General features: G+C 65.9%; 414 protein-coding genes, 3 tRNA genes, 3 pseudogenes and 1 riboswitch (2 of these 421 cut by a window edge). Of the genes and pseudogenes, 204 read left to right on the plus strand and 216 right to left on the minus strand.

Features of this window, described 5'->3' with window-relative positions; genetic code table 11:
• Window positions 1-786, plus strand: the 3' portion of a protein-coding gene (locus tag ASC94_RS20755; protein WP_056399900.1) for a pirin family protein. Its footprint begins 69 nt before the window's first position; the window shows 786 of its 855 coding nt (coding positions 70-855); its start codon lies beyond the left edge, outside the window; it ends in the stop codon at window positions 784-786.
• A gap of 17 nt (window positions 787-803) precedes the next feature.
• On the plus strand, window positions 804-1,235 hold the full coding sequence (locus tag ASC94_RS20760; protein ID WP_056399903.1) for a DoxX family protein: 432 nt from the start codon (window positions 804-806) through the stop codon (window positions 1,233-1,235).
• A 78-nt stretch (window positions 1,236-1,313) separates the two neighbouring features.
• On the opposite strand, the gene wrbA is transcribed toward ASC94_RS20760, so the two are convergent.
• Window positions 1,314-1,913 (minus strand): NAD(P)H:quinone oxidoreductase, encoded by a 600-nt coding sequence (wrbA, locus tag ASC94_RS20765; protein WP_056399906.1) that lies wholly within the window; start codon window positions 1,911-1,913, stop codon window positions 1,314-1,316.
• Window positions 1,914-2,126: 213 nt separating this feature from the next.
• Between wrbA and ASC94_RS20770 the strand changes: the two genes are divergently transcribed.
• Window positions 2,127-2,732 (plus strand): NADPH-dependent F420 reductase, encoded by a 606-nt coding sequence (locus ASC94_RS20770; RefSeq protein ID WP_056399909.1) that lies wholly within the window; start codon window positions 2,127-2,129, stop codon window positions 2,730-2,732.
• Between the two features lie 3 nt (window positions 2,733-2,735).
• Here ASC94_RS20770 and ASC94_RS20775 read toward each other — a convergent pair whose 3' ends face one another.
• The 3 genes from ASC94_RS20775 to ASC94_RS20785 all read right to left on the minus strand — a co-directional run bounded on the left by ASC94_RS20775 (window position 2,736) and on the right by ASC94_RS20785 (window position 4,742).
• The gene (locus tag ASC94_RS20775) at window positions 2,736-3,311 is read right to left on the minus strand and encodes a TMEM175 family protein (protein ID WP_056399911.1); all 576 of its coding nucleotides are present in this window, start codon (window positions 3,309-3,311) and stop codon (window positions 2,736-2,738) included.
• Between the two features lie 113 nt (window positions 3,312-3,424).
• Complete coding sequence (locus ASC94_RS20780; RefSeq protein WP_157201539.1) at window positions 3,425-4,159, minus strand: MOSC domain-containing protein; 735 nt, start codon at window positions 4,157-4,159, stop codon at window positions 3,425-3,427.
• Between the two features lie 4 nt (window positions 4,160-4,163).
• On the minus strand, window positions 4,164-4,742 hold the full coding sequence (locus ASC94_RS20785; RefSeq protein ID WP_056399913.1) for an NnrU family protein: 579 nt from the start codon (window positions 4,740-4,742) through the stop codon (window positions 4,164-4,166).
• Window positions 4,743-4,865: 123 nt separating this feature from the next.
• Here ASC94_RS20785 and ASC94_RS20790 point away from each other — a divergent pair, with 123 nt between their 5' ends.
• Window positions 4,866-6,290, plus strand: coding sequence for a GMC family oxidoreductase N-terminal domain-containing protein (locus ASC94_RS20790; RefSeq protein ID WP_082616716.1), 1,425 nt, complete (start codon window positions 4,866-4,868; stop codon window positions 6,288-6,290).
• Here the strand turns inward: ASC94_RS20790 and ASC94_RS20795 are convergent.
• From ASC94_RS20795 to ASC94_RS20805, 3 genes are read right to left on the minus strand one after another with little or no spacing between them, the layout of a single operon-like run.
• Window positions 6,265-6,477, minus strand: coding sequence for a SlyX family protein (locus tag ASC94_RS20795; RefSeq protein ID WP_082616717.1), 213 nt, complete (start codon window positions 6,475-6,477; stop codon window positions 6,265-6,267). The two genes, ASC94_RS20790 and ASC94_RS20795, sit on opposite strands and share 26 nt — an antisense overlap.
• Entirely contained in the window at window positions 6,474-7,094 is a 621-nt protein-coding gene (locus tag ASC94_RS20800; protein ID WP_056399916.1) for a transglutaminase family protein, read from the minus strand. Before ASC94_RS20800 ends, ASC94_RS20795 begins: the two co-directional genes overlap by 4 nt.
• On the minus strand, window positions 7,084-9,165 hold the full coding sequence (locus tag ASC94_RS20805) for a UvrD-helicase domain-containing protein (protein WP_056399919.1): 2,082 nt from the start codon (window positions 9,163-9,165) through the stop codon (window positions 7,084-7,086). Before ASC94_RS20805 ends, ASC94_RS20800 begins: the two co-directional genes overlap by 11 nt.
• A gap of 113 nt (window positions 9,166-9,278) precedes the next feature.
• Between ASC94_RS20805 and ASC94_RS20810 the strand changes: the two genes are divergently transcribed.
• Entirely contained in the window at window positions 9,279-9,761 is a 483-nt protein-coding gene (locus ASC94_RS20810) for an SRPBCC family protein (protein ID WP_056399930.1), read from the plus strand.
• A 79-nt stretch (window positions 9,762-9,840) separates the two neighbouring features.
• On the opposite strand, the gene ASC94_RS20815 is transcribed toward ASC94_RS20810, so the two are convergent.
• Both ASC94_RS20815 and ASC94_RS20820 read right to left on the minus strand, forming a co-directional pair.
• A complete protein-coding gene (locus tag ASC94_RS20815; protein WP_056399932.1) occupies window positions 9,841-10,974 on the minus strand; it encodes an HD-GYP domain-containing protein in 1,134 nt (377 codons plus the stop codon).
• A 76-nt stretch (window positions 10,975-11,050) separates the two neighbouring features.
• Complete coding sequence (locus ASC94_RS20820) at window positions 11,051-12,493, minus strand: dihydrolipoyl dehydrogenase (RefSeq protein ID WP_056399935.1); 1,443 nt, start codon at window positions 12,491-12,493, stop codon at window positions 11,051-11,053.
• A 118-nt stretch (window positions 12,494-12,611) separates the two neighbouring features.
• On the opposite strand from ASC94_RS20820, the gene ASC94_RS20825 reads away from it, so the two are divergent.
• Complete coding sequence (locus ASC94_RS20825) at window positions 12,612-13,511, plus strand: ArgP/LysG family DNA-binding transcriptional regulator (protein WP_056399936.1); 900 nt, start codon at window positions 12,612-12,614, stop codon at window positions 13,509-13,511.
• Window positions 13,512-13,752: 241 nt separating this feature from the next.
• Here ASC94_RS20825 and ASC94_RS20830 read toward each other — a convergent pair whose 3' ends face one another.
• Entirely contained in the window at window positions 13,753-15,774 is a 2,022-nt protein-coding gene (locus ASC94_RS20830) for a primosomal protein N' (RefSeq protein WP_056399945.1), read from the minus strand.
• Window positions 15,775-16,558: 784 nt separating this feature from the next.
• Window positions 16,559-17,635 carry a uroporphyrinogen decarboxylase gene (hemE, locus tag ASC94_RS20835; RefSeq protein WP_056399949.1) on the minus strand — a complete coding sequence of 359 codons (1,077 nt, stop codon included), beginning with the start codon at window positions 17,633-17,635 and terminating at the stop codon, window positions 16,559-16,561.
• A gap of 114 nt (window positions 17,636-17,749) precedes the next feature.
• Between hemE and ASC94_RS20840 the strand changes: the two genes are divergently transcribed.
• The 6 genes from ASC94_RS20840 to ASC94_RS20865 all read left to right on the plus strand — a co-directional run bounded on the left by ASC94_RS20840 (window position 17,750) and on the right by ASC94_RS20865 (window position 27,500).
• Window positions 17,750-19,735, plus strand: a complete 1,986-nt coding sequence (locus ASC94_RS20840) for a S9 family peptidase (RefSeq protein WP_056399952.1) — start codon at window positions 17,750-17,752, stop codon at window positions 19,733-19,735.
• Between the two features lie 7 nt (window positions 19,736-19,742).
• Complete coding sequence (locus tag ASC94_RS20845; RefSeq protein WP_056399955.1) at window positions 19,743-23,906, plus strand: DEAD/DEAH box helicase; 4,164 nt, start codon at window positions 19,743-19,745, stop codon at window positions 23,904-23,906.
• An 88-nt stretch (window positions 23,907-23,994) separates the two neighbouring features.
• Window positions 23,995-24,357: a hypothetical protein gene (locus ASC94_RS20850; RefSeq protein WP_056399958.1), complete on the plus strand. Its 363-nt coding sequence runs from the start codon at window positions 23,995-23,997 to the stop codon at window positions 24,355-24,357.
• Window positions 24,358-24,426: 69 nt separating this feature from the next.
• Window positions 24,427-24,912 carry a hypothetical protein gene (locus ASC94_RS20855; RefSeq protein WP_056399961.1) on the plus strand — a complete coding sequence of 162 codons (486 nt, stop codon included), beginning with the start codon at window positions 24,427-24,429 and terminating at the stop codon, window positions 24,910-24,912.
• 199 nt (window positions 24,913-25,111) lie between these two features.
• Window positions 25,112-27,010, plus strand: a complete 1,899-nt coding sequence (locus tag ASC94_RS20860; RefSeq protein WP_056399962.1) for a DUF885 domain-containing protein — start codon at window positions 25,112-25,114, stop codon at window positions 27,008-27,010.
• A gap of 109 nt (window positions 27,011-27,119) precedes the next feature.
• Window positions 27,120-27,500, plus strand: a complete 381-nt coding sequence (locus tag ASC94_RS20865; protein WP_056399964.1) for a hypothetical protein — start codon at window positions 27,120-27,122, stop codon at window positions 27,498-27,500.
• Here ASC94_RS20865 and tatC read toward each other — a convergent pair.
• From tatC to ASC94_RS21025, 32 genes are all read right to left on the minus strand, one after another.
• Entirely contained in the window at window positions 27,497-28,252 is a 756-nt protein-coding gene (gene tatC / locus ASC94_RS20870) for a twin-arginine translocase subunit TatC (RefSeq protein WP_056399966.1), read from the minus strand. The genes ASC94_RS20865 and tatC overlap by 4 nt on opposite strands.
• A complete protein-coding gene (gene tatB, locus ASC94_RS20875) occupies window positions 28,252-28,743 on the minus strand; it encodes a Sec-independent protein translocase protein TatB (RefSeq protein ID WP_056399968.1) in 492 nt (163 codons plus the stop codon). The genes tatC and tatB overlap by 1 nt, the downstream gene beginning before the upstream one ends.
• An 18-nt stretch (window positions 28,744-28,761) precedes the next feature.
• Entirely contained in the window at window positions 28,762-28,998 is a 237-nt protein-coding gene (gene tatA / locus ASC94_RS20880) for a Sec-independent protein translocase subunit TatA (RefSeq protein ID WP_056401430.1), read from the minus strand.
• Window positions 28,999-29,134: 136 nt separating this feature from the next.
• Window positions 29,135-29,506: a histidine triad nucleotide-binding protein gene (locus ASC94_RS20885; protein WP_056399972.1), complete on the minus strand. Its 372-nt coding sequence runs from the start codon at window positions 29,504-29,506 to the stop codon at window positions 29,135-29,137.
• A 25-nt stretch (window positions 29,507-29,531) separates the two neighbouring features.
• Window positions 29,532-29,870 carry a phosphoribosyl-ATP diphosphatase gene (locus ASC94_RS20890; protein WP_056399974.1) on the minus strand — a complete coding sequence of 113 codons (339 nt, stop codon included), beginning with the start codon at window positions 29,868-29,870 and terminating at the stop codon, window positions 29,532-29,534.
• Window positions 29,867-30,304: a phosphoribosyl-AMP cyclohydrolase gene (gene hisI / locus ASC94_RS20895; RefSeq protein WP_056401434.1), complete on the minus strand. Its 438-nt coding sequence runs from the start codon at window positions 30,302-30,304 to the stop codon at window positions 29,867-29,869. Before hisI ends, ASC94_RS20890 begins: the two co-directional genes overlap by 4 nt.
• A 26-nt stretch (window positions 30,305-30,330) precedes the next feature.
• Entirely contained in the window at window positions 30,331-31,092 is a 762-nt protein-coding gene (hisF, locus tag ASC94_RS20900) for an imidazole glycerol phosphate synthase subunit HisF (protein WP_056399976.1), read from the minus strand.
• A gap of 7 nt (window positions 31,093-31,099) precedes the next feature.
• Window positions 31,100-31,879 carry a 1-(5-phosphoribosyl)-5-[(5-phosphoribosylamino)methylideneamino]imidazole-4-carboxamide isomerase gene (gene hisA, locus ASC94_RS20905; RefSeq protein ID WP_056399979.1) on the minus strand — a complete coding sequence of 260 codons (780 nt, stop codon included), beginning with the start codon at window positions 31,877-31,879 and terminating at the stop codon, window positions 31,100-31,102.
• Between the two features lie 52 nt (window positions 31,880-31,931).
• Window positions 31,932-32,570 carry an imidazole glycerol phosphate synthase subunit HisH gene (gene hisH / locus ASC94_RS20910; RefSeq protein ID WP_082616718.1) on the minus strand — a complete coding sequence of 213 codons (639 nt, stop codon included), beginning with the start codon at window positions 32,568-32,570 and terminating at the stop codon, window positions 31,932-31,934.
• Between the two features lie 58 nt (window positions 32,571-32,628).
• Entirely contained in the window at window positions 32,629-33,219 is a 591-nt protein-coding gene (gene hisB, locus ASC94_RS20915) for an imidazoleglycerol-phosphate dehydratase HisB (RefSeq protein WP_056399982.1), read from the minus strand.
• Window positions 33,220-33,238: 19 nt separating this feature from the next.
• Complete coding sequence (gene hisC / locus ASC94_RS20920) at window positions 33,239-34,330, minus strand: histidinol-phosphate transaminase (protein WP_056399986.1); 1,092 nt, start codon at window positions 34,328-34,330, stop codon at window positions 33,239-33,241.
• 18 nt (window positions 34,331-34,348) lie between these two features.
• Window positions 34,349-35,347 (minus strand): site-specific DNA-methyltransferase, encoded by a 999-nt coding sequence (locus tag ASC94_RS20925; RefSeq protein WP_082616719.1) that lies wholly within the window; start codon window positions 35,345-35,347, stop codon window positions 34,349-34,351.
• Between the two features lie 7 nt (window positions 35,348-35,354).
• Window positions 35,355-36,677, minus strand: coding sequence for a histidinol dehydrogenase (gene hisD, locus ASC94_RS20930; protein ID WP_056399989.1), 1,323 nt, complete (start codon window positions 36,675-36,677; stop codon window positions 35,355-35,357).
• Complete coding sequence (hisG, locus tag ASC94_RS20935) at window positions 36,674-37,351, minus strand: ATP phosphoribosyltransferase (RefSeq protein WP_056399993.1); 678 nt, start codon at window positions 37,349-37,351, stop codon at window positions 36,674-36,676. The genes hisD and hisG overlap by 4 nt, the downstream gene beginning before the upstream one ends.
• 10 nt (window positions 37,352-37,361) lie before the next feature.
• Entirely contained in the window at window positions 37,362-38,612 is a 1,251-nt protein-coding gene (gene murA, locus ASC94_RS20940; protein WP_056399997.1) for a UDP-N-acetylglucosamine 1-carboxyvinyltransferase, read from the minus strand.
• 11 nt (window positions 38,613-38,623) lie between these two features.
• Window positions 38,624-38,860 (minus strand): BolA family protein, encoded by a 237-nt coding sequence (locus ASC94_RS20945; protein ID WP_056400003.1) that lies wholly within the window; start codon window positions 38,858-38,860, stop codon window positions 38,624-38,626.
• 14 nt (window positions 38,861-38,874) lie between these two features.
• Entirely contained in the window at window positions 38,875-39,636 is a 762-nt protein-coding gene (locus ASC94_RS20950) for an ABC transporter permease (RefSeq protein WP_056400004.1), read from the minus strand.
• Window positions 39,633-40,544, minus strand: a complete 912-nt coding sequence (locus ASC94_RS20955; RefSeq protein ID WP_056400007.1) for an ABC transporter ATP-binding protein — start codon at window positions 40,542-40,544, stop codon at window positions 39,633-39,635. The genes ASC94_RS20950 and ASC94_RS20955 overlap by 4 nt, the downstream gene beginning before the upstream one ends.
• 162 nt (window positions 40,545-40,706) lie before the next feature.
• Window positions 40,707-41,048 carry a lipid asymmetry maintenance protein MlaB gene (locus ASC94_RS20960; protein WP_056400009.1) on the minus strand — a complete coding sequence of 114 codons (342 nt, stop codon included), beginning with the start codon at window positions 41,046-41,048 and terminating at the stop codon, window positions 40,707-40,709.
• A gap of 14 nt (window positions 41,049-41,062) precedes the next feature.
• Entirely contained in the window at window positions 41,063-41,722 is a 660-nt protein-coding gene (locus ASC94_RS20965) for a phospholipid-binding protein MlaC (RefSeq protein ID WP_056400011.1), read from the minus strand.
• A 32-nt stretch (window positions 41,723-41,754) separates the two neighbouring features.
• A complete protein-coding gene (locus ASC94_RS20970) occupies window positions 41,755-42,573 on the minus strand; it encodes a VacJ family lipoprotein (protein ID WP_200955803.1) in 819 nt (272 codons plus the stop codon).
• Window positions 42,574-42,584: 11 nt separating this feature from the next.
• The gene (mlaD, locus tag ASC94_RS20975) at window positions 42,585-43,055 is read right to left on the minus strand and encodes an outer membrane lipid asymmetry maintenance protein MlaD (RefSeq protein ID WP_056400019.1); all 471 of its coding nucleotides are present in this window, start codon (window positions 43,053-43,055) and stop codon (window positions 42,585-42,587) included.
• Window positions 43,056-43,099: 44 nt separating this feature from the next.
• Window positions 43,100-43,882: a lipid asymmetry maintenance ABC transporter permease subunit MlaE gene (gene mlaE / locus ASC94_RS20980; protein WP_056400025.1), complete on the minus strand. Its 783-nt coding sequence runs from the start codon at window positions 43,880-43,882 to the stop codon at window positions 43,100-43,102.
• Entirely contained in the window at window positions 43,879-44,682 is an 804-nt protein-coding gene (locus tag ASC94_RS20985) for an ABC transporter ATP-binding protein (protein ID WP_082616777.1), read from the minus strand. The genes mlaE and ASC94_RS20985 overlap by 4 nt, the downstream gene beginning before the upstream one ends.
• 221 nt (window positions 44,683-44,903) lie before the next feature.
• Window positions 44,904-45,380 carry a hypothetical protein gene (locus tag ASC94_RS20990; RefSeq protein WP_056400032.1) on the minus strand — a complete coding sequence of 159 codons (477 nt, stop codon included), beginning with the start codon at window positions 45,378-45,380 and terminating at the stop codon, window positions 44,904-44,906.
• 128 nt (window positions 45,381-45,508) lie between these two features.
• Entirely contained in the window at window positions 45,509-46,972 is a 1,464-nt protein-coding gene (locus ASC94_RS20995; RefSeq protein ID WP_056400034.1) for a glutamate synthase subunit beta, read from the minus strand.
• A gap of 24 nt (window positions 46,973-46,996) precedes the next feature.
• Window positions 46,997-51,718 (minus strand): glutamate synthase-related protein, encoded by a 4,722-nt coding sequence (locus ASC94_RS21000; RefSeq protein WP_056400042.1) that lies wholly within the window; start codon window positions 51,716-51,718, stop codon window positions 46,997-46,999.
• 132 nt (window positions 51,719-51,850) lie between these two features.
• Window positions 51,851-52,561, minus strand: coding sequence for a transposase (locus ASC94_RS21005; RefSeq protein WP_056400046.1), 711 nt, complete (start codon window positions 52,559-52,561; stop codon window positions 51,851-51,853).
• Between the two features lie 104 nt (window positions 52,562-52,665).
• Window positions 52,666-54,252: a methyl-accepting chemotaxis protein gene (locus ASC94_RS21010; RefSeq protein WP_056400055.1), complete on the minus strand. Its 1,587-nt coding sequence runs from the start codon at window positions 54,250-54,252 to the stop codon at window positions 52,666-52,668.
• Window positions 54,253-54,382: 130 nt separating this feature from the next.
• Window positions 54,383-55,063 (minus strand): response regulator transcription factor, encoded by a 681-nt coding sequence (locus ASC94_RS21015; protein WP_056400058.1) that lies wholly within the window; start codon window positions 55,061-55,063, stop codon window positions 54,383-54,385.
• Window positions 55,064-55,153: 90 nt separating this feature from the next.
• Complete coding sequence (locus ASC94_RS21020) at window positions 55,154-56,206, minus strand: PAS domain-containing sensor histidine kinase (protein WP_056400061.1); 1,053 nt, start codon at window positions 56,204-56,206, stop codon at window positions 55,154-55,156.
• Between the two features lie 2 nt (window positions 56,207-56,208).
• Window positions 56,209-59,334, minus strand: coding sequence for a DEAD/DEAH box helicase (locus tag ASC94_RS21025; protein WP_056400074.1), 3,126 nt, complete (start codon window positions 59,332-59,334; stop codon window positions 56,209-56,211).
• A gap of 178 nt (window positions 59,335-59,512) precedes the next feature.
• Here ASC94_RS21025 and ASC94_RS21030 point away from each other — a divergent pair, with 178 nt between their 5' ends.
• The 3 genes from ASC94_RS21030 (at window position 59,513) to ASC94_RS21040 (ending at window position 62,823) form a co-directional block, all read left to right on the plus strand.
• Window positions 59,513-61,861 (plus strand): Tex family protein, encoded by a 2,349-nt coding sequence (locus ASC94_RS21030; protein WP_056400076.1) that lies wholly within the window; start codon window positions 59,513-59,515, stop codon window positions 61,859-61,861.
• 70 nt (window positions 61,862-61,931) lie between these two features.
• Entirely contained in the window at window positions 61,932-62,243 is a 312-nt protein-coding gene (grxD, locus tag ASC94_RS21035; RefSeq protein ID WP_056400079.1) for a Grx4 family monothiol glutaredoxin, read from the plus strand.
• Window positions 62,236-62,823 carry a UbiX family flavin prenyltransferase gene (locus tag ASC94_RS21040; protein ID WP_056400084.1) on the plus strand — a complete coding sequence of 196 codons (588 nt, stop codon included), beginning with the start codon at window positions 62,236-62,238 and terminating at the stop codon, window positions 62,821-62,823. Before grxD ends, ASC94_RS21040 begins: the two co-directional genes overlap by 8 nt.
• A 24-nt stretch (window positions 62,824-62,847) precedes the next feature.
• On the opposite strand, the gene ASC94_RS33270 is transcribed toward ASC94_RS21040, so the two are convergent.
• Both ASC94_RS33270 and ASC94_RS21045 read right to left on the minus strand, forming a co-directional pair.
• On the minus strand, window positions 62,848-63,015 hold the full coding sequence (locus ASC94_RS33270) for a hypothetical protein (RefSeq protein ID WP_165917882.1): 168 nt from the start codon (window positions 63,013-63,015) through the stop codon (window positions 62,848-62,850).
• Window positions 63,016-63,204: 189 nt separating this feature from the next.
• Window positions 63,205-63,612: a hypothetical protein gene (locus tag ASC94_RS21045; RefSeq protein WP_056400088.1), complete on the minus strand. Its 408-nt coding sequence runs from the start codon at window positions 63,610-63,612 to the stop codon at window positions 63,205-63,207.
• Between the two features lie 413 nt (window positions 63,613-64,025).
• On the opposite strand from ASC94_RS21045, the gene ASC94_RS21050 reads away from it, so the two are divergent.
• The 7 genes from ASC94_RS21050 to ASC94_RS21080 all read left to right on the plus strand — a co-directional run bounded on the left by ASC94_RS21050 (window position 64,026) and on the right by ASC94_RS21080 (window position 71,437).
• On the plus strand, window positions 64,026-64,430 hold the full coding sequence (locus tag ASC94_RS21050) for a MerR family DNA-binding transcriptional regulator (RefSeq protein ID WP_056400093.1): 405 nt from the start codon (window positions 64,026-64,028) through the stop codon (window positions 64,428-64,430).
• Between the two features lie 69 nt (window positions 64,431-64,499).
• The gene (locus tag ASC94_RS21055) at window positions 64,500-65,684 is read left to right on the plus strand and encodes an isovaleryl-CoA dehydrogenase (protein ID WP_056400096.1); all 1,185 of its coding nucleotides are present in this window, start codon (window positions 64,500-64,502) and stop codon (window positions 65,682-65,684) included.
• Window positions 65,685-65,729: 45 nt separating this feature from the next.
• Window positions 65,730-67,562 (plus strand): bifunctional isocitrate dehydrogenase kinase/phosphatase, encoded by a 1,833-nt coding sequence (aceK, locus tag ASC94_RS21060; RefSeq protein WP_056401439.1) that lies wholly within the window; start codon window positions 65,730-65,732, stop codon window positions 67,560-67,562.
• The gene (locus tag ASC94_RS21065; protein ID WP_056400100.1) at window positions 67,555-68,754 is read left to right on the plus strand and encodes an acetyl-CoA C-acyltransferase; all 1,200 of its coding nucleotides are present in this window, start codon (window positions 67,555-67,557) and stop codon (window positions 68,752-68,754) included. The genes aceK and ASC94_RS21065 overlap by 8 nt, the downstream gene beginning before the upstream one ends.
• Window positions 68,755-68,756: 2 nt before the next feature.
• Window positions 68,757-69,437, plus strand: coding sequence for an SDR family oxidoreductase (locus ASC94_RS21070; protein ID WP_056400102.1), 681 nt, complete (start codon window positions 68,757-68,759; stop codon window positions 69,435-69,437).
• Between the two features lie 126 nt (window positions 69,438-69,563).
• The gene (locus ASC94_RS21075; protein ID WP_056400105.1) at window positions 69,564-70,703 is read left to right on the plus strand and encodes an acyl-CoA dehydrogenase family protein; all 1,140 of its coding nucleotides are present in this window, start codon (window positions 69,564-69,566) and stop codon (window positions 70,701-70,703) included.
• Window positions 70,703-71,437, plus strand: a complete 735-nt coding sequence (locus ASC94_RS21080) for a response regulator (protein ID WP_056400108.1) — start codon at window positions 70,703-70,705, stop codon at window positions 71,435-71,437. Before ASC94_RS21075 ends, ASC94_RS21080 begins: the two co-directional genes overlap by 1 nt.
• Window positions 71,438-71,477: 40 nt before the next feature.
• Here ASC94_RS21080 and ASC94_RS21085 read toward each other — a convergent pair whose 3' ends face one another.
• The 3 genes from ASC94_RS21085 to ASC94_RS21095 are packed head-to-tail and all read right to left on the minus strand — an operon-like array spanning window position 71,478 to window position 74,347.
• Entirely contained in the window at window positions 71,478-72,197 is a 720-nt protein-coding gene (locus ASC94_RS21085) for a hypothetical protein (RefSeq protein WP_229417359.1), read from the minus strand.
• A gap of 2 nt (window positions 72,198-72,199) precedes the next feature.
• A complete protein-coding gene (locus tag ASC94_RS21090) occupies window positions 72,200-73,078 on the minus strand; it encodes a MipA/OmpV family protein (protein ID WP_056401441.1) in 879 nt (292 codons plus the stop codon).
• Window positions 73,079-73,117: 39 nt separating this feature from the next.
• A complete protein-coding gene (locus ASC94_RS21095) occupies window positions 73,118-74,347 on the minus strand; it encodes a hypothetical protein (RefSeq protein ID WP_056400115.1) in 1,230 nt (409 codons plus the stop codon).
• Window positions 74,348-74,479: 132 nt separating this feature from the next.
• Here ASC94_RS21095 and ASC94_RS21100 point away from each other — a divergent pair, with 132 nt between their 5' ends.
• Complete coding sequence (locus ASC94_RS21100) at window positions 74,480-75,802, plus strand: ATP-binding protein (RefSeq protein ID WP_056400118.1); 1,323 nt, start codon at window positions 74,480-74,482, stop codon at window positions 75,800-75,802.
• Here the strand turns inward: ASC94_RS21100 and ASC94_RS21105 are convergent.
• From ASC94_RS21105 to ASC94_RS21120, 4 genes are all read right to left on the minus strand, one after another.
• Window positions 75,783-76,700 (minus strand): YihY/virulence factor BrkB family protein, encoded by a 918-nt coding sequence (locus ASC94_RS21105; RefSeq protein ID WP_056400121.1) that lies wholly within the window; start codon window positions 76,698-76,700, stop codon window positions 75,783-75,785. The genes ASC94_RS21100 and ASC94_RS21105 overlap by 20 nt on opposite strands.
• 182 nt (window positions 76,701-76,882) lie before the next feature.
• A complete protein-coding gene (locus ASC94_RS21110) occupies window positions 76,883-77,845 on the minus strand; it encodes an LD-carboxypeptidase (protein ID WP_229417360.1) in 963 nt (320 codons plus the stop codon).
• Between the two features lie 151 nt (window positions 77,846-77,996).
• Complete coding sequence (locus ASC94_RS21115; protein WP_229417361.1) at window positions 77,997-80,699, minus strand: TonB-dependent receptor; 2,703 nt, start codon at window positions 80,697-80,699, stop codon at window positions 77,997-77,999.
• Window positions 80,700-80,916: 217 nt separating this feature from the next.
• Window positions 80,917-82,773 carry an ABC transporter substrate-binding protein gene (locus tag ASC94_RS21120; protein ID WP_082616723.1) on the minus strand — a complete coding sequence of 619 codons (1,857 nt, stop codon included), beginning with the start codon at window positions 82,771-82,773 and terminating at the stop codon, window positions 80,917-80,919.
• 193 nt (window positions 82,774-82,966) lie between these two features.
• Here ASC94_RS21120 and ASC94_RS21125 point away from each other — a divergent pair, with 193 nt between their 5' ends.
• From ASC94_RS21125 to ASC94_RS21135, 3 genes are all read left to right on the plus strand, one after another.
• Complete coding sequence (locus ASC94_RS21125) at window positions 82,967-84,211, plus strand: nucleoside recognition domain-containing protein (protein WP_056400129.1); 1,245 nt, start codon at window positions 82,967-82,969, stop codon at window positions 84,209-84,211.
• A 2-nt stretch (window positions 84,212-84,213) separates the two neighbouring features.
• On the plus strand, window positions 84,214-85,914 hold the full coding sequence (locus ASC94_RS21130; RefSeq protein WP_056400133.1) for a D-alanyl-D-alanine carboxypeptidase/D-alanyl-D-alanine-endopeptidase: 1,701 nt from the start codon (window positions 84,214-84,216) through the stop codon (window positions 85,912-85,914).
• A gap of 269 nt (window positions 85,915-86,183) precedes the next feature.
• Entirely contained in the window at window positions 86,184-86,417 is a 234-nt protein-coding gene (locus ASC94_RS21135) for a type II toxin-antitoxin system MqsA family antitoxin (protein WP_157201540.1), read from the plus strand.
• On the opposite strand, the gene ASC94_RS21140 is transcribed toward ASC94_RS21135, so the two are convergent.
• From ASC94_RS21140 to ASC94_RS21175, 8 genes are all read right to left on the minus strand, one after another.
• Window positions 86,401-87,009 carry a M15 family metallopeptidase gene (locus ASC94_RS21140; protein ID WP_056400140.1) on the minus strand — a complete coding sequence of 203 codons (609 nt, stop codon included), beginning with the start codon at window positions 87,007-87,009 and terminating at the stop codon, window positions 86,401-86,403. The genes ASC94_RS21135 and ASC94_RS21140 overlap by 17 nt on opposite strands.
• A 2-nt stretch (window positions 87,010-87,011) precedes the next feature.
• Window positions 87,012-87,914: a LysR family transcriptional regulator gene (locus ASC94_RS21145; protein ID WP_056400144.1), complete on the minus strand. Its 903-nt coding sequence runs from the start codon at window positions 87,912-87,914 to the stop codon at window positions 87,012-87,014.
• Between the two features lie 99 nt (window positions 87,915-88,013).
• On the minus strand, window positions 88,014-88,913 hold the full coding sequence (locus ASC94_RS21150; protein WP_056400147.1) for an N-acetylmuramoyl-L-alanine amidase: 900 nt from the start codon (window positions 88,911-88,913) through the stop codon (window positions 88,014-88,016).
• Between the two features lie 27 nt (window positions 88,914-88,940).
• Window positions 88,941-89,858: an N-acetylglucosamine kinase gene (locus tag ASC94_RS21155; RefSeq protein ID WP_056400148.1), complete on the minus strand. Its 918-nt coding sequence runs from the start codon at window positions 89,856-89,858 to the stop codon at window positions 88,941-88,943.
• Between the two features lie 92 nt (window positions 89,859-89,950).
• Window positions 89,951-91,645, minus strand: coding sequence for a glycoside hydrolase family 10 protein (locus tag ASC94_RS21160; RefSeq protein WP_056400150.1), 1,695 nt, complete (start codon window positions 91,643-91,645; stop codon window positions 89,951-89,953).
• A gap of 44 nt (window positions 91,646-91,689) precedes the next feature.
• Window positions 91,690-92,955 (minus strand): MFS transporter, encoded by a 1,266-nt coding sequence (locus tag ASC94_RS21165; RefSeq protein WP_056400152.1) that lies wholly within the window; start codon window positions 92,953-92,955, stop codon window positions 91,690-91,692.
• Window positions 92,956-92,975: 20 nt separating this feature from the next.
• Window positions 92,976-93,857, minus strand: coding sequence for an N-acetylmuramic acid 6-phosphate etherase (locus tag ASC94_RS21170; RefSeq protein ID WP_056400160.1), 882 nt, complete (start codon window positions 93,855-93,857; stop codon window positions 92,976-92,978).
• Between the two features lie 145 nt (window positions 93,858-94,002).
• Complete coding sequence (locus tag ASC94_RS21175) at window positions 94,003-94,746, minus strand: GntR family transcriptional regulator (protein WP_056400163.1); 744 nt, start codon at window positions 94,744-94,746, stop codon at window positions 94,003-94,005.
• A 181-nt stretch (window positions 94,747-94,927) separates the two neighbouring features.
• Here ASC94_RS21175 and ASC94_RS21180 point away from each other — a divergent pair, with 181 nt between their 5' ends.
• From ASC94_RS21180 to ASC94_RS21235, 12 genes are all read left to right on the plus strand, one after another.
• Window positions 94,928-96,292, plus strand: coding sequence for a serine hydrolase (locus ASC94_RS21180; protein WP_082616725.1), 1,365 nt, complete (start codon window positions 94,928-94,930; stop codon window positions 96,290-96,292).
• Between the two features lie 111 nt (window positions 96,293-96,403).
• Window positions 96,404-97,672, plus strand: a complete 1,269-nt coding sequence (locus ASC94_RS21185) for a D-amino acid dehydrogenase (RefSeq protein WP_056400167.1) — start codon at window positions 96,404-96,406, stop codon at window positions 97,670-97,672.
• A 50-nt stretch (window positions 97,673-97,722) separates the two neighbouring features.
• Window positions 97,723-98,151 carry a YchJ family protein gene (locus ASC94_RS21190; protein WP_056400171.1) on the plus strand — a complete coding sequence of 143 codons (429 nt, stop codon included), beginning with the start codon at window positions 97,723-97,725 and terminating at the stop codon, window positions 98,149-98,151.
• Between the two features lie 45 nt (window positions 98,152-98,196).
• A complete protein-coding gene (locus tag ASC94_RS21195; protein WP_056400173.1) occupies window positions 98,197-99,819 on the plus strand; it encodes a carboxyl transferase domain-containing protein in 1,623 nt (540 codons plus the stop codon).
• Window positions 99,820-99,829: 10 nt separating this feature from the next.
• Complete coding sequence (locus ASC94_RS21200) at window positions 99,830-100,615, plus strand: enoyl-CoA hydratase/isomerase family protein (RefSeq protein WP_056400176.1); 786 nt, start codon at window positions 99,830-99,832, stop codon at window positions 100,613-100,615.
• 23 nt (window positions 100,616-100,638) lie between these two features.
• On the plus strand, window positions 100,639-101,982 hold the full coding sequence (gene bioA / locus ASC94_RS21205; RefSeq protein ID WP_056400178.1) for an adenosylmethionine--8-amino-7-oxononanoate transaminase: 1,344 nt from the start codon (window positions 100,639-100,641) through the stop codon (window positions 101,980-101,982).
• On the plus strand, window positions 101,982-103,178 hold the full coding sequence (gene bioF / locus ASC94_RS21210) for an 8-amino-7-oxononanoate synthase (RefSeq protein ID WP_056401451.1): 1,197 nt from the start codon (window positions 101,982-101,984) through the stop codon (window positions 103,176-103,178). The genes bioA and bioF overlap by 1 nt, the downstream gene beginning before the upstream one ends.
• An 82-nt stretch (window positions 103,179-103,260) precedes the next feature.
• Window positions 103,261-104,034 (plus strand): dethiobiotin synthase, encoded by a 774-nt coding sequence (gene bioD, locus ASC94_RS21215; protein WP_056401455.1) that lies wholly within the window; start codon window positions 103,261-103,263, stop codon window positions 104,032-104,034.
• A 13-nt stretch (window positions 104,035-104,047) separates the two neighbouring features.
• Window positions 104,048-105,091: a biotin synthase BioB gene (gene bioB, locus ASC94_RS21220; RefSeq protein ID WP_082616727.1), complete on the plus strand. Its 1,044-nt coding sequence runs from the start codon at window positions 104,048-104,050 to the stop codon at window positions 105,089-105,091.
• 151 nt (window positions 105,092-105,242) lie between these two features.
• Entirely contained in the window at window positions 105,243-107,309 is a 2,067-nt protein-coding gene (locus ASC94_RS21225; RefSeq protein ID WP_056400181.1) for an acetyl/propionyl/methylcrotonyl-CoA carboxylase subunit alpha, read from the plus strand.
• A 13-nt stretch (window positions 107,310-107,322) separates the two neighbouring features.
• Window positions 107,323-108,255, plus strand: a complete 933-nt coding sequence (locus ASC94_RS21230; protein ID WP_056400183.1) for a glyoxylate/hydroxypyruvate reductase A — start codon at window positions 107,323-107,325, stop codon at window positions 108,253-108,255.
• Between the two features lie 15 nt (window positions 108,256-108,270).
• Complete coding sequence (locus ASC94_RS21235) at window positions 108,271-109,182, plus strand: hydroxymethylglutaryl-CoA lyase (RefSeq protein WP_056400184.1); 912 nt, start codon at window positions 108,271-108,273, stop codon at window positions 109,180-109,182.
• Window positions 109,183-109,234: 52 nt separating this feature from the next.
• Here the strand turns inward: ASC94_RS21235 and ASC94_RS21240 are convergent.
• Window positions 109,235-109,311 (minus strand) — tRNA-Pro (locus ASC94_RS21240).
• A gap of 120 nt (window positions 109,312-109,431) precedes the next feature.
• On the opposite strand from ASC94_RS21240, the gene ASC94_RS21245 reads away from it, so the two are divergent.
• Window positions 109,432-110,082 carry a hypothetical protein gene (locus ASC94_RS21245; protein WP_056400187.1) on the plus strand — a complete coding sequence of 217 codons (651 nt, stop codon included), beginning with the start codon at window positions 109,432-109,434 and terminating at the stop codon, window positions 110,080-110,082.
• Window positions 110,083-110,166: 84 nt separating this feature from the next.
• Here the strand turns inward: ASC94_RS21245 and rsmI are convergent, their stop codons facing one another.
• Window positions 110,167-111,078, minus strand: coding sequence for a 16S rRNA (cytidine(1402)-2'-O)-methyltransferase (gene rsmI, locus ASC94_RS21250; protein ID WP_056400190.1), 912 nt, complete (start codon window positions 111,076-111,078; stop codon window positions 110,167-110,169).
• A 111-nt stretch (window positions 111,079-111,189) separates the two neighbouring features.
• On the opposite strand from rsmI, the gene ASC94_RS21255 reads away from it, so the two are divergent.
• The 5 genes from ASC94_RS21255 (at window position 111,190) to ASC94_RS21275 (ending at window position 114,541) form a co-directional block, all read left to right on the plus strand.
• Window positions 111,190-112,386, plus strand: a complete 1,197-nt coding sequence (locus ASC94_RS21255) for a penicillin-binding protein activator (RefSeq protein WP_229417362.1) — start codon at window positions 111,190-111,192, stop codon at window positions 112,384-112,386.
• Window positions 112,387-112,395: 9 nt separating this feature from the next.
• Window positions 112,396-112,746, plus strand: a complete 351-nt coding sequence (locus tag ASC94_RS21260; protein WP_056400193.1) for a YraN family protein — start codon at window positions 112,396-112,398, stop codon at window positions 112,744-112,746.
• 70 nt (window positions 112,747-112,816) lie between these two features.
• Window positions 112,817-113,413 (plus strand): phosphoheptose isomerase, encoded by a 597-nt coding sequence (locus ASC94_RS21265; protein ID WP_056400196.1) that lies wholly within the window; start codon window positions 112,817-112,819, stop codon window positions 113,411-113,413.
• The gene (locus tag ASC94_RS21270) at window positions 113,406-114,029 is read left to right on the plus strand and encodes a BON domain-containing protein (RefSeq protein ID WP_056400208.1); all 624 of its coding nucleotides are present in this window, start codon (window positions 113,406-113,408) and stop codon (window positions 114,027-114,029) included. The genes ASC94_RS21265 and ASC94_RS21270 overlap by 8 nt, the downstream gene beginning before the upstream one ends.
• 2 nt (window positions 114,030-114,031) lie before the next feature.
• Entirely contained in the window at window positions 114,032-114,541 is a 510-nt protein-coding gene (locus ASC94_RS21275) for a peroxiredoxin (protein WP_056400211.1), read from the plus strand.
• Window positions 114,542-114,629: 88 nt separating this feature from the next.
• Here the strand turns inward: ASC94_RS21275 and ASC94_RS21280 are convergent, their stop codons facing one another.
• The 3 genes and pseudogenes from ASC94_RS21280 to ASC94_RS21285 all read right to left on the minus strand — a co-directional run bounded on the left by ASC94_RS21280 (window position 114,630) and on the right by ASC94_RS21285 (window position 116,383).
• Window positions 114,630-115,496 (minus strand): DUF3034 family protein, encoded by an 867-nt coding sequence (locus ASC94_RS21280; RefSeq protein WP_056401463.1) that lies wholly within the window; start codon window positions 115,494-115,496, stop codon window positions 114,630-114,632.
• Window positions 115,494-115,943: pseudogene (locus ASC94_RS33275) on the minus strand (group 1 truncated hemoglobin); the annotation flags it as partial. The pseudogene ASC94_RS33275 and the gene ASC94_RS21280, both read right to left, overlap by 3 nt.
• Window positions 115,944-115,960: 17 nt before the next feature.
• The gene (locus tag ASC94_RS21285; RefSeq protein ID WP_056400214.1) at window positions 115,961-116,383 is read right to left on the minus strand and encodes a PaaI family thioesterase; all 423 of its coding nucleotides are present in this window, start codon (window positions 116,381-116,383) and stop codon (window positions 115,961-115,963) included.
• 131 nt (window positions 116,384-116,514) lie between these two features.
• Here ASC94_RS21285 and ASC94_RS21290 point away from each other — a divergent pair, with 131 nt between their 5' ends.
• The 3 genes from ASC94_RS21290 (at window position 116,515) to ASC94_RS32020 (ending at window position 118,155) form a co-directional block, all read left to right on the plus strand.
• Window positions 116,515-117,570, plus strand: coding sequence for a 2-dehydropantoate 2-reductase (locus ASC94_RS21290; RefSeq protein WP_056400217.1), 1,056 nt, complete (start codon window positions 116,515-116,517; stop codon window positions 117,568-117,570).
• A gap of 110 nt (window positions 117,571-117,680) precedes the next feature.
• Window positions 117,681-117,872, plus strand: a complete 192-nt coding sequence (locus tag ASC94_RS32725; protein ID WP_157201541.1) for a hypothetical protein — start codon at window positions 117,681-117,683, stop codon at window positions 117,870-117,872.
• Window positions 117,865-118,155 (plus strand): type II toxin-antitoxin system RelE/ParE family toxin, encoded by a 291-nt coding sequence (locus ASC94_RS32020; RefSeq protein WP_307718849.1) that lies wholly within the window; start codon window positions 117,865-117,867, stop codon window positions 118,153-118,155. The genes ASC94_RS32725 and ASC94_RS32020 overlap by 8 nt, the downstream gene beginning before the upstream one ends.
• Here ASC94_RS32020 and lipA read toward each other — a convergent pair.
• The 7 genes from lipA to ASC94_RS21325 all read right to left on the minus strand — a co-directional run bounded on the left by lipA (window position 118,152) and on the right by ASC94_RS21325 (window position 123,543).
• Entirely contained in the window at window positions 118,152-119,156 is a 1,005-nt protein-coding gene (gene lipA / locus ASC94_RS21295; RefSeq protein WP_056400220.1) for a lipoyl synthase, read from the minus strand. The genes ASC94_RS32020 and lipA overlap by 4 nt on opposite strands.
• A gap of 4 nt (window positions 119,157-119,160) precedes the next feature.
• Window positions 119,161-119,844 (minus strand): lipoyl(octanoyl) transferase LipB, encoded by a 684-nt coding sequence (lipB, locus tag ASC94_RS21300; RefSeq protein ID WP_056400226.1) that lies wholly within the window; start codon window positions 119,842-119,844, stop codon window positions 119,161-119,163.
• A gap of 42 nt (window positions 119,845-119,886) precedes the next feature.
• The gene (gene yfcF, locus ASC94_RS21305; protein WP_056400234.1) at window positions 119,887-120,510 is read right to left on the minus strand and encodes a glutathione transferase; all 624 of its coding nucleotides are present in this window, start codon (window positions 120,508-120,510) and stop codon (window positions 119,887-119,889) included.
• A gap of 139 nt (window positions 120,511-120,649) precedes the next feature.
• Window positions 120,650-120,928, minus strand: a complete 279-nt coding sequence (locus ASC94_RS21310; RefSeq protein WP_056400236.1) for a DUF493 family protein — start codon at window positions 120,926-120,928, stop codon at window positions 120,650-120,652.
• Between the two features lie 71 nt (window positions 120,929-120,999).
• On the minus strand, window positions 121,000-121,812 hold the full coding sequence (locus tag ASC94_RS21315) for a hypothetical protein (RefSeq protein WP_056400238.1): 813 nt from the start codon (window positions 121,810-121,812) through the stop codon (window positions 121,000-121,002).
• A gap of 53 nt (window positions 121,813-121,865) precedes the next feature.
• The gene (locus ASC94_RS21320) at window positions 121,866-122,648 is read right to left on the minus strand and encodes a DUF2491 family protein (protein ID WP_056400241.1); all 783 of its coding nucleotides are present in this window, start codon (window positions 122,646-122,648) and stop codon (window positions 121,866-121,868) included.
• Between the two features lies 1 nt (window position 122,649).
• Window positions 122,650-123,543: a hypothetical protein gene (locus tag ASC94_RS21325; protein ID WP_157201542.1), complete on the minus strand. Its 894-nt coding sequence runs from the start codon at window positions 123,541-123,543 to the stop codon at window positions 122,650-122,652.
• Window positions 123,544-123,625: 82 nt separating this feature from the next.
• Between ASC94_RS21325 and ASC94_RS21330 the strand changes: the two genes are divergently transcribed.
• On the plus strand, window positions 123,626-124,111 hold the full coding sequence (locus ASC94_RS21330) for a phage regulatory CII family protein (protein WP_056400245.1): 486 nt from the start codon (window positions 123,626-123,628) through the stop codon (window positions 124,109-124,111).
• A gap of 202 nt (window positions 124,112-124,313) precedes the next feature.
• Here ASC94_RS21330 and ASC94_RS21335 read toward each other — a convergent pair whose 3' ends face one another.
• Entirely contained in the window at window positions 124,314-126,320 is a 2,007-nt protein-coding gene (locus tag ASC94_RS21335) for a DUF6600 domain-containing protein (RefSeq protein ID WP_056400250.1), read from the minus strand.
• Window positions 126,321-126,435: 115 nt separating this feature from the next.
• Window positions 126,436-127,080, minus strand: coding sequence for a LysE family transporter (locus ASC94_RS21340; RefSeq protein ID WP_056400253.1), 645 nt, complete (start codon window positions 127,078-127,080; stop codon window positions 126,436-126,438).
• A 185-nt stretch (window positions 127,081-127,265) separates the two neighbouring features.
• Here ASC94_RS21340 and ASC94_RS21345 point away from each other — a divergent pair, with 185 nt between their 5' ends.
• Both ASC94_RS21345 and yiaA read left to right on the plus strand, forming a co-directional pair.
• Window positions 127,266-128,213, plus strand: coding sequence for a DUF808 domain-containing protein (locus tag ASC94_RS21345; RefSeq protein WP_056400262.1), 948 nt, complete (start codon window positions 127,266-127,268; stop codon window positions 128,211-128,213).
• A gap of 60 nt (window positions 128,214-128,273) precedes the next feature.
• On the plus strand, window positions 128,274-128,699 hold the full coding sequence (gene yiaA / locus ASC94_RS21350) for an inner membrane protein YiaA (protein ID WP_056400266.1): 426 nt from the start codon (window positions 128,274-128,276) through the stop codon (window positions 128,697-128,699).
• A 13-nt stretch (window positions 128,700-128,712) separates the two neighbouring features.
• Here the strand turns inward: yiaA and ASC94_RS21355 are convergent, their stop codons facing one another.
• Window positions 128,713-129,066 (minus strand): TfoX/Sxy family protein, encoded by a 354-nt coding sequence (locus ASC94_RS21355; protein WP_056400269.1) that lies wholly within the window; start codon window positions 129,064-129,066, stop codon window positions 128,713-128,715.
• Between the two features lie 90 nt (window positions 129,067-129,156).
• Between ASC94_RS21355 and ASC94_RS21360 the strand changes: the two genes are divergently transcribed.
• The 13 genes from ASC94_RS21360 to ASC94_RS21420 all read left to right on the plus strand — a co-directional run bounded on the left by ASC94_RS21360 (window position 129,157) and on the right by ASC94_RS21420 (window position 143,978).
• Complete coding sequence (locus ASC94_RS21360) at window positions 129,157-131,283, plus strand: EAL domain-containing protein (RefSeq protein ID WP_056400273.1); 2,127 nt, start codon at window positions 129,157-129,159, stop codon at window positions 131,281-131,283.
• Window positions 131,284-131,385: 102 nt separating this feature from the next.
• Window positions 131,386-131,814, plus strand: coding sequence for a MarR family winged helix-turn-helix transcriptional regulator (locus ASC94_RS21365; RefSeq protein ID WP_056400276.1), 429 nt, complete (start codon window positions 131,386-131,388; stop codon window positions 131,812-131,814).
• 123 nt (window positions 131,815-131,937) lie between these two features.
• Window positions 131,938-133,617 (plus strand): PAS domain-containing methyl-accepting chemotaxis protein, encoded by a 1,680-nt coding sequence (locus ASC94_RS21370; protein ID WP_056400279.1) that lies wholly within the window; start codon window positions 131,938-131,940, stop codon window positions 133,615-133,617.
• A gap of 14 nt (window positions 133,618-133,631) precedes the next feature.
• Window positions 133,632-135,107: an oxygen-independent coproporphyrinogen III oxidase gene (gene hemN / locus ASC94_RS21375; RefSeq protein WP_056401465.1), complete on the plus strand. Its 1,476-nt coding sequence runs from the start codon at window positions 133,632-133,634 to the stop codon at window positions 135,105-135,107.
• A 7-nt stretch (window positions 135,108-135,114) separates the two neighbouring features.
• Window positions 135,115-135,957: a sulfite exporter TauE/SafE family protein gene (locus tag ASC94_RS21380; RefSeq protein ID WP_056400283.1), complete on the plus strand. Its 843-nt coding sequence runs from the start codon at window positions 135,115-135,117 to the stop codon at window positions 135,955-135,957.
• The gene (locus ASC94_RS21385) at window positions 135,954-138,620 is read left to right on the plus strand and encodes a heavy metal translocating P-type ATPase (RefSeq protein WP_082616730.1); all 2,667 of its coding nucleotides are present in this window, start codon (window positions 135,954-135,956) and stop codon (window positions 138,618-138,620) included. Before ASC94_RS21380 ends, ASC94_RS21385 begins: the two co-directional genes overlap by 4 nt.
• A 3-nt stretch (window positions 138,621-138,623) precedes the next feature.
• A complete protein-coding gene (gene ccoS / locus ASC94_RS21390; RefSeq protein ID WP_056400286.1) occupies window positions 138,624-138,776 on the plus strand; it encodes a cbb3-type cytochrome oxidase assembly protein CcoS in 153 nt (50 codons plus the stop codon).
• 102 nt (window positions 138,777-138,878) lie between these two features.
• Window positions 138,879-140,300 (plus strand): cytochrome-c oxidase, cbb3-type subunit I, encoded by a 1,422-nt coding sequence (gene ccoN / locus ASC94_RS21395; protein ID WP_056401473.1) that lies wholly within the window; start codon window positions 138,879-138,881, stop codon window positions 140,298-140,300.
• A gap of 29 nt (window positions 140,301-140,329) precedes the next feature.
• Window positions 140,330-140,944, plus strand: a complete 615-nt coding sequence (ccoO, locus tag ASC94_RS21400) for a cytochrome-c oxidase, cbb3-type subunit II (protein WP_056400289.1) — start codon at window positions 140,330-140,332, stop codon at window positions 140,942-140,944.
• Between the two features lies 1 nt (window position 140,945).
• The gene (locus ASC94_RS21405) at window positions 140,946-141,104 is read left to right on the plus strand and encodes a CcoQ/FixQ family Cbb3-type cytochrome c oxidase assembly chaperone (RefSeq protein WP_056400291.1); all 159 of its coding nucleotides are present in this window, start codon (window positions 140,946-140,948) and stop codon (window positions 141,102-141,104) included.
• Window positions 141,097-142,077, plus strand: coding sequence for a cytochrome-c oxidase, cbb3-type subunit III (ccoP, locus tag ASC94_RS21410; RefSeq protein WP_056400292.1), 981 nt, complete (start codon window positions 141,097-141,099; stop codon window positions 142,075-142,077). Before ASC94_RS21405 ends, ccoP begins: the two co-directional genes overlap by 8 nt.
• Complete coding sequence (ccoG, locus tag ASC94_RS21415; RefSeq protein ID WP_373888132.1) at window positions 142,052-143,434, plus strand: cytochrome c oxidase accessory protein CcoG; 1,383 nt, start codon at window positions 142,052-142,054, stop codon at window positions 143,432-143,434. Before ccoP ends, ccoG begins: the two co-directional genes overlap by 26 nt.
• A gap of 16 nt (window positions 143,435-143,450) precedes the next feature.
• Window positions 143,451-143,978 carry a FixH family protein gene (locus ASC94_RS21420; RefSeq protein WP_056401477.1) on the plus strand — a complete coding sequence of 176 codons (528 nt, stop codon included), beginning with the start codon at window positions 143,451-143,453 and terminating at the stop codon, window positions 143,976-143,978.
• A 78-nt stretch (window positions 143,979-144,056) separates the two neighbouring features.
• Here the strand turns inward: ASC94_RS21420 and fnr are convergent, their stop codons facing one another.
• The 3 genes from fnr to ASC94_RS21435 are packed head-to-tail and all read right to left on the minus strand — an operon-like array spanning window position 144,057 to window position 145,588.
• Entirely contained in the window at window positions 144,057-144,815 is a 759-nt protein-coding gene (gene fnr / locus ASC94_RS21425; RefSeq protein ID WP_056400297.1) for a fumarate/nitrate reduction transcriptional regulator Fnr, read from the minus strand.
• A 46-nt stretch (window positions 144,816-144,861) separates the two neighbouring features.
• Window positions 144,862-145,380, minus strand: coding sequence for an RNA polymerase sigma factor (locus tag ASC94_RS21430; protein WP_056400299.1), 519 nt, complete (start codon window positions 145,378-145,380; stop codon window positions 144,862-144,864).
• Complete coding sequence (locus ASC94_RS21435; protein WP_056400303.1) at window positions 145,367-145,588, minus strand: DUF2892 domain-containing protein; 222 nt, start codon at window positions 145,586-145,588, stop codon at window positions 145,367-145,369. The genes ASC94_RS21430 and ASC94_RS21435 overlap by 14 nt, the downstream gene beginning before the upstream one ends.
• 111 nt (window positions 145,589-145,699) lie before the next feature.
• On the opposite strand from ASC94_RS21435, the gene ASC94_RS21440 reads away from it, so the two are divergent.
• Together ASC94_RS21440 and ASC94_RS21445 are read left to right on the plus strand one after the other, a co-directional pair.
• Window positions 145,700-146,155, plus strand: a complete 456-nt coding sequence (locus ASC94_RS21440) for a MarR family winged helix-turn-helix transcriptional regulator (protein ID WP_056400306.1) — start codon at window positions 145,700-145,702, stop codon at window positions 146,153-146,155.
• A gap of 112 nt (window positions 146,156-146,267) precedes the next feature.
• Window positions 146,268-149,774, plus strand: coding sequence for a response regulator (locus ASC94_RS21445; protein ID WP_056400312.1), 3,507 nt, complete (start codon window positions 146,268-146,270; stop codon window positions 149,772-149,774).
• On the opposite strand, the gene ASC94_RS21450 is transcribed toward ASC94_RS21445, so the two are convergent.
• On the minus strand, window positions 149,771-150,715 hold the full coding sequence (locus ASC94_RS21450) for a GlxA family transcriptional regulator (RefSeq protein WP_056400317.1): 945 nt from the start codon (window positions 150,713-150,715) through the stop codon (window positions 149,771-149,773). The two genes, ASC94_RS21445 and ASC94_RS21450, sit on opposite strands and share 4 nt — an antisense overlap.
• Before the next feature lie 92 nt (window positions 150,716-150,807).
• Between ASC94_RS21450 and ASC94_RS21455 the strand changes: the two genes are divergently transcribed.
• A complete protein-coding gene (locus tag ASC94_RS21455) occupies window positions 150,808-151,605 on the plus strand; it encodes an SDR family oxidoreductase (RefSeq protein WP_056400320.1) in 798 nt (265 codons plus the stop codon).
• A gap of 8 nt (window positions 151,606-151,613) precedes the next feature.
• Here the strand turns inward: ASC94_RS21455 and ASC94_RS21460 are convergent, their stop codons facing one another.
• Window positions 151,614-152,408, minus strand: a complete 795-nt coding sequence (locus tag ASC94_RS21460; protein ID WP_056400322.1) for a LytTR family DNA-binding domain-containing protein — start codon at window positions 152,406-152,408, stop codon at window positions 151,614-151,616.
• On the minus strand, window positions 152,405-153,511 hold the full coding sequence (locus ASC94_RS21465; protein WP_056400325.1) for a sensor histidine kinase: 1,107 nt from the start codon (window positions 153,509-153,511) through the stop codon (window positions 152,405-152,407). The genes ASC94_RS21460 and ASC94_RS21465 overlap by 4 nt, the downstream gene beginning before the upstream one ends.
• Before the next feature lie 149 nt (window positions 153,512-153,660).
• Between ASC94_RS21465 and ASC94_RS21470 the strand changes: the two genes are divergently transcribed.
• Entirely contained in the window at window positions 153,661-155,805 is a 2,145-nt protein-coding gene (locus ASC94_RS21470) for a TonB-dependent siderophore receptor (protein WP_229417363.1), read from the plus strand.
• 53 nt (window positions 155,806-155,858) lie between these two features.
• Complete coding sequence (locus ASC94_RS21475) at window positions 155,859-156,797, plus strand: LysR substrate-binding domain-containing protein (RefSeq protein WP_056400330.1); 939 nt, start codon at window positions 155,859-155,861, stop codon at window positions 156,795-156,797.
• Here the strand turns inward: ASC94_RS21475 and ASC94_RS21480 are convergent.
• The 8 genes and pseudogenes from ASC94_RS21480 to ASC94_RS21515 all read right to left on the minus strand — a co-directional run bounded on the left by ASC94_RS21480 (window position 156,794) and on the right by ASC94_RS21515 (window position 165,389).
• Entirely contained in the window at window positions 156,794-157,438 is a 645-nt protein-coding gene (locus ASC94_RS21480) for a hypothetical protein (protein ID WP_056400335.1), read from the minus strand. The two genes, ASC94_RS21475 and ASC94_RS21480, sit on opposite strands and share 4 nt — an antisense overlap.
• 10 nt (window positions 157,439-157,448) lie before the next feature.
• Complete coding sequence (locus ASC94_RS21485; protein ID WP_082616731.1) at window positions 157,449-159,599, minus strand: DUF2235 domain-containing protein; 2,151 nt, start codon at window positions 159,597-159,599, stop codon at window positions 157,449-157,451.
• Window positions 159,596-160,351 (minus strand): DUF3304 domain-containing protein, encoded by a 756-nt coding sequence (locus tag ASC94_RS21495; protein ID WP_082616732.1) that lies wholly within the window; start codon window positions 160,349-160,351, stop codon window positions 159,596-159,598. Before ASC94_RS21495 ends, ASC94_RS21485 begins: the two co-directional genes overlap by 4 nt.
• Window positions 160,352-160,472: 121 nt before the next feature.
• Window positions 160,473-161,228 (minus strand): DUF3304 domain-containing protein, encoded by a 756-nt coding sequence (locus ASC94_RS21500; protein ID WP_056400347.1) that lies wholly within the window; start codon window positions 161,226-161,228, stop codon window positions 160,473-160,475.
• Complete coding sequence (locus ASC94_RS21505) at window positions 161,225-162,040, minus strand: DUF4123 domain-containing protein (protein ID WP_056400349.1); 816 nt, start codon at window positions 162,038-162,040, stop codon at window positions 161,225-161,227. The genes ASC94_RS21500 and ASC94_RS21505 overlap by 4 nt, the downstream gene beginning before the upstream one ends.
• Before the next feature lie 2 nt (window positions 162,041-162,042).
• On the minus strand, window positions 162,043-163,545 hold a 1,503-nt coding region (locus ASC94_RS33830), incomplete at its 5' end, for a type VI secretion system Vgr family protein (protein ID WP_229417364.1).
• 1 nt (window position 163,546) lies between these two features.
• Window positions 163,547-164,983 (minus strand): annotated as a pseudogene (locus ASC94_RS33835) (type VI secretion system Vgr family protein); the annotation flags it as partial.
• 76 nt (window positions 164,984-165,059) lie between these two features.
• On the minus strand, window positions 165,060-165,389 hold the full coding sequence (locus ASC94_RS21515; protein ID WP_162251445.1) for a DUF2917 domain-containing protein: 330 nt from the start codon (window positions 165,387-165,389) through the stop codon (window positions 165,060-165,062).
• A 171-nt stretch (window positions 165,390-165,560) separates the two neighbouring features.
• Between ASC94_RS21515 and ASC94_RS21520 the strand changes: the two genes are divergently transcribed.
• Both ASC94_RS21520 and ASC94_RS34065 read left to right on the plus strand, forming a co-directional pair.
• A complete protein-coding gene (locus ASC94_RS21520) occupies window positions 165,561-166,760 on the plus strand; it encodes an MFS transporter (protein ID WP_056400355.1) in 1,200 nt (399 codons plus the stop codon).
• Between the two features lie 7 nt (window positions 166,761-166,767).
• Window positions 166,768-166,890, plus strand: coding sequence for a hypothetical protein (locus tag ASC94_RS34065; RefSeq protein ID WP_267875126.1), 123 nt, complete (start codon window positions 166,768-166,770; stop codon window positions 166,888-166,890).
• 4 nt (window positions 166,891-166,894) lie between these two features.
• Here the strand turns inward: ASC94_RS34065 and ASC94_RS21525 are convergent, their stop codons facing one another.
• Window positions 166,895-167,386: an arsinothricin resistance N-acetyltransferase ArsN1 family B gene (locus tag ASC94_RS21525; RefSeq protein ID WP_056400359.1), complete on the minus strand. Its 492-nt coding sequence runs from the start codon at window positions 167,384-167,386 to the stop codon at window positions 166,895-166,897.
• Between the two features lie 145 nt (window positions 167,387-167,531).
• Between ASC94_RS21525 and ASC94_RS21530 the strand changes: the two genes are divergently transcribed.
• Window positions 167,532-168,080: a PEP-CTERM sorting domain-containing protein gene (locus ASC94_RS21530; RefSeq protein ID WP_056400362.1), complete on the plus strand. Its 549-nt coding sequence runs from the start codon at window positions 167,532-167,534 to the stop codon at window positions 168,078-168,080.
• Here the strand turns inward: ASC94_RS21530 and arsH are convergent, their stop codons facing one another.
• From arsH to ASC94_RS21550, 4 genes are read right to left on the minus strand one after another with little or no spacing between them, the layout of a single operon-like run.
• A complete protein-coding gene (arsH, locus tag ASC94_RS21535; RefSeq protein ID WP_056400365.1) occupies window positions 168,081-168,794 on the minus strand; it encodes an arsenical resistance protein ArsH in 714 nt (237 codons plus the stop codon).
• Window positions 168,795-168,803: 9 nt separating this feature from the next.
• Window positions 168,804-169,460: an aquaporin gene (locus ASC94_RS21540; protein WP_056400368.1), complete on the minus strand. Its 657-nt coding sequence runs from the start codon at window positions 169,458-169,460 to the stop codon at window positions 168,804-168,806.
• Window positions 169,457-169,936 carry an arsenate reductase ArsC gene (locus ASC94_RS21545; RefSeq protein WP_056400371.1) on the minus strand — a complete coding sequence of 160 codons (480 nt, stop codon included), beginning with the start codon at window positions 169,934-169,936 and terminating at the stop codon, window positions 169,457-169,459. Before ASC94_RS21545 ends, ASC94_RS21540 begins: the two co-directional genes overlap by 4 nt.
• Window positions 169,937-170,287, minus strand: a complete 351-nt coding sequence (locus tag ASC94_RS21550; protein ID WP_056400374.1) for a helix-turn-helix transcriptional regulator — start codon at window positions 170,285-170,287, stop codon at window positions 169,937-169,939.
• A gap of 75 nt (window positions 170,288-170,362) precedes the next feature.
• Here ASC94_RS21550 and ASC94_RS21555 point away from each other — a divergent pair, with 75 nt between their 5' ends.
• From ASC94_RS21555 to ASC94_RS21565, 3 genes are all read left to right on the plus strand, one after another.
• Window positions 170,363-171,118, plus strand: a complete 756-nt coding sequence (locus ASC94_RS21555) for an ABC transporter substrate-binding protein (protein ID WP_229417365.1) — start codon at window positions 170,363-170,365, stop codon at window positions 171,116-171,118.
• A 9-nt stretch (window positions 171,119-171,127) separates the two neighbouring features.
• A complete protein-coding gene (locus tag ASC94_RS21560; protein ID WP_056400378.1) occupies window positions 171,128-172,090 on the plus strand; it encodes a 2-hydroxyacid dehydrogenase in 963 nt (320 codons plus the stop codon).
• A gap of 181 nt (window positions 172,091-172,271) precedes the next feature.
• Window positions 172,272-174,722 (plus strand): ABC transporter permease, encoded by a 2,451-nt coding sequence (locus ASC94_RS21565; protein WP_056401481.1) that lies wholly within the window; start codon window positions 172,272-172,274, stop codon window positions 174,720-174,722.
• 20 nt (window positions 174,723-174,742) lie between these two features.
• Here ASC94_RS21565 and ASC94_RS21570 read toward each other — a convergent pair whose 3' ends face one another.
• On the minus strand, window positions 174,743-175,153 hold the full coding sequence (locus ASC94_RS21570; RefSeq protein WP_056400381.1) for a VOC family protein: 411 nt from the start codon (window positions 175,151-175,153) through the stop codon (window positions 174,743-174,745).
• A gap of 176 nt (window positions 175,154-175,329) precedes the next feature.
• On the opposite strand from ASC94_RS21570, the gene ASC94_RS21575 reads away from it, so the two are divergent.
• Both ASC94_RS21575 and ASC94_RS21580 read left to right on the plus strand, forming a co-directional pair.
• The gene (locus ASC94_RS21575; RefSeq protein ID WP_056400383.1) at window positions 175,330-176,745 is read left to right on the plus strand and encodes a glycoside hydrolase family 28 protein; all 1,416 of its coding nucleotides are present in this window, start codon (window positions 175,330-175,332) and stop codon (window positions 176,743-176,745) included.
• A gap of 296 nt (window positions 176,746-177,041) precedes the next feature.
• A complete protein-coding gene (locus tag ASC94_RS21580; protein WP_056400386.1) occupies window positions 177,042-177,506 on the plus strand; it encodes an Ohr family peroxiredoxin in 465 nt (154 codons plus the stop codon).
• A 25-nt stretch (window positions 177,507-177,531) separates the two neighbouring features.
• On the opposite strand, the gene ASC94_RS21585 is transcribed toward ASC94_RS21580, so the two are convergent.
• Window positions 177,532-177,798, minus strand: a complete 267-nt coding sequence (locus ASC94_RS21585; protein ID WP_229417366.1) for a hypothetical protein — start codon at window positions 177,796-177,798, stop codon at window positions 177,532-177,534.
• Between the two features lie 19 nt (window positions 177,799-177,817).
• Window positions 177,818-178,174 (minus strand): iron chaperone, encoded by a 357-nt coding sequence (locus ASC94_RS21590; RefSeq protein WP_056400392.1) that lies wholly within the window; start codon window positions 178,172-178,174, stop codon window positions 177,818-177,820.
• A 122-nt stretch (window positions 178,175-178,296) separates the two neighbouring features.
• Between ASC94_RS21590 and ASC94_RS21595 the strand changes: the two genes are divergently transcribed.
• The gene (locus ASC94_RS21595) at window positions 178,297-179,103 is read left to right on the plus strand and encodes a beta/gamma crystallin-related protein (RefSeq protein WP_056401484.1); all 807 of its coding nucleotides are present in this window, start codon (window positions 178,297-178,299) and stop codon (window positions 179,101-179,103) included.
• A 9-nt stretch (window positions 179,104-179,112) separates the two neighbouring features.
• On the opposite strand, the gene ASC94_RS21600 is transcribed toward ASC94_RS21595, so the two are convergent.
• On the minus strand, window positions 179,113-180,333 hold the full coding sequence (locus ASC94_RS21600; protein ID WP_082616734.1) for an MFS transporter: 1,221 nt from the start codon (window positions 180,331-180,333) through the stop codon (window positions 179,113-179,115).
• 26 nt (window positions 180,334-180,359) lie between these two features.
• Window positions 180,360-180,788, minus strand: a complete 429-nt coding sequence (locus tag ASC94_RS21605) for a cyclophilin-like fold protein (RefSeq protein WP_229417367.1) — start codon at window positions 180,786-180,788, stop codon at window positions 180,360-180,362.
• A 98-nt stretch (window positions 180,789-180,886) separates the two neighbouring features.
• Between ASC94_RS21605 and ASC94_RS21610 the strand changes: the two genes are divergently transcribed.
• Window positions 180,887-181,786 (plus strand): LysR family transcriptional regulator, encoded by a 900-nt coding sequence (locus ASC94_RS21610; RefSeq protein ID WP_056400400.1) that lies wholly within the window; start codon window positions 180,887-180,889, stop codon window positions 181,784-181,786.
• Here ASC94_RS21610 and ASC94_RS21615 read toward each other — a convergent pair.
• Both ASC94_RS21615 and ASC94_RS21620 read right to left on the minus strand, forming a co-directional pair.
• Window positions 181,763-182,992 carry an MFS transporter gene (locus tag ASC94_RS21615; RefSeq protein WP_056400403.1) on the minus strand — a complete coding sequence of 410 codons (1,230 nt, stop codon included), beginning with the start codon at window positions 182,990-182,992 and terminating at the stop codon, window positions 181,763-181,765. The genes ASC94_RS21610 and ASC94_RS21615 overlap by 24 nt on opposite strands.
• A 132-nt stretch (window positions 182,993-183,124) precedes the next feature.
• On the minus strand, window positions 183,125-183,751 hold the full coding sequence (locus ASC94_RS21620) for a TetR family transcriptional regulator (protein WP_056400407.1): 627 nt from the start codon (window positions 183,749-183,751) through the stop codon (window positions 183,125-183,127).
• 91 nt (window positions 183,752-183,842) lie between these two features.
• Here ASC94_RS21620 and ASC94_RS21625 point away from each other — a divergent pair, with 91 nt between their 5' ends.
• The 3 genes from ASC94_RS21625 to ASC94_RS33840 all read left to right on the plus strand — a co-directional run bounded on the left by ASC94_RS21625 (window position 183,843) and on the right by ASC94_RS33840 (window position 186,421).
• Window positions 183,843-184,508, plus strand: coding sequence for an O-methyltransferase (locus ASC94_RS21625; protein ID WP_056400408.1), 666 nt, complete (start codon window positions 183,843-183,845; stop codon window positions 184,506-184,508).
• Between the two features lie 118 nt (window positions 184,509-184,626).
• Window positions 184,627-185,541 carry a LysR family transcriptional regulator gene (locus ASC94_RS21630; protein ID WP_056400411.1) on the plus strand — a complete coding sequence of 305 codons (915 nt, stop codon included), beginning with the start codon at window positions 184,627-184,629 and terminating at the stop codon, window positions 185,539-185,541.
• Between the two features lie 193 nt (window positions 185,542-185,734).
• Window positions 185,735-186,421, plus strand: coding sequence for a choice-of-anchor E domain-containing protein (locus ASC94_RS33840; protein WP_056400412.1), 687 nt, complete (start codon window positions 185,735-185,737; stop codon window positions 186,419-186,421).
• Window positions 186,422-186,516: 95 nt separating this feature from the next.
• On the opposite strand, the gene ASC94_RS21640 is transcribed toward ASC94_RS33840, so the two are convergent.
• Window positions 186,517-187,323: an alpha/beta fold hydrolase gene (locus ASC94_RS21640; protein WP_056400414.1), complete on the minus strand. Its 807-nt coding sequence runs from the start codon at window positions 187,321-187,323 to the stop codon at window positions 186,517-186,519.
• A gap of 411 nt (window positions 187,324-187,734) precedes the next feature.
• Here ASC94_RS21640 and ASC94_RS21645 point away from each other — a divergent pair, with 411 nt between their 5' ends.
• Complete coding sequence (locus ASC94_RS21645; protein ID WP_056400422.1) at window positions 187,735-189,270, plus strand: FAD-dependent monooxygenase; 1,536 nt, start codon at window positions 187,735-187,737, stop codon at window positions 189,268-189,270.
• 44 nt (window positions 189,271-189,314) lie between these two features.
• On the opposite strand, the gene ASC94_RS21650 is transcribed toward ASC94_RS21645, so the two are convergent.
• The 4 genes from ASC94_RS21650 to ASC94_RS21665 form a co-directional block, all read right to left on the minus strand.
• Window positions 189,315-190,067, minus strand: a complete 753-nt coding sequence (locus ASC94_RS21650; protein ID WP_056400425.1) for a hypothetical protein — start codon at window positions 190,065-190,067, stop codon at window positions 189,315-189,317.
• Window positions 190,057-191,274, minus strand: a complete 1,218-nt coding sequence (locus tag ASC94_RS21655) for a hypothetical protein (protein ID WP_229417368.1) — start codon at window positions 191,272-191,274, stop codon at window positions 190,057-190,059. The genes ASC94_RS21650 and ASC94_RS21655 overlap by 11 nt, the downstream gene beginning before the upstream one ends.
• 113 nt (window positions 191,275-191,387) lie before the next feature.
• The gene (locus ASC94_RS21660) at window positions 191,388-192,014 is read right to left on the minus strand and encodes a response regulator transcription factor (RefSeq protein ID WP_056400431.1); all 627 of its coding nucleotides are present in this window, start codon (window positions 192,012-192,014) and stop codon (window positions 191,388-191,390) included.
• A gap of 46 nt (window positions 192,015-192,060) precedes the next feature.
• On the minus strand, window positions 192,061-195,030 hold the full coding sequence (locus tag ASC94_RS21665; RefSeq protein WP_082616736.1) for a sensor histidine kinase: 2,970 nt from the start codon (window positions 195,028-195,030) through the stop codon (window positions 192,061-192,063).
• Between the two features lie 197 nt (window positions 195,031-195,227).
• On the opposite strand from ASC94_RS21665, the gene ASC94_RS21670 reads away from it, so the two are divergent.
• Window positions 195,228-196,019, plus strand: a complete 792-nt coding sequence (locus ASC94_RS21670) for an SDR family NAD(P)-dependent oxidoreductase (protein WP_056400438.1) — start codon at window positions 195,228-195,230, stop codon at window positions 196,017-196,019.
• Here the strand turns inward: ASC94_RS21670 and ASC94_RS21675 are convergent.
• Together ASC94_RS21675 and glmS are read right to left on the minus strand one after the other, a co-directional pair.
• Window positions 195,981-196,970 (minus strand): PHB depolymerase family esterase, encoded by a 990-nt coding sequence (locus ASC94_RS21675; RefSeq protein ID WP_056400441.1) that lies wholly within the window; start codon window positions 196,968-196,970, stop codon window positions 195,981-195,983. The genes ASC94_RS21670 and ASC94_RS21675 overlap by 39 nt on opposite strands.
• 3 nt (window positions 196,971-196,973) lie before the next feature.
• Window positions 196,974-198,803 (minus strand): glutamine--fructose-6-phosphate transaminase (isomerizing), encoded by a 1,830-nt coding sequence (gene glmS / locus ASC94_RS21680; RefSeq protein WP_056400444.1) that lies wholly within the window; start codon window positions 198,801-198,803, stop codon window positions 196,974-196,976.
• Window positions 198,804-198,949: 146 nt separating this feature from the next.
• Between glmS and ASC94_RS21685 the strand changes: the two genes are divergently transcribed.
• Window positions 198,950-199,417 carry an Lrp/AsnC family transcriptional regulator gene (locus tag ASC94_RS21685; protein ID WP_056400450.1) on the plus strand — a complete coding sequence of 156 codons (468 nt, stop codon included), beginning with the start codon at window positions 198,950-198,952 and terminating at the stop codon, window positions 199,415-199,417.
• A 471-nt stretch (window positions 199,418-199,888) separates the two neighbouring features.
• On the opposite strand, the gene glmU is transcribed toward ASC94_RS21685, so the two are convergent.
• Window positions 199,889-201,265 carry a bifunctional UDP-N-acetylglucosamine diphosphorylase/glucosamine-1-phosphate N-acetyltransferase GlmU gene (glmU, locus tag ASC94_RS21690; RefSeq protein WP_056400453.1) on the minus strand — a complete coding sequence of 459 codons (1,377 nt, stop codon included), beginning with the start codon at window positions 201,263-201,265 and terminating at the stop codon, window positions 199,889-199,891.
• A gap of 24 nt (window positions 201,266-201,289) precedes the next feature.
• Here glmU and ASC94_RS21695 point away from each other — a divergent pair, with 24 nt between their 5' ends.
• The 5 genes from ASC94_RS21695 (at window position 201,290) to ASC94_RS21715 (ending at window position 204,369) form a co-directional block, all read left to right on the plus strand.
• Window positions 201,290-202,189, plus strand: a complete 900-nt coding sequence (locus tag ASC94_RS21695; RefSeq protein WP_229417369.1) for a DUF6279 family lipoprotein — start codon at window positions 201,290-201,292, stop codon at window positions 202,187-202,189.
• 29 nt (window positions 202,190-202,218) lie between these two features.
• Window positions 202,219-202,857: a 16S rRNA (guanine(966)-N(2))-methyltransferase RsmD gene (rsmD, locus tag ASC94_RS21700; RefSeq protein WP_056400456.1), complete on the plus strand. Its 639-nt coding sequence runs from the start codon at window positions 202,219-202,221 to the stop codon at window positions 202,855-202,857.
• Window positions 202,858-202,948: 91 nt separating this feature from the next.
• The gene (coaD, locus tag ASC94_RS21705; protein WP_028833720.1) at window positions 202,949-203,452 is read left to right on the plus strand and encodes a pantetheine-phosphate adenylyltransferase; all 504 of its coding nucleotides are present in this window, start codon (window positions 202,949-202,951) and stop codon (window positions 203,450-203,452) included.
• A 9-nt stretch (window positions 203,453-203,461) separates the two neighbouring features.
• Window positions 203,462-203,725, plus strand: a complete 264-nt coding sequence (locus tag ASC94_RS21710) for a YfhL family 4Fe-4S dicluster ferredoxin (RefSeq protein WP_056400459.1) — start codon at window positions 203,462-203,464, stop codon at window positions 203,723-203,725.
• 41 nt (window positions 203,726-203,766) lie between these two features.
• On the plus strand, window positions 203,767-204,369 hold the full coding sequence (locus tag ASC94_RS21715) for a chalcone isomerase family protein (protein WP_229417370.1): 603 nt from the start codon (window positions 203,767-203,769) through the stop codon (window positions 204,367-204,369).
• Window positions 204,370-204,436: 67 nt separating this feature from the next.
• On the opposite strand, the gene ASC94_RS21720 is transcribed toward ASC94_RS21715, so the two are convergent.
• Entirely contained in the window at window positions 204,437-204,679 is a 243-nt protein-coding gene (locus tag ASC94_RS21720; RefSeq protein WP_229417371.1) for a hypothetical protein, read from the minus strand.
• A gap of 177 nt (window positions 204,680-204,856) precedes the next feature.
• On the opposite strand from ASC94_RS21720, the gene ASC94_RS21725 reads away from it, so the two are divergent.
• A complete protein-coding gene (locus tag ASC94_RS21725) occupies window positions 204,857-205,825 on the plus strand; it encodes a LysR family transcriptional regulator (RefSeq protein ID WP_056400465.1) in 969 nt (322 codons plus the stop codon).
• Between the two features lie 136 nt (window positions 205,826-205,961).
• On the opposite strand, the gene ASC94_RS21730 is transcribed toward ASC94_RS21725, so the two are convergent.
• Entirely contained in the window at window positions 205,962-207,518 is a 1,557-nt protein-coding gene (locus tag ASC94_RS21730; protein ID WP_056400468.1) for a methyl-accepting chemotaxis protein, read from the minus strand.
• 37 nt (window positions 207,519-207,555) lie between these two features.
• Window positions 207,556-208,011, minus strand: coding sequence for an Lrp/AsnC ligand binding domain-containing protein (locus ASC94_RS21735; protein ID WP_028833852.1), 456 nt, complete (start codon window positions 208,009-208,011; stop codon window positions 207,556-207,558).
• A gap of 217 nt (window positions 208,012-208,228) precedes the next feature.
• Here ASC94_RS21735 and putA point away from each other — a divergent pair, with 217 nt between their 5' ends.
• Together putA and ASC94_RS21750 are read left to right on the plus strand one after the other, a co-directional pair.
• Complete coding sequence (gene putA / locus ASC94_RS21740; protein ID WP_056400471.1) at window positions 208,229-211,861, plus strand: trifunctional transcriptional regulator/proline dehydrogenase/L-glutamate gamma-semialdehyde dehydrogenase; 3,633 nt, start codon at window positions 208,229-208,231, stop codon at window positions 211,859-211,861.
• A gap of 156 nt (window positions 211,862-212,017) precedes the next feature.
• Window positions 212,018-212,758 carry a transposase gene (locus tag ASC94_RS21750; RefSeq protein ID WP_157201543.1) on the plus strand — a complete coding sequence of 247 codons (741 nt, stop codon included), beginning with the start codon at window positions 212,018-212,020 and terminating at the stop codon, window positions 212,756-212,758.
• Window positions 212,759-212,841: 83 nt separating this feature from the next.
• On the opposite strand, the gene ASC94_RS21755 is transcribed toward ASC94_RS21750, so the two are convergent.
• Entirely contained in the window at window positions 212,842-213,552 is a 711-nt protein-coding gene (locus ASC94_RS21755) for a 5'-methylthioadenosine/adenosylhomocysteine nucleosidase (protein WP_056400479.1), read from the minus strand.
• A gap of 1,077 nt (window positions 213,553-214,629) precedes the next feature.
• On the opposite strand from ASC94_RS21755, the gene ASC94_RS21760 reads away from it, so the two are divergent.
• From ASC94_RS21760 to ASC94_RS21795, 8 genes are all read left to right on the plus strand, one after another.
• Window positions 214,630-215,667, plus strand: a complete 1,038-nt coding sequence (locus tag ASC94_RS21760) for a nitronate monooxygenase family protein (protein ID WP_157201544.1) — start codon at window positions 214,630-214,632, stop codon at window positions 215,665-215,667.
• A gap of 40 nt (window positions 215,668-215,707) precedes the next feature.
• A complete protein-coding gene (locus ASC94_RS21765; RefSeq protein ID WP_056400483.1) occupies window positions 215,708-217,348 on the plus strand; it encodes a GMC family oxidoreductase in 1,641 nt (546 codons plus the stop codon).
• 151 nt (window positions 217,349-217,499) lie between these two features.
• The gene (locus ASC94_RS21770) at window positions 217,500-218,270 is read left to right on the plus strand and encodes an ABC transporter ATP-binding protein (RefSeq protein WP_056400486.1); all 771 of its coding nucleotides are present in this window, start codon (window positions 217,500-217,502) and stop codon (window positions 218,268-218,270) included.
• Window positions 218,270-218,977, plus strand: coding sequence for an ABC transporter ATP-binding protein (locus ASC94_RS21775; RefSeq protein WP_056400489.1), 708 nt, complete (start codon window positions 218,270-218,272; stop codon window positions 218,975-218,977). Before ASC94_RS21770 ends, ASC94_RS21775 begins: the two co-directional genes overlap by 1 nt.
• Before the next feature lie 44 nt (window positions 218,978-219,021).
• Window positions 219,022-220,230 carry an ABC transporter substrate-binding protein gene (locus ASC94_RS21780; protein ID WP_056400490.1) on the plus strand — a complete coding sequence of 403 codons (1,209 nt, stop codon included), beginning with the start codon at window positions 219,022-219,024 and terminating at the stop codon, window positions 220,228-220,230.
• Between the two features lie 89 nt (window positions 220,231-220,319).
• The gene (locus ASC94_RS21785) at window positions 220,320-221,204 is read left to right on the plus strand and encodes a branched-chain amino acid ABC transporter permease (RefSeq protein ID WP_056400494.1); all 885 of its coding nucleotides are present in this window, start codon (window positions 220,320-220,322) and stop codon (window positions 221,202-221,204) included.
• Between the two features lie 12 nt (window positions 221,205-221,216).
• Entirely contained in the window at window positions 221,217-222,188 is a 972-nt protein-coding gene (locus tag ASC94_RS21790) for a branched-chain amino acid ABC transporter permease (protein ID WP_056400500.1), read from the plus strand.
• Between the two features lie 63 nt (window positions 222,189-222,251).
• Window positions 222,252-224,345 (plus strand): 3-hydroxybutyrate oligomer hydrolase family protein, encoded by a 2,094-nt coding sequence (locus tag ASC94_RS21795; RefSeq protein ID WP_056400503.1) that lies wholly within the window; start codon window positions 222,252-222,254, stop codon window positions 224,343-224,345.
• Window positions 224,346-224,413: 68 nt separating this feature from the next.
• On the opposite strand, the gene ASC94_RS21800 is transcribed toward ASC94_RS21795, so the two are convergent.
• Entirely contained in the window at window positions 224,414-225,580 is a 1,167-nt protein-coding gene (locus ASC94_RS21800; protein WP_056400506.1) for an iron-containing alcohol dehydrogenase, read from the minus strand.
• Window positions 225,581-225,790: 210 nt separating this feature from the next.
• Here ASC94_RS21800 and ASC94_RS21805 point away from each other — a divergent pair, with 210 nt between their 5' ends.
• The 15 genes from ASC94_RS21805 (at window position 225,791) to ASC94_RS21875 (ending at window position 239,463) form a co-directional block, all read left to right on the plus strand.
• On the plus strand, window positions 225,791-226,552 hold the full coding sequence (locus ASC94_RS21805) for a TSUP family transporter (RefSeq protein ID WP_056400507.1): 762 nt from the start codon (window positions 225,791-225,793) through the stop codon (window positions 226,550-226,552).
• Window positions 226,553-226,731: 179 nt separating this feature from the next.
• On the plus strand, window positions 226,732-228,663 hold the full coding sequence (mnmG, locus tag ASC94_RS21810) for a tRNA uridine-5-carboxymethylaminomethyl(34) synthesis enzyme MnmG (RefSeq protein ID WP_056400510.1): 1,932 nt from the start codon (window positions 226,732-226,734) through the stop codon (window positions 228,661-228,663).
• The gene (gene rsmG, locus ASC94_RS21815) at window positions 228,660-229,304 is read left to right on the plus strand and encodes a 16S rRNA (guanine(527)-N(7))-methyltransferase RsmG (RefSeq protein WP_056400514.1); all 645 of its coding nucleotides are present in this window, start codon (window positions 228,660-228,662) and stop codon (window positions 229,302-229,304) included. Before mnmG ends, rsmG begins: the two co-directional genes overlap by 4 nt.
• Before the next feature lie 96 nt (window positions 229,305-229,400).
• Entirely contained in the window at window positions 229,401-230,171 is a 771-nt protein-coding gene (locus ASC94_RS21820; RefSeq protein WP_025595436.1) for a ParA family protein, read from the plus strand.
• An 11-nt stretch (window positions 230,172-230,182) separates the two neighbouring features.
• Entirely contained in the window at window positions 230,183-231,070 is an 888-nt protein-coding gene (locus tag ASC94_RS21825; RefSeq protein WP_056400521.1) for a ParB/RepB/Spo0J family partition protein, read from the plus strand.
• 286 nt (window positions 231,071-231,356) lie between these two features.
• Complete coding sequence (locus ASC94_RS21830; protein WP_056401491.1) at window positions 231,357-231,725, plus strand: ATP synthase subunit I; 369 nt, start codon at window positions 231,357-231,359, stop codon at window positions 231,723-231,725.
• Between the two features lie 22 nt (window positions 231,726-231,747).
• Window positions 231,748-232,545, plus strand: a complete 798-nt coding sequence (atpB, locus tag ASC94_RS21835; protein ID WP_056400524.1) for a F0F1 ATP synthase subunit A — start codon at window positions 231,748-231,750, stop codon at window positions 232,543-232,545.
• 61 nt (window positions 232,546-232,606) lie between these two features.
• The gene (atpE, locus tag ASC94_RS21840; protein ID WP_025595441.1) at window positions 232,607-232,882 is read left to right on the plus strand and encodes a F0F1 ATP synthase subunit C; all 276 of its coding nucleotides are present in this window, start codon (window positions 232,607-232,609) and stop codon (window positions 232,880-232,882) included.
• Window positions 232,883-232,920: 38 nt separating this feature from the next.
• Window positions 232,921-233,391, plus strand: coding sequence for a F0F1 ATP synthase subunit B (locus ASC94_RS21845; RefSeq protein WP_056400527.1), 471 nt, complete (start codon window positions 232,921-232,923; stop codon window positions 233,389-233,391).
• Between the two features lie 2 nt (window positions 233,392-233,393).
• The gene (locus ASC94_RS21850) at window positions 233,394-233,927 is read left to right on the plus strand and encodes a F0F1 ATP synthase subunit delta (RefSeq protein ID WP_056400529.1); all 534 of its coding nucleotides are present in this window, start codon (window positions 233,394-233,396) and stop codon (window positions 233,925-233,927) included.
• Between the two features lie 71 nt (window positions 233,928-233,998).
• Window positions 233,999-235,540 (plus strand): F0F1 ATP synthase subunit alpha, encoded by a 1,542-nt coding sequence (gene atpA / locus ASC94_RS21855; protein ID WP_025595446.1) that lies wholly within the window; start codon window positions 233,999-234,001, stop codon window positions 235,538-235,540.
• A 61-nt stretch (window positions 235,541-235,601) separates the two neighbouring features.
• Entirely contained in the window at window positions 235,602-236,477 is an 876-nt protein-coding gene (atpG, locus tag ASC94_RS21860; protein WP_025595447.1) for a F0F1 ATP synthase subunit gamma, read from the plus strand.
• 30 nt (window positions 236,478-236,507) lie between these two features.
• Complete coding sequence (atpD, locus tag ASC94_RS21865) at window positions 236,508-237,908, plus strand: F0F1 ATP synthase subunit beta (RefSeq protein ID WP_025595448.1); 1,401 nt, start codon at window positions 236,508-236,510, stop codon at window positions 237,906-237,908.
• Window positions 237,909-237,968: 60 nt separating this feature from the next.
• Entirely contained in the window at window positions 237,969-238,391 is a 423-nt protein-coding gene (locus ASC94_RS21870; RefSeq protein WP_056400534.1) for a F0F1 ATP synthase subunit epsilon, read from the plus strand.
• A gap of 103 nt (window positions 238,392-238,494) precedes the next feature.
• The gene (locus ASC94_RS21875; protein WP_056400537.1) at window positions 238,495-239,463 is read left to right on the plus strand and encodes a hypothetical protein; all 969 of its coding nucleotides are present in this window, start codon (window positions 238,495-238,497) and stop codon (window positions 239,461-239,463) included.
• A gap of 23 nt (window positions 239,464-239,486) precedes the next feature.
• Here the strand turns inward: ASC94_RS21875 and ASC94_RS21880 are convergent, their stop codons facing one another.
• The 8 genes from ASC94_RS21880 to ASC94_RS21910 all read right to left on the minus strand — a co-directional run bounded on the left by ASC94_RS21880 (window position 239,487) and on the right by ASC94_RS21910 (window position 245,406).
• Complete coding sequence (locus ASC94_RS21880; RefSeq protein WP_056400539.1) at window positions 239,487-240,038, minus strand: hypothetical protein; 552 nt, start codon at window positions 240,036-240,038, stop codon at window positions 239,487-239,489.
• Window positions 240,039-240,081: 43 nt separating this feature from the next.
• Window positions 240,082-240,447, minus strand: coding sequence for a VOC family protein (locus ASC94_RS21885; protein ID WP_056400541.1), 366 nt, complete (start codon window positions 240,445-240,447; stop codon window positions 240,082-240,084).
• A 166-nt stretch (window positions 240,448-240,613) separates the two neighbouring features.
• Window positions 240,614-241,663 carry a ribosome small subunit-dependent GTPase A gene (rsgA, locus tag ASC94_RS21890; RefSeq protein ID WP_056400544.1) on the minus strand — a complete coding sequence of 350 codons (1,050 nt, stop codon included), beginning with the start codon at window positions 241,661-241,663 and terminating at the stop codon, window positions 240,614-240,616.
• Window positions 241,664-241,917: 254 nt separating this feature from the next.
• A complete protein-coding gene (gene speD / locus ASC94_RS21895; protein WP_229417372.1) occupies window positions 241,918-242,295 on the minus strand; it encodes an adenosylmethionine decarboxylase in 378 nt (125 codons plus the stop codon).
• Complete coding sequence (locus ASC94_RS33285; protein WP_200955804.1) at window positions 242,292-242,468, minus strand: hypothetical protein; 177 nt, start codon at window positions 242,466-242,468, stop codon at window positions 242,292-242,294. Before ASC94_RS33285 ends, speD begins: the two co-directional genes overlap by 4 nt.
• A complete protein-coding gene (locus ASC94_RS21900) occupies window positions 242,465-243,931 on the minus strand; it encodes a DUF4178 domain-containing protein (protein WP_056400547.1) in 1,467 nt (488 codons plus the stop codon). The genes ASC94_RS33285 and ASC94_RS21900 overlap by 4 nt, the downstream gene beginning before the upstream one ends.
• 10 nt (window positions 243,932-243,941) lie before the next feature.
• Window positions 243,942-244,994, minus strand: coding sequence for an SPFH domain-containing protein (locus ASC94_RS21905; protein ID WP_056400550.1), 1,053 nt, complete (start codon window positions 244,992-244,994; stop codon window positions 243,942-243,944).
• 25 nt (window positions 244,995-245,019) lie between these two features.
• Window positions 245,020-245,406: a DUF350 domain-containing protein gene (locus ASC94_RS21910; protein ID WP_082616739.1), complete on the minus strand. Its 387-nt coding sequence runs from the start codon at window positions 245,404-245,406 to the stop codon at window positions 245,020-245,022.
• 61 nt (window positions 245,407-245,467) lie between these two features.
• On the opposite strand from ASC94_RS21910, the gene ASC94_RS21915 reads away from it, so the two are divergent.
• The 15 genes from ASC94_RS21915 to gabD all read left to right on the plus strand — a co-directional run bounded on the left by ASC94_RS21915 (window position 245,468) and on the right by gabD (window position 265,663).
• Complete coding sequence (locus ASC94_RS21915) at window positions 245,468-246,979, plus strand: polyamine aminopropyltransferase (protein WP_056400553.1); 1,512 nt, start codon at window positions 245,468-245,470, stop codon at window positions 246,977-246,979.
• The gene (locus ASC94_RS21920; RefSeq protein WP_056400555.1) at window positions 246,979-248,625 is read left to right on the plus strand and encodes an NAD(P)/FAD-dependent oxidoreductase; all 1,647 of its coding nucleotides are present in this window, start codon (window positions 246,979-246,981) and stop codon (window positions 248,623-248,625) included. Before ASC94_RS21915 ends, ASC94_RS21920 begins: the two co-directional genes overlap by 1 nt.
• Before the next feature lie 123 nt (window positions 248,626-248,748).
• A complete protein-coding gene (locus ASC94_RS21925) occupies window positions 248,749-251,196 on the plus strand; it encodes a beta-galactosidase (protein WP_056400558.1) in 2,448 nt (815 codons plus the stop codon).
• A gap of 29 nt (window positions 251,197-251,225) precedes the next feature.
• On the plus strand, window positions 251,226-253,808 hold the full coding sequence (locus ASC94_RS21930) for a TonB-dependent receptor (protein WP_056400561.1): 2,583 nt from the start codon (window positions 251,226-251,228) through the stop codon (window positions 253,806-253,808).
• Between the two features lie 192 nt (window positions 253,809-254,000).
• Window positions 254,001-255,149 carry a galactonate dehydratase gene (dgoD, locus tag ASC94_RS21935; protein ID WP_056400565.1) on the plus strand — a complete coding sequence of 383 codons (1,149 nt, stop codon included), beginning with the start codon at window positions 254,001-254,003 and terminating at the stop codon, window positions 255,147-255,149.
• Window positions 255,143-256,123 carry a 2-dehydro-3-deoxygalactonokinase gene (locus tag ASC94_RS21940; RefSeq protein ID WP_056400568.1) on the plus strand — a complete coding sequence of 327 codons (981 nt, stop codon included), beginning with the start codon at window positions 255,143-255,145 and terminating at the stop codon, window positions 256,121-256,123. The genes dgoD and ASC94_RS21940 overlap by 7 nt, the downstream gene beginning before the upstream one ends.
• A complete protein-coding gene (locus ASC94_RS21945; protein ID WP_056400570.1) occupies window positions 256,120-256,752 on the plus strand; it encodes a 2-dehydro-3-deoxy-6-phosphogalactonate aldolase in 633 nt (210 codons plus the stop codon). Before ASC94_RS21940 ends, ASC94_RS21945 begins: the two co-directional genes overlap by 4 nt.
• Complete coding sequence (locus ASC94_RS21950; RefSeq protein ID WP_082616740.1) at window positions 256,740-257,678, plus strand: SMP-30/gluconolactonase/LRE family protein; 939 nt, start codon at window positions 256,740-256,742, stop codon at window positions 257,676-257,678. Before ASC94_RS21945 ends, ASC94_RS21950 begins: the two co-directional genes overlap by 13 nt.
• Before the next feature lie 23 nt (window positions 257,679-257,701).
• Window positions 257,702-258,691, plus strand: a complete 990-nt coding sequence (locus tag ASC94_RS21955) for an arabinose ABC transporter substrate-binding protein (RefSeq protein ID WP_056400577.1) — start codon at window positions 257,702-257,704, stop codon at window positions 258,689-258,691.
• 1 nt (window position 258,692) lies between these two features.
• Window positions 258,693-260,228 (plus strand): L-arabinose ABC transporter ATP-binding protein AraG, encoded by a 1,536-nt coding sequence (araG, locus tag ASC94_RS21960; protein WP_056400583.1) that lies wholly within the window; start codon window positions 258,693-258,695, stop codon window positions 260,226-260,228.
• Complete coding sequence (gene araH, locus ASC94_RS21965; protein ID WP_056400586.1) at window positions 260,225-261,265, plus strand: L-arabinose ABC transporter permease AraH; 1,041 nt, start codon at window positions 260,225-260,227, stop codon at window positions 261,263-261,265. Before araG ends, araH begins: the two co-directional genes overlap by 4 nt.
• 232 nt (window positions 261,266-261,497) lie before the next feature.
• Entirely contained in the window at window positions 261,498-262,271 is a 774-nt protein-coding gene (locus tag ASC94_RS21970) for an SDR family oxidoreductase (protein ID WP_056400589.1), read from the plus strand.
• Between the two features lie 25 nt (window positions 262,272-262,296).
• Window positions 262,297-263,250, plus strand: a complete 954-nt coding sequence (locus ASC94_RS21975; RefSeq protein WP_056400592.1) for a LysR substrate-binding domain-containing protein — start codon at window positions 262,297-262,299, stop codon at window positions 263,248-263,250.
• A gap of 46 nt (window positions 263,251-263,296) precedes the next feature.
• Entirely contained in the window at window positions 263,297-264,130 is an 834-nt protein-coding gene (locus tag ASC94_RS21980; protein WP_056400595.1) for a PPK2 family polyphosphate kinase, read from the plus strand.
• A gap of 81 nt (window positions 264,131-264,211) precedes the next feature.
• Complete coding sequence (gene gabD / locus ASC94_RS21985) at window positions 264,212-265,663, plus strand: NADP-dependent succinate-semialdehyde dehydrogenase (protein ID WP_056400597.1); 1,452 nt, start codon at window positions 264,212-264,214, stop codon at window positions 265,661-265,663.
• Here gabD and ASC94_RS21990 read toward each other — a convergent pair.
• Window positions 265,660-266,136: a hypothetical protein gene (locus tag ASC94_RS21990; RefSeq protein WP_056400603.1), complete on the minus strand. Its 477-nt coding sequence runs from the start codon at window positions 266,134-266,136 to the stop codon at window positions 265,660-265,662. The genes gabD and ASC94_RS21990 overlap by 4 nt on opposite strands.
• Window positions 266,137-266,145: 9 nt before the next feature.
• Window positions 266,146-267,408, minus strand: coding sequence for a PHA-depolymerase-like protein (locus tag ASC94_RS21995; RefSeq protein ID WP_229417373.1), 1,263 nt, complete (start codon window positions 267,406-267,408; stop codon window positions 266,146-266,148).
• A 134-nt stretch (window positions 267,409-267,542) separates the two neighbouring features.
• On the opposite strand from ASC94_RS21995, the gene ASC94_RS22000 reads away from it, so the two are divergent.
• Complete coding sequence (locus tag ASC94_RS22000; protein WP_056400606.1) at window positions 267,543-268,148, plus strand: glutathione peroxidase; 606 nt, start codon at window positions 267,543-267,545, stop codon at window positions 268,146-268,148.
• Between the two features lie 12 nt (window positions 268,149-268,160).
• The gene (locus ASC94_RS22005; protein ID WP_056400609.1) at window positions 268,161-269,360 is read left to right on the plus strand and encodes a triacylglycerol lipase; all 1,200 of its coding nucleotides are present in this window, start codon (window positions 268,161-268,163) and stop codon (window positions 269,358-269,360) included.
• Window positions 269,361-269,384: 24 nt separating this feature from the next.
• Here ASC94_RS22005 and ASC94_RS22010 read toward each other — a convergent pair whose 3' ends face one another.
• Window positions 269,385-269,792: a rhodanese-like domain-containing protein gene (locus ASC94_RS22010; protein WP_056400612.1), complete on the minus strand. Its 408-nt coding sequence runs from the start codon at window positions 269,790-269,792 to the stop codon at window positions 269,385-269,387.
• A 95-nt stretch (window positions 269,793-269,887) separates the two neighbouring features.
• Between ASC94_RS22010 and ftrA the strand changes: the two genes are divergently transcribed.
• Complete coding sequence (gene ftrA / locus ASC94_RS22015) at window positions 269,888-270,844, plus strand: transcriptional regulator FtrA (protein WP_056400617.1); 957 nt, start codon at window positions 269,888-269,890, stop codon at window positions 270,842-270,844.
• Window positions 270,845-270,951: 107 nt separating this feature from the next.
• Window positions 270,952-271,311 (plus strand): DUF1428 domain-containing protein, encoded by a 360-nt coding sequence (locus ASC94_RS22020; protein ID WP_056400619.1) that lies wholly within the window; start codon window positions 270,952-270,954, stop codon window positions 271,309-271,311.
• Here ASC94_RS22020 and ASC94_RS22025 read toward each other — a convergent pair.
• From ASC94_RS22025 to ASC94_RS22040, 4 genes are all read right to left on the minus strand, one after another.
• Entirely contained in the window at window positions 271,308-271,922 is a 615-nt protein-coding gene (locus ASC94_RS22025) for a DUF6058 family natural product biosynthesis protein (RefSeq protein ID WP_056400621.1), read from the minus strand. The two genes, ASC94_RS22020 and ASC94_RS22025, sit on opposite strands and share 4 nt — an antisense overlap.
• Window positions 271,923-272,016: 94 nt before the next feature.
• On the minus strand, window positions 272,017-273,858 hold the full coding sequence (pabB, locus tag ASC94_RS22030; RefSeq protein ID WP_056400623.1) for an aminodeoxychorismate synthase component I: 1,842 nt from the start codon (window positions 273,856-273,858) through the stop codon (window positions 272,017-272,019).
• Between the two features lie 9 nt (window positions 273,859-273,867).
• A complete protein-coding gene (gene slmA / locus ASC94_RS22035) occupies window positions 273,868-274,443 on the minus strand; it encodes a nucleoid occlusion factor SlmA (protein ID WP_056400625.1) in 576 nt (191 codons plus the stop codon).
• 20 nt (window positions 274,444-274,463) lie between these two features.
• Window positions 274,464-275,195, minus strand: coding sequence for an HAD-IA family hydrolase (locus ASC94_RS22040; RefSeq protein ID WP_229417374.1), 732 nt, complete (start codon window positions 275,193-275,195; stop codon window positions 274,464-274,466).
• A gap of 47 nt (window positions 275,196-275,242) precedes the next feature.
• Between ASC94_RS22040 and ASC94_RS22045 the strand changes: the two genes are divergently transcribed.
• Entirely contained in the window at window positions 275,243-276,142 is a 900-nt protein-coding gene (locus tag ASC94_RS22045; protein ID WP_082616742.1) for a TraB/GumN family protein, read from the plus strand.
• A 48-nt stretch (window positions 276,143-276,190) separates the two neighbouring features.
• On the opposite strand, the gene ASC94_RS22050 is transcribed toward ASC94_RS22045, so the two are convergent.
• Together ASC94_RS22050 and argB are read right to left on the minus strand one after the other, a co-directional pair.
• Window positions 276,191-276,265, minus strand: a tRNA-Thr gene (locus ASC94_RS22050).
• A 43-nt stretch (window positions 276,266-276,308) separates the two neighbouring features.
• Window positions 276,309-277,235, minus strand: coding sequence for an acetylglutamate kinase (argB, locus tag ASC94_RS22055; protein ID WP_056400633.1), 927 nt, complete (start codon window positions 277,233-277,235; stop codon window positions 276,309-276,311).
• Between the two features lie 112 nt (window positions 277,236-277,347).
• Here argB and ASC94_RS22060 point away from each other — a divergent pair, with 112 nt between their 5' ends.
• From ASC94_RS22060 to ASC94_RS32025, 3 genes are read left to right on the plus strand one after another with little or no spacing between them, the layout of a single operon-like run.
• On the plus strand, window positions 277,348-277,929 hold the full coding sequence (locus ASC94_RS22060; protein WP_082616743.1) for a sigma-70 family RNA polymerase sigma factor: 582 nt from the start codon (window positions 277,348-277,350) through the stop codon (window positions 277,927-277,929).
• 4 nt (window positions 277,930-277,933) lie between these two features.
• Entirely contained in the window at window positions 277,934-278,125 is a 192-nt protein-coding gene (locus ASC94_RS22065; protein WP_056400636.1) for a zf-HC2 domain-containing protein, read from the plus strand.
• A complete protein-coding gene (locus tag ASC94_RS32025; protein ID WP_082616744.1) occupies window positions 278,122-278,328 on the plus strand; it encodes a cysteine-rich CWC family protein in 207 nt (68 codons plus the stop codon). Before ASC94_RS22065 ends, ASC94_RS32025 begins: the two co-directional genes overlap by 4 nt.
• 33 nt (window positions 278,329-278,361) lie before the next feature.
• Here ASC94_RS32025 and ASC94_RS22070 read toward each other — a convergent pair whose 3' ends face one another.
• Both ASC94_RS22070 and ASC94_RS22075 read right to left on the minus strand, forming a co-directional pair.
• Window positions 278,362-279,762 (minus strand): PHB depolymerase family esterase, encoded by a 1,401-nt coding sequence (locus ASC94_RS22070; protein ID WP_056400639.1) that lies wholly within the window; start codon window positions 279,760-279,762, stop codon window positions 278,362-278,364.
• A gap of 27 nt (window positions 279,763-279,789) precedes the next feature.
• Entirely contained in the window at window positions 279,790-280,203 is a 414-nt protein-coding gene (locus ASC94_RS22075) for a hypothetical protein (protein ID WP_056400642.1), read from the minus strand.
• 131 nt (window positions 280,204-280,334) lie between these two features.
• Between ASC94_RS22075 and ASC94_RS22080 the strand changes: the two genes are divergently transcribed.
• From ASC94_RS22080 to ASC94_RS22095, 5 genes are all read left to right on the plus strand, one after another.
• Window positions 280,335-280,706, plus strand: coding sequence for a VOC family protein (locus ASC94_RS22080; RefSeq protein ID WP_056400644.1), 372 nt, complete (start codon window positions 280,335-280,337; stop codon window positions 280,704-280,706).
• Between the two features lie 30 nt (window positions 280,707-280,736).
• A complete protein-coding gene (locus ASC94_RS32030; protein WP_082616745.1) occupies window positions 280,737-280,952 on the plus strand; it encodes a DUF1289 domain-containing protein in 216 nt (71 codons plus the stop codon).
• Between the two features lie 8 nt (window positions 280,953-280,960).
• Entirely contained in the window at window positions 280,961-281,884 is a 924-nt protein-coding gene (locus tag ASC94_RS22085) for an MBL fold metallo-hydrolase (protein WP_056400646.1), read from the plus strand.
• Window positions 281,885-281,959: 75 nt separating this feature from the next.
• A complete protein-coding gene (locus ASC94_RS22090; protein ID WP_056400650.1) occupies window positions 281,960-282,913 on the plus strand; it encodes a nitronate monooxygenase family protein in 954 nt (317 codons plus the stop codon).
• A 154-nt stretch (window positions 282,914-283,067) separates the two neighbouring features.
• Entirely contained in the window at window positions 283,068-283,535 is a 468-nt protein-coding gene (locus tag ASC94_RS22095) for a helix-turn-helix domain-containing protein (protein WP_056400653.1), read from the plus strand.
• Between the two features lie 33 nt (window positions 283,536-283,568).
• On the opposite strand, the gene ASC94_RS22100 is transcribed toward ASC94_RS22095, so the two are convergent.
• The 10 genes from ASC94_RS22100 to ASC94_RS22145 all read right to left on the minus strand — a co-directional run bounded on the left by ASC94_RS22100 (window position 283,569) and on the right by ASC94_RS22145 (window position 293,504).
• On the minus strand, window positions 283,569-284,171 hold the full coding sequence (locus tag ASC94_RS22100) for a hypothetical protein (RefSeq protein ID WP_056400656.1): 603 nt from the start codon (window positions 284,169-284,171) through the stop codon (window positions 283,569-283,571).
• A gap of 33 nt (window positions 284,172-284,204) precedes the next feature.
• Window positions 284,205-284,783: a hypoxanthine-guanine phosphoribosyltransferase gene (locus ASC94_RS22105; protein WP_056400659.1), complete on the minus strand. Its 579-nt coding sequence runs from the start codon at window positions 284,781-284,783 to the stop codon at window positions 284,205-284,207.
• 92 nt (window positions 284,784-284,875) lie between these two features.
• On the minus strand, window positions 284,876-286,141 hold the full coding sequence (locus tag ASC94_RS22110; RefSeq protein ID WP_056400662.1) for a phenylacetate--CoA ligase family protein: 1,266 nt from the start codon (window positions 286,139-286,141) through the stop codon (window positions 284,876-284,878).
• Window positions 286,141-286,491, minus strand: a complete 351-nt coding sequence (locus ASC94_RS22115) for an MmcQ/YjbR family DNA-binding protein (protein WP_056400665.1) — start codon at window positions 286,489-286,491, stop codon at window positions 286,141-286,143. The genes ASC94_RS22110 and ASC94_RS22115 overlap by 1 nt, the downstream gene beginning before the upstream one ends.
• A gap of 7 nt (window positions 286,492-286,498) precedes the next feature.
• Window positions 286,499-287,326 (minus strand): ABC transporter ATP-binding protein, encoded by an 828-nt coding sequence (locus ASC94_RS22120; protein ID WP_056400667.1) that lies wholly within the window; start codon window positions 287,324-287,326, stop codon window positions 286,499-286,501.
• Between the two features lie 85 nt (window positions 287,327-287,411).
• Entirely contained in the window at window positions 287,412-288,716 is a 1,305-nt protein-coding gene (locus ASC94_RS22125) for an ABC transporter substrate-binding protein (RefSeq protein WP_056400672.1), read from the minus strand.
• A gap of 30 nt (window positions 288,717-288,746) precedes the next feature.
• Window positions 288,747-289,805 carry a branched-chain amino acid ABC transporter permease gene (locus ASC94_RS22130; RefSeq protein ID WP_056400674.1) on the minus strand — a complete coding sequence of 353 codons (1,059 nt, stop codon included), beginning with the start codon at window positions 289,803-289,805 and terminating at the stop codon, window positions 288,747-288,749.
• Window positions 289,806-289,817: 12 nt separating this feature from the next.
• Window positions 289,818-290,714 (minus strand): branched-chain amino acid ABC transporter permease, encoded by an 897-nt coding sequence (locus tag ASC94_RS22135; RefSeq protein WP_200955808.1) that lies wholly within the window; start codon window positions 290,712-290,714, stop codon window positions 289,818-289,820.
• A gap of 16 nt (window positions 290,715-290,730) precedes the next feature.
• On the minus strand, window positions 290,731-291,543 hold the full coding sequence (locus ASC94_RS22140) for an ABC transporter ATP-binding protein (RefSeq protein ID WP_056400680.1): 813 nt from the start codon (window positions 291,541-291,543) through the stop codon (window positions 290,731-290,733).
• A 14-nt stretch (window positions 291,544-291,557) separates the two neighbouring features.
• Window positions 291,558-293,504 carry an AMP-binding protein gene (locus ASC94_RS22145; protein WP_200955805.1) on the minus strand — a complete coding sequence of 649 codons (1,947 nt, stop codon included), beginning with the start codon at window positions 293,502-293,504 and terminating at the stop codon, window positions 291,558-291,560.
• A 144-nt stretch (window positions 293,505-293,648) separates the two neighbouring features.
• On the opposite strand from ASC94_RS22145, the gene ASC94_RS22150 reads away from it, so the two are divergent.
• A complete protein-coding gene (locus ASC94_RS22150; protein ID WP_056400683.1) occupies window positions 293,649-294,344 on the plus strand; it encodes a Crp/Fnr family transcriptional regulator in 696 nt (231 codons plus the stop codon).
• Here ASC94_RS22150 and ASC94_RS22155 read toward each other — a convergent pair.
• On the minus strand, window positions 294,341-294,622 hold the full coding sequence (locus ASC94_RS22155; protein ID WP_056400686.1) for a hypothetical protein: 282 nt from the start codon (window positions 294,620-294,622) through the stop codon (window positions 294,341-294,343). The two genes, ASC94_RS22150 and ASC94_RS22155, sit on opposite strands and share 4 nt — an antisense overlap.
• A 175-nt stretch (window positions 294,623-294,797) precedes the next feature.
• Between ASC94_RS22155 and ASC94_RS22160 the strand changes: the two genes are divergently transcribed.
• From ASC94_RS22160 to ASC94_RS22190, 7 genes are all read left to right on the plus strand, one after another.
• Window positions 294,798-295,085 (plus strand): hypothetical protein, encoded by a 288-nt coding sequence (locus ASC94_RS22160; protein WP_056400689.1) that lies wholly within the window; start codon window positions 294,798-294,800, stop codon window positions 295,083-295,085.
• Between the two features lie 61 nt (window positions 295,086-295,146).
• Complete coding sequence (locus ASC94_RS22165; protein WP_056400697.1) at window positions 295,147-296,973, plus strand: aminopeptidase P family protein; 1,827 nt, start codon at window positions 295,147-295,149, stop codon at window positions 296,971-296,973.
• Window positions 296,970-297,236, plus strand: a complete 267-nt coding sequence (locus ASC94_RS22170; RefSeq protein WP_056400700.1) for a hypothetical protein — start codon at window positions 296,970-296,972, stop codon at window positions 297,234-297,236. Before ASC94_RS22165 ends, ASC94_RS22170 begins: the two co-directional genes overlap by 4 nt.
• A 13-nt stretch (window positions 297,237-297,249) precedes the next feature.
• Window positions 297,250-298,002 carry an MgtC/SapB family protein gene (locus tag ASC94_RS22175; protein WP_056400704.1) on the plus strand — a complete coding sequence of 251 codons (753 nt, stop codon included), beginning with the start codon at window positions 297,250-297,252 and terminating at the stop codon, window positions 298,000-298,002.
• 9 nt (window positions 298,003-298,011) lie between these two features.
• Window positions 298,012-298,599 (plus strand): DUF924 family protein, encoded by a 588-nt coding sequence (locus ASC94_RS22180; RefSeq protein WP_056400707.1) that lies wholly within the window; start codon window positions 298,012-298,014, stop codon window positions 298,597-298,599.
• Entirely contained in the window at window positions 298,599-299,426 is an 828-nt protein-coding gene (locus ASC94_RS22185; protein WP_056400709.1) for a Rossmann-like and DUF2520 domain-containing protein, read from the plus strand. Before ASC94_RS22180 ends, ASC94_RS22185 begins: the two co-directional genes overlap by 1 nt.
• 127 nt (window positions 299,427-299,553) lie before the next feature.
• Window positions 299,554-299,916 carry a hypothetical protein gene (locus ASC94_RS22190; protein ID WP_056400712.1) on the plus strand — a complete coding sequence of 121 codons (363 nt, stop codon included), beginning with the start codon at window positions 299,554-299,556 and terminating at the stop codon, window positions 299,914-299,916.
• 43 nt (window positions 299,917-299,959) lie between these two features.
• Here the strand turns inward: ASC94_RS22190 and ASC94_RS22195 are convergent, their stop codons facing one another.
• Window positions 299,960-300,538 carry a molybdopterin-dependent oxidoreductase gene (locus tag ASC94_RS22195; RefSeq protein ID WP_056400715.1) on the minus strand — a complete coding sequence of 193 codons (579 nt, stop codon included), beginning with the start codon at window positions 300,536-300,538 and terminating at the stop codon, window positions 299,960-299,962.
• Window positions 300,539-300,556: 18 nt separating this feature from the next.
• Between ASC94_RS22195 and ASC94_RS22200 the strand changes: the two genes are divergently transcribed.
• Both ASC94_RS22200 and ASC94_RS22205 read left to right on the plus strand, forming a co-directional pair.
• On the plus strand, window positions 300,557-301,159 hold the full coding sequence (locus tag ASC94_RS22200; protein ID WP_056400718.1) for an alpha-ketoglutarate-dependent dioxygenase AlkB: 603 nt from the start codon (window positions 300,557-300,559) through the stop codon (window positions 301,157-301,159).
• Window positions 301,160-301,362: 203 nt separating this feature from the next.
• On the plus strand, window positions 301,363-301,956 hold the full coding sequence (locus tag ASC94_RS22205; RefSeq protein WP_056400721.1) for an outer membrane beta-barrel protein: 594 nt from the start codon (window positions 301,363-301,365) through the stop codon (window positions 301,954-301,956).
• 151 nt (window positions 301,957-302,107) lie between these two features.
• Here ASC94_RS22205 and ASC94_RS22210 read toward each other — a convergent pair whose 3' ends face one another.
• The 6 genes from ASC94_RS22210 to ASC94_RS22235 form a co-directional block, all read right to left on the minus strand.
• Window positions 302,108-302,602: a DUF6265 family protein gene (locus ASC94_RS22210; protein ID WP_056400724.1), complete on the minus strand. Its 495-nt coding sequence runs from the start codon at window positions 302,600-302,602 to the stop codon at window positions 302,108-302,110.
• Between the two features lie 62 nt (window positions 302,603-302,664).
• Window positions 302,665-304,332, minus strand: coding sequence for an energy-dependent translational throttle protein EttA (gene ettA, locus ASC94_RS22215; protein ID WP_056400727.1), 1,668 nt, complete (start codon window positions 304,330-304,332; stop codon window positions 302,665-302,667).
• A 77-nt stretch (window positions 304,333-304,409) separates the two neighbouring features.
• Window positions 304,410-305,249, minus strand: a complete 840-nt coding sequence (locus ASC94_RS22220) for a DUF4198 domain-containing protein (RefSeq protein WP_056400730.1) — start codon at window positions 305,247-305,249, stop codon at window positions 304,410-304,412.
• The gene (locus tag ASC94_RS22225; RefSeq protein ID WP_162251446.1) at window positions 305,246-306,436 is read right to left on the minus strand and encodes a DUF4331 family protein; all 1,191 of its coding nucleotides are present in this window, start codon (window positions 306,434-306,436) and stop codon (window positions 305,246-305,248) included. The genes ASC94_RS22220 and ASC94_RS22225 overlap by 4 nt, the downstream gene beginning before the upstream one ends.
• A gap of 68 nt (window positions 306,437-306,504) precedes the next feature.
• Window positions 306,505-307,455 (minus strand): DUF885 family protein, encoded by a 951-nt coding sequence (locus ASC94_RS22230; RefSeq protein ID WP_056400737.1) that lies wholly within the window; start codon window positions 307,453-307,455, stop codon window positions 306,505-306,507.
• A complete protein-coding gene (locus tag ASC94_RS22235) occupies window positions 307,452-308,453 on the minus strand; it encodes an alpha/beta fold hydrolase (protein WP_056400740.1) in 1,002 nt (333 codons plus the stop codon). Before ASC94_RS22235 ends, ASC94_RS22230 begins: the two co-directional genes overlap by 4 nt.
• 131 nt (window positions 308,454-308,584) lie before the next feature.
• Here ASC94_RS22235 and ASC94_RS22240 point away from each other — a divergent pair, with 131 nt between their 5' ends.
• Window positions 308,585-309,397, plus strand: coding sequence for a helix-turn-helix domain-containing protein (locus ASC94_RS22240; RefSeq protein WP_056401509.1), 813 nt, complete (start codon window positions 308,585-308,587; stop codon window positions 309,395-309,397).
• Window positions 309,398-309,420: 23 nt separating this feature from the next.
• Here ASC94_RS22240 and ASC94_RS22245 read toward each other — a convergent pair whose 3' ends face one another.
• Window positions 309,421-309,723, minus strand: coding sequence for a DUF5710 domain-containing protein (locus tag ASC94_RS22245; RefSeq protein ID WP_157201546.1), 303 nt, complete (start codon window positions 309,721-309,723; stop codon window positions 309,421-309,423).
• A gap of 76 nt (window positions 309,724-309,799) precedes the next feature.
• On the minus strand, window positions 309,800-310,702 hold the full coding sequence (rarD, locus tag ASC94_RS22250) for an EamA family transporter RarD (RefSeq protein ID WP_056400747.1): 903 nt from the start codon (window positions 310,700-310,702) through the stop codon (window positions 309,800-309,802).
• A gap of 174 nt (window positions 310,703-310,876) precedes the next feature.
• On the opposite strand from rarD, the gene ASC94_RS22255 reads away from it, so the two are divergent.
• A complete protein-coding gene (locus tag ASC94_RS22255; protein WP_056400750.1) occupies window positions 310,877-312,754 on the plus strand; it encodes a potassium transporter Kup in 1,878 nt (625 codons plus the stop codon).
• Window positions 312,755-312,882: 128 nt separating this feature from the next.
• On the plus strand, window positions 312,883-313,689 hold the full coding sequence (locus ASC94_RS32035; RefSeq protein ID WP_162251447.1) for an FKBP-type peptidyl-prolyl cis-trans isomerase: 807 nt from the start codon (window positions 312,883-312,885) through the stop codon (window positions 313,687-313,689).
• A 58-nt stretch (window positions 313,690-313,747) separates the two neighbouring features.
• Here ASC94_RS32035 and ASC94_RS22265 read toward each other — a convergent pair whose 3' ends face one another.
• The 5 genes from ASC94_RS22265 to ASC94_RS22285 form a co-directional block, all read right to left on the minus strand.
• Window positions 313,748-314,977: a DUF4382 domain-containing protein gene (locus ASC94_RS22265; RefSeq protein ID WP_056400752.1), complete on the minus strand. Its 1,230-nt coding sequence runs from the start codon at window positions 314,975-314,977 to the stop codon at window positions 313,748-313,750.
• A gap of 159 nt (window positions 314,978-315,136) precedes the next feature.
• Window positions 315,137-317,536 (minus strand): ABC transporter permease, encoded by a 2,400-nt coding sequence (locus tag ASC94_RS22270; RefSeq protein ID WP_056400754.1) that lies wholly within the window; start codon window positions 317,534-317,536, stop codon window positions 315,137-315,139.
• 9 nt (window positions 317,537-317,545) lie between these two features.
• The gene (locus ASC94_RS22275) at window positions 317,546-319,975 is read right to left on the minus strand and encodes an ABC transporter permease (protein ID WP_056400759.1); all 2,430 of its coding nucleotides are present in this window, start codon (window positions 319,973-319,975) and stop codon (window positions 317,546-317,548) included.
• Window positions 319,972-320,652: an ABC transporter ATP-binding protein gene (locus tag ASC94_RS22280; RefSeq protein WP_056400761.1), complete on the minus strand. Its 681-nt coding sequence runs from the start codon at window positions 320,650-320,652 to the stop codon at window positions 319,972-319,974. Before ASC94_RS22280 ends, ASC94_RS22275 begins: the two co-directional genes overlap by 4 nt.
• A gap of 27 nt (window positions 320,653-320,679) precedes the next feature.
• Window positions 320,680-321,963 carry an efflux RND transporter periplasmic adaptor subunit gene (locus ASC94_RS22285; protein WP_229417375.1) on the minus strand — a complete coding sequence of 428 codons (1,284 nt, stop codon included), beginning with the start codon at window positions 321,961-321,963 and terminating at the stop codon, window positions 320,680-320,682.
• Between the two features lie 216 nt (window positions 321,964-322,179).
• On the opposite strand from ASC94_RS22285, the gene ASC94_RS22290 reads away from it, so the two are divergent.
• Complete coding sequence (locus ASC94_RS22290; RefSeq protein WP_056401518.1) at window positions 322,180-323,652, plus strand: sigma-54 dependent transcriptional regulator; 1,473 nt, start codon at window positions 322,180-322,182, stop codon at window positions 323,650-323,652.
• Window positions 323,642-325,036: a PAS domain-containing sensor histidine kinase gene (locus ASC94_RS22295; RefSeq protein WP_229417376.1), complete on the plus strand. Its 1,395-nt coding sequence runs from the start codon at window positions 323,642-323,644 to the stop codon at window positions 325,034-325,036. Before ASC94_RS22290 ends, ASC94_RS22295 begins: the two co-directional genes overlap by 11 nt.
• A 7-nt stretch (window positions 325,037-325,043) precedes the next feature.
• Here the strand turns inward: ASC94_RS22295 and ASC94_RS22300 are convergent, their stop codons facing one another.
• From ASC94_RS22300 to ASC94_RS22315, 4 genes are all read right to left on the minus strand, one after another.
• Entirely contained in the window at window positions 325,044-325,496 is a 453-nt protein-coding gene (locus ASC94_RS22300; protein WP_056400764.1) for a GNAT family N-acetyltransferase, read from the minus strand.
• 41 nt (window positions 325,497-325,537) lie between these two features.
• Entirely contained in the window at window positions 325,538-325,837 is a 300-nt protein-coding gene (locus ASC94_RS22305; protein WP_056400767.1) for a DUF4148 domain-containing protein, read from the minus strand.
• 107 nt (window positions 325,838-325,944) lie between these two features.
• A complete protein-coding gene (locus tag ASC94_RS22310) occupies window positions 325,945-326,370 on the minus strand; it encodes an organic hydroperoxide resistance protein (protein WP_056400770.1) in 426 nt (141 codons plus the stop codon).
• A gap of 207 nt (window positions 326,371-326,577) precedes the next feature.
• On the minus strand, window positions 326,578-327,216 hold the full coding sequence (locus ASC94_RS22315; RefSeq protein WP_056400772.1) for a glutathione S-transferase family protein: 639 nt from the start codon (window positions 327,214-327,216) through the stop codon (window positions 326,578-326,580).
• Between the two features lie 105 nt (window positions 327,217-327,321).
• Here ASC94_RS22315 and ASC94_RS22320 point away from each other — a divergent pair, with 105 nt between their 5' ends.
• Window positions 327,322-328,143 carry a helix-turn-helix domain-containing protein gene (locus ASC94_RS22320; RefSeq protein WP_056400776.1) on the plus strand — a complete coding sequence of 274 codons (822 nt, stop codon included), beginning with the start codon at window positions 327,322-327,324 and terminating at the stop codon, window positions 328,141-328,143.
• A 2-nt stretch (window positions 328,144-328,145) separates the two neighbouring features.
• Here ASC94_RS22320 and ASC94_RS22325 read toward each other — a convergent pair whose 3' ends face one another.
• Both ASC94_RS22325 and ASC94_RS22330 read right to left on the minus strand, forming a co-directional pair.
• Window positions 328,146-328,562: a DCC1-like thiol-disulfide oxidoreductase family protein gene (locus tag ASC94_RS22325; RefSeq protein WP_056400779.1), complete on the minus strand. Its 417-nt coding sequence runs from the start codon at window positions 328,560-328,562 to the stop codon at window positions 328,146-328,148.
• Window positions 328,534-330,138, minus strand: a complete 1,605-nt coding sequence (locus ASC94_RS22330) for a hypothetical protein (protein ID WP_157201547.1) — start codon at window positions 330,136-330,138, stop codon at window positions 328,534-328,536. Before ASC94_RS22330 ends, ASC94_RS22325 begins: the two co-directional genes overlap by 29 nt.
• A 98-nt stretch (window positions 330,139-330,236) precedes the next feature.
• Window positions 330,237-330,455: riboswitch (cobalamin riboswitch) on the plus strand.
• Between the two features lie 67 nt (window positions 330,456-330,522).
• Here ASC94_RS22330 and ASC94_RS22335 point away from each other — a divergent pair.
• From ASC94_RS22335 to ASC94_RS22355, 5 genes are read left to right on the plus strand one after another with little or no spacing between them, the layout of a single operon-like run.
• Window positions 330,523-335,001 (plus strand): cobaltochelatase subunit CobN, encoded by a 4,479-nt coding sequence (locus ASC94_RS22335; RefSeq protein ID WP_056400785.1) that lies wholly within the window; start codon window positions 330,523-330,525, stop codon window positions 334,999-335,001.
• On the plus strand, window positions 334,998-335,465 hold the full coding sequence (locus tag ASC94_RS22340) for a MotA/TolQ/ExbB proton channel family protein (protein ID WP_056400788.1): 468 nt from the start codon (window positions 334,998-335,000) through the stop codon (window positions 335,463-335,465). Before ASC94_RS22335 ends, ASC94_RS22340 begins: the two co-directional genes overlap by 4 nt.
• A complete protein-coding gene (locus tag ASC94_RS22345; protein ID WP_056400790.1) occupies window positions 335,462-335,782 on the plus strand; it encodes a DUF2149 domain-containing protein in 321 nt (106 codons plus the stop codon). The genes ASC94_RS22340 and ASC94_RS22345 overlap by 4 nt, the downstream gene beginning before the upstream one ends.
• Before the next feature lie 8 nt (window positions 335,783-335,790).
• The gene (locus ASC94_RS22350) at window positions 335,791-337,887 is read left to right on the plus strand and encodes a TonB-dependent siderophore receptor (protein ID WP_056400793.1); all 2,097 of its coding nucleotides are present in this window, start codon (window positions 335,791-335,793) and stop codon (window positions 337,885-337,887) included.
• Window positions 337,888-337,903: 16 nt separating this feature from the next.
• Window positions 337,904-339,391: a PepSY domain-containing protein gene (locus ASC94_RS22355; protein WP_056400796.1), complete on the plus strand. Its 1,488-nt coding sequence runs from the start codon at window positions 337,904-337,906 to the stop codon at window positions 339,389-339,391.
• 73 nt (window positions 339,392-339,464) lie between these two features.
• Here ASC94_RS22355 and ASC94_RS22360 read toward each other — a convergent pair whose 3' ends face one another.
• From ASC94_RS22360 to ASC94_RS22395, 8 genes are all read right to left on the minus strand, one after another.
• Window positions 339,465-340,037, minus strand: coding sequence for a YceI family protein (locus tag ASC94_RS22360; protein ID WP_056400799.1), 573 nt, complete (start codon window positions 340,035-340,037; stop codon window positions 339,465-339,467).
• Window positions 340,038-340,068: 31 nt separating this feature from the next.
• Window positions 340,069-341,112 carry a histone deacetylase family protein gene (locus tag ASC94_RS22365; RefSeq protein ID WP_056400802.1) on the minus strand — a complete coding sequence of 348 codons (1,044 nt, stop codon included), beginning with the start codon at window positions 341,110-341,112 and terminating at the stop codon, window positions 340,069-340,071.
• 15 nt (window positions 341,113-341,127) lie between these two features.
• A complete protein-coding gene (gshA, locus tag ASC94_RS22370; protein ID WP_056400805.1) occupies window positions 341,128-342,720 on the minus strand; it encodes a glutamate--cysteine ligase in 1,593 nt (530 codons plus the stop codon).
• Window positions 342,721-342,867: 147 nt separating this feature from the next.
• Window positions 342,868-343,698, minus strand: a complete 831-nt coding sequence (prmC, locus tag ASC94_RS22375; RefSeq protein WP_056400807.1) for a peptide chain release factor N(5)-glutamine methyltransferase — start codon at window positions 343,696-343,698, stop codon at window positions 342,868-342,870.
• Entirely contained in the window at window positions 343,695-344,168 is a 474-nt protein-coding gene (locus ASC94_RS22380) for a disulfide bond formation protein B (RefSeq protein WP_056400810.1), read from the minus strand. Before ASC94_RS22380 ends, prmC begins: the two co-directional genes overlap by 4 nt.
• A gap of 93 nt (window positions 344,169-344,261) precedes the next feature.
• Window positions 344,262-345,338, minus strand: a complete 1,077-nt coding sequence (prfA, locus tag ASC94_RS22385) for a peptide chain release factor 1 (protein WP_056400813.1) — start codon at window positions 345,336-345,338, stop codon at window positions 344,262-344,264.
• Between the two features lie 80 nt (window positions 345,339-345,418).
• Complete coding sequence (hemA, locus tag ASC94_RS22390; RefSeq protein WP_056400816.1) at window positions 345,419-346,693, minus strand: glutamyl-tRNA reductase; 1,275 nt, start codon at window positions 346,691-346,693, stop codon at window positions 345,419-345,421.
• A 121-nt stretch (window positions 346,694-346,814) separates the two neighbouring features.
• Window positions 346,815-347,504 carry a response regulator transcription factor gene (locus ASC94_RS22395; RefSeq protein ID WP_056400819.1) on the minus strand — a complete coding sequence of 230 codons (690 nt, stop codon included), beginning with the start codon at window positions 347,502-347,504 and terminating at the stop codon, window positions 346,815-346,817.
• Between the two features lie 215 nt (window positions 347,505-347,719).
• Here ASC94_RS22395 and ASC94_RS22400 point away from each other — a divergent pair, with 215 nt between their 5' ends.
• Window positions 347,720-348,235 (plus strand): hypothetical protein, encoded by a 516-nt coding sequence (locus tag ASC94_RS22400; protein WP_056400824.1) that lies wholly within the window; start codon window positions 347,720-347,722, stop codon window positions 348,233-348,235.
• A gap of 11 nt (window positions 348,236-348,246) precedes the next feature.
• Here the strand turns inward: ASC94_RS22400 and minE are convergent, their stop codons facing one another.
• The 4 genes from minE to metE all read right to left on the minus strand — a co-directional run bounded on the left by minE (window position 348,247) and on the right by metE (window position 352,690).
• On the minus strand, window positions 348,247-348,498 hold the full coding sequence (minE, locus tag ASC94_RS22405) for a cell division topological specificity factor MinE (protein ID WP_056400827.1): 252 nt from the start codon (window positions 348,496-348,498) through the stop codon (window positions 348,247-348,249).
• 1 nt (window position 348,499) lies between these two features.
• Window positions 348,500-349,315 (minus strand): septum site-determining protein MinD, encoded by an 816-nt coding sequence (minD, locus tag ASC94_RS22410; protein ID WP_056400829.1) that lies wholly within the window; start codon window positions 349,313-349,315, stop codon window positions 348,500-348,502.
• Window positions 349,316-349,333: 18 nt separating this feature from the next.
• Entirely contained in the window at window positions 349,334-350,119 is a 786-nt protein-coding gene (minC, locus tag ASC94_RS22415) for a septum site-determining protein MinC (protein ID WP_056400832.1), read from the minus strand.
• A gap of 192 nt (window positions 350,120-350,311) precedes the next feature.
• Window positions 350,312-352,690: a 5-methyltetrahydropteroyltriglutamate--homocysteine S-methyltransferase gene (metE, locus tag ASC94_RS22420; RefSeq protein ID WP_373888133.1), complete on the minus strand. Its 2,379-nt coding sequence runs from the start codon at window positions 352,688-352,690 to the stop codon at window positions 350,312-350,314.
• 114 nt (window positions 352,691-352,804) lie between these two features.
• Here metE and ASC94_RS22425 point away from each other — a divergent pair, with 114 nt between their 5' ends.
• The 8 genes from ASC94_RS22425 to ASC94_RS22460 all read left to right on the plus strand — a co-directional run bounded on the left by ASC94_RS22425 (window position 352,805) and on the right by ASC94_RS22460 (window position 359,456).
• Window positions 352,805-353,713, plus strand: coding sequence for a LysR family transcriptional regulator (locus ASC94_RS22425; protein ID WP_056400837.1), 909 nt, complete (start codon window positions 352,805-352,807; stop codon window positions 353,711-353,713).
• 86 nt (window positions 353,714-353,799) lie between these two features.
• Window positions 353,800-354,033, plus strand: a complete 234-nt coding sequence (locus tag ASC94_RS22430) for a hypothetical protein (RefSeq protein ID WP_056400840.1) — start codon at window positions 353,800-353,802, stop codon at window positions 354,031-354,033.
• 55 nt (window positions 354,034-354,088) lie between these two features.
• On the plus strand, window positions 354,089-355,267 hold the full coding sequence (locus tag ASC94_RS22435; protein WP_056400843.1) for an acetyl-CoA C-acetyltransferase: 1,179 nt from the start codon (window positions 354,089-354,091) through the stop codon (window positions 355,265-355,267).
• 72 nt (window positions 355,268-355,339) lie between these two features.
• Window positions 355,340-356,080 (plus strand): acetoacetyl-CoA reductase, encoded by a 741-nt coding sequence (phbB, locus tag ASC94_RS22440; RefSeq protein ID WP_056400845.1) that lies wholly within the window; start codon window positions 355,340-355,342, stop codon window positions 356,078-356,080.
• A gap of 91 nt (window positions 356,081-356,171) precedes the next feature.
• Entirely contained in the window at window positions 356,172-357,500 is a 1,329-nt protein-coding gene (locus ASC94_RS22445; RefSeq protein WP_056400847.1) for an amino acid deaminase, read from the plus strand.
• Between the two features lie 10 nt (window positions 357,501-357,510).
• Window positions 357,511-358,467 carry a prolyl aminopeptidase gene (pip, locus tag ASC94_RS22450; protein ID WP_056400850.1) on the plus strand — a complete coding sequence of 319 codons (957 nt, stop codon included), beginning with the start codon at window positions 357,511-357,513 and terminating at the stop codon, window positions 358,465-358,467.
• Window positions 358,468-358,541: 74 nt separating this feature from the next.
• The gene (locus ASC94_RS22455; RefSeq protein WP_056400853.1) at window positions 358,542-358,988 is read left to right on the plus strand and encodes a DUF2721 domain-containing protein; all 447 of its coding nucleotides are present in this window, start codon (window positions 358,542-358,544) and stop codon (window positions 358,986-358,988) included.
• 15 nt (window positions 358,989-359,003) lie between these two features.
• The gene (locus ASC94_RS22460) at window positions 359,004-359,456 is read left to right on the plus strand and encodes a hypothetical protein (RefSeq protein ID WP_056400856.1); all 453 of its coding nucleotides are present in this window, start codon (window positions 359,004-359,006) and stop codon (window positions 359,454-359,456) included.
• A gap of 25 nt (window positions 359,457-359,481) precedes the next feature.
• Here ASC94_RS22460 and ASC94_RS22465 read toward each other — a convergent pair whose 3' ends face one another.
• Window positions 359,482-360,075 (minus strand): SRPBCC family protein, encoded by a 594-nt coding sequence (locus ASC94_RS22465; protein ID WP_056400859.1) that lies wholly within the window; start codon window positions 360,073-360,075, stop codon window positions 359,482-359,484.
• A 154-nt stretch (window positions 360,076-360,229) separates the two neighbouring features.
• Here ASC94_RS22465 and ASC94_RS22470 point away from each other — a divergent pair, with 154 nt between their 5' ends.
• Entirely contained in the window at window positions 360,230-362,275 is a 2,046-nt protein-coding gene (locus ASC94_RS22470; protein ID WP_056400863.1) for an NADPH-dependent 2,4-dienoyl-CoA reductase, read from the plus strand.
• A gap of 151 nt (window positions 362,276-362,426) precedes the next feature.
• On the opposite strand, the gene ybaL is transcribed toward ASC94_RS22470, so the two are convergent.
• The 3 genes from ybaL to ASC94_RS22485 all read right to left on the minus strand — a co-directional run bounded on the left by ybaL (window position 362,427) and on the right by ASC94_RS22485 (window position 367,192).
• Window positions 362,427-364,163 carry a YbaL family putative K(+) efflux transporter gene (gene ybaL, locus ASC94_RS22475; RefSeq protein WP_056400866.1) on the minus strand — a complete coding sequence of 579 codons (1,737 nt, stop codon included), beginning with the start codon at window positions 364,161-364,163 and terminating at the stop codon, window positions 362,427-362,429.
• 327 nt (window positions 364,164-364,490) lie between these two features.
• The gene (locus tag ASC94_RS22480; RefSeq protein WP_056400869.1) at window positions 364,491-365,612 is read right to left on the minus strand and encodes a beta-ketoacyl-ACP synthase III; all 1,122 of its coding nucleotides are present in this window, start codon (window positions 365,610-365,612) and stop codon (window positions 364,491-364,493) included.
• A 134-nt stretch (window positions 365,613-365,746) separates the two neighbouring features.
• Window positions 365,747-367,192, minus strand: coding sequence for a S41 family peptidase (locus ASC94_RS22485; protein ID WP_056400872.1), 1,446 nt, complete (start codon window positions 367,190-367,192; stop codon window positions 365,747-365,749).
• A 321-nt stretch (window positions 367,193-367,513) separates the two neighbouring features.
• On the opposite strand from ASC94_RS22485, the gene ASC94_RS22490 reads away from it, so the two are divergent.
• The 4 genes from ASC94_RS22490 (at window position 367,514) to ASC94_RS22505 (ending at window position 374,729) form a co-directional block, all read left to right on the plus strand.
• Window positions 367,514-368,065 carry a hypothetical protein gene (locus ASC94_RS22490; RefSeq protein ID WP_229417377.1) on the plus strand — a complete coding sequence of 184 codons (552 nt, stop codon included), beginning with the start codon at window positions 367,514-367,516 and terminating at the stop codon, window positions 368,063-368,065.
• A gap of 160 nt (window positions 368,066-368,225) precedes the next feature.
• Entirely contained in the window at window positions 368,226-370,466 is a 2,241-nt protein-coding gene (locus ASC94_RS22495) for a TonB-dependent siderophore receptor (RefSeq protein WP_056400875.1), read from the plus strand.
• A 25-nt stretch (window positions 370,467-370,491) separates the two neighbouring features.
• A complete protein-coding gene (locus ASC94_RS22500) occupies window positions 370,492-372,540 on the plus strand; it encodes a M13 family metallopeptidase (protein ID WP_056401526.1) in 2,049 nt (682 codons plus the stop codon).
• Window positions 372,541-372,674: 134 nt separating this feature from the next.
• The gene (locus ASC94_RS22505; protein ID WP_056400878.1) at window positions 372,675-374,729 is read left to right on the plus strand and encodes a M13 family metallopeptidase; all 2,055 of its coding nucleotides are present in this window, start codon (window positions 372,675-372,677) and stop codon (window positions 374,727-374,729) included.
• A 122-nt stretch (window positions 374,730-374,851) separates the two neighbouring features.
• Here ASC94_RS22505 and ASC94_RS22510 read toward each other — a convergent pair whose 3' ends face one another.
• Window positions 374,852-375,421 (minus strand): cytochrome c5 family protein, encoded by a 570-nt coding sequence (locus ASC94_RS22510; protein WP_056400881.1) that lies wholly within the window; start codon window positions 375,419-375,421, stop codon window positions 374,852-374,854.
• 208 nt (window positions 375,422-375,629) lie between these two features.
• Between ASC94_RS22510 and ASC94_RS22515 the strand changes: the two genes are divergently transcribed.
• A tRNA-Arg gene (locus ASC94_RS22515) sits at window positions 375,630-375,705 on the plus strand.
• A gap of 114 nt (window positions 375,706-375,819) precedes the next feature.
• Here the strand turns inward: ASC94_RS22515 and ASC94_RS33845 are convergent.
• The 3 genes and pseudogenes from ASC94_RS33845 to ASC94_RS22525 form a co-directional block, all read right to left on the minus strand.
• Window positions 375,820-375,999, minus strand: a pseudogene (locus tag ASC94_RS33845) (hypothetical protein); the annotation flags it as partial.
• A gap of 79 nt (window positions 376,000-376,078) precedes the next feature.
• Window positions 376,079-376,501, minus strand: a complete 423-nt coding sequence (locus ASC94_RS22520) for a hypothetical protein (RefSeq protein WP_056400883.1) — start codon at window positions 376,499-376,501, stop codon at window positions 376,079-376,081.
• 326 nt (window positions 376,502-376,827) lie between these two features.
• Window positions 376,828-377,928: a type II asparaginase gene (locus tag ASC94_RS22525; protein WP_056400885.1), complete on the minus strand. Its 1,101-nt coding sequence runs from the start codon at window positions 377,926-377,928 to the stop codon at window positions 376,828-376,830.
• 640 nt (window positions 377,929-378,568) lie between these two features.
• Here ASC94_RS22525 and ASC94_RS33290 point away from each other — a divergent pair.
• Window positions 378,569-379,666, plus strand: a complete 1,098-nt coding sequence (locus tag ASC94_RS33290) for an HAF repeat-containing PEP-CTERM protein (RefSeq protein ID WP_082616748.1) — start codon at window positions 378,569-378,571, stop codon at window positions 379,664-379,666.
• On the opposite strand, the gene ASC94_RS22535 is transcribed toward ASC94_RS33290, so the two are convergent.
• The gene (locus ASC94_RS22535) at window positions 379,663-380,343 is read right to left on the minus strand and encodes a hypothetical protein (RefSeq protein WP_157201548.1); all 681 of its coding nucleotides are present in this window, start codon (window positions 380,341-380,343) and stop codon (window positions 379,663-379,665) included. The genes ASC94_RS33290 and ASC94_RS22535 overlap by 4 nt on opposite strands.
• A 244-nt stretch (window positions 380,344-380,587) precedes the next feature.
• Between ASC94_RS22535 and ASC94_RS22540 the strand changes: the two genes are divergently transcribed.
• On the plus strand, window positions 380,588-381,817 hold the full coding sequence (locus ASC94_RS22540) for a sugar MFS transporter (RefSeq protein ID WP_082616749.1): 1,230 nt from the start codon (window positions 380,588-380,590) through the stop codon (window positions 381,815-381,817).
• Window positions 381,818-381,879: 62 nt separating this feature from the next.
• On the plus strand, window positions 381,880-382,938 hold the full coding sequence (locus tag ASC94_RS22545) for a hypothetical protein (protein ID WP_056400895.1): 1,059 nt from the start codon (window positions 381,880-381,882) through the stop codon (window positions 382,936-382,938).
• Window positions 382,939-382,948: 10 nt separating this feature from the next.
• Here the strand turns inward: ASC94_RS22545 and ASC94_RS22550 are convergent, their stop codons facing one another.
• From ASC94_RS22550 to ASC94_RS22570, 5 genes are read right to left on the minus strand one after another with little or no spacing between them, the layout of a single operon-like run.
• Entirely contained in the window at window positions 382,949-384,244 is a 1,296-nt protein-coding gene (locus ASC94_RS22550; protein ID WP_056400900.1) for a DUF2264 domain-containing protein, read from the minus strand.
• Window positions 384,245-384,252: 8 nt separating this feature from the next.
• Complete coding sequence (locus ASC94_RS22555; RefSeq protein ID WP_056400904.1) at window positions 384,253-386,628, minus strand: beta-galactosidase; 2,376 nt, start codon at window positions 386,626-386,628, stop codon at window positions 384,253-384,255.
• A 3-nt stretch (window positions 386,629-386,631) separates the two neighbouring features.
• The gene (locus tag ASC94_RS22560) at window positions 386,632-387,807 is read right to left on the minus strand and encodes a glycoside hydrolase family 88 protein (protein WP_082616750.1); all 1,176 of its coding nucleotides are present in this window, start codon (window positions 387,805-387,807) and stop codon (window positions 386,632-386,634) included.
• Window positions 387,808-387,833: 26 nt separating this feature from the next.
• The gene (locus ASC94_RS22565; RefSeq protein ID WP_082616751.1) at window positions 387,834-389,180 is read right to left on the minus strand and encodes a BNR repeat-containing protein; all 1,347 of its coding nucleotides are present in this window, start codon (window positions 389,178-389,180) and stop codon (window positions 387,834-387,836) included.
• A 12-nt stretch (window positions 389,181-389,192) separates the two neighbouring features.
• Window positions 389,193-392,051, minus strand: coding sequence for a TonB-dependent receptor (locus tag ASC94_RS22570; protein WP_056400905.1), 2,859 nt, complete (start codon window positions 392,049-392,051; stop codon window positions 389,193-389,195).
• 227 nt (window positions 392,052-392,278) lie between these two features.
• Between ASC94_RS22570 and ASC94_RS22575 the strand changes: the two genes are divergently transcribed.
• A complete protein-coding gene (locus ASC94_RS22575) occupies window positions 392,279-393,307 on the plus strand; it encodes a LacI family DNA-binding transcriptional regulator (RefSeq protein ID WP_056400908.1) in 1,029 nt (342 codons plus the stop codon).
• Complete coding sequence (locus ASC94_RS22580; RefSeq protein WP_056400914.1) at window positions 393,307-394,665, plus strand: MFS transporter; 1,359 nt, start codon at window positions 393,307-393,309, stop codon at window positions 394,663-394,665. Before ASC94_RS22575 ends, ASC94_RS22580 begins: the two co-directional genes overlap by 1 nt.
• A gap of 71 nt (window positions 394,666-394,736) precedes the next feature.
• Here the strand turns inward: ASC94_RS22580 and guaD are convergent, their stop codons facing one another.
• Together guaD and ASC94_RS22590 are read right to left on the minus strand one after the other, a co-directional pair.
• Window positions 394,737-396,155 carry a guanine deaminase gene (gene guaD, locus ASC94_RS22585; RefSeq protein WP_056400917.1) on the minus strand — a complete coding sequence of 473 codons (1,419 nt, stop codon included), beginning with the start codon at window positions 396,153-396,155 and terminating at the stop codon, window positions 394,737-394,739.
• Window positions 396,156-396,438: 283 nt separating this feature from the next.
• On the minus strand, window positions 396,439-397,062 hold the full coding sequence (locus tag ASC94_RS22590) for a TetR/AcrR family transcriptional regulator (protein ID WP_056400920.1): 624 nt from the start codon (window positions 397,060-397,062) through the stop codon (window positions 396,439-396,441).
• A gap of 82 nt (window positions 397,063-397,144) precedes the next feature.
• Here ASC94_RS22590 and ASC94_RS22595 point away from each other — a divergent pair, with 82 nt between their 5' ends.
• The 4 genes from ASC94_RS22595 to ASC94_RS22610 are packed head-to-tail and all read left to right on the plus strand — an operon-like array spanning window position 397,145 to window position 403,612.
• Complete coding sequence (locus tag ASC94_RS22595; RefSeq protein WP_056400923.1) at window positions 397,145-398,281, plus strand: acyl-CoA dehydrogenase family protein; 1,137 nt, start codon at window positions 397,145-397,147, stop codon at window positions 398,279-398,281.
• 27 nt (window positions 398,282-398,308) lie between these two features.
• Window positions 398,309-399,514 (plus strand): acetyl-CoA C-acetyltransferase, encoded by a 1,206-nt coding sequence (locus ASC94_RS22600; RefSeq protein WP_056400926.1) that lies wholly within the window; start codon window positions 398,309-398,311, stop codon window positions 399,512-399,514.
• A gap of 10 nt (window positions 399,515-399,524) precedes the next feature.
• On the plus strand, window positions 399,525-401,672 hold the full coding sequence (locus ASC94_RS22605) for a 3-hydroxyacyl-CoA dehydrogenase NAD-binding domain-containing protein (RefSeq protein WP_056400929.1): 2,148 nt from the start codon (window positions 399,525-399,527) through the stop codon (window positions 401,670-401,672).
• A 56-nt stretch (window positions 401,673-401,728) separates the two neighbouring features.
• On the plus strand, window positions 401,729-403,612 hold the full coding sequence (locus tag ASC94_RS22610; protein WP_056400932.1) for a hypothetical protein: 1,884 nt from the start codon (window positions 401,729-401,731) through the stop codon (window positions 403,610-403,612).
• On the opposite strand, the gene ASC94_RS22615 is transcribed toward ASC94_RS22610, so the two are convergent.
• Genes ASC94_RS22615 through galE form a run of 3 tightly spaced genes read right to left on the minus strand, consistent with a single transcriptional unit; the run spans window position 403,560 to window position 406,028 of the window.
• The gene (locus ASC94_RS22615; protein WP_082616753.1) at window positions 403,560-404,606 is read right to left on the minus strand and encodes a glycosyltransferase family 2 protein; all 1,047 of its coding nucleotides are present in this window, start codon (window positions 404,604-404,606) and stop codon (window positions 403,560-403,562) included. The two genes, ASC94_RS22610 and ASC94_RS22615, sit on opposite strands and share 53 nt — an antisense overlap.
• Window positions 404,607-404,619: 13 nt before the next feature.
• Window positions 404,620-405,030, minus strand: coding sequence for a GtrA family protein (locus ASC94_RS22620; protein WP_056400935.1), 411 nt, complete (start codon window positions 405,028-405,030; stop codon window positions 404,620-404,622).
• Window positions 405,027-406,028, minus strand: coding sequence for a UDP-glucose 4-epimerase GalE (galE, locus tag ASC94_RS22625; RefSeq protein WP_056400938.1), 1,002 nt, complete (start codon window positions 406,026-406,028; stop codon window positions 405,027-405,029). The genes ASC94_RS22620 and galE overlap by 4 nt, the downstream gene beginning before the upstream one ends.
• A gap of 174 nt (window positions 406,029-406,202) precedes the next feature.
• Between galE and ASC94_RS22630 the strand changes: the two genes are divergently transcribed.
• Window positions 406,203-407,354, plus strand: coding sequence for an acyltransferase (locus ASC94_RS22630; protein WP_162251448.1), 1,152 nt, complete (start codon window positions 406,203-406,205; stop codon window positions 407,352-407,354).
• On the opposite strand, the gene ASC94_RS22635 is transcribed toward ASC94_RS22630, so the two are convergent.
• From ASC94_RS22635 to ASC94_RS22660, 6 genes are all read right to left on the minus strand, one after another.
• Window positions 407,322-408,269: a methyltransferase domain-containing protein gene (locus ASC94_RS22635; protein WP_082616755.1), complete on the minus strand. Its 948-nt coding sequence runs from the start codon at window positions 408,267-408,269 to the stop codon at window positions 407,322-407,324. The two genes, ASC94_RS22630 and ASC94_RS22635, sit on opposite strands and share 33 nt — an antisense overlap.
• A gap of 68 nt (window positions 408,270-408,337) precedes the next feature.
• Entirely contained in the window at window positions 408,338-409,420 is a 1,083-nt protein-coding gene (locus tag ASC94_RS22640) for a glycosyltransferase (protein ID WP_056400947.1), read from the minus strand.
• A 7-nt stretch (window positions 409,421-409,427) separates the two neighbouring features.
• The gene (locus ASC94_RS22645; RefSeq protein WP_056400950.1) at window positions 409,428-410,399 is read right to left on the minus strand and encodes a glycosyltransferase; all 972 of its coding nucleotides are present in this window, start codon (window positions 410,397-410,399) and stop codon (window positions 409,428-409,430) included.
• Window positions 410,396-411,526, minus strand: a complete 1,131-nt coding sequence (locus tag ASC94_RS22650; protein ID WP_056400953.1) for a DegT/DnrJ/EryC1/StrS aminotransferase family protein — start codon at window positions 411,524-411,526, stop codon at window positions 410,396-410,398. Before ASC94_RS22650 ends, ASC94_RS22645 begins: the two co-directional genes overlap by 4 nt.
• A gap of 33 nt (window positions 411,527-411,559) precedes the next feature.
• The gene (locus ASC94_RS22655) at window positions 411,560-412,528 is read right to left on the minus strand and encodes a WxcM-like domain-containing protein (RefSeq protein ID WP_056400956.1); all 969 of its coding nucleotides are present in this window, start codon (window positions 412,526-412,528) and stop codon (window positions 411,560-411,562) included.
• A gap of 50 nt (window positions 412,529-412,578) precedes the next feature.
• On the minus strand, window positions 412,579-414,045 hold the full coding sequence (locus ASC94_RS22660; protein ID WP_056400967.1) for a lipopolysaccharide biosynthesis protein: 1,467 nt from the start codon (window positions 414,043-414,045) through the stop codon (window positions 412,579-412,581).
• A 197-nt stretch (window positions 414,046-414,242) separates the two neighbouring features.
• Here ASC94_RS22660 and ASC94_RS22665 point away from each other — a divergent pair, with 197 nt between their 5' ends.
• From ASC94_RS22665 to ASC94_RS22695, 7 genes are all read left to right on the plus strand, one after another.
• A complete protein-coding gene (locus tag ASC94_RS22665) occupies window positions 414,243-415,679 on the plus strand; it encodes a UbiA family prenyltransferase (protein ID WP_056400970.1) in 1,437 nt (478 codons plus the stop codon).
• Between the two features lie 293 nt (window positions 415,680-415,972).
• The gene (locus tag ASC94_RS22670) at window positions 415,973-417,262 is read left to right on the plus strand and encodes a nucleotide sugar dehydrogenase (protein ID WP_056400972.1); all 1,290 of its coding nucleotides are present in this window, start codon (window positions 415,973-415,975) and stop codon (window positions 417,260-417,262) included.
• Window positions 417,262-418,308: an SDR family oxidoreductase gene (locus ASC94_RS22675; RefSeq protein WP_056400975.1), complete on the plus strand. Its 1,047-nt coding sequence runs from the start codon at window positions 417,262-417,264 to the stop codon at window positions 418,306-418,308. Before ASC94_RS22670 ends, ASC94_RS22675 begins: the two co-directional genes overlap by 1 nt.
• 86 nt (window positions 418,309-418,394) lie before the next feature.
• Window positions 418,395-419,798, plus strand: coding sequence for a TIGR03013 family XrtA/PEP-CTERM system glycosyltransferase (locus tag ASC94_RS22680; RefSeq protein WP_056400986.1), 1,404 nt, complete (start codon window positions 418,395-418,397; stop codon window positions 419,796-419,798).
• Between the two features lie 13 nt (window positions 419,799-419,811).
• Window positions 419,812-421,905: an XrtA/PEP-CTERM system histidine kinase PrsK gene (prsK, locus tag ASC94_RS22685; protein ID WP_056400989.1), complete on the plus strand. Its 2,094-nt coding sequence runs from the start codon at window positions 419,812-419,814 to the stop codon at window positions 421,903-421,905.
• 13 nt (window positions 421,906-421,918) lie between these two features.
• Complete coding sequence (gene prsR, locus ASC94_RS22690) at window positions 421,919-423,274, plus strand: PEP-CTERM-box response regulator transcription factor (RefSeq protein WP_056400992.1); 1,356 nt, start codon at window positions 421,919-421,921, stop codon at window positions 423,272-423,274.
• An 8-nt stretch (window positions 423,275-423,282) separates the two neighbouring features.
• Window positions 423,283-424,590, plus strand: a complete 1,308-nt coding sequence (locus ASC94_RS22695) for a VanZ family protein (protein ID WP_056400994.1) — start codon at window positions 423,283-423,285, stop codon at window positions 424,588-424,590.
• Here ASC94_RS22695 and ASC94_RS22700 read toward each other — a convergent pair.
• The 9 genes from ASC94_RS22700 to ASC94_RS22740 form a co-directional block, all read right to left on the minus strand.
• Window positions 424,587-425,387, minus strand: coding sequence for a type IV pilus biogenesis/stability protein PilW (locus tag ASC94_RS22700; protein WP_056400999.1), 801 nt, complete (start codon window positions 425,385-425,387; stop codon window positions 424,587-424,589). The two genes, ASC94_RS22695 and ASC94_RS22700, sit on opposite strands and share 4 nt — an antisense overlap.
• Window positions 425,388-425,398: 11 nt before the next feature.
• The gene (locus ASC94_RS22705; RefSeq protein ID WP_229417378.1) at window positions 425,399-426,661 is read right to left on the minus strand and encodes a glycosyltransferase; all 1,263 of its coding nucleotides are present in this window, start codon (window positions 426,659-426,661) and stop codon (window positions 425,399-425,401) included.
• Window positions 426,655-427,599 (minus strand): hydrolase 1, exosortase A system-associated, encoded by a 945-nt coding sequence (locus tag ASC94_RS22710; RefSeq protein ID WP_056401002.1) that lies wholly within the window; start codon window positions 427,597-427,599, stop codon window positions 426,655-426,657. Before ASC94_RS22710 ends, ASC94_RS22705 begins: the two co-directional genes overlap by 7 nt.
• Window positions 427,589-428,491, minus strand: a complete 903-nt coding sequence (locus ASC94_RS22715; protein ID WP_082616757.1) for a hydrolase 2, exosortase A system-associated — start codon at window positions 428,489-428,491, stop codon at window positions 427,589-427,591. Before ASC94_RS22715 ends, ASC94_RS22710 begins: the two co-directional genes overlap by 11 nt.
• A gap of 8 nt (window positions 428,492-428,499) precedes the next feature.
• Entirely contained in the window at window positions 428,500-428,748 is a 249-nt protein-coding gene (locus ASC94_RS22720) for an acyl carrier protein (RefSeq protein WP_056401005.1), read from the minus strand.
• Window positions 428,749-428,751: 3 nt separating this feature from the next.
• Entirely contained in the window at window positions 428,752-429,861 is a 1,110-nt protein-coding gene (locus ASC94_RS22725; RefSeq protein WP_082616758.1) for a GNAT family N-acetyltransferase, read from the minus strand.
• Window positions 429,858-431,138, minus strand: a complete 1,281-nt coding sequence (locus ASC94_RS22730) for an aminotransferase class I/II-fold pyridoxal phosphate-dependent enzyme (protein ID WP_082616759.1) — start codon at window positions 431,136-431,138, stop codon at window positions 429,858-429,860. Before ASC94_RS22730 ends, ASC94_RS22725 begins: the two co-directional genes overlap by 4 nt.
• Window positions 431,139-431,207: 69 nt before the next feature.
• Window positions 431,208-432,194, minus strand: a complete 987-nt coding sequence (locus ASC94_RS22735) for a polysaccharide deacetylase family protein (protein WP_056401008.1) — start codon at window positions 432,192-432,194, stop codon at window positions 431,208-431,210.
• Window position 432,195: 1 nt separating this feature from the next.
• A complete protein-coding gene (locus tag ASC94_RS22740; protein WP_056401011.1) occupies window positions 432,196-433,491 on the minus strand; it encodes a putative O-glycosylation ligase, exosortase A system-associated in 1,296 nt (431 codons plus the stop codon).
• A gap of 239 nt (window positions 433,492-433,730) precedes the next feature.
• Here ASC94_RS22740 and ASC94_RS22745 point away from each other — a divergent pair, with 239 nt between their 5' ends.
• The 7 genes from ASC94_RS22745 (at window position 433,731) to ASC94_RS22770 (ending at window position 443,347) form a co-directional block, all read left to right on the plus strand.
• A complete protein-coding gene (locus tag ASC94_RS22745) occupies window positions 433,731-435,317 on the plus strand; it encodes an acyl-CoA ligase (AMP-forming), exosortase A system-associated (protein WP_056401014.1) in 1,587 nt (528 codons plus the stop codon).
• Window positions 435,314-436,588, plus strand: coding sequence for a pyridoxal-dependent decarboxylase, exosortase A system-associated (locus ASC94_RS22750; protein ID WP_056401017.1), 1,275 nt, complete (start codon window positions 435,314-435,316; stop codon window positions 436,586-436,588). Before ASC94_RS22745 ends, ASC94_RS22750 begins: the two co-directional genes overlap by 4 nt.
• Window positions 436,585-438,429, plus strand: a complete 1,845-nt coding sequence (locus tag ASC94_RS22755) for an asparagine synthetase B (RefSeq protein WP_056401023.1) — start codon at window positions 436,585-436,587, stop codon at window positions 438,427-438,429. Before ASC94_RS22750 ends, ASC94_RS22755 begins: the two co-directional genes overlap by 4 nt.
• A 74-nt stretch (window positions 438,430-438,503) precedes the next feature.
• The gene (locus ASC94_RS34070) at window positions 438,504-438,626 is read left to right on the plus strand and encodes a hypothetical protein (RefSeq protein WP_267875132.1); all 123 of its coding nucleotides are present in this window, start codon (window positions 438,504-438,506) and stop codon (window positions 438,624-438,626) included.
• Window positions 438,627-438,710: 84 nt separating this feature from the next.
• Window positions 438,711-441,488 (plus strand): XrtA/PEP-CTERM system TPR-repeat protein PrsT, encoded by a 2,778-nt coding sequence (gene prsT, locus ASC94_RS22760; RefSeq protein ID WP_056401026.1) that lies wholly within the window; start codon window positions 438,711-438,713, stop codon window positions 441,486-441,488.
• Window positions 441,489-441,664: 176 nt separating this feature from the next.
• On the plus strand, window positions 441,665-442,477 hold the full coding sequence (locus tag ASC94_RS22765; protein WP_056401029.1) for a PEP-CTERM/exosortase system-associated acyltransferase: 813 nt from the start codon (window positions 441,665-441,667) through the stop codon (window positions 442,475-442,477).
• A gap of 21 nt (window positions 442,478-442,498) precedes the next feature.
• Window positions 442,499-443,347, plus strand: a complete 849-nt coding sequence (locus ASC94_RS22770) for a PEP-CTERM/exosortase system-associated acyltransferase (RefSeq protein WP_056401032.1) — start codon at window positions 442,499-442,501, stop codon at window positions 443,345-443,347.
• Between the two features lie 34 nt (window positions 443,348-443,381).
• On the opposite strand, the gene ASC94_RS22775 is transcribed toward ASC94_RS22770, so the two are convergent.
• The gene (locus ASC94_RS22775; protein ID WP_056401035.1) at window positions 443,382-444,215 is read right to left on the minus strand and encodes a ThiF family adenylyltransferase; all 834 of its coding nucleotides are present in this window, start codon (window positions 444,213-444,215) and stop codon (window positions 443,382-443,384) included.
• A 435-nt stretch (window positions 444,216-444,650) separates the two neighbouring features.
• Between ASC94_RS22775 and ASC94_RS33850 the strand changes: the two genes are divergently transcribed.
• On the plus strand, window positions 444,651-445,547 hold the full coding sequence (locus ASC94_RS33850) for a PEP-CTERM sorting domain-containing protein (protein WP_056401038.1): 897 nt from the start codon (window positions 444,651-444,653) through the stop codon (window positions 445,545-445,547).
• Window positions 445,548-445,625: 78 nt separating this feature from the next.
• Here the strand turns inward: ASC94_RS33850 and ASC94_RS22785 are convergent, their stop codons facing one another.
• The 5 genes in view from ASC94_RS22785 to ASC94_RS22805 are tightly spaced (at most 43 nt apart) and all read right to left on the minus strand, a layout consistent with a single transcriptional unit that may run on beyond the window.
• Entirely contained in the window at window positions 445,626-446,621 is a 996-nt protein-coding gene (locus tag ASC94_RS22785; protein WP_056401041.1) for a transglycosylase SLT domain-containing protein, read from the minus strand.
• Window positions 446,622-446,664: 43 nt separating this feature from the next.
• Window positions 446,665-447,822 (minus strand): nucleotidyltransferase family protein, encoded by a 1,158-nt coding sequence (locus ASC94_RS22790; RefSeq protein ID WP_082616761.1) that lies wholly within the window; start codon window positions 447,820-447,822, stop codon window positions 446,665-446,667.
• Entirely contained in the window at window positions 447,819-448,739 is a 921-nt protein-coding gene (locus ASC94_RS22795; protein WP_056401042.1) for an HprK-related kinase A, read from the minus strand. The genes ASC94_RS22790 and ASC94_RS22795 overlap by 4 nt, the downstream gene beginning before the upstream one ends.
• Window positions 448,733-448,993, minus strand: a complete 261-nt coding sequence (locus ASC94_RS22800) for an HPr-rel-A system PqqD family peptide chaperone (RefSeq protein WP_056401045.1) — start codon at window positions 448,991-448,993, stop codon at window positions 448,733-448,735. Before ASC94_RS22800 ends, ASC94_RS22795 begins: the two co-directional genes overlap by 7 nt.
• A 33-nt stretch (window positions 448,994-449,026) precedes the next feature.
• Window positions 449,027-449,309: the end of a hypothetical protein gene (locus ASC94_RS22805; RefSeq protein ID WP_157201550.1), read on the minus strand. The gene runs 344 nt beyond the window's last position; 283 of the gene's 627 nt are visible here — the last part of the coding sequence; its start codon lies beyond the right edge, outside the window; its stop codon occupies window positions 449,027-449,029.

Consider the following 449,309-nt stretch of genomic DNA (forward strand, 5'->3'; position numbering starts at 1 on the left):
GGCCGCGGCCATCGCGGCATCACCCGCCTCGTCAGCCCCGGCGATCTGGGCGCGCTGATCAAACCCTTCGTCTTCCTGGACCTGTTCCGCATGGGCGCCAGCCACGGCAGCAAGGGCATGGGCATGCACCCGCACTCGGGCATCGCCACCGTGACCGTGGTAATGGAGGGCGCCATCGAATACCGCGAGACCACCGGCCAGCACGGCGTGCTGAGCGCAGGCGGCGTGGAATTCATGAATGCGGGCGGCGGCGTGTGGCACGGCGGCAGCCCGCACGGCGACGCCGGCGTGGCGGGCTTCCAGCTGTGGCTGGCCCTGCCTGCTGAAGACGAGAACGGCCCCGCGCACAGCCAGTACCTGGCCCCCGAGCAGGTGCAGTCCAGCGGTCCGGCGCGCGTGATCCTCGGCAGTTACCAGGGCGTGGCCAGCCTGATACAACCGCGCGCACCGATCACCTATCTGCACGTGAAACTGCGCGACGGCGAACAGTGGACCTACCAGCCGCCAGCCGGGCACGACGTGGCCTGGACCGCAGTGGGCAAAGGCGTGCTGGCGACCGGTGCGGCGCTGCTGGAAAGCGAAGTGGCGGTGTTTGACGAAGGCGGCGGCGCGCTGCAGTTCACGGCACGCGGCGACACCGAATTCGTGCTCGGCTCGGCCGCCAAGCATCCCTACCCGCTGGTGACCGGCATGTATTCGGTGCACACCAGCGCAACGGCCCTGCTGCAGGGCGAGAACGAAATCAGCCGTATCGGCAACCAGTTGCACACCGCAGGTTTAATTTAACTTTGAAAGGAACCGCCATGAACACCAACAACACCGTCAACACTTCCGCCGTACCCGTCATCGGCCGCATCCTGATGGCCGCTATCTTCATCCTCAGCGGCTTCGGCAAGCTGATGGCCCCGGCCGCCACGATAGGCTACATCCAGGCCATGGGCCTGCCGCTGGCCAGCGCCGGGCTGGTGGCCGCCATCGTGGTGGAACTGGGCGGCGGCCTGCTGCTGGCCCTGGGCTACCGGACCCGTATCGTGGCCCTGGTGCTGGCCGCCTTCTCGGTGGTGACCGGCCTGGTCTTCCACAGCGCGGTGGGCGACCAGAACCAGATGATCCACCTGATGAAAAACCTGGCCATGGCGGGCGGCCTGCTGCAAGTGGTGGCCTTCGGCGCCGGTGCCTACAGCCTGGACGCCAAAGCAGGCAAAGGCACCGCGGCCGCCCGCGCCGCAGCCTGAAGCCGTCGGGCGGGTATGGCCGGTAGGGCCGGTAGGGCGAGTTAGCGCCGCAGGCGCGTAACCCGCCGCTCCGTCAGCTCAACCAAACAGCTTATTCGCCGTCTTCGCAATCAACCCACCCTGAAAGCGCGCGCCGTCCAGCTCCAGCTGGCTCGGCTGCCGCTGTCCCTGGCCGCCGGCAATCGTGGTCGCGCCATACGGGCTGCCGCCCACGATCTCATCCAGCGTCATCTGCGCCTGGTAGCTATAGGGCAGCCCGACGATCGTCATCCCGAAGTGCATCAGATTGGTAATGATGGAAAACAGCGTCACTTCCTGCCCGCCGTGCTGCGTGGCGCTGGACGTAAACGCACCGCCCACCTTGCCGTTCAGCGCGCCGCTGGCCCACAGGCCGCCGGCCTGGTCCAGGAAGGCCGCCATCTGCGACGGCATGCGGCCGAAGCGGGTGGGCGCACCGATGATGATGGCGTCATAATTGGCCAGCTCGGCCACCGTGGCCACCGGGGCGCTTTGCTGCAGCTTGAAATGCCCCTTCTCGGCCACCTCCTGCGGTACCGTTTCCGGCACCCGCTTGATGTCCACCGTTGCCCCCTCCTTGCGCGCGCCGTCCGCCATTGCTTCGGCCATCGACTCGATATGACCGTACGACGAGTAATACAGAACAAGTACCTTCGACATAACTTTCTCCATGTGGATGACTAATCGGGCACGCACCAGCGAGCGTGCGTTCTTAGCATAAAGCTATTTGCGCAAGCGCGTGCGCAACTCGGGGATTATCACGAAATTGGGAATAGTGAAGCACCTGGCCAGGCATTTATCACCACGATCGCAGTCAATATACTGGTTCCATCTGCTGAGCACAGCAGCAACCACACAGACAAGGACCGCATCATGACTACGCAAACCGTTGGAATTATTGGCGCCGGCGCAATCGGCAAGGCAATGGCAAAACAGCTGGCGGCTGCCGGCATCGACGTCATCCTGAGCAACAGCCGCGGCCCGGCCTCGCTGGCCGGCACGGTGGCCGAGCTGGGCAAGCAGGTGCGCGCCGGCACCGTGCAGCAGGCGGCCGACGCCGACATCGTCTTCTTCAGCGTGAACTGGAACCGCAGCGAAGCCCTGCTGCGCAGCCTGAACCTGCAAGGCCGTATCCTGATCGACGCCACCAACCCCGTCATCCTGCCCGGCTTTGAACTGGCCGAACTGGGCGGCCGCAATTCCTCGCAAGTGCTGCGCGACTGGGCCACGGGCGCGCGCGTGGTGAAAGCGTTCAACACGCTGCTGGCTGACGTGCTGGCCAGCCCCCCCGAAACCAATGGCGGCCGCCGTGTGGTGTTCGTCTCCGGCGACGATGCCGGCGCCAAGGCCGAAGTGCTGCAGCTGATCGAGCGACTGAAGTTCGCCAGCATCGACCTGGGCAGCCTGGAAGTGGGCGGCTACCTGCAGCAGTTCCCGGGCGGACCGCTGCCGGCCGTGAACCTGGTCAAGCTCGGCTAGTCCTTAACTGGCGAGCGCGGTTTCAATGCGGCGGTCGGGGATGAACCACAACACCGCGACCGCCACATACAGGCCCACGCTCAGCCAGGGATGCAACGCCGCCGCCGCAATGCCGAGCACATACAGCACAATCGACAGCCACAGCTTGCGCTCCTTGCCCACCGCCTGCGCCAGCGCGGAATTGGCGCCGTGCAGCCTGATCAGCACGTTTTCCAGCAGCATGTAGGCCAGCGCGCTCATGGTGAGCACCACGCCGTAGATGGCAGCGGGAATGGCGCTGAAATGGTTCTCGCCCATCCAGCCGGTCACGAAGGGGATCAGCGACAGCCAGAACAGCAGATGCAGATTGGCCCACAGCACACTGCCATTGACCTTGCTGACGGCGTGCATCATGTGGTGGTGGTTGTTCCAGTAGATGCCCACGTAGACAAAGCTCAGCACATAGCTCAGCATCACCGGCGCCAGCGGTAGCAGCGTGTCCCACGTTGCGCCGTGCGGCACCTTCAGTTCCAGCACCATGATGGTGATGATGATGGCGATAACGCCATCGCTAAATGCCTCCAGCCTGCCTTTACCCATTTACTCTCCTGTGTGATTCGATGTTTGCTGAATTCGCCGGCCGGTTCAGGTAGCCATCGCATATTAGCAAACAAATCATGCATGTCCCAGCCGGCCATTGGAGAGAAGCAGTCCTACGGCTCAAACAGTTCCTGGCCCAGCCAGCGCGGGGTGGCGGAGCGGTCTTGCAGGGAGACGGCTTTGCCGGCCAGCCCGGCGGCGCGGGCCAGCGCGGGAAGGGCGCGGCAATAGCTGCTTTGCACGCCGACCAGGCGCGCCAGCTGGCGGTATTCGATCACCATGCCGTCGGGCACGGCGGCGAGCACGGCGGCTGCGCGCACGCGCCAGTCGTCGGACCAGGGCGGCACGCGCGCGGGGAGTACGGCGACGAGGTCGCCGGGCTTGATGGTGCCGCCGCGCAGGACGCGGGCCAGCATACCGCGCCGCCTGCCGATGCGGCGCGCGAGCCCAGGCGCATGGCGGTCCAGCTGGCCGCAGGCTTCGCACTGGAAGGTGAGCCACAGCAGCGCCTCATCCCCCACCTGCAGCACAGTGCCTGAACGCAGTGCGGCGGTATCGAAGTCGAGCAGGATGTTTTCACGCAGGGCGCCCGGGGCGAGGCCATGGCTGGCGTAGGCCGGCGCGCCGGCCAGCAGCAGCTGGCGCGGCGAGAGCGGGTCTGCGTGGACGTCGCCGGACAGGCCTTCGCCGCGCAGCGCCAACACCTGGCTGGTCTGCTGCAGCTGCCGGTCTTCGCCGCGCTGGGCCAGCGCCAGCACCCGGCCGAGGGCCGTGAAGGTGTCCTGCCCGCTGTCGGCCAGGGCGGAAGCAGGTGCCGGTGCCGCAGCCTTGGTCGCCGCTTGCGCCATCGGCCTAGCCGAACGGGCGCACGCCGATCAGCATGCCGTGCAGCCAGAAGGCAAACACAACCCAGGCGGCCAGGCCCGCCACCACCGTGATGGCGGTGCCGGACGCGGTGCCGGGCGGGTAGACGGTGCCGGCGGCGCGGTCGCGGCGGCGGCTGGAGACGAAGCAGACCACGGCCCAGGCCAGGAAGGCGCCGAACAGCAGCACGTCCGCCAGGGTGCCGTTGGCCAGCAGGTGTGCCAGCGCCCAGCTCTTCACGCCCAGCAGCATGGGATGGTGCAGCCTGGCCTTGATGGCGTTGCGCGGCACGTAGGCGGCGGCCAGGAACACGAAGGCGAACAAGGTCAGCAGCGCGGCCAGGTGACGCATGCCTGCGGGCGGCGTCCACAGCACCACGGGCGCCTGCCGCGCCTGGCCGTAGCCCCACACCAGCAGCGCGAAGCCGGCCAGCGCCAGCAGGGAGTAGATGCCCTTCCAGCCGTTCTCGCCCAGCCGCGCGCGCATGGCCGCGCGCCATGGATCGGCCACGATGCGCACCGAATGGACACCAAGGAAAATCAGCAGGCCCAGCACCAGGATAGTCATCGCATCGCTCCAGATTGAGATGCCTTGACGATAGAGCAAAATGGCCAGAGCGGCAACCGGCGTGCGACGAAACCGCCTGAACGCGGCGTAAAACCGGCACGGGCCGCGTGCTACCATCGCCGCATGGCCAATTCTTCCCCAATTCGGTACGACGCCATCGTGGTCGGCAGCGGCCCCGGCGGCGCCAGCGTGGCGCGCGCGATGGCCTTGCGCGGCATGCGCGTGGCGGTGCTGGAACAGGGCAGCGCGGCGCCGCTCGCGGGCACGCTGGGCCAGATGGCCGCCATCGCCGCCGTTCCCGGCAAGGGGGCCTTCGTCCACCGCGACGCGTCGCTGCTGGTGCGCGGGCTGGTGGCGGGCGGCAGCTCGGCCATCAATTTCGCCACGGCCGCGCCGCCGCCCGCCGCCATGTTCGCCGCGCACGGCATCGACCTGGCGCCGCAGCTGGCGGCCTTGCGCGCGGAACTGCCGATGGCGCCGCTGCCCGACCAGCTGGTGGGCCCCATGGCTGCACGCATCATGCAGGCGGCGCGCTCGCTGGGCCTGGACTGGCACAAGCTCGACAAGATGATACGGCCGCAGATCTGCCGCAGCGGCTGCTGGCGTTGCGTCTACGGCTGTCCCTACGGCGCCAAGTGGACGGCGCGCGATTTCCTCGACGAGGCCTGCGCCCATGGCGCCGTGCTGGCCGCCGGTACGCGCGTGACGCGCGTGCTGCTGCACGACGGGCGCGCGGCCGGCGTGGAAGCGGTGGTGGACGGCGACCTGCGCACCGTGCTGGCCGATACGGTGGTGCTGGCGGGCGGCGGCATCGGCAGTCCGCGCCTGCTGCACAGCTCCGGCCTGGCGCCGCGCAGCGCGGCGTTCTTCAGCGACCCGGTGGTGGCCGTGATGGGCAGCGTGGACGACCTGCACGCGCCGGACGCGGGCGCCGAAGTGCCGATGGCGGCCGGCATGCATCTGCACCAGGACGGCATTGCGCTGGCCGACCTGACACTACCCAAGCCCATGTACCAGGCGTTTGCCATGCAGGTGGGCCGCTTCGGCCGCGTGGCCGCGCACGCGCGCACGCTGAGCATCATGGTGAAGATACGCGACGAGATCGGCGGCAGCGTGGGTCCGCATTGGGTGGACAAGCGCTTGCAGCCGGCCGACCGCAAGAAGCTGAAACAGGGCGAGGAACTGGCGCGCAGCATCCTGGCGGCAGCGGGCGCGAAGCATGTGTTCCGCAGCTGGCATTTCGCCGCGCATCCGGGCGGCAGCGTGCGCATCGGCGAGGGCGTGGACAGCGATCTGCGGACGGCCACGCCCGGCTTGTACGTGTGCGACGCGTCGGTGATACCGGGGCCGTGGGGCTTGCCGCCCACGCTCACGCTGCTGTGCCTGGGCCAGCGCCTGGGCGAGCATATTGCGGGCGGCGCGGCGGCGGCGGCAAACCAGCGCCAGCCAGGCATGCGGATGCTGATTGCCGCGTCCGGGCCGGCGGACGATGCAAGCAGTAGCGTCGCCGTCGCCGGCAGCGTCAGTAGTGCGGGGGACGCTCGTTGACGGGGCCCTGCCCGCCTTGCGGGTTGTCGCGCACGTGCTGCGCCAGCGCGTGCAGCATCTGCTCCAGCTTGTCGATCTGCTTCTGCTGCTCGTAGATGCGCTGGTTCAGCGATTCCACCATGTCTTCCTGGTGGGCGATCTTGATTTCGATGTCTACGAAACGGTTGTCGGTGTCTTCTGTGCTCACTGCGTGCTCCCTGCCGTAAAGCCGTATTGTACCGGCGGCAGCAGCGCCACATCCGGCAAGTCCGCCGCCACCTGCGCCACCGTGGCGTGGCGCTGCAAGGCATCCACCACCACCGGCAGCGGTTCGGCCCAGATTTCCGGCAGGTCGCGCTCGTCCGGCGCCAGCACCGGGAAGGCCAGCTGCTCGCGCGGCGGCGTGAACTGCGCGTCCACCCCGGGCTTGTTGCCGCGCGCGTCGATGCGATACCAGCCGTGGCCGTCGAGATAGACCGCGTTCAGCCCGTGCAGGCAGAACGGCGGGCCCTCCGTGCCCACCGCCAGGCGCTGGTAGCACAGGCCGGCCGGAATGCCGTTGGCGCGCAGCAGCGCGGCCAGCAGATGGCTCTTGGCGTAGCAGTAGCCGGTGCCGTGGCGCAGCACGTCGGACGCGCGGCAGGTGACCGGGTCCATGCGATAGTCCCAGCTGTGCTTGATCTGGTCGCGCACAAACTCGAAGCAGCGGCGCGCGACCTCGGCCTGCGTGGCGCAGCCTGCGGCCAGCTCGGCCGCCTTGCCGGCCACGTCCGGATGGCCGCCGTCGATCCAGTCGCTGAAGGCGAGATAGCGCTCAGCTGCCATTGGGATTGGGCACCGCCTTCGGCGTGGCCAGCAGTTCTTTCATGCGCGCCAGGCGTTCGCGCGGGCTGATGATTTCGGATTCCTTCGGCACGGCGTCGCCCACGTCCAGCTGCATCTCCTTGATGAAGCGCGACTGGTCGCAATGCACCTGCTCGCCGGCGCGCTTGCGCTTCTTGCACCAGGTGATCTGCAGGGTGCGCTTGGCGCGCGTGATGCCGACGTACATCAGGCGCCGTTCTTCCTCGATGCGCTGCGCCAGCGTTTCCACCGGCGCGTCCGGGTCGCCCTTGTGCGGCAGGATGCCTTCCTCGCAGCCGACCAGGAACACGTGCGGATATTCCAGCCCCTTGGACGCGTGCAGGGTGGACATGCGGATCGCGTCCGGCTCTTCGTCCTTGCCCTCCAGCATGGTCATCAGGGCCACCATCTGGGTCAGCTCCAGCACGTTCTTTTCCTCGCCGCTGCGGTCCTTGCCGCCGCGTCCGCGGTCCTTCAGCCAGTTGACGAATTCCATCACGTTCTGGAACTTGCTCTGCGCGGCGCGCTCTTCAAAACTGTCGTACAGGTAGGACTCGTAATGAATGGCTTCCATCATGTCGTCCAGCACCTGGGCCGCGTTGTCGCCGGAACCGGCCGCGCCGGGCCGGCTGGCGCGCGCTTCCAGGTTGTTGATGAAGTTGCAGAACTCGCGCAGCGGCAGCAGCTGGCGGTCCGGCAGCTTGGCTTCGATGCCGCCCTTGAACACGGCTTCGAACAGCGAGCACTGCCACTGGCCCGAAAAGGCGCCCAGCACTTCCAGCGTCGACTGGCCGATGCCCCGGCGCGGCGTGGTAACGGCGCGGATGAAGGCCGGGTCGTCGTCCTGGTTGGCCAGCAGGCGCAGGTAGGCGATGATGTCCTTGATCTCGGCCTTGTCAAAGAAACTCTGGCCGCCGGAAATGGTGTACGGAATACGCTGGTTGCGCAGCGCCTGCTCGATGATGCGGGCCTGGTGGTTGCCCCGGTACAGGATGGCGTAATCGGTCCACTGGTTCTTGCGCTCGAAGTGGTCGGCCGAGATCATGATGGCCACCTGCTCGGCCTCCTGCTCGTCGTTCGGCATCGAGTGCACCTTGATCGGTTCGCCCAGGCCGTGCTCGGACCACAGCGACTTCTCGAACAGCTTGGGGTTGTTGCCGATCACCGCGTTGGCCGCCTGCAGGATGCGCGTGGTGGAGCGGTAATTCTGCTCCAGCTTGATCAGCTTCAGGTCCGGGAAGTCCACCTTCAGGTTGGCCAGGTTTTCCACCGTGGCGCCGCGCCATGCGTAGATGGCCTGGTCGTCGTCGCCCACGGCGGTAAACATCGGCTTTTTGCCGATGCCGGTGACCATCAGCTTGACCAGTTCGTACTGGCAGGTGTTGGTGTCCTGGTATTCGTCCACCAGCAGGTAGCGCAGGCGGCGCTGCCATTTGTCGCGCACCGCGCCGTTGTCGCGGAACAGTTCCACCGGCAGGCGGATCAGGTCGTCGAAATCGACCGCCTGGTAGGCCGCCAGCGTGGACACATAGCTGGCGTAGATGCGGGCCGACTGGGCTTCGTCCTCGTCCTTGGCGTTGCGCAGCGCCTCGGCCGGCTCCACCAGGCCGTTTTTCCACAGCGAAATATCATTCTGGATGCCGCGGATGATCTGCTTGTCGGTGGTGATGGCCAGGTCTTGCACCAGCGAATAGCAGTCGTCGCTGTCCATGATGGAAAAGCGGTCCTTCAAGCCCAGGTGGTTCGCTTCCTGGCGCAGGATTTTCACGCCCAGCGAGTGGAAGGTGGATACTGTGAGCAGCTTGGCCTGGCGCGGCTGCTTGAGCAGCTTGCCGACCCGCTCCTGCATCTCCAGCGCGGCCTTGTTGGTGAAGGTCAGCGCGGCAATGGTGCGCGGATCGTAGCCCCGGTCCTCGATCAGATGGGTGATTTTCTGCGTGATGACGCGGGTTTTTCCCGAGCCCGCGCCGGCCAGCACCAGGCAGGGGCCGTCCAGGTAGAGCACGGCTTCGCTTTGCGGAGCATTGAGACCGAACTGTGGTGCGTTAGACATGATTTCCAGGCGGGAGGGGCGAAACAAGCCGGTTATTGTAGCAGCGCAAGCATTGATAAATCAGGCTCGGGCAGAATATAGTGTTATTGGATCTCACCACATTAGGCAGCATCATGAAATTTGAACACCTCATCGAAATCAACGATCCGCTGAACCCGCTGATCGACGAACTCAGCCACGAACAGCTGTGGCGCGGCCTGGTACTGCGCGCCGAATCGCCCAAGCTGTTCGTGCCACACCTGGATGAGTGCCAGATCGCCGACCGCCAGGAAAACAGCTTCAGCCGCAAGCTGCGCTACGGCGAGCTGGTGATTGCGGACAAGGTGCTGCTCGATCCCATGCGCCGGGTGCGCTACGAAGTTGCTCCGCAGCAGGATATCAGCGCCTCCAGCCTGACCATGACCATCGAGACCCCGCAGCCGGGCACCCTGTGGGTACGCTTCGAGTACGACGACGGCCACGACGCGGCCACCGACCAGGCCAACGCCATGTATGACGAGTTCCGCAAATCAGCCTACCAGGAATCGGACATCGACACCATCCGCGTGCTGCGCGACCTGGCCGAGCAGGGACGGCTCGATTCGCTGCTGAATTAAGGGCGCCGGGGCGCCGCCGCCGCCGCAGCCGCCGCTATACCAGCCGCTACTCAGCCGCTACTGAGCCGCTACCGGGCCGCTACTGGGCCGCCGCGCGGCCCCACACCTGTTCCATGAAGAAACGCCAGCCGGTCCGCTCCAGGTCCTCCAGCGCCAGCACTTCGCGGATGGCCGTGGATTCGCTGCGCGTGTCGCGCTGCACCGGCTGCGGCAGCGGCGCACCGGTGGGGCCCAGCAGCGAGGCCACCCACGGCGTGGTGGCATTCAAGCCCTTGCGCGCCACTACGCCCGCTTCGCCGTTCGCCAGCCGCACGCAGGTGCCGACCGGGTAAATGCCCAGTTCCCTTATCAGCACCGCCGGCAGCAGGCCGTCCAGCGTATGGCGCGCCTCCAGCAACAACTCGCGCAGGGCCGCGTTGGGCGTCATGCCCGGGCGGTAGCGGCGCCGCGCCAAGCGGGCACAATAGCGGTCCGCCAGCGCAACCAGCTTGGCCGATTCCGGTACATAGGCGCCCGTTTTGCCACCGGGATAACCGCTACCGTCCTCATTCTCGTGGTGCGCCAGCACGCACGCGAGCCAGCCCGCGTGCTCGATGCCGGCCTGGCGCAGCAGCAGCACGCCCGTCTGCGGATGGGACCGCAGCATGCGGCGGTCCGCCTCGCCCAGCGGGCCGGCGAACATCTGCAGCCTGTCGTGCTCGCCCAGCATGCCGACGTTCATGGTCAGCGCGGCCAGCGTCAGGGTGCGGATGTCCTCCTCCGGCTTCTTCATCGCCTGCGCCACCAGCTGCGCCACCACGGCCGTGTCCACACTATGGCGCACCGAGTAGGGCACGCCGGAACGGCTGTGCAGTATGCTGGCCACCGCGACGTCCGCACTCAGGCGCACGGCGGAATCGACCAGGGAGGCAATGTCCTCCAGCATGCGCTGGGCATTTCCGAAGGGCACGCCGGCGGCAATCTGCTGCAACACGTGCTGCAGCTCCAGCTGCGCCCCGTTGAGCAGGCGCAGCACCGACTGCGGCGCGCGCGACTGCGGCAGCGCCTGGCTCCAGTCCTCGACCACGCCGCGCTCGGCCAGGCTGTCGAGCTCCTTGCGGTTGGCGACCAGCTGCCCTTGGCGCGCCAGCAGGCCGCCGCCGTCCCCGTACACATCCCAGGGCAGCAGCTGGCCGACTTGCAGTTCGCCAGGGCTGATCTTACGAATCTTCACTTCTGGTCTCCGCCTGCTATGGACTACATGGCGCGCATTCTACATTGTTGCCCTACATCAAGTGCAATACGTAAGATCACGTGCCCGGTGTGCAATCCGGGCAGGGCGCCGGCGGCGGCGGCTCCTTCGCCAGCTGCTGGGCCAGGTCACGCAGGGCGGTGCGCACGCCCTCCTCCACCACCGGATGGTAAAAAGGCATATCCAGCATGGCGTCCACGGTCAGCTTCGCCTGGCAGGCCCAGGCCAGCAGGTGGCCGATGTGCTCGGCGCGCGGGCCTATCATCTCGGCACCGAGGAAGCGGCCGGTCCCGAACTCGCCGTAGACCCGCAGCATGCCATGGTTCTGCAGCATCACGCGGCTGCGGCCCTGGTTGCTGAACGACACCATGCCGACCGCGAAGCGGCCGCTATGGCTGGCGCACAAGGAATGGTAATCGTGGCCCAGGGTGGCGATCTGCGGCTCGCAGAAGGCCACCGCCAGCGGCGTGCGGCGCAGGCCGGGCTGCACGGCGGGGAAGCGGGCGGCGTTGGCGCCGGCGATCTTGCCCTGGTCGGCCGCCTCGCCCAGCAGCGGCAATTCGTCGTCCGCGTCGCCGGCAATGAAGATGGCGCTGCTGCCGCACTGCATGGTGAGGCGGTTGTACAAGGGAATGCCGCGCCGGTCCAGGGCGATCTGCGCCAGCTCCAGGTTCAGCGCATGCACATTGGGCTTGCGGCCGATGGCCGAGAGCACGTACTGGTAGCGCTCCTGGCGCTGCTGGCCGGCGGCATCGCGGCTGGTGAGCACCAGCTCCTCGCCGTCGCGCTCAAGCCCCGCCACCTGGGTCTGGAAACGGATATCCAGCTCGGCTCCCAGCACCTTGGCGGCCTCGGCCAGTACCAGCGGGTCGCCCAGCTGCGCCACGCTGCCGCCGCGGGCGTAGATGGCCACGCGCACGCCCAGCCGGTGCAGCGCCTGGCCCAGCTCCAGGCCAATCACGCCGGTGCCCACCACGGCCACGGACTGGGGCAGATCGGTCCAGTCGAACACGGCGTCGCTGGTGATGACGCGCTCGCCGGCCCGCTGCCACTCCAGCGGCACCATGGGGCTGGAGCCGGTGGCGATCACGATGCGCTCGGCCTGTACCAGGGTGTGCTCATCCACCTGCAGTTCGCGCGGGCCGGTGAAGCGGGCATGGCCGCGCAGCTTGTCTTCCTCGGGAATGTGCTCCATGCCCTCCAGCACGAAGCCGACAAAGCGGTCGCGCTCGCTGCGCACGCGCGCCATGACGGCCTGGCCGTCGATGCGGATCTGGCCCGGATGCACGCCGAAGGCCGGCGCGGCGGCCAGCGCGTGGGCGGCCTCGGCAGCGGCAATCAGCAGCTTGCTGGGCATGCAGCCGACCCGGGCGCAGGTGGTGCCGTAGGGACCGCTCTCGATCAGCAGTGCCCGCTTGCCGCCGGCGCGCGCGGCGCGGTAGGCCGTCAGCCCGGCGCTGCCGGCGCCTATGATGGCCACATCGGTTCGTAACGTCTTCATGCACACTCCTTGCGATTTTTTTTTGTTCAGAAATACTACTCTGTTGCGAAATATTAAGCATGAATCCCGGAAACGCATTAGTATTGCTTATCGATTTGTATATTTATAAGCGTTCCTTATGGCAAACCTGGACTACAAGGCGCTGGCGGTGCTGGACGCCGTCGCCAGCCACGGCAGCTTTGAAAAGGCTGCCGGCGCGCTCGGCATCAGCCAGTCGGCCGTCTCCCAGCGCATCAAGGCGCTGGAAGACAGCAGCGGCCGATTGCTGATCGTGCGCGGCGTGCCCTGCGTGCCCACGGGGCTGGGCCAGCGCCTGATTTCGCACCACCGCAACGTGCGGCTGATGGAAGCATCGCTGGACATCGACCTGGGCAACCGGGTCAGCATGCCGGAAATTTCCATTGCGGTGGACGCCGCCAGCCTCGCCACGTGGTTCCCGCTCGCCCTGCCGCCCCTGCTGGCGCCGCCGCGCTGCCAGCTGGACGTGCAGCAGGCCGGGCGCGAGCAGGCGCTGCACATGGTGCAGGAAGGCAGCGTATTCGGCGCCGTGGCCGCGCGCACGGAAGAGGGCGGCGCGGCGCCGCTGAACGGCCCGGCCACGACGCCGCTGGGCACGATGCGCTACCTGTGCGTGGCCACGCCGGCGTTCGCGGGCCGCTGGTTCGGCGACGGCTTCTCGGCCGAGGCGGTGCAACTGGCGCCGGCGGTGGTGAGCGAGCGGGCGGCCATGGCGCGCTTCCTGGCCGGCGCGCTGGGCGAGCAAGGCAGCTTCCCGCACCATACGCTGCCGGTCTCGCCGGCGCAATACGAGTGCATCTACGGCGGCCTCGCCTACGGCCTGCTGCCGCAGCTGCACGTGGCCGGCGCCATCGACAGCGAGCGCTTGGTCGACCTCGCCCCCGGCCAGGTGCTCGACGTCGCGCTCGACTGGCACGCCTGGAACCTCGACACGCCGTTCACGCGCGCCCTGTCCGAGCAAATCATCACCAGCGCCCGCCGCTACCTCCTACAACCCTAGTCCTCCCCCTACAGGCGGCCTGAGCCGCATCGCCCCCACTTCGGGGTCAGACCCCGAAGTGGGCCAAAATGCGGCTCAGGCTGCTTTGTGCCCCTTCATGCCCAGCATCTCCGGGCAAACCATTCACCCCCATCGCGACTGACGCCTACAACTTTAAACCTTTCCCTACAAGCGGCCTGAGCCGCATTTCCCCTACTTCGGGGTCAGACCCCGAAGTAGGGGAAATGCGGCTCAGGCCGTGTTAAATGTCGAGGGGGTCGACTTCGAGCGACCATTTGACGCGGGTTTTCAGGCTGCGCAGGGTGTCCATCCATTCTTTCAGGAACACTTGCAGATTGGGCCGCGAGGGGGACTCGACCAGCAGCTGGGCGCGGTCCACGTTGTGGATGCGCGTCATGGTCATGGGAATGGGGTCGTTGATCGTGATGCCCGGGTGCAGCACGCAGTCGCGCGCGATTTCCAGGAATTCAATGGCCGTGGCCAGCTCGGGCGCTTCGGCGCGCAGCAGGGCCTGGAACAGATAGGGCGGGAGCCCGGCCTGCTTGCGCTCGTCCAGCAGCGCCGACGCGAAATGGTCGTAGTCGTGATTGACCACAGCCGAGTACAGCGGGTGCTGCGTGTAGCGGGTCTGGATCAGCACTTCGGCCGCGCTGCCGCCTTCGGTCTGCGCGGCCCGCCCGGCCCGGCCCGCCACCTGCATCAGCTGCGCGAACAGGCGCTCGCTGGCGCGGTAGTCCTGCGAGAACAGCGCCGTGTCCGGGTTCATGATGCCGACCAGCGTCAGTTTCTTGAAGTCGTGCCCCTTGGCCACCATTTGCGTGCCGATCAGGATGTCCACCTCGCCCCGGTGCACGGTGTCGAACGCTTCCTGCGCGCTGCCCTTCTTGCGCGTGCTGTCGGCGTCGATGCGCAGGATGCGCGCTTCCGGGAACAGCGCCTGCAGGCCTTCCTCCACGCGCTGGGTGCCGCGCCCCACCGGCTGCAGGTCGACGTTGCCGCAGGTCGGGCAGTGGTGTGGGATGCGCATTTCCAGACTGCAATGGTGGCAGCGCAGCCGGTGCTCGGGCTTGTGCAGCACCATGAAGGACGTGCAGCGCGTGCAGTCGCTGATCCAGCCGCACGATTCGCAGCAGATCACGGGCGCATAGCCGCGCCGGTTCAGGAACAGCAGCGACTGCTCGCCGCGCTCCATGCGCAGCTTCAGGGCCGCCACCAGGGCGCCGGTGAGGCCGTCGCGCGGCTTGTCGCGCTCCATGTCGACCAGCTTGACCGCCGGCAGCACGGCGGCCTTCACGGCCCGCTCGCGCAGTTCCAGCAGCTTGTAGCGCCCGCCCTGCGCGTGGTGCCAGCTTTCCAGCGAGGGCGTGGCCGAGCCGAGCACGATGGGAATCTTCAGCTGCCAGGCGCGCCATACGGCCAGGTCGCGCGCGGAGTAGCGCAGGCCTTCCTGCTGCTTGTAGGACGGGTCGTGCTCTTCGTCGATGACGATCAGCTTCAGCTGCGGCAGGGACGACAATATGGCCAGCCGCGTGCCCAGCACAATGCGGGCCTGGCCCTGGTGCGCAGCCAGCCAGTGCAGCATGCGCTCGCCTTCGGACAGGCTGCTGTGCAGCGTGGCCAGCATCACGCCGGGGAAGCGCGCGCGGATATTGCCTTCCAGCTGGGGCGTGAGGTTGATCTCGGGCACCATGATGAGGATCTGCCCTTGCGGCTCGCGCGCCAGCACCTGGGCGCAGGCTTGCAGGTAGACCTCGGTCTTGCCGCTGCCGGTGACGCCGTACAGCAGCGCCGGCTGGTAGCCCTGCGCGCTGCCGATGTAGTCGGCCGCCGTTTGCTGCTCGGGGTTGAGCTGGGGCATGTTCAGCGGCGTATGGTCGTGGCTGTCTTCCAGCTTGGCCAGCTTCTTGATGGCGCGGTCCAGCGCGACCGTGGTGAGCACGCGCAGGTTTTTCGGCAGGCCCGGCAGGGCCACTTCGCCCAGCGGGCGCTGGTAATAGTCGGCCGCAAAGCCGGCCAGCGCCAGCCATTGCGCGGACAGCGGCGCCAACTGGTGGCGCACGGCCAGCGCGTCCTTGAGCTTTTCCGCCGGCACGTCGCTGTGCTCGGCCAGGCCGACGATCAGGCCCATCACCTCGCGCCGCGCGAACGGCACCAGCGCCAGCTGGCCAATCCGGGGGCGATCGCCCTCCTCGCCGCTCCAGCGGTAGTCGAAGACAGCGTTCAACGGGGTGTCGAGCGCGATTTTCAGTATGCACTGCGCCATCTGGTCCTAACTTGGTCAACAGCAGCCCGGATCTGCTCGCATTTTCGGGCTGCGGAATCTGTCCACTTGTTTGTGGATAACTTTGTGAACAACGGATACTTAATTTCAGGAAACCGATAACTGCTGTGGGAAATTCACGTAACCGGCAAAAAAATCGTTCTTTTTTATTCCTTAAAATCAATGACTTGCAGATACCCTGCCCGAGAGCCGCAAAACCATACCACTTTTCCGCTCGCTGTGCATAAGTGAAGTATTTAGGGCCAACTTTTTTGCTGAAATCAAGTACTTTTTGCGGGCCAGGTCAGGCGCCAGGAGCTTGTGCGGTACAGCATGCAAGCCGCCCTGGCAGCCCGGCGCATTCTACACATTCTGACAAGCCTGACTTTGTGGAAACGCAATGCATTTGTCATAAGAAAATCCAGACAAAATATCGTGCGGCGCAACATTTTCGGCTCCGAAATCTTAGCAAGTTGACTAAGTCCCGGTTTACTAAGTACTTTTCGTTTTTATCCACAGTTTTTGTGGATAACTTTGTGGAGAATGCGCCAACAAGACCACTTTTGCCTTGGGATAAAGTTTACTTTGCCTTGCCACCCTCCAGGGGAACTCTAAAATTAAGTCTTTTTAATCAGGCACTTGGCGCGCGGTCGCCGCCGACCAAAAACAGGCTGCCTGTTATTTCCGCAGCAAAAAAAATTGTGCATAAGTCGCACAGCTTTAGCGCGTGCAGGCATGAAAAAAGGGCGCGCTCCGCAGGAAACGCGCCCTTTGTCGTGCAACTACATCAGGCGCTGCGCAGCGTGCGGCTATGCGCATGAACAGCATCAACCATGGCCGCCACCGACTCCGGCGGCGTGAACTGCGAGATGCCGTGACCCAGGTTGAACACGTGGCCGGTATCGTGCTTGCCGTATGCGTTGAGCACCTTCACCACTTCGGCGCGGATCTGTTCCGGGCTGGCGAACAGGATGGCCGGGTCCAGGTTGCCCTGCAACGCTACCTTGTCGCCCACCAGGGCGCGGATCTTGCTCAGGTTGGCAGTCCAGTCCAGGCCGATCGCATCGGCGCCGATGGCGGCGATTTCCTCGGCCCAGTGGCCGCCGCCCTTGGTGAACACGATGGCGGGGATTTTCACGCCGTCCTTTTCACGTTTCAGCAGCGAGACGACTTTCTGCATGTATTGCAGCGAGAATTCCTGGAAGGCGCCGTCGGCCAGCGCGCCGCCCCAGGAGTCGAACACCATCACGGCTTGCGCGCCGGCGTCGATCTGGGCGTTCAGGTAGTCGGCCACGGACTGCGCGTTGATGCTCAGGATGCGGTGCATCAGGTCGGGACGGCCGTACAGCATCTTCTTAATGGTGTGGAACTCGCGCGAGCCCTGGCCCTCCACCATGTAGCAGGCCAGCGTCCACGGGCTGCCGGAGAAGCCGATCAGGGGCACACGGCCGTTCAGTTCGGTGCGGATCTGGGTGACGGCCTTGAACACATAGTCCAGCGTACCGGCTTCCGGGGCGCGCAGGGCCAGCACGTCTGCTTCGGTTTTCAAGGGGCGCTCGAATTTGGGGCCTTCGTTTTCCACGAAATGCAGGCCCAGGCCCATGGCGTCCGGCACGGTCAGGATATCGGAGAACAGGATGGCCGCGTCCAGCGGGTAGCGCTCGATAGGCTGCAGCGTGACCTCGGTGGCCAGGTCGGGATTGGTGGCCAGGCCCATGAAGGAACCGCCCTTGGCGCGCGTGGCGCGGTATTCCGGCAGATAACGGCCGGCCTGGCGCATCAGCCACACGGGGGTGTACTCGGTCGGCTGGCGCAGCAGCGCGCGCAGGAAGGTGTCGTTCTTCAGTGGGGCAAATTGTGGCATGGAATGCAATCAAAAAGCGAAGGAAAGGGGCTATTATCGCATCCCGCGCCGGCTTTTTTACGCATCGCCGTACGGCTGTCTGTATCATTCGGAAGATATTCACGGAGCAAAGCTATGTCCACCACGCCGCAGTCCCCTGCCAGCCTGGCGCCGTTCGGCGCATGGGCCTCCCCGATCAGTGCCGCCCTGGTGGCGGCGGGCGCCACGCCGCTGTCCGCGCTGGCCCTGGGCGCGGACGGCGATATCTACTGGCTGGCGGGCCGCGCCAGCGAGGCCGGCCGCCAGACATTGCAGCGCCGCCGCGGCGCGCGCACGGACGAGATCACCCCGCTGCCGCTGAACGTGCGCACCCGCGTACACGAATACGGCGGCGGCGCCTACGCGGTGCAAGGCGATACCGTCTATTTTTCGCACTTCGCCGACAACCGGCTGTATAGCCGCAGCGGCGGCGCCGAAGCGGCGCCATTCACCGCGCCTGGCCGCCAGCGCTACGCCGATTTCGTGGTGGACGCGGGACGCCAGCGCCTGATCGCGGTGCGCGAACTGCACCCGGAGGATCCGCAGTCGCCGGGTGTGCCGGGTGTGCCGCACCGCCAGCCCGAGAATGCGCTGTGCGCCGTCGGCCTGCCGGGCAGCGCGGCGCCGGGCGCCGAGACCGTGCTGGCCTCGGGCCATGACTTCTATTCCTCGCCGCGCCTGTCGCCGGACGGCCGCATGCTGGCCTGGCTGACCTGGGACCATCCGCGCATGCCGTGGCAAGGCACCGAGCTGTGGCTGGCCGCCGTGCGTGATGACGGCACCCTGGGCACGCCGCTGTGCGTGGCCGGCGGTACGGACGAATCGGTGTGCCAGCCCGAGTGGGCGCCGGACGGCCGCCTGTATTTCGTGTCCGACCGCACGGGCTGGTGGAATATCTACCGCCACGGCGACGGCCCGCCCGAAGCCATTTATGTGCTCGACGCCGAATTCGCCTCCCCCCACTGGACCTTCGGCAATGCGATGTACGGCTTCACCAGTGCCGAGGAAATCGTCTGCACCTACATCGACAAGGGCGTCAGCCGCCTGGTACGGTTCGACATCGAAACGGGCATGCCGGTTCCCATCGCCACGCCATACGAAGAAATCCGCGAGCTGCGCGTGGCGCCCGGCTTCCTGGCACTGCTGGGCGGCAGCCCCACCATCCCGCTGGAGCTGGCGCGCATCGACCTGGCCAGCGGCGAGCTGGAGGTGCTGGCCCATTCCATCGCCGGCACGCCGGACCTGGGCTATCTGTCCGTCCCGCAGAGCATCAGCTACCCCAGTGCCGGCGGCCGCACGGCGCACGCTTTCTTCTACCGGCCCGCTAACAAGGACGTGCAGGCGCCGGCGGGCAGCAAGCCGCCGGTGATCGTCATCAGCCACGGCGGTCCCACCAGCATGACCGTCAACACGCTCAAGCTGGCCACGCAGTTCTGGACCAGCCGAGGCTTCGGCGTGCTGGACGTGAACTACGGCGGCAGCACCGGTTTCGGCCGCGCCTACCGCGACGCGCTCAAGGGCCAATGGGGCGTGGTCGACGTGGAGGACTGCATCGCCGGCGCGCAATACCTGGTCCGGCACGGCATGGCGGACGGCGAGCGCCTGATCATCCGCGGCGGCAGCGCCGGCGGCCTGACGACCTTGTGCGCCCTCACCTTCCATGACGTGTTCAAGCTGGGCGCCAGCTACTACGGCGTGTCCGACCTGAAGGGCCTGGACCAGGACTCGCACAAGTTCGAATCGCACTACAACGAGTACCTGATCGCCCCGGCGCCGCTGGCCGAGGCGCTGTACCAGGCGCGCTCGCCCATCAACCACACCGACCGCCTGGCGCGTCCCATGATCTTCTTCCAGGGCATGGACGACAAGGTGGTGCCGCCGCAGCAATCGGAAGCCATGGTGGCGGCGCTGAAGCAGCGCGGCGTGCCGGTGGCCTATGTGCCCCTGGAAGGCGAAGGGCACGGCTTCCGCAAGGCCGAGAACATCATCCGCACGCTGGAGGCGGAGCTGTACTTCTACCAGCGCATGTTCGGCCTGCCGACGGCGGCGGCGCAAGCCGCGGTCGAGATCCACAACCTGTAAAAGCACGATGACGGACCAGCAACTGCTCGCGGAATTCGACGCCCTCAGCCTCGACGAGAAAATGATACTGGCGCTGCTCGCGCTGATCGGCGACGCCACCGGCCGCACGGCCATCCTGGACTTGATGAACAAGGCCGGCGTGCGCGACGCGCGCGGCTTCATGTTCAATGTGGACACCCTGGACGAGCCGCTGCGCAAGCTGGAACGCCTGGCCTTTGTCACCGTGGTCACGGCGCGCGGCTACCTGTGCAACGCCAAGCTGCGCTGGCCGGCCATCCGCGCCGCCATCGGCGCCCACATGCTGGGCGACTTGTGCGGCGCCTACGAAACGCTGAATCCCATGCGCCAGGGCTGGAACGGCGCGCTGGAAGCGCGCAGCTACCGCCAGGCCGTGGCGCGCCTGCGCATGGCGCTGCTGCGCGGCCAGGCGCCGCAGCAGGTGCTGCCGCTGCTGCAGGCCTGCATGGTGTGCTACGAGGCGGCGCAGTTGCATCCGGTGGTGGACATCTTCACCAAGCCGCTGGAAGCGGGCATGCTGATCCTGGTGCACCCGCTGCTGGTGGACGACGTGTTCACGCTGCTGCTGCAGCACTGCCAGCGCGATCCCTCGCTGGCGCCCACCGTGCGCGGCCTCACCGCGCGCCACGTGCAGCGCCGCCTGGCCAAGAACGAATACATCACCGAGGCCTTCCACATGGCGCTGGCGGAGGATGCCATCCTGTGCGGCGACATGAAGCAGGCCGTGGTCTACCTGGAGGGCCTGGACGGCGCGCTGCCGCAGTTCCTGCTCAGCGTGGTGCTGCTGCTGCGCGGGGACCTGGACAAGTCGTTGCAAGGCTTCGAGGCCGCGCTGAAAGCGCTGCGGCGCGAATCGGGCAAGCGCAAACTGCTGTTCCAGGGCATGGGCGGCCACCTGTACGTGCTGGCCCTGCTGCGCAGCGCCGATCCGAAAATGCAGAAGGCAGCCGAGAGCTACCTGGAGCTGGCCATCCATGCGCAGGCCAATCCGGACAGCGCGGTGTACACGCAACTGAGCATGCTGCGCCAGATCCGCGCCGGCACCATGCAGACCGACGTGGTGCTCTCACGCAGCTGGGAGCCGGCGATGCAGCCGCAGATGTTCCAGGCCTTGCTGTGGTTCTGGCTGGCGCTGCCGCAGCTGGAGGGCAAGCGCGAACAGCTGCACGCGCTGGCGCAGCAGGCCGAGACGCTGGGCTACAAATTCATCGCCGCGCAGGTGGCCAGCCTGCTGGGCCACCACGGTGACGCCGACATGGCCACGCACGCGGCCGCGCTGCGCGAACGCGGCGGCTTTGTGGACATGAGCAACTGGTTCGAGCGCCAGGAAGCCTGGCAGCGCCAGCTCTCCGCGCTGATCAACCTGCAGCAGGGCGCCACCGAAACGGCCAGCGGCGAGGCGCGCCTGGTGTGGATGATCACCTTCGATCCGCGCCACGGCATCACCGAGATCGAACCGCGCGAGCAGAAGCGCGACGCGAAGGGCGCCTGGGGCAAGGGCCGTCCGCTGGCCTTGAAGCGCTTGCGCGAGGACGCGGCGCAGATGGAGTTTTTGACGCCGCAGGACATCCGCATCAGCAGCACCATCTCTCCTTCGCGCCAGGCCTATTCGTCCGGCCTGCGCTACGACATCGACCACGAGCAGGCCGCGCTCGCGCTGGTGGGCCATCCGCATGCCTATTGGCTGGACGCGCCGGACACGCGCGTGGAACTGCTGGCCGGCACGCCTGAACTGCTGATACGCAAACAGCGCGGCGACCTGCGCCTGACCCTGCAGCCGGCGCTGACCGACATCAACGCCAGCGTGACCGTGGTGCGCGAAACGCCGACGCGCCTGCGCGTGGTGAGCATCGAAGACGAGCACCGGCGCATTGCCGCCATTGTCGGCGACGGCCTGGACGTGCCGGCCAGCGCGGAGGAGCAGGTGCTGCAGGCCATCGGCGCGGTATCGTCGCTGGTGACGGTGCAGTCGGACATCGGCGGCAGCACCGGCAACGCCGAACAGGTGGAAGCGGACGCGCGCCTGCACGTGCACCTGCTGCCCTACCAGCACGGCCTGAAGATGCAGATCATGGTGCGCCCACTGGCGGGCGGCGCCTATTACACGCCGGGCAGCGGTGCCGAGAGCATGAGCGCGGAAGTGGACGGCAAGCCGGTGCAGACGCGCCGCAGCCTGAGCGGCGAACGCGACGCCGAACGGCGCCTGGTCGGCAAGTGCCTGGTGCTGGAACAGGCGGAGCAGGACCACGGCGAATGGCTGCTGGGCCAGCCGGCGCTGTGTTTGCAGCTCTTGTCCGAGCTGCAGGAGCTGCCGCCGGAGTTCGTGGTGGTGGCCTGGCCCGAGGGCGAAAAATTCCGCGTCACCCAGCGCATCGGCGGCAAGCAGTTCCGCCTGAATATCAAGACCGAGAAGGACTGGTTCGCCGCCAGCGGCCAGCTGCAGGTGGACGAGAACCAGGTGATGGACCTGCGCGCGCTGCTGGAGCTGATGCAGGCGAACAAGAGCCGCTTCGTGGAACTGGGCGACAACCAGTACCTGGCGCTGAGCGAGGAGCTGCACCGCCGCCTGCACGAACTGCAGGCCTATGGCGACATCGGCGCGGATGGCATCCACATCCACCCGCTGGCCGCGTTCGCGCTGGAGGACCTGGCGGCGGAGGCGGGCGAAGTTGATGCCGATCCGGCCTGGCGCGACCATTTGAAACGCATGGAGGCCAACACCGCCTTCACGCCGCAGGTGCCGAGTACCCTGCAGGCGGAACTGCGCGACTACCAGCGCGATGGCTACGACTGGCTGGCGCGCCTGGCGCATTGGGGCGTGGGCGCCTGCCTGGCGGACGACATGGGCCTGGGGAAAACGCTGCAGGCGCTGGCGCTGATCCTGTCGCGCGCGCCCCAGGGCCCGGCGCTGGTGGTGGCGCCGACCTCGGTGTGCCTGAACTGGGTGAGCGAGGCGGCGCGCTTCGCGCCCACCCTGAACGTGAAAGTGTTCGGCAGCGGCGACCGGACGGAGATGGTGAACGGCGCGGGCGCCTTCGACCTGGTGGTGTGCAGCTACGGCCTGCTGCAGCAGGAGGCAGAACGCTTCGCCGAGAAGCAGTGGCATACCATCGTGCTGGACGAGGCGCAGGCCATCAAGAACGGCGCCACCAAGCGCTCGCAGGCCGTGATGGCGCTGAAGGGCGACTTCCGCATGGTGGCCACCGGCACGCCGCTGGAGAACCACCTGGGCGAGCTGTGGAACCTGTTCCGCTTCATCAATCCTGGCCTGCTGGGCAGCATCGAGCAATTCAGCCTGCGCTTCGCGGGGCCGATCGAGAAGCAGCAGGACCACCGCGCCGAGGTGGGCGCGCGCAACCGCCTGCGGCGCCTGATCGGGCCCTTCATCCTGCGCCGGACCAAGACCCAGGTGTTGACGGAGCTGCCGCCGCGCACCGAGATCGTGCTGGAGGTGGACCTGTCGCCGGAAGAGACGGCGCTGTACGAATCGCTGCGGCGCGAGGCGCTGGAAAACCTGGCCACGGTGCAAGGCCCGGCCGAGAAGAAATCGATCCAGATCCTGGCCGAGATCATGAAGCTGCGCCGCGCCTGCTGCAATCCCAACCTGGTGGCGCCGGGCCTGAAGCTCCCGAGCAGCAAGCTGGCGGCATTCGCGCACCTGCTGGCGGGCCTGCTGGAGAACCGCCACAAGGTGCTGGTGTTCAGCCAGTTCGTGGACCACCTGACCCTGATCCGCGCGCACCTGGACCGCGAGGGCGTGGCCTACCAGTATCTGGACGGCAGCACGCCGATGGCGGCGCGCAAGCAGCGCGTGGACGCCTTCCAGGCCGGCGAGGGCGATGTGTTCCTGATCAGCCTGAAAGCGGGCGGCATGGGCATCAACCTGACGGCGGCCGACTACGTGATCCACATGGACCCGTGGTGGAATCCGGCCGTGGAAGACCAGGCGTCGGACCGCGCGCACCGCATGGGCCAGCTGCGCCCGGTCACCATCTACCGGCTGGTGGCGCGGCACACCATCGAGGAAGGCATTGTCGACCTGCACCAGCACAAGCGCGACCTGGCGGACAGCCTGCTGGACGGCAGCGATATGGCCGCCCGCATGTCCGCCGGCGAGATGCTGGCCATGCTGCAGGAAGGTCTGCGGCCCTGAACCGGCGCGCGGGGCTTCCTGGCGGCAAGCTGGCGCGGCGCCGTGCGCGCCGGCGCTATGATGGCTCACCGTCTAGAAGGAGGGCATCATGGCCGAAACTTTGTTACGCGTATTCGACAGTTTTGACATCGCCCAGCGTGCGCGCAGCGCGCTGATTGCCGCCGGCATGCCGGAATCGGCGGTGGAGATGCGTCCGCAGGAGGACGACGGCGGCCCGCCGCAGGGCAATTTCGTGGTGGACCTGGAAGAGCAGCCGACGCCCGCGGTGGGCGACCCGAACCGCCAGTCCGCCCAGTCCGAGCTGCGCACGCCGGTGCAGCGCGCGTCCTGCCTGCTGGTAGTGCAGGCGGCCGACGCCGAACAGCATGCACTGGCGTCGCGCGTGCTGGACCAGGTCTACAGCATCGACCATCCGGACCGGCTGGACAGCCGCCAGGGACCGGAGGCGTGAGGGCACGCAAATAGCTGCAATCCGCGCTGATCCGTGCAATCATTCCACTTTCCCTATCGGAACGATTTCATGGAAGAAGACAACGCATCCCGCCCTGCAGGCCACGGCACCTTGCTGTGCGTGAAGTCCTGGACGGCTTACCTGAACACCATTCTGCTGGCGCTGCTGCTGTTCGGCTTTGCGCTGCCGTTCGCGTTCCGCTACAGCGAGCTTGCGGCGGGCGGCGTGATGCTGTTCGCGGTGCTGGTGGTGGGCTATCGCATCCTGGTGCTGCGCAGCGTGCAGCTGTACTACGACGACGTGGGCGTCTGGCTGTATTCGGGCATCCTGCCCTGGTCCAAGGGCGTGCAGGGCGTGAAATGGCGCGACATGGACGAGGCCACCTATGTGCAGTCCTTCTTCAGCTGGCTGTTCCGCTCCTATTCGATCCGCATCGGCCACCGCTACACCAAAGGCAGCGAGATCCTGCTGACGCGCATGGCGAACGGCAAGGACGCAGTCTCCAGGCTGAACGCCCGCCACCAGGAACTGATCCGCAGTAACGCGATCAACTGATGCCTTGCGGCGCCCGGCCGGGCGCGGCGGCGGCTTGCCGGGGGTTGCCGGGGGTTGCCGGTGCCGCCGCGGCAGCCGCATGTAGCCGCATGTAACAGGCTGCGCAAGCGGCCTGAATAGTGATACTCTCCCACGCTGCATCTGTGCGCCGGGCCTGTCAGGCCGGGCGCCCCGCATTACTCTGAGGGCTGAAATTCACATGATCAAAACCAAAATCGCGCTGGCCGCAGTACTGGCCTGCTTCGCGCTGGCGCCGGCCGGCGCCGCCAAGGCGCCGCAGAAAAACAAGTCCGGCAAGACCGTCAAGTCTTCCAAGTCCACCTCCAGCGGCAAAGGCGGCAAGGGTGCCAAGGCCGCCACCGGCGCAGCAGCGGCAGCGGGCGCCGCCGCTGCCACGCCGATGATCAAGCAGGTGCCGTCCGAGCGCAGCCAGGACCGGCGCATGGACGCGCTGTCCACCCAGTTCCTGGGCGCGCTGTGGAAGATGGATCCGGAAACCGCCATCTCGGTGGGCAAGTACGACACCGCCGCCAGCATGACCATCCCGGATGCCACCACGCGCGCGGCGCAGCTGGCCTTCATCGACGACTGGCTGGGCCGTTTCGCCAAGACCGACGCGCGCCAGCTCTCGGCCAAGCAGCGCACCGACCTGGCGCTGCTGGTGAACAAGCTCAATTCGGACCGCTGGTATCTGACCACCTTCCGCGAATTCGAATGGAATCCGGCGCTGTACAACATCGCCAGCCCGATCGACTTCATCCTCAACACCGAATACGCGGCCAAGCCGCAGCGCCTGCGCACGCTGCTCAAGCGCATCGCCGGCGTGCCGGCCTATTACGATGCCGCGCGCGCCAACATCAGCAACCCCACCCGCGAGCACACGCAGCTCGCCATCGCGCAGGCGCCCGGCGTGCTCGCGCTGCTGGGAGACCTGGACAAGGAAGCGCAGGCGTCCATCCTGTCGCCGATGGAGAAGCAGCTGTTCGCGCAGCGCGTGAGCCAGGCCAAGGCGGCGGTGGACGGCTACGCGGCCTGGCTGGGTGAACTGGACAAGACCATGGCGCAAGCCGGCGGCGGCCGCTCCTTCCGCATCGGCAAGGAGCTGTACGAAGCCAAGTTCGCCTTCGACATCCAGGCCGGCAGCAACGGCGAGCAGACCTACCGCAAGGCCCTGGCGGCGCGCGAGCAGCTGCTGGCGAATATGGACCGCCTGGCGGACGAACTGTGGCCGAAATACATGGACAGCACCCCCAAGCCGGCCGACCGCACCGAGAAGATCGGCATGGTGATCGCCACGCTGTCGGCCAACCACGTGAAGCGCGAAGACTTCTTCCCCGAGATCCGGCGCCAGATTCCCGTGCTGCAGGACTGGGTGATCCAGAAAAACCTGCTGACCCTGGACCCGAACAAGCCCCTGCAGGTGCGCGAAACGCCGGCCTACCAGCGCGGCGTGGCCGGCGCCAGCATCGAGGCGCCTGGGCCGTACCGCCCGCAGGACCGCACCTATTACAACGTGACGCCGCTGGACGGCGTGTCCGACGAGCAGGCCGAGAGCAGCCTGCGCGAGTACAACCACTGGATCCTGCAGATCCTCAACATCCACGAGGCGATTCCGGGCCACTACGCGCAGCTGGTGTACGCCAACAAGTCGCCGTCGATCGTGAAATCGATCTTCGGCAACGGCGCCATGGTGGAAGGCTGGGCGGTGTACGGCGAGCGCATGATGCTGGAGTCCGGCTACGGCGACAACGCGCCCGAGATGTGGCTGATGTACTCCAAGTGGAACCTGCGCAGCGTGACCAACACCATCCTCGACTACAGCGTGCACGTGCTGGGCATGCAGCAGGCCGAGGCGATGGACTTGCTGACCCGCCAGGCCTTCCAGACCCAGCGCGAGGCGGCCGAGAAATGGCGCCGGGCGCAGCTGTCGTCGGTGCAGCTGGCCAGCTATTTCAGCGGCTACAGCGAGATCATGGAACTGCGCGAGGAGCGCAAGCAGGCGCTGGGCAACAAGTTTGTGCTGAAGGAGTTCAACGAGCAATTCCTCAGCTACGGCAGCGCGCCGGTGCGCGTGATCCGCGAGCTCATGACCCAGTAAGCACTGCAGCAGCGTCGTTGCGCGGCCTCAAGGGGCCGCGCGCGCAACCGGGTACGATGGGAACAGGGGGCTTTGCTCCTGGTCTGCTAATATGAACTCGGGAGCGATCATGACCATGCCTATCCGGATTGACACCCTGAAATATGCGCAGCTGCTGAAGGAAAGCGGCTTGCCCGCAGAGCAGGCTGAGCTGCAAGCGGAGGCGCTGGGCACCGTGCTCAACGAATGCCAGGTCGCCGTCGAGTCCGATCTGGTGATCCAGCGCAGCGAACTGCTGGCGAGGATGGATCTGCTCAAGCAGGAAATGTTCGGCCAGCTGGATCTGCTCAAGCAGGAAATGCTGGCCAGGATGGACTTGCTGAAGCAGGAAATTCATACCCGGTTCGGCGCGCTGGAGCGCCGGGTAGCCGGACTTGAAACCAGGTTCTACCTTTTCTTCGGCATCCAGTTTGCAGTGGACGCCGTCATCCTGTTCAAGTTGTTTTCCTAGACCGGCTCTTTCGGCGCTTGCGTGGCCTTGACGAACACCGGCGCGACCAGCAAGCCCATCTCATACAGCAGCCACATCGGAATCGCCAGCGAGAACTGGCTGACCACGTCCGGCGGCGTGACGATGGCGGCAATCACGAAGGCGCCCACGATCACGTACGGTCGTATTTCCTTCAGCTTGGCCACCGACACAATTCCCATCCGCACCAGCACCACCACCACCACCGGCACCTCAAAGGTGGCGCCGAACGCCAAGCACATGGACATGACGAAATCGAGGTAGTTTTCAATGTCCGGCGTCACCGCGATCGACGAGGGCGAGAAGTCCGAAATGAAGTGGAACACGCGGCCGAACACGAAGAAGTAGCAGAACGCCACGCCCGCCGCGAACAGCAGCGAGGACGAGATCACCAGCGGTGCGATCAGGCGCTTTTCGTGCGCGTACAGGCCGGGCGCGATGAAGGCCCACAGCTGGTACAGCACCCACGGCAGGGCCACGATGAAGGCTATCAGCAGCGTCACCTTCATCGGCACCAGGAAGGGCGAAATGACGCCGGTGGCGATCATCTTCGAGCCGGTGGGCAGCGATGCCAGCATGGGCGCGGCGATGATGTCGTAGATGGCCGCGGGGCCGGGCCAGAACATCAGCGCGGCGCAGACGATGGCGATGCCGATCGAAGCTTTGACCAGGCGGTCGCGCAGCTCGATCAGGTGGGAGATGAATGTCTCCTCGACCGGGGTTTCTTCACTCATTAGTAAAACGATGCAGGTGGTTTGCTGCGGGGGCGGAAGCGCGCGACCCGCGCGGCGCCCGACGTGACATGCATGCGCGTGCCGTGCTGCTGCTTGTACCAGGCCGGCAGCGCCGAGGTGCGCACCAGGCGCTTGCGGCGGAATTCCCTGGCCTTGCGGGCCAGGTGCTCGGCGCTGGGCGGCACCTGCGAATAGTCGTGCTCCGGACTGTCCTGCCAGGCGTTCTGCACTTCGGCCACGCTGTCGGAAATGGACTGCTCCACGCCCTGCTTGATCGATTGCGCGGTTTCCTGCACTTCCTTCTGCAGGTTGCGCAACTCCTCCAGCTCGATTTCGCGGCTGACTTCGGACTTCACGTCGTGCAGATAACGCTGGGCGCGGCCGTACAGCGTCCCGGCCATGCGCGCCACCTTGGGCAGCTTCTCAGGACCGATGACGATCAGCGCGACCACGCCGATGATGGCTAGTTTGGAAAGACCGAGATCGATCATAAAGCGCTTAGCGGGACATTACAGCTTGTTCTTCTCTTTGGCTTCCACGTCGATGGTGGATTTGTCGGCGACCTGCTGGGTGGGTGCGCCCGGCGCGGCCGGCTTGTTCTCTTCTTCGCCGCCCTTCACGCCGTCCTTGAAGCCCTTGACGGCCTTGCCCACGTCCGAGCCGATATTGCCCAGTTTTTTGGTGCCGAAGACCAGCATGATAATTACCAGTACCACCAGCCAGTGCCAGATGCTCATCGAACCCATCATATTCCCCTTGCGGAACGCAACGCGCCCCAAAAAATTGCGGTTAGTGCGGACAGTATACGCGAAGCGCGCCTGTCATGTGCTTGTCATGAAGTAGTAGCAAGATTTATTGCTACCGAACTAGTTCACCGGGGGATCAGCGTTCGTGGCGCCACGGGTGCGGGCCGCCGATGACGTGCAGGTGCAGGTGGTAGATTTCCTGGCCGCCGTCCGGACCGCTGTTGATTACGGTCTTGTAGCCGCGCTGCGGCGCGCCGTCCTCGTCGTAGGCCACGGCCACGCCGTGTTCCTCGGCCAGGCGCGGCGCCAAGGCCAGCATCTTGCCCAGCAGCGGCGCATGGCCGGCGCTGCAGTCCGACAGGGTGCCGATGTGGGTCTTGGGGATCACCAGCAGGTGCACCGGCGCATGGGGATGGATATCCTTGAAGGCAAGCAAGTCCTCGTCTTCATAGACGATGGTCGATGGAATCTTCTTCTCGGCAATCTTGCAAAACAGGCAGTTTTCCACAACAACTCCAGTCAGTTATTCCGTTTTACTCTTTACGGGATGCTTTTTCCTCGATGCCGGACACGCCTTCGCGGCGCGCCAGCTCGTCCAGCACCTGCTGCGGCGTCAGCCCGAACTGGGCCAGCATCACCATCGAATGGAACCACAAGTCGGCGCATTCGTACAGCACTTTGGCGGCATCGCCGCCATGGCGCGCATCTTTCGAGGCCATCACGAACTCGGTGGCCTCCTCGCCGACCTTTTTCAGGATGGCGTCGTCGCCCTTGGCGAACAGCTTGGCCACGTAGGACGTGGCCGGGTCGCCGCCGTTGGCCGGCTTGCGCGACTCGATGGTGGCCGCTACGCGGTCCAGGATGGTGCTCATTTGCTCTTCGCTTCCGTGTAAATCGTGTCCGGGTCTTTCAGCACCGGCTCCTTGGCCTGCCAGTCGCCTTCTTTGGCGTCGCCGTCGAACTTGTTGAAAAAGCAGGAGTGGCGGCCGGTGTGGCAGGCGATGCCGCCGGCTTGCTCGATCTTGAGCAGCACCACGTCCTCGTCGCAGTCCAGGCGGATTTCCAGCACCTTCTGCACATGGCCCGATTCCTCGCCCTTGTGCCACAGCTTCTTGCGCGAGCGGCTCCAATACACCGCCTCGCCCAGCTCCACCGTTTTATACAGGGCGTCGCGGTTCATCCAGGCGAACATCAGCACGTCGTTGCTGCCCGCCTCCTGCGCGATCACCGGCACCAGGCCGTGTTCGTCCCACTTGATCTTGTTGAGCCATTTGGCTTTCGCCACGCTGGGCGTCTGGGTTGGCATCATGATGTGTTTCCTTCGTCAGCTTTTCAAGTCAGGCGCATCGGGATGCCCTGCTGCGCCATGAAGCGTTTGGCTTCCTGCACGGTGTGCTGGCCATAGTGGAAAATGCTGGCCGCCAGCACCGCATCGGCGCGGCCCAGCTTGACGCCGTCCGCCAGGTCCTGCAGGCCGCCCACGCCGCCCGAGGCGATCACCGGGATGCCCACCGCGTCCGACACGGCGCGGGTCAGGCCCAGGTCGAAGCCGGACTTGGTGCCGTCGCGGTCCATGCTGGTGAGCAGCAGTTCGCCCGCGCCCAGCGATTCCATTTTCCGCGCCCACTCGACCGCGTCCAGGCCGGTGGCCTTGCGGCCGCCGTGCGTAAACACTTCCCAGCGGCCCGGCTGCACTTGCTTGGCGTCGATCGCCACCACGATGCACTGCGAGCCGTGCTTTTGCGATGCGTCGAACACCAGTTGCGGGTTGGTCACGGCCGAGGTGTTCATGCTGACCTTGTCGGCGCCGGCGTTGAGCAGGCGGCGCACATCGGCCACCTCGCGCACGCCGCCGCCCACGGTCAGCGGAATGAAGACCTGGGACGCCACCGCTTCGATGATGTCGAGGATCAGGCCGCGGTTGTCCGAGGAGGCGGTGATGTCGAGGAAGGTCAGTTCGTCGGCGCCCTGCTCGTCGTAGCGGCGCGCGATTTCCACCGGGTCGCCGGCATCGCGCAGCTCGGTGAAGTTGACGCCTTTGACGACGCGGCCGTCGGTCACGTCCAGGCAGGGAATGATACGTTTCGCGAGCATGGTGGGATCAGTCTTCCAGACTGCCTTCCGTCAGTTCGTCGGCGCGCAGCTGCGCCTCGTTCAGGTCGAGCGTGCCCTCGTAGATCGAGCGCCCGCAGATCACGCCTTCGATGCCTTCGTCCTGCACCGCGCACAGCGCTTCCACGTCGGAAATGTTGTGCAGGCCGCCGGAGGCGATCACGGGAATCTTCACCGCCTGCGCCAGTTTCACGGTCGCTTCGATGTTCACGCCGCCCATCATGCCGTCGCGGCCGATGTCGGTGTAGATGATGGACTCCACGCCGTAGGCTTCGAATTTCTGGGCCAGGTCGATCACCTCGTGGCCGGACATCTTGCTCCAGCCGTCGGTGGCGACCTTGCCGTCCTTGGCGTCCAGGCCGACGATGATGTGGCCGGGGAAGGCGCCGCATGCGTCATGCAGGAAGCCCGGGCTTTTCACGGCGGCGGTGCCGATGATGACGTAGGTGATGCCGGCGTCCAGGTAGCGTTCGATGGTGTCGAGGTCGCGGATGCCGCCACCCAGCTGCACCGGGATCTCGTCGATGTCGTTTTCCTCGGCGAATTCCTGCACCACTTTCAGGATGGCCTTGATGGCGCCTTCGTTTTTCGGCTTGCCGGCGAAGGCGCCGTTCAGGTCCACCAGGTGCAGTCGGCGCGCGCCCTGCTTCAGCCAGTGCAGGGCCATGTCGGCCGGGTCTTCGGAGAATACGGTAGCAAGTTCCATATCGCCCTGTTTCAGGCGTACGCAGTGACCGTCTTTGAGGTCGATGGCAGGAATGAGCAGCATAGTGTGTGTGAGTTGATTAGTTTAGGGTTGCCGAAGGGGACTATCAAGTTTCTTACGGTTGCCAATGCACGAAATTCTTATACAGCTGCAAGCCCACGGCGGCGCTCTTCTCCGGGTGGAACTGGGTGGCGAACACATTGTCGCGCGCCACGGCGCAGCAGAACGGCGTGCCGTACACGGTTTCGCCCACGCTGTGCGCAGCCTCGCCCGGCCGCACGTAATAGCTGTGCACAAAGTAAAAATAGCTGTTGTCCGGAATGCCGGCCCACATCGGATGAGCGGCACGCTGGCGCACCTGGTTCCAGCCCATCTGCGGCACCTTGAAGCGCGAGCCGTCTTCCTGCAGCTGGCCGTCCAGCTGGAAACGCACCACCTTGCCCGGCAACAAGCCCAGGCCCAGCGCGCCGCCCTCTTCCGACGAATCGAACAGCATCTGCTCGCCGATGCACACGCCCATCAGCGGCTTGCTTTCGGCTGCGCGCAGCAGCGCGTCCTGCACGCCGGATTCGCGCAGGCTGCGCATGCAGTCCGGCATGGCGCCCTGGCCGGGCAGCACGATGCGGTCGGCATGCTCGATGTCGGCCACTTGCCCGGAGATGACGATGTCGGCTTCCGGCGCCACCGCGCGCAGGGCTTGCGCCACCGAACGCAGGTTACCCATGCCGTAATCCACAACAACAATTTTCTTCATAATGCCATTCAAGCAGAGGCAGCGCGGCCCACGCAAGGGCTATCCGCGCTGCGATTGATTACAAGCTACCTTTGGTCGACGGGATGGTGCCGGCGGCGCGTTCGTCCAGGGTGGTGGCCATGCGCAGCGCGCGGCCGAACGCCTTGAACACGGTTTCGCACTGGTGGTGCGCATTGGTGCCGCGCAGGTTGTCGATATGCAAAGTCACCAGGGCATGGTTGACGAAGCCGCGGAAAAATTCCAGGGTCAGGTCAACGTCGAAGCCGCCTATCATGGCGCGGGTGAACGGTATGTGGTACTCGATGCCTGGGCGGCCGGAAAAATCGATCACCACGCGCGACAGGGCCTCGTCCAGCGGCACATAGGAATGGCCGTAGCGCACGATGCCCTTCTTGTCGCCGATCGCCTTGGCGAACGCCATGCCCAGCGTGATGCCCACGTCTTCCACCGTATGGTGGTTGTCGATGTGGATGTCGCCGGTGGCTTCGACTTCCAGGTCGAACAGGCCGTGGCGGGCGATCTGGTCCAGCATGTGGTCCAGGAAGGGCACGCCCGTGTTCAGCTTCTGCACGCCGGTGCCGTCCAGGTTGATGGCGACACGGATCTGGGTCTCGTTGGTGTTGCGGGTGATTTCTGCGGTGCGGTTCATGGAAAGCTCTACGTTGGTCTTAAGCTGCCTGCGATGCTTTGAATGCTTCGAGGAAAGCGGCGTTCTCTTCCGGAGTGCTGACCGTGATACGCAGACAATTGGCCAGTACACTGTGCATTTTACCTACATTTTTGACTAACACCTTACGGGACAGCAGATAGGCGTTAGCCGCGTCGGCGTCGGGCACCCGGACGAGGATGAAGTTGGCGGCGGAGGGGAACACTTGCACGCCGGGTACGGCGGCCAGGGCCTCGGCCATCAGCGCGCGTTGTTCGCGCAGAAGGGCGGCTTGCTTGTTGAGCACGTCGAGGTTGTCGAGTGCGAATTCGGCGGCGACTTGCGTCAGCACATTCACATTATACGGCGGACGGACCTTGTCGAACTGCTCCAGCAGTTTCGGCGCGGCCGACATGTAGCCGAGGCGGATGCCGGCCAGGCCCAGTTTGGACACGGTGCGCATCACCACCAGGTTGTCGAACTCCGGCAGGCGGCCCATGAAGCTTTGCTGGGCGAAGGGCTCGTAAGCCTCGTCCACCACGGCAATGCCGGTGTCGCCCAGCGCCTGGATGATGGCGACGATGTCTTCCGCATCGAACAGGTTGCCGGTGGGGTTGTTCGGATACGCCAGGTAGACCAGGGCCGGCTTGTGCTGGGCGATGGCCGCCAGCATGGCGGGCAGGTCCAGGGTCAGGTCGTCCTTCAGCGGCACGCCGACAAAGTCCATGCCGGCGAACTGCGCCGAGCGGGCGTACATGACGAAGGCGGGCACCGGCGCCAGCACCACGGCGCGGCGGTCCTGGCGGGCACAGGCCATGTCGAGGATGGAGATCAGTTCATCGGAGCCATTGCCCAGCAGGACGTCGTAGCCGGCGGGCACGCCGAGCTGCTTGCAGATGCGTTCTTTCACGCTGGCGTAGGAGGCCACCGGGTAGCGGTTCAGCGCCACGGCGGCCAGGCGGCTGCCCAGCTCGGCGGCCAGATGGTCAGGCAGCGGGTAAGGATTTTCCATCGCGTCCAGTTTGATGAAACCGCTTGCATCTGCCACGTGGTAGCCGGGAACGGCCAGTACGTCGGAACGGATGGTGTTGCGGATGAGACTGTCGATGGACATCTTGCTGCACTCCTTAAGTTAAATGGTAACTTCTTCGGGGGGCGCCTTTTTCACGGCGCGTGATCGTTTCGGCGCCGCCGGCTTGGGGGCGGCGGCTTTCTTGGTTGCGGTTGTCTTTGCCGCAGTCTTCTTTGCTGCGGTTTTCTTTTTCGGCGCGGCGCTTTTGGCCTTGGGCGCCACTGCGGCTTTGGCCTTCGGCTTGGCCTTGGCCTTCGGCTCGGCCGGCGCATCCGGCGCGGCGGCAACGGCCAGCGCTTCGAGCGTTTCCAGCGCGGCCAGGCGCTCGTTGATGATGGCGCAGTATTCCGGGTTCAGCTCGAAGCCGACGAACTGGCGCCCGCAGCGGCGCGCGGCCAGCGCGGTGGTGCCGCTGCCCATGAACAGGTCCAGCACCACGCCGCCCGGCGGGCACGAGGCCTTCACCATGCGCTCGATGATCTCAAGCGGCTTCTGGGTGGGGTGGTTGGCGCGCTCCGGATGCTCGCGGTGCAGGCGCGACACGCTCCACACGTCCTTCGGGTTGTAGCCCACTTCCAGCCACTTGGCGCCGATGAAGATGGAGCGCGAGCGCGCCTTCTTGGTTTCGGCGTCGTAGGGAATGCGCACGGCGTCCAGGTCGAAGTAGTAATCCTTGCGGCCGACGAAGAAACCCACCGTGTCGTGCACCGACGAGTAGCTGCGCACGCTGCCGCCCATGGACGGCACGCGGCGGTCCCAGATGATTTCGTTCATCATCGTCATGCGCTGCTTGAGCATGACGAAGATTTCCGGCGAAAAGCGCCAGGTCAGGAAGATGTACAGGCTGCCGTTCGGTTTCAACTTGGGCAGCGCCGCGTCGATCCACTGCTCGGTCCAGCGCAGGTACTCCTCCACCGTCTGCTGGTCCGATGCGTTGCCGTAGTCCTTGCCCAGGTTGTAGGGCGGATCGGTCAGGATCAGGTCGACGGCGCCGTCCGGGATGCGCGCCAGTCCGGACAGCGCATCCTCGCAGAAGACCTGGTTCAGCCAGTCGCTCATAGCGTCCTTATTCCGCCTTGATGCGCAGCTCGGCGCTGCGGGCGTGCGCCTGCAGGCCCTCGCCGTAGGCCAGTTCCGCCGCCACCTTGCCCAGGGTCTGCGCACCGGCTTCGGACACGAAGATGATGGACGAGCGCTTCTGGAAGTCGTACACGCCCAGCGGCGAGGAGAAGCGCGCGGTGCGCGACGTCGGCAGCACGTGGTTCGGGCCGCAGCAATAGTCGCCCAGCGATTCGGACGAATAACGGCCCAGGAACATGGCGCCCGCGTGGCGGATCTTGTCGGCCCACTGCTGCGGTTCCAGCGCGGAGATCTCCAGGTGCTCGGCGGCGATGCTGTTGGCGATGGCGCAGGCCTCGTCCATGTCGCGCACCTTCACCAGCGCGCCGCGGTCGTTCAGCGAAGTGCGGATCACTTCCTGGCGCGGCATCGTCGGCAGCAGCTTGCTGATGCTGGCTTCCACCCGCGCGATGTAGTCCGCGTCCGGGCACAGCAGGATCGCTTGCGCCAGCTCGTCGTGCTCGGCCTGCGAGAACAGGTCCATGGCCACCCAGTCCGGGTCGGTGCTGCCGTCGCACACGATCAGGATCTCGGACGGGCCGGCGATCATGTCGATGCCGACGGTGCCGAACACGCGGCGCTTGGCGGCGGCCACGTAGGCGTTGCCGGGGCCGACAATCTTGTCGACGGCGGCGATGGTCTCGGTGCCGTAGGCCAGCGCGCCGACTGCCTGCGCGCCGCCGATGGTGATGACCCGCGTGACGCCGGCCAGCGCGGCGGCGGCCAGCACCATCTGGTTCTTCACGCCGTCCGGGATCGGCACCACCATGATGATTTCCGCCACGCCCGCCACCTGGGCGGGAATCGCGTTCATCAGCACCGACGAAGGATAGGCGGCCTTGCCGCCCGGGACGTAGATGCCGACGCGGTCCAGCGGCGTGATGCGCTGGCCCAGCACCGTGCCGTCAGCCTCGGTGTAGCTGAAGCCTTGCAGCTCCTGCTTCTGGCGCTCGTGGAACACGCGGATGCGGTCGGCCGCCACTTGCAGGGCGGCGCGCTGGGCGGCGGGCAACGCGTCCAGCGCTGCCTGCAGTTCGGCTTGCGGCAGGTCCAGCGTGTCCACCGAGGCGGCGCCGCCGTTGGGCAGGCGGTCGAAGCGGTTGGTGTATTCCAGCACGGCGGCATTGCCGCGCGTTTTCACGTCGGCCAGGATTTTCGCCACCGCCGTTTCAATGGCGTCGTCGGTGGACGCCTCGAAGGCCAGCAGCGCGTTCAGCGTGGGCTGGAAGTCTGCCGCCGAGGAATCGAGCTTGCGGATGCTGATCGTCATTGCTTCACCTTTTTCGAGGCGCGCTCAAACGCTTCGATGATCGGCTGCAGGCGCTGGCGCTTGAGCTTGAGCGCCGCCTGGTTGACCACCAGGCGCGAGGAGATGTCCATGATCTCTTCCACTTCCACCAGGTTGTTGGCGCGCAGCGTGCTGCCGGTCGACACCAGGTCGACGATGGCGTCCGACAGCCCCACCAGCGGCGCCAGCTCCATCGAGCCGTACAGCTTGATCAGGTCCACGTGCACGCCCTTGGACGCGAAGTGCTCGCGCGCGGTGGTGGTGAACTTGGTGGCTACGCGCAGGCGCGCGCCCTGGCGCACCGCCGCCTCGTAGTCGAAGCCGGATTTCACAGCGACCGACATGCGGCACTGCGCGATGTTCAAGTCCACCGGCTGGTACAGGCCTTCGCCGCCGTGCTCGATCAGCACGTCCTTGCCGGCCACGCCGAAGTCCGCCGCGCCGTGCTGCACGTAGGTCGGCACGTCGGTGGCGCGCACAATCAGGACGCGCACATTGGGGTCGTTGGTGGCCAGGATCAGCTTGCGCGAGGTTTCCGGATTCTCGGTGACGGTAATGCCGGCTGCTTCCAGCAGCGGCAAGGTGTCTTCGAAAATACGGCCCTTCGACAGCGCAAGGATCAGCTGGGAATTGGCGTCGCTGTTAAATCCGCTCATGATGTTCTCTTTACTTGATTCGGCTGATGTTGGCGCCGATCGCCTGCAGCTTCACTTCCATGCGGTCGTAGCCGCGGTCGAGGTGGTAGATGCGGTCGATCAGCGTTTCGCCCTTGGCGGCCAGGCCTGCGATTACCAGCGAAGCCGAAGCGCGCAGGTCGGTCGCCATCACGGGCGCGCCCACCAGCTGGTCCACGCCTTTGATAAAGGCCGTGTTGCCGTCGGTTTCAATTGCTGCGCCCAGGCGGTTCATCTCCTGGACGTGCATGAAGCGGTTCTCGAAAATGGTTTCGGTCACGCGGCTGGCGCCATTGGCGATGGTGTTCACCGCCATGAACTGGGCCTGCATATCGGTCGGGAAGCCAGGGTATTCGGTGGTACGGAAAGTCACCGGGTTCGGACGCGCATCCATTTGCGCGCGGATGGTGTCTTTGCCGATGGTCATTTGCAGGCCGATCTCGCGCAGCTTGTCGAGCGCGGCGTCCATGATGTCGGTGCGGGTGTTGCGCAAGGTGATGTCGCCGCCGGTGGCCGCCACGGCGCACAGGAAGGTGGCCGCTTCGATGCGGTCCGAGATCACCGCGTGCGAGGCGCCATGCAGTTCCGGCACGCCCTGGATCACCAGGCGGTCGGTGCCGATGCCCTGGATCTGCGCGCCCATGGCCACCAGCAGGTTGGCCAGGTCGGTCACTTCCGGCTCGCGCGCGGCGTTTTCCAGGATGGTCTCGCCTTCGGCCAGGGTGGCCGCCATCAGCAGGTTTTCGGTACCGGTCACCGTGATCATGTCGGTGACGATGCGGGCGCCCTTGAGTTTTTTGCACTTGGCGTAGATGTAGCCGGCGTCGATGGTGATCTCGGCGCCCAAGGCCTGCAAGCCCTTGATGTGCTGGTCCACCGGGCGCGAGCCGATGGCGCAGCCGCCCGGCAGCGATACCTTCGCTTCGCCGAAGCGCGCCAGCAGCGGGCCCAGTACCAGGATGGAGGCGCGCATGGTTTTCACCAGCTCGTAGGGCGCTTCCAGCTTGTCGATGGCGCCGCCGTTGAGCGTCACGCGCTCGCCGTCCTGCGTCACTTTCAGGCCGGTCTGGCCCAGCAGCTTGAGCATGGTGGCCACGTCGTGCAGGTGCGGGACATTGTCCAGCACCACGTCGCCCGCCGTCAGCAGGCCGGCGCACAGGATGGGCAGCGCCGCGTTCTTGGCGCCGGAGATGGTGACGTCGCCGACCAGGCGCTTGCCGCCCGTGATGAGGAGTTTGTCCATGGTGTTTGTCCTTAGCCTTTGTATTCTTCCGGGGTCAGCGTCTTCATCGACAGCGCGTGGATTTCCTCGCGCATGCGGTCGCCCAGCGCGGCGTACACCAGCTGGTGGCGCTGGATCGGGCGCTTGCCGGCAAACGCCGGCGAGACGATGACAGCCTGGAAGTGCTGGCCGTCGCCCTCCACTTCGAGGTGGGTGCATTCAAGGCCGGCCTTGATGTAGCCGTGGATCGCTTCTGGAGTGGTGGTCATGGTTGTTTTCCTTCTTAGTGGCGCAGGCGGTAGCCGCTGCTCAGTAAACGAATAGCCAGCATCGACAGCACGGCCAGGAAGGCGCCGACGATGCCGAGGCTGATGAATGGGTTGACGTCGCTCTGGCCGAAGAAGCCGTGGCGGAAGCCGTCTATCATGTAAAAGAACGGGTTCAGGTGCGACACGGTGAGCCAGAACGGCGGCAGCGAATGGATGGAATAGAACACGCCGGACAGGAAGGTCAGCGGCATGATCAGGAAGTTCTGGAACGCGGCCAGCTGGTCGAATTTCTCGGCCCAGATGCCGGCGATCAGGCCCATGGTGCCCAGGATGGCGGCGCCCAGCAGGGCAAACACCAGTATCCAGACGGGCGCCACGAAGCTCATGTTGGCGAACCAGGCGGTGACGATGAACACGCCCGCGCCCACCACCAGGCCGCGCACCATGGCCGCGATCACGTAGGCCGAGTAGATCTCCCAGTGCGACAAGGGCGTGAGCAGCACGAACACCAGGTTGCCGGTGATCTTGGACTGGATCAGCGAGGACGAGGAATTGGCAAAGGCGTTCTGCAATACGCTCATCATCACCAGGCCGGGAATCAGGAAGGCGGTGTAGCTCACGCCCGGATACACCTGCACGCGGCCTTCCAGCACGTGGCCGAAAATCAGCAGGTACAGCATGGCGGTGAGGATGGGCGCGGCCACGGTTTGCGTGGCGACCTTGTAGAAGCGCAGCGTCTCTTTGTAGACCAGAGTGCGGAAGCCGGTGGAAATCATACTGCCCCCTTGTCCATGATTTGCAGGAAGATGTCTTCCAGGTCGGCCTGCTGCAGCTGCATCTCGTCGATGACGGCGCCGCTCTCGCGCACGCGCGCCAGGATCTGCTCCACCTCCGTGTATTCGTTGATGCGCAGGCTGTACTTGCCCAGCGCCGCCTCCTCCGGATGCGTGACCAGGTGGCGCAAGTCCTCCGGCAGCGCGCCCTGCTTCAGGTGCAGGATCAGCGAGGAGCCGGAAATGCGGCGGATCAGCTGGGACATGGTGTCCAGCGCCACCACCTGGCCCAGTTTGAGCATGGCCACGCGCTTGCACATGGCTTGCGCTTCCTCCAGGTAGTGGGTGGTGAGCACCACCGTGTGGCCTTCGCGGTTCAGGCGCGAAATGAACTTCCACAGGGTCTGGCGCAGTTCCACGTCCACCCCGGCGGTCGGCTCGTCGAGCACGATCACGGGCGGCTTGTGCACCAGCGCCTGCGCCACCAGCACGCGGCGCTTCATGCCGCCGGACAGCGCGCGCATGTTGACGTCGGCCTTGTTGGTCAGGTCGAGGTTTTCCATCACCTCGTCGATCCACTTGTCGTTGTTGTGCAGGCCGAAATAGCCGGACTGCAGGCGCAAGGTTTCGCGCACCGTGAAAAACGGGTCGAACACGAGTTCCTGCGGCACCACGCCGAGCTTGCGGCGCGCCTCGCGGAAATCGCCCGTGACGTCGTGGCCGTGGATGCTGACCTTGCCCGCATCGGGCCGGATCAGGCCCGCGATGATGGAGATGAGTGTGGTTTTTCCGGCACCATTCGGTCCGAGCAGGCCGAAGAATTCACCCTCCTCGATGGTGAGGGAAACGCCGCCCAGTGCCTGGAGCGACTTGTAGCGCTTCTCGACATTGCTGATTTGGATTGCTGTCATGCTTGGCTTTAAGTTGGCTACGGCACTGTGACCGTCGCGGGAAGGGCACGGGGCCCGGAGGTGCGATATGCCGTGGCACTCAGGCAACGGCAACGGTCAATTATATTGGATATTTGGTTCGGCTACGCCGGACCGGAAACTGCTGCGGGGGTGGGGCGGGGGTCAATGATGGTGGTGATGCTGCGGCACGGCGGCCGCTGGGGAGCTTGCTTCGCCGCATTCGGCCAGGGATGGCGAAACCAGCGAGCACACGCCGTACAGCTTGGTGAGGCTTTTCAGATTGGCGGGCAGGTTCTTCAGTTCGAGCCGCAGGCCCGCCTGCTGCGCGGCGCGCTGCCAGGCCAGCATCACCGACACGGCGGCCGAATCCACCGCCTGCACGTTGCGCAGGTCGAACACGGATTGGCCGGAGGCGATCGCCGCCACGCCCTGCTCCAGCGCCGCAGTGGCGTTGGATACGGTCAGGGACGTGAGGGATAGCATATTGTCGGTGGATGCGGACATGGTTTTTCAGTCAATTATTTGGCGGAAGCAGCCTTGATCGGCTTGCTGGCCAGCTTCTTGTTCTTTTCGGACAAGGTCTTGATCAGGCCGTCGATGCCGCCCTTGCTGATTTCAGAGGCGAAGGTGCCCTTGTAGGTCTCGACCAGCCACGCGCCCAGCACGTTGATGTCGTAGATCTTCCAGCCGGCCGGGGTCTTGGCCACGCGGTAGTTCAGCGGGATCGGTTCGCCGCGCGCCACGTTCACCTGCGAGCGCACTTCCACTTCGCTGTCCGACGGATCGGCGCGCAGCGGCTTGAACTCGATGGTTTCGTTTTTCACCTGGGACAGCGCGCCCGAATAGGTGAAGATCAGCAGCGAGCGGAACTCGGTGGACAGCTGCTTTTGCTGTTCCGGGCTGGCTTCACGCCAGTAGCGGCCGGCGGCCAGCGAGGTCATGCGCTGGAAGTCGACGTAGGGCAGGATCTTGGTTTCCACCAGGTCCATGATGCGCTTCTGGTTGCCGCCCTGGATTTCCTTGTCGGCCTTGGCGGTGTCCAGCACGTCCTGGCTGATGCGCTTGACCAGCACGTCCGGGGCTTCGTTGCCGGCCGGCGCAGGCGCCGCCACGGCGGCGTACGATACGGAAGCGAAAGCGACCGTCGCGATAGCAAAAAGTTGTTTAATCAATTTCATCTCTGTTTAACCTTATTTTAGTTGCTTCAGGGTCACAGGCTGGCGTTCTTTTCCGCAGCCGGTGCCGCCATTATAGCCTCGCCCGCCGCAGGTGCCGCCTCGTTGCCGCTGTCGGCATCGGAGACGGCCGGCTTGGCGTCCTTTTTGTCCGCATCCTTGTCCTTGCCGCCGCGCGGGCCCGACTCGCCGTCGTAGACCTTGCTCTGGCGTGCTTGCAGGAAACTGTCGCGCACGAACTCGTAGCGGTCCAGCGCAGCTTCTTCCATCAGGCTGGTGGCATCCAGCAGTCCGGCGCGCTTGTCGATCACGCGGGTAACGCTGCCGATGTTGCGTACGTTGACAGGATCTTTGTAACCCCACGGGTCGGCCTTGATGTCCAGCGGCAGGGCCACGGTGTCGCGCACGGTGGACGGGCCCAGCAGCGGCAGCATCAGGTAGGGGCCCGATTCCACGCCCCAGTAGCCGAGGGTCTGGCCGAAGTCCTCGTTATGCTTCTTCAAGCCGGCCTCGGAAGCGATGTCCAGCACGCCCAGCAGGCCGAAGGTGGAGTTCAGCGCCACGCGCATCACGTCCGACATGCCCTGCTCGCCCTTGCCCTGCAGGAAGCCGTTGGCGGCACTCCACACGTCCGACAAATTGCCGAAGAAGTTGTTCACGCCGGTCTGCACGAAAGTCGGCAGCACATTCTTGTAGGCGGTGGCGGCAGGCTTGAGAGCCGCCTGGTCGACCGCGTCGTTGAACTTGAACATGCTGCGGTTGAAACCCTCGTAGGGGTCGCGCGGGTTGGGGCCGGCGCAGCCGGTCAGTACGGCCGCGGCCGCTACAGTCAAGGCCAGGTGACGGAATTTCATTGGTGCACGCATTAGTTGCTATCCTTTCCTTCAGCTGCTTTGCTGTAGATAAATTGGTTGATCAGGTCTTCCAGCACGGCAGCGGACTGGGTGCGCGCGATCTTGTCGCCCGCCACCAGGTTGTTGGTGTCGCCGCCGGCTTCGATGCCGATGTATTGCTCGCCCAGCAAGCCAGCCGTGAGGATTTTAGCCGAGCTGTCCTTGGGGAATGCGTAGCTGGTTTCCATATTCAGGGTCACCAGCGCCTTATAAGACTTGTCGTCGAAGCGGATCTTGGCCACGCGGCCCACCACCACGCCGGACGCCTTGACGGCGGCCTGCTCGCGCAGGCTGCCAATGTTATCGAACTTGGCGGTTACTTCGTATGTCGGGGCAAACGACAGCGAACTGGCGTTGCCGGCCTTCAGCGCCAGGAAGGCCAACGCGGCCACGCCCAGCACGACAAACAAACCTACCCACAGATCCAGAGATTTACGTTGCATGACACTATCCTAACTTGTTTTTATTACTGAGGCGCACGATGCCGTTATTTGCTAAACATCAAGGCCGTCAACATGAAGTCCAGCCACCAGATCATCAGGGACGAGATCACCACGGTGCGGGTGGTGGCGCCGGCCACGTCCTCGGGCGTGGGCCGGGCTTCGTAGCCCTGGTACAGCGAGATGAAGGTGATGGCCACGCCGAACACGACGCTCTTCACGAAGCCATTGAACACGTCCTTCCAGATATCGACGCCGCCCTGCATCTGCGACCAGAACGCGCCCTCGTCCACGCCGATCAGCTGCACGCCGACCAGGTAGCCGCCAAAGATGCCGACCGCGCTGAAAATCGAGGCCAGCACCGGCACGGCAATCACGCCGGCCCAGAAGCGCGGCGCCAGCACGCGCTGCACCGGGTTGACCGCCATCATTTCCATGGCGGAGAGCTGCTCGCCCGCCTTCATCAGGCCGATTTCCGCCGTGAGCGAGGTGCCGGCACGGCCGGCAAACAGCAGCGCGGTGATCACCGGCCCCAGTTCGCGCGTCAGGCCCAGGGCCACCAGCAGGCCGAGCGACTGCTCGGCGCCGTATTTGTTCAGGGTGTAATAGCCCTGCAGCCCCAGCACCATGCCGACGAACAGGCCGGACAGCGTGATGATGAGCATGGAATAGTTGCCGATGAAGTGCAGCTGCTCGACGATCAGGCGCGGGCGGCGCAGCAGGCCGGGCGACACGCCCAGCATGTAGAAGAAGGTGCGGGTGCTGTAGCCCACGCCTTCGACGTGTTCGCGCACCCAGATGCCGAGGCGCTCCAGCAGGCCGCCCATCATGCGCGCTCCTTCAGGCCGAGGTCGGCCGCCAGTGACTTGCCCGGGTAATGGAAGGGCACGGGGCCGTCGGCCTCGGCGTGCACGAACTGCTTCACGTAGGGGTCGGTCGACACCATCATCTCGTCCGGCGTGCCGTGCGCGACGATTTTGCCCTGCGACAGGAAATAGACGTAGTCGGCGATGTGGAACGATTCCTTCACGTCGTGCGAGACCAGGATGGTGGTCGAGCCGAGCGCGTCGTTCAGGTTGCGGATCAGGTTGGCGGTCACGCCCATCGATATCGGGTCCAGGCCGGCGAACGGCTCATCGTACATAATCAGTTGCGGGTCCAGCGCGATCGAGCGCGCCAAGGCCACCCGGCGCGCCATGCCGCCGGAAATCTCGCCCGGCTTGAGCTTGGCGGCATTGCGCAGGCCCACCGCGTGCAGCTTCATCAGCACCAGGTCGCGGATCAGCTCTTCGGCCAGGTCGGTGTGCTCGCGCAGCGGGAAAGCCACGTTCTCAAACACGCTCAAGTCGGTAAACAGCGCGCCGTGCTGGAACAGCATGCCCATTTTGCGGCGCAGCAGATACAGGTCATTGGTCTTCAATTTGTGAACGATCTGGCCATCCACCGACACGTGCCCCCTGGAAGGGCGGATCTGGCCGCCAATCAGGCGCAGCACCGTGGTCTTGCCGCTGCCAGAGCCACCCATGACCGCCACCACCTTCCCGCGCGGGAAGTCCATCTGGAGGCCCGACAGAATGGCCCTTTTTCCATAGGAGAAGTGTAAATCTCGGATTTCGACTAGATTCGGCACGACCACGCTCACTTTTTTGAATCCCGTATTGTAGTGCAGAAACGCCAACCTCTGCTGAGAGCCCCTTCGGGAGAGGGAGGCAAGAGGTAAATAATACAACATTAATAACTATAAAGTCAGTAATTACATCCGGAAACATTTGTTAATTGCTGCATTGCAGCAACAGCAAACAAAGAAAAAGGCCCCGCAGGGCCTGGACGGCGCGCCGCTCCCGGGCGGCGCTAGACGCGCTTGCCCCAGACCAGGCCGGACGCTTTGTCGGATTTCATGCGGGCCTCATGGCTGGCCACCGCGGCAGCCGTTGCCGCAGCCTCCTCGGCGCGGCGGCGCTCCAATTCGGCGGCGATGTCCACCTTGTGCTGCTCGCTGGCGGGCAACTGCTTATGAAAGACCAGGTCGTAGACGCAGCGCCGGGCCAGCGCCAGGTCGGCGGCCCCCGGCGTTTCGTACTTGCCCCGGTTCGACTTCAGGTAGACGTATTCGCCGCCCTTCAGGCAGAAATACAGATGGGTGGGCGTGCCCTTCGCATTTTTCCAGGTCAGATGCGGCCAGGAGCGCACCACGACGGAGTGGGTGTCCTCGGACACCGTGACATGCGCCTGGCGGTAGCCGACGGGGGCCGGGTTCAGCTGCCACATGACGTAGCCGCTCTTTTCGATCGAGTCGTACTTTTGCGTCAGGCCGCTGATGGTCGCCACAAGGTCACCCCTCTCCGTGATGTAAGTCGTCCAATATCGCAAACGATTGCCGCATTGTCAATAAAAAAACCGGAGCCGTCGAGGATCGCCCGTCGTGCTCCGGTGGGAGTGAAACAACTACTTGGGAATCAGCGCGGCAGGACGGACGAACCCATCAGGAATTCATCGACTGCGCGGGCACACTGGCGGCCTTCGCGGATGGCCCAGACCACGAGGGACTGGCCACGGCGCATGTCGCCTGCGGCAAATACTTTGGACACCGACGTCTTGTAGCTTTGCTCGCCCTCGGTGGCGGCCTTGGCGTTGCCGCGGCCATCCTTCTCGACGCTGAACGCGTCCAGGATGTTTTGCACCGGCGACACGAAGCCCATGGCCAGGAACACCAGGTCGGCCTTCATCTCGAATTCGGAATTCGGCACTTCCTGCATCTTGCCGTCCTTCCATTCCACGCGGCAGGCGACCAGCTTCTCGACCTTGCCGCCCTTGCCTTCCAGGCGCTTGGTGGCCACGGCCCAGTCGCGCTCGCAGCCTTCCTCGTGCGAGGAGGAGGTGCGCAGCTTGGTCGGCCAGTAAGGCCAGACCAGGGGCTTGTTTTCCTGCTCGGGCGGCATGGGCATCAGTTCGAACTGGGCCACGGAGGCGGCGCCCTGGCGGTTGGAGGTGCCGACGCAGTCGGAACCGGTGTCGCCGCCGCCGATCACCACCACGTGCTTGCCGGTGGCCTTGATCTGGTCCTTGACCTTGTCGCCGGCGTTGACCTTGTTCTGCTGCGGCAGGAAGTCCATGGCAAAGTGCACGCCCTTCAGTTCGCGGCCGGGCACCGGCAGGTCGCGCGGCTGTTCCGCGCCGCCGGCCAGGATGACGGCGTCGAATTCCTTTTCCAGGTCTTCCGGGAAGATGGTTTCCTTGGCCCAGTTGTTGACGTTGGCCGGGAAGTCCTTGCCGATCAGCACGCTGGTGCGGAAGGTCACGCCTTCGGCCTGCATCTGCTCCACGCGGCGGTCGATGTGCGACTTTTCCATCTTGAAATCGGGAATGCCGTAGCGCAGCAGGCCGCCGATGCGGTCGCTCTTCTCGAACACCGTCACGTCGTGGCCCACGCGGGCCAGCTGCTGGGCCGCTGCCAGGCCGGCAGGGCCGGAACCGACCACGGCCACCTTCTTGCCGGTCTTGCTGGCGGCCGGCTGGGGAACCACCCAGCCGTGCGCCCAGCCTTCGTCGATGATCTTGTGCTCGATCGACTTGATGCCGACCGGATCATCACTGATGCCCAGGGTGCAGGCGGTTTCGCACGGCGCCGGGCAGATGCGGCCGGTGAACTCGGGGAAGTTGTTGGTCGAGTGCAGCACGTCCAGCGCGTCGCGGTAGTTGCCGCGATAAACCAGGTCGTTCCAGTCCGGGATGATGTTGTTGACCGGGCAGCCGTTGTTGCAGAACGGGATGCCGCAATCCATGCAACGCGCGCCTTGCACCTTGGCCTGCTCGTTGCTCAGGTGCAGGACGAATTCCTTGTAGTTCTTGAGGCGCGACTCGGGAGCCAGATAGCTCTCTTCCTGACGCTTGAATTCCATGAAGCCGGTGATTTTACCCACGATGATTCCTTATTCTTGTCCAGTTCAGGCGGCGATGGCCTGGGTTTCCATTTCCAGCGCGGCGTTGTCCGCCATCTCGATCAGGGCGCGCTTGTACTCGTTCGGGAACACTTTCACGAACTTGGCGCGGCCTTCGGCCCAGTTGTCAAGCAACAGGCGGGCACGGGTGCTGCCGGTGTGCTTGAAGTGGCGCTCGATCAGGCGCTTCAGGATGACCTCGTCGGCCTCCGGCTCGCCGTCGCGGTGCTGCGCATGCCAGGTGTTCTTGTCCAGCTTCTGCTCGGCGGCAGGCAGCACGGCTTCCAGGCTGACCATGGCAGGGTTGCACTTCTGCGCGAAATCGCCGTCCGGGTCGTACACGTAGGCGATGCCGCCCGACATGCCCGCCGCGAAGTTGCGGCCGGTGGCGCCCAGCACGACCACGGTACCGCCGGTCATGTATTCGCAGCCGTGGTCGCCCACGCCTTCGACGATCGCCGTGGCGCCCGAGTTGCGCACCGCGAAGCGTTCGCCGGCCACGCCGTTGAAGAAGGCTTCGCCGGCAATCGCGCCGTACAGCACGGTGTTGCCGATGATGATGTTGTTCACGGCCCAGCCGCGGAACTCGGTGTTCGGACGCACGATGATGCGGCCGCCCGACAAGCCCTTGCCGACGTAGTCGTTGCCCTCGCCCACCAGGTCCAGCGTGATGCCGTGCGCCAGGAAGGCGGCGGCGGACTGGCCGGCCGTGCCTTGCAGCTGGATGTGGATGGTGTCGTCCGGCAGGCCGGCGTGGCCGTAGCGCTTGGCCACTTCGCCCGACAGCATGGTGCCCACGGTGCGGTTCAGGTTCTTCACCGGCGAGATGAAGGACACGCGTTCGCCCTTCTCCAGCGCGGCCTTGGCTTGCGCGATCAGCTTGTGGTCCAGCGCCTTGTCCAGGCCGTGATCCTGGTCTTCCACGTGGCGGATGGCTTGCTCGCCCTGCACCTGCGGCTGGAAGAAGATGTTGCTGAAGTCCAGGCCCTGGGCTTTCCAGTGGGTGATGGCCTTGGACTTGTCCAGCAGGTCCACGCGGCCGATCAGCTCGTCGTAGGTGCGGATGCCCAGCTGGGCCATCAGCTGGCGCGCTTCTTCGGCCACGAAGAAGAAGTAGTTCACCACGTATTCCGGCTTGCCCTGGAACTTGGCGCGCAGCACGGGGTCCTGGGTGGCCACGCCCACCGGGCAGGTGTTCAGGTGGCATTTGCGCATCATGATGCAGCCTTCCACCACCAGCGGCGCGGTGGCGAAGCCGATCTCGTCGGCGCCCAGCATGGCGGCAATCACCACGTCGCGGCCGGTCCGCATCTGGCCGTCGGCCTGGACGCGGATGCGGCTGCGCAGGCCGTTCAGCACCAGCGTCTGCTGGGTTTCCGCCAGGCCCAGTTCCCACGGGGTGCCGGCATGCTTGACCGAGGACAGCGGCGAGGCGCCGGTGCCGCCGTCATGGCCGGCCACCACCACGTGGTCGGCCTTGGCCTTGGTGACGCCGGCAGCCACGGTGCCGATACCCACTTCGGACACCAGCTTGACCGAGATCGAGGCGCGCGGGTTGACGTTCTTCAGGTCGTGGATCAGCTGTGCCAGATCTTCGATCGAATAGATGTCGTGGTGCGGCGGCGGCGAAATCAGGCCCACGCCCGGCACCGAGAAGCGCAGCTGGGCGATGTATTCGGACACCTTGTGGCCCGGCAGCTGGCCGCCTTCGCCCGGCTTGGCGCCCTGCGCCATCTTGATCTGGATCTGGTCGGCCGAGTTCAGGTACTCGGCGGTGACGCCGAAGCGGCCCGACGCCACCTGCTTGATGCGCGAACGCATGGAGTCGCCCGCCTGCAGCGGAATGTCGACCACCACTTGCTCTTTGCCCACCACGGAGGCCATGGTGTCGCCCTGCTTGATCGGGATGCCCTTCAGCTCCATGCTGTAGCGGGCCGGATCTTCGCCGCCTTCGCCGGTGTTGGACTTGCCGCCGATGCGGTTCATGGCCACGGCCAGGGTGGCGTGCGCCTCGGTCGAGATCGAGCCGAGCGACATGGCGCCGGTGGCGAAGCGCTTGACGATGTCCTTGGCCGGCTCGACTTCGTCCAGCGGGATGGCCTTGGCCGGGTCGAGCTTGAACTCGAACAGGCCGCGCAGGGTCAGGTGGCGCTTGCTCTGGTCGTTGATGATCTGCGCGTACTCTTTATAGGTCGAGTAGTTGTTGGCGCGGGTCGAGTGCTGCAGCTTGGCGATCGCGTCCGGGGTCCACAGGTGGTCTTCGCCGCGCACGCGGAAGGCGTATTCGCCGCCCGCGTCCAGCGCCGATTTCAGCAGCGGGTCGTTGCCGAAGGCCAGGTTGTGCAGGCGCAGCGCTTCTTCCGCCACTTCGAACACGCCGATGCCTTCCACGTTGGAGGCGGTGCCCTTGAAGTACTTGTCCACCAGCGACTTGTTCAGGCCGATGGCTTCGAAGATCTGCGCGCCGCAGTAGGACATATAGGTCGAGATGCCCATCTTGGACATGACCTTCATCAGGCCCTTGCCGACGGCCTTGGTGTAGTTGTAGATGGCTTGCTCGCCGGAGAGCTCGCCCGACATTTCGTGGGCCAGCTCCATCAGCGTTTCCATCGCCAGGTAGGGGTGCACGGCTTCCGCGCCGTAGCCCGCCAGCAGGGCGAAGTGGTGGGTTTCGCGGGCCGAGCCGGTTTCCACCACCAGGCCGGTCGAGGCGCGCAGGCCTTTCGACACCAGGTGCTGGTGGATGGTGGAGGTGGCCAGCAGCGCCGGGATCGCCACGCGGTCCGGACCAATGGAACGGTCGGACACGATCAGGATGTTGTGGCCGGATTTCACCGCGTCCACGGCTTCCGCGCACAGCGAAGCCAGGCAGGCTTCCACGCCTTCCTTGCCCCAGGCCAGCGGGTAGCAGATGTTCAGCTCGTACGACTTGAACTTGCCGCCGGTGTGCAGCGAGATGCCGCGCAGGCGCGCCATGTCGTCGAAACCGAGCACCGGCTGCGACACTTCCAGGCGCATCGGCGGGTTGACGTTGTTGGTGTCCAGCAGGTTCGGTTTCGGCCCGATGAAGGACACCAGCGACATCACCATGGCTTCGCGGATCGGGTCGATCGGCGGGTTGGTCACTTGGGCGAACAGCTGCTTGAAGTAGTTGTACAGCGGCTTCAGCTTGTTGGACATGACGGCCAGCGGCGAGTCGTTGCCCATGGAGCCGGTGGCTTCTTCGCCGGCGGCGGCCATCGGCGCCATCAGGAAGCGCAGGTCTTCCTGGGTGTAGCCGAAGGCTTGCTGGCGGTCCAGCACGGACGCGACGGCTTTTTCGCCCGGCGCGGCGCTGTACTTGATGCGGTTGTGCGCCTGCTGGCTTTCGGACAGCTTGATCTCGTTGAGCTTGATGCGCACCGCGTTGATCCAGGCCTTGTAGGGCTTGGCGTTGGCGTAGGTGTCCTTCAGCTCCTTGTCGTCGATGATGCGGCCCGCTTCCAGGTCGATCAGGAACATCTTGCCCGGCTGCAGACGCCATTTCTGGATGATCTTCGATTCCGGAATCGGCAGCACGCCCGATTCGGAGGCCATCACCACCAGGTCGTCGTCGGTGATGATGTAGCGCGCAGGACGCAGGCCGTTCCGGTCCAGCGTGCCGCCGATGTAGCGGCCGTCGGTGAAGGCCATGGCGGCAGGGCCGTCCCATGGTTCCATCATGGCGGCGTGGTATTCGTAGAAGGCCTTGCGGTTGTCGTCCATCAGGGTGTGGTTTTCCCACGCCTCGGGGATCATCATCATCATGGCCTGCGCCAGCGGGTAGCCGGCCATCAGCAGCAGTTCCAGCGCGTTGTCGAAGCAGGCGGTGTCCGACTGGCCTTCATAGATCAGCGGGAACAGCTTTTGCAGGTCCTCGCCCAGCACGGCCGACTTCATCACGCCTTCGCGTGCGCGCATCCAGTTGAAGTTGCCCTTCACCGTGTTGATCTCGCCGTTGTGGGCGATCAGGCGGTAAGGGTGGGCCAGCGGCCACTCGGGGAAGGTATTGGTCGAGAAACGCTGGTGCACCAGCGCCAGCGCCGAGATGCAGCGCGGGTCTTGCAGGTCTTTATAGTAGACGCCAACCTGGTCGGCCAGCAGCAGGCCCTTGTACACCACGGTACGGGCCGACATGGACGGCACGAAGAATTCCTTGCCGTGCAGCAGTTTCAGCGCCTGGATGGCGTGGCCGGACGATTTGCGGATCACATACAGTTTGCGCTCCAGCGCGTCGGTGACCATGATGTCCGGGCCGCGGCCGATGAAGATCTGGCGGATGATCGGTTCTTTGGCGCGCACGGTGGGCGACATCGGCATGTCGTAGTCCACCGGCACATTGCGCCAGCCCAGCACGACCTGGCCCTCGATGCGCACGGCGCGCTCGATTTCCTGTTCGCAGGCGATGCGGGACGCGTTTTCCTTCGGCAGGAACACCATGCCCACGCCGTATTCGCCTGGCGGCGGCAGTTCCACACCCTGCTTGGCCATTTCGTCGCGGTAGTACTGGTCCGGGATCTGGATCAGGATGCCGGCGCCGTCGCCCATCAGCGCGTCCGCGCCGACTGCGCCCCGGTGGTCCAGGTTCTTCAGGATCAGCAGACCCTGCTCCACGATGGAATGGCTCTTGTTGCCCTTGATGTGGGCGACGAAACCGACGCCGCAGGCGTCATGTTCATTAGCTGGGTCGTACAAGCCTTGCGCAATCATGCGTTTCTCCACTGCTGATAACTATCGAAAAGTCAGAGTAGTGCAATGCACAAAAAAACTCAACAAGAATAATTAGGGTCGGAGTCGAATTAATTTTTTTCCTGTCGCTTTAAAAATTAATTAGGGACATAGTCAATCGGCGATCGCGGCAAGTGCCGGCTTCTTGAATGGACGGCCGCGCTTGGCCGGCAGCACCTGCCGTTTCACCCGGTTTTGCAGCTCGGTCTTGAAGCGTTCCGAGCCCAGCGGCCAGCCCTTGAGCACGGCCTGCTCCACGATGGCGATCTGCTCGGCCGGCAAGTCGCTGCCGGCCAGCTCCTGGTAGGCCGCTTCGCGCTGGAACGGCGTATTGCCCAGCGCCCAGTACAGCGCGTGGTCGGTGACCACCGGATCGGAGCGCAGGCCGGCGTGGTGCGCGTAGCTGGACCAGGCATACTGCGCCGGCTGGCCGGCCAGGCCGGTGCGCACCGGCAGGAACTCGATATAGCGGCTATTGCTCATCAGATATGACTCGGCATCGATCACCGAGGTTTTGTAGCGGCCCTGCCACAAGGTGCCGGCGCGGCCGTACTTCTGGTTGAAATAGGGCACGTAGTAGCGCCCTATCCACTGCATCATCAGGCCCAGGCCCTCCTCGTCGCTGGGCGTGACGAGAAAATGCAGTTCGCCGGGCGTGAGCGCATAGGCGTGCACGGCCACTTTCCAGTTCCTGGCGGCGCTGCGCAGCCAGCCGAGGAAGGCTGTGTAGTCGTCGGCATCGTGGAAGATGCCCTGGCCGTTCAGGCCGCGCTGGACCACGTGGTGGGGCTGGAAGGGAACAATCAGGCGGGGAAGACGGGCCATGGCAAGGAAGGGAAAGTGGCTGAAAGCGCCATGCTACCGTATCCAGAGCACTCTGTCCCCAATTATTTCCCGCGCCCCGGAAATCGGCTCGACTGCGTCCCCAATTAAGGCAAGGCCGCCAGCGTCCGCTGCCGGGACGGCTGGCCCGCCAGCTGGAACACGCTCACCGCATGGGCCAGCGCCTGGCTCTGCTCCTGCAGGGCGGCGGCCGCCGCTGCCGCCTCTTCCACCAGCGCCGCATTCTGCTGGGTGACCTGGTCCATCTGGGAGATGGCGCGGTTGATCTGCTCGATGCCGCTGGTCTGCTCCACGCTGGCGGTGGTGATCTCGCCGATGATGTCGCTCACGCGGCGCACATTGACCACGATTTCCTCCATGGTGCTGCCGGCCTGATCCACCAGCCTGGCGCCGGTGGACACTTTCTCCACCGAATCGCCGATCAGCACCTTGATCTCGCGCGCGGCCGCCGCGCTGCGCTGGGCCAGGTTGCGCACCTCACTGGCCACCACGGCGAAGCCGCGCCCCTGCTCGCCCGCGCGGGCCGCTTCCACCGCCGCGTTCAGGGCCAGGATATTGGTCTGGAAGGCAATGCCATCGATCACGCCGATGATGTCGACAATCTTGTGCGCAGAGGCATTGATCATGCCCATGGTGTCGACCACCTGGCTGACCACGGCGCCGCCGCGCTGCGCCACGTCCGACGCCGACAGCGCCAGCGTGTGGGCCTGGCGCGAATTGTCGCCGTTCTGCTTGACGGTGGCGGTCAGTTCTTCCATCGAGGAGGCGGTCTGCTGCAGCGAGCTGGCTTGCTGCTCGGTGCGCGAAGACAGGTTCAGGTTGCCGCTGGCGATTTCCCCCGAGGCGGTGGCGATGGTTTCGGTGCCGCCGCGCACCTGGCTGACGATGCGCACCAGGCTGGCGTTCATGTCCTTCAGCGCGTGCAGCAGCTGGCCCGTCTCGTCGCGGCTGTCGACCCGGATCTGGCTGCTCAAGTCCCCTGCCGCCACGGTCTGCGCCACGCGCACCGCCTGCGCCAGCGGCTGCGTGATGGAGCGCGTCAGCAGGTAGGCGAACCAGCTGCCCAGCAGCAGCACGCCGCAGGCCATGGCCAGCAGGAACTGGCGGCCGTCGCGGAACTGCTGCTGCACCTGGCCCGCCAGCACCCGGCCCACGCCGGCCTCGTGCTCGCCGATCTGCTCAACGGCGCGCTGATAGCCCGCGAATTGCGTTTCCAGCTTGCTGTCCACCATTTGCCGGGCGCCGTCGGCGTCGCCGCCCTTCTTCAGCGCGAACACCGCGTCGCGGGTGGCCGCATATTCCTTGCGCACCGCGCCCACGGCTTGCAGCAGGCGCTTTTCCTCGCTGCTGGCCAGCAGCGGTTCCAGCTGCTTCTGGATGGCGTTGACGCGCTCGCGCGTGGCAGCGGCCTTGTCTGCCTCGGCCCGCGACTCCACTTGCTCGGGATTGCGCGCGAAGGCCATCACGCGCACGCCGCTGATACTGATCAAGCCGTGCCACTCGGCGGTGAGGCGCTCCTTGAGCATGGCGCTGCCCACCATTTCCTCGCTCAGCTGCCCCACTGCCTGCAGACGCCAGACGCCGGCCGCCGCCATCATCAGCATCATCAGCATGACAACGCCAAACCCGCCGCCCAGCCGTACGCCGATACCCAGATCTCGCAATTTCACCATAGCAATCTCCCGCAATGACGCGCCGCAACCGCACCTGGACCACAGGCGGCGCCTGGAAGTCCATGGTAAGTCAGACCGTATCGCTGGAAACTATTGAAATGTCACGCCGCGCGCAGCGGCGCCATCTATTTCAGGAGAGGTTGAAGCTGGCGGACAGGCTGTAGCCTTCGCCATAGGCGCTGCGCAGGGGCAGGTCCTCGCCCAGGCCGCTGCGCGCCTTCTTGCGCAGGCGGTACACCAGCATGTCGACGCGGCGTCCGGCGTCCGGGTCGTCGCCGCCGATGCCGGCCACGATGACCTGGCGCGGCACGGGACGGGTGTTAATTGTCAGCAGATGCAGGAAGTTGCACTCTTTTTCGGTCAGGGTGATGGCCTGGCCCGACAGTTCCAGCAGGCGGGCGCTCACTTTCAGGGTCCACTTGTTGGGCAGCGGCACCGGCTCCTGCGGGCCCACGCGGCGGTCCAGCGCCTCGATGTGGGCAGCCAGTTCCGGAAACTTGATGGGTTTGGTCAGGTAGTGGTCGGCGCCCAGGCGCAGGCCCAGGATGCGGTTGTCGAACGCCACGCGGCCGGTCAGCACCAGCAGGCCGATGTGCGGATACAGCTGGCGCATGCGCGGAATGACGTTAAAGCCATCCTCGTCGGGCAGGCCCAGGTCGAGCACCACCACGCCAACGTTGCCTTGGCTGAGGGCCGACCACATTTCGCCGGCGTTGTTGGTGATGTGGACTTCGTGTTCAAGCTCAGTCAGGAACTCTGCCATTTCCTCGGCATAGTCCAGATTGTCTTCCACGATCAGTATTTGCGTCATTGATGCGCCAATCTCAAATTAGTTGCAAGCCGAAGCTTGCGTGCGAGAATTATCACGGTTGCAATCGCGCGGCGCAAGGTATTTCCCGGCTCAGGCCGGTACAGGCAGCCAAATCCGAAATTTCTTGCCGCTTTCAGCAAAATTCTCCACCGTCAGCGTGCCGCCGTGCACTTCCACCACCGCGCGCGCCATGTACAAGCCCAGGCCGGAACCCGGGATGCCGCCGGCCGCGCGGCCGCGAAAGCCCCTGTCGAACAGCTTACCCACTTCATCGGCAGGTATGCCAGCCCCCGGGTCCGATACCGACAACTCGATGCCGCCTTCTGTTGCTTTTTTGCCGACAAGCGTTATCTCGTCGCTATCATCTGTGTACTTAATGGCATTGTCCAGCAAAATGTCCAGGACGAGCCGCAGGCCGGCGGGATCGCAGCGCACCCACTGCGGCAGGCCCTCGGCCACCACGCGCACGGCGGCGCGCCGCGGCCGGGCCTGCTCGGCGGCATTGTCCAGCAGCGCCAGCGGCGACACTTCGTTGGGCTGGCGCCGTCGGCCGATGCTGGCCATGCGCTCGGGCGAGAGGTATTCGTCCAGCATGGCCAGCAGGCGGTCGACCGCGTTCTGGATCTTGGTGTAGCGCTTGCGGGTGGCTTCGTCGTGGTGGGCGCCGGTCATTTCCAGGCGCTGGATGGCGCCGTCGATGGTGGACAGCGGGGTGCGGAACTCGTGCGACAGCATGGAGGCGAACTTCTTCTGCTGCCGCTCCCACTCCTGGCGCTCGCTCACGTCGCGCACCGAGCCGGACAGCGCCACAGCGGTGCCGATCTCGTTCAGCACCAGGGTCGATTCGATTTCCACCGGGATCATGTGGCCGTCGGCATGCGGCACTTCCAGTTCGCGCCGCACCCGCAAGCGGCTGCGTTCGCCGGCCGCAAAGCGCTCCAGGCGCTGCGCCAGGCCGGCCACCAGCTGGTCGGACAGCGCCTGGGCCCGCTCCAGCGTGTAGCCGTAGCGGCGCCCTGCAGCCGGGCTCAGGTAGCGGATGCGGCCGCCGCCGCCCTCCAGCAAGTCGAGCAGGAAATGCACTTCGCTGCTGTTGTCGAGGATCTGCTTGTAGAGCGCATGGTTGAGGTCCGGGTCGTCCATGGCTAGTCCGCCAGCGGGGCAAAGATCTGCTGCAGGTCTTCCTGCGTCAGCGCCATCTTCTGCGATTCGCCCTCAGCCAGGATGGACTGCGCCAGGTCGGATTTTTTCTGCTGCAGGACCTGGATTTTTTCCTCCAGCGTGCCCTTGGCGATCAGCTTGTAGACGAACACCGGCTTGTCCTGCCCGATGCGCCAGGCGCGGTCGGTGGCCTGGTTCTCGGCCGCCGGGTTCCACCACGGGTCGTAGTGGATGACGGTGTCGGCCGCCGTCAGGTTCAGGCCGACGCCGCCCGCTTTCAGGCTGATCAGGAAAATCGGCACCGCGCCCTGCTGGAAGGCCGCCACTTGGGCGCTGCGGTCCTTGGTTTCGCCGGTCAGCAGCGCATAGGGGATGTCGCGCAGCTCCAGCTCTTCCTCGATCAGCTCGAGCATCGAGGTGAACTGCGAAAACACCAGGATCTTGCGGTCTTCTTCCAGCAAATCCTCCACCATCTGCATCAAATCGGTCAGCTTGGCCGAGCCGGCGGTCTGCTTCTTGGACGGCAGCGACTTCACCAGGCGCGGGTCGCAGCACACCTGGCGCAGCTTGAGCAGCGCTTCCAGGATCACGATCTGGCTGCGCGCCACGCCCTTGCGGTCGATTTCCTCGCGCACTTTCTGGTCCATGGCCAGGCGCACGGTTTCGTACAGGTCGCGCTGGGCGCCGGTCAGCTCCACCTTGCGCACCATTTCCGTCTTGGCCGGCAATTCCTTGGCCACGTTGTCCTTGGTCCGGCGCAGCAGGAAGGGCTTGATGCGGCGGTTCAGCAGGGCGCGGCGCTGCGGGTCGTCCTGGCGCTCGATCGGGTGGCGGAACTGGGCATTGAACGATTTTTCGTCGCCCAGCAGGCCCGGCAGCAGGAAGTGGAACTGCGACCACAGCTCGCCCAGGTGGTTTTCCAGCGGCGTGCCGGACAGGCACAGGCGGTGCCGGGCTTTCAGCAGGCCGGCGCTCTGGGCCGCCTTGGAGCGGGTGTTCTTGATGTAGTGCGATTCGTCCAGGATGACCATGTGGAATTCCTGCTCGCGCAGCTTTTCCTCGTCGCGCGGCAGCAGCGCGTAGGTGGTCAGCACCAGGTCGGATTCCTGGATCTGCTCGAACTGCTGCATGCGGTCCTTGCCTTGCAGCAGCAGCACGCGCAGGTCGGGCGCGAAATGCGCGGCCTCGTCCTGCCAGTTGCCCATCAGGCTGGTCGGCGCGATCACCAGCACCGGGTGCGTGAGGCGCCCGGCTTCCTTTTCCACCAGGATGTGGGCCAGGGTCTGCACCGTCTTGCCCAGGCCCATGTCGTCGGCCAGGATGCCGGCCAGGCCGTACTCGCGCAGGAACTGCATCCAGGCCAGGCCGTCGGCCTGGTAGTCGCGCAGGGTGGCGCGCAGGCCGGCCGGGGTGGCCACGCGCTTGACGGAGTTGAACTGGTTGAGCTTGCGGCCCATGTCGCGCAATTCCTCGCCCCCGGCCCACTCGAAATCGACGGTGCGGGCCAGCTCGTCCAGGCGGGCCGCGTCCAGCGTGGGCAGGTGCACGGCGTGCTTGATCTTGTCGTTGTAATACAGCTCGCCCAGCGTGGCCAGGATGGGCTTGACCCGGTTCCACGGCAGCGCCACGCGGGTGCCGTCGCCCAGGGTGGCCAGCATCTGGTCTTCCTCGGCGTGCGCGGCCAGCGCTTTCGGGCTGAAGTCCAGCGGCGCGTTGCGTATCATCTGCACCAGCACCGGCAGCAGCGGGATGCGCTCGCCTTCCACCGTGATCCCCAGCTCCAGGTCGAACCAGGCGTGGCCCCCGTCGGCCTCGTCGGGCTCGACTTCGGCGTACCAGCCGTCCACGGCCGTCACGTCATAGCGGTACTTGGCGGATTTTTCCACCTGCCAGCCGTGGGCGAGCAGCTCGTCCACGCCGTCGGCGGCAAAGCGCAGCCAGTCGGCCTGGCCGGCCAGCAGCAGGCCGCCGCGCACGCTCGACAGCGGCAGCGCGCCGGGCTTGCGGAAGCCGAGCGCAGCCAGGGTGGCCAGGGCGTCCGCCTCGGCCTGCTCGTCGCGCTGTATCACTTCAGTGACCTCGCCGCGCTGGCGCACCACGCGCTGCGACGGGTCGAAGGACACGCGCTCGCCGTCGTAATCGTAGGACAGCACGGCGAAGTCGTGCCAGCGCTGGGTGCTGCCGTCGGACAGCATGGCCGCGTCCAGCACCAGGATGGGGCGCGGCTTGACGTCCTGGCGGATGCGCTGCGGCAGCGGCTGCGGCAGCGGCATCAGCTGTTGCAGGCCGTGCGCCAGCAGCAGCTGCGACACGCGCAGCTTGTCGTTGCTGGTAAGCAGCGGGGCTTGCGCCACCAGGGCCTGCAGCTCGGCCAGCGGGATCTCGGCGCCGCCCTGGTTCAGGAACAGCTCGCCGCACGAGAGGTTGTCGATATACCACGGCGGCTCAGTGGGCAGCATGTAGTCGAGCTGGTCGGCGCCGTGGTGGCGCGCACCCTCGGGCGGCTCCACCGCCCAGCCCAGGCGCAAGCCCTTGCCTTCCTCGCGCCAAGCCAGGTTGGCCTGGCGCAGGGGGCCGAATTTCATCGGATACACCAGGCCGTTGCCCACGTCGGCCCAGGAATTGGCCCACAGCAGCTTATCCTGCTCGGCCAGCATCTTCAGCAGGGCCGCGCCGATCTTGCCGCGCGGCTCGGTGGCGGTGCCGGTCTGCGAGTTCGGGCCGCTGCGCATGGCCACAAAGAAACGGATCAAGTCTTCGTCGCCGGGCGCCAGGAAGGTGGGCGGGGCCGACAGCAGCGAAAACACTTCGCTCACCGGGGTGGCGGCGGCCACGTCGCCGTTGGGCCGCAGGCGCGCCTTGTACAGGCACAGCGCCACGTGGCGCCCGCCGCTGGTGGGCGCCAGCACATAGATCAGCTTGTATTGCGGCTGGGCCGCCTTGGGATCGGGCTCGGCCACCAGCAGCTTGGCTTTCGGGTGCGCAGCAGCGTCCACCCGCTGCAGCCACGTCGCGACGGCGTAGGGCAGTTGGGGGGCGGGGGCCGTCGCCGGGGCGGATGCCGGGGCCGGCGCAGTCGTTTCGCGGGTTTCGTCGCGGGTCAAATCCATAGTGCGCATTTGTTACTGATCGATGACGGTTTGAAGACGGTTCAAAAACTGCAACATGCAATATTATCCGGTTTAGCGTAACTCTTGTTTGTGTTTCTTCCAACATAGGGCGAAGCAAGTTGGCGCATCGCTGCGGTTTGAGTATGATTCCGCCCTGGTCACCACAGGAAATCCGCTCATGCTGCCTACCATCGAACAACGCCTTGCCATCGAACTGGCCGCCAAACCGGCCCAGGTGGCCGCCGCCGTCGCCCTGCTGGATGAAGGCGCCACCGTGCCCTTCATCGCGCGCTACCGCAAGGAAGCCACCGGCGGCCTGGACGATATCCAGCTGCGCCTGCTGGAAGAGCGCCTGCGCTATCTGCGCGAGCTGGAAGACCGCCGCGCCGCCATCGTGGCCTCGATCACCGAGCAGAACAAGATGACGCCGGCGCTGCTGGACGCGGTCCTGCACGCCGAGGACAAGACCCGCCTGGAAGACTTGTATCTTCCCTACAAGCAAAGGCGCCGCACCAAGGCCCAGATTGCCATTGAAGCGGGCCTGATGCCGCTGGCCGACGCCCTGCTGGCGAACCCGGAACTGACTCCTGAAACGGAAGCGACCGCCTATCTGCGCGAGGCGTTTACCACCCCCGACGGCAACAATCCGGGCGTGGCCGACACCAAGGCCGCGCTGGACGGCGCGCGCCAGATCCTGATGGAGCGCTTCGCCGAGGACGCCACCCTGCTGCAGTCGCTGCGCGAATACGTGACGGAGCACGGTATAGTTGAGTCCAAAGTGGTGGAAGGCAAGCAGGAGGAAGGCGAAAAGTTTGCCGATTATTTCGATTATTCGGAAACCATCGCCACCGTGCCCTCGCACCGCGCCCTGGCGCTGCTGCGCGGCCGCCGCGAAGGCATCCTGGACGTGACGCTGCGCCTGGACACCGAAGCCGAAAAACCGAAATGGGACGCGCCGCACAACCCGTGCGAAAGCCGCATCGCGGCCCGCTTCGGCATCAAGAGCGCCGGCCGCCCGGCAGACAAATGGCTGGCCGACACGGCGCGCTGGACCTGGCGCGTGAAAAGCTTCATGCACCTGGAAAGCGAACTGATGGGCGCGCTGCGCGAGCGCTCGGAGACGGACGCCATCAATGTCTTCGCTACCAACCTGAAAGCCCTGCTGCTGGCGGCCCCGGCCGGCCAGCGCGCCACCATGGGCCTGGACCCGGGCCTGCGCACCGGCGTGAAGGTGGCGGTGGTGGACGCCACCGGCAAGGTGGTGGAACACGCCACCATCTACCCGCACCAGCCGCGCAACGACTGGGACGGCGCCCTGCACACCCTGGGCAAGCTGGCCGCCAAGCACAATGTGTCCCTGATTTCCATCGGCAACGGCACCGCCTCGCGTGAAACCGACAAGCTGGCGCAGGACTTGATCAAGCGCCATCCGGAGCAGAAGCTGACCAAGATCGTGGTCTCGGAGGCGGGCGCTTCGGTGTACTCGGCCTCCGAATTCGCGTCGCGCGAACTGCCGGACCTGGACGTATCGATCCGCGGCGCCGTCTCGATCGCGCGCCGCCTGCAGGACCCGCTGGCCGAGCTGGTGAAAATCGACCCGAAATCGATCGGCGTGGGCCAGTACCAGCACGACGTGAGCCAGTCCCAGCTGGCACGCACCCTGGACGCGGTGGTGGAGGATTGCGTGAACGCGGTGGGGGTGGACGTCAACACTGCCTCGGCGCCGCTGCTGGCGCGCGTGTCCGGCCTGTCGGCCAGCGTGGCGCAAAGCATCGTCACCTACCGCGACAGCAAGGGCGCGTTCACCTCGCGCGCCGCGCTCAAGCAGGTGCCGCGCCTGGGCGACAAGACCTTCGAGCAGGCGGCCGGCTTCCTGCGCGTGATGGGCGGCGAGAACCCGCTGGACGCCTCGGCGGTGCACCCGGAATCCTACCCGCTGGTGGAGAAGATCCTGGGCGACATCAAGAAGGACATCAAGGGCGTGATCGGCGATAGCGGACTGATCAAGACGCTGAACCCGGCCAAGTACGCCGACGACAAGTTCGGCGTGCCGACCGTGACCGACATCCTGAAGGAGCTGGAAAAGCCCGGCCGCGACCCGCGTCCGGAGTTCACTACCGCCACCTTCAAGGAAGGCGTGGAAGAGATCTCGGACCTGCGCCCGGACATGATCCTAGAAGGCGTGGTGACCAATGTGGCCGCCTTCGGCGCCTTTGTCGACATCGGCGTGCACCAGGACGGCCTGGTGCACATCTCGGCGCTGTCGAACACGTTCGTGAAAGACCCGCACACGGTGGTCAAGGCCGGCCAGGTGGTGAAGGTCAAGGTGCTGGAAGTCGATCCCAAGCGCAAGCGCATCGCGCTGACCATGCGCCTGAGCGACAGCGCGCCGGCCGCCGGCAGCAAGCCCGAGCAGCGCGCCGACCGTAACGACCGCCGCGCCATGGGCCAGCAACAAAAGACCCAGACCCGCGAACCGGCCATGGGCGGCTCGATGGCGGCGGCCTTCGCCAAGCTGCGCGGCTAAGCCTGCCGTACCCCCGCCGGCGTTTTCTTATAAAATGTCGGCATCTATTCCATTTTCCCCCGAGGCAGCAATGAGCGACGTACAAACCTGGATCAAAGAAACCGTGACCAAAACCCCCGTGGTCCTGTTCATGAAGGGCACCGCGCAGTTCCCGCAGTGCGGCTTTTCCGGCCGCGCCATCCAGATCCTGAAAGCGTGCGGCGTGGAAAACATCGCCACCGTGAACGTTCTGGACGACCCTGAAGTCCGCCAGGGCATCAAGGAATACTCGAACTGGCCAACCATTCCCCAGCTCTACATCAAGGGCGAGTTCATCGGCGGTTCGGACATCATGAACGAGATGTTTGAGTCGGGCGAACTGAAGGCACTGCTGGATGCCTGACCGCCGGCAGCGGCTGGTCATCGCCATTACCGGCGCCACCGGCGCGGTGTATGGGGTGCGGCTGCTGCAGGTACTGAAGGAGCTGGCCGTGGAGACCCACCTGGTGGTCTCGGACGCGGCCGTGCTGACCCTGCACCAGGAAACCGGCTTGCAGCGCAAGGAAGTGGAAGCGCTGGCGGACGTGGTGCACAAGCAGAACAATATCGGCGCGGCCATCGCCAGCGGGTCGTTCCAGTCGGACGGGATGGTGATTGCGCCCTGCTCGATGAAGACGCTGGCGTCCGTGGCGCATGGCCTGTCGGACAATCTGGTTGCACGCGCGGCGGACGTGGTGCTCAAGGAGCGCCGCCGCCTGGTGCTGATGGTGCGCGAAACGCCGTTCAACCTGGCGCACTTGCGCAATATGACAGCCGTCACGGAAATGGGCGGCATTATCTTCCCGCCCCTGCCGAGCTTTTACCACCAGCCGCAAACCATCGCCGAGATGGTGGACCACACGGTGGCGCGGGTGATCGACCTGTTCGGCATTGCGCACCAGCTGGCGCCGCGCTGGGACGGCCTGAACCCGCCGCGCAGCTAAGCGCTCACCATCCCTGCCGTGACGCTAGGTTTTCTCGAAGCTGCTGCTGGCACGCTTCAATTCCCTCGCTTCCTCCAGCATGCGGCGCTGGGCGATGCGCTTGCGCATCAGTTCAGCGTGGCGGGCTGCCGTCATGGGCGGGGCGGTCATCAGGTCTTTCAGCTGCGCTACATTGCTGTAGTTGTTTCTCATCAAGCGGCTCAATCCGGACTCCTGAAATAGCGCGTGCATTGCGCATCCCTATTGTGCACCAAATCCGTTTCGGAACTGTGACAATTTGCTATTGGAGCCGAACATTCGGCGGATTCCCGCCGCGCCGCGCAACTGTGGCACGCCCGTTCTTATATTAGTCAATGTGTCAAGAACGACCGTGCAATTTTGTTACTTTTGGTAGTTCACACGGACCAGCATGCGAATAAATTCGCGCGCGATCTGGCGGTGATGCTCGTCCAGGCGCTGCAAATCGGCGATCAGTTTCACGTCGGCCGACTCGAAACGGGACAGGCCATTGCTGCTCTCGCCGGCCGGCGCGGCCGCTTCCGGGCCGCCGAAGCGCAGCCAGTCGGCCGGTACACCCAGCCATTGGGCAATCATGCGCAGCTTTTCCTGGGTGGGAATGGCTTCCCCCACCAGCCACTTGCGCGCTGCGTGCACCGTTATGGGGCGTCCGTCGAAGCGAATGTTAAATTCGCGCGCCAAGCGGGTCGGGCTGTCGGGAGAGTAGTGGGCGTTTTTCAGAGCCTGCTGCAAGCGCTGGCTAAAGCTTTCGCGTTCGTTAGAAGAATTCATAGTTGCACTATTTCATATCATGCAATGAAAGTCAGTCTCTCGCAGTGTCGGACGAACTGTGACAATCGAGAATGGAATATTTAACATTTTTCCCTCATTGCTGCGTGCTGGCGCCCGCATAACGTCCAAATTTTATTTCTGATATGCCATGATACGGCAAATTGAATTTAGAGGGCAATTTTTTAGACTGAACGTTCGTTCAGGACAGATGCGGTCCCGTTGTCGAGCTCGATGCTGCATTTATGCCAACACATATGATGCCGCCCGCCGCACAACGCCGTCGCACGATACACCATTCGTGGTCAGCAATTGCCACCAACTGTCCGTCCTGTCATGGGCTACAATATATTTAACGTTACGTAAACGGAAGCTGAACGGAAGCCGACGCCCCCCTTGCTGCCCATCTGATCAACATGCCTACCTATACCATCACCGAACTGGCCCGCGAATTCGACATCACGGCGCGCGCCATCCGCTTCTATGAAGACCAGGGCCTGCTGAGCCCCTCGCGCGAAGGCGCGGGCGGACGCAACCGGGTTTACACGCCGCGCGACCGCACCCGCCTCAAGCTCACGCTGCGCGGCAAACGCCTTGGCCTGTCGCTGTCCGAAATCAAGAGCCTGGTGGACATGTACGAGTCGCCCAAGGACACCAGCGCGCAGATGCACCGCTTCCTGGGCGTGCTGCAGCAGCACCGCGACATGCTGGAGCAGCAGCGCGAGGACATCGACATGACCCTGGCCGAAATCACCGCCCACGAGGAAGACTGCAAGCGCATGCTGGCGGCGATTGCCGAGCCGCAATCCACCGGGACTTGACGTTTACGTTAACGTCACATCGCGGTATGATGAGGGCTACCACACCCCAACCAGAAGAATGAGGACGACATGCTCCATCTCCCAGGCCTGACCTTTGACCACGGCGAAGACATCGCCGCCCTGCGCTCCGCCGTGCAGGAATTCGCCGCTGCCGAAATCGCGCCGCGCGCCGCCGAGATCGACCGCAGCGACCAGTTCCCCATGGACCTGTGGCGCAAGATGGGCGACCTGGGCCTGCTGGGCATCACCGTGAGCGAGGAATACGGCGGCGCCAACATGGGCTACCTGGCCCACATCGTGGCAATGGAGGAGATCTCGCGCGCCTCGGCTTCCGTGGGCCTGTCCTACGGCGCGCATTCCAATCTGTGCGTCAACCAGATCAAGCGCAACGGCACCGAAGAGCAAAAACGGCAATACCTGCCCAAGCTGATCTCGGGCGAGCACGTGGGCGCGCTGGCGATGTCCGAGCCGAACGCCGGTTCCGACGTGGTGAGCATGAAACTGCGCGCCGACTGGAAGGGCGACCGCTGGGTGCTGAACGGCACCAAGATGTGGATCACCAACGGCCCCGACGCGGACGTGCTGGTGGTGTACGCCAAGAACGACCTGGAAGCGGGCCCGCGCGGCATGACCGCCTTCCTGATTGAAAAAGGCTTCAAGGGCTTCTCCGTGGCGCAAAAGCTGGACAAGCTGGGCATGCGCGGCTCGCACACCGGCGAGCTGGTGTTCGAGGACTGCGAAGTGCCGGCCGAGAACGTGCTGGGCGGCCTGGGCAAAGGCGTGAACGTGCTGATGTCCGGCCTGGACTTCGAGCGCACCGTGCTGTCCGGCGGCCCGCTGGGCATCATGCAGGCCTGCATGGACGCGGTGGTGCCCTATATCCACGACCGCAAGCAGTTCGGCCAGCCGATCGGCGAGTTCCAGCTGATGCAGGGCAAGCTGGCCGATATGTACTCCACCATGATGGCGTGCAAGGCCTACGTGTACGCCGTGGGCCAGGCCTGCGACCGCGCCACCAGCCCGGAAGCGGTGCGCCAGCTGCGCAAGGACGCCGCCGGCGCCATCCTGTACAGCGCCGAAAAGGCCACCTGGATGGCCGGCGAGGCGATCCAGACCCTGGGCGGCAACGGCTATATCAACGAGTATCCGGTGGGCCGTTTGTGGCGCGACGCCAAGCTGTATGAGATCGGCGCCGGCACCAGCGAGATCCGCCGCATGCTGATCGGCCGCGAACTGTTCGCTGAAACCAAGTAACGCAGTTAATGCCCACCTGAGCGCGATGAGGCCGGCCCGTCCATGATGAACCAGGCTGCATTCCCGAAACTGCTGTCTTCCCAGATAGCGTTCGACATCGCGCTCACCATCCGCGACGGCTTCGACAAGCATTACCGCCTGTTCCGCCAGTCCAGCCAGCAAGCCCGCGAGTATTTCGAGCGCGGCCAGTGGAAAGTGGCGCAGCAGGCCGCGCGCGAGCGCATCGGCTTCTACGACAAGCGCGTGCAGGAATGCGTGCACATGCTGGAGGACGAGTACGCGCCGGAGGACTTGAGCGACGAGGTGTGGCGCGAGTGCAAGCTGCACTTCATCGGCCTGCTGTCCGGCCACAAGCAGCCGGAGCTGGCCGAAACCTTTTTCAATTCGGTGTGCTGCAACATCCTGCACCGCAGCTATTTCCACAACGAGTTCATCTTCGTGCGGCCGGTGGTGTCCACCGAGTACATCGAGACGGAAGAGCCGGCGCCCACCTACCGCATGTACTACCCGGGCACCGACGGCCTGCGCTTCACGCTCAAGCGCATCGTCACCAATTTCCAGCTCAACGCCAGGTTCGCCAACCTGGACCGCGACGTGGAGCAGGTGGAAGCGCGCCTGCGCCAGCTGTTCGGCGGCGAGGCGCTGGAACCCAACCACCAGATCCAGGTGCTGTCCAGCCTGTTCTTCCGCAACAAGGGCGCCTACATCGTCGGCAAGGGCGTCAACGGCGCGCGCGAATACCCGTTCGTGGTGCCCATCCTGCACAACCGCCACGGCCAGCTGGTGCTGGACACCGTGCTGTTCGAGCAGGAGCAGATCATCATCCTGTTCTCGTTTACGCGCGCCTACTTCCAGGTGGACATGGAGGTGCCCTCGGCCTATGTGCAGTTCCTGCGCACCCTGCTGCCGCGCAAGCCGCGCAGCGAGATCTACACCATCCTCGGCCTGCAGAAGCAGGGCAAGACGCTGTTCTACCGCGACTACCTGCAGCACCTGAAGCATTCGTCGGACCAGTTCGACATCGCGCCCGGCATCCGCGGCCTGGTCATGCTGGTGTTCGCGCTGCCGTCCTTCCCCTACGTGTTCAAGGTGATCAAGGACTTCTTCCCGGCGCCCAAGGACACCACGCGCGCGCTGGTGAAGGAAAAATACCTGCTGGTGAAGCACCACGACCGCGTGGGCCGCATGGCCGACACGCTGGAGTATTCCAACGTGGCCTTCCCGCGCCACCGCATGAAGGAAGAGCTGATCGACGAGATCCGCCTGCACGCGCCCTCGCTGCTGGAGGAAGACGGCGAGAACATCGTCATCAAGCACCTGTACATCGAGCGCCGCATGGTGCCGCTGAATATCTGGCTGAGCAACGCCGAGCAGCAGGGCGACGAGGCGCGCATCGAGCACGGCGTGGTGGAATACGGCAACGCCATCAAGGAACTGGTGGCGGCCAACATCTTCCCCGGCGACATGCTGTACAAGAACTTCGGCGTCACCCGTCACAAGCGCGTGGTGTTCTACGATTACGACGAAATCGAATACATCACCGACTGCAATTTCCGCGACATCCCCGAGGCGCGCACCGAGGAGGAAGAGATGGCGGCCGAGCCCTGGTATCACGTCGGCAAGCACGACGTGTTCCCCGAGCAGTTTGGCCGCTTCCTGCTGGGCAACGCAAAGATCCGCAAATACTTCCTGCAGCACCACGCCGACCTGTTCACGCGCGAATTCTGGCAGCGGCGCAAGGAGCGCATCGAAGCCGGCATCGTGGAAGACGTGTTCCCGTATCCGCAGCACATCCGCTTTTCGTATCAGGGCACACCTGCCATCACCCCTGCGGCGCACGTCGCGCCGACTCTTTTGGAGACCAGTGAAAATGAATGATCCTATCGTTATCGTGGGCGCAGCCCGCACCCCCATGGGCGCCTTCCAGGGCGACTTCTCCGGCAAGGCCGCGCACGACCTGGGCGCGGTGGCGATCCAGGCTGCCGTCGAGCGTTCCGGCGTGGCGCCTGCCGCCGTGGAACACGTCTACTTCGGCAACTGCCTGATGGCGGGCCAGGGCCAGGCCCCGGCGCGCCAGGCGCTGCTGAAAGCCGGCCTGCCCACTTCCACCGGCGCGGTGACCTTGTCGAAGATGTGCGGCTCGGCCATGCAGGCGGCCATCTACGCCTACGACGCACTGGCGGCCGGCAGCGCCGACGTGATCGTGGCCGGCGGCATGGAATCCATGACCAACGCGCCCTACCTCATTCCCAAGGCGCGCGGCGGCTACCGCATCGGCCACGGCATGATGTTCGACCACATGATGTACGACGGCCTGGAAGACGCCTACTCGCGCAACGAGAAGACCGGCGAAGGCCGTTCCATGGGCACCTTCGCAGAAGAGTGCTCGGCCAAGTACCAGTTCAGCCGCGAAGACCAGGACGCGTTCGCGATCGAGTCCGTCAAGCGCGCGCAGGCCGCCACCAATGAGGGCTGGTTCAAGTGGGAGATGGCGCCCGTGACCGTGAGCAGCCGCGCAGGCGATACCGTGATCGACAAGGATGAGGGCCCGCTGAAGGCCAGGATCGACAAGATCCCGACCCTGCGCACCGCGTTCAAGAAGGACGGCACCATCACGGCCGCCTCGTCCTCGTCCATCAACGACGGCGCCGCCGCGCTGGTGATGATGCGCGAATCGACCGCCAGGGCGCAGGGCCTGACCCCGATCGCCAAGGTGCTGGGCCACGCCACCAACGCGCTGGCGCCGGACCAGTTCACGGTGGCGCCGATCGGCGCCATCGAGAAGCTGTTCAAGAAGACCGGCTGGAGCGCCCGCGACGTGGACCTGTTCGAGATCAACGAAGCCTTCGCGGCCGTGCCGATGGCCGCCATGCGCGACCTGGACATCCCGCACAGCAAGGTGAACGTGCACGGCGGCGCCTGCGCGCTGGGCCACCCGATCGGCGCTTCCGGCGCGCGCATCATGGTCACGCTGATCGGCGCGCTCAAGCGCACCGGCGGCAAGCGCGGCGTGGCGGCGCTGTGCATCGGCGGCGGCGAAGCCACCGCCATGGCCATCGAACTGGTGTAAGCATGCCGGCCGCACTCATCATCGGCGCCTCGCGCGGCATCGGACACGAGCTGGCGCGCCAGTATTTGCACGAGGGCTGGCGCGTGATCGCCACCGCGCGCAAGCCGGACGACGTGGCCGAGCTGGCCGACATGGGTGCGGAAGCGCACGCGCTGGACGTGACGGACGTGGAAGCGGTGGCCGGCCTGGGCTGGAAGCTGGACGGCGAACAGCTGGACGTGGCCATCCTGAACGCGGGCGTGTACGGCCCCCGCCACGACGGCTTCCCCGTGCAGGCGGACTTCGACCAGGTGATGCACACCAATGTGCTGGCCGCGATGCGGCTGCTGCCCGTCCTGGCGCCGCTGGTGTGCGCGCACGGCAAGCGCGCTGGCGGCAAGCTGGCCGTTCTGTCCTCGCGCATGGGTTCGCTCAGCGAGCGCGGCCACGCGGGCGGCTCGCTGTACCGCGCCAGCAAGGCCGCGCTCAATTCGGTGCTGATCGACACCGCGCTGACCTTCGGCACCAAGGGCGTTACCTGCGTGGCGCTGCACCCGGGCTGGGTGCGCACCGAGATGGGCGGCGGCGGCGCCGACCTGACGGTGGAGGAAAGCGCGGCCGGCATCCGGCATACGCTGGACACCGCGCCCGGCTCCACGCAGGCGGTGTTCCGCAATTACGATGGCACCCCCATCGGCTGGTAGCACACACGGCGGGTGACGGCGTTCCGCCTGACCCGCCCTACGATCCACAGAACGTCAATGTAGGGCGGGTTAGCGCGCAGCGCGTAACCCGCCATCCACGAAAGCACGAAAGCACGAAAGCACAGAATGATACTGAGCGAAGAACACCAGATGATACGAGACGCCCTGCGCAGCTTTTCGCAGGAACGCCTGGCGCCCAATGCGGCGCGCTGGGACAAGGAACACCACTTCCCCAAGGAAGAGCTGAAAGAGCTGGCCGCGCTGGGCGCGTTCGGCGTGGCGGTGCCGGAGGAGCTGGGCGGCGCCGGCATGGATTACGTGTCGCTGGCCCTGGTGCTGGAGGAAATCGCGGCCGGCGACGGCGGCACGTCCACCGTCATTTCGGTGAACAACTGCCCGGTGTGCAGCATCGCCATGATGTATGCCAACGAACAGCAGAAGCAGCAGTGGCTGCGCCCGCTGGCGCAGGGCGAGATGCTGGGCGCATTCTGCCTCACCGAGCCGCACACCGGCTCGGACGCGGCCGCGCTGCGCACCACCGCCACACGGGTTAAAGACGAACAAGGCGACGGCTACGTGATCAACGGCGTCAAGCAGTTCATCACCAGCGGCAAATACGCCGACGTGGCCATCGTCATGGCCGTCACCGACAAGGCGGCCGGCAAGAAGGGCATCAGCGCGTTCTGGGTGCCGACCAGTGCGCCGGGCTACATCGTGGCGGGCCTGGAACAGAAGATGGGCCAGCATTCGTCGGACACGGCGCAGATCCTGTTCGAGAACTGCCGCATCCCGGCCGCCAACCTGATCGGCGAGGAAGGCATGGGCTACAAGATCGCACTGTCCGGCCTGGAGGGCGGCCGCATCGGCATCGCGTCGCAGTCGGTGGGCATGGCGCGCGCGGCCTACGAGGCGGCGCTGAAGTACGCGCGCGAGCGCGAGACCTTCGGCAAGACCATCTTCGAGCACCAGTCGGTGCAGTTCAAGCTGGCCGAGATGGCCACGCAGATCGAAGCGGCGCGCCAGCTGATCCTGCACGCGGCCTCGCTCAAGGACGCCGGCCAGCCCTGCCTGAAGGAAGCAGCCATGGCCAAGCTGTTCGCTTCCGAAATGGCGGAGCGCGTGTGTTCGGACGCGATCCAGGTGCACGGCGGCTACGGCTATGTGTCCGACTTCCCGGTCGAGCGCATCTACCGCGATGTGCGCGTGTGCCAGATCTACGAAGGCACCAGCGACATCCAGAAGCTGCTGATCGCGCGCGCGCTGTAATGGCGACCCGGCTCATGCTGGTGGAGGACGACGCCAGGCTGTCTTCCCTGATCGCGGAATACCTGGCCGCTTACGAGTTCGAGGTGGCGGTGGTGGCGCGCGGCGACGAGGCGCTGGCGCGCTTCCACGCCTTCGGGCCCGACGTGGTGGTGCTGGACCTGATGTTGCCCGGCATGGACGGCGCCGACGTGTGCCGCCAGCTGCGCGCGCTGGGCGGCACGCCCATCCTGGTGCTGACCGCGCGCGAGGACGATTACGACCAGGTGGCGCTGCTGGAGCACGGCGCCGACGATTTCATCAACAAGCCGGTGCAGCCGCGCGTCCTGCTGGCGCGCCTGCGCGCGCTGCTGCGGCGCGCCGGGCCGACGGCCGCGGGCGCCGTTGCCGGTGCCGCCGCCGGTGTCCCCGGTGCTGCAGCTGCGGCGCCGGGCACGCTGCAGTTCGGCGCGCTGTGCATCGCCACCAGCGACCGCCAGGTGCGCTGGCGCGGCACGCCCGTGGTGCTCAGCGGCAGCGAGTACAAGCTGCTGCTGGTGCTGGCCGAAGCGGCCGGCACGGTGCTGTCGCGCGATGCGCTGCTGAAGAAGCTGCGCGGCCTGGAATTCGACGGCATGGACCGCAGCGTGGACAACAGCATCTCCAAGTTGCGCCGCCGCTTCGACGACCACGATGCGGAACGGATCAAGACGGTGCGCGGCGAAGGCTACCTGTTCTCGCCGTCCGCCTGGCAGTAACGCGGCAGTAACGCACCAGTAGCGCGGCAGCCGGCCCGGCCTAGTCGTACAGCGGCGCGATCGCCAGCGGCATGTTCTGGCTGATGACCTGGCCCTGCGCCGGGGTGGCGTCGAAGCGGTAGTTGACGATGCTGAAGACCGGGCCCGGGCCGTCGCCAAACGCCGGGCCTTCGGCCGGCGGCAGCGGCGCGCTGTCCTGGCCGCCGTGCCGCAGCCGCAGCACGGCCTCGCCCTTGCGCGCGAAGGCAAACCTCACCCCCACGCAGCGCCCGCCGCGAAACGCCGCATCGGTGGCGCGCTGGTAAGCCTGCGCCTGCTCGCAGGCGGCGCGCAGGTCGGCCGCTTCGTACACGCCGTCGGCGCGCGCCACGATGGACACGCGCGGGTGGAACGCATAGCCGCCCAGCTTGCGGTTGAGCACCAGCACGGCGTTGTCGTCGTAGGCCGCCTTCAGCAGCGGGAACACGACGCGGCCGGCCGGGTCCAGCGGCAGGTTCAGTTGCACATTCCTGGCGTTCAGGGTCAGGCGCAGGCCGTCCAGCGTGGCGCCGGGGTCGCGCGGACTGATCTGATAGTGGTTCTGCAGGAAATGCTTGGGCTTGCCGTACTTCTCGAACACCACCATGGCGCGGTAGGCGTCGCGGTAGCTGAGCCATTCGCCGTCCTGGGCCTGCGCCAGCGCGCAGGGCGCGGCAAGCCAGGCCGCCAGCAAGGGCAGCAAGGACCGCAGCAGCATCGGGGCGGCGCGCCGGGTAAGCATGGTCAGAAGCGGTAAGCCAGCGCCGACCACGCGGTCACGCTGGTGGGCCGTTCGACCAGCGGGCTGGCCTTGGCGTCGCCGGCCAGGCGCGCCGCGTGGGCGCCGCTGGTCAGCATCCAGGACGGCGCCAGGGCCCAGTTCCAGCGCACGCCCGCGTGCACGTCCTTGACGCCGCCGCCCGGTGCGTAAGGGCGGCGCACGAAGTTCGCGCCCACCAGCTCCTGCGCCGGCGTGACGCCGAACAGGGCGCGGTTGTAATGGGCGTCTGCCAGGGTGATGCCGGCGGTGAAGGACAACGTATGGTGGGGCGCCACGGCGGCCGCCACGCGCTGCAGGTCCACGGTGGCGCGCAGGCCATCGCGCTCCCGGCCGGCGCCGTACAGCACGCTATTGGCCAGGCGCCACTGCGGATTCAGATACCAGGTGAGGAAGGCGCCGCCTTCCAGGCGGCGCGGCACGTCGGGCATGCCGGTCATGCGCGTCATGGCGGGCCAGCCGCCCATGAGCAGCGGCGGCAGGGCGGTGTTGCTGCCGGTGCCGCTCAGGCCGGCGCCGGTCAGTGCGCGCCCGCGCTCGCTGCGCCCCGGATGCAGCGACAGCAGCGGACCGTATTCGAGGCCCTCGCTGCCGGACCAGTGCATGCCGGCGCTGGCGCCCGAGATGAACACGCCGTTGCTCCACTCGGCCTGCAGCACGGGCATGAGCAGCAGGTGGCGGCCGCTGCCGCCCTCGTAGCGGTTGGCGCTCTGCAGGCCAAGGCCCAGGTACATGTCGCGGCTGCCGTCCGGCATCGGATTGGCGACCGGCGTCTGCGCGGCCGCGCCGCCGGCAGCGGCCAGCAGCGCGGTCAGGGTGAAGGAACGGGCAAGTGTCGTGGGCATGCGCATGGGGTGGTAGCTCAGTGGGCGATGCCCGCCATTTTATATGGTCGGCGCGGGCAGGCGCTTGCTGATGAATACCACCGGCTCGTCGCTGCGGTCCGCGGTCACCATGGCACCGCGCGCGGTGAAGGAGGCGATGCAGGCCGATTTCGGTCCCGGCGGCGTGTCCGTGCTGGTGACGTACAGCTTGCCGTCCACGCGCGCCACCTCGTCCAGCTTGGTGCCGTCGCAGCCGCTGGCCACGCCGTAGAAGGCGAACAGCACCATGGATTTGCTGAAGTCCACCGCCGGCAGGGGCGCGCCGGGATTGCTGTAGCTGCTCCACAGCTGGGCCCAGGCCGCGGCGTCCTTGACCACCACGTTGGCCGCAGGCCGGTCCACCGGAATCGAGCTCAGGCTGGTCGCGATGCGGCTGAAGGCCAGCTGCTGCGGTGCGACGCGGCTGAACACCACCGGCGCGTCGTAGCGGTCCAGCACCACCATCACGCCGGGGCTGGTGTACTGGGCGATGCATTGCTGCGCCGGGTCCACGCGGTCCTGCTCATATTGCACCGCCAGCTTGCTGTCCGCCACGCCGACACGGGCCACGCTGACGGAGCGGCAATCGCTCTTCTCCCTGCCGGTCGTGATGCCGACCACCATCTTCTTGCTGAAATCGATCTTCGGCGGCAGGTGGATGCTGCTCAGGATGCGGTGCCAGTCGTTCCACACCGCCTCGAAGGCGGCCGTGTCGGTCAGCACCACAGTGCGCGCATCGTCGATGCCGGTGTAGGGGCTTTGCACCAGCACTTCCATGGCAAGCGAGGCGCCGTCGGCCGGCAGCACGTTGACGATCTCGACCTTGTGGCCGGCGCCCAGGCCGAGGTCGGGCTGCTCCAGGTTGTTCAGCATGGTGTCGAACTGGGCGAGGTTGCTCTGGTCGGTGCAGCTGCTGCGCAGCCCGGAGAGCATGGCGCCCGAGATGCACAGCTGCTGCGCGGGCAGGGCGCCGTGCAGGGTGCGGGCATAGGAGGCGTCCGCGCAATTTCCGGCGCGGTCCCACAGCACCTGCTTCTGGTCGATGATGAACAGCCGGTTGCGCAGCTGGGCACAGGTGCTGGCCCGCGCCATCTGGATGAAGTCGGCTTTCACCACCAGGGCCGGCGGCGACGGCTCGCCGACCGCGATGGACGCGGTCTGGCCGCCGTGGGCGGCGTCGCCGCCGCCGCTGCCGCAGGCGGTCAGCAGGGCGGCCAGGGGCAGAACAATTGCGCTTAACACTTTATTCATGATGGCTCCTTGGTAAGTAATGATGCCATCTTAAGCAAGGACGTGGCCGGCTTCCCCCTCCGAATGTCAGTCAATTGTCATCAATTTGTAAGCACCCGGGCGCCGCCACGGTATTGCTTATAAACTAACGCCATGAACCGTCTGTTTTTCCGCTTTTTCGTGCTGGTCATGCTGGCCATCACGGCGGCCACCTTTGCCATCTACTTCGCGATCAGCCGCCTGTACGGCGATCCGCTGGAAGACATCGCCCGGCGCCAGGCGGCGGCCGAGGTGTTCCTGCTGGAGCACTATATCGACCGCGCCCCGGCCGACGAGTGGCTGGTGCGGCTGAACAAGGTGCGCGAGGTATCCAGCGTGCGCTACGAGCTGCTGCCGCTGGCGCAGGCCAGCGCCGCGCTGTCGTCGGCCGACGCCGCCCTGCTGCAGCGCGGCGGCATGGTGTTCCGGGTGGCGGACAAGGCCTTCCTGCGCCGCGTGGACCTGAGCGGCCAGCGCTATATCGGCAGCGAAGGCGAGGTACTGCGCGCCGAGGGCTTGCCGATCAATATCGCGCAAGCCCTGCAGCAGGAGGCGCTGCGCTACGCCATCGTGGCGCTGGCCCTGCTGATCCCGATCGCGCTGTGGTCGCGCGCGCACTGGCGCGGCATGCAGACGCTGGCGCGCGTGGCCGACGAGTTCGGCGCCGGCCGGCTATCGGCGCGGGCGCGCATGGCACCGGGCGCCAGCATCTACCCGCTGGCCGAACGCATGGACCACATGGCCGACCGCATCGAGCGCCTGATGGAAGCCCAGCGCACGCTGCTGCATTCGGTATCGCATGAAATCCGCACGCCGATCGCGCGCCTGGAATTCGGCCTGGAACTGCTGCGCACGGCGGCCGCCACGGAGGCCGGGCCGGCGCTGGAAACGCGCATCGTCGCGATGGAACAGGACGTGCGGGAATTGAACGCCCTGATGACGGAGCTGCTCGGCATGGCCAGGCTGGACAGCGGCCAAGCCATGCAGCGCCAGCCCTTCGAACTGGCGCCGGCGCTGCGCGCCTGCGTGGCGGCGCAGCCGGCCGGGCAGCACACCGAGGTGCGCATCGCCGACGGCCTGGGCCTGGTGGACGGCGACTGCCGCCTGCTGATGCGGGCCGTGGCCAATTTGCTGGGCAACGCGGCCAAATACGGGGCGGGGCGGGTGCTGCTGAACGCGGCGCGCGGCAGCGACGGCCAGCTCGTGATTGCCGTGGAGGACGACGGCCCCGGCATTCCGGCGGCAGAGCGTGCGCGCGTGTTCGCGCCCTTCTACCGCCTGGACAGCAGCCGCGACCGGGCCAGCGGCGGCTTCGGCCTGGGTCTCGCCATTGCGCACAAGGCGGTGGCGCTGCACGGCGGCAGCCTGGCGGTAGAGGATGGCGAACCAGGTGTCGGACTGGGCGGCGCGCGCTTCGTCATTCGCCTGCCGGGCTGACGGTACGCAGCGGCGGCGCAGCCTGGCCCTGCTCGTGGCGCCCCACGCGCTCGAACTCCGAGATCACCTGGGCGCCGAACAGCAGCAGGGAGGCCGCGATCTCCAGGCTGAACATGACCACGATGGCGGTGGTCAGCGAGCCGTACACGATGTTGACCTGCGAGAGCGTGCTGAAGTACCACACCAGCACGTGGCGCGCCAGTTCCCACAGCACCGTGGCGGTGACGCCGCCGATCAGCGCGTGCGCATACGACAGCCGGCCCACCGGCATGACCAGGTAGATGGAACTGAGCATCAGCACTTCGCCCAGCACGCCCAGCATATAGAGCAGCACGCCGGACACGCCGTGCAGCGACCAGGAATAGCCGAGAAACTGCAGTTCCTCCTCGCCGATCACCTGCAGCCCGCCAGCCACCAGGGTGACCAGCAAAATGCCGATGCCCAGCGACAGGATGTAGCAGTAGGGCAGGATGGCGGACACCAGGAAGTGGCGGCGCCGTATCGCCACCCGGTGCATGAAGATCACGCACATGGCGTTTTCCAGCACCGTGAAGGCCAGCGAGCTGAAGAACAGCATGGTGAGCGCCAGCAGCCAGCCGATGACGCTGCGCTGGTTGAGGAACTGGCCCACCTCGGCCACGAGGGCGCGCGACTGCCCGGGCACCAGCCATTCGAGGTAGTGGCCTATGGTGTCGAGCAGTTCGGCCGGGTCCAGCCAGTGCGACAGCACCACCACCACCAGCATCAGCAGCGGCACGATGGACAGCAGTGAATAGTAGGCGACGGCGCCCGCCAGCAGCAGCCCCTGGTTGGCCCGGAAGCCGCGCACGCATTGCAGCGCGAAGTCCAGGGGATGGCTGGCCACCCAGGCGGCGGCCTTGCTTGTGAGCATACGCATGGACTCATTCTACGCAGGCGCCCGGATGGCTGGCGCGCAACAGCCGGGGTGCGCGGCCGGGACGCAGGGCGGCGGGCGCGGCGGGTTACGCGCTGCGCGCTAACCCGCCCTACGGGGTGTGGCCGGGACGCGATGGGGCGGGCGTAGGGCGGGTTAGGCGCGCAGCGCCGTAACCCGCCGTGCTAGCTGACCGCCGGCTCCAGCAAGGTCAAGGTCTGCCGCTCCGCGTCCAGCGTGGCCCGCACCCCCATGGGGATGGTGAACTGGTGCCGGATGTGCCCGAACGAGTAGCCGGCCACGGCGGTCTGCTCCAGCGGCAGCAAATGCTGGTCCACGGTTTCGTTCAGGGTGAGCGAGATGTCGTCGTCCTGGTTCTCGCAGTTCTCAAAAATGCCCAGCATTACGCCGGCCGTGTTCTTCAAGCCCTGGCTCAGCTGCAGCTGCATCAGCATGCGGTCAACGCGGTAGGGCGCTTCGTTCACTTCTTCCAGGAACAGGATGCTGCCCTTGATGTCGGCGGCATACGGCGTGCCTTCCAGCGCGCTGACCAGGCACAGGTTGCCACCGGTGAGGTGGCCTGTGCACTGGCCCCCGTGCACGGTACGCACGGTGTACTGCGGCTCGGCCACCGCCTTGTGGGCGTTGTCCTGCGACATGGAAATGGTATAGCGTTCCTGCGGCGCCATCAGCACATTTTGCAGCTGCGTCACCGCATACTCGGAAAAGGTGGACGACGCCACCGGCCCGTGGAAGGTGACCAGCCCGGCGTGCTTGTTGATGGCCAGGTGCAGGGCGGTGATGTCGGAATAGCCGATCAGCACCTTGGGATTGGCGCGGATCAGCGCATAGTCGATGTGGGGCAGCAGCGAGATGCAGCCGGAGCCGCCGCGGATGGCCCAGATGGCGTTCACCTGCGGGTCGGCGAACATGCCGTGCAAGTCCTCCAGGCGCTGCGCCACGGTGCCGCCGTAATTGCCGTGCACCGCGTTGATGTGCTCGCCCAGCTTGACCCGCAGGCCGAGCGATTCGATGTTGCGCACCGCTTTGTCGATGGCCTTGGGACTGGTGTGGCCACCGGGCGCGATGATGCCGACCAGGTCGCCGGGCTCCAGGCGCGGCGGCTTGGTCAGTTGCGGCTTGCTCATGGCTTGGTTTCCTTGCGATGGGGCGCGCCTGGGACGGCCGGCCGCCGCAGCGGGGAGCGCTGCGGCGGCCAGGGCAGCGCCGGTGGCCGAAGCCACCAGGCCGCCGAAGCGGCGCCGGCTGAGGGGAGAGGTCGTCGGCACCGCTATCCGCTTACATGAACTTGTACTTGAGGTTGACGGACAGCGAACGGCCGCGCGCATCGGCCACGCGCGGATCCCAGCCTGCACCCACCACTTCATCCACGTTGTGCGCGGTGAACGGCGGGGTCTTGTCGAACAGGTTCAGGATGCCCACCGTGATGGTGGCGTTCTTGTAGCCGGTGTAGGTGCCCGTCAGGTCATACTTCTCGTAGTGCTTCACGCGCGGCACGAAGCCGGCCGGCGGCGTGCCCTTGCCGCCGTTGGGCACCTGGTCGTTGTAGCCGGTGGAGAAGTTCTGCGTAAACAGCGCGCTCCAGTCGCCCTTCGCCACGCTGATGCTGGCGTTGTGCTTCCAGCGCAGGTAGATGTCGCGGCTGTTGAAGATGCCCACGTTTTCCTTGTACGGCTGGCCTTCGAATTCGGCGAACTTGAAGCTCTTCATGTAGGTGCCGTCCAGCTTGGCCACCCACTTGTAGCCTTCCACTTTGCCGTCCGCCTGCAGGCCCAGGTCGGCGCCGCGGGTTTTCAGGCCGGCCGCGTTGATCCAGCCCGCTTCCACGTGGTCGATGACGCCGGTGGCGGGATTGCGCACGATGTACTCGGGCAGGAACTGCCAGTTGGCCAGCACCACTTGCGGGGTGCGGTTCAGGATACGGTCCTGGATGTTGATGGCCCAGAAGTCCAACGAGGCCGAGAAGCCGCGCACCGGCTCCACCACGATGCCCAGCGTGCCCTGCTTGGAGGTTTCAGGCTTCAGGCTGGGATTGCCGCCGGTGTTGTAAGCCAGGCGCGGAATGGCGCAGAACAGCGGGTTGCCCGGATTCTTGGCGCAGCCTTCCTGGTCGATGATGCCGTTCGGCAGTTCCTGCGACAGGCGGCCCGCGTACAGCTGGGTGAAGCTCGGCGCCAGGAAGCCCTTGTTGGCCGAACCGCGCAGCACCAGGTTGCTGGTCGGCTGGTAGCGGAACGACACTTTCGGGTTGGTGGTGGCGCCGATCACGCTGTAATCGTCGCGGCGCACGGCCAGCTGCACTTCCAGGTCTTTCAGCACCGGCACCAGCAGTTCGGCGTAGACCGCGCGCACGTCGCGCGAGGCGCCGCTCAGGGACGCGTTACCCGGCGACAGCAGGATCTTGGTGGCGTCCACGTCTTGCGCGAAGCCATAGGTTTCCTTGCGCAGGTCGAAGCCCGCCGCCATCGACACGGCGCCGGCCGGCAGCTGCATCACTTCGCCGGAGACCGAGCCGTCCAGCTGGGTCATGGTGGTCTTGCCGTGCTGGAAGGCGCCGATGTACTTGGTCGACTCGATCAGCTGCATCGCTTCGGCGGTCTGGCTCTGGCCCGGCGCCAGCCAGGGATTGATCTTGCCGCTGCCCAGGGCCGCGTAGATCTTGTCGGTGTAGCCGTAGCCGTCCACCAGGGCGGTCTTGGTGGTGCTTTCCGCGCGCGACAGGCCCAGCTTGTAGTCCCACTTGCCCATCAGCAGGCCTTCGGCGGCCAGCAGCAGGCGGTAGTTCTCGGTCACGTTGTTCTGCGTGCGGTCGCCCCACGGCGTGCTGCGCCACTTGTAGATGATGGGCTTGGTCTTGTCGTAGCTCGGGATGTACTGCGACAGGTCCTGGTAGTAGGGGCCGTTGACCGGGTAGGCGGCGCCGTTGGCCAGGCTGGTGGAAATCTGCACCGGCGTGAAGGAGGCGGTCGCCTCGGTGCGCGAGCCGAGCAGCTCGAAGAACACCTTGTGGTTGTCGTTGATCTTCAGGGTGCCGCGCGAGACGGCGTTGGTGCGCTCGACCGGGAAGCTGATCACATAATCGGCGCCGTAGTCGTAGGCGCAGGAATACTTGGAACGGGTGACGGCGGTGACGTCCTTCCACAGGTCGCTCTGGTACTGCGACATGCCGGGGATGGTGTCGCACTTGCCTTGCAGGCTCAGCAGGCCGGCCTGCAGGTAGGTGGTGCTGTCGCCCGGCATTTTGAAACCGGTGCCCAGCGCGGTGCCGGCGCCGGTGAGAATGTTGGCGAACGGGGTGCCGGTGGTGTCCGGCGACAGGCCGCGCGCAGGCTGGAAGCCGTTGGCGAAGTCGCGCTGCCTGGAGCTGAGCTTGTCGTTGTTGTCGTGCGTGACGGAGGCCATGATGTTCCAGCCGTCGCTTTGCAGGTCGCCCAGGCCGCCCAGCGCGGACACGCGGCGGTTCATGCCGCCGCCGTGTTCGGTGCCGTTCAGCGTGGTGGACAGTTCCAGGCCTTTATAGTCGGTCTTCAGGATGAAGTTGACCACGCCGCCGATGGCGTCGGTGCCGTAGATGGCGGAAGCGCCGTCCTTCAGGATTTCCACGCGGGCGATGGCGCCCAGCGGGATGGAGTTCAGGTCCACCGCCTTGCCGGAGGCGCCGTGGTTGCCCACGCGGCGGCCGTTCAGCAGCACCAGCGTGGCGTTCGGGCCCAGGCCGCGCAGGGAGGCGAAGGAGGCGCCGCCGGACACGCGGTCGGCGTCGGCGCCGAACACGTTATTACCTGAGGTCATATTGTCGGCGCCGGTGCCGCTGGCGGAAATGGTGCGCAGCAGCTGCTCGGTGTCGGTGATGCCGGCCTTTTCGATCGCGTCGAAGGTGACCACCTGCACCGGCAGCGCGCCTTCCTTGGCCACGCGCTTGATGCTGGAGCCGGTGATTTCCACCCGCTGGATTTGCTGCGGGGCAGCCTGCTGAGCCATTACGGGACTTACTACACCTATCAGCGCAATCATCTGCGCGAGCTTTTTAACCTTCACCGTACTCTCCCTTGATTTGAACGAACTCTTGACTGCCCGGCGCCGGGCACGGCGTCTTGCGCACCGCATGAAAATTCAGAGTAGCGCTTTGCACTCCGCGCTATCCAATGAAAATAGCTCACTTGGCCATAACTTTTAGGAATGATAATAAGAAATTCAATCAGGGCGCCATTTTAGTGAGCTGATTCCGCTCCGCAACGTCCAAATCAAGATAACGCCAGTTTGTGAACTCCACGGGGTGGCGGATGTAGTTTTTTAGCCACGGTTGCCGGATATCGGCGGAAATCGGGTGGGTCAGCAGCACCCACGGGTTGTAGGCGTGGATCAGCTGGTTCATTTCCCGGTACAGCACGCGGCGCTCCGGCGTATCGCCCAGCTGGCGGGCCTGCTCGTAGCGGCGGTTGTATTCCGGCAGGTTGAAGCGCGCGTAATTGGCGCGGCCACTGTTGGGGCCGTACAACAATTGCAAGTAGTTGTCACCGTCCGGGAAGTCGGCAATCCAGTTGGTCTCGAACATCATCACCTTGCCCAGGCGCGAAGCCTTGATGATCTCGGTCTTCTTGTCGCTCTTGAACTGCACCTGCAGGCCGATGGCGTTCAGGCCCTTGCGCCACAGCTCGTCGCGCAGGCGGCCCACCATGGACGGCTCGGAATGCATGGTCAGCAGCAGCGGCTGGCCGTTGGGCAGGGTGCGGTAGCCGTTCTTGCCGACGCGGTAGCCGTAGCGGTCCAGCAGGGCCTTCGCCAGCGCCGGGTTGTAGCTGACCGGGCTGCGGTAGGCCGGGTCGTAGCCCAGCACATTGGGCGGCAGCGGCGACTGCGCGGGCAGGGCCAGGCCTTTTTTCAGCAGGGCCACGTCCTCCGGGCTGTTGTAGCTGAGCGCGATGGCGCGCCGCAGCGCCACCTTGTCCTTGCTGTAGCCGCCGATGAGCGGGTCTTCCATGTTCATCCACATGTAGTAGGTCTGCAGCACGGGGAAGGGCGACAGTTGCATGCCTTTTTTCGCCAGCTCGGGCTTGAGCTCGGGCGCGGCGGTGTCGGCGCGCAGCACCATGTCCTTCATGGACTCCGGCACCTGTTCGATGTAGTCGAACTCGCCGTTCAGGAAGCCCAGCATGCGCGACTGGTATTCCTCCATGATCTTCACCTCGATGCGGTCCACCAGCGGCAGGCGCTTGCCTTCCAGCGCGGCGGCGGCGGCGCGGTATTCGGGCGCGGCGCCGGCGCCATGAAATACGGTGGGGCGGAAATCCGGGTTGGCTTGCAGGGTGATCTTGTCGCTGCGTTTCCACTCGCCCACCATGAAGGGGCCGGTGCCGACCGGGTGGTTGCCCATCTGGCTGCCGTAGGCTTCGGCTACTTCGCGCGCGACCACGCCGGTGGCGGGCATGGCCAGGTAGTAGAGGAAGTTGGGGTCCGGAGCACTGAGGCGGATGCGCAGCGTGTATTTGTCCAGCGCCTGCAGGCCGGGGATGGCGGTGGCGTGGCTGAATTTGGTCTTGAGCGCCGCGTCGCCGGCGAGCTTGCCTTCCAGCAGGAACAGCCAGGGGGATTTCAGTGCGGGGTCGTACAGGCGCTTGAGGCTGTAGACGTAGTCTTCGGCGGTGACTTCGCGCTGCTTGCCCTTGAAGGCGGGATCGGGCGTGAAATGGATGCCGGGAGTGAGCTGGAAAGTGTAGGTCAGGCCGGCCTGGTCCACTTGCGGCATGGCGCGCAGGGTGTTGGGCTGCAGCGTGACCGGGCGCGCCAGGTAGTCGTAGCGCAGCAGCGGGTCGTACAGGTTTTCCAGCAGGGCCAGGGTGGCGATGTCGGAAGCGACGGCCGGGTCCAGGCCAGTTTCGCCTGTGGAGAGGAAAGCGTGCAGGACTTTCGGGGCGGCGGCCGGCGCGATGACCGGTGCGTCGGCGGCGGCGGCGTGCCCTGCGGCCAGCGCCAGCGACAGCGCAGCGGCGCCCAGCGCGCGCTGCCACGGCCTTGCCAGGTTAGCGCCCAAGTTAGCGGCCAGGTTAGCTGCCATGTTCTTCTTTCCTCGCTCTATCAAAACCGCCACAGGATACGGCATCGGGCCGCTGCCTGACCATGAAATCCGGCCCGCTGCGTATAACTTTTTTGCATGTGCGGCCAGCATTCTTTCATCGCGGCATAATGCCGTGGCTCTATACTTTGCCTGCAAAATCGCTCTGTCACCCTCGTTATCGGAAATATCGTCCATGTCGCTCAATTACATCTGGTCTGGCTTCTTCCTGGTCGGCTTCGCGGCTGCCTTCGCGCAGTGGCTGTTCCTGGGCGATAACGAAATTTTCAAAAAGGTTATCGACGGCACCTTCGACTCCGCCAGGATGGGCGTAATGGACATTGCGCTGCCGCTGGCCGGCGTGATGACCTTGTGGCTGGGCATTATGAACATCGGCGAAAAAGCCGGCGTGGTGGGCTGGCTGGCCAAAGTGATCGCGCCCTTCTTCTCGCGCATCTTCCCCGAGGTGCCGAAAGACCACCCGGCCAACGGCCACATGGTGATGAATTTTTCCGCCAACCTGCTGGGCCTGGACAACGCGGCCACGCCCTTCGGCCTGAAGGCGATGGAAAGCCTGCAGACGCTCAATCCGAGCAAGGACGAGCCCACCAACGCGCAGATCATGTTCCTGGTACTGCACACCTCGGGCCTGACCCTGATTCCGCTGGCCATCATGGCGCAGCGCTCCATCCTCGGTGCGGCCGATCCGGCCGACATCTTCATTCCCTGCATGATTGCGACCTATGTGGCCACGGTGGCGGGCATCATTGCGGTGTCCATCCGCCAGCGCATCAACCTGTTCGACAGCGTGGTGCTGTCCTGGCTGGGCGGCATGACCTCGGCCATCGTGGCGCTGATCTGGTACTTCACGCAATACCTGACCAAGGCCGAGATCGCCACCGTATCCAAGGTGGTGAGCAACGCCGTGCTGATCGGGGTGATCACGATCTTCATCGTCGGCGCGCTGCGCAAGAAGGTGAACGTGTACGAAGCCTTCATCGAAGGCGCCAAGGGCGGCATCCAGACGTCGCTCACCGTGATCCCCTACCTGGTGGGCATGCTGGTGGCCATCAGCGTGATCCGCAACGCGGGCGTGTTCGGCTTTGTCATGAACGGCTTCAACTGGCTCTTCAGCGGCATCGGCATCAACACCGACTTCGTGCCCGCGCTGCCCACCGCGCTGATGAAGCCGCTTAGCGGCAGCGGCTCGAAAGCCATGATGATCGACGCCATGAACACCTACGGGGTGGACTCCTTCGTCGGCCGCCTGGCCTGCGTGTTCCAGGGCTCGGCCGACACCACCTTCTACATCGTGGCGCTGTACTTCGGCTCGGTCGGCATCCGCAAGACGCGTTATGCTATCTCCTGCGGCCTGATCGCCGACCTGGCCGGCGTGCTCACCGCCATCGGCGTGTCTTACGTGTTCTTCCATCAAGGATAATTATGTTCCGTCGCCTGATCCTGGTTTCCCTGCTGGCCGCGGCCGGCGCCGTGCACGCCCAATTGCCGGAGCCGATGGCGCGCGCGCTGCAGGCGGCCGGCATTCCCGAGGACGCGGTGGGCGCCGTGGTGCTGCGCGGCGGCGTGCCGCTGGTGTCGCACAACCCGGACCGCCCCATGCAGCCGGCCTCGACCATGAAGCTGGTGACCACCCTGGTGGGGCTGGACCAGCTGGGGCCGGTGTTCAAGGCGCGCACTGAGCTGCGCAGCGGCGCCGAGGTGGTGAACGGCGTGCTGCAAGGCGACCTCTACCTGCGCGGCGGCGCCGATCCGGACTTCAACGAAGACGTGCTGGTGCACATGCTGGAAAAGCTGCGCACGCAAGGCATCCGTAAGATAGAAGGCGACCTGGTGCTGGACCGCCAGCTGTTCCAGCCCGCCCGCACCGACCTGGGTCTGGCGCCGTTCGACGAGTCGCCCGAGGCCTACTACAACATCATCCCGGACGCGCTGCTGCTGAACATGAACCTGCTGCGCGTGAACCTGGCTTCGACTGGCAACAAGCTCAAGCTGGACATGCTGCCGCAGCTGGAGCGCGTGACCATCGAATCCGACATGCGCCTGGTCGACGCCGACTGCGCCAAGTGGGACGACGGCTGGAAGCTGCCGGATTACACCCGCAAGGGCAGCAAGATCATCGTGCGCCTGCACGGTACCTTCCCGAAGAATTGTAGCAAGACCACCGTGATCAACGTGCTGGAGCGCAACGACTACACCGAACGCCTGTTCCGCAGCACTTGGGCGCGCTTGGGCGGCATCTTCACCGGCACCGCGCGCGAAGCAGCGCCAGCAGCGCTTTCCGCTGCGGCATCGGCCGCCGCAACGGGCCTGGGCGCCGCCGGCCACGCCGCCGCGCCAGCCGCCCCAGCCGGCACGCGCCTGCTGGCCGAGCACGTCTCCCGCCCACTGGCCGAGGTGCTGCGCGACATCAACAAGCCGTCCGACAACGGGCTGGCCCGCACCTTGTTCCTGACGCTGGGTTCACTGGAGCCTGATCCCGTGCTGGGCAGCCGCCCCATCCCTGCACTGCCGCTGGCCGCCTCGCCGGCCGCCAGCCCTGCCGTGCTGCCCGGCGACTCGCTGAGCAGCGACACCGCAGCGCCCGCCGCCACGCAAGCAGCTCTGGCCACTGCTGCGGCTGCGGAGGCAGCCACGCCATCCCGCAGCGCCATGATCCCGGGCGGCGGCGAAGCCATTGTCCCCGCCGCGACCAACCTGACCGCCGCCCGCGCCGAGCAAGTCATCCGTGCCTGGATGCAGCGCCACGCCATCGACGACACCGGCCTGGTGCTGGAAAACGGCTCCGGCCTGTCGCGCCTGGAACGCGTGCGCCCGGCGCAAATGGCCGGCCTGCTGCAAGCGGCGCAAAAAAGCCTGTGGATGCCCGAGTTCCTGACCAGCCTGCCCATCGCGGCAGTGGACGGCACCATGAAGCGCCGCCTGAAAGACAGCCCCGCCGCCGCCCGCGCGCGCGTGAAGACCGGCACGCTGAAAAACGTGGTCGCCATCGCCGGCTACGTGCCGGACGCGAACGGCGAACTGTGCATCGTCGTGGCCATGATCAACCACGAACTGACCGGCAACGGCAACGGCCGCAAGGCCATAGACGCCCTGATCGACTGGGTGGCGCAGAGCGGACGATAGGCCCGGCCTGGCGGCAACTATCCCTGCATTATGCGGGTTCCAACTGGCGGCTCGGCTTACTCCGCCTCGCGGCACCCAGCCGTCGGGCGCCGTGACGATATCAGCCGGCTGATAGCCGCGCAATGTGTCGTCGATAGCAGAACGGAATGGCGTTTCGGGGTCCGCCACAAGCCAACTCAGCTTGTTTCAGCCACGTTTTGGCAAAGCCGCGCTTGCCACCGGCTAGCGACTGGGCTACCTTCAGGCTAATCCTACACTTCAAGGAGCCCATGATGAAATGCCCGGTTTGCGGCGGCCCTGGACTGGTACGCGATACGAGAAACCTGCAGTACAACTACCACGGGCACACCGCCACCATTCCCGATGTGACGGGTGAGTTCTGCAATGCTTGCGGGGAAGTGACACTGGACGCGGCGGAAGCCAAGCGCTACAGCGAAGCGGTGGACGCGTTCGTGGCCCACGTGGACGCCGCCGAGGACGCGCGCACTACAGCACGCGCGTAAAACTGGCGCGCACCTGCACGCGGTCGCCGCAGTCGAAGTGCCACCATTCGCTATTGATGCCGGTGAAGCCGGCCTGGAACATGGCGCCGCGCAGCAGCTCGCGGTTGGCGATCTGCCCGGCAGTTATCGCGCCTTTGGCCAGCATGGCCTGCTCCAGCGCCGGATGGGACAGCTCGGTCAGGTCGTCGAAGCCGGTGCCCATGTCCAGCTCGCGGCCCTGCTCGTCCAGGATGGTGATGTCCACCGCCATGCCGAAGGAATGGATGGAGCCGCGCACCGGGTCGGCTAGGTAGCCGAGCAGTTCGGTGCCTTGCAGCGCGGCCCACAGTTCCTCCTGCACGCGCTGCGGACGCAGCGCGTCCAGCACCAGCAGCTTGCAGCCGGGACGGCGCTCGGCCAGCCAGGCCACGGCTTGTTCCAGCGCGGCGGCCGCGTCGCGGTGCAGCCAGGCGCAGTCGTGTGGGGAGTACAGGTCGCGGCCGACGAAGTTGTCCGGCGTGGCGTAGCGCAAGTCGATGGCGATGCCGGCGATGCTGCTCAGATGCCGGTAGTCCGGACTGGACGGCACATCTTCGTTGCGGATGGATTTCATGCTCAGGCTTTCTTTTCCAGGCAGGCACGCGCGGCACTGGCGATGCAGCCGGCCAGCTGGCGCGCGCCGTGCGACAGCGGCGCATGGCCTGCCGTAAGCAGATACAGTTGCACCGGGATGGCCGGCGCCCACGGGCGGCGCTGCACCAGCGCGCCGGACGCGGACGCGGCCGTGAAGGGGTCGACCACGGCCATGCCGCCGCCCGCTTCCACCAGCGAGCGGGCGATCTGGTAGGTCTGCACCACCGTGTGGAACACGGGGTGCAGCCCTTGCGCTTCGCAGGCCGCCACCACCATCTCGCCCAGCGGGTCGTTGTCGGCGTGGCCGATCAGTTCGCCCGTCAGGCCGGGCGCAGCCAGGGGCGTGGCGCAGTCGGTCGCGCTCCAGGTGCCGGCGGGGGCGATCACGGTCATGACCCCTTGCGCCAGCGGCTCGGCGACAATGCCGGGGTGGCGCGGGTCCTGCAGCGACAGGGCCAGGTCGGCTTCGCCCAGGCGCAGGGTGTTGACGATTTCACTGGTGTGGTGGGTGGCCAGCTCGCAGCGCGTGCCGGGGAATTCCTTGCGCCAGGCGCTCATGGCCAGCGGCAGCACGCTGATGGCCACGGTGGGCGTGGACACCAGGCGGATGGTTTCCAGCGCGCGGCCCTTGAGGCTGGCCGCCAGGCGGCGGATGCCCTGCAGGTCGCGGTTCAGCTTTTCCGTTTCGGCGAACAGGCGGTGCGCCTCGGGCTTGGGGTAGAGCTTGCCGCGCACGCGCTCGAACAGCGGCATGCCCAGCTGCAGCTCGCAATGCTGCAGCACCTTGGTGACGGCGGGCTGCGAAATGTGCAGCACCTGGGCCGCGCCGCTGATGGTGCCGACCTGCATAATGGCGTGGAACACTTCTATATGGCGCAGCCGCATTACTCTATCCTCGATCCGGCGCCGCAGGGCCTTCCCTGCGGAATCCGTGCAGGATAGGGGAAAGCAGGGTGCGGCGCAATGCCATGGGCTTGGTGGAACTCAGTGGGCCTCGGTGGGCTGTGCCGGCTCGGCGGGCTGGACCGGCGGCACCGGCGCTGCCGCCGGGGCCGCAGGAACGGCGGCCGGCAGCGGCGCCGCAGGGCGGATCACCTCGTTCTTCGGCGTCGGCGCCAGCACTTGCAGGATGGCGGCCGATTCGGCGTCCGGATTGCCGTCGAAACGCGCCGGGCGGTATTTCGACTGGAAGGCGAACATCACGTTGCGGGTGGCTTCGTCCAGCACGCCGCTTTGCGGCACGGCGTAGCCATGCTGGGCCAGCCGTTTCTGGAACCAGGCCACGTCCGGCAGCTGGGTCTCGAATATTGCCCGCTGGGCCGCCACCTGGCCGGCGTCCGGCCAGGTGATCAGCCCCGCAGCAGCAAGCTGGTGCCACGGGAACAGCGGACCCGGGTCCTGCTTGCGCTGCGGCGCGATGTCGCTGTGGCCGAGGATGTTCTGTGGCGGAATGTTGTGGCGGGCGACAATCTGTTTCAGCAGCGGGATCAGCTGGTCCATCTGCGCCTGCGGGAAGGGATACCAGACACGGCCTTCCGGCGTCTGCTTGAAGCCCGGATTGACAATCTCGATGCCGATCGACATGGGATTGAGGTTGCTATACGTTTTCCAGCTGCTCACGCCGGCATGGTTGGACATGCGCGACTCGTCCACCAGGGTATAGAACTTGGGCTCGGCCTCGTCGGTCAGCAGATAGTGACTGCTCACTTCCTGCTCGGTGAGGATCTTGATCGAGCGCGGCAGGTCGGACACCGTGTAGTGGATCACGATGAACTTGACGCGGCTGCTCTGGCTGCGCGCGGCCAGGCTGTTGTCCAGGCGCGGCGGCGGCGTGGCGCAACCCGCCAGCAGGGCGACCAGGAAGGTGAGCAGGATTTTATTCAAAACGGGTCTCCGGGCGGTTGCGTGAGGTTAATGTTTGGGCTGGGCCGCCATGCGGGCGGCGGCGAAATGGGGCTGGGCGGTCTTGCGGCGCAGCGGCACCTCCGGCGGCAGGGTGGCGCGCATGGTTTCCGCAATCAGCGGGTGCAGCTCGGCGGCGCGTCCCGCCAGCACCACCGGGCGCACGCCGAAGCGCGACACCAGGGCCGTGGCCAGCCGCGCCAGTTCGCGTCCGGCTTGCTGCAGGATCAGGCGGGCGGCCTGGTCGTGCTCGGCGCTGGCGGCGACTGCCAGCGCCAGCTTGCCCACTTCGCCACGCTCGCGGCCGTAGATGAACTGGCGCGAGAAGGACCAGTCGCTGCCGCCGACGTGCTCGAACACGCAGCGCGCCATGGCGGAATCTTCCCAGGCGCCCGGTTCCTCATCCTCGCGGCGCCAGATGCGGCGCAGCGCTTCGCGCGCGATCCAGAAGCCGCCGCCGCCATCGTCCAGGGTCACGCCCCGGCCGCCGGCGCGGTGGAACACGCCGCTGTCGTCGATGAAAGCGGCGATGGAGCCGGTGCCGGCGTACACCAGGTAGCCTTCGCCCGGCTGGAAACTGTCCAGGTAGGCGATTTCGATGTCGTTGGACACGATGACGGTGTCCGGGTGCATGCCCAGCAGCTCGGCCAGCCATTCGACCAGCAGTTCGCTGTCGCCGCCGAAGCCGGTCAGCCCCGCGCACACGCGCTGCGGGCGGCCACTCGCCAGCACGTCCTCCGCCAGGGCGGAAAACGTGGCGCGCACCGCGCTGCGGCCTGCCGCGTTGCCCATCTGTAAAGCCGACAGGCCCGCCACGCTGCCTTCGGCAACGATGGTGCCGGCCGCGTCGGCCAGCGCCCAGCGCGTTTGCGTGCCGCCCGCGTCGATGCCCAGGCCCAGCGTGGTGTCCGTGTCAGATTTACCCATAGTGCCAGAGTGTAAAGTGAAATGCGGCCGGGATTTAATGAAACCTTGGCCGCACACCATGCCCTAAGGTTATAGCCAGCCTGCGGCCATGCTTACAACTGCGGCGATACCCGCGCGCTTTCGTTGCCCAGGCGGTCCACCGCGCTCACCACCACGGCGCGGGCCGCCACGCCCGCCTCGTCCGCCAGGGTGACTTCGCCGCGCGTGGCGGGGGCCACCGTGAAACGCCACTCCTCGCCGTAGCGCGCCCAGATGGCGAACTGGGTGGCGCTCTTGCCCGCGCTCAGTTTCAGGTCCAGCCCGGCCGTGCCGCGCCGCGCCCCCACCGTCGGCGCGCCCGGCGTGTCCGATCCCAGCCATGGCGACGGCGGGATCAGCGCGGCGCTCTGGTAGCTGACCGACTTGAGCTGGTCGCTGATGCCTTTGCGGTTCTGCATCAGCGCGGCAATGCTGAAATGCACATGGCCGATGCTGTTGACGCCCCGTCCGGCGCGGCTGCGCGTGACGCCGATCTGCTTGACGATTTCCTCCGGCTCGAACGATTTCACGCTGCCGTCGATGCGGCTGGTGTACAGGCCCGGCCACACGTGGCGGCCGCGCGTGTTTTCGCGCAGCCAGTAGTCGAGCAGCACGTCGAACGCTTGCGGCGGCGGCGAAATGGCCCAGTACAGCTGCGGCGCCAGGTAGTCCAGCCAGCCGTTTTTCAGCCACAGTTCGGCGTCCGCGTACAGCTTGTCGTACTGGCTGAAGCCGAGGATGCCGGGCGGGCGGCGGTCCGGGCGGCCGATGCCGAAGGGACTGATGCCGAAGCGCACCCACGCTTTTTCGCGGTGGATGCCGGTGTACATGGCTTCGATCAGCTGGTTGACATTTTGGCGGCGCCAGGAGGCGCGGTCGAGCTGGCCCCCGCCGGCCAGATAGCGTTGCCAGGCGGGCTGGTCGGGAAAGTCCAGCTCGGGACGCGGCGCCCCGCTGGCTGGGGCGTTGCCGGCTTCCAGCGCGGCCGCTTCGCCCGCCACGCCCGGCGCTTCGATCGGGTAGGGATAGAAATAGTCGTCGATGTGCACGCCGTCGATGTCGTAGCGCTTCACCACGTCCAGGATCACGTCCAGCGTGTGCCGGGACGCTTCCGCTTCGCCCGGGTCCATCCACTGGTAGCGGCCATAGGTTTTCACCGTCTGCGGCTTGGTCATGGAAATATGGTCGCGCGAGTTGGGGGACTTGGCGGTGGCGTGGCGCGCGCGGTAGGGGTTGAACCAGGCGTGCAGTTCCAGGCCGCGCGCATGGGCCTGGTCGATCCAGAACTTGAGCGGGTCGTACATGGGCGAGGGCGCCTTGCCCTGCTGGCCGGTCAGGTACTCGGTCCACGGTTCCAGCTCGGAGGGATAGATCGCGTCCGCGCTCGGGCGTACCTGCAGCACGATGGCGTTCAAATTGAGCGCCTTGGCGCGGTCCAGGATGGCGATGGCTTCGGACTGCTGCCTGGCCACCGGCAGGCCGGCGCGGCTGGGCCAGTCGATATTGGCCACGGTGGACACCCAGGCGGCGCGGAACTCGCGCGGCGCCGGCGGCGGCACGGGACCGGTCAGGCTGGACGGCGGCGCCGTCCCCGCGCCGGGTTCGGTGGCGGGCCCGGCGCCGGGCGCGGACGGCATCACCGGGCCGCTGCCCGCCGCGGGCGTGACCGGCGTGCTGGAGCAGGCGCCCAGGAAGGCCGCCACTGCGGCGGCGGCGGCGGCACTGGCGGCAGCGGCCAGGGTGTGCCGCTTGTTCGGGTCAAAAGCCAAATCCGTATCCTCGATTCAATTGATGCGGCCGTATTGTACCTGCCTCATTCCCGGCCGAAGGCCGGATCCACCTTCACCAGTGCGGTCATGATGAAGCCCGGTATGGTGGCCAGGCAGACCCACATGAAGAAGTGCTGGTAGCCCAGCATCTGCTGTATCCAGCCGCTGGCCATTTGCGGCAGCATCATGCCCAGCGCCATGAAGCCGGTGCAGATGGCGTAATGCGCGGTCTTGTGCGGGCCGTCCGCCACCATGATCATGTACAGCATGTAGGAGGTGAAACCGAAACCGTAGCCGAACTGCTCGGCCGCCATCAGCGCGGAAATCAGGTAGATGTTCTCGGGCAAGGCGCTGGACAGGTAGACAAACACCAGGTCGGGCACGTGCACCGCGAACGCCATCGGCCACAGGCAGCGCTTGAGGCCGAAGCGCGAGATCACCACGCCGCCCGCCAGGCCGCCCAGGGTGAGCGCGATAATGCCGATGGTGCCGTACACCAGCCCCACTTCCTGGTTGCTCAGGCCCAGGCCGCCCTTGGCGATCGGATCCAGCAGGAAGGGCACGGCCAGCTTCAGCAGCTGCGCTTCGCCCAGGCGGAACAGCAGCAGGAAGCCCAGCGTGACGGCGATGCCCTTCTTGCGGAAGAAGGAGGCGAAGGTGGCGAAGAATTCGCGGAACAGGTCGCCACCGGCGGGCGCGCGCACGTCGGCGGCGGGCCTGGGCAGCAGGAAGAAATGGTAGGCGAACAGCACGCCGAACAGGCCGGCCAGGATGAACAGCACGATGGACCAGGCCACGTGCGGGTCGCCCAGCTGGTCGGTCAGCTGGCCGGCCAGGTAAAGCAGGCCGCCCTGGCCGGCGATCATGGCCAGCCGGTAGAAGGTGGAGCGCACCCCGACAAAGGCGGCCTGCTGCTGCTGGCGCAAGCCCAGCATGTAGAAGCCGTCGGCGGCAATATCGTGGGTGGCGGAACTGAAGGCCATCAGCCACAGCACGGCCAGGCTGGCGCGGAAGAAGTCCGGCAGATGCATGGTGAGCGCCACCCCGGCCAGCGCGGCGCCGATCACCAGCTGCAGCGCCACGATCCACATGCGCTTGGTGCCCAGCAACTCCACCACGGGCGACCACAGCGGCTTGATCACCCACGGCAGGTACAGCCAGCCGGTGTAGAGCGCGATATCGGTATTGGAAATGCCGGTGTTCTTGTACATCGCCACCGACAGCGTCATCACTACGACATACGGAATGCCCTGGCCGAAATACAAACTGGGGATCCACCACCAGGGGCTACGTTGAAGCGCGTCTTTCATTCCGTCCTTGCTGTCTCGGGTTATTTCTGCAGCGCCGCCCTCACACTGCCTTGGGCCTGTTCCAGCGCGGCGCGCGCCTGCTCCACGCTCTGCCGGTTGAGCAGCGCGACGACAGCGACCTTGACGTGGAAGTTGCACTGCTCCAGCGTGGCGCGGGCGGCGGCTTCATCCACGCCGGTGGCGTGCATGGTCAGGCGCACGGAGCGCTGCACCAGCTTGGCGTTGGTGGGCTTCAAGTCTACCATCAGGTTGCCATACACCTTGTGCAAACGCACCATGAGCGCGCTGGAAATGGTATTGAGCGCGATCTTCTGCGAAGTGCCCGCCTTCAGGCGGGTACTGCCGGAGATGACTTCTTCCCCGGTGTCCAGCGTGATGCCGATTTCGGCTTCCAGCGCCACCGGCGCGCCGGTATTGTTGGCCAGGCCGACTGTCAGCGCGCCGGCTTCGCGCGCCGCGTGCAGCGCGCCCAGCACGTAGGGCGTGCCGCCCGAGGCCGCCAGCAGGAAGACCACGTCGTTGGGGCCGGGCGCCAACGCCAGCAGGTCGGCCGCGCCTTGTGCGCGGTCGTCCTCGGCGCCTTCCACCGCCTGGAACATGGCGCCGTTGCCGCCGGCCAGCAGGGCCAGCGCGCGTTCGTTGGGCCAGGAAAAGGTGGGGTTGAGTTCCACGCTGTCGAGCACGCCGAGCCGGCCCGAGGTGCCGGCGCCGGCGTAGATCAGGCGTCCGCCGGCCTGCATGCGCGGCACGGAGGCCGCCACGGCGGCGGCGATGGTCGGCGCGGCCGCCTGCACGGCGCGCACGGCGTTGAACTGGTCGTCGATGAAGGCGGACACCAGCTCGGTGTCCGGGTATTGGTCCAGCTGCGCGTGCTGCCGGCTAGGTGTTTCGGTTTTTAACATCGTCATCTGTCGGTAGTGATACGATGAGACCAGTGTAATACCAAACTGCACCCAAGCTGCAGGCCCCGTCCATGAAAGCTCGATGCGCGGGCATGCCTAAAAGTTATGCTGCGCCATGCTGCGCGATGCTGCGGGATGCTGCAGGTTACGCAGGCGCCCGGCGCATTTCGGCCACGAAGTCGTAGTGGTCGCTGCGGCAATACGAGTGGGTCAGCTCCACCGCTTCGCCCGATTCCAGGTAGGCGATGCGGGTAATGAACAGCACGGCCTGGCCTTCCGGCACGTCCAGCTGGCGCGCCAGTTCGCCCGAGGCGTTCATGGCGCGGATGTGCTGCAGCGCGCGCGACGGCGCCTTGCCGGACGCGTCCAGGAATTCATACAGGGAATCGCCGATCGCCTCCGGGCGCGGCACCACGCTTTGCGGCAGCACGCTGACCTCGTAGGCCATCACCACGTCGTCCGCCAGCCGCAGGCGCTCCAGGCGCGCCACTTTGCTGTTGGGTGAAAGGGCCAGGCTCATCTGCTCGTCCGCGCTGGCGCTGACGATGGCGCGCTTGAGCCAGCGCGAACCGGGCTTGTAGCCGCGCTGCTGCAGCTGCTCGGAAAAACTGGTGAGGTTGGACAGGGGCTGTTCGATGCGCGGGGCAATGTAGTTGCCGGAACCGCGGCGGCGCACCACGAGCCCCTGCTCCACCAGCTGGTCGATGGCTTTGCGGGCGGTAACGCGCGAGACGTTCAACAATTCGGACAACGTGCGCTCGGACGGCAGCGCCTGGTCGACCTGGTAGCGCCCATTGCGCACATCGTCGCTCAACTTGCGTGCAATCTGCATATACAGCGGCGAATTGTCTTTTGCATCGGCTTGAAATTCAACGCTGGTCTGGCTCATACGGTATCTCCTAAGGCGTCTAGTGTAATAGCGATGGCCAATTTGCGCTCATTTTTGGTTGCATGAAAATATACTGGCATCGCATAGCGTCAAGTTATGTGCGGATGAAACGATTTCATTAGGCGCCGCCACGCCCGGCCCGTATGCTCATTCCGACAACAACTCGACAAGGAAACAGGCGATGAAACCGGGTATGCGCGTACTGCTGGGATGGGCCTTGGTGGGCGGCGGACTGATGCATGCCGTGGCCGGCGATGCGGCGGCGCCTTCAGCAGCATCGGCGGCGGCCACGGCGCAGCTGGACCGCGAACTGGCCGCCGTCGTCAACGACCCGCAGCATCCGCTGTCCGGGCTGTCCGTGCTGGCCATCCGCGACGGCAAGGTGGCATATCAGCAACAGTTCGGCCTGCGCCGCATCGACACCGCCGGCACCGGCAGCACCGCCCCGGTGACGCCCGCCACCATGTTCCGCATCGCGTCCATCTCCAAGATGATGACCACCTTCGGCCTGATGAAACTGGTGGAGGAAGGCAAGCTGGCGCTGGACGCGGATGCCGGCAGCTATCTGGGCTTCCCGCTGCGCAACCCGCACTTTCCCGGGCAGGCCATCACCCTGCGCCACCTGCTCACCCACACCTCGTCGCTGCGCGACGACGCCGGCTATTCCTGGGGCGCGGACACGGCGCTGCGCGACGTGCTGCTGCCCGGCGGCGGCAAATACGGCAGCGGCGCCATGTGGGCGCAGGGCAGCAGCGCCGCGCCCGGCGCCTACTTCACCTACTGCAACCTGAACTGGGGCGTGATCGGCACCATCATGGAGCGCGCGAGCGGCGAACGGTTCGACCGCCTGATGAAGCGCCTGCTGCTGGCGCCGATGGGCTTGCGGGGCGGCTACAACACCGCCGAGTTCTCGCCCGCCGAAGTGGCGGACACGGCCACCTTGTACCGCAAGCGCACCACCGACACGGAAGTGTGGAACCCGGCCGGCCCCTGGATCGCGCAGGTGGACAACTTTGGCGTGGCCGCGCCCGCCGCGCCGGCCGGCATCGGCGGCTACGCCGTTGGCAGCAACGCGACGCTGTTCAGTCCCACCGGCGGCCTGCGCATCTCGGCGCCGGACATGGGCAAGATCATGCTGATGCTGATCAACCAGGGCCGGCACGAAGGCAGGCAAATCCTGAAGCCGGACACGATCAGGTTGATGTTCAGCGAACAATGGACCAACAATGGGAAGAACGGCGACACCTTGCGCGGCCTGTACCACAGCTGGGGCCTGGGCGCGCAGCGCTTCCCGGACGTGCCCGGCAGCGGCAACCGCCTGGTGCAGGGCGGCGGCTTCAGCGCAGTAGGCCACCTGGGCGAAGCCTACGGCCTGGTGTCCACCTTTGCGGTGGACCTGGAACGGCGCAACGGCCTGGTATCGCTGATCGGCGGCTTCGGCACCGACCCGGAAAGCTATCCGGGCCGGTACTCCGCGCTGGTGCGTTCCGAGGAGCTGATCCTGACGGCGCTGTACCGGCGCGCCGTGCTGGGCAGGACCGACTGAGGCGCCGGTGTTGGACATCACCCAAGGTTATGGCTTGCGCATGACGATTCATTGGAAAGAAGCAGGGCCTGCCGCCACACTCTGAAACATCTTCATTAAACGGTTCTCCAGATGCAGCACGGTACACAGCAGGACGCACAGCAGGTAGTGGTCATCGGCGGCGGCGTGGTGGGTCTGGCATCGGCCTGGTGGCTGCTGGAGGCCGGCTACCGCGTGACGCTGCTGGAACGTGCGCCCACCGTGGGCAGCGCGTCGAGCTACCGCAACGGCGGCCAGCTGAGCTACCGCTATGTGGCGCCGCTGGCGGACGCCGGCGTGCCGCTGAAGGCGCTGCAATGGATGTTTCAGGAGGATGGCCCGCTGCGCTTCCGTCCCGAAGCCGACCTGCGCCAGTGGCGCTGGCTGGCCAGCTTCCTGGCCAACTGCAACGCCGCCAGCAACCACCGCACCACCGCCAAGCTGCTGGAATTGGGCGAGCTGAGCCGCAACGCCATGGCGCAGCTGGAACTGGTGCTGCCGCTGTCGGAATTCGCGTGGCGCGACGCCGGCAAGCTGGTGGTGTACCGCTCCCGAAAAGTGTTCGACGCCGCCGTGGCGCGGCCGGACGCAGAAGGCAACCGCCAGGTGCTGACGGCGGCCGACACGGCGCGCATGGAACCGGCGCTGGCCGAACTGAGTCCGCAGCTGGCGGGCGGCATCTACAACAAGGGCGAAGCGGTGGCGGACTGCCATGTGTTCTGCCTGGCGCTGGAACAACGGCTGCGCGCGCATCCGCGCTTCCAGGGCGTGCTCCACGCCGAGGCGCGCGGCATCTTCGCCGAACACGGCCGCATCACCGCCATCGACACCAGCGAGGGATGGATCTCGGCGGACCAGTTCGTGCTGGCTGCCGGCATCCAGAGCCGCGACCTGGCCGCCAGCGCCGGCATCTATCTGCCGCTCTACCCGCTGAAAGGCTACAGCCTGACCGCGCCCATCCGCGCCCAGGACTGCGCGCCGGAAATCAGCGTTACCGACTTCGAACGCAAGGTGCTGTACGCGCGCATCGGCGACAGCCTGCGCATCGCGGCCATGGTGGACATGGTGGGCGAGGACACCAGCCTGGACGGCGGCCGGGTGGCGGGCCTGAAGCGCCTGGCACGCGCCGCCATGCCGACGGCAGCCGACTACAGCCGCGCCGAAGCCTGGGCCGGCCTGCGCCCCGCCACGCCCAACAGCTCGCCCATCATCGGCGCCACGCGCTACCCGAACCTGTGGCTGAACGTCGGCCACGGCCCGCTCGGCTTCACTTTTGCCTGCGGCACCGCCGCCCTGCTGGCCGACCTGATGCGCGGCAAATCCACCCCCTTCGCCCTCGACGGCCTGACCCTCGCCGCCTGACATCGGCCCCAAGACGTACCGCCGCAGCCGTTATGGCGGATAATTGCGGGATGTCCAAGTCCAAATCTCCAGCGGGCTGCCCATGCGGCGGGCCGTCCTTCGCCACTTGCTGCGGCCCTTATATAGAGGGCGCGGCGCTGCCGCCCTCGGCCGAGGCGCTGATGCGCTCGCGCTACAGTGCCTACAGCCTGGGCATCGAGCCTTACCTGCAAGCCACCTGGCATCCCAGCACCCGCCCGCAAGAACCCATCATCAGCAGCGATGAAAAATTGCAATGGCTGGGACTTGAGGTAAAATCTGCTTTACGTTTACGTCAACGTAAAGCAGACCGGGCGGACAACGAGGATTTTGTTGAATTCGTGGCACGCTTTCGCGTCAACGGACGCGGCCAGCGCCTGCACGAAGTCAGCCGCTTTCTGCGCGAGCCTTCCCCGGAAGGGCTGCGCTGGTTTTACGTAGACGGTACTTTCCCCGAATAGACAGCCCGCGCCGGAGACAGCGCGACCAGAACAAGAGGAACCCGAATGCCGCACATCGAAAGCAAACTCAATCCGCGCAGCGAGGACTTCAAGTCCAACGCGTCCGCCATGCAAGCCCTGGTCGATGACCTGCGCGACAAGGTGGCCAGGATTGCCCAGGGCGGCGGCGAGGCGGCCAGCGCCAAGCACGTTGCGCGCGGCAAGCTGCTGCCGCGCGACCGCGTGCAGATGCTGCTCGATCCCGGCACGCCCTTCCTCGAATTCTCGCAAATGGCCGCCTACGGCATGTACCAGGACGCCAAGGGCGTGGACGCGGCGCCGGCCGCCGGCATCATCACCGGCATCGGCCGCGTGGCGGGCCAGGAGTGCGTCATCGTCTGCAACGACGCCACTGTCAAGGGCGGCACCTACTACCCCATCACGGTGAAGAAGCACCTGCGCGCGCAGGAAATCGCCGACCAGAACAACCTGCCATGCATCTACCTGGTGGACTCGGGCGGCGCCAACCTGCCCAACCAGGACGACGTGTTCCCGGACCGCGACCATTTCGGCCGCATCTTCTACAACCAGGCCAATATGTCGGCCAAGGGCATCCCGCAGATCGCGGTGGTGATGGGTTCCTGCACCGCCGGCGGCGCCTACGTGCCGGCCATGAGCGACGAGTCCATCATCGTCAAGGAGCAGGGCACCATCTTCCTGGGCGGCCCGCCGCTGGTGAAGGCTGCCACTGGCGAGGTGGTGACGGCGGAAGACCTGGGCGGCGGCGACGTGCACACGCGCCTGTCCGGCGTGGCCGACCACCTGGCGCAGAACGACCTGCACGCGCTGTCGCTGGCGCGCACCATCGTCTCCAACCTGAACCGCACCAAGCCGCAGCAGATGGCCTTGCGCGCGTCCGTCGAGCCGAAATATCCGACCCAGGAACTGTACGGCGTGATACCGGTCGATACCCGCAAGCCGTTCGATATCCGCGAAGTGATCGCGCGCATCGTGGACGGCAGCGAGTTCGACGAATTCAAGGCGCGCTACGGCGCCACGCTGGTGTGCGGCTTCGCCCACATCTACGGCATGAAGGTGGGCATTATCGCCAACAACGGCATCCTGTTCTCCGAGTCGGCGCTGAAGGGCGCGCACTTCATCGAGCTGTGCGCCCAGCGCAAGATCCCGCTGGTGTTCCTGCAGAATATCACCGGCTTCATGGTGGGCCGCAAGTATGAAAACGAAGGCATCGCGCGCAACGGCGCTAAGATGGTGACTGCCGTGGCCACCGCCGCCGTGCCGAAGTTCACCGTCATCATCGGCGGCAGCTTCGGCGCCGGCAACTACGGCATGTGCGGCCGCGCCTATTCGCCGCGCTTCATGTGGATGTGGCCGAACGCGCGCATCTCGGTGATGGGCGGCGACCAGGCCGCGTCGGTGCTGGCCACCGTGAAACGCGACGGCATCGAGTCGAAAGGCGGCCAGTGGAGCGCCGAGGAGGAAGCGGCTTTCAAGCAGCCGATCAAGGACCAGTACGAGCACCAGGGCCACCCTTACTACGCCACCGCGCGCCTGTGGGACGACGGCGTGATCGATCCGGCAGACACCCGCATGGTGCTGGGCCTGGGCCTGTCGGCCGCGCTCAATGCCGAAATCCCGGACACGAAGTTCGGCGTATTCCGCATGTAAGGGGAGATATATGGCTTACGAAACCCTGGAAGTGACAATCGCGGGTACACTGGCGACCGTTACGCTGAACCGGCCGGACGTGCGCAATGCGTTCAACGAGAAGACTATCAACGAACTGGCGCTGGCGTTCGATGCGCTGGGCCGCAACGAGCTGGTACGCGCGATCGTGCTAGCGGCCAATGGCGCAGCTTTCTGCGCCGGCGGCGATTTGAACTGGATGAAGGCCATGGCGGGCTATACGCACGCCGAGAACAACGCAGACGCCATGCAGCTGGCGCAAATGCTGCGCACCATCTACCTATGCCCGAAGCCCGTGGTAGCGAAGGTGCACGGCGACTGCTACGCGGGCGGCATGGGCCTGGTGGCCGCGTGCGACGTGGTGGTGGCGGCCGACGTGGCCAACTTCTGCCTGAGCGAAGTGAAGCTGGGACTGATCCCGGCCACCATTTCACCTTATGTCATCAAAGCCATGGGCGAGCAGGCTGCGCGCCGCTACTTCCTGACCGCGGAGCGCTTTGGCGCCGCGGAAGCCTACCGCATCGGCTTCGCCCACGAGGTGGTGCCGGCGGACGGTCTCGACGCGAAAGTCGCGGAGATCGTCAAGGCGCTGCTGGGCAACAGCCCGAACGCAGTGAAGGAAGCCAAGGCGCTGGTGCGCGACGTGGCCGGCCAGCCGGTCACCGATGCGCTGCTGGCCGACACGGCACTGCGCATCGCGCACATCCGCGCGTCGGAAGAGGGCCGCGAAGGCGTCGGCTCCTTCCTGGAGAAGCGCAAGCCGGCATGGCTTGGTTAGCTGAAAAATCGAATGGAGTATGTTTGGAACCGAATTTACAAAGTGATTGGGTAGCACGCAGCCTGCGCAGTGTATGGCACCCGTGCACCCAGATGCAGCACCATGCGCCGGGGGACCATCATGTACCGCTGATCCCGGTCAAGCATGGCCGCGGCGCATGGCTGTACGACCATGAAGGCCGCCGCTACCTGGACGCCATCAGCTCCTGGTGGGTGAACCTGTTCGGCCACGCCAACCCGCGCATCAACGCCGCGCTGAAGGAGCAGCTGGACTCGCTGGAGCACGCCATGCTGGCCGGCTTCACGCACGAGCCGGTGATCGAGCTATCCGAGCGGCTTGCCGCGCTGACGGGCCACCAGCTGGGCCACGCGTTCTACGCATCGGACGGCGCCTCCGCCGTCGAAATCGCATTGAAGATGAGCTTCCACGCCTGGCGCAACCTGGGCCAGTCGCAGAAGCAGGAATTCGTCTGCCTCAAGGGCAGCTACCACGGCGAGACCATCGGCGCGCTGGCCGTGACCGACGTGGCGCTGTTCAAGGACGCCTACGGCCCGCTGCTGCGCGCCACGCAGACGGTGATGTCGCCGGACGCGCGCCAGGCGGCGGAAGGCGAAACCGCGCAGGACGTGGCACGCCGCGCCGCTGCCGACGTCGAGCGCCTGTTCAGGGAACGCGGCGACAAGATCGCCGCCATCATCATCGAGCCGCTGGTGCAGTGCGCCACCGGCATGGCGATGCACGACCCGCTCTACCTGCAGCTGGTGCGCGCCCTGTGCGACCAGCACTCCGTGCACCTGATCCTGGACGAAATCGCCGTCGGCTGCGGCCGCACCGGCACTTTCTTCGCCTGCGAGCAGGCCGGCATCTGGCCGGACTTCCTGTGCCTGTCGAAAGGCATCAGCGGCGGCTACCTGCCGCTGTCTCTGGTGCTCTCGCGCGACGAAATCTACCAAGCCTTCTACAGCGCCGACGTCACGCGCGGCTTCCTGCACTCGCACTCCTACACCGGCAACCCGCTGGCCTGCCGCGCCGCGCTGGCCACGCTGGACATTTTCGAGCAGGACAACGTGCTGGAAGCGAACAAGCTGCGCGCCGCGCGCCTGAGCAAGGCGCTGGAGCCGCTGGCGAACCACGAACGCATCAGGAATGCGCGCAACCGGGGCATGATCTGGGCCTTCGACGCCATCGACGCCGGCCCCACTTTTTCGCGCCGCTACTTCGCCGAAGCCACGCGCCAGGAGCTGCTGCTGCGCCCTATCGGTCCGACCATCTACCTGATGCCGCCCTATATCCTTGACGACGAGGAAATCGACGGCCTGGCCGCCCGCACCCTGTCGGTGTTCGAAGCAACGATAGCGGGTGCATGATGGAACTGTTGACCAAACTCCAATCCCAGCTGGACACGCTGGAAGAACGCAGCCTGATACGCAAGCGCCGCACGGTCGATTCCCCGACCGGCCCGCGCCTGACGGTGGACGGCCGCGAAGTGCTGTGCTTCAGCAGCAACGACTACCTGAGCCTGGCCAGCCATCCGCGCGTGATGGCGGCGCTGCAGGAAGGCGTGGCGCTGTACGGCGCCGGCAGCGGCGCCTCGCACCTGATCAGCGGCCATAGCCGCGCCCACGCGCAGCTGGAAGAACGCCTGGCCGAATTCGTCGGCCCCTACATCGAATCGCCGCGCGCGTTGTACTTCTGCACCGGCTACATGGCCAACCTGGCCGTGCTCACCGGCCTGGCCGCGCACGACAAGGACACCGAGTTCTTCTCCGAGTCCCTGAACCACGCCTCGCTGATCGACGGCGCGCGCCTGTCGCGCACCAGCATCAAGGTGTACGGCCACGCGGACGTGGCGGCGCTGGCCGGCCTGCTGGCCGCCAGCACCGCCGCCAACAAGATCGTGGTCACCGACTCCGTGTTCAGCATGGACGGCGACCTGGCGCCGCTGCCGCAACTGCTGGCACTGTGCGAACAGCACGGCGCCTGGCTGGTGGTGGACGATGCGCACGGCTTCGGTACGCTGGGCGAGAACGGACGCGGCGCGCTGGAGCACTTCCAGCTGCGCTCGCCCTACCTGGTCTACATGGGCACCCTGGGCAAGGCTGCCGGCGTGGGCGGCGCTTTCGTGGCCGCGCATGAAGTGGTGATCGAAACGCTGATCCAGAAAGCCCGCCCTTACATCTTCACCACCGCCGCGCCGCCGGCGCTGGCGCACGCGCTGCTGACCAGCATCGACATTATCGCCGGCGACGAGGGCCGCGCGCGCCGCGCCAACGTGCAAAGCCTGGTGAAACAGCTGCGCGCCGGCCTGCAACTGGAGCGCTGGCAGCACATGCCGTCCGACACGGCGGTGCAGCCCATCATCATCGGCGAGAACCCGGAAACCATGCGCGCCGCGGCAGCGCTGTATGCGCAGGGCCTGTGGGTGGGCGGCATCCGCCCGCCGACAGTCCCGCAGGGCACCTCGCGCCTGCGCGTGACGCTGGCCGCCGGCCACACCGCCGCCGAAGTGGACCAATTGATCGCCGCACTGAATGCACTCGAAAGGACCAGCCATGCGCCTTGAGAATTCGACCATCGCGCCCACGGCCGACGCGCCCGACATCGTGGTGGTGCCGCCGGACACGGATATCGCCATCGGCGTTGCGATGCCCGCGACGCCCGCGGCGGCGCCGGAGAGCAGCGCGGCACCGGCGCCGGCCATTGCAGGCCTGCCGCCACGCTTCGCCTGCTTCGTCACCGGCACCGACACCGAAATCGGCAAGACCCTCGTTTCCTCGGCGCTGCTGCACGCGCTGGTGAAGCAGGGCGTGCGCGCCTGCGGCATGAAGCCGGTGGCGGCCGGCGCCGAGATGCGGGACGGCGAACTGCATAACGAGGATGCCGACCAGCTGGTCGCCGCCGGCAACGTGACCATGCTGCAGTCGCTGACCACGCCCTACATGCTCAAGGAACCGGCCGCGCCGCACATCGCCGCCGCCATGGAAGGCGTGACCATCGACCTGGTGCCCATCCTGGCTGCCTATCTCGAAATCGCCGCCGCCACCGACGCGGTGGTGGTGGAAGGCGTGGGCGGCTTCCGCGTGCCCTTGAACGACAGCTTCGATACCGCCGACCTGGCGCAGCAGCTGGACCTGCCGGTGATCCTGGTAGTGGGCCTGCGGCTGGGCTGCATCAGCCATGCGCTGCTGACGGTGGAAGCCATCATCGCGCGCGGCCTGACGCTGGTGGGCTGGGTGGCCAACGAGCTGCAAACCGAGATGGATTTCGCCGACGAGAACGTGGCCGCACTGGAGCAGCGCATCCCCGCGCCTCTGCTGGGCCGCGTGCCGCGCCTGGACCAGCCGACTGCCGCCGCGGCAGCCGCGCACCTGGATTTTACGGGCCTGCCGAACTGGCCTGCCCGCCGCAACAATATCTGAACGTGAAGGAAACATGATGTCCCTGCAAGAACCAAAGACCGTAGAACTGCACCGCCCAACGCCAGCCATCAAGCTGCCGGAGGCGGCCACCTGGCCGCTGGACGACGTGATGGCGCTGTTCGAGCTGCCGTTCAATGAGCTGATGTTCCGCGCCCAGGAAACCCACCGCGCCAACTTCCCGGACGGCGACGTGGAACTGGCCACGCTGCTGTCGATCAAGACCGGCGGCTGCGAAGAAGACTGCGGCTACTGCCCGCAGGCCGCGCGCTACGATACCGGTGTGGAAGCCAAGAAGATCCTCGGCATCGACACCGTGCTGGAAGCGGCGCGCCAGGCCAAGGAAAACGGCGCCACCCGTTTCTGCATGGGCGCTGCGTGGCGCAGCCCGAAGGACCGCGACATGGACAAGGTCGAGGAAATGGTGCGCGAAGTGAAAGCGCTGGGCCTGGAAACCTGCGCCACGCTGGGCATGCTGGAAGAGCAGCAGGCCGAGCGCCTGAAGGCCGCCGGCCTGGACTACTACAACCACAACCTGGACACCGCGCCCGAATTCTATAACAACGTGATCTCCACCCGCGAGTACCAGGACCGCCTGGACACCCTGGGCCACGTGCGCAACGCCGGCCTGAAGGTCTGCTGCGGCGGCATCGTCGGCATGGGCGAAACGCGCCTGCAGCGCGCCGGCCTGATCGCGCAGCTGGCCAACCTGAACCCGTACCCTGAATCGGTGCCGGTGAACCACCTGGTGCAGGTGGAAGGCACGCCGCTGCACGGCATGGACCCGCTGGACCCGTTCGAATTCGTGCGCACCATCGCCGTGGCCCGCATCACCATGCCGAAGGCGCGCGTGCGCCTGTCGGCAGGCCGCCGCCAGATGGGCGAAGCGGTGCAAGCGATGTGCTTCCTGGCCGGCGCCAACTCCATCTTCTACGGCGACAAGCTGCTCACCACCGACAATCCGGAAGCGAACGACGACCGCGCGCTGCTGGCCAAGCTGGGCCTCACGACCCGCGCCAACACGCTCGAATCGGTGCAGAAGGAGAGCTGCGCCTGCTAAGCCGGCATGGCGGGTTACGCACTGCGTGCTAACCCGCCCTACATCATCAGCGGATCGCGAACTCCGTAGGGCGGGTTAGGCGGCACGCCGTAACCCGCCAGGCGCCGCCAAAAAAAATCTTCAAGCCACGAGCTGAATAGAGAGAGACCACATGTTCAAGAAAATCCTGATTGCCAACCGTGGTGAAATTGCCTGCCGCGTCGCCGCTACCGCGCGCCGCCTGGGCATCAAGACTGTCGCTGTCTACTCGGAAGCGGACGCCAACGCCAAGCACGTCGCCGTGTGCGACGAAGCGGTGCTGATCGGCCCTGCCGCCGCCAAGGAAAGCTATCTGCGCGGCGACAAGATCATCGCCGTGGCGAAAGCCACCGGCGCGCAAGCCATCCACCCCGGCTACGGCTTCCTGTCCGAGAACGCCGAGTTCGCGGACGCCTGCGCCGAAGCGGGCCTGGTGTTCATTGGCCCGCCGGCTTCGGCGATGCGCGCCATGGGCTCCAAGTCCGCCGCCAAGTCGCTGATGGAAAAGGCCGCCGTGCCGCTGGTGCCCGGTTACCACGGCGACAATCAGGATGCCGATTTCCTGAACCGGGAGGCCGACCGCATCGGCTACCCCGTGCTGCTGAAAGCCTCCGCCGGCGGCGGCGGCAAAGGCATGCGCGTGGTGGAAAATTCGGCAGCATTCAAGGACGCGCTGGCCTCCTGCAAGCGCGAAGCGATCAGCTCCTTCGGCGACGACAAGGTGCTGGCCGAAAAATATCTGCAGCGCCCGCGCCACATCGAAATCCAGGTGTTTGCGGACACGCTGGGCAACTGCATCTACCTGTTCGAGCGCGATTGCTCGGTACAGCGCCGCCACCAGAAAGTGCTGGAAGAGGCGCCGGCGCCGAACATGACGGACGAACGCCGCGCCGCCATGGGCGACGCTGCGGTGGCGGCCGCCAAGGCCGTCGGCTACGTGGGAGCCGGCACGGTGGAATTCATCGCCAACCAGGACGGTTCGTTCTACTTCATGGAGATGAACACCCGCCTGCAGGTCGAGCACCCGGTCACCGAAATGATCACAGGCACCGACCTGGTGGAATGGCAGCTGCGCGTGGCCGCCGGCGAGCCGCTGCCGAAAAAGCAGGACGAGCTGCGCATCCATGGCCATGCCATCGAGGCACGCATCTACGCCGAAAACCCTGAAAAGGGCTTCCTGCCTTCGATCGGCACCCTGCGCCACCTGGAGACGCCGCAAGCGGTGAACTTTGAACTGGGCGGCACATTGGCTAACGGCCTTGGCCATCCAGCCGCCGTGCGCATCGATTCCGGCGTGCGCGAGGGCGACGCCATCTCGCCGTTCTACGACCCGATGATCGCCAAGCTGATTGTCTGGGGCGCGGACCGCAAGCAGGCGCTGGCCCGCATGTCGCAGGCGCTGGCGCAATACCAGATCGTCGGCCTGGCGGCCAACATCGCCTTCCTGAAACGCCTGGTGGAAGGCGAAGCGTTTGCCACGGCCGACCTGGACACCGGCCTGATCGAACGCAACCACGACGCGCTGTTCCCGGCCGCGCAGCCCGCAGCCGAAGGCGCGCTGGCGCTGGCGGCGGTGGCACTGATCGAGGCGGAGAAGGACGCGTCGGCAGCGCAGTCCGGCACCAACGCCGCCGACCCGTGGGGCCAGGCGCTGGGCTGGCGCATGAACACGGCCTACACGCGCAGCCTGTCCTTCACGGACGACTACACGGCGGCGCAGCCGGCCAAGGCCTACAACGTGCAGATCACCTACCGCGACGCGGACTGGCTGTTCAACCGGCCCGCCAGCGCCGATACGCATCCCGAGCGTCTCAGCCTCATGTCGCAGCAGGGCACGGACTTCAGCATCAAGCTGGGCGACACCGCCTGGCATGGCAGCGTGCGGCGCGACGGCGATGTCTTCCACGTCTTCACCGGCGGCGCGCACTACGCGCTGGCCTACAACGATCCAATGGCGCATGCCGGCGAAACCGAAGCCGAAGGCGGCCGCCTGACCGCGCCCATGCCGGGCAAGGTGGTGGCGGTGCTGGCCGAGAAGGGCAAGGACGTGAAGAAGGGCGACGCGCTGGTCATCATGGAAGCGATGAAGATGGAGCACACCATCTCCGCGCCGCACGACGGCGTGGTGGAAGAAGTGCTGTACGCGGTGGGCGACCAGGTTGCCGACGGCGCACCGCTGCTGGCATTCAGGGCCGCCTGAGAAGGAGACCGGCATGCGAATTTTGCTGCACAGGGCGGATGGCCAGACCGAGCCCTGGATCAAGGACTTCGCCCGGCATCTGCCGGAAGCCGAAGTGGTGGTGTGGCGCGCCGACGAAGCACTGCCGCCATGCGACTATGCAGTGACTTGGGCGCCGCCGGAGGCGATGCTGCAGCCGCTGGCCGCGGTGAAGGCGGTGTTCCTGACCGGCGCCGGCGCCGACGGCATCCTGAAGTTCGACGCGCAGCTGCCGCACAGCGTACCCATCGTGCGCCTCGGCGACGCCGGCATGGGCGTGCAGATGGCCGAATACGTAACGCACGCGGTGCTGCGCTACTACCGCCGTTTCGACGAATACGAGGCGCAGGCGCGCGCCGGGCAATGGGCGCCGCTGCCGCAGCACAACCGGGAAGATTTTTCGGTGGGCGTGCTGGGCACGGGCATGCTGGGCATGCGCGTGCTGCAGGCGCTGAAGGAATTCGGTTTCCCGCTGCGCGCGTGGAGCCGCAGCGCGAAAAGCATGGATGGCGTGCAGTGTTTCCACGGCGCGGATGGCCTGGACACCTTCCTGCGCGGCTCGCGCGTGGCCGTGTGCCTGCTGCCGCTCACGCCGGACACCGCCAACATCCTCAACCGCACCAACATGTGCAAGCTGCCGCAAGGCGCCTACCTGATCAACGTGGGGCGCGGCGCGCACGTGGCCGAGCCGGACCTGCTCACGCTGGTGAAGTCCGGCCACATCGCCGCCGCCACGCTGGACGTGTTCCGCAACGAGCCGCTGCCGGTGCAGCACCCGTTCTGGCAAGAGCCGCGCATCACCATCACGCCGCACATTTCGGCGCTGACGCTGCGGCGCGAAAGCGTGCAGCAGATCGCCGGCAAGATCCGCCAGATGGAGCGCGGCGAACCCGTGGCCGACGTCATCGACCGGCAATATGGATACTGACCAAAGGATACCGAAATGAACGCACTGCCCAAGCAAGTCAAAATCGTTGAAGTCGGTCCGCGCGACGGCCTGCAGAACGAGAAGGAAACCATCCCGGCCGAGGTGAAGACCGAACTGGTGAACCGCCTCAGCAGCGCCGGTTTCGCCAACATCGAAGCGGCCTCCTTCGTCTCGCCCAAGTGGGTGCCGCAGATGGCGACCAGCAAGGAGGTCATGGCCGCTATCGCGCGCCGGCCGGGCACCCTCTACTCCGCGCTGACGCCGAACATGCAGGGCTTCGAGGCGGCACTGGCAGCGAAAGCGGACGAGGTGGTGATCTTCGGTTCGGCCTCGGAAGCGTTCTCGCAGAAGAACATCAACTGCTCCATCGCCGAATCGATCGCGCGCTTCGTGGACGTGGCCAAGGCGGCCAAGGGCAGCGGCCTGCGCCTGCGCGGCTCCATCAGCTGCGCGTTCGGCTGCCCCTACCAGGGCGAGGTGCCGCTGGCGGCGGTGGCCGACGTGGTGGGCCGCATGCGCGACCTGGGCTGCGATGAGATCGACATCGCCGACACCATCGGCGTGGCCACGCCGCGCAAGACGCAGGCAGTGATGGAAACGGCCATCGGCGCGTTCCGCCTGGACGGCCTGTCCGGCCACTTCCACGACACCTACGGCCAGGCCCTGGCCAATATCTACGCCAGCCTGGAACTGGGCATCAGCATTTTCCACTCGTCGGTATCGGGACTGGGCGGCTGCCCGTACGCCAAGGGCGCCACCGGCAACGTGGCCACGGAAGACGTGCTGTACATGATGAACGGCCTGGGCATCCACACCGGCATCGACCTGGACATCGTGGTGGACGCCGGCCAGTACATCTCGCAGGTGCTGGGCCGCAAAGGCGCCAGCCGCGCCGGCAACGCCATCGCCGCCAAGCGCGCCGGCTGAGCAGAATAGAAAAAACCCGCTTGACGTTGCCATCAAGCGGGTTTTTAAATTTTGGTCGGAGTACAAGGATTCGAACCTTGGACCCCCTGGTCCCAAACCAGGTGCGCTACCGGGCTGCGCTACACTCCGAAGAAGCAAGATAATACAAGCTGGGTTTTCTTCGGTCAAGGGCAGGGACGAAAAAACTTCAGAAATGCAGGTTTTTCGTCATTGTGGGACACTGCCTGCATATTATTTGGGCAAACCACCATGCGACTGCACGCCTTTTACGCAGCGAAGGGGTACGGGACGCCGGCCACGCGGCCGGGCGGCATGGCCATCGGCGTGGCCGTCTCCATCGTGCTGCATGTGATGCTGCTGTACCAGTCCCGCTTCGGCTGGACGCCGCCGGCGCCTGCGCTGGCGCCGCAGGAAACCATGACGGTCTGGCTGCGGCCGGCGCCGGTGGTACGCCCCATGCCGCCGCCTGCGCCGCAAGCCGTGCAGGCAGAAGCGCCGCCGAAGAGGGAAGTCCGCAAGGAGCGCACTCCGCGCAAGCCAGCGCCTGCATCGCCGCCGGCCGCCGCGCCGGCGCCCGCGGCAGAGGCGCCTGGGATGACGTGGGTGGCGCCGGCGCCGGCCGCGCCTGCGGATCCGTTTGCGGAACCGGGGCAGGCAGCGCCGAAGTTTGATATGGAGGCGGCGCGGCGTGCGGCGCGCACGGTGGCGCATGAGCGCGATCCGGCCAAGGCGGGGACGGCGGTGGGGCAATTTCCAGAGAAGCCGCTGGCCAGCGAAACGCCGCTGGCGCGCAAGATGTCGCGGGCGGCGCGTGCCGATTGCAAGGATGGGATTCCGGGGGGCTTGCTGGCGCCGCTGTTGCTGGCGATGGATAAGAAGGATAGCGGCTGCAAGTGGTAGCGGCGCTGGCGGCGCTGCGGCGGGTTACGCGGCGCGCTGCGCCGCTAACCCGCCCTACGGTTGCCCGGGTGTTCGGGTGTTCGGTTATTCGCTGGCGCCGGATTTCATTTGCAGGGCGCGTTCGTAGAGGGCGTTTTTCTTGCGGCCGGTGATTTGCGCCGTCAGGGCGGCGGCTTGCTTGACGGGCAGCTCGGCCACCAGCAGCGCGAGGATGCGCTCGGCCTCGGCGTCCTGGGCGTCTTCCGCTTCGGCCACGCCTTCCACCAGCACCACGTATTCGCCCTTCTCGCGGTGCGCGTCGGCACCCAGCCAGGCCACGGCGTCGGACAGCGGGCAACGGTGGATTTCTTCGAACAGCTTGGTCAGCTCGCGCGCGAACACCACCTGGCGCGTGGGCTCGAAGGCCGCTGCCAGCGCCGCCGCGCATTCGACGATGCGGTGCGGTGCTTCGTAGAACACCATGGTGGCGGTGACGTTGCGCAGCTGCTGCAGCATGGTGTCGCGCTGTTTGGCCTTGGACGGCAGGAAGCCGATGAAGTGGAACTGGTCGTTCAGCAGGCCGCTGGCGGAGATGGCCGCGACGGCCGCCGAGGCGCCCGGCAGCGGCACCACGCGCAGGCCGGCGGCGCGCACCGCATCCACGATGCGCGCGCCGGGGTCGGACACGGCCGGGGTGCCGGCGTCCGACACCAGGGCGATGCGCTCGCCGGCCTGCAGCCGCGCAACCAGCGCCTCGGCCGCCTCGCGCTCGTTGTGCTGGTGGGCGGCGATGAGCGGCTTGTGCAGGCCGAAGCGGGTCATCAGCTGGGCGGTGTTGCGGGTGTCCTCGCAGGCCACGGCGTCCACCAGGCTCAAAACGTGCAATGCGCGCAGACTTATATCAGTGACATTACCGATCGGGGTCGCCACTACGTACAATGTTGCGATAGGATAGGTCTGGTTGGCTGTCTCGCCCAGGACGGGCAGGGTGGCGATGCTGGTTGCTTGTACTGTCATGGAGGTTGGATGCTGCCTATAAGAGTGAAATTGCTGCTGTTGTGCATGGCAGCCGGTCTGGCCAGCGCTTGCAGCACGCCGTGCGACACGCCGGGCAAATTGTGCGCGCCTGTGACGTCAATTACAAGCCCGGTTCCACCGCCATCGCAACCGGCGCCGCCCGCGCCGGAGCGCCCGCCCGAACCGCAGGCCAAAGTGGAGACGTTTGCCATCGCCACGCCGGGCACGCAGGCGGAATCGCCGGCCGCGCTGCCGCAGCCCGGCGCCCAGCCCGCCGGTGCCGTGGCCGAAGGCAGCTACCGCATCGGCCTGATGCTGCCGCTGCGCTCGGAACCGCTGCGCGTGGCCGCCGAATCGGTGCGCGACGGCTTCATGGCGGCCTGGGAGCGCGACCGCGACGGCATTGCCGTCACCGTGATCGAAACCGGCGACGTGGCGCAGGACGTGCTGGCCGCGTACTCGGGCGCGCTGGAGCAGCAGGACATGATCGTCGGCCCGCTTGCCCGTTCGGCCGTCACCGCCGTGGCGGCAAGCCCGCTGGTGCAGAAGCCCACCATCGCCCTCAACCATCCGGAAGGCCGGGGCGGCGTCACGCTGCCGCCGCAGATGATGGTGATCGGCCTGTCCATCGAGGACGAGGCGCGCCAGGCCGCCGACTGGGCCGCGCGCGAGCAGCCGGGCGCCATCGCCTACATCCTGTCCAATCCGGCGCAATACCAGCGCCGCAGCGCCAGCGCCTTCGCCGCGCAATGGCAGCGCCTGGGCCGCTCGGCCAAGATAGCCGAACTGAATGTGCTGAACGGCTACCTGAGCGACGCCGAACTGGTGCAACTGCGCGCCCGCCTGCAAAGCGAGCCCTCGGCCTTGGTGTACGCGGCGCTGGACGCGGACCAGGCGCGCCAGCTGCGGGTGGCGCTGCAGGCGCCGCCGCTGGGCGAGATCCCCGTCTACGGCATCTCCTCGCTCAATCCCGGCCAGGCCAAGCAGCTGCCCGGCCCGGAACTGGACGGCGTACGCCTGCTGGACCTGCCCTGGCAGATCCAGCGCGACCATCCGGCAGTGATGATCTATCCGCAGCCGGTGGGCAAGGACGCGGACATGGAACGCCTGTACGCGCTGGGCATCGACGCCTTCCGCGTTGCGCATGAAATCGCGCGCAAGGCGCAGCGCAAGCAAAGCGCCGATTTCAGCCTGGACGGCGTGACCGGGCAGCTGAAAGTGCGTTTCGGCGACGGCCCGGCCGCGTTCGAGCGGCGCGCGCTGCCGGCGGTCTACAAGAACGGCGTGCCGCAACCGGTACTGCAGTGAGGGCACGCCATGCCCCTCACCACGCGCCAGATACAGGGCAACACGGGCGAGGATGAAGCGCTGGCGCATTTGCAGCGCCACGGCCTGGTGCTGGTGGAGCGCAACTTCCGCTGCAAGGGCGGGGAAATCGACCTGATCATGCGCGACGGCGCCGGGCTGGTATTCGTCGAAGTGCGGCAACGGGCCGGCAGCGGTTTCGGCGGCGCGGTGGCCAGCGTCACCCCGGCCAAGCAGCGCCGCCTGATCCACGCCGCCCAGGTCTACCTGCTGCGCATCAAACCGCTGCCGCCATGCCGCTTCGACCTGGTGGCGATTGACGCCGGAAAGCTCAGCTGGCTGAAAAACGTGCTGGAAGTGTAAGCATTGAATTGTAAGCATATTTTTCAGTGCTTGTCCGGTCCGGCAAGCGACTGCACTATAATCCCACACCATGAATACTCAACGCATCCTCTCCCATTTCCACGAAAGTGCCGAAATCAAGATCCAGTCCGCGACCGTGCTGGCACAGCCGATCGGGCAGGCTATTGAACTGATGTTTTCGGCTTTATCCAACGGTAACAAGATTTTGGCGTGCGGCAACGGTGGCTCGGCTGCCGACGCGCAGCACTTCGCCGCCGAGCTGGTAGGACGGTTCGAGCGCGAGCGCTTCCCGCTGCCGGCCATTTCGCTGGCTACCGACACGTCCATCCTGACCGCCGTGGCGAACGACTATAGCTACCGCGAGATCTTCTCGAAGCAGGTGCAGGCCTTCGGCCAGGCGGGCGACATCCTGCTGGCCATTTCCACGTCGGGCAACTCGGCCAACGTGATGGCGGCCATCGAAGCGGCGCTGGAACGCGAAATGCGCGTGATCGCGCTGACCGGCAAGGGCGGCGGCGCCATCGGCAAGATGCTGACCGACGCCGACGTGCACATCTGCGTGCCGGCCGACCGCACCGCCCGCATCCAGGAAGTCCACCTGGTGACCATACATGCTTTGTGCGACGGCATCGACGTCGCGCTATTCGGAGGAGATGTGAATGAGTAAAGCCGGCACCGTTGCACGCCGCGTGGTTTTTGGCGCCGTCCTGCTGTCGTCCCTGTCCGCCTGCGTTCCGCTGGTGGTGGGCGGCGCCGTGGGCGGTACGCTGGCCGCATCCGACCGCCGCACCTTCGGCGCGCAAACCGAGGACAAGGCCATTGCGGTCAAGGTCGAGCTCAAGCTGCCCAACCTGGTGGGCGACGCCGGCCACGTGAACGTGGCCAGCTTCAACCGCCGCGTGCTGCTGACCGGCGAAGTACGCGACCAGGCCATGAAGGAAACCCTGGAACGCGAAGTGCGCGGCGTCGAAGGCGTGCTGTCGGTGACCAACGAACTGGAGATCGCCGGCCCGTCCAGCTACACCTCGCGCTCGAACGACGCCCTCATCACTACCAAGGTAAAAGCCAGTTTGGTGGACATGAAGGACATCTCGGCCAACTCCTTCAAGGTGGTGACCGAGCGCGGCAATGTCTACCTGATGGGCCGCGTGACCCAGCGCGAAGGCACCATCGCGGCCGACGTGGCGCGCGGCGTGAGCGGCGTTTACAAGGTGGTCAAGGTTTTCGAGTATATTACTGAAGAAGAATGGAAACAGTACCAGCCTAAACCTGCAGCGAACTGATCATGTCCTCCTCCACCGCCTGGATCAAACCCGCCCTGGCCGCCGCCGTCATTGCCGGCCTGGGCGTGACCGCTTACTTCTCGCTGAACCAGCACAGCAGTGCGCCGGAGGTGACTTTCCTCGGCATCAAGGGCGAGCAGATCACGCCGGCCAGCCTGCGCGGCAAGGTGGTGATGGTGAATTTCTGGGCCACGTCCTGCTCCACCTGCGTGAAGGAAATGCCGCAGATGGTGGATACGTACAACAAGTATAAGGACAAGGGCCTGGAGTTCGTGGCGGTGGCGATGAAGGAAGATCCGCCCAACTACGTGCTGAACTTCGCCGAGACGCGCCAGCTGCCGTTCAAGGTGGCGCTGGACGTGAAAGGCGATGCAGCCAAGGCCTACGGCAACGTGGCCATGACGCCCACCACCTTCGTCATCGACAAGGAAGGCCGCATTATCAAGCGCTATGTGGGCGAGCCGGAATTCCCGGCGCTGCACAAGCTGCTTGAGAAGGCGCTGCAGGGCTGAGTTCCGGCGGGTTACGGCTTCGCCTAACCCGCCCTACGGTGCACGCCTGCGTAGGGCGGGTTGGCGCGTAGCGCGTAACCCGCCAGCCTCAGAATCCCGTCTGCAGCGACAGATACCACCCCTTCTGCTTCTTCTTGTTAAACACGGTAATTTCGCCCAAGTTCGCGTAAGCCGCCGTAACAGACACGTTACGGTTGGGGAACCAGGCCACGAATGCATCCCAGTACGCTTTTTCCGGATCCACGCCCAGGTTGTGCGGCTTATGGCGGTACTCCGCGCCCAGCGCCAGCTTGCGGTTGATCAGATAAGCCACCGACACTTCCGGCATCACCTTGGCATGATCGCCCTGGTCGCCGCCGAAGCCGAGGATGCCCATCTGGTTGGCCTTGGTGGCGCGCAGCGTGCCGTTCACCAGCAGGCTCTGCTCGAACAGCACCTTGGTGGCGGCAACGTAGTAGTCATAGCCGCTATCGTCCTTGGCGCCCAGCTGCGTCACGTTGCTGACGCCCAGCGCGCCCAGGCCGCCCACGCCCTTGTTCTTCTTGTACATGACGCCCACCGCCACCTGCGGCAGCCACGCGTCCTGCGCGTACACCGCGTCGCCCATCAGGCGCACCTTCAGCCCGACAATATCCTGCTTGATGCGCAGGTCGTTGAGCGGTGCCAGGCTGCCCGTGAAATCCTGGCGCGCCAGCGACAGTTCCAGGCGGTCGCCCACGCCGATCGCCACGCCATAGCTGCCCAGCGCATAGTCCTGCGTTTTCACCTGCGTGTAGTGGGCGTTGGCGCCCCAGCTGTCGCGCGAGCCGTAGCCGGTGATCAGCGCCCACGGCGTGAGGCCGCCGCCGCCCGCGCCTTCCAGCTGGCTCACGCCGCCGGTAGCCAGGAATTTGCCCAGGTCCGGCCGGGTGCCCGGCTGCACGCCGGGCGAGGCGGTGACGATGTCGCGCTGCATGGGCGCCAGCTTGGCGATCAGCTTGTTCGATACGCTGCCCGGCACGCCATGCTGCTCCATGGCGATCTGCAGATCCTCGGCCAACGCATTGAATTGCGCGTTGGTGATCTTCAGGTCTATATGGACCGATTGCATGTCGCGCACCGTGCCCACCCCGTCCATGGTCTTGTCGCGGTATTTGCCGGTGTACTTGCACGGGCCGCCGGCGAACTCGCAGAACTGCTCCTGCAGGCGCACGGTCAGCTGCGGCATGTCGAAATCGGTGAAGGATTCCTTGATGCGCGGGTCGCTGGTGATCAGCGCGACGAAGGTTTCGGTGATCTTCCGGATGCCTTCCTTGCCGCCCAATCCCCGGTAGGTGGAGTCTTCCGTGTAGGGCGTCTGCGCGCAGGCAAATGAAGAGGCGAGCAGCAGGCCGAGCGTGGCGGTGCGGGCGGCTTGGATCATGGGCAGTCCTTTACGCCTTATTTCGGATACAGGATCATCTGCGTGCAGCGGAACAGGGCAATGGTCTTGCCGGTGTCCTTGTGCACCACGGTGGCGTCCCAGACCTGGGTGGTGCGGCCGGTGTGCGCCACCTTGGCCGTGACGGCGATGGTGCCTTCGCGCGCCGTGCCCAAGTGGTTGGATTTCAGTTCCAGCGTGGTGAAATTGACCGCGCCCTCCGGCAGGGTGGCGATGCAGCCGTAGCCGCAGGCGGTGTCGGCCAGGGTGACCACGGTGCCCGCGTGCAGGTAGCCGTTGGGCGCCAGGTGGTGGGAGGCCACCGTCAATTCCGCGCTGGCCTCGCCTGCGGCGATGGCGGTGAAATGGATGCCCATATGCCCGGGCAGCTTGCCTTCGCTGCGGGCGTTGAGCTCTTCGATACCGAATTTAGGTGCAGTCATGCGATCTTCCATTCACTTTGTCTTAGACGAATCATAGAGAAACGCCGCCGGATTGTCGCTATTTTTACTGTTGCCGGCGGCGTTTGCATTCATATTGGAACCTGGCCCACAACAGTATTTTATTGCCATTCATGGATATTCCGCTTGCTCCCCCTCCCGGCGCCGCAGCCGGGACCGTGGCCGTGTTCGGCGCCGGCTCAATCGGCGCCTACCTGGGCGGCGCGCTGCTGGGCGCGGGCACCGATGTGACCTTGCTGGGCCGGACGCGCATGCGCCGGCGCATCGCCGAACACGGCTTGCACCTGACCGACCTGCACGGCCGCGCACTGCGCCTGGACGGCGCGCGCGTGCCCTACGCGGAGGACGCCGCGGTGCTGGCGGAAGCCGCACTGATCCTGGTGACGGTAAAAAGCGCCGACACGGCAGCGGCGGCCGAGGCCATCCGCATGCACGCGCGGCCGGACGCGCTGGTGCTCAGCCTGCAGAACGGCGTCGGCAATGCGGACACGCTGCGCCGCATCCTGCCCGGCCGGGCGGTGCTGGCCGGGATGGTGCCGTTCAACGTGGTGCAGATGCCGGACGGCCGCCTGCACCGGGGCACGGCGGGCGAGCTCATGGCGGAAGCGTCACCCGCGCTGCGCCCGTGGCTGGCCGCGTTCGCAGCGGCGCACTTGCCGATTACCGAATGCACGGATTTCGCGTCCATCCAGTGGGGCAAGCTGCTGATCAACCTGAACAATTCCGTGAACGCGCTGTCCGGCGTGCCGCTGGTGCAGCAGCTGCGCCAGCGCGGCTACCGGCGCGCGCTGGCGCTGATGGTGGACGAGGGCCGCGCAGTGCTGGCCAGGGCCGGCATCAGGCCGGCCAAAGTGGTGAGCGTCGGCCCGGCTGCCTTCTCGCTCATCCTGCGGCTGCCGGACGCGCTGTTCACCCGGGTGGCCGCCTCCATGCTGAAGATAGACCCCGAGGCGCGTTCATCGATGTGGGAAGACTTGCAGGCGGGCCGCAAGACGGAAGTGCACTACTTGAACGGCGCCATCACGGCGCTGGCCGCATCGCTGGGCATGGACGCCCCCGTCAACCGGCGCATGACCGAGCTGGTCACTGCAGCGGAGGAAAGCAAGCAGGGAGTGCTTGGCGCGGATGAGATGTTCAGAATATTGTCCTCGGCACTGTGCAGCAAGTAGCTATGCTGCGTCCACTGCGGCCACCGCGCACGCGACGCTTGCGGAAAGTCATTTGCAATCACCAGGAACGGAGCCATACTTAAAAACACCGATCCATCCACGAGAAATCCATGACTGCCGGCAGCAAAAACAATACAGCGCCTGCGCTTCCTACAGATGCCGACGACGGCTATGACGAATGGCTGGCTGCTGAGGTCGAAGAGGCCATCAATGATCCCCGCCCAAGCGTGCCGGGCGACGAGGTGGAACGACATTTTGCAGCCAGGCGTGCTGCACTGACAAAACGTATCAAGGGTGATTAACCTTGCTGCTGCTCTGGAGGCCAATGGCATTGGCCGACCGGGAGCGGATTATGGACTACATCGCCAGAAACAACCCGGCGGCTGCGGTCAAACTGGACGAATTGAATTGATACGACAGAAGGTAGAGCAGTTAATCCTCCGGCCGACCCTCTACAGAGTCGGCCGCAAGCCGGGTACCCGCGAGATGGTCATACATCCGAACTACCTTGTCATTTACCGCACTCACAAGGGCTGCATCGAAATTCTGCGGGTAAAACACGCTGCCAGAAAGATTAGATACTAGTCATTCGCAACGGCTTCCAGTACGTTGTGCGCCTGTTCGTCGGCGTGGTAGGAGGAACGCACCATGGCGCCGACGGCGGCGTGCTTGAAGCCCATCTTGTAGGCTTCTTCTTCGAACATCTTGAACACGTCCGGGTGCACGTAGCGGCGCACCGGCAGGTGGCTGTTGGACGGCGCCAGGTACTGGCCGATGGTCAGCATGTCGATGTCGTGCTCGCGCATGTCGCGCATCACCTGCAGGATTTCCTCGTCGGTCTCGCCCAGGCCCACCATGATGCCGGATTTGGTCTTCACGCCAGGGTACATGGCCTTGAAGTCCTTCAGCAGCTTGAGCGAGTGCATGTAGTCCGAACCCGGACGCGCTTCCTTGTACAGGCGCGGCACGGTTTCCAGGTTGTGGTTCATCACGTCCGGCAGGCCGTTGGCGAAGATGTCCAGCGCCTTTTGCAGGCGGCCGCGGAAATCCGGCACCAGTACTTCAATCTGGGTCTTGGGCGACAGTTCCTTGGTCTTGGTGATGCACTCGACGAAGTGCTGGGCGCCGCCGTCGCGCAGGTCGTCGCGGTCCACCGAGGTGATCACCACATAGCTCAGGCGCAGCTTGGCGATGGTGTTGGCCAGGTTTTGCGGCTCATCCACGTCCAGCGGATCCGGACGGCCGTGGCCGACGTCGCAGAACGGGCAGCGGCGGGTGCACTTGTCGCCCATGATCATGAAGGTGGCCGTGCCCTTGCCGAAGCATTCGCCGATGTTCGGGCAGCTGGCCTCTTCGCACACGGTCACCAGCTTGTTCTCGCGCAGGATCTCCTTGATCTCGTAGAAGCGGGTATTGGCCGACGCGGCCTTGACGCGGATCCAGTCCGGCTTCTTCAGGCGCTCGATCTGCTCGATGGGCGTGATCTTGATCGGAATGCGCGAGGTCTTGCTGGCGCCTTTTTGCTTTTCGCTTGCGTTGTAAGCTGGGGCGGCGGGGGCGGTGCTGGACGGGGTCTCGGTGGTCATAGGCTTAAATTGATACAGTAGTTTCGTCGGCGGGAACAGCTGCCTCAAGCAGCCGCACCAGTTCGTTGGCCAGCGCCAGCTGCACGTCGGCAAGCGGCGCTTCCACTCCCATGGATCGCATATCGATGGTTTCCAGTCCGGAATAGCCGCATGGGTTAATCCAGGTGAATGGAGCAAGGTCCATGCCAACATTTAGCGACACCCCATGGTAGGTGCAGCCGTTGCCGCGCACTTTGAGGCCGAGCGCGGCGATCTTGGCGCCTTTTTTCGGGCCGCTGGCGATGTAGATGCCCGGCGCGCCCTCGATGCGCTCACCGCCGAGATTATACGCCTGCAGCACATTGATGATGGCTTGCTCGATTTTATGGACGAATTGCCGGGCGTACAGCTTGCCGCCCGGCTTGTTGCGGCGCAGGTCCATCATGAGGTAGATCACCACCTGGCCGGGGCCGTGGTAGGTGACTTCGCCGCCGCGGTCGGTCTGCACCACCGGGATGGCGGACGCGCCGGCCAGCAGGTGGCCGCGGTCGGCGCCCAGTCCCAGCGTGAAGACCGGCGGATGCTCGACGATCCACAGCTCGTCGGGGGTGTCGGGCGTGCGCGCGTCCGTGAAGGCGCGCATGGCGGCGAAAATGGGTTCGTACTCGGCCTGGCCGAGCTGGCGGATAATGGCCGGAGCGATAGACATCCCGCCATTATAAGTCAGTGATGAAATACTTTCCCGGGACGCCTATTTTTTAGGCAAATGCGTCAGCCATTCCTGGATGGGCGCGCGCTGCCACTGGCCTTCGGCGTAATCCTTCAGCTGCTGCGGCACCTCATGGCCGCTGCGGATCAGGCGCAGCAGCATGATGGCCAGGTCGGTGTCGGCCACGCACCAGCGGGTGAACAGGTTGGGGCCGTCCACCAGCCTCGTCGCGGCACGGATCAGCTTGTCGGCCGCCGCCAGCGCCTCGGACGACAGCGGCTGCGTGGCAGGTTCATAGAACACCGTGAGGGTGCTGCGTTCCTGGCGGATGGGCATCAGGTCGCTGCGCAGCCAGGCCTGGATCTGGCGCGCCTGGGCGCGGCGCTGCGCGTTACGCGGCAGCACGGCGTGGTATTCGGGGGCGGGAAACACTTCGTCCAGGTATTCGGTGATGGCGCTGGACTCGCTGAGCATGAAGCCGTCATGCACCAGCAGCGGCACGCGCGCCGTCAGCGCCATGTCGCGGAAGGGCGGCTGCAGGTTGGCGCCGGCGTCCAGGTCCACGGTCTTGAGTTCAAACGGCAGCCCTTTTTCCTTCAGGGTGGCGAACACGGACAAGGCGTAGGGGCTGGTGAACTGGCTGTCGGCGTACAGGGTAAGGCTCATGGTGCGCTCCGGCGTTATGAAGTTGGTTCCCCATGGTAAAGCCTGTCCAGGGGCTGCAAAACGATAAATATTGTCTGTTCTTGCGATTTTTTATCACAAGACTCTGCCTTTAGCCGGGCGCAGCAGGCCGAGCCCGGGCTTACATGACGATTTTCACCATCGGGTGGGCCGACAGTTCGGTGTACAGCGCGTCCAGCTGGGGACGGCTGGTGGCGCGCACGGTCACAGTCAGCCCGGTGTAGTTGCCCTTGGCCGAAGGGCGCTCTTCCATTTTTCCCTTGTGGAAGGTCGGGTCGTGCTTGATGACGAGTTCCAGGATGGTGGGAGCGAAGTCGACATGTGTCGGGCCCATTACCTTGATGGGGAAATCGCTCGGGTATTCGATGAGGGACTCGCCCGGTGGGATCGCTGATGCCATGATAATTCCAGAAAATGTATGCCAGCCGATATTGTAACGCGCTCACAATATCGGCGGCATGCACGTCCTGCTTAGGCGTTGCTGCCCAATTGCGGCGCAGCGTGCGGCGCGGCAAGCGAGGCGGCAGGCTTGCCGGACAGGCGCTTCAGGCGGTCCAGCGCGGACTCCCCGCCCGCCGCGCCGGGATTGCTGACGGATTTGCGGATCGCATCCAGCTCCGCTGCCTGGTCGATGGGACGCTGGCCGATGTCGGCCACGATCTTCATGCCGGCCGCTTCATTGCTGACCGCCTGCGCGCGGCGGGTGAGCGCGTTCAGTGCGCTGGAGTTGCCCTGCAGGCCTTTCAGGCCGTTGAGCTGCTCCTGGCGCTCGGCGCGCACCTGCTGCAGGTCGCGCTGGGCGTTGGCCTGCGCCAGTGCTTGCAGCGCCTTCTTGGCGGCGGCGTCGAAGTCGGCCAGCTGGTGCGACAGCGCGTCGACGATCTTCTGCAGCTCGTTCATGTACTCTTCGGCGTCGGCCTGTTCCTGGATTTCCTGCGGCAGGCGGGCCTTGTTAGACTCCAGCTCGTCGCAGAACAGGTTGATGGTGGCTTCCGAGATCCGGCCCGAAGCGAGGCGCTCGCCCAGCGTTTCGGCGGCCTTCTCGTCGTTGGCGATCAGTTCCTGCAGCTTGACCACGTCCGCATGCTCCTTCTCAAAGGAGGATCGGGCGGCGGCCAGCTTTTGCGCGGTGGCGCGCAAGGTGTCGGCCAGGCGGTCGCGGTCGGCCTCGGTCGCCGTTTCAGGGTCGAAATTGGCGATCGCTTCGGAAACGCGGTCGCCCAGGGCGCCAAAGTGTTTGGTGATCAGACGCGCGGTCAAAGCCCAGCCATTCGTGTTGCTCATGTTGTTCTTCCTTTCAGTCTTTAGATGGAACTGCCCTGTGCGTGCCGCCGTCCTTACTGGATGACGACACGTTCCTGCTCAACCGGTATGCCAATGACAAAATCCACATGGATACCGCGTTTTCCTGCATCGCCGTTCACGCTGCGGACAATTTCCGTGGTGATCAGCAAAAATTCCTTGCCCGCGCCGTCCAGCTCGCGCACATAGGGCATCAAGTACATTTCCTGCAGCAGGCCGCCCATGCCGCCGGCGTCGTCGATGCGGGTTTCGGTGCCGTTGAAGGGCGCCACGAAGGGCGCATCCGGATTGCCCGCGTCGCGCAGGTATTCCAGGCCTTCCTCGGCGCCGAAGGCCAGGTCAAGGTCGCGCTCGTCCAGTCCGTGGCCGCCCAGCTGCGCGCGCCACAGGGTGTAGCTGGCGTCGCCCAGGCCGTAGCCGGCTTCGCCGGTGTAGGCTTCCTGGTCCTCGGCGGTTTCCGGGATCACCCGCGCCAGCTGGGTGCAGTACAGGATCTCGGCCACCTGGCCGTGTTCGTTCACATACACTTGCAGGAACTTCTCGTCGTCGGCGTCGTCGCCCTTGTCCAGGTAATAGCGGTACAGCTTGCCGGACAGGTTGAGCTTGATGCGCGACACGGCCAGGATGCGGGTGTCGCTGCCGTTCGGCATGCGGATCAGCGAACCGGCGGCGCTGGCGCGCAGCAACGGCGATTGCTGCAGGTTCACCAAGCTGCCGATGCGCGCGCCCAGCGGCAATTCCTGGTCCGCCGGCGCTTCGGCCATGCCGCGCTTGGTGGCGGCGCCGCGCACATAATCCACTGCATCTTTCCAACCCATCTCAATCTCCCAAAGTGTAGTTGCGGCCGGCTTTCGGCTTCATCAGACGGCCGCGCAGCAGGCGCCAGCCGAGGTATCCCAGGCCCAGCACCATGGCCCAGCCGAACCAGCCCAGGCCGCCGGACTGCTTGCGCGCCGGCTCGGCTTGCGCCGCATCCATGCCGGCCGTGGTACCGGCGGCGGATGTACCCACCTGCGTGCCGGCGGCGGAAGCGCCGGCCGCGGCCGGGTCCACCGGGCCCAGCGAGCCGATGTCGGCCGGCACATTGCTCGGCACCGGGGCCTGGGCCGGGGCGCGGTTGGCGTGGGCCGGGGCGCTCAGGATGGAGCCCAGCACCGCGCCGGCCGCTGCGGCGCCGGCGGTGGCCAGGCGGCCGTTGCGGTCGTAACCCCGGCTGTCGTAACCGCGGTTGTCGTAGCCGCTGCGGTCGTAGCCCCGGTTGTCATAGCCGCGCTGGTCATACTGCGGCGCCTGCTGGCCGTACTGCGGGCCCTGCTGCGGCTGGCGCGGCATCACCGGGTCCAGCGGCGGCAGGGTGCGCTGCTGCGCTTCGCGGGCGGCGCGCCGGCTGTCCATGGTGCGCAGCGCGTTTTCCTCGGCCTGGCGGCGCGTCATGTCCTGCGACATGGCGGACTGGTTGCGCGTGCCGGCCGCGCTGTCCGGGGCCCGGCGCGCCGAGCCGAAGGAGCCGAACGACGTGTTGCCGCCGCGGCTGGCCGCGCTGTCGTTGCTGCTTTTAGAAGGGTTACTTCTTGCAGCGCTGCTCTTTTGCGACGAGAATCCGCTCTTGAACGAACCGGAGCTCTTGGCCGGGCGCGTATCGGCATACGCGCCGTTCATGGCCAGCGTCATCGACAAAACCAGCGCTATCGTAGTGCGGAGAGACTTCTTCATTGCCCCAACCTCAAAGTTGAATGAATAACAGCATAATGTCCGTGCCTGACAAATGCATCGGTAAAAAAGGACCTGCTTCACCATGACCCGCAAATACTCTGATATGAATCAACACGACGCGCTCTATACCGTGGCACGGGCGTATCCCGGCGGAATAGAGGCATTGTCGCAATGCATGGGTATTTCCGTGAACGTATTACGTAACAAATTGTCACCCACGATTGCCTCGCACTATCCCTCGTTCGAGGAGGTGTCGGCCATCATAGAACTGTGCCAGAAAGCGGGGGTGAAGGACGCGCTGCTGCCCCTGCACGCCCTGCTGACCCGGCACGGCATGGCCGCCTTCGTGGTGCCGCTGCCGGAGCAGGTGGCGAAGGATGACCTGTCGCAAACCGTGTGCCGGGTGATGAGCCAGGTGGGCGACGTGGCGGAAGCCGTTTCACAATCTTTACTTGATGGCAAGATTACACCATCCGAGGCCGATCTCATAGAGCGCGAGTTCCACGACGCGCTGTCGGCGCTGGGCGAATGGCGGGCACGCATCCGCAACCTGGCGGGCAGCAAATAACGCAGGCGAAAAAAAGAGCCGACTGGGAGGGCCGGCTCAAAGAACTATTTTTAATTGGGAAAAGAAAAAATAGTCGGGAACTTTTGACTGGCTCCACTTTATGAAAAGCGGAGCCGGCCTGCCATCGGAATGTGACGAACTGCATAATTCGCGGGCTGGACGTGCGAAATTCCGGCCTGAAATGCAGAGTTCCCGCTATGGATCAGCGCTCCTTGCTGCGTTCCTCACGCTGGCGGCGGCCGCCACCTTCTTCGCGCTGCTGCTGCTGCTGCGGCGGCGGCGCCTGCATCTGTGGCCGGGGCGCTGGCTGCGCTTGCGGCGGCGGGGCCTGGTGCTGGGGCGGGGCCTGGTGCTGCGGTTGCGGTTGCGGTTGCGGTTGCGGCTGTGGCTGCGCCTGCGGCGGCGGGGCGCGGAAGGCCGGCGCTTCCCGGGCCTCCCGATGCTCGCGCTGCACCCGTTCGCGCTGCTCCCGTCCGCGCTGCTCGGCGCCTTCATCGCGCTGGCGGAACTGCGCGCCGGGCTGCGGCGCGGCTTGCGCCGGCTGCGCGAAGGGATGCTGGGCCGGCGGCTGCGGCACCGCTTGCTGCGGCTGCGGCTGCGGCTGCGGCTGCGGTTGTGGTTGCGGCTGGATCGCCTGGCGGTTCCAGCGCTGGCCCGCTTCGCGGCGCTCGCGTTCATCGTTCTGGTCCCGTTCGCGCAGCAGGCGGGAACGGCGCTCGTCGTCTCCGTTGCGGCCGTCGGCCTGCGGACGCTGGGTGGCCAGCGGCGCGGCAGGTGCGGCAGCTGCCGGCTGGGCGAACGGCGTGGCAGGCGCTTGCATCGGCACCCGGTTCACACTGTCGCGATTATCCCGGGTCAGACCCTGGCTGATGCTGTTCCTGGGCTGGCGCTCGAAGCCGTCGCCCCGGTCGCGCCGGGTTTCGATGACGCGGCCGGGCGTCACCGCGCCGGGCGACATGCGCGTGAGCGGCAGCGGCGCGGTGGACAGCGGCACGTTGCGTGCGTCGTTCGGCGCCAGCGATAGGCGCGGCGCCTTGCCGACGTTGACGGTGCGGCGGGCGTCGAACTGTTCGCGCGGCAAGACGGTCACGCCCTCGCGGCGCACTTCGCGCTGCGGCTTCCAGCGCACGCTGTTCTGGTGGTTCCAGCCGACGCGGCGCTCATAGTCCGCCGACACCCGGTAGTAGGGCACGAAGCGGTCGCGCGGCGTGAGCGGATACCAGCCGATGCCGGGGCCGTTGTAGCGGTTGGCGAACGCAACGCTCCAGTTGCTGCCGCCCACCCAGCCCACCAGCGCCGGCGCCCACACCGGGCGCGAGCTGAAACGGCCCGGCGCCCAGTACCAGCGCGTGTCCAACATCACCCAGCGGCCGTAGTGCGAAGGAGCGTAGCCCCACGGCGCGTCGTCCACCCAGGTCCAGCCCCACGGGTCCAGCCAGGTCCAGCGGCCGTCGCGGTAGGGCGCCCAGCCCAGCGGCACCGAGCGGGGCGACCACAGCGGGCCGTATTCGTCGCTTTCGCGCCAGCTGCCGTACTGGTCCAGCTCTTCGTAGCCCGTGACGTCGGCCGTGACGTAGCGCAGCGACTGGGAGTTTTCGTCGCGCTTGTCGCGCGCAATCACCCAGTCGTCGAAACGGTCGCGTTGCGCCTGGCCGGTGCTGATCCGGTCGCCCTGCACCACGGCGCGCTTGCCGGCGCGCAGGGTCAGGGCGGTGCCGCCGCCGTCCACGCTGGCCGCGCCCAGCAGCACGGACACCACGCTGGTGTCCGGCTGGCGCTCGCTGTCCACCCGCACCAGGCCCGGTTCCAGCAGGGTGACGCGGGCTTGCGGCGTGCTCAGTTCGAAGTCGTCCAGCATTTCGCCGCTGCGCAGGCGCACGCTGGCGCTGCCGTAGTTCAGGCGCAGGCGCAGGCTGTTGTCGTCCAGCGATTCCACTTCCAGGCTGGAGTCGCCGTCCAGGCGGATGGCAGCCGAGCCGATGCGGAATTCCAGCCGCGAGCCGGGCGCGGCGGTGATGCGGGTGCCGCTGGCCACCGGCCAGTTCAGCAGGCTGCCGCTGGCTTCCTCGCCGTCGGCCTCGACCGTGACCTGGCCCTCGGCGCTGGAAATGCGGCCGACGCGCGCAGGCGGATCGTCGTCGGCCAGCGCCAGCGTGCTGGCGGCGACCAGCGCGGTCAACAGGATCAAATGTGCAAGTTTGCGGCCCATGGCGGCACTCCAGTGTGAGATAGGACTATTTAACGCCGCATTTGCGTTTCAGGCGATGGCGGTTACAAATCTTTTCACATAGTAGAACGCAGCGCTCGGACGCGACCAGGCGCGATCAGGCGTGCGCGCCGCCGCGCTTGACGAAGAACAGGGCCGCGCCCACCGCCATCAGCAGCCCGCCGAACACGCGGTTCTGGCGCTTGACGGCGCGCGCGTCGCGGAAAAAGCGCTGCATGGAAGCGGCCAGGAAGGCGTAGCTGTGCATGACCACCAGGTCGATGGTGCACATGGTGGCGGCCAGGATCAGCAGTTGCGGCAGCAAGGGGTGGTCCTGGGCGATGAACTGCGGCAGCACGGCCACCATGAAAATGATGCCCTTGGGATTGGTGGCATTGGTGAGGAAGCCGGTCAGCACGCGCTTTTGCAGCGAGGGCAGTTCGGCCTTGGCCACGGCCGCGCCGGCCGGCGCCGCCTGCACCCTGGCGCGCCACTGGCTCAAGCCCAGCCAGATCAGGTACAGCGCGCCCACGGTTTTCACCACGTTGAAGGCCAGTTCCGACGCCAGCAGCAGCGAGCCGACGCCGGCGCCGGCAATGGCCAGCACCAGCAGCAGGCCGGCCTGCAGGCCCAGGATGGTGCCGCTGGCCTTGCGCACGCCGTAGGACAGGCCGTGCGACATGGACAGCACCGCGCCGGAACCGGGCGAGACGGCAATGATGGACGCGGCGATAACAAAAGTGATCCAGGTGCTGAAGGCCATGCTGAGTTCCAGGGCGTGTTTTTTGAGCGGCCATTGTAGCGCGGGCGGCACGCGCCTGCGTGAACACTTGCTTGGCGACAGTTGCTTATGATGTAAGATTAGCGCTGCATCCACTTCTTCTCCCCGCACCATGAAAAAACACGCCTCCGCCCCCCTGTCCGCCGCTGTCCGGGGAGGCCGCTGAGATGGCCGGCACCAGTCTGCTGGCCCTGATCGACGACATCACGACCATCCTTGATGACGTGGCCGCCATGAGCAAAGTCGCCGCCAAGAAAACCGCCGGCGTGCTGGGCGACGACCTGGCCCTGAACGCCCAGCAAGTGGCGGGCGTGAATGCCGACCGCGAGCTGCCGGTGGTGTGGGCGGTGGCGCTCGGTTCCATGAAGAACAAGGCCATTCTGGTGCCGGCCGCGCTGGCCATCAGCGCCTTCGCGCCCTGGGCCATCACGCCCTTGCTGATGCTGGGCGGCGCCTACCTGTGCTTCGAGGGCTTCGAGAAGATCGCCCACAAATACCTGCACAGCGAGCATGAGGACGAGCAGCACCATGCCGAGCTGGCGGCCGCCGTGGCCGATCCCTCGGTGGACATGGTGGCGCTGGAAAAGGACAAGATCAAGGGCGCCATCCGCACCGACTTCATCCTGTCGGCCGAGATCATCGTGATCGCGCTGGGCACGGTGGCCGGCGCGCCGTTCTCGCAGCAGGTGGCGGTGCTGGCCGGCATTGCCGTAGCCATGACGGTGGGCGTGTACGGTATCGTGGCGGCCATCGTCAAGATGGACGACGCCGGCCTGTACCTGGCGCAGCGCCCCGGCGCCGGCGCCTTCACCCAGGGACTGGGCCGCTTCCTGCTGGCGGCGGCGCCCAAGCTGATGAAATTCCTGTCGGTGGCCGGCACGCTGGCCATGTTCATGGTGGGCGGCGGCATCCTGACGCACGGCATCCCCGCCGCGCACGACGTGATCCACCACGCGGCCGAGTTCATGGGCTCCCTGCCCGGCGCGGGCGCCGTGCTGCAGGCGGTCACGCCCTCCCTGCTGGACGCCGTGGCCGGGGTGATCGCCGGCGCGCTGGTGCTGGTGGGGGTGACGGCGGCAGGCCGTTTCTTGCGCTTATTCAAACGCTCGCACTGATTATTCTGGTTTGATAGCAATTCGGGCGCCGGCCGGCGCCCGGCCACACTTGGAGAGAGCATGAACAAGATCACGCCGCAACGCCCCACCGCCGCCTTCGTGGGCGCCTCGTGGGCAGCCCTGCTGGTGGGCGCCGTCACCTATCTGGCCGGACTGTGGAACGCCACCATGCAGCTCAACGAGAAGGGCTATTACTTCACGCTGCTGGCCTACGGCCTGTTTGCCGCCGTGTCGCTGCAAAAGTCGGTGCGCGACCGCATGGAAGGGATCGCGGTCACCAATATGTATTTCGCGCTGTGCTGGATGTCGCTGCTGCTGGCCTTGCTGCTGCTGTCGGTGGGCCTGTGGAACGCCACCCTGGCGCCCAGCGAAAAGGGCTTTTATGCCATGTCGTTCGTGCTGAGCCTGTTTGCCGCCGTGGCAGTGCAGAAGAACGTGCGCGACAACACCGGCAACAAGGAAGCGCCGCAGTCCGGCGAGGCCTGAACGCGCCCTGCGGCTAGCCGGCGGCTTGCGCGGCCGGCTTTGCTTTCTTCTTCTTCCGCGCCGGCAGCGGCAGTGCCGCCGCCGTGCGCCGCGCCAGTTCCGTGAGCCATTCACGGTCGTCCCAGCACTCCCCCGGTATCAGAAACCACGGCTTGGCCTGCGGGTAGGGCTGCGCCTCGCGCGGCTCGCCTATCCAGGCGCGGCTGGCCGCCACCGGCTTGACGAAGAGCTGGTCGTCGCACACCAGCGCGAACATCTTGCCGTCGCAATAGATGGCGTACTCGCCGAACATTTTTCGCGCGGCCAGCGCCCCCGCCCCCGCCATCTGGTCCACCAAAAAATCCACCGTGCCCTGTTGCGATGCCATTGCCGCCTCCTTTTTCTTTCGCTATCCTAGCCTACGCCTGAACTTTTTTCCCGCGCGCCGGTCACACCCTGGGAGCGCAAGGAGACGACGATGACAGACATGCAGAAGCGGTTGCAACTGGCGATGTCCGCAGCGCACATGGCGATCTGGGATTCCACTGTTGAAAACGGCAACATCGCCGACGGCACGGTGCACTGGTCGGCCGACGGCGCTGTACTGCTTGGCTTGCCGGAACGCCCCTGCGAGCAGCCATTCCGGACCTTCCTGGAGTACGTCCATCCGGACGACCGCGGCGCATTGTTCGAGCGCATGCAAGGCGCCGTGGCGCGCTGCGCCGACTACGAACTGGAGTACCGGGTGGTTTGGCAGGACGGCAGCGTGCACTGGCTGGCGGCCAAGGCCCATGCCAACTGCAACGAACAGGGCGTGCCGGAGCGCACGCTGGGCATCGTGTGGGACATCACCGCCCGCAAGCAGCAGGAGCTGGAGACCGCCGAGCAGAAGGAGCTGGCCGAGGTGACGCTGGCCTGCATCGCCGACGGCGTGGCCACCACCGATGCGCAGGGCAACACGCGCTACCTGAACCGCGTGGCCGAGCAGCTGACCGGCTGGAGCCAGGAGACGGCGCGCGGCCTGCCGATCGAGCAGACGCTTAAACTGGTCTACGAGCAGCCGGAAAGCCGGCTGCCGCCGGCCATGCGCACCGCGCCGGAGGCCAGCACCGAGCACGTGGCCATGCGCTGCCTGCGCCTGCGCCAGTCCATCGGCGTGAGCGACGGCACCCAGCTGGTCACGCGCGACGGCCGCCACATCGCCATCGAGGATTCGGCCGCGCCGATCTGGTCCGGCGAGGGCGACATGCTGGGCACGGTGGTAGTGTTCCGCGACGTGAGCCATGAACGCAAGCTGGCCCAGCAGCTGACCTGGTACGCCAGCCACGATACGCTTACCGGCCTGATGAACCGGCGCGAGTTCGAGCACCAGATTGCCGCCGCGCTGCACTCGGCCAAGCACGAGGGCCATCAGCACGCGCTGCTGTACATCGACCTGGACCAGTTCAAGGTGGTCAACGACACCTGCGGCCACAGCGCCGGCGACGTGCTGCTGCAGCTGCTGGCCAAGATGCTGCAGACGCAGATGCGCGACAGCGACGTGCTGGCCCGGCTGGGGGGTGACGAGCTGGGCGTGCTGTTGCCGCACTGTCCGCCCGACCAGGCGGCGCTGATCGCCGACCAGCTGCGCCAGTCGATCAAGAGTTTCCGCTTCGTGTGGGACAGCCGCAGCTTCGAGATCGGCGCCAGCATCGGCCTGGTGGAGATCAACCACGACAGCAAGTCCATGACGGAGCTGCTGATGGCGGCCGACCAGGCGTGCTACCTGGCCAAGGAACAGGGCCGCAACCGGGTGCACCAGTACATGGAGTCCGACATGAAGCTGGCGCAGCGGCAGGGCGAGATGCAGTGGGTGTCGCGCCTGAACGAAGCGTTCGAGAACAATTACTTCCGCCTGTACGCGCTACCCATCGTCCACCTCGGCGCCCAGCAGGAGGAGCACGACGAAGTGCTGATACGCATCCAGAACAGCAAGGGCGACCTGATCCTGCCAGGCGCCTTCATCCCGGCCGCCGAACGCTACGACCTGATGGTGGCGATCGACCGCTGGGTGATCCGCTCGGTGTGCGACTATGTGCACCGCGAGCGCGCCGCGCAGCCCGGCAGCCAGGGCGGCGCGGCCGCGATGTACTCGGTGAACCTGTCGGGCACTTCGCTCAACGACGAGGGCCTGCACGACTACATCCTGCAGCAATTCGCCGAATTCGGCATCGATCCCACCCAGATCTGCTTCGAGGTGACGGAAACGGCCGCCATCGCCAACCTGCCCAAGGCACAGACTTTCATGGCGCGCCTGAAGGCGCTGGGCTGCAGGTTCTCGCTGGACGACTTCGGCAGCGGCCTGTCCTCTTTCGCCTATCTGAAGGCGCTGCCGGTGGATTACCTGAAGATAGACGGCATGTTCATCCGCGACATCAAGAGCAACGCCATCAGCTGCGCACTGGTGAAAGCCATCAACGAAGTGGGTCACGTGATGGGCATGCGCACCGTGGCCGAGTATGTGGAGGACGATGAAACCCTGGCCCTGGTGCGCGGCCTGGGCGTGGACTATGCGCAGGGCCACGCGGTCGGTACGCTGCGGCCCATGCGGCGCAGCGGTAATTAGATCGGATGCGATGTATAATGGGCACTCATTTAAGGAGTTCCCATGGACACCCGCGAACCCGCAGCAGCAACAGCAGCAGCAGCAGCCTCCCCAGCGGCCACCATGCCGCTGGCCGACTACCTGTGCTTTGCCATCTACTCGGCCAACCTGGCGTTCGGCAAGGCCTACAAGCCCATCCTCGACGAACTCGGCCTGACGTACACCCAGTACATCACCATCGTGGCCCTGTCCGAGCAGGACGGCCAGACGGTCAGCGGCCTGGGCGACAAGCTGTTCCTGGAATCGAACACGCTTACGCCCATCCTGAAGAAACTGGAGGCGATGGGCTATCTGACGCGCCAGCGCGCGGCCGCCGACGAGCGCCAGGTGATTGTCCGCCTGACCGAGCAGGGCCAGAACCTCCGGCGCCAGGCCGCCGAAGGCAAGAACCTGTTCCAGGCGTGCGGCCTGTCGGCCGAGGAATTCCCCGCCATGCAGAAAAGCGTGGTGACGCTGCGCGACAACCTGCTGAAATCGCTGCCGCCGAAGTAGGCGGCCCGCGCCGCGCAATCCGGGCATTTTTGATCTACATCAATAAATTTGCCCGCCGCTCTCCTTACACTGGCTGCATGTCTTGCGATAGAGCAAGCAAACCAGCCCGCAGGAGAGATCAGGATGCGCACCAACTTACCCGTCACGAACCACGAAGTCGAGATTTCAGATGACCAGGCCATCGTCTCCAAGACTGACCTGAACGGCAATATTGTCTACGTTAATCCGTATTTCGTGCAGGTCAGCGGCTTCAGCGAACAGGAGCTGATCGGCGCGCCGCAGAACATCGTGCGCCATCCGGACATGCCGCCGCAGGCCTTTGCCGACCTGTGGAGCTCGATCCGCAGCGGCACGCCGTGGACCGGGCTGGTGAAAAACCGCTGCAAGAACGGCGACTACTACTGGGTCAAGGCCAACATCACGCCGATCCGCGAGAACGGCCAGACGCTGGGCTATATGTCGGTGCGCACCAAGGCCGCGCCCGGGCAGGTGCGGGCGGCCGAACAGGCTTACCGCCAGATCCGCGAGAACGGCGCGGCGGCCGGCATCGCCATCAAGAACGGCGAGCTGATCCACCCCGGCGTGGGCAACTGGCTGGCGCGCCTGAGCCACTCCTCGCTGGCGGCCCGCATCTGGGCCTCGACCAGCGGCGTAAACACGCTGCTGCTGTTTGTGTGCCTGGCCAGCCTGTTCGGCGACGGTGCCTCCGCGCTGACCCGCTACACCATCTTCGGCGCCACCTTCGTCGGCCTGCTGGTCAACGTGTTCCTGTGGTACACGCTGCGCACCAGCGTGCTGCAGCCGCTGGGCAAGGCGCTGGACGGCGCGCGCGCCATCGCGGCCGGTGACCTGTCGGGCTCCTTCGACACCCACGCCACCGACGAAGTGGGCCAGCTGCTGCGCGCGCTGCAGCAGATGAACAGCAACCTGATCGCCACCATCCGCGATGTGCGCGTGAACGTGGAAACCATGGCGGTGGCCACGCGCCAGATTGCCGCCGGCAACGCGGACCTGTCCGGCCGCACCGAGGCGCAGGCCGCCAGCCTGGAGGAAACCGCGTCCAGCATCGAGGAATTCGCCTCGACCGTGCGGCAGAACGCCGACAACTCGGTGCAGGCCAATGAGCTGGCGCAGGCTGCTTCCAGCGTGGCGGTGGAGGGTGGCGAGATCGTGGCCGACGTCATCGCCACCATGGACGACATCAACACTTCTTCGCGCAAGATCGTGGACATCATCGGCCTGATTGAAGGCATCGCCTTCCAGACCAACATCCTGGCGCTGAACGCGGCGGTGGAAGCGGCCCGCGCCGGCGAACAGGGACGCGGCTTTGCCGTGGTGGCAGGCGAGGTGCGCAACCTGGCGCAGCGCTCGTCGGTGGCGGCCAAGGACATCAAGCACCTGATCGACGTTTCGGTCAGCAAGGTCAGCGCCGGCATGACGCAGGTGCACCGCGCCGGCGCCACCATGGAGCAGGTGGTGGACTCGGTCAAGCAGGTCACGGCCATCATGCAGGAAATCTCGGTGGCGTCGCGCGAGCAGAGCCTGGGCGTGGACCAGGTCAACCAGGCCATCGCCCACATGGACCAGGTGACGCAGCAGAACGCGGCGCTGGTGGAGGAAGCGGCGGCGGCGGCCAAGAGCCTGGCGGTGGAAGCGGGCGGCCTGACCCAGGCGGTCAGCCTGTTCAAGTTCGGCAAGCGTACTCTGCCCCAGCAGGCGGCGCGGGTGAGCCCGCTGCGCGGCGGCAAGGACAGCGGCAAACACGGCAGCAAGCACGGCGGCGCCAAGCGCCTGGCCGCATGAAAGCGGTGACGACCATGAACCATGACGACTCCAGCCCCATCGGCATCCCGGCAGCGGCCGCGCCGCTGCGCTTCGACGCGGCCACCATCGGCCGCCTGAGCACCTCCGGCCCGCGCTACACCTCCTATCCGACAGCCGACCGCTTCAGCGCGGACTTCGGCTACGGCAGCTACCTGGAAGCGGTGGCAGGCCTGAAGATGCGCGGCGGCGGCAGGGGCCCGCTGTCGCTGTACGTGCACGTGCCGTTCTGCGATACGGTCTGCTACTACTGCGGCTGCAACAAGATCGTCACCAAGGACCGCAGCAAGGCCGCCACCTACCTGAGCTACCTGAAGCAGGAGATCGGCATGCAGGGCAAGCTGTTCTCCGGCATGAACCAGCTCAGCCAGTTGCACTTCGGCGGCGGCACGCCCACCTACCTGAGCGACCGCCAGATGGAAGAGCTGATGGCGCACCTGCGCAAGAACTTCGAGTTCGCGCCGGACGAGGAGGGCGAGTACTCGATCGAGATCGATCCGCGCACCGTGTCGCGCGAACGCGTGCACACGCTGCGCGCGCAAGGCTTCAACCGCGTCAGCCTGGGCGTGCAGGACTTCGATCCGGAGGTGCAGAAGGCCGTCAACCGCATCCAGCCGGAAGCGGAAACGCTGGCCGTGATGCAGGCCGCGCGCGACGCCGGCTTCCGCTCCATCAGCATCGACCTGATCTACGGCCTGCCCAAGCAGACCCTGGACACCATGCGCCAGACCATGGCCAAGGTGATCGCCGCCGCGCCGGACCGCATTGCGCTGTACAACTACGCCCATCTGCCGCACCTGTTCAAGCCGCAGCGCCGCATCCTGGATGCGGACCTGCCGCCGGCCGACGTGAAGCTGGACATGCTGGCGCTGTGCATCCGCGAACTGACGTCGGCCGGCTATGTGTACATCGGCATGGACCATTTCGCCAAGCCGGACGACGACCTGGCCGTGGCCCAGCGCCAGGGCCGCCTGCACCGCAACTTCCAGGGCTATTCCACGCATGCGGAAGCGGACCTGGTGGCGGTGGGCGTGTCGGCCATCAGCTCGGTGGGCAATACCTACAGCCAGAACGAGAAGACGCTGGATGCCTATTACGAGAAGCTGGACCAGGGCGTGCTGCCGGTGGCGCGCGGCATCAGGCTCAATACGGACGACCTGCTGCGCCGCATCATCATTCAAAAGCTGATGTGCAGTTTCGAGCTGTCGATCGCCTCCATCGAGATGGCGTATCCGCTGCGCTTCGCGGAGTACTTCGCCGGCGAGCTGGAACAGCTGCGGCCCCTGGAACAGGATGGCCTGGTCACCATGGACGGCGAGTGGCTGTCCGTGACCATGAAGGGCCGCCTGCTGGTGCGTAACATCTGCATGGTGTTCGACCGCTACCTCGGCCTGCCGCGCGCGCAGGAAGCGGACGCGGGGCGCGCGCCCGCAGGCGCAGTGCAGCCGCTGCGCTACTCGAAAACGATCTGAGACTGCCATGGACGGGGTGAATCTGCTGCCGGTGTTCCTGGTCGGCCTGGCCGGCAGCGTACATTGCATCGGCATGTGCGGCGGTATCGTCGGCGCGCTGTCCGCCATGCCGGGCCGCAGCGGCGCAACCCGGCGCGTGGTTCCCATCTTGCCGGCTGCCGCGCCGCTGCCCGCAGCGTGCGCGCCGCAGGCCGCGCTTGCCCCATCGGCGCAGGCCGCCACGCGCATGCTGGCCTACAACGCAGGGCGCATCGGCAGCTACATGCTGGCGGGCGCCATCGCGGGCGGGTTGGCGGGCGGCGCGGCCAGCCTGGCGAGAATCGCTGCCTGGCAAGGCGCCGCCTTCTGGCTGGCCAACCTGATGCTGGTAGCGCTTGGCCTCTACCTGATGAACGCCTGGCGCGGCCTGGCGCGCCTGGAAACGCTGGGCGGCGCGCTGTGGAGGCGCCTGCAGCCGCTGCTGCGTCCCCTGCTGCCGATGGACACGCCGGCCAGGGCACTGGCCCTGGGCAGCCTGTGGGGCTGGGTGCCCTGCGCCATGGTCTACAGCGTGCTGCTGACGGCGGCGCTGAGCGGATCGGCCGCGCGCGGCGCAGCGGTCATGCTGGCCTTCGGCCTGGGCACGCTGCCCATGCTGGCCGCCCTCGGCACGCTGGGCGCGCAACTACGGCAGCTGCTGCAGCGGCGCGCCGTGCGCACCCTGTGCGGCATGCTGGTGCTGGCCTTCGGCGCGCTTGGGCTGCTGCGCGCCAGCGGCGCCGCCGGCCCGCTGCTGCATGCGCTCGGCATGCCCGACGCCACCGCCGCCCACGGCTGGATCGACGCGCTCTGCATCGGAGCCCGGCCATGAGCCACCCGTACATCGCCAGCGCCGGCACCACTGCCGCCACCAACCGCTGCATCGGCGGCATTATCGGTGGCGGCACAGGCACCGGCACGGGCGCCACCTCCAGCGCCAGCGGCACGGCCACTGCGGTAGCCACGCCTGGCGCGCCTTGGACGGCACCGGGCCAGGATGCCGGCCGGGACGCCGGGCAGGTGAACGCACATCCGCAGGACTGCTACCACTGCGGCCTGCCGCTGCCGCGCAGCGCCGGCGAGCGCTGGTCCGCACGCATCGACGGCGTCGAGCACGCCATGTGCTGCCCCGGCTGCGCAGCCGTCGCGCAAGCAATAAGCGACGCCGGCCAGTCCTCCTACTACAGGGAGCGCACCGGCTACGCCGCCACCGCCGCGCAGGCGCAGCTGGTGCCGCCCGAACTGGCCCTGTACGACAATGCCGACCCGCGCTTTTCCGCGCGCGACGGCAGCACGGGCGACGCCGAGGCCACCCTGCTGGTGGAAGGCATCCGCTGCGCCGCCTGCGTGTGGCTGATCGAACGGCGCCTGATGCAGCTGCCCGGCGTGCAGCGCGCCAGCATGAACGTGGCCACCGAGCGCCTGCAGGTACGCTGGAACAAGGACCAGTGCCGCCCCGCCGACATCCTCGGCGCACTGCACGGCATTGGCTACCAGGCCTGGCCCTACGACGCGGCGCGCCACACCAGGCAACTGCAGCAGGCCGGCCGCACCCTGGGCCGCCAGCTGTTCGTGGCCGGCCTGTCGATGATGCAGGTGATGATGTACGTCGCCCCCGCCTACCTGGCCGACGACGGCACCCTGGACGACAGCATGGCCGCGCTGATGCAGTGGGCCAGCCTGCTGCTCACGCTGCCCGCCGTGTGCTATTCCGCCCTGCCCTTCTTCCGCGGCGCCTGGAACAGCTTGCGCGCCCGCGCGCTGGGCATGGACGTGCCGGTAGCGCTGGGCATCACCGCCGCATTCGGCGCCAGCTGCATCGCCACCTGGCGCGGTGCGGGCGATGTCTACTACGACTCCGTCACCATGTTCATCTTCCTGCTGCTGTGCAGCCGCTACCTGGAGCTGGCCGCGCGGCGCAAGGCCAGCGCCGCGCTGGAGCGCATGCAGCATGGCCTGCCGGCCTCCGCCTCGCAGATGCCGGACTGGCCGCTCAAGCGCGATACCAGCACCGTGCCTGCCTCCGCGCTGCGCGCCGGCCATCTCATCCTGGTCAAGCCCGGCGAAACCTTCGCCGCCGACTGCGACATCGTGGAAGGCCAGACCTCGGTCGACCTGTCGCTGCTGACCGGCGAGAGCGCGCCCCAGCACGTGGCGGCCGGCGCGGGCGTGCCGGGCGGCGCCATCAATGCCAGCAACGCGGTGGTGGCGCGCGTGAGCAAGCCAGCCAGCGACAGCACGCTGTCCGGCCTGCTCAAGCTCATCGAAAGCGCCGGCACGGACAAGCCGCAGATCGCGCAATGGGCCGACCGCGCCGCGTCGCGCTTCGTGGCCGGCCTGCTGCTGTTCGCGCTGGCCACGTTCGCGTGGTGGAGCTGGCACGACGCGGCACGCGCCTGGCCGGTGGCGATCGCCGTGCTGGTGGTGTCCTGCCCCTGCGCGCTGTCGCTCGCCATGCCGTCCGCCCTGGCCGCCGTCACCGACCGGCTGCTCGGCCAAGGCGTCCTGATCGTGCGCCCGCACGTGCTGGAAACGCTGCACCGCGCCACCCACGTGGTGTTCGACAAGACCGGCACGCTGACACAGGGCAGGCCGGCGGTGCAGCGCGTCGATGCGCTGGGGCAGACGGCTGCCAGCGCCGCCCTGCAAGTGGCGGCCGCGCTGGAAGCGAACAGCCTGCACCCGATCGGCCGCGCCATCCTGGCGGCGGCGGGCGAGGCGGCAGTGATGGCGCGCTGGAACGCCGCCGGCGTGCGCGAGGTGCCGGGCCAGGGCCTGGAAGGCACCGTACAGGGCACCCTCTATCGCCTGGGCAGCGCCACTTTCGTGGCCGGCATCGCCGGCACGGCCTGCATGGATGAAGTGGGCGGGTGCGGCAGGCTGGCAGGAATGGCAGACCTGGCCGGCGAAGGCACACCGGTGTATCTCGGCTGCGGCGGCGAATGGATCGCGCGCTTCCTGCTGTGCGACGCGCTGCGGCCCGACGCGCAGGCGACTGTGGACTACTTCCGCGCGCAGGGCAAGCAGCTGGTGCTGCTCAGCGGCGACGATGACGCGCTCACGCAGCAGGTGGCGCGCAGCCTGGGCATCGACGCGGCCAGCGGCGAATTCCTGCCGCAGCAAAAATTGGCATTCGTGCAGGATTTGCAGCGCGAGGGCGCGGTGGTGGCGATGGTGGGCGACGGCATCAATGACGCCGCCGTCCTCAGCGCGGCCGATGTGTCTTTTGCCATGGGCAGCGGCGCCGCGCTGGCGCAAGCCCACGCGGACACGGTGCTGATGAATGGCCAGCTGGGCGCCGTGGCCGACACCGCGCGCGCCGCCGCGCACACCATGGCCGTGATCCGCCAGAACCTGGCCTGGGCCACGCTGTACAACATCACCGCCATCCCGGCCGCCGCGCTGGGCTATCTGAATCCCTGGCTGTCCGGCGCCGGCATGGCGCTCAGTTCAGCGGTGGTGGTGATCAACGCGCTGCGCCTGCGCAGAGGATAAAACATGGAAGCCCTATATTTGCTGGTTCCCCTGAGCGTCGTGCTGGTCTTCGGCGCGCTCTGGATCTTCTTCAAAGCCTCCGACAACGGCCAGTTCGACGACCTTGTCGGCCCCGCGCTACGGGTGCTGCAGGATGACGACTCCAGCTCCTCCTAGCTCTTCCTCGTTCGGCCAATTTTGATCCACATCAAAGTTTTTTAGGTCCCACCCACGTAACCTTTGACATACATCATCAAAGCGTTCTTGGGAGAACACAAAGTGGATCAAGCACTCAACTACAACTACAAGATCGTGAAGCAATTCGCGATCGCCACGGTAGTCTGGGGCATCGTCGGTATGCTGGTCGGCGTCATCATCGCCGCCCAGCTGGCCTGGCCCAGCCTCAACCTCGACATCGCGTGGCTCACCTACGGGCGCTTGCGTCCCTTGCACACCAACGCGGTGATCTTCGCGTTCGGCATCTCCGGGCTGTTCGCCACTTCCTACTATGTCGTGCAGCGCACCTGCCAGGTGCGCCTGTTCTCGGACAAGCTGGCCGCGTTCACCTTCTGGGGCTGGCAAGCCGTGATCCTGAGCGCGGTGGTCACGCTGCCGATGGGCCTCACGCGCGGCAAGGAATACGCCGAGCTGGAATGGCCCATCACCATCCTGATCGCGCTGGTGTGGGTGGCCTACGCCGTGGTGTTCTTCGGCACCATCATCAAGCGCAAGGTGGAGCACATCTACGTGGCCAACTGGTTCTTCGGCGGCTACATCCTGGCGGTGACGCTGCTGCACGTGGTGAACGGCATGAGCATGCCTGCAACCTTGACCAAATCCTATTCCATGTACACCGGCGTGCAGGACGCCATGATCCAGTGGTGGTACGGCCACAACGCGGTGGGCTTCATCCTCACCGCCGGCTACCTGGGCATGGTGTACTACTTCATTCCGAAGCAGGCCGAGCGCCCCGTCTACTCCTACCGCCTGTCCATCGTCCACTTCTGGGCGCTGATCTTCACCTATATGTGGGCCGGCCCGCACCACCTGCACTACACCGCGCTGCCCGACTGGACCCAGTCGCTGGGCATGGTGTTCTCGCTGATCCTGCTGGCGCCATCGTGGGGCGGCATGATCAACGGCATGATGACCCTGTCGGGCGCATGGCACAAGCTGCGCACCGACCCCATCCTGAAGTTCATGATCGTCTCGCTGTCGTTCTACGGCATGGCCACCTTCGAGGGCCCGATGATGTCGATCAAGACCGTGAACGCGCTGTCGCACTACACCGACTGGGGCATCGCCCACGTCCACGGCGGCGCGCTGGGCTGGGTGGGCTTCATCACCATGGGTTCGATCTACTACCTGCTGCCGCGCCTGGCCGGCCAGAAGGCCATGTGGAGCACCAAGCTGATCGACCTGCACTTCTGGGTTGCCACCATCGGCATCGTGCTGTACATCGCCGCCATGTGGATTGCCGGCGTGATGCAGGGCCTGATGTGGCGCGCGGTTAACCCCGACGGCACCCTGACCTACACCTTCGTCGAGAGCGTGAAAGCCACCTATCCCTACTACGTGGTGCGCTTCACCGGCGGCCTGCTGTACCTGGGCGGCATGTGCCTGATGGGCTACAACACCTGGATGACGCTGCGCGGCCGCGCCCCCGTCACCGCCCGCATCCCTGAACTCAAGGCCGCATGAGTTCGGAACTATGACTACGGAGCTATGAAATGAAATTTTCGCATGAATGGATCGAGAAGAACCCCTGGCTGCTGATCGTGCTGGTGACACTGGTGGTGTCGGTGGGCGGCGCGGTGGAGATTGTGCCGCTGTTCTTCCAGAAATCGACCACCGAGCCGGTGGCGGGCCTGAAGCCTTACAGCCCGCTGCGCCTGGCCGGCCGCGACGTGTACGTGCGCGAAGGCTGCTACAACTGCCACTCGCAGATGGTGCGCCCGTTCCGCGCCGAGACGGAACGCTACGGCCACTATTCCGTGGCCGGCGAATTCGTCTACGACCGTCCCTTCCAGTGGGGCTCCAAGCGCACCGGTCCCGACCTGGCGCGCGTGGGCGGCCGCTATAGCGACGAATGGCACAAGACCCACCTGGCCAATCCGCGCGACGTGGTGCCGGAATCGAATATGCCGAACTACCCGTGGCTGGCCAGGGCCACGCTGAAACCGGCCGACATCGTGCCGCGCCTGCGCGCACTGCAGCGGCTGGGCGATCCCTACTCGGACGCCGAGATCGCCGCCGCACCGGCCGAGCTGGAAGGCAAGACCGAGGAAGACGCCCTGATCGCCTACCTGCAAGGCCTGGGCACCCAGATCAAGACGAGGAACTGACATGGAAAACCTGTTCGACAACGCCAGCCGCGTGATGACCGTTATCTCCTTCATCACCTTCATTGGCATCGTGGCGTGGGCGTACGCCCGCCGCAACCAGGCCAGCTTCGCGCAAGCCGCGCAACTGCCGTTCGCCGACGAGGAGGCAGATCATGTCTGACTTCACCAGCGGTTTCTGGAATTACTACATCGTCACGCTCACGCTGCTCGGCGTGTTCGGCTGCGCGGTGCTGCTATGGTCGCAGTCCAAGCACAAGGTCAAGGCCCTGAAGGACGTGAACGCCCCGGTGGGCACCACCGGCCATATCTGGGATGAAGACCTGACCGAGCTCAATACGCCCATGCCGCGCTGGTGGATGTGGCTGTTCTACATCACCATCGTATTCGGCCTGGCCTATCTGTTCCTGTACCCCGGCCTGGGCGACTACGCCGGCAAGCTGGGCTGGAAATCCAGCGGCCAGTACGGCGCCGAGCTGAAACAGGCCGAGGCCGAATACGGCCCGCTGTTCAACCAGTACCTGAAGCAGGAGCTGCAGGCGGTGGCGGCCGATCCGAAGGCGCAAGCCATCGGCGAGCGCCTGTTCCTGACCTACTGCGCGCAGTGCCACGGCTCGGATGCGCGCGGCAACAAGGGCTTCCCCAACCTGACCGACAAGGACTGGCTGTACGGCGGCGCGCCGGACATCATCAAGACCACCATCATGAACGGCCGCCACGGCATGATGCCGCCCATGGGCGCCGCCCTGGGCTCGGACAAGGATGTGGAAAACGTGGCGCACTACGTGCTCAGCCTCTCCGGCGGCGCTGCCGATCCGATCAAGGCGGTATTCGGCAAGGGCAAGTTCAACGCCTGCATGGGCTGCCACACCGGCGCAGGCACCGGCAACCAGGCCTTGGGCGCGCCCAACCTGACCGACAAGGTGTGGCTGTACGGCGGCAGCGCCGAGACCATCATGGAAACCATCCGCAAGGGCCGCAACAACACCATGCCGGCGTTCGCGGACTTCCTCGGCGAAGGCAAGGTGCACGTACTGGCCGCCTACGTCTGGGGCCTGTCGAATCAACCGGCTGTCGCCTCCGTGGCGGCGACGGCTCAAGGCAATGAACATGAACGCGCCGGAACAAGTCATTAAGATGTACGCGGCCCGCGAGGAGATTTATCCTCGCGAGACCAAGGGCCGCTACGCCAGCCTGCGCTGGGTGTTCGTCTGGCTCACGCAGCTGGCCTTCTACGGCACCCCGTGGCTGACGTGGAACGGCCGCCAGGCCTTGCTGTTCGACCTGGCGTCGCGCAAGTTCTACATCTTCGGCCTGGTGCTGTGGCCGCAGGACTTCATCTACCTGGCGGCGCTGCTCATCATCTGCGCCTACCTGCTGTTCCTGGCCACCGCCATCGCGGGGCGCGTGTGGTGCGGCTTCGCCTGCCCGCAGACGGTGTACACCGAGATCTTCCTCTGGATAGAGCGCAAGTTCGAGGGCACGCGCAGTGCGCGCATGCGGCTGGCCAAGGAAGGCGCCACCTTCAACAAGGCCTGGCGCAAGGGCGGCAAGCACCTGGCCTGGGGTGCGGTGGCGCTGTGGACCGGCTATACCTTCGTGGGCTACTTCACTCCCATCAAGTCGCTGGCGCACGAAGCGCTGACACTGAGCTTCGGACCGTGGGAGTGGTTCTGGGTGCTGTTCTACGCGCTGGCTACCTACGGCAACGCTGGCTGGCTGCGCGAGCAGGTATGCAAATACATGTGCCCCTATGCCCGCTTCCAGAGCTCGATGTTCGACCGCGACACGCTGATCATCACCTACGACGCCAAGCGCGGCGAGCCGCGCGGCCCGCGTGGCAAAGGCGGCAAGGGCGCCAACGGTTCGTGCATCGACTGCTCGATGTGCGTGCAGGTGTGCCCGGTGGGCATCGACATCCGCAAGGGCCTGCAGTACGAGTGCATCGGCTGCGCCGCCTGCGTGGACGCCTGCAACAGCGTGATGGACAAGATCGGCGAGCCGCGCGGCCTGGTGCTGTACAGCACCGACCACGCGCTGGCGGAACGCTACACGCCCAGGCAGATCCGCCAGCATGCGCTGCGCCCGCGCGTGCTGATCTACAGCGCCATCCTGCTGTTCATCATCTGCGCTGTGGGCACGGCATTGTGGCTGCGCACGCCGCTGAAGATGGACGTGATCCGTGACCGTGGCGCCATGGGCCGCGAGGTGGAAAACGGGATGATAGAGAACGTGTACCGCCTGCAGATCATGAACACGTCAGAACAGGCGCACCGCTACCGCATCAGCGTCTCGGGCCTGTCGACGCTGGAGCTGGTGACGGACAAGGAGGTGGAGCTGGCCGGCACGGAAACGCGCGCGGTGCCGGTGCGCCTGCGTACAGCCCATGGCGACGGCGCCAAAGGGTCGAACAAGATCGCCTTCGAGCTGAAGGCGCTGGACGATCCCGCGCTGCAGGTCAGGGAAAACGCGGTATTCATTGTGCCGCGATGAAGTGAAGGAGAAGATCATGCAAGCAAGCGTACCAAACCAGGCCTTTCCCGCGGCGCAGCCGTGGTGGTCGCAGCGCTGGCCATGGCTGCTGATGCTGGGGCCTTTCGTGGTGCTGGTGGCGGGCCTGTACACGGGATGGCTGGCCTTTTCACAGCCGGACTCGCTGGTGGTGGGCGACTACTACAAGCGCGGCAAGGCCATCAACCAGGACTTGCGGCGCGACCGTGCTGCCAGCGCGCTGGGGCTGTCGGCCGAGCTGCGCTACGACGTGGCGCGCGGCGTGCTCACCGGCGCTCTCGCCCACACCGGCGCTGGCCAGGCGGCACCACGGCGCGTGCTGCTGCACCTGGCGCACGCCACGCAGCCGGAACGCGATATCAAACTGGTGGTGGTGCCGGCCGCCGACGGCCGCTTCGCGGTGGCGCTACCGATGCTGGAGCGCAGCCGCTGGCAAGTGCTGCTGGAGGACGACAAGCGCGAATGGCGCCTGGAAGGCAGCTGGCAGTGGCCGGCGCAGCGCGAAGTAACGGTGCGGGCCGATTGAGCGTTGGCGGGTTACGCCGTTCCGGCTAACCCGCCCTACATGGGACAGGCGCGGTGTCGGCTGGCGTAACCGGCCGGCTCAGCCGCAGCGGTCCATTCCTGCCGTGATGGCCTTGAGCCGCGCGGGATCGAGCAATTCAATCTCGCGGTTACTCACCCTGAGCAGCCCCTCCTTCTTGAACTTCGACAGCAGGCGGCTGATGCTCTCAATGGTCAACCCCAGGTAATTGCCGATCTCCTCGCGCGACATGCGCAGCTGGAACTGCGTGGCCGAATAGCCGCGCGCCTCGTAGCGCGAGGACAGGTTGACGATGAAGGCCGCGAAGCGCTGCGTGGCCTGCATATTCCCCAGCAATAGCATCACGCTCTGCTCCCGCGTGATTTCCTGGCTCATCATCCGGTGAAAGTGGCGCAGCAGGGCCGGCATGTCGGCCAGCAGCTGCTGCAGGCTGGAAAACGGAATCTCGCACACTTCGCTATCCTCCAGCGCCATGGCATTGCAGTGGTGACGGTCGGTGCTGATCGCGTCCATGCCGAGCAGTTCACCCGCCATCTGGAAGCCGGTGACCTGCTCCGCGCCGTCCGCGTTGATCTGGTAGGTCTTGAAGTGCCCCAGCCGGATCGCATACAGGCTGGTAAACGGCGCGCCGATGCGGAACAGCGTACCGCCGCGCGGCACCTTGCGGCGCCGGCCGATGATCTGGTCCAGGCGGTCCATGTCGGCGGCGCCCAGTCCCATCGGCAGGCAAAGCTGGTGCATGCTGCAGGTGGCGCACTTGGCGCGCAGCACCTCCACCGTCACGCCGGGTATGGTCAGGGATGGGAGCTCGATAGTCATGCGTCCAGTGTAAACGATGCGCCCCCCGCGCCAGCCTAATCCGCAGTCAGGCGATCAGGTATTCGCGCGCCATCAGGCGCGCGCGGTGCAGCCGGCTTTTGGCGGCCGCCACGCTCAAGGCCAGTTCGGCCGCGATTTCGGCGATGCTCATTTCAGCGAAATCGCGCAGCAGTATCACCTCGCGGTAATCGGCCGGCAGCGACTCCAGCGCGTTGACCAGGTCGCGCCGCAGGCCGGCCGTGTCCTGCGCGGCCAGCCACTGCTCGGCACGCTCCTCGTCATACGGATCGTAGTTGAGCGCCAGCCGTCCCAGGCGGCGGCATTCGCGCTGCACCACCTTGAACAGCCAGCCCGAGAACGCCGCCAGCACGCGCACCGCTTCCAGGCGGCGCGACAGCACCAGCAGCGCTTCCTGCACCGCGTCGTCCACGTCGCTGATCAGGCAGGAACGCTGGGCATAGCGGCGGATGTCGGGCTGGCACAGGCGCAGCAACTGGGCCAGGGCCGCCGGGTCGCCGCTGTGGGCGGCTTGCAACACCGGTAAATAATGGTCAGACAGTGCCATTCTTTTTCGCTTTGTCGAGACGGCGGCCGACCATGGCGCACATGGGGCAGAAGCCGAACAGGCCGGAAACCGCGATGCCGGCCGCCGACGCCGCCAGCAGCACGCCCGGCGTGCCGCCCACGGCTAGCAGGCCGATAGCCATTGCCAGCAAACCCGCCACCACGCGCACCGCGCGCTCACCGTTTGGTACGTTTTTAACATAGAACATTTCGCTCTCCTGTAGAGTCTATCGCATCATGAGGACGTCCCTCGGCTACCAAGAGGCGGGCAAACCGGATTCGGATTCGCGGTTTCAAAAATATTTTGGTAGGCTACGCTCATGAGCGCTCACAAGAACCAACCCGGGAACCATCCCACGCCCCCCACGCTGGACCAGCACCTGTGCTTCAAGCTGTATTCGACGTCGCTGAAGATGACGCAGCACTACAAGCCCCTGCTGGCCGAACTCAATCTCACCTACCCGCAGTACCTGGTGATGGTGGTGCTGTGGGAGCAGGAAGGCCTGGGCATCAAGGATATCGCCCAGCGCCTGCAGCAGGACTCCGGTTCCATCACACCGCTGGTGAAGCGGCTGGAGGCGGAGGGCTACCTGCTGCGCGGACGCGATCCGCAGGACGAGCGCAACCGCGTGCTGACCCTGACCGCGAAGGGCCGCGACCTGCGCGCCGCCGGCCTGCGCGTGAGCCAGCAGTTCGCGCACGCCTGCGCCATTACCCACCAGGACGTGGAACAGCTGGCCAGTGGACTGGATAAGCTGAATAGCAACCTTTCCTGAATGGCCACGGCAGCCGCCGCCGTGCCCGGGCACTTTGCCGCATTGCCGCGCACGCCTTGCTAAAAAGTCACTTTGATAGGAGAATTCCCCAGCCTCCCCCATCAAGGTAGACATGAAACCTCTCGGCATCAAAGTCAAGGTTGCGCTGGCCACCAGCATCACCTCCGTCGTGATCGTGCTGCTGGTGACGGTATTGCAGATGCAGCGCATGGAAGCGGACTTCACGCGCGTGCTGTTCGCCCAGCAGACCGCCTTGATCAACCGCACCGCCGAGGAGCTGGACGACAAGCTCAATATGCTGCTGGGGATTATCGCCCTGTCAGCCAAGAATCAGCCGCTGGACATCGCCGGCGAGCGCGACGCACTGCGCGCCTACTACGCCGACCGCGCCGTGCTGTCCCTGTTCGACGACGTGCTGGTGCTCGACCCGCAAGGCCGCGTGATCGCCGACTTGCCGGTGGTACCGGGCCGGGTGGGCGTGGACGCCAGCGACCGCGCCTACTTCAAGCGCGTGATGGCCACGCGCCAGCCCTTGATCGCCGAACCGGTGGTCGGCCGCGCCGGCAAGCAGCCCATCGTGCAGATGGCGGCCCCGGTGCTGGACCACAAAGGCGAAGTGCGGGCAGTGCTGATCGGGGTGCTGCGCCTGTACAAGGACAATGTGCTGGGCCACCTGCGCACCGCCAAGGTCGGCCGCACCGGCTACTACTTCGCCGTGACGCGCTCCGAGGTGCCGCTGTACGTGCTGTATCCCGATCTGAACCGCCTGCTCAAGCCGCGCCCGCCGAACGCCAACCCGGCCACCACCCGTGCCCTGTACGAGGGCTTCGAAGGCACCGTCATCAGCACCAACAGCGTGGGCCTGCGCGCGCTCAACAGCTTCAAGACCCTGCGCTCGGTGGACTGGGTGCTGGCCGCCTCGCTCCCGGTGGAGGAAGCCTTCGAGCCGTTCGAGGGCATGCTGTTCCGGCTGGCCGCGTGGAGCTGCCTGGCCTCGCTGGCGGCCGCCGCGCTGATCGGCTGGCTCACCATGCGGCTGATGTCGCCCCTGGCGCAGCTGCGCGGCGCCATTGAACGCATGCGCGGCAACGCCAGCGACTACACGCCGATCGCGGTCAGGACGGAAGATGAAATCGGCGCGCTGGCGACAGCCTTCAACGCCCTGATGCAGGAGCGCCTGGCGGCCGACTCGCGCCTGCAGGACCTGATCGAACTGGCGCCCAACGCCTTCGTGGTGGTGGACGCGGACGGCCGCATCGAAACCTTCAACCGCCAGGCCGAACGTTATTTCGGCTTCGAGCGCCGGGAAGTGCTGGGGCAGCCGGTGGAAACACTGCTGCCCGCGCTGGAGCGCGAGGGGCACGTGCGTCTGCGGGAAGGCTTCTCTGCCACGCGGCTCACGCCCGAGCCGGTGCGCATGGGCGGCGGGCGCCAGCTGTTCGGCCAGCGCAAGGACGGCAGCAGCTTCCCGGTCGAGATTAACCTGAGCGCGATCCAGACCGGCGAGGGCGCCAAGAAGGTGCTGGCCATGATCGCCGATATCACCGAGCGGCATCGCCTGCAGCTGGAACTGGAGGCGCGCGCGGCGGAACTGGAGCAGGCGCGCGACCGCGCCGAGGCGGCCAACCGCGCCAAGAGCGACTTCGTGGCCAATATGAGCCATGAGATCCGCACCCCCATGAACGCCGTGCTGGGCATGGCCTACCTGCTCGGCAATACGCCGCTGACGGCGCAGCAGCGCAAATTCCTCAACATGGTGCAGTCCTCGGGCCGCACCCTGCTGGCCATCCTGAACGACGTGCTGGACTTCTCCAAGATCGAGGCGCGCCGCATGGAACTGGCGCCCACCGATTTCGACCTGGACGAGGTGATGAGCACCCTGGCCACCACCATGACCATGAACGCCGGCGAGAAGGAGCTGGAACTGGCCATCGCGGTGGAACCGGATGTGCCGCGCCTGCTGCACGGCGACGCCCTGCGGCTGCAGCAGATCCTGGTGAACCTGGCCGGCAACGCCGTCAAGTTCACGCAGCAGGGCGAGGTGGTGGTGCGGGTCAGCGTGGAGCAGCCGGCGGCCGCCGGGACGCAGGACAAGCGCGCCATCCTGCGCTTCGACGTCAGCGACACCGGCATCGGCATCAGCGAAGCGCAGCTGGGGCACCTGTTCGGCGCCTTCTCGCAGGGCGACGAGAGCATTACGCGGCGCTTCGGCGGCACCGGACTGGGACTGGCCATCACGCGCCGGCTGATCGAGCTCATGGGCGGCAAGGTATCGGTGCACAGCGTGGAGGGCAAGGGCAGCCGCTTCTGGTTCAGCCTGCCGTTCACGGTGCTGCCGGCGGCGCCGCGGCGCCAGCCCGCGCTGGGCGACCTGCGCCTGCTGGTGGCGGACGACAGCGGCACCACGCGCGACCTGGTGGGCAAGCTGGTACGGGCCTGGGGCTGGAAGGCCGACGAGGCGGCCAGCGGCGCCGAAGCGGTGGCGCGCTTCCGCGCGCAGCGCCAGAACGGCCAGCCGTACGACGTGGTGCTGGCCGACTGGCATATGCCGGGCGTGGACGGCGTGGCCATCGCGCGGGCGGTGCGCGACGCGGCCGGACAGGACGCGCAGCCCATCGTGGTCATGGTGAACGCCTTCGCGCGTGACCAGCTGGAGGAGATTTCCAGCGCACCGGAGGCGGATGTGGTGCTGGTCAAGCCCATCACCAGCTCCAGCCTGTTCGACGCGCTGCACCAGGCCCTGGCGGCCAAGGGCGGCGAAGAAAGCGCCGCGCAGGCCGAAGGCATCGCCGGACGCCTGGCCGGCCGCCACTTCCTGCTGGTCGAGGACAACCTGCTGAACCAGGCGGTGGCGCGCGGTATCCTCGAGCTGGCCGGCGCCACGCTGGACGTGGTGGGCGACGGCCAGCAGGCGGTGGACATCCTGCGCGACCATGCGGACCGCTACGACATCGTCCTGATGGACATGCAGATGCCGGTGATGGACGGCTTCAGCGCCACCGCCATGCTGCGCCGCGAGTTCAAGCTGACCCTGCCCGTGATCGCCATGACCGCCGGCGTGCTGGCCTCGGAACGGGACCGCTGCCTGGAAGCCGGCATCACCGACTTCATTCCCAAGCCGGTGGTGGTGGAGGAAATGATGGCGGTAATACAGCGCCACCTGCCCGGCGCGCGCGCCGGCGCGGCAGGGCCGGCTGCCGCTGCGTTGCCGCCGGCCCTTGCTGCGCCAGCGCCCGTGCCGGAACAGGCCGGGGACAGCGCGGAGCCGCTGTTCAGCATGGACAGCCTGATGCGCGTGATGGGCAAGGACCCGAAAGGACGCGAGGTGATGTTCAAGATGGTGCGCGGCGCGCTGGCCGGCGGCATGCAGCCGATGGACGACGCCGAGGCCGCCCTGCAGGAAGGCCGTCCGGCGGACGCTGCGCGGGTGCTGCACGGCATGCGCGGCGCTATTGGCGTGCTGGGGGCCAAGCGCCTGGTCCGCGTCACGCTGGAAGCCGAAAGCGCCATCGCGCAGCAGCGCGCGGCCGAACTTCCGGCGCGCCTGGCCGAGGTGCGCAGCGTGCTGGACGCCACCCTGCGCGATGCGGCAGACTGGCTGGAGCGGACCGACCGCTAGCCCTGCTGCCCGCGCGCGGCACGCTTGATGGCCTGCGGCGGCTGGCCATAGGCGCGCAGGAAGGCGCGCCGCATGCGTTCCGGGTCGGCGAAGCCGGTCTCGCGCGCCACCACGTCGATGGACAGGTTGCCCGCCTCGATCAGCGCGCGCGCCGCCTCCACCCGCAGCACCTCCACCGCGCGCGCCGGCGACTGCCCTGTCTCGACACGGAAGGTGCGGCTGAACTGCCGCCTGCTCAGGTGCGCCGCGTCGGCCAGTTCGTCCACCGACAGCGGCTTTTGCAGGTTGCTCTTGGCGTAGGTGAGCGCCACCTGGATACGGTCCGATTTCGGCTCCAGCTCCAGCAGCGCCGAGAACTGCGACTGGCCGCCGCTGCGGCGGTGGTACACCACCATCTTGCGCGCCACCGCCTTGGCCAGCTCCACGCCATGGTCGGCCTCCACCATCGCCAGCGACAGGTCGATGCAGGCGGTCATGCCGGCCGAAGTCCAGACGCGGCCGTCATGGATGAAGATGCGGTCTTCCTCCACCTTTACCTTGGGATACATGCGCTGCAGCGCGCGCGCCTGGCCCCAGTGGGTGGTGGCGCGCCGCCCGTCCAGCAGGCCCGCTTCGGCCAGGAAGAAGGCGCCGGTACAGATACCCGCCGTGCGGCGCGACAGCGCGCTGGCCGAACGCAGGAAGTCGACAAAGCCGGGCGTCGAGACGATCAGCTCCATGGAACCGGCCACCATCACCGTGTCGAAGCTGTGGCCGTCGAACGGCTCCGTCATCACCGGCACGCCGGAGGAGCTGGCCACCGCGCCGCCATGCTCGGACAGCAGCACCATCCGGTAACAGCTTTCGCCCTTGAGCTCATTGGCCACTTCGAACACGGTGGTGACCGCCAGATCCAGCACCTGGAAGCGGGGGAAGAGCATCAGCCCTATTTTGCGTGTCATGATGATGTCCCAAAATGAGGTATATATGGCATACGGGACTCAATCTAGGCGCATACACTGCCCTTGTCAACCAACTCTCAAGGACAGCAACCATGAACACCACCGCACATCCCGGCATTGCCCTCATCACCGGCGCCTCCACCGGCATCGGCGCGCGCTACGCGCAGCGCCTGGCCGAGCGCGGCTACGACCTGATCCTGGTCGCCCGCAACCGCGAGCGCCTGCAGGCTGTCGCCACCGGGGTCGCCGCCGCCACCGGCCGCAAGGTGGAGATCCTCGCCGCCGACCTGTCGCAGGAGTCTGGCCTGGCGCTGGTGCAGGAGCGCCTGGCGAACGACGCCGGCATCACCATGCTGGTGAATAACGCCGGCCTGGGCGCCACCGCGCCGCTGGTCGATTCGAAGCAGGCAGACCTGGACCGCATGATCTTCCTGAACGTGCACGCGCTCACTCGCCTCACGCACGCCGTGGCGCCGGCCTTCGCCGCGCGCGGCCGTGGCACCATCATCAACATTTCCTCCATCGTTGCGGTGGCGCCGGAAGTGCTGAACGGCACCTACGGCGGCAGCAAGGCCTATGTGCTGGCGTTCACGCAGTCGCTCCAGCACGAGCTGGGCGCGAAAGGGGTGCGCGTGCAGGCCGTGCTGCCGGGCGCCACCGGCACGGAGTTCTGGGACCATGCCGGCGTGCCGGTGGCCCACCTGCCGGGCGAGATCGTCATGAACGTGAACGACCTGGTGGACGCGGCACTGGCCGGACTGGACCTGGGCGAAGTGGTGACCATCCCGTCGCTGCCGGACCGCGCCGACTGGGACAAGTTCGAAGCCGCCCGCCTGGCCATGGGCCCGAATCTCTCGCGCAGCAAGCCCGCCGCGCGTTATACCGCCTAAGCCGCAGCTTAGCCCCAGGCACCCAGCCTGGCCTTGACGGCGGCCAGGTGGCGGTCGCTGACGGGCACGATGTCCCCGCAGCGCAGCTCCGCCTGGTAACTGCCGTCGCCTTGCGCGTCCAGCCTGGCGATCTGGCCGACGCGCACGATAGCGCTGCGGTGCACGCGCAGGAAGCAGGCCGGGTTCAGGTGCTGCTCCAGGCGGCTCAGCGTCACCCGGTGCAGCACGCGGCGCGAGGCCAGGTGCAGCTCGACATAGTTGCCGGCCGCCTCCATCCACAGCACTTCCTCCAGCTGCACACATTCGATGCGGCCGACAGAACGCACGCTGAGCTGCTGCCAATAGGCTGGCGGCTGCTCTGCGTGCGCCGGCGCCTGCGCGGTATGCTGCGCATAGGCCCGCAAAGCCGCGCCGTAGTTGGCGCGCTGGCGCTGCGCCAGCATGGCCTGAGCGCGCTCCACCGTTTGCGCAAAGCGCTGGTCGTCGAAGGGCTTGAGCAGGTAGTCCAGCGCATGCACCTCGAAGGCCTCCACCGCGTAGACGTTGTAGGCGGTGACGAACACGATCAGCGGCGGCTCCTGCCGCTGCGCCAGTTCGCGCGCCAGCACCAGGCCGGACTCGTTCGGCATCTGGATATCCAGGAACACCACATCGATATCGGCCTGCGCCAGGGCGGCCCGCGCGGCTGCGGCGCCGGCGCATTCAGTCACCACCTGCCACTGCGGATGGTCGGCCAGAGCAAAGCGCAGGTTGATGCGGCCCGGCTCCTCGTCGTCCACAATCAACGCCCGTACCGGCGTCATGCGGCGCGCTCCAGCGGCATGCGCACTTCGGCCACAAAACGGCCAGCGTCGCGCCGCGTGCTCAGCGAGGCAGCACTGCCCGCCGCCATCTGCAAGCGTGCCTGCGTGCTGCGCAAACCCAGCCCCAGTCCCGGATTCGGCGACGCCGCATGGGCCAGCGGATTACTGATGCGTATCAGCAGCTGCTCGCCCTCGCGCGCCAGCTCCAGGCGTATATCGCTGACACCGTCGTGGCAATCCAGATCGTGGCGCAGCGCGTTCTCCACCAGCGGCTGCAGCAGCAGGGGCGGGCAGTCCGCGCCCAGCACGGCGCCATGGCCGCCTTCGATGCTGACGCGAAGGCGCTCGCCATAGCGCAGGCGCTGCAGATCCAGATAGTCGCGCACGAACTGCAGTTCATCGGCCACACTCACCCAGTCGCGCGAACTGGCGGCCAGCGCATAGCGCAGCAAGTCGCTCAGGCGGCTGATGCCGGTCAGCGCCACGCGCTTATCGTCCGAGCGCACCAGCGCACTGATGGCGTTGAGCGCATTGAAGATGAAGTGCGGCTCCAGCTGGCTGCGCAGCGCCAGGAGGCGCTGCTGTTCCAGCTCCAGGCGCAGCGACAGGTTATCGGTCTGCGCCTGCCGCCACGCCTGCTCGCGCGCGCGGCCCTGCTGCCAGGCGCATACCGCCACCACGGCGATGTAGGTGAAGCTGGTCCATGCCAGTTCCATGAACAGGTCAAAGTTGTGCAGGCGCTGCACGGCGGCCCATACGCTCGGCAGCGACAGCTCCGCGCCGCCCCGCACCGCGTACACGGCGCCGACATAGGCCAGCTCCAGCGGCACGAACAGCAGCAGCACCAGTGCGTACACGGCGGCGATGCTGCGCACCCGGCCCAGCAGCGCTGCGTAGCGCGAGAACAGCAGGTACATGCCGCTGCTGAACACCATCAGCAGCAGGTGCGTGCTGCACCAGTTCCAGAGCGGCACGGCGTACGACCGCGTCATGCCTTCGCGCAGGCCGTCGCCATAACTGCCAAGCGCGCCTAGCGCACACAAGGTGGTCCACAGGACGGCGTTGATCGCCAGCACCCGGATGGCGTAGAGACAGGAATTCATAGGCCTGAAGTATACCGGCAGCAGGCAGCGGCATGGCGGTGCGCGGACACAATTCGTCCCGCGCCCGGGCGGCTTCGTCACATGGCGGAGGCGAGCAGGCGGCGGCGTCACTACACTCGCATCCTCGATCAACCACACCCGCGCTGCACATGAACAAGTCCCGCCGCTTCCAATTCTGCGCCCTGGCCGGTGCGCTCCACGCCAGCGCATACGCTGTAGCTGATCCAGCACCAAGCCCGGAAATGGCGCGCGTGGAAGTGGCCGGCCCCGGTGCCGGGAACCTGCGCCGCAACGACACGGCGGGCAAAATCGTCGTGGGGCGGGACGAGCTGCTGCAGTTCGGCGACAACGCCCTGTCCGGCGTGCTGAAACGGCTGCCCGGACTGTCGATGGCGGGCAGCGAAGTGCGCATGCGGGGCCTGGGCGCGGGCTACACGCAAATCCTCATCAACGGCGACCCGGCACCGCCGGGCTTTGCCATCGATACCCTGGCGCCGGAACTGATCGAACGCATCGAGATCATGCGCACCACCTCGGCGGAGTTCAGTGCACAGGCGGTGGCGGGCAGCGTCAACATCGTGCTCAGGAAAGGCGCCAGCCGCGCCCAGCGCGACCTGAAGCTGCAAGCCGAACATGACCAGCGCTGGAATCCCAGCGCCACCATGCAGCTGTCCGGCCGCGACGGAGGCTACGCCTACGCGCTGGCGGGCACCCTCTCGCGCACGGGCTACGACAACGGCGCGCGGATCAGCGAAACGCTGGCCGACGGGAGCGGGCAGGTTGGCACGCGCCGCCTATTCGACGAACGCTACCTCGGCAGCATCGCCAAAGCCAGCCTGGCGCCGCGCCTGAACTGGACGCTGGACAGCGGCGACACCCTGTCCTGGCAAAGCCTGGTCGACGTGGCGCGGATCGACAACCACGGCGGCGCGCGCGAAACCACGTTGCAGGGCAGCGCGACGCGCTCGCCCATCAGCAGCTACCGCTCCCGCATCCATAACGACGCGCTGCGCAGCGACGCCAGCTGGGCCCACCGAACGGGCGGGGACGGCAAACTCACCGTCAAGGCGGGCATCGCCATCAACCAGCGCGACATCGACTATGCCTTCCATGGCGCCGACGCGGCCGGCGTGCCGTGGCTGGTGCGCAAAGTGACCTCCAGCGCCAGCGACAACAGCGCCGCCAGCAGCGGCAAGTACCTTACGCCGCTGTGGCCCGGCCACAGCTTCGGCGCCGGCTGGGACGGCAGCCTGACGCGCCGCCGCGAGACCCGGCTGCAGCGCGACAACACGCCCCAGGGCGCGCCGCTCTACACGCTGGACCAGGACTACACGGCGGACGTGAAGCGCCTTGCCGTGTACGCGCAGGACGAATGGGACGTGACGCCGCGCCTGCAAGCCTACCTGGGCCTGCGCTGGGAAAGCCTGGACACCGCCACCGTGGGCCGCGCCATGGCGCGCGCGCAAAGCGGCTCCAGCGTCTGGAGCCCGGTGCTGCAAATGCTGTGGAAGCTGCCCGGGCGCGAACGCGACCAGCTGCGGCTTGCCCTGTCCCGTACCTACAAGGCGCCGCTGACGCGCAACCTGGTGCCGCGCCGCTACACCATCAACAACGGCAACGGCCCCACCAACCCGGACGTGGAAGGCAACCCTGACCTGCGGCCGGAACTCGCGTGGGCCGTGGATGCCGGCTACGAATCGTACTTCGGGAAGGGCGGGGTGGTGAGCGTGTCCGCGTACGCGCGCCGCATCAGTGGCGTGACGGTACAGCGCCTGTTCCAGGACGGCGCCACCTGGGTCAGCACCTTTGCCAACGGCGGCCGCGCCGAATCGCATGGCCTGGAATTCGACGCGAAGCTGCCGCTGGCCGCGCTATATCCGGGCGCGCCCGCCATCGACCTGCGCGCCAACGCCAGCCGCAACTGGTCCCGCCTGGACAGCGTGCCGGGGCCGCACAACCGGCTGGCCGAGCAGACGCCGCTCACGGCCAACCTCGGCCTGGACTACCGCTTGACGGCGGCATGGACCACGGGCTTCAACTTCAACTACCTGGGCGGCGGCCCGGCCCGCATCACGCCCGCCCTGAGCAGCGACGCCGGCCCGGTGCGCACGCTGGACGTGTACGCGCTGTGGAAAACCGGCAAAGCCAGCCAGCTGCGCCTGTCCGTGGCCAATGCGCTGCGCCAGGACCGCCGCAGCGCGCAGTATTACGCGGACGCCGCCGGCAGTACCGCGCGCAGCACCGTGGCACCGACCGCCGGCGGCGTACGCCTGCAGTACGAGGCGCCGCTGTAGCAACGGCACGCGATCCATGCGCTAGAATCATGTATCGCCTTGCCGGAGCCGCCATGCAGAACCGCCTCGTTTCCCTGCCACCGCTGGACGCGCTGCGCGGCTTTGTCGCCGCAGCGCGGCGCATGAGCATCACTGCGGCGGCGGACGATCTGTGCCTGACGCAGTCCGCGGTCAGCCGCCAGATCCAGACCCTGGAGGAACGCCTCGGCACGCCGCTGTTCACGCGCAGCAACCGCAGCATCGCGCTCACGGCGGCGGGCGAGCAGCTGTTCCAGCTTGCCTCGCCGTGGATGGACCGGCTGTTGGACCTGGCCGAATCGCTGCGTGAAGACACTCACGTCCGGCCGGTGACCGTGTCGGCCAGCATGGGTGTGGCGTCGCTGTGGCTGCTGCCACGGCTGGGCGAGTTCCAGACCGCGTATCCGCACATCGACGTACGCGTGGCGACCAGCAACCGGGTGCTGGACCTGGAACGCGACGGCATCGACCTCGCCATCCGCTACAGCCCCGCCTCGCATGCGACGCAAGGCGGGCTGCCGCTATTCGACGAGGCGGTAGCGCCGGTGGCCAGTCCGGCGGTGGCAGCCAGCGCCTTCAGCCGGCCGGACGCGCTGCTGGAACACGTGCTGCTGGACCTGGACGACAAGGTCGGGCCATGGCTGCACTGGGAATACTGGCTCAGGGAGCAGGGACTGGGGCAGCGCAAGCCCAAAGGGCGGCTGCACTTCAACCATTACGACCAGCTGATCCACGCCGCCGCCGGCGGGCATGGCGTGGCCGTGGGACGGCTGCCGCTGCTGCTGCCCATGCTCAGCGACGGCCGCCTGGTCGCGCGCATGGACAAAAGCCTGCACGTGGACGACTACCGCTACTGGCTGATGGCGGCGCCCGGCCAGCAGCGCGCGGAAGTGGCAGTGTTCCGCGACTGGCTGCTGCAACAGGCAGCGCTTACGTCGCAGGCGCTGGCGCAGGCCGGCTGCGCCAGCGCCTAGCCGGCGGGCGCGCACTCAAAGCGCGCGATGCCGAGCCGCTTGCGGGCAGCCTCCAGTGCCTTGGCGACGCTGTCCGCCGACTTCAAGTCCTCCGGCCGCAACTGCCGGCTGGCGGCATCCGAATAGCAGTAGCCCGCGCCCGGTGCGCCGGACAGGTAGACCAGCGGCACGGCCACCTGGGCCGGCGCCGCGTTCGACTGCACCCGCAAGGCATGCACCACGTCCAGCAGGCCGTCGCCGTTCAGGTCGACATAGCGGGTGTCGGCCGCGCCGGCGCAATCATCGAAATTAGCTTGCGGTGGCAGACTCACTACCGTCAGCTCCTTCAGGTCCGCCGACGCCGTCACCAGGCGGCAATAGGAATTGGTGGTGCCCTTGTAGCGCACCCGGGCCGGCAACAGCAGCAGCGGCGCGTGGCCCCCAGCGGCGCCGGACCAGAAAACCTTCTTCTCCACGGTGGCTGAGGCGATCGGGTCCTCCAGCAAATCCGGCTGCTTTTGCAGCACAGCCGCCAGCCGGCCGCTCGCCTCGCGCACCTCCTGCGGGGTGGCAGCCCTGGGCTGGCTTTGCGCGCACGCGGCGCCCGTAGCGCACGTACCCAGCAACAGGAGCTTTACGACGTGCTGCAGTGGAATCGCCATATTTGTTAGTTCACGCCAATGCCTGCTCGCTTGCTTTCGGCACCGTCGCTTTGGAAATCAAAACGCTGTCACGACCCGCGTAAATTTTCCTGAATCGCAGATAGCCAGCCCGCCCGGAGAGCCCGTAGCTATCCCAACTCGAGTCAAACGGTTCCCGTCCAACTGTCAGCATGCGAGGCGTCTGCTGCGTCTTCGCGTATTCCGCAGCGACGCGGCGCTGATCATCCGTCAAGCCATCTTTCATTGGCTGAAACGGTTGGTAGCCAACGCCTGACCTCCTGCCATACATCCTCGTCATTAAGGCCTGATTGTCGGCTGCAAGCTTTGATTCCCGCTCGTTGTACTCCGCGACGCGCTTGCGAGTCTTCTCCCAGGCGGCAAGCTTCTTCTTCAGCTCCGGCTCATTGTCCGGATTGCCGGGAATGAGCTTGAACCATGCCCTGGAGTCATGCACGTAGTCGTCGAAGAAGCTGAGCGTGGAAGCCGGCAACGGTGGCGCGCTGTCCCACCATGTTGCGATTTCCTCCCATTCGTTCTCATGCTCGTTGTCAAAGCCGGGCGCCTGAGGCTTAGGCTTGAACCCTTTACCCTGCTCTTTACGCCAAGCGTCAAACGCCGCGATCTCTTGTTCAAACTCCAGATTCGCACTGTGCAAATCGTTCTTGTCGAAGTTACTCGCGCGCAGGAAACTGGCGCTCTGCTCGCGCGGTGCTTTGCCAGTCGCGCGGCGGGCTTTATGCCACAAAATATGATGCTTTCCCTGCTCCCGCATGATGGCTGTGAGCGAGCCTTGCTTCACTTTGCAGCTGGCCAGATAGGCGTTCAAGGCTTGAATGGTTTTGGGATCAACCGTAAAACGCGCCTTGGCGACATCGCTTGCGAATTCAAGTTTGAGCGGCACACCGGCCAAGCGCGCTTCGCGGTACATGTACAGCAGTGGAATCCTGGCCAGCATGTCGCCACCCATCGGGTCGGTGCCCCGTCCTTGCTCCTTCGGACAGTAACCGCAGCCGAGATCCGAATGCACGCCGGGGATAACAATCTCATCGCACCCGGCAGGCATGGCATCACCCACCGCGATGGAATCCAGGGGAAAACTACGCCGGATCTCGTGGGCGGCGACCAAATGTACGCAGCGTATGCCTTCCGGAATTCGCAGGCTTTGGTCAGCATCGGCCCAGGCGCCGTGGCCATCAAAAAGCTTGCCGAGAAGGCTGTTGCCCAAGGTATTGCCAGCACCGATGGAGGCGACCGTGTCAAACAGCCCGAGGAAATCGAACGCCACTTCGAAGCCACCCAGCGTCATGGCACCATCCCGTCCGCAGAGCTCAGCATCAAGCTTGCACAAAGCCATAAGCCAGTTCGTAAAAGCTCGCGCCTGGGTGGCGCCTCGGGAGAAGCCAAAAATCGAAATGAAGATCTTTTTCACTGCCGCTGGCGCAATTTTGGCGGGCCTGCCGCTCTTTTTGTCCGGCCAATGCTGCTTGACCGCCAAATGCAAGCGCTTCAGTATTTTTTCGAACTCAAGCCTGGTTTTGCCGTACTTCTCGTCATTAGGCCCTTTGGGTTGGAACACATGGCGTTTAGCCATCAGGCGCCGGTGCTCGCGCTCCAGCGCAATCTGGCCGAGCAGGTACTTGGCTTCATCAGAGGGTATAAGCGGTGCCTTATAAAAGTAGCTGTGCACACTGTTGATCGCTTGGATCAAGCCCCACAGAATGCGTGCTTCCCCCTTGTAGCCAGCAGCCGCGCCACGGGTCTGCTCGGCCCCTTCACCACTGTCATTCACCTGCGTAAATGGAGAGGCAACACCTGGGATATAGATTTTGAAAAAGTGCCCGAGATCATGGCCTGGAATGACCATTTCCTTGTCCAATTTATCAGGCAGTACGCCCGGCACGCCTCTGCCCGGATAGCAGTCGTACAGGCGGGCGACGTTCGAATGATTCTTCCCAGCTTCAGCCTGCACATAATTGTTCTTGGTACCATCGAAGAAGAATCCAAAGAATAAGTTCGTTTTACAACCATCACCCTTAATTGGCAATTCGCGGGGTTCCAACACGTTTCGAATTGTTCCTCGATCACTCTTGCTAAAGAACTCGTTGAAATTCGACGCGCGATCAAAGGAACTGGGAACTATAGGGCACAATTGTATGCTCATGGTCGCTGCTCCTGCATGTTACGGAGGCTCTCTTTGAACCGGGCCAAAGCTGACTGATATTCACGCATCAGGTAGGCGTGATAACGTTTATCTTGCGGCCCCGAAAATCCGACTATTGACTTCGGCTCATACTTTATCGCATGCTGCCAGGCTTCTTCAGCGTGGGTAACCGGCGATTCGCGCAATTCCCGCAAAAGCTCCTCATTAAGCTCCACCGCTCCCTTCTCATGTTCTATGTATTGGTCCCACTTTACTCGGCGATACGCAAGCGAAGGAACGGGCCATCCCTTTACCTTCCCCGGCCACTTTACGTGGTTCGGCTGATAATCGCTCGACACCACGCTCAGCGCGCCGTTCGCTTCACGTAATACCCAGAGCTCACCGGCTTTGCCATCGACGTAGCTAGGCACTTCCACCACCTTGGTCTCAACGATTTCCGGCAGACTGCCGTCCGCCTTCTTTGGCAACCAGTGCCGGCCAATAATGCGTACTTGGATCCCGGGCCGCCACTTCGATGGCAGCTCATAGCAGCACATGGTTCCACCGGAGCTAAAAGGTTCGATCAGTTCACCCCCACCACTATTCTTGCTATTGGCTGGGTCCTCAATGACATAGCTAAAAGTCTGCTCGGTATAATTCACGCCGTGTATGCTCACAGGGACCGTGGGCTTTGCGCAGCCTGCCAGTAGAGGGATCACCGCCAGGCATGTCGCCAGCGCCGAAAAGTAAAGTTTCATCGATATTCCGTTCATAGATCTGCACGCCCCTTTGCTAGGGCCAACAGCGCCGCATCATCGTCGGCAAAACCGTTCGGTGCCCGGCACACCTCCACTGATCGAGGTGGCGTTCGGAACGACAACGCACCGCTTGTGCTCATGGCCGCTGCGCCTTCAGTCGACGCAATTTGTCGGTAGAACGGAGCAATCCCTCTTCGTATCGCCGGATGAGGAATGCATGGTATCGCTTATCATTCGGTCCAGTAAAGCCAACAATGGACTCGGGCCAACGCTCCTGAGCAGAGCGCCATGATTCCTCTGCACCTGTATCCGGCGACGACTTCATTTCCCGCAGGAGGGCTTCGTACATCCGCACACCACCGGCCTCATACTCAATGGAGATATCCCATCGAGAGCGCCTATATTCAAGCGAAGGAACGGGCCAGCCCTTTACTTTGCCCGGCCACTTTGCGTGGTTCGGCTGATAATCGCTCGACACGATGCTCAGCTCGCCGTTCGCTTCACGCAATACCCAGAGCTCTCCTGCTTTGCCATCGACATATTCAGGTACTTCTACGACCTTGGTCTCAACGATCTCTGGCAGACTGCCATCGTCCTTCTTCGGCAACCAGTGGCGGCCGGTAACTCGCACCTGGATGCCGGGCCGCCACTTCGATGGCACCTCATAGCAACACATGGTTCCACCGGAGCTAAAAGGTTCGATCAGTTCACCCCCGCCGATATTCTTGCTATTGGCAGGGTCCTCAATGACATAGCTAAAAGTCTGCCCGGTATAGTTCACGCCGTGGATGCTGACAGGGACCGTGCCCTTACCGCAGCCCGCCAATAGAGGGAACACGGCCAGGCACGTCGCCAGCGCCGGAAAATATGGTCTCATCGACATTTCGTTCATTGATCTGCACGCCACTTTGCCAGTGCCAGCAGCGCCGCTTCATCGTCGCCAAAACCGTCTCGCATAAGGCACTCGCCACACCAATCAAGGTGCTGCTCGCTCTCCAGCACCTCGGCATTTGCCAAAGCCAGCGCCCGCGAAACAATCGCATGAGTTTGGGACGGCGTGCCTGGCATCGGACAACCGCGATATTTGAGCCGCGAAATAGCTTCGTCTGCTGCATTATCGTCGACCATTTTGCCAAACTGACTGTCATCGAGCTTCTGAGGCCGTTCTTTTGCCGGGTTTCCTGACGCCTCAATTTCAAGCGCATGCCAGCTCCCAGCCCGGCCAATATAACGCCAGCACGTGGCGGGACCGGCCAGTTGGCCGCGCTGCTCCAGGCTGAGCGCACCAAAAATCCCCGGCAACCGGCGCGTGTCGGGATACCTGAGATTAAACCTCTGCCCGTCGTTCTCAACGACACACCACGCCGCCAGCCGCGCAAATAGCTGCTCTTGTGTTTCGCTAGTCTCCAGTGCACTCACCATGGGCCAGCCGCTGCAGTCCTTCAGCACCCTGTGCAGCGACTCATTGCCAGACTCGTAGCGCAGAATAAACGGCGAGACATCCTGTGTCTCATGCGTACAGCTCGGTAAAGTCTCGAATAGCAAAGATATAGGCCCGTGACGTAACGCTGCTGCGAAAGCATGCCGGATTCCCGGCACAAATACGCCATCGATCAAGAGGTACAGGTAACTGCCTTCGCTCAGGTCACTTACCCAGCGTTCCAAGTTTTCCAGGCAATCAGCTTCGAAGTTATCTATCAACATGCTTACTCGACTGCTGTGAACGCAGAACCTGCTGCGAGGGATTTTTTTAAACACTCCAGGCAAATGCTGCTTGGGAGCGCCGGCATGGGATAGCTAAGTCGGCCCGGGCCTATGAAGCTCTTTTTCCCCGCATGTATGATGATTTTGCCCGGAGCCTGAACAGTGATGTTGCCGCCATCGATAGTGATGTTCGCGCCGCCTGCAGTGGACAAGGTGATGTGCTTGGCTGCCGCCCAGTCCACATGCGCATCGACACTGGTGAGCTGGACGTCATCGCGTGCTTGTATCTTCATGACATCGAACTGCGCCTGAAAATCCACCGCATCTTTCGCGGCGATCAGCTGCAGGCCGGTGCCCCCTTCGCCCGCCGCCACCGCGCCGCCCAGCACGCCGATGGCCTGGCCGCTGTGCATGCGCAACTGGCCGCCGGTGGTGAACTGCGTGTCGGCGCCGCTCATCACGGCGGCGGTTTCGCCGTTGGCCAGCTGGATGTCCTGTCCCGCAGTCACGCCCAGCCCCGCTTTGGCGGAGAGAGCGATCACGGCGTCCGTGCTGTGGGGAAGCTTGCTGTCGGCCGGGGCGATAGCTTTGTCGGCGGCATCGGCCCTGGCAGCGTCCAGCGCGTCGTTGGCCACCATGCCGGAGACGGCAGTGAGCATGGCGGGCAGCGGCGCGGCTTTGTCGTCCAACGTGCTGGATGCGGCCTTGGCTGGGCCGATGTGGCTGGCCAGCGCCACAGTTTCATGCTGTTTGGCCGCGGTGCTGAAGGTCTCGCCCAGCTTGGCCGCCTGCTTCATCAGGGCGATGCCGGCAGCGTTGTCGCCTACCGGTTCGCGCGCGCCGGCCGCGTGCGACAGGCCGTAGCTGCTCACCAGCAGGCCGGCGCCAGCGCGCACGGCGCCGTAAGCATCGGTGCGCAGTTCGGCGCCTTGGCCGCGCAGGCTGCCGCGATAGTTGTCCGCGTTGTGCAGCAGGTGGCCCAGGGTCAGCTCGGTGGCGGCGTAGGTGCTTTTGAGCTGGACGCGGCCCTGCGCGTCGGTGTCGTCGAACAGCAGCTGGTTGTAGCCGCTGCCGCCGAATTCCTTGCTGCGCACGCCCCATTGCGCGGCGTTGCTGCGGTGGCCGGCCGTCTCGGCCGAGGCGCCGTGCCACAGCGGGCTGTTGCCGCTGGCAAGGTTGCCCTGGCCGGACACGGCATGGTCATGCGCCCGGCCGAAGGGCTGCGCCGCATTGCCTTGATCCGGCTGGCCGCCCGGCGTGCGTGCCACGCCGCCTTCGCCCTGGCCGTTGTACAGCGCGCCGATGATGACGGGGCGGTCGATGTCGTTCTCCAAAAACTGCACCAGCACTTCCTGGCCGATGCGCGGCAGGAACTGGCTGCCCATGCCGCCGCCGGCCGAGCGCTGCGCCACGCGCACCCAGCAGGTGGCGTCGCCGCTGTCCTGCCAGTGGAAGCGGATGCGTACGCGGCCCAGGCGGTCGCAGTGGATTTCGTCCACGCCGTTNCACGCGCACCCAGCAGGTGGCGTCGCCGCTGTCCTGCCAGTGGAAGCGGATGCGTACGCGGCCCAGGCGGTCGCAGTGGATTTCGTCCACGCCGTTCGGACTGTCGCTGCCGTCGGGGCCGACCACGATGGCGCTTTGGGCGCCGCCGGCTGTGGGGCGCGGATGGCTGCGGCCCGCGCTGCCGTTCAGCAGCGGGCGCCACGGCAGCTCGTTGGCGATGGCCTCGAAGCTGTTAGCGTAGCCGCTGCTGCGGGCTTGCGCGATGGTCTGCGCGTAGTCGGCGGCGTCAGCGGGCGGCACGGCTTCCAGCAGCAGTTCGGGGATGGGGCCAAACAGTTCGGCCAACGCCTGCACGGCAGGCAGGGGCAGGTTGTTCACGCCCACGCTGCGCACGCGCAGCACGGTGTACACGGGATCCGCGTCGCCGCTGCGCAGCGGGCCTTGCGTGACGGTGACACAGGTGCCGGCGCGCAGCGTGCGTACCGTGGAGCGGCCGCGCCATGGCTGGCTGCGGGCTTCGCTGGCCTGCATCTGCAGGTCGGCGTAGCGCTGCGCCTGGGCGCCGTTGGCGTAGTGGTACTGGCCGGGCGTGTCGTAGCTTTCCAACGCCAACAGGCCGGCCGTCTTCAGGCGCGACATGGCGCTGGCGCCGACGACGCGCTTGGCCTTGTAGTCGTAGCTGAGCAAGGCGGTGAGCGAGACACAGGCGGCGCGGCTGGCTTGCAGGGACTGGATCGTGTCCTGCTGCTCGCCGACGCGCGCGCCGTGGAAGCGGATGCCGCCGGACGCGGTGCTGCTGTCGTCTTCCGGCACGGCGCAGCGCTGGCTGCTGTCGGCAAACAGCACCATCTGCGCGCCTTCGTCGTCCTGCTCGAAGCGCCAGGCCAGGCCTTCCTCGGCCAGCAGGCGTTCGATGAAGGCCAAGTCGCTTTCGCGATACTGGCAGCAGTAGCTGCGCGGGATGGCGTCGGCCATGAAAGGTGCGGCTTCGTCGCTCCAGCGCCAGCGGGCCAGCGGCTGGTAGGTGCTGAACACCTCGTCCACGATCTCCGGCACGCTCTTGTCCTGCCACACGCGGCTGTTGCGCACCTGGCCCAGGCGCCATACCCAATGGGTGAGCCGCAGCCGGTAGCGGGCGAAGCCGCCGTTGCTGCCCAGCGAGGCCACCTGGGTCACGTCGCCGCTGAAGCGGGTGCGGGTGCCGTCGGCCAGGCTCAGTTCCAGCGTGGCCGAGCGCCCGAGCAGGGATGCGGCTTGCAAATGGGCGTCGGTGGACAGCACGATCACGTCGCGCGGGCCGGTGCCCTGCAGTTCGTCGTCGGCGGCGAACGCTTCGACCAGCAAGCCGGGCCCATCCTCCAGCACAAGGGCGTAGAGACGGCTCTCACTTGAATACTGCGCCAGCGCGGCGGAAATTTGACCCAGAGCTGCTTGCATGTTGCGGACAGAAATTATTAAGTATTTAGCAATTTACTATACTCAACTATTTCCCGCCGCACATTTGAAAACGCGGCTACACGGCGGCCGCCCCGCTGGCCAGCCAGCGCAGCAACCATGCGCGCAGGCCATCGCGGGAGGAACGGGCGCCGGCCGCGCCGCTGCGGTGCACGCTGATGCTGGCTGCGGGGCCGCTCACCTCGAAAGACACGGCTTCGTGCCGTCCCACACTGGACAAGTATTGGCGCTGCGTGGCGGACAGCTCGGCGCTGTCGCCCGCCTTCAGCACACGGTCCACGCTGTTGTGGTGGCTGGTAATCCACAGCACGCCCGCCAGGCAGCGGATACGGACTGGCAAACCGGGCGCCATGGTGGCGCCTTCCCTTGGTTGCAAAGTGATCTGCATGATGCGCTCCTTCTTCCTCAATGCCTGCATTGTTGCCCCGCGCCGGCGCCGCCGCAAACGTTATCCCGGCATGCCATCCATGCGCAGGACGCATGGGCCGCATGCCAATTCGCCGTTGGCGCAGGCCCCACGTCACTGGCTATGCTGGCAACATCGACAAGGAGGCGCGCAATGAAATTTCTGAAGACACCGTTGGCGGCCGTGCTGTGCGGCGGCATCATCATGGGACTGGCGCTGGGCATGCGCCACGTGCAGGGCCTGTTCATGTTGCCCATGACCTCGGCGCGCGGCTGGGGCAGGGAGGAATTCGCGCTGGCCATCGCCTTGCAGAACCTGGTGTGGGGCATCGCCCAGCCTTTCACCGGCATGATTGCCGACCGCTACGGCTCGCGCCGCGTGCTGGCTGGCGCCTGCCTGCTGTACGCGCTCGGCCTGTACCTGATGGCGCACGCGGCCAGCAGCATGCAGCTGCTGCTCACCGGCGGCCTGCTGATCGGCATGGCCCTGTCCGGCACCGCCTTCGGCACGGTGTACGGCGCGTTGAGCCGCATCGTGCCGCCGCAGCGGCGCAGCTGGGCCCTGGGCTTGGCGGGGGCGGTGGGCGGCGTGGGCCAGTTCGCCATGGTGCCTGCCGCGCAGGGGCTGATCGCCGGCGCGGGCTGGATGGCCGCCCTGGTCGCAATTGCCTTCGCCCTGGCGCTGGCGGCGCCGCTGGCCTTCCCCATGGACGATAGCGCCGCCGCGAGCGCACCGCGGCGGCCCGGCCAATCGATGCGGCGCGCCATCGCGGAAGCCTTATCGCACCGGGGCTTCTGGCTGCTCAACCTGGGCTTTTTCGCGTGCGGATTCCAGCTTGCCTTCATCGCCGGCCACTTCCCAGCCTACCTGCTGGACAAGGGCTTTTCCGCCAACACCGGCGTGATGGCGCTGGCCATCGTGGCGCTGGCGAATGTGGCGGGGACTTACTGGTGCGGCAAGCTGGGCAACGTCTACCGGCGCAAGCACCTGCTGGCCTGGCTGTACTGCGCGCGCTCGGCTGCCATGCTGCTGTTTGTCGCCGCGCCCATCAGCACGGTCAGCATCTACCTGTTCTCGTTCACGATGGGGCTGACCTGGCTGGGCACGGTGCCGCTGACCAACGGGCTGGTGTCGCAGGTGTTTGGCGTGCAGTACATTTCCACGCTGTTCGGCCTGGTGTTCGTGGGCCACCAGCTGGGCGGCTTCCTGGGTGTGTGGCTGGGCGGCGCGGTGTTCGACGCCACCCGTTCGTATGACCTGGTGTGGGCCGCTTCGGTCGGCATCGGCCTGGTGGCGGCGCTGCTGCACTGGCCCATCGACGACCGCGCCGTGGCCGGGCTGCAGCCCGCGTGAGGCCGACATGAAGCCGCTGCACAACCTGCTGCTGTGGACCTTGCTGGCGGCCGTCTGCGGCTGGGCCTGGCTGGCGCTGCTGCGGCCCGAAAACGTGCTGTCTTTCGCCAACCTGGCCGCGCTGTGCTGATCGCTTAGGCCAGCTTCAGTTCCCAGTAGCCGACGTCGATCCAGCGGCCGAATTTCATGCCCACTTCGGCGAAGTGCGCCACTTTCTTGAAGCCCATGGCTTCATGCAGCGCCACGCTGGCTTCGTTCGGCTGGGCGATGCCGCCGATGACCATGTGCAGGCCGCGCGCGCGCAACTCGTCCAGCAGCACGCGGTACAGGCGCGAGCCGACACCCTTGCGCGGATGCTCAGGCGACACGTAGACGCTGCTTTCCACGGAAAAGCGGTAGGCGCTGCGCACCCGCCAAGGCGTGGCGTAGGCGTAACCCATGACGATGCCGTCCTGCTCGCACACCAGCCACGGCAGCCTGGCGCTGACCGTCTCGATGCGGCCGGCCATCTCCTCGGCGGAAACCGGCTGCTCTTCAAAGGAAATGGTGGTGGTGGCGATGTAATGGTTGTAGATGGCGGCGATGGCGGCTGCATCGGCGGCGGTGGCGGGACGGATGGCGGTCATAGCTTGGCAGGTGTCGGAAAATTTTACAGTCGCGAAATATTTGATAGTAAATATTACACCGATTTTCCGTAAGTCATTGATATTACGTGCATGGAACAATTATTGCTTAGTAAAAACAATATTCCACACTTTTTTGAGCTCAACAATGAAACTGATGTCCAAACTGGCCTTGGCCCTTGCCTCCCTGTCCGCCTGCGCAGCCGTGCACGCCAGCCCGCTGAGCTACACCTTCACCGGCCCGACGTTCACCTCCGTCAACGGTCCGTACACGACCTCGGACCGCATCACCGGCTATGTGTCCTTCGACTCCAGCCTGCTGAACGCCCAGGGCACCGGCGGCATTTCCACCAGCTCCAGCGGCATCAACCCCGGCATCAAGTGGATGTTCGAAGACGGCTACAACCATTTCGACAACGTGGTGACCACCAATGCGTTCACCATCTCCATGAACTTCACCAACTTCGCTGCCACCGGCTGGTACATCGACGCCACCCACGGCTGGACCGCGAACGACCTGTTCATCAGCGGGACCAACACCTACGTCAGCATCTACCAGGGCCAGGCCGCGTCCAATCCGTCCGGCATCACCGCCGCCAACTTCTCCCGCGTGCCTGAACCGGGCAGCCTGGCGCTGGCCGGCATCGGCCTGTTGGGCCTGCTGGCAGCGCGCCGCCGCAAGGGCGGCCAGGCGTAATCAGATTTTCTGGATCTGGCGGTCGATGGCCTTGACCGCCTTGTCATTGCGCTCGCTGTAGCGGTCGGTCAGATAGTCCGTGCGGCCGCGCAGCAGCAGCGTCATCTTGAACAATTCCTCCATCACGTCCACCACCCGCTCGTAGTAGGCAGAGGGACGCATGCGGCCTTCCTCGTTGAATTCCTTGTAGGCCATCGGCACCGAAGACTGGTTAGGGATGGTGAACATGCGCATCCAGCGTCCCAGCAGGCGCAGCGTATTGACCACGTTGAAGGACTGCGAGCCGCCGCACACCTGCATCACTGCCAGCGTGCGCCCCTGGCTGGGCCGCAACGCACCCTGTTCCAGCGGGATCCAGTCGATCTGGTTCTTCATCACGGCGGTGATGGCGCCGTGGCGTTCCGGACTGCACCACACCTGGCCCTCGGACCACAGGCTCAGCTCGCGCAGCTCGACCACCTTGGGGTGCGTCTCGGGCACGCTGCCCGCCATGGGCAATTCCATCGGATCGAAAATCTTCACCTCGGCGCCGAAGTGCTCCAGGATGCGCGCCGCCTCGTACACCAGGAAGCGGCTGAAGGAGCGCTCGCGCAGGGAGCCGTACAGCATGAGGATGCGCGGCGGATGGTCCAGTTCACCCACCGGCGCCAGCTTGGCGAGGGTGGGCACGTCCAGCAGCTCGGGCTTGATGTTGGGCAGGTTGGGAATGCTCATGGTGGCTCCTTATTTTTCCGCGTACAGCCAGCGGAACAAGATGGTGGCGGCTGCCGCGCCCAGCAGCTGCGCGGCGATGAAGCCGGGCGCGTCCACGGGACGGATGCCGGCGAAGGTGTCGGTCACGCTGCGGGCCAGGGTGACCGCCGGGTTGGCGAACGAGGTGGAGGCGGTGAACCAGTAGGCGGCGGTGATGTAGGCGGCCACCGCGAAGGGTGTCACGCCGGGGCGGCTGCGCGTGCAGCCGATGATCACGCCCAGCAGGCCGAAGGTGGCCACGCATTCGCTCCACCACTGGGCCGCGCCGGTGCGCACGTGGGCGGACGCGCTGAAGGCTTCCAGCCCGAACATGGCGTGCGCGGCGGCCACGCCGGCCAGCGCGCCCACCGTTTGCACCGCAAGGTAAGGCAGCACTTCGCGCGGCGGATGCAGGCCTTGCCAGGCGGCCGACAGCGTGACCACGGGGTTGAAGTGCGCACCGGAGACGGGGCCGAACATCAGAATCAGTGCCACCAGCCCGGCGCCGGTGGCCAGCGCGTTGGCCAGCAGGGCGATGGCGGCATTGCCGCCCGCCAGGCGCTCGGCCATGATGCCGGAACCCACCACCACGGCCAGCAGCAGCGCCGTGCCCAGGCCTTCGGCCACGATGCGCCTGGCCAGCGTCATGGCAGCAGGGTGCCGATCTTGTCCAGCTCCGCCTTCAGGCGGACCGGATCGTTTTTCAGCTGTTCCAGCGGCAGCGCGAAGAAGGCTTCGATGCGCGCGCGCAGCACGCGGTAGGCATGCATGAAGGCGGCGTCGATCTCTTCCTCGGTGCCGGTCACGTGGGCCGGGTCTTCCACGCCCCAGTGGGTGCGCAGCACCGGGCCCAGGTAGGCCGGGCACTCCTCGCCGGCCGCGCTGCCGCACACGGTGATGACGATGTCCGGCGTCACCGGCAGATTGTCCCAGGACTTGCTGTGGTAGCCCCCGGTGGCGATGCCTTCGCGGGCCAGCAGGGCCAACGAGCGCGGATGCACATAGCCGGCCGGCTTGCTGCCGGCGCTGACGGCGCGCCAGCCGGCCGGCGCCAGGTGGTTGAACGTGGCTTCGCCGAGGATGGAGCGGCAGGAGTTGCCGGTGCACAGTACTAAGACGTTCATTTACGCTTCCTTGATGGTGGTGGCCGGTTCACAGCAGGCCGTGGCGCCGGCGGCCGGCACGCAAGGCACGCCGCCGCAGCAGTTTTCGGTGAGGAAGGCCAGCAGGCCGTTCATGGTGTCGAAGCTGGCGCTGTAGATGACGTAGCGGCCATCCTGGCGCGCCGCGATCAGCCCGGCATGTGCCAGCTCCTTCAGGTGGAAAGACAGCGAGGAGGGCGCCATGTCCAGGCGCCCGGCGATCTTGCTGGCCGCCAGGCCGTCGGGTCCGGCCTGCACCAGCAGCCGGAACGCCGCCAGGCGCGATTCCTGCGCCAGCGCCGCCAGCGCCGCCAAGACGTGTTTGGTGTCCATCCCCGCTCCAATTCGATATTTCAACGATTATCGAAATATACTACAGGCAGCACAAAATGTGTGAAACTAGCCGCCATGAAAAGAAGACTTGTACTCGCAGCGGCAGCCAGCCTCGGGCTGGCGCCGCATGCCTACGCTGCGGCCCCGGCCGCCGGGACGGGTGCGGCCGGCCGCATGCGCATCGTTACGGCGCACCTGCCGCCGCTGGTCCTGGAACATGGCGGGCGCCGGCCGGGCGCACTGATGGAGCTGGTGGCCGAACTGTGCAAGCGCATGCGGCTGGCCCCGGAAACGCAATTTGTGCCGTGGCGCCGCGCCACTTTCCTCGCCACCACCATGCCCGCCACCGCCGTGTTTCCCCTGACCCGCCTGCCAGAACGGGAGGCCCAGTACCGCTGGCTGGCGCCGCTGTACGACGAGCACTACGTGTTCCTGGCGCTGCGCAAGGGCAGCTTCGACGTGCACAACCCGCAGGCGATGAAGGCGCGCCGCGTCGCCATGCTGCGGGGCGCGGGCCAGGCGGCCGTGTTGCGCGAGCTGGGCTACAGCAACCTGGTGGAATCGGCCTCCATCGACGAAGTGCACCGCTTCCTGCTGACCGGGATCGCCGACGCCGCATTCGGTGAGCGCAACATCATCCGGACCTCGCTGCGCAGCCGCGGCGAGGAAGCCGATTTCCACCTCAGCGCACCGGTACGCAGTACCACCGCCTGGCTGGCCGGATCGCTCGATTTCAGCCAGGACGAGGCGCAGCAGTTCCAGCAAACCATGGCCGCCATGGCGGCCGACGGCACCAGCCGCCGCATCCTGGCCAGCTACGGCCTGACCTGACTGATCCCCATGAAACCAGACATTCTCGTGTTCGCCGCCAGTCCCTCGGCCTCCGTCATGCAGCAACTCGATGCGCATTTCCAGTGCCACCACGTGTGGTCCATTCCCGCCGCCGGGCAGGACGCCTACGTGGACAGCGTGGCCGGCCGGGTGCGCGCCATCGTCACCACCGGACCGCTGGGCGTGAGCGCGGCGCTGGCCGCGCGGCTGCCCCTGCTGGAAATCGTCAGCCTGAACAGCGTGGGCTACGACAAGGTGGACCTGGACGCGATGCGCGCGCGCGGCATTGCCGTGACCAACACGCCCGGCGTGCTGACCGACGACGTGGCCGACCTGGCGGTGCTGTTGCTGCTGTCCGCCGCGCGCCGCCTGCCCGCCATGGACCGTTATGTGCGCGAAGGCGACTGGAGCGCGCGCAAGCCGCTGGCGCCGTCGCGCAGCGTGCGCGGCAAGGTGGCGGGCATCTTCGGCTACGGCCGCATCGGCCAGGCGATTGCCGGCCGCCTGGCCGCACTGGGCATGGCGATCCGCTATTTCCAGCCGCGCCCGGTACCCGGCGCGGCAGCGCCGCGCGCCGACTCACTGCTGGCGCTGGCGCAGGACAGCGACTACCTGGTGCTGAGCGCTCCCGCCAACGCCGCCACGCGCCACGCGGTGAACGCCGCCGTGCTGGAGGCGCTGGGCCCGGAAGGCACGCTGGTGAACATCGCGCGCGGCGCGCTGGTGGACGAGCAGGCGCTGATCGCCGCGCTGCAGGCGCGCACCCTGGGTGCGGCCGCGCTGGACGTGTTCGACAATGAGCCCGAGGTGCCGCCCGCGCTGCGCGCGCTGGAGAACGTGGTGCTCACGCCCCACATCGGCAGCCTGACGGTGGAAACGCGCCACGCCATGGGCCAGCTGGCGGTGGACAACCTGCTGGCCCACTTTGCCGGCCAGCCGCTGCTCACGCCGCTGCTGGCGCGGTCCCCCTGAGCAGTGTCCGGAAGCGCACACCGCCACCGTCCGCTTCCGGACGCGGGCGCAAGCGCTGCCGACCGCGACAGGGGCGCGACCCTGCGCCAGCCCGCATGCAGCGCGGTGCCGGCCCGTTTGGCACGGATGTTGCAAATTCCTGGCCTGGACCAACAACTTCTCATTCATCATGACACTGCGCATGACACTGCGGGACTTCCGTATCGGCTGGCGCACCTTGCTGCAAGACCCGGCCTATTCTATCGTCGTCATCGCCGGGCTGGGCGTGGGCCTGGCGGCCGCGCTGCTGCTGCTCGGGCTGGTGCACTATTCCTGGCAGTACAACCGCCACATCCCGCAGGTGGAGCAGGTCTACGTGGTCAAGCAGCGCTTCAACGCCGATCCCAAGGCCCCCTGGTTCGACCAGGCGCCCTTGCTGCTGCGCGCCAGCGCCGCCGGCACGCCAGGCGTGGAGGCAGCCACCGGCTACCTGCCCTCGCGTCCGGAAAGCATGGGCCTGACGGTGCGCATCGATGGCCAGCTACGCAAGCTCGACAGCCTGACCGTGCTGCCCGACTTCGCCGCCATGCTGGGCCTGCAGGCAGTACAGGGCGACCTGGCCGCCGCGCTCGACCGGCCGGACGGCTTCGCCATCACCGAGGCCGCCGCGCAGCGCCTGTTCGGCACCGCCAATGCGCTGGGCAGGACCATGCTGGCCGAAGGCAAGCTGCTGCGCGTGGCGGCCGTGCTGCGCACGCCGCCGCCCAGCAGCACGGTTCCCTTTGAAACCCTGTTCGGCATCCGCAACCTGCTGGTGGAGGCGGAAGTGCGCGACGAGTTGTTGACCGGCGCGCGCGGCTGGTGGGGCAAGCTGCTGGTGCGCGTGCGGCCGGGCGCGTCCCTGCCCGCCATCACGGCGGCGCTGCAGCGCGCGGTGGACAGCAATCCCGGCCTGCAGAACCAGCCACCCGAAGTGCGCCAGCGCCTGGGCCGGCGCAAGGTGATGGACGTGGCGCTGGCGCCGCTGAAGGATGCCTATTTCGACCAGGACGTGGCGCAGAACGTCATCGCCGCGCCGGGACCGCGCGCGCATCCGGCCGCCATCGCCGGGCTGGGCGCGGTGGCGCTGCTGATCGTGGTGCTGGCGGCGGTCAACTACGTGAACCTGGCGGCGGTGCGGGTGCTGCGCCGCCAGCGCGAAGTGGCGATGCGCAAGGTGCTGGGCGCAGGCGCGCGCCAGATTGCGCTACAACTGCTGGCCGAGTCCATCCTGGTGGCCATGCTGGCCACCGTCATCGGCCTGCTGCTGGCGTGGCTGGCGCTGCCGCTGTTCTCCGGGCTGGTGAACCGCCAGCTCGACAGCGTGCTGGCGCCGGACAACGTGGCTGCCGCGCTGCTGCTGGGCGCCGTGCTGGGCGTGCTGACCTCGGTCTATCCGGCGTGGCTGGCGCTGCGCGTGCTGCCCAGCCAGGTGCTGGCGGGCCGCGGCGACAGCGAATCGGCCGGCGCCTTGCGCACCCGGCGCGCGCTGACCGTGCTGCAGGTGGCCGCCGCCATGGGCCTGGCCAGCGTGGCCGTGGCAGTCACCTGGCAGACCTCGTACGCCATGCGCGCCTCGCCCGGCTTCGACCCGGCGCCGCTGCTGATTGTGGACCTGCCGGAGCAGGTGCGCCGCAGCGCCACCGCGCAGCGCTTCGTGGCGGCGCTGAAGGCGCAGCCGGGCGTGGCCGGGGTGGCGATTTCGGAAGACGCGGTAGGGCGCAGCAACGTGACCTGGTTCCGCGACCTGAAGCGCCCGGACGGCCGCAGCGCCGCCACGGCGATGAAGTCGGTGAGCGCCAACTTCTTCGCACAGTACCGCATCCAGCCCCTGGCCGGGCGCCTGTTCGATGCGCGCCTGGACCAGGAAGACGACCCGGTGCCGCTGGTGCTGAACGCCATCGCGGCGCGCGAGCTGGGTTTTGCCGAGCCGGCCGACGCCATCGGCCAGACCCTGCTGTTCAAGGGCTTCGACGACAAGGTGATCCACAAGCGCGTGGTCGGCATAGCGCCCGAGCTGCGCTTCCACTCGCTGCGCGCGGCGCCGCGCGCGGTGGCCTACGAATTATGGACCGCCGGCACCACGCTCAGCGTGCGCGCAAGCGGCGGTGCGGGCGCCGCCAGCGTGGAGCCGGCGGTGCGCGCGCTGTGGCCAACATACTTCCCGGACGCTATGCTGCAGACCCGTCCGGCCGCCGACATCCTGGCCGTCAATTATGCGGACGATGAACGCATGGCGCGCCTGCTGGCACTGGCCACCGGCATTGCGCTCGCGATTGCCGCATTCGGCACCTATGTGCTGTCGGCGCATACGGTGCAGCGGCGCGCGCGCGAGATTGTGCTGCGCAAGCTGTACGGCGCGGGCCACCGCGCCATCGGCAAGCTGGTGATCAAGGAAATCGGGGTGCTGACCCTGCTGGCCGCGCTGATCGGCCTGCCGTCGGCGGCGCTGGCGATCCAGCGCTACCTGGCCGGCTACGTGGAACACGCGCCGATCGGCGGCTGGACCCTGCTGCTGGCGCTGGCGGCCACCCTGGCCGTCGCGGCAGCCGCCGTGGCCCGCCACGCATGGCTGGCCATGCGCATGAAGGCGGCGGACGCGCTGCGGACGTAAAGGACGCTGACGAAAAAGGCTTATGGCAGGGGCGGCACGGCGGCCATGTCCATGTACGCCAGTTCCCACAGGTGGCCGTCCAGGTCGGCAAAGCCGTGGCCGTACATGAAGCCCATGTCCTGCGGCTGGCGCGGCACGGTGCCGCCGGCGGCCACCGCCTTGGCCACGATGGCGTCCACCTCTTCGCGGCTCTCGCAGGACAGGCAGTTGATCACCTGGGCCGATTCGTGCGCCGACGAGATGGGGCGGTCGATAAAGGTCTTGAAGAATTCTTCCGTCAGCAGCATGGCGTAGATGTTTTCCGAGATCACCATGCAGGCACCCTGGTCGTTGGTGAACTGCGGATTGAAGGTGTAGCCCAGGGCGGCGAAAAATTCTTTCGAGCGTGGCAGGTCTTTGACGGGCAGGTTGACGAAAATTTGCTTGTTCATGATATCTCCAGGTGAGGGTGAATCGGTGGTTTTCATAGGTACGACGGCTGGCGCCGCCGGAAATCGACAAAGCCTGCAAAATATTTTTTACGGATCAACAAGGTGAGTGTTTTCCCGGCCCCGGTGCCGCGCGCCGGCCAGGCGGTTACCATGAAAAAAACACTCCGGAGGCAGCTTTGACCGACGCTTCGACCCCATACTCCCGCGCCCGCCGCCACGCCCTCCTGGCCGGCCTGGCCCTCGCCACCACCGGCTGCGCGCCGCTGCGCACATCCGGGCCGCTGCCGCAGGAACGCGTACGCGCCACGGCGCCGTTTCCCATGCCGGACATCAGCGTACCGGATTTCTCGGCCAGCAGGCGCTTTCCGATCACCGATTTCGGCGCCGACCAGGGCGACCAGCAAAAGACCAGCGCCGCCATCGCGCAGGCAATCGCGGCGGCGCATGCGGCCGGATCCGGCGTGGTGGTGGTGCCGCAAGGCGTGTGGCCCACCGCCTGCATCCACCTCAAGAGCAATGTGAACCTGCACGTCGCCAAGGGCGCCACGCTGCTGTTCTCGGAACGCCCGCAAGACTATCTGCCCGCCGTGATGACCAGCTGGGAAGGCCTGGGCTGCTACAACTACTCGCCGCTGGTGTATGCCTTCGAGTGCAGCAACGTGGCGATCACGGGCGAGGGGACGCTGAAGGCCAGGCTGGACGTGTGGCGGGCCTGGTATGCGCGCCCCAAGCCGCACATGGACGCGCTGGTGGCGCTGTACCACATGGCCGCCAAGGGCGTGCCGGTGGCGGAACGCCGCATGGCCACCGGCGAAGCCAACTTGCGCCCCCATTTCGTGCAGTTCAACCGCTGCCGCAACGTGCTGGTGGAAGACGTGCGCATCATCGACAGCCCGTTCTGGGTGCTGCACCCCTACCTGTGCCGGGACGTGGTGATACGCCGCGTGCAAGTGCGCGCGCACGGCCACAACAACGACGGCGTGGACCCGGAAATGAGCCAGAACGTCCTGGTGGAGAACTGCGTGTTCGACCAGGGCGACGACGCGATTTCCGTCAAGTCCGGCCGCGACCAGGACGCCTGGCGCATCAACGTCCCATCGCGCAACATCATCATGCGCAACTGCCGCGTGAAGAACGGCCACCAGCTGATGGCGATCGGCAGCGAGCTGTCGGGCGGGGTGGAAAACGTGTTGGTGGAAAACTGCCACTTCGATAATGCCGGCTCCGGCGCGCGCAGCACCATCAACAACATCCTGTTCGTGAAGACCAACGAGCGCCGCGGCGGCTATGTGAAGAACATCCACGTCTCCAACGTGAGCGCGACCAGGATCGCCGGCGGCGTGCTGAGCGTGGAGACGGACGTGCTGTACCAGTGGCGCGACCTGGTGCCGACCTATGAGCGGCGCCTCACGCCCATCGAGGGCCTGCACGTGAGCAATGTGACGGTGGGGGAGGCTGCTTTCGTGTGCCGCATCCAGGGCGAGGCCGGCATGCCGGTGAAGGATGTGTCGCTGCGCGGCGTGGCCGTGGCGAAGGTGCTGGAATCCCCGGTCAAGACCGAGAACGTGCAGGGCTTCATCCACGCCGCGTGAACCTTTCAACTGTGTTTGGTGCCGGTATGTTTCCCGACCGCCGGCGCCGGTAGAGCAGCCATCGAGTGGTGCTTGTAGTGGCCCGTGTTCCAAGCCGGCTTGCATGGTAGCGCCCGATTATGACGGGCGTTTGACCGCATGCTTGCGCTATTTATATCGCAAACGCTTTAATCGGATACGAAAATAGTGCTTGACCTCTGCCATCGGGAAGCCTATGATTCATTCATCGCATCCGATTCAAACGAGTGCGATGCAAATCCACTCACACTTGATCGTCACTTTACAGAGGAAATATCATGAGCAACATCACCAAAGTCCTGACCACCGGCAAAACCCGCACCACCGGCACCATCGGCAACAACGGCGCCATCTTCGCCGGCGCCCACGACGGCAAACTGGACATCCACCTGACCGCGCCGGGCAACCCCGCCATCGCCGAGTACAACTTTGGCGCAGTGGAAGCCCACCCAACCGCCGAGCAGCTGTTCGCCGGCGCCTGGTCGGCCTGCTACAGCGGCGCCGTGGGCATCGTGGCCAAGCAGATGAAAGTGGCCCTGCCCGCCGACACGGCAGTGGAAATCGAAGTGGACCTTGGCATGGGCGGCAGCGACTACTACATCCAGGCCCGCATCACGCTGACCGCGCGCGGCATCGATCCCGAAGTGGCGGACGCTATTGCCCACGGTGCGGACGCGATCTGCCCCTACTCGAAAGCAGTCAAAGGCAATATCGACGTGGTGCTGACCACCGTCACGGCGTAAGGGGAAGGCCCGGCGCGGCCGGGCTTCAGATGCCGCACTGCGGCGGGAAGTCGGCCAGCTTGTAGCCGTCGACTTCGACCAGCCGGTCCATGCGTACGGTTTCGCCGGTGCTCAGGGAAACATAGTCCGCGCCATCCCTGGCGTAGACATCCTTGATGACGGCGCTGCGCTGCTGCAGCGCACCGTCCTCGCCGGTGTAGCTGATGCCGGCTTGCTTGCGCAAGGTGGCCAGGTCCTCCAGCCGGTCGTGGAACTCGCAGCTGACGGGAATGTATTGCGGCAATGTGCTCATGATGGTTCCTGCAGGATGTTTATCTCAGTTCCGCCAGCCTCGCCCGGACCAGGTCAAGCACCAGCTCCCGGTCGATTTTCCAATCGACCGGGAGCTGGAAACAGTTCTTGAACACCACGAGCGGCGCCAGCCGCTCCTTGAAGTCCTGCATGACCCAGATGCTCCACGGTGAATACGTCAGGTGGCGTTTGTAGGCCGCCAGGCCGGCAACATACTGGCCCTTGCGCTGGATGACCGGCAAGTTCCAGGCGATCTTCGCTTCCAGCTCCGGGAATTCCAACAGGATCACCTCCACGATGGCGCGGATGGTCGCCGCTTTCACCGGCTCCAGCGCGGCCAGGTAATCCTCGACTGATGTGAATTTCGGCGTGCCCATGCCTCCTTTTATCACATCGATAGCAATAAATACAACTAAGCGCGCTTCCGCACAGACCAACTCTTTGTTAGCGGGTAGCTTCATGCTATCGGGCGATTGAGCCTGCTGACTTGGAGACCATCATGAACTTCCCACTAAAAACCACGCTCGCGGCCTGCACTTTGCTGCTGGGCGGACAAGCAATGGCTCAAATCACGCTCTACCAGGGCGAAGGCTGGCGCGGGCGCGCCGTCACCATTTCCAACACATCCAGGGATCTGAGCGAGGCGGGCTTCAACGACCGCGCCTCGTCGGTGGTGGTGGAACGTGGCCGCTGGGAAGTTTGTGAAGATGCCGGCTTCCGCGGCGAGTGCCGCATACTCAAGCGCGGCAACTACGAGTCGCTGGCCGGCATGGGCTTGAACAACAGCATTTCCTCGGTGCGCCAGGTACGCGGCAACCGGCGCTTCGACAACGAGGCTCCGGCCCCCGTGCCGCAAGCCAGCTACGAATACCGCCAGCGCCCCAACGAGCGCACCTACGAGGCGCGCGTGACGTCGGTACGCGCCGTGGTGGGTCCGCCGGAACAGCGCTGCTGGGTTGAGCGCCAGCAAGTGCAAAGCCAGGACAACCGTCCCAGCACCGGCGGCATGCTGGCCGGCGCCCTCCTCGGCGGCGTGCTGGGCCACCAGGTGGGCGGCGGTTCCGGACGCGACATTGCCACCGTGGGCGGCGCGCTGGCCGGCGGCGCCATCGGCGCCAACGCGGGCCGGGGCAGCAACAGCAACAACTACGGCCAGGACGTGCGGCGCTGCGAAAACGTGGCCAACGCCACGCCGCAGTACTGGGACGTGACCTACGAGTACCGCGGCGTGGAACACCATACCCAGCTGGCGTCCGCGCCCGGCGAATATATCCCCGTCAACCGCGACGGTGTGCCGCGCATGTGACCGCTGCACTCAGCCCCGGGCCGGGCGGGCGCCGGGCATTGCTGCGGTGAGCATGGCGGCAGCCAGCAGCAGGACGGCGCTCGCCCCGAAAGTGCCCAGGTAGCCGCTGCGGTCGAACAACAGCCCGCCCAGGGTGGAACCGAGCGCGATGGCCAGCTGCACGACCGCCACGAACAGGCCGCCGCCGGCTTCCGCATCCTGGGGGAAGGTCCGGGCCACCCATGCCCACCATCCCACCGGCGCGGCCGTGCCGGCAAAACCCCACAGCCCCAGCAGGACCACCACCGCCGCCGCCGAACCGCCAAATGCCACCAGGGCCAGCGCGATCAAGGCCATCAGCAATGGAATGGCGGTCAGCGTGCGGTGGAAACGCCACCGCAAGGCGCGGCCGATCAGCATGGTGCCGATGATTCCTGCGGCGCCGACGACAAGCAGGATGAGCGACAGCGCGGGCGCTTGCACCCGCGTGACGGTTTCGAGAAACGGCCGCACATAGGTGAACAGTGCGAACTGCCCCATGAAGAACAGGCTGCTGGCAGCCAGGCCCACGGCGGCACCGCCATGCTTGAACAGCTGGAAGATCCGCATTGCCTGGCGTGCCCCGGCGGCCGCGCCGGGCTGTTTCGTGCGCGCCGGCACCGGCATGGCGGGCAGCGCGATCCATTGCCACGCCAGGGTCGCCGCCGCCACCGGCACCAGGGCAATGAAGGCGCCGCGCCAGCCGATGACGACGCCCAGGTAGGCGCCCAGCGGCGCGGCCACCACCGTGGCCAGGGCGTTGCCGCCGTTCAGGATGGCCAGCGCGCGCGGCACCTCGTCCGCCGGCACCAGACGGATGGCCGTGGCTGCCGACATGGACCAGAAGCCGCCGATCACCACGCCGATCAGCGCCCGCCCCAGCATATAGACCGGGTAGTTCGGCGCCAGCGCGACCACTGCACCGGACAGGCCCATGGCCGCCGTCAGCGTAAGCAGCAGGGTCTTGCGGTTGAGGCTGCCGGCCAGCACAGAGATGAACAAGCTCGTGAGCACGGCAAACGCGCCGGAGATGGCAATCCCCTGGCCCGCCATACCTTCGGTAACGCCCAGATCGCCGGCCATGGGGGTGAGCAGGCTGACCGGCATGAATTCGGACGCGACCAACGCGAATGCGCACACCGACATGGCAAAGACAGCGCTCCAGGAAGCTCCCCCGGCGGCGTTTTTTTGGCTGGAAACCTGATCAATCATAAATTGCCTTTTGTTGGATGCGTGAATCAATCCCCGGCGCGCTCGATCCGCAGCTGGTACGGACCGGGCTGCGCCAGGATGGACAGTCCCTGATCGACCTTACCCAGCGGCAGCAGGCTGCGCGCGTAGGGCCTGCCCTGGATAAAGATCGCCAGATTGCCCCAGGGCGCGTAATGGCTCAGCTCACCCGCCACGGGCGCCATGCCGGCCGGCGCGCCATGCGTGTCCAGCTTGCGCGGCAGGGCGGAGACCCGCTCGATGATGTCGTAGTCTTCCATGGTGAGCGTGAGCGGCAGCAGGGCCGCGAAGTCGCGCGCGGTGGCGTTGTCGTACAGCATAGCGGTGGCGCTTTGCCGGCCGGCGGTCAAACGGATCTTCATGGCGGCGTCTTTCGGGTAAGCACCCAGCAGGACGGCGGCAAGCAGCAGGACTGCGGGGACAGGGACGATTCTCATGGCACCATTCTGGGCAATGCGCGCGGAATCGACTAGCTAATGAAAGTTTAACGAGCTTATTAGCTCGGCTAATAAGTTTTTGTGAGAAACTGGCGCACATGGCCAGGCGCAACCTGAATGAACTGCTCTATTTCGTCACCGTGGCGCGTGAAGGCAGCTTCACGCGCGCGGCGGCGCTGCTGGGCGTGACGCAGTCCGCGCTGAGCCAGGCGATCAGCGGACTGGAGACCCGGCTGCGCATCCGGCTGCTCACGCGCACCACGCGCAGCGTTTCCCCCACGGCTGCCGGCGAGCGGCTGCTGAACGCCATCGGCCACCGTTTCGACGAGATCGAAGCCGAGCTGGACGAGCTGACCGAATTGCGCGACAAGCCGGCAGGCACGGTCCGCATCACTTGCGGCGATTTCGTACTGCACAGCATCCTGCTGCCCAGGCTCGCCCCGCTGCTGCGCGCCTACCCCGATATCAGGATGGAGTTCGACGTGAACTACGGGCTGCGCGATATTGTCGCGGACCGCTTCGATGCCGGCGTAAGGCTGGGCAACACTATCGACAAGGACATGATTGCCCTGCCGATCGGTCCGCGCTTGCGACTGGCGGTGGTAGCGTCCCCCGCCTATTTCAGCGCGCATCCCGTCCCCAAGGCGCCGCGCGATCTGATGGCGCACCAATGCATCAACCAGCGCATGCAAAGTTCGGGCGGACTGTACGTCTGGGATTTTGAACGGCGCGGCCGCCAGGTGAACGTGCGCGTGGACGGCCAGCTGATCTTCAACACCACGCAGCCGCAGGTGGACGCAGCGCTGGCGGGGCTGGGCGTCACGCTGCTGCCCGAAGACGAGGTGATGCCGCATATCGCAGCGGGGCGGCTGGTGCGGGTGCTGGAGGACTGGTGTCCGCCGTTCGGCGGCTACCATTTGTATTACCCCAGCCGGCGCCAGCCGTCCCCCGCGTTTTCGCTGGTGCTGGACGCGCTACGGACGACGCGCAACGCCTGAGCGCCGCGCTGTCCAGAGCAGGGCAGCGCCAGCCAGCGCGACCGGCAGGAAGGAGATCCACAGCACGGTGTTCCAGCCGTAGGCGGACAGCAGCCCGCCGGAGGCGAAAGAGCCCACCGCCATGGTGGAGAAGACCAGGAAGTCATTGAGCGACTGCACGCTGGTTTTCTCTTCAGGGCGGTGGCAATCCAGCACCAGCGCCGAAGCGCCCACAAAGCCGAAGTTCCAGCCCACGCCTAGCAGCGTCAAGGTGAGCCAGAAACGCGAGACCTCGATGCCGGTCAGTCCCACCGCTGCGGAGATGGCGGTGAGCATCAGCCCGCAGCCCACCACCCGCCGCGCGCCGAAACGGCCGATCAGGCGGCCGGTAAAAAAGCTGGGCAAATACATTGCGATGACGTGCCACTGGAGACCGAGGTTGGAGTCCTCCTGGCTGTGGCCGCACAGATGCATGGCCAGGGGCGCGGCTGTCATCAGGAAGTTCATCAGCATGTAGGAGACTGCGCCGCAGATGGCGGCGGTGATGAATTCCGGCTGGCGGGCGATCTCCCGCAGCGGCCGTCCGCTGGCGGCGAATTCCCGGCTCGGCAAGGGCAGCCGGACGCCGGCCAGGACCAGCGCCGACAGCACTGCCGCGCCGGCCTGGGCGAGGTAGGTCGCGGCGAACAGGTGCAGCGGCCAAAGATGCATGGTGTGGGTGACCAGCTGGGGGCCGATGACACCGGCGGCGACACCGCCGCCCATCACGAACGACAGTGCGCGCGCACGCATCGGCGGCGCCACGCCATCCGCCGCCGCAAAGCGGAAGGACAGCACCACCGCCGCGTAGGCGCCGCCGAACACCATGGCGGTGCAGAACAGCCAGAACGACGCCTGCATTACCGCCACAGCGGCCAGCAGGCCGACCAGCACGCCGCACGCTGCGCCGCTGAGAAACGCCGCGCGGCGGCCGTGGCGCCGCGCGATGGCGCCGGCCGGCAGGATGCTGGCCGCCATGCCCACCACGAAGGCCAGTATCGGCAGGGTGGCCAGGGTTTTGGCTGGCGCCAGGGCGTGCCCGATGATGGCGCCGGTGGCGTAGACCACCACCGAGTTGGCGCCCGCCAGCGCCTGAGCCAGGGTCAGCCGGGCGATGTTGCGGCGCTGGTCGCGCTGCGATAGCGCCGCTGGCGCCTGGGCGGGTGACGGCGAGGCTGGGTTTGCCAAAAGATGCTCCTGAAGCCGCGTCGGTGCGGTGTGCGAAGTATCCGAGTGTAAACCTGATCGGGGGTCTTCAGGCAGTTTCGGCTCGCCGCTGTTGCGGCTGGCCACCGAGCCGGGTCGAGGCAAGCGTTGCGCTCAGCCCAGGGTGGCCAGATAGGCGCACAGCATATCGGCCAGCGCGTCCGCGTACACGGTGATTTCCCGCCCGGTGCGCGGTTTCTCGGAGAACTGCTTGCCGACCGCGCCCAGGGTGCCCATCACCAGTTCTCCCGCCATGCTGCGCACGGATTGCTCCGCCTTGGGGAGCACCTCCCGCATGAAAGCCTGCACCATGCGGTCGCCGGCCGCGCGGGCCTCGGCTGCTTCCGGCGCGTCGCGGTAGAAGGGTGCCGCGTCGTCGAGTGCCGAGCGGATCCCGGCCTCTTCGCATTCCGAGCGCACGAAGGCCTGCACCAGCAAGCGCAAGCGTTCCATCGGCGGCTTCGCGGCGTCCAGCAGGATGCGGGACAGCATGGCCGACGTCTGCTGCCATTCGTCGCTTTGCAGGCGGAACAGGATGGAAGCCTTGTTTGGAAAGTACTGGTACACCGAGCCCACACTCACGCCGGCGCGCTCGGCCACCCGCGTGGTGGTGAAGCGGTGCGCACCTTCCTTCGCCAAAACCTGAATAGCTGCTTCCAGGATGGCGGAAACGAGCTCGCTGGAGCGCGCCTGTTTGGGCTGCCTGCGCGAGGAAATACGGGGGCTGCGGCGGTCTGTCATGGCGGGCGCTGGGGATGCGAGGGAATGCGAATATGAAATGTGAAGGATTCTTCATATTATTACCGCTCTTACTTCAGAAAGGAATAGCCCCATGACCACCCTCACCAATGCCCCTGTCGCGCCCCTGCTGGAACGCCTGTTTGCCGAGACCGGGAACGCGCAGATCCCGGCGCTGGCGGCATTCGCCGCCCTGTCCCAGGCGGAGCGCGAGCGCATGATGAGCAGCAAGACCGATTACCGCGAACTGTATGCGCAGTTGAAGGACGCGGCAATTCCGGTATCGCCCCAGACCGGCAGGCTGCTGTACATGTTGGCGCGCAGCGCCAGGGCCAGCGTTATCGTCGAATTCGGCACATCATTCGGCATCTCCACGCTGCACCTGGCCGCAGCCTTGCGCGACAACGGCGGCGGCCAGCTGATCACCACGGAATTCGAGCCGTCCAAGGCGCAGCGGGCACGCGAGCACCTCGCTGCCGGCGGCCTGCTCGACCTGGTGGAGATCCGCGAAGGCGACGCGCTGGAAACGCTGCGCACCGGGCTGCCCGGACAGATCGACATGCTGCTGCTGGACGGCGCCAAGGCGCTCTATGCGGACGTGCTGCGCCTGGTGGAGCCGCGCCTCCGCCCCGGCGCCCTCATCATCGCCGACAACGCCGATTACTGCCCGGAATACCTGGCGCTGCTGCGCGCACAGGGCAGCGGCTACCTGTCCCTGCCATTCGACGGCGATGTGGAACTGTCCGTGAAGTGCGGTTAAGCCGCGCCCTGGCCGTTCGCCGGCAGCAGCTGCTGCGGCTGCCGCGTCCAGCTGTTGCCACTATTGACGAAGCCGATCGACATCCCTACGCTGGTGTACTTCATCGGAGGGAACCAACTTGGACAATCGCAGCGGAGAAATGCAGGTTTTCGCAAAAGTGGTGGAAACGGGCAGTTTTTCCGCAGCGGCAGCGTTGTTGAACATGTCGCCGTCGGCCGTGAGCAAGCTGGTATCGAGGACGGAAGGGCGCCTCGGCGTGCAGCTGTTCACGCGCTCCACGCGCAGCATGACGCTGACCGCCGAAGGGCGGGAGTTTTACGCGAGCTGCGCCCGCATCCTGCAGGAAATCGAGGACGCGGAGTTGAGCGTGTCGCAGGGCTTCGGCCAGATTCGCGGCACGCTGCGCGTCAACACGTCGCTACCGTTCGGCCAGCATTACCTGGTACCGCTCTTGGCGGAGTTCCGCGCGCTTTATCCCGACGTCGCCATCGATATCTCGCTGACGGATTCCAAGGTCGAGCTGCAGCGGGACGAGGTCGATGTGGCGATCCGGATGGGGCCGCTCCACGATGCATCCTTCCGGGCGCGCAAGCTGGGCAGCAGCAGGAAGGCGGTGGTGGCGGCGCCGTCCTACCTGGCGCGCAACCCTGCGCCGCAGCTTCCTGCCGACTTGGCTCGGCACGACTGCATCAATTTCGATTTCCGGCGCTCGCTCGACGAATGGCCATTCACGGTCGAGGGCAAGCTGGTGCACCTGGCGGTGGATGGGGCGATGCAGACCAACAACGGGGAAACCATGCGGCAGCTTACGCTGCAGGGCCTGGGCGTGAGCCGCCTGGGCATGTTCCATGTGTTTGACGATATCCAGCGGGGCGACCTGGTTGAGCTGCTGCCGGCGTACAACGCGGGTGACATCGAGGAAGTCACGCTCATCTATTTGAATCAAAAGCATGTCCCGCCGCGCATCCGCGCCTTCATCGATTTCGCGGTCGATCGCCTGGCGCCAGTGCTCGCGATGAAGGGTGGCGCATAGCCTACGCAGATGTCGGCCAACTTTACACTGCCGGAGGTCAGACGACATGCATTTTAGTTAAGCCATTGTTTTTGATGAAATATTTCCTGCTGGCATAGATCGTGCTTTTTGGCAATTCCTGTATTCGTTACGAATCGAAAACGATACAGCGGTAACACGTTCCCAAAAATTTCTATCTGACCAGAGAATTATCTTGAAAAAAATATTTGCAGCACTGGCAATCGCCGCCACCCTGACCCCGTTCACCTGCGCGCAAGCCGCAACCATCAGCTTTTCCGACAGCAAAGCCATGGCCACCACGAACTGGACCGATGTACTGAACTTCGCCAAGTTCGACACCAGCCTGGGCACCCTGACGTCAATCAAATTCGACCTGAGCGGCATGGTCCAGGGTTCCGGCAATGCCGAAAGCCTGGACTCGGCAGCGTCCAGCGTTACCCTGAGCCTGGGCGCACTGCTGGGCCTGACCCGTCCGGACGGCAGCACGCTGGTGGTGACCAAGCCGGTCTTCAGCCAGGGCTTCGACTTCAGCTCCTTCGATGGCGCCATCAACTTCGGCGGCACCTCCGGTGGCAGCACCGGCACCGTCTCGGCGGACGGCTCGAACTTCTTCGTCAGCAGCGATGCCAACGATTTCGCGCTGTTCTCGGCGCTGGGCGGCGGCAGCATCAACCTCGGCCTGAGCGCCATCGGCAATTCGAGCGGCACCGGTTCGGGCAACCTGATCACCCAGTTCAATACCGCAGCATCGGGCAACGCGCTGGTCACCTACACCTATACCCCGGCTTCCGACGTGCCCGAGCCAGCCAGCCTGGCGACCCTGCTCGCCGGCCTCGGCCTGATGGCCGCCGTCCGCCGCCGCACCAAAAAACAGGCCTAACTCTCGCCTGGCAGGACAAAAAGCCGCCGTGCCGATTTCATTCGGCACGGCGGCTTTTTCGTTTCGGCGCCCGGTCAACCCGCGGGCCTATCGTCTCAGTTGGCCTGCGCCGCTGCTTCGATCAGTTTGGCGACTTCTGCCGGGTGGGAGGTCATCACCACGTGGGATGCGCCGGCAATCGCCACGGTTTTACGCGAGTTGGCGCGTTCCGCCATGAAGGCCAGTGCTGCGGCCGGGATGTTCTTGTCCGCAGTGCCGTAGACGAAGTAGGAAGGCACATTTTTCCATGCCGGCGCACCTGCCGCTTCGGTCAACGCTGCCTCGGCGATGGGGCGCTGGGCGACCGCCATCAGGTCGGCCTGGGCCTTCGGCACGTCGGCGGCGAACTGCTTGTGGAACTTGTCTTGCTGGATGTAGAAGTCCTTGCCGCCGTCGGCAAGCGCCACCGGCTCGGCCAGCGCGCTGCCCAGCGTGCCGCCTGGATAACGTCCCGACAGCTCCAGCGCGGTTTCGCCTTGTTCCGGGGCGAACGCGGCCACATACACCAGGCTCTTGACGTTAGGCTGGCCGTTCGCCGCGGCCGAGATGACGGCGCCGCCGTACGAGTGGCCCACCAGCACTACCGGGCCCTTCACGCTGTGCACAATGTCGGCCACCGTGCTCGCATCGCCCTTCACGCTGCGCAGCGGGTTTGCCGCGCCGATCACCTTGTAGCCATCTGCACGCAGCTTGGCGGCGACGCCGTTCCAGCTGGTCGCGTCGGCAAAGGCGCCGTGCACCAGGACCACCGTCGGCTTGGCGCTAGCTGCGGGTGCAGCAGCTGCCGCTGGTGCTGCGATAGCCGGTGCTGCGGCGGTGCCGATGATCGACAGGGCGAGGGCGATGTTTTTGATGGCTTTCATGGTGTATCCTTTCAGTGGTTGTTTAGTGAACTAATATATAGTGTGCTACTTGTTTGCTGCTGCTTCGTTGTTTCCCGATCCATGTGAAGAAGTATACGTAGTGCGCTAATCAATAGCAAGCGATTTCTTTAAAATTTTTGCAGGGCGCGCGCGAAGCGAAATCAGCACCGCATTGCACGATGCTACAATTGCCCAGTCGAAAAAGGTGGGCCGGCGTGGTGAGCCCCGGCCAACTCCAGCCATGGAGTGATAAATTTCGCCCAGCCACGAAGCTGGGAACCACGACGAGAGCGGACGTGCGCCGATTTCTCGTGGAACTTTTTTGACTTGCCTCTGCCTCCCGGCAGGGCCAGCGTTCACGCGGGTCGACGTACGTCCTTATTTAGCCATAAGCAAAAAAAGGACGTTCCCATGCTGCATACTCCCATCCTCGTTGTCGGCGGGTCCCTGGTTGGACTCTCCACCTCGCTGTTCCTCTCGTGGCACGGCGTTGCCCACATCGTTATCGACAAGCACCCTGGCAGTTCGCCACATCCCCGCGCACTGGGATTTACAGAAACCACCTTGGAGCATTACCGCGCGGTCGGCATCGCCGATCAGATTCCGCAAGTGCCGGCGGGCACGCGCTTGCGGCGCGTGACAGTCGAGAGCCTGGTCGGCGACTGGAAAAGCGAGCAGGCCTGGACGCCAGGCGACGTGGCGGAACCGGTGCGTCGCGCCGAACAGTCGCCGTGCACCGGCGCAGCCATCGCCCAGGACCGGCTGGAGCCTATCCTGCGCGCCGCGGCAGCCAAGGGCGGAGCGGATCTGCGCGGCAGTACCGAACTCATCGATTTTCAGCTGGACCAGGACGGCGTGCTGGCGCTGGTGCGCGACCGCGCAAATGGACAGCAGTATGAGATAAGCGCGCGCTACCTGATCGCCGCGGACGGCGCCGGCAGCGCCGTTCGGGAGAAACTCGGGATTCCACGCAGCGGCGTGGGCCATCTTGGCGTCCTGCGCAGCGTGCTGTTTCACTGCCCCGGTGCGGATGCCGTCCTGCAGCGCGGTGCGCAGCAATTCTCCATCGAGCAGCAGGGTTTCCGTGCCTTCCTGACCACGTATGGCGACAGCCGCTGGGTGCTGATGCTGGACGGCGACGCGGAGCGCACCGAAGCCGAATTGCAGTCGGTGATCCGCCGCGCGCTCGGCGCCGACATAGCCTTCGACATCATCACGACGGGACGATGGGAAATGGCGGGCCGCATCGCCGATACCTACAGACACGGGCCCATCTTCCTGGCCGGTGACGCGGCCCACCAGCTGCCGCCCACGCGCGGCGGTTTCGGCGCCAACACCGGCATCGACGACGCCTGGAACCTCGCATGGAAACTGAAGCGCGTGCTGGCTGGCGAAGCGGCCCCCGCCCTGCTCGATACCTACGACGCGGAGCGGCGGCCCATTGGCTGGCTGCGGCACCAGCAGACGTTTTCCCGGCCGGACTACGCAGCGCGGGCCGGCGCAGCCTTCAAACCGGAACCGCTGTTCGGCAATGACGCCCTGGAGTTTGGCCAGCTGGTTCGCTCCGCAGCAGTGGCCGGCGCAGGACCGGAGCTGCCCGCCGCCGCCGCGCCCGGGGAATGGGCGGGCCAACCCGGCACCCGCGCGCCGCACGTGTGGCTGGACAGGGCGGGCCGGCGGATGTCGTCGCTCGATCTGTTCGGCAAGGAGTATGTGCTGCTCTCGGCGAGCGAGGCGTGGCTTGCGGTGGCGGGGGAGCTGGGGCTGCAGCCCGTGGCGGCCGGCGGCGACCTTGCTTTCCCGCCGGCCCAGCCCTTCGGCGCCGTGTTCGGCGTGCCGCCGGCCGGTGCCACCGTGGTGCGGCCGGACGGCATCATAGGCTGGCGCAGCCAGGCCGCGCCTGACGATGGGAGCATCGGCGAACTGGCCGCTACGCTGATGCGGTAGCCGGGCAGGGACGGCCCGCCGCTTGCTCCCGACCGGCGCGAGGGTCACTCGATCACAAAAGCCACCCGGCCTTCGTCCTGGCACAGCTGGGCACTCTGCCCGGCTTGCTCGAAGGCAGAACACAGGCGATTGCCCTGCGGGTCTTCCAACCGTGGATGGATGCGCAACAGGTAAGCCCCGGGACGCCAGCGCCGGGTTGGCGTGAAACGCCATTCCCGCTCGCCGTCCGCGAATGTGGCGGTGCCTGGCAGGCGCCGCCCATCCGGCCCCTGAATGGCGATCTGCCGCGCGGCAGCGCCATCCAGCGCGGCAGGCGCAATGACGCGCAGCGGCTGCCGGCCGCCGCGCCGGACCGCCAGCACCTGCCACTGCCCCGGATCGATGCGCTGGCGCAGCGGCGCCGTTACCAGCCAGCGCTGCGCCAGCGGCCGTCCCAGCTGCGGATCGTCGATGCGCAGCGTGACGGACTGGCCGCTGCGCAAGGCCGGCCCCAGCGCCACATTGGGCCCGACGCCGCTCTTGATACGGCCCGGATGCAGCAACAGGGTGATGGTCCTGCCGCTCCGGTCGGACAGCGGCAGGTCGAGGAAGGCGTCGCGGACGGGCGCACCGGCGCCATCGAACAGCACGACATGCTGCATATCCAGCGGCGCCGCCAGGGGCCGGTCAAGGTGCAATTCGATCCGCAGCAGATTTTCCGCCACCGCCGGCCCGGAAGGCGTCACCCTGGCGCCGGCCAGGCCCGTCCCGGGCGCCACGGCGAAGGCCAGCGCCAGCAGTGCGGCGCTAGCGGGCAAGTTCAGGATAGCCCTCGATGGTGCGCGCATGTTTGTGGAAGTCGCGGAATTTGTCGCCATCCGGATAGCGGTAGTCGGGAAAGTCGTATTCGTTCACAAAGTCGCTCAGGCGCAGGTAGCCGCCCTTGGGAATCGACACCAGCTGCATCTCGCCGCCTGCTTGCGAGCGGCGCAGCGCCAGCAGCAATTGCGGATTCAGGTTATCCAGCCGCATCACCGCCGACATCGGCGCCATGGTGGCCTTGACGCCGAGATACGGCTTGGCCGGCCATTCGATCGGCGCATCCAGGCCCGGCGCGGCGGCGGCGCTGGCCAGATCGGCGGCGCTCAACAGATCGGCCGAACGGCTGGAATTGACCAGCAACGCATATTCCGCATCGCCGCTTTTGAAACTCACCAGGCCGTTCGGCGTGCTGCCCCAGCCCAGTTCTCCCACCGTCTTGGCCGCGATGTGCGCGCCATCCTTCAGCTCCTTGAGCGGGATGGTCACCAGCGGCGTGCAGGTATAGGCCGCGACCAGCGTGGGCTCGCCGCCGATAGTCATGACCGTCATGCTGCGGATGGGCGCGCGGGTTTCGACCTGGTTGTGCACCGGATGGTACATCTCGACCGTGGTGGCACCTGCCTTGCCGCTGAACGGATAGTCGAATATCCGCAAGGTGGAAGCGAAGCTGCGGTTGGACAGCCCCGCCACGTACAGCTTGTTCTGGTAGTAGCGCATGTCCGTCACGGTCAAGGTCTGGGCCGGCAGGTCGCGCCAGAAGGCGACATCGGCCGCCGGCGCATCGGTGATGGCGGCCGACGCCGAAACGCTGGCCAGATCCAGCCGCCGGACTTGCCCCGTGGCGTCAATACTGACGATGGCGGGCTTGCCCTGGCCTTTCGCGCCGCGCACGGTCAGCGCAACATAGGCCAGTTCGCTGTCGGGCTGCACGGCCATGTCCTCGAAGCGCAGCGACGCCGGCGCCACCCGCAGCGCCCTGGCGATTGGCGCCTGCACATCCATCAGGTTGAACGGCTTGCCGGCCGGCCGCACCGGCGCCGGCACCGGCAGCGCGAATATGCGCGCGCCCTTCCAGTCTGCGACAAACAAGGTCCGCGCGTCGCCAAAACTGAGCTTGCTGGCGGACTGCATGGCAGGCGCCGCCGCGTGGGCGGAGCCTGCCGCCAGGAATAGACTCAACAACAAGCTGAAGCGGGAGTTCATCGCGATACCGTCCTTGGTCTTGATGGCAAAAAAGACAGTATGGGACGGGGCCGTGCGCCGGTCACTCCCACAGAAGGGAGTGTATCTCTCACCCTATCGTGTATTGATCGCCCTCAATTTTCCCAATAGCCACGGCGCATGGCGATCATCACCGCATGGGTGCGGTCACGCGCATCGAGCTTTTGCAGGATGGCTTTCATGTGGGCCTTGATGGTGTCCTCTCGCAAGCCCAGCTGGTCGGCCACGCGCTGGTTGGAATTGCCGCCGCTGACCAGGCGCAGCACCTCGACCTCGCGCTTGCTCAAGGCATCGAGCTGGAAGCTGTTGGCCAGGCTGGCCGCGACAGGCGGCGGCAACAGGCGCCGGCCGGCGTGGACGGAAATGATGTAGTCGCTCAATGCGGTGCGGACCATTTTTTTCAGGACGTAGCCGGTGGCGCCGGCCTTCAGCGCGCGCGTCACCTGCACGTCGCCGTCAAACGTCGTCAGGATGATGATGCGGGCATCCGGGTCGATCTGGCGTATCGCGCCGGTCGCCTCGATGCCGTTCAATCCCGGCATCTGCAAATCCATCAAGGTGACATCCGGACGCCAGCGCCGGTACAGTTCGACGGCGCTGTCGCCGTCGTCCGCTTCGGCCACCACGGAGAATGCCGGATTGGCCGACAGCACAGCGATGATGCCGCTGCGCAGCAAGGGATGATCGTCGGCGATCATGATGCTGATCTGGTCATGCTGCATGGCTACGCTCCTGTTGTGTTCGCCCGGGCCTGTACTGGCTATCATACTATCGGCTATAAGCTAGCGTTGCCGGAACATCCAGCTGCCAGGCGGTGCCGCTGCCTTCACCGCTGCGCACAACCAGGCTGGCATTGATCCTGGCAGCGCGCTCGTACATCCCGCACATGCCCCAATGGTTCTCGCGGCCGCCGTCCTTAAACACCGTGGCGGGAATGCCGATGCCGTTGTCGCTCACGATACAGCGCAATTCCCGCCTGCCGAAGTGGAGCTCGACGTCTATCCTGGTCGCCCTTGCATGGGCACAGGCATTGACCATCGCCTCTGTGAGGATGGCCAGCGCCTCCTTGTGGACAGTTGCGTCAAGCGGGCGGGCGGCGCCGGAAACCGCCAGGTGAACGGGTGCCGCATCGCCATGCTGCAGGCGCGTTGCCGTGGCCAGCACCGCATCCTCGAAACTGAGCTTGCCGATATCTTCCCCGCGCAGTTCGCATATCCGTTCGCGCCCCTCGTTGAGCACCTCGTCCGCCTGCTGCAATGCGCTTTCGATCTGCAGCCGCGCCGCAGCTTGCGCCGGCAAATCGCGCATCGCGGCGTGCACGTGCAGCACGAGCCCCTGCACCGATTGCAGCAGGGTATCGTGCAGTTCACGGGCAATGCGTTCACGCTCGTTGACGCGGGCCTGCAGGCGGCCAGCCATCTGCCTGGCCAGCCGGCTGAGACGCCATCGATAAAGCGCATGGATGGCCGAGAGCAGCAGCAGCGCACACAAGGCCTTGAACCACCAGGTTTGCGTCGCAGTCGGCGCAATCGCGAACTCGACCGTGGTGGCGGCATCGGACCACTTGCCGTTGTAGTCCGTCGCGGTCACGCTGAAATGATATGAACCCGGCCCCAGGTTGCTGTAGTGCGCGCTGCGGCGCGCTCCTGCATCCTGCCATTGCGCGTCGACGCCCTCCAGCCGGTATCGGAAACGCAGGCGTTCCGGCATGGCCAGCGCCAGGGCGGTGTAATCGATCTGCAGCGCGGAACTGCCTGGTGCAAAGCGGATGGGCTGCTGCAAAGGCTTGGCGCTGCCAGGAGGTCCCAGCGTCTTGATGGTGACGGGCAGCCTGGGCGCGGGCGGCAAGGACTCGGCAGGGTCCAGGCGGTACAGGCCGGCGGTGCGGGCGACCCACAGGCGCTTGTCGGACGCCAGTACCAGCGACGGCGTGGGCGCGAAGTAGGGCGCGCTGCCTTCGAGTCCGTCCAGCCGGTCCAGCCGCTCATACTGGACCCGATGACTGCGCATCTGCTCGAATCTGGCGATCTCCGCCCCTGGAATGCGGAACAGGCAGGCAAAAGCGTTCAGCCAGAGATCGCCATTCTCCAGTTCGACAATGCCGGAAATGCCGTGGAATGTTTCGCCGTCGGCGCCGCGGAGCTGGTCAAAACGGTTCGCTGCAAACAATGCCAGGCCCCTCTCGCCGCCAGCCCACACGTGCCCCCCATGCAGGTGCAGCGCCATCACTGTTCCAAGCGCCAGCCCTTCGGCCGCACCGTAGCTGCGCCACGCGGCCCCTTGCACATTGGCCACCAGGCCGGGATGATAGCCGAGCCAGAGTCCGGCGGCATCCGACCGGGCCATCACATTGACTTCGCCCTGCGTGCCTGTCTTTGCCCATTGCCCCAGCGGACTGCGGCGGTACAGGCCATTCTGAAACAGCGCCACAAACAGGCTGTCGTCCTTGTCCGCCAGCAGCGCCTGCACCCTTGCGCCGGCTGCGGCGGGAGGCAAGGCCACCGTCCGGCTGTCCGTGCCCTGGAAACGCCGCAATGCCCCGAATGATGCGCCCCATAATGCGCCATCGCTGGTGCGGGTCACGCTGGTCAGCAGGCTGTCCCAGCCACCGCCGGGCACCTTCCAGCGCGGTGTGACTGTTATCTGGCCGGCCGCGTTTGCAACGGCGTAATAGCTGCCTATCCAGACGCCGGCATGGTCATCGGCGAGCATCGCGCCGCCGATGGCTGCTTCAGGAACATCCAGCCTGGCCACGCGCTTGGGACGAAACCGGTCGATCCCGCTGGAGGTGGACGCCCAAACATTTCCTTCGCGGTCTTGAAAAATGGCGTGCACGGCACGCCCGCTCAAACCCTGGGGCGGCGCGGCGCGGGCTATACCGCGCGCCGTGCGGTATTCGAGTCCTTCCAGCAGGCCCACCCAGAGATCTCCGTCTCGGTCGATCAACAGGCTGCCGGGTTCGCCCAGGGCGCCCCACCGACGGTACTCGGTATTGCGCCTGGGGCCCGTCAGCAGGTTGAGCCGGGCATGCGGCGCATCCCAGCTGACGACATTGCCATCGGGGAGCTCAAACAGCACGCCGGTGCCGCTGCCGGCGTCCACCCTGGCAAACCGCGTTTCGCCCGGCTGGAGGGAATATACGCCAGCATCGCCCTGCGCCCACAGGACGCCGCGCCGATCACGCATCAGTGTTTTGAAGACACCCTCTGCCAATTGCCAGGAGCTGGCCGCCTTGTGCCAGCGGCCACCTTCGAGGTAGAACATGCCAACCGTGGTGGCCGCCCACATGCGGCCACTGCCATCTTGCTCCAGCCCCCAGACGGAGCGATTGGGCAGGCCGTCCTGTTCACCATAACTTCGTATCAGTCCCTGCTGCAGGTAGCTCGCGCCGCCGTTGCGATAGCCTATCCACAGCGCGCCGTCCGGCGCCGCATTGACTATGCTGACGTATTTGGCCGGCAAGGCGGCATTGGCCGGTACAAACTGCTCGAACTGCATGCCATCGAACCGATACAGCCCGCCTGCGCCGCCCAGCCACAGCCAGCCGTCGCTGGTCTGCGTTATCGACAAGATCGATTCCGGCGCGCCATCGCGCGCGCTCCAGCTGGTGTGAAGCAGATTGATTGCAGGGGATGACAGCGCCTGGGCCAGGCAGACCGTGGGCAACACGACGCAGCACAGCATAGCGCAGCAGGCGAGCACGGTGCGGCAACCGCCAAGCAATAGGCGTCTCATCATGTCACACGGAAATTAGTTATATTTTTGCAACGTTTAGCTGCGATTGTATCGAATATTTCTACCCGATAGGGTGTTTGGAAACCTGGCTGATTTGGATATCCTGTGATTTCAACCACAGGAAGTGTCCGCAGGCCTGCGGCGAGCAACCGTTCTGCCCTCTGCGCGGCCTCTTCCGCGCTCACCCAAGGAGAATCGACATGGATTTGCAACTCAACGGCAAGCTGGCGCTGGTCAGCGGCAGCACGGCCGGCATCGGCTACGCGATCGCGTCCACGCTGGCGCAGGAAGGCGCCAGCGTTATCGTCAGCGGCCGGACGCAGGCCGGCGTGGACGATGCGGTGCAGCGCATACGCGACGAGACGCGCGGCACGGTTCACGGCTATGCCGGCGACCTCAGCCAGGCGGACGCTGCAAAGGAAGTGGTGCGGCGTTATCCGGGCATCAGCATCCTCGTCAACAACCTCGGCATCTTTGAGCCGAAGGCCTTCGAAGACATCCCCGACGAGGATTGGCTGCGGTTTTTCGACGTCAATGTCCTGAGCGGCGTACGCCTTGCGCGCCTGGTGCTGCCCGAGATGAAGCGGGCGAACTGGGGCAGGATCATCTTCATTTCGAGCGAAAGCGCGGTGCAGATTCCCACCGAAATGATCCACTACGGCATGAGCAAGACAGCGCAACTCGCCGTCTCGCGCGGGTTGGCGGAATCGGTCGCCGGCACGGGTATCACGGTCAACAGTGTTTTGCCAGGGCCGACCAAGTCGCGCGGCGTTGCCGACTTCGTCGACGATATGGCGCGTGCCAGCGACAAGAGCTTCGAGCAGATCGAAGCGGAGTTCTTCGATAATGTGCGCCCGACTTCCTTGATCAAGCGCTTCGGCACGCCGCAGGAAGTCGCATCGCTGGTGGCCTATGTGGCAAGTCCGCTGGCGTCGGCGACCACCGGCGCGGCGCTACGCGTCGACGGCGGCGTCGTGAAGAGCGCTTTCTAGGATCGCTGCGCGCTTGTCCTTGAAGAAAGCCCAGGCTTCTTCGGCCGCCTCGATGTCGCCGTTCTGGGCGCCGGGGAACCAGGAGAACAGGCCGGGATAGCGTTTCAGCGCGCTGGGCTCGGCATGGCCGCCGCCGTCTATCTTCAGCAGGCGTACTTGCAGCGCGGCGGGGTCGGCGCCCCAGGTGTAGCGCATGACACGGGTGGCGGCGCCGGGCCGGCGCTGCGGGATGGCATCGACCACCGGGTCGCCGTGCAGCCCGGCCAGCCCGCGCCAGACGGCGACGGATTCTTCGACGCTGGTCATCGGCGCGGCCAGCGAGGAGAAGACGGGGAACTGGTAGAGGAACTTGCGGCCGGTGTAGGGAATGAAGGGATCGGCGGTGCCGGCCATGAACAGCACCGGCAGCGGCGTGCGGGGCTGGCCGCAGTTGCTGGCGACCGGCATGGCGGCCAGCACAGCCGAGAACGCCGCCAGCCTGGGCGCGATCTCGGTCGCCGCGCGGTAGGCCATCATGCCGCCCTTGGACACGCCCATCAGGTAGACACGCTCCGGGTCGGCACCGTCCTCGGCGATGGCGCGGTCGATCAGGGCGCCGATCAGGCCGCTGTCATCGGTTTTCGGGTTGGCCGTCACGCCGGCGTAGCTGTCGTTCCAGGCGCGTTCGCCACGGCGCTTGCTGCCGTCCGGGGCGATGACCAGCAGCTGCTCGCGCTCGGCGATTTCCAGCCACAGCGACAGCGGCGAGGGCGGGAAGCTCAGGCCAAGCACCTGCGCGGCCGAGGAGCCGGCGCCGTGCAGCAGGATGACCAGCGGCCGCTTGCCGGCAGCGGCGCGCGACGGCACCGCCTTCAGGAAATGGCGGATGCCTTCGGGACGCAGCAGCGTGCCGGCCTCAACACGCGCCCTGGCGGCCGTGCTGGTATCGCTGCCCTTGAAAAAGCCGCGCAAGCCTTACTCGACCGTCACGGATTTCGCCAGGTTGCGCGGCTTGTCGACATCGGTGCCGCGCGCCAGGGCGGAGTGGTAGGCCAGCAATTGCAGCGATACCACGTGCAGGATGGGCGACAGCTGGCCGTAGTGCTCGGGCATGCGGATCACGTGCACGCCGTCGCCGGAGGTGATGCGCGAGTCGACGTCGGCGAAGACGAACAGCTGGCCGCCGCGCGCGCGCACTTCCTGCATGTTCGATTTCAGCTTCTCGATCAGCGTATCGTTCGGGGCGATGGTCACCACCGGCATTTCCTCGGTCACCAGCGCCAGCGGGCCGTGCTTCAGTTCGCCCGCAGGGTAAGCCTCGGCGTGGATGTACGAGATTTCCTTGAGCTTGAGCGCGCCTTCCAGCGCGATCGGGTAGTGCAGGCCGCGGCCCAGGAACAAGGCGTTTTCCTTGCGCGCGAATTCTTCGGCCCAGGCGATGATCTGGGGCTCCAGCGCCAGCACGGAGGTAATCGCCGACGGCAGGTGGCGCATGGCTTTCAGGTGCGCGGCTTCTTCTTCGTCCGTGAGGCGGCCGTTCACTTGCGCCAGGGTCAGCGTCAGCAGGAACAGCGCGGCCAGCTGGGTGGTGAAGGCCTTGGTCGAGGCCACGCCCACTTCCACGCCGGCGCGGGTGATGTAGGCCAGTTTGCATTCGCGCACCATGGCGCTGGTGGCCACGTTGCAGATGGTGAGCGTGTGTTCCATGCCCAGCGAGCGCGCATGCTTGAGCGCGGCCAGGGTGTCGGCGGTTTCGCCGGACTGCGAAATGGTGACCACCAGGGTGCGCGGGTCGGGCACGGAGTCGCGGTAGCGGTATTCGCTGGCGATTTCCACGTTGACCGGCACCTTGGCGATCGATTCGATCCAGTACTTGGCGGTGGAGCCGGCGTAGTAGCTGGTGCCGCAGGCCAGGATCAGCACGCGGTCGATTTCCTTGAACACTTTATAGGCGCCGTCGCCGAACAGCTCCGGCATGATGCCGGTGATGCCTTCCAGCGTGTCGCCGATGACGCGCGGCTGCTCGAAGATCTCTTTCTGCATGTAGTGGCGGTACGGACCCAGCTCGGCGGCACCGGTGTGAGCGTGCACGGTTTTCACTTCGCGCTCGACGGATTTGCCGTTCACGTCCACGATCCACACTTTGCCCAGCTGCAGGTCGACCACGTCACCTTCTTCCAGGTAGATGATCTGGTTGCTGGTGCCTGCCAGCGCCATGGCGTCGGAGGCGACAAAGTTTTCGCCTTCGCCAATGCCAACGATCAGCGGCGAGCCCTGGCGCGCGGCCACCACGCGGTGCGGTTCCTCGCGCGAGAACACTGCGATGGCGTAGGCGCCGTGCAGGCGCTTGACGGCTTGCTGCACGGTGTCGAACAGGTCGCCGTTGTACATGTGCTCGACCAGGTGGGCGATCACTTCGGTGTCGGTCTGGCTCTGGAACACGTAGCCCAGCGCGGTGAGCTCGGCGCGCAGCTCGTCGTGGTTTTCAATGATGCCGTTATGGACCAGCGCGATGCGCGCGTTGTCCGAGCTGGGCGAGAAGTGCGGGTGCGCGTTGTGCGAGGCGGGCGCGCCGTGCGTGGCCCAGCGGGTGTGGGCGATGCCGGTGAAGCCCTTCAGGCCGGTTTCGTCGACCTGCTTTTCCAGGTCGGCCACGCGCGATGTGCTGCGCGAGCGTTGTAGTTGGCCATCCACGTGCAGGGCAACGCCGCAGGAGTCGTAGCCGCGGTATTCCAGGCGCTTCAGGCCTTCAAGCAGGATGGGGGTGATGTTGCGTTGCGCTACCGCGCCGACAATGCCGCACATAAAAACCTCTTTGCTGGATGAATAGTTAATGAATCCATACTAGAGCAGAGGTGTTGAAATAAGCTTTCTAAATTCAATCGTGCATGAAATATTATTCCACCAGTGTATGATGGTGAAATTAAATTACATTATACGTAAGAATTTTTATGAATATTCCAGAACTGGATGAGGTCGACCGCCGCATCCTCAACATACTGCAAGAGGATGCTGCCATGACGAACGCCGAGCTGGCGCTGGCGGTGCATGTATCCCCGCCCACCTGCTTGCGGCGCGTGAAACAGTTGACGGAAAGCGGAGTGATCCAGCGGCAGGTCGCTATCGTATCACCGGAGAGCGTCGGCGCGCGCCTGACTGCCATCGTGGAGATCACGCTGGATGTGCAGGCGGCCGAGCGCATGGTGGAGTTCGAGCAGCACGTGGCGGGCGACGAGGCGGTGATGCAGTGCTACCGCGTGTCGCCGGGGCCGGACTTCGTGCTGGTGATACAGGTGGCGGACATGGCCGCCTACAACGCGCTGGCGCACCGGCTGTTCGCCGCGCATGCCAATGTGCGCAACGTGAAAACCTACTTCTCCACCCTGCGCAGCAAGTTCGAAACGCGCATTGCGGTCTGAGCGGCGCCGGCTTATACACGCTTATACACGCTTTTCCACCCGGTTATACCAGGCTTATCCGGCGCTTTTCCCACGGTTTTTCACAGGCTTATCAACACGGTTGCGCGGCGCCGGCAGCCGTGTTTGCCGCTGGGCAATCCGGGCTGGAGTTATCCCGGCGTTTCAACAGGCTTGCCCACAAGCTTATGCACAGCCCCGCTTGCTTATCCCGAGTTTTTCACCAGTTTTCCCAGCCTTATTCCGTTGCTTACCCACAAAGTTGTCCACATTTTTTGGTAAACCTGTTTGTTTACACAGTAGAAATGTTCGTAAACGGTATCTCCTTGATATGACTGGCTTGTTACGAAGTTATCCCCGCGTTGCCCCAAGCTTGTCAGATCATTTTCCTCAGGCTTGCCCACATCTTTATCCACAGGAAGCGGACATAAAAAAACGGCGCCTCAAGGCGCCGTCGTAGAAAGCAGTGGCAGTTTACTTCTTGATCTTCACCGGCCGCTTCCAGCCGGGAATGGTGAGCTGCTTGGGACGGGAAATGGTCAGCTGCTCGGCCGGCGCGTCCTTGGTCAGGGTGGTGCCGGCGCCGATGGTGGCGCCGCGCCCCACGGTCACCGGGGCCACCAACTGGCTGTCGCTGCCGATGAAGGCGTCGTCCTCGATCACGGTGCGGAATTTGTTGGCGCCGTCGTAATTGCAGGTGATGACACCGGCGCCCACGTTCACGCGCGACCCCACGGTGGAGTCGCCCACGTAGGCCAGGTGGTTAGCCTTGCTGTGCGCGGCGATCTGGCTGTTCTTGATTTCCACAAAATTGCCGATGTGGACATCTTCCGCCAGCTCGGTGCCCGGGCGCAGGCGTGCGTAGGGGCCGATGATGGACTTGGCGCCCACCACGGCGTCTTCAATATGGCAGAAGGGCTTGATCTGCACGCCGCCGGCGATGCGGGCATTCACCAGCACGCTGTGCGCGCCCACGGAGACCCCGTCGGCCAGCTCGACCTTGCCTTCGAACACGCAGCCGACGTCGATGGTGACGTCGCGGCCGCAGATGAGTTCGCCGCGCACGTCGATGCGGGCCGGGTCCATCACCGTCACGCCGCGCTCCAGCAGCGCCTGCGCGATGTTGAGCTGGTGGATGCGTTCCAGCTGGGCCAGCTGTACCTTGGAATTGACGCCCGCTACTTCCCAGACGCCGCCGGGATTGGCCGACACCACCGGCACGCCGTCCGCCACGGCCTGGGCCACGATGTCGGTCAGGTAGTACTCGCCTTGCGCATTATTGTTTTGCAGCGCGGCCAGCCACTTCTTCAGGCGCGCGGTGGGCGCCACGATGATGCCGCTGTTGATTTCCTTGATGGCCCGCTGCTCGGCGCTGGCATCCTTTTCCTCCACGATGCGGACGATCTGCCCCCCCTCGCGCACGATGCGGCCCAGGCCGTAGGGATCGTCCTGCTCCACGGTGAGGATGCCCAGCTTGTCGGTGCCGGCCGCGTCCACCAGGCGCTGCAGGGAGGCCGAGGTGGTGAGCGGCACGTCGCCGTACAGGATCAGGGTAGGGTGGGCTTCATCCAGCACCGGCAGCGCCTGCATGACGGCATGGCCGGTGCCCAGCTGCGGCTCCTGCAGCGCGGCGGAGATGTCGGTACCAGGCACCTGCTTCTCTTTTTCCAGTTGGGCCAGCACGGCTGCGCCGCCATGTCCGTAAATCACGCATAATTTGGCTGGAGACAAGCCGCGTGCCGTATCGATAACGTGCGACAACAGCGGCTTGCCAGCCAGCGGATGCAAAACCTTGGGCAATGCGGACTGCATACGTTTGCCCATGCCGGCGGCGAGAATAACTACGTTCATAGGCCTACTCAAAAAGTTAAGAATATGGAAAAGTTTAACATGCAGGACAGCAGCAACCGGGGCGCACGGTACATTTTCGTCATCGCCCTGCTGGCCCTGCTGGGCGCGTGCAGCTCGCTGCGCCTGGCCTACAACAACGGCGACACCTTGCTGTTCTGGTGGCTCGACGCCTATGTGGACCTGGACTCGGCGCAGAAGCCGCCGGTCAAATCCGACATCGGCGATTTCTTCCGCTGGCACCGCAAAACCCAGCTGCAGGATTACGCCCAGGTGCTGAAACACGCGCAGCAGCAGCTGCAGGCCAATCCCAGCCTGGCCGACCTGCAGGCCGACTACAAGGAAGTGCGCGCCCGCACCCAGGCCATGCTGCTCAAGGCGGCGCCGGACATCGCCGAGCTGGCACTGTCGCTGAAGCCGGAACAGCTGGAGCAGATGGAGAAAAAGTTCGAGAAGAACAATAGCGAGTTCCGCAAGAAGAACATGAAGGGCGGGCGCGACGAGCAGCTCAAGTTCCGCTACAAAAAGTCCATGGAGCAGTTCGAACTGTGGTTCGGCAGCTTCAGCCGCGAGCAGGAAGCCGTCATCCGCAAGGCGTCCGACGCGCGTCCGCTGGACAATGAGCTGTGGCTGGACGAGCGCATGCGCCGCCAGAAGGGCATCCTGGCGCTGGCGCGCCGCATCCAGCAGGAGAAACCGGCGCCGGCAGCAGCCGAGGCCATGATCCGCGAGCTGATCCAGGAGAACTTCGACCGCACGGAAAAACCGTCCGACCGCAAAGCCTTCTTCGACGCCTACACCAACGGCACCCTGGAACTGGTGTTGACGGCAATCCGCATCGCCACGCCGGAACAGAAGGCGCACGCGCACAAGCGCATGCAGGGCTGGATCGAGGACTTGAATGCACTGGCGACGCAGGCCAAGTAGGGGCTGCGCCCGCATGTTATAGTGCCGCCATGCAAAAGAAGCCCGTCAAAAAACCTGCCAAAGTGCCCGTCCACGGGCCTAAACACAGCAACCAGGTCCGCATTATCGGCGGCGCCTGGAAACGCACCCCGCTGCCCGTGCTCGAAGCGCTGGGCCTGCGTCCCACGCCGGACCGCGTGCGCGAAACCGCCTTCAACTGGATCAGCCACCTGCGCGACGGCGAATGGGCCAGCGCCCAGGTGCTGGACTTGTTCGCCGGCAGCGGCGCGCTCGGCTTCGAGGCCGCCAGCCGCGGCGCCGCCAGCGTCATCATGGCCGACACCAACACCGCCGTGGTGCGCCAGCTGGACGCGGTCAAGGCCAAGCTGAACGCCGCTAATGTGCAGCTGCTGCGCAGCGACGCGCTGGCCACCGCCCAATCGCTGGCCGTGCGCGGCCAGAAGTTCGACCTGATCTTCCTCGATCCGCCCTACCAGCAAGACTTTTTGGCACGCGTTTTGCCGCTCTGCAGCAAATTGCTCAAGGAAAATGGCCTGGTGTATGCCGAGTCCGGCCTGCCGCTGACCTTCGAAGAAGGCGAGCCGCCAGAGTGGATGCAGGGCTGGGACGTGGTCCGGGCTGACAAAGCCGGGATGGTGTTCTATCATTTACTACAGTACCGGGGCTAAGCTGAACCGGGCCTAAGGCGGCCCGGACCTGCGGGGGCGCCTGATTTTCAGGCATAATGCGCGTTCTATGGTGCGTCGCAAGGGAGCCGCAATGGTAGTAGCCGTATATCCGGGAACGTTCGATCCGCTCACGCGCGGTCATGAAGATTTGGTGCGCCGCGCGTCCGGCCTGTTCGATACGCTGGTGGTGGGCGTGGCCGACAGCCAGAACAAAAACCCCTTCTTCTCGCTGGAAGAACGCCTGGAAATCGCCAACGAGGTGCTGGGCCACTATCCGAACGTGAAAGTGGAAAGCTTCTCCGGCCTGCTGAAAGACTTCGTGCGCCAGCACGACGCGCGCGTGATCGTGCGCGGCCTGCGCGCCGTGTCCGACTTCGAGTACGAGTTCCAGATGGCGGGCATGAACCGCTACCTGCTGCCGGACGTCGAAACGCTGTTCCTGACCCCGTCCGACCAGTACCAGTTCATTTCGGGCACCATCGTGCGCGAAATCGCCATGCTGGGCGGCGACGTGTCCAAATTTGTATTTCCTTCCGTCGACCGCTGGCTGCAAAAGAAAATCGCAGCGATCAAGGGCGCGCAGGCGGCGGGCTAAGGATTCACCATGGCTTTACTGATTACCGACGAATGCATCAATTGCGACGTGTGCGAGCCCGAGTGCCCGAATGACGCCATCTACATGGGTGCCGAGATCTACGAGATCGACCCGAACAAGTGCACCGAGTGCGTCGGCCACTTCGACGAGCCGCAGTGCGTGGCGATTTGCCCGGTGGAATGTATTCCGCTCAATCCGGCCTGGATTGAGAGCAAGGAGCAGTTGATGGCGAAATACGAACGTTTGACCGCCGCCAAGACTGACGAGAAGTAAAGGAATGGTATATTTGTCTCCATAACCCCTATGGAGACAACATGACTATTGCCCGCCGTTCCATCCTGAAAAGCACTGCCGCAGCTGCCGCCGTTGCGGTACTGGCGCTGGCCAGCCTGCCATCGTTCGCCGCCGAGGTGGCGGGCGTGAAGTTCGACGACACCGCCACCGTCAACGGCACCACGCTCAAGCTGAACGGCGCCGGCCTGCGCACCAAAGTCATCTTCAAGGTCTACGCGCTGGGCCTGTACCTGCCTGAAAAGAAATCCACCGTGGCCGAGATCCTGGCCGCCGAGGGGCCGCGCCGCGTGAAAATCGTGGTGCTGCGGGAATTGACGTCGGAAGAGTTCGGCAAAGCCTTCATGGCCGGCCTGAACGACAACACCGACCAGGCCGAGCGCAACAAGCTGGCGCCGCAAACCAAACAGTTCGGTGAAATGTTCGCCATGTTCCCCGCCCTGAAGAAGGGCGACGTGCTGACGGTGGACTGGATACCGGGCACCGGCTCGCAGGTGGCGCTGAACGGCAAGAACGTGGGCGGCGCCTTGCCGGACCTGGCGTTCTACAACGCCATCCTGCGCATCTGGCTGGGCGACAAGCCGGTGGACAGCTCGCTGAAGCCTCAGCTGCTGGGTGAAAAATAAAGTTGTTGCGACGCGGCAGACGCGTTCAAGCGCTGGCCGCGCGTCTTGCGGGCGGCGGAAACGGGGATCAGGCGCGGGCGGCCATGGCGCGCAGTTCGGCGGCGTGGCTGGGGGCGTCTTCCATCGCATTCAGCATGCGGTTCAGCATCATGGCGTCCTTCATCAGGCGGCGCTGCAGACGTTCTTCCTTGGTCAGCTTGGGTTTCACCACCAGCAGCAGTGCGCGTGCGATACCGCGCAGCAGGGGCTTGAACAGCAGGAGCATGGCCAGCGCCAGCACGGCGCCCAGCAGGATTTGGATCGCGTCCATGATAGAAATTCCGGTAGTTAAGGCTTGTACAGCAGAAATGAAGGTAGACATTGAAGTTCAGGTGCAATTACAATCAAGTGTAACTATAGTGCGCCGCAACATATAAATCCAATTCCGTTTCCCGATAACAACCATACGAAACGTGAATAAGAGTCCCATCCACCGAGCCGAGTATTTATGAGCTTCCTGACGCTGGACTTGAACTTGCTGCGTGTTTTCGACGCGGTGATGACCGAGCAAAACCTCACCCGCGCCGCCGGCCATCTGGCGATGACCCAGCCGGCCGTGTCCAATGCCATCAAGCGCCTGCGCGAAAGCCTGGGCGACGAACTGCTGATCCGCACGGCTTACGGCGTGAAGCCGACGCCGCGTGCCGAAGCGCTGTGGCCGTCCGTGCGCAGCGCGCTGGCCAGCCTGGAGGCGGCGGTCACGCCGGAGACGTTCGACGTCTCCAAGGCGCACGCCACCTTCCGCCTGGCCATGGCCGACGCCACCGCCGCCTTCTGGCTGCCCTCGCTGATGCGTTCGATCGAACGCGAAGCGCCGGGCGTGAACGTGCGCATGGTGCCGCTGACCACGCGCGAGCCGCGCCCCATGCTGCTGCGCGGCGACGTGGACCTGGCGGTGGGCTTCTTCCCCGGGGTGGCGGCGCAGCTGTCGAGCGACACCAGTTCGCCGATCCGGCACGAGCGGCTGTATTCGGGGCATTACGTGTGCGTGATGCGGCGCGACCATCCGCTGGCCAAGAGCGACCTGACGTTGGAGAACTACTGCGCGGCCAATCACCTGCTAGTGAGTTTTTCCGGCCGCGCACATGGCCTGGTGGACGAAGCGCTGGCGCAGATCCAGCGCGAACGGCGCATTCTCTTGACCGTGAACCAGTTCTTCACTGCCGGCCGCGTGGTGGCCAATTCGGACCTGATCACCGTGCTGCCCAAGCACCTGATCGCGTCCACCGGCATGACGGATGCGCTGATCCACAAGGAATTGCCGTTCACCTTGCCGGCGGTGCACCTGGACATGCTATGGCACGAGCGCGACGCGCGCAGCCCGGCGCACAAATGGCTGCGCTCCAACCTGGAAGGCATGAACAGCGTGGCCCAGCGCACCGCACCGGGGACCACGCCGCGCAACGATACTTACTGAGCGGCGGCGATGTTGGCGACGGTGTGGCGGGTTACGCGCTTTGCGCTAACCCGCCCTACGGTCTTGCATGGATATCATGTAGGGCGGGTTAGTGCGGAGCACGTAACCCGCCGATGCGCCGCCGATGCGCCGCCCCTCAGTGCGCAGCCGACCGGTAGCCGATGCGGAAGCCACCCCAGTGCTGGCCATTCACGAAAATCGGCGCCGACAGGTCGTGCATCACCTCGCCCGTATCCCGCTTGTAGGTCTGCAGCAGGAACGGCTTGGTGTTCGAGCCGCAGCGCTTGCCCGTGCGGTCGCTGAAGATGCGCTTGGTGCGGTTGTTGACGATGTCGACGTCGTAATTGCCCGTCAGCGGCTGTGAAAACTTCTTGTTATGCGTGGGGAAGTAGCCGTTGTTGTCCACCGCGCCCGCATACGCCAGGTGCGGCATGCGCGCCAGCAGGCCTTCCTGCAAGTCCGGCAGCACGCGGTCGGTAAAGGCATCGAACTTGGTGGTGTGCTTGGGCGGGTCGGTGTTCGGGATCGGCGTGTAATGGCGGTCGAACAGCGCGGCGTGCGTGATCTTGCCGCTGGCGATGGCCGCTTCAAACAACTTGCCCACATCCCTGGCCGCCGCCTGCGCCGCCGCGCGGATTTCATCGTGCGCGGTTTCGACGTCCGCCATGCCCAGCGCGGCCGTAATGACTTCGGCACGCTCAGCGAGCGCCATGGCCGAGCCGGCGGCGCGCGGCAGTTCGGCATCGGTGGACAGCATGCTGTCGCGGATCTGCGTGATGGCGTCGGCAATCACGCGCGTAGTCTCCACGTGCTCGCGCGACGCCTGCGCGATCTGCCCGATCTCTTTTTCCGACACCCCGGAGGACTGCTCGATGCTGCTCAGCAGCCCGTGCACCGTCTCCACGTTGCCCGCGGCCTCGCTCACCATGCCGGCCAGCGACGCCATGCCCGCCGTGGCCGACACAGCCTGCTCGTTAATCGCGCGCACCATGGCGCTGATCTCGTCGGTCGCTTCCTTGGTGCGCTGCGCCAGCTGGCGCACTTCGCCCGCCACCACGGCAAAGCCGCGCCCCTGTTCACCCGCGCGCGCCGCCTCGATGGCGGCGTTCAGCGCAAGCAAGTTGGTGCGCGCGGAGATTTCGGTGATCGCTTCGGTGAAGCCGTAGATGCGCTTGGCCTTCTCCTGCAGGCTGACCATGGTGGCGGAAGCCTGCTGCGCGTCGCCCCGGGCGCGGCTGATGCGTTCCAGGCCCTGGTCGACCTCGGCGCGGCCGGTCTCGGTTTCGGCGCGGACCCGGGCCGCCACTTGCGCGGCGCGCTCGGCGTTGGCCGCGATCTGCTCGGTGGCGCGCGCGTTGTGGCTGGAGCTGGCCACGATCTCGCTGGCCGTGCGCACGTCGCTTTCAATCTTCTTTTTGACGGAATCGACGAAGTAGGATGTCTCCGCCGCGCCGATCATGATGGCGTCGATTTCCTCGCCCACCGTGTGCGCGAAACGGCGCGTGCCGTCTTCGCCGCTGCCGGCCGCCGCCTGCGCCAGCTGGGCCGTCAGCGCCGCCACCAGGCCCGCCAGCGTGGCTTGCCAAAGCGAACCAGCGCCAGCCTGTTGTGCCACCCATGCTGCGAGAGCGCCTGCCGCCGTGGCGCCGAGTATCCGTAAAATATGTCGCACCTGCTTGTGCTGCACCTTCATCTGACCTCCCCTTTAGCGGCGTAGGCTTGCCTATCAATTATTTGATCGGCAGCTTGCTCGTGTTTTTGACTTCTTCCATCACAGCATAAGTATGGGTTTCGCGCACGCCTTTTTGCAGCAAGGTCTTGCCCAGGAATTCGCGGTAGGCCGCCATGTCCTTGACGCGCGCCTTCACCAGGTAGTCGAAGCCGCCCGCCACCATATGGCATTCGAGCACTTCGGGGATCACCTGGACGCTATGTTTGAACGCATCAAAGACTTCGGGCGTGGTACGATCTAGCACGACCTCGATAAACACCAGCAGCGACACATCCAGCAATTGCGGGTTGAGCTGGGCGGTGTAGCCCATGATGTAGCCGGACTCGTGCAGCTTGCGCACCCGCTCCAGGCAGGCCGCCGGCGACAGGTTGACACGCGCGGCGAGCTCCACATTGCTGATGCGCCCGTCGCTCTGTAGCTCCATCAGTATCTTCTTACTGATCTTGTCCAGCATGAGTTATCCCCCTCAAATTATATTTGGTTAAATTCTCTCATCAAAAACTATGTATGGCTAGTCTTTAGTAATACCAGAATTAATCCAGAAGAATTCCCTCTACAATCGAATCATTAGCAGCGCCAACGCAGAATTGACAATTACGCTCGCCGAGCCTGGTGCCGGACGGGCGTTTTTACTGTGTGGGCGTTGAAATCCTCATTGTAGAAAGCCTTTCATGCAAGCAGCCAACCCGGCTCCGGCCACTCCGTTCTCCACCCTGCAAACCGAAATCCTGCGCGAACCCAGCCCGCAGCGCGCCGCCATCACCGCCGCCTACCGCCGCGACGAAGCCGGCGCCGTACAGTGGCTGCTGGGCCAGGTGCGCGAAAGCGGCACCGCCGAAGCGCAAGCGCTGGCGCACCGCCTGGTGTCGGCGGTGCGCAAGGAGCGCACCCGCGCCTCCGGCGTGGACGCGCTGATGCACGAGTTTTCGCTGTCGTCCGAAGAAGGCGTGGCGCTGATGTGCCTGGCCGAAGCGCTGTTGCGCATCCCCGACAGCGCCACCGCCGACCGCCTGATCGCCGACAAGATCAGCAAGGGCGACTGGCGCAAGCACCTGGGCGAATCGCCTTCCATGTTCGTCAACGCCGCCACCTGGGGCTTGCTGGTAACGGGCAAGCTGGTCGGTTCGAGCAGCGAGCAGGGCCTGGGCTCGGCCATCACGCGTCTGATCGCCAAGGGCGGCGAACCACTGATCCGCAAAGGCGTGGACCTGGCCATGCGCATGCTGGGCAACCAGTTCGTCACCGGCCAGACCATCGATGAAGCCATCAAGAACGGCCAGCCCAACGAAGCACGCGGCTACCGCTATTCCTACGACATGCTGGGCGAGGCGGCCTTGACCGAAGCGGACGCGGCCAACTACTACGCCGCCTACGAAACCGCCATCCACGCCATCGGCCGCGCCTCGGACGGACGCGGCATCAAGGACGGCCCCGGTATCTCGGTGAAACTGTCGGCGCTGCACCCGCGCTACTCGCGCGCCCAGCATGCCCGCGTGATGGAGGAACTGCTGCCGCGCCTGACCCAGCTGGTGCTGCTGGCCAAGCAGTACAACATCGGCCTGAACATCGACGCGGAAGAAGCGGACCGCCTGGAACTGTCGCTGGACCTGATGGAAGCGATGGCCTTCAACCCGGCGCTGGAAGGCTTCGACGGCATCGGCTTCGTGGTGCAGGCCTACCAGAAGCGCTGCCCCTTCGTGATCGACTACCTGATCGACCTGGCCAAGCGCAGCGGCCGCAAGTTCATGGTGCGGCTGGTGAAGGGTGCCTATTGGGACGCCGAGATCAAGCGCGCCCAGGTGGACGGCATGCCCGGCTACCCGGTCTACACGCGCAAGGTGTACACCGACGTGTCCTACCTGGTGTGCGCGCAGAAGCTGCTGGGCGCCACCGACCGCATCTTCGCCCAGTTCGCCACCCACAACGCGCAAAGCCTGGCCACCATCTACACCTGGGCCAAGGAAGCGGGCGTCACCAACTACGAATTCCAGTGCCTGCACGGCATGGGTGAATCGCTGTACGACCAGGTGGTGGGCAAGGACAACCTGGACAAGGCCTGCCGCATCTACGCCCCGGTGGGCTCGCACGAAACGCTGCTGGCCTACCTGGTGCGCCGCCTGCTGGAAAACGGCGCCAACTCGTCCTTCGTGAACCAGATCGTGGACGAAGCGATTCCGGTGGAATCGCTGATCAAGAACCCGATCGAGGCCGCGCGCGAGCAGGGCGGCTTGCCGCATCCGGCCATCCGCCTGCCGCTGGACCTGTTCGGCGCCGAGCGCCGCAACTCGGCCGGCCTGGACCTGTCCAATGAAGACGTGCTGCGCCAAGTGGCCGCCACCCTGGCCGAGCCGCGCAGCTGGAGCGCCGGGCCGCTGCTGGCGGGCGCGCTGACCATAGGCCAGCCCTCGCAAGCCGTGATCAACCCGGCGCAGCGCAGCGACGTGGTGGGCACGGTCACCGAGGCGACCGCAGCCGACGTCGACAGCGCGCTGGCCAGCGCCAGCGCCTATGCCATGGACTGGCAGACCACCGAACCCTCGCTGCGCGCCGCCGCCCTGATGCGCGCGGCCGACCTGTTCGAGCAACACATGCTGGAACTGATGGCGCTGGCCATCCGCGAAGCCGGCAAATCGCTGCCCAACGCCATCGCCGAAATCCGCGAAGCGGTGGACTTCCTGCGCTACTACGCGCAGCAGGTGGGCACGTCCGCCAACACCCTGGCGCTCGGTCCCGTGACGTGCATCAGCCCGTGGAACTTCCCGCTGGCCATCTTCACCGGCCAGGCCGCCGCCGCGCTGGCGGCCGGCAACGTGGTGCTGGCCAAGCCGGCCGAACAGACCCCGCTGATCGCCCACCGCGCGGTGGAACTGATGCACCAGGCCGGCATCCCGCGCGCCGCGCTGCAATTCCTGCCGGGACGCGGCGAAGTGGTGGGCGCCGGCCTGTGCAACGATGCGCGCGTGAAAGGCGTGATCTTCACCGGCTCCACCGAGGTGGCGCAGCTGATCAACCGCACCCTGGCCAAGCGCTCGGTGGCCGAAGGCGCGGACATCCCGCTGATCGCCGAGACGGGCGGCCAGAACGCCATGATCGTCGACTCCTCCGCGCTGCCCGAGCAAGTGGTGCAGGACGCGATCTCGTCCGCCTTCGACAGCGCCGGCCAGCGCTGCTCGGCGCTGCGCGTGCTGTTCCTACAGGAAGACATCGCCGACAAGACCATCAAAATGCTGAAAGGCGCGATGAGCGAGCTGAACGTCGGCAGCCCGGACCGCCTGGTCACCGACATCGGCCCGGTGATCGACAGCGAAGCGCAGCACAACCTGCTGAACCACATTGAAACGATGAAGAAGTCGGCGGTCAACCACTTCTCCCTGAACGTGCCGGTGGCAGCGGCCGGCACCTTCGTGCCGCCCACCGTGCTGGAAATCCGCTCGCTGGACGAGCTGAGCAAGGAAGTGTTCGGCCCCGTCATGCACGTCATCCGCTACAAGCGCGCCGACCTCGGCAAGATTGTCGAGCAGATCAACGCCAGCGGCTACGGCCTGACCCTGGGCGTGCATTCGCGGATCGACGAAACCATCGACTTCATCACCGCCCGGGCGCACGTCGGCAATATCTACATCAACCGCAACATCGTCGGCGCGGTGGTGGGCGTACAGCCCTTCGGCGGCGAAGGCAAATCGGGCACCGGCCCCAAAGCCGGCGGCCCGCTGTACCTGAAGCGGCTGCAACGCGGCGCCGTCACGCCCGCCCAGCACGCCCGCCTGGCCACCCCGGCGCTGGACGCGCTGGAAGTGTGGGCCAAGGGCAAAGGCCGCGAGCGCCTGGTATCCCTGGTCGACCAGTACGCCCACAGCACCGCCCTGGGCAGCACCATCGAACTGCCGGGCCCAACCGGCGAACGCAACACCCTGAGCTTCGCCCCGCGCGGCAACGTGGTCTGCCTGGCCGACACGGCCGACGTACTGCTGAACCAGATCGCGGCGGTGCTGGCAACCGGCAACCAGGCGGTCGTGGTATCGAAATCCCTGCCGGACGACCTGCCGGCAGCGGTGCTGGACCAGGTCAAGCAGGCGGGCACGCTCGCCAGCATCGATTGCAGCTTCCAGGTGGCCCTGGTTGAGTCCGCCCTGGCCCCGGGTGTACGCGAAGCGCTGGCGGCCCGTGACGGGGCTCTGGTGGCCGTTGTCGACACCTCGGCGGACGACGCCCTCCCCCTGTGGCGCCTGGTCGCCGAGCGCGCCCTGTGCGTCAACACCACGGCCGCCGGCGGCAACGCCAGCCTGATGACCCTCGGCGCCTGATTCCCCGCCCCCTCCCGCAAAGCCAGGCACCCCGCCTGGCTTTTTTTTAATCAAAAATGGGGTCAGGGTTAATTAATTCGGCAATATTTCCCCCGAAATGGGGTCAGGGTTAATTAATTTTGCAATTTTTGCCCATGGCTTAAGGCTAACTGAGCAGTGCTTGCGCCGCGTCATGGCAGCCCCACGCTGCCGGCCTATGCTGGCCAGATGGCCCGCCCTCCCCGAATCCAGCTCGACGACGTCCCACTGCACCTGGTGCAGCGCGGGCACAATCGTGCCGCCTGCTTCTTCGATAACGAAGACTTCGAGTTCTATCTCCATTGGCTGGGCGCGGCCTTAGTCGAGCACGAGTGCAGGCTGCACGCCTACGTCCTCATGACCAACCACGTGCATTTGCTGCTGACACCGCCTCGTCACGGCTGTGTTGCAAAGCTGTTCATGTCGATTGGCCGGCGCTACGTCCGTTTCATCAACAAAAAATACGGCCGGAGCGGCACGCTGTGGGACAGCCGCTATCGCTCCTCGCTGGTGCAGGCAGACGACTATCTGATGCACTGCTACCGCTACGTCGAGCTCAATCCGGTGCGCGCGCACATGGTGCAAGCGCCAGGTGAGTACCGGTGGAGCAGCTTTCGCGCTAATGCACTGGGAGAACGCCATCCCCTGATTACGCCGCATCCGCTGTTCACAGGCCTCGGCAAGTACCCGGATGAGCGCCGCGCGGCCTACCGCAGCCTCTTCGGCCACCACCTCAGCGACGATCTCCTGCACACCATACGCAACGCCCTGAACCACAACAAGCCTGTGGGTAATTCCGACTTTCTCCACAAGGTCGAAGAACTGACCAAAATCGCATGCACAGTCAACCCGCCTGGCAGGCCACGCTCCCAAAAATAACTGACCCTGACCCCATTATCGAAGCAAGGGTTGTGGGTAAGTGGGCATTTGTACACAGGCGAAAACTAACCCTGACCCCATTTTCAGTGGGGGACGCAGAAGTTTTTCACGATGCCGTAGGCGTAGCGGGAGGCGACCGTTTGGACGAAGTGCATGAAGTCGATGGCGGCGTCTTCGTTGGCGTTGTCGGAGATCGTGCGGATGACGCCGAAGGGGATGCCAAGCTCGAAACACACTTGGGCGACCGCTGCGCCTTCCATTTCCACGGCCAGCAGTTCGGGTAACGCGTCTTTTATGGCGGCGAGCTGGCTGCGTTTGTTGATGAATTGGTCGCCACTGGCGATCAGGCCACGGTGAATTTGCGGGCTGCCGGGCTCGTTTTGCAGAAAATCGCGCGCGGCAGCGGTTAGCCGGCGCGTCAGTTCGCGGTCGCTGGCGATGTGGGACTGGCCGGTCAGGGGGATTTCGAAGCGCGAAAACAGGGGGCTGGCGTCCATGTCGTGCTGGACCAGGCTGTCTGCCACGACGATATCGCCGACTCTGACGCCTAGATCTCCACTTCCAGCGACGCCGGTGAAGACGATGTGGGTAACGTCGAACTTTTCCACAAGGATGCTCGCAGTCATTGCAGCGGCTACTTTGCCTATACGGGACAGTACGCAGACTACGTCTGTATTCCAAAGCCTGCCAACAGTGTAGTCGCGCATGCCGTGGCTGGCCTTGATGGGGCTTTCCATGGCGTCTATCAGTCCGTGTTGCTCTTCAGCGAGTGCGCTGATGATGCCAAGACGCATTTTTCCTCCGTTTTTCCGCTTCGCGTGTTTTTATAGGTTTACAACAAGAATATATATAAAAAATAGTAGTAGATAGTAAACCGGCGTTTTTTTGTGGATAAGTCTGTTAACAACCTAAAAATCAGGGGTTTACAGCGTTTACAAGCACCTGAACAAGCATTGTATCCAGGCAGGACGACTTCTGGACAAGATTTTCGACGTGCAGAAGTGGGCCGTTTACGCACAACTCATCCTGTGGATATACATGACCTTATCCACATTCCTTGTTTTGCAGGCATTTTGATCTGCAGGTCTATGCCGGCAAATCTGTGGCCTTCTTAGTTTGTTAACTAAAGCTTTTATATAAATTGATAGTAATAGTAAACGTTGCCTAGACTGTGGATAACCACGTTAACTGCTGAAAAATCATGGGGTTGGAGAAAAGATAAGGTGCTGGACAAACGCTGTACCAATGCAGGGGCAAAACTTGGATAAATTTTGGCCGGTGGACAATCTACTTCCTTACGCACATCTCGCCCTGTGGATATCCATAGACTTATCAACAGCCTGGCTGCCAACGTGGGCCTGATCGCTTGACCGGAGGCTAGCGGGCGCGATGATGCGGCGGTTTAGGTGAACAGCTTGGTCGATATGTGCCCGGCGAGGCGTTGGGCAGGGCAGTCCAGCTTGGCCGTCAGGATCGCAAACCGATGATTGCAAGAATTGCCAGAATGATCAGCAGACAGGAAAGCCTGCAGACGCGATGATCAGCTTTGTACGGGATGAGGTGCTTTTTGGCGTTGCCTGGATTCCGACGCCGCCGTTCGTTGCTGAAGTACCGCGGCTCAGGTATTTGGTTTACTTTAAAGCTGTGTATACAAAATAATAGTAGTTGTTAACGTCGTCACATTTCTGTGGATAACCGGGTTAACTGGATTAGAATCAGTCGTTTGCATCTTGTACAACGCGACGCGTAAACGGTGTACGGCGGAAGGACTGTATCTGGACAATTTTTGACGTCCAGCTTGTCCCTTCGCTTACTCACAAACCATGCCTGTGGATATCCATATAGTTATCAACAGGCCCCAGGAGGCTGTCATGGAGTTGCTGTCCCTGTTTCCCCATCCCATCATCCAGGGCCCAACGGCCGGCGGCGGCAATACGCCCGAGCAGGTCGCGGCCGTGTCGAATGCCGGCGCGCTGGGTTCGCTGGCTGCTTCGCTGCTGTCGCCGGATGCCTTGCGCAGCCAGGTGACGGCCATCCGCGCGCTGACGGACCGGCCGTTCTTGCTGAATTTCTTTGTCCAGGGAACGCCGGCCCCCGCCGCTGCGGATGTGCAGCGCGCCAAAGACTTGCTGAAACCTGTGTACGCGGCGCTGGGCTGGGATGAATTGCCTACGCCGGCCAAATGGTGTGAGGATTTCGCCGCGCAGTTTGAAACGCTGCTGGAATTGCGCCCCGCCGTGGCCAGTTTCACCTTCGACATCCTGACGCCGGACCAGGTGGCGCGGCTGCACGCGGCTGGCATTGCCGTAATCGGCACGGTGACCACGATCGCGGAGGCGCTGGCCTGGCAGGCGGCCGGCGCGGATGCCGTGGTGGCGTCCGGCGTGGAGGCGGGCGGCCATCGCGGCACCTTTATCGGCGCGCAGAAGGATGCCACGCTGACCACGTTCGAATTGCTGCCAGCGGTGGTGGCGGCGGTGCGGATACCGGTGATCGCGGCCGGCGGCATCATGGACGGCAAGGACATCAAGCGCGTGCTGGCGACGGGCGCCAAGGCGGTGCAAATGGGCACCGCTTTCCTGGTGACCAACGAATCGGGCATCCACCCGGCGTACAAGCAAGCCTTGCTGACGGCCGGCGAGCGCCCGACCCGGCAGACGCGCGCGTTCTCGGGCCGTTATGCGCGCGGCCTGGAAAACCGGTTCATGCTGACCATGGCGGAGGTGGAGCTGGAGGTGCCGGCTTATCCGGTGCAGAACGCGTTGACCGGCAGCATTCGCGCAGAGGCGGCGCGGCGCGGCGATACCGAGTGGATGTCGCTGTGGTGCGGTAGCAGCGTGGACCGCGCGCGCGGCATGCCGGCGGCGCGGCTGGTGGAAACCCTGGTCAGGGAAATGCAGGCCGACTGAGCAGCCTTTTAGTAGTGAAAAGTAGCGGAAGGAGTGGATTTTGGAATCTGCAGGACAGTTCGACTACATCATCATCGGCGCCGGCACCGCCGGCTGCGTGCTCGCCAACCGCCTCACGCGCGACAAAGACGTGCAAGTGCTGCTGATCGAGGCGGGCGGCAAGGACGATTATCTGTGGATCCATATCCCGGTAGGTTATCTGCACTGCATCAACAATCCGCGCACGGATTGGCTGTACCGCACGGAGGCCGACCCCGGCCTGGGCGGGCGCAGCCTGATTTATCCGCGCGGCAAGGTGCTGGGCGGCAGTTCTTCCATCAACGGCATGATTTACATGCGCGGCCAGGCGGGCGACTATGACCGCTGGGCCGATGCCTGCGGCGACGATAGCTGGCGCTGGGATGCGGTGCTGCCGCTGTTCCGAGCCAGCGAGGACCATCATGGCGGCGCCAGCGATTTTCATGGCGCGGGCGGCGAGTGGCGGGTGGAAAAACAGCGTTTGTCGTGGCAGATCCTGGACGCCTTCCGCGATGCGGCGGAGCAAACCGGCATTCCTAAGGTGGACGATTTTAATCGTGGCGACAACCTGGGCTGCGCCTATTTCGAGGTGAACCAGAAGCGGGGCATCCGCTGGAACACGGCCAAGGCGTTCCTGAAAGCGGCCACCAACCGGCCCAACCTGACCCTGATGACCGGCTGCCACGTGGAAAAGCTGCTGGTGGAGCAGGGCGGCGATGGCGCCGAAGGCCCGGTGTGCAAGGGCGTGCAGTTCACCGGCGGCGGGAAGTTGTGGCAGGCACATGCCAGCCGCGAAACCATCCTGGCCGCGGGCGCGGTGGGCTCGCCGCAGCTGCTGCAGCTGTCGGGCATCGGCCCGGCAGGCATGCTGCACGAGCTGGGCATTGCGCCGGTGGCGGACTTGCCTGGCGTGGGCGGCAACTTGCAGGACCACTTGCAGCTGCGCATGGTGTTCAAGGTGAGCGGCGTGAAGACGCTGAATGTGCTGGCCAGTAACTGGTTCGGCAAGATGCGCATCGGCATGGAGTACGCCATGTTCCAGAGCGGGCCGATGTCGATGGCACCGTCGCAGCTGGGGGCGTTCGCCCGCTCGGACGCCGATCAGGCCACGCCCAATCTGCAATATCACGTGCAGCCGCTGTCGCTGGAGAAGTTCGGCGACCCCCTGCATGGCTTTCCGGCATTTACCGCCAGCGTGTGCAATCTGCGCCCCACCTCGCGCGGCCATGTGCGCGTGGCCAGTGCGGATTCCTATGCGCCGCCCAAGATCACCCCGATGTATCTGAGCACGCCCGAAGACCGCCAGGTGGCGGCGGATGCGTTGAAGCTGACGCGCCGTATCGCCGCCGCGCCCGCGCTGGCGCGCTACCTGCCGCAGGAATTCAAGCCCGGCCCGGCGTTCCAGACCGACGAGGAACTGGCGGCGGCGGCCGGCGCCATCGGCACCACCATCTTCCACCCGGTGGGAACTTGCCGGATGGGACGAAAAAACGACACTTTGGCCGTGGTGGACAGCGAATTGCGGGTTCTCGGTGTAGCCGGACTACGGGTGGCGGATGCGTCCGTGATGCCGTTTATCACGTCCGGCAACACCAATTCGCCGACCATCATGATCGCCGAGAAGGCCGCGCAGATGATACGTTCCACGTGGAAATCGCCCTGAATGTCCCGCCTGGTTTGAGCCATATCAAGTGCCCTGGTTTGTAGCCAAACTTGCTAGCTTGATGGTATTTATACTGTATTGTTCACGTTTTTTTTTGTGTGTATGATCGGTTGAAAATTTGGCAGTTTATAAAGAATAACCAGGAGATACGATGTCAAACTTCATCTTGGAAACAAGAAATTTGACCAAGGAATTCAAGGGTTTTACTGCTGTTAACGACGTGAATTTGAAGGTCCAGCGCGGCCACATCCACGCCCTGATCGGCCCAAACGGGGCCGGCAAAACCACCTGCTTCAACCTGCTGACCAAGTTCCTGGTGCCGACCTCGGGCCAGATCCTGTTTAACGGCAAGGACATCACGGCCGCCAAGCCGGCGCACATCGCGCGCATGGGCGTGATCCGTTCTTTCCAGATTTCCGCCGTGTTTCCCCACCTGACCGTGCTGCAGAACGTGCGCATCGGCCTGCAGCGCCAGCTCGGCACCACTTTCCATTTCTGGCAGAGCGAACGCTCGCTGGACCAGCTGAACGCGCGCGCCATGGCCTTGCTGGCCGAGGTGGACCTGACCGAGTTCGCCGACACCGTCACCGTGGACATGCCTTACGGCCGCAAGCGCGCGCTGGAGATCGCCACCACCCTGGCCATGGAGCCGGAACTGATGCTGCTGGACGAACCGACCCAGGGCATGGGCCATGAGGACGTGCACCGCGTAACCGAGCTGATCAAGAAAGTGTCGGCCGGCCGCACCATTTTGATGGTGGAACACAATATGAACGTGGTATCCGGTATTTGCGACAAGATCTCGGTGCTGCAGCGCGGCGCCATGCTGGCCGAGGGCAGCTATGCCGAGGTGTCGAAGAACCCGCAGGTGATGGAAGCCTACATGGGCACCGAAGCCGCCGAACTGGTGGGGGCGCACTGATGGCGGCCGCACTGGAAATCAGCAATCTGCAGGCGTGGTACGGCGAATCGCACATCCTGCACAACGTGAACGTCACAGTGCAGCCGGGCGAAGTGGTGACTTTGCTGGGCCGTAACGGCGCCGGCCGCACCACCACGCTGCGCGCCATCATGGGCCTGACGGGCGCCCGCAAGGGTTCCATCAAGGTCAATGGCGTGGAAGCCATCGACCTGCCGACCCACAAGGTGGCCCACCTGGGCATAGGCTATTGCCCGGAGGAGCGCGGCATTTTCGCTTCGCTGTCGACCGAGGAAAACCTGCTGCTGCCGCCCCAGCTGGCCACCGGCGAGAAGGGCATGCCGATCGAGGAAATCTACGCCATGTTCCCCAACCTGGAAGAGCGCAAGCACAGCCAGGGCACCCGCCTGTCCGGCGGCGAGCAGCAGATGCTGGCGGTGGCGCGCATCCTGCGCACCGGCGCCCGCCTGCTGCTGCTGGACGAGATTTCGGAAGGGCTGGCGCCGGTCATCGTGCAGGGCCTGGCCCGCATGATCACCACCCTCAAGGCGAAGGGCTACACCATCGTCATGGTGGAACAGAATTTCCGCTTCGCCGCTCCGTTGGCGGACCGGTTTTACGTGATGGAGCATGGTCAGATCGTCGAGACCTTTGCTGCATCGGAGTTGAGCGCAAAGATGCCAGTGTTGACCGAACTGCTCGGCGTCTGATTTTTACCGTACCACTACAAAACCCTTAGGACGGAGACAAAAATATGAAACTCAAAACTATCGCCACCGCAACCGCAGCAGCGTGCGCCCTGGGCCTGGCCTGCGGCGCGCAAGCCCAGGTGTCCGGCGACACCATCAAGATCGGCTTCATCACCGACATGTCCGGCCTGTATTCCGATATCGACGGCCTGGGCGGTGCGGAAGCGATCAAGATGGCGATTGCCGATGCCGGCGTGGTCATCGCCGGCAAGAAAGTTGAATTCATCTCCGCCGACCACCAGAACAAGGCCGACATTGCCGCCTCCAAGGCGCGCGAATGGTTCGACCAGCAGGGCGTGGACCTGCTGATCGGCGGCACCAACTCGGGCGCCAACCTGGCCATGGCCAAGGTGGCGGGCGAGAAGAAAAAGATCTTCGTGTCGATCGGTGCCGGCTCGGCCCGCCTGACCAACGAGGAATGCACGCCGTACACCGTGCACTACGCCTACGACACCGTGGCGCTGGCGCGCGGCACCGGCGGCGCCATCGCCAAGCAGGGCGGCAAGAACTGGTACTTCATGACTGCCGACTATGCCTTCGGCCAGTCGCTGGAAAAAGATACCTCCGACGTGGTGAAGGCGGCCGGCGGCAAGGTGCTGGGCAGCGTGAAGCACCCGCTGTCGGCGTCCGACTTCTCGTCCTTCCTGCTGCAGGCGCAGTCGTCCGGCGCGCAGATCCTGGGCCTGGCCAACGCGGGCGGCGATGCCATCAACTCCATCAAGGCGGCCAACGAGTTCGGCATCACCAAGAAGATGAAGCTGGCCGGCCTGCTGATCTTCATCAACGACGTGCACTCGCTGGGCCTGAACACCACCCAGGGCATGTATTTGACCGACGGCTGGTACTGGGACCTGAACCCGGACACCCGCACCTGGTCCAAGCGCTACTTCGAGAAGATGAAGAAGGAGCCGTCCATGCTGCAGGCGGCCGACTATTCGGCCACCGCGAACTACCTGAAGGCCGTGAAGGCGGTCGGCACGGACGATTCGGACAAGGTGATGGCGCACCTGAAGAAGACCCCGATCAACGACATGTTCGCCAAGAACGGCGTGATCCGCCAGGATGGCCGCATGGTGCACGATATGTACCTGATGGAAGTGAAGAAGCCCGCGGAATCGAAATACCCCTGGGACTACTACAAGGTGGTGGCCACCATCCCCGGCGACCAGGCTTATGTGACCAAGGCCGAAACCAAGTGCGCGCTCTGGAAATAAGCTAGCAGCAGCCGCGCCGTCCCCGCGCTGCGGGGGCGGCTTGTCTTGACCCCGTCACCGGTTCCCGGTGATTTTTTTACTCGCGAGCCATGGCTATAACCGATATCCCCCTGTCCGCGTGGATGAGCCAGCTGTTGCTGGGTCTCGTCAACGGTTCCTTCTATGCCATGCTGTCGCTCGGCCTGGCCGTGATCTTCGGCCTGCTGAACGTCATCAATTTTTCGCACGGCGCCCTGTACATGATGGGCGCCTTCCTGGCCTGGCTGGGCATCAGCCATTTCGGCCTGAACTACTGGGCCATGCTGGCGCTGGCCCCCATCGTGGTCGGCCTGTTCGGCATCATCATAGAAAAGACCATGCTGCGCTGGCTCTACAAGCTGGACCACCTGTACGGCCTGCTGCTCACCTTCGGCATCACGCTGGTGGTGGAGGGCGTGTTCCGCTCCTTCTACGGCGTGTCCGGCCAGCCTTTCGACACCCCGGCGCTGCTGCAGGGCGCGACCGACCTCGGCTTCATGATCCTGCCGAACTACCGCGCCTTCGTGGTGGCCGCGTCGCTGCTGGTCTGCCTGGCCACCTGGTACGTGATTGAAAAGACCAAGCTCGGCTCCTATCTGCGCGCCGGCACCGAGAACCCCAAGCTGGTGGAAGCGTTCGGCATCAACGTGCCGCTCATGGTCACGCTGACCTACGGCTTCGGCGTGGCGCTGGCCGGCTTTGCCGGCGTGCTGGCCGCGCCCATCATCCAGGTGTCGCCGCTGATGGGCTCCAACCTGATTATCGTGGTGTTCGCCGTGGTGGTGATCGGCGGCATGGGTTCCATCATGGGCTCGATCGTGACCGGGCTGGCGCTGGGCGTCATCGAAGGCCTGACCCGCGTGCTGTATCCCGAGGGCTCGTCGGTGGTGGTGTTCGTGGTGATGGTCATCGTGCTGCTGCTGCGCCCCGCCGGCCTGTTCGGCAAAGAGAAATAAGAGGAAGCGTCCATGAATAAAAACATAGGCTATGCCATCGCCTTCGCCATCGCGCTGGCCGCGCCCTTCGTCGGCTATCCGGTGTTCCTGATGAAGCTGCTGTGCTTCTCGCTGTTCGCCTGCGCCTTCAACCTGCTGATCGGTTTCACCGGCCTGCTGTCCTTCGGCCACGCGGCCTTCTTCGGCGGCGCCGGCTACATTGCCGGCTACGCGCTGCGCGACCTGGGCTGGCCGTTCGAGCTGGGCCTGCTGGCCGGCATCCTGGGCGCCGCCCTGATCGGCCTGGTGATGGGCACGCTGGCGATCCGCCGCCAGGGCATTTATTTCTCGATGATCACGCTGGCGCTGGCGCAGATGGTGTACTTCGGCGCGCTGCGCGCACCGTTCACCGGTGGCGAGGACGGCTTGCAAGGCGTGCCGCGCGGAAAACTGCTGGGCCTTGTCGACCTGGCCAACGACACCGTGCTGTACTTCGTGGTGCTGGCCATCTGCGTGGCCGGCTTCGCGCTGATCGTACGCACCGTGCACTCGCCGTTCGGCCAGGTGCTGAAAGCCATCAAGGAAAACGAGCCGCGCGCCGTCTCGCTGGGCTACGACGTGGACAAGTACAAGCTGATGGCCTTCGTGCTGTCGGCCGCGCTGGCCGGCCTGGCCGGCGCCACCAAGACCGTTGTGCTGGGCTTTGAAACGCTGACCGACGTGCACTGGACCATGTCCGGCCTGGTCATCCTGATGACCCTGGTGGGCGGCATGGGCACGCTGGCCGGACCGATGCTGGGTGCGGTCATCATCATCCTGCTGGAAAACAAGCTGGGCGACATCGGCACCTTCCTGGCGCGCAATACCGGGGTGGAGTGGTTCAACACCCTGGGCGAAGCGGTCAGCATGGTGACGGGCCTGATCTTCGTGGCCTGCGTGCTGCTGTTCCGGCGCGGAATAATAGGGGAAATCGTGGCCCGCTTCGATCACAAGAAGCCGGCCTGAGCAAGCAAGAACGCCGGACTCGTCCGGCGTTTTTTTTACTTCCAATCTGAAAGAGGAGACGACATGACCAACCACCATATCCGCACGGCCGGGCTCATCAGACTGACCGCCGTGGCCGCCGCCGTGGCCACGCTGGCCACACTGGCCTCGTGCGGCGACAGCAGCAATGCGCCCGAAGAACTGAACGTGCTGCCGTCCTACCTGGGCACGGTCACCAGCACCACCTACGACGGCAGCACGGACGACCTGCTGACGGCGGGCCTGGGCCGCACCGGCCTGGCCGCCGCCGCCGCGCCCGCCTACGCCGACCCGCTCAAGCCCACCGCCGCCGAACTGCGCCGCAACGCCATCTACGCCAACTACCGCGCCGTGCTGGACATCAGCGCCAACAGCGGCTACGGCACCATGTATGGCCCCAACGTGAGCGCGGCCGGCGTGCCCGGCACGGGCGAGGGCAAGGTGGCGGGTACCGAATACATCGCCTACGCCGACGACGGCACCGGCAAGCAGAACGTGACGCTGATGGTGCAGGTGCCGGCCAGTTTTGATCCGGTCAATCCCTGCATCGTCACCGGCACCTCCAGCGGCTCGCGCGGCATCTACGGCGCCATCGGCAGCGCCGGGGAGTGGGGCCTGAAGAACAACTGCGCCGTGGCCTACGCCGACAAGGGCAGCGGCACCGGCCTCTACACATTCGAGGACGACAGCGTAAACCTGCAGAACGGCCAGCGCGCCGCCCGCGCCTCAGCCGGCAAGAATGCCAACTTCGCGCCCGACATCACGGAAGCCGACCGCGCCGCCTTTGCCGCCGCCAATCCCGGCCGCGTCGCCTTCAAGCACGCGCACTCGCAGCAGAATCCGGAAAAGGACTGGGGCAAGGTCACGCTGCAGGCGGTGGAGTTCGCCTATTACGTGCTGAACGAGCGCTACGGCCAGCTGGCATCGGACGGCAAGAGCCACCTGGTGCGCCTGACGCCGAAAAACAGCGTGGCGATCGCCTCGAGCATCTCGAACGGCGCCGGCGCGGCCTTGCTTGCCGCAGAGCAGGACACCAAGGGCCTTATCAGCGCCGTGGCGGCCACCGAGCCGCAAATCCAGCCCAAGACCGCCACCGGCTACGCCGTGCGCCTTGGCGGGGCTCCTGTGCCTTCCCAGGGCAAGCCGCTGTTCGATTACTCCACCTTTGCGGCCCTGTACCAGCCCTGCCTGGCCGAAGCGGCGCCGGGCGGACGCTGCAGCGCGCTGGCCGCCAAGGGCCTGCTGAACGGCAGCAGCCTGGCGGACCAGCAGAGCGACGCCAAGGCGCGCCTGAAGGCCTATGGCTGGAATGCGGACGCGGAGGTGCTGCAGGCTGCGCACGCCGGCACCAACATCCTGGTGGCGGTGACCTATGCTTATGCCTACGGCAAGTTCAGCGTGCTCGACAAGGTCTGCGGCTTCAGCTTCGCCACGGCGGACGCGGCCGGCGCGCCGCTACCGATGCCGGCAGCGGTGAAGGCGTCCAGCTTCGCCAGCCAGAACGGCATCATCGGCAGCGTCATCTACGAGAACTCGGTGGGCGGCGCCAAGGCCTACAACCTGGGCGTGTCGCCGTCCACCAACGCGGCGGACCAGTCGCTGGACGGCTTCCTGTGCCTGCGTTCGCTGGCCACCGGCGCCGACCCGGTCACCGGCACCGCGCTGAGCGGCAGCCTGGCGGCGCAGAGCGCACGCGTGAAGGCGGGCATCGCCGAAGTGCAGGCCAGCGGCAACCTGAAGGGCAGGCCGGCCATCATCGTGGCCGGCCGCAGCGATGCGCTGATCCCGGTGAACCACGCCTCGCGCGCCTACCTGGGCCTGAACGCCAGCGTGGAGGGGAGTGCCAGCAAGCTGCGCTACATCGAGGTGACCAACGCCAACCACTTCGACTCGTTCAGCAACGCGCTGCCGACCGTGGTCGTACCGCTGCACGTCTACCTGTTCCGCGCGCTCGATGCGGTGTACGCCAATCTGCGCAACCCGGCCGGGGCGCCGCTGCCGCCGTCGCAGCTGGTGCGCACCACCACGCGCGCCAGCAATGCGGTGCCGATCACGGCAGCCAACCTGCCGCCGATTGCCGCATCGGCCGGCGCCAACGCCATTGCCGTGTCCGGCACCACGGTGGACGTGCCGAACTGACCGGCTGAATCCGCAAGGCAAAACGCCGCCCGAGGGCGGCGTTTTTTTGTCCCGGCGGCCGGATCCTGCTACAGCGCCGCCGCGTAGATGGCGCGCGCATCGGCGCGGCTCAGTTCGCGCGGATTGTTCCCCAGCAAGCGGGTCTGCAGCATGGCCTCGTCCGCCAGCCGGTCCAGGTCGCTCTCGGCGATGCCGACTTGTTGCAGGCTGCGCTCTATCCCCGTGATGACCGCGATTTGCTGCATAGCAACAACGAGCGCCTCCGCCCTTGCTTCCACCGTACCCTCCGCGTGCGGCACCACGATGCCCGCCAGTTCCGCGTACAGCGGGGCCGCCTCGGGCGCATTGAAGCGCAGCACATGCGGCAGCACCAGCGAATTGGACAAGCCATGCGGTACGTGGAAAATGCCGCCGATCGGATAAGCCAGCGCGTGCACTGCCGCCACCGGCGCGTTCGAGAAGGCCTGCCCAGCCAGCATCGCCCCCAGCAGCATGGCCTGGCGTGCGGCCAGGTTTTTGCCGTTCTCGCACGCGGCGATCAGATTGCGCGACAGCAGTCCCAGTGCCTGGCGTGCCAGCATGTCGGACAGCGGGTTCTTCTTGTGGCGGCTGGTGTAGGCCTCGATGGCATGCACCATGGCATCGATGCCCGTGGCGGCCGTCACCATGGCGGGCAAGCCGGTGGTCAATTCCGCATCCAGGATGGCCAGGTCCGCATATAGCTGGGGCGCCACCACGCCCATCTTGGTGGTTGCGCCGGTGGTGACGATGGCGATATTGGTCACCTCCGAGCCAGTACCGGGGGTGGTTGGAATCTGCACCAGCGGCAGGCGAGCGCCCTTCACGTTACCGATGCCGTAGATGGCGGCCAACGGCTGGTCGCTGGCCGCCAGCACTGCGATCAGCTTGGCCACATCCATGGAGCTGCCGCCGCCGAGGCCGATGACCACATCCGCATGATGTTCGCGCGCAGCGGCCACGGCCGCCAGCACGATCTGCTCCGGCGGGTCCGCCACCACATCCGAATAGATTTTCACGTGGAACCCGGCGGCGGCCAGGCTGTCGGCGGGCGCCTGCACCAGCCCGGTTTTCAAAAAACCCGGATCGGTCACCAGCAGCGCGCGCTGCGCCGACGGAAAGCGGGCGCGCACGTGCTCCCCCAATTTCCGGGCTGCGCCCAGTTCGGAAACGATGTGGGCAACGGTACTGAAAGCGAAAGCAGGGAAGTCATTCATGGCGAGATCGGCTCAATGCTGGCAAGGAATGTTGGCATTCCAGCTTACACCAAAATTTGCCGAGCTGAGCCGCATTTTCCCCTCCTTCGGGGTCAGACCCCGAAGTGGGCAAAATGCGGCTCAGCTCGTTTGGGCGCCGGCGAGGAGAGGGTTTCTTACGTACAATGACGAGCTTCTAACTGGCCGCGCAGACGGCGTACATGGGGCGTTATGGTGGATTTCCTGGTGTTGGGTGTGGCGGCGTTTGCCGCGGGGCTGGTGGATGCGGTGGTGGGTGGGGGCGGACTGATCCAGATTCCGGTGCTGTTTTCGGTGTTCGGCAATACAGCGCCGGCCACGCTGCTCGGGACCAGCAAGCTGGCCGGCATCTTCGGCACGGCGGCGGCGGCGGTCAACTACGCGCGGCGCGTCAGCATCGCCTGGACCACGGCGGCGCCGGCTGCCATGGCGGCTTTCCTGTTCGCCTTCCTCGGCGCCTACACGGTGACCAGGATACCGCCCGACTTCATGCGCACCCTGCTGCCCATCGTGCTGATTGCAGTGGCGGTGTACACCTTCTGGCGCAAGGACTTCGGCAGCATCCACGCCCCGCTGCACACCGGCACCCGGGAGCGGCTGATGGCTGTGGGCTGCGGCGCACTGATCGGTTTCTACGACGGCTTCTTCGGCCCCGGCACCGGCAGCTTCCTGGTGTTCCTGTTCGTGCGCTTCTTCGGCTTCGACTTCCTGGCGGCCTCGGCGGTGGCCAAGGTGGTGAACGTGGCCTGCAACTTTGCCGCGCTGATGTGGTTCGGCTACTCGGGCCACTTGCTGTGGCAACTGGGCCTGTTGATGGCGGCATGCCAGGTGGCGGGTTCGCTGATCGGCACCAAGCTGGCGATGAAGCACGGTAGCGGTTTCGTGCGCCGCCTGTTCCTGATCGTGGTGACCGTCCTGATCTTCAAAACCGGCTACGACGCGTTTCTGAAGTAATTGTTTCACGTGGAACAGCGGACGAGGGCGCTTCGGCGCCCTCTTTTTTTTGCTCGTAGCGTACATCGGGCAGTGTTCCACGTGGAACAATTCACCTAATTTTTCTGCCTAAAAAAGTCGCAGCTGTAAAAAGACTCTATAATCTGATCTCATTCCTCGCATTCACCCCAATACCAAAAATGTTATTTCCTACCCAATTCGACGTCATCGTTGTCGGCGGCGGTCACGCCGGCACCGAGGCCGCCCTGGCTTCCGCCCGCATGGGCCAGAAGACGCTCTTGCTGACGCACAACATCGAGACGCTGGGCCAGATGTCGTGCAATCCTTCCATCGGCGGCATCGGCAAAGGCCACCTGGTCAAGGAAGTCGATGCGATGGGCGGCGCCATGGCGATCGCCACCGACGAGGCGGGCATCCAGTTCCGCATCCTGAATTCCTCCAAGGGCCCTGCCGTGCGCGCCACCCGCGCCCAGGCCGACCGCATTCTGTACAAGCAGGCCATCCGCTCGCGCCTGGAAAACCAGCCTAACCTGTGGCTGTTCCAGCAGGCCGTGGACGACCTGATGGTGGAGGGCGACCGCGTGGTGGGCGCCGTGACCCAGATCGGCTTGAAGTTCCTGGCCCCTGCCGTGGTGCTGACGGCCGGCACTTTCCTGGACGGGAAGATCCACGTCGGTCTGCAGAATTACTCGGCCGGCCGCGCCGGCGACCCGCCCGCGATCTCGCTGTCGGCCCGCCTGAAAGAGCTGAAATTGCCGCAGGGCCGCCTGAAGACCGGCACGCCGCCGCGCATCGACGGCCGCAGTATCGACCTGTCGGCCATGACCGAACAGCCGGGCGACCTGGACCCGGTGCCGGTGTTTTCCGTCATGGGCAGTGCCGCCATGCACCCGCGCCAGATGCCTTGCTGGGTGACCCATACCAACACCAAAACGCACGACATCATCCGCGCCGGCCTGGACCGTAGCCCGATGTATACCGGCGTTATCGAAGGTGTCGGCCCGCGCTATTGCCCATCCATCGAGGACAAGATTCACCGCTTCTCGTCCAAGGAATCGCACCAGATTTTCCTGGAGCCGGAAGGCCTGACGACCAATGAATTCTATCCAAATGGCATCTCCACCAGCCTGCCGTTTGACGTGCAGATCGAGCTGGTGCGCTCGATGAAAGGCATGGAAAACGCCCACATCCTGCGTCCCGGTTACGCCATCGAATACGACTATTTCGACCCGCGCGGCCTCAAGGCGTCGCTGGAAACCAAGGCCGTGGGCGGCCTGTATTTCGCCGGCCAGATCAACGGCACCACCGGCTATGAAGAGGCCGCCGCGCAGGGCATGCTGGCCGGTATCAACGCCGCGCTGCAGACCCAGGGCAAGGAAGCCTGGACCCCGGCGCGTTCGGAAGCCTACCTGGGCGTGCTGGTGGACGACCTGGTCACGCAGGGCGTGCAGGAGCCGTACCGCATGTTTACCAGCCGCGCCGAGTACCGTCTGAGCCTGCGCGAAGACAACGCGGACATGCGCTTGACCGAGATCGGCCGCAAGCTGGGCGTGGTCGGCGACGCGCAGTGGGAAGCCTTCGACCGCAAGCGCGAAGCCGTGGCCAAGGAGCTGGAACGCCTGCGTTCCACGTGGGTGAACCCGCGCATCCTGGCGGCGGACGAGTCCGAACGCGTGATCGGCCAGGCCATCGAGCGCGAGTATTCGCTGGCCGATCTGCTGCGCCGTCCGGGCGTGGCCTACGACAAGCTGATGACCATGTCGGGCGTGGAAGGCCAGGCGCTGGCAGGCCCCGGCGTGGACGACGCGGCGGTGCAGGAACAGGTGGAAATCCAGCTCAAATATTCGGGCTACATCGACCGCCAGAGCAAGGAAGTGGAGCGCCACGAGCACTACGAAAACCTGAAACTGCCGGAAGCGTTCAACTATCTGGACATCACGGCACTGTCGGTGGAGGTGCGCCAGAAGCTGCATGCGCAGCGCCCGGAAACCCTGGGCCAGGCGTCGCGCATCTCCGGCGTGACCCCGGCGGCGATTTCGCTGCTGCTGGTGCACCTGAAAAAGACCGGTTTCGGCGGGTTTGTGAACTTGAAAGATGAGGCTGTTCAATGAAGTTGTTCGACCGTGCAGCATTGGCCGAAGTGTTGAAAAAGGGCGTGGCGGAACTGGCTGTGGAGCTGTCCGCCGCGCAGCAGGAGCAGCTGCTGGACTACCTGGCGCTGCTGAACAAGTGGAATAGCGTCTACAACCTGACGTCCGTGCGCGATCCGATGCAGATGATGACGCTGCATTTGCTGGACTCGCTGGCCGCCGTGCCGGCATTCGACGGTGCGCAGAACGTGCTGGACGTGGGGGCGGGCGGCGGCCTGCCGGGCGTGGTGCTGGCGATCTCGAAGCCGGACATGAAGCTGTCCATGATCGACACGGTGCACAAGAAAACCGCCTTCCTGACGCAGGTGAAGGCGGAACTGGGCCTGGCCAACGTGACGGTGTACACGAAGAAGGTGCAGGAGCTGGAGGTGAAGCAGCCATTCGACGTGATCACCTCGCGCGCCTTCGCCGACCTGAGCGACTTCGTGAACTGGTCCGGGCACCTGCTGGCCCAAGGCGGACGCTTCATCGCCCTGAAAGGCACGGCGCCGCAGGACGAGCGCGAGCGCCTGCCCGAGCCGTGGAAGGTGGAACGGCTGCAGGCCCTGAAAGTGCCGGGGCTGGAGGCGGAGCGCCACCTGGTATTCATCCAACAGGCATAACGGAATATACGGTATAAATCATTTATACCGTATAAACAGAATAAACAAACTAAACGATTTATACCATATAAACGATATAGCTAATAAGAAGAGTACATGGCCAAAATTTTTTGTGTAGCGAATCAAAAGGGCGGCGTGGGCAAGACCACCACCACGGTCAACCTCTCCGCCGGACTGGCCAAACTGAACCAGCGCGTATTGCTGGTGGACCTGGACCCGCAGGGCAACGCCACCATGGGCGCGGGCATCAACAAGGCCGGCCTGGCAGCGTCGACCTATGAAGTGCTGCTGGGCCAGTCGGACGTGGCCACGGCGCGCCAGCGTTCGGAGGCGGGGCGCTTCGACGTGCTGCCGTCCAACCGCGAGCTGGCGGGCGCCGAAGTGGAGATGGTGGAGCTGGACAACCGCGAGCGCCGCCTGAAGGATGCGCTGGCTGCCGTCGACAAGGAGTACGACTTCATCCTGATCGACTGCCCGCCGGCACTGTCCATGCTGACCTTGAACGGCCTGTGCGCCGCGCACGGCGTGATCATTCCGATGCAGTGCGAGTACTACGCGCTGGAAGGCCTGTCGGACCTGGTGAACACCATCAAGAAGGTGCACGCCAACCTGAACCCGGACCTGAAGATCATCGGCCTGCTGCGCGTCATGTTCGATCCGCGCATGACGCTGTCGCAGCAAGTGTCTGCGCAGCTGGAGCAGCACTTCGGCGACAAGGTCTTCAAGACCATCATTCCGCGCAATGTGCGCCTGGCCGAAGCGCCGTCGTACGGCATGCCGGGCGTGACCTTCGATCCATCCTCCAAGGGCGCGCAGGCTTACATCGCCTTCGGCGCCGAGATGGTCAAGCGTATCAAGAAGATGTAACAGGACAAATTATGGCAACGAAGAAACTCAAAGGCCTGGGTCGCGGCCTGGACGCCCTGCTGGGCGGCGATGGCGATCCATCCAACCCGGCGGCGAACGGCAGCGCGCCGACCGAGCTGGCGGTCGCGCACATGCAAGCGGGCAAATACCAGCCGCGCACGCGCATGGACGAGGGCGGTCTGGCCGAGCTGGCCGCTTCCATCAAGACCCAGGGCATCATGCAGCCCATCCTGGTGCGCCCGATCGCGCCGGCCAAGGGCAGCGCGGTCAAATATGAAATCATCGCCGGCGAGCGCCGCTTCCGCGCGGCGCAGCTGGCCGGCCTGGAAAACGTGCCGGTGCTGGTGCGCGAGGTGGACGACAAGACCGCCGCCGCCATGGCGCTGATCGAGAATATCCAGCGCGAAGACTTGAACCCGCTGGAAGAGGCGCAGGGCATCCAGCGCCTGATCACCGACTTCGACTTCACCCACGAGCAGGCGGCCACCGCCGTCGGCCGCTCGCGCAGCGCAGTGTCCAACCTGCTCAGGCTGATCAACCTCGCCGGCCCGGTGCAGACCATGCTGATGGCCGGCGACATCGACATGGGCCACGCGCGCGCCCTGCTGGCGGTGGATGCGGCCACCCAGATCACGCTGGCAAATGTTGTCGTAGCGAAACGCCTGTCGGTGCGCGAGACGGAAAAGCTGGTGCAGCGCGCCCAGGAAGAGCAGTCCGAGCAGGCGCAGCGCAAGCAGAAGGACAAATCCGGCGACATCCTGCGCCTGGAGGAAGAGCTGGCCGACCTGCTGGCCACGCCGGTGGTGTTCAAGATGGGCAGTAAGGGCCGCGGCCAGATGGTGATCGACTTTGCCGACCTGGATGTGCTGGACGGACTGCTGACCCGTCTGCGCGGCTAAGCCGCCGCCGCGGCCCGTCCTGCATCGTGACGGACCAACTGTAGGGCGGGTTAGCGGGCGCAGCCCGCGTAACCCGCCATGCGGAAAGCCGAGTAACCAGAAGTCATGGCAATGTTGACACAGTGATAGCGCGCACACCGCGCACCATCCTGGTGCATATGCTCAAAAACCGTCTCTTTCTTGCCCAAACAGCCATGTTGCGGCGCACCATGTTTGACCAAACTAAGCAAATCCTAATATAATCCCGTGTCTTTAGGTGTATACGCTTTCTCTGGGAACCCGGCAAGTGAGTGATTTTTTTCAGCGCATTGCCTCTCCGGTGTTTAAAGTTGTTGCCTTGCAGTTCACAATCGCCACGTTTTTCTCCGCCGCCACTGCCTATTTCGGCAGCGTTGAGAGAGGCTGGTCTGCCGCTTTAGGCGGAGCGATCGCAGTCATCGGGAGCCTGGTGTACGCGATGATAGTCGCGGGCGAAACGAACGACGCAAAGAAAGCATTCCGGACGCATTTTCGCGCCGAGATGGTTAAAGTTTTCATAACGGCAGCGCTGTTCATTACTGCGCTGGTACTGTTCTCGTCGGCCGCATGGTTATGGCTGATCATAGGTTTCGCGGTAGCGACCCTGGCTTACTGGTTCGCGCTGCTAGCAGTTTAATTAACAAAATCTGGCAAACATTATGACCACTGAACACGGGGGCCACGCGGCCCCGGCTAACGCCACAGAGTACATTCAGCACCACTTGTCGCACCTGCGCAATGCGGATAACACCATCAACCTGGATACGTTCTGGGTTTCGGCACTTCTGGGCCTGGTGTTCCTGGGCGTCTTCTACATGGCTGCCCGCCGTGCCACCCCTGGCGTGCCAGGCAAGCTGCAGAACTTCGTCGAGTGGATCATGGAATTGGTCAACGACACCGTCAATTCCGCTTTCCACGCCAAGAGCAAGGTAATCGCGCCGCTGGCCATCACCATCTTCGTGTGGGTATGGCTGATGAACGCGATGGACTTCCTGCCGGTTGACCTGCTGCCGAAAGTGCTGGAATTCTTCGGCGTCTACAAGCTGCGCGTGGTGCCGACCGCCGACGTGAACCACACCTTCGGCATGTCGTTCTCGGTGCTGCTGTGCATTATCGCTTTCTCCATCAAGGCCAAGGGCGTTGGTGGCTGGACCAAAGAACTGTTTACCGCGCCGTTCCACGCGCATGGCGCCATGGCCATCGTGCTGGCCCCGGTGAACTTCGTTTTCCAAATGATCGAGCTGGTAGCGAAGCCTATTTCGCTGGCGCTGCGACTGTTCGGCAACATGTATGCCGGCGAACTGATTTTCATTCTGATCGCGTTGTTGCCTTGGTGGGCGCAGTGGCTGTTGGGTGGTCCATGGGCAATCTTCCACATTCTGATTGTAACTCTGCAAGCTTTTGTGTTTATGGCGTTGACGGTTGTGTATCTGGCCCTTGCGGTTGAGAAGCATTAATCAGCAACTTTATATTTGTTTTTTTAGTATCTTTCGTTTTTTTTAAATTTAGGAGAATTTTATGCAAGCTCTGATCGCACAAGTACAAAGCATGACCGTTCTGGCCGTAGCCATCATCGTAGGTCTGGCCGCAATCGGCACCGCACTGGGCTTCGCTATTCTGGGCGGCAAATTCCTGGAAGCTTCGGCTCGCCAGCCTGAACTGATGCCACAACTGCAAACCAAGCTGTTCGTTATCGCTGGTCTGCTGGATGCCATCTCGATGATCGGTGTTGGTGTTGCTCTGCTGTTCACGTTCAACAACCCATTCCTGACCGCTGTTCTGGCTGCTCACTAATCTTCGCTTCATGCGGGGAAACTTTTTAGGAGCAAGGTATGGACATTAATATGTCGCTCATCGGCCAGATGATCACCTTCGGGGTGCTCGTATGGTTCTCGATGAAATTCGTATTCCCAGCGTTGAATTCCACGCTGGACGAGCGTGCCAAGCGTATCGCCGATGGTCTGGCTGCGGCCGACCAGGGCAAGGCTTCGATGGAAATCGCTGAAAAGCGCGCTTCCGAAGCCCTGACCTCCGCCCGCGACGAAGCTGCCCAGCGCGTCGCGGACGCCGAGAAGCGTGCGCAACTGGTGGCTGAAGAAATTAAAGCCAACGCCAAAGCCGAAGCCGACCGCATCATTGCACAAGCCAAAGCTGAAGCCGAACAGCAAGTTACCCAAGCCCGCGAAGCTCTGCGCGCCCAGGTAGCCGACCTGGCGGTCAAAGGTGCCGAGCAGATCTTGAAGCGTGAAGTCACCGCGTCGGCCCACGCCGACCTGCTGGCCCGCCTCGCGACTGAGCTGTAATCATGGCTGAACTCGCAACCGTCGCCCGTCCCTACGCGGAAGCCCTCTTCCGCGTAGCCCAAGCCGGCAACCTCGCGCAGTGGTCCGATCTGGTGTCCGAACTGGCCCAGATCGGCGGCAACGCCGATGTGCTGGACTATGCCCGCAATCCGAAAGTTTCGGAAAGCGATGTCGCTGCCACCATTCAGTCCCTGGTGAAATCGCCGCTGAACGCGGAAGCCAATAACTTCCTCGGCATGCTGGTTGCCAACAATCGTATCGAATTGCTGCCTGAAATCGGCGCCCAGTTCCAGCTGTTGAAAAACGGCGCGGAAGGTGCGGCGGATGCCGAAATCACGAGCGCGTTCGACATGAGCGCCGCCCAGGTTGCCGAGCTGGTTGCCACGCTGGAAAAGAAATTCAGCCGCAAGCTCAACCCGAGCGTGACCGTAGACCCATCGTTGATCGGTGGCGTGCGCGTGGTCGTCGGTGATGAAGTGCTCGACACTTCGGTCCGCGCCAGGCTGCAGCAGATGCGTTCCGCGCTGGTCGCTTAAGACCCGCTGGCCGCTACGGCAGACCAAATATACCCTCGCGCAAGCGGAGAGAACTACATTTAGGAGTTAGTATGCAACTCAACCCATCTGAAATCAGCGAGCTGATCAAGAGCCGGATCCAAGGCATTGATGGCGGCGCTGAAGTGCGCAATCAAGGCACGGTTATTTCCGTAGCCGACGGTATCTGCCGCATCCACGGTCTGTCGGACGTAATGCAAGGCGAGATGCTGGAATTCCCAGGCAACACCTTCGGCCTGGCCATGAACCTGGAGCGCGACTCCGTCGGCGCCGTGATCCTGGGTGCTTACGAGCACATCTCGGAAGGCGACACCGTCAAGTGCACCGGCCGTATCCTGGAAGTGCCGGTCGGTCCTGAACTGCGCGGCCGCGTGGTCAACGCCCTGGGCCAGCCGATCGACGGCAAAGGTCCGGTCGACGCCAAGCTGACCTCGCCAATCGAAAAGATCGCTCCGGGCGTTATCGCCCGCGAATCCGTGTCGCAGCCTATGCAGACCGGCCTGAAGTCGATCGACGCGATGGTGCCAATTGGCCGTGGCCAGCGTGAGCTGATCATTGGCGACCGCCAGACTGGTAAGTCGGCGGTAGCGGTTGATGCGATCATCAACCAAAAAGGCCAGGGCATGACTTGCATCTACGTTGCAATCGGCCAGAAAGCTTCCACCATCAAGAACATCGTGCGTTCCCTGGAACAGCACGGCGCAATGGAGTACACCATTGTTGTGGCTGCAACCGCGTCGGAATCGGCTGCGATGCAGTACATCTCGGCCTACTCCGGCTGCACCATGGGCGAATACTTCCGCGACCGCGGCGAAGACGCCCTGATCGTGTACGATGACCTGTCCAAGCAAGCTGTTGCCTACCGTCAGATCTCCCTGCTGCTGCGCCGCCCACCAGGCCGCGAAGCGTACCCAGGCGACGTGTTCTACCTGCACAGCCGCCTGCTGGAACGCGCAGCACGCGTGAACGCCGACTACGTCGAAGCCTTCACCGGCGGCGCAGTCAAAGGCAAGACCGGTTCGCTGACCGCGCTGCCGATCATTGAAACCCAGGCTGGCGACGTTTCGGCGTTCGTGCCAACCAACGTGATTTCGATTACCGACGGCCAGATCTTCCTGGAAACCTCGCTGTTCAACTCCGGTATCCGTCCTGCAATTAACGCAGGTATCTCGGTATCGCGCGTTGGTGGCGCCGCCCAGACCAAGGTCATCAAAAACCTGTCCGGCGGTATCCGTACCGACTTGGCGCAGTACCGTGAACTGGCTGCGTTCGCGCAGTTCGCATCAGACCTGGACGAATCGACCCGCAAGCAGCTGGACCGCGGCGCGCGCGTGACCGAACTGCTGAAGCAGGCTCAGTACTCGCCACTGTCGATTTCCCTGATGGGCGCATCCCTGTTCGCAGTGAACAAGGGCTTCCTGGACGACGTGGCAGTGAAGAAAGTGCTGCCATTCGAAGCCGGCCTGCACGCCTACCTGAAGACCAAGCAAGCTGCTCTGCTGGCCAAGATCGAAGAAACCAAGCAACTGGACAAAGACGGCGAAGCTGCCCTGTCGGCCGCCATTGCTGATTTCAAAAAATCCGGCGCATTTTAAGCGGCACGGCGGTCCCGGCTCCGGCCTCGGACCGCCTTCAGCGCAGAAGGAGTAAGGACTCATGGCAGTAGGCAAAGAGATACGTGGCAAGATCAAAAGCGTAGAGAATACGAAAAAGATCACCAAGGCGATGGAAATGGTCGCCGCATCGAAAATGCGCAAGGCGCAGGATCGCATGCGCGCCGCCCGTCCCTACAGTGACAAGGTTCGTAACATCGCCGCTAATCTGGCAACCGCCAACCCTGAATACACGCACCCGTTCCTGGCGCAAGCGCAGGGAACCGAAGCGAAAGCAGTGGGTTTCATCATCGTCACGACCGACAAGGGTCTGTGCGGTGGCTTGAACACCAACGTGCTGCGCATGGTGACGGCGAAAACGCGCGAGCTGGAAACGGCCGGCGTCAAGGTTGAAGCGGTAGCCATCGGTAACAAAGGTTTGGGGTTCTTGAATCGGGTTGGCGTTCCTGTCGTTGCGCAAGCGACGCAGATCGGCGACACGCCGCACCTGGACAAATTGATCGGACCTGTGAAGGTCATGCTCGAAAAGTTCACGGAAGGCAAACTCGACGCAGTGTACCTGTGCTATACCAAGTTCATCAACACAATGAAGCAAGAGCCGCAAGTGCAGCAGCTGCTGCCGCTGACGGCGGACAACATCACGGCCGACAAGGGTAGCCACAAGTGGGACTACATCTACGAGCCGGATGCAGCGACCGTGATTGACGAACTGCTGGAGCGCTACATTGAAGCGCTGGTATACCAGGCGGTGGCGGAAAACCTGGCGTCCGAGCAATCGGCCCGCATGGTGGCCATGAAGGCCGCCAGCGACAACGCAGGTAGCGTCATCGGTGAACTGAAGCTGATCTATAACAAGACGCGTCAGGCTGCGATTACCAAAGAACTCTCCGAAATCGTTGCCGGTGCGGCTGCGGTTTAAACGAATTTAACTATATTTGAAGGAACGAACATGGCTGATGGCAAAATCGTTCAGTGTATCGGCGCTGTGGTGGACGTTGAGTTTCCACGCAACGCGATGCCTAAGGTATTTGATGCCTTGAAAATGGAAGGCTCCGAGCTGACCCTGGAAGTACAACAACAGCTGGGCGACGGCGTGGTCCGTACCATTGCTCTGGGTTCGTCCGACGGCCTGCGCCGCGGCATGATGATCCAGAACACCGGCAAACCAATCATGGTTCCAGTTGGCAAAGCCACCCTGGGCCGCATCATGGACGTGCTGGGCAACCCGATCGACGAATGCGGTCCAGTTGCACACGACCAGATCGCTTCGATCCACCGCACGGCGCCTGCGTACGACGAACTGTCGCCATCGCAAGACCTGCTGGAAACCGGCATCAAGGTGATTGACCTGGTGTGCCCGTTCGCCAAAGGCGGTAAAGTCGGTCTGTTCGGCGGTGCAGGTGTGGGCAAGACCGTGAACATGATGGAACTGATCAACAACATCGCCAAAGCGCACTCGGGTCTGTCCGTGTTCGCCGGCGTGGGCGAGCGTACCCGCGAAGGTAACGACTTCTACCACGAGATGGCCGATGCCAAGGTGGTGGACCTGGAAAACCCGGAAAACTCCAAGGTAGCGATGGTCTACGGCCAGATGAACGAACCACCAGGCAACCGTCTGCGCGTTGCGCTGACCGGTCTGACCATGGCGGAAGCGTTCCGTGACGAAGGCAAAGACGTTCTGTTCTTCGTGGACAACATCTACCGCTTCACCCTGGCCGGTACCGAAGTATCCGCACTGCTGGGCCGTATGCCTTCCGCAGTGGGTTACCAGCCTACCCTGGCCGAAGAAATGGGCCGCCTGCAAGAGCGTATTACGTCCACCAAGACCGGTTCGATCACCTCGATCCAGGCCGTGTACGTTCCAGCGGATGACTTGACCGACCCGTCGCCAGCGACCACCTTCGGTCACCTGGATTCCACCGTTGTTCTGTCGCGTGACATCGCCTCGCTGGGTATCTACCCTGCAGTTGATCCACTGGACTCGACCTCGCGCCAGCTGGACCCGCTGGTCGTTGGCCAGGACCACTACGACACCGCCCGTGCCGTACAGGGCACCCTGCAGCGCTACAAGGAACTGCGCGACATTATCGCGATTCTGGGCATGGACGAACTGGCGCCGGAAGACAAGCTGCTGGTGGCACGCGCGCGTAAGATGCAGCGTTTCCTGTCGCAGCCGTTCCACGTTGCTGAAGTGTTCACCGGTTCCCCAGGTAAATACGTTTCGCTGAAAGACACGATCAAGGGCTTCAAGATGATCGCTTCGGGCGAACTGGATCACCTGCCGGAACAGGCGTTCTACATGGTCGGCACGATCGAAGAAGCAATCGAAAAAGCCAAAAAACTCAACTAATCGCTGAGTTTGCTTCGGCCCCGCCGCAAGGCGGGGCCGTCATATCCCGATAGGACACACATGGCAAATACCATACACGTAGACGTGGTTTCCGCGGAAGAGCAGATCTTCTCGGGCGAAGCCGAATTCGTCGCGTTGCCGGGCGAGCAGGGCGAGCTGGGGATCTACCCCAAGCACACCCCGCTGATCACCCGTATTCGTCCAGGCGCGGTACGCATCAAGGTAGCAGGCAAGGCTGAAGAAGAGTTCGTCTTCGTGGCCGGCGGCTTGCTGGAAGTGCAGCCGAACGCCGTTACGGTACTGGCTGACACCGCGATCCGTGGTGCAGACCTGGATGAAGCCAAAGCCTCGGCCGCCAAGAAACTGGCGGAAGAAGCCCTGGCCAACAACACCGGCAGCATTGACTACGCGAAAGCGCAAGCCGAGCTGGCCGCCGCGATCGGCCAGCTGGCCGCCATCGCCAAACTGCGCTCGAAGCAATAAGCTTTACGCAGCAGTATCAGAAAGGCAGCTTAGGCTGCCTTTTTTATTTTCCGATAATTGCTTTTCTGGCAAAATACGCGTTTCCGAACCGAAAAATTTTCTCATGAAACGTCTGCTGATCGCCTGCCTCGGCCTGAGCGCCGCCTTCTCCTGCCACGCTGCCGACGCGCCGGCGGCGCCCAAGCTGGAGGTGCACAGCCTGGCGCGCGAGTTCGTGACGTTCTGGGACGGCACGCAGGGCCTGCCTGAGGCGGAGCGCGTGCAGGCGTTCAAGACGCAGGTGGGAGCGAAGTTTCCTGAGTTCTACGGCGTGGAGCGGTACGCCGGCGCGCGCACGGCCGCCCAGCACGACGACATTATCCGCCGCAACATCGCGGCTTTTGGCGAACAGCGGCAGGCGTATCTCGACAAGGTGGACCAGTTCGGCACCGAACTGCCTGGCCACATCGCCACGTTCACGGCCGCCTTCCCGGACTTTAAGCCGGTAGTGGCCACTTACTTCCTGCATTCGCTAGGCGAGATGGATGGGGGCACACGGGTGCTGAACGGCCGCAATTACCTGATTTTCGGCGCGGATGGCATGGTGCGCTATCACGGCAAGGGCACCGAAGCCCCGTTCTTCCATCACGAGCTGTTCCACACTTACCACTACAAGCAGGCGCCGGATTGCGACGACAGCGTGCTGTGGCAGCGCCTGTGGATTGAGGGGCTGGCCACCTATGTGTCCAAAGTGCTTAACCCGCAGGCGAACGACCAGGAATTGCTGATCGACTTCCCGAAGGGCAGCGCCGCGCGCATCAGGGGGCAAATTTACGCCAACATGGCGCAACTGGAGCGTGTGTTCGACAGCCCCGACGAGGTCCAGCTAGGCAGCCTGTTCTACATGAACGGCGCCAGCGTGGACGGCCTGCCGCCCCGGCGCGGCTACATGCTGGGCTATCTGGTTGCCGAGGAATTGGGCAAGACGCGCAGCCCGGCGCAACTGGCCAATCTCAGCTGCACCGAAGCGCGCCCGCTGATCACCGCCGCGATACACACTCTGAAGCAGCAATCTTCATCTCCTTCATTCTGAATTCGCGCGCAAGCGATGAGGAATCAGCTGCACATGCCGTAGGCTTTACGGTCGTCGAAATAGCGATAGGTGAAGGTGCGGACCGGATAGCGGTCGCGGCCGATCACCATTGGCGGCGGCGTGAAGTCGAAACGTTCCGGCAGCTTGCCCTTGAATTGCATGCGGAAGCGGAATTGGGTGGCGTCCGACGTCGCGGTCGCCACCATTAATACCGGCACTTCCTTGATTACTTCCACCATTTCAGGCCTTGCGCTAGTGCCACGCTGATAAATGCTGGCGATTTCGGCATTCATCAGCGGTGCGCCTTTGGGCTGATATATCTTGAATGCGCGGCTGGTGAATTGCGCTTGGGTATTTCGCGGCAGCATATACACCAGGCCGATTTCCACCCCGCCTTCCGGTAACGCCACAGGCGCCGTGGCGGTCACGAATATCCCTTTCGGCAAGTCAAAGCGCGATTCGTCCACCCAGTTCTTGCAATCAGGCGTTTTAGCCTGGTACAGGTCGACCGGAGTGTAGCTATCGCCGCAAGCGGCAAGGGCGAACAGAAGCGAAAGTGGCGCATAGCGGCGCATATGTATTACCGGTAGTGGTGGAATACCCGCATGGTATCAGAAATCAGCGCTTCTCTTCTATTAAAGCCAGCAAATGGCCGTCCGGATCGCGGAAGAACGCCATCCATAATTCGTGATCCGACATTTTCGTCACCAGGTGCGGCGTGCCGTCGAAGCGAACCGATTTGGCCTTCAACTTATCAGTGACCGCTTCAATGTCTTTGACGGAGAAATAAATACAGGTGCCCTGCCCCGGATAGATTTGCCGGGTAGTGCCTTCGAGCATTAAGCGCACGCCATCGCAATCAAAAAATACCAGCTCGCCAAAACGGTAAAGCTTGTGCAGTCCAAGAACCTCGCCGTAAAACCTTTCCGCTTCGTCGGCATCCGACACTGCCATTGCGATTTGGCCCACTTTGGATAACGCCATGTTTCGCTCCCACGCTGAGTTGATCGTTACAGACTAGGCGTTTTGCCGCCCGCATTCAAGCGTGCAGGGCGTGCCAAGCACGAATCAAGCATGATCAAGCCAGAAGCTGGCATAAAATCGGCGCCGGAAGGGCCGAAACGGCCCTTCCGCGGTTGAATTGCGCGTGCTAGTTGCGCTTGTCGTGGCTGCGCTTGGTGCCAGCCTTGTTCAGCACCTTCCACTTGGCTTTCTCCGCGATCCGGTCCAGCGGAGTTTGCTGGCTGCGCTGCGCATCGCGTACCAGCTTATGGAAATTCAATAGCCGGTCGGAATGAATATTCCCGCGCACCGCACAGCCGGGTTCGGATTCGTGGCGGCAATCGCGGAATTGGCAGTCAGCCGCCAGGAGCGCGATATCGTTGAATACCGACGTCAGCGCTTCTTCGTCGGCATCCGGCCGCCAGGTGCGCAATCCCGGCGTATCGATAATGCAAGCTCCATCGGGACATAAATGCAGGGAGCGCGCCGTCGTGGTATGGCGGCCCCTGCCATCGCCCTTTCTGATGCCGCCGGTTTCCTGATGCGCTGAGGTGAGCGTATTTGTCAGAGTGGATTTACCGGCGCCGGATGAGCCCAGCAGGCATAAAGTCTGGCCGGCACCAAGCCAGGGACTTAATTCTGCAATCGAATTCGGGCTGTGGGCATTAACGCAGAGGACGGGAATATGGGGCGGCAGCCGGCCGCTTATGTCGTCCATCCGTTGCGGCGAATTTCCGGCAATATCAGCCTTGGTTAATACGATAACCGGTGCAATAGCTGAGGTCCGCACAATTGCGATATAACGCTCCAGCCGGCGTAAATTAAAATCGTGGTCCAGGCCCATTACCAGCAGGGCGGTGTCGATATTGCTGGCGATGGATTGCCGATTTCCGTCTGCGGACAGTCGCGCAATATGATTGGTTGGGGATAATTGCTGGCTTATCCACAATTCGTTTATATCATTTGATTCTGTGACGACCCAGTCCCCGACTGCAAGGGCGCCATCGCCTAATAGCCGGGGCAGGGCGCGAGCCTTATATTCGGCGTTGCCGTCGTGCACGGAAAACCAGCTGCGCTGGACTTCCGTTAATCGCATCAGTTGCGCGCCGGCAGGGGCGGGCTCCAATGTGTGCAGTTGGCTAGCGGTGAACTGGTTGAATCCGATGCGGCGTAATACTTCGAAATTAAATTCGATCATGATGAGTGGTGTTCCTGTATCCGGGATTGCCCGCGGCGCGCGCGAGCACAGCCAGCCGCGAAGTGCGGAGGCGCGAAAAGTCAGGGATAGGCCGGCGCGCGGTCAGGCGCGGCCAGACACCAGCTCGATTAAAGCAGGGGGCGTGGACGGGCGGTCAGGCGGCCGGCAGGAGGACAATGTCAAAGGTCTGCATTTTGTGGTCTCCTGTGGATAAGTGATGGAAGCCGCCAGTGTGGCACCGGCTTGTGGAAGAGTCAATTGTTTGCACTGCGGCGGATGGTATTCAACTGGCAACCTTGCGGCGCGAGCGCGTCCTGGATCACCGCCAGCGCGGTTTGCGGCTGGCTGGCGCCGCACATGAAGATGTCCACCGCCGCGAAGCCATCCTCCGGCCAGGTGTGGATGGAAATGTGGGATTCCGCGAGCAGCACCACGCCGGTCACACCCAGGCCTTCGCCGAAACCGTGGAAGTGGCTGTGCAGCACCCGTGCGCCGGCGGCGGCGGCGGCCGAGCGCAGCAGCGCTTCCAGTTCGTCGCAATCGCTCAGCCGGCTGGCGTGGATGCCGGACAGGTCGGCCAGCAGGTGGCTGCCGGCGGGCAGGTGGATGCGTTCGCAAACCGTGCCGCTCACTTGTGGCCTCCGCCGCCCGAGCCGCCGCCGTAGCTGCCGCCGCCGCCGCCGGTATGTGAACTCCAGCCGGAGCCGCCGCCGCTCGATGGGCCCAGGGAACCGAACATGCGGGCCCAGCTGCTGCAGCTGGTCATGGTGAATACCACCAGCGCGTACACCAGATAGCGCTTCAAGTAGGGTCCCCTTTATCGATGGAGTCCAGGAACAGCGCGGGCAGGTAGATGGCCAGCACGCCGAGCAGGTTGAGCATCAGCGAGCCGCCGAAATTGACCAGCAGGGGAATCGCGTTCACCGCCAGCATCACCATGATGAATTTTTTGGCAGCGTTGCCGTAACGGCCTTTTTGCGGCGGCGCCGCGCGCATCAGGTTTTTCACCGGCACGCCAAACCACAGGTGGACCTGGTCGGCCGGGATGCGGGTGGAGCGCGACCAGGTCAGCTCCTCGCCGCTCAGTTCCGCCGCCAGGCGGGTCTGGCCGCGTTCGAATTCGTAGACGCGGGTATGGTCGCCCACCTGCACGCGCCAGTTGAAGGCGCCGGCCGCGTACACCACCGTGGCGCCGTAGTCGTACAGCTTGCCGTACATGACCTTGTCCAGCGACACGGTATCGGCGCTCGTCTTTTCCCACTCCGGCCAGGCCGGCATCACATTGGCGCGCCACCAGCCGTCATCCGTCTCCACCAGCCAGGTGAAGCCGGCCTTGGCGCCGGACAGCAGGTACTCGGTCCAGCGCGCGCCCTCGTCGTCCTCGCGCACCATGAAGCCGATCACGCGGTAGCGCTGCTTGTTGATGGTGGCTTCGGCGCCCAGCGACAGGGTGGTGCCGACTTTTTCCACCTGCTCGCCAGCCGCCAGCACCTGCGCCTTGGGGCTGGCCGCATCGATTTGCGCATGGCAGGAAGGGCACAGCAAGTTGGCGGTCTGGCCGGGCAGGTAGTTGATGGCGCCGCCGCAGGACGGACAAGTCAGCGCCGTCAGCTTGCCGCGATAGCGGCCCGCGCTGCGTTCGATCTGTTCCTCGTCGCGCAGCAGCTGGCATTGCATGGCTTCCAGCGTGACGGACATGCCGGTGTACACCACGGGTTCCGGTCCGTCCGAATAGTCCAGCGTGAGGAAGCTGCTGCCGCGCCGGAAGTCGGCCACCCTGGCTTGCCAGCCGTCGCCCACCTTGAACGGCAGTTCGCCCTGGCCGCCGATGCACTCCGCAGTGCGCACTTCGGACACCATCAGCCGCTCGCCGCCCACGCGCACCATTTCGCCGGCCTTCAGTTCCTCGAAGGCTGGCAGGGGCGGCTGCGTGCCGCGCGCGGAGGTGACGGTGTACAGGCCGGACGAGTCGCCCAGCCAGGACGCGGCGCCGTCGTCGAACAGCAGATACCACTCGTTCCACATGCCGGCCGAATAGCGCAGCTGGATGCGGCCGATCACGGTGAACGCGCGCCCGCCCAGCACACCGGAGGTGCCGATCTGCACCGGCGAGTAGTCCTCCAGCACGGAGGACATCTTGCCCAGGTCCTTGACCGCGTCCTCATCCTTCAGCACGCGCGTATTGCAGTACTCGCACACGGCCATGACCGAGGCGTGCGAGCGGAACTTGACTTCCGCGCCGCAGCTGGGACAGGAGACTATTTGCATGTACGCGGTCTTAGCCTATCAGTTTCTTGAGCAGTTCGGACTTGGCGCTGTCGTAGTCGGCGGCCGAGATCAGGCCTTTGTCCAGCAGGCCTTTCAGCTTTTCCAGGCGCGCTTCGATGCCTTCTTCGGCCGGGGCCGGAGCTGCGGCGGCAGGGACAGGTGCGCCCGGATGCGAGCTGGCCGGTGCCAGCGTGGAGCCGACCGCCTGGCCCATGGCCTGGCCCAGCATCACGCCCGCGCCCAGGCCGGCGCCGATGCCGGCGATGCCGCCCTCGTTCTGCGCCGCCAGCGGAATGGCGCTGGCGGTCTGGAACTTGGTGAAGCCGCTCATCTTGTCGGTGCTCAGGCCGCCCTTCATGCCGGCCGAGATGCGCTCGTCCAGCGCCGCCTGCAGTTCTTCCGGCAGGCTCACGCTGGCCACGTTGAACTCGTCCAGCCCGATGCCGTAGCGCGCGAAGGCGTCGGCCAGGTCGCCGCGCACTTCCTGCGCCATCAGCGCCTGGTTGGCGGCCATGTCCAGGAAGGCCACGTTGGCCGAACCCAGCGAGCTGGCCATGGTGGCCATCAGGATGCCGCGCAGCTGGTCTTCCACGTCGTCGCGCGTGTATTCCTCGCGGGTGCCGCTCAATTCGGTATAGAACTTGCGCGGATCGGCCACGCGATACGAGTACATGCCGAAGGCGCGCACCCGGATCATGTCGAAATCCTTGTCGCGGATGGTGATCGGCTGCTGCGTGCCCCACTTGCGGCCGGTCTGCACGCGGGTGCTGAAGAAGTACACGTCCGACTTGAACGGCGAGTCGAACAGCTTGTCCCAGTTTTTCAGGTTGGTCAGCAGCGGCAGGGTTTGCGTGGTCAGGGTGTGGGTACCGGGGCCGAACACGTCGGCGATCTGGCCCTCGTTGACGAAGACCGCCACCTGCGACTCGCGCACCACCAGCACGCCGCCGTTCTGGATTTCCATGTCCGCCATGGGGAAGCGCCAGGCCAGTACGCCTTCCTTGTCTTCCGTCCATTGCAGAACGTCGATAAACTGCTTCTTGATAAAGCTGCCGAGACCCATGATAGTCGTCCTTAAAAGTGCGGTGTCAGGAAATGCAGGCGGCGTTGATGGCGCCGATGGCCAGAGATACGGCGCCTAGCAGGCCGCCGAACGCGGTGTTGCCCGATTCGATATGGTCCTGCGCCATGCGCAGCGCGCGCGTGGTGCAGAAGTAGGCCAGGATCTGGACCACCATGGCGCCGAAAGACCACAGGAAGAACTGCTGGTAGTCCGCCGTGTGCAGCAGGCTGGAAGCGATCGTCATCGAGAAGCCCAGCAGCGATCCGCTCAGCGACAGTGCCGCCGCGTTGTTCCCCTGCCTGATCAGCAGCACCTCGTTGTACGGCGTGAGGCGGGTGTAGATCATGAAGAACATCGCCAGCAGCAAAGCGGCCAGAAACAGGTGAATCACGTAGTTTAGGATGGGCGGCACGGCGTTCCTCGGTTAAAGTGGCTATCCTGATAATTGTTCATCATAAAACATTCGCACCCACATGACAAAAAAGATTCTGATCCTGTCCGTATTCGTGGTCGCTTCATGCGGATTGGCGTACGAACTGATCGCCGGTGCCCTGTCCAGCTATCTGCTGGGCGATTCCATCCTGCAGTTCTCCACCATCATCGGGTGCTATCTGTTTGCCATGGGCGTGGGCGCCCACCTGTCCAAGTACGTGAAGGACGAGGACGTGCTGGCGCGCTTCGTGGACATTGAACTGGCGGTCGGCCTGATTGGCGGCGTCTCCGCCGCGCTGTTGTTCCTCACCTTCTCCTGGATGACCGCGCCGTTCCGCGGCCTGCTCTACACCACGGTGTTCATGATCGGCTGCATGGTCGGCATGGAAGTGCCGCTGGTAATGCGCGCGCTGAACGAGCGCAATACCGAATTCAGTGAGCTGGTCAGCCGCGTGCTGACCTTCGACTACCTGGGTGCGCTGGCCGTGTCGCTGTTGTTCCCGCTGGTGCTGGCACCGTATCTTGGCCTGGTGCGCACCGGCTTCTTGTTCGGCATGCTCAATGTCGGCGTAGGCCTGTGGACCATTTACGTGTTCCGCGCCGAGTTGGCCAACGTCACCGGCCGCGTGCTGCGCGCGTCGGCGGTGATGTGCGTGCTGCTGTTCGGCTTCGCCTCGGCCGACCGCATGACGCACTGGGGCGAGCACGGCCTGTTCGGCGACGAAATCGTCTACTCCACCACCACGCCCTACCAGCGCCTCGTGATCACGCGCTGGAAGGATGACCTGCGCCTCTACATCAACGGCAACCTGCAGTTCTCCTCGCGCGACGAGTACCGCTACCATGAAGCGCTGGTGCACCCGGTGCTGGAGGCGCTGCCGTGGGCCCGGCGCGTGCTGGTGCTGGGCGGCGGCGACGGCCTGGCCCTGCGCGAGATCCTGCGCTATCCGAACATCGAGCAGGCCACGGTGGTGGACCTGGACCCGGCCATGACCGGCGCTTTCACCACCCGCGACGAGCTGGTGAAGCTGAACGGCGGCTCCTTCCGCGACAAGCGCACGCGCGTCATCAATGCCGACGCGGCGGTGTGGCTGCAGAACTCCACCGAGATGTTCGACGCGGTCATCATCGACTTCCCCGATCCGTCCAGCTTTGCGCTGGGCAAGCTGTATTCGGTGCCGTTCTACGGCCTGGTGAAGAAGCACCTGGCCGCCAACGGCCTGGTGGTGGTGCAATCGACTTCGCCCTTCTTCGCGCCGCACGCTTACTGGACCGTGAACGCCACGCTCAACGAGGTGGGCTTGAAGACGCACCCCTACCACGCCTACGTGCCTTCCTTCGGCGAGTGGGGCTTCATCCTGGCGTCGCCGCAGCTCGACTACCAGCCGCCGACGTCCTACAAGCTGCCGATGCGCTACCTGAACGCTGACACCACGCGCGAAATGTTCATCTTCCCGCCGGACATGAAGCCGCTGAACATGGCGCCCAACCGGCTCAACACGCAGTCGCTCGTGCACGAGTTCGAGCAGGACTGGCGCCAGGTGATACGCTGATGCTGCGCCGTTCCTTCCTGGCCTGGGCCGGCGCCAGCGGGCTGGCTGCCGCCGGCAGCGTGGCGGCCTACCAGCGCTGGCAGGAGATCACGCCCACGCTGCACTTCCCCGGCCGCGACGAAGGCCACCTGATGCGTGACCTGATGCGCGGCCCCGGGCAGGGCGGCCGCGCGCTGCCGCCGCCGTCCGAGGTGCTGGAGACCGATGTCGCCATCCTCGGCTCGGGCATCGGCGGCCTGTCTGCGGCGTGGAAGCTGAACAAGCTGGGGCACAAGGATTTCCTGATGGTGGACGGCCCCCAGCCCTTTGGCAACGCGGCCGGCGGCCGCTTCGGCGACCTGGAATACCCCACCGGCGCCCACTACCTGCCGCTGCCGTCGCCTGAGTCGGTGCATGTGCGCGAAATCCTGGCCGACCTGGGCATCATCCAGCGCGACCCGTATGCCGACAGGCCGTATTACGACGAGCGCTTCCTGCTGCACGCACCGGAGGAACGCCTGCTGTACCGGGGCCAATGGCAGGAAGGCTTCATTCCCACCGAGGGCGTGCCGGCCGAAGAACTGGCTGAACACAAGCGCTTCTTCGCCGAAGTGGAGCGCCTGCGCCAGGCGCGCGGCAGCGATGGACGGCGGATTTTCGTGTTCCCCACCGTGCAGTCCTCGGAGGATGCCGCATGGCGCAAACTGGACGGCATCACGCTCAAGCAGTGGCTTGAGCAGAACGGCTACCGTTCGCCTACCCTGCACTGGTATCTGAACTACTGCTGCCGCGACGACTACGGCGCGCGCTACGACCAGGTGTCGGCGTGGGCCGGCCTGCACTACTACTGCAGCCGCTGGGGCCATGCGGCGAATGCGGAAAACGGCACCTGGCTCACCTGGCCGGGCGGCCTGCAGCCGCTGGCTTCCGGCATGGAGCGCGCGTCCGGCGTGCAGCGTGTGGCCGGCACCGTGGCGTCGGTCAAGCGCACCGGCAGCGGCGCGGGTGCGCGGGTGGAGGCGCTGTGCTTCCGCCTGGAGAACGGCAAGCCGCGCAGCTACCTGGTGAAAGCGCGCAAGGCCATCTGCGCCATGCCGCTGTACGTGGCCGAGCGCGTGGTGGAAGGCATCCGCGGCATGGGCTATGAGCCGCAGCGCGACACGCCCGTCTACGCGCCATGGATGGTGGCCAATTTCCTGCTCAAGCGCTTCCCGGCCGAGCTGCCGCACGCGCCGCTGTCGTGGGATAACGTGGTGTACCAGGAGCCCGGGCTGGGGTTCGTGGTGTCCACGCATCAGGACATCCGCGTCACGCCGCCGGAGAAAACCGTCTTCAGCGCCTACGTGGCGCTGTCGCACCGTACCCCTGTCAGCGCGCGCCGCTGGATGGTGACAGCGTCGCCGGAGGAGCTGCTGGCGCTGGCCAGCGCGGACCTGGAGACAGCCTACGGCGCGCAGTTCGCGTCCTGCGTGGAGCGTGTCGACATCACGCTGCGCGGCCATGCCATGGCGGCGCCGCTGCCCGGCTTCCGCAGCAATCCCGGGCTGAAAGCGCTGCGCGAACTCGACGGCCCCATCCTGTTTGCGCATGCCGATTTGTCCGGCTTCTCCGTGTTCGAGGAGGCCGCGTGGTGGGGCTGCCGCGCGGCGCAACTGGCTATCAAATAGTCATCTATGTGATTATTGTATAGATCTTGCGTGATTATTCATATTTCCGTTCTAGTTGGTGAACTTACACTCACTGGCAATAAGCATAACTAAAAACGATAACTAGACTTCCGGAGAAATGTGATGAATCGAGCATACGCGCTAAGCGTCTTGCTGGCCGCAGGCATGGCCAACGCTGAAACACTGCTGCGCATCGACGCCAGCGCCCCCGCCAAAACCCCGCTCGAAAACAAGCTGCAAATGGGGACGTCCGCGTCCCCGTCCGGCGTCAAGCTGGGCGTCAACAGCCAGTACCTGACACGCGACGGCAAGCCGTGGTTGCCGGTGATGGGCGAGTTCCACTACACCCGCACCCCGCCCGCCGAATGGGACACCGAGCTGCGCAAGATGAAGGCGGCCGGCATCGACATCGTCGCCACCTACGTCATCTGGAATCACCACGAGCCGCGCGACGGCCAGTTCGACTGGAAGGGCCAGCGCGATCTGCGCCGTTTCGTGCAGCTGGCCGGCAAGGCCGGGCTGGAAGTGGTGGTGCGCATGGGCCCATGGGTGCACGCGGAAGTGCGCTACGGCGGCATTCCGGACTGGGTGGTGAACGCCATGCCGACCCGCAGCAACGACCCGCAATACCTGCGCCACGCGGACCGCCTGTACCAGCAGATCGCCGCGCAGATCAAGGGCTTGCTGTGGAAGGACGGCGGCCCGGTGGTGGGCGTGCAGCTGGAAAACGAATACAACCTGGACGGCCCGGGCGAGGGCGCCGCGCACATCAGCGCGCTGAAAGAGCTGGCGCGCAAGGCCGGCGTGGACGTGCCGCTGTATACCGTGACCGGCTGGGACCAGACGGTGTATCCCTCCGGTGAAGTGACGCCGGTGTTCGGCGGCTATCCCGACGAGCCGTGGGCGGTCAGCACCAGGGAGCTGCCGCCGAAAGAGACCTACGCATTCCGCTTCGACAGCCGCGTCAGCGGCGACCTGGGCGCGCAGACCAAGGCCAGGGGCAAGGGCACGGCGGACTCCGACATGGAAACCACGCCCTTCCTCGGCGCCGAGTACGGCGCGGGCCTGCCCTTTATGTACCGGCGCCGCACCGTGGTGTCGCCGGACGACATCGCATCCATGCTGCCGGTGCAGCTGGGCTCGGGCGTGAACCTGATCGGCTACTACATGTTCCACGGCGGCCGCAATCCGATGGACCTGACCTCGCTGGAGGAAAGCTCGCTCAGCGGCGGCTACAACGACACGCCGATGATCAGCTACGACTTCCAGGCCCCGCTGGGCCCGGACGGCCAGCAGCGCCCTGTGCTGGCCAAGCTGCGCCCCTACCACTTGTTCATGCGCGACTTCGGCGACCGCCTGGCGCCGATGACGGTGCGCAAACCGGAGCTGACGCCAACCGGTCCGGAAGACCTGGCCACGCCGCGTTTCGCCTTGCGCAGCAAGGGCGACAGCGCTTTCCTGTTCGTCAGCAACCATGTGCGCCAGTACGCCATGCCGGCGCACAAGCAGCTGCGTTTTTCCGTGCAGCTGCCGGGCGGCACCAAGACCTTCCCGCGCCGGCCGGTGGACGTGGCCGATGGCAGCTACTTCATCTGGCCGGTGAACATGGACCTGGACGGAACGCGTTTGTCCTACGCCACCGCGCAGCCGGTGGCCCGCCTGGACAACGGCAAGGCCGGCATCACCTATGTGTTCGCCGCCAGCGCCGGCGTGCCGGTGGAGCTGGCCTTCGAGGGCGGCGCTGCGGACCGCCTCTCGGCGCCCGGCGCGCGCATCGTGAAAGCGGACGGCGATGCGGTGGTTGAAGGCATCACGCCCGGCACCGGTGCCGCCGTGACCATCCAGCGCGCGCAGAAGCCGCCGGTCACGCTGCTGGTGCTCACGCCGCAGCAGGCGGAGAGTATGACGGTGGAGCAGTTCGCCGGCCAGCGCCGCCTGGTGCTGAGCGCCCAGCAGACCTGGTACGAAGGCGGCGCGCTGCGCTTGCGTTCGGACGGCGACGCGGCTTTCCGTTTTGCGGTTTACCCCGCGCTGCCGAAGGCACCCACGGCAGCGGCGGCATCGGCGCCATCGAAGTCCGGCGCCGCATTGCGCGCCAGTACCGACGGCGTGTTCCAGGCCTTCGAGGCCCGCCTGCCGGAACGCCGCGCGGAAGCGAAGATTACGCCGCTGCGCGAGGCAAAGAATGTAGGCCCGGTGGTGGTGGGCGGACTGGCGCGCGCCGCCATCCAGCCGATACCGGAAGCGTTCCGCAACGCGGCTGCCTGGCGCATCGATCTGCCGCAGGGCGAGAAGAACGCGCTGGTGGAGCTGGACTTCGTCGGCGACATCGGCCGCCTGTTCAACGGCACCCGCATGCTGGACGACTGGTACTACAGCGGCTACGGCTGGCAATACGCGGCGGCGCACGCCGGCACGGGTCCGCTGACCCTGTCCGTGCTGCCGCTGCGCGCCGATGCGCCCATCTATCTTCCCAAGGAAGGCCGCCCGGATTTCGGCGGCAAGCAGCAAGTGGCGGCGCTGCGCGGCGTGAAGGTCACGCCGGTCTACACGCTGGCAGTACAACCATAAAAAAATCATAAACCAAGAGGGAGATCTCCATGCAACAGAAAAAGCTCAGCTGGCTTATCGCCAGTCTGTTCACGATGCCGTTCGCCGTTACCGAAGCTGCGGCGCAAAACCAGCAGGCTGCTGAAGCGGCGCAGCCGGTGCAGCAAGTGACCGTGTCCGGCATCCGCAGCTCGGTGCGCAACGCGCTGGCCGTCAAGGAAGCGTCAAACAGCATGGTCGAAGTCATCGCCTCCGAAGACATCGGCAAGCTGCCCGACACCACCATTGCCGAATCGCTGGCGCGCCTGCCCGGCCTGTCGTCCGGGCTGGACCGCGGCAACGCCAGCCAGATCGTGGCGCGCGGCCTTGGCCCGCGCTTCATCGGCGCCACCCTGAACGGCCGTGAGCTGGCGTCGTCCGAGCCGGCGCGCGCGGTGCGCTTCGAACAGTTCCCGTCCGAGTCGCTGAGCGGCGCCACGGTGTATAAAACGCAATCCGCCGAGCTGGTGGAAGGCGGCGTGGCCACCACCATCGACCTGCAGACCGTGCAGCCGCTGAAATACAACGGCCGCCAGGCCACGCTGCGCGCCGACGCGCTGTACTACCCCATCTCCAAGGACGTTCCCGGCGCGGACAAGACCGCGCCGCGCCTGGGCGGCGTCTACATCGACCAGTTCAACGACCGCACGCTGGGCGTGGCGCTGGCCTTCAGCTACCAGGACCAGCCATCGGTGCAGAAGAACATCAAGCACTGGGGCTTCAACGAAGACCATTCCGGCGACCTGAATGGCGACGGCAAGGCGGACAAGTCGCCGTGGGGCTTCGAGGACGGCATCAAGCGCGGCAACGACAAGCGTTCCAGCGTGCTGGGCAAGGTGGAATTCAAGGCCAGCCCGGACGCCTTCATCACCGCCGACGCCTACTATTCGCAGGCGAAGATCCGCGAGCCGGGCCTGTCGCACTGGAGCGGCGACGTGGGCAACTGGGACGGCTGGCAGAAGGCCAACTACAGCAACGTGGACATCCGCGACGGCTACGTGGTGGGCGCCAGCGTGAAGGACGTGGGCCTGACCACCAACGATACGCTGTGGACGCAGGACATGGACACGCTGGCGCTGGGCCTGAACGGCAAGTTCAACGCCGGCGCCTGGAAACTGGAAGGCGACCTGTCCAGCTCCCGCTCCGGCCGCGACAGCCAGTGGCGCGATCTGCGCCAGGTGAGCAAGGGCGGCGGCACCATCAGCTGGGCCTTCACCGGCAACGAGCGCCAGGATTATTCCTTCGGCCAGGACACCGGCAACCCGGCCGCTTTCGGCCCGGCCAAGCTGTACGTGGACACCGACGGCCATCTGAACGACAAGCTCACCGCGCTGCACCTGAACGCCGCGCGCGACGTGGACGCCGGCCCGCTCAAGCGCATCAAGCTGGGCGCGCGCGCCACCGACCGCGAGAAGAGCTATGGCCAGACCACCTGGGATCTGTCGCCGCTGGGCGGCGCCAGCCTGTCCGACGCCGACTACGAGCGCGTGGTGGTGCCGGGCTTCGCGCCCTACATCGCGCTGAAGGACTTCCTCGGCAGCACCAGCAAGGTGTTCGGCGCCAGCGCCTTCGACCCCGCCGGCCGCACCCGCACGCAGAACGACCTGCTGTCGGGCTGGAAGGTCACCGAGCGCAGCACCTCGCTGTACGGCCAGGGTGAACTGGAAGGCGAGAACTACCGCGGCAACGTGGGCCTGCGCGTGGTGCGCACCCGCCAGACCGGCGAAGGCATGCAGTCGCTGGGCGGCGCCACGCCCACCGCCGTGAGCGAGCGCAGCAGCTACACCGAGGTCCTGCCCAGCCTGAACCTGATCTTCAACCTGGACGAAAAGCAGGAGCGCCAGCTGCGTTTCAGCCTGGCCCGCGCCATGTCGCGCGCGCCGCTCGATGAAATGCGCGGTTCGCGCAACCTGAACGTGGATTCCAACCCCGCCCAGCCGCTCACCGGCAGCGCCGGCAATCCCGGCCTGAAGCCCATGATGGCTAACCAGGCCGACCTGGCCTACCAGTGGTATTTCGACAAGGGCTCGCTGCTGTCCGCCGGCCTGTTCTACAAGAAGATCAGCCGCTACATCGGCATCACCGGCGACACCACCACCATCAACGGCCGTCCGGCGGTCATCACGCGCTCGACCAACGGGGAAGGCGGCAATGTGCGCGGCGTGGAGCTGATTTACCAGCAGTCCTTCGCCAACGGCTTCGGCATCGCCAGCAATTACTCCTACACCAGCAGCGACATCAAGGAGAATTTCCCGGCCGGCCATCCCTTCCCGATCGAAGGCTTGATGCGGCATAACGGCGGCGCCACGCTGTGGTACGAGCGTGGCGGCTACGAGGCGCGCCTGTCGGCCAACTATCACAGCGCCTTCGTGCGCAATCCGACCTGGAACGCCGGCCAGCTGATCGAGAACGAGGATGAAACCTTTGTCTCCATGAACCTGGCCAGGCAGCTGACGCCGCAGCTGCAGCTGCGTTTCGGCATTGAAAACCTGACCAACCAGAAAGTGGTCTACACCAGTGCCAACAATCCTTACCAGCAGGAAGTAACCGAGTTCGGCCGCCGCTACAACCTGGGCCTGACTTACAAGTTCTAAGCCGCTGTTGGCGGGTTAGGCGCTTTGCGCTAACCCGCCCTACGGGTTTTGATGCGTGCCGTAGGGTGGGTTGGGCGGTACGCCGTAAGCCGCCAAGGTATGCCAAATCCACATAGGTTCGCGCAAACTTTACATATTTGCGCGCTAGCTATGCGCGCTAGACTGGTATCAAACCATCACCCTTTGACTGCCATGAAAATCACCAAGCTGACCACTTACCGTATTCCACCGCGCTGGATGCTGCTCAAGATCGAAACCGACGAGGGCATCGTGGGCTGGGGCGAACCCGTCATCGAAGGTAAGGCCCGCACCGTCGAGACGGCTGTGCAGGAATACGCGCAATACCTCATCGGCCAGGACCCGCGCCGCATCAATGACCTGTGGCAAGTAATGTACCGTGGCGGCTTCTACCGCGGCGGCGCCATCCTGATGAGCGCCATGGCCGGCATCGATCAGGCGCTGTGGGACATCAAGGGCAAGGCCCTGGGCGTGCCCGTGTACGAACTGCTGGGCGGCCTGGTGCGCGACCGCATGAAAACCTATAGCTGGGTGGGCGGCGACCGCCCGGCCGACGTGATCGAGGGCATCCGCAAGCTGCGCGAGGCCGGCTTCGATACTTTCAAGATGAATGGCACCGAGGAATTCGGCATTATCGACAGCGCCGCCGCCGTGGACGCGGCAGTGAGCCGCATTGCCGAGATCCGCAGCGCCTTCGGCAACGAAATCGAGTTCGGCATCGACTTCCACGGCCGCGTGGCCGCGCCGATGGCCAAGGTGCTGCTGCGTGCACTGGAGCCTTACCGTCCGCTATTCGTGGAAGAGCCGGTGCTGGCCGAGCAGGCCGAGTACTACCCGCGCCTGGCCGAGTCCACCTCGATCCCGCTGGCGGCCGGCGAGCGCATGTACTCGCGCTTCGAGTTCAAGAACGTGTTCCACGCGGGCGGCCTGTCCATCGTGCAGCCGGACCTGTCGCACGCCGGCGGCATCACCGAGTGCGTGAAGATCGCCGCCATGGCCGAGGCCTACGACATCGCGCTAGCGCCGCACTGCCCGCTGGGTCCGGTCGCGCTGGCGGCCTGCCTGCAGGTGGACTTCGTGTCGCACAACGCGGTGCTGCAGGAACAGAGCATGGGCATCCACTACAACAAGGGTGGCGAAGTGCTGGATTACGTCATCAACAAGGAAGACTTCCACCTTGAAAACGGCTACATCAAGCCGCTACCGAAACCGGGCTTGGGCGTGGATGTGGACGAGGCGCGCGTGATCGAGGCCAGCAAGAACGCGCCCGACTGGGCCAACCCGCTGTGGCGCCATTTCGACGGCAGCGTGGCGGAATGGTAGCGGAAGCGCAAGCGCTGGCGTCGGCGCGGCTGATCGGCATCGACTGGGGCAGCACCGGCTTGCGCGCCTTCCTGATCGGCGCCGACGGGCTGGCGCTGGTGGAACGGGCCACGGCGCAGGGCGCGTCCACCGTGTCCGGCGCGGAGGCTTACGCGGCCGTGCTGGACGAAGCGGCGGGCGACTGGATGCGCGCGCGGCCCGAGCTGCCGGTGCTGGCCTGCGGCATGGTCGGCAGCCAGTACGGCTGGGTGGACGTGCCTTACGCCACCTGCCCGGCCGACGCGCAGGCGCTGGCCGCCGGCATGCGCGGCACGCCGGACGGCAAGGCCTGCATCGTCCCCGGCCTGCTGAAGGACGGCGACGGTCTGCCGCCCGACCTGATGCGCGGTGAGGAAACCCAGATCGTCGGTGCACTGCAGCTGCGCCCCGAGTTGCGCGAGCAGGCTTGCATTGTGCTGCCGGGCACCCACTCGAAGTGGGCCCAGGTGCGCGGCGGCCGCGTGGAACGCTTCGCCACCCACATGACGGGCGAACTGTACGCGGTGCTGCGCCAGCATTCGGTGCTGGGCCGCCTGATGCAGGCGCCGCAGGACGGCGGCGGCTTCGACGAAGCGGCCTTCTGCGAAGGCGTGGAAATGGCGCGCGACGCCGGCCACCTCGGCATGAGCCACCAGATCTTTTCCGCCCGCAGCCTGGGCGTCACCGGCCGCATGCCATCGAGCGCGCTGGCCGACTATCTTTCCGGCCTGCTGATCGGCCACGAACTGCGCGCCGGCCTGGAATGGCGCGCGGATGCAACACTGGACCACGCGCCGCTGGCGCTGGTCGGCAGCCCGGCGCTGTGCGCGCGCTACCAGCTGGCGCTTCAGCGCTACAGCGGCGTACGGGCCCTGGTATTGGACAACACCGCACCCGCGGGACTGCTTTGCCTGGCGCAAGCCGCCGGCCTGGTAGCTAAGGAGAATGCAGCATGAGCTCAACCCCATCCTTGTTCGACAGCGCTTTTGACGCGCTGCCCCTGGTCGCCATCCTGCGCGGCATCCGCCCGCAGGAAGCCGAAGCCATAGGCGCGGTACTGTACGACGCGGGCTTCCGCATGATCGAAGTGCCGCTCAATTCGCCGCAGCCGCTGGAATCGATAGCACTGCTGTCGCGCAGCCTGCCGGCCGACGCGCTGCTGGGCGCCGGCACGGTGCTCAGCGTGCAGGCGGTGCAGGACGTCAAAAACGCCGGCGGCCAGCTGATCGTGATGCCGCATGCGGACACGGAAGTGATCCGCGCCGCCAAGGCAGCCGGCATGTTCTGCGTGCCCGGCGCCGCCACCCCTACCGAGACGTTCGCTGCGCTGCACGCCGGCGCGGACGCGGTCAAGCTGTTCCCGGCCGAGCTGATCACGCCCACGCTGGTGCGCGCCATGCGGGCCGTACTGCCGCCCACGCTGCGGGTGCTGCCGGTTGGCGGCATCACGCCGGAGGGCATGGCGGTCTACCGCGCAGCGGGCGTGGCCGGCTTCGGCCTGGGCGGCGCGCTGTACCAGCCCGGCATGGGCGCCGCCGAAGTGGGCGAACGCGCCAGCGCCTTTGTGCGCGCATGGCGTGGCTGATGGAGGGCCTCGCGCGCCAGGACATGGCTGCCAGCGTGGCGAAGGCCGTAGCGCCTGACGCCCGCGTGGACTGCTTGCGCTGGCACGCGGACCGCTGGTGGTGGACCGATCCGGACGCCGCCGCCATGTACGTCTGGACACCGCATCGCCCCGAGGGCACTCAGGCCGGCGGCGCGCTGCGCAGCCGCCTGCCCGATTCCGTCACCGCCTTCGCTTTCTGCCAGTCCGGCCGGGTGCTGCTGGCGCAGGCCAAGTGGCTGTGCTTCGCCGAGCTGGCCGCGCCGCCGCTGGAAGGCCTGGGCCGGCGTCCGCCGCAGCCCGCCGTGGCGGTGGACCCTGCCGAGCCGCGCACCGCCATCAGCGACGGCAGCACCGACCGCGCGGGCAATTTCGTTTTCGGCACCGCCGCCAGTAGCACCAGGGGCGGCATCGCCATCGGCAGTTTCTACCAATACTCCACGCAGCACGGCCTGCGGCGCCTGGCGCTGCCCACGGTGTCGGCCGCGCATGGCATCTGTTTCAGCCCGGACGGGCGCATCATGTATTTCAGCGACGCCGCCACGCGCCGCATCCAGCAGTGCGACTATGACGCGGGTGCAGCCCGTGTCGCCAACGTGCGCCTGTTCGCCGAGCTGGCAGACTGCCAGCCACGCGGCGCGGTGGTCGACAGCGCCGGCTGCGTGTGGAGTGCACAAGCGAGTGCACAGGCAGGCCACCCCGCCTTCCCCGGCCGCCTGGTGCGCTACGCACCGGACGGCGCCACCCTGAGCAGCGCAGCGCTGCCTTTACCACATCCCAGCCGCCCGGCGTTCGGCGGCCCCGCGCTGGACCAGCTGTTGCTGGGCGCCGCCGGCGGCATGCATTTGATGGATGGCGCGGGCGCGCATGGCCTGCCCGACGCCTTGTTTGACGATAGAAAAATATAACCAACGGACCAAAGGAGACACGCATGAAGATCAAGTCACTCGCAGCAGCCCTGACAGCCACACTGGCCGCCGCCGCTTTCGCGCCGTACCCCGCGCAGGCAGCGGACCCTGTCAAAATCGGTTTCCTGGTCAAGCAGGCGGAGGAACCGTGGTTCCAGGACGAATGGCGGTTCGCCGAACAGGCGGCCAAGGAGAAGGGCTTCGCGCTGGTGAAGATCGGCGTGCCGAACGGCGAGAAAATGATGGCCGCGATCGACAACCTGGCCGCGCAGAAGGCCCAGGGCTTCATCATCTGCGCGCCGGACGTGAAGCTGGGAGCGGCTGTCGAGCGCCAGGCCAAGCGCCAGAACCTGAAGGTGATGTCAGTCGACGACCGCCTGGTGGACGGCGCCGGCAAACCCATCGCCAGCATTCCGCACATGGGCATTTCCGGCTATGAGATCGGCCGCCAGGTGGGCAAGGGCCTGGCCGATGAAATGAAGGCACGCGGCTGGAAGCCGGAAGAAGTGGGCGCGCTGCGCATCGCCTACGACCAGCTGCCGACCGCCAAGGAGCGCACCCAGGGTGCGGTGGACGCGCTCAAGGAATCCGGCTTCCCGGTCGCGAACATCGTCGACGCGCCGCAGTCCCGCACCGACACCGAAAGCGCCTTCAACGCCGCCAATATCGCGCTCACCAAGCAGGCCCGCTTCAAGCGCTGGGTGGCGTTCGGCCTGAACGACGAAGCCGTGCTGGGCGCCGTGCGCGCCGCCGAGGGACGCGGCCTGCGCGCCGATTCCATGATCGGCATCGGCATCGGCGGCAGCAAGACCGCGCTGAACGAATTCGCCAAGCCGGCGGCCACCGGCTTCTACGGCACCGTGCAGATCAGCCCCAAGCGCCACGGCTATGAGACCTCGCTGATGATGCACCAGTGGATCACCGCCAACCAGGCGCCCGCCCCCGTGACGCTGACCAGCGGCACGCTGATGACGCGCAAGAATCAGGCCGAACTGGTGAAAGCCGGAGGCTAAAGTGTCGGCCTACCTGCAATTCGAAGACGTCAGCAAAGTCTTCCCCGGCGTGAAGGCGCTCAACGGCGTGAGCTTCGAGGCGCACGCCGCCACGGTGCACGGCCTGCTGGGCGAGAACGGCGCCGGCAAGTCCACGCTGCTGAAAATCCTCGGCGGACAGTACAAGCCGGACGGCGGCCGCCTGCTGGTAGCCGGCAAGGAGCGCCACTTCACGTCGGCGGCGGACGCCATCGCCGCCGGCGTGGCGGTGATCCACCAGGAGCTGCAGTACGTGCCGGAGCTGACCGTGGCCGAAAACGTGCTGCTGGGACGCCTGCCTACCCGGTTTGGCCTGGTGGACCACAAGGCTGCGCAGCAGCTGGTGACGCGCCGCCTGTCCGAGCTGGGCGTGGACCTGAACCCGGCCGCGCGCCTGGCCGACCTGTCCATTGCGCAGCGCCAGATGGTGGAAATCTGCAAGGCGCTGATGCAGGACGCCCAGGTGATCGCCTTCGACGAGCCGACCAGCAGCCTGTCGCACCGCGAAAGCGAGGTGCTGTTCCGCCTGGTGCGCGAGCTGCGCGAGGCGGGCCGCACCATCATCTATATTTCGCACCGCCTGGAAGAGCTGTACGCGCTGTGCGACACCTGCACCATCTTCCGCGACGGCCGCAAGATCGTCACCCATCCGGTGATGGCGGAAGTGCCGCGCGAGCGCCTGATCGCCGACATGGTGGGCCGCCAGGTGAACGACATCTACGACTACCGCACCCGCCCTGCGCACGGCGAACGCCTGTCGGTGCGCGGCCTGGACGGCGCAGCGCTGGACGGCCCGGCCGACTTCAGTGTGCGCGGCGGCGAAGTGCTGGGCTTCTTCGGCCTGGTGGGCGCAGGACGCAGCGAATTGATGCGCCTCCTGTACGGCGCGGACCGCCGCAGCGCGGGCCAGGTGCTGCTGGACGGGAAAGCCGTTCCGGCCGGCGGCCCGTCGGCGGCAATCGCCGCCGGCATCGTGCTGTGCCCGGAGGACCGCAAGGAGCAGGGCATCCTGGCACGCGCCTCGGTGGCGGAGAACATCAACATCAGCTGCCGCCGCAACAACCTGCTGGGCGGCCTGTTCCTGCGCCACAAGGAGGAAGCGGCGCGCGCCGACGATTTCATCCGCCGCCTGCGCATCAAGACCCCCAGCCGCGAGCAGGAGATCCGCCTGCTCTCGGGCGGCAACCAGCAAAAGGTGATCCTGGCGCGCTGGCTGGCCGAACCCAACCTGAAAGTGCTGATACTGGACGAACCCACGCGCGGCATCGACGTCGGCGCCCGCAACGAAATCTACCGCATCATCCATGAAGTGGCCGAACGCGGCTGCTGCGTCATCGTCATCTCCAGCGACCTGCCCGAAGTGCTGGGCGTGGCCGACCGCGTGCTGGTCATGCGCGAAGGCCGCATCAGCGGCGAACTGTCGCGCGCAGACGCCAGCGAAACCGCCGTGCTGCGCCTGGCGCTGCCGGATGCAGTGGATTCCAAGAACGACAACACCCAATCCCGGAGTTTGCAATGAACAGCCTCAGTTCCCCCCCATCCGCCGCGCCGGACGCGCCTGTAGCTGCGGCCTCCGCAGCCTCCGCAGCTCCCGCCCCCGCCGCCAGCCACCGCAAGCACGCCTGGCTGTCCGACTACAGCATGCCGCTGCTGTACATCGCCTTGTTCACCGTGCTGGCGCTCACGGTGGAGAACTTCTTCTCGGCCGGGAACGTGGTCGGCCTGATGCTCTCGGTGGCGCAGATCGGCATGGTGGCCTGCACCATGATGCTGTGCCTGGCCTCGCGCGACTTCGACCTGTCGGTCGGCTCCACCATTGCCTTCTCCGGCGTGCTGGGCGCCATGCTGCTGGAGCGCACCGGCAGCGTTGCCGTTGCAGTCGGCGGCGGCCTGCTTGCGGGCGCGCTGATCGGCGCCGGCAACGGCGTGCTGATCGCCTACCTGCGCATCAACGCGCTGATCGCCACCCTGGCCACCATGCTGATGGTGCGCGGCCTGGCCTTCATCGCCTCGCAGGGCCAGGCGGTGGGCATCGCCGACGACACCTTCATCAGCTTCGGCGACGCGCGCGTGTTCGGCCTGCCGCTGCCGGTGCTGGTGGTGGCGGCCTGCTTCGTGATTTTCGGCGTGCTGCTGAACCACACGGTCTTCGGCCGCAACACCCTGGCCGTGGGCGGCAATCCGGAAGCTGCGCGCCTGGCGGGCGTGAAGGTGGAGAAGCTGCGCGTGTGGATCTTCCTGCTGCAAGGCCTGGTCACCGCGATGGCGGGGCTGATCCTGGCCTCGCGCATCACCAGCGGGCAGCCCAATGCGGCGCAGGGCTTCGAGCTGGACGTGATCTCGGCCTGCGTGCTGGGCGGCGTGTCCCTGCAGGGTGGCAAGGCGCGCATCATCGGCGTGCTGGTGGGGGTGCTGATCATGGGCACGGTGGAAAACGTGATGAACCTGATGAACGTGGACGCGTTCTACCAGTACCTGGTGCGTGGCCTGATCCTGCTGGCGGCCGTACTGCTGGACCAGCTCAAGACGCGCGGCGCGGGCGGCCACCGCGATTGATCGTGGCGGCTCCGGCGGGTTACGCTGCGCTAACCCGCCCTACGGCCCGCCGGGGCACCGCCACCGACCACCGCCGCCGACCACCGCCGCCAACCACCGCCGCCGGGCATTGCCGCCAGGCGCCGCCGCCGGGCATGGCCGCCAACCACCGCCGCCGGGCATGGCCAAACTGTAGGGCGGGTTAGCGTGCGCAGCGCGCGTAACCCGCCAAGCGCCGCAAGGAAAAAAATATATGCCGAACAGACTTCAAGACAAGGTCGCCATCGTCACCGGTTCCACGCTGGGCATCGGCGCGGAGGTGGCGCGCCTGTTCGCGGAGGAGGGCGCGTACGTGGTGTTCAACAGCCACCGCGACGACGCCGCCGCCGCCGCCATGCGCGCGCAGCTGGACCCGGCGCGCAGCCTGTTCGTGCAGGGCGACGTGTCCGACCCGGCCGCCATGCGCGAGCTGGCGGCGCAAACCATTGCCCGCTTCGGCCGCATCGACATTGTCGTCAACAACGCCGGCATGAATATGTTCGCCGACCCGCTGGAAATGACGGACGAGCAGTGGCAGCGCTGCTTCGCGGTAGACCTGGAAGGGGCCTGGAACGCCACCCGTGCTGCGCTGCCGCACATGCTGGCGCAGGGGGCGGGCAGCGTGGTCAATATCGCGTCGGTGCACGGGCACAAGATCATTCCGGGCTGCTTCCCCTACCCGGTGGCCAAGCACGCGCTGATCGGCCTGACCCGTTCGCTGGGCATCGAATACGCCGCGCGCGGCATCCGCGTGAACTCGGTCTCTCCCGGCCTGGTCATGACTGAAAACGTGCAGGCCTGGCTCGATGCCTGCCCGGATCCGGACGCCGAGCGGGCACGCCAGGCGGCTTTGCTGCCGTGCCGGCGCATCGGGGAGCCGCGCGAAGTGGCATATACGGCACTGTTCCTGGCCAGCGACGAAGCGCGATTTATCAACGCGACGGACATCCTGATTGACGGTGGCAGGTCGCAGATCTATCATGACTGATGACTTTTTGCCGCCATAGGCCTGCATGCCCGATCCACGCTCCGACCGATTTGTCCGTTCACACCTGAAGACGCGCCACCTGGTTCTGCTGGTAGAACTGGGACGGCACGGCTCCATCCTGCACGCCGCGCAAGCCGCCAACCTGACGCAACCCGCTGCTTCGAAGCTGCTGGGCGAGCTGGAACACGCCCTGAACGTGCAGCTGTTCGAGCGTTTGCCGCGCGGCGTGGTGCCCACCTGGTACGGCGAAGTGATGATACGGCGCGCCAGCGCCGCGCTGGCCGAGATGGATGCGGCTCACCAGGAAGTGATGGAGCTGCTGTCCGGCCTGAGCGGCCGCGTGGCGCTGGGCACCGTGCTCACGCCGTCGGCCGGGCTGGTGACGGATGCCGTGAAATTGATCAAGAGCCGCAATGCGCGCCTGCAGGTGGCCATCACGGTCGATACCAGCAAGGTGCTGGCCGAACGGCTGCGCGCCGGCGAGCTGGATCTGGTGATCGGCCGCATCCTCGATTCCGCGCTCACCGCCGAACTGAATTTCGAGCCCCTCACCGACGAGCCGCACAGCGTGATCGCGGGCGCCGGCCATCCGCTGGCCGGCCGCAGCGACTTGCAGCTGGCCGACCTGTCGCGCGAAGGCTGGGTGCTGCCGCCCGCCGGCAGCATCCTGCGCGACCGCCTCACGGCGCTGTTCCTGTCGCAAGGGCTGGAGCCGCCGTCGGAGACGGTGGAGACGCTGGCGCTGCCGGTGGTCACCAACCTCCTGAGCGGCAGCCGCATGGTGGCGGCCCTGCCGGAGGAACTGGTGCGGCCCTACCTGGACGCCGGCCAGCTGGTGGTGCTGCCCTACCACCTGGGCCTGCGCATGGATTTGTACGGCATCGTCACGCGCCGCCAGCACCAGCTCTCGCCGGGCGCCGAAGCCATGCTGGCCACGGTGCGCGAAGTGGCGGCGCTGCGCTACCAGGCGCGGACCTGAACGCCGATCTGCTAGTCTGGCGGCTTCAACATTAAGAGGCCCGGCCATGAAAGCCCAAGCACCCAACGCACGCTCACTGCTGCGCTTTTCCCCCGACGCCAAGCTGCGCGATGCCGATGCGGCACGCCAGCCCCTGAGCGACGCCGCCGGATCGAACGCCAAACAGGACATCAAGGAAGCCACCGCGCGCCTGCTGGGACGCCTGGCCGACCTGCAGCCCATGCTGCAGGCGCAGGGCAAGCACAAGGTGCTGCTGGTGCTGCAGGGCATGGACACCTCCGGCAAGGACGGCGCCGTGCGCAGCCTGTTCAGCACCATCAACCCGGTCGGCCTGCGCGCGGTGTCGTTCAAGGCGCCCAGCGAGATCGAACTGGGCCACGATTTCCTGTGGCGCGTGCACCGCGAGACGCCCGCCAAAGGGGAGCTGGTGGTGTTCAACCGCAGCCATTACGAGGACGTGCTGATCACCCGCGTGCTGGGCATGATCGACGCCAAGGAGTGCCGCCGCCGCTATGCGCACATCCGCGACTTCGAGCGCATGCTGGCCGAGACCGGCACCACCCTGCTCAAGGTTTTCCTGCACATTTCCAAAGACGAGCAGCGCGAACGCCTGCAGGCGCGGCTGGACGATCCGGCCAAGCGCTGGAAGCTGGACCCGGCCGACTTTGAACAGCGCAAGAAGTGGTCCGTCTTCCAGCGCGCCTACCAGGACGCCATGCAGGCCACGGACGCCGACCACGCGCCCTGGTACGTGGTGCCGGCCGATTCCAAGCCGCACCGTAACCTGGCCATCGCCTCGCTGCTGCTGGAGACGCTGGAGCGCCTGAAACTCGACTGGCCCAAGCCCGATCCCGCCCTGCTGGACATGAAATTCAAATAAATCGGCACGCCCTGCAAGCGCGCAGGGTCTGTGGCATAGTAGGCAACGCTAATCTTATGCTCACTATGCACGGAGAACCCTATGCAATTGAAAGATCCCACCCTGCTGCGCCAGCAAGCCTACATCAACGGTGAATGGACCGATGCCGATAGCGGCAAGACCCATGCGGTGTTCAACCCGGCAACCGGTGGGCAGATCGGCACCATACCGGACTGCGGCGCCGCTGAAACGCGCCGCGCCATCGAAGCGGCCAACGCCGCCTGGCCGGCCTGGCGCAAGAAGACTGCCAAGGAGCGCGCCGCCGTGCTGCGCAAATGGTCCGACCTGATCGTGGAAAACGTGGACGACCTGGCGCTGCTGATGACCACCGAGCAGGGCAAGCCGCTGGCCGAGTCCAAGGGCGAGGTGATTTTCGGCGCCTCCTTCATCGAATGGTTCGCGGAAGAGGGCAAGCGCGTCGCGGGCGACACGCTGGCCTCGCCGTGGCCGGACCGCCGCCTGGTGGTGACCAAGGAGCCGATCGGCGTGTGCGCCGCCATCACGCCGTGGAATTTCCCGGCCGCAATGATCACGCGCAAGGCCGGCCCGGCGCTGGCGGCGGGCTGCCCCATGGTGCTCAAGCCGGCCGAAGCGACGCCGTTCTCGGCGCTGGCGCTGGCCGTGCTGGCCGAGCGCGCGGGCGTGCCGGCAGGGGTGTTCAGCGTGGTGACCGGTTCGCCTAAGGAAATCGGCGGCGAAATGACCAGCAACCCCATCGTGCGCAAGCTCACCTTCACCGGTTCCACCGGCGTGGGCCGGCTGCTGATGGAGCAGTGCGCGCCCACCATCAAGAAGCTGTCGCTGGAACTGGGCGGCAACGCGCCCTTCATCGTGTTTGACGACGCCGACCTGGACGCGGCCGTGGAGGGCGCCATCGCCTCCAAGTACCGCAACGCGGGCCAGACCTGCGTGTGCGCCAACCGCATCTACGTGCAGGACGGCGTGTACGACGCCTTTGCCGAGAAGTTCGTGGCGGCGGTGTCGAAACTGAAAGTGGGCGACGGCACCGAGCCGGGCGTCACCCAAGGCCCGCTGATCGACGCCAAGGCCGTGCAGAAGGTGGAGGAGCACGTGGCGGACGCGCTGGCCAAGGGCGGCCGCTTGCTGCTGGGCGGCAAGCGCCACGCGCTGGGCCACAGCTTCTTCGAACCCACCGTGATTGCCGACGTGACGCCGGCCATGCGCGTGTCCGACGAGGAAACCTTCGGCCCGCTGGCGCCGCTGTTCCGCTTCCACACCGACGACGAGGCCGTGGCGCTGGCCAACAGCACCGAGTTCGGCCTGGCCAGCTACTTCTATTCGCGCGACATCGGCCGCATCTGGCGCGTGGCCGAAGGGCTGGAATCGGGCATGGTGGGCGTGAACACCGGCTTGATTTCCAATGAAATCGCCCCCTTCGGCGGCGTCAAGCAATCCGGCCTGGGCCGCGAAGGGTCGGTGTACGGGATGGAAGACTACCTGGTCATCAAGTACATCTGCCTGGGCGGCATTTAAGCGCCCTGGGCGACAGTGGCGGGCACCGTGCCCGCCACCGGCTGCAGCGGCTGCAATGGTTGCGACGGTTGCAACAACTGCAGCAGCTGCCGGCTCTCCGCCTCATAGCGCGCGCTGTCCTGCTGGCGCAGCGTGCGCAGGTAGTCGGCAATCAGTTCGCCGCTTAATTCCGCCGGCGCCGGGTAGCGCCGCTGCAGCTTCAGACGCTGGATGTCCGCGTTCGCCAGGCGCAGCTTGCCGAGCGCGCTTTTCTCGTCCGCCGGCACATCCTTCATGGTTTCCAGCAGCACTTCCGTGATCCAGCCCAGCTGGCTGCCGTAGGAGGCGCGCTTGAACGCTGCTTCCTCCACGCCCCCGTCACCGGCCGATCGCGGGATCGCGCTGAAAAAGCGGTCCAACTCAATGTCCTGCCTGACGCTGCCGCTCCACGGCAGGAAAAACTGTGGCGATACATTCCAGAACAGGGGAAACATGGTGATCTCCTATGGACAACTGCCGACGACGAAATGGCCGGGCGCGGTGCGCCGCAGCGTGGTGCGGATGAACAGGCTGTTCAGGCCCATGCTCTGGCCCGAACCCTGCGCATACGCGAAAAAGTAGCGCTTGTAGGCGCGCCCGGCCAGCACATGGTCCGGATTGGTGGCCGTGAAGCACAGCGCGCCGCCGGGCGGCGGCGGGGTGGGGGCGGTGCCGCTCAGGCGGTCCACCATGGCTTTCACGGCGGCCATCTGGCGCCCGTTCTTGCGGGCGAAGTGGGGGTCGTCGTAGTTGAACCAGTCCCAGCAGGCGTTCGGGTTGGCCAGCGGGAAAATGGGTGCCGCCTGCGGGAACAGCACCAGGATGCGGTTGCTGTCGGCCCAGCGCAGGTAGCCGGTGTCGTGGATGAAGCGGTCGCCGATGCTGCGCGCGTCCTGCTTGCAGCCGTGGAAGGCCACGTGCAGCTTGCAGCCCTGGCCGTTGCTGCCGCCGTCCACGTCGCAGGCCTGCGGAATGTAGAGGAAGCCGCTGGCGGCCATGCCGTGCGCGGTGGGATCGGCCAGGTACTGGGCCTGGTCGAATTCCAGCAGGCGGCCGGCTGGCGCGCTGCCGCTGCGCGGTGCCAGGCCGGGGTAGATCCATTGCAGCAGCTGGCCGGCCGCGTCGATGCCGCAATTGCTGATGTAGGGCGGGCCCAGGGTGGAGCAGGGGTTGCCGGCGCTGTCCGTGGGCATGGCGTGCTCGGCTGCTACGTCCTTGCGGTAGCGGATGTTGCCGCTGTCCATGTAGCGGCGGTAGTAGCTGTACAGGTCGTTCATCACGGCTTGCGGCACCACGGAGTCGGCGGTGCCGGAAAACATCCAGATGCGCTGCGCGGCCAGGTTGGCCACCGGGTCGATGCTGCGCTCCGCCGCATATTGCGCGGTGAGGGCGGCCAGTCCGGCCACGCCGGTGCCGCCGGGCTGCACCCGGCACAGGCCGAGGCCGGTGCAGCTGCACACCGAGGTGGCGGTGTCCACGCTGCCGCGCGAGCAGCTGTACGGGCCGCCGGCGATTACGCCTGCGCCCTTCACGCTGGCTGAATAGGCCACGCCGTACTGCACCGCCATGTAGCCGCCGGACGACAGCCCGGACACGGACACGTCGGCCGCCTTCATGGCGGGCAGGCCCGGCAGCTGGGCCCGCAGGGGCAGCAGCAGCAGCGCGATGCCCACCAGCGTGAGCAGGATGAGCACGTGCAGCAGGCGGCGTGAGCGGGGATGAGGCATGGGGGCTTCTTTGTCTGGACGGGTGAGCGGCCATTTTGCTGGCGGCAGGGCGCACAGGGTTTAATCTGCATCAATAGTGCGGCGCTTATGCGTTTGGCATAGAATGGATTTTTTCATCAGATTGCGCACCCACCATGTCCAAGATCCTCGCCGCCCTGGCTGTCCTGTCCGTTGCTGCTGTTGCTGCTGTTGCTGTCGCACCCGCCCATGCGCAATCGGCGGCCCCGGCCGCCGCGCCAGGCGCCGCGCCGGCAGCCAGTTGCCCCGCCATCCTGAAGCAGTCCTTCAACCGCCTGCAGGACGAGGCGCCGCAGGACCTGTGCCAGTACGCTGGCAAGGTGATCCTGGTGGTGAACACAGCCAGCTATTGCGGCTACACCAAGCAGTACGAGGGGCTGGAAGCACTGTACGGCAAGTACAGCGCCAAGGGCCTGGTGGTGCTGGGCTTCCCGTCCAACGACTTCGGCAAGCAGGAGCCGGGTTCGGCCAAGGAAATCGCCGACCTGTGCTACAACACTTATGGCGTGAAGTTCCCCATGTTCGCCAAGACGGTGGTGTCCGGCAGCGCGGCCAATCCTTTGTACGCCAACCTGATCAAGGCCACCGGCAAGACCCCGGCCTGGAATTTCCATAAATACTTGATCGACCGCAATGGCAAAGTGGTGGAGAGCTTCCCTAGCAAGGTCACGCCGGAAGACAAGCAGCTGGTCGGCGCGGTGGAAAAAGCGCTGGGCGGCTAAGCGGCCGCCGCCATGGCACCCAAGCCCGGCATGCCTTCGTCGCGCCTGGCCGACGCGATCGGCGCGGCGCGCCTGGCAACAGGCGCGGTGGGCGGCGTGGCGGATCTGGCGCAAGCGCTGCACCTGGCCATCCTGGGCCATGTCCCGGCGCCGGTGGGCCGCCCGCTGGCGCTGGCCACCTCGCTGGTCTACCGCAGCGTGCGCGGCGTGGCGGGGCTGGCGGGAGGCGGCGTGGAGCACGCGCTGGCGCGCCTGCAGCCGCTGCTGGGCGAGCGCAGCGGCTGGGCCGGCCGGGATGCCGTGCTGGCCGCGCTGAACGGCGTGCTGGGCGACCAGCTTGCGCGCGATCATAATCCGCTCGCCATTTCCATGCAGTTCCGCCGCCACGGGCAGCCGCTGGCGTGGGCGGCGTCCGGCGCGCAAGCCGCGCCGCCCGGCGGCCGCATCGTGGTGCTGGTGCACGGCCTCTGCATGAACGACCTGCAATGGCAGCGCAACGGCCACGACCACGGTGCCCTGCTGGAACGCGAGCGCGGCTACACGGCGGTCTGCCTGCACTACAATACGGGCCGCCACATCTCCGAAAACGGCGGCGACTTCGCCCGCCAGCTCGAAACGCTGCTGGCGCAATGGCCGGTCCCGGTGCAAGAGCTGGTGATCGTGGGCCACAGCATGGGCGGCCTGGTGGCGCGCAGCGCCTGCCACTACGGCGCGCAAGCCGGGCACGGCTGGCCCGACCGGCTGAGCAAGATGGTATTCCTCGGCTCGCCGCACCACGGCGCCCCGCTGGAGCGCGGCGGCAACTGGGTGCACCTGCTGACCGAACTCACGCCTTACACGGCGCCGTTCACCCGCCTGGCCAAGCTGCGCAGCGCCGGCATCACGGATCTGCGGCACGGCAGCCTCCTGGACGATGACTGGGCCGGCCGAGACCGCTTCTCCCACGGCCATGCGCCACCGGCATTCCTGCCCTTGTCCGACAGTGTTGCTTGTTACGCGGTGGCCGCTACCATCGGCAAGAACCCCGGCCAGTTGAGCGGCCGCCTCGCCGGCGACGGCCTGGTCCCTGTCGACAGCGCACTGGGCCGCCACGCAGACCCCGGGCGCACCCTGGCGATTCCTGCCGCACGGCAGGCAACCGTGTACGGGGTCAATCACATGGAATTGCTCGACTCACCGGAGGTGGCGCGGCACCTGCTCGACTGGCTGTGAGCGGGTCGCGGGCGCCGGCAATGCTCAGGCGGCGGCCAAAGCGGCAGTCGCCAGTTCAAACCCCTCATCCAGCCAGCCGGTGATGCCGCCCGTCATCAGTTTGACGGGAAGCCCGAGCTTGGCCAGGCGGATCGCTGCGCGGGCGGCGCCGTTGCAGTGCGGGCCGGCGCAGTAGACCACGAACAGCGTGCCCGCCGGATAGGCCGCCATTTTCGAACCGATGATCTTGCGGTGCGCCAGGTCCACCGCGCCCGGCACGTGGCCGGCCGCGTACTTTTCCGTCCCGCGCACGTCCAGCAGCACGAAATCCTGCTTGCTGGTGCTGAGCGCGTCATGCACGTCCCAGCAGTCTGTTTCAAAGCTGAACGCGGCTTCGAAGTGGGCCAGCGCGAGCTGGCTGGGGGCGGCGGCGGTTTCGGTGACGAGCGACATGGCGGTTCTCCTGTTTGGTTGCGGTGATGCCATTATCGAAGCGGGCCGCCCGGCGCGGCAGTGGCGCACATGCCAATGTGCGGTAAGATTGCGCCATGAAAAAACACCTTGTCGTCGCGCTGGCCTACGACCGCCTGTGCACCTTCGAGTTCGGCTGCGTGGTTGAATTGTTCGCGCTGGAGCGCCCCGAGCTGGGCGTGGACTGGTACGACTTCAAGGTCTGCGCGGTCGAGCCCGGACCCATCCGCGCGGCCGGCGGCATCACCGTGCAGGCGCCATATGAGCCCGGCTTGCTGGCGCTGGCCGACACCATCGTCATCCCCGGCTGGCGCGACGCCGACGAGCCGCCGCCGCCTGCGCTGCTGGACGCCCTGCGCGCGGCCCGCGCGCGCGGCGCCCGCCTGTGCTCGATCTGTTCCGGCGTGTTCGTGCTGGCCGCCGCCGGCCTGCTGGACGGCCTGCGCGCCACCACGCACTGGCGCTACACCGAGCGGCTGGCGCGCCGCCATCCGCGCGTGGTGGTGCAGCCGGACGACTTGTACGTGGACCAGGGCCAGGTCATCACTTCGGCCGGCTCGGCCGCCGGCATCGACATGCTGCTGCATCTGGTGCGGCGCGATTACGGCGCGCGGGTCGGCAACCTGGTGGCGCAGCGCCTGGTGGTGGCGCCGCACCGGGAAGGCGGCCAGGCCCAGTTCCTGCCGCGGCCGATGGCGCACGACGAGCAAGGCCGCCTGTCGCGCCTGATGGACTGGCTGCGCGCCCATCCCGCCCAGCCGCACAGCGTGAAATCCATGGCCGAACGCGCCGCGATGAGCGCGCGCACCTTGCAGCGCCAGTTCCAGGATGCTACCGGCATGGGCCCGGTGGAATGGCTCACGCGCGAGCGCATCGCCATCGCCAAGGACTTGCTGGAAGCGGCCGACATCCCGCTGGCGCAAGTGGCCGAGCGCGCCGGCTTCGGCTCCGAGGAATCGCTGCGCCACCATTTCCGCCGCCTCGCCGCCACCAGCCCGGGCGCCTACCGCCGCCGCTTCACCGCCACCATGTAGGCCTGTGCGCGCGGATATCATGCGCGCCTTGTACTGCGCGCTGCCTTCGCCTAATCTGGGTAGTTCACCTGGTTCACCTAATTCACCAACAAGCGAAGGAGACAGCCATGCCTTATGTCGATGGATTTGTATTGCCGGTTCCCACGAAGAATCTGGATGCGTACAAGAAGATGTCCAACGCCTGCGGCGCCATCTGGCGCGAGTACGGGGCGCTGGAATACCGCGAGTGCGTGGGCGACGATGTGAAGCCCGGCCAGCACACTTCGTTCCCGCAGGCAGTGAAGCTGGAGGAGGGCGAGACGGTGGTGTTCTCGTGGATTATTTACGAATCGCGCGCCAAGCGCGACGAGATCAACGACAAGGTGATGAAGGACCCGCGCCTGGCCGACTGGATGAAGCCGGAGAGCATGCCCTTCGACGGCAAGCGCATGTTCTGGGGCGGCTTTGAAATGATCATTGATCTCTAGCCATCGCCGACCAGCGCCAACTGCGCGCGCAGTGTGTCGATCAGCGCGTGGCGGGAACTGCGCGCGCGTTCGTGCGGCGCGAAGGGCGAGCTGGCCAGGTCCAGCAGGTCGATGGCCGCCAGCAGGCACTCGCGCCGTGCGCCGTCCAGGTCCGCCACGCCGTGCGGCGCGAGGCTGCGGATGGTGGCGGCGGCCAGTTCCTTGGCCGCGATATCCTCCGGTAGGCCCGAGCGCGTGCACAGGCCGTAGGTGCCGCTCAGGAAGTGGCGCCACTCTTCGCGCAGGTCCGGCTGGTGCGCCGCGCCGCCCAGCGCTTCCAGCCGCGCCAGATAGCGTCCGGCGAACACGCGGAACCCGTCCTCCTCGTGCACCAGCGCGCGCACCGTACCGGCCCATTTGACGCAGCCGTGCGCATAGTAGCGCGCGCTGGCTTGTTCAGCATGCGCGCCGAAATAGGATATGCAGCCGATATCGAGCCGCAGCGTGTAGGAAGGCTGCGGCATCAGCCGCCGCGCCTGCAGGTCCGTCAGCGTGGGGGCGGTCAGGCCGCTGGCAGAGAGCAGCGCTGATTCGTCGAGGTAGGCGTCTTCAAGGTAGCGTATCAGTTCCATGCCGGCTCCGTACAGTGATCGATGGCGCTCACTGTACGGGGCTGGCTGCAGGCTCGCTTCGGCCTGCGGCGAAACGTGGAATGCGCGGAAAATATCAGAGCACTGCGCGTACTGCGCCGCGCAGCGCGTTGCAGATGACGATGTCCTCGGCCTGCTCCAGCATGGCGCGCGTGATCACGCGTTCGGCGGCGTTCCAGGCCGGGTCGTCCAGCATGGCGGCGCGCATCACGCCGGGCAGCAGGCCGCTGGCCAGCGGCGGCGTGTACCAGCGGCCGTCCAGCTTGACGAACACGCTGCTGCGGCCGCCCTCGGCCAGCTCGCCGCGCTCATTGAAGAACAGCGTGTCGAAAGCGCCCTGCGCTTCGGCCGCGCGCCAGGCTGCATCGTAGCGCGCGCGCAGATTGGTTTTATGGCGCAGGAACAGCTCGCCGCTGTCGATGGTCTCTGTGGACAGCAGCACCCGCACCGGCTCCGCCAGCGGCGCCAGCGCGCCTTGCTGCACGGCGAAGGCGCCGGCCTGGTTCAGCGCCAGGCGCAAGCGCGTGGGCGTACCGGGCGCCATCATGTTGCAGGCCATGGCGATGTAGGCGCGCGCCGCGTCCGCGTCGTAGGCGAAGCCGAAGTAGCGCGCGGACGCGCCCAGGCGCCGCAAGTGCCGTTCCAGGTTGCGCACGCCGTGTTCGCGCGTGGCATACATGGTTTCGAACAGCTCGAAGTCGTTGGACAGGCCGGTGAGGAAGCGCGCCTTCAGCTGACATTCGGCGAATTCGTCGTTGGCCTCGCTGTCGTAGACGATGCCGGCGCCCACGCCCATTTCGCCGCGCCGCACGCCGGATGCCGTGCCGTCGGCCGGCGCCTGCAGCGCCAGCGTGCGGATCGGCACCGACATGCAGAAGTCGCCCACGCCGTGGTCCGAAGGCTGGAACCAGCCGATGGCTCCGGTGTACAGGCCGCGCGGCGCCGGCTCCAGTTCGGCGATGATCTCCATGGTGCGCCGCTTGGGCGCGCCGGTGATGGAGCCGCAGGGATAGAGCGCTGCGAAGATGGCGGCCATGTCCACGTCTTCGCGCAGCCTGGCGCGCACGGTGGAGGTCATCTGCAGCACGCTGCTGTAGCGCCGCACCTCGAACAGCGCCGGTACTTCCACCGTGCCGGTCTGCGCGATGCGGCCGATGTCGTTGCGCAGCAGGTCTACGATCATCAGGTTTTCGGCGCGGTTCTTGGGGTCCGCCGCCAGCGCCGCTGCGCGCCGCGCGTTCTCGGCCTCGTCGCCGCCCGCCGCTGCGGGCGCCGTGCCTTTCATGGGCCGCGCGGTCAGCTCGCCGCCGGCATGGCGCACGAACAGTTCCGGCGACAGCGACAGCACCGCCGTGCCGTCGTCCAGCGCCACCAGTGCGCCGTAGGGCACCGGCTGGCGCGCGCGCAGGCGCTCGTACAGGCCGAAGATGGAGCCGAAGGCGTCGAAGCGCAAACGGTAGGTGTAATTCACCTGGTAGGTGTCGCCCGCCGCGATATACTCGCGAATGCGGTGGATGGCGTCGGTGAACCGGGCCTGGTCCACATTGGCGCGCACGTCCGCGATGCCGGCCGGGGTTGCGTCGGCTTCCGAACACGACGCCAGCCAGGCCCCCACCTCGGCCTGCGACAGCAGGTCGCAGCGGTTGAAAATCAGGATCTGTGCCAGCGGCTGCTCCGCCGGCGCGGCCGGCATGCCGGCGATGTGCGCGCCCAGCTCGTAGGTGCACAGGGTGACCGCGTGCTGGCCGTTGCCCAGCGCGGTTTCCATCTGTTCGAGGATGCGGTGCCAGCCGGCCAGGTCATGGCAGCGCAGGGTCGCCGCGTGGCTGGTGTACAGGCGCGAGCGCGCCGTCGCCATGCCGTCCGGGCTGGCATCGTCCAGCAATGCGAAGCACTGCGCACTGGTATTAACGTTCATGTTTCTTGTTCAGTTCAGCAGCAGCGCAATCTGGACTGCGGCGTCCTGCGCGGGGTTCAGCTTGAAGCCGCTCTTGGCGTAGCGGTGCCAGCGGCCCGCCACATAGCTTACCAGCATGGCCGCGCGCGCCGCCACGTCGGCCTCGTGGCCGTGGCCGGTGCTGGCGGCCAGGCGCAAGGCCTGTTTCAGCGCCAGCTCCACGCGGTCGTAGAACTGGTTCATGCGCGCCTGCAGGCGCTCGTCCTCGTTGACCAGCGCGTCGCCGATCAGCACCCGCGTCATGCCGGGATTGCTGCTGGCGAACTGCAGCAGCATGCCGACGATGCCGCGCGCCTGCGCCAGGCCGTGTTCCTCGCGCTCGGCGATCTGGTTGATCAGGCCGAACACGGTGGCCTCGATGAACTCGATCAGCCCCTCGAACATTTGCGCCTTGCTGGCGAAATGGCGGTACAGGGCCGCTTCGGAAAATTCCAGTTTGCGGGCCAGGGCGGCGGTGGTGATCTTTTCGCCTTTGGGCTGCTCCAGCATCTCGGCCAGAGCCTCCAGAATTTGTTGCCTGCGTTGGCCTGGCGGTGTGCTTGCCATGGGATCTCGATCGGAAAAGGTTAGCGCAGCCGGGACAGGCGCGCAGGCAGATGCCTTACGGATTTTACTTTGACATCGACCCAAGCGGGGCGAATTAGTCGCTTTGGCACATGGGCCGCGCCGATCGGATCGGCCACTTTCAGGTATTGCGTCACCCACGCCGTGCGCATGCCCAGGCCGTGCGCGGTGCGCAGGTTGGCCAGCGTGTCCTCCACCAGGATGCAGCGCGCCGGCGTCACGCCCTGCTTGCGCACCAGGTTGCGCAGCATCAGGCGCGAAGGCTTGGGCCGCAGCTGGCGGTGGATGCGCATCGATTCGATGGCAATGTGATGCGAGAAGTGGCGGTGCAGCCCCATGTGGCGCAGCACCATGGCCGAGTAGCGGTGCGGCGCGTTGGTGAGCAGGACCTTGCGGCCGGGCAGGGCGCGCAGCAGCCGCCCCAGGCCTTTTTCGGCCCGTATCATCTGCGCCAGGTTGGGCATGTGGTGCGTCTCGTGCAGGAAGTGCTCGGAGCGCACGCCATGGTGCTTCACCAGGCCCAGCAAGGTGGCGCCGTAGCGTTGCCAGTACAGCTTGCGCGCCGCGTTCACCTCGTCCGCGCCGGCCGGCGTGCCTTCCTTGCCCAGCACGCGCGCGATGTAGGCGTTCATGTTGGCGGTAATGGCCGGGAATATGGCATGCGACGCGTTGTGCAGCGTATTGTCCAGATCAAACAGCCACACAGGTGCCCGGGTGGAAGGTTTATTATTCACAGCTAAGCTCAGTACAAAAGGTATACATGCGACGCCAGATTATAGTGATGTTTTGCAGTCTCTTGCTGCTGCTGCCCGGCGGCGCCGGCGCGCAGAGTCCGGCGCCTCAGGCCCAGGTGCCGAACCGGGGGGCGCTGTTCAAGCTGGAGCAGGGCGGACATACAGCTTACCTGTTTGGCACCATCCACGTCGGCGCCGCCGATTTTTATCCGCTGGAGCCGCGCGTGATGCAGGCCTTGCAGCGCGCCACCGTGCTGGCGCTGGAAGTCGACCCGCTCGGCGACCCCGCCAAGATCGGCAACGCGGTGCGCCAGCACGGCCTGTACCAGCGCGGGCGCGGTCCGGCGTCCGCCGAACTGCCCGCGCCATACCGGCCGCGCCTGGAGCGCCTGCTGCGCCGCTTTTCCATCGCCGACGAATCGGTGGCGGCTATGAAGCCGTGGATGCTGGCCAGCCTGCTCACCGTGAGCGAGTTCGCGGCGCAGGGCTACGACGCCGGCCTGGCGGTGGACGCGTGGCTGTCGCAGCAGGCCCGCGCGCGCAAGCTGCGCGTGGTGGAACTGGAATCGGTGGCGGGCCAGATGGCGCTGTTCGACCGCATGACCATGGCCGAGCAGGCCCTGTTCCTGCAAGAGGGCATCGCCGCGATCGAGGACCAGGAACAGGCCGCGCAGGCGCGCGAGATCGCCAGCGCCTGGCGCAACGCCGACGCGGCCGCGCTCGATGCGCTGGCGCGCAAAGCCGCCAGCGACGATACCTTCTCGGGCCGCTTTGTGCAGAAGGTGCTGCTGGACGGACGCAATCCCGCGCTGGCGGACAATGTGGTGAAACTGATGGCGCGCGAAAAAGACAGCCTGGTGGCGATCGGCATCCTGCATCTGGTGGGCACGGGCAGCGTACCGGAATTGCTGAAGCAGCGCGGTGTTGCGGTGGAGCGGATCTACTAAGGGGGATTTACTGCGGAAGGGTGCTGCGGGACGGTGCTGCGAGAAGAATGGTGCCCTTGACGTGGATTGAACACGTGGCCTCTCCCTTACCAAGGGAGTGCTCTACCACTGAGCTACAAGGGCATACACATCGGCGGTGCAAGTGGCTTTCAGCACCGCCAAAACTTTAGTGAGACCGGATCATAGTGCCAAAAGCCTGTTCCGTCAAGACTTCCAGCAACAAAGAATGCTCGATGCGGCCGTCGATGATGTGCACCGTGTTCACGCCCGATTTGGCAGCGTCCAGTGCTGAGGAAATTTTAGGCAGCATGCCGCCGGAGATGGTGCCGTCGGCGAACATCTCGTCGATCTCGCGTGCCGACAGGTCGGTCACCAGGTTGCCGTTCTTGTCCTGCACGCCGGCGATATTGGTCATCATGATCAGCTTTTCGGCTTTCAGGATTTCCGCGATCTTGCCGGCCACCACGTCGGCGTTGATGTTGTACGCCTGGCCATCCTGGCCGAAGCCGATCGGCGAAATGATGGGAATGAAGGCGTCGTCCTGCAGGGCTTTCACCACGGCCGGGTTGATCGCGTCGATCTCGCCGACGAAGCCGATGTCCAGGAACTGGCCTGGATTTTCGCGGTCCGGCATGGCCATCTTGCGCGCGCGGATCAAGCCGCCGTCCTTGCCGGTCAGGCCCACCGCCTGGCCGCCGTAATGGTTAATCAGCATCACGATATCCTGCTGCACTTCGCCGCCCAGCACCCACTCCACCACTTCCATGGTTTCTTCGTCGGTGATGCGCATGCCCTGCACGAACGTGCCCTGCTTGCCGATTTTCTTGAGCGCATTGTCGATCTGCGGACCGCCGCCGTGCACCACCACCGGATTCATGCCCACCAGCTTCAACAGGATCACATCGCGCGCGAAGCCATGTTTCAGGCGCTCGTCGGTCATCGCGTTGCCGCCGTATTTGATGACGATGGTCTTGCCATGGAAATTGCGGATGTAGGGCAGCGCCTCGGCCAGAATCTGCGCCTTGATTGCGGGGGACACCGCAGTCAGGTCGTCAGAGGGTACGGCCAGGGTCAAATTGGTGAGTTGGGTCATGGCGAATCCGGTAAAAAGGTGAGCGATTTTAAGTCAAAAGCTGGCTTCCAGCACGCATTATAGGGCCTTTTGCTGTTGTAATTTCCGGGACGTTCCGCTAGGCTGGCGCGAAATGAATTCCACGCCGCCATCCACCCAATCGCTCCATAGCCAGCTGGAGGCCATGCGGCCCCAGCTCGTCCGCTTCGCACTGTTGCAATTGCGGAATGAATCGCTGGCTGAAGACGCCGTGCAGGACACGCTGATCGCCGTACTGGAACAGCCGGAGCGCTTCCAGGGCCAGTCTTCCCTGCGCACCTACGTCACCGGCATCCTGAAATACAAGATCATCGACAACCTCCGCGCCGCCACGCGCGAGCGCCAGATCGATACGGCCGAGGACCAGTCCGAGGACGATGCCATCGACGCGCTGTTTGCCGCCGACGGCCACACGGTGGAAATGCCGCGCCAGTGGGGCGATCCGGACCGCACCCTGGAGCAGAAGGATTTTTTCAAGGTGCTGGAAGTGTGCCTGGAGAAGCTGCCGGCCAAGAATGCGCGCGTTTTCATGATGCGCGAGTGGCTGGAGCTGGAAACGGAAGAAATTTGTAAGGAATTGGCGATTACTTCGGCTAATGCCTGGGTGCTGCTGTACCGCGCGCGCTTGCGCCTGCGCGAATGCCTGGACCTGAACTGGTTCGGCGCACGGGGATAACCATATGGACCGACTCAAACCTACTTGCAAGGAAGTGCACCGGCTGGTGTCCGAAGGCATGGACCGCGAACTGTCGCTGGTGGAACGCACGCGCATGCGCCTGCACCTGATGGTGTGCGGCGCCTGCACGCGTTTCAACAACCAGATGGACACCCTGCGCAAGGCCATGCGGATATTCCCCGGAGACGAGCCGTGAGCGTCTGCAAACGCTGCGGCGCGGAATTCAGCTGCGCCATGGTGGACGGCAGCGACGGCAGCCCATGCTGGTGCACCGCCGTCCCCCCCGCGGTGCCCGTCCCCGGTCCCGAAACCGACCTGACCTGCTGGTGCCCCGCCTGCCTGAAAGCACACATCGCCCAGCGCCAGCCCCGAACGGACCCGAACCGTAGGGCGGGTTAGCGCAGCTTAACCCGCCACCGCCGCCGCAACCGCCTACCCTGCCACAGTCCGGAAAAACCGCATCATCTCCCTGCTCGCATCGGGCCCCTTGCCGTCGGTATAACTGCCCGCCGCGCTGCCGCCCGACCACGCGTGTCCCGCCCCGTGCACCACCCAATGTTCCCCCAGCGGCGTACCGTCCGCGTGGCGGTGCGTGGTCACGGTATACCGGTGCCCATTCGGCACGCTGCCCGCATCCGCTTCCGCCCTGGCCTGCGCCGTCCCGTGCGCGCGCAGCTTCTGCTCCATCACCTGCTCGCCGTTGCGCGGGTGGACCGTGCGGTCCTGGTCGCCGTGGAACACGATGATGGGCGGGCTCGCCCCTTCCGCATGCGCGGCCTTCGCCACATTGCCGGAGGCGCCGCGCTTCATCGCGCTCAGCGCCGACGGCAAATCCTGCGCGGACGCATACGGCAAGCCCGAATGCACGCCCACCGCCGCGAACAGATCCGGATACAGCGTGCCCACAATCACCGCCATCGCGCCCCCTGCGGACAGGCCCGCCACGTACACCTGGCGCTCGTCCACCGGATACCCGGCGATCACCTGCTGCGCAATGCCGGCGATGATGGAAGGCTCGCCCTGGCCGCGCTGCTGGTCCAGCGCATTGAACCAGTTCCAGCACTTGTGGTTGTTGGCCTGCGGCGACTGCGCCGGATAGACCACGAAGCACTGCTTTTCCTCGGCCACCGCGTTCATTTGCGTGCCGGCCGCAAAATCGTCCGGGTCCTGCGTGCAGCCGTGCAGCATCACTAGCAGCGGCATGGCCTGGCCCTTGTACGTGCTGGGGATGTACAGCTTGTAGCCGCGCGTGCCCGCATGGTTGGAGTAGCTGCCGCTGATGAACTGCGCGCCTTCCGGCACCGGCACCGTTTTGCCGCCGCCATGCATGCCAGGCAGATCGAAATTCGGCATCTCGAAATTGCCCAGGTCCAGGCCGGACGGCAGTTTGCCGCCATTCACGCCCAATTTACCCAACAGGTCTTCAACGAAGGCTTGCGCGTTCGGTGGCATGTGCAGCATGCCGGACGGCGCGGCGCCAGGCGCTTCGGCGCGCGCCGATCCGCCGTGCGGCGGCGGCTGATCGGCGCTGGGCGCGGCCTGCGGCGCCGCCCGCGTTTCGCCCCAAGGCGCGGCTTGCGGAGCGGCGCGCTGCGCGCCGCCCGGCGGCGGGTTGATGTCGCGCATCGGCGGCGCTTCCTGCGGCATGCCTGGTGGCACGCCCGGCGGCATGCCCGTCGCGGAGCGCGCCTGCTGCTTGCCGCCCAAATTCAGCCCGGCCAGCGCCTGCTGGATCGCTTCGGTGGCCGCTGCCGGCCCCTTGCCCGCGCCTTTGCCGAATAGTTGCTGCGTCGCCGCTCGTAGCTGGCTAAATAGCTGATGATTCAATTTCATGTCCTGCCCCTCAAGCGCCGTTGCACGCTAATGAATGCGCCCTGCCAGCGCGGTTTTCAACACCGCGCTGGCATGCAATGCACCCAGCACGAATATTGATTCTATGGTCGCCAGTGCGAGTTCCACCGACACGTCGTTGGCAATGCTGGCCAGCCCCAGCACGTGGATGCGCAAGCGCTCCCCGGCGGCCTGCAACTGCTCCAGGTCCTGCCGGCTGTAGTGCTGCATACCGAGCACCAGGCTCTTGCGTGCTACGGTCTGCTTTACCACGTCGGCATGCTGCGCCAGCTGATTGCGGATCGCGGTGCGGATCAGATCGGTGCGGTTGGCGTAAAACCCCTCCTGCACCAGCAAATCGATCTGCCCAAGGTCGATCGGCCCCAGGTTGATCGTGATCTTTTCCGAATCGCTTGCTTTCAATCTCAGTTCTTGCGTTGCCATAGTCTCCTGTTCCTTCCAGTTGGCATCTCAGCGCCATCCACATGGATGGTAGTATAGGACTGAAAGCGCTGATTGCAAGCGCGGTTTTGCCGAGTGGAGTATGGTTGAGGGGTGTTCTCATAGGTAAAACCATGGCAAAAATAATTGGACTCGACCACGTGCAAGTGGCCATCCCGGTTGGCGCGGAAGACATCGCGCGTGAATTTTATGGCAACGTCTTGGGCATGCAGGAGCTGGAAAAGCCGGCCAACCTGGCCGTGCGCGGCGGTTGCTGGTTCGCTTCCGGCGGACAGCAAATCCACATCGGCGGCGAAAGCGGCTTCCTGCCGGCCAAAAAAGCCCATCCCGCGCTGCTGGTCGACGACCTGGCCGGCTACTTGGCGGAATTGCGGCAGCGCGGCCTGGATGCCGGCTTCGACGAACCGGTGCCCGGCGCTGTGCGCGCCACCATCTTCGACCCCTTCGGCAACCGGATTGAGCTGGTGGAACGCCTGGCGCGGTAAAATGCGCCATTCTTCCTGTAAAACTGCGCCATGAGCACTGAACATCCCCCCGGCACGCCCGAACTGGCCTCGCCGGTGCCATCCCCTTGCGTCAGCCTGTGCAAAATGAACCGCGACACCGGTTTCTGCGAAGGCTGCATGCGCACCATCGACGAAATCGTCCAGTGGTCGCGTGCCGACGACGATTTCAAGCGCACCGTGTGGGCCGAAATCCGCCGCCGCGAGCAGCTGATCGATTTTGAATAGACGTAACGATGAAAGCATTACCCGTAGTGTTACCGGACAATGTCCACGTTTTCGAGCGCGGCTGGCTCTCGTCCAACAACGTGCTCATGCTGGGCCGCCATGAGGCCACGCTGGTAGACAGCGGCTACCTGATCCACGCGCCGCAAACGCTGGACCTGGTGCGCCATGCCCTCAAGGGCCGCCGCCTGGACCGTATCGTCAACACCCATCTGCACTCGGACCACTGCGGCGGCAACGCCACCCTGCAGGCGCACTACGGCAGCGAAACCCTGGTGCCGGTGTCCGAGCTGGACAATGTGCGCCACTGGGACGAGGACAAGCTCAGCTTCAAGGCCACCGGCCAGCAATGCCAGCGCTTCAGCGCGGACGGCGTGCTCACCCCGGGCGACAAGCTCACCATGGCCGACATGGAATGGCAGGTGATGGGCGCGCCGGGCCACGACGCGCACTCGCTCTTGCTGTACTGCCCGCAGGAGGCCATCCTGATCTCTGCCGACGCGCTGTGGCAGAACGGCTTTGGCGTGATCTTCCCCGAGCTGGACGGCGAGTCCGGCTTCATCGAGGAACGCGCCACCCTGGACCTGATCGCCTCGCTGGACGTGCGCGTGGTGATCCCCGGCCACGGCGCCGTGTTCACCGACGTGGCGGCGGCGCTGAAACGCGCCCGCACCCGCCTGGACTTCCTGTCCGGCAATCCGGTGCGCAATGCCGAGTACGCGGTGAAAGTGCTGCTCAAGTTCCTGCTGCTGGAGCGCCAGCGCATGGCGCTGGCCGACGTGCCGGCCCTGTTCGCGTCGCTGCCCATCATCCAGGCCGCCTCCAGGCGCTACCTGGACAAGACGCCGGAAGAAACGGCCGAGTGGACCATCAAGCAGCTGGTGCGTGCCTGCAGCGCCCGCGTTGAGAGTGGGTACTTACTCAACGACGGTTGAAATTTGCAGCACGATCGTACTTTTTTCGATTTATAATGGTTTGACCGTTTTCAACCATTCCACTCGGAGTTCGACATGGCCCTGCCACCCGTGCTGCAAAACCTGACCCTTCCCGTCATCGCGTCGCCGATGTTCATCGCCAGCGGCCCGAAGCTGGTGGCGGCGCAGTGCAAGGCTGGCATCGTCGGCTCCTTCCCGGCGCTGAACGCGCGTCCGGCCGAGCTGCTGGACACCTGGCTGACCGATCTGCAAGCCGAGCTGGCCGCGTTCCAGGCCGCCCATCCGGACAAGCGCGTCGGCCCCATCGCCGTCAACCAGATCGTGCACCAGTCGAACGACCGCCTGGCGCATGACGTGGAAGTGTGCGTGAAGCACCAGGTGCCCATCATCATCTCCTCGCTGCGCGCGCCGCCCAAGGAAATGATGGATGCCATCCACAGCTACGGCGGCATTGTGCTGCACGACGTGGTGTCCATCCGCCACGCGCAGAAAGCGCTGGAAGCCGGCGTGGACGGCCTGATCCTGGTGGCCAGCGGCGCCGGCGGCCATGCCGGTACCCTGTCGCCGTTCGCGCTGGTGGGCGAAGTGCGCAAGTTCTTCAAGGGCCCGATCGCGCTGTCCGGCGCCATCGCCACCGGCGACGCCATCCTGGCCGCGCTAGCCATGGGCGCGGACTTCGCCTACATCGGCTCGCGCTGGCTGGCCACGCAGGAGTCCAACGTCACCGACGAGTACCGCGACGCCATCGTGGAATCGGCCGCGTCGGACATCGTCTACACCAATCTCTTCACCGGCGTGCACGGCAACTATCTGAAGAAATCCATCGTCAACGCCGGCCTGGACCCGGACGCGCTGCCGGAATCGGACAAGAGCAAGATGAGCTTCGGCTCCGGCAGCGCCAAAGCCTGGCGCGACATCTGGGGCGCCGGCCAGGGCGTGGGCCTGATGGACGACGTGCCCACCGTGGCCGAGATGATGGAACGCCTGAAGGCCGAATACGCGGCCGCCCGCGCGCGCCTCAGCCTGTAAGCCGGCTTCCAGCCCCGCACAACGCCAACCCATGCGGTTGGCGTTGTCGTTTCTGGCCGAAACACCTGTTGTCGGGTTAAAGTCGGGTGGATTTCGTCACCGACAGGGCGGATCACGATGAATACTCAAGGTTCACAAGCACCGGAGCGCATGAATGATACTCAAGCAACTACGTCTTAGCCGCAATTTATCCCAGGAGCAGTTGGCTCAGATGTCCGGCCTGAACGTCCGGACCATCCAGCGGATCGAGAGCGGCCACAAGGCCAGTGTCGAGTCTCTGAAATGCCTGGCTGCGGTGCTCGAAGTGGAGATATCAACGTTGAACCAGGAGAAATTCGTGATCGACAAACATACACATAACTGGGAAAGCCTGCCGTTCTGGCTCAAGTGCTGTTTCACCTTGAACCTGCTCGTGGTGCAGCCTGCCAGGACGCCTGCCCGCAGGATCGAGATCGTTTCCCACATGAGCGGCTTCCTGTTTTGCCTGCTCGGTGTCTGGAGCGAGGCCGCGCTGGCCGGCGGCCTGCTCATGCTGGCCAACGCCTACCTGTTCCGCCTGCTGATATGGCAGGGCGACAAGCTCGGCATCTGGTACGACCAGCCCGAAACCGCTGCGCACTGAGTGCGCGCCTGAGGAAGTGCAGGCAATTCGCAGTCAGGCAACCTGCGCCAGCTTGATCAGCTCTGCCTCGGTGCCTTTGATGAAGATCTTGGGCTGCTCCAGCACCGCGCGCAGGGTGGCGTCGGCGGTGCGCCATAGCCGGCCGAATTCCTCGGCGGTGTGGAAAACCGGGCGGACTTCGCGGCCCAGCTCGCCGGTCAACGCGGCCAGCGCCTGGCGCAGTCCGGCTTGCGGCGCTTGCGGCGCGATCACCAGCAAATCGATGCCGCTGCCGGCGTGCACGGTGCCCGCCACCGCGTCGCCGTGGAGGAAGGCGGCGTCCAGCTGCGGCAGCTGGGCCTGCAGCGCGGCCCGGATCAGGTCGCCCGCACCGAAGGTTTTCACGACAATGCTGTGCAGTTCCTCGAAGATGGTGGCGTCGCGGTCGACCTGGTAGTGCTTCTGGTTGCCGGCGCGCCAGCTGTGCACCAGGCCGGATTCTTCCAGGCTGGCCAGCTCGCGCTGCACGGCGCCGGAACCGCACGCGGCCAGGGCGATGATCTCGTTGGCGTAAAAGGAACGGTGGGGCTGGCCATAGAGCACGGCCAGCACGCGCTGCTGCGTCTTGGTGAATAGTACGTCGGCGAAGATACCCATATTGGGTATCTTAGTTCGCCCGGGCGGGAACGTCTAGGCGTTCAGGTCCTCGGTGTTGATGGCCCACAGCCCCGGCAGGTTGCGCCAGTAGCCGTAGGCGTCCATGCCGTAGCCCACCACGAAGCGGTTCGGGATGGTGATGCCAACGATGTCCGCCGTCACCGGCTTGACCTTGCCGATGGCCTTGTCGCAGAACACGGCCAGAATCACTTCGGATGCGCCCATGTCCAGCAGGCGCTGCTTCACATGCGCCAGGGTCTCGCCTTCGTCCAGGATGTCGTCCAGCACGATCACGGTGCGGCCCACCACGTTGGAGCGCGGAATCACTTTCCACACCACGGCGCCGCCCTTGTCCTCGTCGCCATAGCGGCTCACGTGGATATAGTCGAATTCGAGCGGGAAGGTCAGCTGCGGCAGCAGGTTGCCCGTGAACACCACGGCGCCGCCCATCACGCCCAGCACCAGCGGGAATTCCTGGTTTTCCGGGTGGTCAAAGCGGTCGTTCAGCTCGCCCGCCATGCGGGTAACGGCGGTCTGCACGGCTTGTTGGTCGAAAATTTCTTCTGCGTTTTTCAGCAGGTCGCGGGCGCGGTTGTGGTGAAAGTCTTGCATGATTTCGTCTTATTCTGACAGCTGTAGGAATGGTCTTTATTATCCGCCATATCCCGCGCGCCCGCTCCGGCGTTGGTTTCGCGCTACAGATGTCAGGAATAGTCGCGTACGTCGTCGATCACTTTGCCATCGTTCGGCAAACTGCCCCTAACCGCAAAAGCCACTTCGCCCCGCAGCTTGGTCAGGTCGCGAATAGTTTCTATGATGGAATTAGCCTGTACAGCGCCGGGATTGTCGACTTCGCAATGCAAGGTCATTACGTCGTTGGCCATTTTGCCCGACACCACCAGCCGCGCCTTCAGGATTTCCGGGTGGCGGCGCGCGATCTCGTTCACCTGCGACGGGTGCACGAACATGGCGCGCACCTTGGTGGTTTGGTCGGCGCGGCCCATCCAGCCGCGGATGCGGAGGTTGGTGCGGCCGCAGGGCGAGGGCGGCGCGTCGGTCAGGATGGCCGACAGGTCGCCGGTGGCGAAGCGGATCAGCGGATAGTCGGGATTGAACAGCGTTACCAGCACTTCGCCCACTTCGCCGGGCGGCACCGGCTCGCCGCTGCCGGGGCGGACGATCTCCAGCAGCACGTCCTCGTCCAGCACCATGCCGGGATGGACCGTGCCGCCGCTGCGGGTTTCGTAGGCGATGCTGCCGATGTCGGCCGAGGCGTAGGTTTGCAGCACGTGCGGCACGCCGTTCTCGGCGAACCAGCGCCGCAGCGATTCGGGCAGCGCCTCGGCGCCCATCATGGCCTGCTTCACGCTGCTGATGTCGGCGCCCATTTCGCGCGCCTTTTCGATAATGAGCTTGAGGAAGGACGGCGTGCCGATATAGGTGTCCGGCCTGAGCGATTCCATGGCTTGCACCTGCATCTCGGTCTGGCCGCTGCCGGCCGGGATCACCGCGCAGCCGATGCGGGCAGCGCCGCCTTCCACCATGAAGGCGGCCGGCGTGAAGTGGTAGGCGAAGCAGTTCTGCAGCAGGCCGCCGGCGCGCACGCCGGCCGCGTACATGGGCCGCGAAAAGCGCCACCAGTCGGCGCCGCGTCCTTCGGGGTCGAAGATGGGGCCGGGCGACATGAACACGCGCCCCAGCTGGCCCAGCGGCGTGGCGTTCAGGCCGCCGAAGGGCTTGATCTGCTGCTGCAGCGCCTTCAGTTCGGACTTGCGCGTGACCGGCAGCGCCGCCAGCGCGGCGCGGCTGTTGATGCTGTTGGCGTCCACGCCGGCCAGGATGCGGCTCCAGCCCGGCGCGCTTTGCGCGCGCGCGATCAGGCCGGGCAGGCGTCCCAGCAATTCGCGTTCGCGCTGCTCGGGCGCGCGGGTTTCCAGGCTGTCCAGGGTGTCGCTCAGGGTCTCGTTCATCACGACGCTTCTCCGATTTCGCGCTGCAGTTTCTTGGTCAGTTTGCCAAAGATGATTTCATGGGAGCGTTTCAGCAGCTGGGCCGCTTCGGCGTCGCTCACCGCTTTCAGGTCCGTGATCTTGACCCACTTGGCGCGCGCCAGGTAAGGCGCGGCGATGATGCCGGGGCGGTCGGTCAGCTCCAGGAAGCGGTCGTCGTCCACCTTGAAGCTGATGCCGTCGGCCGCCTCGCTGCCAGTGACCGCGAACATTTTCTGGCCCACCGAGAACACCAGGTTGCTGCCCCATTTGACGTCTTCCGTGGCGCCGGGCAGGGCGCGGCACACTGCTTTCGCCTTCTCGATATTCATGCCCGCCTCAGGCCAGCCAGCGCTTGCGGCGGCGGTAGAATTTCATGTCGCGGAAGCTCTTGCGGCCGGCGCCGGACATGCCGAGGTAGAACTCCTTCACGTCCTCATTGTTGGCCAACTCGCTCGCTTCGCCTTCCATCACCACGCGGCCGTTCTCCAGGATGTAGCCGAAGTCCGCATAGCGCAGGGCCACGTTGGTGTTTTGCTCGGCCAGCAGGAAGGATACGTTCTCCTTGTGGTTCAAGTCCTTCACGATGCCGAAGATTTCGTCGACGATCTGCGGCGCGATGCCCATCGACGGCTCATCGAGCAGTATCATGGAAGGCTTGGCCATCAGTGCACGGCCTATCGCGCACATCTGCTGCTCGCCTCCTGATGTGTAGCCGGCCTGGCTGGCGCGGCGCTCTTTCAGGCGCGGGAAATAGTGGTACACCTTGTCCAGCGATTCCTTCAGTTCGGCGCGGCTCAGGCTGCGCGTGTAGGCGCCGGTCAGCAGGTTTTCCTCGATGGTGAGGTGGCCGAAGCAGTGGCGGCCTTCCATCACTTGCGACAGCCCGCGCTTCACCAGCTCGTTCGGCGTGAGCTGGTCCACCCGTTCGCCCTTGAACTGGACTTCGCCTTTCGTGACGTCGCCCCGTTCACCGCGCAGCAGGGTGGAGACGGTCTTGAGCGTGGTCGACTTGCCCGCCCCGTTGGCGCCCAGCAGCGCCACGATCTTCCCTTGCGGGACTTGCAGCGAAACGCCTTTCAGCACGAGGATCACGTGGTCGTAAATCACCTCGATGTTGTTCACCGAGAGGTAGGGCGGCGGAGCGGTGGCGGTAGCGGTATCCATATCGGCTTCTCATTCAGGTTGTATGGCGGGCAGGGCGGGTAGGGCGGGTTAGCGCGGAGCGCGTAACCCGCCGCAGCAGCGCCGGCTACTTCGCGCAGGCCGGCGTAATGCCTTTCTCGGCCGCGTACTTGGCGGACGATTCCTCCACCAGCTTGCGGGTCAGCGCCTTGTCGCCCACCACCCAGTTCGGCGTGATGGCGATCCACTTCTTGCCGTCCCACTGCTGCACCTTCACCGCGCCCGAGCCTTCGTGGTCGTCGCAGCTGGTCTTCACCGGCGGGAACATGCCCAGTGCGCCCAACGCCTTCTGGCGCGCTTCGTCGATGTTCAGGTTCTCCAGGCCCCAGCGGATCTGGTCGCCCGTCATCACCTTGCCCTTGCCGAATTTCTCCTGCGCGGTGCGGATCGCTTCGCCGTACAGCACGCCGGCTGTCACGCCGCGCATGTGGTACACGGAACCGATGCGGTTCTGGTCGGCCAGGTTGCCCTTGCCGCCTGCGTAGACCTTCTTGCGCAGTTCATCGAGCAGCGGGTAGTTGCCGGGAGTGTTGAAGGTCATCGAGGTATAGCCCTTGGCGGCGTCGCCGGAGGCGATGGTGTCCTCTTCCGAGCCGGCCCACCACACGCCCAGCATCTTCTCGCGCGGGAAGCCGTTGCGCTGCGCGGTCTTGATGGCCACCGAGTTCATCACGCCCCAGCCCCACAGGATCACATGGTCCGGGTTGGCCTGGCGGATCTGCAGCCACTGCGACTGCTGCTCGCTGCCCGGCGGCGCCACAGCGATCTTGATCAGCTCAAAGCCGTGCTGCTTGGCCAGTTCTTCCAGCACCGGCAAGGGTTCCTTGCCGAAGGCCGAGTCGTGGTACAGGTGCACGATCTTCTTGCCCTTCAGCTTGGCCATGCCGCCGTTCTTGTCGCCCAGGTATTTGATCATGGCGGCGGCCTGGTTCCAGTAGCTGGTAATCAGCGGGAACACATAGGGGAAGACCTTGCCGTTGGCGGCGTCCGAGCGGCCGTAGCCCAGGGTGGTCATGGGCACCTTGTCCTTGGCCACGCGGTCCAGGATGCCGTAGGCGATGCCGGTCGACAGCGGTTCCACCAGCGTGGCGCCGCCGTTCTTGGTCTTCATGCGCTCGTAGCATTCGATGCCGCGCGAGGGGTTGTATTCGGTCTCGCACTCTTCCCACGCGATCTTGGTGCCGTTGATGCCGCCGTTGGCGTTCACCAGGTTGAAGTAGTCGATGATGCCGCCGTAGAAGCCCGAGCCGCCCGCAGCGTAAGGGCCGACGCGGTAGGAAGGCAGTGCGATGAACTGTTCGGACTGGGCGTAAGCACCCCCCACGGATGCCAGCAGCGTAGCGCCTATCACCAGGGATTTGATCGATTTCATGGTTGTCTCCTTCGTTGTTGTAGGTTGCGCTCAGTGCGGGAAAGGCCACAGGCGCAATTTCTCTTTACCGATTTGCCACAGACGCGCTAGACCGTGGGGTTCCACGATCAGGAAAAAGATGATGAGGGCGCCAAACACCATCAACTCCAGATTCGATGCCACGCTGGTGGGCAGCCCCAGGCCGTGCGCCAGGATGTTCAGGAACACCGGCAGCAGCACGATGAAAGCCGCACCGAGGAATGAGCCCAGTATCGAGCCCACTCCGCCGATGATGATCATGAACAGGATGCGGAACGACAGGTCCAGGTTGTACGCTTCCGGTTCCACCGTGCCGAGGTAGGCGAAGGCGTACAGCGCGCCGGCCACGCCGCAGTAGAAGGAGCTGACGGCGAAGGCCATCAGCTTGGTGCGCAGCGGGCGGAAGCCGATCACTTCGGCCGCCACGTCCATGTCGCGGATCGCCATCCAGGAGCGGCCGACGTTGGAGCGCACCATGTTCTTGGCCAGCAGCGCCATCACGGAGACCACCAGCAGCACCAGCAGATATTTGCGGGCCGGGGTGTCGAAGGCATAGCCCAGGATTTCCATTTTCTGCGCGGTGATCACGCCGGACGAGCTGTAGTTCGTCAGCCAGCCTATCTTGGTGAGGCACCACACCACGAAGAACTGGGTGGCCAGGGTGGAGGCGGCCAGGTAGAAGCCGCGGATGCGCAGCGAAGGCAGGCCGAAGGCGATGCCCACCATGGCTGCGCACAGCCCGCCCAGCACGAAGGCCAGCAGCACCGGGATGCCGGGAATGCGCAGGATGAAGTTGTAGGAAGCGAAGGCGCCCACCGCCATGAAGGCGGCGGTGCCCAGCGACAGCTGGCCCGCGTAGCCGGTGAGGATGTTGAGCCCCAGCGCGGCCAGCGCGAAGATCAGGAAGGGGATCATGATGGCCGACAGCATATAGGGGGAGGCCAGCAGCGGCAGTGCCAGCACCGCCACCGCTATGGTGGCGATGACGGCGACGCGGTCCTGGCGGATCGGGAAGATCTGGCCGTCGGCGACGTAGCTGGTCTTGAATTGTCCTGCTTCACGGTAGAACATGGTGGCTTCCTCTCAAATCCTGCGGATGATTTTTTCGCCGAACAGGCCTTCGGGCCGCACCAGCAGGAACAGCAGGGCCAGCACGTAAGGGAACCAGCCCTCGATGCCGCCGCCCACCATGGGGCCGATGTAGACTTCCGCCAGCTTTTCGGAGGCGCCGATGATCAGGCCGCCGACGATCGCGCCCGGCACCGAGGTGAAGCCGCCCAGGATCAGCACCGGCAGCGCCTTCAGCGCTATGAAGGTCAGCGCGAACTGCACACCATTGCGCGCGCCCCACAGCAGGCCCGCCACCAGCGCCACCATGCCCGCCACCGCCCACAGGATGCCCCAGATGCGCTGCAGCGGAATGCCCACCGCCAGCGCGGCCTGGTGGTCGTCGGCTACGGCGCGCAGCGCGCGGCCCACCTTGGTCCGCGAGAACACCAGCGACAGGATCAGCACCATCACGCCGCACACCATGGCCGCCGTCACGTCGAACTGCGAAACGATGATGTTGAACTTATCCATCAGGAACTGCAGCGGCACGTCCTCGATGGGCAGCTCCAGGCGGTGCACCTGCGAGCCCCACATCAGCTGCGCCAGGCCCTCGATGAAGAAGGCCAGGCCGATAGTGGCCATGAACAGCGTGATCTCCGGCTGGTTCACCAGCGGCCGCAGCACCACGCGCTCGATGGCCAGGCCGAGGAGGATCATGGCCACCACGGTGGCCGGTATCGCCAGCCACAGCGAAAAGCCGAATTTGTCCATCAGGCCGACGCAGGTCAGGGCGGCGAAGAACACCATGGCGCCCTGCGCGAAATTGAACACGCCGGACGCCTTGTAGATCAGCACGAAGCCGATCGCCACCAGCGCATACATCACGCCGGACAGCAGGCCGCCGATCAGCACTTCAAAGAAAAAACTGATGTTCATGTGGCGCCCCTTAATGCGTGCCGAGATAAGCGTTGATCACGTCCTGGTTGCTGCGCACTTCGTCCGGCGTGCCGTCGCCGATCTTTTTGCCGTAGTCCAGCACCACCACGCGGTCCGAGATATCCATCACCACGCCCATGTCGTGCTCGATCAGCACGATGGTGGTGCCGAACTGGTCGTTCACGTCGAGGATGAAACGGCACATGTCCTGCTTTTCTTCCACGTTCATGCCGGCCATCGGCTCGTCCAGCAGCAGGATTTCCGGCTCGGCCGCCAGCGCCCGGCCCAGCTCTACGCGCTTTTGCAGGCCGTAGGGCAGGCGGCCCACCGGCGTCTTGCGGATGGCCTGGATTTCGAGGAAGTCGATGATCTCCTCGGCCTTCACGCGGTGCGCAATTTCCTCGCGCCGCGCCGGGCCCCAGTACAGGGCCTGCATCAGGAAGTTGGATTTCATCTTGAGGTTACGGCCGGTCATGATGTTGTCCAACACCGTCATGCCCTTGAACAGCGCGATGTTCTGGAAGGTGCGCGCGATGCCGGACTTGGCGGCCGCGTAGCAGTCCATGCCTTTGCGTTGCTGGCCCTTGTGGATGATGGCCCCCTGCTGCGGGCGGTACACGCCGTTGATCACGTTCAGCATCGAGCTTTTGCCGGCGCCGTTGGGGCCGATGATGGCGCGGATCTCGTGCTGGCGCACGTCGAAGGAAATGTCGGTGAGCGCTTTCACGCCGCCGAAGGACAGCGAGATGTTCTTCAGGTCCAGGATCACGGGGCCGATGCGGCGCGTGGCGCGCAGCAGCGCGTCGGGTTCGTTCATTTGCATGGAAGTCTCCTCGATCACGCGGCTTTACCCACGACCGGGTAAGTTTTGCTGTCCTGGATGCGCAGGTCGGCGGCTGCCGTGCCCACGCGGCCGTCCTCGAATTTCACCTGCGTCTCGATGTATTGCGATGGCTTGCCGCTGTACAGCGCGTCGATCAGCACCGCGTATTTCTCGGCCACGAACTTGCGGCGCACCTTGCGGGTGCGGGTCAGTTCGTCGTCGTCCGGGTCCAGCTCCTTGTGCAGCACCAGGAAGCGCGAGATCTGCGTATTGCCCATCAGCGCCTCGGAGGCCAGGTCGGCGTTGACCTTCTCGATGCACTCCCGCACCAGCTCATAGGTCTGCGGCAGGCCGGCCAGGTCGGTGTAGCCCGAGTAGGCGATGCCGCGCCGTTCGGCCCAGTTACCCACCGCCTCGATGTCGATGTTGATGAAGGCGCACACCTGGTCGCGCTCATGCCCGAAAGCCACCGCTTCCTTGATGAAGGGGAAGAACTTCAGCTTGTTCTCGATGTAGTTCGGCGCGAAGATGGTGCCGCACTTCATCTTGCCCACGTCGGCCGCGCGGTCAATGATCTTCAGGTGGCCTTCGCTGTCGAACACGCCCGCGTCGCCGGTGTGGAAGTAGCCTTGCTCGTCCACCGCTTCCGCCGTGGCGTCGGGGCGCTTGTAGTAGCAGTGCATGGTGGAGGCGGACTTGACCAGCACCTCGCCGTTGGCCGCCAGCTTCACTTCCACGCCCGGCGCGGGCAGGCCCACGCTGTCGAACTTGATGTTGCGGTCCGGCTGCAGGCAGATGTAGGCGCAGGTTTCGGTGGAACCGTAGAACTGCTTCAGGTTCACCCCGATCGAGCGGTAAAAGCGGAACAGGTCCGGGCCGATGGCGGCGCCGGCCGTGTAAGCCACGCGCACGCGGGACATGCCCAGCACGTTCTTCAGCGGGCCGTAGACGAAGAAGCGGCCCAGCGCATACTTGATGCGGTCGCCCGCGGGCACCGGCTTGCCATCCAGGATGTCGGCGCCGCTGCGGCGCGCCACGTCCATGAAGTAATGGAACATGCGCTGCTTGATGGCGCCGGCGTCCTCCATCCGTATCATCACCGTGGTCAGCATGTTCTCGAACACGCGCGGCGGGGCGAAGTAGAAGGTGGGGCCGATCTCGCGCATGTCGGTCATCACCGTGTCGCCCGATTCCGGGCAGTTCACGGTAAAGCCGGCCACCATGGCCTGCGCCACCGAGAACAGGCAGTCGCCCACCCAGGCCATGGGCAGGTAGGACAGCACGTTTTCATCGTCGGTGAGCTTTTCAAAGGTCACGCCGCCTTCGCCCGCCTCGATGAACGCCGCGTGGGTCTGGCACACGCCTTTCGGACGGCCGGTGGTGCCGGAGGTGTACAGGATGATGGCGGTGTCGCCGGCTTTGCCGGCCTGCACGGCGGCGTCGAAAAAGCCGGGGTTGGCCTGGTCGTAGGCGCGGCCCAGCTCCTGCAGCTTGGCGAAGGAGATCAGCTCCTTGTGCGTGTAATGGCGCATGCCGCGTTCGTCGTCGTAGGCGATATGCTCGATGTGGGGATACAGTTCGGCCAGCTCGTGCAGCTTGTCGACCTGCTCCTGGTCTTCCACGATGGCGTAGCGGATTTCCGCGTTCTCCAGCACGTAGGCCATGTCGGCGGCGGGGGCGTCCTGGTACAGCGGCACCGGCACGCCGCCCAGGCATTGCGCGGCCAGCATGGACCAGTACAGGCGCGGACGGTTGTCGCCAATGATGGCCAGGTTCATGCCGCGCTGGAAGCCGAGCGACGCCAGGCCGCAGGCCAGGGCGCGTACCTCCTCGTTCACCTGGCCCCAGGTCCAGGTCTGCCAGATGCCCAAATACTTTTCGCGGAACGCCGGCTTGTGCGCTCTCACTTTCCCATGCTGCAGTAGGCGGCGGGGGAATGTCTCCAGATCTGTCTGCACCATTGTCTCCTTCATGGCTCGTGGGAGCGAGGGGTATACTATTGTCTGGTTCAGTACTTTTTTTGTGTGATGATAGTAGCTCGCGTTTTGCCAGCGCGTTGTCTTTTCGGTGACAATTCATTCATATTTTGACGTTGCTATGCAACAATGACAAACAGCCTACCTACCCTCAAGGAAGCACTGCGCTCCGCCATCTGGGCGCAGGCGCTCACGCCCGAGCAAATGGCCCGGGTAGAAGCCGACACTTACGAGACGTTCGTGCCGAAAGGCGGCTTTGTGTGCCGTAAAGGCGAAGAGGTCGACAACTGGGTGGGCATCATTGCCGGCATGGTGAAGATGAACAATTTCTCGCCGTCCGGCAAAAGTGTCACCTTCACCGGCGTGCCGCCCGGCGGCTGGTTCGGCGAAGGCTCCCTGCTGAAGAATGAACCGCGCAAATACGACGCCATGGCGCTGCGCGACAGCCGCATCGCGCGCATGCCGGCCGACACTTTTAACTGGCTGCTGGAAACGAGTCTACCGTTTACGCGCTTTTTGTTGATGCAGCTCAATGAACGGCTGGGCCAGTTCATCGGCATGGTGGAAAATGACCGCCTGCTCGACATCGACACCCGCGTGGCGCGCTGCCTGGCGGGGCTGTTCAATTCGCTGCTGTATCCCGGGATCGAAAAGCTGGTGCAGATTTCGCAGGAAGAAATCGGCCTGCTGTCGGGCGCCTCGCGCCAGCGCGCCAACCAGGCCTTGCAGGTGCTGGAAAAGCAGGGCCTGCTGCGCCTCGACTACGGCGGCATCCGCATCCTCGACCTGGAAGGCCTGCGGCGCTTCGAAACCACAGAAGTCTAGAACCAGCCCCGTCGCAGGCCGAAAGCCGCCAGCAGCAAGACCGTGCCGGCCAGCGACAGCGCCAGGGCAGGCTTGTTCGGCTGATACGGCGCGGGCTGCTGCCCGGCAATCTGCGGCTTAGGCCAGCTCAGGATGTAGGAGCCCGCCATTGCGAAGAATCCGGCGCTGGTCAGCAGTTCCTGGATACTGCCGTTGGCAATGCCGGAATACAGATCGAAGACTGCCCCGATCAATAGCAGGGTGATGCCAGCCAGGAGGAATTTTTTGGATTTGTGCATGCCGCCATATTATCATTTGCGCCATTTTCGACCTCAGAAATCGTTCGTACCCGGGCGGGAAAACGGACGGCATCACGCTGTTCTGGCCGCCGGCAGTGTTAGTGGGATAACACTGCGTTGGGAGCAGTTGGTATAAGCTGTGGGGTATCACTCACCTGTTGCAGGAGGGCATAAAATGGATACCCTGGCACGCCGGATCGGCGAAATGTTGGTACTGCGCGGCGCGGCGGCGGCCGTGGCGCGATGGGGAGTGATGCGGGTCGCCGGCGTTGCCGGCCTGGCTGCGCTGGCCGGCTATTACCTGCTGTCGCACAAGAAGGACCAGGAGCAGCCGCGCCTGCTGCCCGCGCCCGGCGCCGCCGAGCGCGCCGCAGCCTCCGGCTGGCCCGGCGAGGACCGCCGCCGCAGCCCGGACCTGGAGCCCGGGGTCACCTATCCGGGAGAGCGCCGCACGCTGCATTGAGGTCCACATCAAACCTTGCTGCGGGGTATGATAGAGCCAAGTCGACTGCATCACTTTGCTCATGCCACATTCAGATTCTTCCACCATCGCCGGCCGCCTTGCCGCATTGCGGGCGGCCATGCGCCAACAAGGGATCGACGCCTTCATGGTGCCGTCCGCCGACCCGCATCTGTCCGAATATTTGCCGCAGCACTGGCAGGGCCGCGAGTGGCTGTCGGGCTTCACGGGCTCGGTGGGCACCTTCATCATCACCGCCGGCTTCGCCGGCGTATGGACCGATGGCCGCTACTGGACCCAGGCTGAAACCGAACTGGCCGGCAGCACCGTGCAGCTGATGAAAATAGCGTCCGGCGCCAGCGTGCAGTATGTGGACTGGCTGGCCGAACACATGCAGCCTGGCCAGACCGTGGCGGTCGACGGCGCCGTGCTTGGCCTGGCCGTGGCGCGGCTGCTGGAACAGGCGCTATCGGCGAAAAACGTCGCGCTGCGCACGGACCGCGACCTGCTCGACCAGATCTGGCAGGACCGCCCCAGCCTGCCGGCTGCGGAAGTGTATGAATTGCTGCCGCCCTACGCCACCAGGCCCCGCGCCGACAAGCTGGCCGCGCTGCGCGCCGCCATCTCCCAGCTGGGCGCGCGCCGGCATGTGATCTCCACGCTGGACGACATTGCCTGGCTGTTCAACCTGCGCGGCGCGGACGTGAATTACAACCCGGTTTTCCTGGCACACGCCCTCATCGACCCGGTACGCGCCACACTGTTCGTGGCCGACGGCAAGGTGCCGCCCGCGCTGCAGGCCGTGCTGAAGGAGCAGGGCGTCGACCTGGCCCCCTACCGCGGCTTCGGCGCCGCGCTGGCCGCGCTGCCGGCGGACGGCGCCGTGCTGCTGGACCCGCGCCGTGTCACCTACGGCACGCGCCAGGCGCTGCCGGCTGGCGTGAAGGTGGTGGAGTCGGTCAACCCGACCACGCTGGCCAAGTCCAGGAAGGACGAAGCCGAAGCCGCGCACGTGCGCGCCACCATGGAACAGGACGGCGCAGCGCTGTGCGAGTTCTTCTGCTGGCTGGAGCAGGCCCTGGCCGACCCGCAGCGCGCGCCGCTGACCGAAGTGGCCATCAACACCCACATCACGGCCGCCCGCGCGCGCCGGCCGCATTTCGTCAGCCCCAGCTTCGGCACCATCGCCGGTTTCCGGTCCAACGGCGCCATCATGCACTACCGGGCAAGCGAGGCCAGCCACGCCGTGATCGAGGGCGACGGCCTGCTGCTGATCGACTCCGGCGGCCAGTACCTGGGCGGCACCACCGACATCACGCGCGTGGTGCCCGTGGGCACCATCACCGCCGAGCACAAGCGCGATTTCACCCTCGTATTGAAGGGCATGATTGCGCTGTCCGCCACCCGCTTCCCGAAAGGCACCCGGTCGCCCATGCTGGACGCCATCGCCCGCGCGCCGATCTGGGCGGCCGGCATTGATTTCGGCCACGGCACCGGCCACGGCGTGGGCTTCTTCCTGAACGTGCACGAAGGTCCGCAGTCGATCTCGCCGTCCGCCATGCCGGAGCCGCACACGGCCATGGAAGCGGGCATGATCACCTCCATCGAGCCCGGCATCTACCGGCCCGGCCGCTGGGGCATCCGCATCGAGAACCTGGTCCTGAACCAGCCCGTGGAGGGCAGCGCCTCCGGGGGGGAGTTCGGCGAGTTCCTGCGCTTTGAAACCCTGACCCTGTGCCCTATCGACACGCGCTGCCTGGACCTGGCGCTGCTGCGCGAGGACGAGCGCGCCTGGCTCAACGATTATCACGCCACGGTGCGCCAGCGCCTGGCCCCGCACCTGGCCGGCGACGCGCTGGCCTGGCTGCACACCCGCACGGAGGCAGTATGAGTTCGGCCCGTTCCACCCGTGCCAGCAACGCGCTCGACCGTTTGAAAGAGCGCAGCGGCAACAAGCTATACACCATGTCCCGCACCGGCAGCGGCCATTTCTTCCTCACCGCCGGGCCCGGCCAGCCGCCGCTGTGCCCGCCGATGGAACTGGACGAGTTCGTCGCCTTCGTCAACGCGCAGGGGCCGCAGCAAGTGCGCCGCGTGAGCAAGCTGGACGTGGCGTTCGAAAAACAGCTGACTAAAAAAACACCCGAAAAATAACCTGGGGACAGCCATGCCTTCCAACGCGTTAATCGATGCTTACTGGTCCGCCAGCGAACTGGCCACCAATGGCATCGTGCTGCTGAACATCCTTGGCGCCTTATTGCTGGGCCTGCTTGTCGGCTACGAGCGCTCCTACCACGGCCGGGCGGCCGGCATGCGCACTTACGGGCTGGTGTGCATGGCTTCATGCGCGCTGACGGTGATTTCCGGCTACCCGTCCTTCTGGTACGGCGGCCACATGGCGCACGCCGGCAGCATCATCGGCACCGACCCCACGCGCGTGATCCAGGGCATCGTCACCGGCATCGGCTTCCTGGGCGCGGGCGTCATCATGCGCGAAGGCTTCAACATCAGCGGGCTGACCACGGCCGCCTCGATCTGGGCCTCGTCGGCCATCGGCGTGATGATAGGCGTGGGTTTCTACCTGGGCGCCATGGGGCTGGCCTTCCTGTGTTCCATGTCGATGATCTACCTGTCCAAGCTGGAGGCCTGGCTGCCGTCGCGCCACGCGGTGGCGCTCACCATGCGCTTCAAGGCGGGCTATGTGCCGAACGAGGCCGCGCTGCGCGAGATTGCGCTCAAGCGCGGCTACGAGATCGCCGGCGGATCGATGATGATCGCCAGCGACAAGGGCATGCAGGAATGGCGCTTCGTCGCCATCGCGCTGAGCAAGCGCTCGGGCGCGTCGATGTCGGAACTGGCGGCGGAGATGGCGCTGTTCGACGGCCTGGAAGGCTTCCAGGTTTCCCACGCGCGCAATTGAGGATTACTTATGCTTCTCGCTACAGCACAAGACGTACTGGATTTCTGGTTTCTGCCGATCGGCGTGAAGGGCCACAACACGCAGCGCCCCGAATGGTTCCGCAAGGATGCCGCGTTCGACGCGCAGATCCGCGCTCAGTTCGGCGACCTGGTCGGCCAGGCTTTGCACGGCGGCCTGCGGCATTGGGACGACGAGGGCACGCAGGGCACGCTGGCGCGCATCGTGGTGCTGGACCAGTTCACGCGCAATATCTACCGCGACACCCCGCAGGCCTTCGCCGGCGACGCGCTGGCACTGGAGGCGGCGCTGGCGCTGGACAATTCCGGCGCCAACCAGACCTTGCCGCCGGTGCAGCGCGTGTTTGCCTACCTGCCCTTTGAGCATGCGGAAAACCTGTCCATGCAGCTGCGCTCGATGGACTTGTTCGACAAGCTGCGCGCCACGGCCGCCGGCTTCGAGAGCACCTTCGATTACGCCAGGCGGCACCACGACATCATCCGCCGCTTCGGCCGCTTCCCGCACCGTAACGCCATCCTGGGCCGCGCCTCCACGGCGGAGGAGGCCGAGTTCCTCAAGCAGCCGGGATCGGGTTTCTGATGCTGCGGCTGAGTGTCATCGGCGGTGGCCACGTGGGCCGCGCGCTGGGCCGCCTGTTTGCGCGCGCCGCCGCGCCGTTCGCGCTGCAGGACGTGCTGGCGCGTTCGCCCGCATCGGCGCAGCGCGCGGTGCACTTCATCGGCGCCGGCACGGCGGCCGGCGGCTACGGCGCGCTGCGCCCGGCCGATGTCTACATGCTATCGGTGGGCGACGACCAGATCGTTGCCGCCTGCGCCGCGCTGGCGGCGGCGGTGCCGCTGCAGGGCGCCATCGTTTTCCATTGCAGCGGCGCGCTCGCTTCCGACCGCCTGCAGGCCGCGCGCGACGCCGGCGCGCACGTGGCCAGCGTCCACCCCATCCGCAGCTTTGCCGACCCCGAGGCCGTGGCTGCCGCATTCTCCGGCACGTTTTGCGGCATCGAAGGCGACCCGCAGGCGCTGGCCGTACTGGAGCCGGCGCTGCTGGCCATCGGCGCGCGGCCGGTGGCCATCGACGCCGCCGCCAAGACGGTCTACCACGCCGCCGCCGTGTTTGCGAGCAATTACCTCACCACCGTGCTGGACGCCGCCCTTCGCGCCTACCAGGCCGCCGGCATCCCCGAAGCCACCGCGCGCGAACTGGCGCAGCCGCTGGTGACCGAAACCGTGGCCAATGTATTCCGGCTCGGCGCGGCGTCGGCGCTGAGCGGTCCGATCGCGCGCGGCGACATGGCCACGGTGGCGCGCCAGCAGTTGGCAGTCTCGCAATGGGACGCGCCCACGGGCGAGCTTTACCAGGCCCTGGTGGCGCCAACTGTGAACTTGGCGCGCCGAAAGCACAACAAATAGAGAGAGTTGCTCCTCTACACTTCCGATTTCCTTGTAAAACCTCCGCAGAAGCAATAAGCTTAATTACTGGAAAACAAGAGCATGCCGGCCCCATTGGCGCGGCGGCGAAAGTGATAGGGGCAAGACCATGTTATTTCTGAAAAGTACGTCCGTAACCAAGGCGCCTGGCATCTACGAAGTGGATATCGCCGCCAAGCCGCCGGGCAAGACCTACGGTGTCTACCTGGCCACGGACCCGGACAATCCGCCGGCCGACGTGCTGGCGGCGCTGGCTGCAGCGGGTTTCCAGAACACCCACAGTTCCGGCTATACCCACAAGGACCGCGGCAAGGTCCTGGACCTGCATTTCCAGAAAGATGGCACCGACCTGTTCAAAGGCTGGAAGCCTGAGGAAAACGAAGCCAACATGGCGCAGATCACCAAGATCTTCGCCGATGCCGGCATCGCCATCGCGCCGCGCGTCATGTCGCTGGCCGAAGCCTACGCTTAAGCGTTCCCGCAGCGTCAGCGTTTCCGCAATCTCTGCAGGCTGTTCAGGCCTGCACTTCAATGTGGTACAGGGCCCAGGGGCAGGAACCGAAACGTTCCTGCACGGGCCTGCTTGCCATTTCCGCTACCTTGTCCGCGTCGTACACCGCCCACAGCGGGCCCAGGCCGCCCAGCGCCATCGGCGCGCCGTCCATCTGCGTGGCCACGATGTAGCGCTGCGCCCGCGCCTGCGCCACGGTGATGGTGGCCGCGTAGCCGTCCACCGCGCGCAGCACGATCCTGCTGCTGTCGGCCAGCGTGGCGCCGGCCGCCTTCAGCACGTCCAGCAGCAGCGGGCCGCGCAGCGCATGCACCTTGCCGTCGTATTCCAGCGTGGGCTTAATGGTGATGGCCGGCAGCGCGGACAGTTCCGCGTAGTCGAAGGCGTGGGCCTTGTCGAAGCTGAGCTTTTGCTTGTGCATCATCTGGTCGCGCACCGGCTCGAAGGGGCCGCGGTTGGGCTTGGCGACGGCGCCGGTCACGGTCAGCAGGGCAGGGCCGCGCGCCGCGGCGGCATGCGCGGGCGTGAAGGCGGGCAGGGTGGCCGCAGTGGCCAGCGTCCCGAGGAAGAGTCGTTTTTTCATGCAGGTATGATAGCGGTTATGGACCTTTTTTCCGAGCATTCCAGTGTGCTGGACGCCATCCCCATCGAAGACGGCGAGCTGTACTTCATGCCCTGCCTGCCGCTGGCGCAGGACAGCGCCGCCGTGCTGGCGCGGCTGGTGGCGGAAACCGGCTGGCGCGCCGAATCCATCACCTTGTGGGGCAAGCAGATGCTGCAGCCGCGCCTGACGGCGTGGCACGGCGAGGCGCGCTACACCTACTCCGGCATGACACTGGAACCGCAGCCGTTCACGCCGCTGCAGCTGGAAATCAAGCGCGCCGTCGAGCAGGCCAGCGGCCAGCGCTTCAACAGCGTGCTGCTCAACTACTACCGCGACGGGCAGGACAGCATGGGCTTCCACAGCGACGACGAGAAGGAGCTGGGCCGCAACCCCGTGATCGCCTCGGTCAGCTTCGGCGCGCCGCGCACCTTCATCCTCAAGCACAAGCGCCTGCCGAAGACGGTCAAGCTGGCGCTGGGCAACGGCAGCCTGCTGGTGATGGCCGGCGCCTTGCAGCACCACTGGCGGCACGGCATCAACAAGGAAAAGGCAGCCGCCGGTCCGCGTGTCAACCTCACCTTCCGCAATATCCTCGCCTGAACCCTGTCTTAAGGGCTTCTTAAGCTAAGTTCCGCCATCTTGTGGCGATCCTCTGCGTTTCAAGGGTGATTACATCTGCTCACAATTCTTACGGGATTCGGTAACCCGTAGCGGGTTTGTCAATGCTATCGTGCAGACATCGCGCTTCACAATGAACTGCGATCCCAAGCAAGTCCCTTACTTTTTGCTGAAAGATCACTAACATGAAAAAAATTCTGTTCGCACTGATTACCTCCGCTACCGCCCTGGGCGGCATCTCCGCAGCCCAGGCTGCCGAACCAGGCACCGCCTATATCGGTGCCGGCGTCGTAGCCAGCCAGCACAAGTACAACCTGTCCAACGACACCAGCAATGGCGACCGCAAGAGCGACGAGTGGTCCGGCAAGATCTACGGCGGCTACCAGATCGACAAGACCTGGGCGGTGGAAGGCGGCTATACCGATTTCGGCAGCTCCAACTACAAGTATTCCGTCGGCACCAACAATGGCGCCATCGACAGCAAATCGCATTCCTTCTATGTAGCAGGCAAGGGCAGCTACCCGATCAATGACCAGCTGTCCGCGTTCGGCAAGCTGGGCGTGGCCTACAACAAGAACGACGTGCACGGCACCGGCCTGGCCGCGCCGTACGCAGTGGGCGACAGCAACCGCACCAACCTCTACGCGTCGGTAGGCGCCGAGTATGCGATCAACCAGAAAGTGTCGCTGTCGCTCGAATACGAGCACTACGGCAAGAACGATATCGACCAGGGCCGCAAGAAAGGCGCAGTCACCCTGGGCGCGCGCTACAACTTCTAAGCTGAACGCTTAGCGTAGGTGCCGATCGAGGCCGGGCGCGACAGCGGCATCCTTGCGAAGCTTATGTCCTTGTGCCCGCCTCCCCAGCTTTAACCTTGCTTTAAAACTTGCTTCAAAACCGCTTCAAACTGTTTCCTCCAACTCTTCCCCTTTATTTCCCCTCGCAGCCCACGCGCTGCAAGGGGAAATCTTTTCCCCTTGCCTTGCCGTTCATGGTGCCCTCGATGCGCGCCTGCAACTTGTCGCCATCGCGCTTGTAGACGATGCGCTGGGGGAAGTCATGCTGGGGATTCTCGAACACCGCGCTGCTCCCTTCCAGGCTGACCAGCTTGAAGGAGGCCTCCGGCTGGCCGTTCGGCTTGGCCACGTAGGCCAGTTGGCCGTCCACTTCGCGGATCTGCAGGAATTCCCAGGCCGTGGTCTTTCCATTCTTCACCGTGCGGCTCATGCCCAGCAGGGTGCCGCCGGCGGGCGCCATCCATTGTTCGGACGAGCCCGCCTCAGCGCCGGGGGCGGCCCAGCAGCCGGACAGCCAGCCCAGCTGGCCGATGGCGTCTGCGTTGAGCGGCGCGGCGCCGGCGCTGCCGGCGATCAGCGCTGCTGCTGCTGCTGCTGCGGTTCCTGCTGCGGCGAAAGCTGTTTTCATTGTTATCTCCCCGGAATTAAAAAAGGCACGGTGGAAACCGTGCCTTTCGATGCTACACCTGATCAGGTGGTCAGTGGCTTGTAGCGGATGCGTTTCGGCTTGGCGCCTTCTTCACCCAGGCGTTTCTTCTTGTCGGCTTCGTATTCCTGATAGTTACCGTCGAAGAAGGTCACTTGCGAGTTGCCTTCGAAGGCCAGGATGTGGGTGGCGATACGGTCCAGGAACCAGCGATCGTGGGAGATCACCATCACAGAACCGGCGAATTCCAGCAGCGCGTCTTCCAGTGCGCGCAGGGTTTCCACGTCCAGGTCGTTCGACGGTTCATCGAGCAGCAGGACGTTGCCGCCCATCAGCAGGGTTTTCGCCAGGTGCAGGCGGCCGCGCTCACCGCCGGACAGGTTGCCGACGATCTTCTGCTGGTCGCCGCCCTTGAAGTTGAAGCGGCCCAGGTAGGCGCGCGACGGCATTTCGAAGCGGCCCACGCTCAGCATGTCGGCGCCGCCGGTCACGTCCTCGAACACGGTCTTGGAATCGGACAGCGCGTCGCGGTGCTGGTCGACAATGGAGACCTTGGCGGTCTTGCCGATGATGACTTCGCCGCTGTCCGGGGTTTCCTTGCCGGTGATCATCTTGAACAGCGTCGACTTACCGGCGCCGTTGGGGCCGATGATGCCGACGATGGCGCCGGCCGGAATCGTGAAGCTCAGGTTGTCGATCAGCATGCGGTCGCCGAAGGACTTGGACACGTTCTTGAACTCGATCACCTCATTGCCCAGGCGCTCGGCCACAGGGATAAAGATCTCCTGCGTTTCGTTGCGCTTCTGGTATTCGTGCTCGCTCAGCTCGTTGAAGCGGGCCAGGCGGGCCTTGGACTTGGCCTGGCGTGCCTTCGGATTCTGGCGCGACCATTCCAGTTCCTTCTGCAGCGCCTTCTGGCGCGCCGACTCAGTGGCTTCTTCCTGCTTCAGGCGGGCCTGTTTCTGGTCCAGCCAGGAGCTGTAGTTGCCTTTCCATGGAATGCCGCTGCCGCGGTCCAGTTCCAGGATCCATTCGGCCGCGTTGTCCAGGAAGTAGCGGTCGTGGGTGATGCCTACCACGGTGCCCGGGAAGCGCAGCAGGAACTGTTCCAGCCATTCCACCGATTCCGCGTCCAGGTGGTTGGTTGGTTCGTCGAGCAGCAGCATGTCGGGCTTGGACAGCAGCAGCTTGCACAGCGCCACGCGGCGCTTTTCACCGCCGGACAGCACGCCGATCTTGGCGTCCCACGGCGGCAGGCGCAGCGCGTCGGCGGCCATTTCCAGCTGCAGGTTCAGGTTGCCGCCGTCGGAGGACGAGATGATGGCTTCCAGGCGCGCCTGTTCGGCGGCCAGCGCGTCGAAGTCGGCGTCTTCTTCGGCGTAGGCGGCGTACACGGCGTCCAGCTTGGCTTGTGCTTCAAAGGCTTCGCCCAGGCCGGATTCCACTTCCTGGCGCACGGTTTTTTCAGGATCCAGCTGCGGTTCCTGCGGCAGGTAGCCAATGTTCAGACCCGGCATCGGGCGCGCTTCGCCCTGGATGTCGGTGTCGATGCCGGCCATAATTTTCAGCAAGGTCGATTTACCGGAGCCGTTCAGGCCCAGCACGCCGATCTTCGCGCCCGGGAAGAAGGACAGCGAAATATCTTTCAGAATCTGGCGCTTGGGCGGGACGATTTTGCCCACGCGGTTCATGGTATAGACGTAGTTTGCCATTAGGAAATTCTCGATATGTTACGAAGGTCAACAAGGATACGCCAAACGCCTGATTCCAGCTAGCGGCGAGCGGTGTTTCATTGCTTTGTTGTCATCACGTAGTCCGTGCGAACGCCGAAGCTCAGGCTGGAAAACACGGTTTCATAATCGGTGCCGTCGCCGCGCGCCGCCGGTGTGGTCCAGACCACGTTCAGCAGCCAGCGTCCCGGCCCGGGCATCATGAAGTTTGCGCGGCCGTCGGAATCGCTGAGCTGGCGTTCCAGCGCGTGGCTGTCGTGGTCCAGGTCGGTCAGCTTGACGAGGGCGCCGGGCAGGGGCTGGCCATGGAACATCACCGTCACCGGCAGCAAGTCCGGCCGGGGTTGCTGTGACGGGCTGCATCCCAGCACAATTTCAAGCGGCAGGCCCAGCGCGGCGGTGGCCAGTTGCTGGTCACCCCTGCCGGGCGGACCGCTGTCGACCAACGCCTTGGCCACGCGGCTGTAGCGCTCGGCGCCGTCCTCGTTCATCAGGCGGTTGCGGGCGCGGTAAGAGAAGGCGGCCATCAGGCCTTCCTCGCGCAGGTAGCTGTTGAAACGCGCGGCGGGCAGGTGGCTTTGCGCCTGGTCGTCGGTTTCCAGCGCCACCATGTGCGCGCCGCTGCCGCGCGGCTGAAAACTGGCCGCCCCTGCGGCGGGCTGCACGTCCTCGCTGGCGCCGCCGGGCGCGTGGACGGTGAGGCGCTTGACGCGCCGCGCGGGGAGGGCTGACGGCTGCCTTGCTTCGCCGTGGCCGACCAGCAACCGCAGGGCGGTGGTAGTGCCGCTGGCAGGGAAGAAATTGTCTGGCTGGATCCAGAAGTCGTGCGCCGCTGCGGGCGGGGCAAGGGCGCAGGACAGCAGGAGCGGCGCGGTGATTCGGTGAATGATGGCTGTCATGGCTGCGGCGCTGCCATGAAGGGGAATACGGTGTTCGAATGCGCGCTGTCGTCAGCGTGCACGCCGTCGTCGATGCCGGTGTTCGCGCCCGCCGCCAGCAGCGAGCGGTACACGTTCACGGCGTCGTAATCCAGCGCGCGGCCGCCGCAATCGCCGCCATGGGGAGACGCCGGCCGGATGGCAGCCAGTTCCACCGCGAACAGCTGGGTGCAGGTGGTGGAGGCGCTGTTGACCCACAGGCGGTCGTCCGCCAGCAGGGTGGCCAGCGCCGTATAGCGCCCGGTGGGAGCGGCCCGCGTGTCGGCCAGCAGCTGGTTGCCGCACTCGCCGTCGTAGCCGTCGTACAGGGCCAGCGACTGCGCGATGTGGGAAATGAACTCGGCTGCCGTGGCCGGCGTGGCTTCGTTGTATTTCAACTTGAGCGCGTCGCTGATGTCGTCCGCTTCCAGTGGCGCCAGCAGGGCGTTGCCGGTCAGGGGACGGCCGGCGCGGTCGATGCGCCGGCCATGCAGGGAGGTGTCCGCCCAGACGGCGAGTAGCGGTCCACCCTGGTTGACGGCTTCCAGGTCGACGGTGACGACGATGGCCGATGACGTCCAGCCGGCCAGGAAGTTCTGCGCGGGGCCGCCGGCCGTGTGGCGCCAGCGCTGCAGCAGCTCCCCGGCTTGCACCGCGCTGAATTGCGGGCAGCCTGCCGCGTCGCGCGGCGTGCCATTGCGCAGCAGCGCCGCCGCGTAGTTGAATGCGTCGCGCGATCCCTTCACGTTGTTGAAGAAGGGATCGTCGCGCGGGCCGGCGAACACTTGCAGATGGTCGTTATCCGCGCCGTTGGCCAGCCGGCAGCTGGCCTGCTGCGCGGGGCCGAAGCGGCAGACGATGCTGGTACCCGTCGTGCTGCCAGCCACCATGGCGCCGAAGCGCCGCGCGCTGTCGATATGGAAGGCGTATTCGGCATCCCTGGAGAAGCTGTGGCCGACGATGGTCATGGCCAGGTTGAGCTGGCGGCCGTTGGCGGCGGTCCAGGCGTACAGGTCGCCGATGTCCAGGCGGGGATCGGCAATCACCTGGGGTGAGTCGAGGTGGTCGGAAGCATGTGCGGCGCACAGGCCGCCTGCCGCGAGGGCGGCTATGAGGGCCAGGGTGATCGACAGGGCCGGGCGCAAGATGGGGGGGCAAAGCGTTTTCATGGGTGTCCTTGATCTGTGTGACCGTTCAGCAGGGCTTCGTGGAATGCGGCGAGATTGAATGCGGCGCCTTAGGCTTTTTCCGAGCGTGCCCGCAGCTGCCTGATACGGAGGTAGGCCAGGCCTTCGGCCCCCGGCTTCCCGGGCATGGCGGCGCATTGCGCGGCAATGGCGCCGGCCTGCGCCTGCTGCATGCCTGTCGTTGCGGCCAGGTAGGCGGCGGCGCGGCGTTGCGTCCAGCTGGCGCCCTGCATGCCGGTGTCGGCGGCCATGCGCGCCGCCGCCGCCAGTTCCATGCGACGCCATGCATGCCGGGCCGCCGGCTCCGCGTACAGTCCCATCTCCTCGCCCAGCGAGGCGGCGTACAGGCTCCAGCCCGCGCCCCACGGCATGCCCGCCGCGCGGCGGTCTTCGGTTTGGAAGTGGCGGCCCGGCCTGCCTGTACGCAGCAACGTGGCGGGGATGGCGGCGGCATCGGCGCCGGCCGGGCTGGCAACTGCCACCCAGTAGATTGCTGGACGGCCGCCATCGGCGGTGGGCGGTGTCACGTAATCGGCTTGCGCGGCCCGGCCGGCGGACGGCACTTGCGGCGCAATGTCGATAAATCCGTCAGGCTGCCGCTGGAACAGGGCGGGCATCGCAGCGGCGATGTGGTCGTTGGCGGCGCGGTAGGCGGCCAGGATACGGTCTTCGGACAGGCGGGAAGCAGCTGTGGTCCCGCCAGGCGGGGCCGGAGGGGCTAAGGACGGACCCTGGTGGTCCATGTGGGCTGCCTCCGAAGCCAGCAGGCGCTGTATTCGGCGCACTTCGCGCAAGGCCTCATGGTGAATTGCCAGCGCCGGCGCAGGCCTGCCTTGCGCCGCTTGCGAGACTGAGGGCCACAAGGCCGCACCAAGTCCGGCCAGCGGCCATGCCAGCGCCGCCAGCAGCAGGGCGCGCAGCAGTGCGGAAACCGGCGCCGGGACCAGCGTCCGGGGCGCCGCGCGCGGCACCAGCGCTGGATTCGCCTCGGCGGGCCTCATGCCCGGCTCCCCGGCGTGCGCACCGAACCGGAAGCGTGGGCCCACAGCGCCCGGGCCTCGGCGACGATGACGCCGGGCCGCTCCTCGGGCCAGAACAGCTTGCTGCCGGCCAGCTTGCGCACGCCGCGCGACTTGCCCAGCGTGCGCTCCAGGTACTGCGCGCCTGCGTTGGAAAAGATCGTGTCTGCGCTGCCCCACAGGATGCGGGCCGGCGCGGCGGACGCCTTCAGGCCGGCCTCCACCCCCGCCAGCACATTACGCTCAAGACTGATGGCGTAGGCATGTACCAGCTGCTTGCGCGCCGGCGTGGCGACCAGAGGCCGCAAATAGCAATCGATGGCTTCGTCGCTCGGCTGGTGCGGGTCCTGGTAGCATTGACCGCCCAGGCCTTCGGCTGAACGGGCCAGCGCCTTGTCGGCCACCCAGGCAGCCAGCCACTGGTCGGCAAACGTGCCGGCATGCGCCATCGCTATCACCGGCTCCATCGCCTTGGGCGGGCACTCGATCTCGCTGTCGCAATTGGTGAGCAGCACCGAGCGCACGCGCTCTGGATGGCGCGTCATCAGCAACTGCGCGATGGCGCCGCCGCTGTCGTTCGCCACCAGGTCGACCTTGCCGGCGCCCAGCTGGTCCAGCAAGGCCACCAGCATTGCCACTTGCGCATCCGGCCCCACGTCCTGGCCTGGCGCCACCTCGGTGTAGCCGAGCCCGAGAAAGTCCGGGGCGATGCAGCGGCGCACGGCGGACAGCGGCCCGATCACGCCGCGCCACTGGAAGCTGTTGAGGGGGAAGCCATGCAGGAACAGCGCTGCCTCGCCGCTGCCGCGCTCCATGTAAGCGATGTTGCCGAAGCGCGTGGCGGCGAACTTGCGGCTGGCGTGGAATTCGGCCGCGCTCATGCCGGCGGGGCCGGGATTTGCCACGCGCGCCGCGCGCGCCGGGCTTGCCGCCAGTGCAGCCAGGCCGATGGACATTCCGATGAAATCTCTGCGCAACATGGTCAGCTCCTTGATGGGTTGGTGCTGCCATGGTGGCGATTGCCGCGCTTTCCATCAATTACCGGCGGTGTCATGCCGCCATGACCTGGGAGGTCATGGAAGCGCGCCGCCCGCTTCATTACAATGGCGCCATGAATACCAAAACATCCTCCGTGGCCGGCGCCGTGCCGGTGGGTGCCATGCTGCGCGAATGGCGCATCGTGCGCCGTCTGAGCCAGCTCGACCTGGCGCTGCAGGCCGACATTTCGTCGCGCCACCTGAGTTATGTGGAAACCGGCAAGGCGCAGCCCAGCCGCGAAATGATCGCGCGGCTATGCGAATCGCTGGAAGTGCCGCTGCGGCACCGCAACGAGCTGCTGATGGCGGGCGGTTTTGCGCCCAGGTACGCGGAGACGGGACTGGGTGCGCCCAGGCTGGCGCAGATGCGCTACGCCGTGGAAGCCATGCTGGCGCAACAGGAGCCTTACCCTGCCTTCCTGCTGAACAGGCACTGGGACATCGTGATGGCCAACCAGGCCGCGCAAAGGCTCAACCGCTTCATGCTGGGCGGGCGCGACAGCCGCCACGCCAACATGCTGCGCATGATCTTCGATCCGGACGACCTGCGGCCCGCCTTCGCCAACTGGGAGGAGCTGGCCGGCAACCTGCTGCGGCACTTGCATAACGAGGTGGCGGCCTCGCCCACGGACGGCAAGGCCAAGGCCCTGCTCGACGAAATGCTGGCCTATCCGGGCGTGCCGCTGCACTGGCGGCACCGGGAGCTGGAGAGCGCGCCGGCGCCGGTGCTCACCACCACGTTTGCGCGCCACGGCGTGCGGCTTGGCTTTTTCTCCACCATCACCACCTTCGGCACACCGCGCGACGTCACGCTGGATGAACTGCACGTGGAATCGTGCTTCCCGCTGGACGAGGAAACGGCGGCGTTCTGCCGCCAGTTGCGATAGTTGCGATAGTTGCGATAGGTGCGCTAGTTGCCGGCGCCGGTCCAGCGGCTGAAGGGCGCTGCGTCCACGCCGGCCGGGATATACCATTTGCGGCGCTTGGGATCCCAGCGCGCGCCCAGTTGCTTGGCCTCGTCCTTTTCCGCGAACGGCACGTTCAGCACCGTCACCGCCCGTGCGGACTGGCCGGATGGACTGGATTGGCCGGCGCGCGGCGCCGGCGCGTCGGCGGCAGGCAGCATGACGGCGGGCGCGCTGGCCTCCACCATGGAGCCGTCGGCGCGGACCTCCATCCATTGCACGCTGCCGTCCGCGAGGACGGTGCTCATTTTGTACGGCGGATCAAACGGCGGTGTGATGCTCATGTTCTGGCTGTGCTCCTGTGCGTGAACGGCTGGACGCACATTATAGAGTGCGCGCCGCGGCGCCGGCAGCGCTTGCGCGGCGCGCGGCCCACAGTCCCTCGGCCATGTATAGGCCCAGCGCGCTCCAGATCACGATGAAGCCGGCCAGCCGCTCGGGCGAGAACGCCTCGTGGAAAAACCACACCCCCAGCAGCATCTGCATGGTGGGCGACAGGTATTGCAGCATGCCCAGCACCCCCATGGGAATGCGGCGCGCGCCGGCCGCGAACAGCAGCAGCGGAATGGCGGTGATCGGCCCGGCCGCCGCCAGCAGCCAGCGCGTGCTGTCGTGCGGCGAATTAAGGAAGGTGTTCTGGCCGTGCAGGGACAACCACGCCACATAGCCCAGCGCCAGGGGGAACAGGATGATGGTTTCGAACGACAGCCCCTCCAGCGCCGCCAGCGCGGCGGTCTTGCGCAGCAGGCCGTAGCCGCCGAAGGTGATGCCCAGTATCAGCGCAATGTAGGGCGGCCGGCCAGCCTGCCAGGTCAGCCAGGCCACGCCGCAGGCCGCGATGCCGATGGCGATCCACTGCCCGCGCCGCATCTTTTCCTTCAACACCAGCATGCCCAGCAGCACATTGACCAGCGGATTGATGAAATAGCCCAGGCTGCCCTCGATCACGTGGCCATTGTTGACGGCCCAGATATAGACAAACCAGTTCGCGGTCAGCAATATCGCACTTGCAACAAAACTGGCCACCACGCGCGGCTTGCGCAGCACGTCCGGCAGCCAGCGCCACTGGCCGCGCACGGTCAGCACCAGTGCCAGGAAAAGCAGCGACCACAGCATGCGGTGGGCCAGGATTTCGACCGGCGGCACCTCGCCGATGGCGTGGAAATACAGCGGGAACAGGCCCCAGCAGAAGAATGCCAGAACGGCGTACAGGATGCCTGTATTCATGAAATTGGACGTGGGCAACGGCGGGTCTGCCATTATCAGGGAAAACGCCGGTTTTCGCTGGCGGCGGTAGAATGGGTTGCTCGAACAGCGGAGTCCGGCCATGCCAGAATGCACTTGCAAATTGACCATAGTTGGCCTATTGTGCAACGCACCAGAACAAACTCAGGTGCAATCTTGACGTCGGAACATAAGAAAAGCAGCCTCGTCGCATTGACGCTAGCTGCGGTCGGCATCGTCTACGGCGATATCGGCACCAGTCCCCTGTACACCCTCAAAACCATCTTCGACCCGGAACACGGGCTCGCGCTGAACACCCCCAACCTGCTTGGCATCATCTCCCTAATCTTCTGGGGGCTGACCATGATCGTCTCGCTCAAATACGTCAGCCTGGTGCTGCGCGCGGACAACCGCGGCGAGGGCGGCATCATGGCGCTGATGGCGCTGGCCCTCAATTCGGTCAGCAAGCGCTCCGGCTGGCACGGTCCGCTGCTGCTGCTGGGCGTGTTCGGCGCCACCATGTTCTACGGCGACAGCGTGGTCACCCCCGCCATTTCCGTGCTGGGCGCCATCGAAGGCCTGGAAGTGGCCGCGCCCGCGCTGGCGCAGTACGTGGTGCCGCTGACCATCATCGTGCTGGTGTCGCTGTACGCGGTGCAGCGCCACGGCACCGCCGGCATCGGCCGCTTCTTCGGCCCCATCATGGTGGTCTGGTTCGTGGCGCTGGCCGTGATGGGCGTGATGAATATCGCCGAGGCGCCGCAGATCCTGGCCGCGCTCAATCCCCTGCACGCCTTCCGCTTCATGCTGGAGAATAAATATAGCGGCTTCGTGGCGCTGGGCGCGGTGGTGCTGGCCTTCACCGGTGCCGAGGCGCTGTACGCCGACATGGGCCACTTCGGCAAGAAGCCGATCCGCATGGCCTGGTTCCTGGTGGCCATGCCGGCGCTGGCGCTGAACTACCTGGGGCAGGGCGCGCTGCTGATCGCCCGTCCCGAAGCGATTTCCAATCCCTTCTTCCAGCAGCTGGGCAGCTGGAGCGTGTACCCGCTGGTGGTGCTGTCGACCATGGCGGCGGTGATCGCCTCGCAGGCCACCATTTCCGGCACCTTCTCCATGACCAAGCAAGCCATCGCCCTGGGCCTGCTGCCGCGCATGCGCGTGATGCACACCTCGGAGAGCGAAATCGGCCAGATCTACATCCCGGCCGTGAACTGGCTGCAGCTGGTGGTGGTGCTGATTGCCGTGGTGGGCTTCGGCTCGTCCGACAAGCTGGCCGGCGCCTACGGCATCGCCGTCACCGCCACCATGCTGTGCACCACCATCCTGACCTTCTTCGTGATCCGCTACCGCTGGCACTTGCCGCTGGTGCTGTGCTTCGCCGCCACCGGCTTCTTCATCGCCATCGACATCATGCTGTTCTCGGCGTCCACGCTCAAGCTGCTGCACGGCGGCTTCTTCCCGCTGCTGCTGGGCGGCGTGCTGCTGACGGTGATGCTGACCTGGCGCGAAGGCCGCGACCTGGTGTTCAAGAACCTGGAAAAGCACGCCATCCCGCTGGAAGCCTTCCTGTCCTCGTTGTTCCTGGCCCCGCCGACGCGCGTGTTCGGCACCGCCATCTTCCTGCGCGGCGAGAGCGACGGCGTGCCGCACGCGCTGCTGCACAACCTGTCGCACAACAAGGTACTGCACGAGCGCGTGGTGTTCATCACCGTGCACATCGTGGAAGAGCCATGGGTGACGCCGGAGGAACAGGTCAAGATCGTCGACCTCGGCCACCAGTGCTACCAGGTCAACGTGCAATACGGCTTCAAGGACGAACCGGACATTCCCAATGTGCTCACCCTGTGCGGCAAGCACGGGCTGGAGTTCGATATGATGGAGACTTCCTTCTTCATCGCGCGCCAGACTGTCATCTCCACCCCGGGCGCGGGCATGGCGTCCTGGCGCGAGAGCCTGTTCGTCACCATGTCGCGCAATGCGCGCGCGGCGGCGGATTATTACCAGATTCCGCCCAACCGGGTAATTGAACTGGGCACGCAGGTGGAAATTTGAGACAGGGAATTTGTAACTGAATGTTCCGCCTGAAAGGGCGCCTTGGCAGTCTGCTACACTTCTGCTCCGACGGCGCCCGGATGGCGGTGCCCGCGCCAGTTACATCTTCAACAAATACAAAGGTAATCATGAAATCGATGTTCCAATTGATCGCGTCGCTCGCCTGCGTGGCGGCGCTGACCGCATGCGGCTCGCCGGCCAGCACCAACAAGGCCGAAGAGCTGCCGCCGCAGCCGGCGTACGCGAAAACCGAACTGGCGGCCGGCAGCGGCGACCCGGTAGTGGCCAACGACCTGGTGCAAGTAACCTATTCGACCTTCCTGTACGACTCGACCAAGCCCAATTCGCGCGGCGCCCAGGTGGACGGCTCGCCGTCGGCCATTTACGCCATCGGCACCGGCCGCTGGCTGCCGGGCGCGGACCAGGGCGTGATCGGCATGCGCAAGGGCGGCACCGTGCAGCTGGTGCTGCCGACCAACCTGGCCTATGGCGTCTATACCTTCGCCAACCCGGCGTACGCGCCGGCCAAGGTGGCGGCCAATACGCCGGTGGTCATGGAAATCACGGTGCTCGGCATCAGCAAGCCGTCGCCGTCGGCCCAGGTCACCATCATCGACAAGGTGATCGGCACCGGCGCCGAAGTGACCGCCACCAAGACCCTGACCGTGCACTACACCGGCTGGATCTATGACAAGACTGCGGCCGACCAGCACGGCGCCAAGTTCGACAGCTCGGTCGACAAGGGCACGCCGTTCGACTTCACCTTGAACAGCAGCGTGATCGAAGGCTGGAAGCGCGGCGTGGTCGGCATGAAGGTGGGCGGCAAGCGCACCCTGATCATCCCGCCGGAACTGGGCTACGGCTTCACCGCCCAGACCAATATTCCTGCCGGTTCCACGCTGATCTTCGACATCGAACTGCTGAGCATGAAGTAAGTCCGGCGGATCAAGGAAAAAGGGCGGCCTGTTTGGCCGCCCTTTTTTTTTTTATATTTTACGGCACCAGTGTGAAGTTTACGCCGCTCTGGTTGGCTGCGGTAATGTCCACCGACGGCACGCTCTTGCGGGTGTAGCCGGTGGCCGTGGCGTCCACCTGGTATTTGCCCACGCCCGGGAGCACCGTGGCTGCGCTGGTGAACACCAGCGGCAGCGTGGGGCTATAGACGGCGTATTGTGGCGCGGCCAGCGGCAGGTTGGCCAGCGTGTACGCGCCCGTGGCCAGGTCGGCGCCCTGGTACTTGATGGTGACCGCCGGGCCGGCGGCAAAGGTTTGCTTGGCCGCCACGTAGGCCGCTTCCGTGGCGCTGGCCGGCGCCAGGGTAACGGTGCCGGCGATGCTGCCGGTGAGCGAGGCCGGCAGCGTAATGGGCGCGCTGGCCGGGCTCACGGCCACCATGGCGCTAGTGCTGGTCACAGGCACCGCCCCCACCACGGCGGCGGCGCGGCTGTCCGCCGTCACCACCACGTCGTAGTTGCCGAGCGGGAGGCGCGTGAGCGCGAACTCGCCGGTGGTGGCGTTCGGCACGGTGCTGCTGATCACGGCGCCATTCTGCTGCGCGCTCACCATCACGCGGCTGCCGAGCAGGCTGGTGGCGACGTAGCCGCTGATGCCGTTCAGCGCGGTGGGAATCACCTTGACCACCGGTTTCAGCGCGTATTTGCCGTTGCCGCGGGTGACCACGGACTTGCAGGCGTCGAAGTCCAGCACCAGGTCCACGCGCTGGCCGGCGGCCACGTCGAACTCATTGGTCAGCTTGATGCCGCTTTGTACCGCGCTGGGGGTCTCCAGCGATACCTCGGCGGTGCCGCCGGACGGCACCACCGAGTTGGCCAGGCCGTTGCCGGTGTTCGGGTCCAGCACCAGGCGCAGCTGCGTGTAGTGACCTGCCGCCAGCGAGGTCTGGCCCAGGGCGTCCAGCGTGCCGTTGGTCAGGTTCAGCAGGTTGATCTTGCGGGCGGGGGACAGGGTGATGTCGCTCCAGCCGCTGTCGGTGTCGGTCGCCGCGCTGCTCTGGTGCACGCGCACCTTGCTGACGGTGACGTTGACGGCGTCGAAGCCGCAGGCCGGGGCATCGGTCAGAGACACGCCCAGCGTGCCCAGGGTCACCGGCGGCGGGGTGCTGCTGCCTCCGCCGCCGCCGCCGCAGGCGGCCAGGGAAAGGCTGAGCGCGCTGGCGGCAGCCAGGGCGCCGGAGCGGGTGAGGGAACGGGCGGATGTCTTCATGATTGGCCTCTCTTGGGATGGCGTTCTTCGGCGTAGGTAGCGATGAGTTCGCTACTCAGCCATTATCCGCCCCCCGGAGAGGCCACTACGTGCGTTGGCGCACATAGTGACTTGCAAGAAACAACTTTTACATTGCCCTCCGCGCCGGTGGGCGCGAGCCTATCCGCGCAAGGCCAAAGCAGGCGAGATGCGCAGCGCCGCCGCGGTGTGGCGCGCGGTGGCCAGCAGCGCCACCAGCGCGGCCAGCGCCAGCGCCGCCAGCAGCGGCCAGGCGCCCATCGGCGCGTGCTCCACGTAGCCTGCCAGGTAGCGCCGTATGGCCAGCGCCGCCAGCGGCAGGCCCAAAACCGCGCCGGCTGCGATCAGCGCCGCGAATTCGCGCCCCACCAGGCGCGCGATGGCGGCGCGCCCCGCGCCGTGCAGCTTGCGCAGCACAATCTCCTTGCGGCTGCGCTGCACGCTATAGGCCGACAGCACGTAGATGCCGCATGCCGCCAGTACCACCGCGATCATGCTGGACCAGGCCAGCATGCGCGCCAGCCGCACGTCGTCCGCGTAGGCCAGGCCGAACAGGCTGCTGGCGGTCTGCAGTTCCAGCACGCTGTCCGGGAAGTACTGCTTGAACAGCGGCGCGATGCTGGCGTGCGCGCTGGCCGCATCCTCGCTGGTGCGCACCGTCAGCACCTGGGCTTCCGCCACGCGGTACACCAGCGGCTGGGCCGCCTGCTTCAGGCTCTGGTAGCGCACTTCCGGCGCAATGCCGATGATCTGCACCGAGCGTTCGCCGTTGGTGATGAACTGGCCTACTGCCGCTTCCGGCGTGGCAAAACCCAGCGCCAGTGCGGCCGCCGCATTGATCACGCGGGCCTGCGAGGCTGGCTGGTCGCGTCCCGGCTCGAACAGGCGGCCGTGCAGCGGCTTCAGGCCGTACACCTGGAAGAACTCCGGGCTGACCGTGCGGAATTCCAGGCTGATGATCTCCCCGGTGCGGGCCGGCATGGTGGAAATCATCTTCATGCCATCGCGGCCCGCCGCTTCCGACATGGCGGCAACGCCGCGCACACCGGGCAAGCGCGCCAGTGCCTGCATGAAGCCGTCGGCGGCCGGCTTGCCGGTTTCCTGAGGCAGGTCCAGCACCAGCATGCCGCTGGGGTTGAAGCCCCGGTCGGCCTTGGCGGCGTAGTCGGCCTGCCAGGCGATGGCCAGGGTGGCGCCGCTGAGCGCCATGGCGGTGGCGAACTGCAGCACCGTCAGCACGCGGCGCAGCCACAGGCCACCAGCCGTTTCATGGTCGCCGCGTCCGGCCAGCGCCGCCGCCGGGCGCACCCGCGTGGCCAGTACGGCCGGGTAGAGGCCCGCGCACAAGCCGGTCAGCAGGCCGCCCAGCAGGGCCAGCGCGCAGCTGGCGGGGGAGAACAGGCCGTCCAGCTGGCGCGCCACCAAGCCGCTGAACATGGGCAGGCAGAGCCAGGCCAGTCCCAGCCCGAGCAGCGTGGCCAGCAGCGCCACCACCGAGGACTCGGCAAGGAATTGCGCCACCAGCCGCGCGTGGCTGGCGCCAAGCAGCTTGCGCATGCCGATCTCGCGCTGGCGGCGCAAGGTGCGCACCGTGGCCAGGTTGACGTAATTGCTGGCCGCCAGCGCCAGGATCAGCAGCGCAATCCCCGCCAGTGCGAACACGCTGCCGCGCTGGCCGTAGTTTTCGCTGCTGCGGCCGGAGGCCAGGTCCGGGTCGAAGTACACGTCCGGCATCGCCACCAGGGCTACGTCGGTCACGTTGCGGCCGTTCAGCTTCTTGCCCACCGGGCCGTTACGCCAGCGCGCGTCGAGCGGGTTGGCGTTCACGGCGTCCTGCAGCAGCGCCGCCAGCTGCGTCGGGTCTGCGCCGGGCTTGAGCTTCAGATAGATGCCGCCGCGCCGCTGGAAATTGCTGCGGTGGTCGCCGCGCTCCGGCTCTGCCCATGCCGCGCTGGCGCTGCCCAGCAGCGCTTCGTAGCGCAGGGTGGCGTTGGCGGGGGGATCGGGCAGCACCGCCAGCACTTGCAGCGTTTCCTTCTGCACGCGCAAATAGCGGTTCAGCGCGGAGGCGCCGCCGAAGATCTTGCGCGCGGTGCTGGCCGTCACCGCAATGCCTTCCGGCCTTGTCAGCGCGGCCTGCAGGTCGCCTTCCAGCGCGCGCAGGCCGAAGATGGCGCCGAATGCGGGGTCCGCGACCAGCAGTTCCGGCGCATGCCGCTCGGCGCCATTCCACAGCGGCAGCTCCAGCCGCTTGGCGATGGTGGAGGCCTCCACCATGCCGCTGGCGTCGGCGGCAGCCTGGATAGGCAGGCCGGCGTACTCGCCCCAGTCCGGACGCGGGAACACGTTGATGCGCTGCTTCACCGACACCACGCGCTGCGCGTCAGGCACGTGGCTGTTGTAGCTCAGGCAGTAATGCACGAAGCCGAGCAGCAGGAAACAGGCGGCGAAGCCGATGGCAAGGCCGAGAATGGCCACGGCGGAATAGGCGCGTTCCTGCAGCAGCAGGCGCCAGCCGATACGAAAGTCTTGTGCTTCCATAAATTCTCCTTAACTGCGCAGGGCCAGCGCCGGCGCAATGCGCAGCGCGGCCAGGGTGTGGCGGAACGTGGCGGCCAGCGAGACGGCCAGCACGGCGGCCAGCGCCGCGAGCAGCGTCCAGGCGCCGATGGGCGCCTGCTCGGCGAAACCGGACAGGTAGCGCTGGATCGCCAGCGCCGCCAGGGGCAGGCCCGCCAGCGCGGCGCCGCCCGCCATCCAGGCGAACTCCCTGCCCAGCAGCCGGGCCACGGCGCTGCGCCGCGCGCCGTACAGCTTGCGCAGCACGATCTCGCGCGCCCGCCGCTGCACGTTGTAGGCCGCCAGCACATAGATACCGAAGGCCGACAGCAGCAGCGCCATGGCGCTGCCCGCCGCCAGCATGGCCGCCAGTCGGGCGTCGTCCTGGTAGTTGTCGGCGAAGTAGCTGACGGCGCGGTGCATGTCGGGAATCGCGTTCGGGAAGTACTGCCGCCACAGCGCGTCGGCGGCGCGTTCCAGGTCGGCCATGCTGCCGCTGTGGCGCACCGTCAGCACCGACACGGCGCGGTGGTTGCGGTATATCACCGGCGCTGGCGTTTCACGCAGCGACTGGTAGCGCAGATCCGGCACCACGCCGATCACCACCGGCCGCACCTCGCCCTTGCGCCCATCCAGCGCCACGCTCTGGCCCACGGCGTCCTGCGGCGAGCCGAAGCCCAGCGCCCTGGCCGCCGCCACGTTGAGCACCACCGCATCGTCGTTCTGCTCCTGCTCGCGCTGCGGGTCGAAGCTGCGGCCCGCCAGCGGTTTCACGCCGTACACCTGGAAGAAGGTGGGCGAGACCGCGCGCTCCTGCAAGGTGACGGACTTGCCGGCGGCGGTGCGCACCGGATTGGTCACGCCCAGGTAGGAGCGCCCCGCAGGCGACGGCGAGTAAGCCACGCCTTCCACGCCAGGAACCCTGAGCAAGGCTTCGCTCAGTTGCCGCGCGGCCTGCCCTTCCCCCATTTGCACCGGCAGCTCCAGCACCAGCAAGGGGCGCGGATCGAAGCCCGGACTGGCGTTGCTGGCGAAGCGCGTCTGCCACGCCACCGCCAGGGTGATGGCCACCAGCGCCATGGCGCAGGACATCTGGAACACGGTGACGCCGCGCCGCAGCCAGGTGGTGCCGTGGGTCTCCTGCCCGCCGCGCGCAGCCAGCGCCTGGGTTGGCCGCACGCGCAGCGCCAGCCATGCCGGATGCAGGCCGGCCAGCACGCCGGTAAGCAGGCCCACGGCGAGCGCCGCCAGCACGGCGCCCGGTCCCCAGACGGCGCCCAGGGGCCGGTTCAGCAGCTGCGCGCAGGCCGGCAGCAGCAGCCAGGCCAGCAGCAGGCCGGCCGCCGCCGCCAGCATGGTGGCCAGCAGCGATTCGGCCAGCAGCATGGCGGCCACCCTGGCGTGGCTTGCGCCCAGCACTTTGCGCATGGCGATTTCGGCGCGCCTGCGCATCACCCGCACGGTGGCCAAATTCACGTAGTTGATGGCGGCCAGCAGGAGAATCAGTGCACCCACGGCGGCCACGCCCAGCACCAGCCTGACGTCGCCGTGCCCGCTGCCGTTGCCGGTCAGGTCGGGGTCGAAATACCAGTCGCGCAGGGAGCTCAGGCCGATGTCGGACAGCTTACGGCCCTGCAGGCGCTGCAGCAGGTCCGGCGGCAGGGTGGCGGCCAGCGGCGAGCGGTCGGACGCATCCTGCATCACGCGCTGCAGCGCCTGCGGTGTGGCGCCGGGCGCCAGCCGCACGTAGAGGCGGGAGATGATGCCGCCCCAGTTGGACGCCAGGTGTTTGTCCAGGCGCCTGCGCATCTTCTCCGGCCACATCTGGCTGCCGGTTCCCATCAGCGCCGCGTAGGGCAGGGTGGTGGCGGCCGGCGGATCGGGCAGGATGGCGGCCACCTTGTATTGCATGTTTTCCAGCGTCAGCGTCTTGCCCAGCACCCCGCGCGCGGCGCCCAGCAGCTGGCGCGCCTTGCTTTCGGTGAGCGCGACCGCGTCGGGCTGCTGCAGCGCCGCCGCCAAGTCACCCTCCAGCGCGCGCAGGCCAAGCACCTTCGGCATGGCGGGGCTCACCAGCACGAAATCCAGCGTGCCCAGCGCGCCTTCCTGGCGCAGCGTGGCGGTGCCGGGAAGGGCCACGGCTGCCGCCTGCACCAGCGGGCTCTCTTCGGCAACCGCCAGCAGGTTGATCGGCGTGTTGTCGAACCAGCCGGGCGGCTCCAACAGGTTGATGCGGTTCTTGGCCACGTAGACCCGGTCCGCCTGCGGCACGTGGCTGTCGTAGCTGAAGCTGAAGTGCACATAGGCCATCAGCAGGAAGCAGGCCGCGAAGCCCAGCGCCAGGCCGAGGATGGTGACGGCCGAGTAGCCGCGCTCCTGCAGCAGCAGACGCCAGCCGATACGGAAATCGGACCCGTTCATGCTGCGCGCAGCGCGTCCACCATGATGCGGCCGTCCAGCAGATTCAGCGTGCGCGAAGCCTGCGCCGCGTGCGACGGCGAGTGCGTCACCATCACCACGGTGGTGCCTTCGGCGTTGATGGTGCGCAGCAGGCGCATCACCTCGTCGCCGTGGGCGGTGTCCAGGTTGCCGGTCGGTTCATCGGCCAGCAGCAGGGCCGGCCCGGACACCAGCGCGCGCGCGATGGCCACGCGCTGCTGCTGGCCGCCGGACAGCTGGGATGGGCGGTGGCCAGCGCGGTGCAGCACGCCCAGCTTGTTCAGCATGGCCGTCACCCTGGCCTTGCGCTCGCTCTTGGCCATGCCGGTGTATTCCAGCGCCAGTTCCACGTTCTCGAACACGCTCAGTTCCTCGATCAGGTTGAAGCTCTGGAAGATGAAGCCGATGCGGCCGCGCCGCAGTTCGTTCAGCTTCGCCTCGCTCCAGCCGGCCACGTTCTGGCCGTCGAACCAGTACTCGCCGCTGCTGGGCACATCGAGCAGGCCCAGAAGGCTGAGCAGGGTGGACTTGCCGCAGCCCGAAGGCCCGGTGATGGCAACGTATTCGCCGGCATCGATCTGCAGGTCGATGCGGTCCAGGGCGGTGGTCTGGATTTCGCCCGCCAGGTGGGTTTTGCTGACGCCTGAAAGCTTGAGCATGGGGGTTCCTTTTCGTTGGTGGTGAGCTTACTTGGAAATCTGCAGCCTGGGTGAATCGCCGAACGCCGTGTAGCCGGACACGATGACGCGCTCGCCGACGGCCAGGCCGGACAGCACTTCGAGCTGGGCGTTGTTGCGGCGGCCGCTGCGGATGGCGCGCCGCTCGGCCACGCTGCCGTCCTGGGTAACGACGAACACCCAAGTGCCGCCGCTGTCGTTGAGGAAGGCGCCGTTCGGCAGCAGCAGCGCGGGCGCGGGTTCGCCCAGCGTGATGGTGGCGTCCACGCTCTGGCCCGGGCTGAGCGCCTCCGGCTGCGCGGCGCTGAAGGTCAGCTCCACGGTGAAACGGCCGTCCTTGATCTGCGGGTAAATGGTGGACACGTCCACCGCGTAGCTGCGGCCGTCCATTTGCACGCTGCCGTGGCGGCCCACCGCCACGCGCTTCAGGTAGTACTCGTCCACCTCGGCGGACAGCTTGAAACGCGCCGGATCGTCGATGCGGCCCACGTGCTTGCCGGTGGCGATGGACTCGCCCACCTGCAGGCGGAAATCGGTCAGGCGGCCGGCGCTCGGCGCGCGCACCGCCAGCGCCTCCACCGTGGCGCTGACCAGTTTCAGGCCGGACTGCAAGCCGTCCAGCGCCTTGTCCAGCTGCGCCAGCGCGGTGCCGCGCACGCGGCGGTCGGTGTCGTCGCTGGCCTGCGCCTGCGCCAGCACGCGCCACTGCTGCGCCAGGCGGTCGGCCGACTCTTCCAATGCCACGGCGGACAGGAAGCCCTGCGCCGCCAGCTTCTCGTCGCGCGCGTGGCGTTTCTGCGCCTGCTCCATTGCGAAATTGAGATCGTCCAGGCGGCGCTGGTGCTCGCTGCGGCTGGCCTCCTGCGCCACGCGCAGGTTGGACAAGTTGGAAATCTGCTGCGCGTGTTCGGCCTGGCGTGCCAGCAGTTCCAGGTTGCGCTGCGGGTTGGAGATGCGGAACAGCAGCTGGCCCTGTTTCACCAGGTCGCCGTCGCGCGCATAGACCTCCTCGATGCGGCCCGACTCGACCGAATCGAGCATCACCGACTGCAGCGGCTGCGCGGTGGCGCGCACCACGATATCGTCGCGGAACACGCCGCGTTCCACGGCGGCGACGCGCAGCCCGTCCGCCGGCACCTGCAGCCCGCGCGGCATCCAGTACCACAGCGCGAGGGCAAAGGCTGCAAGCGCCAGCGCGCCTGCGGCTGCCAGCGCTATGGCCTTGCCGCGACGCCGGGGCACTACCGTGTCCATGGCGGCGCCGGTGATCAGTTTGGGCTGGGGTGTGGTCATGATGGTTGCGTGCAGTGTGCGATAGAGTGAGCGGCAGGCATGGTATTGCAAGCCCTGTGCCAGGGCTCCGGCAAGGCGGTTTTGCGCGCTTTCCCGGCGTTGCGGCGCGGTGCTTGTCCGCATGCGGACAGGGGCCGGTGTCCGGATCCGGACAGTGCGAAAAAACCGGGGAAACCCATGCTCCGCAAGGCGATCCGTGCTGCTAGAATGCGCCACATGGCCCCCAGCACCGCACACATCCTGATCCTCGACGACGACACCGACGTGGCCTGCGCCGCGCAGATGCTGCTGCGGCGCCGCTACGGCACCATCGCGACATTGAACGACCCCGCGCAGCTGCCCGCCTATCTGGCGCGCAGCACGCCCGACGTGGTCCTGCTTGACTTCAACTTCACTCCCGGCCGCATCGACGGCGCGGAAGGCCTGGCCCTGCTGGACGTGCTGCGCGGTGAACGCTGCGCGGTCATTGCGCTGACGGCGTATGCGGACGTGCCGCTGGCAGTGGAGGCGCTCAAGCGCGGCGCGTGCGACTTCATCACCAAGCCATGGGACAACGCGCGCCTGGTGGCGGCGGTCGATGCTGCGCTGGCGCGCCGTGCCGCCGAGGTGCCGGCCCGGCCCGCAGCAGCAGTAGCCGCGTCGTCCGGCAGTGGCGGCGCCACGGCCGCGCTGATGGGCGATTCGCCCGCCATGCGCAGCGTGAAGGCAATGATCGCCAGCGTCGGCCCAACCGGCGCCAACGTGATGGTGCTGGGCGAAAACGGCGTGGGCAAGGAACTGGTGGCGCGCGCCATCCACCTGGCTTCGCAGCGCGCCGCCGGCACCTTTCTCGCGGTGGACATGGGCGCGCTGCCCGAGTCCACCTTCGAGAGCGAATTGTTCGGCCACCGCAAAGGCTCCTTCACCGATGCCAAGGCCGACCGCGCAGGGCGCTTCCAGGCCGCGCGCGGCGGCTCGCTGTTCCTCGACGAAATCGGCAACATGCCGCTGGCGGCGCAGGCCAAGCTGCTCACGGTGCTGGAGCGCCGCGAGGTGACGCCTATCGGCGCCGATAAGCCGGAGCCCATCGACGTGCGCATCATCAGCGCCACCAACCTGGATGAAGTGCGCCTGTTCGACCCGAATGAATTCCGCCCCGACCTGCTGTTCCGGCTCAACACCATCGTCATCCGCGTGCCGCCGCTGCGTGAACGGCGCGAGGACATTCCCGGCCTGCTGCGCCACTACCTGGACGCTTATGAACGCCAGTACCAGCGCCCTGCGCGTGCCGTAGCGGGCGGCGCGCTGGCCTGGCTGGAGGCGCACCCCTGGCCCGGCAACGTGCGCGCGCTGCGCCACGCCTGCGAACGCGCCGTGATCCTCGGCAGTGGCAGCGAGTATGAGGCCGACGACTTCGGCCTGACCCTGCCGGCGGGCGCCCATCCGCCCGTCGCCGCTGGCGTATCCGCCATCCCCGGCGCGGCATATTCCGGCGTCGGCTCCGCCTCTGGCCGTACCGGCGCGTCCGCCAACGCGGGTGCGGCCCTTGCCGCCGACGCGGCAGGCGACGACCTCACCCTGAACACACTGGAACGCGACGCCATCGCCACAGCCCTGGCCGCTGCCAACGGCAACATCAGCCGCACCGCGCGCATGCTGGGCGTCAGCCGCGCAGCGCTGTACCGCAAGCTGGGCAAGCATGGCATCTGAGCTGCCCGGCATCGAGGCTGACACGGATGCGCACACGGGCGCGGACGTGGACGTGGGCGTGAGCGTGAGCGTGGGCACGGGTACGGGTACAGGCACAGGCACTGGCACGGGCACGGGCGCGAACGCAGCCACCACAGCCTGCCATGCCGCCGCCTACGCCTGCATGGCCGCACTCACCGCCCTGGGCTACGCCGCCGCGCACTACGCCGGCTCGCCCCGGCTGCAAGTGCTGTGCGCGATTGGCGCCATCCTTCCCGCCTGGCTGCTGCATCGCCGCCTCTCCCGCGCCGCAGGCAGCAAGGCCGGCGGCACGGCGTACGCCGCGCACGCCGCCTTCGCATCAGGCCAGCCGTTGGGCCTGACCCCGGACCGGCGCGCGCTGCTGAATGCCGCGCAAGCCCTTGAAGCGCGCCTGGAACACGCGCCCATCGCGCTGTTTTCAATCGAGCACCTGGCCGGCCCGGGGGCGCTCACGCCGCTCAACGCCAGCGCGCGCCGCCTGCTGGCGCCCGGCCGCGCCAGCGATCCGGCGCAGCTAGCGCAGCTGCTGGCGGCGCAGGCGGTTGAGCGCCGCGACCTGGTGAGCTTCGAAACGGAACGCGGCACCGAGCGCGCGCTGGCTTCCGTCACCGCGCTCACGGTGCAGGGCGCGGGCCAGCGCCTGGCCGCGCTGATGCCGGTCGAGAGCGAGCTGGAAGCCGAAGCGATGAATGCATGGCGCCAGCTGGTCCAGGTGCTTACCCACGAGATCATGAATTCGCTCACGCCGGTGGCCTCGCTGTCGCGCACCGCCTGCGACCTGCTGGAGGAAGCCCGGGCCGATCTGGCGCCCGACGTCAGCAGCGACCTGGGCACCGCGCTGGACGCCATCGCGCGCCGCGCCGCCAGCCTGGTGGAATTCGTGGCCAGCTACCGCAGCCTGTCCAGCGTGCCGCAGGCGCAGCCCGAGCGTGTGCACGTGGGCGAGCTGTTTGCCCGCCTGTCCATGTTGATGGCCCCGCAGTGGCTGGCGCGCGGCGGCCGCGCCGAGTTCTCGGTGGAGCCGGCCTCGCTGGACGTGATGGTGGACCCCGGCCAGCTGGAGCAGGCCCTGATCAATTTGCTCAAGAACGCCGCCGAAGCCACGGCGTCCGTGGCGCAGCCGCAGCTGCAGGTGAGTGCGCGCCTGAGCCGGGGAGGGCGGCTGCGGATAGAAGTGGCCGACAACGGTCCCGGCGTGCCGCGCGAGTTGGTCGGGCAAGTGTTCACGCCATTTTTCTCCACCAAGAAGCAGGGCCGAGGCATCGGCCTGGCGATGGTGCGCCACCTGGTGCACGCCAACGGCGGCATGGTGCGCTACGCGAAGCCGGTGGGTGCCGGCGCGCGCTTCATCATCACGTTCTAGACAGTGTTTAACGCAGCATGTCGATGTGCATGATGCCGTCTTCGTCGTACGGGTCGCTCACGCGCGCGAAGCCGAAGCTGCCGTAGAATTTTTCCAGGTAGAGCTGGGCGCCGATGCGGCAGCGGTGGCCGGGGTGTAGCGCTTCGGCGCGGCGCAGGCCTTGCTCCAGCAATTGGCGGCCGATGCCGCTGCCGCGCGCGGATGCTGCCGTCAATACGCGGCCAAGGGACATTTCAGGGAATTTCACACCCGGCGCGATGCAGCGCAGATAGGCTGCGAGCTGGCGTTTGCCGCCGGCGGTGTGCCAGGCCATCAGGTGATGTGCCGCCTGGTCGTAGCCGTCCAGGTCTGAATACAGGCATTTCTGTTCCAGCACGAAGACCTCTTGCCGCTGGCGCAGCACTTCATACAGGTCTTCGCGTGGAATATCTTCAAACTCAAGCCACTGCCACTCAATCATGGTTGCCTCGCATGGAAACGAAGCAACCATTGTAAGGGGCTTTATTCATAGCGTGGCAGAGTGCCGGCTTTCACTGCCTGGGCCAGTTCGGCGCGCACTTCCTGGCGGGTTTTGCCGGCTGCCGGCGCGGTCACGCTGGCGGGGTAGGCTTCACCGTTGAGGATCTGGCCGGCGCGCAGGGCGGCGATGGTTTCCGCTTTCACTTCGGCGCGGGTGCGGGTCGACACGCTGCTGGCGATATTGCCTTGGTAGCCTTCGCCGCTGTTGACGGGTTCGGCGGCGTAGGCGCTGGAGGTCAGGGCGATGACGGCGGCGGCGACGGACAGGATGGATGCTTTCATGGTATTTCTCCTAATGAGTTAAGTTGTGTGCTATTGTTTAGTGTGCTACGTTTTATTCCAGCTTTTCACGCTGCCGCCACCGCCTTTGCGGTAGCGGCGAACCGGTCTTAGACGATGGTCAGGGTCACGTCGATGTTGCCGCGGGTGGCGTTCGAGTAAGGGCACACGATGTGCGCTGCGGCGACCAGCTTTTCAGCGGTTTCGCGGTCCAGGCCTGGCAGCGAGATCTTCAGTTCCACTTCGATGCCGAAGCCGGTTTCGATCGCGCCGATACCCACGGTGCCTTCCACCGACACGTCCGCCGGTACGGCGATCTTGTCGCGGCCGCCCACGAATTTCATGGCGCCCAGGAAGCAAGCCGAGTAACCGGCGGCGAACAGCTGTTCAGGATTGGTGCCGACCGCACCGGCACCGCCCAGTTCTTTCGGGGTGGTCAGTTTCACGTCCAGCACGCCGTCCGAGGAAACAGCGCGGCCTTCGCGGCCACCGGTTGCTTTAGCGTTTGCGCGGTACAGAACTTGTTTGATCGACATGATGATTTCCTTTGCTGTGGGTTAAGTTAGGTTGCTATCTATTAAATCGTGTCCTACTTTTTGCACCGTCTCGCTGTGTTTGCAGCGCCGATGTAGTTACTTTATATCGTGTGCTATGGAATAGCAAGCGATTTCTTTGCGATTGCTTAAAATATTTTTGCGCCGCACGTCAGGTCGCGGCGCAACCGAGGAGGCTTGGCGGTGCGGTCAGGCGCCGGACTGCGCTGCTGCATCGGCCAGCCACTCGGCATCCTGGGCGTTGGCGGCCACCACGGCTGGACGGTGGGCGATGCGCTCCGCGTACGCTGCGATCAGCGATGACTCGGGCAGCAGCTTGAAGGCGTTCATCCAGCCCACCGAGGTGCCCCACAGCACATCGGCCGCGCTAAACTGCTCGCCCAGCAGATACGGCCCCTTGGCAAGCTGGCTGGTGAACAGCGTGAAGATGCTGTCGAAATCGCCGTACGGACACGCCATCTTGTCCACCGCCGGACGCTCCATCCAGCGGTCGATCACGGCCGGCTCGAAGCAGCTGCCGTACAGGGCCATCCAGCGCAGATAGGGGCCGCGCAAGGGATCGCCGAGCGCCGGCGCCAGCCCGGCTGCAGGAAACAGGTCGGCCAGGTAAATGTAGATCGCCACCTGCTCGGTGACCACCGCGCCGTCATGCGTGATGGCGGGGACCTTGCCCATCGGATTGGTGGCCAGGTAGGCGGGGGCGCGGTTTTCGCCCTGCTTCATATTCATGCGGTGCAGTTCAAACGGGGCGTTCAGTTCGCCCAGCAGCGCAAGTACGCCAGTGGAACGTGATTGCGGGCAGTGGTGCAGCGTGAGTTGGCTTGCCATGAGAGTCTCCTGTGGGGGTGGGTAATGTGTAAGCAAGAAGGTAACTTTTGCTATCATCGCTGTCTTGTAAAAACGCGAACACGGCGCTCGCCCGCCGCCCAACTCATGACCCACCTTCTCAAGGCAGCTGACCGGTCGCGGGGCGTCGTCAATCCGGCCGCCGCAAAAAAAGCATTCAGGCTGGAGCGCTATCTGCCCGAGCCGGACCTGGCGTCCGTGATGGAATACTTCTGGCTGCTCGAGTGGAGCTTGCCGGACGGCGCCAGCCACGTGCAGCGCACCTTGCCGTCACCCTGCATCCACCTGGTGTTCGACCAGGGCCGGACGGCGGTGTTCGGCGTGATGACAGGCTCGTTCGAGTACACGCAGCGCGGCAGGGGGCGGGTGCTGGGCGTGCGCTTCCGGCCCGGCGCGTTCCGGGGTTTTCTCGGCAAGCCGGTACAGACGATCACCGACCAGAGCTTGCCGCTGTCGGCGCTGTTCGATTGCGACGACGCGCAGGCGGAGCGCGCCGTGCTGGAAGCGCCGGACGATGCCGCCACGGTGGCCGCCGCCGCCGGCCTGATACGCAGCGCCTTGCCGCCGCCCGATCCGCAAGTCGCCCGCATCGAAGGCATCCTGGACATCATCAGCGGCTCGCCGGGGCTGACGCGGGTGGAGGAGCTGGCGGAACGCGCCCAGCTGAGCGTGCGCCGCCTGCAGATACTGTTCAAGGAATACGTGGGCGTCAATCCGAAATGGGTGATCCGCCGCAACCGTCTGTTGGACGCGGCCGACCAGCTGGCGGGCGGTGTCGAAGTCAACTTGTCCGAGCTGGCGCTGGCACTGGGCTATTACGACCAGGCCCACTTCACGTCGGACTTTGAAAAACTGGTGGGCAAGCCGCCGGGCGACTACCGCCGCTCCTGCCTGGCGCAGGAAACTTAGCCTCAGCTGCCGGCACCGCCGATCCGACTGCGCCGCATCAGCCTGAGCGTCAGGTTGCGTCCGCAGCGCAGAACCGGATACAGCAGGCGCGAAAGGGTGCGCGAGCGGAACAGCGCGCCGTTGATGCGGTTGAACAGGCCGGAAGGCGTACTCAACAGTGCAAGCAGGTTCACGCAATCGGCGCCGAAATAGATGGTGGCGCCGTACAGCGTCACCATGCCCTGGTTCAAATCGTAGCCCTCGCTGCGCAGCCGGGCCGCGAGGGCGGGCTTGCCGCGCGCATCCACCAGGTGCACCGTGCCGGCCGACTCGCGCAGGGTGAGCACGCGCACATAGCTGGAGCAGAACGGGCATTCGCCGTCGTAGACGATCACCAGGCCGTCCGGGTACTCAGCCCGCAAGATCGATTCGGTATTCATTGCGGTGGACCTTTCGTTTCAGCGTCCCGGTGTCCGGGGCCAGGCATACGGATTCGATCACCAGGCGGTAGGCGCGCACGCGCCGCATGTCCACGCTGGCGAATGCCTGTTCCACCGACGGCGCGCTCCAGAAATGGTGCGGGTAGAGACGGTTGGACCAGTGTCCTTCCGGCCCCGCCCGGCCTAGCACCTGCCGATGATACGCCCTGATGAAGGCGGCGACGCCGGCGCCGTCCCACACGGCTTCAATGGCGGGCGCCGTGCTGGTGAAGTCGCAGCGGTAGGATTGCCGCAGGATGGCGGACGAGAAGGTGCCGCCATTGGTGGCGGTTGGCAGGTATTCTCCCGGCGGCAGCCCGAAGCTCATATGGGCGATGGGATAGGAGTAGAAGCCGAAGGCGGTGGACGGCATGCGCGCGCTGGTGCCGTCCGCCAGTTCGACCTCGAAATGCGCCTCGTTGACCGCCAGGCTGTCATACCAGCCCAGCTTCGCCGTGTTGGCGAACAGCGGGGCGAGCGCAATGGCCAGCGCGCCCGCCGCGCCGGTTTTCCAGTTGAAGGCGCTGCGTGGCAGTTGCGACACCGCCGCGATGATGGCCAGGTTCACCATGAACCAGGTCCAGAAATTGGCGCCGACCAGCACGAAGATCCCGAGGTGCATCAGGTCGAACAGGGCGAACAGCACCAGCAGCACGCGGCGGCTGGTGAACACCAGCAGCGCCGCCAGCTGGATCAGGAACACGCCCACCGCAAACGGCCTGCCCACGAACGCCAGCAGCGCGCTCACTGCGCCGGTGAGCGCGCGCCAGTCACCCCACAGGAGCTGCTTGTTATGCAGTGCGATATGGTAGATGTTGCGGTTCTCGTTGTTGAGCGCCCAGTCCAGCAGCCCGCCGTCCAGGCCGCCCTTGGCCAGCGAGGAGTGAAAATAATTCGCCGCCTGCATGGCCACGGCGATCAACAGGATGGTCCAGTACGGGGTATCGCCGGCAAGGCCTGTCCGGCCCGGCCAGCAGCGCTTTGCCAGCTCCAGCGTGGCCAGTGAGAGCGCCAGGTACACCGGCAGCTGGATCAGGGGATACACGTCCAGCATGGTATGGAAGGGAAACCCTGTGATGTAGCCCGCCGCGTGCTTGATCCAGTAGACGTAGAAGCCGCAGTACAGCAGCCAGGCGGGCCGGCGCATGGCCAGCAGCGCGGCCAGGCCGGCGCTCAGCCACGCCAGGTTCAGGATGAACTGGCTCCAGCCCTTGAAATCGTGGGCGGCGGCGGGAATCGCAGGGTAGAGCAGCACGCTGTACAAGCCGCAGGCGATGCCGAGGCCGCGCATGAGCGTGCGCAGTGCGAGGGGCACGCCATCATAGGTGACGCGCGACGCTGCGGTGCAGGCGGCAATCGCGGCCAGCAGTGCGGGCAGGATGCTAGAGGGATACCAGCGCAGCAAGTTCTCGGCCAGCCACCAGGCCTGGAATACGGTCAGGGAGGCCAGGGCAACGCCGGCCGCGGTGATGGCGTCGCCGGCCGGCACAAGGCGCATCGCGGGCGGCGCTGCCGCGCCAGGCGTAGACGGTTCCATGAGGCTTCCTTTGTCCGGGATGTAAAACACTAACCGCCGTCCGCGCCGCCCGTCCACCGCAACGAACAGGTTTCATGACCATGCTCAATACGGTAGAATCGCGGCATTACGTGAATGGTGCCCTCCCGCTTGTCGGCCGGAGGGTGAAACGGGAAGCCGGTGACGCGCGCGATTTTCATCTCGCGCCAGTCCGGCGCAGCCCCCGCTGCTGTATGCCTGACGACTTCGATCGAACGCCACTGTGCACTGCACGGGAAGGCAGGGTTGAGGAAGGATGAAGGCCAGCCAGAAGACCGGCCAGTCACGAAGATTGCGCAAAGCCCGGGGTGTGGTTTTGCCTGTTTTCCTGCGCGCCTGGCGCGCAGCTACTGGTTAAAGTTCAAATTGAGCACTTCCATACTGCTGCGGCTGGCCGCAGTGCTGCTGTGCGTTTGCGCTTGTGCGCATGCGTCGGCAGCCACCCTGTTCGCCATCGTCACCGAGCGTGCGGCGCCTGCCGCCATCGAGGCCGCACACCACCACCTGGCCAGCCACCCGCAGGACCGCATCATGCTGCGCACCCCCGCGCAATGGATGGCCGCCAGCGACCGCGAAGCCGCCCTGTGGATCAGGCAGGCCGACACCGTGCTGGCCGTCTCGCTGTTCGGCGATCCTGCGCGCCGCCTGAAGGAAGTGCTGCCGCGCCACGCCAGGGCGCAGACGCCGGTGCTGGCCTTCAACGGCGAAGCCAGCCTCAGTCTGATGAGCCGCGACCCGCGCGCCAGCCTGCATAACTTTTCGCCGGACACGCTGCGCGAGCTGTCTTCCGAAACGCCATCCCCGGCAGCCCTGAAGGCAGCGCAGGCCGATCCGGCCGCCAGCCGCTGGCTGGCCGCGCGCCGCGTGTGGCAGGCGGGCGGCACGGACAACACGGCGGCGCTGTTCGCGCACCTGCTCAATCCTGCCGTGGCGCTGGCCGGCCCGCAGCCCGAGCCCACGCTGCGCCTGCGTGCGGGCGGGCGTGAGCTGGTGGATGCGGCGGCGTGGGGCAAGGCGGCGCAACTGGGACTGCAAGCGCAGCCCACCGTGGTGGTGCTGGACCTGTCGAACATGGACAGCGCGGTGCCCGCCGCCGTCTGCCGGCGCATCGAGCAGCGCGGCCAGCCCTGCGTGCAGGTGCTCACGCGCTGGGGCGGAGCCTCGCGCGAAGCGCTGGAGCGCCTGCCGGAACTGGTCGCGCCCGCGCAGCCGGCGGCGCTGGTGGTACTGCAGGACTTCGTGGTGGGCGCGGCCGAGGGCCGCGAAGCCGTGACGGAAGCGTTCAAGCGCCTGAATGTGCCGGTGTTCAAGGCCATCCGCCTGTCGGACCGTACCGCCGTGCAGTGGCGCCTGTCGCCGGACGGCCTGCCGGCGGATTCGGTGCAGTACCGCGTGGCGCTGCCCGAACTGCAGGGCATAGGCCAGCCCATCGTGGTGGCCGCGCTGGGCCAGGCGCAGAAGGACACGCAGACCGGCATCGAGAACCGCCCGCCGGTGGTGCTGGCCGAAGAGGCCGACCGCCTGTCCGCGCGCGTGGGCCGCTGGCTGGCACTGCGCGGCAAAGCCAACCGCGACAAGCGCGTGGCGCTGATCTACTACAACCATCCGCCCGGCCGGCAGAACATCGGCGCCGACAACCTGGACGTGCCGGCCTCGCTGTTCGACATGCTGCAGGCGATGAAGGGCGCCGGCTACACGGTTGGCACGCTGCCCGAGTCGCCGCAGGCGCTGCTGGACATGATCATGGCGCACGGCGTGAACCTGCCGGAGGACCGCGCCGCGCTGCGTGAGCTGAGCGGCACCGTGAACAGCGTCAGCGCGGCCGACTATGCGCGCTGGTTCGGCACGCTGCCGCCGCGCGTGCAGGGCGAGATGACCAGCGGTCTGCTGGGCCGCCTGCACGCCGACATGCTGGAGGCCGAGGCCAGCGGCGAGGGCGCGCTGGGACGCAAGCAGGCCGAGGTCATCATCAAGGAATTGCAGCACCTGGTGGAAGGCGCCGACCATCCGCAACGCGAAGCGGCGATCCGCGACCTGGCTGCGCTGGCGGACGGCTACCACGCCTGCCTGGACCCGGCGGCCATCGGCGCGCGGGCCGTGAAAGGTAAAGGCGGCTGCGCCGCGCTGGCGCCGCTCAGCAAGCGCCTGTCCGGCTATGGCATCGAAGGCTTGAAAGGCTGGGGCCCGGCGCCAGGCAGGATCATGGTGGACAGCGGCAAGCTGCTGGTGCCCGGCCTGGTGTTCGGCAATGTCTTCATTGGCCCGCAGCCGCCGCGCGGCTGGGAAGTGGACGAAGAGCTGCTGCACGCGAATACCAGCATCACGCCGCCGCACCAGTACCTGGGCTACTACCACTGGCTGCGCGACCGTTTCAAGGCGGATGCGCTGGTGCACGTTGGCCGGCACTCCACTTACGAGTTCTTGCCCGGCAAGGCGGTCGGCCTGAGCTCGGACGACTATCCCAGCCTGATCGCGGGCGACCTGCCCGGCATCTATCCCTACATCGTCGATGGCGTGGGCGAAGGCACGCAAGCCAAGCGGCGCGGCCTGGCCGTGATTGTCGACCACCTGACCCCGCCGCTGGCCGCCACGCCGCTGTACGACGAACTGCTGGCCCTGCGCCAGGTGGTGGAGAGTTTCGAGGCGGCCAGTTCGGAATCGCTCAAGTCGCAGGCGGCTGCGCTGATGCGCGAGCGCGTCAATGCGCTGAACCTGAAGGCCGAACTGGAAGCGTCGATGGCGGACGTGCTGGCCGTGCGCGGCATCGGCTTCGACGCGGCCGACGACGATTTGCTGGCGCACGAGGTGGGCCACTACCTGACCAAGCTGCAGGAGAAATTCATGCCCCACGGCCTGCACATTTTCGGCCGTCCGTGGAAACAGGAATCGATCGACCTGATGCTCGATTCGATGAAGAAGGGCGGCATCGAGGGCGCGGACATCGCGGCCAAACTGGGCGACTCGCCGCGCCGCGAAATGCTGGCGCTGCTGGCCGGGCTGGATGGCGAATACATCGAGCCGGGCAAGGGCAACGACCCGCTGCGCTCGCCCGAAGCACTGCCTACCGGCCGCAACTTCCATGCGGTCGACGGCGACATCCTGCCGACCCGCCTGGGCTACCAGCTGGGCGAGCGCATGGCCGCCAAGGCCGACGCCCGCAATGCATCGGGCGGTGCTGCCGGCAGTTCCGCCGGCAAAGGTAGCGAAGGCATCATCCTGTGGGCCTCGGACGCGGTGCGCGACGAGGGCGTGATGGTGGCGTTTGCGCTGGCCATGATGGGCGCGGAGCCCGTGTGGAACGCGCGCGGCATCGTCACCGACGTGAAGCTGAAGCCGGGCGCCGTGCGGCGCGACGCGCTGGTCACCACCTCCGGCCTGTTCCGCGACCTGTACCCGAACCTGATCCGCCTGATCGACCGCGCCGGGCGCATGGCGCTGGCCGCGTCGGCCAATGCGCTGGCCGAGCGCGATCCGGCCCTGAAGGAAGCCTTGCAGGCCGCGCTGGCGCCTGTGCCGGGTGCCGCCTGGGGCAGCGAAGACGCCGCCCAGAACCGGGTGGCGCGGGAGTGGCTGGTGCGCCAGCGCGCGCTGGCGGCTACCGGCATGTCCGCAGCCGACGCGGGCCGCGCCGCCGCGCAGCGCATATTCGGCGACGCGCCGGGCGCGTACGGCGCCGGCGTGAACCGCCTGACCGAACGTTCCGGCGCCTGGCGCGAGCGCGACGAAATCGGCCGCGCCTACCGCAACCGCATGGGCCACGCCTACGGCCTGGACGCCAGCGGCGAAGCTGCCCATGCCGCCTTCGACGTCGCGCTGGACGGCATCGAGCGCACCTATCACGGCCGCGCCAGCAATCTGTACGGCCTGCTCGACAACAACGACGCCTTCGATTACCTGGGCGGCCTGTCGCTGGCTATCGAAGGCCGCACCGGCCGCGTGCCGGAAGCGATGATCTTGCAGCACGCGCAGCCCGGCCGCGCGGACGTGGAGCCGCTGGCGTCCGCCCTGCTGGGCGAGCTGCGCGGACGGTTCCTGAACCCGGCCTGGCTCAAGCCGCTGATGGGCCACGGTTACGCCGGTGCGCGCACCATGGGGCAGGAGTTCCTGGAGAACCTGTGGGGCTGGCAGGTAACGCGGCCGGACCTGGTGAAGAACTGGGCGTGGGACGAGGTGAAGTCGGTGTACTTCGACGATGCGCACAAGCTCGGCCTGCCGCAGTTCCTCGGCCAGCAGCACAACGCGCACGTCAAGGCGCATATGCTGGCCATCTTCATGGTGGCGGCCGAGAAGGGCTTCTGGAAAACCGACCCCGCCACCATCAAGCGGATGGGCGGCGAGCTGGCGCAGCTGGTGGCGAAGAACGGGTTGCCTGGCAGTGGCCACGCGGCGCCCAACCATCCGATGTGGGACTGGCTGGCGCCGCAGCTGGACGGTGCGGACGCCGCTGCGCTGGGCGTTACCCTGGCCAAGGCGCGCGGCCAGATGCTGCCCGCCGACAGCGCCGCCGCTGCAGCCGACGCCGGAGCGCACGCCCCCGCGGCTGCCGCGCCGGCTGCCGCCGCCAAGTCCTCCGCTGCCAGATCCGCCGCTGCCAAGTCCGCCGCCAGCGCCGCTGCCGCTGCCACTGTGGACGCCGCTGCCGCCGCCCCGGACGCCGCCGAACCGCCTTCCGCCGCCGAAGCCGCCGCGCGCGTCTACGAATTGCACCAGAAAGCCGTACCGCCAGAGGCGCCCGCCGTGCAGGCCGCCAAGCTGCTCGGCGCACTGGCCGCCTTGCTGGCCCTGTTCTCGCTCGGCCTGTGGCGCGGACGTCATATACCTCAACCTGTTAGGAGTTCCCCATGATCGAAACCCTGTCCTACGCCTGGCTGCATGACGCGGTCAGCTGGCTGCTCGCCCCGGCGCTGGCCACTTTGCTGCTCGGCTGCGCCATCGCGGTAGTGGAAGCGGGCATCGCCGTCGGCGAACGCTTCCACGGCCTGGCCAAGCTGGGCGCCAGCGGCAACGTGGCGCACGTGCAGGCCGTCGCCCGCCACCGCCTGGAACGCGCCGACCTGCTGGCGCGCATCCCGCCGATGCTGGGCCTGATGGCCACCATCATCCCGCTCGGGCCCGGCCTGGCCGCGCTCGGCCAGGGCGACCCCGCCAAGCTGGCCAGCGCCGTGACGGTGGCTTTCGACGCCACCGTGCTTGGCCTGGTGGCCGGCATCGGCGGCCTGGTGATCGGCAAGCTGCGCCGCCGCTGGTACGAAGAAACGCTGGAAGCCATGGAACAGCCGATGGAACAGCCGATGGAGCACAGCGCATGAGCGGCCAGCCCGCCCGCCAGCGCATGCGCCTCTATTCCCGACTGGACGCCCGCTTCGACGACAGCGACGAAGACCCGCGCGCCAGCCTGGTCAACCTGGTGGACGTGATGCTGGTCTTCGCCTGCGGCCTGATCGCCGCCATCGCCGGCACGCAGGGCGCGCTCAAAGCGCCCCAGCCGGTCGAGAAGGGCCGCCAGATCGAACGCCCTGCTGAAGGCGTCAGCCAGAACGGCAGCGGCTACGACCGCGTCGGCGAAGTCTTCCGCGACCCCAAGACCGGCCAGCTGGTGCTGATCGAACCATCCAGGAAAAAATAAGCTTCACGATGAAACAGAACAGGGTCCGCCACCCCATCCATCCCATCGCCGCCGCCATTGCATTGCTGTGCTGCGCCACGGCCGGCGCCCAGCAAACGGACGCCATGCCCACCGTGACCGTCTCCGCAGCACCCGTGCAGGAGGGCCTCGGGCTGGCGCGTGAGAACGCCACCGCCAGCCGCCTGAATCTCAGCGCGCAGGACATGCCCGCCAGCGTGGAGTCGCTCAGCACCGCCGCCATGCAGGCGCGCGGCGACCTGCAGGTGAAGGACGCCGTTACCCGAAGCACCGGCTTGACCGACATCAGTTCGCCGGGCAACGGCATCGCCTACTCCGCGCGCGGCTTCAGCGGCAACAACGCCATCGCCATGCTGGAGAACGGCCAGCGCCTGCTGGTGGGTTCGGGCACGGCCACCTACCCGTCCGACCCGTGGGGCTATGACTACATCGAAGTGCTGCGCGGCCCCGGTTCCGTGGTGTACGGCAGCGGCAGCACCGGCGCCACCATCAACGCGGTGCGCAAGGCGCCGCAGCGGGCCGCGTCGTTCGAAGCCATGGCCGGCATCGGCGGCGGCAAGGCCCTGCGCGCGGGCGCGGGCGGCACCGGCGCCATTGGCGGGAAGGGCGCCTTCCGCTTGGACGCCTACGCCGACCGCAGCGACGGCTTCGTCGACCGGGGCGAGGCGCGCCACGGCAAGCTGCTCACCAGCCTGGCCTACGCGCTGACGCCGGACCTGGACCTGGACGCCCAGCTGGACCATGCCGAACAAAAGCCGCAGCGCTACTTCGGCACGCCGCTGGTCAACGGCCGGCTCGCGGGCCAGCTGCGCAACGAGAACTACAACGTGGGCGACGCCGACATCGAATACGTGGACGACAAGGCCGTGGCGCGCCTCACCTGGCGCGTGTCGCCGGCGCTCACCGTCAGCAACGAGCTGGCCTACATGAAGGCGCGCCGCAACTGGCGCAACGCCGAGTATTACGTCTACAACCCGGCCGCCAACGTGGTGGAACGCAGCGACTACATCGCCATCCAGCACCGCCAGGAGCAAACCGCCAACCGCCTGGAAGCGCGCTGGAACGCGGGCGCCAACAGGCTGGTAACGGGCTGGGAAGCGGCCACCATCAACTTCCAGCATACGAACAATTCACCCTACGGCGGCAGCTCCACCGTGGCGCCCACCGGCTTCCATCCAGGCGTATTCGACAGCCCCGATCCACTGCGCCCCAACTTCGCCACCGATACCGCCACCAACGCGTTCTACATCGAGGATGCGTACAGCCTGAGTGAAAGCCTGCTGCTCCTGGCCGGCGCGCGGCATGACCGCTACGAAGTGGACCGGGTCAGTCTGCAGGGCGCGGCGGGCTTCAGCGCCACGCTCGCGTCGAACTCGGCGCGGCTGGGCCTCACCTGGAAGCTGGCGCCGCATACTTCGCTGTACGGCCAGTTCAGCAGCGGCAGCGATCCGTTGACCAGCCTCCTGTCGCTGAACCTGGCCAACGCCCGCTATAAGCTTACGCGATCGCGCCAGGCGGAGGGCGGCGTCAAGCAGTCGCTGGCCAACGGCAAGGCCGAATGGACCGCCGCGCTGTACCGCATCCGCAAGGACGACATCATCACGCGCGACCCGTCCAACCCGGCGCAGTCGATCCAGGGCGGTTCGCAAACCTCGCAAGGCGCGGAGTTCAGCGCCGCTGTGAGCCTGGCCTCCGCATGGCGCATCGACGCCAACCTGGCCTACACCGACGCACAGTTCGACCGGCTGCTCGAAGGCGGCAACGTCTCGCGTGCCGGCAAGCGTCCGCCGGACGTGCCGGCCACCTCGGCCAACCTGTGGCTTGCCTACAAGGCCGATGCCTGGCGCGCAGGCGCAGGCGCGCGCTACGTCGGCAAGCGCTTCATCGACAACGGCAACACGCAGGCGCTGCCGGCCTACACCGTGATCGACGCCGCGCTGGGCTGGAACCTCAACCGCCATGTGCTGGTGCAGCTGAACCTGCGCAACCTGGCGGACAGGCTGTATGCCAGCACGTCCTATAGCGACAGCCAGTACCTGCTGGGCGACCGGCGCCATGCCGAGCTGACCGTGCAGTGGCGCTATTGACCTGCTGAGCGCCTGGATGATGGGATCGTGGAAGCGCCAGCTGCACTTGTGGCACCGCTGGCTGGGCATTGTTGTCGGCTTGCTGGTGCTGCTGTGGTTCGGTTCGGGCATCGTCATGATGTATGTGCCGTATCCGGCGCTGACCGAGCAGGAACGCATGGCGTGGCTGGCGCCGATCGACGCCGCCAGGGTGCGGTTCAGCGCCTGGGACGCGTGGCGGGCCACGGCGCAGCCGGGCGCGCCGGAAGCCGTGCGGCTGACTACCGTGGCGGGCAGGCCGGCGTATCACTTCGAGACGGGCCAGGGCCTGCATTCGGTGTGGGCCGACAGCGGCGCGGTGCTGCGCGTGACCGACGACGTGGCCATCGCGGCCGCGCTGTCGGCCACGGTCTCCGCCACCCCGTCCGCCACTCCGTCCGCTGCGACAACCAGCAAGCCGGCCGTCTCGCAGATCGAGCTTGACCAGTGGACCTTCGGCCGCGTGGCCGCGCATCGCCCGCTGTACCGGGTGGACGCCGGCGACGCCGCAGGCAGCGTGCTGTACGTCTCCGGCCGCACCGGTGAACTGGTGCGCGACACCACGCGCAGCGAACGCGCCTGGAACTGGGCTGGCTCGGTGCTGCACTGGATTTATTTCACGCCGCTGCGCACGCACGGCGAGCCGTGGCGGCTGGTGGTCATGTGGACCTCCGCCATCGCGCTGCTGCTGGCCGTGACCGGCATGGTGCTGGGCATCCAGCGCTTGCGCCTGCGTCCGCGCTACGCCAGCGGGGCACGTTCGCCATACGGGGGCTGGCAAGCCTGGCACCACTGGCTTGGCCTCACGCTGGGCACCTTCACGCTCACCTGGCTGTTCAGCGGCTGGCTTTCCGTTACGCCCTTCGGCTGGCTGGCTTCGCCCGGCATCACCGCGCAGGACAGGCTGGCCTTCGCCGGCGGTCCGCTGGAGCGCGACGACCTCACCGTGGCGGCGGCCGACGCGGTGCGCGCCTACCCCGGCGTGCTGGAACTGGAATGGCGGCGTGTGGGCGGCAAACTGTATCTGGCGGCGCTGGAGCGCACCGGCCGCCAGCTGCTGGATGGCCACTGCCTGGAAGCCGTCGGCGCGCTCCCGGCGGACGCACTGCTGCGCGCAGTGCAGGCCGTGCGGCCCGACGCACCGGTGGCCGATGCCGCCATGCTCACCAGCGGCGACCACTACTACTACAGCCACCACAACCAGGCCGCCTTCCCCGTGCTGCGCGTGCAATTCCAGCTGCCCGGCGACGTCACCTTCTACGCCGATCCGATGCAGGGCCAGCTTGCAGGCTACGCCGACAGCAAGAGCAAGTGGAACCGCTGGCTGTTCAATGGCCTGCACCAACTGGACTTTGCCGCGGCGGTCCGCGCACGCCCCGCCTGGGACGTGCTGGTGGCCTCGCTGTGCGTGCTTGGCGCGATGCTGAGCGCAACCGGCGTGGTGCTGGGCTGGCGCCGCCTGCGCAGGCGCAAGCGCACCGCCTGACGGGGGCGCTCCCTGGCCGCGAGGTGGCTACTACGTGGCTGCTACGTGGCTGCTAGGTGGCTGCTATGTGGGCCTACTTGGCCGCCACCGCCTCCACCTGGATGCGCAGTCCCACGTCCATCGAGAAGCCGTAGTCCTTGCCTGCCGCCAGACCGAAGTCCTCGCGGTTGAAGGTGGCTGCCGCGTCGGCGCCGCACAGCTCGCGCTTCAGCATGGGATGCGGGATGCATTTGAAGCGGTTCAGCTTGAGCGTGAGCGGCTTAGTCACGCCCATCATGGTCAGCTGGCCCTGGACTTCGGTGGGCTCGCCGTTGGCGAAATTGAGCTTGCCGGTGTAGTGCGCGGTCTTGCCGCGCTTTTTCACGTCGAAGAAGTCTTTGCCCTGGGCCCATTTGTTGAGCAGGTCTTCGCCGAAGTCGATGCTGGACAGGTCCATGGTGATATCCACCGTGCCTTGCCCTGCTTCGCGGTCCAGCACAACCTTGCCGCTGTTCTTGTTGATCTTCCCGCGCCAGAACGAAACCCCCATGTGGTCCGCTTCGAAGCTGGGGAAGGTGTGGTGCGGGTCGATGTCGTAGGTCACCGGGGCGGCGCTGGCCAGGCCGCTGGCGAAGAGGGTGGCAAACAGCATGCTGCGGAACTTCATGGGCGTCTCCTGTTGTGGGGGGGGCTCCAGTCTACAACGCGGTCTCGTAGCCTTCCAGCACATTCACCACGTTCACGCCCAGTTCCTTCACTGCGTAGCCGCCTTCGAACACGAAGGCGGTGGGCAGGCCGAGCCAGGCCAGGCGCTCGCCGATGCGCAGGTAGTCCGCGCTTTGCAGCGCGAAGTGCGACAGCGGATCGCCGGCGAAGGTGTCCACGCCCAGCGACACCACCAGCGCATCCGGCGCGTACATCTGCAGGCGCAGGCAGGCCGTCTCCAGCGCGGCGAACCAGGCCTGCGTGCTGCTGCCGTGCGCCAGCGGCAGGTTCACGTTGAAGCCCAGGCCCGCGCCGGCGCCGGTTTCGTCGGCGTGGCCGAGGTAGAACGGATACTCCTGGCGCGGGTCGGCATGGATGGAGACGAACAGCACGTCGTTGCGGTCGTAGAAGATGCTCTGCGTGCCGTTGCCGTGGTGGTAGTCGATGTCGAGGATGGCGACCTTGCGCGCGCCGTCGTCCAGCAGGTGCTGGGCCGCCAGCGCGGCGTTGTTCAGGAAGCAGTAGCCGCCGAAGAAGTCCGCCCCGGCGTGGTGGCCGGGAGGACGCGTCAGCGCGAAGGTGCTGCGCTCGCCCAGGCGCAGCGCGTGCGCCGCGTTCACCGCGCAGTCGGCGCCGGTCTTGGCGGCGGTCCAGGTGCCGGCTGTGATGGGCGTGCCGCTGTCCATCGAATACAGGCCGAGTTTTGCGCAGAAGTTGTCCGGCTCGATGTCCGAGCGCAGCGAGCGCACCGGCCACACGGCGGGGAAGGCGTCCTTGCCGGCGTTGGCCGGGTCCAGCGCCAGCCATTCGTTCCAGGCGCCGCGCAGGAAGTGCAGGTAGCGCGGCGTGTGCACGCGCTCCAGCGTCATCAGCGGCACGCCGTGCGGGGTGACGATCTTGCCCAGGCCGCGCCGGCCCAGTTCGGCCAGCACGGAACCGGCCCGCTCCGGTTTCTCGAAGCAGGGCACCATTTCGCCCCGGAAGATCTCGAAGCGCCCGTGGTGCTGGCCGTGCTGCTCGTTGTAGAAGGTCAGCACGGTGCTAGCCTGCGCCTAAGCGACGTTCTTGCACAGATTGCTGTTGCGGTAGGCCGCCACGAAGTCGTCGAAGCTGCCGGTGTTGGCCGCTTCCATGTCGGCCTGTTCGGCCAGCGAGGACGCCGCCAGCGCTTCGAAGTAGGCCGCTTCTTCGGCGCTTGGCGGATGGCTGCGGAAGTAGGCGGCGTGGCGCTCGCTCTGGGCCAGGCCGAAGGTGCTGAAGGAGCCGCCGTTGGCGCGCAGTTCGCGCAGCACATGGGCGGACGGCGTGCGGTCCGGGTCGTCCAGCTTGGCCGCCTGCACTGCCATCGAGTCGGCATGCGCGCTGTCGCCGCGCTGGCGGTCCAGCAGCTCCGCCACCGGTCGGATGCGCTCCAGCAGTTCGCGGCCCCAGGCCGCCAGCTCCACTTCGGCGCCGTTCTTCTGCAAGGTCAGGCCCGGACGGCGGCCCTCCTTCACGGTGCGCGCGAAGTTTTCAGTGTAGATGCGGCCTTGTTCCTCCGAGATCGCCGGGCTTTCCTCCAGCGCGCAGAACAGCAGGAAGGCGTCCAGGAAGCGGCCCGTTTCCAGGCTGATGCCGACCGGCTCGAACGGGTCCACATCCATGCAACGCACTTCGATGTACTGCACGCCGCGCGAGCACAGCGCCTGGATTGGCCGCTCGCCGCTGCGGATCACGCGCTTGGGCCGTATGGTCGAGTAGTACTCGTTCTCGATCTGGATCACATTGGTGGACAGCTGCACCCATTCGCCGTCCTTCTTGGTGCCGATTTCGGCGTAGGGTGCGTAGGGCTGGTTCACCGCCTTGGTCAGGGTGGCCACATAGCTGTCCAGGCAGTTCTCGTGCGGGCTCAGGCCGGACTGGGCGTCGTTCTGGTAGCCCAGGTCGCTCATGCGCAGGCTGGTGGCGTAGGGCAGGTAAAGCGTGTCGTCCGACAGGTGCTCCAGCTTGTGCGGACGGCCGCGCAGGAAGCTGGACGACAGTGCCGGCGAGGCGCCGAACAGATACATCAGCAGCCAGCTGTAGCGGCGGAAATTGCGGATGGTGGCGAAGTAGCTTTCCGACTGGTAAGCCTTGGCCGACAGCTTGCGCTCCGACGGTTCGCTTTCGTCCAGCAGGCGCCACAGCTGTTCGTCCAGCGAGTAGTTGTAATGGATGCCCGCAATGCACTGCATGGCCTTGCCGTAGCGCAGCGCCAGGCCGCGCCGGTACACATGCTTGAGCATGCCCATATTGGACTTGCCGTACCAGGCGATCTCGATGTCTTCCTCGGCCGGCAGCTGGCAGGGCATGGACTGGCTCCACAGCATTTCGTCGCCCAGCTTGGTGTAGCTGAAGCGGTGGATGGCGTCCAGCTTGTCCAGCGTGATGGCGATGTCGTGCTCGGCCGGCGTGATGAACTCCAGCAGGGTTTCCGCGTAGTCGGTGGTGATCTCGGGGTGGGTGAGCGCCGAGCCCAGCGCTACCGGGTGCGGGGTGCGCGCCAGGTGGCCGGCAGGGTCCACGCGCAGGGTTTCCCGTTCAATGCCGCGCAAGCCGCCGCCCAGCACTGCGCGGTGCTTCTCATCGGCCAGAACGGCCAGGCGGCGCGTCAATAAGTTGGACAATTTGAGCTTCCTTTCTGGTGCAGCAATATAAGATTGGTGCGAGATTAACCGAAAACGGACAAGCGCGTCGGGAACGGCCCAAAAAGCTCGGATTGCTATTTTAACAAAGTGCGCGCAGCCCGCGCGGAACCGCGCGGCGGGCGGCTTTCAGGGGCGGCGGCCGCCGGTCACCCGCTCGATGCCCGCCAGGTCGCGCCAGCTTTGCACCTCAGTGTACCCCTGCGCAGCCAGCAGGGCGCGCACGGACCCGGCCTGGTCATAGCCGTGTTCCATCAGCAGCCAGCAGCCCGCTTCCAGGTGCTGCGGCGCCCCCGCGGCGATGGTGCGCAGGGCGCTCAGGCCGTCCGCGAAATCGGTCAGCGCGCCGCTCGGTTCGAAGCGCAGGTCGCCTTCGGACAGGTGGCGGTCGCCGCTGGCAATGTAGGGGGGATTGGAGACGATCAGGTCGAAGCGCTCGCCGGCGGCGGCGCTGTACCAGTCGCTTTCCAGAAAACGCACCCTGGCCTGGTTCAGGGCGGCATTGCCGCGCGCCACTTCCAGCGCGGCCGGGCTCACGTCCAGCGCGGTCACGGCGGCGTCGGGCCGGCTGTGGGCCAGCGCCACCGCGATGGCGCCGCTGCCGGTGCCCATGTCCAGCACGCGGCCGGACGGCGGCAGGCGCTCCATGGCCAGCTCCACCAGCAGCTCGGTGTCCGGGCGCGGTATCAGCACGGCCGGGCCGACGTTGAACGGCAGCCCGAAGAACTCGCGCTGGCCGACGATGTAAGCGATGGGTTCGCCGTCCAGGCGGCGCTGCAGCAGCGCGCCCAGGCGGGCCGCCTCGTCGGCCGTGAGCATGCGTTCCGATTGCGTGATCAGGCCCACGCGCGTCAGGCCCAGCGCGTGGCAGATCAGGATGCGGTTATCCAGTGGGTCCAGGCGCTGCGGGTAGCCGGTCTGCGCCTGCAATGCGGCGACAGTGGCGCCGGCTGCGATCATTGCGCCCGGCGGCGCAGCAGGGACCAGCCCAGCGCCACGGCAAACAGGCCGAACCACACGAAGGCCCACTGCGGAATCGACATGCCCAGGATGCCCTCGGTGGCGTTCTCGCACAGGCCGTCCGCCTCGAACAGGAAGGGCAGGTAGGTGGCGGTGGGGATCTTGTTCAGCATGGTTTCCATCGGGTCGATACCGCAAGACAAGCCGGGGTGCGCCAGTACGTACAGGTGCTTGCCGGCCACGCCCAGGCCGCCGAGCGCACCCAGCAGGCCGACGCCGGTGCCGATGGCGGTGTTTTTCATGAAGTAGCCGGCCAGGCAGGCGAAGCCGATCAACAGGAACAGGTAGCGCTGGATCACGCACAGCGGGCAGGGCAGCAGATCCACCACGTGCTGCAGATACAGGGCGACGCCGATCAGGCCGAAACAGGCGAGGGCGATGGACAGGAGCAGGGAACGTGGATTCATCATGGAAATGGAAAGATTATAGGCGGGCCAATTCTCGCACAAAGCGGCCTGGCCGCGCCTTAAGCCGGGATTAATCGCCGGGATTGGTCGCCGGGATTAATCCCCCAGCGCCGCCAGCAGCTCGGCCTGGTGCTCGGCGGCCAGCGCATTGGTCAGCTCGGTCAAGTCGCCGTCCATGATGAAGTCCAGCTTGTAGAGGGTGAGGTTGATGCGGTGGTCCGTCATGCGGCCCTGCGGGTAGTTGTAGGTGCGGATGCGCTCGCTGCGGTCGCCCGAGCCGATCAGGCTCTTGCGGGTGGCCGCTTCCTTCGACTGCTGCTCGCGCAGCTGCACGTCCTTGATGCGCGCCGCCAGCACCTTCATGGCCTGCGCCTTGTTCTTGTGCTGCGAGCGGTCATCCTGGCATTCCACCACGATGCCGGTCGGCAAGTGGGTCAGGCGCACGGCCGAGTCGGTTTTGTTGATGTGCTGGCCGCCGGCGCCGGAAGCGCGGAAGGTGTCGATGCGCAGGTCGGCCGGGTTGATGTGCACGTCCTCCACCTCGTCCGCTTCCGGCATCACCGCCACGGTGCAGGCCGAGGTGTGGATGCGGCCCTGGGTTTCGGTGGCCGGCACGCGCTGCACGCGGTGGCCGCCGGATTCGAATTTCAGCTTGGAATACACGCCGTTGCCCACCAGGCGCACGATCACCTCGCGGTAGCCGCCCAGGTCGGACGGCGACTCGGACACCATCTCCACCTGCCAGCGGTTGCGCTCGGCGAAGCGGGTGTACATGCGCAGCAGGTCGCCCGCGAACAGGGCCGACTCGTCGCCGCCGGTGCCGGCGCGGATTTCCAGGAAGATGTTGCGCTCGTCGTTGGCGTCCTTGGGCAACAGCATTTTCTGCAGCTCCAGCTCCAGCCCGGCGAGGCGCTGCTTGCCTGCTTCGATCTCTTCCTGCGCGAATTCCTTCATTTCCGGATCGGCCAGCATGGCTTGCGCCTCGGCGATATCGCCCAGCGCGCCCTGGTAATCCTTGTACAGCGCCACCAGCGGGCCGAGTTCGGCGTGCTCGCGCGTCATTTTGCGGTAGCTGTCCATATTGGAGGTGGCGCCTTCGGACATCAGCAGTTCGTCCAGTTCGGCGAGTCGGTTTGCCAATTGGTCCAGCTTGGCCAGCATCGATGGTTTCATGGGTGCTCTTGAGTACGTGTAAGGGAGTGGCGCAGGGCGCCGGATAAACGGAAGGTGGCGCGGACGCCGGGCGGGCAGCGCTAACGGCGGCCGCGGAACATCTGGGGCAACAGGGTGGCCAGCTGGGCGCGTTCCTCGCCCTGGGCCCGGTGCAGGGCCTGCTGCGGGCCGTGCATGAACTTGGCGGTCAAGCCCTTGGACAGGGCTTCCAGCACCGCGTCGATATCCTCGCCCTTGGCCAGCATCTTGCGCGCGCGTTCCAGTTCCATCTGGCGCATGGCTTCGCTGCTTTCCTGCAAGGTCTGGATCACCGGCACCACCGCGCGGTCGTCCACCCAGTGCATGAAGGACTGCACCCGGGTTTCAATGATGGCTTCGGCCTGGGCCACCGCCGCCTGGCGGTTTTCCATGCCGGTCTGCACCACTTTGCCGAGGTCGTCCACGGTGTACAGGAACACGTCGCTCAGGCGGCCCACTTCCGGCTCGATGTCGCGCGGCACGGCCAGGTCCACCATAAACATGGGCTTGTGGCGGCGCGCCTTGATGGCGCGCTCCACCATGCCCAGGCCGATCAGCGGCAAGGAGGATGCGGTGCAGGAAATCACGATGTCGTAATGCTGCAGGCGGTCCTGCAGGTCGGCCAGGCGCATGGCCTTGGCGCCGAAGCGGTGCGCCAGCTGTTCGCCGCGCTCCATGGTGCGGTTGGCGATGGTGAGGCTTTTCGGGTTCTGCGCCGCGAAGTGCGTGGCGCACAGCTCGATCATCTCGCCGGCGCCGATGAACAGCACGTTTTGCTCGGAAATCTTGTCGAAGATGCGCTGCGACAGGCGCACGGCCGCCGCCGCCATCGACACGCTGTGCGCGCCGATTTCCGTGGTGCTGCGCACTTCCTTGGCCACCGAGAAGCTGCGCTGGAACAGCTGGTGCAGATACGTGCCCAGGCCGCCCACTTCCTCGGCGGTGCGGATGGCGTCCTTGATCTGGCCCAGGATCTGGGTTTCGCCCAGCACCATGGAGTCCAGCCCGGAGGCCACGCGGAAGGTGTGGCGCACCGCGTCGTGCTGCGGCAGCATGTACAAATGCGGGCGCAGTTCGGCGTAGTTGAGCTTGTGGAAATCGGCCAGGAAGTGGCCGCCCGCGTCGAGCGGGTTGGCGACGTGGCTGGCCGCGTACAGCTCGGTGCGGTTGCAGGTGGACAAAATGGCCGCCTCGTCGCTGCCCACCGGGTCGATGCGCTCGAACCACGCGCGCGCAGCCATCACCGCCTGGCCCAGTTGCTCAGGGGCGAACGCCAGTTGTTCGCGCAGCGACACTGGAGCGGTGGTGTGGTTGAGGCCGACGGCAAGCAGTTGCATTTTAGACAGTGTGCGGGCGGGATAGGGAGCTTACCCGTCATTATACCGTGATGTGCCCGGCCCTACCGGCGGCCGGGGCGGCATAGCCCTTATAAGCCCGGGGCTAAAGCCCCGGCGCGGTTCAGGCCCCGAGCTTTTCCAGGCGGTAACCGTAGCTGTACACCGGCACCAGGCGGAAGCCGTTTTCCGGTTTCAACTGCAATTTGTTGCGCACCCGCGAGACGTGGGTGTCCATGGTGCGGGACGGCACGGCGGTTTCGCGTATCCAGACCGCCTCATGGATGTAGGCGCGCGACAGGGGACGCCCGATGTTGCGGAAAAACAGCAGCGCCAGGTAAAACTCCTTGTGCGTCACGTCCAGCACGGCGCCGTCCATCAGCAGGCGGCCCGGGCGGGTTTCGAAGACGTACTGGCCGAATTGCAGCTGTTCGGCGCCGTTCTGGGTGGGATAGGCGCGGCGCAGCAAGGCCTGTACGCGTGCCACCAGCTCGCTGCGGCGCAGCGGCTTGATCATGTAATCGTCGCTGCCGGCGGCCAGCCCGGCCACGATGTCGTCCTCGCCGGACGCGGTGGCGAGGAACAGCACGGGCGCCTGTTCCGGCATTTTTTCGCGCGCGCGGCGCACCACTTCGGCGCCGCCCATGTCCGCCACCTGCCAGTCCAGGATCAGCATGTCGTAGCTGTCCTTGCGCAGATTGCCCAGCAGTTCCTTGCCGGTCGGGAAGGCGTGGCATATATGACCCGCCGAGGTCAGCACCTGGCATATTACGTCGGCTTGGCTGCGGTCATTGTCTAAAACTACGATTCTCATAATGATGGGCGGGTCAAAAGCCGGCAGTGGGGTTGCAGTTATTGTTGAATTATAGTCAATCCAGAGCGACAGAGTGTTAATTACTTCAGAAGTAGAGTTTTCCCGTCCGGAATGACTGATGTTCTTATGCAAACTCGTCGTATGATCACACGGTACACGGATAAAAAAGGCTTTTCAATGGCCTTTGGTACAATTGCGTAACACGAAAAGTGACTATGTTTACAAAGAAAGATGCCAAATGGACATTGATTCCAGCCTCCCACCGGGAGCTGGAAGAGGTGCGCGCGCGCTGCCGGCGCCTGGTGCAGCGCCGCGCGGCGGTGTCGGCCGGGATCTCGGCGGTGCCGATACCGGGGCTGGACGTGGTGTCCGACGTGCGCCTGTTCTCCGAGCTGATCGAAACCGTCAATCGTGAATTCGGCCTCACGCCGGAGCAGGTCGAGCGGCTGCAGCCGCGTTTCCGGCTGCTCGCCTACCAGGCCGCCGTCAATGTCGGCGGCACCATGGTGGGGAAATACGTGACCAGGGAAGTGGTGCTGCGGCTGCTGCAGCGTGCCGGCGCCGGGCTGGTGGCCAGGCAGGCCACCCGTTTCGTGCCACTCGCCGGCCAGGCCACGGCGGCGGCGATCGGCTTTTTCGCCTTCCGCCAGATCGGCTACCAGCACGTGGAAGCCTGCGCCAAGGTGGCGCAGGAAGTGATGCTGGCGCAGCAGAAGGCCGCGCCGCTGTAAAGCTCAGGCGATCAGGCGTCCGGCAGCACCACGTTGACGTCCAGCACCTCCAGGTTGCCCTGGCGGTCCAGCGAAATCTTGATGTCGTCCGCGTTCACCTTGGTGTACTTGGAAATCACCTCGATCAGTTCCTTGTGCAGGGCAGGCAGGAAGTCGGGACCGGCGCGGCCATTGCGTTCGCGCGCGATGATGATCTGCAAGCGTTCCTTGGCGGCGGTGGCCGTCTTCGGCTTGGACGGGAACAGGAATGACAGCAGGGCCATATCACTTTCCTCCGAAAATACGCTGCAGCAGGCCGGGCTTTTCGTAGGTCGTGAAGCGCAGCGGCAGGTCCTGGCCCAGGAAGCGCGACACCACATCTTCATAGGCGTCGGCCACGTCGGTGCCCTTGAAGTGGATGGCCGGGTTACCCTGGTTGGAGGCGTGCAGCACCGATTCCGACTCCGGAATGATGCCGATCAGCGGGATGCGCAGGATTTCCTGCACGTCCTGGTAGGACAGCATTTCGTCCGCTTCCACGCGTTTCGGCGAGTAGCGGGTGATCAGCAGGTGCTCCTTGACCGGCTCGCCGCCCGATTGCGCGCGGCGCGACTTGGCCTGGATGATGCCCAGGATGCGGTCCGAATCGCGCACCGACGACACTTCCGGATTGGTCACCACCAGCGCCTCGTCGGCGAAGGTCAGCGCCATCAGCGCGCCGTGCTCGATGCCGGCCGGGGAATCGCAGATGATGTACTCGAAGCCCATGTTGATCAGCTCGTGCAGCACCGCTTCCACGCCTTCTTCCGACAGCGCGTCCTTGTCGCGCGTCTGCGAAGCGGGCAGGATGAACAGGTTGTCGCAGTGCTTGTCCTTGATCAGCGCCTGGGTCAGCGACGCCTCTTTGTTGATGACGTTGATCAGGTCGTACACCACGCGGCGTTCGCAGCCCATGATCAGGTCCAGGTTGCGCAGGCCGACGTCGAAGTCGATCACCACGGTCTTGTGTCCGCGCAAAGCCAGGCCGGAGGAGAAACTGGCGCTGGAAGTGGTCTTGCCGACACCGCCCTTACCGGACGTTACAACGATAATTCTTGCCACGAATGAGTCCTTTTCAGATTAAGCGCGAGTAGGCGAATTGACAGATAGTATATCGATTCGGTCGCCAACCAGGCTGATTTGTGTGGGTTTGCGCGCGTGCTCGGCAGGGAAACCGTCTTCAAATGTGCTGTAAACGCCGGCAATGGACACCAATTCCGGCGACATCGACATAGCGAAGATGCGCGCGTCGGCGTTGCCGGAGGCGCCGGCCAGCGCGCGCCCGTTGAGGGTGTTGTAAACATGAATACTGCCGTCGGCAATGATCTCGGCGCCGTTGTTCACCACCGCCGTCACGATCAGGTCGCCGCCGCGCGCATAGATGCGCTGGCCGGCGCGCACCGGGGTGTCGATGATCATGGTGCCGGCGGGGGCGCTGCCGGGGGCCATGGTCGGCGCGGCAGTGCCCGACGCGGCGGTCGGGGTCGGCACGGGCGCTTCTTCCTTGGCCGGCGGGCGCGGCTTGGGCGCGGGCTCCTCGTCGCGCTTGCCGCTGTCCAGCGACAGGCCATGCGCCACGATGTCGTCCATCATGTCCGGCGCGGCGTTGCGCACGGCCACCGGATTCAGCCGGTATTTTTTCAGCAGGGCAATCGTTTTTGCCCAGTCGATGGGTTCGCAATTGGGCGCCAGCGAGCCGACGTCGATCACGGCCAGGTCGCCCTCGAAAAAGTCGGGCACGCCGCCGGTCATTTCGTTGAGGGCGGCGTCGAGTGCGAAGCCATCCGAGGTGTACAGGATGGCGGAAACAGCGACTACAGTGGAAATCTTGATTTCGATGGGCTTTTGGAACGAGCTTTTGGACATAAAACGATCAGTAAAGGAGTCGGCTTGGCGGCCCATCGGCCGGGATTTGCCAAAGGCTCAAGCATTTTACTGTGGTTGCGGCAGAAATGGGAGGGCCGTTTGATTGGGGAAACGGCCCGCAAGGCAGGCGGCATGCGGGGTTGGCCGTTCCCGTGCGGGAACGGCCGGGGGCGGGSGGGGCCCGTTGACGGCTCAGGCGGCGCGCAGTTCGCGCGCGGCCGCCACCATATTGCGCAGCGCACTTTCGGTTTCCGGCCAGCCGCGCGTTTTCAGCCCGCAGTCCGGGTTGACCCACAGCTGCTCGGCCGGGATCACGGCGCTGGCCTTCTTCAGCAGGCGCACCATTTCCGCCGTGTCCGGCACGCGCGGGGAATGGATGTCGTACACGCCGGGGCCGATCTCGTTCGGATAGCGGAAGGCGCCGAAGCCGGCCAGCAGCTCCATCGCCGAGCGGCTGGTTTCAATCGTGATCACGTCCGCATCCATGGCGGCGATCTGCGGCAGGATGTCGTTGAACTCGGCGTAGCACATATGGGTGTGGATCTGGGTGCCGTCGCGCGCCACGCTGGCCGACACGCGGAAGGCGCGCGTGGCCCAGTCCAGGTATTCGCCCCAGCGGCTGCGGCGCAGTGGCAAGCCTTCGCGCACGGCCGGCTCGTCGATCTGGATGATGCCGATGCCGGCCTGTTCCAGGTCCGCCACTTCGTCGCGGATGGCCAGCGCGATCTGCAGCGCGGTCAGCGCGCGCGGCTGGTCGTCGCGCACGAAGGACCATTGCAGGATGGTGACCGGACCGGTCAGCATGCCTTTCACCGGTTTGGCGGTAAGCGACTGCGCATGCACGGCCCAGTCCACCGTCATGGCCTGCGGGCGCGCCACGTCGCCGTAGATCACCGGCGGCTTCACGCAGCGCGAGCCGTAGGATTGCACCCAGCCCAGCTGGGTGAAGGTGAAGCCGTCCAGCTGCTCGCCGAAGTATTCCACCATGTCGTTGCGCTCGGCTTCGCCGTGCACCAGCACGTCCAGGCCCAGTTCCTCCTGGCGCGCGATGGCATGGGCGATTTCTTCGCGCATGCTGTGCTGGTACGCTGCGGCGCCGATTTCGCCGCGCTTGAAGCTGGCGCGCGCCGCGCGGATGGCCGGGGTCTGCGGGAAAGAGCCGATGGTGGTGGTGGGGAAGGACGGCAGCTGGAAACGCGCGCGCTGCACAGCCTGGCGGGCAGGGAAGGGCGAGGTGCGGCGGTCGGCCCCGGCCGGCAGCGCGGCAATGCGCGCCGCCACGGCAGGGTTGTGCACGCGCGGGCTGGCGCGGCGGCTGGCGCAGGCGGCGCGCGAGGTGGCCCAGGCGGCGTCGAAGGCGGCGCTGTCGGCGGCGTTGCCGACCACGGCCGCGCCGCCGTTTACGCCGCCGTGTGTGCCGGCGGAGCGCAGCAGCGCGGTTTTCAGCAGCTCCAGCTCGCCCAGTTTCTCGCCGGCGAAGGCCAGCCAGCGCTTGATCCCGGCGTCCAGCGCGGTTTCGTTTTCCAGGCTGAACGGCGTGTGCAGCAGCGAGCACGAGGTGGACAGCCACAGCTTGCCGCCGCGCTTGGCAGCGATGGGGGCCAGCTGCGCCAGCGCCAGGTCGAGGTCGGTGCGCCAGATGTTGCGGCCGTCCACGATGCCCACCGACAGCACCTTGTGCACCGGCAGCCAGTCCGCCACGCTGGTCAGTTCATGCGCGGCGCGCACGCCGTCCACGTGCAGGCCGGCCACCGGCAGGCGGCACGCCAGGCTCACGTTTTCTTCCAGCGGTGAGAAATAGGTGGCCAGCAGCAGCGGCACGCCGACCTGGTTCAGCTGCCAGTAGCTGTTTTCGAAGGCATTGCGCCACGCCGGCGGCAAGTCCAGGCCAAGGATGGGTTCGTCGATCTGTACCCACGCCACCCCTTGCTGCTTCAGGCGGTCCAGCACAGCGCCGTACACCTGCAGCAGCTTGTCCAGCAGGGAGAGACGGTCGAAGCCGTCCGCGCGTTCCTTGCCCAGCCACAGGAAGGTCAGCGGGCCGATCAGCACCGCCTTCACGGCGTGGCCCAGCGCCTGGGCTTCGGCCACTTCGGCAAACAGGCGGTCGCAGGCCAGGGAAAACTCGGTTTCCGGCGAGAACTCGGGCACCAGGTAGTGGTAATTGGTGTCAAACCACTTGGTCATTTCCAGGGCATGCGCATCCTGGTGGCTGTGGGTGCAGCCTTCATGATCATGATGGGCGGAATGCCCGTGCGAGACACCGCGCGCCATCGCGAAATAGCGCGCCAGCTGGCTTTGTCCCGCGCCGAAGCCGAAACGCGCCGGCTCGCAGCCCAGCAGCTGGATATGGTTGGCCACCTGGTCGTAGAAGGCGAAGTCGCCCACCGACACCAGGTCCAGCCCGGCGTCGCGCTGCTGCGCCCAGTGGCGCGCGCGCAGGGCCGCGCCGGCGGCCTCCAGTTCGGCTTCGCCGGCCTCGCCGCGCCAGTGTTTTTCCAGCGCGAACTTCAGTTCGCGCGCCGCGCCGATGCGGGGATAGCCGGGAATATGTGTCTGAATTGATTTCATGAAAGTTGTCATCCGCGTTAAATATTGGTGAGGTAAAGTGTGCGGCAAACGCGTTTATAATCAAAACGAAAGATTTTGCGCCTCAACTTGAAATAAATTAATACAAGGCCCGCCATGCTGGAAATCCGCCACCTTCGCACCCTTAGCGCCCTGCGTTCCGCAGGCAGCCTGGTGCGCGCCGCGCAATTGCTGAACCTGACCCAGTCGGCCCTATCGCACCAGATCAAGCTGCTCGAAGATCGCTACGGTAGCCCGCTGTTTGAACGCAAATCGGTGCCGATCGGCTTTACCGCCACGGGGGCGCGGCTGCTGCGCCTGGCCGACACGCTGTTGCCGGAAATCGAACAGGCCGAACGCGACGTGGCGCGCCTGTCGCAGGGCGACCAAGGGCAGCTGCGGGTGGCCCTGGAATGCCATACCTGCTTCGACTGGCTCATGCCGGTGATGGACGAATTCCGCAAGCGCTGGCCGGAAGTGGAAATCGACCTGGTATCGGGCTTCCACAGCGAGCCGGCCGACCTGCTGCGGGCAGGCAATGCCGACCTGGTCATCGGCTCCGACTACAGCGCCGATTTCGCCACCTTCCCGCTGTTCCGCTTTGAAATCCTGGTGGTGATGGCGCTCAAGCACAGGCTGCAAGCGCAGCGGCGCCTGCAGGCGGCCGACTTCGAAGGCGAAACCCTGATCACCTATCCGGTGCCCGAAGCGCGCATCGACCTGATCCGCGAAGTGCTGCGTCCCGCCGGAATCGGCTTCGAGCGGCGCACTGCGGAATTGACTGTGGCTATTTTGCAGCTAGTCGCTAGCCGCCGTGGTTTAGCGGCTTTGCCAAATTGGGCAATAAAAAATTATGTTGATTATGATTATGTCAGTGCCCGCCCGGTTGGCGAGCAAGGTTTATGGAGCGACTTATTTGTTTCCGTACCGGAACCATTACGGAATAAAGCCTACGTCGTCGACTTCGTTAATGTGATACGCGAACAGTGCGCGGCCACGCTGGATGGAATCAAATTACTGTCGTAGCGTTGATTAATATCAAAGCCTTAGCCCGGCAGAGACGCTAAGATGGAATTTTTTCCACCGCAGGACCGCGTCTATATAAGGAATTCATGTTTAGCCACAAACAGTATTCGCAAGGGCAATCCTTGATAGATGACCATCTCCGCACCGTCTCCGATCTGGCCGCTTTGCAGCAGGACTTTGTAAATGCGGCCCTCGCCAACTCCACGGTTTTTTCCCGGCAAATGTGCAATGTCTTAAATGGCACGGGCGTGCTGTTCTTTGAAGCAACCGAGCAAATGCAAGGGTTATTCAACCACACGCCCAACAAGTCGTTAAAATGAATGCACCGCTAATCTTAATCACCTGACCACTCGGTTGGAAACTCTGGAGAATCAAATGGATGATGTAGTTATCGTAGCCGCCGGCCGCACCGCAGTCGGCAAATTCGGCGGCAGCCTGGCCAAGATTCCGGCAGCCGAACTGGGCGCCCATGTCATCAAGGGCCTGCTGGCCAAGACCGGCCTGGACGCCAACCTGATCAGCGAAGCCATCCTCGGCCAGGTCCTGACCGCCGGCGTGGGCCAGAACCCCGCCCGCCAGGCTGTCATCAAGGCCGGCCTGCCGACCAGCATTCCCGCCTACACCATCAACAAGGTGTGCGGCTCGGGCCTGAAAGCTACCCACCTGGCCACCCAGGCCATCAAGTGCGGCGACGCCAGCATCATCATCGCCGGCGGCCAGGAAAACATGAGCGCCTCGCCGCACGTGCTGAACGGCTCGCGCGACGGTTTCCGCATGGGTGACGTGAAGATGACCGACACCATGATCGTGGACGGCCTGTGGGACGTGTACAACCAGTACCACATGGGCGTCACCGCCGAGAACGTGGCCAAGAAATACGACATCTCGCGCGCAGCGCAGGACGAGTTCGCCCTGCAGTCGCAGCTGAAAGCCGAAGCGGCGCAGAAGGAAGGCAAGTTCAAGGACGAGATCATTCCGCTGGAAATCGCGCAGAAGAAGGGCAGCATCGTGTTCGACGCGGACGAGTACATCAAGCCGGGCTCCACGCTGGAAGCGCTGGCCGGCCTGCGTCCCGCCTTCAACAAGGAAGGCAGCGTCACGGCCGGTAACGCCTCCGGCCTGAACGACGGCGCCGCCGCCGTCATCATGATGACCGCCAGCCAGGCGCGCGAACTGGGCCTGACTCCGCTGGCCAAGGTCAAAGCCTATGCCTCGTCCGGCATCGATCCCGCCTACATGGGCATGGGCCCGGTCTCGGCCGCCAAGCTGTGCCTGAAAAAAGCCGGCTGGACCCCGGACGACCTGGACCTGATGGAAATCAACGAAGCCTTCGCCGCCCAGGCGCTGGCCGTGAACAAGGAAATGGGCTGGGACACCAGCAAGATCAACGTGAACGGCGGCGCCATCGCCATCGGCCACCCGATCGGCGCCTCCGGCGCCCGCATCCTGGTGACCCTGCTGCACGAAATGGTGCGCCGCGACGCCAAGAAAGGCCTGGCTTCGCTGTGCATCGGCGGCGGCATGGGCGTGGCGCTGGCAGTCGAGCGCGCATAACCGGCAATAACAGGCAATAGCAGTAGGCAGTTCAGTTCTTTTAGTGTTCGAAACAATAAGAGGGGATGACAAATGGCAAGAATTGCATTGGTAACAGGTGGTATGGGTGGTCTGGGCGAAGCGGTCTGCATCAAGCTGGCCGCACTGGGCTATAAAGTGGTCACCACGTATTCCCCGAGCAACAAGAAAGTAGACGAATGGCTGGCCACGACGCGCGACATGGGTTTTGATTTCAAGGCTTACCCGTGCGACGTGGCGGATTACGACTCGGCGCAAGCCTGCGTCGCCGCCATCGTGAAGGACATCGGCCCGATCGACGTGCTGGTCAACAACGCCGGCATCACGCGCGACATGACCTTCAAGAAAATGGACAAGCTGAACTGGGATGCGGTGATGAGCACCAACCTGGACTCCGTGTTCAACATGACCAAGCCGGTAGCGGACGGCATGGTGGACCGTGGCTGGGGCCGCATCATCAACATTTCGTCCGTCAACGGCCAGAAGGGCGCCTTCGGCCAGACCAACTACTCGGCCGCCAAGGCCGGCGTACACGGCTTCACCAAGGCGCTGGCGCTGGAAGTGGCGCGAAAGGGCGTCACGGTCAACACCATCTCGCCGGGCTACATCGGCACCAAGATGGTGACCGAGATCCCGCAGGAAGTGCTCGATTCGAAGATCCTGCCGCAGATTCCGATGGCCCGCCTGGGCAAGCCGGAAGAAGTGGCCGGTCTGGTGGCTTACCTGGCCTCCGAGGAAGCAGCCTTCGTCACCGGCGCCAACATCGCCATCAACGGCGGCCAGCACATGTCCTAAGACAGGCTGGCAGCTGGACCAGGAAGCACCGCGCAAGCGGTGCTTTTTTTTTGCCCGGCGGCGTAGCACAATGCGGCAGAGGAGAAACTTTATGGACAGACATTTGCCGGAAGGCGGCCTGGCGCTCGACAGCCTGGCCGAACAGATGCTGCAGCCCGGCGTAAAAGGCTTGCCGCTGACCGAACCGATGCGCCAGGGTGCCATCGCCGTGCAGCGCTGGAACGTGCTGCGCGGCGACACCAGCTACCCGGTGGCGGTGCTGAAGGAATCGGCGCTGCTGCACAACCTGGACTGGATGGAGCGCTTCTGCGCCCGCTACGGCGCGGTGCTGGCGCCGCACGGCAAAACCACCATGAGCCCGCAACTGTTCGGCGCGCAGCTGGCCAGCGGCGCCTGGGGCATGACGCTGGCCACCGCCGCGCAAGTGCAGGTGGCCTGCCGCTTCGGCGTGCGCCGGGTGCTGCTGGCCAACCAGCTGGTGGCCCCGGCCGACATCCGCGCCATGCTGGCGCTGTTGCGGGACGACCCCGGCTTCGAGTTCTACGCACTGGTGGATTCCGAAGAGGGCGTGCAGCGCCTGTCGCAAGCGGCGGCTGAAGCCGGGCTGGCGCGGCCCCTGCCGCTGCTGGTGGAACTGGGCCTGCCCGGTAAGCGCGCCGGCTGCCGCACGGCCGCCGAGGCGATGGCGGTGGCGCGGAAGGTGGCCAGGGCGCCCGGCCTGCAGCTGGCCGGCATCGAAGGCTACGAAGGCCTGCTGCAAGGCCACGACCGCGCCGCCAGCGTGGAGGCGGTGCGCGCCTTTGTGGCGCAGCTGGCCGCGCTGGTGCGCCAGGCGGACGGCGAGCAGCTGTTCGGCGGCGAGCAGATTTTGCTGTCGGCCGGCGGCTCCGCCTATTTCGACCTGGTGGCGCGCGGCTTCGCCGGCCTGGCGGCCCTGTCGCGCTCCGTGCTGCCGGTGCTGCGCAGCGGCTGCTACCTGACCAACGACCACGGTTCCTACCAGGACCTGACGCACGATATCGCCGCGCGCGAACACGCGGCCGACGGCCTGCGCCCCGCGCTGGAAGTGTGGAGCATGGTCACCTCGCGCCCCGAGCCCACGCTGGCCATCCTCAGCATGGGCAAGCGCGACGCATCGTACGACCAGGAGCTGCCGGTCGCGCTCTACACGCACCGCCCCGATGCCGGCGGCGCGCTGGAGCCCACTGGTCTGCCGCCCGGCTGCCGCATCGAGAAAATGAACGACCAGCATGCCTACCTGCGCCTGCCCGAAGGCGACGCGCTGTGCCAGGAACTGAAAGTGGGCGACCTGGTGGGCTGCGGCATCTCGCACCCCTGCACCACCTTCGACAAATGGCCGCTGCTGCTGGTGGCCGACGATGCTTATACTGTGCGCTACGCCGTGAACACCTTTTTTTGAAAGACACCACATGCCCGATCCGAACCCGTCCCTGTTCCCCGCCATCGCGCCGCTGCGCCACGGCATGCTGGAAGTCGACGCGCTGCACACCATCTACTGGGAAGAGGTGGGCAATCCGAACGGCGTGCCGGTGCTGTTCCTGCACGGCGGCCCGGGTGCCGGCCTGTCGCCCGCGCACCGCCGCTTCTTCGACCCGCAGCAATACCGTGTGATCCTGTTCGACCAGCGCGGCGCCGGCAAGTCCACCCCGGTGGGCGAGTGCCGCAACAACACCACCCAGCTGCTGATCGGCGACATCGAGCGCCTGCGCGCCATGTTCGGCATTGAACAGTGGCTGGTGTTCGGCGGCTCCTGGGGTTCCACGCTGGCGCTGGCCTACGGCCAGGCCCACCCCAAGCGCTGCCTGGGCTTCGTGCTGCGCGGGATCTTCCTGTGCACCCAGCCCGAGATCGACTTCTTCCTGGAAGGCGCGCGCTGGTTCCACCCGGACGTGTACGACGAATTCGTGGCCCACATCCCGGCCGAAGAGCGCGGCAACCTGCTGCAGGCCTACGTCAAGCGCATCATGAGCGACGACCCGGCCGTGTACTGGCCGGCGGCGCGCGCCTGGAGCCGCTTCGAGGGCCGCCGCGTGTTCCTGCTGCCGCAGCCAGAGGAAGCGCCGTCGGACGCGCTGGACCTGGGCGTGGGCCGCCTGGAATCGCACTACATGGCCAACCTCGGCTTCTTCGAGGACGGCCAGCTGCTGCGCAACGTGGACCGGATCGCCCACCTGCCGGCGGTGATCGTGCAGGGCCGCTACGACGTGATCTGCCCGCCGGTGTCGGCCTGGAGCCTGCACAAGGCCTGGCCCGGCTCCGTGATGAAGATGATCCCGGACGCCGGCCACGGCGCCATGGAGCGCGGCATTTCCGCGGCGCTGGTGGCGGCCACCGAACAGTTCAAGCGCCTGCGCCGCTTCGAGTAAGGCCCTGCGGCCTGTTACACTACGGTCTGGACCCTGCAAGTAACAAGACAAGCAAGAACAAGCAAGAACGCGCAATGAACATACAAGTCGGCGATATTGGACACATCATTCAACTGGCGATCGCGCCGGTATTCCTGCTCACGGGCGTCTGCACCAACCTGATGGTGCTGACCAACCGCCTGGCGCGCATCATCGACCGCTCGCGGGTGCTGGAAGACCGGCTCGATGTCGGCTACAACGACAACTACCTCAACGAGCTTGACGTGCTATACCGGCGTTCGCACCTGATCAACGTGTCGATCGGCTCCTCGACCGGCTGCGGCCTGCTGATTTGCCTGGTGATTGCCATGCTGTTCGTGGGCGACACCACCAACGTCACGCTGGACAAATATATCGCCGGCCTGTTCGTGCTGGCCATGCTGGGGCTGATCACCAGTTTCGTCTACCTGCTGCGGGAGATCTTCATCGCTTCCAACGCCATGCGCGCGCACCGCCACGTGCGCCACCCCATCCAGAAATAAGAGAAACACTGCGCCATGCACGACTATCAACGCCCCCCGACCCTGTACCGCTACGGCGAGCGCAGCGACCTTGAACTGGCCCTGACGCAAGGGCAGTTCATCCTGCACCCGGCTTCCAACTGCCTTACGCTGAGCTTCTCCAAGGCGTGGGACCGCAAGCTGTTCGACCTGTTCACGGCGGACGCCTGCCTGGTCATCCACAACACCGAAGAATTCGGCGAGCGCATCCACCGCGCCGTGCAGCGCGCGCTGCCCAGCTGGGCCGGCATCGACGGCGCCGTGGAGTACGGCCACCGCGCTGCGCTCGGCGCTGCCTTCACCAAGACGGCGGCGGAAAAGCAGGAGCGCGAATGGCAGTTCGCCTGGCGCGCCATGCAGGCCAACCTCAGTCTCAATTCGGTGATGATCAAGATCGGCAGCATCGAGCAGTTCGCCGAGCTGCGCGGCCCGGACTACGCGGCGCAGTAAGCCGCGCAATAAGCCGCGCGGTGCACTACGGCGTGAGCAGGTTCCTGGCCGCCGTGCTGTCCGGTCGGTCCATGCGCGCCAGCACGGCGCCCATCATGCGTTCGATGTCGCCGCGGATGATATTCGTGCCCAGCAGCCCGGGCACGTAGAAATTCGGCACCAGGCGGCCGGTATAGATCACCTTCGTCCCGCCCTCCGGCTGCGGGAACAACTCCCAGCGCGATTCGTAGTGCTTCATGTCGCCCGAAATCAGGGCGATGTCGATGCTCTGCATCGGCGTTTCCGTGGCGCGCACGATCAGGTGAATGGATTTGGACATGAACAGGAAGCGCGCCGTCCCGTACTGCTCGATGATCACCTCATTGCCATTGCGCGACAGCACCCGGCAGGACGCCATGTCCGGCACGAACTCGTTCATCCGGTCATAGGTGGTGAGCGTCTTCCAGACGGTGGCCAGGGGAGCCTGCACGATGCCGCTGGCATCCACTTCGTACAGGTGCAGCCCGTCCTGGGTCACCCGCGTGACAGCGACTTCCAGTTTCGGCAGTTCAAGTTTCTGCCCCTGCGCGAGTAGCGGCGCAGAAATGCTGAATAACAAAATGGCAAACAATCGCTTCATCTGTTCAGCGTAAGGGAATAACTGTCAGAATACAAGTACGGCACAATACGCTTACAAAATAAGTGTTTACGTGACGTTGGAGTATTTTAGTAACATTGGTCTAGAGAAAACGGCTCTAATGCGGAGATCGCTGTCGACCATACCAACTATCATAATGACAACTCCACACTTCCCCCACCTGCTGGCCCCGCTCGACCTCGGCTTCACCACGCTGCGCAACCGCGTCATCATGGGCTCGATGCACACCGGCCTGGAAGACCGCTTCTACAACTATGGCAAGCTGGCCGCGTTCTACAAGGAGCGCGCCAAGGGCGGCGTGGGCCTGATCGTCACTGGCGGCATCTCGCCCAACCGTTCCGGCTGGCTGCTACCCTTCGGCGGCACCCTCAATTTCCTGGGCGACGTGCCCAACCACCGCAAGGTCACCAGCGCCGTGCACGAAGAAGGCGGCAAGATCCTGATGCAGATCCTGCACGCGGGCCGCTACGGCTACCAGCCCTTCGTCGTCTCCGCCTCCGACCGCAAGTCGCCCATCTCGCCGTTCAAGCCGCGCGCGCTGAGCGAAGCCGGCATCCAGGCCACCATCCGCGACTACGTGCGCTGCGCCAGGCTGGCCAGGAAGGCCGGCTACGACGGGGTGGAAGTGATGGGCAGCGAAGGCTACCTGCTGAACCAGTTCTTGTGCTCGCGCACCAACCTGCGCACCGACCGCTGGGGCGGCAGCATTGAAAACCGCATGCGCCTGCCGGTGGAAATCGTCAAGCGCATCCGCGCCGCGGTGGGGCCGGACTTCATCATCATGTACCGCCACTCGCTGCTCGACCTGGTCGACGGCGGCAACACCTGGGACGACGTACTGGCCGTGGCCAAGGCGCTGCAGCACGCCGGCGTCACCATCCTCAACACCGGCATCGGCTGGCACGAGGCGCGCGTGCCCACCATCGTCACCTCGGTGCCGCGCGCGGCCTTCGCCAGCGTGGCCGGGCGGCTGCGGCGCGAAGTGACCATCCCCGTGGTGGCATCGAACCGCATCAACATGCCGGGCGAAGCGGAAGCCATCATCGCGCGCGGCGACGCCGACATGGTGTCGATGGCGCGCCCCTTCCTGGCCGACCCCGAGTTCGTGGTCAAGGCGGCGGCAGGGCGGGTGGACGAGATCAACACCTGCATCGGCTGCAACCAGGCCTGCCTGGACCACACCTTCTCCAACAAGCGCGCCAGCTGCCTGGTCAACCCGCGCGCCTGCCACGAGACGGAGCTGGTCTACAAAGCCGCCGCCAAGCGCCGCAAGGTGGCTGTGGTGGGTGCCGGACCGGCGGGCCTGTCGGCCGCCACGGTGGCCGCCGAATGCGGCCACGAGGTGACCCTGTTCGACTCCAGCGACAGCATCGGCGGCCAGTTCAAGGTCGCCATGCAGATTCCGGGCAAGGAAGAATTCGCCGAAACCATCCGCTACTTCAAGCGCAAGGTGGAACTGACCGGCGTGAACCTGAAGCTGGGCCAGCGCGTCACGCGCGACGACTTGCTGGCCGGCGGCTATGACGACGTGATCGTCGCCACCGGCATCAAGGTGCGCAAGCCGCCGATCGAAGGCATCGAACACCCGAAAGTGCTGTCCTACCTGGACGTGCTGGCGCACAAAAAGCCGGTCGGCAAGCGCGTGGCCATCATCGGCGCTGGCGGCATCGGCTTCGACGTTGGCGAATACCTGCTGCACGACTCGCGCCACGCACTGCCGCTGGCGGTGGACACCTGGACCAGGGAATGGGGCGTGGACCTGAAAGCCACCACCGGCGGCGGCCTGGTGGAGCCGCACGCGGAAGAGCCGGTGCGCCAGCTCTATCTCTTGCAGCGCAAGACCACCAAGCTGGGCGCCGGCCTGGGCAAGACTTCCGGCTGGGTGCACCGCGCGGTCCTGGCGCGCAATGGCGTGGTCATGCTGGCGGGCGTACAGTACAACAAGATCGACGACCACGGCCTGCACATCACGGTAGACGGCGGCGAGCGCCTGCTGGCGGTGGACAACGTCATCATCTGCGCCGGCCAGGACAGCCTGGCCGAGCTGATGCCGCCGGCCGGCGCCGCGCCCGCAGCGCCGGGCGCCACCCGCTTCCACAAGATCGGCGGCGCCGCCCTGGCCTCCGAGCTCGACGCCAAGCGCGCCATCAAGGAAGGCGCCGAGCTGGCCGTCAGCCTGTAGCCGGCGGATGGTGGCGGATGGTGGCGGATGGTGGCGGGTTACGCCGGCTCGCGCCGGCTAACCCGCCCTACTAAAAATTTCCTGATTCCGTAGGGCGGGTTAGCGCGGCGCCAGGCGCCGCGCGTAACCCGCCGTTGCGCCGCCAGCGCCGCTAATGCGCCGCCCCCTTCTGCGCCTGCGCAAATTCTTCGGCCACGAATTCTGCCATGCCATTGGCCAGCTCATGCTCGCCGATAAAGATCTTGCCCGCGCGCTCGCTTCTCAGCAGCTCCGCCTCCTCCTCGCTGTGCGTGCGCACCACGGTCTTGATGCCGGGATTAAGCGCGCGCGCCGTCTCCACCATGCTGCGCACGTGGAAAGTATCCGGCGTCGCGATCACCAGCATCCGTGCGCGCGCGATGTGCGCCTGGATCAGCACCGCCGGCTCGCCCGCATTGCCCGCCACTGCCGGAATGCCATCCCGGCGCAGCTGGTCCACCACCTCGCGGTTCTGTTCCGCCACCACGAAGGGAATATGCTGCGCGGTCAGCGCGGCGGCGATACGGCGGCCCACGCGGCCATAACCGACCAGCACCACCTGGTCATGCAGCTTCTCCTGCGGCACCGTCATCGGCAGCTCGGCCAGCGGGTCGGCACTGCGGTCGAACTTCGCGGCCAGGCCGGCGTTGCGGCCGAACCAGCGCTCCAGCGGCTTCACCGCCGCGAACACCAGCGGATTGAGCGCGATCGAGATGATGGCGCCGGCCAGGATCAGGCTTTGGCCCTCCTGCGGCATCAGCTTGAGCGACAAACCCAGCGCGGCCAGGATGAACGAGAACTCGCCGATCTGCGCCAGGCTGGCCGACACCGTCAGCGCGGTGCGCAGCGGATAGCGCAGCACGATCACCAGCACATAAGCTGCGATGGATTTGCCGAACACGATGATGGCTACCACCGCCAGCAGCTTCAATGGCTGCCCGGTCACGATGGCCGGATCGAACAGCATGCCCACCGACACAAAGAACAGCACCGCGAACGCGTCGCGCAGCGGCAGCGACTCCTCGGCCGCGCGGTGGCTCAGCTCCGATTCGCGCAGCACCATGCCGGCGAAGAAAGCGCCCAGCGCGAACGAGATACCGAATAGCTTGGTGGCGCCGTAAGCGATGCCCACCGCCGCCGCGATCACGCACAGCGTGAACAGCTCGCGCGAGTTGGTGCGCGCCACCTGCCACAGCAGCCAGGGGAAGAGTTTGCGCCCGATCAGCAGCATGAAGGCGACGAAGCCGCCCACCTTGCCGAAGGTGATGGCCAGCGTCTGCCACAGCGGGGTAGCCGCGGCGGCGGCGCCTGCGGCCGCGTGGCCATGGTCCGGCGCGGCCCCGCCCAGCGAGGAGGCCAGCGGCGGCAGCAGCACCAGCACCAGCACGGTCACCAGGTCCTCCACCACCAGCCAGCCGACGGCGATGCGGCCGTTGAAGGAATCGAGGATGCCGCGCTCCTCCAGCGCGCGGAGCAGCACCACGGTGCTGGCCACCGACAGCGCCAGGCCGAACACAAGTCCGCCGCCCAGGCTCCAGCCCCACCAGTGCGCCAGCGCCATGCCCATGCCGGTGGCCGCCGCGATCTGCAAAATCGCGCCCGGCAGTGCGATGCGCCGCACTTCCCACAGGTCGTCGAGCGAAAAATGCAGGCCCACGCCGAACATCATCAGCATCACACCGATTTCCGCCAGCTGGCCGGCCAGTACGGTATCGGCCGCGAAGCCCGGCGTCGCCGGTCCGATCAGGATGCCGGCCGCCAGATACCCCACCAGCGCAGGCAGTTTCAAGCGCGTGGCAGCGAAACCGAAGATGAGTCCGAACCCGAGGGCGGCAGCAATGGTGGTAATCAGCGGGATGTCATGGGGCATGCGGGCGGGGTTCCTGTAGGGTGAATGACAAGCCCAAGGGTAGCACACGCCCGCGCCCAGGCAAGCTCAGCCGCATTCTCCCAACCCCGGGGTCTGACCCCGAAGTGTGGAAAATGCGGCTCAGCTTGCTTGTGGGAGGAGGACTAGGGGGGTGGGACTAGCTCGCGCACCGCCACCGCGATGAGCACCGCCATATTGTGATCCTCTACTTCGGTGCCAGCTACACGAAGCAAGCTGAGCCGCATTTTTGCCAACCTCGGGGTCAGACCCCGATGTGTGGAAAATGCGGCTCAGCTTGCTTGTGGGAGGGGGACTAGATGTGTGGGATTACAACTTGCGCACCACCACCGCGCCGATCGAGTAGCCGGCGCCGAAGGAGCAGATCACGCCCAGCGCGCCCTGCGGCAGGTCGTCGTTGTGCTTGTGGAAGGCGATGATGGAGCCGGCCGACGAGGTGTTGGCGTAGCTGTCCAGGATCACCGGCGCTTCGCCCGGCTCGGCGTCGCGCCCCAGGATCAATCGGCTGATCAGCAGATTCATGTTCAGGTTGGCCTGGTGCAGCCAGTAGCGGCTCACCTGCGGCACTTCCAGCCCGGCGCGCGCGATGCTTTCCTTGATCATGTCGGCGGCCATCGGGCACACGTCCTTGAACACCTTGCGGCCCTGCTGCTTGAACAGCTTGTCCGGCTGGCCCACGCCGTCCTCGTCGAAGCGGTTCAGGAAGCCGAAGTTGTTGCGGATGTTGTTGGAGAAGCTGGTCTTCAGCTTGGTGTCCAGGATTTCCCACTGGTGCTTCGACACCGCCGCGTCCTTCGCTTCCACCACGATGGCGGTGCAGGCGTCGCCGAAGATGAAGTGGCTGTCGCGGTCGCGCCAGTTCAGGTGGCCGCTGGTGATCTCGGGATTCAGCACCAGCACCGCGCGCGCCTGGCCGCTTTGCACCGCCGCCACCGCCTGCTGGATGCCGAACGTGGCTGAGGAACAGGCGACGTTCATGTCGAAGCCGTAGCCGTCGATGTTCAGCGCCTGCTGCACCTCCACCGCCATGGCCGGGTAGGCGCGCTGCAGGTTGGAGCAGGCCACCAGCACCATGTCGATGTCGGCGGCGCTGCGGCCGGCGCGGTCCAGCGCCTGCTGCGCGGCGGCCACGCAGATTTCAGCCTGCAGCGACAGCTCGTCGTCCGCGCGCTCGGCAATGCGCGATACCATGCGCGTCGGATCCAGGATGCCTTCCTTCTCCATCACGTAGCGCGCCTTGATGCCGGACGCTTTCTCGATGAAGCCCACGCTGGACGGCTCCAGCGCCGTCACCGTGCCGGCTTCGATGGCGGCCGCGTTCTCGGCGTTGAACTGTTCAACATAGGTGTTGAAGCAGGCGACCAGTTCTTCATTGCTGATGGAGTTCGCTGGCGTGAATAGGCCGGTGCCGCTGATGACGACTTGTTTCATATTCTTCAATCTTTCTCTTGTGGATAGGGCTGTCGCCTTTTATGGGAGAAATTCTACACGAACGCTCGTACTAAAAATGAAGAACGGCGCCACAAAGGGCGCCGCAGCTTGCCGGAATGGCGTTTTGACGGACTTTATTTTCGCATAAGATCTTTGGCAACGGGGTCGGTGGCCTGCACCAGCTTCGATTCCTGCTTGGCCAGCTGGACCGGCAGGCCTTTCAGGTGGTTCAGTGCCTGCTGCAGCTGGAAGTCGTCGCCGCTGCCGTATTCCAGCGGCTTGCGCTTGCGCTCGGCCGCCAGGATGCGCAACTGCTCTTCGGCCTCGTCGCGCTTGGTCTTGCCCGCTTCCTGCTCGCGGTCGTTGGACAGGTGCTTGACCAGGTCCGCTTCGCGCATGCGCAGTGCGTTCAGGCCGTCGCCGTCGGCGTTCTCGTCCACCAGCAGCTCGGGCGTGATGCCCTTGGCCTGGATCGAGCGGCCGTTCGGCGTGTAGTAGCGCGCCGTGGTCAGCTTCACGGCCGTGTCGGCGGTCAGTTGGCGGATGGTCTGCACCGAGCCTTTGCCGAACGTCTGGCTGCCGATGATGGTGGCGCGCTTGTAGTCCTGCAGCGCGCCAGCCACGATTTCCGAGGCGGAGGCGGAGCCGGTGTTGACCAGCACCGCCATCGGCACCCGCTTCACCGCTGCCGGCAGCTTGGCCAGCACGTCGCCCTCGCTGCGCAGCGCGTAGTATTCGGGACGGCCATAGAAAGTCTGGCGCGAGTCCGGCAGCTGGCCGTTGGTCGAGACGATGGCCGCGTCCTTGGGCAGGAAGGCCGCCGCCACGCCGATGGCGCCTTGCAGCACGCCGCCCGGATCGTTGCGCAGGTCCAGCACCAGGCCCTTGATATTGGGATCCTGCTTGTACAGTTCGGTGATCTTGGCAGCCAGGTCGTCCACCGTGGGCTCCTGGAATTGCGCCACGCGCAGCCAGGCATAGCCGGGCTCGACGATTTTGGCCTTGACGCTTTTCTGCACGATCTCTTCGCGCGTGATGCTGAACACCAGCGGTTCCGGCTCGTCCTTGCGCAGCACCGTCAGCGAGACCTTGCTGTGCGGCTCGCCGCGCATCTTCTTCACCGAGTCGTCCAGGCTCAGGCCTTTCACCGGCGTCGAGTCCAGGCGGGTGATCAGGTCGCCCGCCTTGATGCCGGCGCGGTAGGCCGGCGAATCCTCGATCGGCGCCACGATCTTGATGTAGCCGTCCTCGCTCTGGCCGATCTCGATGCCCAGGCCGACGAACTTGCCCTGCGAGCCTTCGCGCAGTTCGGCGTAGGCTTTTTTATCGAGGTAGGCCGAATGCGGATCGAGCGAAGCGACCATGCCGGAAATGGCTTCCGTCAGCAGCTTCTTGTCCTCCACCACTTCCACGTAATCGGATTTGATGAGGCCGAACACGTCGGCCAGTTGACGCAGTTCCTCCAGCGGCAGGGCCGGGTCGGCGGGGCGCTGGGCCATCGCGGAGAACTGCAGGGAGACGGCGATGCCGGCGACGACACCCAGGCCAACCAGCCCGGTATTCTTGAGTTTCTTGCCCATGTTTCACCTGTGTCAAGCTGCCGCAGTCACTCTACTGCGCGCGAATTCAGTATAAACCTGATTTCCGGCAATCTGCGTAGCCCGCCCGTAATTTATGTCGTCTTTACGGCGTTTTACACCACAGCATGGTAGGGCTTCAATATTGCCGTTTTGCGCTTCCATGTCCCTTCTGTAAAGCCTGCGTTCACGACCGTAAGGAATTGTAAGAGTCCGGGAAGCCTGCAAAATCGCGGCCTACACTGGATCTGTAGTTCTTCTCTACCCTGTAGTGGTTTTTCTGCCTGCACCCACGGCGCAGGCTTTTTTTTGCCCGGAGCCCAGATGACAAGCAACTTGATTTCCAACTATGCGCGCGGCCTGTTGTTCACCACCGCGCTGGCCTTCGCCTGCCCTTCCTTCGCCGTGCCCGTGATGGAGATGCGCGCCGAAGACTTGCTGGCCATGGCCGCCGAGTTCCGCAAGGAGCTGAACCTGAACGCCAACCAGGCCACCCTGTGGCAGCAGACCGAGAGCCGCACCCGCGCGGTGCTGCGCGAACGCAAATCGCGCCGCGAGCGCATGCAGGCCGCACTGCGCCCGGCACTGGACGGCAAGGACGTCGAACTGCGCGAACTGGCCGGCGGGGTGGACGCCGAAGCAGCCGCGTCTGCGGCGGAGGAAAAGCAGCTGCGCGCGTGGTGGCTGGATGTCAATGATGCCCTCGATGAAACGCAGCGCAAGCAGGTGGCGGTCTTCCTGGCCGAGCAGATGCAGCGCGTGGAGGGCGGCGAGCGCGGCGAGCGTCCGAAAGAGGGCGGCGGCCCCGGGCGCGGCGAGCACAAGGGCAAGGGCGGCATGGGCGGGCAGGGCGGCCCCGGCGGGCGCGGCGGCTGACGGCGGCTGATGGCGGCCAGGCGGCTCCCGTCCTGCCGCCGCTGCTGCGTCACCTGCGGCAGCCGGCGACTCCTTATCGCTGTTGTTGCCGCGTGTATCGTAAAGTAAAAAGCGCGCCCCGGCGCAGACGGCTGGCGCCCGCGCCGCTTAAAATGGCGGCATGAGCAAACTGATTCCCCTTGCCTGCCTGGCATTAATAGGTGCCCACGTCAGCGCAGGCGCACAGGAAACAGTCCAGCCAGCAAAAGAAGACAACAAGGCGCTCCAGAAAGTCACCATCAGCGGCGGCCGCCAGGACGACATGGCCGAGCGCCGCAATGCCACTGCCGGCAAGCAGGTCTACGGCCGCGAGGAACTGGACCGCAACGGCGACAGCACTCTGGGCGATGTGCTCAAGCGCCTGCCCGGCGTGACCATCGGCGGCGGCCGTCCCGGCCGGGGCGGCGACGTGCGCATGCGCGGCCTGGGCAGCGGCTACACGCAGATCCTGCTCAACGGCGAACGCGCGCCGGGCGGCTTTTCGCTGGAATCGCTGTCGCCCGACCAGGTGGAGCGCGTGGAAGTGATGCGAGGCCCCGTGGCCGAGAACAGCACGCGCGCCATCGCCGGCACCATCAACGTCATCCTGCGCGACGGCTACCAGCAGCGCGACGTGCAGCTCAAGCTGACCGACAGCTACGAGCGCAGCCTGCACTCGCCCAATGTGTCGCTGACCGTGCCGGGCAAGGCCGGCGCCCTTAGCTACACCCTGTCCGGCACCTTGGGCAAGCACCGCCAGAAGGACTTCGGCCATGCCGTCATCAGCGACACCGAGGACGACGGGGACGTCGCCAAGCTGCAGGAGGTGGATGAGCGCAGCAGCGGCAGCAGCGACAGCCTGCACCTCACGCCGCGCCTGTCCTACAAGTTCGGCAACGGCGACACGCTGAACTTCCAGCCCTTTATCATGGCCAACCGCGGCGATACGGACTCGCGCAGCGACCTGGCGCAGCTGGCCGGCGCCGTCCCGCCCGAATACAACCAGGCGTTCACGCGCACCCATGCCAGCGCCACCATGATGCGCGGCTTCGGCAACTGGCTGCACAAGCTGCAGGGCGCTGCCAAGCTGGACGTGAAATTCGGCCTCGGCCTGGCGCGCCGCGACAGCGACGCCGTGCGCAGCCAGTTCGACAACGCCGGCACCCTGCTGGACCGCTTCCACGACACCGACAGCACGCGCGACCGCAGCGTCAACACCGGTGGCAAATACAGCGCGCCGATGGGCGCCGGCCACCTGCTGGCAGCCGGCTGGGACATAGAAACCAGCCGCCGCGAGCAGACCAAGGTTGGCACCGACAAGAACGGCAACGCCCAGTTCGACGATTCCGGCGACAACCTCAGCGCCGACACGCGCCGCCTGGCCGTGTTCGCGCAGGATGAATGGGACATCACGCCGCAGTGGGGCGTGTACATGGGCGCGCGCTGGGAAGGCATCCGCACCACCAGCGATCGCAGCGCCGCTGCGATCGGCGGCACTGCTGCGGCCGGCAGCACCGGTATCAGCAACACCAGCACCGTCAGCAATACCAGCAGCGTGTTCAGCCCGCTGCTGCACGGCGTCTACCGCATTCCCGGCACCAGCAAGGACCAGCTGCGCATGAGCCTGACCAAGAGCTACAAGTCGCCCAATGTGCAGGACCTGATCGCCTTGCCCGCGCTGTCGCGCCTGAACAGCGCTACGCGCCCCGACCGCACCGGCAACCCCAACCTCAAGCCCGAGCTGGCCACCGGCCTGGACATGGCGTTCGAACACTACCTGGGCCGCAGCGGCATCGTCAGCGCCAGTGGCTTCGTGCGCGACATCGACAACCTGATCCGGCGCGAACTGAGCCTGCAGCAAACCAGCACAGGCCCGCGCTGGGTGTCCACGCCCGGCAACGTCGCGCACGCGCGCACCAAGGGCATTGAACTGGAAGCGAAGTTCCAGCTCGCCGAGCTGATGGACGACGCGCCCGCCATCGATTTCCGCAGCAACTACAGCCGCTTCTGGTCGCGCGTGGACGGCATCCCCGGTCCGGACAACCGCCTCGACCAGCAGCCGAAACAGACCGCCAACCTGGGCCTGGACTACCGCATGAAGGACTGGCCCCTGTCCGTGGGCGCCAGCTACAACTGGACCCCGGCTATCCGCGTGCAAACCAGCGTCAGCCAGACGGTGGAAGCCAGCCGCAAGCGCGTGGTGGACGCGCACGTGCTGTGGAAAATGACGCCGCTGACCCAGCTGCGCATCGCCGCCGCCAACCTGCTGGCCGACGAGGCCAGCGGCGGCAACCTGGTCTACACTAACGGACTGTCGCAACGCTCCACGACGCTCAACCCCACTTACCGAGTGTGGACTGCGCGCCTGGAAACCAAATTCTAAAAGGAGAGAGAAGTTGAAACCGCTGTTGAAACGCACTTTGCTGAGCACCCTGGTCATCGGCCTGCTGGCCACCCAAGCCGGCGCGCATGAAGGCGACCATTCCGTCCCCGCCGCCGGCCCCATCTCGGGCATCGACACCCAGTACATCGATTCCAGCGTGCGCGCGCAGGACGACTTCTTCACCCACCTGAACGGCGGCTGGCTGAAAGCCACCAAGATCCCCGACGACAAGTCGAGCTGGGGTTCCTTCGCCAAGCTGCGCGACGACACCCTGCCGCAGCTGCGCGGCCTGATCGAGGAAACCCAGAAGACCAAGCAGAAGCAGGGCAGCGAGGCGCAAAAGATCGCCGACCTGTACGCCAGCTACATGAACGAAGCGGCGCTGGAAAAACTGGGCATCAAGCCGCTGGCCGGCGAGCTGAGCGCCATCCGCGGCCTGAAGGACAAGAAAGCCCTGCCGGGCATGATCGCCCACCTGACCCGCATCGGCGTAAGCGTGCCCTACGGCGTCTACGTCAGCCAGGACGCGCGCAACTCCACCCAGCACGCCGCCAGCATCGCGCAGAGCGGCCTGGGCCTGCCGGACCGCGACTACTACCTGAAGAAGGACGACGCCAAGCTGGCCGCCGTGCGCGACAAGTACGTGGCCCACATCGCCAACACGCTCGCCATGGCCGGCCACAAGAACGCCGCCGAGGACGCGCAAGCCATCATGGCGCTGGAAACCGCGCTGGCCGAAGTGCAGTGGACTAAGGTGGACAACCGCGACCCGGTCAAGCGCTACAACAAGACCGAGATCGCCAAGCTGGCCGAACTGGCGCCGGGCTATGACTGGAAAGACGCCATGGGCAAGGCCGGCATCGCCACCAAGACCGACACCATCATCGTCAACCAGCCGAGCTACCTGGCCGGCTTCGCCAAGCTGGCCGAGGCCACCGAGCTGAACACCTGGAAGGCCTACTTCGAGTGGCAGCTGCTGCGCGACGCCTCGCCTTACCTGAACAAGGCCTTCGCCGACGCCGACTTCGCCTTCTACAGCGGCGTCATCAACGGCGTGACGGTGCAGGAGCCGCGCTGGAAGAACGGCGTGCGCGTAGTGGAAGGCGCCATCGGCGAAGGCCTGGGCAAGCTGTACGTGGCGCAGTACTTCCCGGCAGACCGCAAGGCGCGCATGGAAGCGCTGGTGAAGAACCTGATGGCGGCCTACAAGGACAGCATCGACAACCTGGACTGGATGAGCCCTGAGACCAAGCGCGAGGCGCAGGCCAAGCTGGCCAAGTTCACCACCAAGATCGGCTATCCGAACAAGTGGCGCGACTACAGCAGCCTGAGCATTGTGGCTGGCGACCTGGCCGGCAATATGCGCCGCGCCGCCGAGTTCAGCTACCGCCGCAACCTGGCCAAGCTGGGCGCGCCGGTGGACCGCGAGGAATGGGGCATGACGCCGCAGACCGTGAACGCCTACTACCGTTCCACCACCAACGAGATCGTGTTCCCGGCCGCCATCCTGCAGCCGCCGTTCTTCGATGCGCGCGCCGACGACGCCGTGAACTACGGCGGCATCGGCGCCGTCATCGGCCACGAGATCAGCCACGGCTTCGACGACAAGGGCAGCCAGTCCGACGGCGACGGCAACCTGCGCGACTGGTGGACCGCCGCCGACCGCGCCAACTTCAAGGCCAAGGCCGACGCGCTGACCAAGCAGTACGATGGCTACAGCCCGCTGCCCGGCTACTACGTGAACGGCGCGCTGACCCTGGGCGAGAACATTGCCGACAACTCCGGCGTGGCGGTGGCCTACAAGGCCTACAAGCTGTCCCTGGGCGGCAAGCCGGCGCCGGTGATCGACAAGCTGACCGGCGAGCAGCGCTTCTACATGGGCTTCGGCCAGGTGTGGCGCAGCAAGATGCGCGAAGAGGCGCAGATCAAGCAGGTCAAGACCGACCCGCACTCGCCCGGCCAGTTCCGCGCCAACGGCACCATGAAGAACCAGCCCGGCTTCTACGACGCCTTCGGCGTGAAGGAAGGCGACCCGATGTACCTCGCGCCCGAACAGCGCGTGATCATCTGGTAAGCAGCAGGAAAAGAAGCAGCAAAAAGGCCACGACAAGTGGTCTTTTTGTTATCAGCGCCGCAGCGCTGTGCTAGAGTAAAAAACCGGCCACGAGCCGGAATAATAACCAGACAAACAATGAGAGGGAAGTAGCTGTGAAACGACATCTGTTGAGTGCATTAACCCTGGGCCTGCTGGCTGGCGCCACCGGCCTGGCCGGCGCCGCCGACGCGGCCAAGAGCCCCACCGCCGGCAAGCTGACGTCCGGCATTGCCGTGGAATACATCGATCCGTCCGTGCGCGCCCAGGACGACTTCTTCACCCACTTGAGCGGCAAGTGGCTGGCCACCACCGAGATCCCGGCCGACAAGTCCAACTGGGGCAGCTTCGCCAAGCTGCACGACGACATCCAGCCGCAGCTGCGCGCCATCATCGAGCAGGCCGCCGCCAAGCAGAACGCCGGCGCCGACGAACAGCGCATCGGCGCCTTCTACGCCAGCTACATGGATGAAGCCAAGCTGGAGCAGCTGGGCGCCGCGCCGCTGAACGCCGAGCTGGCCCGCATCGCCGCGCTGAGCGACAAGAAGCAGCTGCCCGCGCTGATCGCCCGCAACAACCAGACCGGCGCCGCCGCGCCGATCGACCTCGGCATCCACCAGGACAACAAGGATTCCACCAAATACGTGGTGGACTTCGTGCAAAGCGGCCTCGGCCTGCCGGACCGCGACTACTACCTGAAAAAGGACGACGCCAAGCTGGCCGACACCCTGGCCAAATATGAGCAGCACATCGCCAAGATGCTGACCCTGGCGGGCGACAAGGACGGCCCCGCCAAGGCCAAGGCCATCGTCGCGCTGGAAACCGAACTGGCCAAGATCCAGTGGAGCAAGGTGGAACTGCGCGACCCGATCAAGGCCTACAACAAGGTCGAGGTCGCCAAGCTGGGCGAACTGACCCCGGGCTACGACTGGAACGCCTACCTGGACGCGCTGAAGATCAGCGGCAAGGTGAACTACGTCATCGTCAGCCAGCCCACCTACCTGAAGGGCTTTAACGAGGTACTGGCGGCCACCCCGCTGGACACCTGGAAAGCCTACTTCCAGTGGCACGCCGTGCGCGCCAACGCGGCCTACCTGTCGAAAGCCTTCGTCGATGAAAACTTCGCCTTCTACGGCACCGTGCTGAGCGGCGCCAAGGAACAGCGTCCGCGCTGGAAACGCGGCGTGGCGGCAGTGGAAGGCGCGCTGGGCGAGTCGGTGGGCAAGGTCTACGTCGAGCAGCACTTCCCGGCCGAGCGCAAGGCGCGCATGGAAGCGCTGGTAAAGAACCTGCTGGTGGCCTACAAGCAGAGCATCGACAAGCTGGACTGGATGAGCCCGGCCACCAAGAAGCAGGCGCAAGCCAAGCTGGCCAAGTTCACCACCAAGATCGGCTACCCGAACAAATGGCGCGACTACTCCGCGCTGGTGGTCACGCGCGACGACCTGGTAGGCAACGTGCAGCGTTCGCGCCAGGCCGACTACGACAAGGAAATCAACAAGCTGGGCAAACCGATCGACCGCGACGAATGGGGCATGACGCCGCAGACCGTGAACGCCTACTACAACCCGGAGATGAACGAGATCGTGTTCCCGGCCGCCATCCTGCAGCCGCCGTTCTTTGACGCCAACGCGGACGACGCCGTCAACTACGGCGGCATCGGCGCCGTTATCGGCCACGAGATCAGCCACGGCTTCGACGACCAGGGCGCCCAGTACGACGGCGACGGCAACCTGCGCGACTGGTGGAGCGCGGCCGACCACAAGAACTTCGAAGCCAAGACCAAGGCCCTGGTGGCGCAATACAGCGCCTTCAGCCCGCTGCCTGGCTACAACGTGAACGGCGAGCTGACGCTGGGCGAAAACATCGCCGACAACTCCGGCGTAGCGATTGCCTACAAGGCCTACAAGCTGTCGCTGAAGGGCAAGCCGGCGCCGGTGATCGACGGCCTGACGGGCGACCAGCGCTTCTTCATGGGCTTTGCACAAGTATGGCGCAGCAAGATGCGTGATCCCGAAATGATCAGCCGCATCAAGACCGACCCGCACTCCCCGGGCCAGTTCCGCGCCAACGGCACCATGCGCAACCAGCCGGGCTTCTACGAAGCCTTCAAGGTCAAGCAAGGCGACAAGATGTACCTGGCGCCAAAAGAACGCGTCATCATCTGGTAAGGACGAAAAAAAACCGCTCAATCAAATGAGCGGTTTTTTTAAAAAGGGCCGCAAAAGCCGTGGGTGGGCCCATACAACCGTAGGGCGGGTTAGCGCAGCGTAACCCGCCAGCTCCGCCACCATCAGCCCTTAGGCGCCTCCGCGGGAGCGGTTGCAGGAGCGCTTGCAGGCGCAGCAGCCGGCGCCGCAGGCACAGCAGGCTCCTTCAAGCTGCCCCCCGACTTATTCGCCATGAACACCACAGCGCGCGCCACTTCCACGTCATCCAGATCCGGATTGCCGCCCTTGGCCGGCATAGCGCGCAGGCCCTCGATAGCGTGCTTCACCACCGTGTCATAACCTTGCGCCAGGCGGGCGCCCCAGGCGCCGTTGTCGCCCACTTTCGGCGCACCGGCCACGCCGGCGCCGTGGCAAGCCGCGCAGGTGGACGAATAAATGGCCTCACCCGATTGCAGCACCTTCGGCGCGTTCGCGTCCTTCAGGGTAAAGCCCACGTCGGCCACCGGCTGCAGACGCTTGCCGATCGCTTCGGCGGACTGGCTTTCCGTGCCGGCACCGGTCAGCTTGGTGGCGGTAACGAACTGCACCAGCAGGGCGATGCCCAGCACGGTGATGAGGAAGAAGCCGATCACTGCTGCTGCGAGCTGCTTGGGCGTTCTGATGGCGGATTCGTGGTTGTGTGCGTCGCTCATGATTTCCTTAATAACAAATTTCGAAACTTGCGTCGGCGTTACGTTATCGGTTTTGCATGCAGGTGAAGAAGCGCATTTGCTCGCCAAACGGGCGATTATAGTCTCAAAAGATTGCCTGTGGATGTAGAACGGTGCAAAAGCGACACTTTTCATGGACGCACAAGACGAAACCCGGTATCCTTCTGTCACCTCCGAAGTTCCCTCCTACGCGGCTGTAGCTCAATGGATAGAGTATTGGCCTCCGAAGCCAAGGGTTGTGGGTTCGATCCCCGCCAGCCGCACCATTAAAATCAATGACTTACGTGATCCTTTCGCGTCCATCCTTTGCCGGGGTTATGGCAGGGCTACACTCTGCATTAAGGACCGTTAGTTTGCGATCACGTGGCCCACATCTTGGGTCAGTGAAAATTCCTGCTGCGCGTGTCCAACTCCCCCAGCAGGTGCGACAGGTCAACCAGCGCTTGGCCCTCTCACCTCGCGGCGGTGTTCTTCTACCAGCCCCGCCAGACGATTACGTTGACGTTGCCCGTCTCATCTTCCAGGGTTAGGAACACGGTGCCTTTGGCTGTCTCAGGCCGCTAGCGCACGGTGCCTAGTCATGATGTGCACAACACCTGCAGCGCTTTCGTAGTATTGCGCAACACGCGCCATTCAATTTTAATTTTGGTCGCGTTCGACTACGACGGATACGGCCGATTTGATCGTCTCGCTGGAGTAATCCGCTGTTATGTCGTAGGTGTGGATGAGTTTGTTACTCGGGAGTACTGTGCCATCCGAATTGATAAGTTTGGACTTAGCAGTGGCATGGTAAGTACAAAGGGGTGCGAATTCGCAACGAAGCCCGATTTCCTCCAACGCCAGTTTTTTATCAGATGCAGTGGCGATCTTCTTGCTGTAAATGAGCTCATTTATCTTCCCCTTGACGCTATCGTTGGAATTGCCAAAGTTTCTTTCGATTATCTTGCCGATCTCGCTTGAGCCGATTCCAGCTAAGTCCACCTCCACGCGAGGGTGTGCTGCGCAGCCAAAAATCGCGAGAAGGGAAGCAATAGAAAGTAATAAATTGATGCGTTTTCGCATAGCTACCTCATAAGCTTGCTTCAAACTACGAAGATACAAATTTGTTGGTGCTGATCAACTAACAAATATTAATTCATAAAAGACAATCGTCAACGGGAAATTTGGATATTGATGCGCGCTGGTTACATTGGATTCGTGCCCACAATTTTTCGATTACGGACACGAATTTTCAACCGAACATTTTCACGAATGCTAAGCGCCGGCGGCCGAGCTTGTCCGGCCTGCGGTGGGCCTGCGGCCGCTGCGCGAGGACGGGGCCGGGCAACCAGAGTCGCCGCGCATGCGGTTTGCACCCTGGCAGGCCTGCCCCCGGCGTTTCCCCAGTTTCAGTAGGTGTAGAACATGCGCTGGATTTCCTTGCTGTCGCTGGTCTTGGTCAGGGCCAGCATCAGCAGGATGCGGGCTTTTTGCGGGTTCAGCGTGTCGGAAACCACGAAGTCCAGCTTGTCGTCGTTGGCTTCGCCGTTGCGGGCCACGATGCCCTGGCCGACGCGGGCCGAGCGCACGATCAGCACGCCTTGCTTGCGGGCGGCGGTCAGCGAAGGCAGGACCTTGGAAGCCAGGCTGCCGTCGCCGACGCCGGCGTGAATGATGCCCTTGGCGCCAGCGGCCACCAGCGCATCCAGCGCCACCGGGCTCACGTTGGCGTAGCCGTAGACGATGTCCACTTGCGGCAGCGCATCAAGCTTGCTGATGTCGAATTCGGTGTCGGCGGTGTGCTTGCGCGTGCTGGCGCGGTAGAAGTAGGGGCGGTTGCCCTGGATGTAGCCCAGCATGCCCAGCTCCGTCGTCTTGAAGCTGTCCAGGGTCGAGGTGTTGGTCTTGGTGACATCGCGCGCGCCCTGGATCTGGTCGTTCAAGGCCACCAGCACGCCCTTGCCGATGGCGTCCTTGCTGGCCGCCAGCAGCACCGCGTTGTACAGGTTGATCGGGCCGTCCGCCGACAGCGCGGTGCCCGGACGCATGGCGCCGACCAGCACGACCGGCTTGTGGCTCTTCACCACCATGTCGAGGAAGTAGGCGGTCTCTTCCAGCGTATCGGTGCCGTGTGTGATGACGATGCCGTCGACGTCCGGCTGCGCCAGCAGCGTGTTAACGCGCTTGGCCAGCACCAGCCAGTGTTCGTTGCTCATGTTTTCGCTGGCGATCTGAAACACTTGCTCGCCCTTGACTTGCGCCACCTTGGCCAGTTCCGGCACGGCCTGGATCAGGCGGTCGACCCCGACTGTAGCGGCGGTGTAGCCGACCGTCGTGGTCGTGGTGGCGCCGCTGCCGGCGATGGTGCCGCCGGTGGCCAAAATGGTTACGTGGGCCGACGGCGCGGCGTCAGCGGCGCGGACCGCTGGAACGGTCCCGGCCAGCAGCGCCAGGGCGCACAGCGGAGTGGACAGCGCGGACAACAGACGGGAGGAAATAGGAACGTACATAGAGTCTCCAAGAGAGTTAGAGGGATGGGAAGCTGCTGATGATGCTTTCATAAACGACTAATAAGCTGGTGCGGCAGGTATAACTGCGCGCGGCCGGGTACATTGGAACGCCGCACCCGGAATCGAGGTGCGGCGCTCGGTCAGCCGTGAAACGGGCGATGGAGTGGCGCGCAAGCGGTGCCGCCAGACGGGCGGTGCCGGCGCTTACGTCAGGAAGCTGGCCTGCGCGTTCGGGGGGGAATTGCTTGGTTCATTGGCTTTGTCTCCGTTTTATTTGTCGTAAAAAGCGACTCGCAGCGGATGCCCGCCGTCGACGATGCTTTTCCCAACAGAGAGCACTATCCGTGCCACGGGAGTGGCAAGCCGGACTATTGGATCAGGCCATTGATTACATGAGGCTTTTTGAAACGGGTAGGCTTGGGTACCGGCGCCCGAGTATGAATTGTCATAATTAGGCGTCCATCTGCGTATCAGTTTCGATACTGCCGCCGCGATCGGCAGCACAAGGTTTATAGCAGCGTGCAAGCTGCAATTTTTTTGTCAAACATTCCCCCGCGTATCGTGCGCCCCATGTCGGCTGCCGGACGAGGTATATCATCGATTCTCCCAGGTAGCAATTAAACAACTTTGGAGAATCGCCATGCCTACATGCATTCGCTTGTTGTCGGCGCTGCTGCTTGCCGCCTGTGTTCCCACTGCCTTTGCCGCACCCAGCTACTCGCTGACGTTTTTCAGCCCGAACCCTGGCTACAGTCCAGCCGGAATCAACAATAATGGCCTCGTCGGTGGCGGCTGGTACATGCCGGATGGCGCATCGGGCGCATTCACCTGGCAGGCAGGCCAGCTAACGCACCTGCCGCAAGAAATGTACGGTGTGCACGGCGTGGGGCCGGCGGGCCACGTGGTCGGCTACAACCGGCCTACGATGGAGAATGGCGTTGAAGTCGTGAGGGGCGCGGTGTACTATCAGGGCGCGCTGACCATCCTGCCCGACGCGGTGCAGTCGCCATACTTCCATTACACGCAGGCGTATGCAGCCAACGCGTCCGGGACGGTGGTGGCCAGCACCGAGAACAGTTATGGCGCCACCTCCTTCCTGTGGAACAACGGCACCACCACCTTGCTGCCGATCGATTACGCCACGGCCATCAACGCCAGCGGCAACGTGGCTGGCTACTCGTCTCCGGACGAGGGCGTCCGGCGGGCGCAACTTGTCATCAACGGCCAGCTGGTGGAGCTGGGTCTGCTGCCGACAGACCTCAGTTCGGATCGGCGCAGCTCTGCGCGTGACCTGAACGACGCCAACGTGGCGGTGGGCAGTTCTACTTACGGCTCCGGCAGCGCGGTGCACGAACATTCCTTCATTTACGTGAATGGACAGATGCAGGTGCTTGGCAGCTACACGGGGGACAATTCGGCCATCGCCATCAACAACCTGGGCGACGTGGTGGGCAGGTTCTCTACCGGCTGGGGTCTCTTGAACGATCACGCTTACCTTTACCAGGATGGCGTGCAGTACGACCTGGACACGCTGCTGGTTGGCGCCGACGGCTGGCATATCCGCCTGCCGTCGGATATTAACGATCACGGAGACATTACCGCCATGGCCTGCGACGCTAATAACGTCCAATGCCTCGGCGTGCTGCTGTCGCCGGTGCCCGAGCCTGCCACCTACGGCATGCTGCTGGCCGGACTGGGTGTGCTGGGCTGGACACGCAGGCGGCAGTCCGGCGCCTAAGGCCGCGGCTTCCAGTTGCTCAGCGTGTGGTCGAACTTGATGTGATTGCGGGTCGTGGTCAGGTAATCGTACTCCAGCCACACCTGCGCGGGCAGGGTCCTGCCGGCCGAGTCGGTGGTGTAGCGGACCTTGAACGGCGCGCGCGGGCCGAACGGCGCCGGCACCTCCATCATGCCGTCCGCCTTCACCGGCGCGCCGCTGTCCGGTTTCACCCATACCCGCATGGCGACCGGCAGGGTGCGCTTCAGCACGTGTTCCGCGCGCACGTCGAACACGGCCAGCGTTTCGCCGTTCACTTGCTGGTCCGCCAGCCGCGTGACGCCGGACGCGTTCTCGAACAGGTGTTCCGGATTGTTGGCGAAATGGTTGGCCAGCGCCATGTCCAGCTTCGAAGCCTTGTAGTCGGGGTTGTTTTCCGTTGCCTCGTCTTTCGCTCCGCGCACCGGCCTGCCGGTGATGTCGAAGCGCTGCAGCACGGTTTCATACCCGCCCTCGCCGGTGGAAAGGAAGCCGCCGGTGTCCAGCTTGGTCGCGATGTTCTGCGCCACCAGGCCCTTGTTTTTCAACAGCAGCGCTTGCGAGCGCGCCCACAGCGGATCGTCGGCCAGCGCGGCGGTGTGGATGGCCAGCAGGCAGGCAGCGGCGCCGAGCGCACGGCACATTGGGGACAAGTTCATGGTGGGTTTCCTCATCAGAAAGCGCCATTCTAAAATACTTGCCAAATCACCAACGCACACAAAGAGCGATATCAAAATCGGTATAGATTCGGCTAATTTAGTTATTGGTATTGAATAGCTTAAAGCTCTAGCATGGAAGGCTCCAAAATAAGATTTCAGGGGACGTTCCGTGGCTGCGCCTATTGTTTCTGCAAGTACATCTTCGATTGGGCAAGCGCCCGCAACCGCAAGCTACAAGTCGGCCATGTCGCTGCTTGCCAGCCTGTTCTTCACCTGGGGCTTCATTACCGTCATCAACAACACGCTGCTGCCGCACCTGCGCAGCGTGTTCGAACTGAACTACACGCAGACCACTTTGATCGAGTCGGTCTGGTTCATCGCCTACTTTGTCGCCTCCATACCGGCGGCGCGCCTGATCGAGCGCATCGGCTACAAGAAATCGCTGGTGGTCGGCCTGTCCATCATGGCGCTGGGCGCGCTGATGATGATACCGGCCGCGCGCCTGCCGTCCTATATTGTCACGCTGGTGGCGCTGTTCGTTATTGCCTGCGGCATTACGCTACTGCAGGTGGCGGCCAATCCCTACGTGGCAGTGGTGGGCACGCCGCAGACCGCGTCCTCGCGCCTGAACCTGGTGCAAGCCTTCAATTCGCTGGGCACCATGTTCGCGCCGCTGTTCGGCGGCTACCTGATCCTGGGCCGTTCCAGCTCCGGCACCGCCGACGCCGGCCACGTGCTGACCCAGGCCGAGCGCCTGGCGGACGCGCAAGCCGTGCAGCTGCCCTATCTGATCGTGGCGGCCGTGCTGGTTGTGCTGGCGGTCATCATCGCGCGCTTCCCGCTGCCGGAAATGGGCGCCGCCACCAGCCGCGTCTCGAAAGCCGAGCGGGCATCGCATTCGCTGTGGCGCCACCGCAACCTGGTGTTCGGCATCCCGGCCATCTTCATCTATTTGATCGCCGAAATCGGCGTGGCCAACCTGTTCATCAACTTCGTGTCGCAGCCCAACATCGGCAACGTCAACCATGAGCAGGCCTCGCACTACCTGTTCCTGCTGTGGGGCGGCATGATGGTGGGCCGTTTCGTCGGCAGCATGCTGATGCGCTCCATCTCCGCAGAGCACGTGCTGGCGGCGGCCAGCGTCGGCGCCTGCATCGTGATGCTGGTGGCCACCTTCAGCACCGGCCCGACCGCCATGTGGGCGCTGATTTCCGTGGGCCTGTTCCATTCGATCATGTTCCCCACTATTTTCACGCTGGGCATCAAGGGCCTGGGTCCGCTGACCGAAGAGGGCGCCGGCTTGCTGATCATGGCCATTGCCGGTGGCGCGCTGGTGGTGGTGCAGGGCTGGCTGGCCGATATCTACGGCCTGCAGGCCTCTTTCCTGCTCACCGCTGCGTGCGAAGTGTATGTGCTGTTCTATGCGCTTTGGGGGGCGCGCACGACTAATGCTTTCCCGGACGCAGCTACCTAAAATTCCATTGTAAAATAGTTAATCGCGCAGCGAGTGCCGCGCGATCGACTCAATGGAATGCCATGAATCTGGATAAACTGTATTGCGGCGCGCTGGCCGCGCTTGCCCTGGTATCGACCAGCGCCCTGGCCCAAGAATGGCCACGGCTGACGAACGGAAAAGACCTGGCCGAGTGCAAGGCGGCGCTGCAGCTGGCCGTGCTGGGCCACAAATCCGCCAGCGTCCTGCCGTGGACGCATCCCGACGCGATCCCGGACGACTTCGGCAGCGACCTGGTGCTTGGCCCCAAGAGCACCAGCCTGACCGGCGGCGACGTGCCGGAATTCGACCCGGACGTGTTCACCCAAGTTCCCCTCCCCGAATACAAGCCGCGCAGCATCTACTGGCAGACCGCCCCGGTCAACGGCAAGCGCCTGGTGGTGGAAGAGGTGCCGCTGGGCTGGCGCGGCGACATGCACAAAGTGCGCGTGGTGGACCAGGCCATGAGCGCCAGGGACTACCTGGGCACCGATGCGGACGAGCGCAATGCCCGCCTGGGCGCGCCGTTCAGCGATGGCTGGCGCGCGCCCTTCATCTTCCGCAAGACCGGCGACAGCGCGCTGTGGATGCTGTACATCGCCGAGCCGGGCGGTTTTTCAGGCAACTGGAAAGTGTACGTGCCCGCTGCCGGCGTGCCCAAGCTGGCCTGCGAAGTGCAGTTCCGGCCGCAGGTGCAGCACGCGGTGCAGCTGCTGCCGCAGCCGGTGCGCAAGCTGGCCGCGCTGCTGGACCGTACGCTGGGCAGCGGCAAGGAGGAAAGCTTCTGGCAGCCCACAGCGCGCGTGCGCGCCAGCGTGCAGCAGGCCTGGGCCAACGCGGCCCTGCGCCCCTGGGTGGCGGACAATCCCTACAACACGCGCGACGAGGTGGAAGAGAACCTGCTGGCGTGGTCGCAGCAGGACAAGACCAACAAGAAACTCTACGCGGCCATCCAGGCGCACTACGCGCCGGCCGAGCGCGCGCTGGCGCAGCACTACGTGCGCCAGCTGCGCATGCCGGCCGAGGAAGCCGCCGAGCAGGCGAAGACGGTGCTGGACACCGCCTACCGCATGTACTTCGTCATCAACAAGGAACAGTATTAATTCCTGACGCCTAGTAGCTGACGTGGTAGTCCTTGGGGAACTTGCGGCCGGCGAAGGCCTTCTTCTGGGTCCAGTCCTGCGCCGGCGCGGTCCAGTAGCTGTCGCTTTCCGGCAGGCCCAGCGGCAGTAGCGTGGTGGACGCGATGTACATGCTGCCGTTGTTGGAATACCAGTCGCCCAGCTCCGGCTGGTGGCCGACGAAGCCGATGGTCAGGTAGCCGTCCTTGGTGAAGTTGCTCGGCTCGGTCCACACTGCCTTGTGCACCGCGTGCAGCGCGGCGCGCACCTGGCCTTCGGGCAGCGAGGGCGGCAGCTGCTTGCGCAAGGCCAGCAGGGCCAGCGGCTGGAAGGCGGCGGTGCGGTAGGTGAGCGAGCGGCCGATGGGCGGGTAGCTGCCGTCGGTGCCGATGAAGCGCTCCAGGTGCTCGCTGTAGCGCTGCATGCGCTTGACGGCCTGCGCCTGCAATTCCTCAGGCTTGCCGTTCCAGAATGGGCCCTTGAACCTGGCCAGCACGTCCAGGATTTCCACCAGCATCGGGTACATCACGTAAGAGTTGTAGTAGTCGAAGTGGAAGGCTTCGCCATCCTTGATCCAGCCGTCGCCCACGTACCATTCGTTGATCTTGCGGATCGCCACGTTCATGCGCATCGGGTCGTATTCCTCGCCGATGGACATCAACCACGCCTCGTTCATGGCGGCGAACAGCATCCAGTTGATGTAAGGCGGCTCGATGCGGCGCAGGCCTTTGATGGCGGCGATGATGCGCTGCTTGGTGGTGCTGTCGAGCGGCTCCCACAAGGTCTTGGGCGCGCGCATCAGGGCGTTGGTGTAATAGGCCGAATCGACCAGCGTCTGGCCCGGGCCTTTCCACAGCAGGCAGTCCGGGCTGGCCGGGTCCACCGAGTGCACGAAGCTTTGCAGCGCCATCTGCTGCATGCGCTGGCGGTAGCGGCCTTCCTGCGTGGCGTCGGCCGGCAGCGCGAGCCACGGCGCCACGCCCGCGATCAGGCGGCCGAAGCATTCCAGGTAGGCCACGCCGGAGTCGCGCCCGTCCCAGGTGGGGCTGAGTTCCAGCGCGAACTTTTTGCGCAGCTGGCCTTGCGACATGGCCGACAGCACCGGGTCGGACATTTTTTGCAGCAGCCCCAGCAGGTAGGCGCGGTCGCCGCCGGCAGCCGTGGCCGTGGCGGCAGTGGCGGCGGCGGCGCTGCCGTAGGCCAGCGTGCCGCTGGCGGTGATCAGGCCGCTCATCGCCGAGCCGGCCGTGCCTGCCGCCAGCGTGCGCATGAAGTTGCGTCGTTCCATGTGTTCTCCTAATTGCCCGTGACGAGCTGGTCGCCGATATAGATGCGGTACTGCTTGATGCGGCCGGTCACCTCCGCCGTGCCCTGGCGCGGCACATAGCGCAGGCCCGCCACTTCCGTCGCTTTGCCCAGGTCGATAATGATACGGTGCGGATGCGGCATGCTGGCAGCCGCACCGCTGTAGGCGGTGTGCCAGTAGTCGGTATTCTGGCCGTTGATGGCGTTCAGCGCCGAGCCGTCCTCCTTGCGCGCCTCCTCGCTGCTGGCGTAGGCGATGGTCCAGCTGGACTGGTTGAGCGGCTTGCCGGCCTTGTCCAGCAGGGCGATTTCCGCCACCGCCGCGTAGCTCTTGCCGTCGAAGGCGTTCAGCGATTCCAGGCAGAACTGGCGGCCGGTGGCGGGCGCGGCGAACATCACGTCCTGGGTGGCGGAACCGGGCGCGAATTCGGCCGCGTGCACCGGCGCCACGCCATCCAGCTGCAGCTTGGCGGTGCTGGGCGGACGGGCCAGGTCCAGCTCGGGCCGCAACTGGTCCAGCACCGGCATGGCCAGGCCGGCGATGCGCGCGCTGCGCGGGCCGGTCAGGTCCAGCACCACCACTTCATTGCGGCCGCGCTTGATCCAAGGGCCGGGCAGGTACATGGTCTGCGTGGGGCCGATGCTCCAGTAGCGGCCCAGGCAGCGGCCGTTGATCCACACGACGCCCTGGCCCCAGCCGGCCATGTCAAGGAAGGTGTCGCCGCTGGCGGTGGCGTTGAAGCTGCCGCGCCAGAATGCCGGGCCCTGGGCGTGGCCGCGCTTCCATTGCAGCGGCGGCAGCACGCCGTCGGCGTCGAAGTCGATGGCGCGGATGGCCCAGTTTTCCACGGCTTGCGGCTGGCCATCCTTGGGCGTGAAGGTCACCGGGCCGTGCAAGCCCTTGCGGTCGTGTATCTCCACGCCGAAGTTCACGCGCGCGATGGTGTACAGCAGGATGTCGACGGTGACCGGCTTGCTGCGCGCGGCCAGCGCCACCTTGAAGCGGCGGTGCCGCGTATCCATGGTGCCCACCTGCTTGCCGTCCACGAACACCCAGGCCAGGTCGCGCACCTTGGCTGCCGCCAGCGTGCCCGCCGGGCCGGCCGGCAAGGTCACGCGGTAGGCCACCAGGCCGCGGCTGATATCGTATTGCTCGATCGGCTTGGGCGACACGTCGCTGATGGTGCGCGCCGGCAGGTTGGCCATCACGGCGGCGCTTTCCTGCAGCGCGAACGGTGGAATGGTGATGACCGGCATGCGCGGCGGCGCCTCCGGCAGCGTTTCGCCGGCTGGCAGCAGCGGCCTGATGCCGTCGCGGTAGGCGTTGAACTTGTCGCCGGTCCAGCCGGCCTCGCCGATGGGCGCGTCGTAGTCGTAGCTGGTGGTGTCGGGGCGGAAGGGGCGGTCGCACCCGCCCCACAGGCCGAAGGTGGTGCCGCCGTGCGCCATGTACAGGCTGAAGGAACCGTTGGCCTTCAGCATGGCCTGGATGTCGGCCACCGCCTTGTCGGCCGAGCCGCGCCGGTGCGGCGCGCCCCAGGTGTCGAACCAGCCGGAGTAGTACTCGCCGCACATCAGCGGGCCGCGCTGCACCTTGGCCAGCTCCTTGAAGCCGGTGGCCGGGTCGCTGCCGAAGTTGGCCACCGAGAACAGCTCGGGGATGTGCGATTTCACCACCGCGTTGGTGGGATTGCACTGGAACAGCGGCACGTCGAAGCGCGCGTCCAGCAGGGCCTGGCGCATCACGCGCATATAGTCCAGGTCTTCGCCGAAGAAGCCGTATTCGTTCTCCACCTGCACCATCAGGATGGGACCGCCCTGCGTCACCTGCATGGGCGCCAGCACGCGGCCCACTTCACGCAGCCAGCGCCGCGCCGGCTGCACGTAGGCGTCTTCGCGGGTGCGCAGGAAAGCGTCGCCGGGCTGCTTGAGCAGCCACCACGGCAGGCCGCCCATTTCCCACTCGGCGCAGGCGTAAGGGCCCGGCCGCAGGATCACCCACAGGCCGGCTTGCTGGGCCAGGCGGCAGAACTCGGCCGCGTCGCGCTGGCCGCTCCAGTCGTATTTTCCTTCGCGCCATTCATGGTAATTCCAGAACAGGTAGGCGCACACGGTGTTCAGGCCCATGGCCTTGATGGCCTGCAGGCGGTGGCTCCAGTATTCGCGCGGTACGCGGGCAAAGTGCATTTCGCCGCAGCGGATCTGGAGGGGTTTGCCGTCGAGCAGGAAGTCGTCCTGGCCGATGGCGAAGCGCGCGGCCGCTGCGGATGCGGCAGCCTGGGCACTGGTAGAAAAAGGCAGCAGCGCGCTGGCTGCTGCAACCGTAGCACCTTGCAGGTGCCGGCGGCGAGAGAACTTGATCGTCATGGATTAACCCAGCGTATGTTGGTCGAGGAAGCGCGCCAGTTCGGCGGCGGCCAGCAGGAAGGCGCCCACGCCGAACGAGGCGGTGGCGTTCTGGTCCACCACCTGGCCCGGAATGGCGCGTTCGCCGATGGGCTGCACATAGCCCAGCTTCCCGTCCGGCTGCAAGGCGGTCTTGCTCAGGTACTGCCAACTGCGCTGCACCACCGGCGCATACTCGGCCTTGTCGAGCAGGCCGTGGTTCATGCCCCACAGGTAGGCGTAGGTGAAGAAGGCGGTGCCGCTGGTTTCCGGGCCGGGCGCGTGCGCCGGGTCGAGCAGGCTGCGGGTCCAGTAGCCTTCCGGCCGCTGCGCCGCCTTCAGGGCTTTGGCCATGCGCTGGAAGCGCTCCAGGTACAGCGCGTAGCCCGGATGGCTGGCCGGCACGTCGGTCAGCGTCTTGGCCAGTCCGGCGAACACCCAGCCGTCGCCCCGGGCCCAGAAGTCCTTGCCGCCGTTGCTGCTCTTGTGCTTGGGGTAGATGTATTTCGCGTCGCGGTAGTACAGGCCCGCGTCGGCGTCGTACATCAGCTTGTCGGCGAACAGGAAGTATTCCTGCAGCTTGTCCAGATAGCGGTGGTCGCCGGTCACCTTGTACAGCTTGGTCATCACGGGCATCACCATGTACAGGCCGTCCGCCCACCACCAGTAATCGTTGTTCGGCGTGCCGATCTGGTATTCCATCACTTCGCGCGCGCGCGCGATCTTGCGCGGGTCTTTCACCGGGTCCAGCTGGTACAGGTCGATATAGGTCTGGAAGCACACTTGCCAGTCGCCGAACAGCACGTGCTCGCTGGTTTCGCCGTAGGTGTATTTCCACGCCGCCTTGACGTCCGATCGGGCCGAACTCCACTGGTTGTGCTCGGCCCAGGCGGTAGAGTACTGGCGGTAGCGCTCGTCGCCGGTGAGGAAATAGGCTTCCATATTGCCGGTGTGGTAAGCGGCGACGTCCCAGAACGACCACAGCGCGGGGCTGTTGTTGCGCTGCCAGTAGTCGTTGGCCAGCCGCAGCGAGGACAGCACGCCGGCTTTCGTCACGGCGCCCGTCGCTGCAGGCTTGCCTGCCACGCCCAGCGTGCAGCCTGCGGACATGGCGGCCACGCCGGCCAGCGCTGCCTTCAGGTAGAGTCGTCTTCTCATCATGTTGTGATCCTTGCGTGGATGGGGAGTCAGAAGTCGGGTGTCCATTGCAGCACGCGCACGGGGGAGGGGGCGGCCTTGGCCACGCCTTCTCCGTCCACCTGCTGCACGGTTTGCAGGTACAGATTCAGTTCGCCGCTGCGCTGCCACAGCTCGGTGTCAAAGCTGGGCTCCCAGGCGCCGACGGAGGCGTCGGTCAGGTCGCGCACACTCCAGCGCGCCTGGCCGAAGTCGCTGATGCGCACGGCCGAGACCTTGCTGCCGCGTTCGGCGTCCCGGAAGATCAGCAGGCCGGACGGCTGTTCGCGCTGGATGTTCACCATGATTTGCGGCCGCGCGATGGGGATGGCCTTGGTGCCCATGCCGCTCAGCGAGAACGGCTGCTTGCGGAAGTCCAGGTCCAGCCGCTGCCAGGCGCCGCCGCGCAGGTAGAGCACGCGGTACTGTGGCACCGCCGATCCGGCCTCGCGCCAGTAGCTGGCGATGTAGGGATTGCCTTCCCGGTCGGCGGACATCGATGTTTGGTTGATCAGCTCGCTGTTTTGCGGGATGCGTGCCGCGTACTCGGCGGAGGCTGCCGTAATTGGCAGCGTGTAGCGCTCGCCGCTGGATTTTTCCCAGGTCAGGCCGCCGTCGCGCGAGCGGGCGTACGCCATGTCGTGGTTGCTCGCCACGTCCGGCGTTTCGCGCCACACCCAGGACAGGTGCAGCGTGCCCTGGTGGTCGAGAAAGGCCTGGGTGTAGGCGCTGCGCTGCCCCTCGCCGCTGATCAGCGCGCTGTGCAGCCGGGTCCAGCTGGCGCTGGCCGGGTCGTAGCGGTTCATCACCAGGTCGCCGCGGCCGGAGCCGCCATCGCGGTACAGGAACAGCAGCTTGCCGTCCGGCTGGCGGTAGAACTCGGGGTAGGACACGGAGCGCTCCTGCTCGCCCGTCATCGGCATGGTCTCCGTCAGTTCGAGCGCCCCGGGGCGCACGCTGCGCGCGTAGCGCAGCGGCTGGTTGTGCAAGTCCCAGGACAGGTGCAGGAAGCCGGCTCCGTCCACCATCAGGCTGATGCTGTTGTGGGCGTCGCGCACATTGCCCTGGTACTGGCTGCGCCGCAGTTCCCACGCGGTGCCGCCCAGCTTGCGCTTGCCCAGTACCACCCAGGCATCCTTGTCGTAGAAGGCGATGTATTGCGTGTCGCCATGCGTGACGAGGGAGTTTTTACGGAACACTACCGCATTGACCGAGTTACCGGCCCAGCCCGGCGCTACGCCGACGATGCGCACCGCGTTCTTCGCCGCGTCGCGCGCGGGGGCGGGCGGCGCGAGGACGCAGAGCGCGGCCGCGAAGAACAGCGGCAGCAGCGTGGCCGGGCGGGTGGTAACGGTCATGTGCTTTCCCGCTTACAGCTTGCCGCGGATGCCGATCTTGATGGTACGGCCATCGTACTTGGCGTAGTCCATCCGGGTCTTCTTGCCGCTGCCGAACTGGCCGGTGGCGTCTTCGAAGTAGTCGTAGCTCAGCGTGTTGGACAGGTTCATCGCGTCAATGCGCAGTTCCAGCATGTCATTGATCTTGTAGCTGATGTTGCCGTCCAGGTAGCCGCGCGCGGCGCGCCAGCGGATCAGGTCGTCACCCAGGTTGCGCGGGTTGTCGCCGTGCAGCGAGCGGCCCTTGTAGTTGTACGACAGGCGCACCGCCAGCGGACCGTTCTCGTAGTAGGCCGTGGTGCTGTAGGCGTACTTGGGCACCGAGTTGACCTGGATCTCCTTGCCGGCGTTGGTGATCCACTTGGCGCTGTTGAACGGATCGATGTGGGTGTAGCTGGCCAGCGCGCCGAAGCCCTTGAACGGTTCCGGCAGGAAGGTGAAGGCTTGCTGGTAAGCCAGCTCGTAGCCCTTCAGCGTCTGCTGGCCGGCGTTGGTGTAGCTGCGCAAGGTCATCGGCAGGTTGGGATCGACCTTGCCCTGCGCGTTCTGGAAGATCGCGCCCAGCGCCGTGTCCGGCAAGCCCAGCGCACCGAAGGTGGTGTTGCTGGTGTTGGCCACGGTAGCGTCGGTCAGGTCCTTCTTGAAGTAGGCGGCCGACAGCAGGCTGCCCGGCTGGAAGTACCACTCCAGGCTGGTGTCCATATTCCTCGACTGCTGCGGACGCAGGCCGGGATTGCCGGCGGTGGCCGTGTTGTCGAAGGGGTTGGGAATCACGGTCTGCGCGGCGATGATGGACAGCGAGGCGCGGCTGATGGTCTTGCCCCACGAGGCGCGCCACATCAGGTTCTCCGTCACGTCGAAGGCGGCGCTGAAGGCCGGCAGCAGGTTGTGGTAGGCGCCCGATTCCTGGTTCGGCGCATAGGTCAGGCTGGCACCCTGCTGCTTGAAGTTGTCGATGTCGGTCTCGGTGCGCGAGTAGCGCACGCCGGCGTTGAAGCGCAGCTCGTGCTCCATCACCTTGCCGATGAAGTCGGACTGCACGAAGCCGGTGGTTACTTTCTCGCCCGCCGTGAAGCTTTGCGCCGGCGTGAAGGTGGCCTCGGTGTTGTTGGCCAGCGGATCGAAGGTGGAGTAGGCGTAGTCGCGGGTGAAGGTGCCCCACGAGCTGGGCCAGCCGGCGCCCATGTCCAGGTTGCCGATCGGCAGCTGCGTAGTCATGCCGCTGCGGATGCCGGCCGTGCCCAGCTGGTTCATCTTGGCCTTGGCCAGCGCAGTGCCGTTGCGCTTGTTGATGCCCTTGGTGGTGTCCACATAGCTAACGCCCGCCTTCAGGTGGCCGCGCCATTCGCCCGGCAGCTGGTAGTCCCAGTCCGCGATCAGGCGGCCCTGCTTGGCCTTGTCGGTCTCGCGGGTCCAGCCGGTGCCGACGTCGAAGCCCTGGTAGTTGTTCAGGTCGGTGTAGCTGGAGGTCGAGGACAGCGAAGGGTAGACGTGGTCCGAACCGTAGTCGATGGTGGAGGTGACGCCGAAGATCTGGCCCGACAGGGTGTCCTGGTAGCTCATCGCCTTGCTGTTGTTCACGCTCAGCTGGCCGCTCAGGACCAGGCTGTCGCTGGCGGCCCAGCGGCCGTTCAGCGAGGTGTAGCCGAACTTGGTTTCGTCTTCGCTGTAGGTGACGCCGCTGCTGTAGGAGGTGTTGCCGAAGGTGCCGGTCAGCAGGTTCGATTCCGGATCGACTTTCACGCCCATGGGCACGAAGCCGTTGTGGCCGGCCTGGCCGGCGGGCGCGGCCGGGTTGGTGGTCTTGCTGTTGCGCACCAGCAGGCCGAAGTACATCTCGTCGCGGGTGTTCTTCAGCTTGGAATACAAGGTGTCCAGGCTCAGGTTCAGGCCGCCGCTCTTGTATTGCAGCGAGGACACCAGGCCGTCGCGCGTGCGGTCGTTGGCCGAGCCGTAGAAGCGGTAGATGCGCGGCAGCAGGGCGTTGTCCACCTGGTCGCGGGTCAGGCCGCCGAGGTTCACGCGCGGGTCGTTGTAATCCAGCGCGACGGCAAAGTTGCCCTTGACCGGGCTCAGGCTGCCGCGCGCCGAGCTGTTGTAGCCGCCGGTGGCCTCGAAGCCGGAGCGGTTGTTCACGCTGGACGAGTGCGCCGCGCCGATCAGGAAGCCGACGTCGTTCCAGGTGTTGGAGTACAGCGCGAAGCCGCTCGGGTCGGCCTTCTTGGACATGGTGTTGTAGGACTCGGACAGCGCGTAGCGCACGGTGCGCTTCGGATTGTCGAAGGGGCGCGGCGTCTGCAGGTCGACGATGCCGCCCAGGCCGCCTTCGGTCAGCTCGGCCAGCGGCGACTTGTAGAAGTCCACCCGGCCGAACAGTTCGGAAGCGAACACGTCGTAGTTGAAGCCGCGCGCGGCCGAACCGATGGTGCTGGTGGAGGTGGTGTTCACGGGCGCGCCGTTCAGCGTGGTCACCGAATACTCGGTGGGCAGGCCGCGGATGGAAATACGCTGGCCTTCGGCCGAGCTTTCGTCGCGGTTCAGGATTACGCCGGGCACCCGCTGCAGCGATTCCGCCACGTTGGCTTCGGGGAATTTGCCGATGTCTTCCGCCACGATGGAATCGCGCACGCCGATGGCCTGCATCTTCAAATTCAGCGCTTTTTGCAGGCTGGAACGGAAACCGGTGACCACCACGGTATTAACTTCAGGCACGGCGGCCGCTGCGGCCGGCTGCGCAGTGACGGCCGGCTGGGCCTCTTGCGCGTTCGCGGTGCCGCCGTAGGCGGCGGCCAGGGCTGCCGGCAGCAGCGCGGCCAAAATCTTCTTATTCATGTGCTCCTCCAAGTGAACGACAGTCAGACCATCTCCCCAGGTACTTTTAATATTGTTGTCAGTACCATGTGGTTACGTTACCACCTCGGCTGTCGTCATACGACCACTGTTTTAATCAACTTTTTGATCGTTTTGGTAAGCGTTTGATTTTTATAATGAATTTGGTATTGAAACGATTTCAGGCAATGTGGTATCGTGACCACATTGCAGACCAGCGGTGAAAAAACATGGGTAAAACCAGCAAATTGAGCGAAGTGGCCAAGATCGCCGGCGTCTCGCCGATCACGGCGTCGCGGGCGATACGGGGTACCGGCTATGTGTCCGAGGCGGCGCGCGCGCGCGTGATGGCGGCGGCGGCCCAGCTCAACTACACGCCCGACATGCTGGCGCGCCGCATGCGCGGCGACAAGAGCAACCTGATCGGCGTGTTCGTCAATAACTACGGCTCGCTGGTGCTGCACGAAATGACCAAGGCCATCAGCCAGGAAGCGCGCCGCATCGGCTACGACATCCTGATCTTCAACGCCGAGCGTTTCGACGGCCCCGGCCGCGCGCCCACCTGCGACATGCTCAGCAAGCTGTGCGACGGCCTAGTGCTGCTGCTGCCCAACGCCGACGACGGTTACCTGGACGTGATCGAACAGCAGCGCATCCCGGCCGTCTTCTTCAGTTTCGAGGCGCGCGACGTGAGCGTGCCGGTGGTGGCGGTGGAAAACCGCCAGGCTGCGCGCAGCGCGGTCGAACACTTGATCGGGCTGGGCCACCGGCGCATCGCCTTCATCGCCGGCTCCAAGGGCACCGGCCAGAGTGCCCAGCGCCAGAAGGGCTATGTGGATGCGCTCACGGCAGCCGGTCTGCCGGTGCTGCCGGAGCTGATGGAGGTGGGCGGCTTCCTGCAGGCGGGCGGTTACGCGGCCACCGAGCGGCTGCTGGCGCTGGAGCAGCGGCCCACGGCCATCTTTGCCGCCAATGATGAAATGGCCTTCGGCGCCATCGACGCCATCCACAGCCAGGGCTTGAAGGTGCCGGGCCATATCTCGGTGATGGGCTTCGACGACATTCCCACCGCCGCCGGCAAGTTCCCCACCCTGAGCACCATGCGCCAGCCGCTCAAGGAGATGGCGGCGCGCGCGGTGGGCGAGGTGGTGCAGATGATACAAGGCGAGCCGGCCGCGGCGAAAAAAATCGCCTTCCCGATGGAACTGGTGGTGCGCAATTCCACCGGTCCCGCGCCCAGCGTGGTCCTGGCGGCCTGATGTCCGCCGACGGCGCAGCGTTGACCGCCGCCGCGCCCGAGCGCAGCCGCGGCGCTGCGCTGCCGCTGACGGCCGCCGGCCTGTTCGCCATCGGCTGCTGGCTGATGCTGGGCGACCTGGGCATCGCCATGCGCGAGCGCGTGGCCGTGCCCACCGGGCTGGAGCTGCTGCGCCGCAACGCCGCCTCCGACACCACCACCTCACTGCTGCTGGCCACGGTGCCGGCCATGCTGAGCGTGCTGCTGGTGCCGTTCATCGGCTACCACTCGGACCGCTTCCGCAGCGCCTGGGGCCGGCGCCGTCCCTTCCTGCTGGTGATCGCGCCGGTCGGCTGCGCCGCCATGCTGGGCCTGGCCCTCTCGCCGCTGCTGGGCGGCTGGACCCACGCCATGCTGGGCGCCGCCTCGCCCGGCGCGCGCAACTGCAACCTGGGCTGGTTCTGCCTCTTCTGGACCGTGTTCGAGTGCGCCGCCATCAGCGCCGCCTCGCTATTTACCGGGCTGGTGAACGACGTGGTGCCGCAGGGCTTGCTGGGCCGCTTCTTCGCCGGCTTCCGCATTGTCGGCCTCAGCCTGGGCATCGCCTTCAACACCTGGGTCTTCGCACTCACCGACCACTACCTGGCCGAGGTGCTGGCCACCATCGGCGTGGTGTTCGCGCTGGCCATCCTGGTCATGTGCGCCACGGTGAAGGAAGTGTGTCCGCCGGGCGGGGCAACTGAGGCGGACCCGCCGCGCGGCCGCCGCACGCTGCTGGTGCCGCGCGCCCACATCCTGGAATGCTTCCGCTACCGGCCCTACCTGTGGATCGTGGCCGCCTTCGTGTTCGCCTGCGTGACCTTCGGCCCCTTCAACACCTTCTGCCAGTATTATGCGCAGGCCATGGGCATCTCCAAAGCGTCGCTGGGCAGCATGACGGCCTACGGCTATATGTTCTCCATCGCCTCCGCCTTCGGCGTCGGCTGGCTGGCGGACCGCTACGGCGCGGTGCGGCTATCGTCGCTGTTCATGGGCTTGTACTGCATCGCCGCCGCAGCAGGCTATCTGGCGGTGCGCGACGAGGCCAGCTTCCGGGTGTTCTACATGGCCCACATCATCGTCTCCGGCGCCTACTTCACGGCTGCCGCGTCGATGCCGATGGCGCTGTTCCCGCGTGCCCGCTTCGTGCAATACAACTCCACCAAGGACTTGATGGTCGTGTTCGGCAACATCCTGGTCAGCAGTGCGCAGGGGCCCATCCTCGACCTGTCCGGGCACGACTACCGCCTCACCATCCTGAGCGGCGCCGTGTGCGCGCTGCTGGCAGTGGTTTGCCTGCTGCGGCTGCGGCGGGTTACGCACGCATTGCATGCGTGCTAACCCGCCCTACGAGCCCCCTGTGGCGCCACCGTAGGGCGGGTTAGCCCGAAGGGCGTAACCCGCCGGGCCCGCTAGTTGTTACCGTAGTCGTAGCCGCCGGTGCCGGTGGTAACGTACACGCGCTTGCCCATCAAATACGTCTTCTCCACCGCCCGGTCATCGCCCAGCGTTTGCAGCACGAACAGCTTGTCCTCGATGCTGGCGGCGCGCTGCATGCGGAACCGCAGCAGGTCGGTGGCGTTCGGGTTGAGCACGATGAAGTCCGCCTCGTTGCCGGTCTTGAAGCTGCCGATCTTGCCGTCCAGGTCGAGCGCTTTGGCGGCGCCCAAGGTGGCCAGGTAATAGGCTTTCAGGGCGGTGAGCGGGCGCTGCTGCTCCGGCGTGTCGCTGAAGGCCTTGTGCAGCTGGATCGCCTTGTACGCCTCGTTCATGGTCTGCAGCGCCGAGAAGCTGGTGCCGCCGCCCACGTCCGTGCCCAGGCCCACGTGCACGCCGTACGCTTCCGCCTTCTGCAGGTCGAACAGGCCGCTGCCCAGGAACAGGTTGGAGGTGGGGCAGAACGCCACCGCCGACTGGGTCTGCGCCAGCGAAGCGAATTCGTCGTCGCGCAGGTGTACGCCATGCGCATACACCGAGCGCTTGCGCGACAGGCCGTAGCGGTTGTACACGTCCAGGTAGCCGCTGGACTCCGGGAACAGCTCCTGCACCCACGCCACCTCGCCCTTGTTCTCGGACAAATGGGTGTGCATGTAGACGTCCGGGAATTCCTGCAGCAGGCGGCCCGCCTCCGTCAGCTGCGCCGGCGTGGAGGTGGGCGCGAAACGCGGCGTCACCGCGTACAGTGCGCGGCCCCGGTTGTGCCAGCGCTGGATCAGCGCCTTGCTGTCGGCGTAGGAAGATGCCGGCGTGTCGAGCAGCCAGGACGGCGCATTGCGGTCCATCATCACCTTGCCGGCGATGATGCGCATATTGCGCGTCTGCGCTTCCTCGAACAGCGCGTCCACGGATTGCGGGTGCACCGTGCCGAACACCAGCGCGGTGGTGGTGCCGTTGCGCGCCAGTTCGTTCAGGAACACCTTGGCCACGCTTTTTGCATAGGTCTTGTCGGCGAACTGCCGCTCGGTGGGGAAGGTATAGGTTTCCAGCCACTGCAGCAGCTGCTGGCCGAAGGAGCCTATCATTTCCGTTTGCGGGTAGTGCACGTGGCTGTCGATAAAGCCCGGCATGATCAGCTTGCCGGAGTAGTCCACCACGTTCACCTGCTGGTAGGTGTTCAGCACCTGGGTGGCGGGGCCGACCGCTTTCACCTTGCCGTCCGCGCCCACCAGCAGCACGCCGTCTTCATAGTATTCGTAGGGATGGTCGCTGGTGGCCGGATCGGCCACGAAGTGCAGCACGGCGCCGCGGTAAGCCGTGCTTTGGTACTGGTTCTGCGCAATTGCCGGGAACGCCGCCGCGAGCGCGGCGGCACACACTGCTACTAGTTTCATAAAAGTCTCCGTATAGAAATTATTTCGGCAGAGGTATATGCCGAGGCACAATCTAAAAGGCAGGCTTGGCGGGGACTATATGAAACGGGCTATGTGTCTATTTGGCGCACCAGCTAGTCGTCACGCGGCCGGGCGAGCTGCGGGTTCGGCTCGAAGGCATACATGCGCCTGGCGTATTTGCGCGGGAACAAGGTGTAGGTGCCGATGTTGGCACCGGCGTCGATCGCATCGCGCCCGGGTATCGAGCGGCGGCGTTCTGCGCCGCGTCAAGGAATGTGCGGCCCTAGTTGAAGGCGGTGCGCATTATGGCGGCGGTGGCTTCCTGCTGCAGTTCGGCCAGCTCGGCGTGCTTGGGACGCGTGTCGGACAGGAAGATCATCAGCCCTATCATCTGCGACACGATCAGCGCGCCGCGGATCTCGCACTGGCCCGGCGTCAGCTCCGGCGCAATGTCGCGCATCAGGTTGCGCAGCGTGCGGCGCGCGCGCGTGAGCATGGTGTCGAACATCCGCGAGGCGTAGGGATGGCGGTTGGCCAGCGCGGCGATCTCGAAGAACAGGCCGCTGGAAATCTGGTCGCGCAAGTCGTCCAGGAAGTAGTCGATGATGGACTGGAACACGGCCTTGCCGCTGTCGCCACTAACACCGCTGCGCTGCGCCAGGCGCTGGTCGATGCCAGCCTGGTAGCCGTCGAAGGCCTGGTTCAGCAGCGCCTCCAGCAGTGCCTCGCGGCTGGGGTAATAGTGCTGCACAGTGGACAGGCTCACGCCCACGCGCAGCGCCACGCTGCGCATCGACAGCGCGCCGTAGCCCTCGGTGCCGAGCAGCTCGCGCGCCACCGCAAGGATGGCGCCGGCCCGCTCGTGACCCTTGGTGGTGGTGTTCGATTCCTTGCGTTGCAGGGTCATGGCCGATTGCGCTTTTCCAGAAAATAGGTCAACATACCTATAAATAATAGGTCGTATGACCTTAAAATACAAGGAGACAACCATGATTCCCCGCACTTTGTTCACCGAAGAACACGACATGCTGCGCGAATCGGCGCGCCGCTTCATGGAAGCCGAAGTGCTGCCGCACCACGAGCGCTGGGAGGAACAGGGCTATGTGGACCGCGAAGTATGGCAAAAAGCGGGCGCCGCCGGCTTCCTGTGCGCCAGCATGCCGGAGCAGTACGGCGGCGCCGGCGCGGACCGGCTGTACAGCGTGGTGCTGATGGAGGAACAGGCGCGCATCAACGCGACCGGCCTCGGCTTCGGCCTGCACTCTGAGATCGTGGCGCCCTACCTGCTGCATTACGGCAGCGCGCAGCTGAAGGCGCACTACCTGCCCAGGCTGGCCAGCGGCGAGATGGTGGGCGCCATCGCCATGACGGAGCCGGGCGCCGGTTCGGACCTGCAGGGCGTGCAGACCACCGCCATCCGCCAGGATGACCACTACCTGCTCAACGGCGCCAAGACCTTCATCACCAACGGCTGGCACGCGGACGTGGTGATCGTGGTGGCCAAGACCGATCCGGCGGCGGGTGCGAAAGGCATCAGCCTGTTCGTGGTCGATACCGCCATGGCGGGCTTTTCGAAAGGCAAGCGCCTGAAGAAGGCCGGCATGAAGGCGCAGGATACCTCTGAGCTGTTCTTCGACAACGTGCGCGTGCCCGCCGCCAACCTGCTGGGCGAGGAGGGGCGCGGCTTCGCCTACCTGATGCAGGAACTGCCGTGGGAACGCCTGCAGATCGCCATCATGGCGGTGAGCTCCGCCGAAGCGGGCCTGGACTGGACCTTGCAGTACACCCGCGAACGCAAGGCCTTCAAGCGCACGCTCGCCGAGTTCCAGACCGTGGCGCACACGCTGGCCGAGATCAAGACCGAGATCACCTGCATGCGGGTGTTTGTGGACCGCTGCATCGAGCTGCTGCTGGCGGACAAGCTGGACGCGGCCACCGCCTCCATGGCCAAGCTCGCCGCCACCGAAATGCAGTTCAAGGTGCTGGACCGCTGCGTGCAGCTGCACGGCGGCTACGGCTACATGTGGGAATACCCGATCACGCGCGCCTGGGCCGACGCCCGCGTGCAGCGCGTCTACGGCGGCACCAGCGAGATCATGAAAGAACTCATCAGCCGCAGCCTGTAGCGTTGACAACCCGACCCTGGACCGAACATGGAAGCATACATCTACGACGCCGTGCGCACCCCGCGCGGCAAGGGCAAGAAGGACGGTTCGCTGCACGGCGTGACGCCGATCCGCCTGGCTGAAACGGCGCTGCGCGCCATCGCGTCGCGCAACGCGCTCGACACCGCGCTGGTGGACGACGTGGTGCTGGGCTGCGTGGAGCCGGTGGGCGAGCAGGGCGCCTGCATCGGCCGCATCGCCGTGCTGGCGGCGGACTACGCGGAAAGCGTGGCGGGCGTGCAGATCAACCGCTTCTGCGCCTCCGGCCTGGAGGCCTGCAATATGGCAGCCGCGCAGGTGATGGCAGGCCAGTCCGACCTGGCCATCGGCGGCGGCGTGGAAGCCATGTCGCGCGTGCCCATGGGCGCCAGCGGCTGGGCCTGGCCGGTGGACCCGCAAGTGGCGTTCAAGACCCACTTCGTGCCGCAGGGGATCTCGGCGGACGCCATCGCCACCCTGCACGGCTACAGCCGCGCCGACGCGGACGCCTACGCGGCGGAAAGCCAGCGCCGCGCGCACCATGCGCAGCAGCAGGGCTGGTTTGACGGCAGCGTGGTGCCGGTGGTGGACCGCAACGGCCTGACCATCCTGGCGCGCGACGAGTTCATCAAGCCGGCCACCACGGCCGCCTCGCTGGCTGCGCTCAAGCCGGCCTTTGCCGACATGGGCGAGCAGTTCGGCTTCGACGCGGTGATCCGCATGCGCTACCCGGAAATCGAGCAGATGCAGCACGTCCACCACGCCGGCAACAGCTCCGGCATCGTGGACGGCGCGGCGGCGGTCCTGATCGGCAACCGCGCGGCGGGCGAGCGCGCAGGGCTCAAGCCGCGCGCGCGCATCCGCGCCTTCGCCTCGATCGGGTCCGAGCCGTCCATCATGCTCACCGGCCCGAGCCATGCGGCCGAGAAGGCGCTCAGGCGGGCCGGCATGAACGCGTCCGATATCGATTTGTGGGAACTGAACGAAGCCTTCGCCTCGGTGGTGCTGCGCTTCATGGAGGTGCTGTCGGTGCCGCACGACCGCATCAACGTGAACGGCGGCGCCATCGCCATGGGCCATCCGCTGGGCGCCACCGGCGCCATGATACTGGGCACGCTGCTGGACGAAATGGAGCGCCGCGGCGTGTCCACCGGCCTGGCCACGCTGTGCGTGGGCGCCGGCATGGGCACGGCCACCATCATTGAACGCATTTGAGGGGCACCGCATGATTAACGTGAATATCGACGCGCACGGCGTCGCCACGCTGAGCTGGGACATGGCGGGCCGCAGCCAGAACGTGCTGAACGCGGAAAGCTGCCAGGTGCTGTGCGACCTGATCGCCAGCGTGGTGGCGGACGACGCCGTGCACGCCATCCTGATGACGTCCGCCAAGCCGGATTTCATCGCCGGCGGCGACCTGGCATGGCTGCTGGACACGGACGACGCGGGCGTGCTGTTCGCGCGCGTGATGCAGCTGCACCGGGCGCTGCGCCAGCTGGAAAGCTGCGGCAAGCCGGTGGCCATGGCGCTGCCGGGCTCCGCGCTGGGCGGCGGCCTGGAAGTGGCGCTGGCGGGCCACTACCGTGTGGCGGCGGACAACCCGGCAGCGCGCTTCGGCCTGCCGGAAGTGACGCTCGGCCTGCTGCCGGGCGGCGGCGGCACGCAGCGCTTGCCGCGCCTGATCGGCATCCAGAAGGCGCTGCCGCTGCTGTTGGAAGGCAAGCGCCTGAAGGCGGCAGACGCGCTGAAGGCCGGCATCCTGCACGCGGTGGTGGCACCGGGCAGCGAGCAGGACGCCGCGCGCGCCTGGCTGCAAGATGCCATGGCCGCGCCGCCGGGACGCGCGCAGCAGCCCTGGGACGCGAAGGGCTACAAGGTCCCGGGCGGCGCCGTGTCCGCGCCGGCGGTGCAGCAGGCCATCATGGCGGCCAACGCCATGGTGCACGCCAGGACATGGGGCAACTACCCGGCGCCGCAGAACATCCTGTCCTGCGTCTACGAGGGCCTGATCACCGACATCGATACCGGGCTGGCCACCGAGGCGCGCTATTTCGCCGAAACGGTGCTGTCGCCGCAAGCCAAAGCCATGGTGCGCACCCTGTTCTTCAGCATGGGCGAGGCGAATAAACTGGCCGCGCGCCCGGCCGGCGTGCCGCGCCAGCGTTATAGCAAGGTCGGCGTGCTGGGCGCGGGCATGATGGGCGCCGGCATCGCCTATGTCGCGGCCAAGGCGGGACTGCAGGTAGTACTGGTGGACCGCACGCAGGCCGACGCCGACAAGGGCAAGGCCTACGCGCAGGCCTTGCTGGACAAGCAGGCGGCGCGCGGGCAGGCCACGCCGGAGCAGGCCGCGCAGCAGGCACAAGCGCTGCTGGCGCGCATCACCGCCACCGCCGATTACGGCCAGCTGGCCGGCTGCGAGATCGTGATCGAAGCCGTGTACGAGGACCGTGCGCTAAAGGCGGCCGTCACGGCGCAAGCCGAAGCGGTGCTGGCGCCGGACGCGATCTTCGCCTCCAACACCTCCACCCTGCCGATCAGCGGACTGGCCCAGCCGAGCGCGCGTCCGGCCAACTTCATCGGCCTGCATTTCTTCTCGCCGGTGGACAGGATGCCGCTGGTCGAAGTCATTGTCGGCAAGCAGACCGGCCAGGCCACGCTGGCGCGCGCGCTGGACCTGGTGCAGGCACTGGGCATGACGCCGATCGTCGTAAACGATGCGCGCGGCTTCTACACCAGCCGCGTGTTTTCCACCTACGTGCTGGAAGGACTGGCGATGCTGGCCGAGGGCGTGGCGCCCGCGCTGATCGAGAACGCGGGCCTGCAGGCCGGCATGCCGGTGGGGCCGCTGGCGCTGACGGATGAGGTGTCGAGCGAGCTGATCGACAAGATCGACCGCCAGACCCGGCTTGACCTGGGCCCGGCCTACGGCGACCGTCCGGGCCACGCGGTGGCGGCGCGCATGGTGCAGCTGGGGCGCCTCGGCAAGAAGGCGGGGCAGGGCTTCTACGATTACCCCGAGGGCGGCGGCAAGCGCCTGTGGCCGGGGCTGGCCGGGCAGTTCCCGCGCGCGGCTGCGCAGCCTGGCGCGGCGCAGCTGGCGGAACGGCTGATTGCGGTGCAGGCAGTGGAAACCGTGCGCTGCATGGAGGAGGGTGTGCTTGCCGCCGCGCGCGACGCGGACGTGGGCGCGGTCTTGGGCTGGGGCTTCCCGGCCTTCCGCGGCGGCCCGCTGAGCGAAGTGGACAGGGAGGGCGCGGCCGCTTTCCTGGCGCGCTGCGAACGGCTGGCCGCCGTGCACGGCGAGCGCTTCGCGCCGCCGGCGTTGTTGCGCGCTATGGCGGCGTCGGGGAAAAAATTCTACAGCAGCTGAGGCCGCATCCTGTAGCATTGTTATTTTGCCAGCGCGGTACCCGCCGCCGATTTTATATGACGACCGATACCGACGTGCCAGCGCGGCGCTCCGCGCTCCTGTTGACCGCCTTTTGCCTGCTGGCTGGGCAACTGGCCTTGCTGGCGCTGAGCATGCCGCTCAGCAAGGCGTTCAGCGGCGAGCACAGCCACTACATCGACCACCCCTACCATGTATATCAAGTCGAGGTGGGCAAGGCGCTGTTGGGGCAAGGACAGCTGGTGGGCTACGATCCGATGATGGCCGGCGGCCACCTGGGCGGCGTCAATGAAAACTTGAGTGCCAAGGTGCCGGTGCTATTGGCCGCCGCGCTTCCTGCGGCGCTGGCGCCTGGCCTGGTTTATACCTTGTACGTGCTGGCTTGCGCGCTGGCGGCCCCGCTGGCTGTGGTGCTGCTGGCGGGCTTGCTGCGCTGGCCGGCCCGCCACGCGGCGCTGGCGGCAGCGCTTGGGCTGGCGTTCTGGTGGGTCGGAGCGCTGCGCTGGTTTCACACTGCGGGTATGGTCAGCTTTGTCTTCTGCTGCTACGCCGCCTTGCCCTATGCAGCGTGGGTCTGGCAGCTGTGCGGTGCCGCCATGGGGCGCTGGCGCCTGGCTGCTAGCCTGGCCAGCGCTGGCGCACTTGGTGGCCTGGGCATCTGGTTCCACCCCCTGTTCCCAGTCTTGGTGGGCCTGATATTCATCGGTTTTGCCGCCTGTGGCGAGCGCCCTGCCTGGGGCCGGCTGCTGCTGCGCGGCGCGGCAGTGGGCGCCTCCGCCTTGCTGGTCAACATGCCATGGCTGGCGGCTGTGCAAGGCCAGCAGGATATTTCGGCCAATATGGCGCTGCTGCATCCCTATCAAAAGGTGGTGGGGCTGGCTTTTGCACTCAAGCCGGCGCTGGGGATTTGGGGTGGCGAGTCGCTGGGCAATCCACTTAACCCGGTGTTGTTGCTGGTATGTGCCGGCGGCCTGTATTTCCTGTCCGCAGCGCAGCGCCGGCGCATGCTGCCTTTTCTGCTGGGAGGGGTGCTGATGCTGGCGTTCGCTGCAGGCGGCGCCGCTCTGCCTGGTGTGGGACAGCTGCAACCGAACCGCTTCGCCGCGCCGGCGTTTTTGGCCATCGCATTGGCGGCGGCGTATTGCCTGGGCGCCGGCCTGGCCTGGCTCGGCGTGCCAGGCGGCCGTTACCCCAAACTGGTGCTGGCACTGGCTGGCGGCGCGCTGCTGCTGTACGTAGGCCGCGAGATGCTGCGCGAGGCGACTCCTGGAGCGCATGGTCACTACGGCCAGGCTTCGCACGAGCTGGCGGGCCCGCCGCAGGAGGTGCTGCAGCTGGAGGCATGGTTGCGCGAGCACACCACGGCCGAAGGCAGAATTTTGTTCGAAACTTCACTGGGACGCGTGCATGGCGGTGGTCACGTTGCCGGACTGGTGGCCTTGCATACCGGGCGCGAGCTGATAGGCGGAGCCTATCCGTTCTCCTTGCCCCTAGTGTCGTTCTGGGACCGCAGCGCGTTCGGCAAACCGATCGCGGACTTGACGCCGCAAAGGCTGTGGCAGGGTCTGGAACTGTACAACGTGGGCTGGGTGGCGGCACACTCGCCAGAGCTGCGCCGGGCGGTAGCTGCGCTGCCGCAGGCCAGCGCGGTGGCCGACATCGGCCCGGTGCGACTGTATAAGCTGAACCGGCCGCTGTCGTTCGCCGCCGCTGGCCAAGCCCGCATCGCCGCGCGCGCGGTCAACCGGCTTGAAGTGAGCGGCGCGTCCGGCGCCGATCTGGTGCTGCGCTACCATTGGCTGCCAGGTCTGGTTGCCAGCAACGGCGCCCGGCTTGAGCCCGCGCCGTCCGCGCCGGGTTTTCCGCCCTTTATTCGCGTGCGTAATCCGCCTGCGGCATTCGTCGTGTCGCTGCCGCGGTGAGCGTTACGCTGGCGGGCGCGGCTTCGAAGCCGCGTCCGCAAACGGTTTCGACATGGAAGCGCGGCCGCCTCTTTGTCGACTCATAGACCTTGGCCAAGTACTCGCCTATCACCCCCAGGCTCAGTAGCTGCACGCCGCCCAGGAAATACATCGGGATGACGACCGAAGCCCAGCCGGGCAAGGACTGGTCGGTAAGCAGGCGCACCCACAAGGCCCAGCCTGCCAACGCCAGGCTGCCGAGCGAGACGAAGGCGCCCACCCTGGTAATCAGGCGCAGCGGGTAGGCAGTAAACGAGGTCACGCCCTGCCATGCCAACTCCAGCATCTTGCTCATCGGATATTTGGATTCGCCAGCGAAGCGCTCGGCCCGTTCGAATTCCACGATGGCGGTCTGGAAGCCCAGCTGGTGCACCAGACCGCGCAAGAACAAATGGGTCTCGTCGTATTCCCGCAGGGTTTCGATGGCGCGCCGGCTCATCAGCCGGTAGTCGGCGTGGTTGTAGACGATATTCACGCCGAGGAAGGCCAGCAGCTTGTAGTAGCTCTCGGCTGTAAAACGTTTCAGGAAGGTGTCCGAGGTGCGCTTGCTGCGCACGGCGAACACGATTTCGCTGCCGGCTACATAGGCCGCCACCATTTTCGGGATGGCATCGAGGTCGTCCTGCAAGTCGGCGTCCAGGCTGATCAGGATATCGCCCGGTGCGGTCAGCAGGCCGCACAGCAAGGCGTTCTGGTGGCCCCTATTACGGCTCAGCTTAATCCCGCAAATGTCGGGCTCGCTGGATGCGCAAGCCGCAATCATGGCCCAGGTGCGGTCGCGGCTGCCATCGTCGACGAAGTAAATGGCGCTGTCCTCGGCCACCAGCCCCTGAGCCTTCATGCCCCCCAGCAGCACCGACAAGCGGCGTTGGGTTTCTGGCAGTACTTCCTGCTCGTTGTAACACGGCAGCACCAAGCTGAGGACAGGTTGGCTGCGGGCACGGGCTTGTTGCATGGCGATCGATTCTTTAAGAAGGGTAGGGACTGGATGCGGGGGCCGGACGCTTGAAGACGAGGAAACGGCTGCCCAGATAGAATAATGCCGTATAAGGCGGCATGCCGGCTAGTTGGGCCAGGAACGAGCCTGCGCCCAGCAGTTGCAGCGCGGCCAGCGTGGTCGCTAGATTGGCTGTGTACGCGACGGCGAATACGGCCCCGAAGCGCCAAGCGGCTGGCCAGACCGGACCGGTGTGGCGGAAGGTCCAGGCGCGATTGCAGAAGAAGCTGAACAACAGCCCCAGCCCGTAGCCGGTCGCGTTGGCTGCCACGTCGTGCACACCCAGGCGTTGGCAAATGAAGATGGTGCCCATGCCGACCATGGTGTTGGCCATGCCGACCAGCAGAAAGCGGAGCAGGGAGCCGGGCAGGCGTGGCATCATGGCGTGGCGCAGGATTGGTAGCGCCAGGCGTCGCGACACATCTGGTCGATGGCGCGCCCGGCCTTCCAGCCCAGTTCGCGCTCGGCGCGCGACGGGTCGGCGTAGCACTGCGCCACGTCGCCGGGGCGGCGCGGGCCGATCTGGTACGGAACGTCGCGACCGCTGGCGGCAGCGAAAGCTTGCACCATCTCCAGCACGCTGTAGCCGCGCCCGGTGCCCAGGTTGTAGGTTAGCAGGCCTGGCTCCTGCGCCAGGCGCGCCAGTGTGCGCACGTGGCCCAGCGCCAGGTCGGTCACGTGGATGTAATCGCGCACGCCGGTGCCGTCCGGGGTCGGGTAGTCATTGCCGTGCACCGAAAGCAGCGGGCGCTCACCGGCCGCCACCTGCGCCACGTACGGCAGCAGGTTGTTCGGCGGTCCATTCGGGGTTTCGCCGATCAGGCCGCTTTCATGTGCGCCCACGGGATTGAAATAGCGCAGGATCGCCACCCGCCATTGCGGGTCCGACCGGTACAGGTCGCGCAGCATCTCTTCTATCATCAGCTTGCTGCGGCCGTAGGGATTGGTGGCCGACAGCGGGAAGTCTTCCGTGATGGGCACGCTGGCCGGGTCGCCGTAGACAGTGGCGGACGAGCTGAACACCAAGGTGCGCACGCCGGCTTCGGCCATGGTCTCAAACAGCACCAGGCTGCCGGCCACGTTGTTGTCGTAGTATTCCAGCGGCTTGCTGACCGACTCGCCCACCGCCTTCAGCCCGGCGAAGTGGATCACGGCGTCGATGGCGTGTTCGCGGAACACTGCGCGCAGCGCGGCGCGGTCGCGCACGTCGGCCTGCACCAGCGGAAAGCCGCGCCCGGCGATGCGCTCCACGCGTTGCTGCACCGCCGCCTGCGCGTTGCTCAGGTTGTCGAGGACGACGATGTCGTGGCCTTCGGCCAACAGTTCGACGCAGGTGTGCGAGCCGATGTAACCCAGCCCGCCGGTAACGAGTATTTTCATAGCATGTCCCTGGTAAAAAGCATTCAGCGACGATAATAAATTGTTACGCTTTCTTTGCCTACCGTTTTTGCCAAAAGGGACGGGGCCAGCGCTTTACCTTGTGCTGGATGGCAATTTGAGCAACACTACGGCTGAGCATCTATTTTCCCTTTCAGCATGTCTACAAATAGCGCGGTGTCCGCCGACACTGAAGAAATTCTTCCATTGACCGGGCTGCGTTTTATCGCGGCGCTGTACGTCTTCATTTTCCACATTCAGCTGCGCTGGCCGCTGGCGCCGGAATCCGCATTCCTGACCAACCTGCTTGGGCAGGGCGCCATCGGCATGAGCTTGTTTTTCATCCTGTCGGGCTTCGTCCTGGCCAAGCGCTATCACAGCGGCAAGGACAGTTTTAAGGACTACATCGTCAACCGCTTCGCGCGGATTTATCCGGTGTATGTGGTTGCCGCCCTTTTGACAGTGCCGTGGATGGGCGTCGACTTCAACGCGGAATCCGCCTACGGAAGTGTGCGCCACTTGCTGACTGCCGCGATGCTGGTGCTGGCCGAATTGCTGGTGATACAGGCTTGGTTCCCCCAGCTGTTCCACATGTGGAATAACGGCGGCAGCTGGTCTATTTCCGTGGAAGTATGCTGCTATCTGCTGCTGCCCCTCATCCTGGCCAGGGTAGTGGTGTTGGGCGACGCGGGGCTGCGCCGCTTGGCGCTGGCCGCGTATGCACTGGCATTGTTGCCGGGTATGGTGCTGGTGCTGCTGGGCGGCGACTACCTGGTCTTTTACAGTTTGCCTATCTACCGCTTGCCCGAATTCACCATGGGCGTGTGCACTTTGGAGATATTGCGCCGAGGCTTGCTGTCGCGGCGCCTGGCGCTGCTGCTGCACATTCCGGCGCTGGCGCTGCTGACTGTTTATCTGGGCCTGGCAGGAAACCGCCTTCCGGGATGGATCACGCACAACTGGATTGTGCTGCCCGTGATAGCCCTGACCATCTACGCGGTAACCCAGGGCGGCGTGCTGGCGAAGTTGCTCGGCAACCGGCTGCTGGTGTGGTGCGGCCACATCAGCTACTCCTTCTACTCTTTCCAGATGCTGTTGCTGCTGGTGCTCAAATCGCATCACGCAGCCATCGTCGCCTACTTGCCGCTGCTGCGGGATAACCGCATGCTGCTGCTGGCGGCCTTCGCCGTACTGATGGCGCTGTCGGCGTTCGGTTACCATTGCATCGAAGAGCCGTGCCGCAAATGGATCAGGCGGCGCGGCAAATCGCATTGGGGGCTTGGCCGCCCCACGGCGTTAGCAGCGCGAGCCGCGGAATCCGCGCAATAGCTCCCGGTCGGACAGCGGTTCGCCGTGCAGGCGGCCGAAGAAATAGAAGCCGGAAGCGGCATCGTAGTTGCACTGGTTGCCATGCACCAGGTAATCCAGCCAGCGCAGCGGATAGGTCCCAAGGAGCCCGGCAAGCTTGAGCCAACGCCGCGTGCCCGGGCGGTCGGACAAGGCGGCCAGCGCATAGCGCATTATCTGTCCGGCGCTGGTGCCGGTACCTGCGGTGGTGCCGCTACGCAGTTCCGCGAAATGGCGGAACAGGCGCCGGTGTCCCAGGTGGGTGAAGCGGGTGAAATCGTACTCGCGCATGTGCACCGGCTGCATAAACGGCGTTTCGGCGTACACATATCCCGCCGGCTTGAGCACGCGGCGTATCTCCTCCACACAGCGGTAGGGATCGAGAACATGCTCCAGCACCGCGCAGGCGACGCAGGCGTCGAAGCTGTGCGCCTCGAAGGGGAGATCGTGCGCGTCCGCGATGCAGCTGACATGTTTGCCGAACGCGACGTCGGTATAGACCACGTTGCCAGGCAACATGCGTTCGCCGGCTCCTATGACGAGTATGCGCGCCTCTGGCTGCTCGGCCAGGATGGCCGCAACTGCATCGCTCACGCCAAAGTCGCGCCGGGGCGGTTCGGCGTCCATTAACCGCATCATCGCGTGGTGGTAGAGCCGGCGCAGTCCGCTGCTGCGGTCCAGATTGCCGTCGTAGCCGCTGGCGCCGTCATAGCCGCCATAGCTGTCCTGCGGCAGGTAGTCGGCCTCGCTGAACACGCTGTTGCTGTGATGGAGCAGGACGGGAATGCCGTGCACGATGGGATAGACATGCTCGCATTGCACGCAGCGCCAATTCACCAGGGCCGTCTTATGCACCGGGCAGGCGTAGGACACAGGAAACTGCAACGCTTCACTCATGGCATTCCCTCAGCGTGGAACTGAAGGTTGACTATATCACCACACCGGCCGGTCTAGCTCGGCCGCCATCAAATACTGTGCAAATAGGTGTCTTTGAACACGCGCAGCAACAGCCGGGCCTGTTCCTCCATGGAATAGCGCTCTTGCACGGAGGCGCGGGCCGCGCGGCCCATGGCGGCGCGCAGCGCCGGTTCGCGCAGCGCTTCCAGGTAGCGCATCCAGTCCTCGTGGCTGGAAGCCAGGAAGCCGTTCTCGCCTTGCCGCACCAGCGGTTCGTAGGAAGGGATGGGCGTAGCGATGACAGGAAGGCCTATGCACATCTTCATGCTCAGCCGGTTCTCCGACTTCACCTGCCAGCTGGGCGCTGGCAGGCCGGTGTCGGTGCCGGCGCCATGGCCGGTGTCCACCGGGATAATGCCGATGTCGGCTTGCCGCATCATCTCGTACACGCCGTTGGGGTGCCAGGCCACGCAGCGGATGCGGCGGTTGGCCAGAAAGCGCAGGTAGGTCCAGCCGCGGCCCTGATCTGCGGCGCGCGCCAGTTGCCACTTGGCCTCGCGCATGCGCTGCAAGGGTTGTCCCGCAGGGCGGTAGCGCCCGACGATGGTCACCTGCAGCCACGGCGGCGGTTCGGCTATCACCGGCAGCCGGTCCAGCTGGGCCGAGGTCACCAGCACCGCGCGCAGCGGGTGGGCAGCCGTGGCGCGTCGGTGGCCCCAGTCACCCTTGTGCACTTCGGGCCGTTCGATGCCGTCGTGTACCACGTGGATCTTGTGCTGCAGGGCGGCCGGGTACAGGCTTTTCAGGAATTCGGTCACCGTAACAGTGGCGTCGGTGGCGGCCGCCATCGGCGCGTTGACCAGGTCGCACACGCAGTACACCGTGCGTATGCCAGCCTGGCCCAGCTGCTGCGCCAGCGCCACGGCGCTGGGACCTTGCACCTTCTGGAATACCACCAGGTCGAAGCCGCCGGCCACGATGGACGGCAGCAGGCCGTCCAGGTTGGGCGTTTCGGTGGCGGTGGCGGGTTCGAAGACAATGTGCGGCTCGCAGCCGGCTGCGCGCAGCAGCGGGAACATGTTGAGCGCCGCCACCCGGGTGCTGGGGATGGGGCGGGCCGAATTGGACAGCAGGATGAAACCGATTTTCATGCGGCACTCATTTGCCCGCCATGCCCAGCGCCGCCAGCAGGCGCTTGGCGCCGTCGCGCCGGATGCCGAGCGTGCTTGCCATGGCCAGCAGCGCGGCGCGCGGCTTGCGGGTATGGCGCGCGGCTGTCCACAGGCAGGCGCTCGCGCGGCTGTCGCCGTGCACGTACAGCTGGTAGGCGGCCGACCACAGGGCTTCGCTCCAGCGCGCGCGCTGCGCGGGGTTCAGCGCATCGGCGCTCAGCCAGCGGTCGTGGATCAGGAACAGCGTGTAGCAGTGTGCGGCGGACGGGCGCACAAAGGTGGTGCGCACGATGGAGGTGGAAACAATGCGGTAGTGCGCCACCGGCCCCGGCTCGTAGGCGAAGTCGTAGGCGGCGGCCAGGCGCAGCCACATGTCGTAGTCCTCGTACGTCAGCCGTTCGTCGTAGTAGCCGGCGTCGGCCAAGGCCTGGCGCCGTATCAGCGTGGCCATGGCGGGAATGAAGTTGCCGTCGGCCAGCGCGGAGAACACCTGGCCCGACGGCGGCTGGAAATCGGGCCGGTGCTGCTCGATGAAGCGCAGCGGCAGCGGTTTGCCTTCCTCGTCCATCTGCCAGGCGTCGGAATACAGCACCGCCACGCTGGCGCTCTGGGCGCGCATGGCGGCCAGCTGGCGCTCGATCTTGTCCGGCGCCCACATGTCGTCGGTGGCGATCATGCTGATGAACTCACCGCGCGCGCCGGCGATGGCTTCGTTCAGGGTGGCGCAGATGCCGGCATTCTTCGCGTGGCGGATGAAGCGCGCGTCCGGCCGGTGTTCGGCCAGCCAGGCGGCGATCAGGTCGGCCGAGTCGTCGCGCGAGCAGTCGTCGGTGACGATCAGCTCGAAGTCCTGGCAGGTCTGGGCGCGGATGCTGTCCAGGCAGGCGTGCAGAAACCGCGCGTGGTTGTAGCACAGCGCGATGACGGTGACAGCTGGTCTGGCGGACTGCGTTGTCATGCCGCTTTGTCTGCCGCGCTTGCGCTCACGTTTGTGCTCAGCTGGCGGCACGCCGCCGCGACTTCGGCTTGCTGGCTGTCCTGCATCTGGGGCCAGAACGGCAAGCTCAGCACTTCGGCATGGATCGCTTCGGAAACCGGGAAGCGGCCCGGTTCCAGCTTCAGTTCAGCGTAGGCCGGCTGCAAGTGCGGCGGCACCGGGTAGTGGATGATGGTCTGGATGCCGCGCGCGGCCAGGCCTTCCTGCAGCTGCTGGCGCTGGGCGCTGCGCACCACGTACAGGTGCCACACGGGTTCGGCCCACTCAGGCACGTGCTGCGGCACCAGGCCGCTGCCTTGCAGGGCGGCGCTGTACTGCGCGGCCAGCGCGCGGCGGCGCACGTTCCAGCCGTCCAGCAGCGGCAGCTTGGTGCGCAGCAGGGCCGCCTGCAGCTCGTCCAGGCGCGAATTGTGGCCCTGAACTTCGTTGTAGTACTTGACCTTGGAGCCGTAGTTGCGCAGCGTGCGCAACTGCTCGGCCAGCGTGTCGTCGTTGGTGACGATGGCGCCACCGTCGCCCAGCGCGCCAAGGTTCTTGCCTGGGTAGAAGCTGAACCCGGCCGCATGGCCCAGGGTGCCGGCGCGGCGGCCTTTATAGCGCGCGCCGTGCGCCTGCGCTGCGTCTTCCAGCACCTTCAGGCCGCGGCGTGCCGCCAGCTCCATGATGGGGTCCATGTCGGCCGGCTGGCCGTACAGGTGCACCGGCATGATGGCGCGCGTGCGCGGCGTGATGGCCGCTTCGATCAGCGCCGGGTCGATGTTCATGGTGCGCGGGTCTGGCTCCACCGGTACCGGCGTCGCGCCGGTGTAGGACACCGCCAGCCAGGTGGCAATGAAGGTGTTGGACGGCACGATCACCTCGTCGCCCGGACCGACGCCCCAGGCCTTGAGCGTGAGGAACAGCGCGTCCAGGCCGTTGCCCACGCCGATGCAGTGGCGCGCACCGCAGTAGTCGGCGAACTCGCGCTCGAAGGCGGCGGTCTCCGGGCCGAGGATGAAATTGCTGGAGTCCAGCACACGGCGGAAGGCGTCGTCCAGTTGGGGACGCAGTTCGGCGTGCATCGCGCTCAGGTCGAGGAAAGGAATCATGGCGTATCGAGGTGGCGGAAAAGTGGAAGGGAATCAGGCAGCCGGCGCCGCGCCGCGTGTCAGCGCAAGAAACTGCTCGTAGTCGCGTACGTAGTCGCTGCCCCGGTAGACGTCCGAGCACAGCACCAGCAAAATCGCGTCTGGGCTGTACTTGTAGTGCACGCGCCACAGGCGTGGCGGCACGTGCAGGCCGATGGTGGGCGAATCCAGCACCACCTCGTCGCGCGAGGTGCCGTCGTCCAGGGCCACCGAGCAGGAGCCGCGCAGGCAGACCAGGAACTCATGCAGCTCCAGGTGGGCGTGCTCGCCGCGCACCTCGCGGCTGGGCACGTCGAACACGACGAAGTAGCGCTTGGGCGCGAAGGGCAGGTGCTGGTCGACCTCGCCGAACACCAGCGCGCCGCGCAAGTCTTCCACCAGCGGCATCGGGTGCAGTTTGGCGCCGGCGACGTTGAGCGCGCGCGGCAGCTGCTCCGGCGCAGCCGCAGGCAGCGGCTCGGTGCGCGAGGGTGCCGAAGCGGCAGCCTGGGGCGAGGAACTGGCATAGCCGGTGATGCGGGCAGGGTTGCCGACCACAATGGCGTTCGGCGGCACATCGCGCGTGACCACGGCGCCGGCGCCTACCATGGCGTTGCGGCCGATGCTCAAGCCTGGCAGGATGGTGGCGTTGGCGCCGATCGAGGCCCCCTGGTGGATTACGGTGGCCGGCCACTCGTCGGCATATTGCCTGCTGCGCGGGTAGCGGTCATTGGTGAAGGTGGCGTTGGGACCGATGAACACGTCATCCTCCACCGTCAGGCCGTCCCATAGCTGCACTCCGCACTTGATGGTGACGCGGTCGCCGATACGCACCTTGTTCTCGATAAAGACGTGGTCGCAGATATTGCAGTCGGCACCGATGACGGCCCCAGGCAGCACATGGGCGAAGGCCCAGATGCGGGTGCCTGCACCAATCTGATCGGTCTCTACCAGGGCGTGCGAGTGTTGAAAGTGGTTAAGCATGGGCGCGTGGAGTTGGATGGCGGTTGTGCGGGCTGGATTGTGCAGGCAGATTAAGCGGACTGGAAGCGGCCAGCCACGCTGGCCAGCATGGTGCCTTCCGCGCTGGCGGCCGGGCGTCCGGCAGCGTGCCAAAGCGTCAATACCATCGTAACATAGCTGATCGCCCCGGCACAGATGCAGACTAGCAACTGCAACAGCGCCGGCCACGGCTGGGCGGCGCCGGCCAGTTGCCGTTGTAGCAGCAGCACCACAGCGCCCATGACTGCGGCGCCGGCTAGCGGGCGCCAGAGGGCGCCGAAGTAGCGCGCCGCGCTCAGCCCGGTCATGCGCAGGAACACGATGTGCAGCGGCACCAGCACCACGCAGGACATCACCAGGTGGACCCAGGCCGCGCCCAGCGCACCGTACTGCAGACTGGCGTACGCCAGCGCGGGCAGGTACAGCACCAGCATGGCGCCCGACAGCATGGTGTTGGCTTTGGGCTTGCCCAGCGCCACGATGACCATGATCAGGTTGGACTGGATGGCGCTGGTCAGGCCGCACACGGTAAACAGCTGCAGCAGCGGCACCGCGGCCGCCCATTGCGGCCCCAGCAGCACGGCAACGGCCGGGCCCGCTACGCACGCCAGGCCGATCGACATGGGGAAGGCCAGCAGGCCAATAAAGCCGAATACCGACAGGAATTTGCTGCGCAGCGCGTCCAGGTTGGCCGCGTTGGCCGAGTAGGCCGGGAAGGCGGCGCGGTTGATAGGCGCGATCAGTTCGGTCGACGGCAGCACGGCGATTTCGCTGGCCACGTTGTACAGGCCGAGGTCGTGCGCGCCGACAGTGCGCCCCAGGATGAAGCTGTCGGACTTGTTCTGCAGGAACACGATCAGGTTGGACACCAGCAGCCACTTGGAAAAGTGAAATAGATCGCGGCTGGCGGCCAGCGAAAAGCGCGGCCGGAACGGATGGACTTTATAGCTGAGCAGCACGGCGCACAGCTTGCCAACGATGATGCCGCCCACCAGTGCCCAGTAGTTGCGCAAAGTGAACGCCAGCACCATGGTCACGGAGAAGGAGATCAGCTTTTTCGACAGCAGGAAGCGGAATTCCTGTCCGAAATTCATCTGCTTGCGGAAGGTGACCGTGCCGATGTTCTCGGCACCCTGCACCAGCGCGCCGATAGCCAAGACCGACAGCACCAGCTGCAGCTTGGGTTCGCGGTAGAAATCGGCAGCGAACGGCGCGCACACCAGCAGCAGCAGGGCCACGCTGGCGCTGAACAGTACGTTGTAGGTCCAGGCCGTGTCGAAATGGTGGCGCTGCGCGTCCTGGCGCTGGATCAGCGCGACGTCGAAGCCGAACGCGCCCATCAGCTCGATCAGCGTGAGCACCGACATGGCCATGGCCACCAGGCCGAAGTCGTCCGGCGTGAGGATGCGCGCGAGGATCAGGGTGCTGGCCAGTCCGATGCTGCGTTCGACCAGCCGCAGCGCCATCATCAGGCCCGCGCCGCGGGCGAGCGAACTCACGCCGCGCTCCTGGCGGGCGGCTGCTGCGCCGGTGACATAGGGTAAAAAGGCAAGATAATGCAAATGGATTAACTGATGTTGTGTATTAGAACACAGAACAGCCGCTTTGCGGTTTGTTAAATAGCGACATCGAGCAGTAGGACTGGCAAGCCATCTTTTAATATAATGACAAATTACGATACGCGCAGGGAATCCTGATGGAACAAGCAAACCACCCGTTGGTCGTCGACCTGGACGGCACGCTGACGCCGACCGATACGCTGGTCGAGTCCGGCATCAAGCTGATCCGGCGCTCGCCGGCGGCCTTGCTGCGCATGCCGTTCTGGCTTCTGTCCGGGCGCGCCGGTTTCAAGCGCGCGATTGCCGAGCGCTGCGGCGTGACGGCGCACAGCCTGCCTTACCACCAGCCGCTGCTGGAATACCTGCGCGCGGAAAAAGCGCGCGGGCGCCGCATCGTGCTGGCCACGGCCGCCCACAGCAGCATCGCCGACGAGGTGGCCGGCCACCTCGGCCTGTTCGACCAGGTGCTGGCCACCGGCGCCGGCGACAACCTGAAGGGCGCGGCCAAGCTCAGCATGATCCAGCGCGAAGTGGGCGCGGACTTCGTCTACGCCGGCGACAGCCGCGCCGACCTGCCCGTGTGGCAGGGCGCGCGCGGCGCCATCCTGGTGGGCGCCAGCGCGCGCACCAGCGGCATCGTGCGCGGCGGACCGGTGCCGGTCGAGCGCGAGTTCAACGGCCACAGCCGCTCGCTGAAAGTGTGGCTGCGTGCGCTGCGCGCCCACCAGTGGCTGAAGAACCTGCTGCTGTTCGTGCCGCTGTTTGCCGCCTTCTCCTTCCTCGACCTGGCCAAGCTGGGCCATTTGGCGCTGGCTTTCGTGGCGTTCTCGCTGGCAGCCTCGGCCACCTACGTGGTGAACGACCTGTGGGACCTGGAATCGGACCGCGCCCATCCGCGCAAGAAGCTGCGGCCCTTTGCCAGCGCGCAGCTGCCCATCCTGCAGGGCCTGCTGGTGGCGGGCGGCGCGCTGGCCGTGGCGCTGGTGCTGGCCGCGCTGGTGTCCAAGGGATTTTTGCTGGTGCTGCTGCTGTACCTGCTGCTCACCAGCGCCTACAGCTGGGTCCTCAAGGAATACATGCTGGTCGACGTGCTGATGCTGTCGCTGCTGTATACCCTGCGCATCCACGCCGGCGCGGTGGCCACCGGCATCACGGCCAGCTCCTGGCTGCTGGCCTTCTCGGTGTTCGTCTTCCTCAGCCTGGCGCTCATCAAGCGCTGTTCCGAGCTGGTGCTGCTGCAGCAGGACGGCCGTACGGCCACCCGCGGGCGCGACTACCGGGTCGACGACCTGGTGGTGCTGTGGCCGCTGGGCGTGGGCGCGGCGCTCAGCGCGGTGGTGGTGCTGGGCCTGTTCATCAGCGCGCCGGAAACGCAGGCGCGCTACCACACCCCGGACCTGCTGTGGCTGGCCGCCTTCGGCATGATTTACTGGCTGGGCCGGCTCTGGATCAAGACCTCGCGTGGCGAAATGCACGACGATCCGGTGGTCTACGCCATCCGCGACGGCGGCAGCCGCACTGCCATCCTGGCCATCGTGGCGCTGGCGCTGGCGGCCCGCTTCCTGTCCCTGTAGCGCCAAAATTATTTCCTGTTGGAATAGCCGAACGGATGCTATCATGCCAAAGTAGCGCTATGAAAATTACAACAATCATTGTATTCTAGTACACGGTTCGCGCCCGTTTCCCCGTTGTTGGTTCCCGGTTGGAACTGTGTGGCGCAGGTCCAACAGTTCAGGCTGCATCAGCGGCGGCATGATCCATGGCCGCGCAGTAGCGCTAAAATGGATGCCCGCCCCGCCTGACCCGCGCGCCGCACCACGAACTTGTTAATGTTTAGCAAGATATTTTATTTCTGTATGGGTTTGAAATGAACAATGCCAAGGTAGTTGCGGTTGTCGGTCTGGGCTATGTCGGTTTGCCGCTGGCAGTGGAGTTCGGCAAGAAGCGGCCCACCATCGGGTTCGACTTGTCCGAACGCAAAATCGACAGCTACCGGCGCCATTGCGATCCCACCGGCGAAGTTGCGCCGGACGAGCTGCGCGCCGCCGCCCAGCTGCGCGTGACCACCGATCCGGCCGCGCTGGCCGATGCCGACTACATCGTGGTGGCCGTGCCCACCCCGGTCGACAACGCCCACAATCCCGATTTCTCGCCGCTGGCAGGCGCCAGCGCCACGGTCGGCCGCCATATGAAAAAAGGCGCCATCGTGGTGTTCGAGTCCACCGTGTACCCGGGCGCCACCGAAGAGGTCTGCGTGCCCATCCTGGAGCGCGAGTCCGGCCTGACGTGGAAGCAGGATTTCCATATCGGCTACTCGCCCGAGCGCATCAATCCGGGCGACAAGCTGCACACCCTGACCACCATCCTGAAGGTGGTGTCCGGCGACGACGCCGCCACCCTGGACGAGGTGGCCGCGCTGTATGAATCCGTGATCACCGCCGGCGTGTACCGCGCCTCCAGCGTCAAGGTGGCCGAGGCTGCCAAGGTGATCGAAAATACCCAGCGCGACTTGAACATTGCGCTGATGAACGAGCTGGCGCTGATCTTCGACAAGATCGGCATCGACACCCTGGAAGTGCTGCAGGCGGCCGGCACCAAGTGGAATTTCCTGCCCTTCCGCCCGGGCCTGGTGGGCGGCCACTGCATCGGCGTGGACCCCTATTACCTGACCCACAAGGCCGACATGGTGGGCTACCACCCGCAGGTGATCCTGGCCGGGCGCCGCATCAATGACGGCATGGCCAAGTTCGTGGCCGAGAAAACCGTCAAGACCATGATAGCCGCCGGCTGCCACGTGAAGGGCTCGCGCGTCAACGTGATCGGCCTGACATTCAAGGAAAACTGCCCCGACCTGCGCAACTCCAAGGTGGCCGACATCATTGCCGAGCTGCAGAGCTACGGCGTGGAAGTGCACGTGCACGACCCGGTGGCCGAGGCCGACGAGGCGCTGCACGAATACGGCGTGGAACTGGTGCGCTGGGAAGACTTGCCGCGCGCCGACGCCATCGTGGCGGCCGTGCCGCACGCCGAACTGCTGGCCATCCCGCACGGCGAGCTGTGCGCCAAGCTGACCCCGCTGGGCTGCTTCATCGACGTCAAGTCGGCCTTCGACCTGGCGCCCATCAGCGCGGCGGGCCACGCGGTGTGGAGGCTGTGATGGGTGGTGCGCCGGCGGCCTACCTGGAGCGGCAGCAGCAGCTGCGCGACCAGCCGCGCCACTGGCTGGTGACCGGCGCGGCCGGCTTCATCGGCTCCAACCTGGTCGAGGCGCTGCTCAAGCTGGGCCAGCGGGTAACCGGGCTGGACAATTTTGCCACCGGCCACCAGCACAACCTGGACCAGGTGCGCGACGCGGTCGGCGACGCAGCCTGGCAGCGCTTCCGCTTCTTCCGCGGCGACATCCGCGTGCCGGCCGACTGCGCCGCGGCCTGCGAAGGAGCCGACTACGTGCTGCACCAGGCTGCGCTCGGCTCGGTGTCGCGCTCGATCGCCGACCCGCAGACCACCAACGACGTCAACATTACCGGTTTCCTGAACATGCTGGCCGCCGCGCGCGACGCCCAGGTCAAGCGCTTTGTGTACGCCGCCTCCAGCTCCACCTACGGCGACCACCCGGACCTGCCCAAGATCGAGGAGCGTATCGGCAATCCGTTGTCGCCCTACGCGGTCACCAAATATGTCAACGAGCTGTACGCCGGCGTGTTCGCGCGCTGCTACGGCACCGAGACGGTGGGCCTGCGCTACTTCAATGTGTTCGGCCCGCGCCAGGACCCGCACGGCGCCTACGCCGCGGTGATCCCGCAGTGGGTGGCGGCGCTGATCCGCAACGAGCCCGTGTTCATCAACGGCGACGGCGAAACCAGCCGCGATTTCTGCTTTATCGACAATGTGGTGCAAGCCAATGTGCTGGCCGCCACCGCCGCCGCGCCGGGCGCGGCCAACCAGGTCTACAACGTGGCGCTGAACCAGCGCACCAGTTTGAATCAGCTGTACGGCATGATGGTGGCCCTGCTGCGGGAACGCTGCCCGCATCTGGACCAGCACCGGCCGCAATATGCCGGCTTCCGGGCCGGCGATGTGCGCCATTCGCAGGCGGACATCGGCAAGGCGGCGCAGCTGCTTGGCTATGCGCCCACGCACCGTATCGATGAAGGCTTGGCCGTAGCGATGGATTGGTATGTCGGCAGCCTGACAGCCAGGTAAGTACAAACAGAACGGCGGCGGCCTGCGTACGGCCCACCCCGTCATCCATCGCCGCGAAGCGTACGCACTGGGGAAGGAACAACAACATGTTAAAAATAGCCAATCACTACGTGTCCAAGGTCGCGTTCAGCCTGCTGTTCGTGGAGATCCTGATTTTGATCGGCGCGTTCTACGCCGGCTCGGCCATCCGCTACTTCGACGGCGACGACTTCCTGCTGCCCCGGCTCGACCATTTCCTGCTGTCGGCCTGCGTGTTTACCGCCGCCATCGTGTTTTCCATGAGCGCGCTGGGCATGTACCAGCTCAATTTCAGCGAAGGCTTGCGCAATCCCTTCTTCCTGCAGCTGGTGCCGTCCTTCGCCATGGGCTTCGGCATCCTGACGCTGGTGTTCTACGTGGCGCCGGACCTGTATTTCGGCCGCGGCATCCTGTTGCTGGTGTTCGCCATCGCGGCCGGCGGCATCCTGATGGCGCGCGCCATCTTCTTCACCAGCTCCAAGTTCCGTTTCCTGGAGTCGCGCATCATTTTCCTGGGCAATGGCGCGCTGGCCAAGGAGTGCGGCGACCTTGCCCTGCATTCGAACAGCTACCACAAGTACGACGTGGCCGGCTACGTGGCCATGCCGGAAGAGGAGTCGCGCGTGGCCGCCAACTCGGTGCTGGCCATGGAGCCCGGCATGTCGCTGGTGGCGCTGGCGCAGAAATACAATGTGCGCGAAATCGTGGTGTCGGTGCAGAACCGGCGCGGCGGCACCTTCCCTATCCGCGAATTGCTGGAATGCAAGCTGTTCGGCGTCAAGGTGACTGACGCGGCCACCTTCTTCGAGCGCGAAACCTGCCAGATCCGGGTCGAATCGCTGCAGCCGAGCTGGCTGGTCTTCGGCGGCGGCTTCGACCAGAGTTTCATCCGCACCTTCATGAAGCGCACCTTCGACATCATCGTCTCCATCGTGATCCTGCTGCTGGCGCTGCCGGTCATGGTGTTTACCGCCCTGTGCATCAAGCTGGAGGACGGCGGCGCGCTGATCTACAGCCAGGAGCGGGTCGGCAAGGGCGGGCGCAGCTTCAAGGTGCTCAAGTTCCGCAGCATGGGCACGGACGCGGAAAAAGGCGGCAAGCCGCAGTGGGCGGCGCAGAACGACCCGCGCGTCACGCGCGTGGGCGGCATCATCCGCAAGCTGCGGGTCGACGAGCTGCCGCAGCTGTGGAACGTGTTCAAAGGCGAGATGAGCTTTGTCGGCCCGCGCCCGGAGCGGCCGTATTTCGTCGAGCAGCTCAGCGCCGACATCCCGTATTACAACGTGCGCCACAGCATCAAGCCCGGCATCACCGGCTGGGCCCAGGTGCGCTATGGCTATGGCGCCTCGGTGGAGGACGCGGTGCAAAAGCTGCAGTACGACCTCTACTACGTGAAAAACAACAGCCTGTTCCTCGACTTGCTGGTGCTGATCGATACCCTCAAGGTGGTGTTGTTCGGCAGCGGCCGCTGATGGCGGTGCCGCGATGCTGAGCAGTGTCGCCGTCTTCAGCTACGGCGCGGCGGCAGCGGCCTTCGCCGTGCTGCTGGTGCTGCAGCTGAGCGTGTGGCGCGGCCGCGCGCACGCGCCCGCGCTGGCGGCGGCCGCGCTGGCCACGACGCTGTGGGCCGCCCTGAACGCCTGGGAAGCGGCCTACGCCACCCAGCCGTCGGAGTGGAACGACGCGCTCGACATTGTCCGCAACGCCGCCTGGTCGGTCTTTCTGCTGTTCCTGCTGGGCTTTTTCCAGCGCGGCGCCGGCTGGCAGTTGCTGCGCCATAACCGTCTGCTGCGCCTGGTGGCCGGCTTTTACGCGCTGCTGCTGGCGGCCGAGACCTTGGCCAACTGGGCCCCGGGCCTGCTGGCCCGGGTGGGCGGCATGCTGCCAGTGGTGATGCTGCGCGCCGGCGCGGCCGTGCTGGGCATGATCCTGGTCGAGCAGCTGTACCGCAACAAGCCGCTGCAGGAGCGCTGGGCGCTCAAGTACGCCTGCCTGGGCATAGGCGGCATGTACGCCTACGATTTCTACCTGTACAGCGACACCATGCTGTTCCGCCAGCTCAACCCGGACATCTGGGCCGCGCGCGGCTTCGTGCAGGCGCTGACCATGCCGCTGATCGCACTGGCCGTCTCGCGCAGCAAGGCCTGGTCGTCCGAGCTGTCGGTGTCGCGCCGGGTGCTGTTCCACTCGGCCGCGCTGGCCGGCTCGGCGGCCTATCTGCTGGTGATGAGTTCGGCCGGCTACTACCTGCGCTTCTTCGGCGGCAGCTGGGGCTCGGTGATGCAGGTGGCCTTCCTGTTCGGCGCCACGGTGCTGCTGGCCGGGGTGCTGTTCTCGGGCGCATTCCGGGCCTGGCTCAAGGTTTTCATCAGCAAGCATTTCTACAGCTACAACTACGACTACCGCGAAGAATGGATGGGCTTTACCCGCATGCTGTCGGCGGACGGCCCCAACCTGGCCGAGCGCGCCATCCAGGCCGTGGCCGGCCTGGTGGAAAGCCCGGGCGGGGCGCTGTGGCTGCGGCGCGAGTCCGGCCTGTGCGAGCCGGTGGCGCAGTGGCATATGCCGCTGGTGAGCGAAGCCGAGCCGGCCGACTCGGCCTTGTGCCAGTTCCTGGAGAGCAAGAACTGGGTGATCGACATGCAGGAATACGAGCGCAGCCCCAGCCTGTACGATGACATCGCCATCCCGGACTGGGTGCGCCAGTTCCCGCGCGTGTGGCTGGTGCTGCCGCTGATCATGCAGGGCCGGCTGTCCGGCTTCATGCTGCTGCAGCTGCCGCGCAGCGCCATCCAGCTGAACTGGGAAGTGATCGACCTGCTCAAGATTGCCTGCAGCCAGGCCGCCAGCTACCTGGCCCAGCAGGAGGCCGCCATGGCGCTGATGGTGGCGCGCCAGTTTGAATCGTTCAACCGCATGTCGACCTTCGTGGTGCACGACCTGAAAAACCTGGTGGCCCAGCTGTCGCTGCTGATCCCCAACGCGCACAAGCACCGCAACAACCCCGAATTCCAGCAGGACATGCTGGACACGGTCACCCATTCGGTGCAGAAGATGAAGCTGATGCTGCAAAAGCTGAGCCGCAACGATGCGCCGGCCCGTCCCGCACCATTGTTTATTGACCAACTGTTGCAACAGGCCGTATCCTTGAAGGCAGCGTTCGAACCGCGTCCGCAATTGCGGGTGGAAACGCCCGGCCTGCGCGTGCTGGCCGACTGGGAGCGCCTGGAGCGGGTGCTGGGGCACTTGATCCAGAACGCGATCGAGGCCACGCCGCGCGACGGGCAAGTCACCATCGCCCTGCGCCGGCTCGGTAGCGTCACCGGCGGCGCCGTGCTGGTGGAAATCAGCGACAGCGGCGCCGGCATGACGGAGGAATTCATCCGCGACCGGCTGTACAAGCCGTTCGAGTCGACCAAGCCGGCCGGCATGGGCATAGGCGCGTTCGAGAGCCGGGAATACATCCATGAGCTGGGCGGCACGCTGGAAGTGAGCAGCCGCCCGCAGCAGGGCACGACCTTCCAGGTCACCCTGCCGCTGTACAACCAGGACGCGATGTCCGTGGAACGCGCGGCCTGAGAAAAGGAATATTGTGAGCAAATCCAAGCTGTTGATCATCGAAGACGACCCCGGGCTGCAAAAGCAGCTGCGCTGGAGCTTCGACGCCTATGAAGTGCTGGTGGCGGGCGACCGCGAGGCGGCGCTGGCGCAAGTGCGCCGCCACGAGCCCGAAGTGGTGATCACCGACCTGGGCCTGCCCCCCGACCCGGATGGCGCCACCGAAGGCCTGGCCACCCTGCAGCAGATCCTGGCGCTGGCGCCGGAAACCAAGGTGGTGGTGCTGACCGGCAACCAGGACCATGCGCACGCCGTGGCCGCCATCGGCCTGGGCGCCTACGACTTCCACCAGAAGCCGGCCGACCCCGACCTGCTGGGCCTGGTGGTCCAGCGCGCCTTCTACCTGCACGCGCTGCAGCGCGAAAACCGCCGCATGCAGCAGGCCCAGGCCGATTCGCCGCTGGCCGGCGTGATCAGCCGCGACGCCGGCCTGCAGAAGATCTGCCGCAGCATCGAAAAAGTGGCGCCCACCTCGGCCTCGGTGATGCTGCTGGGCGAGAGCGGCACCGGCAAGGAAGTGCTGGCGCGCGCGCTGCACCAGCTCAGCCCGCGCTCGAAAGAGCGCTTCATGGCCATCAACTGCGCGGCCATCCCGGAAAACCTGCTGGAATCGGAGCTGTTCGGCTACGAGAAGGGCGCCTTCACGGGCGCGGCCAAGCAGACCAAGGGCAAGGTCGAGCTGGCGCACGGCGGCACCTTCTTCCTCGACGAGGTGGGCGACCTGCCGATGGCGCTGCAGGCCAAGCTGCTGCGCTTCCTGCAGGAGCGCGTGATCGAGCGCATCGGCGGCCACGAGGAAATCCCGGTCGACGTGCGCATCGTCTGCGCCACGCACCAGAACCTGAAGGAACTGGCCACGGCCGGCCGCTTCCGCGAGGACTTGTACTACCGCCTGTCGGAAATCGTGGTCACCATCCCGCCGCTGCGCAACCGCGTGGGCGACGCGGCGCTGCTGGCGCACCACTTCAAGAACAAGTTCTGCGCTGCCGAGTCGCGCCCCGCGCTGCACTTCAGCCAGGAAGCCATGAACGTGATCGAGGCCTATCCTTGGCCGGGCAATGTGCGCGAGATGGAAAACTGCATCAAGCGCGCCGTCATCATGGCCGACGGGCCGCACATCGTGGCCGAGGACCTGGGCCTGTCCGGCGCACTGCTGCCGGAAGAGCCGCTGAACCTGCGCCAGGTGCGCGACGAGGCCGAATACAAGGCCATCGTCAAGGTGCTGGCGCGGGTGGACGGCAACATCGTCAAGGCCTCCGAGCTGCTGGGCGTGAGCCGGCCCACCCTGTACGACCTGATGAGCCGCCACGCCATCAAATCCGGCTCCTGACCGGCGCCATGCGCCAGGCAGTTGTCGTCTACGCCTTCCTGCTGTTCTACGGCAGCCTGTATCCCTTCCAGTGGGCGCCCCGCACCGAGCCGCTGTTTGATTTCCTGCTGCACCCGGGCGCCGCCTACCTGGGCAAGGTCGACCTGGTGCAGAACGTGCTGGTCTACATGCCCTTCGGCCTGCTGCTGGCGGTGTGGTGGTCGCGCCGCCACCGCTATTGGACCGCGCTGCCGCTGGCGGTGGCGGCCGGCACCCTGTTCAGCGTGAGCGCCGAGATCGTGCAGCTGTGGCTGCCGGCCCGGGTGTCGTCGGCGGCCGACGTGGCCATGAACCTGCTGGGCACCCTGTGCGGCGCGTTGCTGGCCGGCCTGCTGCGGCGCGACACACACAGCGGCGCCCGCCTGCAAGGCTGGCGCGACGGCTGGTTCGCGCGCGGCGCCATCGCCAACACCGGCCTGGTGGTGGTGGCGCTGTGGCTGCTGGCGCAGACCAGCCCGCTGATGCCCGTGTTCGGATTGTGGCGCTGGAAGCAGGCGCTGGCGCCGGCCTACTTCCAGTTGCGCGGCATGATGCCGTTCAGCCTGGCCATGCTGTTGTCCTTGGCGTGTAATTTCACCGCGCTGGCCCTGCTGCTGCGCGCGCTGATCAAGCCGGGCAAGCCCTGGTGGCGGCTGTACGGGGTCCTGGTGCTGGCCGTGCTGGCCTGCCAGCTGCTGATTGACGGCCATACGCTGCGGCTGGAGGAGGTGGCCGGCGCGGCGCTGTCCTGGCCGCTGCTGACGTTGCTGCTGGCCGCGCTGGGCAGGCCGGCATCCGGGCAGCTCGCAAATGGGCAGCCGACGTACGGCCAGCCGGCATATGGGCATCCGGCATGCGGGCTGCCGGCGGGGCAGTCCGATCCGGCGCTGCGGGCCGCCTGCGCAGCCATTGCACTGCTGGCCCTGGCCATGGTGGCCGGCGAGCTGTCGCCGGCGCACGGCGGCTGGCGCGGCGGCGGCTTCAACTGGGTGCCGTTCCGCGGCCACATGCGCAGCCTGCAGGGCTTTACCAACATCCTGGAATTCCTGTGGCCCTTCATGGGCATGGCCTGGCTGGCGCGGCAAGTGTCGCCGCCCGCGCGCCACCACGCCATCGCGGCCTTGGGTGGCGCGGCGGTGGCGCTTGGCATGTTTGCCATGGAGTGGGCGCAGCTCTACGTGCCGGGGCGCTCGGCCGACATCACGCAAGTGATGCTGGCCTGTGCCGGCTGGGCCGCGCCGTGGCTGGTGGAGGAATGGGTGCTGGCGCACCCGCCTCCGGCCGGAGCGGCCGCTTAGTTGGTTTTGGCCGGGGCCGGCTGCTGGGGCAGCTGAGCCGTGCCCTCCTGCGCTGCGCCCTCGCTGGCGGCCGCCTTGTCCTCCTCAGCTTCCTCGCCTTTTTTCTTGGCCGCCGTTTCCGGCGGCGCGGCCGACACGTCCCATTTGCCGGCCTGTACCAGCATGTTCTTCAAGCCCGGCAGCGGGAAGCCCAGCGCGTAGGCTTTCTGCGCGTACCTGTTGGCGTTCACCATGTCCTTGTTCTTGAAATAGACTAGGCCCAGGTTGTAGTTCGTGCTCGGGTTGTCTGGATCCAGCTCGGCGGCGGTCAGGTAGCGCGGCAGCGCTTCGGCGTCGCGACCCACCGACAGCAGATAGCTGCCATACAGCGTGTGGGTGGACGCATCGTCCGGCGCGAAGCGCACAGCGCGGTCGAAATAGCATTCCACCGGGCGCGTGCCGCCGGGCAGGAACAGGCTCTTCTTGTCGCGCGACGCGACCCGGATCACCGTGCCCAGCGCCAGCGCATGGTTGGGGAAGGCGCGCAGGGTGTAGTCGATATCGCCGCTCAGCGTGCTGCTGCGGCCCTTGATACCGTTCTCCACGTCGGCCGTGAAGTGGGCGCTCTCTACCAGGCGCAGGTTGAACGCCAGTTCGCCGGCGCCCTTGCGGTAATCGTAAGGACCGTAGGCGTTGTCCAGGTTGCCGCAGTACGGCTCCTTTTTGCGTGCTTGCGCTGGCTGGGCCAGCATGGCCAAAGCGGCCGCCGCCAGCAGGGCCGCCAACAGTTTGGCACGGGTTGGGGTGTGCTTCTTCATGTCTTTCTCCATCATGCGTGATGTGCCGCAACCTGGTCCAGCAACTGCGCCAGCTGCTCGGTACGCGCGCGCCGCGAATGGGCGGCGATCACGGCGGCCGGCGCCAGCGGCGCGGTGCCCTGGCGGACCTGCTCCAGAAAACGCGGCAGTGCCTCGATGATCGCATCTTTCCGGTCCAGCGGGGCGATGCTGTCGACCCCGGCCTGGCGCAGTGTGGCGGCAGTGTCACCGTCGCTGTCGGTCAGCGCCAGGATGGGGCGCCGCGCGCGCAGGTACTCGTACAGCTTGGCCGGCACCTGGTGGTTGCAATTGGTGGCTTGCAGGATCAGCAAGCCGTCCGCGTTCAGCATTTCGGCCAGCGCGGTGCGGTAGGGCACGTGCGGTGCCAGCTGCACGATGTCGCCGATGCCGTGCTCGGCGATCAGGCCGGCCAGGTACTCGTCGTGCGCCGTGGCGCGCAGCACCACGCGCAGGGTGGCGCCGCTGACGGCGCCGCGCTGCTGCAGCGCGGCCAGGGCCTGGAACAGCGGCACCGGGTCGCGCTCGGACGGGTAGATGATGCCGCTGTGCACCAGGGTCAGCGGGCCGCCGTGCGCGCCCGGCGCCGGTGCCGCGCCGTCGCGTTCGGCGTCGGCGAAGTTTTCCTCGTCGTAGGCGTTCTCGATCAGGCGGAAACGGTCGCGCGGAATCTCCGGGAAGCGCGTCTCGTAGGTCTTGATGGCGCCCGGCGTGGTGCACACGGCCACCGTGCAGTGCTCGATGGTCTTGCGTTCTATCCACTGGAACACCCGGCGCGTGCGCGGGTCGGACGGGTAGCTGACGTCGGTCATCGGGTCGCGCAGGTCGGCCACCCAGGGCAGGCCGGTCAGGCGCCGCAGCACCAGGCCGATCAGGTGCGCGCTGGCGATCGGATAGGTCGACCAGATCACGGCGGGGCGGTGCTGGCGGATCAGGCGCCAGCCGGCCGGGATGGCGCCCAGGCACCAGCTGGCCCAGCGGTCCGGCAGCGCCATGAAGCCGGCATAGCGCCCGCCGACGGCCAGGTGGCGCGCGGTGTCGAGCGCGAACGCGCGCGTGACCGGCACGCTGGCCGGGATGTCGCCCATCTGGTCGTCGCCCGGATTGGCGTAGGCGCGCGGATGGGCCGACAGCATGACCGGGCCCCAGCCCGACTGCGGCAGGTATTGCGAAAACTTCAGGGTGCGCTGGATGCCGCTGCTGCCCCGCATGGGCGGGTAGTGGTAGGCGATCATCAGCACGCGTTTGTTTACCATGAACGCATCCATTCTCCGGTCCAGTCTGCTACTTGGTCGCGCCAGGCACGGCGCGAGAAAGTGTGGTCGGCTTGCGCCAGTTCCTGTTGTGTTACGCGCGGCGCAGCCAGCAGCTTCTGCCAGGGACGCGAGGCCTTCACCGCGTCGCGGAATTCCTGCGCCGTCAGGTCGGCGCCGCTCAGGATGAGCAGCACCTTGCCCTGGAAGGCGGCCAGGCTGTCGTGCATGCGGCCGGGCAGTGGCGGCAGGTCTGGGTCGGCGATGCGCGGCACCGGTGCGGCGCTCACGCTGGCCGGGGGGGCTGTGGCAGCCGGCGCCGCAGGTTCGGCAGCCGGCGCCGCCGCGGCGGCCGGGCTGGCAGGGTCGGCCGCCTTGCCGGAGGCCGCGCCCAGCAGGCCGGTGAAGGAGCGCAGCGCGGCGCCGTAGTTAAACTGCCCGGTGAAGATTTTCTTCCACAGTTCGGGCTGCAGCAGGCGGTCGCGGTAATAGTGCTTCAGCGTGGCCTTGGCCAGCCCGCCCTCGGTGCGCACCCAGGGGTTGAGCAGCACCACGCCCTGCACCCGCGCGTCGTGCGCGGCGTAGAACAGGGCGGCCGAGGCGCCGTCGCACAAGCCCCACAGCACCACTTCGCGCACGGCCGGCACGGCGGCCTGGAAGCAGTCGATGGCGCAGCGCAGGTCGTCCTGCACCATTTCAAAGTCGCGCTGCTCGCCCTCGGCGTCGCCCATGCCGCGGTAGTCGAAGCGCAGCACGGCAATGCCTTGCGCGGCCAGGTGGCGCGCCAGCAGGGTGAATTGGCGGTGGCTGCCGCCCCGGTACTGCGGGCCGCCCACCACCACCACCACGCCGCGTTCGGCCGGCTGGGCCGGCACGCTGGCCACGCCGAACAGGCAGTCGCCGCCGCAGTCGAAACTCAGTGCGCGTTCTTCAAACTGCATGGGAGGCCTCGCTGCCGTTGCTGACGGCGGCATTGCCGGCGCCGGCCGGTTCGCCGAACAGGGCGCTGCTCGCTGCCAGCAGCGCTGGACAGGTGGCGATCTCCTGCGTGCCCCAGAATGCGGGGCCGGCCACGGTCTGCGCGTGCAGCGCGGCGCCTTGCGCCTGCCAGGCCGTCACCAGCCTGGCCGAGGCCGGCGTGAGCGGCCGGCCTTCGGCTGCCACCACGTCCAGCCAGTGCAGCGGGCAGGGCGGCGGCGCTATTTTCGCCAGGTCCACCGCGTCCAGCGCGTCGGCCAGCTCCGGGGCCAGCTCGTAGCCGGCCACTTCCAGCGCCTCGCCGGCGCGCAGCTGCTCGCGCAGCGCGCTGGTGCCGGACTTCTGGCCGTCGCCGCCCAGCATGTCGCTGGCCATGCGCAGGCGCAGGAACTGGGTCAGGTAGGCGCTGCCGCTGTGCACCGGTTGCCACAGCAGCATGCGCTGCGGCGCCGGCGCGCCCAGCGCCTGGTGCTGGCGCGCATAGTCGAGCGCCAGCAGGGCGCCCAGGCGCAGGCCCCACAGGCCCACCGGCCGGCCGAGGCGGGCCGACAGCCACTGGCAGCCCAGCGCCACGTCGGCCAGCCACAGCGCCCAGCGCGCGTCGACGAAATCGCCGCTGCTCTCGCCGGTGCCGTACAGGTCGATCTGCAGCACCGCAATGCCTTGCGCAGCCAGCGCGCGCGCCTGCAGCGCGGCCATGCGGCGCGATTTATTCATTTCCTCGCCGAACGGCGGGACGTACACCAGCCCGCCGCGGCAGGCGCCCACGGCCGGGTGGAACAGGCAGTAGCGCTCCCCCGCAGCGGCCTTCAGGAAGAAGGGCTGGGCGTGCGCGGCAGGGGAAAACAGACTCATTGTTCAGTTCATGCGGTCAGTTTGCGCTCGACAAACGCCGTCAGGCTGCCGACGCTGGCGAAGGTGGCGGCGTCGATCTCGTCGTCGTCCACGCTGAAGCCGAACTGCTCTTCCATGGCGGCGATCAGCTGGACCACAGCCATCGAATCGAGTTCCGGGATGGCGCCCAGCAGGGCCGACTGCGGGGTCAGCGCGTCGGCGGCGGCGCCCAGGCTCAGGACGTCGGCCAGGATATTCTTCACTTCTTGCAGATACATTGCTTACTCCGTGGATGGTTCGGTATGGCGGGCGGGAACGGGCTGCGCCCCCGGCTGTGCCGTTGGCTGCGCTGCGGGCTGCGCCGGCGCGCGTCCGCCCTTGAGGTTTTTGACCAGGGTGTGCAGGCTTTTCAGGGCCGGCCACCGGTAGTGGGTGATATGGTACATGCTGCGCACCTCGTCAGTCCACCGCAGGTGCCATTCCATCACCTTGCCGTAGAACTCCAGGCGCTCGAACAGGCGTTCCTCGAACAGCACGTGGCAGGTGTCCTCGCGCATCAGGAAAGCCGGCGAATACTGGCTGCTCAGGCTTTCGTCGTAGGTGGTCTTCAGCACGATCTTGGCGCCGCCGCCCTCGATGCAGAGGTTCATGGCCACCAGGCGCTCGTCGAAGAAGTAGCGGTACACGCTGGCCTCGCCGCGCTGGGCGAAGTTCTCCAGCATGCTGCGGTAGAAGCGGCCCTGCGCATTGTCCGGATGGATGGCGGTGCCCAGCTCGGCTTTCCAGCCGGCGCTTTCTAGCACGCCGTAGTCGGCCACCGCCTGCGCCATGTCGGCCGGCGCGCGCAGCACGTCCATGCGCGCCGTGATGCCTTCCTTGGCCAGCTTGGCGCGCTGCTTTTTCAGGTTGGCGCGCAGGTTCTTGCCGCGCGCGGCCCAGTATTCGTCGAAGGTGCCGGCAATGGTGATGCGCGCCGTGCTGATGTAGTCGGCCGTGCGCAGCTGGGCGCCGTCGGCCGGGCGTGGATGCAGCCAGGAATCGAACTGGGTCAGGCCCAGCACCAGCGGCATGCCGGGCAGGCTGCGCAGCAGGCTGTCCATCAGCTCGGGCAGGGTCTGGTCGGGCAGGTGCAGCCACATGCCCAGCGGCTGCTGGGAGGGCTGGAAGGTTTGCCAGGCGCCTTGCTGGCTCTTCTTGAGCAGCGCCATGGCCACGGTGCGCCCGCCGCGCTCGCACACCGCCAGCCATTCGCCGCCGTCGCCGAATTCGGTCAGCAGCGGCTGCACGAAAGCTGGTTCGAGCAGGGGCGAGTTGACGCTGGCCTTATTGAGGTCGCGCCAGCGGGCGGCATGGTCGGCAAACTGGCTGGCCGGCAGCAGGGTCCAGCTCATGGCGCGCGCGCCGCCAGCAAGGCGGCCTTGATCTTGTCTATCATCCAGTCGAGTTCCTGTTCCTGTAGTTCTTGGTGGCAAGGGAACTGCAGCACATGGCGGGACAGGTCCACGCTGGCGCTGCAGACGGTGGCGTCCACGCCCTGCCACAGGTATTCGGCAAAACGCACAATGGGCACGCCGTCATTCTTGAGCGAGGCGAACACCGTTTCGGGCAGGTCCACGTACAGCGGGAAGACCCAGGGGTAGACCCGCTCCGGCAGCGCCGCGTGCAGCGGGCGGCAGCCGGGCAGGCCGGCCAGCGCGTCCTGCAGGCGCTGGTAGTGGCGGCGGCGCAGCGCGCCCATGCGGCTGCGCGAGACCAGCCGCAGCATCATGCGCGAGAACAGCGAACCGCGCTTGTGCAGCCAGGCCGGGTCGAAGCCGAAGCCGCCTTCGGACGAGCGCGGCGCCATGGCGGCCGGCGCGCCGTGGCTGCGCCGCTTGAGCTGGCCCAGCAGGAAATTCTTCAGGCCCAGCGGCAGCGCCAGCAGGCGCTGCACGGTGCGCAGGCGCTGGTACTCGAAACCATCCTCCAGCGCGTTGACGGCCATCTTGGCCTCGAACTTGAAGCCGCCGGCCTCGAGCCGCACCGGCGCCAGCGAGTGGCGCGCCGACACCAGGCAGCCGCCCTCGTAAATGGGGAAGAACTTCATGGTGCTGGCGATGGCGTAGTCGCCGAAGGAGCCCACCGGCTGGCCGTTGTGCTCGCCCAGGAAGCAGTGTGCGCAGTCTTCCAGCAGCATCAGGCCGTGCTGGTCGCAGAAGGCGCGCAGCGCCGTCAGGTTTTGCGGGAAGCCGAAGTAATTGGTGGCCAGCAGCACCTTGGCGCCGGCCAGCTTGGCCGCCACGTCTTCCAGGTTGACCTGGGTGTCGGCGTGGATGCGGTAGAACACCGGCGTGGCGCCCAGCCACACCACCGGCTCGATCATGGAGGCGCAGTGGTAGGACGGCACCAGCACGCGGTCGCCCGGGCCCACGCCCATCTGGCGCAGCGCCAGCGCGATGGCCACCCGGCCGCTGGTGACCAGGCGCGCTTCGCGCGTGTCCAGGATGGAGGGGGTGTGGCCGGCCGCCCGGCGGAACGAGGCGCGCGACAGCACCGGCTTGGTGGGGATGCGCGCGCGCGGGTAATTGGGCAACGCTGGCGGGTGCCCGGCCGGCGGGGTGGACGGCGCAGGCGGCTGGCCACCCGGGGCGGGGGCACGCTGCTGGGCGAGGTCTGCTGTCTGGGCCATCTGCGGGAATCTCCGGTTTGTTTCAATTAATGCATCAGGTAGTATAACTGTTGCAACAAATTTGCACAATCACACTGTCTGGCCCGGCCGGTACAGATTGTGCAGCAGGCGCAGGGTGAAGCCAAGCGGTTTGCGGTCCCATGGCGTGAAGCGCGGCAGCTGGAACAGGTCGGCGCCTGGGCCGGCCGCGCCCCACGAGGTGCACACGGCCGCCTCGAAGCCCAGCTCGCGCGCCAGCGCCACGTGGGCCGCGTGGTAGTCGCGCCCTGGCTTGCCGTTGGGGTAGGCGAACAGGCGCACCGGGGCGCCCGTCATGTCTTCCAGCACGGCTTTGCCGCGCGCGATTTCCTGCCGCGCGCCGTGCTCGTCCATGCTGGCCAGGATGGGGTGGTGCACCGTGTGCGCGCCGATTTCCATGCCGGCCGCGTGCAGCCGGCGCAGCTGTCCGGTGTTCATCATCAAGTCGTCCGGTAGGGCCAGGCCGAGGTGGCGGCGCAGCTGGTCCACCGCCTCCAGGCGCGCGTCCGGCTCCAGGTATTTCAGCTGGCCCAGCAGGGCGTGGATGGCGGCCGTGCGTTCGCCGGCGCTGCCGATGGCGTGGCTGCCGTAGCCCAGCGCGTCGAGCTCCAGGCGCGGGCCGGGCGCGCCCCGCACCAGTTCGATGACGGTGTCGTTCCACATGCGCCCGCCGTTCAGGAAGCCGGTGGCGACAAAGAAGGTGGCCGTCAGGCCGTGGCGCTGCAGGATGGGCAGCGCGATCTCGGCGTTGTCGGCGTAGCCGTCGTCGAAGGTGACGCAGGCCGCGCGCGGCGGCAGCGTGCCCTCGCGTAGGCGGCGCGCCGCCTCGGCCAGCGGCATCACGCAAAAGCCTTGCTTGAGCCAGGCCATCTGCTGGTCGAAGCGCGCCGCGTCCACCTCGTCCGGGAACAGGGGATCGGGGCGCGGCAGCACACGGTGGTAGATCAGGATGCTCAGGCTGCGGCGCGCGCGGCCCAGCGCGCCAAGGCGCAGCAGGGAGCGGCGCGCCAGGGCGGCCAGGTGGGTGGTTGCACTCATTTCAAGCCTGTTTGGCGGTGGGTTGGGCCGGAAGGCCGGCTGCGCCGGCGGCGGCCGGCTGCTGCAAGGCGTCCTGCACGATCTGGCCGGTCACCAGCAGTGCGCCCATCAGGTAATAGGGAACGTCGAAGTACAGCAGGCTGAGGAAGGCGCCGCCGACCCCGAAGCCTATCATGCTGACCTGTATCATGGCCGCCAGCTGGCTGGCCCACTTCAGGTCGGCGCGCTTGGCGGTCTGCTTGATGATCCAGCCGGCGCGGCGCCAGCAGATGATGATCAGCGCCAGGTACAGCCCCAGGCCGATGAAGCCGTGCTCGCCCAGGCACTGGAAGTAAATGCTGTGGGCGGCGTGCACGTCGTTAGGCACCGGCGCGTAACGTCCGAACACATAGGCGTCGTAGATTTCAAAGCCGCCGCCGGTGAAGGGACGGTCCAGCGCCAGGTTGGTGGCCATTTGCCAGGCGTTGATGCGGCCCATGGCCGAGCCGTCCTCCTGGTAGTTGTCGATGGTGTCCATGCGCTCTGTCCACTGGGCCGGCATGAACATGATCAGCAGCGGCAGCATAAGCGCCAGGCCGATGCCCAGCGCCGCCTTTTTCGGGCTTTTCAGCCACATGAAGCCGCACATGCCGACCAGGGCCAGCAGCGCCCCGCGCGAATAGGAGCCCAGCGAGGCCAGGGCGCACAGGCCGATGGCGCCCAGCAGGCCGTATTTCAGCCATTTCCTGACGGAAATCAGATGCAGGTAGTACAGGATGGGGATAATCACCACGAAGGCCAGCGCCACCTCGTTATTGCCGTAGATAAAGCTGCCCTCGGGCCCCCAGACCCGGAAGCTGCCGCCGGTCACGACGGTAAACACGCCGCCCTTGACGCCGTAGTAGGCCAGCGAGCCGGCCAGGGTCCACAGCATCAGGTGCAATTGCTCCTTGTTGCGTATCAGCATCATGACTACCAGGTTCATCAGCATGATCTTCAGCACACGCTGCAGCATCACGCTGGACTCGCCGGGGTGGATGGCGAAGATGGTGCTGATGCACATCCACAGGGTAAACATGATCAGCACCGGCACCGCGGGCGAGGCGGGCGGGCGTTTCGGACCGGGCGCCACCAGCAGGGCCAGCATGGTGGTGCCGGCGATGATGGCGGCGAACGGGAAGTCGTAGGCGAAGCCCCAGCTCAGGCGGTGCGGGTTCATGACGCTGATCCAGATCCACATCAGCGCCCCGATGTAGGGTTTCTTGAAAGTGTAGGGCAGCGAGGCGAACACAATCAGCGTGATGACGATATCTCTCATGCAGCATCCAGTAGGGGTGGCATTATCAAGCAAATACTGTTGTAATACTGCAATTGCTTGTTTCCATTTATATATCGCCGTAGTATAACCCGGCCCCGGCTATTTTAATCCGTCTGGGAAAGCTTTTTGCCACAGATCGGTGCCGGTTTGTTGCAGACCCGGCGATAGACAGCGCGGGGGGCCGCGCGTACCATGCTGCATTGTGTCACATTGCTAATTCAAATAACTTGCCGAGAATCATGAGCGACCTGATCCACGAATTCATTTTCGCCAGCGCGGCGCGCACGCCGGCTGCCGAAGCCCTGGTGTACGGCCAGCGCCGGCTCGACTACGCGGCGCTGGCGCGGGCCGTGCGCGGCGCCGCCGACGCACTGCTGGCGGCCGGCCTGGGACGGGGCGAGCGGGTCGCCGTCTACATGGAAAAGAACGTCGAGAACGTGGCCGCCATGTTCGGCGCGGCTGCCGCCGGCGGCGTGTTCGTGCCGGTCAATCCGCTGCTCAAGCCCGAGCAGGTGGCCTACATCATGGCCGACTGCAATGTGCGCATCCTGGTGACCTCGGCCGACCGCCTGCGCCTGATCGCGCCCAGCCTGGCCCTGTGCCCGGACCTGCGCATGGTGTTTGCCGTCAACCCCAACGGGCAGGAACTGCCCGCGGTGGCCGGCGTGTCCGTGCTGGGCTGGGACAGCGCCACCGCGGCGCCGCCGGGCACCGCGCCGCACCGCGCGATCGACACCGACATGGCCGCCATCCTGTACACCTCGGGCAGCACCGGCAAGCCGAAAGGTGTTGTTTTGTCGCACCGCAACATGGTGGCCGGCGCCGTCAGCGTCTCGACTTACCTGGAAAACACGGCCGCCGACCGCCTGCTGGCCGTGCTGCCGCTGTCCTTCGACTACGGCCTGAGCCAGCTGAGCACCGCCTTCCGCGTGGGCGCCACGGCCGTGCTGATCAACCACCTGCTGCCGCGCGACATCCTCAAGGCCGTGCTGGCCGAGCGCATCACCGGCCTGGCGGCGGTGCCGCCGCTGTGGATACAGATCGCCGGCCTGGACTGGCCGGCCGACTGCACCCTGCGCTACCTCACCAATTCCGGCGGCGCCATGCAGCGCCCCACCCTGGAGGCGCTGAGGAAGGCCTTGCCGAACGCCCGGCCCTTCCTGATGTATGGCCTGACCGAGGCGTTCCGCTCCACCTATCTGCCGCCGGACCAGGTGGACCTGCGCCCCGATTCCATGGGCAAGGCCATCCCCAACGCCGAAGTGATGGTGCTGCGTCCCGACGGCACGGAGTGCGATCCGCACGAACCGGGCGAGCTGGTGCACCGCGGCGCGCTGGTGTCGCTGGGCTACTGGAACGACCCGGTCAAGACCGCGGAACGCTTCAAGCCCTTCAGGGCCGAGTCCGGCATCGTGCTGGGCGAGATGGCCGTGTGGTCGGGCGACACCGTGCGCAAGGACGAGGAAGGCTATCTCTACTTCATCAGCCGCAATGACGAAATGATCAAGACCTCCGGCTACCGGGTCAGCCCGAGCGAAGTGGAGGAAGTCATTTATGCGCGCGAGCAGGTGGCCGAGGCGGCCGCGCTGGGCGTGTCGCACCCGGCGCTGGGCCAGGCCATCGTGCTGGTGGCGCTGTGCAAGCCGGGCATGGAATTGACGGCCGCCGAACTGCTGGCCGCCTGCAAGCCCCACCTGCCGGCCTATATGCTGCCGCAGAAGATCATCATGGCCGAGGCCAGCCTGCCGCGCAACCCGAACGGCAAGATAGACCGCAAGCTGCTCAGCCTGCAATACGAACACTGTTTTACGGAGAACACTCAATGAGCGCAGTGCGCCCGCAGCATGCGCCCCTGGTGCAATTTCCCATCGTCGACGACTGCCTGCAGATCGGCGGCATGCCCCTGACCCGGCTGGCCGCGCGCGTCGGCCAGACCCCGTTCTACGCCTACGACCGCGCCGCCATGACGGCCCGCGTGGCCGAGCTGCGGCGCCACCTGCCGCCGGAAATCGAGCTGCACTACGCCATGAAGGCCAATCCCATGCCGGCCGTGGTGCAGCACATGGCGGGCCTGGTGGACGGCATCGACGTCGCTTCCGGCGGCGAGCTGCGGGTGGCGCTGGACACCACCATGAACCCGCTCAACATCAGCTTCGCCGGCCCCGGCAAGAGCGACGCCGACCTGGCCTGCGCGGTGGCCGCCGGCATCGTGCTGAACATGGAGTCGGCCGGCGAGATGGAGCGCATTGCCGCCATCGGCGAACGGCTGGGCGTGCGTCCGCAAGTGGCGGTGCGCGTGAATCCGGACTTCGAGCTGAAATCGTCCGGCATGAAGATGGGCGGCGGCCCCAAGCAGTTCGGCGTGGATGCCGAACAGGTGCCGGCCCTGCTGGCGCGCCTGGGCCAGCTGGCGCTGGATTTCCACGGTTTCCACATCTTCAGCGGCTCGCAAAACCTGAAGGCCGAAGCGATCCAGGAAGCGCACGAGAAAACCTTCGCGCTGGCGCTGCGCCTGGCCGGGCACGCGCCGCGCCCGCTGCGCATGCTCAACATCGGCGGCGGCTTCGGCATTCCGTATTTCCCTGGCGAAGGCCGGCTGGACCTGGCGGCGGTGGGCGAGAACCTCAAGCGCCTGCTGCCCGACGTCAAGCGCGCGCTGCCGGAGGCGCACATCGTCATCGAGCTGGGTCGCTACCTGGTGGGCGAGGCGGGGGTCTATGTCAGCAAGGTGATCGAGCGCAAGATTTCGCGCGGCCAGGTCTACCTGGTCACGGACGGCGGCCTGCACCACCACCTGTCGGCCTCGGGCAACTTCGGCCAGGTGATCCGCAAGAATTATCCCGTCGTCATCGGCAACAAGGTGCGCGGCGGCGCGCGCGAGACGGCCTCGGTGGTGGGGCCGCTGTGCACGCCGCTGGACTTGCTGGCCGACCAGATGGAGCTGGCCGAGGCCGGCCCGGGCGACCTGGCCGTGGTGTTCCAGTCGGGCGCCTACGGCCTGACAGCCAGCCCGGGCGCTTTCCTCAGCCACCCCGGCGCAGTGGAAGTACTGGTGGGCAGTGATGCAGTAGCGAATAACGTTGGAGACAGGGTATGAGCGGTGTGTGCGGTTGGATGGGCCATGGCCACGGTGCGGCGGAAAACCGTGCCCTGATCGAGGCGATGGCGGCGCCGCTGGCGCGCTTCGACGGCAGCGCCGTGTACGCGCTGGCGGGCAATGCCAGCGCGCTGGCGGTGGCGGCGGGCGTCGATTGCGCCCACAGCCTGCAGCGCGACGGCGTGTCGATCGCGCTGTGGGGTGACGTGCAGCTGCGCGACGCCGCGCGCCGCGAGCAGGCCGTGGCCGAAGGCATGGGCGCGGCCCTGCTGGCGCTGTGGAAGCAGGGCGCCGAGGCGCTGTGCAACGGCCTGGTAGGCGCCTTCGCGCTGGCCGTGCTGGACGAGCGCGCCGGCGAGGCGCTGCTGGCCATCGACCGCATGGGCACGCATCCGCTGGCCTGGCAGCTGGCCGGCGAGACGCTGGTGTTCGGCTCCTCGGCCGACAGCCTGGTGCGCCATCCGCAGACGCCCGCCAAGCTCGACCCGCAAGGCTTGTACAACTATGTGTACTTCCACATGGTGCCGGCGCCGGGCACGGTATACCAGGGCCAGCAGCGGCTGCTGCCGGGCACTTACCTGCGCTACCGCCAGGGCCGGGTTGAAACCCAGACCTACTGGCGGGTGCAGTTCCAGGAAAACGGCAACCGCCCGTTCAGCGAGCTCAAGGACGAGTTCCGCGACGTGCTGCGCAGCAGCGTGCGCGACGCCTGCGGCACCCAGCCGGTGGGCGCCTTCCTGTCCGGCGGCACCGACAGCTCCACCCTGGCCGGCATCCTGTGCGAAGTGGGCGGCAAGCCGGCCAAGACCTATTCCATTGGCTTCGAGGCCCAGGGATACGATGAAATGGAATACGCGCGCATCGCCTCGCGCCATTTCGGCACCGAGCACCATGAATACTATGTGACTCCGGCCGACGTGGCCGACGCCATCCCGCAGATGGCGCAGGTGTTCGACCAGCCCTTCGGCAACGCCTCGGCGGTGCCGGCCTTCTACTGCGCCAGGATGGCGCGCGCCGACGGCGTGGCGCGCATGTTCGGCGGCGACGGCGGCGACGAGCTGTTCGGCGGCAACGAGCGCTATTCCAAGCAGCACGTGTTCGCGCTGTACGAGCGCGTGCCCTCGCTGCTGCGCAAGGCGCTGCTGGAGCCGGCGGTGTTCAACTTCCCGGGCGGCGAGCACGTCAAGCTGCTGCGCAAGGCGCGCAGCTATATCGAGCAAGCCTCGGTGCCGATGCCGGCGCGCCTGGAAACCTACAACCTGCTGGGGCGCTACGGTCCCACCCAGGTGTTTACCGATGAGTTCCTGGCTGGCGCCGACATCGGCCAGCCGCTGGCCGGGCTGAGCGCCACCTACAGCCTGAGCGACGCACCCAGCCTGATCAACCGCATGCTGGCGCTGGACTTGAAGGTCACGCTGGCCGACAACGATCTGCCCAAGGTGATGAAGGCTTGCGAGCTGGCCGGCATGGAAGTGGCGTTCCCCTTCCTGAGCGAGCAGATGGTGGCCTTCTCGGCCGGCCTGACGCCGCAGCAGAAGCTGAACGGCACCCAGCTGCGCTACTTCTTCAAGGAAGCGCTGCGCGACTTCCTGCCCAACGAGATCATCACCAAGCAGAAGCACGGCTTCGGCTTGCCCTTCGGCGTCTGGCTGCAGCAGACGCCGCAGCTGCAGGCGCTGGCGGCCGACAGCTTGAGCGACCTGAAGCGGCGCGGCATCGTGCGCGCCGACTTCATCGGCAAGCTGATGGACCAGCACCTGGCCGAGCACGCCGGCTACCACGGCACCATGGTGTGGGTACTGATGATGCTGGAGCAGTGGTTCCGCCAGCGCGCGCACTGACCGTGGAGAACGCATGAGCAAGCCCGTCGCAGTCGTCATTCCCTATCGCCTCGGCGCTGCAGCAGGACGGCGGCGTGGCGCTCGACATCATCGTGGTGGACGGTGCCTCACCGGTGCTGCGCGGGCAGTGGCGGGTGGACCCCAAATCCTTCCTGTACGCGCTGCCGCTGGCAGTGGGAATTTTGCTCAAACGCTAGCGGTTGCGGCGTCCAATTAGTATATTATCGGAAACAAAGTTGGCCGGTCCCCGGCCTCATTTACCTCATTAGAAAGTTTTTTCCATGGCTGGCATTAAACGGAATCGCCTGGTGGGCGCGGCGCTGGCAAGCGCCTTGTTATTGTCTGTGCTGAGCGGCTGCAAGAAAGAAGAATCGGCGGCCACCCTGGTGGCCCAGGCCAAGCAGTTCCAGCAGAAGGGCGACACCAGTGCCGCCATGATCCAGTTGAAGAACGCGCTGGCGGCCAGTCCGGAAGACGGCGAGGCGCGCTACCTGCTGGCCAAGCTGTCGCTGGAAGGCGGCGATGCGCTGGCGGCCGACAAGGAAATCCGCAAGGCCATCAGCCTCAAGTATCCGGAAGCGCAGACCATGCCGGTGCTGGCGCGCGTGCTGCTGACGCAGGGCAAGTTCCAGGCCGCGCTGGATGAAACCGAGGCCGCCGCCAAGCAGGGCGGCGCCGAGCTGCTGTGCGTGCGCGCCGATGCCATGCTGGCGCTGGGCAAGCGCGACGAGGCCAAGGCGGTGTACGAATCGGTGGCGCAAAGCCAGCCCAACTTCGCGCCCGCCCTGGTGGGCCTGGGCCGCGTAGCGTTCCTGCAGCGCGACCCGGCAGCGGCCACCGCGTTCGCCGACAAGGCGCTCGCCGCCGCACCCAAGGATGCCGACGCGCTGCTGTTCAAGGCCGACCTGCTGCGCGCGCAGAACAAGCCCGAGCAGGCGCTGGAAGCGTACTCGCAAGTGCTGGTGGCCCACCCGGCGCACCGCTCGGCGCACATCGAGAAGGCCTACCTGGAGATTGCCGCCGGCAAGTACGAGCTGGCGCAGGCCGACCTGGTGGCAGCCAAGAAGACCACCCCCAACAGCATGATGGTGACCTACACCCAGGCCTTGCTGGACTTCACGCAGGGCAAGAACGCAGCGGCGCTGGAATCGCTGCAGAAAGTGCTGCGCGTGGCGCCCGAACACATGCCCAGCATCCTGCTGGCCGGCGCGGTCAACCTGAACCTGGGTTCCATGCAGCAGGCCGAACAGCATCTGCGCAAATACCTGGAGAAGAACCCGGAGAACCTGTACGCACGCAAGATGCTGGCCACCACCCTGCTGCGCGGCGGCCAGACGCCGGACGCGCTGGCGGTGCTGGCGCCCGCGCTCAAGGGCGCCGAGGCGCCCGACGTGCAGCTGCTGGCGCTGGCCGGCGAATCGTATATGCAGGCGCGCGACTTCAACAAGGCCACCGAATACTTCGAGAAGGCCACCGCGCTGGAGCCGAAAGCGGCGGCGCTGCGCACCTCGCTGGGCTTGAGCAAGCTGGGCAAGGGCGACAAGTCGCAAGGCATCAGCGACCTGGAAGCGGCCACCGCGCTTGACAGCAAATCGCTGCCGTCCGGCATCGCCCTGATCCGCGCTGAAATCGGCCTGCGCAATTTCGACAAGGCACTGGCCGCGGCCGCGCAGCTGGCCAAGACCCAGCCGGCCAACCCGGAAGTGGCGCAGCTGACCGGCGTGGCCCTGCTGGGCAAGTCCGACGCCGCCGGCGCCCGCGCCGCCTTCGAGAAAGCGCTGACGCTGCAGGCCGGCTTCTTCCCGGCCGTGGCTGCGCTGGTGCAGCTGGACATGTACGAGAAAAAGCCGGAAGCGGCCAAGCAGCGCCTGCTGGCGCTGGTGGAAAAGGACAAGAAGAACCTGGACGCGCTGACCGCGCTGGCCGGCCTGGCCGCCGTGCAGGGCCAGCAGGATGAAGTGACCAGCTGGCTGGAAAAAGCCAGCGCCGAGAACCCGGACGCCTTGCAGCCGGCCATCCGCTTGGCGGTGCAGTACCTGCGCACCGGCAAGGCGCAGCAGGCGCTGAACCTGGCGCGCAAGCTGCAGCCGGCCTATCCGTCCAATAGCGACCTGGTGGAACTGGTGGCGCAAAGCCAGCTGGCCACCAAGGATATCAACGGCGCGCTGGAATCGTACAGTAAGCTGGCCGGCCTGCTGCCGAAGTCGCCTCAGGTGCATCTGCGCCTGGCCGAGGTGCACCTGCAGCTCAAGAACGAGGCCGCCGCCGCGGACGACCTGAAGAAGGCGCTGGCGCTGCAGCCCGAGCTGATCCAGGCCAACACCATGCAGGCCGGCATGCTGGTGCGCCAGAAGAAATTCGACGCCGCGCTGGCGATTGCGCGCCTGGTGCAGAAACAGCATGAGAAATTGCCGGCCGGCTTTGCGCTGGAAGGCGACATCCTGAGCTCGCAGGGCAAGTCGGCGCTGGCGCTGCCGCTGTACGAGAAGGCGCTGGCGCTGGGCAAGGCGCCCGGCTTCGCCATCAAGCTGGCCGACGCCTACCGCCACAACGGCAAGGCTAAGGAAGCCGACCAGGTGATCGCGCGCTGGCGCAAGGAGAACCCGAACGAGCCGGCCATGGCCATGTACGAGGCGGAAACCAGCCTGATGGCCAAGCAGTACCCGCTTGCAGTCGAGCAATTCGAGGCTATCCTGAAGGGCAACCCGAAAAACGCGGTGGCGCTCAACAACCTGGCCCAGGCCTATGCCCAGCTCAAGGACAAGCGCGCGCTCGCCACGGCGGAGCAGGCCGACAAGCTGGTGCCGGGCCACCCGGCCATCCTCGATACGCTGGGCTGGATACTGGTGGAGCAGGGCGACGTGCAGCGCGGCTTGCCGCTGCTGCAAAAGGCCGTGGCGGGTGCCGCCGGCAACGGCGAGATCCGCTACCACTACGCCGCCGCGCTGAACAAATCCGGCGACAAGGCCGGGGCGCGCAAGGAACTGGAACAGCTGTTGGCGGGCGGTAATGCTTTCCCCCAGGCGGACGAAGCCCGTGCCCTGCTGAAGCAGCTCTGAGGCCCACCTGACCGGCCGCCAAGCCGCATGGACAGCGGCTTGGTGCGCTCGCGCACGGTTGAATTTGCGTGTGCGTGCTAGCCGGAAATAGGTTATCTTTGCGCCTGAGCTTTGGCTTGCAAGTCGTGAGCCAGTGCTCGGCGCCCGACTACTGATGTGCAGACAAGGAACGCACTATGCTGCTCGAGCGATTATTCGGCAAGCGCGACATTCTGATCCCCTATTTTGACTTCGCCAGCGTGATGAAGGGCGTGACGGAGTCAGCCGTGCTGGCTGAGATTTATCGTTTGCGCTACGAAGTGTACTGCCTGGAATGCCACTACCTGGACGCGGCCGAGTTTGATGAAGGCAAGGAAACGGACGAGTACGACGATTGCTCCATCCATTTCGCCGCCTACACGCTGGACCAGGCCATAGTGGGCACGGTGCGGCTGGTGCAGCCCAAGGAGGGGCAGATCTATCCCTTCGAGTCGCACTGCACCGTGTTCGAGGATTTCACCATGCCGCCGCGCGAGCTGGCTGGCGAGGTGTCGCGCCTGGTGGTCAGGAAGACCCACCGCCGGCGCCGCGGCGACACGCTGGAAGGCGTGTCGAAAGAGTTTATCGAGCAAAAGGGCGGACCGGCCGCGATCAAGCCGCCCAGCGGCAAGGAGCAGCGCACCAACAGTCCGCTACTGCTGCTGGGGCTGTACCGCGAGATGTACCGGTACAGCCGCAAGAACGGCATTCGCTATTGGTATGCCGCCATGGAGCGCTCACTGGCGCGCTCGCTGGACAAGATGGGGTTCCGCTTCGTCCCCATCGGGCCGCAGGTCGACTATTACGGGCCGGTAACGCCCCATATGGTGAACCTGGATGAGCTGAATGAACGATTGAAGCAGGAAAACCGGTTTCTGGCTGCATGGTTCAATGATGAACCTATCCCGTTCTGGACGGTGGTGAAAACCATGATAGGCACATACATGATCGGGCGCGCCAGGAAGAAATGAACCCGTAGGAGAATTCGCTGTATGGCGCATGTATTTGCAACACCCCGCTACCGCAGCGTCCTTTCCCGTCAGGAATACCAGGCCCATTTTGAAACGGTTGACCACGCCAACCGCAACATCTTCCGGTCCTTTCGCGGCGACCAGCACGGCAAGGTGCCGCACGACATCTTCAAGCTGCGCTACGACGTCTATTGCATCGAATGCGCGTTTTTGCCGCAGGCCGAGCAGGCCGGCGGCATGGAACTCGACGAGTACGAGACCAATGCGGTGCACATCGCCGCCTATTCCATGGATGAAAAGCTGATCGGCACGGTGCGCCTGGTGCAGCCGGACGCCGCCCAGCCCTATCCTTTCGAACGGCATTGCTCCGTGTTTGACCACTTCGTGCCGCCGCCGCGCCACCTGGCTTGCGAAATTTCGCGCCTGGTGGTGCGCAAGGAGCACCGCCGCCGCCGGGCCGACAGCCTGGACGGCGTGCCCGGCCTGCCGCCCCTGGTGCCGGCAGCCGAGCGCCGGCACGGCGAGCGCCGCCGTGATTCCCCCATGCTGTTGTTCGGCATGTATCGCGAAATGTACCGCCACAGCCGCAACGTCGGCATCCGCTACTGGTACGCCGCCATGGAGCGCGCGCTGGCGCAGTCGCTGCAGCGCATGGGCTTTGGCTTCCAGCCCATCGGCCCGCCGGCCGACTACTACGGCGCGGTAGTGCCCTACGTGCTGGACCTGCACATGATGGAAGCCAAGCTGGCAGCCGACAATCCCAAGCTGTCGGCCTGGATGCGCGAGCGGCCGCAGGCGCTGCTGCCGCGCCTGGCGTGGCAACGCAACCCGGCGCGCAAGCATCCGCGCACCGTGCGCCCGCGCTTCTGAGCGGGCAGGCGCTGCCGGCGGGCTGCGCCTGGCCTTATTCGGCGCTGATCCTGATCTTCTTTGTCACGTGGTTGCGGAAGCTGTGCACCACGATGTTGGGCGCGCTTTCCACCGGCAGTCCGGCCAGCATGTCGTGCATCATGGTCACGGCCAGCGCCGCCACCGAGAAGGTGCCGACTGCAATCTGCGAGGCCGGGCAGGGGCGGCCGTCGTCCATGATGGTCAGCGCGCGCGCCACTTCGCGCACCACCTGCTCGTCCAGGTGGGCGCCGATGCGCGCCATCACGCGGCCGAACACGGCCGTGTAGTTCAGGTTGCCCTCTGCGGCGGCCGCCTCCACGTCGCGCTGCAGGATGGCCGGCAGCGATTCTGCCGCGCCGGCCGGGAAATACAGTACCGCCGCGCCGAAGCCCACGTTGATGGCAGTAAAGATAGGCTTGCCTTGCATGGTCGCCGCCATGTGCAGCGCCAGCACGGCCTCCAGGTCGACGAAGTCGATGGTGTCGAACACGATGTCGGCCTGGCCCACCAGCTCGGCCGCGTTGTCCTTGTCCAGCATCTTGCAGTGGATGTCCACCCGGGCTTGCGGGTTGATGCGCAGGATGTGCTTTTTCAGCGCTTCCACCTTGGGCTGGCCGACGTCGTCCTGGTCGTAGAACTGGCGGTTCAGGTTGTGGGAATCGATGGTGTCGCCGTCGATCAGCACGAAATGCTGGAAGCCGCTGCGCGCTGCGCAGATGGCCACCGGGCTGCCCAGGCCGCAGCCGGCGAACAGCAGGCGCGTTTCGCTGATTTTGGCCTGGGTGGCCTTGTCTATATAGCCCTCGTTGCGGGTGACGAAGCGGTCATAGTCGAATTCATTAGCCATGGCGGAAAACCTCAGGTGGTGTAGTGAAAAAGCAGGCCCAAGCGCGGCGGCTCGCCCGTTACAGATTGACAATGCCATAGTAGCGCAAGCGCACTGGTCTGCACAGCGCCCGGTCTGTCGGTTTTTTTTACATCGGCGTCCCCGCGCGCGCCGCGATTTCACAACTTGGCGCGCCGCCAACCCCGAATTTCCTCAATAAGCCGGGCATTGCCGCCGTGGCGGAGGCCGAAATGTCCAACAGGAAATATTGCGGAGCCGGCGTGTCGGATTTCTTTACAGCGTCGAGTCAAATTGACAATTGTTCGCGTGGGCAAAGTACGCGCCGCGCCTCTGTTCCCTAGGCGCTGGCCCATTTCCGGCATGGCTGGCACGCTGATTGCTTTATACCCCGTGTGACGCTACCGACAGCGCCCTTCCCTATCAATGGAGAACAGAATGAATCTCAAAAAATTATCCGCACTGGCAGCTGGCGTGGCTCTGGCGTTCGGCATGGCCGCTCCCGCCCAGGCAGTTGAACTGGTTGCCGGCGACATCAAGTTCACCTTCAACGCCTACGACAACGGCACCATCGGCTACGAAGCGGCCAATCCTGCGCAGTTCGGCTTGCTGTGCAACAGCGTGGCCACTTGCGACACCCGCGCCAGCTCCGGCGGTTCGCCGGCAGTGAACGCGTACGGCGCGGATACCTGGGGTATTTTCTCGATCGCCACCATCACCCGCGTGTCGAACGGCGCCAACATCTACACCTCGGGCCAGGGCGGCAAATACCTGACCGGTGTCTTCGGCGGCATCCAGGACTACAACGTCACCCGTTCCGACCTGACGGTCATCAATCCGGACCTGGGCATCATCCAGCAAGTGCTGGGTGTGGGCGGCTGGCTGAAGATGTTCTCGAATAACAGCAACTACGACCCGACCCTGGGCACCGCGGGCCGTACCGGCGAATTCGCCTACAACGGCATCACCGGCGGCGCGCTGGAACTGGACGCGGTATTCACCACCGGCGCAGTCGCCGGCAGTGCCGCCACCTACAAGAACACCTTCAACGAAGCCGGCATCGACGGCGGCAGCGCAGGTTACCTGGACGTGGTGGGCGGCGCGATGTACTCGCTGCTGAACACCAACGCCATGGTCGACCTGAACGGCGACAAGCACGACCTGAAGCTGAGCTCGACCTTCGACGCGTTCCTGAGCACGCCGCAAGTGGCTGACTGGACCGTTATCGCCTCCGGCCAGGTGCTGGCCAACGCCCTGCCGGAACCTGGTTCGCTGGCCATCTTCGGCCTGGGCCTGGCTGGCCTGGCAGCACTGCGCCGCCGCAAACAGCAGTAATCCGCACGCAGTAGTGAATGACCCGCCCGGGCAACCGGGCGGGTTTTTTTTTGCCCGGCGTTCCGGCCGGCGCGCCGTTCAGGGTTTGCGCAGGGCGCCGCTGGCGGCCGCGCCGGCAGGGTAGGGGTGCAGCGCGTGCTTGTACAGCCGCCCAAGGCGCTTCACGTATTCCTGCGTTTCCGCGTACGGCGGCACCCCTTTGTACTGGTCGACGGCTTTCTCGCCGGCGTTATAGGCGGCAGCCACCAGCTGCACGTCGCCGCGGAAGTAGCCCAGCAGCCAGCGCAGGTAGGCCAGGCCGCCGCGGATATTCTGCTCGGCGTCGAACGCGTCCTTGACGCGGAAGCGCTCCGCCGTTTCGGGGATCAGCTGCATCAGGCCCTGGGCATTCCTGGGCGACACCGCGCGCGTGTTGAAGCCGGACTCGATCGCGATGATGGCCATCGCCAGCCGGGGATCGATGTCGAACTGAGGCGCCAGCATCTCCACCAGTGCGCCGATCTGCTTGCTGGCAGCCTGGTTGTAGATCACGCGCTGTTCCGGCGGCATGAGGGCGAACGGCGTGTCCGGCAGCATGCAGGCCGGCAGCGGCGTGCTGGGCGCGGCGTTGGTCAGCTGCAGCATGGCCTGGGCTTGCGGGTGGCCCTGCGCGGCGGCCATGGCAAACAGCTGGGAGGCCGCGCCATCGTCGCGCGCGGCGCCGCGGCCGTTGGCCAGCATCCAGCCGAGCGCATACTGGGCCGGCGCGCTGCCCTGGCGGGCTGCGCGGCAATACAAGGCCAGCGCCTGCGGCAGATCGCGCTGTACCCCTTCGCCATGTTCCAGCCGCGCAGCGCTGGCCAGCAGTTCGGCCACCCCGGCGCCGGTTGCCGCAGCTGCATCTGCCGCGCTTGCCGCGCCGGACTCGGCGGCGGCCGGCAGGGACAACGCCAGCAGGCAGGACATGACGGCGGCCGGCAGCGCGCCGAGGCCGGCGCGCCGCGCCTGCCGGCTACGCGGAATGTGCGGAATGTGCGGAATATGCGGAATATGCGGAATATGCGCAATGTGTGCGCTGCTGGAATACCGGTGCATGCTGCCTCCTGTGACGGCCGCCGATTGCTTAATTGTAGAGCAGTCAGGGCTGCTCGGCCTGATCTTCTTTATCCTTGGGCGACAGAAAAGCCTTGTGGAACAGATGGCGCGCCAGCAGCAGCGGCGGCATGCGCAGCCAGTTGGCGCGGATGTAGAGCAGGAAGCGCGCGGTGGGCGTCCAGGCGTCGCTGCAGCTGGCGTGGGCCGGCAGCAGCGCGCGGCCATACAGCGCATCCATCAGGCGCAGCAGCAGGGCGCCGGGACGGCCTGGCGCGGCGGCCGCCTGCGCCTCCGGCGGCAAGGGCGTATGCAGCAGCAGCGCGCTGTAGCGCAGCGCGTAGAACAGCGGACGCTGCAGCTGCAGTTGCGCCGCGCGCGCCTGTAGCGCGGGCCAGAAGCCGGGCGCGCCGCCATAGTGACGCAACAGGCCGTCCAGGTCGACCAGGTCGCGCAGGCCGTGTTCCAGTTCGCCGTCGAAGAACAGGTGGGTGGCGCTGTGCAGTACCAGGTCGGGCGGCGCCAGGATCTGCAGGCCGGGCTGGCCGGGGACGGCTTGCGCGGCTGCGCGCAGCTGCGCCGGGTCGGGATGGACCGGTGCCGTCTGCGGCAGGATCGCGTGGTGCACGTCGATGGCGCTGCCGCGCTTGACGTGCTCCATCGGCGGCAGCTCGTGCATCCACTCGCGGTAATAGCGCTGGTCGTAGGCGTCCAGGTGGGTGCTGGCCCAGCCGTGCAGCATCAGGGCCGACTCGGCGTCGTCCAGCTTGTCCTTGGGCAGCAGGATGTCGATGTCCGAGAACAGCCGGCCCCTGGCCGGCGGCAAACCCGCCGCCGCGTAGGCCGCGCCCTTGAGCAGGATCAGCGGCGTATCCAGGCCGGCCAGCGCGTGGCGGATCTGCGTCACTTCCCAGTGCACGGCCTGGCTGTGCCGCTCGGCCACCGTGCGCGACCATTCCAGATGGCGCCGCGCCGGCGCCGGGACGCGGTCCAGCTCGCCGCGTTCGCGCAGCAGGTAGTACAGGCGCGCCAGCAGGTTGGCGCTGGCGCACTGGCGCAGCAGCACGCTCCACTCGGCCTGGTCACACCGGGCCAGCAGATCAGGCTGGCGGAAGGCCAGCACGGCAAGCGGCACCGGCAACGGCAGGCGCGCGGCCGCCGCCACCGGCGCCGCCGCTTCGGCTGGCGCTGCGGCGCCGCTCATGGCTGCTCCGCCAGGCGGGCGAACAGCTCCACCGCCTCGTCCAGCTGGCTGTACTCAAAGTTGTAGCAGTGCGAGGCGCCCACCACGTCGGCCATGGCCTCGAAACCGCGCTCGGCCAGCAGGCTGTAGTTGAAGGCGTTCTCCGCCATGCGCAGCACGGTGCCGGCCTTGGGCAGGGCCGTGAGCGTGGTGGCGGCCCCGGCTTGGTAGCGCGGGAACACGATCCAGCCGGGCGCAGCCGTTTCGGCGGCGCGCGCCACGCTGCCGGCCGGCGCCTGCAGGTGCGCCACCGTGCCTTTGACGGTGTCGGCCACGGACGGACTGAATACCGGATGCTGGGGTGCCAGATAGGTTTGCATCAGCGGAATGGACGCATTTTTCAGGCTGATGGGGCGCGGCAGCGGCTGCAGGCGGCGGTCGGCCAGCTGTATCATGGCCAGTTCGTCGGACAGCAGGCGCCAGCCGCGGTGCGCCAGCGCCGCGCACAGGGTGCTCTTGCCGGAGCCGGGCGGGGCCGGCAGGATCAGCGCGCGCCCGTTGCGCTCCAGCACGGCGGCGTGGATGATCAGGCAGTCGTGCACGCGGCTCGACACGCACCAGTTCAAGCCCCACTCGAACATGGGGAAGGCTTGCGCCAGCGGGAGCGGCTTGAACAGCGACTCGCCGTTGTACATCAGCAGGACTTGGGGCCGCATCCAGCGGCGCAGCGCGGCCGGGCGCACCACTTGCAGATGGAAGTCGGCAAAGGCATCCGCGCCGTGCAGCGGGTAGCTGCCGTACAGCAGGCCCAGGCCGTGCGCCACGCTGGGCACGCTGCTTTCGAGGTGGGTGGTGTAGGCGCCGGTCTGCAGCATGATGCCGCCGTGCGCCAGGCGCCGCGCCAGTTCGGCCGGCGCCAGCGAAGACAGGGTCAGCATGCGGCCGGTTCCACCAGGTCGAGGGAGTGCAGGTCGGCCAGCAAGGCCTCCAGCTGCGGCAGCGCGCCATCGTCGAGCTGCAGGGCAGCTGCCAGTGCGGCGGCATCGGCGGCGCCGCGCTGCAGCAGGTCCAGCACTTCCACCGAGGCGGCGTCCAGCAAATGGGTATCGCCGGAGAGGTTGTTGTACAGTACGAACTGTTCGCCGTCCCAGCTACGGCTGCGCAGCCGCTGGCCCGGCATCAGGCGCCACATGCTAAGACGGATCCAGTCTGCATACCGCCCGCGTCAGCTCATGGTGCCGCGCAGGTATTGGACAATTTCCGGGCCATACCATTTTTTGCCGGCGATCGGAGTGTAGTAGCCGCGGCCCGCGCCGCCGGTGCGCCAGTACTCGTTCCAGATGGCTTGTACGCGGTCCGGCTTGAGGAAGGAGGTGTAGCCCTTGAGCGCGTTCTGGTAGGCGGCAATGATGTGCATGGCCACGTTGTCCGCGTCGCAATCCTGGTGCGTCAGCATGGTCAGCATGGTCTTGTTGTAGAAGCCGCTGCTGGACGAACAGTTGAAGCGT

The organism is Massilia sp. Root418, from assembly GCF_001425265.1.
In the GTDB taxonomy this organism is placed as follows: domain Bacteria; phylum Pseudomonadota; class Gammaproteobacteria; order Burkholderiales; family Burkholderiaceae_D; genus Rugamonas.

What these genes read in the sequence shown, in the direction of transcription:
- ASC94_RS20760 (WP_056399903.1), top strand. Translation starts at nt 804, where the DNA reads ATGAACACCAACAACACCGTCAACACTTCCGCCGTACCCGTCATCGGC.
- wrbA (WP_056399906.1), bottom strand. Translation starts at nt 1,913, where the DNA reads ATGTCGAAGGTACTTGTTCTGTATTACTCGTCGTACGGTCATATCGAG.
- ASC94_RS20770 (WP_056399909.1), top strand. Translation starts at nt 2,127, where the DNA reads ATGACTACGCAAACCGTTGGAATTATTGGCGCCGGCGCAATCGGCAAG.
- ASC94_RS20775 (WP_056399911.1), bottom strand. Translation starts at nt 3,311, where the DNA reads ATGGGTAAAGGCAGGCTGGAGGCATTTAGCGATGGCGTTATCGCCATC.
- ASC94_RS20780 (WP_157201539.1), bottom strand. Translation starts at nt 4,159, where the DNA reads ATGGCGCAAGCGGCGACCAAGGCTGCGGCACCGGCACCTGCTTCCGCC.
- ASC94_RS20785 (WP_056399913.1), bottom strand. Translation starts at nt 4,742, where the DNA reads ATGACTATCCTGGTGCTGGGCCTGCTGATTTTCCTTGGTGTCCATTCG.
- ASC94_RS20790 (WP_082616716.1), top strand. Translation starts at nt 4,866, where the DNA reads ATGGCCAATTCTTCCCCAATTCGGTACGACGCCATCGTGGTCGGCAGC.
- ASC94_RS20800 (WP_056399916.1), bottom strand. Translation starts at nt 7,094, where the DNA reads ATGGCAGCTGAGCGCTATCTCGCCTTCAGCGACTGGATCGACGGCGGC.
- ASC94_RS20805 (WP_056399919.1), bottom strand. Translation starts at nt 9,165, where the DNA reads ATGTCTAACGCACCACAGTTCGGTCTCAATGCTCCGCAAAGCGAAGCC.
- ASC94_RS20810 (WP_056399930.1), top strand. Translation starts at nt 9,279, where the DNA reads ATGAAATTTGAACACCTCATCGAAATCAACGATCCGCTGAACCCGCTG.
- ASC94_RS20820 (WP_056399935.1), bottom strand. Translation starts at nt 12,493, where the DNA reads ATGAAGACGTTACGAACCGATGTGGCCATCATAGGCGCCGGCAGCGCC.
- ASC94_RS20825 (WP_056399936.1), top strand. Translation starts at nt 12,612, where the DNA reads ATGGCAAACCTGGACTACAAGGCGCTGGCGGTGCTGGACGCCGTCGCC.
- ASC94_RS20830 (WP_056399945.1), bottom strand. Translation starts at nt 15,774, where the DNA reads ATGGCGCAGTGCATACTGAAAATCGCGCTCGACACCCCGTTGAACGCT.
- hemE (WP_056399949.1), bottom strand. Translation starts at nt 17,635, where the DNA reads ATGCCACAATTTGCCCCACTGAAGAACGACACCTTCCTGCGCGCGCTG.
- ASC94_RS20840 (WP_056399952.1), top strand. Translation starts at nt 17,750, where the DNA reads ATGTCCACCACGCCGCAGTCCCCTGCCAGCCTGGCGCCGTTCGGCGCA.
- ASC94_RS20845 (WP_056399955.1), top strand. Translation starts at nt 19,743, where the DNA reads ATGACGGACCAGCAACTGCTCGCGGAATTCGACGCCCTCAGCCTCGAC.
- ASC94_RS20850 (WP_056399958.1), top strand. Translation starts at nt 23,995, where the DNA reads ATGGCCGAAACTTTGTTACGCGTATTCGACAGTTTTGACATCGCCCAG.
- ASC94_RS20855 (WP_056399961.1), top strand. Translation starts at nt 24,427, where the DNA reads ATGGAAGAAGACAACGCATCCCGCCCTGCAGGCCACGGCACCTTGCTG.
- ASC94_RS20860 (WP_056399962.1), top strand. Translation starts at nt 25,112, where the DNA reads ATGATCAAAACCAAAATCGCGCTGGCCGCAGTACTGGCCTGCTTCGCG.
- ASC94_RS20865 (WP_056399964.1), top strand. Translation starts at nt 27,120, where the DNA reads ATGACCATGCCTATCCGGATTGACACCCTGAAATATGCGCAGCTGCTG.
- tatC (WP_056399966.1), bottom strand. Translation starts at nt 28,252, where the DNA reads ATGAGTGAAGAAACCCCGGTCGAGGAGACATTCATCTCCCACCTGATC.
- tatB (WP_056399968.1), bottom strand. Translation starts at nt 28,743, where the DNA reads ATGATCGATCTCGGTCTTTCCAAACTAGCCATCATCGGCGTGGTCGCG.
- tatA (WP_056401430.1), bottom strand. Translation starts at nt 28,998, where the DNA reads ATGGGTTCGATGAGCATCTGGCACTGGCTGGTGGTACTGGTAATTATC.
- ASC94_RS20890 (WP_056399974.1), bottom strand. Translation starts at nt 29,870, where the DNA reads ATGAGCACCATCCTGGACCGCGTAGCGGCCACCATCGAGTCGCGCAAG.
- hisI (WP_056401434.1), bottom strand. Translation starts at nt 30,304, where the DNA reads ATGCCAACCCAGACGCCCAGCGTGGCGAAAGCCAAATGGCTCAACAAG.
- hisF (WP_056399976.1), bottom strand. Translation starts at nt 31,092, where the DNA reads ATGCTCGCGAAACGTATCATTCCCTGCCTGGACGTGACCGACGGCCGC.
- hisA (WP_056399979.1), bottom strand. Translation starts at nt 31,879, where the DNA reads ATGCTGCTCATTCCTGCCATCGACCTCAAAGACGGTCACTGCGTACGC.
- hisH (WP_082616718.1), bottom strand. Translation starts at nt 32,570, where the DNA reads ATGAAGAAAATTGTTGTTGTGGATTACGGCATGGGTAACCTGCGTTCG.
- hisB (WP_056399982.1), bottom strand. Translation starts at nt 33,219, where the DNA reads ATGAACCGCACCGCAGAAATCACCCGCAACACCAACGAGACCCAGATC.
- hisC (WP_056399986.1), bottom strand. Translation starts at nt 34,330, where the DNA reads ATGTCCATCGACAGTCTCATCCGCAACACCATCCGTTCCGACGTACTG.
- ASC94_RS20925 (WP_082616719.1), bottom strand. Translation starts at nt 35,347, where the DNA reads ATGAGCGACTGGCTGAACCAGGTCTTCTGCGAGGATGCGCTGTCCGGA.
- hisD (WP_056399989.1), bottom strand. Translation starts at nt 36,677, where the DNA reads ATGACGATCAGCATCCGCAAGCTCGATTCCTCGGCGGCAGACTTCCAG.
- hisG (WP_056399993.1), bottom strand. Translation starts at nt 37,351, where the DNA reads ATGAGCGGATTTAACAGCGACGCCAATTCCCAGCTGATCCTTGCGCTG.
- murA (WP_056399997.1), bottom strand. Translation starts at nt 38,612, where the DNA reads ATGGACAAACTCCTCATCACGGGCGGCAAGCGCCTGGTCGGCGACGTC.
- ASC94_RS20945 (WP_056400003.1), bottom strand. Translation starts at nt 38,860, where the DNA reads ATGACCACCACTCCAGAAGCGATCCACGGCTACATCAAGGCCGGCCTT.
- ASC94_RS20950 (WP_056400004.1), bottom strand. Translation starts at nt 39,636, where the DNA reads ATGATTTCCACCGGCTTCCGCACTCTGGTCTACAAAGAGACGCTGCGC.
- ASC94_RS20955 (WP_056400007.1), bottom strand. Translation starts at nt 40,544, where the DNA reads ATGACAGCAATCCAAATCAGCAATGTCGAGAAGCGCTACAAGTCGCTC.
- ASC94_RS20960 (WP_056400009.1), bottom strand. Translation starts at nt 41,048, where the DNA reads ATGTCCGCATCCACCGACAATATGCTATCCCTCACGTCCCTGACCGTA.
- ASC94_RS20965 (WP_056400011.1), bottom strand. Translation starts at nt 41,722, where the DNA reads ATGAAATTGATTAAACAACTTTTTGCTATCGCGACGGTCGCTTTCGCT.
- ASC94_RS20970 (WP_200955803.1), bottom strand. Translation starts at nt 42,573, where the DNA reads ATGAAATTCCGTCACCTGGCCTTGACTGTAGCGGCCGCGGCCGTACTG.
- mlaD (WP_056400019.1), bottom strand. Translation starts at nt 43,055, where the DNA reads ATGCAACGTAAATCTCTGGATCTGTGGGTAGGTTTGTTTGTCGTGCTG.
- mlaE (WP_056400025.1), bottom strand. Translation starts at nt 43,882, where the DNA reads ATGATGGGCGGCCTGCTGGAGCGCCTCGGCATCTGGGTGCGCGAACAC.
- ASC94_RS21000 (WP_056400042.1), bottom strand. Translation starts at nt 51,718, where the DNA reads ATGATTGCGCAAGGCTTGTACGACCCAGCTAATGAACATGACGCCTGC.
- ASC94_RS21005 (WP_056400046.1), bottom strand. Translation starts at nt 52,561, where the DNA reads ATGGCCCGTCTTCCCCGCCTGATTGTTCCCTTCCAGCCCCACCACGTG.
- ASC94_RS21010 (WP_056400055.1), bottom strand. Translation starts at nt 54,252, where the DNA reads ATGGTGAAATTGCGAGATCTGGGTATCGGCGTACGGCTGGGCGGCGGG.
- ASC94_RS21015 (WP_056400058.1), bottom strand. Translation starts at nt 55,063, where the DNA reads ATGACGCAAATACTGATCGTGGAAGACAATCTGGACTATGCCGAGGAA.
- ASC94_RS21020 (WP_056400061.1), bottom strand. Translation starts at nt 56,206, where the DNA reads ATGGACGACCCGGACCTCAACCATGCGCTCTACAAGCAGATCCTCGAC.
- ASC94_RS21025 (WP_056400074.1), bottom strand. Translation starts at nt 59,334, where the DNA reads ATGGATTTGACCCGCGACGAAACCCGCGAAACGACTGCGCCGGCCCCG.
- ASC94_RS21030 (WP_056400076.1), top strand. Translation starts at nt 59,513, where the DNA reads ATGCTGCCTACCATCGAACAACGCCTTGCCATCGAACTGGCCGCCAAA.
- grxD (WP_056400079.1), top strand. Translation starts at nt 61,932, where the DNA reads ATGAGCGACGTACAAACCTGGATCAAAGAAACCGTGACCAAAACCCCC.
- ASC94_RS21040 (WP_056400084.1), top strand. Translation starts at nt 62,236, where the DNA reads ATGCCTGACCGCCGGCAGCGGCTGGTCATCGCCATTACCGGCGCCACC.
- ASC94_RS33270 (WP_165917882.1), bottom strand. Translation starts at nt 63,015, where the DNA reads ATGAGAAACAACTACAGCAATGTAGCGCAGCTGAAAGACCTGATGACC.
- ASC94_RS21045 (WP_056400088.1), bottom strand. Translation starts at nt 63,612, where the DNA reads ATGAATTCTTCTAACGAACGCGAAAGCTTTAGCCAGCGCTTGCAGCAG.
- ASC94_RS21050 (WP_056400093.1), top strand. Translation starts at nt 64,026, where the DNA reads ATGCCTACCTATACCATCACCGAACTGGCCCGCGAATTCGACATCACG.
- ASC94_RS21055 (WP_056400096.1), top strand. Translation starts at nt 64,500, where the DNA reads ATGCTCCATCTCCCAGGCCTGACCTTTGACCACGGCGAAGACATCGCC.
- aceK (WP_056401439.1), top strand. Translation starts at nt 65,730, where the DNA reads ATGAACCAGGCTGCATTCCCGAAACTGCTGTCTTCCCAGATAGCGTTC.
- ASC94_RS21065 (WP_056400100.1), top strand. Translation starts at nt 67,555, where the DNA reads ATGAATGATCCTATCGTTATCGTGGGCGCAGCCCGCACCCCCATGGGC.
- ASC94_RS21070 (WP_056400102.1), top strand. Translation starts at nt 68,757, where the DNA reads ATGCCGGCCGCACTCATCATCGGCGCCTCGCGCGGCATCGGACACGAG.
- ASC94_RS21075 (WP_056400105.1), top strand. Translation starts at nt 69,564, where the DNA reads ATGATACTGAGCGAAGAACACCAGATGATACGAGACGCCCTGCGCAGC.
- ASC94_RS21080 (WP_056400108.1), top strand. Translation starts at nt 70,703, where the DNA reads ATGGCGACCCGGCTCATGCTGGTGGAGGACGACGCCAGGCTGTCTTCC.
- ASC94_RS21085 (WP_229417359.1), bottom strand. Translation starts at nt 72,197, where the DNA reads ATGCTTACCCGGCGCGCCGCCCCGATGCTGCTGCGGTCCTTGCTGCCC.
- ASC94_RS21090 (WP_056401441.1), bottom strand. Translation starts at nt 73,078, where the DNA reads ATGCCCACGACACTTGCCCGTTCCTTCACCCTGACCGCGCTGCTGGCC.
- ASC94_RS21095 (WP_056400115.1), bottom strand. Translation starts at nt 74,347, where the DNA reads ATGAATAAAGTGTTAAGCGCAATTGTTCTGCCCCTGGCCGCCCTGCTG.
- ASC94_RS21100 (WP_056400118.1), top strand. Translation starts at nt 74,480, where the DNA reads ATGAACCGTCTGTTTTTCCGCTTTTTCGTGCTGGTCATGCTGGCCATC.
- ASC94_RS21105 (WP_056400121.1), bottom strand. Translation starts at nt 76,700, where the DNA reads ATGCGTATGCTCACAAGCAAGGCCGCCGCCTGGGTGGCCAGCCATCCC.
- ASC94_RS21110 (WP_229417360.1), bottom strand. Translation starts at nt 77,845, where the DNA reads ATGAGCAAGCCGCAACTGACCAAGCCGCCGCGCCTGGAGCCCGGCGAC.
- ASC94_RS21115 (WP_229417361.1), bottom strand. Translation starts at nt 80,699, where the DNA reads ATGGCTCAGCAGGCTGCCCCGCAGCAAATCCAGCGGGTGGAAATCACC.
- ASC94_RS21120 (WP_082616723.1), bottom strand. Translation starts at nt 82,773, where the DNA reads ATGGCAGCTAACCTGGCCGCTAACTTGGGCGCTAACCTGGCAAGGCCG.
- ASC94_RS21125 (WP_056400129.1), top strand. Translation starts at nt 82,967, where the DNA reads ATGTCGCTCAATTACATCTGGTCTGGCTTCTTCCTGGTCGGCTTCGCG.
- ASC94_RS21130 (WP_056400133.1), top strand. Translation starts at nt 84,214, where the DNA reads ATGTTCCGTCGCCTGATCCTGGTTTCCCTGCTGGCCGCGGCCGGCGCC.
- ASC94_RS21135 (WP_157201540.1), top strand. Translation starts at nt 86,184, where the DNA reads ATGATGAAATGCCCGGTTTGCGGCGGCCCTGGACTGGTACGCGATACG.
- ASC94_RS21140 (WP_056400140.1), bottom strand. Translation starts at nt 87,009, where the DNA reads ATGAAATCCATCCGCAACGAAGATGTGCCGTCCAGTCCGGACTACCGG.
- ASC94_RS21145 (WP_056400144.1), bottom strand. Translation starts at nt 87,914, where the DNA reads ATGCGGCTGCGCCATATAGAAGTGTTCCACGCCATTATGCAGGTCGGC.
- ASC94_RS21155 (WP_056400148.1), bottom strand. Translation starts at nt 89,858, where the DNA reads ATGGGTAAATCTGACACGGACACCACGCTGGGCCTGGGCATCGACGCG.
- ASC94_RS21165 (WP_056400152.1), bottom strand. Translation starts at nt 92,955, where the DNA reads ATGAAAGACGCGCTTCAACGTAGCCCCTGGTGGTGGATCCCCAGTTTG.
- ASC94_RS21170 (WP_056400160.1), bottom strand. Translation starts at nt 93,857, where the DNA reads ATGTTAAAAACCGAAACACCTAGCCGGCAGCACGCGCAGCTGGACCAA.
- ASC94_RS21175 (WP_056400163.1), bottom strand. Translation starts at nt 94,746, where the DNA reads ATGAGCCAGACCAGCGTTGAATTTCAAGCCGATGCAAAAGACAATTCG.
- ASC94_RS21180 (WP_082616725.1), top strand. Translation starts at nt 94,928, where the DNA reads ATGAAACCGGGTATGCGCGTACTGCTGGGATGGGCCTTGGTGGGCGGC.
- ASC94_RS21185 (WP_056400167.1), top strand. Translation starts at nt 96,404, where the DNA reads ATGCAGCACGGTACACAGCAGGACGCACAGCAGGTAGTGGTCATCGGC.
- ASC94_RS21190 (WP_056400171.1), top strand. Translation starts at nt 97,723, where the DNA reads ATGTCCAAGTCCAAATCTCCAGCGGGCTGCCCATGCGGCGGGCCGTCC.
- ASC94_RS21195 (WP_056400173.1), top strand. Translation starts at nt 98,197, where the DNA reads ATGCCGCACATCGAAAGCAAACTCAATCCGCGCAGCGAGGACTTCAAG.
- ASC94_RS21200 (WP_056400176.1), top strand. Translation starts at nt 99,830, where the DNA reads ATGGCTTACGAAACCCTGGAAGTGACAATCGCGGGTACACTGGCGACC.
- bioF (WP_056401451.1), top strand. Translation starts at nt 101,982, where the DNA reads ATGGAACTGTTGACCAAACTCCAATCCCAGCTGGACACGCTGGAAGAA.
- bioD (WP_056401455.1), top strand. Translation starts at nt 103,261, where the DNA reads ATGCCCGCGACGCCCGCGGCGGCGCCGGAGAGCAGCGCGGCACCGGCG.
- bioB (WP_082616727.1), top strand. Translation starts at nt 104,048, where the DNA reads ATGATGTCCCTGCAAGAACCAAAGACCGTAGAACTGCACCGCCCAACG.
- ASC94_RS21225 (WP_056400181.1), top strand. Translation starts at nt 105,243, where the DNA reads ATGTTCAAGAAAATCCTGATTGCCAACCGTGGTGAAATTGCCTGCCGC.
- ASC94_RS21230 (WP_056400183.1), top strand. Translation starts at nt 107,323, where the DNA reads ATGCGAATTTTGCTGCACAGGGCGGATGGCCAGACCGAGCCCTGGATC.
- ASC94_RS21235 (WP_056400184.1), top strand. Translation starts at nt 108,271, where the DNA reads ATGAACGCACTGCCCAAGCAAGTCAAAATCGTTGAAGTCGGTCCGCGC.
- ASC94_RS21245 (WP_056400187.1), top strand. Translation starts at nt 109,432, where the DNA reads ATGCGACTGCACGCCTTTTACGCAGCGAAGGGGTACGGGACGCCGGCC.
- rsmI (WP_056400190.1), bottom strand. Translation starts at nt 111,078, where the DNA reads ATGACAGTACAAGCAACCAGCATCGCCACCCTGCCCGTCCTGGGCGAG.
- ASC94_RS21260 (WP_056400193.1), top strand. Translation starts at nt 112,396, where the DNA reads ATGCCCCTCACCACGCGCCAGATACAGGGCAACACGGGCGAGGATGAA.
- ASC94_RS21265 (WP_056400196.1), top strand. Translation starts at nt 112,817, where the DNA reads ATGAATACTCAACGCATCCTCTCCCATTTCCACGAAAGTGCCGAAATC.
- ASC94_RS21270 (WP_056400208.1), top strand. Translation starts at nt 113,406, where the DNA reads ATGAGTAAAGCCGGCACCGTTGCACGCCGCGTGGTTTTTGGCGCCGTC.
- ASC94_RS21275 (WP_056400211.1), top strand. Translation starts at nt 114,032, where the DNA reads ATGTCCTCCTCCACCGCCTGGATCAAACCCGCCCTGGCCGCCGCCGTC.
- ASC94_RS21280 (WP_056401463.1), bottom strand. Translation starts at nt 115,496, where the DNA reads ATGCAGCGCGACATCGTCACCGCCTCGCCCGGCGTGCAGCCGGGCACC.
- ASC94_RS21285 (WP_056400214.1), bottom strand. Translation starts at nt 116,383, where the DNA reads ATGACTGCACCTAAATTCGGTATCGAAGAGCTCAACGCCCGCAGCGAA.
- ASC94_RS21290 (WP_056400217.1), top strand. Translation starts at nt 116,515, where the DNA reads ATGGATATTCCGCTTGCTCCCCCTCCCGGCGCCGCAGCCGGGACCGTG.
- ASC94_RS32725 (WP_157201541.1), top strand. Translation starts at nt 117,681, where the DNA reads ATGACTGCCGGCAGCAAAAACAATACAGCGCCTGCGCTTCCTACAGAT.
- lipA (WP_056400220.1), bottom strand. Translation starts at nt 119,156, where the DNA reads ATGACCACCGAGACCCCGTCCAGCACCGCCCCCGCCGCCCCAGCTTAC.
- lipB (WP_056400226.1), bottom strand. Translation starts at nt 119,844, where the DNA reads ATGTCTATCGCTCCGGCCATTATCCGCCAGCTCGGCCAGGCCGAGTAC.
- yfcF (WP_056400234.1), bottom strand. Translation starts at nt 120,510, where the DNA reads ATGAGCCTTACCCTGTACGCCGACAGCCAGTTCACCAGCCCCTACGCC.
- ASC94_RS21310 (WP_056400236.1), bottom strand. Translation starts at nt 120,928, where the DNA reads ATGGCATCAGCGATCCCACCGGGCGAGTCCCTCATCGAATACCCGAGC.
- ASC94_RS21315 (WP_056400238.1), bottom strand. Translation starts at nt 121,812, where the DNA reads ATGAGCAACACGAATGGCTGGGCTTTGACCGCGCGTCTGATCACCAAA.
- ASC94_RS21320 (WP_056400241.1), bottom strand. Translation starts at nt 122,648, where the DNA reads ATGGGTTGGAAAGATGCAGTGGATTATGTGCGCGGCGCCGCCACCAAG.
- ASC94_RS21325 (WP_157201542.1), bottom strand. Translation starts at nt 123,543, where the DNA reads ATGAAGAAGTCTCTCCGCACTACGATAGCGCTGGTTTTGTCGATGACG.
- ASC94_RS21330 (WP_056400245.1), top strand. Translation starts at nt 123,626, where the DNA reads ATGACCCGCAAATACTCTGATATGAATCAACACGACGCGCTCTATACC.
- ASC94_RS21335 (WP_056400250.1), bottom strand. Translation starts at nt 126,320, where the DNA reads ATGGGCCGCAAACTTGCACATTTGATCCTGTTGACCGCGCTGGTCGCC.
- ASC94_RS21340 (WP_056400253.1), bottom strand. Translation starts at nt 127,080, where the DNA reads ATGGCCTTCAGCACCTGGATCACTTTTGTTATCGCCGCGTCCATCATT.
- ASC94_RS21345 (WP_056400262.1), top strand. Translation starts at nt 127,266, where the DNA reads ATGGCCGGCACCAGTCTGCTGGCCCTGATCGACGACATCACGACCATC.
- yiaA (WP_056400266.1), top strand. Translation starts at nt 128,274, where the DNA reads ATGAACAAGATCACGCCGCAACGCCCCACCGCCGCCTTCGTGGGCGCC.
- ASC94_RS21355 (WP_056400269.1), bottom strand. Translation starts at nt 129,066, where the DNA reads ATGGCATCGCAACAGGGCACGGTGGATTTTTTGGTGGACCAGATGGCG.
- ASC94_RS21360 (WP_056400273.1), top strand. Translation starts at nt 129,157, where the DNA reads ATGACAGACATGCAGAAGCGGTTGCAACTGGCGATGTCCGCAGCGCAC.
- ASC94_RS21365 (WP_056400276.1), top strand. Translation starts at nt 131,386, where the DNA reads ATGCCGCTGGCCGACTACCTGTGCTTTGCCATCTACTCGGCCAACCTG.
- ASC94_RS21370 (WP_056400279.1), top strand. Translation starts at nt 131,938, where the DNA reads ATGCGCACCAACTTACCCGTCACGAACCACGAAGTCGAGATTTCAGAT.
- hemN (WP_056401465.1), top strand. Translation starts at nt 133,632, where the DNA reads ATGAACCATGACGACTCCAGCCCCATCGGCATCCCGGCAGCGGCCGCG.
- ASC94_RS21380 (WP_056400283.1), top strand. Translation starts at nt 135,115, where the DNA reads ATGGACGGGGTGAATCTGCTGCCGGTGTTCCTGGTCGGCCTGGCCGGC.
- ASC94_RS21385 (WP_082616730.1), top strand. Translation starts at nt 135,954, where the DNA reads ATGAGCCACCCGTACATCGCCAGCGCCGGCACCACTGCCGCCACCAAC.
- ccoS (WP_056400286.1), top strand. Translation starts at nt 138,624, where the DNA reads ATGGAAGCCCTATATTTGCTGGTTCCCCTGAGCGTCGTGCTGGTCTTC.
- ccoO (WP_056400289.1), top strand. Translation starts at nt 140,330, where the DNA reads ATGAAATTTTCGCATGAATGGATCGAGAAGAACCCCTGGCTGCTGATC.
- ASC94_RS21405 (WP_056400291.1), top strand. Translation starts at nt 140,946, where the DNA reads ATGGAAAACCTGTTCGACAACGCCAGCCGCGTGATGACCGTTATCTCC.
- ccoP (WP_056400292.1), top strand. Translation starts at nt 141,097, where the DNA reads ATGTCTGACTTCACCAGCGGTTTCTGGAATTACTACATCGTCACGCTC.
- ccoG (WP_373888132.1), top strand. Translation starts at nt 142,052, where the DNA reads ATGAACGCGCCGGAACAAGTCATTAAGATGTACGCGGCCCGCGAGGAG.
- ASC94_RS21420 (WP_056401477.1), top strand. Translation starts at nt 143,451, where the DNA reads ATGCAAGCAAGCGTACCAAACCAGGCCTTTCCCGCGGCGCAGCCGTGG.
- fnr (WP_056400297.1), bottom strand. Translation starts at nt 144,815, where the DNA reads ATGACTATCGAGCTCCCATCCCTGACCATACCCGGCGTGACGGTGGAG.
- ASC94_RS21430 (WP_056400299.1), bottom strand. Translation starts at nt 145,380, where the DNA reads ATGGCACTGTCTGACCATTATTTACCGGTGTTGCAAGCCGCCCACAGC.
- ASC94_RS21435 (WP_056400303.1), bottom strand. Translation starts at nt 145,588, where the DNA reads ATGTTCTATGTTAAAAACGTACCAAACGGTGAGCGCGCGGTGCGCGTG.
- ASC94_RS21440 (WP_056400306.1), top strand. Translation starts at nt 145,700, where the DNA reads ATGAGCGCTCACAAGAACCAACCCGGGAACCATCCCACGCCCCCCACG.
- ASC94_RS21445 (WP_056400312.1), top strand. Translation starts at nt 146,268, where the DNA reads ATGAAACCTCTCGGCATCAAAGTCAAGGTTGCGCTGGCCACCAGCATC.
- ASC94_RS21450 (WP_056400317.1), bottom strand. Translation starts at nt 150,715, where the DNA reads ATGACACGCAAAATAGGGCTGATGCTCTTCCCCCGCTTCCAGGTGCTG.
- ASC94_RS21455 (WP_056400320.1), top strand. Translation starts at nt 150,808, where the DNA reads ATGAACACCACCGCACATCCCGGCATTGCCCTCATCACCGGCGCCTCC.
- ASC94_RS21460 (WP_056400322.1), bottom strand. Translation starts at nt 152,408, where the DNA reads ATGACGCCGGTACGGGCGTTGATTGTGGACGACGAGGAGCCGGGCCGC.
- ASC94_RS21465 (WP_056400325.1), bottom strand. Translation starts at nt 153,511, where the DNA reads ATGAATTCCTGTCTCTACGCCATCCGGGTGCTGGCGATCAACGCCGTC.
- ASC94_RS21470 (WP_229417363.1), top strand. Translation starts at nt 153,661, where the DNA reads ATGAACAAGTCCCGCCGCTTCCAATTCTGCGCCCTGGCCGGTGCGCTC.
- ASC94_RS21475 (WP_056400330.1), top strand. Translation starts at nt 155,859, where the DNA reads ATGCAGAACCGCCTCGTTTCCCTGCCACCGCTGGACGCGCTGCGCGGC.
- ASC94_RS21480 (WP_056400335.1), bottom strand. Translation starts at nt 157,438, where the DNA reads ATGGCGATTCCACTGCAGCACGTCGTAAAGCTCCTGTTGCTGGGTACG.
- ASC94_RS21485 (WP_082616731.1), bottom strand. Translation starts at nt 159,599, where the DNA reads ATGAGCATACAATTGTGCCCTATAGTTCCCAGTTCCTTTGATCGCGCG.
- ASC94_RS21495 (WP_082616732.1), bottom strand. Translation starts at nt 160,351, where the DNA reads ATGAACGGAATATCGATGAAACTTTACTTTTCGGCGCTGGCGACATGC.
- ASC94_RS21500 (WP_056400347.1), bottom strand. Translation starts at nt 161,228, where the DNA reads ATGAACGAAATGTCGATGAGACCATATTTTCCGGCGCTGGCGACGTGC.
- ASC94_RS21505 (WP_056400349.1), bottom strand. Translation starts at nt 162,040, where the DNA reads ATGTTGATAGATAACTTCGAAGCTGATTGCCTGGAAAACTTGGAACGC.
- ASC94_RS21515 (WP_162251445.1), bottom strand. Translation starts at nt 165,389, where the DNA reads ATGCAGATCACTTTGCAACCAAGGGAAGGCGCCACCATGGCGCCCGGT.
- ASC94_RS21520 (WP_056400355.1), top strand. Translation starts at nt 165,561, where the DNA reads ATGAAATTTCTGAAGACACCGTTGGCGGCCGTGCTGTGCGGCGGCATC.
- ASC94_RS34065 (WP_267875126.1), top strand. Translation starts at nt 166,768, where the DNA reads ATGAAGCCGCTGCACAACCTGCTGCTGTGGACCTTGCTGGCGGCCGTC.
- ASC94_RS21525 (WP_056400359.1), bottom strand. Translation starts at nt 167,386, where the DNA reads ATGACCGCCATCCGTCCCGCCACCGCCGCCGATGCAGCCGCCATCGCC.
- ASC94_RS21530 (WP_056400362.1), top strand. Translation starts at nt 167,532, where the DNA reads ATGAAACTGATGTCCAAACTGGCCTTGGCCCTTGCCTCCCTGTCCGCC.
- arsH (WP_056400365.1), bottom strand. Translation starts at nt 168,794, where the DNA reads ATGAGCATTCCCAACCTGCCCAACATCAAGCCCGAGCTGCTGGACGTG.
- ASC94_RS21540 (WP_056400368.1), bottom strand. Translation starts at nt 169,460, where the DNA reads ATGACGCTGGCCAGGCGCATCGTGGCCGAAGGCCTGGGCACGGCGCTG.
- ASC94_RS21545 (WP_056400371.1), bottom strand. Translation starts at nt 169,936, where the DNA reads ATGAACGTCTTAGTACTGTGCACCGGCAACTCCTGCCGCTCCATCCTC.
- ASC94_RS21550 (WP_056400374.1), bottom strand. Translation starts at nt 170,287, where the DNA reads ATGGACACCAAACACGTCTTGGCGGCGCTGGCGGCGCTGGCGCAGGAA.
- ASC94_RS21555 (WP_229417365.1), top strand. Translation starts at nt 170,363, where the DNA reads ATGAAAAGAAGACTTGTACTCGCAGCGGCAGCCAGCCTCGGGCTGGCG.
- ASC94_RS21560 (WP_056400378.1), top strand. Translation starts at nt 171,128, where the DNA reads ATGAAACCAGACATTCTCGTGTTCGCCGCCAGTCCCTCGGCCTCCGTC.
- ASC94_RS21565 (WP_056401481.1), top strand. Translation starts at nt 172,272, where the DNA reads ATGACACTGCGGGACTTCCGTATCGGCTGGCGCACCTTGCTGCAAGAC.
- ASC94_RS21570 (WP_056400381.1), bottom strand. Translation starts at nt 175,153, where the DNA reads ATGAACAAGCAAATTTTCGTCAACCTGCCCGTCAAAGACCTGCCACGC.
- ASC94_RS21580 (WP_056400386.1), top strand. Translation starts at nt 177,042, where the DNA reads ATGAGCAACATCACCAAAGTCCTGACCACCGGCAAAACCCGCACCACC.
- ASC94_RS21585 (WP_229417366.1), bottom strand. Translation starts at nt 177,798, where the DNA reads ATGAGCACATTGCCGCAATACATTCCCGTCAGCTGCGAGTTCCACGAC.
- ASC94_RS21590 (WP_056400392.1), bottom strand. Translation starts at nt 178,174, where the DNA reads ATGGGCACGCCGAAATTCACATCAGTCGAGGATTACCTGGCCGCGCTG.
- ASC94_RS21595 (WP_056401484.1), top strand. Translation starts at nt 178,297, where the DNA reads ATGAACTTCCCACTAAAAACCACGCTCGCGGCCTGCACTTTGCTGCTG.
- ASC94_RS21600 (WP_082616734.1), bottom strand. Translation starts at nt 180,333, where the DNA reads ATGATTGATCAGGTTTCCAGCCAAAAAAACGCCGCCGGGGGAGCTTCC.
- ASC94_RS21605 (WP_229417367.1), bottom strand. Translation starts at nt 180,788, where the DNA reads ATGAGAATCGTCCCTGTCCCCGCAGTCCTGCTGCTTGCCGCCGTCCTG.
- ASC94_RS21610 (WP_056400400.1), top strand. Translation starts at nt 180,887, where the DNA reads ATGGCCAGGCGCAACCTGAATGAACTGCTCTATTTCGTCACCGTGGCG.
- ASC94_RS21620 (WP_056400407.1), bottom strand. Translation starts at nt 183,751, where the DNA reads ATGACAGACCGCCGCAGCCCCCGTATTTCCTCGCGCAGGCAGCCCAAA.
- ASC94_RS21625 (WP_056400408.1), top strand. Translation starts at nt 183,843, where the DNA reads ATGACCACCCTCACCAATGCCCCTGTCGCGCCCCTGCTGGAACGCCTG.
- ASC94_RS21640 (WP_056400414.1), bottom strand. Translation starts at nt 187,323, where the DNA reads ATGAAAGCCATCAAAAACATCGCCCTCGCCCTGTCGATCATCGGCACC.
- ASC94_RS21645 (WP_056400422.1), top strand. Translation starts at nt 187,735, where the DNA reads ATGCTGCATACTCCCATCCTCGTTGTCGGCGGGTCCCTGGTTGGACTC.
- ASC94_RS21655 (WP_229417368.1), bottom strand. Translation starts at nt 191,274, where the DNA reads ATGAACTCCCGCTTCAGCTTGTTGTTGAGTCTATTCCTGGCGGCAGGC.
- ASC94_RS21660 (WP_056400431.1), bottom strand. Translation starts at nt 192,014, where the DNA reads ATGCAGCATGACCAGATCAGCATCATGATCGCCGACGATCATCCCTTG.
- ASC94_RS21665 (WP_082616736.1), bottom strand. Translation starts at nt 195,030, where the DNA reads ATGATGAGACGCCTATTGCTTGGCGGTTGCCGCACCGTGCTCGCCTGC.
- ASC94_RS21670 (WP_056400438.1), top strand. Translation starts at nt 195,228, where the DNA reads ATGGATTTGCAACTCAACGGCAAGCTGGCGCTGGTCAGCGGCAGCACG.
- glmS (WP_056400444.1), bottom strand. Translation starts at nt 198,803, where the DNA reads ATGTGCGGCATTGTCGGCGCGGTAGCGCAACGCAACATCACCCCCATC.
- ASC94_RS21685 (WP_056400450.1), top strand. Translation starts at nt 198,950, where the DNA reads ATGAATATTCCAGAACTGGATGAGGTCGACCGCCGCATCCTCAACATA.
- glmU (WP_056400453.1), bottom strand. Translation starts at nt 201,265, where the DNA reads ATGAACGTAGTTATTCTCGCCGCCGGCATGGGCAAACGTATGCAGTCC.
- ASC94_RS21695 (WP_229417369.1), top strand. Translation starts at nt 201,290, where the DNA reads ATGGAAAAGTTTAACATGCAGGACAGCAGCAACCGGGGCGCACGGTAC.
- rsmD (WP_056400456.1), top strand. Translation starts at nt 202,219, where the DNA reads ATGCAAAAGAAGCCCGTCAAAAAACCTGCCAAAGTGCCCGTCCACGGG.
- coaD (WP_028833720.1), top strand. Translation starts at nt 202,949, where the DNA reads ATGGTAGTAGCCGTATATCCGGGAACGTTCGATCCGCTCACGCGCGGT.
- ASC94_RS21710 (WP_056400459.1), top strand. Translation starts at nt 203,462, where the DNA reads ATGGCTTTACTGATTACCGACGAATGCATCAATTGCGACGTGTGCGAG.
- ASC94_RS21715 (WP_229417370.1), top strand. Translation starts at nt 203,767, where the DNA reads ATGACTATTGCCCGCCGTTCCATCCTGAAAAGCACTGCCGCAGCTGCC.
- ASC94_RS21720 (WP_229417371.1), bottom strand. Translation starts at nt 204,679, where the DNA reads ATGGACGCGATCCAAATCCTGCTGGGCGCCGTGCTGGCGCTGGCCATG.
- ASC94_RS21725 (WP_056400465.1), top strand. Translation starts at nt 204,857, where the DNA reads ATGAGCTTCCTGACGCTGGACTTGAACTTGCTGCGTGTTTTCGACGCG.
- ASC94_RS21730 (WP_056400468.1), bottom strand. Translation starts at nt 207,518, where the DNA reads ATGAAGGTGCAGCACAAGCAGGTGCGACATATTTTACGGATACTCGGC.
- ASC94_RS21735 (WP_028833852.1), bottom strand. Translation starts at nt 208,011, where the DNA reads ATGCTGGACAAGATCAGTAAGAAGATACTGATGGAGCTACAGAGCGAC.
- putA (WP_056400471.1), top strand. Translation starts at nt 208,229, where the DNA reads ATGCAAGCAGCCAACCCGGCTCCGGCCACTCCGTTCTCCACCCTGCAA.
- ASC94_RS21755 (WP_056400479.1), bottom strand. Translation starts at nt 213,552, where the DNA reads ATGCGTCTTGGCATCATCAGCGCACTCGCTGAAGAGCAACACGGACTG.
- ASC94_RS21760 (WP_157201544.1), top strand. Translation starts at nt 214,630, where the DNA reads ATGGAGTTGCTGTCCCTGTTTCCCCATCCCATCATCCAGGGCCCAACG.
- ASC94_RS21770 (WP_056400486.1), top strand. Translation starts at nt 217,500, where the DNA reads ATGTCAAACTTCATCTTGGAAACAAGAAATTTGACCAAGGAATTCAAG.
- ASC94_RS21775 (WP_056400489.1), top strand. Translation starts at nt 218,270, where the DNA reads ATGGCGGCCGCACTGGAAATCAGCAATCTGCAGGCGTGGTACGGCGAA.
- ASC94_RS21780 (WP_056400490.1), top strand. Translation starts at nt 219,022, where the DNA reads ATGAAACTCAAAACTATCGCCACCGCAACCGCAGCAGCGTGCGCCCTG.
- ASC94_RS21785 (WP_056400494.1), top strand. Translation starts at nt 220,320, where the DNA reads ATGGCTATAACCGATATCCCCCTGTCCGCGTGGATGAGCCAGCTGTTG.
- ASC94_RS21790 (WP_056400500.1), top strand. Translation starts at nt 221,217, where the DNA reads ATGAATAAAAACATAGGCTATGCCATCGCCTTCGCCATCGCGCTGGCC.
- ASC94_RS21795 (WP_056400503.1), top strand. Translation starts at nt 222,252, where the DNA reads ATGACCAACCACCATATCCGCACGGCCGGGCTCATCAGACTGACCGCC.
- ASC94_RS21800 (WP_056400506.1), bottom strand. Translation starts at nt 225,580, where the DNA reads ATGAATGACTTCCCTGCTTTCGCTTTCAGTACCGTTGCCCACATCGTT.
- ASC94_RS21805 (WP_056400507.1), top strand. Translation starts at nt 225,791, where the DNA reads ATGGTGGATTTCCTGGTGTTGGGTGTGGCGGCGTTTGCCGCGGGGCTG.
- mnmG (WP_056400510.1), top strand. Translation starts at nt 226,732, where the DNA reads ATGTTATTTCCTACCCAATTCGACGTCATCGTTGTCGGCGGCGGTCAC.
- rsmG (WP_056400514.1), top strand. Translation starts at nt 228,660, where the DNA reads ATGAAGTTGTTCGACCGTGCAGCATTGGCCGAAGTGTTGAAAAAGGGC.
- ASC94_RS21820 (WP_025595436.1), top strand. Translation starts at nt 229,401, where the DNA reads ATGGCCAAAATTTTTTGTGTAGCGAATCAAAAGGGCGGCGTGGGCAAG.
- ASC94_RS21825 (WP_056400521.1), top strand. Translation starts at nt 230,183, where the DNA reads ATGGCAACGAAGAAACTCAAAGGCCTGGGTCGCGGCCTGGACGCCCTG.
- atpB (WP_056400524.1), top strand. Translation starts at nt 231,748, where the DNA reads ATGACCACTGAACACGGGGGCCACGCGGCCCCGGCTAACGCCACAGAG.
- atpE (WP_025595441.1), top strand. Translation starts at nt 232,607, where the DNA reads ATGCAAGCTCTGATCGCACAAGTACAAAGCATGACCGTTCTGGCCGTA.
- ASC94_RS21845 (WP_056400527.1), top strand. Translation starts at nt 232,921, where the DNA reads ATGGACATTAATATGTCGCTCATCGGCCAGATGATCACCTTCGGGGTG.
- ASC94_RS21850 (WP_056400529.1), top strand. Translation starts at nt 233,394, where the DNA reads ATGGCTGAACTCGCAACCGTCGCCCGTCCCTACGCGGAAGCCCTCTTC.
- atpA (WP_025595446.1), top strand. Translation starts at nt 233,999, where the DNA reads ATGCAACTCAACCCATCTGAAATCAGCGAGCTGATCAAGAGCCGGATC.
- atpG (WP_025595447.1), top strand. Translation starts at nt 235,602, where the DNA reads ATGGCAGTAGGCAAAGAGATACGTGGCAAGATCAAAAGCGTAGAGAAT.
- atpD (WP_025595448.1), top strand. Translation starts at nt 236,508, where the DNA reads ATGGCTGATGGCAAAATCGTTCAGTGTATCGGCGCTGTGGTGGACGTT.
- ASC94_RS21870 (WP_056400534.1), top strand. Translation starts at nt 237,969, where the DNA reads ATGGCAAATACCATACACGTAGACGTGGTTTCCGCGGAAGAGCAGATC.
- ASC94_RS21875 (WP_056400537.1), top strand. Translation starts at nt 238,495, where the DNA reads ATGAAACGTCTGCTGATCGCCTGCCTCGGCCTGAGCGCCGCCTTCTCC.
- ASC94_RS21880 (WP_056400539.1), bottom strand. Translation starts at nt 240,038, where the DNA reads ATGCGCCGCTATGCGCCACTTTCGCTTCTGTTCGCCCTTGCCGCTTGC.
- ASC94_RS21885 (WP_056400541.1), bottom strand. Translation starts at nt 240,447, where the DNA reads ATGGCGTTATCCAAAGTGGGCCAAATCGCAATGGCAGTGTCGGATGCC.
- rsgA (WP_056400544.1), bottom strand. Translation starts at nt 241,663, where the DNA reads ATGATCGAATTTAATTTCGAAGTATTACGCCGCATCGGATTCAACCAG.
- ASC94_RS21900 (WP_056400547.1), bottom strand. Translation starts at nt 243,931, where the DNA reads ATGCAAATAGTCTCCTGTCCCAGCTGCGGCGCGGAAGTCAAGTTCCGC.
- ASC94_RS21905 (WP_056400550.1), bottom strand. Translation starts at nt 244,994, where the DNA reads ATGGGTCTCGGCAGCTTTATCAAGAAGCAGTTTATCGACGTTCTGCAA.
- ASC94_RS21915 (WP_056400553.1), top strand. Translation starts at nt 245,468, where the DNA reads ATGACAAAAAAGATTCTGATCCTGTCCGTATTCGTGGTCGCTTCATGC.
- ASC94_RS21920 (WP_056400555.1), top strand. Translation starts at nt 246,979, where the DNA reads ATGCTGCGCCGTTCCTTCCTGGCCTGGGCCGGCGCCAGCGGGCTGGCT.
- ASC94_RS21925 (WP_056400558.1), top strand. Translation starts at nt 248,749, where the DNA reads ATGAATCGAGCATACGCGCTAAGCGTCTTGCTGGCCGCAGGCATGGCC.
- ASC94_RS21930 (WP_056400561.1), top strand. Translation starts at nt 251,226, where the DNA reads ATGCAACAGAAAAAGCTCAGCTGGCTTATCGCCAGTCTGTTCACGATG.
- dgoD (WP_056400565.1), top strand. Translation starts at nt 254,001, where the DNA reads ATGAAAATCACCAAGCTGACCACTTACCGTATTCCACCGCGCTGGATG.
- ASC94_RS21940 (WP_056400568.1), top strand. Translation starts at nt 255,143, where the DNA reads ATGGTAGCGGAAGCGCAAGCGCTGGCGTCGGCGCGGCTGATCGGCATC.
- ASC94_RS21945 (WP_056400570.1), top strand. Translation starts at nt 256,120, where the DNA reads ATGAGCTCAACCCCATCCTTGTTCGACAGCGCTTTTGACGCGCTGCCC.
- ASC94_RS21950 (WP_082616740.1), top strand. Translation starts at nt 256,740, where the DNA reads ATGGCGTGGCTGATGGAGGGCCTCGCGCGCCAGGACATGGCTGCCAGC.
- ASC94_RS21955 (WP_056400577.1), top strand. Translation starts at nt 257,702, where the DNA reads ATGAAGATCAAGTCACTCGCAGCAGCCCTGACAGCCACACTGGCCGCC.
- araH (WP_056400586.1), top strand. Translation starts at nt 260,225, where the DNA reads ATGAACAGCCTCAGTTCCCCCCCATCCGCCGCGCCGGACGCGCCTGTA.
- ASC94_RS21970 (WP_056400589.1), top strand. Translation starts at nt 261,498, where the DNA reads ATGCCGAACAGACTTCAAGACAAGGTCGCCATCGTCACCGGTTCCACG.
- ASC94_RS21975 (WP_056400592.1), top strand. Translation starts at nt 262,297, where the DNA reads ATGCCCGATCCACGCTCCGACCGATTTGTCCGTTCACACCTGAAGACG.
- ASC94_RS21980 (WP_056400595.1), top strand. Translation starts at nt 263,297, where the DNA reads ATGAAAGCCCAAGCACCCAACGCACGCTCACTGCTGCGCTTTTCCCCC.
- gabD (WP_056400597.1), top strand. Translation starts at nt 264,212, where the DNA reads ATGCAATTGAAAGATCCCACCCTGCTGCGCCAGCAAGCCTACATCAAC.
- ASC94_RS21990 (WP_056400603.1), bottom strand. Translation starts at nt 266,136, where the DNA reads ATGTTTCCCCTGTTCTGGAATGTATCGCCACAGTTTTTCCTGCCGTGG.
- ASC94_RS21995 (WP_229417373.1), bottom strand. Translation starts at nt 267,408, where the DNA reads ATGCCTCATCCCCGCTCACGCCGCCTGCTGCACGTGCTCATCCTGCTC.
- ASC94_RS22000 (WP_056400606.1), top strand. Translation starts at nt 267,543, where the DNA reads ATGTCCAAGATCCTCGCCGCCCTGGCTGTCCTGTCCGTTGCTGCTGTT.
- ASC94_RS22005 (WP_056400609.1), top strand. Translation starts at nt 268,161, where the DNA reads ATGGCACCCAAGCCCGGCATGCCTTCGTCGCGCCTGGCCGACGCGATC.
- ASC94_RS22010 (WP_056400612.1), bottom strand. Translation starts at nt 269,792, where the DNA reads ATGTCGCTCGTCACCGAAACCGCCGCCGCCCCCAGCCAGCTCGCGCTG.
- ftrA (WP_056400617.1), top strand. Translation starts at nt 269,888, where the DNA reads ATGAAAAAACACCTTGTCGTCGCGCTGGCCTACGACCGCCTGTGCACC.
- ASC94_RS22020 (WP_056400619.1), top strand. Translation starts at nt 270,952, where the DNA reads ATGCCTTATGTCGATGGATTTGTATTGCCGGTTCCCACGAAGAATCTG.
- ASC94_RS22025 (WP_056400621.1), bottom strand. Translation starts at nt 271,922, where the DNA reads ATGGAACTGATACGCTACCTTGAAGACGCCTACCTCGACGAATCAGCG.
- pabB (WP_056400623.1), bottom strand. Translation starts at nt 273,858, where the DNA reads ATGAACGTTAATACCAGTGCGCAGTGCTTCGCATTGCTGGACGATGCC.
- slmA (WP_056400625.1), bottom strand. Translation starts at nt 274,443, where the DNA reads ATGGCAAGCACACCGCCAGGCCAACGCAGGCAACAAATTCTGGAGGCT.
- ASC94_RS22045 (WP_082616742.1), top strand. Translation starts at nt 275,243, where the DNA reads ATGTTTTGCAGTCTCTTGCTGCTGCTGCCCGGCGGCGCCGGCGCGCAG.
- argB (WP_056400633.1), bottom strand. Translation starts at nt 277,235, where the DNA reads ATGACCCAACTCACCAATTTGACCCTGGCCGTACCCTCTGACGACCTG.
- ASC94_RS22060 (WP_082616743.1), top strand. Translation starts at nt 277,348, where the DNA reads ATGAATTCCACGCCGCCATCCACCCAATCGCTCCATAGCCAGCTGGAG.
- ASC94_RS22065 (WP_056400636.1), top strand. Translation starts at nt 277,934, where the DNA reads ATGGACCGACTCAAACCTACTTGCAAGGAAGTGCACCGGCTGGTGTCC.
- ASC94_RS22070 (WP_056400639.1), bottom strand. Translation starts at nt 279,762, where the DNA reads ATGAAATTGAATCATCAGCTATTTAGCCAGCTACGAGCGGCGACGCAG.
- ASC94_RS22075 (WP_056400642.1), bottom strand. Translation starts at nt 280,203, where the DNA reads ATGGCAACGCAAGAACTGAGATTGAAAGCAAGCGATTCGGAAAAGATC.
- ASC94_RS22080 (WP_056400644.1), top strand. Translation starts at nt 280,335, where the DNA reads ATGGCAAAAATAATTGGACTCGACCACGTGCAAGTGGCCATCCCGGTT.
- ASC94_RS32030 (WP_082616745.1), top strand. Translation starts at nt 280,737, where the DNA reads ATGAGCACTGAACATCCCCCCGGCACGCCCGAACTGGCCTCGCCGGTG.
- ASC94_RS22085 (WP_056400646.1), top strand. Translation starts at nt 280,961, where the DNA reads ATGAAAGCATTACCCGTAGTGTTACCGGACAATGTCCACGTTTTCGAG.
- ASC94_RS22090 (WP_056400650.1), top strand. Translation starts at nt 281,960, where the DNA reads ATGGCCCTGCCACCCGTGCTGCAAAACCTGACCCTTCCCGTCATCGCG.
- ASC94_RS22095 (WP_056400653.1), top strand. Translation starts at nt 283,068, where the DNA reads ATGATACTCAAGCAACTACGTCTTAGCCGCAATTTATCCCAGGAGCAG.
- ASC94_RS22100 (WP_056400656.1), bottom strand. Translation starts at nt 284,171, where the DNA reads ATGGGTATCTTCGCCGACGTACTATTCACCAAGACGCAGCAGCGCGTG.
- ASC94_RS22105 (WP_056400659.1), bottom strand. Translation starts at nt 284,783, where the DNA reads ATGCAAGACTTTCACCACAACCGCGCCCGCGACCTGCTGAAAAACGCA.
- ASC94_RS22110 (WP_056400662.1), bottom strand. Translation starts at nt 286,141, where the DNA reads ATGAACGAGACCCTGAGCGACACCCTGGACAGCCTGGAAACCCGCGCG.
- ASC94_RS22115 (WP_056400665.1), bottom strand. Translation starts at nt 286,491, where the DNA reads ATGAATATCGAGAAGGCGAAAGCAGTGTGCCGCGCCCTGCCCGGCGCC.
- ASC94_RS22120 (WP_056400667.1), bottom strand. Translation starts at nt 287,326, where the DNA reads ATGGATACCGCTACCGCCACCGCTCCGCCGCCCTACCTCTCGGTGAAC.
- ASC94_RS22125 (WP_056400672.1), bottom strand. Translation starts at nt 288,716, where the DNA reads ATGAAATCGATCAAATCCCTGGTGATAGGCGCTACGCTGCTGGCATCC.
- ASC94_RS22130 (WP_056400674.1), bottom strand. Translation starts at nt 289,805, where the DNA reads ATGTTCTACCGTGAAGCAGGACAATTCAAGACCAGCTACGTCGCCGAC.
- ASC94_RS22140 (WP_056400680.1), bottom strand. Translation starts at nt 291,543, where the DNA reads ATGCAAATGAACGAACCCGACGCGCTGCTGCGCGCCACGCGCCGCATC.
- ASC94_RS22145 (WP_200955805.1), bottom strand. Translation starts at nt 293,504, where the DNA reads ATGGTGCAGACAGATCTGGAGACATTCCCCCGCCGCCTACTGCAGCAT.
- ASC94_RS22150 (WP_056400683.1), top strand. Translation starts at nt 293,649, where the DNA reads ATGACAAACAGCCTACCTACCCTCAAGGAAGCACTGCGCTCCGCCATC.
- ASC94_RS22155 (WP_056400686.1), bottom strand. Translation starts at nt 294,622, where the DNA reads ATGCACAAATCCAAAAAATTCCTCCTGGCTGGCATCACCCTGCTATTG.
- ASC94_RS22160 (WP_056400689.1), top strand. Translation starts at nt 294,798, where the DNA reads ATGGATACCCTGGCACGCCGGATCGGCGAAATGTTGGTACTGCGCGGC.
- ASC94_RS22165 (WP_056400697.1), top strand. Translation starts at nt 295,147, where the DNA reads ATGCCACATTCAGATTCTTCCACCATCGCCGGCCGCCTTGCCGCATTG.
- ASC94_RS22170 (WP_056400700.1), top strand. Translation starts at nt 296,970, where the DNA reads ATGAGTTCGGCCCGTTCCACCCGTGCCAGCAACGCGCTCGACCGTTTG.
- ASC94_RS22175 (WP_056400704.1), top strand. Translation starts at nt 297,250, where the DNA reads ATGCCTTCCAACGCGTTAATCGATGCTTACTGGTCCGCCAGCGAACTG.
- ASC94_RS22180 (WP_056400707.1), top strand. Translation starts at nt 298,012, where the DNA reads ATGCTTCTCGCTACAGCACAAGACGTACTGGATTTCTGGTTTCTGCCG.
- ASC94_RS22185 (WP_056400709.1), top strand. Translation starts at nt 298,599, where the DNA reads ATGCTGCGGCTGAGTGTCATCGGCGGTGGCCACGTGGGCCGCGCGCTG.
- ASC94_RS22190 (WP_056400712.1), top strand. Translation starts at nt 299,554, where the DNA reads ATGTTATTTCTGAAAAGTACGTCCGTAACCAAGGCGCCTGGCATCTAC.
- ASC94_RS22195 (WP_056400715.1), bottom strand. Translation starts at nt 300,538, where the DNA reads ATGAAAAAACGACTCTTCCTCGGGACGCTGGCCACTGCGGCCACCCTG.
- ASC94_RS22200 (WP_056400718.1), top strand. Translation starts at nt 300,557, where the DNA reads ATGGACCTTTTTTCCGAGCATTCCAGTGTGCTGGACGCCATCCCCATC.
- ASC94_RS22205 (WP_056400721.1), top strand. Translation starts at nt 301,363, where the DNA reads ATGAAAAAAATTCTGTTCGCACTGATTACCTCCGCTACCGCCCTGGGC.
- ASC94_RS22210 (WP_056400724.1), bottom strand. Translation starts at nt 302,602, where the DNA reads ATGAAAACAGCTTTCGCCGCAGCAGGAACCGCAGCAGCAGCAGCAGCA.
- ettA (WP_056400727.1), bottom strand. Translation starts at nt 304,332, where the DNA reads ATGGCAAACTACGTCTATACCATGAACCGCGTGGGCAAAATCGTCCCG.
- ASC94_RS22220 (WP_056400730.1), bottom strand. Translation starts at nt 305,249, where the DNA reads ATGACAGCCATCATTCACCGAATCACCGCGCCGCTCCTGCTGTCCTGC.
- ASC94_RS22225 (WP_162251446.1), bottom strand. Translation starts at nt 306,436, where the DNA reads ATGAAAACGCTTTGCCCCCCCATCTTGCGCCCGGCCCTGTCGATCACC.
- ASC94_RS22230 (WP_056400737.1), bottom strand. Translation starts at nt 307,455, where the DNA reads ATGAGGCCCGCCGAGGCGAATCCAGCGCTGGTGCCGCGCGCGGCGCCC.
- ASC94_RS22235 (WP_056400740.1), bottom strand. Translation starts at nt 308,453, where the DNA reads ATGTTGCGCAGAGATTTCATCGGAATGTCCATCGGCCTGGCTGCACTG.
- ASC94_RS22240 (WP_056401509.1), top strand. Translation starts at nt 308,585, where the DNA reads ATGAATACCAAAACATCCTCCGTGGCCGGCGCCGTGCCGGTGGGTGCC.
- ASC94_RS22245 (WP_157201546.1), bottom strand. Translation starts at nt 309,723, where the DNA reads ATGAGCACCGTCCTCGCGGACGGCAGCGTGCAATGGATGGAGGTCCGC.
- rarD (WP_056400747.1), bottom strand. Translation starts at nt 310,702, where the DNA reads ATGAATACAGGCATCCTGTACGCCGTTCTGGCATTCTTCTGCTGGGGC.
- ASC94_RS32035 (WP_162251447.1), top strand. Translation starts at nt 312,883, where the DNA reads ATGAAATCGATGTTCCAATTGATCGCGTCGCTCGCCTGCGTGGCGGCG.
- ASC94_RS22265 (WP_056400752.1), bottom strand. Translation starts at nt 314,977, where the DNA reads ATGAAGACATCCGCCCGTTCCCTCACCCGCTCCGGCGCCCTGGCTGCC.
- ASC94_RS22270 (WP_056400754.1), bottom strand. Translation starts at nt 317,536, where the DNA reads ATGGAAGCACAAGACTTTCGTATCGGCTGGCGCCTGCTGCTGCAGGAA.
- ASC94_RS22275 (WP_056400759.1), bottom strand. Translation starts at nt 319,975, where the DNA reads ATGAACGGGTCCGATTTCCGTATCGGCTGGCGTCTGCTGCTGCAGGAG.
- ASC94_RS22280 (WP_056400761.1), bottom strand. Translation starts at nt 320,652, where the DNA reads ATGCTCAAGCTTTCAGGCGTCAGCAAAACCCACCTGGCGGGCGAAATC.
- ASC94_RS22285 (WP_229417375.1), bottom strand. Translation starts at nt 321,963, where the DNA reads ATGACCACACCCCAGCCCAAACTGATCACCGGCGCCGCCATGGACACG.
- ASC94_RS22290 (WP_056401518.1), top strand. Translation starts at nt 322,180, where the DNA reads ATGGCCCCCAGCACCGCACACATCCTGATCCTCGACGACGACACCGAC.
- ASC94_RS22295 (WP_229417376.1), top strand. Translation starts at nt 323,642, where the DNA reads ATGGCATCTGAGCTGCCCGGCATCGAGGCTGACACGGATGCGCACACG.
- ASC94_RS22300 (WP_056400764.1), bottom strand. Translation starts at nt 325,496, where the DNA reads ATGATTGAGTGGCAGTGGCTTGAGTTTGAAGATATTCCACGCGAAGAC.
- ASC94_RS22305 (WP_056400767.1), bottom strand. Translation starts at nt 325,837, where the DNA reads ATGAAAGCATCCATCCTGTCCGTCGCCGCCGCCGTCATCGCCCTGACC.
- ASC94_RS22310 (WP_056400770.1), bottom strand. Translation starts at nt 326,370, where the DNA reads ATGTCGATCAAACAAGTTCTGTACCGCGCAAACGCTAAAGCAACCGGT.
- ASC94_RS22315 (WP_056400772.1), bottom strand. Translation starts at nt 327,216, where the DNA reads ATGGCAAGCCAACTCACGCTGCACCACTGCCCGCAATCACGTTCCACT.
- ASC94_RS22320 (WP_056400776.1), top strand. Translation starts at nt 327,322, where the DNA reads ATGACCCACCTTCTCAAGGCAGCTGACCGGTCGCGGGGCGTCGTCAAT.
- ASC94_RS22325 (WP_056400779.1), bottom strand. Translation starts at nt 328,562, where the DNA reads ATGAATACCGAATCGATCTTGCGGGCTGAGTACCCGGACGGCCTGGTG.
- ASC94_RS22330 (WP_157201547.1), bottom strand. Translation starts at nt 330,138, where the DNA reads ATGGAACCGTCTACGCCTGGCGCGGCAGCGCCGCCCGCGATGCGCCTT.
- ASC94_RS22340 (WP_056400788.1), top strand. Translation starts at nt 334,998, where the DNA reads ATGATCGAAACCCTGTCCTACGCCTGGCTGCATGACGCGGTCAGCTGG.
- ASC94_RS22345 (WP_056400790.1), top strand. Translation starts at nt 335,462, where the DNA reads ATGAGCGGCCAGCCCGCCCGCCAGCGCATGCGCCTCTATTCCCGACTG.
- ASC94_RS22350 (WP_056400793.1), top strand. Translation starts at nt 335,791, where the DNA reads ATGAAACAGAACAGGGTCCGCCACCCCATCCATCCCATCGCCGCCGCC.
- ASC94_RS22355 (WP_056400796.1), top strand. Translation starts at nt 337,904, where the DNA reads ATGATGGGATCGTGGAAGCGCCAGCTGCACTTGTGGCACCGCTGGCTG.
- ASC94_RS22360 (WP_056400799.1), bottom strand. Translation starts at nt 340,037, where the DNA reads ATGAAGTTCCGCAGCATGCTGTTTGCCACCCTCTTCGCCAGCGGCCTG.
- prmC (WP_056400807.1), bottom strand. Translation starts at nt 343,698, where the DNA reads ATGATCGCAGCCGGCGCCACTGTCGCCGCATTGCAGGCGCAGACCGGC.
- ASC94_RS22380 (WP_056400810.1), bottom strand. Translation starts at nt 344,168, where the DNA reads ATGATGAATCCACGTTCCCTGCTCCTGTCCATCGCCCTCGCCTGTTTC.
- prfA (WP_056400813.1), bottom strand. Translation starts at nt 345,338, where the DNA reads ATGAAACCATCGATGCTGGCCAAGCTGGACCAATTGGCAAACCGACTC.
- hemA (WP_056400816.1), bottom strand. Translation starts at nt 346,693, where the DNA reads ATGCAACTGCTTGCCGTCGGCCTCAACCACACCACCGCTCCAGTGTCG.
- ASC94_RS22395 (WP_056400819.1), bottom strand. Translation starts at nt 347,504, where the DNA reads ATGAGAATCGTAGTTTTAGACAATGACCGCAGCCAAGCCGACGTAATA.
- ASC94_RS22400 (WP_056400824.1), top strand. Translation starts at nt 347,720, where the DNA reads ATGTTTACAAAGAAAGATGCCAAATGGACATTGATTCCAGCCTCCCAC.
- minE (WP_056400827.1), bottom strand. Translation starts at nt 348,498, where the DNA reads ATGGCCCTGCTGTCATTCCTGTTCCCGTCCAAGCCGAAGACGGCCACC.
- minC (WP_056400832.1), bottom strand. Translation starts at nt 350,119, where the DNA reads ATGTCCAAAAGCTCGTTCCAAAAGCCCATCGAAATCAAGATTTCCACT.
- metE (WP_373888133.1), bottom strand. Translation starts at nt 352,690, where the DNA reads ATGAAATCAATTCAGACACATATTCCCGGCTATCCCCGCATCGGCGCG.
- ASC94_RS22425 (WP_056400837.1), top strand. Translation starts at nt 352,805, where the DNA reads ATGCTGGAAATCCGCCACCTTCGCACCCTTAGCGCCCTGCGTTCCGCA.
- ASC94_RS22430 (WP_056400840.1), top strand. Translation starts at nt 353,800, where the DNA reads ATGTTTAGCCACAAACAGTATTCGCAAGGGCAATCCTTGATAGATGAC.
- ASC94_RS22435 (WP_056400843.1), top strand. Translation starts at nt 354,089, where the DNA reads ATGGATGATGTAGTTATCGTAGCCGCCGGCCGCACCGCAGTCGGCAAA.
- phbB (WP_056400845.1), top strand. Translation starts at nt 355,340, where the DNA reads ATGGCAAGAATTGCATTGGTAACAGGTGGTATGGGTGGTCTGGGCGAA.
- ASC94_RS22445 (WP_056400847.1), top strand. Translation starts at nt 356,172, where the DNA reads ATGGACAGACATTTGCCGGAAGGCGGCCTGGCGCTCGACAGCCTGGCC.
- pip (WP_056400850.1), top strand. Translation starts at nt 357,511, where the DNA reads ATGCCCGATCCGAACCCGTCCCTGTTCCCCGCCATCGCGCCGCTGCGC.
- ASC94_RS22455 (WP_056400853.1), top strand. Translation starts at nt 358,542, where the DNA reads ATGAACATACAAGTCGGCGATATTGGACACATCATTCAACTGGCGATC.
- ASC94_RS22460 (WP_056400856.1), top strand. Translation starts at nt 359,004, where the DNA reads ATGCACGACTATCAACGCCCCCCGACCCTGTACCGCTACGGCGAGCGC.
- ASC94_RS22465 (WP_056400859.1), bottom strand. Translation starts at nt 360,075, where the DNA reads ATGAAGCGATTGTTTGCCATTTTGTTATTCAGCATTTCTGCGCCGCTA.
- ASC94_RS22470 (WP_056400863.1), top strand. Translation starts at nt 360,230, where the DNA reads ATGACAACTCCACACTTCCCCCACCTGCTGGCCCCGCTCGACCTCGGC.
- ybaL (WP_056400866.1), bottom strand. Translation starts at nt 364,163, where the DNA reads ATGCCCCATGACATCCCGCTGATTACCACCATTGCTGCCGCCCTCGGG.
- ASC94_RS22480 (WP_056400869.1), bottom strand. Translation starts at nt 365,612, where the DNA reads ATGAAACAAGTCGTCATCAGCGGCACCGGCCTATTCACGCCAGCGAAC.
- ASC94_RS22485 (WP_056400872.1), bottom strand. Translation starts at nt 367,192, where the DNA reads ATGGGCAAGAAACTCAAGAATACCGGGCTGGTTGGCCTGGGTGTCGTC.
- ASC94_RS22490 (WP_229417377.1), top strand. Translation starts at nt 367,514, where the DNA reads ATGACAAGCAACTTGATTTCCAACTATGCGCGCGGCCTGTTGTTCACC.
- ASC94_RS22495 (WP_056400875.1), top strand. Translation starts at nt 368,226, where the DNA reads ATGAGCAAACTGATTCCCCTTGCCTGCCTGGCATTAATAGGTGCCCAC.
- ASC94_RS22510 (WP_056400881.1), bottom strand. Translation starts at nt 375,421, where the DNA reads ATGAGCGACGCACACAACCACGAATCCGCCATCAGAACGCCCAAGCAG.
- ASC94_RS22520 (WP_056400883.1), bottom strand. Translation starts at nt 376,501, where the DNA reads ATGCGAAAACGCATCAATTTATTACTTTCTATTGCTTCCCTTCTCGCG.
- ASC94_RS22525 (WP_056400885.1), bottom strand. Translation starts at nt 377,928, where the DNA reads ATGTACGTTCCTATTTCCTCCCGTCTGTTGTCCGCGCTGTCCACTCCG.
- ASC94_RS33290 (WP_082616748.1), top strand. Translation starts at nt 378,569, where the DNA reads ATGCCTACATGCATTCGCTTGTTGTCGGCGCTGCTGCTTGCCGCCTGT.
- ASC94_RS22535 (WP_157201548.1), bottom strand. Translation starts at nt 380,343, where the DNA reads ATGAACTTGTCCCCAATGTGCCGTGCGCTCGGCGCCGCTGCCTGCCTG.
- ASC94_RS22540 (WP_082616749.1), top strand. Translation starts at nt 380,588, where the DNA reads ATGTCGCTGCTTGCCAGCCTGTTCTTCACCTGGGGCTTCATTACCGTC.
- ASC94_RS22545 (WP_056400895.1), top strand. Translation starts at nt 381,880, where the DNA reads ATGAATCTGGATAAACTGTATTGCGGCGCGCTGGCCGCGCTTGCCCTG.
- ASC94_RS22550 (WP_056400900.1), bottom strand. Translation starts at nt 384,244, where the DNA reads ATGGAACGACGCAACTTCATGCGCACGCTGGCGGCAGGCACGGCCGGC.
- ASC94_RS22555 (WP_056400904.1), bottom strand. Translation starts at nt 386,628, where the DNA reads ATGACGATCAAGTTCTCTCGCCGCCGGCACCTGCAAGGTGCTACGGTT.
- ASC94_RS22560 (WP_082616750.1), bottom strand. Translation starts at nt 387,807, where the DNA reads ATGATGAGAAGACGACTCTACCTGAAGGCAGCGCTGGCCGGCGTGGCC.
- ASC94_RS22565 (WP_082616751.1), bottom strand. Translation starts at nt 389,180, where the DNA reads ATGACCGTTACCACCCGCCCGGCCACGCTGCTGCCGCTGTTCTTCGCG.
- ASC94_RS22570 (WP_056400905.1), bottom strand. Translation starts at nt 392,051, where the DNA reads ATGAATAAGAAGATTTTGGCCGCGCTGCTGCCGGCAGCCCTGGCCGCC.
- ASC94_RS22575 (WP_056400908.1), top strand. Translation starts at nt 392,279, where the DNA reads ATGGGTAAAACCAGCAAATTGAGCGAAGTGGCCAAGATCGCCGGCGTC.
- ASC94_RS22580 (WP_056400914.1), top strand. Translation starts at nt 393,307, where the DNA reads ATGTCCGCCGACGGCGCAGCGTTGACCGCCGCCGCGCCCGAGCGCAGC.
- guaD (WP_056400917.1), bottom strand. Translation starts at nt 396,155, where the DNA reads ATGAAACTAGTAGCAGTGTGTGCCGCCGCGCTCGCGGCGGCGTTCCCG.
- ASC94_RS22590 (WP_056400920.1), bottom strand. Translation starts at nt 397,062, where the DNA reads ATGACCCTGCAACGCAAGGAATCGAACACCACCACCAAGGGTCACGAG.
- ASC94_RS22595 (WP_056400923.1), top strand. Translation starts at nt 397,145, where the DNA reads ATGATTCCCCGCACTTTGTTCACCGAAGAACACGACATGCTGCGCGAA.
- ASC94_RS22600 (WP_056400926.1), top strand. Translation starts at nt 398,309, where the DNA reads ATGGAAGCATACATCTACGACGCCGTGCGCACCCCGCGCGGCAAGGGC.
- ASC94_RS22605 (WP_056400929.1), top strand. Translation starts at nt 399,525, where the DNA reads ATGATTAACGTGAATATCGACGCGCACGGCGTCGCCACGCTGAGCTGG.
- ASC94_RS22610 (WP_056400932.1), top strand. Translation starts at nt 401,729, where the DNA reads ATGACGACCGATACCGACGTGCCAGCGCGGCGCTCCGCGCTCCTGTTG.
- ASC94_RS22615 (WP_082616753.1), bottom strand. Translation starts at nt 404,606, where the DNA reads ATGCAACAAGCCCGTGCCCGCAGCCAACCTGTCCTCAGCTTGGTGCTG.
- ASC94_RS22620 (WP_056400935.1), bottom strand. Translation starts at nt 405,030, where the DNA reads ATGATGCCACGCCTGCCCGGCTCCCTGCTCCGCTTTCTGCTGGTCGGC.
- galE (WP_056400938.1), bottom strand. Translation starts at nt 406,028, where the DNA reads ATGAAAATACTCGTTACCGGCGGGCTGGGTTACATCGGCTCGCACACC.
- ASC94_RS22635 (WP_082616755.1), bottom strand. Translation starts at nt 408,269, where the DNA reads ATGAGTGAAGCGTTGCAGTTTCCTGTGTCCTACGCCTGCCCGGTGCAT.
- ASC94_RS22640 (WP_056400947.1), bottom strand. Translation starts at nt 409,420, where the DNA reads ATGAAAATCGGTTTCATCCTGCTGTCCAATTCGGCCCGCCCCATCCCC.
- ASC94_RS22645 (WP_056400950.1), bottom strand. Translation starts at nt 410,399, where the DNA reads ATGACAACGCAGTCCGCCAGACCAGCTGTCACCGTCATCGCGCTGTGC.
- ASC94_RS22650 (WP_056400953.1), bottom strand. Translation starts at nt 411,526, where the DNA reads ATGATTCCTTTCCTCGACCTGAGCGCGATGCACGCCGAACTGCGTCCC.
- ASC94_RS22655 (WP_056400956.1), bottom strand. Translation starts at nt 412,528, where the DNA reads ATGCTTAACCACTTTCAACACTCGCACGCCCTGGTAGAGACCGATCAG.
- ASC94_RS22665 (WP_056400970.1), top strand. Translation starts at nt 414,243, where the DNA reads ATGGAACAAGCAAACCACCCGTTGGTCGTCGACCTGGACGGCACGCTG.
- ASC94_RS22670 (WP_056400972.1), top strand. Translation starts at nt 415,973, where the DNA reads ATGAACAATGCCAAGGTAGTTGCGGTTGTCGGTCTGGGCTATGTCGGT.
- ASC94_RS22675 (WP_056400975.1), top strand. Translation starts at nt 417,262, where the DNA reads ATGGGTGGTGCGCCGGCGGCCTACCTGGAGCGGCAGCAGCAGCTGCGC.
- ASC94_RS22680 (WP_056400986.1), top strand. Translation starts at nt 418,395, where the DNA reads ATGTTAAAAATAGCCAATCACTACGTGTCCAAGGTCGCGTTCAGCCTG.
- prsK (WP_056400989.1), top strand. Translation starts at nt 419,812, where the DNA reads ATGCTGAGCAGTGTCGCCGTCTTCAGCTACGGCGCGGCGGCAGCGGCC.
- ASC94_RS22695 (WP_056400994.1), top strand. Translation starts at nt 423,283, where the DNA reads ATGCGCCAGGCAGTTGTCGTCTACGCCTTCCTGCTGTTCTACGGCAGC.
- ASC94_RS22700 (WP_056400999.1), bottom strand. Translation starts at nt 425,387, where the DNA reads ATGAAGAAGCACACCCCAACCCGTGCCAAACTGTTGGCGGCCCTGCTG.
- ASC94_RS22705 (WP_229417378.1), bottom strand. Translation starts at nt 426,661, where the DNA reads ATGGTAAACAAACGCGTGCTGATGATCGCCTACCACTACCCGCCCATG.
- ASC94_RS22710 (WP_056401002.1), bottom strand. Translation starts at nt 427,599, where the DNA reads ATGCAGTTTGAAGAACGCGCACTGAGTTTCGACTGCGGCGGCGACTGC.
- ASC94_RS22715 (WP_082616757.1), bottom strand. Translation starts at nt 428,491, where the DNA reads ATGAGTCTGTTTTCCCCTGCCGCGCACGCCCAGCCCTTCTTCCTGAAG.
- ASC94_RS22720 (WP_056401005.1), bottom strand. Translation starts at nt 428,748, where the DNA reads ATGTATCTGCAAGAAGTGAAGAATATCCTGGCCGACGTCCTGAGCCTG.
- ASC94_RS22725 (WP_082616758.1), bottom strand. Translation starts at nt 429,861, where the DNA reads ATGAGCTGGACCCTGCTGCCGGCCAGCCAGTTTGCCGACCATGCCGCC.
- ASC94_RS22730 (WP_082616759.1), bottom strand. Translation starts at nt 431,138, where the DNA reads ATGGCCCAGACAGCAGACCTCGCCCAGCAGCGTGCCCCCGCCCCGGGT.
- ASC94_RS22735 (WP_056401008.1), bottom strand. Translation starts at nt 432,194, where the DNA reads ATGAGTGCAACCACCCACCTGGCCGCCCTGGCGCGCCGCTCCCTGCTG.
- ASC94_RS22740 (WP_056401011.1), bottom strand. Translation starts at nt 433,491, where the DNA reads ATGAGAGATATCGTCATCACGCTGATTGTGTTCGCCTCGCTGCCCTAC.
- ASC94_RS22745 (WP_056401014.1), top strand. Translation starts at nt 433,731, where the DNA reads ATGAGCGACCTGATCCACGAATTCATTTTCGCCAGCGCGGCGCGCACG.
- ASC94_RS22750 (WP_056401017.1), top strand. Translation starts at nt 435,314, where the DNA reads ATGAGCGCAGTGCGCCCGCAGCATGCGCCCCTGGTGCAATTTCCCATC.
- ASC94_RS22755 (WP_056401023.1), top strand. Translation starts at nt 436,585, where the DNA reads ATGAGCGGTGTGTGCGGTTGGATGGGCCATGGCCACGGTGCGGCGGAA.
- prsT (WP_056401026.1), top strand. Translation starts at nt 438,711, where the DNA reads ATGGCTGGCATTAAACGGAATCGCCTGGTGGGCGCGGCGCTGGCAAGC.
- ASC94_RS22765 (WP_056401029.1), top strand. Translation starts at nt 441,665, where the DNA reads ATGCTGCTCGAGCGATTATTCGGCAAGCGCGACATTCTGATCCCCTAT.
- ASC94_RS22770 (WP_056401032.1), top strand. Translation starts at nt 442,499, where the DNA reads ATGGCGCATGTATTTGCAACACCCCGCTACCGCAGCGTCCTTTCCCGT.
- ASC94_RS22775 (WP_056401035.1), bottom strand. Translation starts at nt 444,215, where the DNA reads ATGGCTAATGAATTCGACTATGACCGCTTCGTCACCCGCAACGAGGGC.
- ASC94_RS33850 (WP_056401038.1), top strand. Translation starts at nt 444,651, where the DNA reads ATGAATCTCAAAAAATTATCCGCACTGGCAGCTGGCGTGGCTCTGGCG.
- ASC94_RS22785 (WP_056401041.1), bottom strand. Translation starts at nt 446,621, where the DNA reads ATGCACCGGTATTCCAGCAGCGCACACATTGCGCATATTCCGCATATT.
- ASC94_RS22790 (WP_082616761.1), bottom strand. Translation starts at nt 447,822, where the DNA reads ATGAGCGGCGCCGCAGCGCCAGCCGAAGCGGCGGCGCCGGTGGCGGCG.
- ASC94_RS22795 (WP_056401042.1), bottom strand. Translation starts at nt 448,739, where the DNA reads ATGCTGACCCTGTCTTCGCTGGCGCCGGCCGAACTGGCGCGGCGCCTG.
- ASC94_RS22800 (WP_056401045.1), bottom strand. Translation starts at nt 448,993, where the DNA reads ATGTGGCGCCTGATGCCGGGCCAGCGGCTGCGCAGCCGTAGCTGGGAC.